Origin of the sequence: Burkholderia sp. S-53, from assembly GCF_025560745.1 — a bacterium.
Taxonomy (GTDB): domain Bacteria; phylum Pseudomonadota; class Gammaproteobacteria; order Burkholderiales; family Burkholderiaceae; genus Burkholderia; species Burkholderia pyrrocinia.
In genome coordinates this window covers 2,158,525-2,618,420 of sequence record NZ_CP090484.1, presented here as the reverse complement: position 1 = coordinate 2,618,420, position 459,896 = coordinate 2,158,525, and the positions used below count along the sequence as shown (strand labels likewise).

The following is a 459,896-nucleotide window of genomic DNA, read 5'->3' as shown; positions in this document are numbered from 1 at the left end:
CGAGGCGCGCGGGCAGGTAGCGCGCTTCCGCCAGCAGGAACCAGCAGATCTGCGCGACGTGCGTGCCGGTCGTGATGTGGATCAGGTAATCCTCGTGTTCCAGGTCGAACGGATAGGCACGCGCGTAGTCGTGCAGCGTCGCGTAGACCTCCTCGAAATCCCACGGATCGTGGATCGTCAGCGGCGTGAGCCGCACGTCGGTGTGCGGCGACAGGTGCGCGAGATCGTCCCGCACCTGGTTGGCGAGGCGCGTGTAGCTCGGCGGATGCAGCAGCTCGAGGCGGTCGATCGGCAGGTCGGGCTGCTCGCACAGCGAGATCGTCGGCCGCCATTTGCGGTAGCGGCGCGGCGCGCGGCCGCCCTGGTCGAGCACGGTGCCGAGAAAACCGATTGCGACTGTCTTTCGCATGTTTATCTCATCGGATAAGAAGCGATCCGATTGTATCGGATTTTGTCGATCCGTCCGTAGAGACAAGGCCGACGCAAATCAACACGTCGCAATAAATTCCCCTTTACTTTCAACGAGCTAGAAATTTCTTCGAGCACTGAAGCCCTCGCTGGCACGCTCCTCGCTCAATAGAAAGCGCCGGATGTCCCGCTGGCCCGCGAGCCAGGGTTCACAAAGCCCTGCTGGTGCGCCGCCGCCGAACCTCGTTCGTCGCGGCAGCGCATGCCGCCATGGACAGATGAAGGCAAAGGGGCGCGCGAGGCATGCCACGTCCGGGTTCGAATCCTGGGGCGCCCACCGTTCGGTAGCTCATTTGGGTAGAGCAGCCTGTGAAAGCAGGTGTGTAGCGGGTTCGAATCCCGCTCGAACACTGTCCGCAAGGGCAGTTTATTGATGAAGGCAGTACCCGCCGGTGCGGGCCGCGAGGCCCGCCGCGCGTCGGACCGGTCACGGTTCCGCGCGATCGGCCAGGCGGCCGGACGGCCGGCGCGAACGCGCACGACGAAGCGATGCAGGATGCGTCGCCGTGCAGCGCCCGCGCCGGCCCCCGCGCCACCCGCCCGATTGCGTCGCACCGCGATCCGCACGATGCGCGTCACCCGGCGGTCATTGAAGAAAAGGACAAGAATATGTGGAAGCGTCATGTAGTGAAAAAGAACGAACGCGCGCTGCTGATGAGCGAGGGCGATTTCGTGAAGGTGCTGGAACCGGGCGTGTTCAAGGCCTTCGACCCGTTCAAGCGCCTGTCGGTGCAGACCGCGCGTCTCGACGCGCCGCTCGCCGACGAAGCGCTGGCCGACTACCTGCGTCACGACGCGCAGGATGTGCTCGCGCACTATTTCGTCGCGATGGATCTCGCCGACGACGAAGCGGGCCTGCGCTATGAAGACGACGTGCTCGTCGAGATCCTGGCGCCGGGCACGCGCCGGCTGTACTGGCGCGGCCCGATCGCGCACCGTCTCGAACGCGTCGATCTCGCGCAGCACAGCATGCTGCCGGCCGCCCTCGTGAAGCGCATCGTGCAACCGGCGCTGCGTGCGCGCGGCGTGGCGGGCCTGACGGGCGTGCTGCTGGCGCAGGTGCCGGCGTATCACGTCGGCGTGCTGAAGATCGACGGCAAGATCGAACGGCTGCTGGACGCGGGCGTGTCGGCGTTCTGGCGCTTCAACCGCGACGTCGCGGTCGAACTCGTCGACCTGCGCGTGCAGGCGCTCGAAGTCGGCGGACAGGAAATCCTGACGCGCGACAAGGTCGCGCTGCGGCTGAACCTGTCGGCGACGTGGTGCTATGCGGACGTGCTGCATGCGTTCGGCCAGTTGCAGAAGCCGGTCGAACACCTGTATCGCGAGCTGCAGTTCGCACTGCGTGCGGCCGTCGGTACGCGCTCGCTCGACGAGCTGCTGGAAGACAAGCAGTCGATCGACGACGTCGTGATCGCGCAGGTGCGTGCGCGCCTCGAAAATTCGGGCGTGGACGTGCGCAGCGTCGGCGTGAAGGATATCGTGCTGCCGGGCGACATGAAGACGATCCTCGCGCAGGTGGTCGAAGCCGAAAAAGCCGCGCAGGCGAACGTGATTCGCCGTCGCGAGGAAACGGCGGCGACGCGTTCGCTGCTGAACACCGCGAAGGTGATGGAAGAAAACCCGACCGCGCTGCGGCTCAAGGAGCTGGAAACGCTCGAACGCGTCGCGGAACGGATCGACCGCATCTCGGTGTTCGGCGGTCTCGACCAGGTGCTGAACGGACTCGTCAGCATCAAGAGCGCTTAAGGCTCGAAACGAACGGCGCGGTGCATGTGCACCGCGCCGCACGAATGAACGAATCAGGTGAAGCAGATGAGCAACATGGATTATCAGGTGATGGAACTGGCGAACGGCAAGCCGGTGAAGATGTGGACGCAAGGCGTCGCCGTCGAGGACGAAGCGCGCGCGCAACTGCGCAACACCGCGCAGATGCCGTTCATCTTCCGCCACGTCGCGGTGATGCCGGACGTCCACCTCGGCAAGGGCTCGACGATCGGCAGCGTGATTCCGACGAAGGGCGCGATCATTCCGGCCGCGGTCGGCGTCGATATCGGCTGCGGGATGATGGCCGCGCGCACGACACTGACGGCGGCCGACCTGCCGGACTCGCTCGCCGGGCTGCGCAGCGCGATCGAACGCGCGGTGCCGCACGGCCGCGCGCCGGGCCGCCGCGATCCGGGCGCGTGGGGCGATCGCACGCCGGCCGCCGTGACCGAATCGTGGAAATCGCTGCTGCCGGGGTTCCAGCGGATCGTCGACAAGTATCCGAAGCTGGAAAAGACCAACCACTACGCGCATCTCGGCACGCTCGGCACCGGCAATCACTTCATCGAAGTGTGCGTCGATGAAGCGGACCACGTGTGGTTCATGCTGCACAGCGGCTCGCGCGGCGTCGGCAACGCGATCGGCAGCCTGTTCATCGAACTCGCGCAGGCCGACATGCGGCAGCACATCGCGAACCTGCCAGACCGCAACCTCGCGTATTTCACCGAGGGCAGCCGGCACTTCGACGATTACGTCGAAGCGGTCGGCTGGGCGCAGGACTACGCGCGGCGCAACCGGCAGGCAATGATGGACGCGGTGATCGGCGCGGCGCGCGGCGTGATCGCCAAGCCGTTCGCGGTCGACGAGCACGCGGTGAACTGCCACCACAACTACGTGCAGCGCGAACGCCACTTCGGCGAAGACGTGCTCGTGACGCGCAAGGGCGCGGTGTCCGCGCAGAAGGGGCAGCTCGGGATCATTCCGGGCTCGATGGGAGCGAAGAGCTTCATCGTGCGCGGGCTCGGCAACCCGGAAAGCTTTTGCTCGTGCAGCCACGGCGCGGGCCGGACGATGAGCCGCACCGAAGCGAAGCGCCGCTTCACGGCCGACGACCAGGCGAGGGCGACGCAAGGCGTCGAATGCCGGAAGGACGCGGGCGTGGTCGACGAAATCCCGATGGCCTACAAGGACATCGATGCGGTGATGGCGGCCCAGCGCAGCCTCGTCGAAGTGGTGCATACGCTGCGCCAGGTGGTGTGCGTGAAAGGATAGCGCGGCGCGCGGCTGATGGCCGGCGGCCGCGCACAACGAAAGGGAAACAACAAGAATGAAAACGGAAAAGGCAATGACAACCGTGCGCAGCGCACATCCGGTCGACCCGGCCGTGCGTGCGCGCGTGATGGCAGAACTCGCGGAAGTCGAGCGCCGCCACGACGTGAGCGTGCTGTTCGCATGCGAATCGGGCAGCCGCGGCTGGGGTTTCGCATCGCCGGATAGCGATTACGACGTGCGCTTCGTGTACGTGCACCGGCGCGACTGGTACCTGAGTGTCGAACCGCAGCGCGACGTGATCGAGCGGCCGCTCGACGACGAACTCGACGTAAGCGGCTGGGAGCTGCGCAAGGCGCTGCAACTGCTGCGCCGGTCGAACCCGACGCTGCTCGAATGGCTCGACTCGCCTGTCGTGTATCGCGAAGACGCGCGTTGGGCGCCACGGCTCAGGTCGCTGGCGTCGGCGTTCTTTTCGCCGGTGCGCGGGCGCCATCATTACCTCGCGATGGCGAAGAAGAACTTTCGCGGCTACCTGCAAGGCGATACGGTGCGTTACAAGAAGTACCTGTACGTGCTGCGGCCGCTGCTCGCGGTGCGCTGGATCGACATGGGGCTCGGCATGCCGCCGATGCGCTTCGCGGCGCTCGTCGAAGGCACCGTGCACGAGCCGGCAGTGCGCGCGGAACTCGATGCGTTGCTCGAATTGAAGATGAGCGCGAGCGAAAGCGAATACGGGCCGCGCCGGCCCGCGATCCACGCGCTCGTCGAGACGATGCTCGCCGATGCCGAACACGATCGCGAATACAAGCGACCGTGGGGCGACGTGGCGATGCTCGACACGTTCCTGCGCGACGTGGTCGACGGTCGGTGAAAGACGAACGGCGCGATGCCTGCGGGCATCGCGCCGTTTTCGCATCTGCATGTGCCCGGCCGCTGCCGGTGAGCAATGTGCGTGCCCGCACACTACGCGCCGTCGCGCCGAACGCAGCCCGTTGCAGCGGTATACTTGGCGTCATTCGGCAACGCGCGCCGCGTCATGCGCCACTGCACTCGACGTGCACCGCGTGCTGACGATGCGCTTGCAGTCCGACGTCTTCCGCCCGTCCATTCACAGCCGATACGAACCGTCATGTCGCACCGCCTTTCGCTCGCCCTCGCCGCCCTCCTCGCCGCTTCCCCGCTCGCCGCGCAGGCTCGCCCGCTCGCGCGGCCGCCGGTCGAGCGCGACTTCAAGAGCTGGTCGGTCGTCTGCGACAACGGCAATCGCTGCATTGCCGAAAGCCACGCCGACGATATCGACGATGCACGCGCCAACCTCATCCTGCGCGTGACGCGCGATGCCGGCCCCGACGCGCAACCGTCGCTCGACATCTTCGCGTCGGCGCCGCTGGATCTGCGCACGGCACGCGTCGACGGCCGCCCGTTCGACGCGATGCCGGCCCAATGGCATGCGCTCGGCGACAAGCCGGACAATAACGATGCGCGCCCGTTCCGGATCCGGACGAGCGATCCGGCAACGGTTGCCGCGTGGCTCGCCGCGTCGCGCAATGCGCAGGTGCTGAGCTTCGGCGATCCGGCGTCGGCACAAACAACTCGCACGCCTCTGTCGGGATTGAATGCCGCGCTGCTGCTGATCGACGACACGCAGGGTCGCGTCGGCACGGTCACGGCGCTGCTGCGCCCCGGCACCCGGCCGGCGTCGTCGGTGCCGCCCGCGCCGGCATTGCCGCCCGCCGTCGTTCCGGCGCCGCCCGTCGCGAACCTGTCGGCCGCCGAACAGCGCCCGCTCGTCGATGCCGTGCTCGCGAAATTCGGCGCCGACGTGAAGCAATGCGCCGCCGATGTCGAAGACGAAATGTCGGCCGGCGATCGCAGGAAGACGTCGCGCGCCGTGGCGATCTCGGCCGACGACGCGCTCGTCGCGATCCCGTGCCAGACCAGCAGCATGTATAACCATACCGACCTGTGGTACCGCGTGCGACGCACGGCGCCGTATGCGCCGACGGCGATGAACTTCGGCGAGAACGCGAACGCGGGCCTCGATTCGGCGTCGTTCGCAAACGAACTGACCGAGGCCGGCTACGATTCCGCCAGCGCGATGCTGTCGAGCAAGGTCCGCTTGCGCAGTGCCGGCGATTGCGGCTCGACCGCGTCGTGGATCTTCGACGGCCGGCGCTTCCTGCTCGCCGACATCGCGACACATGGCACCTGCAACGGCCTGTTCCAGGATCAATGGCCGCGCCTGTATCGACGGGCCGACGCGTCGGGAAACCGCTGACGCGCGTGGCACGCCAATTTCGGATGCCGCCAGAAACTAGCGCACGGCGCGCCCGCACACGCGCGCCGCCATCACGTCACTCGCCGACGATCGAAATCGAGAAGCCGTCCCAGCCCTTCTGCCCGACCGTCTGCACGGCCGTCGTCGTGAGCTTCGGCTCGGCCGCGAGACGCGCGAACCCGTCGCGCACGCCGACCACATCGGGCTCGCGATTGTCCGGATCGGCCACGCGCCCGCCGCGCACGACGTTGTCGACGACGATCACCGTGCCGGGCCGCGACAGCTTCAGCGCCGCGTCGAGATAGACCGGGTTGTTGTCCTTGTCCGCATCGATGAAGATGAAATCGAACGGCGCCTCGCCCGCATCGACGAGCCGCGCGAGGCTGTCCTTCGCGCTGCCGACGATCACCGACACGACCTCCGCGAACCCGGCGCGCGCGATGTTCCGCGTCGCGACCTTCGCATGCTCGGGGCTCAGTTCGAGCGTCACGAGCGTGCCGCCCGGCGGCAACGCGCGCGCGAGCCAGATCGTGCTGTAGCCGCCGAGCGTGCCGACCTCGAGGATGCGCCGCGCGCCGCGGATCGTCGCGAGCAGCTGCAGCAGCTTGCCCTGGTTCGGCGCGACGTTGATCGCGGGCAGCCCGGCCGCGTCGCTGGCCGCCAGCGCGGCATCGAGCGCATCGTCGGACGGCACGAGCGTCGCGGAAAAATACGCATCTACCCGGTTCCACCGATCCTGATCCATTGCGCACCCCTTGTCTGCGGAAACAGGCATTCTATGCGCGGCGTCCCCATAAGCAACACACCATTCGTTCTAAGGACAGCAGCACACGTGCTCCTATAATCCGTCGACCATCACAACAACAGACGGAGCACCCATGACCGATCAGGCTTCTTCGAACTGGCGCCTCGAAACCATCGCCGTGCACGGCGGTTATCGTCCCGACCCGACCACGCGCGCGGTCGCCGTGCCGATCTACCAGACCGTTGCGTACGCATTCGACGACACGCAGCACGGCGCCGACCTGTTCGACCTGAAGGTCCAGGGCAACATCTACACGCGGATCATGAACCCGACGACGGACGTGCTCGAGCAGCGGATCGCCGCGCTCGAGGGCGGCATCGGCGCGCTCGCGCTCGCGTCGGGGCAATCCGCCGTCACGTATGCGATCCAGACGATCGCCGAAGCCGGCGACAACATCGTGTCCGCGAGTTCGCTGTACGGCGGCACCTACAACCTGTTCGCGCATACGCTGCCGCAATACGGGATCACGACGCGCTTCGCCGATCCGCGCGACCCCGCGTCGTTCGAACCGCTGATCGACGCGCGCACGAAGGCGATCTTCGCGGAATCGGTCGGCAACCCGCTCGGCAACGTCACCGACATCGCTGCGCTCGCGGAAGTCGCGCATCGCCACGGCATCCCGCTGATCGTCGACAACACGGTGCCGTCGCCGTACCTGCTGCGTCCGTTCGAGCACGGTGCGGACATCGTCGTGCACTCGCTGACGAAGTATCTCGGCGGGCACGGCACGAGCCTCGGCGGCGCGATCGTCGATTCGGGCAAGTTCCCGTGGGCCGAGCACGCGGACCGCTTCAAGCGGCTGAACGAGCCCGACGTCAGCTATCACGGCGTCGTCTATACGCAGGCGTTCGGGCCGGCCGCGTATATCGGCCGCGCACGCGTGGTGCCGCTGCGCAACATGGGCGCGGCGATCTCGCCGTTCAACGCATTCCAGATCCTGCAGGGCATCGAAACGCTCGCGCTGCGCGTCGAACGGATCAGCGACAACGCACTGAAGATCGCGCAGCATCTCGCGCGCCACGAGCAGGTCGAGTGGGTGAACTATGCGGGGCTGCCCGATCACCCCGACCATGCGCTCGTCGCACGCTACCTGTCGGGCCGCGCGCCGGGCATCCTGACGTTCGGCGTGAAGGGCGGCCGCGACGGCGGCGCGAAGTTCCAGGACGCGCTGAAGCTGTTCACGCGGCTCGTCAACATCGGCGATACCAAGTCGCTCGCGACGCACCCGGCATCGACGACGCACCGGCAACTGTCGCCGGCCGAGCTCGCGAAGGCCGGCGTGAAGGAGGAAACGGTGCGGCTGTCGATCGGCATCGAGCATATCGACGACCTGCTCGCCGATCTCGACCAGGCGCTCGCGCAGCTTTGACCGGAACGGGCGCGCCGGCTACCACGTCGTCGCGCCCGCCGGATACGTGTCGACGAAACGCGTGGCGTTGGCGGGCGTGACGCCCTCGCTGCGCAGCGCGATCCACAGGTCGATCGCATGCTCGCGCGATTTGCGGCTGCCGTCGTCGGTCAGCACGTTCAGCGCGATCACGTCGTCGCGGGTCGTCAGTTGCAGTTGCTCTTTCAACTTGCGCGACTGATGCGACGCGGTACGGACGTCGCCCAGCACGATCCGTGTCTCCGCGACCTTCGTTTCGCCCGCCGCATCGGCCGGCACGAACGTCAGCCGGCCGTTGCCGACCTCGCATTGCCCGCGCGTGAACGTCGCGCTCCACTCGCCTGCCGGCACGGCCGCAAACTCGCAGCGCATCCGTTCGGTCGCGCCGCGGCCGACGTCGTGCGCCGACGCGTGCGACAGCGCCCGTTCAGGCCAGCCAGCCGCCGTCGCGGCCGTCGACATCAAACTGACTGACAGCACGATTCCCGTTGCGATAGTGCGCATGGCATGCTCCTTTTCAAATGCATGATCGGCCGATTGGCATCGTCGCAGCCGGCCGTGAATGAACGATCAACGCACCGCCAAGCGGTTGTCGTGCGCATCGACCATCGGTGCCTTCTCGCCGCGATGAACCGTCGAGCGATGGATTTCCTGGTTGCGCGCGACGGTGGCCGGGCTCGCCGGATAGTCGTGACTCGGGCTCGGGATCACGCCGTCGTGCCGCGCGCGCACCAGTTCCTGACGTACTTCCTGCCGGGTCTTCGCCGGTGCGGCCGCGGCCTGCGAGAAGGCCGCGATCGACAGCGCGGCAACGGTCATGGCGATCATCGGTCGCGGAATGTTCATGTGGTTCGCTCCTGGCTGGGAATCCGTGACGGGAGCCTTCACTTTGATCCGGCGGCGGTGCGGAATCGTGATCCGGGCATGACGGTTTCGTCATGGTTCACACATGCACTGCATCGCAGTGCGAATGAAATTAGTCACTGATTACTGTCGAGGCACACCGATCTCTATGCGGTCGGCGCATGGCAACGCGCGAACGGTGAACAGCGCACGCTCGACGGCGGCACGCAAACGGCGCAGGCATCGATCGGCTCATATGGCTACGGCGGAACGCGCACGCAAGGCATCGTCAATCTGGGGTTGCGCCACCGGTTTTGATCGAGGTGGCAGCGCGCTCGCGCTTGCGTGACAGAAATTTCATGTACCGATCAGGTTCGCGATGCGTCGTGCCGCTACGATCGGAACGGTAACGGGCCATGCCCGTTCCCACCCACGCAGCGGGTCGATGTCGCACGGCACGATCACGCGTTAGGCCCGGGCTCGTCGAGTACCGGGCCTTTTTTTGGTCGTGAGCCGGACGATCACGGAGTCTGATTTCGTTGCGGAAACAGGCACGGATGCGTTTTCACGTGCAGGTTCGGATTGCCGCAGCGATGCCCGGCATAGTCGATCTGCTCGCCCGGCATGAGATCCGCCGGCACCGGCTTGCGCGCGGCGGCCGACACGGTCGTGCCGGTGTCGGAGCGTGGCGATGCGCAGCCCGCGAGGAACGGGACGATCAGGACTGCGATCAACGATAGGCGAATAACGGGACGATGCACGTTTCGGTCCGGAAAGAAGGTCTGAACAAGACCGCCCGCTTTCGATGCTGCTGTCGCGAACGGCGCGAATGCCATCGGCCGCGCGGGCCATTGACACGCTTCATGTTCCGCTTCCCGCTCATCGCGCCCATGACGCGAACATGACGATTACGTCACGTCGATCGAGCGCGTACCGCGCGTCGCCGTCTCTCGCAATCTGACGGTTTTTTCATCTCCCGATCACGGTGGCGCACGGCTGCTTTCGCATACTGGGTCCATGGTTCGCCACCCGGCGACCCGGATCAAGGAGAGCACTCAATGAAAACGGCAAAACTCGCAGCACTGTTCGTCACCGCCACGCTGTCGCTCGGCATGGCCACGCAGGCCGCGTTTGCACAGGCGCAAACGCAAACGCAGGGCAAGACCCGCACGCAGGTCGTCAACGAACTGAAGCAGGCACAGCACGACGGCGTCGTGCCGACGAGCAAGACGCAGTACCCGCCGACCGGCGAGATCATCGCGCGCAACAAGGAGCTGCACGGAATTTCGGTGCACGGCGGCGAGAAGAAGCCGCAGGCCGACAACCACGACAACCTGGCAACGCGCTGATGGCGCTCGGTAGCACGATCGCGGGCAACGTGCGGCGCGCAATCGCCTTGCGGCGAACGCGCGGGTGTGCCCGCCCGCGATGTCAGGTGCGGATGGCGCCCGGCCGCTGCGGTTCGGCCGGCCGTCGCGGAAAGCGCAGCCAGAACGTCGTGCGTCGGCCGGGATCGCTGTCGACGCCGCATTCGCCGCCGTGGTTGTCCATGATCGACCGGACGATCGCGAGGCCGAGCCCCGTCCCCGACGCCGAATTGTGCCGCGACGGATCGACGCGATAGAAGCGTTCGAAGATCCGCCCGACATGCTCCGCGGCGATGCCGGGCCCCGTATCCGACACGGCGATCGTCGTCGCACCGCCCTGCTCCACGCAGTCGATCGTCACGACGCTGCCGCGCGGCGCGTAAGCCAGCGCATTCGACAGCAGGTTGCTCAACGCGCGCTGGTACAGCGTGAGATCCGCATCGACCCACGCGTGGCCGTCGACCTTCACCGACACGCCCGCATCCTCCGCGAGCGGCTCGTAGTAACCGGCGACACGCCCGGCCTCTTCCGCCGCATTCAGGCGCCGCACGTCGATCGACGTGCCGGCCTGTTCCGAGCGCGCGATGAACAGCATGTCCTCGATCATCCGCGACAGCCGCTGATACTCGTCGACGCTCGACTCGATCACGTTGCGATATTCATCCGCGCTGCGCGGCTGCGACAGCACGACCTGCGCGGCCGCCTGGAGGTTCGTGAGCGGCGTGCGCATGTCGTGTGCGAGATTCGACGAGAACTGGCTCAGCCGCGTGAACGATTCGCTCAGCCGCGCGAGCATCCCGTTGAACGCATGCTCGAGTTCCTTCAGCTCGCCTGATGTATCGAGTTCCGGCAGCGGATGCGCGAGGCGGCTCGTCGACATCTGCTCGGCACGCGCCGCGAAACGCCGCAGCGGGCTCAAGCCCAGCGCCGCGATGCCATACGCGAACGCGGCCGCGAGCACCACGCCGAACACCTCGATCACGACGATCGTATAAGCATGCGTGCGCAGCAGCAGCACATCGGCGCTGCGGTCATACTGCACCGCGACGCGCACCACCGGCGCGCCCGCGCCGGCGAGCGGCACGGTCGTCACCAGATACTGGTGTCGCGCGCCAGGCGGCGCGACGCCGACCGGTACGCGCCCCGCGTCCAGCGACAGCAGCGGCGCATACGGGCGGAAACCGGGCGTGCCGACGAGGCGCGTACCCGTCGCATCGTAGATCGCGAGATCCATGTTCGGATGACCGTGCAGCTGGTCGATCCAGATGTCGGTGTTGCGCGCGACGTCGGCCGTCGTGCGTGCTTCGGCCAGGTGCGTGCCCAGTGCGGCGGAAATGCCGGCCATCTGCTCGGCCGCCGTCGTTTCGACGCGGTTGCTCAGCGCCTCGTAGAGCGCGACGCCGCTCGACGCGAGGATCACCGACGTCGACAGGATGATCAGCGCGGTCAGGCGTCCGCGCAGCGTGCGCGGCAGCAGGCGCGCGATCATGCGGCCGCGCCGCCGCGCGCTTCGAGCACGTAGCCCATCCCGCGCACGGTATGGATAAGTTTCGGTTCGTACGCGTCGTCGATCTTCGAACGCAGCCGCCGGATCGCCGAATCGACGACGTTCGTGTCGCTGTTGAAGTTCATGTCCCACACCTGCGATGCGATCGTCGCGCGCGGCAGGATCTCGCCCTCGCGACGCATCAGCAGCCACAGCAGCGCGAATTCCTTCGCCGTCAGCAGGATCGTGTCGCCCTGCCGCGTTGCCTTGCGGCGCGTCAGGTCGAGTTCGAGGTCGGCCACGCGCAGCGTGTTCGAGTCGCGCGGCTGGCCGCGCCGCAGGATCGACTTGATGCGCGCGGTCAGCTCGACGAAGTCGAACGGCTTCGCGAGATAGTCGTCGGCGCCGAGCTCGAGCCCCTTCACGCGATCGCCGACGTCGTCGCGCGCGGTGAGGAACAGCACGGGCGTCGACTTGCTGCGCCGCAGGTTCTGCAGCAGCGTCCAGCCGTCCTGCCCCGGCAGCATCACGTCGAGCACGAGCAGGTCGTATTCCTCGGTCTCGGCCTGGTGCTGGCCCGTGATGCCGTCCTCGACCCAGTCGACGACATAACCGGCCTCGGTCAGGCCCTTGCGCAGATACGCGCCCGTCTTCGGTTCATCCTCGACAATCAGAATTCGCATCACGCATTACCCTTGAAGAAACCCAGCCGGCGCAGCATGCCCATGCCGAACCCGCCGCCGAAGCTGCCCAAAAACGCCGCGCGCCACGACACCGCATGGCTGACGCGGTACAGCACGGGCAGCACCAGCAGCGTCAGCGCCGTGGACGACAGGATACCGCCGATCACGACCGTCGCAAGCGGGCGCTGCACCTCGGCGCCGGTGCCGGTCGCGAACGCCATCGGCAGGAAACCCAGCGACGCGACCAGCGCGGTCATCAGTACCGGCCGCAGCCGCGTGAGCGCGCCTTCTCGCACGGCGGCGTCGAGCGGCACGCCTTCGTCGCGCAGGTTGCGGATGAACGAGATCATCACGAGCCCGTTGAGCACCGCGACACCGGACAGCGCGATGAAACCGACCGCCGCCGTGATCGACAGCGGAATCCCGCGCAGCCACAGCGACACCACGCCGCCGCTCAGCGCGAACGGAATGCCGGTGAACACGAGCAGCCCGTCCTTCACGTTGTTGAACATCACGAACAGCAGCACGAACACCATGAACAGCGCGAGCGGCACGACGAGCTTCAGGCGCTCGCTCGCGCTTTGCAACTGCTCGAACTGCCCGCCCCACGATACCCAGTAGCCGGCCGGCACGCGCACGTCCTGCTGCAACTGCTCGCGCGCATCGGCGACGAACGAGCCGACATCGCGGCCGCGCACGTTCGCGCTGACGACCACGCGCCGCTTGCCGTCCTCGCGGCTGATCTGGTTCGGGCCCGGCGCGACGTCGATCGTCGCGAGCTCCGCGAGCGGCACGTACGGCGCCGCAGCGAGCGGCGCACTGGCGCCGGCGGCCGGCGCGGGCAGCGCGATCGGCAGCCGCTTGATCGCCTCGATGTCCGAGCGCAGCTCGTCGGGCAGCCGCACGACGATGTCGAAGCGGCGGTCGCCCTGGAACAACGTGCCGGCCTTCTGCCCGCCGACGGCCGCGGCCACCGTGTCCTGCAGGTCGGCGACGCTGACGCCGTAGCGCGCGAGCTTGTCGCGGTCGAGGTTGACGGTCAGCACGGGCAGGCCCGTCGTCTGCTCGACCTTCACTTCGGACGCGCCCGGCACCTTCTGCAGCGCGGCCGCGATCTGCTCGCCGGTCTGGTTCAGCACGGCCATGTCGTCGCCGAAGATCTTCACGGCAACGTCGCTGCGCACGCCCGAGATCAGCTCGTTGAAGCGCAGCTGGATCGGCTGCGAGAACTCGTACGCATTGCCCGGCAGCTCGGCAAGCGCTTCCTCGATCTCGCGCACGAGCTGGTCGCGCGGCTTCTTCGGGTCCGGCCACTGGTCCGCCGGCTTCAGCATGATGTAGCCGTCCGACAGGTTCGGCGGCATCGGGTCGGCCGCGATCTCGGCGGTGCCGGTACGCGCGAACACGCGTTCGATTTCGGGGAAACGCGCCTTCAGCGTCTTCTCGATCGACTTCTGCATCTCGACCGACTGCGACAGGCTCGTGCCGGGAATCCGCAGCGCGGACACGGCCAGGTCGCCTTCGTTGAGGCTCGGGATGAACTCGCTGCCGAGCCGCGTCGCGAGCCCGAGCGTGACCGCCACGATCGCACACGCGCCGAGCATCACGCGCGCGGGGCGCGTCATGAACGCGGCGAGCACCGGCTCGTACGCGCGCCGCGCCCAGCCCATCAGCCGGTTCTCCTTCTCCTCGACCCGCTCGCCGATGAACAGCGCAACGGCCGCCGGGATGAACGTGACGGTCAGCACCATCGCGGCCGCGAGCGCCATCACGACGGTGATCGCCATCGGGTGGAACATCTTGCCTTCGACGCCGGTCAGCGCAAAGATCGGCAGGTACACGACCATGATGATCAGTTGCCCGAAGATCAGCGCGCGGCGCGCTTCCTGCGATGCGCCGAACACCTCGGCGAAGCGCTCGTCGCGCGTGAGCGGCCGCCCGGCCGCCGCCTGCGCATGCGCGAGCCGCCGCACGCAGTTCTCGACGATCACCACCGCGCCGTCGACGATGATCCCGAAGTCGAGCGCGCCGAGGCTCATCAGGTTCGCGCTCACCTTCGCGTTGACCATGCCGGTGAAGGTCATCAGCATCGACAGCGGAATCACGAGCGCGGTGATCAGCGCCGCGCGCATGTTGCCGAGAAACAGGAACAGCACGGCGATCACGAGGATCGCGCCTTCGAGCAGGTTCTTCTTCACCGTCGCGACGGCCTTCTCGACGAGCACCGTGCGGTCGTACACGGGAATCGCCTTCACGCCGGCCGGCAGCGTGCGGTTCACGTCCTCCATCTTCGCGGCGACGGCCGTCGAGACCGTCCGGCTGTTCTCGCCCATCAGCATGAAGACCGTGCCGAGCACGACCTCCTCGCCGTTCGACGTCGCGGCGCCCGTGCGCAGTTCGCGGCCGATGTCGACCAGCCCGACGTCCTTGATCCGCACCGGCACGCCGCCGACGTTGGTCAGCACGATGTTCGCGATGTCGTCGACGGTGCGCGCCTGGCCCGGCACGCGCACGAGATACTGTTCGCCGCGCTTTTCGATGTAGCCGGCGCCGACGTTGTCGTTGTTGCGTTCGAGCGCGCGCACGACGTCGGCGAGCGTCAGCCCGTACGACATCAGCTTCGCCGGGTTCGGCGCGACGCGGTATTCCTTCACGTAGCCGCCGATCGAGTTGACCTCCGTCACGCCGCGCACGTTCCTGAGCTGCGGCCGGACGACCCAGTCCTGCAGCTCGCGCAGGTCGGCCGCCGTATAGCGCGTGCCGTCGGGCTTGCGCGCGGCCGCGTCGGCTTCGACGGTCCACAGGTAGATCTCGCCGAGGCCCGTCGACGTCGGCCCCATCGCGGGCGCGATGCCGGGCGGCAGCTTGTCCTTCGCCTCCTGGATGCGCTCGTTGACGAGCTGCCGCGCGAAGTAGATGTCGGTGCCGTCCTTGAAGATCACGGTGACCTGCGACAGCCCGTAGCGCGAGATCGAGCGCGTCTGCTCGAGGCCCGGCAGCCCGGCCATCACGGTCTCGATCGGATAGGTGATGCGCTGCTCGGCCTCGAGCGGCGAATAGCCGGGCACGGCCGTGTTGATCTGGACCTGCACGTTCGTGATGTCGGGCACCGCGTCGATCGGCAGCTTCTGATAGCTGAAGACACCCAGCGCGGCCACGGCCGCGATCGCCAGCATCACGAGCCAGCGGTGCGCAATCGCAAAGCGGATCAGGCGCTCAAACATGGCGGAATTCCTTGAAACGGGGAACGGTCACCCTCGCCGGACGGGCCGCGCGACCGGTCATTCGGCGGATCGCAAACCGAACCGCATTCCGGGCCAAATTTCGGGCAGAAAATCGCGCAACGGCGCGCACGACACGTTCATTCATGTTCCGCGCTCCCCTTGCCGAGTTCGGCTTTCAGCACGAAGCTGTTCGACGCCACGTACTCCTGGCCGGGCTTGAGCCCCTTCAGCACTTCGGTCGAACGTTCGTCGCGCCGCCCCGTTTCGACCGCCTGCGCGACGAACCCCTTCGGCGAGCGCACGAACACGGACGGCGCACCGTCGACGTCCTGCAGCGCGTCGCTCGCGACCGCGAGCGCCACGGCCTGCTTGCCCGCGTCGACCGACACGTTCACGAACATGCCCGGCCGCCACACGCCGTCCGGGTTCGGCAGCACGACGCGCGCCGGCGCGGTGCGTGTCTGTTCGCCGAGCAGCGATCCCACATACGCGATCGGGCCGCTCGAACGCGATTCGAACGCGGTCGCACTGACGGTCGCGTCGCGACCGACCCGCACGTCGTTCAGCCGTTGCGCCGGCACGGCCATCTCGGCCCAGACCGTCGACAGGTCGGAGATCACGAACATGCTCGCATCGGCGGCGATCGCTTCGCCGGGCGTCGCATGCTTCTCGACGATCGTGCCCGCGAACGGCGCGCGCAGCTCGTAACGGTTCAACGCGCCCGCGCCGGCCGGCGCATTCAGCGCGGCGAGCTTCTGCCGCGCGTTCTGCACGGCGATCTCGGCCTCGCGCAACTGCACCTGTGCCTGCTGGTAGTCCTGTTCCGCCGAGATGCGCTCCTGCCACAGCGTGCGTTCGCGTTCGTAGGTTGCGCGCGCACCCGACAGGCGGCGCTCGGCCGTCAGCAGTTCGCTGCGCCGGTCGGCAAGGTCGGTGCTCGCGATCACGGCCAGCACCTGCCCCTTCGCGACGTTCTGCCCGAGCGACACCGATACCTGCTCGACGATGCCGGCGACGCGCGGCACGACGTGCGCGGTGCGATCCTCGTTGAACTTGATCTCGCCGGGCAACTGGAACGGCGTTGCGATCTGCGCGGGGCCGGCCTTCGCGAGCGCGATCTTCGAGGTCGCCAGTTGCGCGTCGGTCAGCGCGATCGCGCCGTCGGCGCGCGCGAACGGGAACGATGCGGCGTCGCGGCCCGCCTTGACGTCGATCGTCGCATCGAACACGTGCGGCTTCGCGATCGGCTGCGCGGACACGAACTTCTGGCCGGCCGCATCGAAACGCATCGGTTCGTGCGTGCGGTCGTACCGGACCAGCGTGCCGGACACGGTCACGCCCTTGTCGGCCGGCTTGCCGTCGACGAACGGATAGACGACGAGCCGCGCGTCGCCGGGCTTTTCCGTCATGACGATCTCGACGGCGAGCCTGCCGCGCTTCAGCACGACGCCGCCCCGCGCGCCGGCCCCATCGGCCGGCTGTGCGGCTTCGGCGGCCGACGGCGCGGACGCGCTGCCGCCGCCCCGCGTGACGGCGAGCGCGCCGAGCACGATCCCGGCGCCGCCGAGCACGGCCGCCGCAATGATGATGATTCTGCTGCGTGACATGATGATCCTTCAGGTAAGAGGGGCGCTTATTGCGCGACGGCCGCGAGCGGCGTGCCGACGAGCCGGCCGATGTCGGCGCGGGCCGCGTGCGCGTCGGCGAGCGCGCGCACGTATTGCGATTGCCCCTGGAACAGCGTGCGCTGCGCGTCGAGCACGTCGAGGAAGCCGAACTTCCCGAGCTGGTAGCCGCGCGACATCGCGTCGAGCGCGGTGCGCGCGCCGGGCAGGATGTCGGTCTTCAGGCGCCGCGCTTCCTGCGCGGCGGCCTCGAAGTTTGCATAGGCCTGCGTCAGCTCCAGCCGCAGCCGCGCGCGCTCGCGATCGAGATTCGCGTTCGCGCGCTCGGCCTTGTGCGTCGCTTCGAGCAGCGCGCCCTTGTTCGTGTTGAACAGCGGAATCGGAATCGACACGCCGACGACGGCCTGGTTGTCCGGCACGCCGCCCGTGGTCACGCGCTTCACGCCCGCGCTGACCGTCAGGTCCGGAATGCGCCGCGCGCGTTCGAGCGACACGGCCGCGTTCGAGCGCAGCATCTCGGCGCGCGCGATGCGCGCGAGCGGCGCATCGTCGAGCCGCTCGACGAGCGCGGACAGCGGGTCGACCGCCGGCACCACTTCGAGATCGCCGACCGCATCGCGCCGGTCGGTGCGCGCGCCGCCCATCACCGCATTCAGCTTTTCGCGGGCGACGTCGACGCGGCCGCGCGCGGTCGTGACTTCGATCAGCACGGCTGCCGCGGCCACCTGCGCCTTGGTCGCCTCGACCGGCGATACCTTGCCGGCCTGTGCGCGCCGCCCGGCGAGATCCGCCGAGCGCGCGGCGATCGCCGCCGATTCCTCGGTCACCTGAAGCTGCCGCTGCGCGGCAAGCAGACCGTAGAATGCGGCGATCACGTCGGCGCGCACGACGGCGCCCTGTTCGTCGAGCGACGCATCGGCGGACTGCCGTCCGTACGACGCGACGTCGAGCCGCGCGCTGCGCTTGCCGCCGAGTTCGATCGTCTGGTTGAGCAGCACGGTCGACGTGCGCTCCGCGCGGCGAAAGCCTTCCTGCAGGAACGAGAGTTCCGGGTTCGGGCGCGCGCCGGCCTGCATCAGCGCGCCCGCGGACGCATCGACGTCGGCGCGCGCGCCGCGCAGCGCCGGATTGCTGCGCGCGGCCGTGTCGAGCGCGTCGGCGAGCGTCAGTGGCGCGGCAACGACCGGGTCGGGCTGCGGCGCAACGGCTGCGGGCAGCTCGACGGGCGCGGCAAGTGGCGGGGACGTTTGGGCATGTGCGGTCGCCGCCGTCGCAACGACGGCGAGCGCAACCAGGGTGTGCGTGAGCATGGGCGAGTCTGCAGTGACGGTTCGCGACCGATGCTACGGAGCGACCGCAGTGCAAACATGAGGCGAAGATGATATTTCCGTCATCTTCGGCGCGGTGGTGCGTGAGCGCGCAGCACATGCCGACCGCGGCGGCGGGACCGTCACCATGCGCGGCGATTGGGTGAAGCGGCATATCGCCTGACTGAGCTGCTGGAACAACGTGGTCCGCTCATGGATAGGTGAGCGGCGCACATCGCATCGAATACAGTAGTTGTCCAGCAACGCGCCGGAGCTCACGGCACCATGAACCTCGCGGTGCCGCTTCACTGTCCGTGGAAGTGCCCGCCTCCCGGTGGACATATCGGCGTTACCTGATCTAGTTCTTGGTCGCGTCGACCTTTACCTCGATCCTCGTATATTCCGGTCCTAGCAATTGCATTCGCTCAGTTTGCCCGCGCTCGTCCGTCATCCCGACATAGCGGGTCGCGCTCGTGGTGATTCGGTAACAAACGTGCGCAAGCGGCTTCGAGGAAGACTCAAGGAACAACGCTTTATCTTCGGTGCGCGGTGTCCATCTTTCCGTCGTGACGATACGCGCCGTTGCAGGCTCACGCTCGTCGCCACAGGTAAAAAGATCGACGTCACGTGCGGGACCGGGTGTAGCCGCCGTAACTGCATAGCTGCTAACACCCCGCAAACCCGGTAGATTGCATAGACTCTGACAACCTTCCGATGGGCATTTCGGAACAAATTCAACGCCGACTTGATGCGCGTCGTCGGGAACACGCTTGCCGTCCTTGCCCTGAATGATCCGCTCGTGAATCCATACGTCCTGGGGATTCATTCCCAGTTGCACAAGGAAAGATTTCATCGCCTCGCCGCGCAATTTTGCCAACTCCTTCGGATTGCGCTCCCACGCAAACGCGGCCGCATCTACAGTTGCGGATGCCCCTTCACGGGTCCACTCTCTCGCAGTCAGGAAGTGCCTGACAAGGCTCAACCGATCGCTGTTGCCAACCTCGATAGAATTCAACGCCAATTGCATATTGTCTTGTTCCAGAACCTTACATGCATAGGCCTGCGACGAGCAGTGCGCGAACACCAGGAGAAGCGATATCAATCGTTTCATTTTTTGGACCGGTTAACGCGCCAAAACGAACCACGCGATGCTGTCTGCATTTCCAATAGCCTGCTCAGGATGTTCTTTCGCCAATCGTTCGCAAGCCCAACGACCGTACGCGCCCGGGTAGTCGTCGGAGCCAAACGTATCTATAAAATGCGAACACTCGTGAACTATCGTAAGTTGCTTCGAGGATAAATTGCTCGCGGATCGATCAGGCAGCGAGCAGAAATGGATATTAATCGCAATCGTATGCGTCGCAGTATCCGGACGACAGACGTGGGCCACTTCTCCGTCGAGACCCTTCATGTTTGGCAAGCAGCCAGTAGCCAAATCCGCGTCAGAGCCGGGACGCACGAAGTTCTTGGCGGTCAGGTCCGACATGACTGTCACGAGCGCCCTGAGGCCCGCAGTCAACCGGGTTCTGATCGCGTTGTCAGGCGAACCGAACCACACGGCAACCCGGGCCTGTATATCGGGTGTCCAGCGCCCCAGCTCGGCTATTCTCTGCTTGGTAATGACAACGGCCTCATCTCTCAACCCCAGAACAAGCTTCCTGAACTCTGCATCGGTCATGTTAGGGCAGATAGGCGGACCATTCAGTGACAACGGAATGACGACTTTCGAACCGCGGACCGTGTTCGACTCACCCTTCCCGACGTGAATCCAGTCACCGTTGTCTTGTGTATCTGCATCGTCTGTTGCCATGTTCTTTACTCTCCCACATGAATCTCGATGTCCATTGCTTCTCGGCTCGACGTAACAATTCGGCTGGTATGGCCGGTAGCATCCGTAGCGCCGCAGAACACTTTTCCGGACGCGGTACGGATGCGATATTTCACGTGTGCCAAGGGTCGGTCAGTATCGGCATCGCACAGAAAAAATTGTTCGTCGTGTTCAGCGTGAATCTCCAACGACGAACGTGGAGTGCCTTGCCCCGTCAGCGCCGCGGCTTCCTCTGCCGTGAAAATCATCCTCATGTTGCGTTCCGCGTAGAAAACCGGCGGCGGGTTGCAGCCGCACACGTTGATGTCGCCGCTCAACGCCCATTGCTTGCCGTTCGGGCCGGTGCCGGGCCAGCGCGGCCCCTTCGGCGCAATGAATCCTTCTTGCTTGCAAGCCGTGCAGTAGGTTTTCATGCCGAGTGTGGCGATTTGTACTTCGGGCGGCGGATTGGAACAGGTCACCGTGCCGAGACCTTCGGTAATGACCGCGCTCCCGGCGCGGTCGCCCTGGGCGAGGAAAGACCGGATCATGTCGCCGCCTCTTGATCAGCCAGGCGCGCCAGTTTCACCACTGTGAAGGTGTCGGCGAAGCCCCTGCCCTCACGTTCAGGGGAGTCCGTGACCGTATCGCCGTTTGAAAGTTCGCTACCAACGAAGGCAAGCGGCACGAAGTCCGCGCAATTCGCGATGCCAAGACCGCTAATTATTCGGGCGGTCGAACCGTCCGCATAGTGGACGACGTTTCCCACGACAGCAGACTTGCCGAGCAATTCGCCCACGTCCCACGTGCCGGTTGCTTCACGCAGCACGCCGCCCCGGGCAGTCGTCGCCCCTTTCACGGCCAGCCGGTAGCGTGGGCGCGCGGGCGGCGGTACATAGGCTGGATCGAACAAGCCGGGAATCGGCTCGTCATCGGCAACCCGGATGCCGACTCCGTCTTGCAAGGTTTGAGTGATGACGTCGCCGTTGCTCAGTCGCGAGCCGACCAGCGCGATCGGCTTGTCTTCCGACGTGGCGGCAAATCCAGCCCCGTCGACGACAACGGCCTCGCTGCCGTCATCGTAATGAACGATGTCGCCGACGCGGGCCAGCGTCAGCCCGCGATATTTCATCTTGCCCGCGACTTCGGCAACCCAACCGCCGCGCTCGGTACGTGAGCCAATGGTCGCGAAAAGATGGGTAAGCGCTTTTGCTTCTTGTTCATTCGTCATCGTGAATCCCTCTCCGGTTAAGCGGGTGAAATGGACTTCACGCCAACCTAACGCCAACCTGACGGGGGGATCAATCGGCCGTGTACGAAAATTCGGCAGCGATTATCTGGTATCCGAATGAATGTCACGGAAACGATCGGACTCACAGTTGCGACCATGATTTCTGGGGATCGAACGGCGCAGTGTCGGGCCGAATGCCCGCGCTGTTCGAAATTTTTGTCCGCAATGCCCGCACGACACCCAGTTCGCCTGAAACGGCAGAACGTCGGATTCGTCGGTTCAGACGCCGGTCGCACGTCTCCGGCGCTCGTCTTTGTCGACCGCTGACTCACACCCGGATCGGCCGGGTGGTGGATTTCGTATTGAAGTTGTGCGGGACCGCGCAGCGCGCCACAGGGATCGGCCCTCAGGTCGCCCCACGACCGTCGGCCACGGCGCGCAAACTGCCTGCGATCTCAGGCTTGCGGGCAGCCACTCCGCGGGGAGTTCAGGCGCGATGCGACAGCACGCGCCGCACACGTCCCTGTACCAGACACATCGCTCACGTTTTCCCGCCCTTCGCCCGCCGGCGCCGTTCGAGCCAGTCGAGCAGTTGCCGCCCGTCGCGTTCGCCGAACCAGCGAGCGTGCCCGATCAGATAACCGTCGTACGCAATGTCGACGATGGCCGCCGCATCGATGATGCAGCCGAAATACGCGACCTCCGACAGCGCGAACTCCGTATGCACGATCGGCAGCAGCGCGACCAGCGCCGCATACGCGTCGTCGCCCAGCGGTTCGAGCGATTCGTAGCCGTCGAGCAGCGCGTCGATCTGGTCGTATTCGACACGCCGCGCATCGGCCGGCGCCATCCAGTCGACCGTATTACGCTCGATCGCGAGCGCGAGATCCATCACCGCGCAGGTACGATCCGACAGCCCGAAGTCGAGCACGGTCCGCACCTGCGCGCCGGGCCCTGCATCGGTCCACAGCAGGTTCGACGCATGCCAGTCGCCGTGCGTCCACAGCGGCGGCAACGCGGGCAGCAACGGCACGACGCGCGCATGATACGGGCCGATCGCGTCGGCGACGTCGCCGCGCCAGTCGCGCGCGCCGAGCGCGCGCACGAGCAGCGGCTGCGCGTCGACCCAGCGTTCGAGCGCGCCCGCCAGATCGGCGGACGACAGCACACGGAAACTCGACAGCAGCGTGCGTATGGGCCGCGCGGGCGCATCGTAGCCGGCCGACGCGCGATGCAGTTCGGCCAGCGCGCGACCGGCCGCGTATGCATGCGACGGGTGCGTGAACGGCTGCCACGACATCACGCCGCGATACGGATCGACGCCCGGCGCGACCACGTGCACTTCGTACGTCCATTCGCCGGACGCGAATGCGGTCGCGCCGTCGCGGCCGGCGAGCACGTCGACCACCGGCATCCCGCGTTCGCGCAGATGCGCGATGAAGCGATGCTCTTCCTCGAGCCCCGCGACATCGCGCAGGCTCACGTGATGACGCTTGACGAACAACCCGCGCCCGTCCGCCATCCGCACGAGCACGGCGGCCGCGAACTGGCGCGGGCTGTGCCACGTCAGCCGGGCCGGCTCACCGGCGCCGTCGATCCGCGCAAGCACCGCCGCCACTTCGTCGTGCGTCATCAGCGGCCAGTCGCGTTCGGCCTGCTCGCCGTCGACGCCGAATTGCGGCGGCGCGACGTCACGCGATACGGGGCCGTCCTGCTCGAGTGGGAATGACATGAACGACGTTGCTCCGTAGTTGAATCGGCGCGTGAATCAGCGCGCGCCGCCGCCCGACGCGAGCGTGCCGCCGGCCGCCGCGCGCAGCGTCGCGGCCGTCCGGCTCCAGTCGCGCCAGCCGACGACGGCGAGCCCGATGAACAGCGCATAGAGTCCGGCCGTCAGATACAGCGCCTTGAACACGAACATCCCGACGTACACGACGTTCACGACGATCCACAGCCCCCACGACGCGATGTAGCGCCGCGCGGTCCAGTATTGCGCGACGAGGCTGAACGCGGTCAGCGACGCATCGACGAACGGCAGCGCCGCATCGGTCCAGCGCGCCATCATGCCGCCGAGCAGCGCGCTGCCGATCACGGCCGCGATCAGGTCGGGCAGCATCTGGCGCGGCCGCACGCCCGTGACGGGCGCCACGTCGCCGGCCGGTGCCGCGCCGCCGCCGTCGGCTTCGCTCGCGCGCTGCGCGAGCCAGCGCTGCCAGCCGTACACCTGCAGCACCGCGAACGCGCCCTGCAGCAGCATGTCCGAGTACAGCTTCGCGTCGAAGAAGATCCAGCCATACAGCGCGACCGACGCGAGCCCGACCGGCCAGCACAGCATGCGCCGCTTCGCGGTCAGCCAGATCGCGAGCGCGCTGACGATCACGCCGGCGATTTCGAGTGGGGACATCGTCTGTGCTCTCCTGGGTAGCTGCCGGGGCCGCGCGTCACGCGGCCGGTTCCGGACGATCAGAAATCATAGGTCAACGACACGCGCGCGGTGCGCGGCGCACCCGGGAACAGGTACGCATCGCCCTGCTGCTCGCCCGCGTCGCGCCAGTAGAACTTGTTGAACAGATTGTCCACCGATACGCGCAGCACCGTGCGATGGCCGCCGATCTTCGTCGTATAGCGCGCGCCGAGATTGAACACGAACCACGACGGCACGCGCGCGGTGCCTTCCTCGTTCGCGTTGCGGGCCGCGCTGTACTCGACGCCGCCGAGCACGTTCAGGCCCGCGACGCCCGGCACCGCGTAGTCCGCGTACAGCGACGCGCGCAGCGCGGGCACGTTGATGATCTGGTGCCCTTCGTACGCCGGCGAACCCGAATCGTAAGCGCGGGCACGGATCGCCGCGACGCTCGCCGTCAGCGCGAGGCGCTCGGTCACGCGCCCGGCCGCGCCGAGTTCGATCCCCTGGTGCCGCTGCGTGCCGCGCTGCACGAACGTGTAGGTCGTGCCCGATGCGTCCGGATCGGCGAACTGGAACGGCTTGCTGATCGAGAACACGGCGGCCGTGAGGCTCAGCCGGTCGAGCCAGTCGTATTTCGCGCCGACCTCGATCTGGTGCGATTCGACGGGCGGCAGGAACGCGTACGCGTTGGTCGCGCGCACCGGTGCCTGGTCGCCGAGCGACAGCGCCTTGCTGTACGACGCGTACAGCGACAGCACATTCACCGGCTTGTAGACGAGCGCGACCTGCGGCAGGAACACCGAGCGATCGGTATGCGTCGTCGGGCCGTCAAGGCTGTCCCAACTCCGCTGGCGCAGCAGCACTTCCTTGCCGCCCGCGAGCACCTGCCAGTGTTCGCCGATGCTGATGCGGTCGAGCCCGAACACGCCGTACTGCCACGCGTCGAGGCGCGGATACGACGGCCCGGGCGAATTCGGCGACGGCGCGAACGCCACGTCGGGCCCGTAGATGTTCTCGCTGCCCACGTAGTCGTACACGGCGTCGGCCATGTGCACGACGCGGCGCTGCACGCTCACGCCGAGCGTCAGCTCGTGCCGCAGCGGCCCGGTCGCGAACTTGCCCGTCGTGGCCGCGCGCAGGTCGTCGTTGCGCCGGTATTCGCCGGGGCTGCGGAAGTCGTAGACGTCGTAGTCGCCGTTCGCGCCGAAGAAGAACGGCGACGTCGCACCGGCCGCGCAGCTTGCCGCATACGAACAGCCGTACGCGAACGCGCTGTTGTCGTCGATCATCGTGCGGCTGCGGCCGGCGGCGACGTACGCCTTCCAGTCGTCGTTGAACTGGTAGTCGAAGCGCGCGTTCAGGTTCAGCGCGTCGGTCGTCACCGGTTTCGCCCACGGCTGCGTGCCGAGCGCCTTCGACGTGGTCTTGACCGACGGCACGACGGTGCCGCCGAGCAGCTGGTAGCCGGGCGCGGAACGCTGGATCCATTGCTGGAATTCGGCATTGAGCTGCAGGCTCGCACGCGGGCTGATGTCCCAGTCGGCGGCGATCGAGCCGAACGTGCGCCGCCCGTTCGTGCCGTCGATATACGAGTGCATGTTCTCCTTCGCGGCATTGATCCGGAAGCCGAACTGGTTGTCGGGGCCGAAGCGGCGGCCGAGATCGACGGCCGCCGACGTCGAGCCGCGGCTGTCGACGCCGCCCGTCACGCTCGCGACGTTCGCGGAGCGCTTCGTCACGAAGTTGATCACGCCGCCCGGCGCGACGACGCCGCTGTCGATGCCGGCGAGCCCCTTGAGGATCTCGACGCGTTCCTTGTTCTCGAGCGGCACGTTCTGCTCGCCGGACACCGTCAGCCCGTCGATCCGGATCGCGCTCGCGAGATCGACCGGAAAGCCGCGGATCGCAAAGCCTTCGAAATAGCCGACCGGCGCATAGTCGTTGACGACCGACGCGTCGTTGCGCACGACGTCGCTGAGCCGCTTCGCCTGCTGGTCGTCGAGCTGCGCGCGCGTCACGACGCTCACCGACGCCGGCGTGTCGCGCAGCGGCGCGTCGTCGAGCCCCGCGACCGACGCGTTGCGCACGCGAAACGCGTTGCCGCGCTCGCCGCTCACCGTGATCGTCGGCAGCGTCGCGCTGCCGGCCGCATCGGCGTCCTGCACCGGCGCGTCGCCCTGGGCTGCTGCAGCCTGCGCCGCGAAAAGCGTGATGCCGAGGCCGACTCCAAGCCCGACCTTCGCGCGCCGCCGCCGTGCGGGCGACGCTGTTGTTCTATTCACCGTCATTGTTCTGGATGGAAAACTCGCCACTCGACCCTGTCGAAACACGTTACGAAGCTGCGAAGCGCCCGCCCGCGGACGAATCTTCACCCGCCGGCGCATCCCGCCGGCACGACATTCATCGGACGAATCGAACGAGACGGCACGCATGCGTGCCGGTCGATCAGGAATACGCAGGATGGGACATCGGATTCGGGTGACGCGCCGGAAGCCGACGCAGCCGTCGACGGGTTCGTCGGGTGCCTGTCGGGCGGCCGGCGGCATCGCGCGGTCGTGTCATGCGGGGGGCGCTTCGAACGCCCCGGTGCGAACGGCGGGCACTTGCGCGCGCCGTTGGTCGGAACGGCGGCCTGCCCGTCGCGCGCGATATCGCGGCGTGGCGCGCATTCTACCCCGGGCGGGGATCGAGGCCGTGGAATCGGGCGGAACGGGGGGCGTGGCGGGAGAAACGCGATCGGGCGGGACGACAAGGACGGCCAGGCGACCGCCACGCGCGTCGCATCGTGCGGCGTTGCGGACCGGTGCAGTCACGCGCCGGTCGCGCGGGCTGAAACCGGAGCGGGCGTGACAGCCCGCTCGCCGTTCATGCGCCGCTCAGAACCCCTGCATCGTCACGGTCGGATCGACGACCAGATGCACGACGCCGTAAATCACCGCGCCGACGAGCAGCGCGAGCACGATCGCCACGAACGGCAGCAGCGTGAAGTTGACGTTCGCGAGATCGGCCGCGTGCGCCTTGCTGTTGCGTACGCCGAAGAAACTCCACAGGACCAGCTTGATCATGCCGAGCAGTTTCATGATGCGCTCCTTTCATCGAATCGGTTGACGCTATCGTCGACCCGACCGGCATCCGAAAAAAGAAGCAGTTGCGCGCGCTTTTTGCGCAGCAGGCCGTCTGCGGCGGCATGTCGCAGGTGCCGTCAGCGGTCGAGCACGAGCGGTTCCGTGGCGCCCTGCGCGGGCCGCGCGACGCATAGCAGCGCGCAGCCGGGTTCGACCGCCGCATCGGGCGTTTGCTCGTAGTCGACCGCGCCGGACAGCAGGCGCGTCGCGCACGTGCCGCACGACCCGGAGCGACATTCGGACGGCACGGCGACGCGCTGCCCTTCCGCGAATTCGAGCAACGTGCCGTCGGCCGGCGTCCATGCAGCTTCGCGCCCGGTGCGCCGGAACACGACAGGCACGCTCGCCGCCGCCGGCGTGCCTGCCGCGCGGGCCACGCTGCGCGCCACAGTGGACGGCCCGAACGCCTCGAAGCGGATGCGTTCGTCCGGCACGTTCAGCGCACGCAGCCCGTCGTACAGGTCGCGCATGAACGCCGACGGCCCGCACAGGTAGAAGTCGTAGTCGTCGAACGACAGCAGCCGCTTCAGTTGCGCGATGTCGATGCGGCCGGCCCGCGCTGCCGTGTCGTCGTGCGGACGGCTGTCGAACCAGTGGAGCGACAGCCGCGCATCGGCGGCCGCGATGCGCGCCAGCTCCGCCGCGAACGGCCGGTCGGCCGCTTCGCGCGCGCCGTGCACGAACACCACGCGGCGCGACGGCGCGGCGTCGGCCAGCGCGCTGCGCAGCATCGCGACCATCGGCGTGATGCCGATACCGGCCGATACGAACACGGCCGGGCGCGGGCTCGCGAGATCGAATGCGAAGCGGCCGCGCGGCATTTGCGCGTCGAGCGTCGTGCCCGCTTGTGCGTGATCGTGCAGCCATGCCGACACTCGCTCTTCGCGCTTCACCGTGATCCGGTAATGTGCGTCGCCCGGCGCATCGGACAGCGTGTAGCTGCGTATCGACGGCGCATCGCTGCCCGGCAACGCGACGCGCAGCGTCAAATGCTGCCCGGCCTCGTATGCGGGCAACGCCCCACCGTCCACCGATTCGAAATGGAACGAGCGGATCGCGCGCGCTTCGTCGACGATCTTCGCGATGCGCAGCGATCGCCACGCGGGTGTCGATGTGGGTGTCGATGCCGATGCAGGTGTCGATGCCGATGCAGGTGCCGATACGGACGGCACCGGCGCGACCGCCGCCACCACCGCCCCGCCAGCCGCCGCCGCCATCGCCGCGAACTGCGGCGCGCGCTCGACCGCCGACCAGCGGAACGGCAGCACCGCGCGCATGCGCCGCACTTCCCGCACATGGAAGCGCACGACGCGCTGCGCGCCGTCGAACGACGCGACGAGCGGCCCGTCCCACACGATCTCCGCACGCGCGGCAACGACCAGCAGGTCGCCGCTGTCGAAATCGACGAACAGCAACCCCGCGCGCGGATCGTGCTGCAGGTTGCCGAGCGTGTTGAAGAAACGGTTGCCGCTGAAATCCGGCGTCGTCAGCGTGTGTGCGTCGTCGACGCGCACGAAGCCCGGCATCCCGCCGCGATGCGACACGTCCGCGCCGCGCGCGGCGCCCGCGTCCGCCGACGTGTTCGCGCTCGCGACGAAGAACGTATCGGCCTGCGCGAGCAGCGTGCGATCCGCGTCGCCCAGCCGGTCCGACACATCGGGCGCGACCTGCGTATCGCCGTCGCGCGCGACGAACGATGGCGTGCGGCCCTGGATGTACTTCGCGCAGTTGCCGAAGCTCTGCTCGACCGCGATCGTCAGCGCATCGCCGTCGACGGCGCGCACGACGCCATTGACGCGATTACGCCGCCGAGTATCGAATTCGATCCCGAGCCCGCCGAGCGGCGCGCCCGGCCGCCACGCGCCGGCCAGCGGATCGCCCGGCAGCGCGGGCGCCGCGATCCGCAGCGTGCGCGCATCCGGCGACGTCACGAACCCCGGCGCGCCGGCCCGCAGCGTCGCCCACGGCTGGCCGTGCGCATCGACGCCGCCGAGCACGAAGAACGGTAGTTGCGCGAAAAACGTCCGGTGCTGGTCCGGCATGAAGCGCCGGATTCCGCGCCGGCCGGCCGCGCCCGCGGCCTCCGTCACGCCCGCGCGCTGCTGCACGGCGAGCTCGCCCGCGTGAAACGGCGCGTCATCGAGTTCCCAGCCCGGTACGACGGCGGTCGGGGCATTCATCGCGTTCTCCCTGAACAGGCGCGGCTTCGGTTGGCGTTACGCGGCAAGCAGGCCCACGCGCGTCGTCGGCATGCCGACGAAACCCGGCAGCGCCTCGACACGTGCCAGCCATGCGCGCACGTGTGGATACGGTTCGAGCGACACCCCGCCTTCCGGCGCGTGCGCGATATACGTGTAGGCGGCGATGTCCGCGATCGTCGGCTGATCGCCGGCCGCGAACGGCTTGCCGGCCAGTTCGCGGTCGATCACGTCGAGCACTTTGGCGGCCGTGCGCTTGGCCGCATCCTGGTCGAGCGGCGCACCGAACACGGTCACGAGCCGCGCCGCGGCAGGCCCCGACGCGATCGGGCCGGCCGCATACGACAGCCAGCGCTGCACGACCGCCGCGCCTGCCGGGTCGTCGGGCAGCCAGTGCGCGTCGCCGTAGCGCTTCGCGAGATACACGAGGATCGCGTTCGAATCGGTGATCACGGTGCCGCCGTCGTCGATCACGGGCACTTGCCCGAGCGGATTGAGCGCGAGAAACGCCGGTTCGCGCTGCGCGCCGGCCGCGAGGTCGATGTCGATGGTCTCGGACGGCAAGCCGAGCAGCGACAGGAACAACCGGACGCGATGCGCATGCCCGGACAGCAGGAACGAATAGACGCGAATCGCGGCGACGGGCTCACCGGCGACGGGCTTGCTGGCGACGGGCTTGCTGGCGACGGGCTTGCTGGCGACGGGCATGGAAAACACTCCGGAATCTCGCGTCGCCGGGAGTCGGCGACGAACGGCTCCAGCGTAACGCTCGCCGTTCGCGGCCAGAAGACGGATAATCGATGAAACATTATCCGCTCCCATAGGACAATCGACGATGGCCGATCTGCGCGACGTGAACCTGAACCGGCTGGCGATCTTCGTCGCGGTGGTCGATGCCGGCTCGCTGACGGCCGCGGCCGAGCGGCTCGGCATCGCGAAGACGGTCGTCAGCACGCACATGCAGCGCCTCGAATCCGAGGTCGGCGCGAACCTGCTGGTGCGCACGACGCGGCGGCTGAGCGTGACCGACGCGGGGCGGACGTTCTACGACGCGTGCCGCGACATCGTCCGCGCCACCGAAACCGCGCTCGATGCGGTGTCGTCCGATGCGGGGCCGCTGCGCGGCACGCTGCGCGTGAGCGTGCCGATCGACTACGGCGCACAGGTCGTCGCGCCGGCCGTCGTCGCGCTGCGCGACTTGCATCCGGGGCTCGACGTCGAACTCGTCGCGAACGACCGCGTCGTCGATCTCGTCGCGGACAACCTCGACGTCGCGATCCGCATCGGCCGTCTCGCCGATTCGAACTATCGCGCGGTGCAGCTCGGCACGTACGAGAAATGGCTGGTCGCGAGCCCCGCGTTCGTCGCGCGTTACGGGCTGCCGCGCGATACGGACGCGCTCGCCGCGCTGCCGTTCGTGATGCTGTCGACGCTGTCGCGCCCACACACGCTCGAGCTTGAAAGCGCGCGCGGCGGCAAGGCATCGGTGCGCTGCGTGCCGCATTTCGTGTCGAACACCGCGACCGCCTGCCGCGCGATCGTGCTGGCCGGCGGCACATTCGGCTTGCTGACGGATTTCTCGACCGCCGACGACATCGCGGACGGCCGGCTCGTGCGGCTGCTGCCCGCATGGCGTTCGGCGCCGGCCGGGATTCATGCGGTGTATCCGTCGACGCGGCTGCCGTCGCCGAAGGTGCGGGCGTTCATCGATGCGATGAAGGCGAGGATCGGCGATACGCGACCGGTACGAAAGGGGAAGCGCGAGCGTTGACGCAAGCCGAAGTCCGTTGCGGCTGCCGCGCTTCGCCGGTTGCCGGCCGCACCGGGGTTCGCGCCGTGTCCTGAGCGGCGACCGAACCGCCCTTGCCGGCCCATGCATTCCACCGATGAATCGCGACGTCCCATGAGCAGGCGTCGCCATGCACGTCGCTCATGCGCCGCATGAGAACTAATCGATTGTTGGCGACCCGGATCGACGCCGACAATCCGCTTCATGCCCCCTCGTTTGCGGTACGGGCCAATCCCCCTCCCAACCGGCACATCACGATCCATGAACCACCCAGCCCCCCTCTCCTGCATCGCCGAGGCCCGCACGGCCGCACCGGCATCGTTCCATGGCCGCCCCCGCACCTGCGGCGAAGCGCTCGTCGACCTGCTCGAACGCTATGGCGTCGAATGCGTGTTCGGCATTCCCGGCGTGCATACCGTCGAGCTCTATCGCGGTCTCGCCGCGTCGTCGATCCGCCATGTGACGCCGCGCCACGAACAGGGGGCCGGCTTCATGGCCGACGGCTATGCACGCGTCACGGGCCGGCCGGGCGTCTGCTTCATCATCACCGGGCCGGGGATGACCAATATCGCGACCGCGATGGCACAGGCCTACGCGGATTCGATCCCGATGCTGGTGATCTCGAGCGTCAACGCGCGGCGCGAGCTCGGCAGCGGCGACGGCCGCCTGCACGAGTTGCCGTCGCAGCGCGACGTGTTCGCGGGGCTCACCGCGTTCTCGCATACGCTGCTCGACGCGGCCGACCTGCCGCAGGTCCTCGCGCGCGCATTCGCGGTCTTCGAAAGCGCGCGGCCGCGGCCCGTGCACATCGAGATTCCGCTCGACGTGATCGTCATGCCGGCTAGCGCGATGCCCGACGCCCCGGTTGCCCTGCCCGCGAAACCCGCGCCCGACGCCAATGCGCTCGCAACGGCCGCGGACCTGCTCGCGCACGCGCGCCGGCCGCTGATCCTGGCAGGCGGCGGCGCCGTCCACGCGGCGGCCGAACTGCGCGAACTGGCCGAGCGCCTGCACGCCCCGGTCGCACTGACGATCAACGCGAAGGGCTTGCTGCCAGCCGGCCATCCGTTGCTGATCGGCTCGACGCAGTCGCTGCCGGCCACCCGCGCGGCGATCCGCGACGCCGACGTGGTGCTCGCCGTCGGCACCGAACTCGGCGAAACGGATTACGACGTCACGTTCGATGGCGGCTTCGCGATCGACGGCCGGTTGATCCGCATCGACATCGATGCGCAACAGCTGATGCGCAATGCCCGTGCGGAAATCGCCATCGCCGGCGATTCGCGGCTGGCGCTCGGCGCGCTGTCGACCCGCCTGCACGAAAAGCCGGCGCCGACACCTGCGGCCGGTTGGGGCGCGATGCGCGTGGCCGCCGTGCGCGCCGCGATCGCGTCCGGCCACGACGGCCCGGCACGCGCGCAAGCACTGCTGATCGACACGATCGTCGAGGCGCTGCCCGGCGCGATCGTCGCGGGCGACTCGACGAGCCCCGTCTACGTCGGCAACTTCACCCACGACGCGCCGGCGCCGCGCAGCTGGTTCAACTCGTCGACCGGCTACGGCACGCTCGGCTACGGGCTACCCGCCGCGATCGGCGCGAAACTCGCCGCGCCCGCGCGCCCGGTCGTCTGCCTGATCGGCGATGGCGGCCTGCAGTTCACGTTGCCGGAGCTCGCAAGTGCGGTCGAGGCCCGCCTGCCGGTGATCGTGATCGTCTGGAACAACCGCGGTTACGGCGAGATCCGCAAATACATGGTCGCGCGCGACATCACGCCGATCGGCGTCGATCCGTACACGCCCGACTTCCTGGCGCTCGCGCGCGGCTTCGGCTGTGCGGCGCACGCGGCCCCGACGCCCGACGCGCTGACCCGCGCGCTGCACGACGCGGCGGCGCGCGCGATCCCGACCGTGATCGAGATCGACGAAACGAAATGGTTCAGCCAGGTGCAGCGATGAGCCGGGCTGCCGAGCTTCGCTTCGATCCACCGTTGCATACCGGGCTCTTCATCGACGGCGCGTGGGGCCCCGGCATCGACGGCGCCACGCTGCCCGTCGTCGATCCATCGACGGAAACGGTCATCGTGCATGTGGATGCCGGCGGCAGCGCAGACGTCGAGCGCGCCGTGCGGGCCGCGGCCCGGGCGTTTCCGGGCTGGAAACGCACGACGGGCGCCGCGCGTGCGGCCCTGCTCCGCGCGATCGCGCGCGGCGTCGACGCACGCCGCACGCGGCTCGCGACGCTGCAGTCGCTCAACAACGGCAAGCCGTTCGCTGAAGCCGAGATCGACGTCGCCGACGTGATCGCGACGTTCGACTACTACGCGGGCCTCGCGGAACGCCTCGACACGGACGGCGAAACCGAGGTCGCGCTGCCCGGCGACGACCACCGCGCATGGATCCGGCGCGAACCGGCCGGCGTCGCCGCGCTGATCGTGCCGTGGAATTTCCCGATGGTGACGACCGCCTGGAAGCTCGCGCCCGCGCTCGCGGCCGGCTGCACCGTCGTGCTGAAGCCTTCCGAGATCACGCCGCTGCCCGAACTCGAACTCGCCGCGATCGCCGCCGAAGCGGGCCTGCCGCCCGGCGTGCTGAACGTCGTGCCGGGTACCGGCCACGACGTCGGCGCCTGGCTGTGCGCGCATCCGCTCGTCGCGAAAGTGTCGTTTACCGGCAGCACGGCGGTCGGCGCGCAGGTCATGAAAACAGCGGCGGACACGATCAAGGGCGTCGGCCTCGAACTCGGCGGCAAGTCGTCGATCGTCGTGTTCGACGACGCCAACCCCGATTACGCGGTCGAGCTGATCGCGGGCGGCGGCCTGTTCAACGCCGGGCAGATGTGTTCGGCGACCTCGCGTGTGCTCGTCGCCGCGCCGCTCGCCGACGACCTGATCGCACGCCTCGCGCGGCGGATCGACGCGACCGTCGTCGGCCCGCCGTTCGCCGCCGGCGTGCAGATGGGACCGCTGACGAACCGCACGCAATACGAACGCGTGAAGCGTCACATCGCGCAAGGCAAAACCGACGGCGCGCGGCTCGTGACGGGCGGCGACGTACTCGCGGGCCCCGGCTACTTCATCCGGCCCACTCTGTTCGCCGACGTGCCGGCCGACAGCGCGCTATGGCGCGAGGAAATCTTCGGTCCGGTGCTGTGCGTGCGCGCGTTCGACACCGAAGACGATGCGATCGCGGCCGCCAACGATACCGAATACGGGCTTGTCGCGACCGTCGTCACGCGCGACGCCGCACGCGGCAAACGAGTCGCCGACGCACTCGAGGCGGGCGTCGTCTGGATCAATACGCCACAACTGATCTATCCGCAAACCTCATGGGGCGGCTACAAGCGCAGCAGCGTCGGACGCGAGCTCGGTCCGTTCGGGCTGGCCGCGTTCCAGGAGATCAAGCAGGTCATGATGCCGGCCCGTTGAGACCGGCTGGCCCATGCGTTTATGTCATGCCGCGCATGCGGATATTTCGTTTGTTGCGGAAATTTGACCTCCCTACAGTTCATCCACACCCCGCGCCGCCGTTCGGCGACCGGCATCGAACCACACGGCATCGTTCATCAGGAGACGGTCATGCAACATTTCAAGGCGGGCAGAAGGCAGGTGATCAAAACCCTCGGCACGGCACTCGCCGCATCCGCCCTTCCGATGCCGTTCATCAGTACTGCGAAGGCTCAGTCGAGCAGCTTCGCAGGCAAGACGCTGCGCCTGCTCACGTGGTCTGACGATACGGGCGCGGCCGCACTGCGCAACATCGCGGAAACCTTCAGCAAGCAAACCGGCGCCCGCGTGATCGCCGACCGCGCGGACGGCACCTCGGGCATGGTCGCCAAGGTCAAGGCCGCCGGCGAGCGGCCGACCTACGACGTAATCACGCTGGCCGGCGTCGGCGCGGCCGGCCTCGCCGACGCCGGCCTGCTCGCGAAGCCGGACCTGAACCGGCTGCCGAACCTGAAGGACGTCGCGCCGCCGTACCGCACGGGCGCGAACGGCTTCGGCATCGGCTACCTGTTGTGGTCGGACGGGCTGATCTACAACACGTCGACCGTGAAGAGCGCGCCGTCGAGCTACGAAGCGCTGTGGGATCCGAAATACGCAGGGCGCCTGTTCCTGCCGCCGCCGGAATGGGCCGAGGCAGTCGATCTCGCGATCGTCGCCGCGAAGCTGGCCGGCGGTTCCCAGCAGAACATCGAGCCGGGCTTCCGCAAGCTCGCGGAGCTCAAGGACCGCGTGATGACGCTCGGCGAAAACCCGAACCAGGTCGCCGATCTGTTCCGCACCGGCTCGCTCGACATCGGCGGCATCTATTCGCCCGCGTTCTTCCCGGACCAGATCCGCAAGCCCGAATACAGGATGGGCGTCACGTACGGGATGAAGGAAGGCTTCGCGACACAGTTGATGTTCACGGTGATCCCGAAAGCGCACCCGGGCGACCTCGACCTGATCCACGCGTTCATCAACCACTCGCTCGATGCGGGTGTGCAGGGCCGGATGGCGGCCGACGTGCTGAACGGGCCGGTGAATTCGAAGGCCGTAATCCCGGCGGAAAGCCGCGCGTTCGTGCCGTCGCCGCGACAAATCGCGGAAAAGGCCATCCTGCACGACGACAAGGCGCTCGCGGTCGTTCAGCCTGCGTGGATCAAGCGCTATACGAGCCTCTTCGCGGCGTAACGACATGACTTCGCTGTCTACCTCCCGTGACGCGGGACCGGCCGCCGTCGGCCACGCCGGTTCCGCCGCCGCAAGCCCGCTGCCCGGCGTGCCACCGTGGCTGCTGCTGGCGCCGATCCTCGCCTTCCTCGCGGTGCTCGCGGCCGCGACGCTCACCGTGCTGCGGATGAGCGTCGGTACGCCGGGCGACGAATGGCGCACGTTCACGCTGCAGAACTACGCCGATCTCGCCGATCCGTACTTCACGCACTCGCTGTGGCTCACGCTGCGCCTCGCGTTCCAGAGCATGGTGTGCGCGGTGCTGCTCGCGATCCCGGTCGCGCTGGCGATGGCGCGCGCCGAATCGCGGCTCGCCCGCCGGCTGATGCTCGCCGGGGTGTTGCTGCCGCTGCTCGTGAATCTGCTGCTGCAGGGCTACGGCTGGCTCGTCATGCTCGGGCCGGCGGGCCTGCTCAACCGCGCGTTGCTGGCGACCGGGCTGATCGAACGGCCGTTGCAACTGCTGTACCGCGAGCACGGTGTGCTGCTCGGGCTGATCCAGACGGCGTTCCCGCTCGCCGTGCTGCCGCTGTCGAGCGCGCTGCGCGCGGTGTCCCGCGCATACGACGAAGCGGCCGCGACCCTCGGCGCGACGCGCTGGCAGACGCTGCGGCACGTGACGCTGCCGCTCGCGATGCCGGGCCTTGTATCAGGTGCGCTGCTCGTGTTCGCGTACAACGCGAGCGCGTTCGCGGTGCCGCTGCTGCTGGGCGGCCGGCGCGTGCCGATGCTCGCAGTGCTCGTACACGACCAGGTCGCGCCCTTGCTCAACTGGCCTGCCGCCGCCGCTTCCGGCGTCGTGCTGATGGGTGCGACGCTCGTCGCGATGGCGGTTTCCGTGCGCCTCGCGCGCGTCCTGCAACGTCACGACGAGGTCGCCCGATGAATGCCTTCCTGCTGCGCACGCCGCTGCCCGGCCGCCTCGGGCGCGCGACCGGCGCGCTCGCGACGCTCGTGCTGTGCCTCGCCGCGCTGCCGATCGTGACGATGATCACGATGTCGTTCGGCTCGTCGGGCACGCTCGAATTCCCGCCGCGCCAGTTCAGCCTGCACTGGTACCGCGCCGCATGGCAGACCTTCGTGTCGGCCGACGCGGGCAGCGCGCAATCGATGGGCGCCGCGCTGACGACGAGTCTCGTCGTCGCGATCGCGACGATGCTGATCGCGACCGCCGTCTCGGTACCCGCGGCCTACGCGCTGTCGCGCTATCGCTTTCGCGGCAAGGCGCTCGTCGAACAGCTGGTCGCGCTGCCGATCGTCTACCCGCTCGTGATGCTCGGTCTCGCGCTGCTGCTCGTGTTCAACGCGTTGCCGGCCGAACTCGGACTGGTGCGGCTCGTGGTCGCGCACGTGATCCTGACGCTGCCGTTCACCGTGAAGAACTGCGCGGCATCGGTCGCGTCGATCGGCACGGAATTCGAGGAAGCCGCGTGCCTGATGGGTGCGAGCCCGCTGCGCGCGCTCGTCGATGTCGTGCTGCCGCTGATGCGGCCGGGCATCCTCGCCGGCATGCTGTTCGCCTTCATCGTGTCGTTCAACGAATTCACGGTGACGTTCTTCCTGTACAGCGTCGACACGATGACGCTGCCGGTCTGGCTCTACAGCCGCACCGTCTCGTCGCTCGACCCGACCGTGTTCTGTTTCGCGGTATTCACCGTCGCGATCGACTTCGCGCTGATCTGGATGCTCGAAAAACTCGTCGGCGACAAGGGCGTTGCGCTCTGATCCGCGCGCCGTCCTCGCCCGTTCAAGGAGACCTCATGTCCCAGCTCATCCTCCAGCACGTCACGAAGCGCTTCCACCAGGCGTATGCCGTCGATCACGTCGACCTGTCCGTGCCGGACGGCAAGCTCGTCTGCTTTCTCGGCCCGTCGGGTTGCGGCAAGACGACGCTGATGCGGATCATCGCCGGCCTCGAGACGCCGACCTCGGGCACGATCGCGTTCGCCGGCCGCGACCTCACGCACGTTCCCGCCAACCAGCGCGATTTCGGCATGGTGTTCCAGTCCCTCGCGCTGTTCCCGCACATGACGGTCGCGCAGAACATCGCGTATCCGCTGCGGCTGCGCAAGACCGCCAGGGCCGCGCAGGCTCGGCGCGTCGCCGAGCTGCTGGAGCTGATCCAGCTTCCGCACATGGCCGACCGGCTCGTCACGCAACTGTCCGGTGGACAACGCCAGCGCGTCGCGATTGCCCGCGCGATCGCTTCGTCGCCGCGCCTGCTGCTGCTCGACGAGCCGCTCTCGGCGCTCGACGCGAAGCTGCGCGAGGCGATGCAGGTCGAGATCCGGATGCTCCAGCAGCGGCTCGGCATCACGACGATCATGGTCACGCACGACCAGCGCGAAGCGATGACGATGGCCGACGAGATCGTCGTGATGGACAAAGGCCGCATTCAGCAGGTTGGCCGGCCGCTCGATATCTACCGCGATCCGGTCAACGAGTTCGTCGCCGATTTCATCGGCCTCGGCAACATCCTGCCGGTCGCCCGCGACGGCGACGATGCGATTGTCCTGCCGGGCGGACAACGGCTCACGATCCGGCGCGCGCCGGACCCGCAGCCGGCGGCCGACGCCGTGCGACTGCTGATCCGTCCGGAGGACGTCTGCGTTCGCCCGAGCGCGGCGCCGTCGTCCACGCCCAATACGCTTGCCGGCACGATCACGTTCGTGCGCGACGTCGGCGCGTCGATCGAAGCGACGATCGATTGTCGCGGCTTCACGCTGACGGCCGCAACGACGCCGCGCGAAACGCCCGACCTGCACGTCGGCATGCCGGTATTCGCCGAACTGCCGGCACGCGCCTGCAAGCTGATCGCCGCACGCGGCGCCTGACACCCTCCCCTTTCACCACCGCAGCGACAAGGATCTCACCATGAACGCATCGACCCAAGCCACCCGTCTCGTGCGGCGCCTGCTCGCCCGTACCGCCCTCCTCTGCGCGTGCACCGGCGCGGGGCTCGCCGCCTTCGCACCGCTCGCGCATGCCGACGCACTCGACACGATCGCGAAATCCGGGGTCGTACGCATTGGCGTGTTCGAGGACTATCCGCCGTTCGGCTCGATCGGCGCCGACATGAAGCCGCAAGGCTATGACATCGACATGGCCAACCTGCTCGGCAAGGCGCTCAACGCGAAGGTCGAGCTCGTGCAGGTCACCGGCGACAACCGGATGGCATACCTTGCCGACCGCAAGACCGACATGCTGCTGTCGGTCGGCCAGACGCCCGAGCGCGCGAAGGTGATCGACTTCTCGAACGCGTACGCGCCGTACTATCTCGCGGTATTCGGCCCGAAATCGCTCGCCGTGAAGGGCACCGCCGACCTCGCCGGCAAATCGGTCGCGGTCGCGCGCGGCACGCTCGAGGACCTGAGCGTGAGCAAGGTCGCGCCGCCGAGCGCGACGATCAAGCGCTTCGACGATCCGAACGGCGCGATCGCCGCCTTCCTGTCGGGACAGGCGCAACTGCTCGTGGTCGGCAACGACGTCGGTGCGACGATCATCGCCCGCCATCCTTCGATCGACCCGGAGCAGAAGTTCTCGCTGTTCAGTTCGCCCGATCACGTCGGCCTGAACAAGAACGAGCCGCGCCTGATGCAGAAGGTCAACGACGCGATCGCCGGCGCGAAACAGAACGGCACGCTGAACACGCTGTCGCAGAAGTGGCTGCATGCGGCGCTGCCGGCCGACCTGTGATGCGCTCCGTACCCGCCCTGCATTCACGACCCGAGGCACCGCGATGACCTACGTGTTCGATTTCAGCGATTTCGGCCTGTACGCCGGCATGCTCGCGCGCGGGATCGGCGTGACGCTCGGCCTCACCGCGGCCTCCACCGTGCTCGGCGGCCTGATCGGCACGGCCGGCGCATGGACCTCGCTCGCCGGCCCCCGCTGGGCGCGCGCGCTCGTCGCGACCTATGTCGAGTTGATCCGCAACACGCCGTTCCTGGTCCAGCTGTTCTTCATCTTCTTCGGCCTACCCGGTATCGGCGTGCATATCGACGAAGCGCAGGCGGCCGTGCTGGCGATGACGGTCAACCTCGGCGCCTATGCGGTCGAGATCCTGCGCGCCGGCATCGAATCGGTGCCGCACGGACAGGCCCAGGCCGCGCAGGCGCTCGGGCTGCAGGGCCGCCAGGTGTTCGGCCACGTCGTGCTGCCGCAGGCGCTCGCGAACGTGTATCCCGCGTTGCTCGGGCAGGTGCTGATCGTGATGCTGGGCTCGGCCGTCGTGTCGCAGATCTCGGTACCCGACCTGACGTACGCGGCGAACTTCATCCAGTCGCGCAACTTCCGCGCGTTCGAGATCTACATCGTCGTTACTGCGATCTACCTGCTGCTGTCGATCGCGCTGCGCGTGCTGCTCAATCGCGCCGGCCGCCGGCTCTTCACGGGCCGCGCGCCGCACGGTGCGGCCGCGGCACCCCGACGCGCGCGCGTTGCCCGCATCATGCGGCGCACCCGCCTCCCCGAAACCCGCGTCCCGACGGAGCGTGCACGATGATCGAATTCACTCTCTGGGACATTGCGCGGAACCTGCTGCTCGCCGCGCGCTGGACCGTTCTGCTGTCGCTGATCACGTTCGCCGGCGGCGGCCTGGCCGGGTTCGTGCTGCTCGCGATGCGCGTATCGCCGGTGCCGGCGCTGCGTCGTTTCGTGAGCCTGTACGTCGAGGTGTTTCAGGGCACGCCGCTGCTGATGCAGTTGTTCCTCGGTTTCTTCGGACTGCCGCTCGTCGGCATCGACGTGACGCCGTGGATCGCCGCCTCGGTCGTGCTGACGCTGAACGCGAGCGCCTATCTGGCCGACATCTGGCGCGGCTGCGTCGACGCCGTGCCCCGCGGCCAGTGGAATGCCGCAGCGAGTCTCGGCATGACGTGGACGCAGCAGCTGCGCTACGCGGTCTGGCCGCAAGCATGGAAGATCGCGCTGCCGCCGACCGTCGGCTTTCTCGTGCAGGCGGTGAAGAGCACCGCACTCACGTCGATCATCGGGCTGACCGAGCTCACCAAGACCGGCAACATCATCACCAACGCGGTGTTCAAGCCGTTTCCGATCTACGCGATGGTTGCACTGCTCTACTTCGCGATGTGCTTCCCGTTGACGTGGTACGCGCGCACGCTCGAGCGACGCCATCGTGTCGCGAAAGCGCGCTGAACCGGCGCCGCGCGCGCCTCATTACGATTCAGGGTCCGACATGATTTCCATCAGCAACGTTTCGAAGTGGTACGGCCAGTTTCAGGTTCTCACCGACTGCACGACCGAGGTCAGGAAAGGCGAAGTGGTCGTCGTGTGCGGCCCGTCGGGCTCCGGCAAGTCGACGCTGATCAAGACCGTCAACGGCCTCGAGCCGTTCCAGCAGGGCGAGATCCTCGTGAACGGCCAGTCGGTCGGCGACAGGAAGACGAACCTGTCGAAGCTGCGCTCGAAGGTCGGGATGGTGTTCCAGCATTTCGAGCTGTTCCCGCACCTGTCGATCACCGAGAACCTGACGCTCGCGCAGATCAAGGTGCTCGGCCGCGGCAAGGACGAAGCGGCCGACAAGGGCATGAAGCTGCTCGATCGCGTCGGCCTGAAGGCGCATGCGCACAAGTATCCGGGCCAGCTGTCGGGCGGCCAGCAGCAGCGTGTCGCGATCGCGCGCGCGCTGTCGATGGACCCGATCGCGATGCTGTTCGACGAACCGACGTCCGCGCTCGATCCCGAGATGATCAACGAAGTGCTCGACGTGATGGTCGAACTCGCGCAGGAAGGGATGACGATGATGGTCGTCACGCACGAGATGGGCTTCGCGAAGAAGGTCGCGCATCGCGTGATCTTCATGGACAAGGGCGCGATCGTCGAGGACGACCGCAAGGACGATTTCTTCTCGAATCCGAAATCGGAACGCGCGAAGGACTTCCTCGCGAAGATCCTGCACTGAGCGGCAGCCATGCACGCGCCCCGCCCGACGCGCCGCACCTGCCCCGCCCGATCGCCTGTTCGACGCCAGCCTTCCCGATGAGACGACTTCCCTCCCTCAACGCGCTGCAGATCTTCGACATCGTCGCGCACCACGGCAGCTTCACGCGCGCCGCCGAGCACCTGTGCCTGACCCAGGGCGCCGTGAGCCGGCAGATCCTCGCGCTCGAGAGCTTCTACCAGTTTCCGCTGTTCAAGCGCACGCCGAAAGGCCTGACGCTGACGGCGGAAGGCGAACTGCTGCTGCCGACCGTCCGCGAAAGCTTCGCGCGCATCGAAGAGGTATCGATGCGCCTGTCGCGCCGGCGCACCGAACTCGCGCTGAAGGTGCCGACCTGCATGATGCAGTGGATGCTGCCGCGGATCATGCGATTCCAGTCCGAACACCCCGAACTCCAGGTGCAGATCACGACGACCTGGGGCCACCATGTCGATTTCCGCATGGAGCCGTTCGACGCCGCGGTGATCTACGCCCCCGGCGCCGGTCCCGACATGCGTGCGATCCCGCTGTTCGAAGAACGGCTCACGCCCGTGTGTGCGCCGGGCTTGCTGGACCGGCACCCGCTCGCGACCCTCGACGACCTGGCCGGCCATACGCTGCTGCATCCGACTCGCGACCACCGGGACTGGAAACGCTGGCTCGCACATGCCGGCGCACCGCACATCGACTCGACTCGCGGGCTGAGCTTCGAGACGCTCGACCTCGCGACGCATGCGGCGATCGACGGCTACGGCATCGCGATCGGTGACCGGTCGCTCGTCGACGAAAGCGTGGCGGCACATCGGCTCGTGATGCCGTTCGACGTGTCGCTGCCGACGGGTATGGGCTACTACTTCGTGTATCCGGACGGTGTCGAACAGCAACAGAAGATTCGGCTGTTCGGCGACTGGATCGCGGACGAACGCGAGCGCGCGACGAGCGTCGCGCCGGCCTGAGCCGGCGGCGCTCGACACGATCGAAACGCGCGGCAAGCTGAATCCGGATCGCCGCGCGTTCTTACGCCGCCTGCACTCTCCTTGCGCGGAGCTTTCCTGCCCGGAACAAATACGCCCTTTTATTTATCATAAAAATCACGTATCGCTTTCCAGATTTTCTACTAACCTTATTCCCGGTAATACGCAAATTCGCGTTTACCGAAACGCTTCAATTCCCCGCTTTATTCAATCGAGCAAGGAGTCTGGAAATGCAAACTGCTGCAATTTCATGGGGAACCACGCCGTCGATTCGTGTCTACACGGCCAACGGCAACAAGATCACCGAACGCTGCTACGACGGGGCGAACTGGTACACGGGAGCGTTCAACCAGGCCGGCGACAACGTGTCCGCCACGTGCTGGCTGGTCGGGAGCGCCATTCACATCCGTGTGTACGCAACGAGCGGCGGTACCACGACCGAGTATTGCTGGGACGGCGACGGCTGGACCCGGGGCGGATACACGGGTTCGTAATTGGGCGTGCCTGAGGCGCGAAGGGTTTCGCGCCATGATCGGCGCAATGCGAGCTGACCTTTTGCATTGCGCCGTTTTTTAATTCGCCCCTCATTATTTTCATCAATTCATCGCCACATGGAATCGGAATCAAAAACAATGACAATTTACTGACATTTATTCACCACCCCAAAAAAATCGATCGCCTTTTATTTATTAAAAAGACGACTAAATCGCACCAAAGGACAACACGACGTCCCGCGCGCCGTGTGAATGCCGTTTTATTTTCATTTCCAGCCTGCAATTGCCGGGAGAGGCACGCCCAGCCGGATGCCATCCCGTCAGCCGATCTCCCGCAACGTCCCCAGCAGCACCTTCCTGCAACTGGCGACCATCTGCGCTTCCGGATCGCGATAGCCGGTGAGCAGCCACGCCGCGCCGACGTTCGTCATCGCGCCGACGAGCGCGAGCCCGATCAGCCGCTGCTCGGTGCGCTCCGCGGGTGTCGCGGCCTCGTGCGGCGCGCCGATCGCCATGATCAGCTTGCCGAAGTCGATCAGCATGCGCTGGTACGTCATGTCGGTATCCGCGCTCACGCCCATCACCTCGAGCAGCAGCACGCGGGCGGCGCACGGATCGCGCAGGAACGCGAAGAACGCGGCGAGCCCCGCGTCGACGCTCTCGTGCAGATCGCCACCGCGCGCGGCGACCGCCTGCGCGACCGCGTTATGCAGTTGCTGCGCGTGATGCAGGTAGGTGCAGCGCAGCAAATCCTCGGTGCTGTCGAACGCTGCGTAGAAATAGCGATCGTTCAGCTTCGCTTCCCGGCAGATCGACCGCACGGTCGCCTTGCGGAACCCGACCGTGCCGAACACGCGCGTCGCCGCGCGAATCAGTGCGTCGCGCCGCTCGGCGGCACGCACCTCGGGCGCCACGCCGCCATACGACCGGCCCCGTTTTTCTGTTTCGAGTGCTTTCTCCATTCCGCTATTTGACATCAGGACACCCGAAAACTAAAGTGGTGACGACCAACACCACAATAGCCGCGCCGCCAGCGCAGCACAAGCGGAACGGGAGGAGCAACGGATGAACGGGTTTTCCGGCAAGGTCGCCGCGATCACGGGCGCCGGTTCGGGCATGGGCCGCAGCCTCGCGGTCGAGCTCGCGCGGTGCGGCTGCGAAATCGCGCTCGCCGACGTCAGCGAAACCGGGCTCGCCGGCACGGCGGCCGCCTGTGCACAGCACGGCGTGCGCGTGAGCACGCGGCGGCTCGACGTCGCCGATCGCAACGCGGTATTCGCGTGGGCCGATTTCGTCCGCGCCGAACACGGCAAGGTCAACCTGATCTTCAACAACGCGGGCGTGTCGCTGGCCGCCAGCGCCGAAACCGCGCGCATCGCCGATCTCGAATGGATCGTCGGCATCAATTTCTGGGGCGTCGTGCATGGCACGCAGGCGTTCCTGCCGCACCTGCGCGCGTCGGGCGACGGCCACGTCGTCAACACGTCGAGCCTGTTCGGGCTCGTCGCGATGCCGACCCAAAGCGCGTACAACGCCACCAAGTTCGCGGTGCGCGGCTTCACCGAGGCGCTCAGGATGGAGCTCGAGCTCGACTGCGTGCCGGTGAGCGCGACCTGCGTGCATCCGGGCGGCGTCGCGACGAACATCGTCGATGCGGGCCGCGTCGATACCAGCATCCACGCGCTCACGGGCCAGGACGAAGCGACCCATCGCCGGCAGGCGAACCGCCTGATCAACGCGACGACGGCCGACGATGCCGCGCGGCAGATCCTCGCGGGCGTCGAGCGCAATGCGCGCCGCGTGCTCGTCGGCGCCGACGCGCGCCGCCTCGACCGGATCGCGCGCGTGCTCGGCGCGGGTTACCAGCGGCTGATGCTGCGCCACGTGCGCCGCGCGCGCGCACGCAATCTCGGGCGCACCCGCACCCCGGCCGCCCTCCCGACCACGCCCACCAAGGACCCCGCATGACCTCGACGACCGACCGGTGCGACGCGCCGCCCGCCCCCGCCGCGCGCTCCGGCGACGGCAACGACCTCGACGTGCTGATCGTCGGCGCCGGCCTGTCCGGCATCGGCGCCGCGTATCACCTGAAACAGCGCTGCCCGCATGCGAGCGTCGCGATCGTCGAGGCGCGCGACGCGATCGGCGGCACCTGGGACCTGTTCCGCTATCCGGGCGTCCGTTCGGATTCCGACATGTTTACGCTCGGCTACAGCTTCCGCCCGTGGCACAGCGACAAGGCAATCTCGGACGGCCAGACGATCCTCGACTACATCCGCGATACCGCACGAACCTGCGGGATCGACAAGACGATCCGCTACGGCCAGAAAGTCGTCGCGGCCGATTGGGACTCGAACCGCGCGCGCTGGACGGTACGCATCGAACGCACCCGCGACGGCGCGACCGACACGCTCGTGACCACCTGCCGCTTCCTGTTCATGTGCAGCGGCTATTACGACTACGACGCCGGCTACCGGCCCGACTGGCCCGGCATGGACACGTTCGAGGGCAAGCTCGTGCATCCGCAGCACTGGCCCAAGGATCTGTCCTACGCGAACCGGCGCGTCGTCGTGATCGGCAGCGGCGCGACGGCCGTCACGCTCGTGCCGTCGATGGCGGCCGACGCGCGGCACGTGACGATGCTGCAGCGCTCGCCGACCTACATCGTGTCGCTGCCCGCGCGCGACAGGATTGCGAACGCGCTGCGCCGCGTGCTGCCGTCGCGGCTCGCGCACCGGCTCGTGCGCGTGAAGAACGTGCTGCTGACGATGTACCTGTACAACGTGTCGCGCCGCAAGCCCGACCAGACGAAGAAGTTCATCATCCGCGCGGCCGGCAAGCAGCTCGGCCCCGGCTTCGACGTCGCGAAGCACCTGACGCCGCGCTACATGCCGTGGGACCAGCGCGTGTGCCTCGTGCCGGACGGCGACCTGTTCAAGTCGATCCGCGCGGGCCGCGCGTCGATCGTCACCGACGAGATCGAGCGCTTCACGCCGACCGGCCTCCAGCTGAAGAGCGGCCAGCAGCTCGACGCGGACGTGATCGTCACCGCGACCGGGCTGAAGGTGAAGATGCTCGGCGGCGCGCGCGTCACGGTCGACGGCCGCGCGGTCGACCTGCCGGAGACCGTGTCGTACAAGGGAATGATGTACAGCGACGTGCCGAACCTTGCATCGTCGTTCGGCTACACGAATGCATCGTGGACGCTGAAGGCCGAGCTGATCGCGCGCTACGTGTGCCGGCTGCTCAACTACATGCGCGCGAACGGCTATGACACGTGCGTGCCGCGGCTCGGCGCCGGCGATCTCGGCGACGTGCCGGCCGTCAACCTGAGCTCGGGCTACATCCAGCGCGCGGCCGGCATCCTGCCGAAGCAGGGCCACCGCAAGCCGTGGAAATTCCACCAGAACTACGTGCTCGATCTCGCATCGCTGAAGTTCGGCGCGCTCGCCGATGCGGCGATGCATTTCGAACGCCGCGCGAAATCCGGCCCGGCCGCCACCGCGCCGGTTGCCGAACCCGCACTCGAAACCCGGTGAGACCGACATGACCCATACGCTCCATCTGATCCAGAACGTGCTGCTCGGCGGCGTCGCGGTGCTCGCCGCGCTCGCGCTGTTTTCCGGCTACGTCGCCCGCCGCGTGACGCGCGCGTTCCCGCCCGAAGGCCGCTTCGTCGACATCGGCGGCGACCGCATCCACTACGTCGAATACGGCAACGGCCCGCCGATCGTGTTCGTCCACGGGCTCGCGGGGCAGCTGCGCAACTTCGCGTACCTGCCGCTCGCGCGGCTCGCGCAGCGGCATCGCGTGATCCTCATCGACCGGCCCGGCGCCGGCCGCTCGACCCGCGGCACGGGCTCGCAGGCGAACGTGTTCGCGCAGGCGCGCACGGTCGCCGCATTCATCGACGCGCTGCGGCTCGACAAGCCCGTGCTCGTCGGCCATTCGCTCGGCGGCGCGATCGCGCTCGCGGTCGGCCTCAACCATCCGGACCGTGTGAGCCGGCTGGCGCTGATCGCGCCGCTGTCGCACGAGCAATCCGAGCCGCCGGCGCCGTTCCGGCCGCTGATGCTGCCGTCGCCGCTGGTGCGCCGTTTCGTGTCGTGGACCTTTGCCATCCCGCTGACGATCCTGACCGGCCGCAAGGCCGTGCGCCAGGTGTTCGCGCCGGAAGACGTGCCGCGCGACTTCCCCACCAAGGGCGGCGGGCTGCTCGGAATGCGGCCGCATGTGTTCTACGCGACCGCGACCGACCTGCTGTCGGCGCCCGTCGACCTGCCCGCGATGGAGCGCCGCTACGCGGATCTCACACTGCCGGTCGACGTGCTGTATGGCCGCGCCGATCCGATCCTGAACTGGCGCGAGCACGGCGACGCGCTCGCGAAGAAATCGGCGCGTGTGCGGCTGAAGGTCGTCGAGGGCGGGCACATGCTGCCGGTCACGATTCCGGATGCGACGGCCGACTGGCTGCTCGAAGTCGCCGCGGCGCCGGCCGATGCCGCCACGCAAGCGACGCGTGTCGAGTCCTGAGCGGGAGCGACGCGGGGCCTGATTCAGTGCCGTGCAGCCAGCGCTGCGGCGGAATCAGGCTTCGTCGTCGGGCACCGCCAGCCCGAGATCCGCGATCACCTCGCGCGCGTTGCGGAATGCCTCGACCGCGGCCGGCGCGCCCGCATACAGCGCGCTGTGCAGCAGCACCTCGCGGATCTCGACGAGACTCGCGCCGTTGTTGAGCGCGCCGCGAATGTGACCCTTCAGTTCCGTGCCACGGCCGAGCGCCGCCAGCATCGCGCACGTGCACAGGCTGCGCGTCTTCAGGTCGATCCCGCCCCGCTGCCACGTGCTGCCCCACGCGTGTTCGTTCAGCCAGTTCTGCAACGGACGCGAGAATCCGTCGAGGTCGCGCATCGCGCGCTCGACGAACGCCTCGCCCATCACGTCGATCCGCCGCGCCTTGCCGTGTTCCCTGTCCTGTTCGCTCATGTCCGTGTCCTGTTGAAGTCGTGGCCGCGTCGGTGTCGCCGACGGCCGGGGATTTCGCGCCATGTTCACGGGGGCGGCGCGATTCGTCAAAGATGCGGCCCTCGGTTCGCCACCGTTCGCGTAACGGCCTGTCGAACGCTACGTAACATCCGGCCGCGCGTTACGGCGCCTTACCGGAACATCGCAACCTCGACGCCAGAGTACCGCGCGCACCCGTCGCGCGAATCCGCCATTACTCCGTTTAAATCGCGTTGATACCCCCGATTCCCGCAACAAAGCGCGATACCTTTTCGCGAACGTTGTCGTGGCGCGGAAATTGCAGTGGAGGCTTGGACACACTTCCAATGTCGAGGCCAACATGCACAATATCTTCAAGAAGACGACGGTAACGATGGCCGTCCTGTCGCTGCTCACGCTGTACGGTTGCGGCTCGGTCGACGGACCGACGACGACGCCGTCGATCAAGCCGAGCACGTCGGGGGGCGGCGGCACTTCGGGGACGTCCGGTACGTCGGGCGGCGGTAGCTCGGGGACGTCGGGTAGTTCCGGCACCTCGGGCACCTCCGGTACGTCGGGTACTTCCGGCACCTCGGGCACTTCCGGTACGTCGGGCACCTCCGGTACCTCGGGCACCTCCGGTACGTCGGGCACTTCCGGTACCTCGGGCACTTCCGGTACCTCGGGCACCTCCGGTACCTCTGGCACTTCCGGTACGTCGGGCACCTCCGGTACCTCGGGTACTTCCGGTACCTCGGGCACTTCCGGCACCTCGGGTACTTCCGGTACCTCGGGCACCTCCGGTACGTCGGGTACTTCCGGTACGTCGGGCACTTCCGGCACCTCGGGCACTTCCGGTACCTCGGGCACCTCCGGTACCTCGGGCACTTCCGGCACCTCGGGCACTTCCGGTACCTCGGGCACCTCCGGTACCTCGGGCACCTCCGGTACGTCGGGTACTTCCGGTACGTCGGGTACTTCCGGTACGTCAGGCACTTCCGGTACCTCCGGCACCCCGCTCGGCAATGTCCTCCAGCAATCCGGCAACCTCGTGACGGCGCTCGGCACGACGGTCGCGAACGGCGGCGCGCAGATCGGCGGCGTGCAGGTCCCCGGCACGAACCCGGCGACGGCCACCAGCATCGGCAACGCGGTCACGAGCCTCGGCAACGGCGTGCAGTCGCTCGGCAACGGCGTCGCGGCCGGCCTCGGCTCGATCGGCGTGTCGCCGAACCCGCTCGGCCCGACGCTCACGTCGACCACCGGCCTGCTGACCGGCGCCGGCGGCGCGGTCAACAACCTCGGCAACGCAGTGACGAGCCTCGGCACCGGTCCGCTGTCGCCGCTCGCGCCGGCGACGACCCTGGTCGGCAGTCTCGTCAACACGGTCGGCAATGCGGTCAACTCGACCGCATCGGCGCTGAATACCGCGGTGAACAGCGCACCGGTCCAGCAACTCGGGACGCAGCTCGGCGGCGTGATCAACCCGATCACGAACACGCTGACCGGCGGCGTCACGACGCCTGGCGCCACGCAGACGCTCGGCGGCGCAACCATGCTCGGCGCCCCGCTCAGCGGACTGCTGAGCACGCTCGGCAGCGGCCTCGGCCTCGCCGGTTCGCAGGTCGGCAGCGCGACCGGCAACCCGGTCGGCACGAGCACCGGCAACGGTGTGTCCCAGCTCGGCAACACGGTGACGTCGGCCGGCGGCCTGCTGTCCAGCGGCAGCTCCAGCAGCGGCACCAACCCGCTCGCCCCGGTTACCGGTCTGCTCGGTACGCTGACGGGCGGGCTCGGCGGCGGCAGCAGCTCGAGTGGTACCGGCGGTACCAGTGGTACCAGCGGCGGCCCGCTCGCGCCGGTCACGGGCCTCCTCGGCACGGTGACGGGCGCGCTCGGCGGTCTCGGTACGAGCGGCACGAGCGGAACCGGCGGCACGAGTGGCACCAGCGGCACCGGTAGCTCGGGCGTCGGAGGCCTGCTGGCGCCGGTCACCAACCTCGTCAATTCGCTGGCGCCGCTGGGCGCAAGCCTCACCGGCACGGTCACGACGCCGGGAGGCAACGTGACGGGCAACGTCGGCGGCCTGCTGACGAGCGGCCCGGTCGGCACGCTGACGGGCGCGCTGACGACGCCGGCCGGCTCGGCGGGCGCCAACGGTACGGTCAGCTCCGGCGGCGCAACCGGCACGGCGGCGACGCCGGCCGGCAGCGGCACCGTGGCGGCCGGCCTGACCGGCAGCTCGAGCGGCGCTGCCGCGGGCGGTGCAGGCAGCCTGCTGTCGCCGGTGACGAACCTGCTCGGCGGTCTGCTGGGCGGCGGCACCAAGAAGTAACGCTTTACCTACCAGAACCACAGGCCAATGGCCGGGCACGCATCAACACAAAGCCCGGCCGAAGGCCGGCGTCACCCGCCAAGCGGGGGCGCCGGCCCTCATCCCGACGAGGATCCGATCATGAATTCCACGCTCGACGGCATCGCCGCGGCCCAGGACCGCCCGCCCCGTTCCGCCACGCCATTCCGCGCCGGCCTGCTCGGCATCACGGCCGGGCTCCTCGCGCTGTGGTTCACGCGCGACCAGCCGACCCTCGACGCCGCGACGCGCGCGATCATCGCGAGCCTCGCGATCATCGGCACGATCGCGCTGCACGAAATCCTCATCTCGCGCGTCTACCTGCGCCCGAGCGCGGGGCTGTCGCGCCAGGCCGTGCGGCCGCTCGGCCTCGCGCGCGTTGCGACGCGGCTCGGCGCGCTCGCGTCGATCTACGCGGGCATCGGGATGCTGTACTGGCTGCTGCCCGAATATCACGGCGATTTCTATCTGCCGTTCTGGTCGCTGCTGCGCGCGCTCGCCCCGTACGTGATCGTCGCCGCGCCGTTCTATTTCATGTGGATGGACCGCCATCAGCGCGAAACCGACGACGCGTACCTGCTGTGGGGCCGCTTCCTGTTCCGCCGCGAGCGGCCCGCAAGCTGGCAGCCGGTACGCGAGATGCTCGCCGGCTGGGGCGTGAAGACGTTCTTCCTGCCGCTGATGACCGTCTACCTGTCGAAGGACGCCGATCACCTGACCGCGTCGCTCGCGCACGCGATGAATGCGCCGATGTCGCTCGCGACGTTCTCGTTCCTGTACGACCTGTCGTTCACGATGGACCTGATGTTCGGCACCGTCGGCTACCTGTGCACGTTCCGCATCCTCGACAGTCACGTGCGCACGGTCGAGCCGACAGCGCTCGGCTGGGGCGCCGCGCTGATCTGCTATCAACCGTTCTGGTCGCTGATCTCGAGCCACTACATCCGCTACGAAGGCTCGCTGTTCTGGGACAACTGGCTGCTGTCCGCGCCGATGCTGCGCGTGATCTGGGGTGCCGTGATCATCCTGCTGCTGATGACCTACGCGCTGTCGACGATCTCGTTCGGGCTGCGCTTCTCGAACCTCACCAACCGCGGGATCATCACGTCGGGCCCGTACCGCTTCACGAAGCATCCGGCGTACATCACGAAGAACCTGTCGTACTGGATGGTGTCGGTGCCGTTCGTCGAGCCGCTCGGCTGGCAGATCGGGCTCATGCACTGCGCCGCGCTCGTCGCGGTCAACCTGATCTATTACCTGCGCGCGAAGACGGAAGAACGCCACCTGATGCGCGACCCCGACTATCGCGCGTATGCCGAATGGATCGCGCAGCATGGGTTGTTGGCGAGGATCAGGCAGGCGTTCTTCGGCGCGCGTCAGCCGGCGTAACGCGTCGACCGGCGGCCGGGGTGGCGATGCGTTGCCGCTCCGACCGTCGCACGGACGTCGGCATTTCGCCGGTCCCGGGCATACAAAGACACTCGCCACGCCCTTTCCCCATCGCCGGGCGATCCGTGTCCACACCCATCGTTCGACACGGCGCCGCGCAGCCCCTTGCGGCCAATTGTCGCGAAACACCCCGATTCCCCGCTTTTCGTCGCTTTTCTCCGCCAGTCCGATTGCCCGCCCGCGGCACCTCGCGTATGGTGCTGGCCGTCCGTGCTCGATCCGTCGCGCGGACACCCGACCGTCGTCACGCACGACGGCCGTGCGGGCCGTGCCCGCCGCTCACCGTCTCCGCGATGCCGCCCGCCGGCACCGTGCATTCATGAGGAAAGAGGCGTGATCCACAAAGTCCTGATCCTGTTCGCACTCTGCATCGCGGGCCTCGCCGCGATCGCCGCCGGTTTCCAGCACATCCCCAGCTGATTCGCGGCCCCGGCTCGCTTCGCCGAGCCCGGGGGCCGCACCCATTCCCTTTCCCTTTTTGCGATGAACCTCTTTCTCGAACCGCCCGGGACGGGCGGCCTTTGCCATGCGCATCGACGTACAGCATTCCCAGCACGACATCGACGATGAACTCGACACGCTCTACGCACGCCTCCACCAGCCGGGCCATCGCCTGCACGGCCTGCCGGCCGTCGCGCTCGGCCGCTCGGGCCTGATCGTCCGCCACCGCGAAGCGGACGGCGAATACTTCCTGTATGTCGAAGATCCGGCCGCGCGCCAGCTCGCCGGCTACACGGTGTTCAACCGCCTTCCCGAAATCCCGCGCCGCGCGGACCGCTACCTGCGCGCGCCGCATACGCGGCTGCGCGGCTCGGCGCAACGCAAGGGCCTTGCGACGACGCTGTATCGCTGGGGGCTCGACGCAGGGCTGTGCCTGATCAGCGGCGCGCGCCAGTCGGTCGGCGCCGCGCAGTTGTGGACGGCGCTCGCGCACGATTACCGGCACGGCTTCGTCGATGTCGAAGGCCGCGCGCTGCGTTATCTCGGCGACGCCGTTCCGGACGACGTGCACGGCGCGCTGCATACGCGGCGACTGTTGCTCGGCAACGGGTGGGCGATGACGGAATTCGCGCGGGCGGCCGGAATGAGCGACGTCGAAGCGGTTCGCTGCAATTCCGCGACAATGTTCGACGCGGCGGCGCGGACCGCGTAGCGTCGGCGACGCGCGCAGCGCCGCCCGAACGCCGATGCGATAATCCGTCCGGTCCGCGCGATGCGGCAGCGCACCGCGCCAACCAAACGCTCATCGATGACCACCGATCCCCGAACCGACACCGAACGCCGCATCGACATCGTCGCGCTGTGCGGCAGCCTCCGGTCGCAGTCGTACAACGCCGCGCTGCTCGATGCAGCTGCGCTCGTCGCGCCGCGCGGCATGCGCATCGCGCGCTTCGAGCGCCTCGGCGAATTTCCGTTGTTCAACCCCGATGCCGAATACCCGTCGCCCGTCGCCGTGCGCGACCTGATCGATCGCCTGAACGCGGCCGACGGTGTGCTGATCGCGAGCCCGGAATACGCGCACGGCGTCACCGGCGTGATGAAGAACGCGCTGGACTGGGTCGTCGGATGCGAAGCGTTCGTCTACAAGCCGGTCGCGGTGCTGAATGCGTCGCCGCGTGCAACGCATGCGGACGCGGCGCTGCGCGAAACGCTGTCGGTGATGTCCGCACGCATCGTCGAGCGCGCATCGATCACGCTGCCGATTCTCGGAAGCCAGCTCGATGCGGCGGGCATCGCCGCACATCCGCCGTTCGCGTCGGCGCTGGCCGATGCGTTGCACGCGCTCGGTGCGGTGATTGCCGAAGGCGCGTCAATACGCTGACGCGACGCATCCGGAAATCCATCGCAGTCCGGAATAATCGGACGTTGCGCCCGTCGACAGGCACAACGTCCGGCCCGGATCATCGTCCGCGATAGATCGGCCTGTCGGCGGCAATCGAGCCCGATTCGCTCGTGGCCGGTGCAGCCGTCCCGTATCCGCTGGTGTCGGCCGTCGACGTCCCGGTCGAGCCGATCTTCGTCAGCGCTTGCGCCAGTCGCGCCGGGTAATACGGGTCTTCGCCGGTCTGACGGTAGCCGGCCGCGTGCAGTGCGGCCAGTTCGGCCGTGACCTCCGCGCGCGTCACGGTGGACTGCGGCGCGGCCCATGCGGAAACGGAAGCGGTCGCGGCAACCGTCGCGAGAACATACAGAGCAAGCTTGTTCATTTGAACTCTCCTGAGCATCGACGACGTTGTCGACGGAGAGTGAGTCGATCCGCGAGCGCAAAGATGACACCCGCCGACGGAAATTATTCGACGTCGTGTCGCCATGCCTTGCCGTGCCACGGCCAGCCGTCGGCCCCGATGTGAACGGCATGACCGGATGAAAACCGATCGGCTGTCAGATTTGGCCGGCTCGCACGACTACAGGCATGTGGCCCTGCGCCACCGCCTGTTCTCGTTCAAAGGGTCCGATATGAAAACCAGAATCTGGATACTGATCGCGTCGCATCTCGCGACGGGCCTCGTGGCATTCGCCGCGGGCATCTACGTGCTGCCGATCCTGACCGCATCGGAGGGCGCAAGCGCCGTCGAACTGCAAGTGGCCGCCGAAAACACACGCCACACCGGTCGCTTCGAACGCAATCTGCCGGGAAGCGATCCGCTGCACTGGGCGGACGGCAAACTGACGATCACCGATTCGTCGCTCGCGTTCGAAGGCAACGTCGCACCGGGGCCCGACTACAAGATCTATCTCGTTCCGGAATTCGTCGACACCCGGGCGTCGTTCCTTGCGATCAAGGCGCGTGCCGCGCGCGTGGGCGACCTGAAGACATTCGGCAATTTCGTTGTGCCGCTTCCCGCCGACGTGAATCCCGCGCAGTACACGTCGGTCGTGATCTGGTGCGAACGCTTTTCGAAATTCATCAGCGCGGCCCGGTATCAACATGCAGCGACATCGGGCCAGTTATCGATGTAACCGGCCGACGCTGCAACGGAGCACGCTACCGGCTCTTGCTCCGCGCACCCTTCTTCACCGTCTTCGCACGCGGCGCTTCCTTCTCGGGCTGCGCGCCGCCGCCGGCGAGATCCTCGAGCCACGCGAGCGCATCGACGTACGACAGGAACTGCTGCAGATATTCCGGCGACAGCTCGCGCATCGTCGACAGCGACCGGTGCACGAGGCTGTTCGAATTGAGCGGCCCCGCGTTGCGCGGCACCTGGTCGAGCGACTGGCGGTACTGCTGTTCCGTGCGGACCTTCGACCACATCGTGCGGAAGTAGTCGACCAGCTCGGGATCGAGCCCGCGCCGGTCGGCCTGCGCATCGCGCGCAAGCCGTTCGACGAGTTCCGCAATCGCACCGCGCACGGGCGCACCTGCCGCGACTTCCGCCGTGTCGCACGCGGCCTTCGCTTCATCGGCCCGCGCGACGATCTCCGAGTAGCCTTCGATCAACGCTGCCAGCCGGGCGTCGAGCAATCCGCGCGCGTCGCCGTCGAGCACGGCAGCGCGCCGTTCGAGCGCGTCGATCCGGTGAAAGCGCACGGGATCGAGCCGGTCGGCGCGCTGCTCGCGCCATGCGTCGAGCGTCGCGCGGGCGGGCGTCGCGTGTTCCGTCACTTCGCCTTCCCTCCGTTCGACGCGCTCTTGCGCGGCACCGGCGCGATCTCCACGCGGCGGTTCTTCGCGCGGCCTTCATCGTCCGCATTCGAGCTGACCGGCTGTTCGGAGCCGAACGCGGCCGCGAACACCGACGCCGCCGGCACGCCGGCGTCGATCATCGCACGCGTGACCGTCAATGCGCGCTTGGCCGACAGCTCCCAGTTGTCCGCGAACTGGCGGTTGCCGGCATGCACCTGCTGGTCGTCGGCAAAGCCGCTGATCATCAGGATCTCGTCGCGCGTCTTCAGGTAAGCCGCCAGCGGCGCGGCCAGCGTCTTCAACAGGTCGCGGCCCGCCGGCTGCAACTGGTCGGAGTTCAGCGCGAACAGCACGTTGCCGCTGATGCCGATGCGCCCGTTCACGAGCGTCACGCGGCCGGCCGCGAGCGGCCCGGCGAGCGCCTGTTCGAGCGACTTGCGCTGCTGCGCCTCGAGCTGGCGCGCGCGCACGGCTTCCTCGAGCTTCGACGTGAGTTGCAGCTGCATGCCGATCACGCCGACGAGGATCAGCACGAACGCGCCGAGCAGCACCGACATCAGGTCGGCGAACGCGGGCCACACCGGCGCCGATTGTGCGCCGCCGTCGATTTCGTCGTGCATGCGTTACGCTCCGACCGGTGCCCGCCGGCCGGCGAGCTGCTGCAGGTCTTCGACGATCTGCTTCTGCGACATCATGCTCAGGTCGATCACCTCGCGCGCCTGCGCGACGTAGTACTCGAGCTGCTCGTCGCTGCGCGCGAGCGATTTCTCGAGCGCGGCCTCGATGCGCTGCAAATGGGTCAGCAGCTTGTCGTTCGACTCGCCGAACACCTGCACGGCCATCCCGAACGCATCGCCGAGGCTCGCGACCTCGACCGCGCCCGCGGTGACCTGAGCGGCCACCGAATCGAGCTTGCGCGTTTCGGCATCGACGGTGTCGTTGAAGCGCGCGCCGACGCGGTCGAGCAGGTCGGCCGACGTGCTGACGAGCGCGTCGATCGCGGTGCGCTGTTCGGTCGACGCGTGGTTGACCGCGCCGAGCAGCGTTTCGAGCGTCGCGAGCAGGCGGCTGCGTTCCTCGAGCGTCGCCGTATCGCGCACCATGCTGTCGGACAGGCGCTGACGCAGTTCGGCAACGACGTCGGCCGCGGCCTTCGGCGCTTCCGACGCGGCCTGCACGAGGCGCGCGATCTCGTTGATCGTGTCGCTCGCATGCACCTGCGCCTGCGCGGTGATGTCGTTCGCGGTGCGGGCCAGCGTGTCGCAGATGTCCTGCTGGCGCGTCGCGGCCTGCGCGCTCGTCTGCGCCCATTCGTCGCGCAGCGCGGCCGCCATCGCGGCGAGCGAATCGTTCCACGCGGACAGGCGCTGTTCGTCGCGCGCCGCGAGTTGCGTCTGCAGGCCGGCGTGCGATTCGCGGATCGTCGTCAGCAGGTCGTTCGAGCGTTGTTCGAACGTGGTGGCCTGCGTGGTGAGGTCGCGCGTCGTTTGAGCAAGCGCGTCGCAGATTTCCTGCTGACGGCCCGCGCTGTGAACGCCCGCGCGCTGCCATTCGTCGCCAAGCTTCGTCGCCATCGCGGCCAGCGAGTCGTTCCACGCCGACAGACGTTCTTCGTCACGTGCAGCGAGTTGCGATTGCAGACCCGTGTGCGAATCGCGGATCGTCGCCAGCAGATCGTTCGAGCGTTGTTCGAACGTGGCGGCCTGCGTGGTGAGGTCGCGCGTCGTTTGTGCGAGTGCGTCGCAGATGTCCTGCTGACGGCCTGCGCTGTGTACGCCTGCGCGTTGCCATTCGTCGCCGAGCTTCGCGGCCATCGCGGCCAGCGAGTCGTTCCAGGCCGACAGGCGTTCCTCGTCGCGCGCGGCGAGTTGCGTTTGCAGACCCGTGTGCGAATCGCGGATCGTCGACAACAGGTCGTTCGAGCGTTGTTCGAACGTCGAAGCCTGTGCGGTCAGGTCGCGCGTCGTTTGAGCAAGCGCATCGCAGATTTCCTGCTGACGGCCCGCGCTATGCACGCCCGCGCGTTGCCATTCGTCGCCGAGCTTCGTCGCCATCGCGGCCAGCGAGTCGTTCCAAGTCGACAGACGTTCTTCGTCACGTGCAGCGAGTTGCGACTGCAGGCCCGTGTGCGAATCGCGGATCGTCGACAGCAGATCGTTCGAGCGTTGTTCGAACGTCGAAGCCTGTGCGGTGAGATCGCGCGTCGTTTGAGCAAGCGCATCGCAGATTTCCTGCTGACGGCCCGCGCTATGCACGCCCGCACGCTGCCATTCGTCGCCGAGCTTCGCGGCCATCGCGGCCAGCGAGTCGTTCCACGCGTTGAGGCGCTGTTCGTCGCGCGCGGCCAGTTCGGTCTGCAGCCCCGCATGCGACTCGCGCATCGCGGCGAGCGTCGCGCCCGAATGCCGCTCGAACGTCGCGGCGGCGTCGCCCAGCGCACGCGCATGCTGGCCGGCCAGCGTCTCGCCGACCTGCTCCTGGCGCGACAGCGCTTCGTGCCATGCGTCCGACAGGCGGCCTTCGGTCGATTCGAGGCGCGTCGCGACACCGTCGAGCAGGTCCGTCGAACGCTGCGCGAACGTATCGGTGAACTGGCCGAGCGTCGTCTGCAGTTGCTGCGCGACGGCGTCGCCCGCGCGGCGCTGTTCGTCGAGCGCGCGGTTCCAGACGGCCGTCACGTTGCCGGTGGTCTTCTCGAAGCCGTTTGTCAGCCCGTCGAGCTGGCGCTGCACGGCGCCCGTCACCGTGTCGCGCAGCGCGGCCATTTCCTGCGCGAGCCCCGTCATCGTCGCCGCGACGACCGGCTGCAGCGCGGCGCCGGCCACGCGCGCGCTCTCGGCGGCGCTTTCCTTCAGCGCATCGCCGACGTTCGACGCGAGGCCCGCATACGCGCGCTCGGTCCGGTCGAAAAACGCCTGCTGGCTGTCGAGCTGGCGATCGTGCAGCGCGACGCTGCGCGCCTCGAGCGTCGTCATCATCGTCTGCAGCCGGTCGACCAGCGCCGGCATCACGTCGGCCTGGCGCTGCAGCAGTCGGAACGATTCGTCGCGCTGGTGCGCGGACGAATGCACGCGCAGCGTCGTCGCGATCTTCGCGTCGAGCTGCTGCGCGACGTCGATCCGCTCGCGGCGCACGAGCGCGGACAGCAGCCCGAGCATCGCGGACGTCGCGACACCGGCAATCGACGTGCCGAATGCGAAGCCGAGGCCCTTCACCGGTGCGATCAGCGATGCGCGGATCGCGTCGAGATCGGTCGCGCTTTCGAGCGCGGCGCCCGTGCCCTTCAGCGTCACGACCATCCCGAGCAGCGTGCCGAGCATGCCGAGCAGCACCAGCAGGCCGACGAGGTAAGGCGTGAGCGCCGGGCCCGGCAGCGCGACGCGCGCGCCTTCGACACGTGCCCGCACCGCGCCGCGCAGGCCCGGGTGCAGCGTGTCGAGCCATGCGTCGAGCTTCGCGGGCGGCTCGCTCAGGCCCGCGACCGCGCGCGACAGTGTGGCGGTTGCCTGCTTGTAACGCAGCAGTTCCCATGCGCCGGCGACATAGCACGCGCCGATCAGCAGCGTGACGGCCGACGCCAGCGGGTTCGACGCGATATAGCCGACACCGATCCAGCCCACTGCGAGCAGACCGGCGACGAAGACAACGAGATCAATGCGAATTCTGGACATAGCGTGTTGATTAGCAGGTGCGAAGGGCCGCGAGCAGCCCGTCTACCGTTTGAAACCGGACTTCGAGTTCGGCAAGCAGGATGCTCTGCATTTCGTCTCGAAACGTGTCGAGCCATGCGCCGGGCACGATCGCCGCGACGGCCGCGCCGTCGCCAGCCGTAGCGCCCGTAGCAGCCGTGTCGGACGCAGCGGCGGTGGCGGCTTCGGCATCGGCCAGCGCCTGCCGTTCCGCGTCGCGCAGCCGCCCGAAGCGTGTGCCGAGCAGCGCGGGCACGGCCGACAGCAGGCTGCGCTCGCGCGCGCCGAGCACGCGCTCCATGATCGCGTCGAGCGTCGCGAGCCGCGCCATCCCGGACGAGCGCGCGGCAAGCGCGACCCGCAGGCGGCCGCGCAACTGGCCGATCGCCGTTTCCATGTCCTGCTGCAGGGACAGATAACGCTGGCGGAAGTCCGCGAAATCGGCCGTGTCGGCGGCCGGCGGCGGCATGTCGCCGGGCCGGCGCCGCGTACGCGGCCGGTTGGTGGCCGTGATCGCCTGCGCGAGATCGTGGCGCACGCGCGCGCAGTCGCGCTCCGCGTCGTAGCCGCGCACGCCGGCGGCAACGCCGGGCGGGCTCGCGCTCAACGCGGACGACAGCGTGATCGCGTCGGTCCAGCCGAGCCACTGGCTCAGCCGGTCCGACAACATCTGCCGGGATTCCGCGACGTCGGCATCGGCCAGGCGCGCGAGCAGCCGGACGAGCGTCGGGCCGCTCAATGCCGGGCGCGGGGAAGCTTGCACCATGCTGCAAACCGTCAAAAAAGGCAGCAGTTTACACGTCGCCGGGAGGTCGCCCGCCAGAATCGGGGAAGCGGCGCCGTCCGGCATGCCGGGCGACACACGCGGACGCCCGTCACGCAAGGCTCCGCGGGCGGTGGCAGTGCCCGGGAATTCCGTCGGAAGCGACTCGGCGAGTTGCCGGGATCGCGATGCCGGGAGCATCGCCCGGTGTGTCATGAGGAAGAGGAAGGCGTTTCCGGACGACTTGCAGTCTCCGGAAGCGTGAAGCGCGGTTCGGGCGGTTCGTTCCGGCGGCCGACCAAGGGAATGGCAGGCCGCCGTGCGATGCGAGCCGGGAGTGGCAGCGGTCAGATTCCCGCTTTCGGTGCGTTCAGGATCAGCCGCAGCCCGAGCAGCGTGATCGCGCCGGCCGCGATGCGGTCGACCCACTTCTTCGCGCGCAGGTAGAGCTCGCGCGGCCGGCGCGTCGAGAAGCACAGCGCGACGATCGTGTACCAGCCGAATTCGACGCCGAACACGAGCGGCGGCAGCGCGAGGTAGCACCACAGCGGCGGATGCTGCGGGAGCAGCGCCGCGAAGATGCTGCCGTACCAGATCGCCGTCTTCGGGTTGCTGAGCTGGGTCGTGAGGCCCGTCCAGAACGACTTGCGCGCGCTGCCGCCGGCCATCGCCTGCGGATCGTCCATCGCGATCGGCCGGTCGGCGCCGCGCCAGATCTTCGACGCCATGTAGATCAGGTACGCGCCGCCCGCGACCTTGAGGCCGATATACAGCCATTCGACGGCCTGCAGCAGCGTATAGAGCCCGGCCAGCGCGACGCCGCCGAACACGATGCCGCCGATGCCCATGCCGAGCGCGGTGGCGAGCCCGTCGCGGCGCGACAGCCCGATCGAATTGCGGGCAACCAGCACGAAACTCGGGCCCGGAATCATCGCGCCGAGCCACAGCGCGGCCAGGATCGCGAGTACGGCAGCCGAAGCAGTCATCGAAGTCTCCTTGTCAGCGACGCCGATGCGCCGGCGCCTGCGTGTCGTTTCCGACGGTCGAGCCGCCGATTCTGGCACGCTTCGCGCGTGGCCGAAAGCGGCCGCGCGCTGCTATGCTGGCCCTCTTTCCCGTCATCCCGCGCCGCCGCCCATGATCGAGATCCGCGCCGCCCGTTATCCCGACGACGCCCGCGTCGTCGAGGCGATCTTCCGCGAGTACATCGCCAGCCCCACCGTCAGCCTCGAATTCCAGGACTACGAGCCCGAGCTCGCCGCGCTGCCCGGCAAATACGCGGCGCCGCGCGGGTTGCTGCTGCTCGCGTGGAACGGCGATCGCGCGGTCGGCTGCGCGGCGTTTCGCGAAATCGACGGCACGACGTGCGAGATGAAGCGCGTGTATGTGCGGCCCGAAGCACGTGGAATGAACGTCGGCCGCCAGCTCGTCGAACGGCTGCTGCACGACGCGAAGGCGGCCGGCTATGCGCGCATGTGCCTCGACGTGTTGCCCGAGTTCGTCGCTGCAAGGCAACTGTATGCTTCGCTCGGCTTCACGCCCGCGCCGCCCGTCGCGTTCAACCCGGTGCCGGGCACCGAGTTTCTCGGGCGGGATCTGTAGCCCCGCGCGGCCGGTACATCTTTCCTCTCTTCGACCGGACACCCAGCCATGCGCGTTCTCCGCCTGTTCATCCTGCTGCTCCCGCTGCTCGCAGCACTGCCTGCCGGCGCCCGCGCCGACGCACTGCCGAAGTCGATCGACACGCAACTGCCGCCCGGCTACCAGCCGCTGCTCGCGCAAGCCGGACCCGACCTCGGCAACGGGCGGCACAGCTTTCTCGTCGTCGTGCATCGTGCGGTCGATACGCGCGAACAGCCGTCGCCGCGCCCACTGCTGATCTACGAGGAACAGTCCGACCACGCGTTCCGGCTCGCCGCGCGCAACGACCAGGTCGTCCTGCGCGCAAACGAAGGCGGCCAGTGCGATCCGTTCGATCCCGAAGACGCCGCCAACAACGGCCTTTCGGTGAAAGGCCGCTATTTCACCGTGCAGAACTTCGTCGCATGCGGGCAGCACTGGAGCGACTACGTGACGTTCCGCTACGACCCGCGCACGCACGGCTGGGTATTTTCGAACCAGATCGTCACCGTATCGTTTCCGCTCGACGACCAACCCGACCGCGTGACCGTCACGCGCGCCGACGCGCACCGGCCGGTCACGTTCGGTCAATGGAAGCGCAAGGACTGAAGCGGTGCACGGCAAGCACGGACACCGGCGAATTACCGCAGGCAAACGCAACGCCCGGGGAATACGCGGATGACAGCAAACGTCGCGACTAGCGGAAATTCGATTGCATGCCCGGCGCACTCCCGTGCGCGCTCCCGTGCGCGCTCCGCTCCGGCGCCGGCACGCCCGCGTCGTGCTCGCTCGCGACGATCGAGTCCGATCCGGCCCGCCGATCGAGCACGGCTCGCGCCTTGTCCATATCCAGCGCCCCTTCCCAGCGGGCCACCACCACCGTGGCAACGCCGTTCCCGATCAGGTTGGTCACGGCGCGCGCCTCGTTCAGGAAGCGATCGACGCCGAGCAGCAGGACCAGACCCGACACGGGCACCTGATGCATCGTGGACAACGTCGCCGCCAGCGCGACGAAACCCGCGCCGGCCACCCCTGCGGAACCCTTCGACGTGAGCAACAGGACACCGAGCAGCAGAAGCTGGTCCCGGATCGACAGGTGGATATTGAAGGCCTGTGCGATGAAGAGGGACGCCATCGTCAGGTAGATCGCGGTGCCGTCTGCGTTGAAGGTGTAGCCCGTGGGCAAGACCATGCCGACGACCGGACGCGAACACCCCATGTGCTCCATCTTGAGCAGCATCTGCGGCAGCACGGCCTCCGTCGATGCCGTGCCGAGCGTGATCAGGATCTCGTCGCGGATATAGCGCAGGTACTTCCACAGCGACAACCCGCACAAACGCATGACCAGGCCGAGGACGACAGCGACGAACAGGATCGACGTGAGGTACAGGCACAGCATGAGTTGCCCGAACTGCGCGAGCGTGCCGATGCCGTACCTGGCGATGGTGAATGCCATCCCGCCAAATGCGCCTGCGGGCGCGACATACATGACGATGCGCACGACGCCGAACATCCCTTGCAGGAACATGTCGAGCATGTCGACGAGCGGCGCGGTGCGCGGGCCGAGCTTCGCGAGCGCGACCGCGAAGATCACCGAGAAGAAGATGATCGGCAGTATCTCGCCGTTCGCAAACGCCCCGACGACGCTGCCCGGCACGATGCTCATCAGGAAATCGAGCGCGCCGTGATGCTGTGCCGCATGCGTGTAGCCGGCGATCGCGGAACTGTCGATCCTCGACGGATCGGCGTTCATCCCGCTGCCCGGCTTGATCACGTTGACGACCACCATCCCGACCACGAGCGCAACGGTGGACGCGGCTTCGAAATACAGCACGGCCTTCACGCCTACCCTGCCGGCTTCGTGAAGGTCGGTCATGCGCGCGATGCCGACCACCACCGACGCAAAGATGATCGGCGCGAGCAGCATCCGGATCAGCTTGATGAACAGGTCGCCGAGCGGCTTGAGCCCGGATCCGATATCGGGGTAGAAATGCCCGACGAGGATGCCGGCAACGATGCCGATCAGAACCTGGACGTAGAGTTTGGAAAGCGTTCTGCGAATGCGTGACACCGGCATGACTGTCTCCTGTGCATGGCGTCCTGTTTCGGAAATCGCGTGCGCGCCGGCGATGCAGTCGATCACCCTGAACGCCAACGCCGATCTCGCCTGCCCGACTGTTTGTTATGTGATCCGGTGCGCCGGCGAGCGTCCGGCGCACCGTGCCGATTCGGCCTAGGCGGACAGCTTTTGCATTTCCGCGAACAGGTCGGCCTTGCCTTCGAAACCGATGCCCGGCAGGTCCGGCATCGTGATGAAGCCGTTGTCGACCTTCACGCCATCGGGGAAGCCGCCGTACGGCTGGAACAGGTCGGGGTACGACTCGTTGCCGCCGAGGCCGAGGCCGGCCGCGATGTTGAGCGACATCTGGTGACCGCCGTGCGGAATGCAGCGGCTCGGCGACCAGCCGTGCTGGCGCAGCATGTCGAGCGTGCGCAGGTACTCGACGAGGCCGTAGCTCAGCGCGCAGTCGAATTGCAGCCAGTCGCGATCCGCGCGCATGCCGCCATAGCGGATCAGGTTGCGGGCGTCCTGCATCGAGAACAGATCCTCGCCCGTCGCCATCGGCTTGTCGTAGTAATTGCGCAGCGTCGCCTGCAGTTCGAAATCGAGCGGATCGCCCGGTTCCTCGTACCAGAACAGGTCGTATTGCGAGAGCGCCTTCGCGTACCGGATCGCGGTATCGAGATCGAAGCGGCCGTTCGCATCGACAGCAAGTTTCTGGCCGTCGCCGAGCACGCCGAGAATCGAGTCGATACGGCGCAGGTCTTCGTCGAGCGATGCGCCGCCGATCTTCTTCTTCACGACCGTGTAACCGCGATCGATGTAGCTGCGCATCTCGTCCTTGAGCTGCTCGTGATCCTGGCCCGGATAGTAGTAGCCGCCCGCCGCATAGACGAAGATCTTGCGGTTCGGCCGGCCGTCGCCGTAGCGGTCTGCCAGCAACTGGAACAGCGGCTTGCCTTCGATCTTGGCCACCGCATCCCACACCGCCATGTCGATCGTGCCGATGGCGACCGAGCGCTCGCCGTGGCCGCCCGGTTTTTCGTTGGTGAACATCGTCGCCCAGATCTTGTGCGGGTCGAGGTTGTCGCCCTTATCGTCGACGAGCGAACCGGGATCGGCTTCGAGAATGCGCGGGATGAAGCGTTCGCGCATGAGCTTGCCCTGGCCATAGCGGCCGTTCGAATTGAAGCCATAGCCGACGACCGGCTTGCCGTCACGAATCACGTCGGTGATCACGGCGACGAGGCTCAGCGTCATCTTGCTGAAGTCGATGTAGGCATTCCGGATCGGGGAACTGATCGGAACGGTTTTTTCGCGAATCTCGACGATTCTCATGGTGGCGTCTCCTGGACTGACACGTTTGCCGGCTATCTCGATTGCATGCACGCTGCTGCAACGAGACGGAGCATAGTCCGCGGAGAACGACCTATAATTCACCTTAATTCATTTCATTCTTTACCAAAAGTGAGAACTGATTCGACATCCGACTTCGAGTTCTTCATTCAGCTCGCAAAACTGAAGAGCCTGTCGGGAGCAGCCCGGTCTCTCGGGATCACCCCTCCCGCGGCGACCAAGCGACTCGGCATTCTCGAAGACCGGTTCGGCAAGCGGCTGGTCAACCGGACGACCCGCAGCGTGAGCCTGACACCGGAAGGCGAGATGTATGCGCGGTACGCCACGCAGATTCTCGATCAGGTGCGGGAGATGGAGGATGCGATCGCCGGGACGCCGGCAGACCCGCACGGCCGGCTGCGCATCAATGCGACGCTTGGTTTCGGGCGCACGACCATCGCGCCATTGGTGTCGGAATTCGCGAAGCGCTATCCGAACGTCGATGTCCAGTTCGTGGTTACCGACCGCCCGGTCGACCTGGTCGAAGGTGCGTTCGACCTGGCCATCCGGTTCGGCGAGTTACCGGACCAGCGCTTGCGGGCGCGGCGCCTGATGAGCAATCGCCGGTTTCTGTGCGCGTCGCCGAAGTATCTCGAACGAAACGGCGTGCCGCAGCGCAAGGAAGATCTGGCCCATCACCGCTGCATCATCCACACGCAGAACGACGATGCATTCGGCGTCTGGCGGTTCATGCAGGACGATCATCTGGAGGCGTTGAAGGTAAGCGGCTCGCTCGCCAGCAATGACGGCGACATCGTGCTGCGCTGGGCGCTGGACGGTCATGGCATCCTGATCCGCTCGGAGTGGGATCTCGCCAAATACATCCAGAGCGGGCGACTTCGCCTCGTGCTGCCCGACGTCGTCCTGCCCTCCGCGGACCTGTTCGTCTACTACCCGGGGCAACGCAACGAGTCGACTCGTGCCCGCGCGTTCATCGACTTTCTCGTCAAGCACTTCGAGGCGCCGTTCGTTCCGGTCGACGTGCGCAACGCGGCACCGGAGCGGAAGAGAACCGGTCGATCGAGATCCTGACGCCACGCTGCCCCGGAAGGTCGGCAGGTACGCATCACGGGAATCCGTATCGCCCCCGGGGTCGGAAGCCGCCGCATTGCCTCCGGGGGGGAACCACCTTCCACGTCAGGCGAATCGCGACCACTCGCGACGGCCCGCCAACAGGTCTACCATAAGCGCTCGTCGCCCTTCGGGCGACCGCCGGCACGGCATACGCGTTGCGCCTGCCGTTACCCACGTCGAACCCGCGCAGGAGGACGTCATGACGCAACACTTCGATGCGATCGTCATCGGCACCGGGCAAGCCGGCCCGCCGCTCGCCGCGCGGCTGTCCGCCGCCGGGTTGAAAGTCGCGATCGTCGAACGCGGCCGCTTCGGCGGCACCTGCGTGAACACCGGCTGCATCCCGACCAAAACGCTGATCGCGAGCGCGTACGCCGCGCAGATCGCGCGGCGCGCCGCCGAATACGGCGTGTCGGTCGGCGGCCCCGTCACCGTCGACATGAAAGCCGTGAAGGCGCGCAAGGACCAGATCTCCGGCCGCTCGAACCACGGCGTCGAACAATGGGTGCGCGGCCTCGCGAACACCACCGTATTCCAGGGGCATGCGCGATTCGAGAGCGCCGACGCAGTGCGCGTGGGCGACGAACTGCTCGAAGCCGGGCGCATCTTCATCAACGTCGGCGGACGCGCGCAGGTGCCGCCGATGCCGGGCCTCGACTCGGTACCGTACCTGACCAACTCGACGATGATGGACGTCGACTTCCTGCCCGAGCATCTCGTGATCGTCGGCGGCAGCTACGTCGGGCTCGAATTCGGCCAGATGTATCGCCGCTTCGGATCGAAGGTCACGATCGTCGAGAAGGGCTCGCGCCTGATCCGCCGCGAGGACGACGACGTGTCGCAAGCCGTGCGCGAGATCCTCGAAAACGAAGGAATCGACGTGCAGCTCGATGCGGACTGCCTGAGCGCGCGGCGCGACGGCGACGGCATCGCGATCGGCCTCGACTGCGCGGGCGGCGGCCGCGAGGTCGCGGGCTCGCACCTGCTGCTCGCGGTCGGGCGCGTGCCGAACACCGACGATCTCGGGCTCGACCGCGCGGGTGTCGCGACCGATGCGCGCGGCTATATCACCGTCGACGAGCAGTTGCGCACGAACGTGCCGGGCATCTGGGCGCTCGGCGACTGCAACGGGCGCGGCGCGTTCACGCACACCGCGTACAACGACTACGAGATCGTCGCGGCCAACCTGCTCGACGACGATCCGCGCAAGGTGTCCGACCGCATCACGGCATACGCGATGTATATCGATCCGCCGCTCGGCCGCGTCGGCATGACGCTCGCGGAAGCGAAGCAGACGGGCCGCCGGCTGCTGGTCGGCACGCGCCCGATGACGCGGGTCGGCCGCGCGGTCGAAAAAGGCGAAAGCCAGGGTTTCATGAAGGTGATCGTCGACGCGGACAGCCACGCGATCCTCGGCGCGTCGATCCTCGGCGTGACGGGCGACGAAGTCGTGCACGCGATGCTCGACGTGATGGCCGCGGGCGCGCCGTACACGACGATCAGCCGCGCGATGCACATCCACCCGACCGTGTCGGAGCTCGTGCCGACGCTGCTGCAGGATCTGCATCCGGCGGAATGACGCGCGGCGGGCAGGCGGCCGCGAACGGGTGTCGCGCGGGTGTCGAGCGGTGTGCGAAGATGGCCGCTCGCTGGTTGCGGGCGCATCCATCCCCGCGAACATCGCGAAGCCACCGAAGTGCTCGCCGGCTTCCGCCACCGACTTCGCGACGACCGGCACATCGCGGCAAACGGCCGGCCCGACCTGGCGCTCGTGATTTTCACGCCGGACACCACCGCCGATCGCGCACGCATCCGGACGCTGGTCGCGGCACGCAAAAAAAGTCGGCACGACGCACGCGTCGGTCGCGTAACGATGCCCCCGCCGAAGCGCACGCCAACAGCCGGTCCCGCGCCGCTTCAGCCCCGCCCATCCGTCCCCGCCATCCCGCGTCGTCCCATCGCAATCCGCACTGATTCCCAGTCGAATATTTAATTTTCACCTGGCGTGGCGCGCGCTTACCCTTTCGGCATCGCATCTCAGGGCCACCGGCCCCTCCCTGGAGCATCCCGATGACCGACCCCGGCACCGCGCAAGCCGTACACCGCCCGCACGCGGCTTCCGTGTCCTATGGCGCGCTCGCGCTGCTGGTGCTGGCCGGCCTCAACCTGCGTCCGTTCCTGACCGCGTTCGGCCCCGTGCTCGACATCGTGCGCGCCGACACGGGCCTCGGCTTTCGCGCGGCCGCGCTGCTGACCACGCTGCCGTTCGTGCTGATGGGCGTCGTCGCCGGGGTCGGCGTCGGACTCGCGCGGCGCTTCGGCGAGCAACGCGCGCTGACCGCCGCGCTGGCGCTGATCGCGGCCGGCTGCACGGCGCGCCTGTGGACCGGCGGCAGCGCGGGCCTGATCGCGACCGCGATCGTCGCGGGCGCCGGCGTCGCCGTGATCCAGGCGCTCGTGCCCGGCCTCGCGAAACGCTGGTTCGTCGACCGGCTGCCGCTCGCGATGGGCCTCTATTCGGCCGCGCTGGTCGGCGGCGGCGCGTTCGGCGCGGTCGCGAGCCCGTGGCTCGCCGCGCACGGCGGCTGGCATCTCGCGCTCGCCGTGTGGGCCGTGCCCGCGCTCGTCACGCTCGCGCTATGGCGTGCAAAAGCGCCGCGCGACATCGCGCATGCGACGGCCGCATCGGCGCCGATCACCGCGTTCGCACGTGTTCCGCGCGCGTGGCAACTCGCGCTGTTCTTCGGCCTCAGCAACAGCGGCTATGCGAGCCTCGTCGCGTGGCTGCCCGCGTTCTACCGCAGCGTCGGCATGAGCCCGCAGGCAAGCGGCAACCTGCTCGCGTGGATGGCGCTGTTCCAGGCGACCGGCGCGCTCGCAATGCCGATGTTCGCGAAACGTTCGCCCGACCGTCGCAACGTGCTGTGGCTCACGCTCGCGCTGCAGGCGGCCGGCTTCGCCGGGTTCGCGACGCTGCCCGCGTTCGCGCCGTGGCTCTGGGTCGCGAGCGTCGGCCTCGGTCTTGGCGGCTTCTTCTCGATGAGCCTGATCGTCACGCTCGACCACCTGCCCGACGCGCGGCTCGCGGGCGCGCTCGCGGCCTTCGTGCAGGGCGTCGGCTTCCTGACCGTCGCGGCAAGCCCCTGGCTGATCGGCTGGCTGCGCGACGCGGGCGGCAGCTTCGCGATCGCGTGGTGGATGCATATCGCCGTGATCGTGGCGATGGCCGCGCTGAACGCCGCGTTCTCGCCCGCCGGCTACCGGCACGGCATGGCGCGCATCTCCGGCGCCGTTCACTGAAGCGCACTCCTGATCAGGACCATCGCCGGCCGCTTCCGACGATGGTTCAACCGCCCGCGCATGGCCGGGCGCGGGCAGTCACGCCCATCGGCCGCTGGTTCGCTTCACGACATACAACATCAATCGGTATTGGAGACAGTAATGAAAAAGCTCGTTCTGGCCGTCGCGCTCGCGCTGACGGCAGGCGCCGCCGCCGCGAAAGACCCGGCGGTGCTGCGTCTCGGCGTGGATCCCAGCTACGCGCCGTTCGAATCGCTCGCGCCCGACGGCAAGCTCGTCGGCTTCGACATCGATCTCGGCAACGCGATCTGCGAACGGATGAAGGTGCGTTGCGTGTGGGTCGAGAACGCATTCGACGGGATGATCCCGGCGCTGAAGGCGCGCAAGTTCGACGGCGTGCTGTCGTCGATGAGCGTGACCGAAAAGCGGCTCGCGCAGATCGCGTTCACGGACAAGATCAACAACGTGCCGCCTCGCCTCGTCGCGCGGCGCGGCTCGAACCTGCAGCCGACGCCCGAGTCGCTGCAGGGCAAGAGCGTCGGCGTCGAGCAGGGTTCGACGCAGGAGACCTATGCGCGCACGTACTGGGAACCGAAGGGCGTGATCGTCCGCACGTATCAGACGCAGGATCTCGTGTATCAGGATCTGTTGTCGGGCCGGCTCGATGCGTCGCTGCAGTCGTCGGTGCAGGCCGATCTCGGATTCCTGAAAACCGCCAAGGGCGCGAATTTCGAGTTCGCGGGGCCGGCGCTGCATGATCCGAAGACGCTCGGCGTGGGTTCGGCGATCGGCGTGCGCAAGGATGACGACGCGCTGCGCACGCAGATCAACCATGCGCTTGCGAGCCTGATTCAGGATGGAACGTATCAGCGGATCGCGAAGAAGTACTTCTCGTTCGATATCTATAACTGACGAGGTGGCCGGCGGTCGCCGGCGGAAAACGCGAAGCGGTGTCGCGCATCAACGCGCGACGCCTCCACTTCCTGTCCGGCAACCGGGTCGTCGATGCAGGACGTGCTTCGCGGATTGCCGCAGATGTCGCTTGACGCCCCCCAACGCAGCCGGTCGCACGCTGCAAAAGCAGACGCCTGCGAATGGCCCGAGCAGGCGCGCAGCACCTCCCGATGCCCACACATAAGTAGGGAACTTCCCCATCCGGACCGTCCGGCCCCTATGCCATACTCCCCGCAACGTGCCGACGAGCGTGCGATTCCACCAAGATCATGTCAGCCCTGTTTCGCAGGAGGATAGGCAGCATCCTGGGATTGCTTGCAATCCTGATGGCGACGCTCGCGCCGACGATATCGCAAAGCCTCTCGTCCGAGCGGCAGTTCGACGCTGTATCCGGGGCGTTCTGTACCGCGCAGAACGGCGCGGACGGTGCGGGCCCCGACCACGCGTCGTTGCCCGAGAAGGCAGTCCACTGGCAGGCATGCGCGTATTGCGGATTGCTCGCCGACATGCCCGCGTTGCTGGGCGGGACCTCGGGGTTCGTGCCGACGGATTGGCCGATTCATCCCACGTCGGCGCCGACGTTTCAGACACCCCACAGCGTTTTCCACTTCGCTGCGGCCCAGCCGCGTGCGCCCCCGGTTTCATCCTGATCGAGTCAGCCCGACGGCGATGCAGGCGTCATTGCATCGCCATGTCCTCGCGCGTCCTTTGACAGGCTCGCGAGCACATCAGCGCCTGTCACAAGGATCGAATCATGCGCACCATCATTCCTGCACGCGGCAGCATGCCGATGCTTGCGGCCCTCATTGCTCCGGCCGCTATCGTCATCCCGCTTCTGTTCCCATCGCTTGCATCGGCGCATGCGATCGCCGGTAACCGGGTGTTCCCGGCGACGATGGCGGTCGACGACCCCGGTGTCGGCGACGAAGTCAATCTCGAATTCGGCCATGTCAAATCGCTGACCGACGACGGTGACGAGCAGAACACCAACACGACGTCGCTCGAGTGGGACAAACTGATCACACCCAGTTTCGCCCTTTCGGTGGTGGGAACCTACGTCAACGTCAACGTACCGAATGGCGGCTCGGCCCGCGGATTCGACAACTTCGCGATCGGCGCCAAATACCGCTTCTACGTCAACGAAAAACACGAGTTCATGGCCTCCGTCGGCGCGGTCGCGGAACTGGGCGGCACCGGAGCGAGGTCGATCGCCGATCCGCACTCGGCGATCACGCCGACGCTATACGTCGGCAAGGGATTCGGCGACTTGCCGGATAGCCTGAAGTACCTGAAGCCGGTCGCGATCACCGGGACCATCGGTCCGCGCCTGACGTTGAACAATGCCGACCCGGATTCGTTGAGCTGGGGCGTCACCGTGCAATACAGCCTGCCGTATCTGCAGAATTTCGTGCAGGACGTGGGGCTCAAGGCACCGTTCAACAACCTGATCCCGGTCGTCGAGTTCCCGATGAGCACCTGTACGGGCGGCCCCTGTTCGGGACATACGACCGGCAGCATCAATCCCGGCCTGCTCTGGCTCAACCGGTGGGGCCAGTTTGGCGCCGAAGCGGTCATTCCTGTCAACCATGCAAGCGGAAAGGGGGTTGGCGTCCTGTTCCAGGCACACCTGTTCCTGGACGACGTGATGCCCCGCTCGCTCGGCAAGCCATTTTTCGGCAAAGGGGAATAGCCATGCCAGCACTCAAGCGACTTCGTCACGGCTTGCGCGCAGCGGCCATCGCGACAGGTCTCTCGATCGCGTCAACGGTATTCGCGCATGTGTTTCCGCACCATCAGTCACCGTCGGCGGGAGCCGAAGTGGCGGCGCCGGCAAGCGTGGCGATCGAGTTCGACGGGCCGCTCGAACCCGCGTTCAGTTCGCTGAACGTCAGCAATTCGAATGGTAAGCAGGTGAATACGGCCAAGGCCGAAGTCGATCCGAACGACAGGAAGTCGATCCATGTTGCGCTGCCAGCGTTGCCGCCCGACACGTACACGGTGCATTGGGTCGCGGTCGCGTCGGACGGGCATCGCACACACGGCGACTATTCGTTCAAGGTGAAGTAACGGACCTGGCGACGGTTGATGCTTCGATCGTGGCAGCAGTCGCGAACAAGTATTTCTCGTTCGACCTCTGCAACTGAAAACGCGCCCGGTCGCACCCGCAGGCGAACGCGAAGGGGCATCGCGCATGAGCGCGCGACGCCCCTTCTTCGTTTCCGGCAACTGGCTCGCCGATGCAAGAAATGCTTCGGGGATTGTGGTGGACGTCGCTTGACGACCCGTTTCCGATATGCAATCGGCAAGCGGTCGCTACCGAGCGGGTCCGGGCATCCAGCCCGGTCAGATCCCAGGCGCGGGCGTCTCCGGCAGCGAAATCTCGACTCCACGGCGGTGCAGTGCCGACAGCACGTGATACACAGCCTTGAAGCACATCACCGGCAGTGCGGCGCGCCAGCTCCCGCGGAGATTTCCTGCCAGCAGATTGACGATGCCGTCTCGCATCCACAAGCGATTGGACGGCGCCATGAACAGCGTACGCATGACGGGATCGTTCACGCGATAGATCAGCCAGCTGATCCGATCCATTGCCTCCGACAGTTCCCGGTTGGCTGCATGCGCAAGCTTCTTTCCGCGTACCGGATCGTCGAGCCACACGTGCGCGGCCTCCGCGCCGAGTTCTCCGCCAGTCATCGCCATCAATACGCCTGTCGAGAACATCGGATCGACGAATCCGTAGGCATCGCCGATCATCAGAAAACCGTTACCGTTGCCCTCGCTGGCGCGATAGCTGTAATTGGCCGTGCTGTAGACGTCCGATACGCGCTGTGCGCCTTGCGTGCGAGCCGCGACGGTCGGGCTCGAAGCGATACGCTCGATCAGCAGTTCGGTCGGCGTTCCCTTGCGCCCTTTCCACGCCGATTGATCGCCGACAAAGCCGATGCTCATTGTGTCATCGGGGAGCGGGATCAGCCAGAACCAGCCATCCTCCGCAAGATGAATGCTGATGTAGCCCGCGAGTTCGCCTTCACGACGCTCTACGCCGGTGAAATGCGCATAAACGGCCGCCGTGTTGTTGTACTTGTTCGAGGTCTTGACCTTCATCCGCGACGCGAGAAACGTATCGCGGCCCGAAGCGTCGAGCACGTAGCGCGGATGCCATTCGCGGGTGCTGCCCGATTCGTCCTGCGCGGACACGACGTGACGTCCGCCGGTATCGTCCAGCTTGATGTTCGTGACACGAGTACGCTCGAAACACTCGGCCCCGCGCGCGGCGGCGTGTCTGAACAACAACGCATCGAGGTCCGCGCGCCGTACTTGCCAGGCATGCGTACGGTCTCGATTCAGTGCGTTTCCGAATGGAAACGCGCAGCTGCGGCCCGTACGGTCGGAGACGAACTCCGCACCCGGCTTATGGACACCGATCTCGCGTACCTGCTCCAGAACACCGAGCCGCTCGAATATGTCGAGGTTACGTGGCAGCAGGCTTTCGCCGATATGGAAGCGCGGATGGGCTTCCTTCTCCACGAGCACGACGTCGCGTCCTTTCATCTTCAGGAAGGCCGCCGCCGTCGCGCCAGCGGGCCCGCCGCCGATAATCAGCACGTCAGGCCGGCTCGGATCGCGTTTCGATGAGTTCATTGCGCTGGCTTCCAAAAAATCGCGTATTCATGGACCAAAGCAAAAATGCCATGGCTGATGTTGGGAATCGTCGTGTCGTTGGAAGGTGCCTGACTGTCTGACGCGCGACATCCGCCGGAGGGGTGCACGGCGATTCAGTGGCCCGGCTCGGCAATTCCTGTTCCTGGCCGACGCAGTTGCAAGCAGTCCGACAGGTTCCCGACGGCGTGCCCGGACCGATAGTACTATGCATGGCCACCACCACAACCCGGTGCAACAGCAGGCCGGACACGATGCCGATGTGCCGCGACACGCAAATGCCACACAACGCGCAAGTGCGTGTAGATTAGAACGTCGTTGCGACCTGCCGCCGTGTCTTCGAATCGGTCGCCATCCGAGTCAGTCATGAAGTTGCACTGGAGCCGGCATGAACACGAAGCACAGCAAGAAGGGGCATCTGGAAGCCGCGGCGTCGCACCACGAGCAGGCCGCGCGATATCACCGCGAGGCGTCGCGGCATTTCGAGGACGGCAAGGACTTCGCCCACGCCGCACATCAGGCGATGATGGCTCACGGTCACACGTTGCATGCGATCGATCAGGCACACGACGCCGGCGCGCACGGTGCCAATACGCCATCGGCAACGCCGTCATCGACCGGCTCGGCCGCAAGTGCCGCGGACGTGGCGAAACTTCATGCAGCGGCCGTCGAACTTCACACGCAAGCGGCGCAGCATATGCGCCACGCCGTCAAGCTCTTCGACCAGGATCGAAGCGCGGCCACCCACGACGCACAGCTGGCGCTCGCCCTTGCACTGCGCGCGCTGTCCCAGGGCAACGAAGCAGCCAGACTATTCGTCAAGCTCGCTGCCAGCGGTGCTGCGTGAATCGAGGTAGGTCACCTCTGGTTTGATGGGGTATTCGGCGGGGTGAGGCACCCGTTTGCGCATGCAGCACATGCATGTCGCGCGGCCCACGGCCGTGGGCCTCCCGTACCGGTCCGCGCATGACCAGGTATCGCGCGATCCGGCGTGCCGCTTCCGGTTACGCTGTTCGTTCCAGCAGCTCCGTTGCGAAAGACTTCGCATGCGCGACGGCCTCTTGCGGGTCCGGGAACACGCCGAGCTGCTCCCAGTGCTCTTCGGCCGCGTACGTTCCTTTCACGCCGAGTGCCCGCTGAACGCGCAATTGCGCTGCGTATCTGCCGTCCTCCAATGGTCGGGCAGTCGCTATGACCTTGTGCGGAAGATTCGGCCGTTCCGGCTGAACCAACTCGACCGGACCGCCAGGTGCACCGATATCCTTCAACTCGTTCCTCGCATTGCAGTCGGGGCAGTAGAAGCACCACCCGTCGTCCTCTTGCCTGGACCTGACCTGACCGCGAGCCAGTACGGCACGACATTCAGCGTTTTCGCAGATGAACGGCATAGCAGTCTCCGGAGTTGTTTGAGAGAAATCCTAGCATGTCCGCCGCCGGCCAACCATCGGCATTGTTGCGTTGCCCTGTTCTCGGCGCAGACGCCGTCGCATCATCCGGGTGCCGTTCAGTAGCGGCTCCGCCCCCACAGCGTCGCCGGTTCGTCGAGCAGGTGACGCAACCCGCTGCGCTCGATCATCAGTTCCGCGACTTCGTTCACACGCTCGAGAACCGCATTCTCGTCGACCGACAGCACCCGTCGATCCTCCATCAGCACGCGCCCGCCGACCATCGTCATGCACACGTCGGCCGCATTCGCGAAGCACGTCACGCGATACACGGGCATGTTCATCGGCATCATGTGCGGCCGGAACAGGTCGACCAGGATGATGTCGGCGAGCTTGCCGGCTTCGAGCGAACCGACTTCATGCGCGATCGACAGTGCCTTCGCCGCGTCGATCGTCACCATCTCCAGCACCTTGCCGTGCGGCAGCACGTCCGGGTCGCGGAAATGCCGGCGGTGGTAGTGCATGCACTGCCACATGTGGCGGAACATGTCATAGCCGCGATCGGGCGCCGCGCCGTCCGACGCGATCGCCACCGTCACGCCCGCATCGATCAGCTCGGGCACCGGGCAGCGCCCGATGATCGACATGATCGCGCTCGGGTTGTGGACGATCGCGGTGCCGGTCTCCACGCACGCCGCGATGTCGTCGTCGGTCAGGTCGATGCTGTGCGACATGAACGCCGTCGGGCCGAGCAGCCCGAGCTCGCGATGCGCGAACGCGAGCGTGCCCGCGCGATGGCCATCCTGCGTGAACGTGAGCCCGCGCTCGCGCGCGAGCGCGCCGTAGCGCGCGGCCTGGTCGCGGAACTCGTGCTCGTATTGCGCGAGTTCCGGGTCGTGCTCGGGGCCGTATACGGGCAGCGTGAGCGCGATCCTGATCCGGCCGTCGGCATCGCCGTGGCACGCGTCGACGATGTCCTCGCACACGTCGTACATCGTGTCGAAATCGATGTCGCGCGTGTCGCTGCCGTCCGGCGTGTGGCGCGTGTAAGCACGCGGCGCGGGCGGACGCGACGGGCCGATCGCGACGATCGAGCGCGTGCCCGTGCGCACGACCGCATCGCAATGACGCCGCGCGTAGACGGGATCGTCGACGCGCATGATCGAGTTGCCGCCGCCGAGCAGCGACACGCCCGTCGTCACGCCGGCCTTCAGCCGTTCGAGCGCAGCGAGATGCGACTCGGTTTCCCAGAACGCCTCGTCCGACGCGCGCGTGTAGATCGTCTCGGCCGCGGCCGACCAGGCATCGCCGTCCGCGCCGCCGATCGTGCGCAGCATCGCGTGGCCTGCATGCGCGTGCGCATCGATCAGGCCCGGCAGCACGGCCTTGCGGCGCGCGTCGATCGTGCGCGCGGCACGGTAGCGTGCCTGCAATTCATCGGTGTCTCCCACGGCGACGATGCGATCGCCGTTCACCGCAACCGCGCCGTTGCCGATCACGCGCCGCTGCGGGTCCATCGTGATCACGCAGCCGTTCGCGATCAGCGTGTCGATCGCTTCGCGCTTGTCCTCGCGCTTATCCTCGGTAGTCATCGCATCTTGTCCTGTTGTTGTCCGGATTATTCGGAATGCAATCAAACGGTAAAGCCACCGGGTAACTACCCGGCGGCCTGGCCTCAAAATGGCAAAGCACCCGTCACGCGGAACCGACCGTCGCCGCAACACGGGCCTGCAGCTTGCGCTGCGCCGCGCTGATCGCGATGAACACCACCGCGTTCACCGCGAGCGCGACGAGCCCGGGATTGATCGACGTCAGCGTGCTCGACGCGCCGGGTAACAGCGACGCGAGCGTCACGCCATAGTAGTTCGTCATCGCGATCACGATCGCGCCGGCGACGATGCCCGCGAACGCGCCTTCGCGCGTACCGAACGGCCGCTTCAGGAAGCTCGACGCGAGCATCGGCACGAGCTGCGTGAGCAGGCTCGACGAGAAGATCGCGAGCGTGACGAAGGTCGCGCCGCCGCGCAGCACGAAGTACACGACCACCAGCGTGAAGATCGGCAGCGCGATCCGCGCGACGCGCGTCACGTCGCGATCGGTCGCATTCGGCGCGAAGCCTTCGCGGTAGATGTTGCGCGCGATCGTCGTCGATGCGTTCAGCATGATCAGCGAGCCCGGCACCAGCGCGGTCAGCAGCCCCGTGCCGCCGACGATGCCGACGAACCACGCGGGGAACGTCTGCTTCACGAGGCGCAGCAGCGCGAGATCGGTCTGCGCGCCTTCGAGCCCGTGCACGGTCATCACGGCCGCGAAGCCGACCAGGAACAGGAACGCGATCAGCACCTGGTACAGCGGCATCAGGATCACGTTGCGGCGCAGCGCGCGCTCGTCCTTCGCGACGTAGATCGCGGTGAAGCCATGCGGATACAGGTAGTAGCCGAGCGACGTGAGCAGGATCGTCGAGTTGTACCAGCTCAGGTTGAAGCCGTGCTCGGGCATGCGCAGCAGTTCGGGATGCGCGGCGTCGATCTTCGCGAACATCTCGCCAAGGCCGCCGTAGTAATGCATCGGCAGGTACAGGCCGAGGAAGATCGCGATCGCGAGGATCAGCACGTCCTTGACGATCGCGATGCTCGCCGAGCCGTGGATGCCCGACACGATCATGTACACGGCCATCAGCGTCGCGGCGATCCAGATCGCGGCCGCCTGCGGAATCATCCCGTACGACATCTCCGACACGATCACGCCGAGCCCGCGCAACTGGATCATCAGCAGCGACACCATCGCGAATACCGCGACGACGGACACCAGCACGCCGATCGCGCGGCTGTCGTACTTCGACGCGAAGTAATCGGCGAACGACACGAGGCCGTGCTCCTTCGCGTAGCGCCAGATCGCCGGCAGCATCCAGTAGCCGATCACGAACGCGAGGCAGCCGTACGACAGGATGTAGAACGCCGGCACGCCCTTGCTGTAGGTCCAGCCGCTCGCGCCGAGGAACGAGAACGTCGAGAACGCCTCGCCCGCCATCAGCAGGAACGTGAGCAGCGAGCCGAAGCCGCGCCCGCCGACCGCCCACTGCTCGAGCGTGAGCTTGCGGCCGCGGCGCGCCATCACGCCGATCGCGAGCGCGAACACGGCGAACGCCGCGATGATGACGATCGAAGCGTTCATCGCGCGTCTCCCGGGCGGCTGTCGCGGGCCGCGTCGCGCTCGTCGAGATGGAACAGGATCGCGAGGATCGCGGCCGTCGCCGCCATCCAGAACAGGTTCCAGACGAGCAGGAACGGCAGACCGAACAGCAGCGGCCGACCCTCGGCGAGCGAGCCGCCCGCATACATCCCGACGAACGGCAGCGCCGCCAGCAGCAGTTTGAGTTTCATGAGTGTCTCCTCCGGAAGACGCGCGTGCGCGTCAGAACATCAGAACTTCTGGCGGATGCCGACCACCACCGCCACTTGCGACGTCGTCGACGACGGGCTGTCGGTGCCGTCGATCCACGCGTGGGCTACCGACGACGACGCCTTCTGGTAGAAGCCGTTCACGTACACGTCGGTGCGCTTGGACAGCAGGTACTGCACGCCAGCCGACACCTGCTGGTAGTGGCCGCTGTCGCCGCCGCGCGCGACCTTCGTATACGTGTAGCCGGCCGCGGCCATCAACGCGGGCGTCACCAGGTAGCGCAGGCTGCCTTCGTAGTTGTTGAAGCGCAGCGCACCGCCCGTCGCCTGACCGAAGTTCGAGCCCGTATACAGCAGCCCGAGCGTCGCCTGCCCGATCGCATAGCTGCCGCCCGCGCCCCAGATCTGCTGGCGCACCGCGCTCGACAGGCCCGCGCCGAACACCGACGCCGACGACGGGTAGTAGTTATCCGAAGCAACGGCGCCCGTCGCACTGCTCGCAGGATGATTCACGCGCGCATACGCGGCGCCCGCATTGAGCGGCCCGTTCGCATACGTGACGCCCGCGCTCCAGCTGTTGTCGTTCGCGAAGCCGGTCGAGTTCGAGAAGCCGTACACCAGGTTCGCCTGCAGGCCCGCGACAGTCGGCGACACGTACTTGACCGCGTTGTTGAGACGGAACGTGTTGTTGATGTCGTCGTTGTCGAACGGATGCGTCGAGTTCTGTGCGAGGAAGCTGCTCATCTGCAGCGAACCGAGGATGTCCTGCGTCGAGTTGTACTGGCGGCCGAGCGTCACCGCGCCCCAGTTCGCGCCGCTCAGGCCGACCCATGCCGAACGCCCGAACATCCGGCCGCCCTGCCCGAGCGCGCCGTTCGCGACGTTGAAGCCGTTCTCGAGCCGGAAGTTCGCCTTCAGGCCGCCGCCGAGATCCTCGGTGCCGATCAAGCCCCAGCGCGGGCCCGATTCGTTGCCGCCGGTGAACTGCCACAGCGCATGACCCTTCGCGTTGTTCGTGTAGGTCACGCCCGCGTCGACGATCCCGTACAGCGTCACCGTCGACTGCGCGTGCGCGGCGCCCGCGAACAGCATCGCGATCGCGGCGCCCACGCGGGCGGCGCCCGTCTTCCCACCCTTCATCCGTACCATCTCCGTTGTCTCCGCTCCAAACCTGCTGATCGATGTCGTGTTGTGTTTTTTCGGTCCTGCCCATCCATCCCGATCGGGTTGTATAGACAGTTGCTGGATGGTATCCAGCCGCAATCACATCAAGAAATGAAATGTTCAACTGGCCGGCAGTTGAAAATCGAATGGAGGAGAAATGCGCGGGGCAGGTGCTGCCCCGCAAGAGAAACGAAAGCGCGCAGGTCCACTGGACGCGGCGCGCTTTGATCGGACGTGAATGGCTCGCGTAAGCAAGCTGACGAAACGGCGACGCGCAACGCGCCTATACGGTTTTCCCTGATAGCCCGTGCATCGGCCGGCGCAGCGCGGCGTCGAACGGGTTGGTGCGCGGCCCGATCGCGTCGGCCTGGCGCCGCAGCAGTTCGACGACCATCGGCATCCGGTCGTCGCCGAGGCGCGACGCGAGCGTGCCGACACTCAGCGCGCCGACCGGGTAACCGGTGCGATCGAGGATCGGCACCGCGACGCCGGCCATCCCGTCGAGCACGCCGCTGTTGCGGCCCGCGTAGCCGAGCTGCCGCACGCGTTCGATCTCGGTGCGCAGGTACACCTCGTCGAGCACGCCGTAGCCGCGGATGCGCGGCACGTTGAAGCGGATCACTTCCTCGCGTTCCGCTTCGGGCAGGAACGCGAGGATCGCGAGGCTGCCCTGCCCGACGCCAAGCGCGATGCGCCCGCCGATATCGCCGGTAAACGAGCGGATCGGAAACGGCCCTTCGCACAGGTCGAGACACACGGCGTCGAAGCCGCTCTTCACGAGCAGGAAGATCGTTTCGCCGAGGCTCGCGCACAGCCGCAGCAGCGCGGGGCGGCACAGCGTGCGCATGCTGCTCGGGTTGCCGGCCAGCGCGGCGAGCGCGAAGAAGTCGACGCTCAACCGGTACAGCTTCGACTGCTCGTCCTGCTCGACCATCCCTTCGGCGATCAGCGATTGCAGGATCCGGTGCGCGGTGCCCTGCGTGAGGCCGACGGCCTTCGCGAGATGCGTGACGCGCACGCCGTCCTGCTGCATCCCGGCCAGCGCGCGCAGGATCGCGAACGCGCGCTGCAGCATGCCGGTGCCCGGTGCGCCAGCCGGATCGGCATCCTCGTCGGCGCCCGGTGCGCGCGCGGCGGGCATGCCGGGCATTCCGGACGAAAGGGGTTCCTGCATGCCGGCTCTCCTCGACAATTTCATTGAACGGAATACGGTAGCCGCCATTGTCGTCCGGCCGAAATTCCGCGGGCATCCGGGTGTGCACGGGATTGACGCGTGCATTTCTCGGCTTGACCACCCTTCATCCATCGGAACGATTTGCGCGCGATACGCCAATCCGTTCCGATCACCGGAATTTTTCTGAAATTCATCCCGTTCATCAGAATTCCAAATTGACGCTCCGAAATATGGCTGGCTAGAGTCCGCGTCATTGGCGCACCGGCTACGCGGTGTGCGAACCCGGAGCTCCTCATGTCGTTTCTCACGCTTACGGATCTGACGAAAACCTTCGGCGAGCTCACCGCCGTCGCCGACGTCAACCTGTCGGTCGAACAAGGCGAATTCGTGTCGCTGCTCGGGCCGTCGGGCTGCGGCAAGACCACCACGCTGCAGATGATCGCCGGCTTCGTCGACGTCACGCGCGGCCGCATCGCGCTCGACGGGCAGGACATCACGCACCTGAAGCCGAACCGCCGCGGGCTCGGCATCGTGTTCCAGAGCTACGCGCTGTTTCCGCACATGAGCGTCGCGGAGAACGTCGGCTTCGGCCTCGACATGCGCGGCGTCGACAAGGCCGAGCGTGCGGAGCGCATCCGCGCGGCGCTCGCGCTCGTGCGCCTCGATACGCTCGCGCACCGCTTTCCGCGCGAGCTGTCGGGCGGCCAGCGGCAGCGCGTCGCGATCGCGCGCGCGGTCGTGATCGAGCCGCCGGTGCTGCTGCTCGACGAACCGATGTCGAACCTCGATGCGAAGCTGCGCGAGGACATGCAGTTCGAACTGCGTGCGATCCAGCGCAAGATCGGCACGACGACGATCATGGTCACGCACGATCAATCGGAAGCGCTGTCGATCAGCGATCGCGTGGTCGTGATGGAAGCCGGCCGCGTCACGCAGATCGACACGCCGTACCAGGCCTACGAGCGCCCCGAGAACCGCTTCGTGTCGCAGTTCATCGGCAAGGCGAACCTGCTGCCCGGCACCGTCGTCGCGCACGACGGCGACGCGATCCGCATCGACCTCGGTCATGACCTCGCCGAAACCGGGCGCACTGCACACCTGCCGCCGCGCGAGCGCGACGTGCGCGTCGGCGACGCGGTGTCGGTCTGCATCCGTCCCGAGAAGCTGCGGCTGTGCGCGCCCGATGCGGGCCGTTTCGCCGCGACCGTCACGAGCCGCTTCTTCCTCGGCAGCCAGTGGCTGTACCGCGTCGACAGCGCGCTCGGCGAAGTGCTCGTGTGCTGCCAGAACGAAGGCGCGGAGCCGCTCGCGGAAGGCGCGCCGGTCGGCATCGACTGGCACAGCGACGCGGTGCGCGTGATGCGCCGGGAGGCCTGAATGCGACAGCCTTCCCGCCCGCTGCCCACCGACGGCGCGACGGCCGGCCTCGCGCGGTCCGCCGCGCCCGACGCCGTACCGGCGCGCGCCGCCACCGGGCGCGTATTGCGCGCCACCTGGCGCGCGCATGCGCCGCTGTGGCTGATGTGCGCGCCCGCGTTCGTGCTGTTCGCCGCGCTCGTGCTCGTGCCGCTCGCGATGACGTTCGTGCTGACGTTCTACCGCTACGACCCGGCCACCGGGCCGATCGCCGCGTTCCAGTTCGGCAACTATGCTGAAGTGCTCGGTTCGTCGTACTTCCACACGATCTTCGCGCGCACGTTCGGCATCGCCGCGCTGACGACCGCGATCTGCGTCGCGATCGGCACGCCGGAAGCGTACGTGCTGTCGAAAATGCGCGACCCGTGGCGCTCGCTGTTCCTGCTCGCGATCCTCGCGCCGTTGCTCGTGTCGGTCGTCGTGCGCGCGTTCGGCTGGAGCATGCTGCTGAACACGAGCGGGCTCGTGAACCAGGCGCTGGGGCTCGTCGGACTCGGGCCGTACAAGCTCGAATACACGACCTTCGCGATCGTGATCGCGCTGGTGCACGTGATGCTGCCGTTCATGGTGATTCCGGTGTGGACCGCGCTGCAGCGGCTCGATCCGCAGACCGAGCACGCGGCGCTGTCGCTCGGCGCGTCGCCGTTCACGACGCTGCGCCGCATCGTGCTGCCGCAACTCATGCCCGGCGTGCTGTCGGGCAGCCTGATGGTGTTCGGGCTATCGGCGAGCGCGTTCGCGATTCCCGGCCTGCTCGGCGGCCGCCGGCTGAAGGTCGCGGCCACGGCCGTCTACGACGAATTCCTCGGCTCGCTGAACTGGCCGCTCGGCGCGACGATCGCGGTGCTGCTGCTGGTCGCGAACCTCGTCGTGATGCTCACCTACTACCGCGTGCTCGAACGCCGCTACGCGCGCAGCCTCGGAGGCGCATCCCGATGAGAAAGAACGGCCCCTTCGCCCTCGCGTTCCACACGCTCGTGATGCTGTTCGTGCTCGCGCCGCTCGCGATCGTCGTGCTCGTCGCGTTCACGCCCGACGAAACGCTGACGCTGCCGACCCACGGACTGTCGCTGCGCTGGTTCCACGCGATCCTCGACTATCCCGACTTCGTCACCGCGTTCTTCAACAGCCTGAAGCTCGCGTTCGCGTCGGCGACGCTGTCGCTCGCGATCGCGTTGCCGGCGGGCCTTGCGATCGGCCGCGCGGCGTTCCCCGGCCGCGCGTTCCTGAACGGCCTGCTGCTGTCGCCGCTCGTGATCCCCGGCCTCGTGCTCGGCATCGCGCTGCTGCGCTTCTTCGCGCTGATCGGCGCGACCGGCTCGTTCGCATGGCTCGTGATCGCGCACATGATCGTCATCACGCCGTTCGTGATGCGGCTCGTGCTCGCGTCCGTCGCGGGCCTCGACCGCAGCATCGAGCAGGCCGCGTGCTCGCTCGGCGCGGACCCGTGGACGACGTTTCGCCGCATCACGCTGCCGATGATCGTGCCCGGCATCACGGGCGGCTGGCTGCTCGCATTCATCAACAGCTTCGACGAGCTGACGATGTCGATCTTCGTCACGTCGCCGCAGACGGTCACGCTGCCGGTGCGCATGTACATGTACGCGACCGAATCGATCGACCCGATGATGGCGTCGGTGTCGGCGCTCGTCATCTTCATCACCGCCGGCGCGATGCTGCTGCTCGATCGCGTGTACGGCCTGAACCGCATCCTGATCGGTCAACACTGATGTCGACTCCCGTTTCCCGTTCCCAGCGCGACCCGGCCGACGGCGCGCAGTTCGTGCGCGTCGCCGAGCGCGAGCGCGCCGCCGTTGCGTTCACACTCGATGGCCGCCCCGCGCACGCGCTCGCCGGCGACACCGTGCTCACCGCGATCCTCGTCGCGCAGCGCCGCGTGCGCGTCAGCGAATTCAGCGGCCAGCCGCGAGCAGGCTTCTGCCTGATCGGCGCGTGCCAGGACTGCTGGGTGCGCACCGAGGCCGGCGCGCGCGTGCGCGCATGCTCGACGCCGATCGTCGAAGGCATGCGGATACTCACCGCCGTTCAACCGGCCGCGACCGGAGACACGCAATGAACGCCGCACTGCAACCGGTGATCGTCGGCGCGGGGCCGGCCGGCGTGCGCGCGGCCGAGGCGCTGGTCGACGCGGGGCTGCGCCCCGTCGTGATCGACGAAAACGCGCGCTGGGGCGGACAGATTTATCGTCAACCGCCGGCCGACGGCGGCTTCGCGCGCGGCAAACGCACGCTGTACGGATTCGAAGCCGCGAAGGCCGATGCGGTGCACCGGACGATGGCCGCGCTGCTGCCGCACGTCGACTACCGGCCGAACACGCTCGCGTGGGCATGCGGCGCAGGCCGCGTCGATACGCTGCAGGACGGCCGCGAAATTACCGTGCCGTACTCGCACCTGATCGTCGCGAGCGGCGCGACCGACCGCATGCTGCCCGTGCCGGGATGGACGCTCGCGGGTGTCTATACGCTCGGCGGCGCACAGGTCGCACTGAAGGCGCAGGGCTGCGCGATCGGCCGGCGCATCGTGTTCGCGGGCACGGGGCCGTTGTTGTATCTCGTCGCGTACCAGTACGCGAAAGCCGGCGCCCAGGTCGCGGCCGTGCTCGACACGAGCCCGCTGCGCCGCCAGGCCGCCGCCACTCCCGCGCTGCTGCGGATGCCGTCGACCTTTGCGAAGGGGCTCTATTACATCGGCTGGCTGCGCGCACATGGCGTCGCGATCGAAACGGGCGTCACGCTCGAACGCGTGCTCGGCGATCAGCATGTGACGGGGCTCGCGTGGCACGCGGCCGGCGGCGATGCGCAGCCGCGCGTGCTCGATTGCGATGCGCTCGGCCTCGGCTTCGGTCTGCGTTCGGAAACGCAGCTCGCCGATCTCGCCGGCTGCCGGTTCGGTTTCGATCCGGTCCACCGCGCATGGCTGCCCGAGCGCGACGCGGCAGGCCGCACGTCGGTGCGCGGCATTTACGTCGCGGGCGACGGCGCGGGCATCGCGGGCGCCGACGCGGCCGAAGCGTCGGGCCGGCGCACCGCGCTCGCGTTGCTCGACGACGCGGGCATCGCGTCGCCATCGCCGTCCGACAAACCCGATGCGGCGACGCTCGAACATACGCTCGCGCGCATCGGCGCGTTCCGTGCGGGTCTCGAAGCAGCGTTCGCACCGCCTGTCGAGCAGGCCGCGCGCTGCCCCGACGACACGATCGTGTGCCGCTGCGAGGAGGTCGACGCGGGCACGCTGCGCCGCTGCATCCGTGGCGGCGCGGCGACCGAACTCAACCGGCTGAAAGCGCTGACGCGCGTCGGGATGGGCCGCTGCCAGGGCCGCATGTGCGGCGACGCGGCCGCGCTCGTGCTGGCCGCCGAAACCGGCCGGCCGCTCGCCGACGTCGGCCGGTTGCGCGCGCAACCGCCCGTGAAGCCGTTCCCGATCTCGGCCGCGCTCGCCGGTGACGACGTCGCGACGATTCCCGACGAGGCACGCGATGAGTGATGCCCGTCATTACGACGTCGCGATCGTCGGCGGCGGCCTCGTCGGTGCGTCGGCCGCGCTCGCGCTGACGCGGCGCGGCCTGCGCGTCGGGCTGTTCGAGCGGCGCGACTGCGGCGCGCAGGCAAGCGGCGTGAACTACGGCGGCGTGCGCTGCCAGGGCCGCCCGGCCGAGCAATTGCCGCTCGCGCTGCGCGCGCGGCGCATCTGGGATCGCCTGCCCGAGCTGATCGGCATCGACGGCGAATTCGTCGTGTCGGGGCACTTGCGGCTCGCGCGCAGCGACGTCGATCTCGACGCGCTCGACGCGTATGCCACGCTTGCCGGCGAGCACGGCCTGCCGCTGCAGGTGATGCGCGGCGACGCGTTCCGTCGCCGCTACCCATGGCTCGGCCGCGCGGCGCTCGGCGGCTCGCTGTGCGAGACCGACGGCCATGCGAACCCGCGCGTCGTGTCGCCCGCATTCGCGCGCGCGGCCCGTGCCGCAGGCGCGGACGTGTTCGAGCACACGCCGGTCGACGACGTTCACCACGACGGCACGCGCTTCCGCTTCCATGCAGGTGACCGCGCATGCACCGCGACGTGGCTGATCAATTCGGCCGGCGCATGGGCGAACACGATCGCGGAACGCTTCGGCGAAGCCGTGCCGATGGAGCCGATCTACCCGAACATGTGGGTGACCGAACCGCTTCCGCCATTCATCACGCACAACCTCGGCGTGTACGGCGGCGGCGTGTACGCGCGGCAGGTCGCGCGCGGCAATTGCGTGATCGGCGGCGGGCGCGGCCGCGGCGACGGCGAATTCGGCCAGCCGTCGGTCGATACGACGCGCGCAGCGATGCGCGACGCGTGCGCGCTGCTGCCCGCGCTGCGCGACGCGCTGCTGATCCGCACGTGGAGCGGCGTCGAAGGCTGCACGCCCGACCACAACCCGATCATCGGCGCGAGCCGCACGACGCCGAACCTGCTGCATGCGTTCGGTTTCTCCGGCGGCGGTTTCCTGCTCGCGCCGGGCGTCGGCGACGTGCTCGCCGATCTCGTCACGACCGGCGAAACCGCCACGCCACTCGACGCATTCTCGATCGGCCGCTTCTTCCGCCAAGTCGCGCCGACCGCCCCTTTCCCCCAGGAGGAGACCTCTCGATGAAACTGCTCGGTACGATCGCGGCCGCAGCCGCACTCTGCATCGCCGGCGCCAGCGCGCCCGCGTTCGCGCAAACGAAGACGATCTACATCGGCATGAACGGCGGGCCGATGGAAAAGGCCTATACGAGCCAGGTGCTGCCCGACTTCGAGAAGGCGAACAACGTGAAGGTCGTCGTCGTGCCCGGCACGTCGTCGGACGTGCTCGCGAAGCTGCTTGCGAACCGCAACAAGCCGCAGATCCATGTCGCGTTCCTCGACGACGGCGTGATGGCGCGCGCGGTCAGCCTCGGCGTGTGCCAGAAGCTCGACGATGCGCCGGTGCTGAAGGAGCTGTACCCGTTCGCGCGGATGAAGGACGACGTCGGCGCGGGCGTGCAGCTCGGGATGACCGGCATCGCCTACAACAAGAAGCTGTTCGCGGAGAAAGGCTGGGCGCCGCCCACGTCGTGGATGGATTTCGCGGATCCGAAATACAAGGGCAAGGTCGTGTTCCAGTCGGCGTCGAGCAGCACGTTCGGGCTGCACGGCTTCCTCGCGATCAACCGGCTGCTCGGCGGCAGCGAGCAGAACGTCGAGCCCGGCTTCAGCAAGTGGGCGAGCACGGTCGGGCCGAACGTCGTCGAATACATCCCGAACTCGGCGAAGATCTCCGAGATGGTGCAGACCGGCGAAGCCGGCCTGTTCCCGCTCACGCCGACGGGCGTCGGCGACCTGCAGGACAAGGGCATTCCCGTCGCGTATGCGAACCCGAAGGAAGGCCCCGTGCTGCTGCTCGTCGACCTGTGCGTGGTCGCGAACAATCCCGATCCGCAGCTCGCGCAGAAGCTCGCGCAGTTCCTGCTGTCCGCGCCCGCGCAGACGAAGGCCGCCGAGGCCGGCAAGCAGATCCCGACCAACCGTCTCGCGAAGATGCCCGCCGGGATGCAGCAGAGCCTCGGCAATGTCGACGACCTGGTGCGCAAGGTGACGGTGGTCGACTGGACCGCGATCAACGCGCGCCGCGCGCAGTGGGATACGCGCTGGAACCGGCAGATCGAGCGGTAACCCCGCGCGGGCGCGCGGGTGCGTTACCGCAGCCGCTCCGCGACCGCGCGCGCCACTGCGCTCAACGCGTCGCCGCGTTCGAGCGCGGCGCGCGGCCGCGACGCGTCGCCGTGCGACTCGAGCGCGCGCGGCGCGAAGTCCGGCGACGACGAGAACTTGACGATCGTCAGCGCAGTCTTCGGATCGACGAGGATCGACTGGCCGAACCGCCCGGCCGCCGCGAACGAGCCGTCGCCGTCGTTCACCTGGTACCAGTAGTCGCGATACGCATAGCCGTCCTTGCCGGGAACGACGTTGCCCTTCGCGAACAGCGCCGCGTTCTGCGCAGCCTGCAGTGCCGCGCGAATCGTCGCGGCAGGCAGCGTGCCCGACTTGCCGCCGAACCCGGTGCGCACGCGTTCCGCGAAGCGCGCGGCATCGCGCAGCGTCGTGTAGAGCCCGCCGCTCGCCATCGCCATCGCGTTGCGATCCACGGCGACGTACGCATCGTCTTCCGCGAAGTCACGCCACAGCCACCGCTCGACCAGTGCGCTCCACGACTGCCCCGTCGCGCGCTGCATCGCCCACGCGACGGCTTCCGGCGAGCCGTTCTGGTAGAACCACGTGCTGCCCGGCGCCACGTCCGGCACGCGCCGCACGGTCTGCAGGAAGTCGACGATGCTGGACGGCGCGCCTTCGCGGTGCGGCACCAGCCCGACGGCGCCGAACAGGCCGAGATCGGGCGGCACGCCCGGCGTATAGGCGGTGGGCACTTCCATGTCCAGGTTCTGCTGCAGCGTCGCACTGCCGAACGGCGTGTCGGCAAGCTCCGGCACCACGCGCGACAGCGGCGCGCCTGAATCGAGCACGCCCGATTCGATCATCTGCGCGGCCAGCAGGCCGGTCACCGATTTCGTCATCGACGCCCACGCGTGCGCCTGGTCGGGCCGGAAGCCGTCGAAATACCGCTCGTAGACGATTCGCCCGCGCTGCAGAACGATGAAGCCGTCGGTATGGGTCGCGCGCAGGTACGCGTCGAGCGCCAGCGTTTCGCCGCCGATCGTCACGGGCAGCGCGTCGAGACCGGGCGCCGGTTGTTCGGGAAGCGGCATCGGCGCGGCCGCGTGCCGGATGCCGGCCGTCGGCGCGAGCAGCCGCGTGTTGCCCAACGCCCAGCGCAGGCGCGCAGGCGTGAACGCGTTCGCCTTGTTGACGGCCTGGTCGGCCGGCGGCGGAAAGCCCTGCATCATGCCCGGCGTGGCGACATCGGCGGCAGCGGGCGCAGCAGTGGCAGCGGTCGCGGCGAGCGCGAGCCCGCCGGCCAGCACGAACGTGCCGGCGAGCCGGCGGGTGCGCCGGGTCGCGGTAAAGCGTCGATGAATTCGCATCGAATCATGCCTCGTAGTGGAAAGAGAACGGGCGACGCGCCCGGAAATCAGGGCTGCTGGCCATCGATGCGCAACAGGTTCGATACCGACGCGACACCGTCGACGCGCCGCGCAGCCGCCGCCGCGAGATTCACCTGGTTCGTATCCGTGACCGAGCCGGCCAGCGTCACGTTGCCGTCGCGCACCCGCACGAGGATGCGCGTCGCGTTCAGGTTCCTGGTACGCGCGAGCGCCGTGCCGACGCGGCGTTGCAGCTTGCGATCGGCTGCCTTGCGTTGCGCCGGCGACAGCCCGGCCGACGCAGGCGCCTGCACGGATTCCTGCATGGGCGCCGATGACGGGGCCGCCGCGCTCGCGGCGTCGGATTGCGCGTGAGCGGCGATGGCGCAGCAAGCAGCCAGCAGCAGCCCCGCGGCAAGTCGAGATGAAGTACGCATGATCGAATCACACTCCGGAAAAAGCCGTTGAAGGAAACCTCAGAACTGCGTCATCAGGCCGATCGACACGCCGGTCGTCGCGCTCGCGCCGCGCCGCAAGTTCAGCGCCGCGATCGTCGCGGGGTCGCGCATGTACGCGCCGGTCATCCCGTTGCGGTCGACCTCGACATACAGTTCCGTGCGCTTCGACAGGAAGTACTCGGCGATCGCATAGGTCGTCAGCTTGTGGCCGTCCGCGTTCCGCACGTTGCCGAGATTGCGCGCGCGGTCGTAGAACGCAGCCGCGCTCAGTTGCACCGACGGCAGCGGCTGCACGACGACGCCGAACGACGGGATGTCATCGCGCCGCGACGGCGCACCGGCCTTGTTCGCCGTCACGTCGAGCGACGCATAGCTCAGGTAGAAGCGCGCGCGGCCAAGCTGCAGCGTGCCGCCCGTCTGGATCGTCCGTGCCGACTGCGAGCCGTCCGGGCTGTATGTCTTCGCGTACGACACACCGCCCATCAGGTCGGCAAACGTATACATCGCGGCAGCCGAGTAGTTCGTGCCCGCGTTCGAGCTGCCCGCGACGCCGCCGGGCGAATAGTTCGCGCCGACACGCAGGCCGCCCACCTGCCCGAGATACTTGATCGTGTTGTTGAAGCGCGAGTCGAGCGTGAACGGGTTGCCGTCGAACAGCACGCCCGGCTCGACCGACAGCGATTGCCCGCGCCCGCCGAGTGGATCGAGCGCGATGCCGAGATCCTCCGCCGCGTTGAACTGGCGGCCGAGCGTCACGCGGCCGAAATCGCCGGTCAGGCCCACATACGCGGCCTGCGAAAACAGCGTGCCCGAGGTCTTGAGCGCGCCGGTGCCGCTGTTGAACGCGCCGTCGAGCACGAACAGCGCCTTCAGCCCGCCGCCGAGATCCTCCTTGCCGCGCATGCCGAACTCGTTGCCGGCGATGATGTTGTTGTTGAAGCCGACCTGGCTGCCGCCCGTCAAGCCGTTCACCCAGCGTACGCCGCCGCCGATCCGGCCGAACAACGTCACGCTCGACTGCGCGTGCGCCGCCCCCGCCAGTGCGCCGATCAGCGCTGCCGCCATTACTTTCTTCATCTGTCTCCTCCGTTTTGATTGAATCGTCTCTTTGCTGCTTCCCCTAAAAATCGATGAGGATTACTTTGTTTTTTACACGGCAGTGGTGCCGCACCTTCCGTTACTAGCCGCGCCAGGCGCGCATCGTCGCTGCCACATCGCGCGGCTGCCGGGCGAGGCGGCGCAGCGAACGCTGCGGATCGAGACACAGCGCGCCGAGCAACCCGCACAACACGAGGACCAGACCGCATACGAAGCTCGCCTGCTCGAAGCCGCGCGCGGTCGACGCACCGGTCGCGTCGATCAGCATCCCCGTCACGATCGGCGCGCCAAGGCCCGCGAGCGACGCGAAGCCATTGCTGAGCGCGAGCACGCCGCCGCGCTGCGCGTCGGGCGTGACTTCGGCGAGCATCGCCGGGCCGATCGAATACATCGTCAGCGTCATGCCGCTGCCGCAGGTCAGCAACGCGAGCTTGATCGCACGCGGCAGGTCCGGCAGCACGAGCGCCGCCAGCATCAGCCCCGCGATCGCGAGCGTCGCCGCAACGAACACGCCACGCCCGTAGCGCGACGGCACGCCGCGCGCGAGCAACGCCTGCGACAGCCACGCGAGCCCGAGGCTCAGCGGCGACGTGACGGCCACGAACAGCGCGAACATCCGCCCGGCCGCATGCGGTTCGAAGCCGAGCCCGAGCTGCAGATAGGCCGGCATCCACGTAAGGCTCATCGCCAGGATCCAGTTCGCCGCGAAATGCCCGAGGAAATTGCCGATCACCGTGCGGTCGGTCAGCAGCAGCCCGTACGGCACGCGTTCATCGCGCGCCATGCCGGCCGCGCCCGCGGCGTGGCCGCCGCGCACGAGCGAACCCTCCTCGCCGCACATCGCCCACACGACGCACCACAGCGCGCCGAGCAGCGCAAGCACCGCGAAGTTCGCGCGCCAGCCCCAGTGCGTCGTCACGACCGGAATGGACAGGCCGGCGATCAGCATGCCGAGCGCGCTGCCCTGATGCAGCAGCGCGACGGGCAGGTTGCGCCGCGCATCCGGAAACCACTTGTAGAGCGCGTGCACGGCGACCGGCGACGCGGGCCCTTCGCCGGCGCCGAGCAGCACACGGCACGCGATCACGACCCAGATCGACCCCGCGACCAGCATCGGCAACTGCAGCACCGACCACGCGGCCGCCATCCCGAACAGCAGCCACTTCGCGGGCCAGCGGTTCGCGGCGATCCCGCCCGCGACGGCCGCGACCGCGAACAACCAGTTGAGGCTGCCGCCGATCAGGCCGAACTGCGTCGGGCTCAGATGCAGCTCGCGCATCATCGGCACCGACACGAGCCCGAGCGCCACCTTGTCGAGAAAATTCACCAGCATCATCAGCGCGAGCATGATCGCGATCGACCATGCCCGCGTCGGACGGTATTGCGCGCCGCCTGTCGTCATTCGTGTCTCCGTGTTGTCTTGTATGGACCGTCGCGAGCGGCCGCTACGCGTCGTGCTCGCCGAGGCGCGGCACGTGCTCGTCGCCGTCCGGCAGCCCCAGCGAAAACTTCACCGGGAAGCGCACGGCGAGCGCCCCATCGATCTCGCGTGCAACGCCACGCGCACGCACGTGCGGATCGGCGAACAGCTCGTCCGGGCCGGGTAGCGGCGACACCGGCAGGTCGAACCCGCGCAGCGCGCGCATCCAGTCGTCCAGCGTGCGGCTCGCGAACATCGACTTCAGCAGTTCGCTGACCTCGCGCTTGTGCCGTTGCCGGCCGATGCGATGTACAAAACGCAGATCGCGTAGCGCGGGGAACGCGTCGCCGAGCGCATCGCCCAGCGTCATCCAGAACTTGTCCTCGAGAATGCCGAGCACAAGATGACGGCCGTCCGCGGTCTCGAACAGGTCGTTGTCGGGCATCACCCACGCTGCGTCGGACGGCGCAGCGCGATGCGCGCGCGACGCCCATGCTGCGGGCGCCGTCCACGCCATCGTCGCGTCGTGGATCGACACGTCGAGGTGCTGCCCGCGGCCGTTCGCGCGCGCGCTCATCACGGCCACCGACAGCGCCAGCGCCGCATGCATCGCGGCTGCGTAGTCGGCGAGCCGCACGCGCGGCCGACCGACCACATCGTCGACCTGCGCCGGGATCGCCCAGAAGCCGGCTTCCGCGAGAAAATTCAGGTCGTGGCCGGGACGCGCCGCATTCGGCCCGTCCTGCCCATAACCCGAAATCGAGCACATCACGATGCGCGGGTTGATGCGCGCAAGCGTGTCGTAGCCGATCCCGAGACGCGCCATCACGCCGGGCCGAAAGCCTTCGACGACGGCATCGGCGCAGCGCACCAGCTCGAGAAAGCGGTCGCGGTCCGCCGGCGCCTTCAGGTCGAGCGCGACCGAGCGCTTGCCGCGGTTGAATTGCGCGAACACGGCGTCGCCGAGCATGCGCGACGCGTCACCGGTGAGCGGCGGCTCGATCTTGACGACGTCGGCGCCGAGCTGCCGGAGCAGCGCGCATGCATGCGGGCCCGGCAGCAACTGGCTCACGTCCAGGATCGTCACGTCGTTCAGGCACGACCACGCCGGTTTCGCGTGCTGCTGTATCGGTTCGTCGTCGCGCGGGGTATCGCTCGTCATCGCTCACGCTCCCGCGCCGGCCGGTTCGAGAATCGCCTTCGCGATCGTGTTGCGCTGGATCTCGCTCGTGCCGGTCAGGATCCGGAACATCCGCAGCTTGCGGAACGTCTGCTCGACCGGATGGCCGCGCGTCACGCCGACGTTGCCGTGAATCTGCACGGCCTTGTCCGCAACCTCGAAGCAGCGCTCCGACACGAACAGCTTGCACGCAGCAGCGGCCATGCGCAGGTCGGCGCCCGCGTCGGCGAGCGCGGCGGTGTGCGCGATCATGCTCTCGCATGCCCACAGCGCGGCGGCCATGTCGGCGAGCATGTGCTGGATCGCCTGGAAGCGCGCGATCGGGCCGCCGAACTGCCGGCGCGTGCGCGCGTAGTCGAGCGACGCACGGTAGGCCGACATCGCGAGGCCGAGCATCGTCGGGCAGTGCAGCAGCCGGTTCACGTTGATCCGCGACATGCCGAGCTTGAAACCGTTGCCGACGCCGCCGAACACGTTCTCGCGCGGCACGCGCACGTTGTCGAAGCGGATGTCGGCGTCGATGTGCTGCCCCGACATCGGCACGTATTCGTGCTCGACGGTGACGCCCGGCAGGTCGAGGTCGACGAGCACCGCCGTGATCTGCGGCGGCGTCGCGGCCGCGTCGGTCACGCACATCACGATCGCGAAATCGGCGAACGGCGCACCGCTGATGTAGTGCTTCGCGCCGTTGATCACGAGCATGTCGCCATCCTCGACCGCGCTCGTGCTGATGCTCATCGCGTCCGAGCCCGAATGCGGTTCGGTCAGCGCGAAGCAGGTCGATTTCTCGCCGCGCATCACCGGCTTGAAATAGCGTTCGAGCTGCGCGGGTGTCGCGTACTTCAGCATGTTGCCGACGCGCGGCGGCCCGCCCAGTTCACCGAGCACGTGCGGCGCGAGCGCCGCGCCCGACGCGGCCAGATCGGCCTTCAGCGCGCAGGTCTCGACGATCGACAGGCCCTTGCCGCCGAGCGCGACGGGCAGGCTCGCGGTGTAGAAGCCGAGTTCGGACGAACGCCGCCACACGCGGCGCAGCACGTCGCGCGGCCACACGGCTTCGGAGTCGAGCCGCAGCTCGCGCTCGATCGGGCGCAGCTCGTCGTCGACGAAGCGCAGCACGGCCGCGCGCAGCGCGACGAATTCGGGGCGGTCCAGATGATCGAACATGAGAGTGTCTCCTTCAGTTGACGCGACGTGCGACGCCGTGCCAGTACTGCTCGCGTACGAGCTTGCGGGCGATCTTGCCGCTGGCGTTCTTCGGCAGCTCCGCGACGAAATCGACGGCGCGCGGCAGCTTGTAGTCGGCGAGCAGCGCGCGGCAATGCGCGACGAGATCGGCGACCTGCGCGTCGCGGCCGGGCTTCAGCACGACGACGGCCTTCACGGCCTCGCCCCACTTTTCATCGGGCACGCCGACCACGCACGCCTCGAGCACGTCCGCGTGGCGGTACAGCGTCGCCTCGACTTCCGTCGGGTACACGTTGAAGCCGCCTGAAATGATCATGTCGTTCTTGCGGTCGACGAGATAGATGAAGCCTTCGTCGTCGGTGCGCGCGAGATCGCCCGTATGCAGCCAGCCGTCGACCAGCACTTCGCGCGTCAGCTCCGGCGCGTTCCAGTAACCCTGGAACACGTCGGCGCCGCGAATCACGATCTCGCCGATCCGGTCGCCCTCGACTTCGCACCCGTTCGCATCGACCACACGCACCTCCGTCTCGCCGAGGGGCCTGCCGCACGACGCGAGTCGCGCATGATCGGACAGCAGCGCGTGCGCGTGATCGGCGATGCCGAGACGCGTGACACCCGACGTCGACTCGCTGGCGCCGTAGCCCTGCGACAGCACCGGGCCGATGCGCGACCATGCCTCCTCGATGCGCGCCGGCGCCATCGGCGCCGCACCGTAGCCCAGCACCTTCAGGCTGCGCAGGTCGGCGTGCACGAGGTCCGGCTCGTTCAGCACCATGTTGATCATCGCCGGCACCATGAACGCGTGCGTGATGCGCAGCCGCGCCACTTCGGCCAGGAAGTGCGCGGGCTCGAACGCGTCGAACAGCACGAGCGTCGCGCCGCAGAACAGGTAAGGCTGCATCAGCATCCCCGACGCGTGCGTGATCGGTCCGATCAGCGCCAGGCGATCGCCGGGCTGCGCGGGACGGTCCATCCCCAGCACGATCTTGCGCAGCGACGCGATCCGGTTGCCATAGCTCTGCATCGCGGCCTTGATGCGCCCCGTCGAGCCGGACGAGAAATGCAGCACCGCGAGATCGTCGGCTGTCGGCGCGTAATCGGGCATCGTGTCGCTGCCCTGCGCGAGCAGCGTTTCGTAATCGAGGTAGCCGTCGGTCACCCCGCCGATCGACACGAACCGTTCGACCGACGCGAAGCCCGGCGAGTCCGGCGTGTAATGCGTATAGCCGCGCCCGCCGATAAACGCGACGGGCGTGCAATTGCCGACCACGTCGGCCGCCTCGGCCGCGGTGAAGCGCGGATTCAGCGCGGCCTTCACGAGGCCGGCCTTGTACAGCGCGCACTCGATCTCGACGAGCTCGATGGCGTTGCGCGCCTGCACGGCGATCCGCGCGCCGGGCGCGAAGCCCAGCCCGCGCAGCGCGTTCGCGAGGCGCGTCGAACGCTCGTCGAGCTGACGGTAGGTGACGGCGCGGTCGCGATGCAGCACGGCGGGCTGGTCGCCCCAGTAACGGGCCGCGCGCCGCAGGAAGTAGGCAAAGCTCAAGCGAATTCTCCTGGTCGAACGATGCCCCCAGTCTGTAAGATGCACGGGCATCACCACAATGCATCACCGGCTATAAAGTCATAACCAGTGGGAATCCCCTGATGGATACGCGCGATCTGGAATACCTGCTGGCCGTCGAACGGCACGGCAGCATCGGCAAGGCCGCCGACGCGTTGGGCCTGTCGCAGCCGGCGCTGACCAAGGCCATGCAGCGGCTGGAGACCCAGGTCGGCGTGACGCTGTTCGAACGAACCGCGAGCGGCATGACGCCGACGCCGGCCGGCGCGCGGTTCGTCGCGCGCGCGCAGCGGATCGCGCTCGAATTCGACGATGCGATGCAGGAGATGCGCGCGATCCGCGGCGGCGAGCAGGGTGTCGTGCGGATCGGCTACTCGCCGACCGTGCCGGACGCGCACGTGCTGGGCGCGTGCCGGCAACTGATCAGCGAACGGCCGGCCGCGAAACTGCGTCTGCGCTGCCGGCTCGCGCGCGAGCTGCTCGACCTGCTCGCGGCCGGCGAGCTCGATCTTGTCGTGGCGCCCGCACCGCCGCAGCCGGACGCGACGCTCGTGCGCGTCGAGCTGTTCCGCGACCGCCTGTCGGTGCTCGCCGACGCAGCGCATCCGCTGCAGCGCAAGCGCGGCCTCACGCTCGCCGATCTCGCCGACCAGGAATGGCTGCTGCCCGAAACGACGCTGCCCGTGCGGCGCCAGATCGACGACGCGTTCCGTGCGCGCGGCCTGGCGGGCCCGCGCCTGCGCGTCGAAACGGATTTCGGCAGCACGTCGCTGCTGCACCTGCTGCGCGGCACGCCGCTGCTGTGCGTCGGCGGGACCGAGGCGCTCGATCAGCTCGACGGGCTGCGCGCGCTCGACCTGCTGCCCGGCGAACTCGACCTGGGGCGGCACATCGCCGCGATGCATCGGGCGGGCGCGTACTTGCCGCCGCTGGTGCAACGAATCGTCGCGCTGCTGGAGGCGCGCGTGAAATAACTGCGCGCCTTCGCTGCGACCATCATTTGCGGGAGTGATGACACTCCCCTTTTTCTGCGGATTTGACCGGGAAGGCGGTGCCGACAACACTAGCCCGCAGTGCTGCACAGACGGCACGCGCCCGCCTCCCCCTTCAGAGTCCGCCATGTACCCGACCGACACCGTGCAGTCCCCGAGCGCCGCCCGGCCGCTCGCCGACCGGCAGCTTCGCCGGATCGTCATCGCCTCCGTCGCCGGCAACGCGATGGAGTGGTACGACTTTTTCGTCTACGGCACCGCCGCGGCGCTCGTGTTCGGCCATGTGTTCTTCCCGCCCGGCGCATCGCCGCTCGCGGGCAGCCTCGCCGCGTTCGCGGCGTTCGCACTCGGCTTCGTCGCGCGGCCGCTCGGCGGGATCGTGTTCGGCCACATCGGCGATCGCTACGGGCGCAAGGCTTCGCTCGTCTGGACGCTGCTGATCATGGGCGCGTCGACCTTCGCGATCGGCCTGCTGCCGACCTACGCGCAGGTCGGCCTGTGGGCGCCGGCGGCGCTCGTCGTGCTGCGCCTGCTGCAAGGCATCGCGTCCGGCGGCGAATGGGGCGGCGGCGTGCTGATGATCAGCGAGAACGCGCCGCCCGAGCAGCGCGGCTATTACGCGGCGTGGAGCCAGCTCGGCGTGGGCGGCGGCTTCGTGCTGTCGTCGGCCGCGTTTCTTGCCGCGCAGGCGCTGCCGGACGACGCGTTCCGCACCTGGGGCTGGCGGCTGCCGTTCCTCGCGAGCATCGCCATCTTCGCGATCGGCATCTATATCCGCCGCCATCTGCCGGAAAGCCGCGATTTCGAGCAGGCCGGCAAGCGCGGCGCGCACACGCATCTGCCGATCGTCGAGTGCCTGCGCCGCCACCCGAAGGAAATCCTGCTCGCGATGGGGCTACGCGTGGCCGAGAACGGCGGTGCGTACATCTTCCTCGCGTTCTCGCTCGTCTACGGCAAGTACGTCGGCATCCCGAACGGCGTGATGCTGACCGGCGTGATGATCGCGATGATCGTCGAGATGGGCGCGATGCTCGCGTGGGGCCGGCTGTCCGACCGGATCGGCCGCAAGCCCGTGTACCTGATCGGTGCGTTGAGCCTCGTCGCGTGCGCGTTTCCGTTCTTCTGGCTGCTCGACACCCGCGCGACGCCGCTCGTGTGGCTCGCGCTGACCGTCGGCACGGCCGTCAGCCACGGCGCGATGATCGGCACGCTGCCCGCGCTCGTCGGCGAGCTTTTCAGCACCGAGGTGCGCTACTCGGGCGTCGCGCTCGGGCACGAAGTCGCATCGATCTTCGCGGGCGGGATGTCGCCGTTGATCGCGACCGCACTGCTTGCGCGCTATCACGCGTCGTGGCCGGTGTCGCTGTTCCTCGTCGCGCTCGGCCTCGTCACCGTCGCGACGCTGTGCGTGATGCGCGAAACGCGGATCGTGGGGGCCGCTCCCGCTGCCCCCGCCAGCGACACGGCGTGACCACGATGCTTCGTTCCGCGCAAGCGGACCGATCCGCACCGGCGGGCGGCAAACCCGACGGCGGCCGTCATGCCCGTTCCCGGCGCGTGCCACCGCTCGCGCCCGCCGCCCCGACGTGCCGCCTAGTTGCCGCCCTCCCGCCGTGCACCGTCGAACGTCGGCGCGAGCCCGAGGTGGTCGAGCAGCCGGGCGAATTCGCCGAGCCGCTGCCGCATGTATGCGGGCACGTCGACCTCGGCATAGTCGTGGAAGCCGGCGCCCGTGCGCACGCCGTCGCGCCCGGCTTCCATGTTGCGCACGACGCTCGCGGCCGGCGCGAAGCGCGGACCGATCTCGCCGGCCAGGTACATCGACGCGTAGTACAGGATGTCGCAGCCGCCCCAGTCGATGAATTCGAGCAGCCCGAGCACCGCGAAGCGCGGGCCAAAGCCGGTGCGGATCGCCGTGTCGATGTCCTGCGCGCTCGCGACGCCTTCCTCTACCATCCGCGCGGCCTCGTTCATCGCGAGCGCCTGGATGCGCGGCACGATATAGCCGGGCGCCGGCCCGCAGATCACCGGCTTCTTGCCGACGCGCACGAGCAGCGCGGCGAGCCGGTCGACGACGGAGGGATCCGTCGCGTCGCTGCGGCTGATCTCGACGAGCGGCATCAGCAGCGCGGGGTTCAGCCAGTGCGCGTTCAGCATCCGTGCAGGATGCGCGACATGGCGCTGCAACTCGGTGACGACGAACGTCGACGTCGTCGACGCAATCGTTGCGTGCGCATCGACATGCTCGCCGAGCCAGCGCAGCGCGTCGGCCTTCGCGTCGCGCACTTCGGGCAGCGCCTCGAACACGATATCCGTGCGACGCACCGCATCTGCCGCATCGTCCCGCGCGACGAGCGTGATTCGTGCGGCGACCGCATCGGCCTGCGCGGCATCGATTCGGCCGAGCGCGACCTGTGCGTGCAGCGGCCGTTCGATCTCTTCGTGCGTGCGAGCCTCGAATGCGCGCCATCCGGCCGCGTCGCGCGGCTTGAAGTCGACCAGCGTCACGTCGAGGCCCGCGAACGCGAACACGAGCGCGATCCCCTGGCCCATGCGTCCCGCGCCGAGCACATGCACGCGCGTCACATCGGCAGCCGCGCTCATGCCGCGTACCCCGCGTCGAGCAGCGCACGCAGCGCGTCGTTCGACAACGCCGCGAGCCCGAGCCGCTCCAGCGTGCGGCCTTCCGCATACAGGTCGCGCACCGCGACCGCGCTCGCGATGCTCAGCAGCCCCTGCGCGACGGGCGTCGACACGCCGGCCCGGCGCCCGCACGACACGATGAAGGACAGCCCGAGCCGGGTGTCCTCGAGCATGTAGCGATGCGTGCGCAGATCGATCTTCTCGCGCCAGTCGCCGCTATCGGTCAGCTTGCCGTGTGCGCCGCGCCCGTACATCCATTCGTCGCCTTCGGCCGCGTAATGATCCGCGAGCGGGAAATGCGGCGCGCGATAACCGAGCGCTTCGCGCACCGCAATGCGCTCGGCGTCGAGCGCGTTCGTCACGCGGCGGATCGCCGGTTGCGTGCCTTCGTTGTGGATGTCCCATGCGTCGAAGTGTTCGAGCGGCCCGGCGTTCATCAGGATCAACGGCGGATGGATCACGGGGCCCGCGTTCATCAGCGCGCCGGACAACGCGTCCTCGACCGGCTCGACCGACGGATAACCCGCGCGCAGCACGTCGAACGCCCAGCCGGCCGCGTTCGCCGGAAACACGCCGGTCGGCAGGCGCGTCGCATACGCGCTGATCACAACTTCGTTGTCGCCATGCTTGCGCACCAGGTACGGCAGCGTGCCCGTCTCGGCGAACGCGACACGCGAACGATTGCCGGCGTCGGCCGCCGCACGCGCGAACACGACGCTGCCGAACGTGCCGGGCGGCAGGAACACGACGTGGCCCTCCTCCAGCAGCGGCGCGACCTGCGCGGCGAGTGCGTCGTGCGACGTGGCCGGCAGCGGCACCACGACGAGCCGCGCGCCGCGCAGCGCCGCAGCGAGATCATCGGTAAGGCGGATCGCGCCCGGCGCATCGCCGAGCGGCACTCGCCGCTTGCCGCGATAGTCGGTCACGTTCAGCACGCCGAGTTCGCGAAGCCGCACGTGCGGTTCGCGATCGCGCCGCCACCACGTCACGTCGTGCCCCTTCTCGAGCAGGTCGATCGCCGCCGCATGGCAGCCGTGGCCGCCGCCCAGTACACATACCTTCATCGTCGTCTCCGGTTGATCGAGTGTTTCCGAGACTACGCGGCCGCCCGCGCCGCGTCGCTTCAAAACGCGCAACGACGCGCCCGTTCGCGCAACGCAATCGCGGCGCGGTGCTGCGCATGAAGCCGCGCCAACGCATCCGACACGAGGTCCATGAATGGACATTGCCCTTTCCCGCCATGCGCCAAACCGGCTCGGCACGCTGCGCGCGCCCGACGAGGTCGAACGCGCGGTCGCGCACCGGCTCGGGCCGCACCGGATGGCCACGCACGGCCGCGATCCGTTTCGCGCGGAGCTGTACGAGGTGCCGCTGCATCACGGCGCGCTGCTCGAACTCTGCTATGGCCGCGAAACGCGCATCGACTTCGGCGGCGACGCCGATCACTTCCTGTTCAGGCTGACGCTCGCCGGTGCATGCGAGCTGCAGGCCGGCAGCGTCGTCGCGCGCGCCGGCCCCGGCGAACTGACCGTATCGTCGCCCGCGCTCGCGAGCCGATTGAGCACGAGCCCCGATTGCCGCAACCTCGTGCTGCGGCTCGAACGCAGCGCGCTCGAACGCAAGCTGCAGGACATGCTGCACGCGACGCTCACGCGGCCGCTGCAGTTCGAACTCGCGGCCGGCGGCACCGGCGCGGGCGCCGCACTCGTGCTGCCGACCTTCGAATACCTGTGCCGGCTCGGCGCGCAACCGGCGATCGGCGCGAGCACGTTCGGCGCCGACCTCACTGCGTGGTTGATGTCGCTGCTGCTCACTCACCTGCCGCATTCGTACAGCGACGCACTGGCGCGCGGCACGCCGCCGCTACCGGCGCACGTGCGCCGCGCGTGCGACCACGTCGACGCGCATCTCGGCGAACCGCTCGCGCTCGCCGCGCTGGCGACCGTCGCCGGCGTCGCGCCGCGCACGCTGCAGCACGCGTTCCGCGCGTTCCTGCACACCACGCCGGCCGCATACGTGCGCGAGCGCCGGCTTGCCGCCGTGCACGCGGCGCTGCAACGCGGCGACGCGCGCAGCGTGACCGACGTGCTGATCGCGCACGGCATCCATGGCTTCGGCCATTTCGCGAAGGCGTATGCGCGGCGTTACGGTCATGCGCCTTCCGTCACCGCGAGGAAACCACGATGACGTATCCCGCAACCGGCCGCCCCGCGGCCCCGGCCCGCGCCGACCCCGTGCCGCACGACAGCGACGCACCCGACGGCCTGCGCGTGCAGGATCTCGATCTCAACCTGCTGAAGACGTTTCGCGCGGTCTACGAGGAGCGGCACGTCGGCCGCGCGGCGCTGCGGCTCGGCGTCACGCAGCCGTCCGTCAGCTACGCGCTCGGCCGGCTGCGGCTGATGTTCCGCGACGCGCTGTTCGTGCGCACCGGCACCGGCGTCGAGCCGACGCCGCGCGCGCAACGGCTCGCGCTATCGGTCGACAAGGCGCTCGCGATCCTGCAGGACGTGCTCGACGAAGGCTCGCGCTTCACGCCCGACAGCACGCAGCGCGTGTTCCGCCTGCACATGAGCGATTTCGCGGCGAGCGCGTTCCTGCCGACGCTGCTCGCCGCATTCGACCGCCGCGCGCCGGGGGCCGTGATCGAGACGCTGCACGTCGACGAATGCCAGTTGAACGTTGCGCTCGAGTCGGGCCGCATCGATTTCGCGCTCGGGCATTTCGCCGACGCGTCGAGCCACTTCCAGCGCACCGCGCTGCTGCACGAGCGCTGCGTGCTGCTGATGCCGCGCCGCACCGCGCAGCGCGTCGTTTTGCCCGACGACTTCGTGCTCGACGGCACGGCACCCGACGCGCTGCGCTTCGTCGCGGTCACATCGCATCCGCAATCGATGCAATTGCTCGAACGGCATGGGCTGATGCCGCGCGTGCGCGCGGCGCTGCCCGATTTCATGGTGGTGCCCGCGCTGCTCCAGGACGGCGATTACGCGCTGATCCTGCCCGAGACGATCGCGATCACGTTCGCGGCACGGCAGCCGTGCGTGCTGTACGAAATCGCCGGCGCCGGCGAATGGGCCGTCAACGCGTACTGGCACCGGCGCTTCGATGCGGACCCCGGGCATCGCTGGCTGCGCGCGTTGCTGCTCGAACTGTTCAATATCGGCCAGCAGGCCCCGTTCGACGCATGGCTCGCACCGCAGCCGCCGGCCTGCGCATGACGATGCACGCCGGCGCGGGCGGGCCGGCGTGGCCGCGACGATCAGAACGACGTGAGGATACCCGCGACGATCGAGCTGGCGGTCGCGCCCGGCTTCGCGACCGCGACGCCGCCGCCCGCCGCGCCGTTGACGACGAAGCGCGCATGCGCACCGTTGCGCACCATCGCGGCGCCCGTGTACAGCACCGTGCGCTTCGACAGCGGATAGTCGAAGCGGATGCCGTACGAATCGGCATTGCCGTCGCTGTCCGCGACCTTCCGGTAATGACCGACGCTCAGCAGCAGCGACGCGCGCCCGATCGGCACCGTCGCGCTCAGTTCCATGATGTCGCTGTGCGGATACGCGCTCTGGCTGTCGATCGCGGTCGCGACGTCGGGCCCGCCGCGATGCCGCACATACAGCGCAGCGACCTTCACGACGTTGAAGTCGTACGAAATCGCGCCGACCGTGTAGTTGCCGTTTGCGGCCGGGCTCGTACCGCCGAGCGTCGACGCGGCAACCGGGCTGAACTTCTGCTGCATGTAGTCGACGTCGACCGACAGCCCGCCGTGCACGTAGTTGACGCCCGCGCCGTACGTATCGCCGAGCGTCGCCGGCTGCCCGGCCGCGCCGTTCGTGCCGCGCGCGGCCATCGCGCGCAGCATGAAGCCCGCGTAGCGCGGCGACGTGTAGCGCATCGAGTTGCGCACGCGCAGGAACGCGGGCCCGACGAAGTTGTTTGTCGCGTTGCCCCATGCGAGCCCCGCACCGAGGCCGGGCAGGCTGTACGTGACGAGCGTCGTGTGCACGATCGTGTAGAGCTCGCCGAACTGCACGCCGCCGAACGGCCCCGTGATGCCGACCCACGCTTCGCGGCCGAACAGCGCGCTGCTGTTCGACAGCGCACCGCTCGCCGCGTTGAAGCCGTCCTCGAGCTTGAAGATCGTCGCGTAGCCGCCGCCGAGGTCCTCGACGCCCTTCAGCCCCCACTGCGTCGCGAACAGGTTGCCGCTGCCCATGCGCGTCACGTGGTTCGGCCCGGCGTTCGCGTATTCGATCGCGGTATCGACGCGGCCGTAGAGCGTCACGCTCGATTGCGCGAACGCAGGCAGCGTCATGCACGCGAGCAGCGCGGCAAGCGGTACGGCAAGCCGGTCGGCCCGCCCGTTCGGATGGTTCATTTTCGTCGTCCCGTAGAAATGCCGGCGCCTGTCGGCATCGCGCCGCGTGATGTAAAGCGCGTTCGCCGCGAAGGGCCAACGCTGCCGATCAAAAACGGGCCGAGTCTAGGAACGACAATTTCGGACGTCGACGCAATGCGATCTATATCGCTTATAGATGCGCCGCATGATGCGCGCGCGGGCCGCCGCACGTGCGCTGCGCGGCGGCCCGCGCGCACGGCACTGGTGTTTTCTTTATCCGGGTCGGTAAATGCCCGTGTGGCGCGGCTGTCACTCCGGCTATGGCGGCCGAATTTGGCCGACTACGCTGCGTCTCCGATCGTGTCACCCGCACGCTTTCGCGCCGCGACGGCGCCCGGCCCGCAAGGCCGCTGCCGCGCTTTTCCACCGCCCGCTCCTGGAGAATCCGCATGTCCGCATTCACGGCCCGCGCTGCCGACGGCAAGCGCTATACGTACGAATGGTATGTCGTCGTCATCTGCATGCTCGCGTACGTCTTTTCGTTCGTCGACCGCCAGGTCCTCGTGCTGATGATCGAGCCGATCAAGCGCGACCTGCACCTGTCCGATACGCAGTTCAGCCTGCTGAACGGCTTCGCGTTCTCGCTGTTCTATGCGGTGATGGGGCTGCCCGTCGCGTATCTCGCCGACCGCTACGCGCGCCCGCGGATCATCTCGATCGGCATCGCGCTGTGGAGCGTCGCGACCGCCGCGTGCGGGCTCAGCCAGCATTTCGTGCAGATGTTCCTCGCGCGGATGGGCGTCGGCGTCGGCGAGGCCGCGCTGTCGCCCGGCGCGTATTCGATGCTCGCCGACTACTTCCCGAAGGAAAAGCTCGGGCGCGCGATCGCCGTGTATTCGCTCGGTTCGTTCATCGGCGGCGGCGTCGCGTTCCTGATCGGCAGCTACGTGATCGCGCTGCTCAAGCATGCGAGCGCGTTCACGCTGCCGGTCGTCGGGCAGGTGCATGCGTGGCAGGTCACGTTCCTGATCGTCGGGCTGCCGGGCCTGCTCGTCGCGCTGCTGTTCACCGCGACCGTGCGCGACCCGCAGCGCAAGGGGCTCGCGCAGGATCGCTCGGGCGCCGTGCGGCGCGTGTCGATGCGCGATTCGCTGCGCTTCGTCGGCACGCACCGCGCGACCTTCGCGTGCCACTACCTCGGCTTCTCGTTCTACGCGATGACGCTGTACTGCCTGCTGAGCTGGACGCCCGCGTTCTATATCCGCCGCTTCGGGATGACGGCCGTCGAAGCCGGCTACACGCTCGGCATCGTGCTGCTGGTCGCGAACACGGCCGGCGTGTTCTGCGGCGGCTGGCTCAACGACTGGCTGCTGCGCCGCGGCCGCGCCGATGCGCCGATGCGCGCCGGTGCGATCGGCGCCGCGTGCATGGTGATCCCCGCGACGCTGTTCACGCAGCTCGACCACCTGCCGGCGTCGCTCGCGATGCTCGTCGTCGCGATGTTCTTCGCGTCGTTCCCGATGCCGACGTCGACCGCCGCGATGCAGACGCTCGCGCCGAACCAGATGCGCGCGCAGATTTCCGCGCTGTTCCTGCTCGTGTCGAACCTGATCGCGCTCGGGATCGGCACGACCGTCGTCGCGCTGTTCACCGACCGCGTGTTCGGCGCGCCGGCCGCGGTCGGCCATTCGATGTCGATCGTCAACGTCGCGGCGGCCACGCTCGCCGCGCTGCTGCTCGCCGCCGGATGCCGGCACTATCGACGCAGCCTCGATCGCGAACGCGGTCATGCATCGGTGGAGGCGCCGCAAGCGGCCGACGCAGGCGACGCGGTCGCCGCGCGCTGACCGCAAGCCGCTGACCATTGATCGTTGATCGTTGATCGCCGCCGGTGACCGGCAACCGGCAACCGGCAACCGGCAACCAGCAACCGGCAACCAGCAACCAGCAACCGGCAACCGGCAACCGGCAACCAGCAACCAGCAACCAGCAACCAGCAACCAGCAACCAGCAACCAGCAACCAGCAACCAGCAACCAGCAACCAGCAACCAGCAACCAGCAACCAGCAACCAGCAACCAGCAACCAGCAACCAGCAACCAGCAATTATCCATCCCGCTGATTCAAGTATCGCTTTTTAATCGATTTGATTTATGCGATGCCCGTCCCTATTCTCGATCGCATGACGGCGCGGGGTCTGCCGCGCCGCTTTCCTTTTACCCCACGGAATTTCCCATGCAAGCGAACCGCCACCAGGTCCGGATCGACGCGCTGATCGACGCGGCGCAGGACATCCGCTGTTTCCGGGTTTCGCGCGTCGACGGCCAGCCGTTCGACGCGTACGAACCGGGCGCCCATATCGACGTCACCGCGCCGTCCGGCATCACGCGGCAGTACTCGCTGTGCGGCAACCCCGACGAGCGCGGCAGCTACCTGTTCGCGGTCAAGAAGGAAGCACAGTCGCGCGGCGGCTCGCGTTCGCTGCACGACGACGTGACGGTCGGCGCCGAGTTGTCGATCGGCGCGCCGCGCAACCTGTTTCGTCTGACGGATGACGCGAGCGAGCACGTGCTGATCGCGGCCGGCATCGGCATCACGCCGCTGCTGTCGATGGCGTATGCGCTGCACAAGCGCGGCGCGCGCTACCGGCTGCATTACTTCGCACGCAGCCGCGCGCTCGCGGCATTCGTCGACGAACTGTCGGCCGAGCCGTTCGCGTCGCACGTGACGTTCCACTATGGTGTCGAACCCGATGCGCTCGCGGTCGAACTCGGCCGCTGCGTCGAGTCGATCGATGCGCACGCCCATGTCTATACGTGCGGCCCTGGGCCGTTCATGGATGCGGTCGTCGCAGCGGCCGCGACGCGCGTTCCCGACGATTCGATCCATCTCGAACGCTTCGCGGCGGAACCGGCCACCACCGCCACCGCCGATGCCGATGCCGACGCGAGCACCGGCCCGGCCGACGGGTTCGAAGTGCGCCTTCAGCGCAGCGGGCAATCGGTGCGCGTTGCACCCGACACGTCGATCGTCGACGCGCTCGCGCGGATCGGCATCGAAGTCGACACGTCATGCGGCGAAGGCGTGTGCGGCACCTGCATGGTGCCCGTCGTCGACGGCGAGCCCGATCATCGCGACCACTGCCTCAGCAAGGCCGAGCGTGCAAGCAACACGGTGATCTGCTGCTGCGTGTCGCGCGCGCGCTCGGCGGTACTGGTTCTCGATCTCTGACGCGCCCCGTATCATCGGTGCAATGCGTCGGGAGATGCGGGCGCGCGGCGTTCAGCAATCAATCCCGATTTGCTTCGATGATACGTTCGAGCTCATTGGCATCGTCCGTGGGTTCCTCCGTGCCGCGAAAGATGCAAACCTCGGTGTGCCCGTCCCGGAACACATCCACCTCTACCCGCATCCCGACCACCGTGATCGAAACCAGCACCGTATCCAGTCGGTTGCGGCTCAGGGTGTAGTGAATCTTCGCAGAGTCGAGCTGGCCGAGCAGATCGAACAGTGTGTTTGTGGTCATGTCGGGCACCTATTTCTTGAAACGGTTATCGTTGAGTAACTTGAGCGCCTTACGCGCCTCTTTGATGCCATCGCTCGCATCGCCTTGAATCTCGTTGAGCGTCGAATTCAGATACTGCCCTGGGAACTCGCGCAACACTGAACCTTTGCACTCAGCCTTGATGATGTCGCAGGCCATCATATCGCCTCGGTCGACACCCGCGACTTGAATCGCGTCTCCCAAGGCATCTGGCGAAAAATCGAGTGGCGACGCCTCACTGAGCGAAGTTGAATCAGCGAAGCCCGCGCCGCCCGCAATCGCGGCCGCACCACCTGCACCGCCCGAAACAACACTCTGCAGATGGCTCATGAGCTCGCCCGCAGACACATCGCTGGGTGTCGCCCAACTAGGCAAGGGCTTGTCTACCGGTAGCGCGGCCATTCTCGGCACGCTGGCGAACCTGTTGGCTTTTGGGAATGGAGGAGTTGTGGGAGAACCTCCAGCCGAGCCTCCACCACCAACCGCCTGTCGTTCGATCTGTACCGCAACGCGTCCATTTTCGATGGCAGCCTTGAGCGCATCAAGCGGAGTGCCTTGGAGTGCGTCTAGGCCAAGTTGGCGAAGGTATGTCAGCACGTTCGCGGTCAGACCAGTGTATTTCGGCCAGTGCAACATCAATTCGGACACGTCGCTGCGTTGACTGGTAGACAAGCTGGTACCGCTTGGACCTGACGCGCGCGTGAGCGTAGCGCGCTTTCCAGAACCCAGATCAATAGTCACTGAAGCCATGAATCCTGTTCTCCGTATCGGCTTCGCAGGACATAACGTTGCTCTCTCAACGTCAGGCCCAGCACTTCGAAGCCAATACTTTAGCAGTCCACCTCGATCTGTGACGCGCTCACGCGCCCCGGCCGTCACGCGTCGTCGAAACGCTCGACGATCTCGGCCAGCAGCGCGCGCATCCACGCGTTGCCCTCGTCGTCGTGGAAGTGCTCGTGCCAGTGCATCGTCACCGGCGCGGGCGGCAGCGTCACCGGCAGCTCGTAAAGCCGGAACGCGTTGTTGCGGTTCAGGATCTGCGCGAGCCGCTTCGGCAGCGTCGCGTACAGATCCGTGACCGACAGCACGCTCGGCAGCGCGACGAAGTGCGGCACTTCGAGCGCGATGTTGCGGCCCACGCCCTGCGCACGCAATGCGTCGTCGAGCGCGTGGTGGCTGTGCTCGACCGATTTCACGTTGACGTGCGCGGCGCGCACGAACTGCTCGAGATTCAGCGCCGCGCCGGCCGGCAACCCGCGCCGGCGGCCCGTCATGCACACATAGGTTTCCTCGAACAGCACCTGGTGGCGCGTGCGCGGCATCAGTTCCGGCAGGTTGCCGATCGCGAAATCCAGCCGGCTCGCGCGCAGCGCTTCCTCGATCTCCTCCACCGGCATCGGCTGCACGCTCAGCATCACGCGCGGCGCGCGCTCGCGCAGCGCCCGGCAGATCGCCGGCAGGTACGCCATCTCGCCCGCGTCCGACAGCGACAGCCGGAACGTGCGCGTGCTGGTGGCCGGATCGAAGCGCTCCGCGTAGCGCAGCGCCACGCGCACCATGTCGAGCGCCTTGCCGACGATGCCCGCGAGTTCGAGCGCAACCGGCGTCGGCTGCATGCCCGAACGCGTGCGCACGAACAGCGGATCGTCGAACAGCGTGCGCAGCCGGCCGAGCGAATAGCTGACGGCGGGCTGCGACAGCGCAAGCCGCTCGCCGGCCTTCGTCAGGCTGCGTTCCTCGACGATCGCCTGGAACACGCGCAACAGGTTCAGATCGAGATGATCGACCGACGTCATCGTAGCCTCCGTCATTTGCCGTATTTATTGACTCGCCAATTTTAGATCAATTTGACGGATATGTAGCGCAAGACGAGACTGGGCATTCGATACCGCGCCCGGCGCGGCCCGATTTCGCGACTCTTTCCCCACGACGACGATGAGCGACATTCCCTACCAGACGATCGACACCCGTGCGCTGCGCGGCCTCGCGCAGCCCGACCGCATCGCGCCCGCGATGTATCACGATCCGGCGCTGTTCGAAGCCGAGCTCGACCGCATCTTCTACCGCACCTGGATCTGGGTTGCGCACGAGAGCGAACTGCCGCAGCCCGGCGACTTCATCACGACGACGATCGGCCGCCAGCCGGTGATCGTCGTGCGCGACAGGACCGGCGAGATCAACGTGCTGCAAAACCGCTGCCGCCATCGCGGCGCGACCGTGTGCGAATCGCACAAGGGCAACGCGAAGGGCTTCACGTGCCCGTATCACAGCTGGTCGTACGCGCTCGACGGCACGCTGCGCGCGCTGCCGTACGGCGACGGCTACGAAGGCGTGTGCGAGAAAGGCGACCTGCCGCTCGTGAAGCTGCGCGTCGGCGTGTACCAGGGGCTGATCTTCGCGAGCTTCAACGACGCGATCGAACCGCTCGAGGATTTCCTCGGCGGCGCGAAGCCGTGGATCGACCTGTTCATGAAGCAGGGCGCCGGCTACCCGATCAAGGCGAACGGCGAGCACAAGTTCAAGTTCAAGGGCAACTGGAAGATCCAGCTCGAGAACACCACCGACCTCTATCACTTCCCGGTCGTGCACAAGTCGTGGATGAAGTCGATCGACGACGAGACGGCCGCCGCGATCACGAGCTTCATGACGAGCGAGGACGCGTTCTGCCGCGGGCTCGGCAACGGCCACAGCCTCGCGGTGCTGATGCCCGAGCTGATCGATCTCGACGAGGACGACGGCGCGCCGCTGCCCGAGCGCTTCGCGCCGCTCGCGGCGAAGCTCGCCGAGCGTCACGCGCCGGACGAAGTGCGCCGCATCGTGCGTTCGCTGATGGGGGTCGGCTTCAACCTGAACCTGTTCCCGAACCTCGCGCTATCGATGGCGTTCTTCCGCGTGCTGCGGCCGATCGCCGCGAACGAAACCGAGATCCGCCACGTCGCGCTCGCGATGGACGGCGGCCCCGACGAAGCGAACCGCGAGCGGCTGCGCATCCACGAGCACTTCCAGGGCCCGTTCGGCTTCGGCAGCCCCGACGACGCGGAAGCGTGGGAGCGCGTGCAGCGCGGCGCGCACGCCGGACCCGACGTGCCGATCCTCGTGAATCGCGGGCTGAACCGCGAAACGACCGCCGCGAACGGCGAAAAGACCGCGCATGCGACCGACGAGACCGGCATGCGCGAGGCCTACCAGCAATGGCGCAAGATGATGGAGCCGCAATAATGGACGACCGCAACGCCCTTTTCTCGCAGCAGACCTTCGCCCGCGCGGTCGAGTTCGTGTGGCGCGAAGCCGAGATGCTCGACCGCCGCGACTATCGCGCATGGCTCGACCTGTGGGATCCGGCCGGCCACTACGTGGTGCCGATCGATCCCGACGAGACCGATTTCGCCGCGACGCTGAACTACGTGTTCGACGACCAGGACATGCGCGAGAAGCGCGTGCAGCGGATGGTGTCCGGTTACTCGGCGTCGGCGACCGACGCGGCGCGCACGGTGCGCACCGTGTCGCGCTTCACGCTGGAAAGCGGCAGCGCCGACACCGTCAAGCTGAAATCCGCGCAGGTCGTCGTCGCGTACAAGCGCGGCGTCGCGACGCTGTTCGCGGCCGACGTCACGCACAAGCTGCACGTCGATGTCGAAGGCGAGATGCGGATTGCCGAAAAGGTCGTGCGCCTGATCGACTCGACCGAAGCGCTCAGCGCGATCGGCTTCCTGCTGTAAGCCGTGGCCGGTTCGCCGCTGCAAGTGCAACGGTGAACCGGCAACCTTCACCTTTCCGGACGACCATGCCCACACTCGAAGTTTTCCTGCCGGCCGGCCATGACGATGCGTGCAAGGCCGAACTGATCGCAAGGCTGACCGGCGCGACCGTCGACGCAATCGGCGCGCCGGTCGATTCCGTGCGAGTGCTGCTCACCGAACTGCCCGCGCCGCACATCGGCCTCAGCGGCCGCAGCGCCGCGGACGGTGCACCGCCGTCGCTGCCGGTGATCGTCGCGATCCTGATCGCCGGCCGCACCGATGAGCAAAAACGCGCGTTGATCGCCGCCTTGTCGGATGCCGGCGCGAATGTGCTCGACGTGCCGCTGCAGGCGACGCGCGTGATCATCAAGGACATTCCGAACACCGACTTCGGCATCGGCGGCCAGACCGCGCGGGCGCTGGGGCGCTGACGATGGGTCGGGCGTCGTTACGTCGGACGTCGATAAGCCGGGCCTTGCCACGCCGCGCGTCGATACATCGGGCGTCAATACGTCGGGCGTCGGTACGCCGGGCCTCGCCACACCGCGCGTCGCCGCGCTGCCGTGAAGCGTCGCAGGCGCTACGCGTGCTCACCGGCGAGCGGCAGCGTCACGCGGCAGTCGAGCCCGCCGCCGTCGGCCGGGCTCGCGCCGATCCTGCCGCCGTGGCGCGTGACGATGCTCTTGCACAGCGACAAGCCGATCCCGTTGCCGCCCGCCTTCGACGACGAGAACCCGTCGAACAGCCGATCATGCGCGCCTTCCGCGATGCCCGGGCCGTTGTCGATCGCGCGCAGCTCGGCGTACCCGGCCACGTTCGCGGTGCCGAGCGTCAGCGTGCGCGGCACGCGCTCGCAGCCGGCGAACGCTTCGATCGCGTTGAACGCGAGATTGAGAATCACCTGCCCGATCAACACGCGCTCGCAGCGGATCGGCAGCGGCGCGTCGGCCTGAACGATCGCGACCGTCACGCCGGCCTCCTTCGCGCGCAACTCGATGAAATACGCGACGTCCGCAAGGATGTCGCGCAGGTCCGCAACCGCGACGACCGTCTCGCGCTTCACGATGAACTCGCGCACGCTCTTGATGATCAGCGCCGCATGTTCGGCCTGCCGATCCGCGCTGCGCAGCCCCCAGATCGCGTCGTCGACGGCGCCGCTGCCGTTCAGCCGCCGCACCGCGCCCTCGATGAAGTTGCGCACGGCCGCGAGCGGCTGGCTCAGTTCGTGCGCGATCACCGTCGCCATCTCGCCCATCGCGTTGTAGCGGCCCGCGTATTCGAGCATCCGTGCCTCGGCGCGCCGCGCGTCCTCGATCGCGACTTCGTCGCTGACATCGCGGAACTGCACGAGCAGCCCGTCGAGATCGCCTTCGATCTCGACCTGCCGGCACGTGATGCGCAGCCAGCACGTCGAGCCGTCGCGCCGCACGATCCGGTAGCGCTGCGGCTCCGACGGGCACGTCGACGGCGCATCGCGCAACTGCGCGACGAGCCGGTCGCGATCGGCCGCGGTGCAGAAGTCGAGCATCTCGCCCGGCGCTTCGTCGGGCCCGAGCCCGAGCACGCGGCGCCCAGACTCGCTGATGAACTGCGCGCCGCCGAGCGGCGACACGACCGCAACGCCTTCGTCGAGATCCTGCATGAACTCGCGCAGCCGCGCCTCGTAGCGGCGCAGTTGCTGACGGATCGCTTCTTCCGCGCTGATGTCGCGGAACTGCACCATCACGACATCGTGCCCGCGCAGCGGCACGTAGGTGGCGATCGCCTCCGACAGCATGTCGACGCCCGTGCGCGACCGGTAGCACCACTCGTACACCTGCGGCCCGTCGACGATCGCGCGATCCATCGCGTTCACGCCGATCTCGCGCCGGTACTTCGGCTCGGGGCGCGTCATGTCGGGCGCCTTCAGCGGCAGCAGTTCCTCGACGGAAAAGCCGAGCGCGATGCACGCGGCGCGATTCGCCCACACGATCGCCTTGGTCTGCGCGTCGTGCAGCAGCACGCAGGTGGTCAGCGCGTCGAGCAGCCGGTGGAAATCGTCTTCGTCGGGAAAACTCATGATCGGATTCGGATGAAGGCGCGCGGCGTCGCGCGGCCGGAAACCCAACATAGCACCGGCGCGCGCCGATCGCATCTGAAGATTTCTTTAGTCCGGCACGGAACGTCACCAGTCGCACGGCCCTACGCACCAATTGCTGCGGGTTTTCGGCGTTTCTAGACTGGCTGCATCGTCGTACCGCGCGTCGAGATGCCGCGCAGCACGCATGCCGCCCCGCAATCGAACCCTATCCGCCCAGGAGACAGCCATGCCCCAAGCCGCCCTCGCCATCGAACCCGCGCCGCCCTCGCCGCTCGTGGCGGGCACCCCCGCTGGGCAGCTGTCGCCGCTCGACGCGGTGATCGAGACCGTCGCCGCGCGACGCGACGAATTCGATCGCCTGTCGCATGTGCCGCGCGACGTGATCGCGCTATTCAAGCAGGCCGGCATCTACCGCGCGGGCACGCCGCGCCGCTTCGGCGGCGATGCGCTCGCGCCGACCGCGTTCCTCGACATGATCGAACGGATCGCGACCGCCGACGGTTCGGCCGCCTGGGTCGCGAGCTTCGGCTCCGCGAACGTCTATCTCGCCGCGCTGCCGCTCGACACCCAGGCCGAGCTGTACGCGAGCGGCCCCGACCAGGTGTTCGCGGGCGGCCTGTTCCCGGTGCAGCCGGCACAGCCCGCGCCGGGCGGCTGGCGCGTGAACGGCACGTGGAAATTCGCGAGCGGCTGCAAGGGCGCCGACTGGCTCGGCGTCGGCATCGCCGTGCCGGGCGCGCAGGACGCCGCGCCGAACAAGCCGCGCACGGCCGTGTTCCGCGCCGCCGACGTCGAGATCGTCGAGAACTGGAGCGTGGTCGGCATGCAGGGCACCGGCAGCCACGACCTGCGCGTCGACGACCGCTTCGTGCCCGAGGCATGGACCTTCGTGCGCGGCGGCGAACCGACCGTCGACGAGCCGCTGTACCGCTATCCGACCGTCGCGTATGCGGCGCAGGTGCTGGCCGTCGTCAATCTCGGGCTGGCGCGCGCGGCACTCGACGTCGCGAACCGCATGTCGGGTGGACGCCAGACGACGACCGGCGCGCCGCGCCTCGCCGATCGCGCGTATTTCCGCATCGAGCTCGCGAAGGCCGAAGCGCAACTGCGCTCGGCGCGCGCGTTCTTCTACGACGCGACCGACACGGTCTGGCAATCGATCCTCGCGGGTAACCCGGTGACGCCCGACCAGGTCAGCCTGCTGCGGCTCGCAGCGACGCAGATCGCGCGCGAAGGCGCGAGCGTCGTCGAACGCGCGTACCGCCTCGGCGGCACGGCCGCGATCTACCGGTCGCATCCGCTGCAGCGGCTGCTGCGCGACGCGATGGTCGTCACACAGCACGCGTTTCTCGCCGAAGGCAACTTCGACGGCGCCGGCGCGGTATTTACCGGCGTCACGCCGTTTCCCGGCTATCTGTAACTTGCGTCGGCTGAAGCCGTTTTTTTAAAAGTGCATGAAGCCGATGCCGAGGCGCCCTCGCTGGCCGGCTCATGCACGCAACCGATTCCTCTGGAGAACCTGACATGTCCGATTCGAATCCGCTGCCGCTGCGCGTGCTGTTCTGCTGCGGCGTGTCGCAAAACTTCTTCGACCTGCCGCGCGAGAAGATCGGCGAAGTGTGGCAGGCGTATGGCGCGATGCTCGCCGCCGTCGAAGCGATGCCGGGCGTGCGCGTGCTCGGCGTGATGGACGACGATCGCCTCGTGGTCGGCCAGGCCGACGGCGCGCCGTGGACGTTCTACATCATGGCCGACGTCGCCGATTTCGACACGACGGTCGCCGTGTGCAACCTGTATCGCACGACGCCTGTCGGCGAATACAACCTGTGGCGCTACGGCAAGATCGAGGCACGGGTCGGCCGCGCGCTGACCGTGCCGCCGGCCGCGCGGCCCGCGTCGTGAGGCACGCGATGACCGACCTGTCATCCGGCCTGATCGATGCGCTCGCGCAGCGCGTGGCGGCGCTCGACGCCGAGCGCGCGGTGCGCGCGACGATCACGCGCTATATGGCGCTGTGCGACGTGCCCGAGGATGCCGGCGACGGCCCGCCGCTCGCCGGCCTGTTCACGGCCGACGCCGTGTGGGAAGGCATCGGCCCGCAGTACGCGCGCAAGTTCGGCCGCGTCGAAGGAACGGCCGCGATCGTCGCGATGCTGAACCGCTATCTGCCGCCCGATCCGCACTTCTCGGCGAACCTGCATTTCCTGACGTCGGAATCGATCGAGGTCGACGCCGCCAACACGAACGCGCGCGGCCGCTGGATCATGCTGCAGGCGTCGTGCTACGCAGGCGGCACGGCCGAGCTGATCGCCGCGCGGCTGACCGTCGATTTCGCGCCGGCTGCGGACGGTTCCACCTGGCTGATCCGCCATTTCCGCACCGAGCGCGTACTCGACGGCCCGTGGCCGCTCGCCGCCGCGCCACGGTCCTGAACCCTCCCACTGCCTCTTCACGACACCGACGACCATGACAGGCTTCATCGATACCTTCACGCTCGGCGGCCCGGGCCCGACGATCGCGATCAAGGACACGATCGACATCGCCGGCCATCCGACCCGCGCGGCGAGCCGCGCGCTCGCCGATGCGCAGCCGGCCGCAGAACACGCGGACGTCGTCCGCCTGCTGCTCGACGCGGGCTGGCAGATCGCCGGCAAGGCGAACATGCACGAACTCGCGTTCGGCATGACCGGCATCAACGACTACACGGGCACGCCCGTCAATCCGCAGGACGCATCGCGCATTCCGGGCGGCTCGTCGAGCGGTTCCGCATCGCTCGTCGGGCTCGGCACCGTCGATGCGGCGCTCGGCACCGACACGGGCGGCTCGATTCGCGGGCCGGCCGCGTGCTGCAGCGTGGTCGGGCTGAAGCCGACGTTCGGCCGCGTGTCGCGGCACGGCGTGGCACCCGTCGACACCACGCTCGATTGCGTCGGGCCATTCGCACGCGATATCCGCACGCTGGCCGCCGTGATGGCCGCAATCGCGCCGGGCTTCGATCGTGCGCGTGTGGCGGCATCGTCTGCCGACTGCACGGTTGCGCACATCACCGCCGATGCCGATCCGGCGATCGCGGCCGCGCTCGATGCGGCCGTACGCGCATCGGGCCTGCGCTCGCACGCGATCGTGCTCGACGAGATGCCGGCCGCGTTCGCCGCTGGGCTCGCGGTGATCAACGCTGAAACGTCGCGCGCGTTCGGCCATCTGGTCGCGACAGCCAAACTCGGCGCCGACCTTGATGCGCGACTGCGCACGGCCGCGACGACGACACCGGCCGCACTCGCCGAAGCCGAAGCAGTACGCGCACGCTTCACCGCGCAGGTCGACGCCGCCCTCGAACACGCCGACGTGCTGGTGCTGCCGACGCTGCCCGCGCTGCCGATCACGCTGCAGCAGGCACGCGACGGCGAATCGGTCATCGCGATGTCGTCGCTGATCCGGCCGTTCAACCTGAGCGGCCATCCGGCACTCAGCATGCCGCTGCCGCTCGCCGGTTCGCCGCTGAAGGCCGGCTTGCAGATCGTCGGGCGCAAGGGTGCTGACGAACAGGTATGCGCGATCGCGGCACACTTCGAAGCGGCACTTGCCGCATGAACCACGATGCGGGCGCCGCTTCGACCAGCGCACGCCCGCGAACCAGGGAATCACGCACCATGTCAGACCGAGTCGTCCTCGTCACCGGCGCCGCGCGCGGGCTCGGCGCCGTCATCGCCGAACGCTTTCATGCGGCCGGCTACCGCGTCGCACTGGCCGATATCGCCGCCGACGCGATTCATGCGCATGCGCGCGAACTCGACCCGAGCGGCGAGCGCGCGATCGCATTGCCGCTCGACGTCACGTCGAAGCGCGATTTCGAAGCCGCACGCGATGCGCTCGTCGCACGCTGGGGCACGATCGACGTGCTCGTCAACAACGCGGGCGCATCGAAGGTCGTGCCGGCGATGGAAATCACGGCCGAGCAGTTCGACCAGGTGATCGACGTGAACCTGCGCAGCGTGCTGTTCGGCTGCCAGGTGTTCGGCCAGTACTTCGCGACGCGCGGCGCGGGCCGCATCGTCAACATCGCGTCGCTCGCCGGGCAGAACGGCGGCTCGGCGACGGGCGCGCACTACGCGGCCGCGAAAGGCGGCACGCTGACACTGACCAAGGTGTTCGCACGCGATCTCGCTTCGCACGGCGTGACCGTCAACGCGATCTCGCCGGGCCCGCTCGATCTGCCGATCGTGTATGAAAGCGTCGCGCCGGAAAAGCTTCGTCAGGTGCTCGCGAGCCTGCCGGGCGGCAAGCTCGGGTCGGCCGGCTTCGTTGCGGACGCCGCCGTGCTGCTCGCGTCGGGCGACGCGCAGTTCGCGAACGGCGCGTGCTGGGATATCAACGGCGGGTTGTACATGCGCTGAGCGTCGGTACGCATCGATCGCGCGGTGCCGACCGGTGCCGCGCGGCGCATGTTCGGGTGCGGCCGCGCCGTGTGCATACCGACCGTTGTCAGCGCGACGACTCCCCGTCGTCGCCCCACACGACCATCACGTCGCGCACGAGCGCGGCAATCGATGTCGCGCCGAGCTTCTCCTTGATGCTCGCGCGATGCACGTCGACGGTCTTCACGCTGATCGACAGGTCCGACGCGATCTGCTTGCTGCCCTTGCCGTCGACCACGCCGCGCAGCACTTCCTTCTCGCGCGCGGTCAGCGCATCGAGCCGCTGGCGCAGCTCGCGGTGACGCTGGCCGACCGCATGCCGCTGCTGCGCGAGCCGCAGCGCGCGCTGCACGCGTTCGAGCATCTGCTGCGAGTTGTACGGCTTCTCGACGAAATCGATCGCGCCGTTCTGCAACGCACGCACCGACATCGGGATGTCGCCGTGCCCGCTGACGAAGATCACCGGCAGCGTCGCGCCGCGCGCATTCAGTTCGGCCTGCACGTCGAAGCCGCTTTTCTCCGGCATCCGCACGTCGAGCACCAGGCACGCGGGCAGGTTCACGTCGAAGCGCGCGAGAAAGTCGGCGGCGTTCGCGAATCCTTCGGACGCGATGCCGACCGATTCGAGCAACCACGCGAGCGACGTGCGCATGCCGCTGTCGTCGTCGACGATGTATACGATCGGTGCGGGTGACGTCATCGCGGGTGTCTCGCTCAATATCGGTATGGGTATCGCACGCGCTGCGCAGGAGGCCGGTTGCCGGCTCGTCGCGAGCGTCGTTCGCTGGGGGCGTGCGGCACATCATAACGAGCCGAAAACCCGCTGAACACCCTTTTACGTGCGCCGCGAACGCGCAATCGCACTTTTTTCGCGCAGCGCGTCGCGCATCTAGGTAGAACCTTTAGACGCGTTGGCGAGAACGCCATCTCCACCGTCAATCGTGCGAATGGTCGGCCGCATTTTCGCGACGTACGCTAGGGTCATCGTCGGCGTTCGCCCGCTGCACCGGCAGCGCGTACGATCGCCGCATTCGTCGACCCAGGAGCGTCCATGTCCGCCACATCCTCCACGATCTCCCCGCCCGCCAGCGCGCAACCCGCACGCGTCGAACCGACCGACGCGCAGAAGGCGTTCCGGCAAGCGATGGCCCACCTCGGCGCGGCCGTCAACGTGATCACCACCGCCGGGCCGCACGGCCGCTGCGGGATCACCGCGAGCGCCGTGTGCTCCGTCACCGACGCGCCGCCGACGCTGCTCGTGTGCCTGAACCGGTCGAGCGCGATGCACGCGACCTTCGAGCGCAACCGCCATGTCTGCATCAACGTGCTGCCGGCCGAGCACGAACTGCTCGCGCGGCATTTCGCGGGGCTCACCGACCTGCCGATGGAGCGGCGCTTCGAGCTGCCCGTGTGGGATCGCGGCGAGCAGGACGTGCCCGTGCTGCGCGACGCGCTCGCGAGCCTGCAGGGCACGATCGCCGAGATGAAGGAAGTCGGCTCGCATTCGGTGATGTTCATCGAGGCGACGTCGATCCGCGTGCGCGACGACGGCGACAGCCTCATCTACTTCAGCCGCGCGTTCCATCGTGTGTCGCGCACGGCGTGCGTGCGGTGACCGTCGCTGACTACGCGGACGGCCGCAGCGCCCGTTGCCCGGCCGCGAGCGCGGCGCCCGCGAACAGCGTCAGCGCCGAATACACGAGCCCGCGCGCGAGCCCCGCGCTGTCCGACACCCAGCCGATCGCGACCGGCCCGGCAATCTGACCGAACGCGAAGACCGTCGTGAACGCGCTGATCCCTTTCGCCCAGCCATCGGGTGGCAGGTTGTGCCGCACGAACGCGGTCGTCGATGCAACGGCCGACAGGAACGTCGCGCCGAACAGCACGCCCGACGCGAACGCGGCAGCCGGATGCACGAACATCGCGGGCATCAGCGTCGCGATGCCGAGCAGCACGTTGAGCACGGCCAGCGCCTGGCCGCCGCGCATCCGGTCGAGCAGCCGCGACCACAGCCGCGCCGACACGACGGTCGCGACGCCGAGCATCACGTAGAACGCGGCGACCACCGTGCCGCTCATCCCCGCACCGCGCAGCAGCGCGACGATGAACGTCATGTAACCGATATAGCCGACACCGAACATGCCATAGCCGGCAAGCGCGAGCGCGAAGCGAGCGGGGCTCGCGGTGACAGCCGACGCTGCGCCGTCACGCGGTGCGGCTGGTGCCGCATGCGCGCGCTCGATTCGACGCGCAGCCGACACGGCCACCGCCGAGAACAGCACGCACGCGAACGCGAGCGCAAACCATGCGGGCTGCCAGCCGTGCGTGCCATGCATCAGCGTGGCCGGTACGAGCAGCGACGACGCGACGATGCCCCACCCCGTGCCGCCGTAATAGAGACCGAGCAGCAGCCCCGCATCGCGCGGCGATGCCGACGCGAGCCGCGCAGCCAGCACGCCGCCGCTGATGAAGATCAGCGCGCTGCCGACGCCGGTCGCGAGCCGCTGCACGAGCAGCACGTGCATGTCAGACGTGAACCCGCACGCGGCCATCAGCAACGCGGTCAGTGCGCAGCCGGCCGCGAGCAGCGTGCCCGCGCGCCGGCGCCGCGACAGCAACGGAAACGCGAGCGCGCCGATCAGGTAGCCCGCGGCATTCGCCGTGTTCAGCGCACCGGCCTGCGCGAACGTCCAGCCGAGATCGGCCTTCATCGGCGGCAGCAGCAGCGCGTACGAAAAGCGCGCGAGGCCGAGCGCGATCGCACTGCCGAGCGACAGGCCGATCGCGAGCCGCCACGCGGCCATGCGGTCGGGGTCGGTTGCGCCGGCGTCCGGCCGCGATGGGCCGGCACGCTCCGGTTGCAGCGCTGTGGGCATCAGGTTGTCTCCAACTTTGTTCGAGTCGTGCCGCCGGGACAGCGGCGCGCGCGGCCGCGGCCGTCGCGCAAGGTCGTCAGATGGTGCCAGAAAACCGGGGGCACCGCCGCGCCAGGCCAGGCGCGCGGTTACCGTGCGCGATCGTCGTTCATGAATGACGCGATTCGAAATGATCGGCGCCATTGCATTTCCGATTTAATAAAATTGCGGAAATCATTTAGCCGGCCGCGATCCCGATAATTGGAAAATCAGGTCGGTCCCGTTATTCGATTTATCTGCCTTTTCCCGCATCGCCTGCCGAAATCCCCCATGTTTAGCATGCTTCGGCTAAAAACCTTGCAACGCATTGCATTCGTAAATTCGTCAGACTATTATCGACGCCACTCGCCCGGTATTCACAAAATTCCGGATGAGGAGCGGCATTCTTTTAGCCGCGCTTTCATGTTGAATCACTCATGTTCACCACAGGAGAATTGACATGCAGGACACCCAGCAGATCGAATTGCTTGACTGGATGCAGGAAGACACGCACCCCGAGGCCGTCGACATGATGGTCGAGGACGCCGTGGTGCCGTTCGGCACCGCGCTCTGGCCGGTCTGAGCGGGCCACCCGTTCTCGCGGAAGGGCCGCGGCCCTTCCGCCGCTTCCGGAGACACGCATGCTGAACCTGCACCGCGCACTCGGTTTTCACCCCGCGCTGCGCGACAAGCTTGCGCGCGGCGAGTCGGGAAAACTTCTGGTCGGCCATGACACCCGCAACCGCGACATCGCGTTGCGCGCGTTTGCTGCCCTGCCCGCCTCGCTCGACGCGACTACCCTCTGCCTCGAAACCACCCCGCCCGCCGACATCGCAGCCGCGCTCGATCGCGCCGACCTGTTCGTGCTGCTGTACGACTCGTCGTGCCTGCCGACGCCGTCGCCGAGCGGGCCGCCGTTCCTCGCCGCGATCCGCCCCGCGATCGTCGAGCACTGGAGCAAGTCGGTACTGTTCAAGGATTACGGCCCGCATCTCGACGAAGCATTCGCCGAATCGCTCGACGACATCGCCGCACGCAACGGCCGGCTGATCGATGCGGCCGCACATGCGTCGCAGATCCGCTTCATCGACGAAGCCGGCAACACGCTGACGGGCTCGCTCGCGCCGGACCAGAAATGGACGAGCGTGGATGGCATGGGCAATCTCGATGTCGTGCCCGGCGAGATCGCGACGCACGTCACCGACCTGAACGGCACGGTCGTGTTCAGCGGCACGTTTCTCGGCACCGTGCCGTTCGCGATCAAGTACAAGGTGGCCGAGCGGCTCGCGACGCTGCGGGTCGAGAACAGCACGATCGTCGATTTCGACACCGACGACGCGGGCTTCCGGCGCGATTTCGCGACCTATCTCGACCGGCACGCGAATCACCGGCGGATCGAGGAATTCGGCATCGGCACGAACCTCGGGATCCGCGGGCTGTACGGCCGCAATGCGGGATTCGAGGAGCGTCATCCGGGCCTGCATCTCGGGCTCGGCGGCGGCGAAAACGGCAGCCACCACCTCGACCTGATCTTCGCGCGCGGCACGCTCGCGCTCGACGAGCGGATCGTGTTCGACGGCGCGTTCGCCGTCTGACGGAGCGGCGACGTGCTCAGGCTTCGGCGGCCGCCGCGTCGCCGAGCCACTTGAACATCACGAGGCAATCGACGAACCCGAGCCGCGCGTGACGGTACGCGCGCGGCAGGCGGCCGACGATCTCGAATCCCAGCTTCTGCCACAGCGCGACCGCGACCTCGTTCGTCGCGACCACGGAATTGAACTGCATCGCGAGGAAACCGCGCTCGCGCGCGACCTGCTGCGAGTGCTCGCACATCAGGCGTGCGACGCCGCGGCCGCGCGCGGCGTCGCTCACCATGTAACCGCAGTTGCACACGTGATTGCCGGGCCCGGCCGCGTTCGCCTTCAGGTAGTAAGAACCGAGCACCACACCGTCCTCTTCGGCGATCCACGTGCAAAGCGGCGCATCGAGCCACAGTGCGCGAGCCGCTTCGGGCGTCGGCGCGGGATCGAATGCATAGGTTTCCTGAGCGGCGACGATGGCGCGGTAGGTCGGCCAGAAGCGCGGAAAATCGTCCTCGGTCATCGGGCGAAGCGTGATCATGCGGGTTCTCTCGTGAAGTCATTGTCGGCGGGCAAGCAATCGATCGTACCGCGATTCCTCGATGGTCGCCGTCCCGCAGCACGCCGCTGCGATACGCACCCGACGGCACGCCGTACCGGCGCTCGAACGCCTGCGGGAAACCCGACAGGCGCTCGCCGCCGCGTCGCCGCACGACGCATGCGCCGCCACCGTGCCCGCTTGCAACGAAGCGACATCGACTTGCGAAAACCGGTCGTTTATTTTTTTCCGCCGCACGCTCCCGTCATGATCTCCCGCGAGCCCCGGCGCGCCGCCGGGGCGACATCACCCCACCATGGCGGAGACATCAATGAAAACAAGCCACACCCTCAACGCGCTTGCGCTGCTCTGTTGCATCGGCATCCAGTGCGCGACGCCGGCATTCGCCGACGAACCGAAGAAGGTCGCGTTCGTCGACACCGGCAACACCGGGCGCAGCGTGATGGCCGAAGCGATCGCGGGCCAGTTGATCGCCCAGCGCCACGCGCATGTCGCGGTGATTTCGCGCGCGGTCGACGAGGATCCGTACGACGAAAAGCCCGAGGAAAACGGCGTGATCCTGATGAAGCGGCGCGGCATCGACACGTCCGCGCACCGCTCGGTGCAACTGAACGCGAACGACGTCAAGCATTCCGACGTGATCCTGACGATGACCGACAAGCACAAGGAGAAGGTGCTCGCGCTCTATCCGTCGGCGGCCGGCAAGGTGTTCACGCTCGCCGAATATGCGTCCGGCAAGCACGTCGACGTGCCCGACGCGTGGGGCAAGCCGATCGACTTCTACGAATCGGTGACCGCGCAGCTCGACACGTACATCCCGGCCGCGCTCGACAAGGTCGCGACTGCCGAGGCAGCGAAGCAGTAATGCGGCAAGACCTGCCGGCATGACAGGCGCGCAACGCGCCGACGCCGGCAGGTTTGCAGTTCCCCCTCATTCCGCCCGACACCCCGCCCACGGCGCGTGCCTCGTCATCGCGCCATCGACACCGGCCATTCGGCCGAATCGCCGCCGCACGCACCGGATGAAAGAATGATCGTCGTCCGGGAAGCCGGCTTCGCTGCCTGAAACCCCGAACCATGCAGGCGCCGCATGCGCTCCGGCCGCGGCGCCGTTGCGTTGCATGCCGTCTCGATCCGACGACCGGCACCGCGTGTATTGCACCCCGCTCACACCGCCTGTGGCAGGCCGCATGGCCGCCCCGTTTCCCTCACCCTTTTTGTAGCTTATAAGTTACAATACTATCCAAGTTCGAACTGCTTCGCTATCAGCGCGACGACGGTCGCGAGCCTTTCACCGAATGGCTGAACGCCGTGCGCGACAAGCTCGCACAGGCACGGATTCGCGAACGCCTGCGCCGCGTGCAGACGGGCAACTTCGGCGATTGCGTGCCTGTCGGCGAAGGCGTGATCGAACTGCGCATCCACGTCGGTGCCGGCTATCGCGTGTACTTCGGCCGGCACGGCGGTGCACTGGTGCTGCTGCTGTCCGGCGGCGACAAGGGCAGTCAACCCGACGACATCAGGCGCGCAAAGGAACACTGGTCGAACTGGAAACGGAGGCAAATATGATCAAGCTCAAAGGCGCGGTATCGCACCACGACGCGGAGGTCGCCGAACTCGGCGCCGATCGCGAACTCGCGGTGGCCTATCTGCGCGTCGCAATGGAATCGCTCGACGATCCCGACAACCGCGCGGCCGGCCTGCTCGCGCTGCGCACGGTCGCGGAAGCGTACGGCGGGCTCGGCGCCGTCGCGGCCGAAGCCGGCATCAGCCGCGAATCGCTGTATCGCACGCTGTCGCCCAACGGCAACCCGACATTGAAAACCCTGCTCGCGGTACTCAAGACCGTCGGCCTGCGCCTGTCCGTCGTCCCCGCGCAGCCTGCGCACGCGTAAGCGGCACACCGCCCGCCTGCCCGCTCACGGCCGGACCATCCACACGAGCAGCATCCCGGCCGGCACGGCAGTCATCCCCGCCGGCGGATGCGCGATCGTCGGCTCGACCGCCAGCGCCTGCGCGATCGCCGCCGCATCGTCGATCGTCGTCGTCCGCACGATCGTCATCAGCCGCGCCGGCCGGTGCAGCGTCTCGCGATACAGCGCGCCGTACCACAGCGGCCTTGTGCCGAGCGCGTCCTGCAACACGTACGGATAACGCCACAACCGCAGCACGAGGCGGCTTTCCGGGTGGCCCGGATCGACGCGGACGAACACGCGACGCGTGCTCTCGCCGTGCGTGTAGCGCGGCAGCACCGGCAGCGTGTCGGCCGGCGCCTGCGGCAACAGCCAGCGCAGCGCGGTGGCCGGCGACCACGGCGTCGCGCGCTGCCAGCCGGCCTGTGCGAGATGGCGATCGAGCGTGTCCGACGTCGCGCTCCATTGCAGCGGCAGATATTCCTCGCGATCGCCGCCGATCTCGGTGCGCCGCGTCGGCACGCGCTGCCACCCGCCGCGCATCCACTGGTCGACCGTCATTGCGACCACGTCGCCGACATGCGGGCGCGACGCGCGGTCGAGCTGCCATTGCGCGGGAACCGTCCATACACCGGCCGTCGCGAGCACCACGACCACCGCGACGAGCGCGCCCCTCGGCTGCACATGCTCGCGCACGCGCCAGTAAGCATAGGCGCCGGCGAGCACGGCGAACCACGCCAGCCCGAGGCTCCAGCCGCCGAGCAAACCCGACAGCCAGGTGTCGCCGACGTACAGCCGTGCGAAGCCGCCGAGCACGACCCACAGCACGACCGCCGTCACGACCGGGATGCGCCACAGCGCGGGCCGGTCGCGCGTCACCACCCAGCCGAGGCCGCTGCTCGCGAGAATCGCGAACGCTGCTTCGGCGTCGGGCAGCGGCACATGCAGTGCGCCCGGCGGCAGGCTCGCGGGCGTCGCGCCGGGCACGCCCGCGCCGAACGCCGGCACGAGCACGATGGCGACGCCGACCGTCGCGAGCCACCACGCGGCCGTCAGCCAGCAGCGATGAATCAACAGCCAGACGAGAAACGCGGCCGCGACGATCAGCCCCGTATCGTGCCCGTGCAGCACCGCGAGCGCGCTCATCGCGGCATCGACGGGCGGTGTGTGCAGGTTCTGCAGGAACGCGTACAGCGCGATGTCGGCGTGCATCAGCGGATCGTTCGCGACGACATCCTGCACGAGGCCCGCGAACAGCCACACGCAGCCCACGAACAGCAGCGCGAGCACGGGCACCGCGCCCGGCAGGCGGCGCACGCGCGCGATCGTGTCGTGCAGCCGCGCGCCGAACCGCGGCCAGCGGCGCGCGCAGGCGTGCACGACTTCGACCAGCGCGCGGCGCAGCAGCGGCCAGCCGCGCCGCAGCGCGACGCGCACGCCGATCCACACCAGCGCGACCAGCGCGGCGACGACCATCAGGATCGCGGCGACCCGTACGCTGATCGCCGCGGCCAGCGCGGCCGACGCACCGAACAGGATGCCCGGCGCGATGTGCACGGGCGCCCACACGAGTGCCGATATTACGTTGACCGGATAGAACGACCGGCGCGGCAGCGTCGCGCAGCCGACGACGACCGGCACGACCGCGCGCACCGGCGCGAGGAAGCGCGCAAGCACGATGCTCTTCATGCCATGGCGCAGCACGAACTCCTCGCCGCGCGAGTAAGCGGCCGCGTAACCGAAGCGCGTCCACGCGTTGCGGATCACCCCGCGATAGTGACGCCCGAGTTCGTAGCTGATCCCGTCGCCGACCACGGCGCCGACGGCCGCGACGCCGATCGTCGTCCACCCGTCGAGCGCGCCCGCGCCGATCAGCGCGCCGGCCGCGAACATCACGGCACCGGCCGGCACGACCGTGCCGACCAGCGCGATCGCCTCGGCGCAGGCGGTCACGAACACGATCGCCAGCACGAGCACCGGATGCGCGCCGATCGTGCCGATCCACGCGTGGATCGTGTCGCTCATCGCTCACTCCAAAGCGGTGCGGCCCGGTGTGCGAACACCGGGCCGGCAGTGGCGTGGGAAACGTTCATCGCGAGGTGCGCGCGGTCGCGCCGGCGTCAGCGGTCAATCGAACTCGTACTGCCGCGCATCCGCCTCGAGCGGCGCGTCGTGGTACCCGACCGTCGCGATCTCGCGCAGATAGCGCGCGAGAAACGCGCCGATCGACCCGGCGGCCTCGTACTGATGCACGTGACGGAATTCATGGGTCAGCAGGCGCCGCGTGTCCTGGCCGCGCAGCACGAACACCGCATGGTCGAGCGTGAGCCCGATCGTCCCCGGCGACAGCAGCCCCGTGTCGCGGGCGATCGCGGCCAGCGACGGTGTTTCGGGAAACGGCATGCGGTCGGCGATCACGACGCGGATCCGCTCCGGCTGCGCGACGCCCACCTTGCGCGCGTCGTCGGCCTGCGCCGGCGTCAGCGGCGCACCCTGTGCGATTCCGCGCGCCGCCTCCGCTTCGGCCCAGGCGACGGCGGCGGGCAATGCGGACGGCAGGATATCGGCAAGGTCAATCATCGCGGGGCTCCTCGGTCGGCGCGGTGGCATCGGGCACCAGTTTAGTCCCGAATCAGGCCGGTTCGCGGGGCGGTTCGCGTGACACCGTGCCGGCCCGCCCCGGGCGCGGCAGGCATCAGGGAATACCCTGTCTCGCAAGCCGTACCCTTTTCCGTCGATTATTTCGATTCAGTACACAGTCCGCGATCGACTATCTCGAAAATTTCCCGGATGTGTATCGCTTTGGGATTCGGCGGAATATATTGGTCAGAAGAACAGTCGCGGCGACAACCGGACGGCAGGATCCGCGGCGTCATCCCGAAGAGGATCGCTGGAAAATGATCAGGGTAATTCTGGCTGACGATCACGCAGTCATGCGGGACGGACTGCGTCACATCCTGGAGATGGCCGGCGGTTTCGACATTGTCGGCGAGGCGAGCGACGGCTCGGCCACGCTCGCGCTGGCCGAACGCGCCGTCGCCGACGTGCTGCTGCTCGACCTGTCGATGCCCGCGCCGACCGGCATCGAGCTGATCCGGCTGGTCAAGCGCCACGCGCCGTCGCTGCACACGCTCGTGCTGACGATGCACGCCGAGGCGCAGTACGCGGCGCGCGCGTTCAAGGCCGGTGCAACCGGCTACCTGACGAAGGACAGCGCGGCTGCCGAGCTCGTCGAGGCCGTCGGCAAGGTCGCGGCGGGCGGCGTCTACGTGAGCCTGTCGGCGGCCGAAAGCCTCGCGCGCACGCTGCGCGCGCCAGCCGACATGCTGCCGCACGAACGGCTGTCCGCGCGTGAGCTCGACGTGATGCACCGCATCGTCGCGGGCCAGACCGTCACGCAGATCGCGTCCGAACTCGCGCTGAGCGCGAAGACGGTCAGCACGTACAAGACACGGATCCTCGACAAGATGGAACTGCCACACGAAGCCGCGCTGGTCCGCTACGCGGTGCGCCACGATCTCGTCCCCGGCATCGACGACGCATGACGGCCGCCATCCGCTTCCCGCCCACGCCCCCTGACGACGCCGATCCGGACACGTCGCGCCTGTTCATGTCGTCGCTGCCGCCGGGCCCGCGCGAGCGGCGGTTCGCGATCGCGACCGTGCTCGTGTCGGCCGCGATCTTCGCCGCGCTCGCGCCGTTCGCGGGCATGCCGCTCGCACCGGGCTGGGCGTTCATCCCCGTGTACCAGTCGGCGATCGTCGTCAACGACATGGTGACGGCCGGCCTCCTGCTCGGCCAGTACGCGATCCTGCGCGAGAAATCGCTGCTCGTGCTCGCAGGCGGCTACCTGTTTACAGCCTTCATGGCCGGCACGCACATGCTGACCTTTCCGGGGCTGTTCGCGCCGACCGGCCTGCTCGGCGCCGGCGAACAGACCACCGCGTGGCTGTACCTGTTCTGGCACGGCGGCTTTCCGCTGGCGGTCGCCGCCTATGCGCTGCTGCGCACCGCATCGCGCGCACGCCCGATCCCGGCCCCGCAGCGCCGCGCGGCGATTCCCGTGGCGCTCTGCATCGCCGTGGCGGTCGGCGCGACGGTCGCGCTCACGGTGCTCGCGACCGCCGGCCACGACCTGCTGCCGCGCATCATGCACGGCAACCGGATGGCCGCGCCGATGACGAACGCGATCACGGTCGTCTGGGGGCTGAACCTGGTCGCGCTGATGCTGATGTGGCGGCAGCGGCGCGACCATTCGGAGCTCGACCTGTGGGTGATGACCGTGCTCGTCGCTTGGCTGTTCGACATCGCGCTGTCGTCGATGCTGAATCACGGGCGCTTCGATCTCGGCTTCTACGCGGGCCGCGCGTACGGACTCGTCGCGTCGGCCGTCGTGCTGTCCGCGATGCTGTTCGAGAACGGCCGGCTGCATGCGCAGACGGTGCGCGCGCTGGCCGGCGCGCGCTACCAGCATCTGCTCGTCGCGCAGAAGAGCGCGCAGTTGAACGAGGCGAACGAACGGCTCGAACAGCGCGTTGCCGCGCGCACCGCGCAACTGAGCGCGTCGAACCGCGACCTGCGACGCGAAGTCGAGGAGCGCGTGCGCGCCGAGCGTGCGCTGCAGGTGTCACGCGAGGAGCTGCGCGAGATCGCCGCGATCAGCGCGACCGCGCGCGAAGCCGAGCAGCGCCGCATCGCGCGCGAGCTGCACGACGAACTCGCGCAGACGCTCGCGACGCTGAAGAACGATCTCGAATGGCTGAGCGACCACGTGCCGCAGGACGACGCACCGCTTGCGCGCAAGATCGCGACGATGCACACGATGGCACGCGGCGCGGTGGCTGCGACACGGCGCATCGCGTCGGACCTGCGCCCGCTGATGCTCGACGATCTCGGCTTCGCCGCGGCGATGCAATGGCTCGTGGAGGATTTCAGGCACCGTCACGGGATTGCGTGCGAGCTGCACGTCGAGCCGACCGAGCTGCAGCTCGACGAACCGTATGCGACGGCCGTGTTCCGCATCGCGCAGGAAGCGCTCGCGAACATCGCGCGGCACGCGGCCGCGTCGCATGCGGACGTCGAGCTCGTGCACGGGGACGATGCGATCGCGCTGACGATTCGCGACGACGGTGCGGGATTCGATCCCGGTGTACCGCGCAAGTCGGGCTCGTTCGGGCTGGTCGGTTTGCGCGAGCGCGCGTATCTCGTCGGCGGCACGCTGCAGATCACGACGACGCTCGGCGAGGGTACGACGGTCGAGGTGGATATTCCGCTGTCGCATGCGCCGGTGGCGGTTGCGCATGGCGGGGATGGGGTTTCGCGCGGGTAGGGTCGGCCGAATGAGGTGGCGCCGTGTCGCTGGCGCGGTCAGTGGTAGTCGTCTTCCCGTTGATGGCGGACGGCGAGGATCGTGACTTGTGCCGCGATGCACGTATCGCCGTCCCGATGGCTTACTCGACCGCTTTTGTCGCGCGTGCCGCTTTCAGCATGCGCTCGAGTTCTGCCTGAACGTTTGCAGCATCGATGTATTCGCCGGTCCGCCGCGCCTCGTCGCGCGATGCCACGCCACGCGCGACAAACTCGCGCTGCACGCGTCGGCGCTCAATGCTATCGCGAAACATATTCAACGTCGTGATTTTCATTGCACGCTCCATACGCCACATATGCAGCGCATGGTAGCGCATCAGCACGATGCGCAAAGAGTCGGCCTGCTGATCGCGATGCATTTTCCGCATGGTCCTGCGCGCTTGCCGCCGTCCCTTGGCAACATAGCCGCACCGGCCTCGGCACGACGCTACAATGCGTCGCCGCCCTGCACGTGCCAACGCGCCGGCCGACCGGACCTCCCCTTCACCACGATGAAAACCATCCTCACCTACGTACTCGGCTTCTGCGCCGTCGCGGCCGGCTGGCTTGCGGCGTCGCTGCTGTGCTGGCCCGTCCTGCTCGCGCTGCAGGCGCTGACGACAACCCTGTTCATCCCGCATCCGGCCGGCAGCTACATCGGACTCGGGTTCGTGTCGACCGCGCGGCTCCTGGATTTCCCGACCAGCTTCGTCGGCGCCTTTTCGGTGCCGTTCATGAATGTGCCGCTCGGGTTCATCGCGATCATCTGGTGGTTCGGCATGGCGATCATCGTGCCACCGATCTACGCGCGATACCGCGTCATGGTGCCCGGCCGCCCCTCGGCCCGCGCCGTCCTGTGGCGCGGGGCGCGCTCGTTGCTGATCTTCACCGCCGTGCTCCTCGTCGTCGCGATGCCGTTCCTGCGACGCTACGAAATCGTGACGCAGGATCATCTCTACGTGCGGCACCTGTTCGACTGGCACGAGCGCGCGTATCCGCTTGCGTCGCTGAAGGAGATCCACGTGGACATGCCCGAATACAGCCGCGGCATCATCACGTGGGACTTCATATTCGACGGCGGGAACCGCTTTTCGACGACCGCGCCGGACATCGACGCGCTCAAGTTCCTGCTGTCGAACAACGCGCACGTATCGACCAACTTCAAGATCGTCGGGAACCGGATGTCGATGCGGTGACGCCGCCCGCCGTCACACCCGCGCCGCCACCATCCCCCGCTCCGACCGCGTCCACGCGACCAGCGCGCCGATCCCGAGCAGCGCGAGGCACACGATCGGCACGATCATCGGCCCGAACGCGGTGCCCGTCACCTTGCCGGCGAACGGCATCAGGTTCTGGCTGAAGAAGCCGCCGAGGTTGCCGATCGAGTTGATCGCCGCGACGCTTGCCGCCGCACGCGCGCCGGTGAAATAACGCGGCGGCATCGACCAGAAGCACGGATACAGCAGCGGGATGCATGCGCCGCCGAGCACGAGCGCGATGAAGCGCAGCGGCGTCGACGGCAGCACGAGGCTCAGCAGGAAGCCGAGCGCGCCAAGCGCCGCGACGATCGCGATCGTGCGCAGGATGCTCTTCGCGCGACGCAGCTTCGCCGGCAGCCACACCAGCAGCAGCACCGCGAGCGCCCACGGCAGCATGCTCAGGAAGCCGTTCGTGCTGCTCGATACGCCGAACGATTTCACGAGCGTCGGCAGCCAGTACGTGACGCCGTACAGCGACGTCGACATCAGCATGTAGGTCGCCGCGAACAGCATCACGCGCGGATCGAGCAGCGCCTTCCACGGTTGACCGTGCTCGGCCTGCGCGGGCTTCTCGCGTTCCAGCGCGGCCGCGACGATCTGCTTCTCGCGCTCGTCGAGGAACGGCGCGTCGCGGAACGATGCGGGCAGCACGCGGAACACGACGATCGCGACGATCACCGCCGGGATGCCCGTTGCAATGAACACCCACTGCCAGCCCGCCAGCCCCCACACGCCGTTCAGGCTCAGCAGCACGCCGCCGACCAGCGAGCCGAGCATGTTCGCGAGCGCGCTGCCGAGCGTGAAGATGCCGAGCACCTTCGCGCGGTAGCTCTGCGGGAACCACAGCGTCAGGTAGTAGATCACGCCCGGATAGAAACCGGCCTCGGCGATGCCGAGCAGGAAACGCAGCGAGCAGAACGCGGGCATCGACGTCGTGAAGCCCATCAGCACCGTAATGAGGCCCCACGTCAGCATGATCCGCGCGAGCCACACGCGTGCGCCATAGCGATGCAGCGCGAGCGTGCTCGGCACCTCGAACAGCAGGTAGCCGATGAAGAACAGCGACGACGCGAGCCCGAACGCAGCCTCCGTCATCCCGAGGCTGTGCACCATCTGCAGCTTCGCGAAGCCGACGTTCTGCCGGTCGATGAACGCGATCAGGAACATCACGACGAGAATGGGCAGCAGGCGCCGCGCCATCTTCGACATGATGCGCTGTTCTTCGGCGGACGCGGGGTCCAGGGTTTCGGTAGCGTTCACTACGGGCTCCTTGCGTGAAACGGTTGCGTGTCGGTTGGTTCGGCGCCGCGCGCAATGAAGGCACGGGCGCGGCGTATTTCGATGAAGGTCGTTCGTGGGCGGCCAGCGGCGCTCAACCCGACCGGTAGTCGTCGAGCATCGGCGCGAACATCTCGTGCCATGCGCGCGGCTTTGCCTTGATCGTGCCGGCCAGGTACAGGAATTCGACGTAGTCCATCAGCTGGTTCGGCCGCACCGAGAAGCGCGTGTCGGGCGCGGCGAGCATCCGCATCACGTCGTCGTGCGACACGCCGACGCCCGACGACGCCGCATAGAGCGCGGCCGCCGCGCGCGGGTCCTGCGCGATCAGGCGGTTCGCTTCGTCGAGCGCGCCGAGAAACGCGGCGGCCAGCGCGGGCTCCGTATCGACGAGCCGCTTCGGCGCGAACACGACGTCGAGCGTCATCGGACCGAGCACGTCGACCGAGCTCACGACGCGGTGGATGCCCGGCTGCCGCAACTCGAGCGTCGAGAACGGCGGCGACGTGAAGTGCGCGGTGACGCCGTTCTCGCGGCGGATCAGCGCCTGCATCGCCTGCGGATGCGGCAGGTTCACGGTAATCGAATCGAGCTGCGCGAAATGCGCGTGGCCGAGCTGCCGGCTCGCGATCATCTGCAGCACGACGGCCGACAGCGACGTGCGGATGCCGGGCACCGCGATCCGGTCGGACGGCGTGAAGTCGCGCAGCGACGTGAGGCCCGGACGATTCGCGTTCAGCGACAGCGACGTGGTCGACAGCCCGCTGATGCCGATCACCTCGACATTCGGAATGCCGCGCGCCCGCGCCCACAGCTCGATGAAGCCCGGTGCGCCGGCGCCCGCGAAATCGAGCGTGCCGGCCATCATCGCGTCGTTGACGGAATTGCCGCCATCGAGCAGCACCCAGTCGACCGCGACGTCGCGCACGCCGTGCCGCGCCGCGTGCCGTTCGAACAGCCGCTGTTTCTCCATCACGAGCAGCGGCAGGTACAGCACGCCATAGCCTTTCGAGATCCGCACGGTGCGCGGCTTCGCGCGCACGAGCGACGGCGCGGCGAGCACGCCGAGCCCGGCGGCGATCAATGCGCGGCGGCGCAGCGACGTCGTCATGCGCAAGCCGCCGTGCGACGGCGCGCAAACGGCCACGCGGGGGCCGGCGTCGCGCTGCACCGCGCGTGCGTCGTGCCCGTGACTTGCTGCATGTTGCCGTCTCCTTGAATATTTCTGGTATTAATGCCGTCCTTGCTTGCTGCTTCCGGCTCGACACAGGTTATCGACCGAGTCTGAGAAAATGCTGACATCCCGGCCCCGGGAAAACCCCTAATCCACCCATCTGCAAAACGGCACCATGCGCATTCTCGTCGTGGAGGACGATGCCGAAATCGGCGCGGCGATCCGCAGCCGCCTGGCGCGGCTCGGCCACGCGGCCGATCTCGAAACCGACGGCGCGACCGCGAACGGGCTGTTGCGCGTCGAGCGTTTCGACCTCGTCGTGCTCGACGCGAACCTGCCCGGCATGGACGGTTTTGCGGTGCTGCGCAACCTGCGCGCATCGGGCAGCACGACGCCCGTGCTGCTCGTCACCGCGCGCTCGGCGATCGACGACCGCGTGAGCGGCCTCGGCCTCGGCGCCGACGACTATCTGGTGAAGCCGTTCGACTACCGCGAGCTCGACGCGCGCGTGCAGGCGCTCCTGCGCCGCAACAGCGGCCACGCGAACGACGTGCTGACGCTCGGCGGCCTCGTGATCGATCGCAGCAGCCGCCTCGCGGAACTCGACGGCCAGCCGCTGTCGCTGTCGCGCCAGGAATTCGCGCTGCTCGAAATCCTCGCGAGCCGCCCGCAACGGATCTTCTCGAAGGAAGAACTGCTGAACCAGCTGTTCAGCTTCGGCAACGAGCCGACCGCGAACGCGGTCGAGCAGTACGTGACGCGCGTGCGCAGGAAGCTGCAGGGCAGCTCGGTCGAGATCCGCACCGCGCGCGGGATGGGGTATCAGATTGCCGCGCATTGACTGGTTCCCGAAGACGCTGTTCGGACGCACGCTGCTCTTCATCGCGCTCGTCGTCGCGACCGGCGCGCTGGCGCTCGCGGCGATCGCGCGCTACTACGCGGGCGTCGCGGCCGAACGCGCGTACGACCAGTTGCTCGCCGGCGCGTCGATCCAGGTCGCGGAGAACCTTTACGTGCAAGGCGGCGTGCTCGCGCTGAATCCGCCGGTGGCCGCGCTGTCGACGCTGTCGCGCTACGACCTCGTCTACTACAAGGTCGTCGATTCGCGCGGCATCGTCGTGGCCGGCTACAACGATCTCGCGAGCCCCGCGACGCTCGCCGCCGCGAAACAGGGCCCCGCGTTCGCGAACGCCGTCTACCAGGGGCACCGGATCCGCACGGCGACCATCGCACGCTACATGCCCGAGGAAAACACGCCGGGCTGGGCGCTCGTGACCGTTGCGCAAACCACCCACGCGCGCCAGCAGCTCACGAACGACATGAGCATCAAGGTGTGGACGCTGATCCTGCTGATGAGCGTGCTCGCGATCGGCGCAAGCGGCCTCGCGATCCGGCGCGGCCTGCGCCCGCTCGCGCAGATCGGCACGATCATCGCCGCACGCGACCCGGCCGACCTGCGGCCGGTGGCCGTCGACACGCCGAGCGAGATCGACGCGATCATCGGGTCGATCAACGGATTGATACACCGCCTGGCCGAGCGCATCAACGCGATGCAGCGTTTCATCGCCGACGCCGCGCACCAGATGCGCACGCCGCTCGCGCGGCTCGACGCACAGATCGAGCTGCTCGGCGGCGAGTCCGATCCCGCGCGCCATGCGGCACGCCTCGACGCGCTGCGCGCGACCAGCGCGGACGTCGGCCGCCTGACGGGCCAGTTGCTCAATCACGCGATGGTGATCCATCGCTCCGAGGCCGTGCCGCTGCAACCGGTCGAACTCGTCGCGCTCGCGAAGGACGTGCTCGGTCGCACGATTCCGCTCGCGGGCGAGCGCGATGTTGCGGTCGCGTTCGCGAGCGACGCGCCGCTGGCGTGGATCGACGGCGATGCGATCAGCCTGCAGGAAGCGCTGTCGAACGTGCTGCACAACGCGTTGCTGCACGGTCATGCGGACGACCTCGTCGTATCCGTCGCGACCACGGGCAACGCCGACGACGCGGTCACGCTGACCGTCACCGACAACGGACGGGGGATTCCGCGCGAGCACTGGGACGCCGCATTGCAGCCGTTCGTGCGAATCGCGCCGGATGGCAGCGAGCGGCGCACGGGATCGGGCCTCGGGCTCGCGATCGTGCAGGAAGTGATGAAGGCGCACGGCGGGCGCATCGGGTTCGCGTTTCCCGATGCGGGCGGGTTTGCGGTGGTGTTGACGTTTCCGCGGGCGGCGGCGATCGGTGCGGACGCAGCGTAGGCGGGCGTAATCGGGTGCTCGAATACCGGTGAGTTGCAGCCGTCAATCATCGCTTTCGTCGTCGGCAGCAACGGCATCGTGCTCCGCGTGCCGCACTACCAGCCGGTCCAGTTCGTGATACTGACGGTGCAGAACAGCCGGCACAACTTATCGACATCACCACGCTCGAAGCCGAAGGAATGACGCATGACGAAATTCTCGACCTGTCGCATGCGGTCGCAATCTTCGCGTGGGTGAACCGGTTGATGCTGACAACAGGCGCACCCGTGTTTCCGGAGCGGCCGCTCAGCGCCAGCTTCCGGCGTAATCCGCAACGAACCGCTCGAACGCGATCGGCGCCCGGCCGAGCAACGCCTGCACGTCGGTGCTGACGGCTGCCGCCTCGCCGGCCGCGATCATCCGGTTCAGGCTCATCAGCGTATCGATCGACCACGCGTCGGCACCTGCGGCGCGCATGGATTCGATCGCCGCATCGTCCGTCACCGGCACGTACTCGACCTTGCGCCCGAGCGCCGCGCCGATCCGTGCGGCCACATCGGCGTTCGACAGTGCTTCGCCGCCCGTCAGCTCGTAGATCCGGCCGGCATGATCGGCCGGGTGCTGCAGGATCGTCGCATCGACGGCGGCGATGTCGCGCACGTCGACGAACGACACCTTCCCGTCGCCCTGCGGCAGATACAGCGCGCCGTCGCGAATCATGCCCGCGTAGTACGTCACGAAGTTCTGCATGAAGCAGTTGGGCCGCGTGATCGTGTAGGCAATGCCCGACTCCATCACGAGCCGGTCGATCTCGCCTTGCACGCGCCCGATCGCGATCGACGACGCGGCATCGGCGCCCGCGCCCGACGAGCGGACGATATGCGTGACGCCGGCTGCCCTGGCCGCCGCAACCGCATTGCCGGCCAGCGTCACCATGTCGGCCTGCAGCGGCAGCAGCAGGAACAGCGTGTCGATGCCCCGGAACGCATGTGCCAGGCTCGCGGCGTCGGCGAGATCCGCGCGACGCGTTTCGACGCCTTCGACCGCCCTGCCGCTGTTCGAGCTGGCGATCACATTCGCGCCGGCCGCCTTCAGTTGCGCGACGAGTTCGCGCCCGATGTTCCCGGTCGCGCCAGTTACGAGAATGGTGTGGGACATGATGTATCTCCTGATCGCAAATGGAAAACGCGCCGTATTGCCGGACCGCGACGACCGCCTCGATATACGAAGCCGGCATTGCTGCCGCGCTGGTCCGGAAGCGGCTCCGCGCGCGTTCGCGTTCGTCACGGGTAGGTGGCGATGCGCTGCTCGTGTGCGGAACACGACACGACGGACATCATCCTAGTCGCGCCCATTCATGCCGAATAGTCCATAATGCGTCGAATCAATTTCAACGATTTCGATCGAATCGTCATGAACGATCTGCGTGTGCTGGAAAGCTTTCTCCGCACCGTCGAAGCCGGCAGCTTCTCCGCGGCGGCCAGCCGGCTGGGCGTCACGCCTGCGGCGGTCAGCAAGCATGTCGCGAAACTGGAGCGCAGCCTCGGCACGCGGCTGTTCCGCCGCACGACGCGCAGCCTCACGCTGACGGAGGCCGGCGAAAGGCTGTACGCCGAAACGTCAGCGGCGGCCAGCGCGCTGAGCCAGGCGATGGCGACGCTGACCGAGCGCGACGCACGCCCCGCCGGCACGCTGCGCATCAGCATCGCGCCGGGGTTCGGGCGCCAGTACGTGTTGCCGCTGATGCCGGCGTTTCTCGAACGCTACCCGGACCTCCGGCTCGACTGGAGCCTCGAGAACCGCCACGTCGATCTGGTGAAGGAAGGCTTCGACGCCGCGATCGGCTCGGGCGTCGAGGACGACGCAAACGTCGTCGCGCGCGAGCTGGTGCCGATCCGGTTGCTGACGGTCGCCTCCCCCGCGTATCTGGCGAAGCACGGCGAACCGGCGACGCTCGCCGAGCTGGCGCGCCACGATTGCATCCGGTTGCGCTCCGCGACGACGGGCCGCGTGCACGACTGGGCGTTCACGGTGGATAACGAAACGGTGACGGTCCCGATCGACGGACGCGTCGTGCTGACCGATCTGGATGCGATCTGCGATGCGGCCGTGGCAGGCATGGGGCTCGCGCGGCTCGGAGCACATCATGTGCTGCCGCATTTGGACGAAGGCCGGCTCGTGCGCGTGCTCACGCGCTATCCGGCGATGGCCGGCACGATCTACGTGTACTACGCGCATGCGCGCCTCACGCCGCCGAAGGTGCGTGCATTCGTCGAGTTTCTGACGGAGTCGTTTTCGCGAAGCGACTGGCGGGCGCGCGTCGACACGTTCGGTTGACGAGTATCGACAGGCGCCGGCCCGTCACGCGCGGTTGCTTCCTGCCGGGCTTCCCGACGCGGGCCGCCGCGCGTTACGCCTTGTGCGTCGACAACAGAATGCTGGTCTCGGTACTCGCAATCCCGTCGATCAGCCGGATCGCGCCGAGCACGCGATCGAAATGCTCGAGCGAATCGGCATGCAGCTCGGCGACGAGATCCCAGCGGCCGTTGGTGCTGTGGATCGACGCGACGTTCGGATGCCCGCGCAGCACCTTCACCACTTCCGCGCCGCGATTGCCCTGCACCGCGATCGACATCAGCGCGCGGATCCGGTGCCGTTCGGCCGCCGGCTTGAGCCGCACCGTATAACCGACGATCACGCCGTTTTTCTCCAGCCGCGTCAGCCGGTTCTGCACGGTCGCGCGCGCAACGCGCAATTCCTTCGCCAGTGCGACGACGGGCAGTCGCGCGTTGTCGCGCAGCAGCGCAATGAGCTGCCGGTCGACGTCGTCGAGCGTGATCATGAGCGGGCTTTCCTGTTGAGCGTGAACCGGCCGCCAGCGTGCCGGAGGCTGCGCATTCCGACCAGCGCGAACCTGACAAATTGCCGGATATGGCTGGCATTTTGGCAAGTCTATCGATAAATCTGCCACTTTTGCCGTCTTTTTGTTGGCTCGACTCCCGGAAATAATGACTCCATCGACCGGCCGGATATGCCGCGCCGCCGCTTTTCAGCAAGCCCGCGCCCGCGCCGAAGCACCGCCCGGTCGACCGGAATGCCAGGACACCCGTACCGGCAAAGACAATGGAGACAGACCGATGACTCGCTTCCTCGACGTTCCCGCCACCGCCCGACTGATCGCCAAAACCGGCGTCACGACGTTCCTGCGCGAACTCGTCGACACGCTGCGCGCCGATTACCTGCAGTGGGCCGATTTCGACAAGTCGCCGCGCGTCGCGTGCCACTCGCGCGACGGCGTGATCGAACTGATGCCCGTCGCGAACGCGTCGCTGTTCGCGTTCAAGTACGTGAACGGCCACCCCGTCAACGCGGCGCGCGGGATGCACACGGTGATGGCATTCGGCGCGCTCGCCGAAGTCGACACCGGCTACCCGCTGCTGCTCGCCGAACTCACGCTGACGACCGCGCTGCGCACGGCCGCCACGTCGGTGCTCGCCGCGCAGGTGCTCGCACGGCCCGACTCGCGCACGATGGCGCTGATCGGCAACGGCGCGCAGAGCGAATTCCAGGCGATCGCGTTCCACACGCTGCTCGGCATCGACGAAATCCGCGTGTTCGATGTCGATCCGCTCGCGACCGACAAGCTCGTGCAGAACCTCGCCGCGTACCCTGAATTGCGCGTCGTGCGTGCCGCGTCGACCGCCGACGCCGTGCGCGGCGCCGACATCGTGACGACCGTCACCGCCGACAAGGCGTACGCGACGATCGTCACGGCCGACATGATCGAGCCCGGCATGCACCTGAACGCGGTCGGCGGCGATTGCCCCGGCAAGACCGAACTCGAAGCGGGCGTGCTGCGCGCGGGCCGCGTGTTCGTCGAATTCGAGCCGCAGTCGCGCATCGAGGGCGAGATCCAGCAGATGCCGGCCGACTTCCCCGTCACCGAACTGTGGCGCGTGCTGCAGCGCGAAACGACCGGCCGCGAACGCGCGGACGAAGTCACGGTGTTCGACTCGGTCGGTTTCGCGCTCGAGGATTATTCGGCGCTGCGCTACCTGTATGCGCTCGCGCAGCAGCACAACGCAGGCGTCGAGATTGCGCTGATTCCGCCGGCCGTCGACCCGAAGAACCTGTTCGCACTGATCGACGACCCGGCTGCGATTGCGCAGGGTCACGCGGCGTTCGTGACCGAAGCCGTCGCCGCGTTCGCGCGCTGACCGTCATCCGCGGGCGGCCCGTGTGCCGCCCGGCTCCCTGCCTTTCGCTCCTGCCTTCAATGAATCTCGTATCGATCCAGGCGCCGGCCGCCGTCGTGATGGTCCGGCCGCATCGCTTCCTGCCGAATCCGCAGACCGCGGCCGACAACGCGTTCCAGCGCACGGCCGGCGGCAGCGCTGCCGACACGTCGTCGGTGTCGGCCGCCGCACGCGACGAAGTCACGGCCGCCGCGCAAACGCTCGCCGATGCGGGCGTGCGCGTGCACGTGTTCGACGACCACGGCGAACGCGACACGCCCGACTCCGTGTTCCCGAACAACTGGTTCTCGACGCATCCGGGCGGCCACGTCGCGCTGTATCCGATGCACAGTCCGAACCGCCGCCGCGAACGGCGCGCGGACATCGTCGAGATGCTGAAGGCCGAGTATCGCGTGCAGGACGTGATCGACTACTCGGGCCTTGAATACGACGACGTGTTCCTCGAAGGCACCGGTGCGATGGTGCTCGACCACGTCGCGCGGATCGCGTACACAGCGCGTTCGCGCCGCGCCGATCCGGTCGCGCTCGAACGCTTCTGCACGCACTTCAATTTCGAGCCGATCTGCTTCGATACAGCCGATGCCGACGGGCGCCCGATCTATCACACGAACGTGATGATGAGCGTCGCGACGGAGTTCGCGATGGTCGGCCTCGACCTGATTGCCGACAGCCGGCGCCGCGGCGAGATCGCGCAACGCCTGACCGAAACGGGACGCACGGTGATCGCGCTCGATCAGTCGCAGATCGCGAACTTCGCGGGCAATGCGCTGGAATTGTCGGGAACAAACGGGCGCGTGCTCGCGCTGTCGCGGCGTGCGTTCGATTGCCTCACGCCTGACCAGCGCGCGACGATCGAGCGCTCCGCGCGGCTGTTGCCGCTCGACGTGCCGACGATCGAACTGGCCGGCGGGTCGGTGCGCTGCATGCTCGCGGGGATTCATCTCGCGCGGCGGGCGGCGGCGCCGGAGACGATTGCCGTGGCATCGGCCGCATCGTTACGCGAGACGGCGCCGCAGATCTGACCTACAGGCTGGCAAAGCTAAAACGGCTGCCGATGCGATGCATCGGCAGCCGTTCTCGTATTCGAAGGGATTTGAATCGGCAACGCCGCGAAATGCTCCGGCATCCGAACGATACCGGAGCACACCATGCCGCTCACCCGGCCAGCAGCTTCAATCCGGCCGGCAGCGTCTCGCCGAACACGCGCACCGTGTCGGCTTCGTCGAACGCGATCGCTTCGCGCACCATGTCGATCCACGCGGTGGACGCGTTCGCGGCCGACAGACGCTTGATCACCGCGTCGCGCGTATCGTCCGGCAGGTCGCGTGAACGGTCGCCGGTCATCCGTGCAATCTGCGCGGCCGCGAACGCGGCCGGCTCGACCTGCTTCCAGTCGAGCGCGAACAGCGCATCGAGCCAGCCCTTGGCGACTTCCGCAGGCACGACACTGTGCGCGCTGCCGTAGAACGGCCGGCGCGCACCGATGCGCCCGAGCGCCCACGCACACAGCGCACGCTCGGCCGGCTTCTGCAATTGTGCGATCAGGCGCTCGGCCAGCTCGACCTTGCGCTCGACGGGCAGCCGTTCGAGCGATGCGGACAATCGCGTCATGTCGGCCGGGCCGACCTTGCCCGGATCGAACGGCAGCTTGCGCCGCTTGTCGTCGGACGGTTCGAGGAATGCGATCGCGTCGCGCACCTGCGTCTGCGCATCGTCGTCGAGGCCGCCGGCCACGCGCCGCCACAGCGTCCACCACTCGGACCACACCTGCCCGTCGTTCACGTATTGAATCCCGTCGTCGAACAGCGGCCACAGCTGCTCGATGCGCCATGCGTCGAGCGGATGGCCGAAGCCCGGACGCAGGCAATAACCGGCGAGGTTCAGCCACGCGCGTTCGTGATCGGCCGAGCGTCGGCGCCGCCGCGCCCGCGCAAGCAACGCGTCGAACAGTTCGCGCGCGAGCGCGACGTCCCATTCTTCGCGTGCGCCGAGTACTTGTTCGAGCTGAGCACGCAGCCGGCGCGTGTCCTTCGGCGTGACGTCCGCGGCCTTGCTGCCGAACGAGCGCTCGATCAGCTCGATCGCGTGGTCGAGACGCGGATGGCGTGCAGATGCGTCGTCGTCGCCGTGCGCCGGCGCATCGCCGCGCAACTGGAATTCGAGCCGCCAGCGGCGCGCCGCGTCGTCGGTCGCGATGCAATGCATTTCGAGCGTACCGACCTCGGTCAGCGACGCGGTGAGCTTCACCGGTGTTTCGCGCGCATCGCTGCCGGCCTGCCGCTCGACGACCGTCGCGATCGGCGGCAGCCGCACGAAATCGCCGCCGTCGAGTTCGACGAGATCGCCGGGCCGGTACGCGGTGTCGGCCACCGTCGACACGAGGTGGAAACGCACCGGCTGCCCGAGCTGCAGCGCGAACGTACGATCCTCGAGCCGGATCTCGCGGCCCTCTTCCGCACCGCGCGGCAGCAGGCAGACGCCGCGCGCGGCCGCGTCGCCGGCACCGTCGTCGAGTACGAGGAAATAGCTGCGCGCGGAACCGCCGCCGATGCGCGGCGCATGCCCGGCGCGCGCGAGCCCGTAGGCCACCGCGCCGCGCGCGACCGCCACGTCCGGATGCGCGTTGTGCAGCACGTCGAGCGGCGCGCCGCGCCACGCGCCGAGCGTCTGCGCGAGACGGCCGGCGAGCGCGCCCGCGCGAAACACGCCGCCGTTGAGCAACAGCGTGTCGGGCAGCGGGCCTTCGGCATGACGGTTGAGGAACGCGGCGACGTGCCGCGTGACCGCCGGGTCGCTCGCATACGGCAACCCGAATTCGACGATCGCGGCCCGCGCGCGGCGCGGCAATTCGCCTGCGTCGACCTGCGGAAAGAAACCGTCGACGACGATCTGTTCGACTTCCTGCCGTGTCAGCTCGGCCGAGCGCGCGCCGCCGACGAGCTTGCTGCCCGCGCCGAGCAGCGTCACGGTGACGGACGCCGGTGCGTCGTCGCCGAGCAGCCGCTCCTTCGCGGCACGGCAGCGCTCGACGAGCTGCGACAGGCTCGCGGCCGACAGCCGCGTGCCGGGCTCGGTCAGCCGCGTCTCGACCAGGCGCGCGAGCGCGAGGTCCATGTTGTCGCCGCCGAGCATCAGGTGATTGCCGACGCCGACGCGCGTAAAGGTCGGTTCGCCGTCGTCGCCCGATGCGACATCGACGAGCGTGAGGTCGGTCGTGCCGCCGCCGACGTCGCAGATCAGCACGCGCCGCGCGTCGGCGAACGTATCGCGCAACGTCTCGCGCTGCCCGTACAGCCAGTCGTAGAACGCGGCCTGCGGTTCTTCCAGCAGCCGCAGCGCGGGCAGCTTCGCGCGCCGCGCGGCCTCGACCGTCAACGCGCGCGCGCCGTCGTCGAACGACGCGGGCACCGTCAGGATCACGTCCTGCTTCGCGAGCGGCGCATCGGGAAAACGGGCGTCCCACGCGTCGCGCACATGCGCGAGATAGCTCGCGCTCGCGTCGACCGGCGACACCTTGTCGACGCCGTCGGCCGCGCCCCACGGCAGGATCGCCGCGAGCCGGTCGACCGACGCGTGCGACAGCCAGCTCTTCGCGCTCGACACGAGCCGGCCCGGCACCTGCGCGCCGAGCGTGCGCGCATAACGGCCGATCACGGCCGGCAACGCGTCACCAGCGCCGCCGTCGCGACCGGCTGACCCGCCGTCACGGCCGCCGCCCGAACGGGCGGCCGCGTCGCGCGCGCCGGCCGCCTGCCACGGCAACCTCAACGCGTCCGCCGCGAGCTCACCCGCCGCCGGGTGATAGCGCACCGACGGCAGCAGCGGCTGCGCGGCCACCGCGCCGGGGCCGACGAGTTGCTCGACGTCGAACACGCGGATCGCGTCGGAGCCGGCCTCGACGTATGCGACGACCGTATTGCTCGTGCCGAGGTCGATGCCGACCGTATAGCGCTTCATCGCGCTCAGGCGGCGCCGCGCACGTCGAACTCGACCTTCCAGCGCTCGTTCGTGCCGCTCGGGATCGCCTCGAGTTCGAGCGTACCGGCTTCGGTCACGCGCGCATGCAGCTTCACCGGCACGATCTCGCCGACGGTACGGCCTTCCGCGGGCAGCGTCGCCTGGATTTCCTCGAGCTCCTGCAGTTCTTCCGCCGACCAGTAGTCGAGCAGCGTGCCGACCTGGTCCTGGCGGCGCACCGACGAACCGAAGAAGCGGAACTGCACCGGTTCGCCGACGACGAGGCCGAACTCCTGCGGCGGCAGCGCCGCGTCCGAGCCTTCCTCCATCCCGAACGGCGCGACGCACAGCGCCTGCACCGGCGGTTCGAGCCCCGGCACCGCGGGCATCGCCGATTCGATCGCGACGTAGTACGCGCGCGCCGTGCCGCCGCGAATGCGCACGCCGCGGCCGCGCTTCACGAAGCCGTAGTACGCCGCGCCACGCGCGACCGCGAGATCGAGATCGGCGCCTTCGAGCAGGCGCGCGGGCGGCGCGCCTTCGGCGGCGAGCCAGCCATTGAGCGTATCGAGCACGCGCTGCGTGAGCAGCGCCGACTTGAACACGCCACCGTTGAACAGCACGGCCGTCGGATGCAGGAACGTCGCGCCCTGCGGCAGCGTGCGCTGCACGCCTTCGAGCGTGTCGAGCGCCGCGACCTGGCGGCCGAGGAACGCCGCGAGATGGCGCGTGATGCCCGCGTCCTGCGCATACGGCAGGCCGAGCTGCGTCAGGCCGACGCGCGCGCGGCTCACCGGCCGCGCGGCCGCATCGACCTGCGGGAAGAAGCCTTCGAGGATCGTCTGCGTGAGTTCCGCGCGCGTGAGCTCCGTGCGGATCGAACCGCCGATCAGCTTCGAGCCGCGGCTCGGCACGACGAGCGGGACCGCGTCGGTCGTCGGGTCGGACAGCAGCGTTTCCTTCGCGGCACGGCATGCGTACGTGAGCGCGCGCAGTTGCCACGGATCGGCCTGCGTGCCCTGCTGCGCGAGCTTGCGCGCGACGATGTGCGCGAGCGCGAGGTCCATGTTGTCGCCGCCGAGCAGGATGTGCTCGCCGACCGCCACGCGATGCAGCTCGAGATTGCCGTCGCGCTCGACCACCGCGATCAGCGACAGGTCGGTCGTGCCGCCGCCGACGTCGACGCACAGGATCAGGTCGCCGACCTGCACCTGCTTGCGCCAGCCGCCTGCGCTCTTCTGGATCCAGCTGTACAGCGCGGCCTGCGGCTCCTCGAGCAGCGTCATCCGCGAGTAGCCGGCGGCGCGTGCGGCCTCGGCCGTCAGTTCGCGCGCGGCAGGATCGAACGATGCGGGGATCGTCACCGTCACGTCCTGGTCGGCGAACGGCGCATCCGGATGCGCGTGGTCCCACGCTTCGCGCAGGTGCGTCAGGTAGCGGATCGAGCTTTCCAGCGGCGACACGCGCGACACTTCGGGCGGCGCGTCGCTCGGCAGGATCGCCGCGCGGCGATCGACGCCGGGGTGGCACAGCCAGCTCTTCGCGCTCGACACGAGGCGGATCGGCGTGCCGGCGCCCCGGGTGCGCGCCATCTCGCCGACCGCGAAGCCGCGCGAGGCCGTCCACGGCAGCGTCAGGTCGCCCTGCGTCAGTTCGCTTTCATGCGGCAGATAGAGGAACGACGGCAGCAGGTCGCGCGACTCCAGCGCACCGGGCGCGGTGAGCTGCGCGATCGGCAGCACCTGCTGCGTGATGGTTTCGCCGTCGCTTGCGGCGCTGTCGACGTACGACAGCGCGCAGTGGGTCGTACCGAGGTCGATACCGATCGAATAGCGCGGATCGCTCACAGTTCCACCTCCGCCGGTGCGACCACCGATGCGTCGTGGCTGCCCGTCAGCTTCGGCAGGCGCACGTCGGCGACGCGCCAGCCGCGATGGCTGACCGTGCCCGTGAACGGCGCCAAGCCGACCACGTTGCCCGTCACGCGCACGGCCGTTGCGTCGAAACCGGCCGGCAGCGTCACGCGGCTGCCTTCTGCTTCGTCGCGCACCGGCACGATCGTGAAGTGTTCGCGCAGCGCAGCGCGGCAGCCGTCGTGCACGAGGCGCGCGGCCGCGCCGATGTCGGCGTCCGCGTAGCCGGCGATGTCTTCCTCGACGAAGTCGATGAAGCGCGCATCGCGCTGCAGCAGGCCGAGCAGTTGCAGCGCGGCCTGCGGGCTCGCTTCGCGCAATTCGGGCACCGGGGCCTTCACGGGTGCGGGTGCAGCCGCCGGGGCCGGTGCGGCCGCGGGTGCCGGCGCGACCGGCGCCGGGGCGCCGTCGCGCACGCGCAGCACGCCGGCCGCGAACTCGCGGTTGCCGAGCACGGAGAAGAACGTGCCGACGGCAAGCGACAGCCGGCCGAAGAAGGACAGGTTGGATTCGGGCATGGGGTCTGGACTCCTGTGGGCTCGCGACACGGCGAGCGATCTTGCCTGGGCGCACGGCCGCCGCCCGGCGCGTGATTCGGACGCGCCCTCGCGGGTGCGGAAAACCCGTATTTTGCCCTGTGGCGGGCGAACCGGGCAGAAGTTGGGGGACAGAACATCGCGGCACGACGGTTTTGGCCGCGCCGGATCGTGCCGGATCTCAGGTCAGCCGCGATCGATCGGGATGCTGCGGCGCGTCAGCGCGTGTAGCCCCGCAGCGCGGCCTTCGCTTCGAAATCGCGCGACAGCATGCCGAGCGTGACTTCTCCGAAGCGCGCCAGCAGCGACGCTTCGGCATCCTTAAGCGTCGCCGACAGGTGCGCGTTGACGGCCTGTTCGACCAGGCATTCGGGCTCGTCCTCGGGCACCAGATCGGAGAACAGCGGCGGCTCGCCCACGGCGCGATAGACGTCGAGCAGCGTGATGTCGTCGAGCGCGACGCTCAGCACCCAGCCGCCGCCGTGCCCTTTCTCCGACTGCACGTAGCCGCAGTCGCGCAAGCCGCCGAGCAGGCGCCGCACGACGACCGGATTCGTGGCCAGCATCGTCGCGATCGTCTCCGACGTCAGCGGGCCGTCGGCCTGGTCCATGTGGATCAGCGCATGCAGCATGCGCGACAAACGGCTGTCGGTTCTCACGGGCGGGACTCCCCTCTTTCGAAACTTCTGAAGTTGCATGAATGATACCATCGCCCTATCATGCAACTTCGCGTGTTTCATGAATTGGCCGCCATCGGAGCACGTCCGTCATTCACGCAGGTTCAGAAAAGGAGCGGGTGCATGCATAACCATCATGAAGTGATCGTGGTCGGCGGCAGCTTTGCGGGGCTGTCGGCCGCGATGCAACTGGCGCGCGCACGACGCCGCGTGCTCGTGATCGACGCCGGCCGGCCGCGCAACCGCTTTGCCGAACACGCGCACGGGTTTTTCGGGCAGGACGGCAAGCCGCCCGCGCAGATCGTTGCCGAAGCCGTCACGCAACTGGACGCGTATCCGACTGTGCGGCGGCTCGACGGCGAAGTGCGCACGGCCGAGCGCGATGCCGGCGGCCGCTTCCACGTGACGCTGTCGGACGGCAGCCGCGCGAGCGCCGACCGGCTGATTCTCGCGACCGGCATCCGCGATGAGTTGCCCGCGCTGCCGGGGCTCGCGGAACGCTGGGGCATCAGCGTGCTGCACTGTCCGTATTGCCATGGGTACGAGGTAAGTGGCCAGCGGCTCGGCGTGCTCGCCACGCATCCGTTTTCCGTGCATCAGGCGATCCTGATTCCGGACTGGGGCCCGACGACGTGGTTCACGCAGGGCGTCGTCGAAGCGAATGAAGAAGAAGCCGCGTTGCTCGATGCGCGCGGCGTGCGCATCGAGCGATCGCCGGTCGTCGAGATCCTGGGCGATGCGCCGCGTATCGAAGCGCTGCGGCTCGCCGACGGGCAGGTCGTGCCGATCGACGCGCTGTTCGTCGGCGCGCGCACGGTCATGACGAGCGATCTCGCGCAGCAGCTCGGTTGCGCGTTCGACGAAGGGCCGCTCGGCTCCGCGATTCGCGTCGACACGTGGAAGCAGACGAGCGTCGCCGGCGTGTTTGCCGCCGGCGACGCATCGAGCCTGATGACCAATGCGACGTTCGCGTCGGCATCGGGGGTGGCGGCGGGGGTCGGTGCGCACCGGTCGTTGATTTTCGGGCTGCACGACTGACGGGAATGCGTGCAGCCGGGTGTGGCGCGACGCGCGGCGCTTTCGTCGTGTGACAAAGGCCAACCTGTCGGACCCGACATGGGCTCGCACACGGTCGCGTCATCGCACGCATTTGCCGCGATTCGCAGCCGCATCGATGGATTCGTCGCGTGATGTGCGGTTTAATGCTCGGTAATGCCAGCATTAAGAGACATGAAATGCTCGATCTCGACGACCTTCGACTCGTTCGCGCGATCGGCGCGTCGCGTTCATTGGCCGCTGCCGCGCGCCTGCTCGATCTCACGCCGCCCGCGGTCACGATTCGCCTGCAGCGGATGGAGGCGCGATTGGGCGCACGGCTCGCCGTGCGGCAGCCGAAAGGGATCGCGTTGACCGACGAGGGGCAACGGCTGTACCAGGAAGCCGTCGATATTCTCGAGCGCGTGGAGGCGCTGCCCGTCAGCATTTCGGGCGACCACGGCGACGTGCAAGGCACGCTGCGCGTCGTCGCCCCGTTCGGCTTCGGGCGCAAGTACGTCGCGCGGATCGTGCGCGACGTGCAACGCGCACATCCGAAGCTCGAAATTTCGCTCCACCTGTCGGAGAGCCCGCTGACGAGCGCGTCGGCGGCCGACGTGGTCGTGCACGTCGGCAGCCTCAAGTCGTCTTCGTGGATCGGCTATCCGCTCGCGCCCAACGAACGCTTCCTCTGTGCGAGCCCCGGCTACGCGCGTCGCATCAAGGAACTGAATCATCCTTCCGACCTCGCACGATACGACTGCCTGTGCCTGCGCGAAAACGACGAGGACATTCCGCGCTGGCGCTTCTCGCCAAGCGGCGACGGTCGACGCGAGTCCCGGCGGTCCACCGTGATCCGCGTCACGGGCGCGCTATCCTCCAACGACGGCACCGTCATCACCGATTGGGCATTGGCCGGGCTCGGGATCGTGGAGCGCTCGGAATGGGACGTCGCCCCGCTGCTGGCGAACGGCAAGCTCGTCCGGTTGCTGCCCGGCTGGAGCCTGCCGCCCGCGCCGGTGACGGCGCTGTTGCCGTCGCGCACCGGCCGCTCCGCGCGGCAACGCGTTTTTCTCGAAGCCGCGCGGCAGTTCCTCGATCCGCCGCCGTGGCGCGGCAAGGCATGAGCCGCACCGCAGCCCGCGCGATTCGGTCGATTAAACCGTGCTTAATGATGGATTAGTCACGCGTTAAACACGGTGACCGTCGGTTGCCCTACAGTGTTCGCGTCGGCAACACTCCGAGGCAACGCATCGTGGACATTCGAACCCTCAACACCCCGGCCGCATTGATCGATGTCGGCCGCATGCACCGCAACATCGACCGCATGCAGACGCATCTGGACGCACTCGGCGTCAGGTTCCGGCCGCACGTCAAGACCACCAAATGCCGGCAAGTCGTCGACGCGCAGATCGCTGCGGGCGCGCAAGGCATCACGGTGTCGACGCTCAAGGAAGCCGAGCAGTTCTTCGCGGGCGGCGTCCGGGACATCGTCTATGCGGTCGGCATGGTGCCCACGAAACTGGGCCAGGCACTTGCGCTGCGCCGGCAAGGCTGCGACCTGAAGATCGTCGCCGACAGCCTGCAGGCCGCGCACGCAATCGCCGAATTCGGGCGCGAGCATGGCGAGCGCTTCGAAGTCTGGATCGAGGTTGACGTCGACGGCCATCGCTCGGGGATTCCGCCGGAAGACGACCTGCTGATCGACGTGGGCCGCGCACTGGTCGGCGGCGGGATGATGCTGGGCGGGGTTCTGGCTCATGCCGGCTCCAGCTACGACTACAACACGCGGGACGCGCTGGTGGCGATCGCCGAACAGGAGCGCAGCCGCACCGTGCGCGCCGCGGAACGCCTCAGGGCCGCCGGGTTGCCCTGCCCGGTCGTCAGCATCGGTTCGACGCCTACCGCCCTGTCGGCGGAAAACCTCGACGGCGTCACCGAGGTTCGCGCCGGCGTGTATGTGCTGTTCGACCTCGTCATGCACAACATCGGCGTGTGCGAGCTGTCCGAGATCGCGCTGTCGGTGCTGACCACGGTCATCGGACACCAGGAAGAGAAAGGCTGGGCAATCGTCGACGCGGGCTGGATGGCGATGAGCCGCGACCGAGGAACGCAGCGACAGGCCCGCGATTTCGCCTACGGGCAGGTCTGCGCCGAAGACGGCGACGTGCTCGGCGACTACGTCGTGAGCGCAGCGAACCAGGAGCACGGCATCGTGTCGCGCGCGGGCTCGCCCGACACGGGCATCGCGCAGCGGTTTCCGATCGGAACGCGCCTGCGCATCCTGCCGAATCACGCGTGCGCCACCGGCGCGCAACATCCCGAATATCAGGCTATCGGCGAAGACGGCACCGCAGACGCGTGGCCGCGCTTCTACGGATGGTGAGCGGCACCCTGCGTCGAAGCCATCCTGCCCATGCATTGACTATTTGTCTAAATCTGGACACACTTTAAACCTTCCCGATTCGCCTTGGGCCGGAAAGCCTGACCCGACATGCCGACAGACGCCCGACTCCTTCTTCTCGACCGCGATACCGTCGAGCCCGCCCTTCGGGCCGAGCAAGTGATGGCTGCGGTTCGCGAAGCCTTCGTGCTGCACAGCCAACGGGCCGGACGCGTGTTCCCGGTGGTCCGCGAGAAGCTGCACACCGGCGGCGTATTCGGCATCAAGTCCGGCGACGTCGCGAGCCAGGATCTGCTCGGGTTCAAGGCGGCCGGGTTCTGGCCCGGCAACCGGACCCGCGGCGGCGAGCCGCATCAGGCAACCGTCGCGCTGTTCGATCCGGCCACGGGCCGACCGCTCTGCATCATGGACGGCAACGCGATCACCACCGCGCGGACCGGTGCCGCAGGCGGCCTCGGGCTGCAACTGCTGGCGCGCCGCGACAGCACGCGAATCTGCGTGTTCGGCACGGGCGTGCAGGCGCGCGTCCAGCTCGAATACGCGCTCAGGCTGCTGCCGCAACGTTGCACGGTGCAGTACGTGAACGTCAGTGGCGAGCCGGATCCGGTGTTCGAGTCGGCGTTCCGCGAACGATGCACGATCCGCGTCGCTCGCAACCGGAACGACGCGGTGGCCGGCAGCGACGTGGTCATCACGGCAACACCGGGCGGTGGTGCGTTGTTCGATGCGGATGCTGTTCAGCCGGGTACCCATCTGACTTGCGTGGGCGCCGACACCGCGGGCAAGCGTGAAATTCCGGCCGGCGTGCTGGAACGCGCGCGCATTTTCGTGGACGATCACGATCAGGCGCGCAGCATCGGCGAGTGCCAATGGGCGCCGGATCTGCCGCGCACCGAAATCGGCGACCTGCTCGCCGGAACGGCGTCGATCGACCGCTCGCCGAGCGACGTCACCGTATTCGACATGACCGGACTCGCGCTCCAGGACCTGACCGTCGCGCGTTTCCTGTATGAGCAGGCCATCGAGAACGGCACAGGAATCTCCGTTCCGTGGCCGTGGTAAGCGACTTCACCTCTTCAACCGCCATGCGTCTCGCCAAAGTATCTGCCCTCTCGTTCGACCTGGACGACACCCTGTGGCCGTTCGGGCCGTCCGTCGCACGAGCCGAAGCGGCGCTTCGCGCATGGCTGATCGAGCACGCACCCGATACCGCGAGCGTGCTGCCCACGCAACAGACGCTGAGCGAGCTACGTGAGGAATACGAACGTTTGTGCCCGGACCTCGTCAGCGACTATCGGGCGTTGAGAATCGGATCGATCCGGCTTGCGCTGGAGCGCGCGAACGAAGATGTCGCGCTGACCGAGCGTGCGTACGAAGTCTTCTATGCCGCGCGCAACCGGGTCGAGTTCTATGAAGACGCGTTTCCGGCGCTGGAATGGCTGAGCGCCAGGTTTCCGCTGATCGCGGTGACCAACGGCAACGCGGACCTCCGGCTGACCGGCGGCGGCGAATTCTTTCGGGAAACGCTCAGCGCGCGTGCGTTCGGGATCGCGAAGCCGGAACCCGAGATATTCCATGCGGCGGCGGCGGCGCTCGACGTGCGGCCGGCGGAATTGCTGCATGTCGGGGACGACTTCCACCTCGATATCGTCGGTGCATTGAATGCGGGACTTCAGGCGGCATGGGTGGTGCGTGATAATCAGCCGGAAGTGGAGCGCGTTGTACATCGCGCCACGTCGCCGCATCTCACCATTAGCGACTTGTCGATGCTGTGTCGCGCGCTCGGCGGGACTGTCGAGGTGTCGTGACCGCATGCCAGCGGAATTGCTCTATCGATCTTGTCGTTCGGCATGACTGATGCCGCGTTCTTCGCGTCTGCAATCCGCTGCGAGCCTTCAGCTGCATCCGACTGCACTATCCCCGATGCGCGTCAATCAAAGATGGCTTGATATCAATTTAACCAAATCAAAGAAGATATTATCAAGCCCCAACCTCAGCCCCCCTCCTTTCCCCTTGAACTTAAAAATATCTCCTATGACGATGGCACCACTCTGCCTCACCAAGTCCACAGTCATCGAATAAAAATCATCATCACCATCAATCTCAATCGTCAGATCGACCTCTTCCGGATAAAAGCTTACACATGCAACCCCACCCACTTCATTTCTATAAAACCCTGATTTTGACGACTCAATCCCAGCCACCCCATCAACTGAAATTCTCAATTTTTCAACATATTCTTTCAAATAAAGATCAATAGCCACACCCATCACCCCCCTCGACCAGGAGCTTCTCTTAAAACCTCATCCGTAACCGAGTGATTTTCCCCTCCCCTCAATTTGGCCCAATCAGTCAGTTTGGCGTCGACCGGATCGCCTCGACCAGCGTCCTCTCCTGCCTCTCCCTGCGGACGAAGTGGATCCGTATTCCGGCCACTCTTGCAGCCTTGCTAATCGCGCCCTTGCTTTATTCCACACTTTGTAGCGCACTGAATACGCAACTTCGATTCACCAGAAAGCTGATCAGACAACTATCTCCACACATTTCCCCACGTCGATGCGCCTTGCAAGCAACTCCTCAATCTGACCGACCCTCAACAAACTCCCCACCTCTACTTCTGCCAAAGCACCCGAGTTATTTTCAATATAGCCGGCCAAGCACGCTACTACGCTTTTATTTCTTAATCTTCCATCCAAAAAATCAATTAACTGCTGCCTAGCACCCTCCCCCTCCTTTCTGAATATATCGTTTGCAGCCTGCCGGCTCCAATCTGTAACAAGTGCCGCCGTTCTTTTTTTACCTTCATAACATATATCCACCCACCCCCCAAAAATCTCCGAAGGAATAGAAAATTTTCCGACAGATAAAAAATCACCGTACTCCTTCGAATTTGAATTTTTTTTTTCAAAATAAATCAAAAAATATGACATCGCATCCCTCTATTTTTTTGGATAGAAAATATGCGCATCCCCAACCACCTCTTCGTGATTATTTGGATGAACATGTGGCAACCTGCCTTCCGTACTACCAGTAACCCTATCAGGATGAGCGTCATGCTTCATCAATTTTCCACACGCACACCGTTTACCCAGACTTATAGCTTCACTACGATTGTCAGCGTGCACGTCACCACCTTTCTGAACACGAGCAATCGCTTGCTTATCAGTAAGATCTCGCCCTAATTCGACTCGCTCAGCAGTTCGCGTCGCGACTCTGTAGCCCATTAAACCAAGCGGATCGATCCAGGCTGTTGGGTCTGGCGCATATATGAAGACGTTGATCCCACCCGCCAACCCAATCGGATCCTTGCTGACGAACCGCCCGCTATTCGGATCGTAGTACCGATACCGGTTGTAATGCAGCCCCGTCTCTTCATCGTGATACTGCCCCGGAAACCGAATCGGGTTCGTCGCCTCATTCCGCTCCGGCGTCTCCCGCCAGACCGTCTTCTCCCCGCCCCACGCCCGATACCGCCCCAGCCATACCACCTTCCCCGCGTCATCCACCAGTTCCTGCGGCGTCCCCAGATGATCGTTCTGGTAAAACAGCGTCGCATGCCGTGTCTTCGCCGGCACCTGCACGAACCGCCCGTCCGTGCCTGTCGCAATGAATGCCGCCTCCACCAGCGTCTCGTCCAGCCGCGCCAGCGGCACGAACGTCCCCGGTTCATGCAGGTAGATCGACGCCCCTCGCCACTGAGGCCGCTCCCCGAACGTATGCATCCGCTGCGCCACCGGCAACGAATACTCATCGGCCGGATCCTCCCGCACCACAATCGTCGGACGATGCATCACCGGCTCACGCTCGCCCGGCTGCTGCGGCGGGATATGGAATCGCTCCTCCAGCAGCAGCACATCGCCGTCCCACGTGAACACCGTCCGGTCGATGCTTCCGTCCCGCTGCCCCACGTCCTTCAGCGTCCGACGGCCGAACGCGTCATACGCGAAGCTCACGCGCAACTCCGGCCGCACTGTCCCCGAAACAAAAACCACGCCACCCTGCTTCGTCTCGATCCGATCGATCTCATCTGCCGCCGGCGGCTTCGCATAACGATCGGCCCGTTCGAGCCGGTGCGCCGCGTCGTATTTGTACAGCCACGTCGCCCCGACCCGCTCCACCTTCCGTACCAGGTTCCCGTGTGCGTCATGCGTGTAGCGCGTGCGATTCAGTTCCGTCAGCACGTTCCCCACGCACTTCGGCAGCGCCCGCGTCCAGTTGATCAGCGCCCCCAGTTCGTCCGACAACCGCTTGCGCCGCTCGAGCTGCGCCGGCGTCATCCGCTCGCCCGGGTGCGCTTCCGACCACGCGCGATCCTCCGCGATGACGCGCGGCACCCGCGCCGTCAGCGCCTCGAGCGTTTCCTCGCTCGGGCGCGGCGGGATCTTCTCCGGATCCACCGGATTGCCCGCCGGATCGAACGCGAACACTTCCTTCAGGTCCGGCGTCGTCGCCTTCAGCAAGCGCCCCGTCGGATCGTATGTGTAGTCCGTCGCCCCGCGCGTACGATCCTCGATGCGCGTGAGCTGCCCCGCCGCGTCGTACCGGAGTTCACGTCCGGCGATCCAGTCGGACGGCCGCGCGTTCGCATCGCGACGCACGATCATCCGTTTGAGCCGACCGGCCGGATCGTATTCGCGCGTCTGTTCGAAGCGGCGATGCCGCCGCACGGTCTCGCGATGCAACTTGTCGCGCTCGAAGTCCACGAGCGGCTGGCCGTCCAGCAGCACGCCATGCAGGTGACCCGACCCATAGCGCAGCCAGTCGATCGTGCGCGTGTTCGGCAGTTGCGTGCGAATCCGGTTGCCGAGCGCGTCGTATTCGTGCCGGGTGACCGACGTGTACTCGCCGCGGATATCCGGGCGGATCGTCTGTTCCTCGGCGATCAGGTTGTCGGCGGCGTCGTAGTGCAGCCGTACGAGGCTGCCGCGCCCGTGCGCAGTCGTCAGCCGGCCGCGGGCGTCGTAGTAAAAGCGATCGGTCACCTGGCCGCGACCGCCCGCACCCTTCGTCTCGCGCCGCGTCAGCCGCCCGAGCGGGTCACGCGTGTAGGTCGTCGCGATGTCGCCTTGCTGTGAGCCAGTCAGTTGCCCCGCGCCGTCCCACGCATAACGGGTCGTGCTGCCGTCGAAATCCGTCTGTTCGACGAGCCGCCCCAGCCGGTCGTAGGTAAACCGCGTTTGGTCCCCGTTCTCGTTGGTCAGCCGCTGCAGCCGCCACTGCCGATCGTATGCATACGCCAGTTCCCGGCCCGCCGCATCCTTGCGCCAGGTCGGTTGTCGACGTGCGTTGAACATGTATTCGGTGACCTGGCCCGCCCCGTCGCGGTAGGTCCGCAAGTTGCCTTCGCCGTCCCACGTGAAGTGCTCCTCGATCCCGTCCGGATGCGTGATGCCGGCGATCTGGCCGCGCGCGTCGCAGCGGTAAAGCGTGACGTGGCCTTCGGCGTCGGTGACACGCGACAGGTGGCCACGCTCGTCGTAGCCGTAGCTCGTCGCGTGGCCGGAGCAGTCGGTCGCCTCGGCCAGTCGTCCCGCGTGGTCATGGCGGAAGCGTTTCACGCCGCCCTTCGGATCGGTCAGCGACAGCAACTCGCCCTGGACGCCCCATGCATAGCGGGTCATGCGCCCGGCCGCATCCGTCGTCGAGACCGGCCGGCCGAGCGGGTCGTAGGCCGTTTGCGTGGCGCGGCCGTCCGGGGTCGTGACGACGACGGGCAGACCGTTCTCGTCGTAGTCGATGCGCGTGGTGTTGCCGAGCGCGTCCGTCTCGGCCGTGAGACGCCCGTGAGCGTCATACGCAAAGCGTTGCGTGTGGCCCAGCGCGTTCTTCGAACCGACCAGACGGTTCTGTTCGTCCCATTCGTACGATTCGGTCGAGCCGTCCGCGTGTTCGACCAGCACGATCCGGTTGTGGTAATCGTAGCGGTGGATCGTCGCATTGCCATCCGCATCGGTGACCTTCGTGTACCAGTGTTCACGGTGGTACTCGAAGGTCGTGTCGTCCTCGACAGGCTGGCCTTCGTTGCCGTACCACGTGCGCACGCATCGCGCGTCGGCCGGCGCAGGCACGCCTTCGCGCCGACCCGGCCAGTCCCACGCGAGGTTCGCGGGATGACCGTTGAAATCCGTATAGCGCGTGAGCAGGTGCTGCTCGTACGCATACGTACGCCGGAATCCGAGCATGTCGGTGTGCCCGGTCAGGTCGCCTGCGACGTGGTACGTGTAGCGCGCCAGGGCCTCGTTGGCGAGACCCGCCACGCCATCGCGGTAGATCGCCGAGACGCGGCCATCGACGTAATCGATGCGGATCGCGTTCCCCGCGCCGTCGCCGATCGTAATGAGCTCGCCGGCTGCGTTGTAGAGGAAGCGCAGGCCGAGACCGTCGCGGTTGGTACGGGAGATGAGACGATAGCGGGCATGCGTCGCCGTACCGTGCAGTTCGTAGCGTTCGTGCGAGCCGTCGGGGTACGCCAGCAGAACATGCCGTCCATCCGGACGCGTTACGGTGAACTGTTCGGTCGGCACGTCGACCGATTCCCCGATGCCGACCGGCGGCAGCGGCACCGCGCGGCTATCCGGATCGAAGAACGTCAGCAGGCCGTCCCGCTCTTGCAACGACAGGTGATATGCACTGCTCCAGCGCGCCCCGAGCGGGCTCGCGTCGTAACCCGCGAGGCTCGACCGGTAACGTCGGGTCCACACGATCGGCACGACGCCATCGAGCACGAAGTCCGTCTGCTCGAGGTTCTCGTCGCCCATCGCATAGTTGACTGGCTTGTTGCTGCCCGTCTTCGGACACCCGCAGCCGTCCTTTGCCGGCAGCAGACTCGGCTCAGCGCCCTTCTGCGTCGAATCGCGGTGCTCGCCCGGCTTCCGGTGCGGCTCGCGCATCGTGCCCGGTGCGGCCTGCGCCACATGCGACGGCATCTTGCGCGCCTTGCGGGCCGTGATCTCCGCAGTGATCTGCGCGGCCATGAACAGCAGGCTGCCGGCTTCCTCCACGTTGCCGAACGCGCGGTCCAGCATCGGTCCCGTGTTGCGATCGAACTCGTCCAGCCACGCGACGATCGCATCGCGCTGCCCCGACACCTTGAGCAACTGGTCGATGCCGATCAGCGCGATCTCCTCCGACGACGGCACCCATGACAGGAAGCCCGTGTTCTTCCTGACCCGCCCCATCTGTTCGGCAGTCGACACGGGATCGAGCACGAAGCGCCGCACCGTGCGCGACGCATCGCGCACGCCTTGAACGATGCTGTCCTTCCACTTCCGGAGATGCGTATCGAGTTCGGCCATGAACGCGAGCACGTCGCCGCCGGCCGTCGCCCAGAACAGGTCGACCAGCACCGCCGCGCCGGCCCCCTTCGCGAACGCGAGCAGCACTTCCTTGACGACCGCGCGCGCCGGGCGCGTGGCGTTACCCGCCGCCGGCACGACTCCGATCGCGTCGATCGCGAGGATTCCCCAATTGAGTACCTTCTTCGTGCCACCCGGCTCGCTGCAGATCCGGTAAATGTCGATACCGACGTCGTGCAGCGACATCGCGTTGCCGACGAACGGCACCATGTACAGGCACTGCACGAAGATCTCGAGGCCGTGGTTCCTGACCGATTCGGTGCCGGCGGTAACCAGCTTCGGCGATGTGCCCGGCGCGGGAACCGGACTGACGATGACACGCCGCGCTTCGGCGTTTTGCTGGAGCGCCTGAGGAATCCGGCGCTGAGGAGTGGAAGGAGCTGCAGTTCCGGTCATAAGTTGTTATCTGTTTCGAACGGGAAGCGGACGCGACGCGCGAATCAGCGCGACACGGTGGTTTTGACGAGGCCGGGCGCAACATCCGGTTTCGCTGCAGTGGCGCGATTGGCGGTGGCATTCGCAACCGGCTGGCCGACCATGTCGAGTGCGGATCGAGCGCGCTCGGCGACATCGCCTTGCGCGCCACTTGCCGCGATGCCCGACGCCGCCTGGACGGAAACCGCGGACTGCAGCGCCTGCACGACTTTTCCGGCTTCCGGTATTGCCGCCGCCATCGCCGCCCCGACGAGACTGGGCACCGCCTGACCGGCATCGCCACTCGCTGCCGAAAATTCCGGCACCCCGTTCGGGTCGCCCCATTTGCGCGCAGCATCCTGAAGATCGTGGTCTTCCTCGCGATACTCGACCGTGCCGCCGCCGCGCGGCACATTCGTCACCGTGCCCCGGCCATTGGCATCCAGCCGCCCGTCGCGCCACGACCCGTCCGGAAACGTCACGCGATACGGCGCGTTCCTGACCGGCTCGCCATTCGGATACGCATGCCAAAGCTGCATGCCGGTTTGCTCCTGTTCGGGCATCAGCGGCAGCGCCTGTCGTCGCGTCGCGGACGGCCCGACGCTCAGCGGCCCGTTCAACTGGATCTCGCCCGCGCTGCCGATCTCGACGAGCCCGCCCTCGAGCTTGATATAGGCCCCGCCGCACATCAGCGTCAGCGCCTTCTGCGCATTCAGCGTCACGGTGTCCGACGTGCTCGCGATCGTCACGCCCTTCAGCGCCGTAAGTTCGAGCGCATCCGCTTGCGCCTGCACGTCGACCTTGCCCGCGCCCGCATACAGCTTCATTCCCTGCGCGTTCGCATACATCGACACCGCGTTTCCGGCCGCGACCGTGTAGTTGCCGCCGATCGCCGCATCCGCATTGCCGCCCGTTGTCGTGAAGAGATGTCCGCCGGCCGCCAGTTGCAGGTGCTCGCCACTGGCGATCGCAACGCCGTGCGGCGCGGATGCGAGCAGCACCGCCGCTTCGAGATCCTTGATCCGCGATTCGAGCAACGCCTGCTGCGCGTCGCACGCGGCCACCGTCGCCCGGGCCTTCTCGACCGCATCGGTCAGACTGCGCATGCGTGACCGGGCCGCGTCGAGCTGCTGGCGGGCCGCCGTCATGTCGAAGGCCTTTCCGCGTGCATTCGACTGGGCATCGGCCGTCAGGAACAGCCCCTTGCCGGCACGCACGACACCACGCTCGTCGGTTCGGACCTCGAACCCTTCGCCGCGCGTCTCCTTCCGGTTGTCGACGAGATGCCCGAGATTGACCTGTGTCTTGCCGCCATAATCCGTCGACAGCTTGATGCTTTCTCGTCCCTTCCGGTCCTCGAAACGAAGCTTGTTGTTCGCTCGCGTGCGGATCACATTGCGTGTATTGAAGCCGTCCCGGCTCGTCACCAGGTCGACCGCCTGACTGTCGTGATGCGCATGCGCGATATACGGCCGGTTCGGATTCCCGCCGGCAAATGCAATGGCCACCTCGGTATCGGCCAGCAGCGGAAAGTGAAAACCCGTCTGATTGCTGCCCGCGAACGGCTTGGCGAGCCGAAGCGGCACGCATTCGCCGCCGGCCGGCCAGGTGTCGAAATCGAAATCGAATCGCACCGTGTAGTGGCCGCCGCTCGTCAGATGCGCATACGGCGATGCATCGGGCGTCGTGACGCGCGCCGACAGCGTGCCTGCAATCGTCGGCCACCGTCGCTCGTCGAACTTCAGGCGGAACGGCCGGCCGCACGGAATCGCCTTGAACGTGTTGATGTACGACGCATCGCGTCCGCCTGCGTGACGCACGGAAACGATGACGATCCCGTGCGGCGCATCGGCCGGCCGCTCGTCGAGCTTCGCGACGAGCCCCGGCGCGAAATCCACCACCGAACTCCGCCCGGAATACACGACCTGCCACGCAACCGCGGCCTCGTGGCGCAACTGCGCTTCGCATCGGGCTTCGTCGCCGTCCAGATGATGCGTGCCGAACACGTAACGCCGCCCCCACGTGGTCGGATCGTCGCGAGCGATATTCGCTTCGGCATTGAAGCGGTCGTAAGCCTTTTCGGGGTTGTAATCGGCGACCCTGACCGACTGTGGAATGGTTTCGCTCAGCGACTCGAGCGACAGCACGGCCTCGTGGCTCGTTTCGAGACCGCTCGCCTCGCGGTACGGAATAACGACATCCGGACGATACGTATAGGCATCGACGTCATCGCCGAAATGCAGTTCGTCGCCATGCTGTCCCGCGCGGAAGAAGCAGAACAGGCCCGCCTGCTCCATCAGCAGGCGGACGTAGTCCCAGTCGGACATCCGGTATTGCATGCGGAAGGCGAGACGCGGATAGGCGCGCCGCAACTTGAACGAAAACTGGTGGGAGCGGAATTCGTGCCGCCTCAGGATCGACTCGACGATCTCCGGTACGGACTGTTGCTGATAGATGCGCGACGCCTCGGTCAAACGCAGGCGCGCGACGAACGGTTCGACAACGATGCGATACGACACGAAATCGCGCGTCTTGCGTATCTGTCCGAATGCCGTGATACAGCCGGCGAAGGTGCGGACGGCATCGGCGCCGCCGCCGATTCCCGCCGGCTCGATTGTGAAGGTCGCTGGGCGATTGAGATAGTCGGTGCGCGCGAGCGAATCGGCGCTCGTCAGCGTGAGTTCGATTCTGTAGGGCTCGCCGAATTGCTCATCGAGCACGAACGACATGATCGACAGATCCTGTGCCCGAGGCGCGCCCGGCACCTCCAGGAAATACGTCTGACGACCGGTTATCCACTGCGCGAACGCACCTTGTATTCCTCGTTCCTGGACCATGCTTTTCCCTCAGCAACCGTCGCTTTTTCTCGGAAGCTGAAGGGATAACGGATGGCTGCATTCGCGTCCAGCGAACGGCAACGGTTTGAAACAATGTTCGTGGTCGATCACGCCATTTGGCCTGACCGACCACCGTTTCACGCCGCCTTGCGCGCCTCCGCAATCCGCTGCGGCGCCTTCGGCCGCGCATACAGCCGGTCGAGATACGCCCGCAGTTGCGGGAACGGTTCGATCAGGTTGCATTCGCCGGCCCAGTCGATCAGGTAGGCCGTCACGCAATCGGCCACCGTCAGCGTGTCGCCGACGATGAACTCGCGCCCTTCGAGATGCTTGTCGAGGATCGCGGCCATCGTCGCGAAATCCTCGCGCGCCAGTTCGATGTCGGCCGGCGAGCGCTTCTCCGGCGGATAAAGGAACGTGTGCCGCGTGATCCGCCACAGCGGCTGCTCAAGCTCCGTCACCGCGAACATGACCCACCGATACGCCTGCGCGCGCAGCGCCGGATCGACCGGCAGCAACGCCTTCTCCGGGTACTTGTCCGCGAGATACAGCACGATCGCGGCCGACTCGGGAATCACGCGGTCGCCGTCCACCAGCACCGGCACCTTGCCGGCCGGATTGATGCGCAGGAATTCGGGCCGCTTGTGTTCGCCCGCGAGCAGGTTGACCGACACGAATTCGAAATCCGCATCCAGTTCCTTCAGCCCCCACAGCGCGCGTTGCGAGCGGGTGCCGGCAAATCCGTAAAGCTTCATCGCCAGTCTCCATCCAGAATGTCGGGAAAATTTCCGCATGCCGGCCACCGCGCATCGACGCAACGCAACACGCGACACACGACACGCGGCGACCGCATCGTTCACGCGCCGGGAATCGGCAGCACCGGCATCACGTCGATCTGCTCGCCCGGGAAAATCGTGAAATGCGGATGGCCTTCGAACATCGCGGCCGCCGCGTCGTGCGAAGCAGCACGCACGACCGAAAACGCGCCCATCGCGTTGGCCGTGTCCTTCACGCCGCCTGCGTCGACGGTCTTGGTCTTGCCGAGCGGCCCGCCCAGCTCGACGACCGCGTCGCGATGGCGTTCGACCCACGCCTTCCATGCGGCAATGCCCGCCTCTTCCTTCGCGCGCCGCTCCTGGTCCGAAAGCGCCACCCACGCCTTCATCTGCGGGCTGTCCTTGCTGCCGAGGAATACGGCGAGATACAACTGCTGTTGAGCACTCATGCTTTCTCCTCCGGTGACGGGCGCGGCGGGCTGCCGCGCCTCGACCTTGACAAGATAGGTTGATATCAACACAATTGCAACATGGCACGAAAAGAAAAGCTCCCTTTCGAAACGACGCTGATGGTGCGCGATTGCTGCCTGTGCCTGCACATGCAGCGCGCGGCGCGCAATCTTGCGCGCATCTTCGACGATGTGCTGCGTCCGCTGGATCTCACCAACGGGCAGTTTTCGCTGCTGATGTCGCTGAACCGGCCGCATCCGGCCCCGATGAAATCGGTCGCGTCGCTGCTCGCGATGGACCGCACCACGCTGACCGCCGCGCTCAAGCCGCTCGAGCGGCGCGGGCTCGTCACGATCGCGCAGGATCCGGACGACGGGCGCAGCCGTCTGCTCGAACTGACGCCCGCCGGCCACGACCTGCTGGCCGAAGCGTTTCCGCTGTGGCAGCAGACGCATGCCGACATCGAACGGCCATTCGCGCCAGGGGAAGTCGATCTGTTGCGCGGCCAGTTGCGCACGCTGTCGGAGGAGCCGGCTACGCGCGGCTGAACCGGCGCCCGGATCGCGGCCGCGTGCCGCGTTACTTCCTGGCCTTCTTCGGCAGCAGCAGTTGTGCGAATTCCTGCAGGAAATGCACGGGCCCGTGCTCGTGCAGCGCACGCCCGCTGCTCAGCGCACCGTCGATGACGGTCGCGAGCCGCAGCGCGAAGGTTTCCGGCTCGTCGATCCGCATCGCGCTCGCCAGTTCCGTCAGCCGGCGCCGCAGTTCCTGCTTGTGCGCGACGGCGACCTTGCGGGCCGGATGGTTGTCGTCCGCATATTCGGCGGCGATGTTGATCTGCGGGCAGCCGCGATAGCCGGGGCGCGCAATGCGCTCGCCGATCCATTGAAGCTGCGCGTCGAGCTCCTCGCGCGGCGTGCGCTTGTACTGCTGCGCCACCGCATCCCAATGCGCCCAGAAGTCCGCGTCCTCGCGCAGCAGGAACGCCTCGATCAGGTCGTCCTTCGTCGTGAAGTGACGATAGAGGCTGGTCTTCGCGACGCCCGCCTGCGCGACGATCAGATCCACGCCGACCGCGCGCGTGCCTTCCCGGTAGAACAGCTCGCTGGCCGTTTGCAGAATGCGTTCGCGCGTGTCGGGCACGCTCCCGTGTGTATCCGTTCCCTTTTTCATCCCAGCTCGGCCGCCCAGGGCCGCCCGTACCGCAACAGTGGACCGATCATAGCACCGCGAGGTTGACGACGCTACAGGTCTGTACTATAAAACAGACCGTTCTGTAGCGGAGTTGATCATGGACGATCGAAAGACGGTTGCAGTCTATGGCGCCACGGGTCACACCGGGCGGTTCGTCGTCGCCGAACTGGCCCGGCGCGGCGTGGGCGCGATCCGCATCGGCCGCGATGCCGCGCGGCTCGCGGAAAGCGGCACAAGCGACGCTGCGCGTTCGCGCGTCGCCGCGATCGGCGATCCGGCCGCGCTCGACGCCGCGTTGCGCGGCGCGGATGCCGTGATCAACTGCGCGGGTCCGTACCTCGATACCGCGCTGCCGCTGGCCGATGCGGCGCTGCGGGCCGGCATCCCCTATCTCGACCTGACGGCCGAACAGCCGTCGGTGCTGGCGCTGGCCGAACACGCCGATGCCCGTGCGCGCGCCGCAGACGTGACCGTCGTTCCCGCCGCGGCGTTCTACGGCGGCCTGGCCGACCTGCTCGTCACCGCCGTCGTCGACCCGCGCCTGCCGGTCGACCGCGTCGATATCGCAACCGGCCTCGATAGCTGGCACCCGACGCGCGGCACGCGCGTGACGGGCGAACGCAATCGCGCGGTGCGGCTCGTCCAGAAGGACGGCAAGCCGACGCCGGTGCCGTCGGCGGCGCGCGAACGCGTGTGGCCGTTCCCGGCGCCGATCGGCAGCGCCGACGTGACGCTGCTGCCGTTTTCGGAAGTGATGACACTGTCGCGTCATCTGCGCATCGATACGATCGAATCGTGGCTCGCGACGCTCGCGCTGCGCGACGTGCGCGATGCCGCCACGCCGCCGCCCGAACCGACCGATGCACTGGGCCGCTCGGCGCAGCAGTTCGCGATGGACGCGATCGTCGTGCAGGGCGGCACGACGCATCGCGTCACCGCATCGGGACGCGACATCTACGCGGTCAGCGCGCCGATCATCGTCGAGGCGGCCGTGCGCCTGATGACCGGCAAGGTCGTCGTTTCAGGCGGCGTGCGCAGCCTCGGCGAATTGTTCGATGCGCGCGATTTCCTCGCGGCGCTCGATACGGTGGCAGTATCGTTCGGCACGACAACCGATCCGGTTTTCACAAGGAGAGACAAGCATGAGCAGCAATGAGAAAGGCGCGTATTTCCGATCGCTTCACCGCGCGGGCCAGCCGCTGGCGCTGTTCAACGTGTGGGACGCCGGCAGCGCGCGCACTGCAGCCGACGCGGGCGCGGTCGCGCTGGCGACCGGAAGCTGGTCGGTGGCAGCGGCGAACGGATTCGTCGACGGCGAGCAGATGCCGCGCGCGTTCGTGATGGAAGTGCTCGAGCGGATCGCGCGCGCCACGGACCTGCCCGTCACCGTCGATCTCGAAAGCGGGTACGGCGAGCGGCCCGAGGATGTCGCCGAGACGATCGCGCTCAGCATCGAGGCCGGTGCGGTCGGCTGCAACCTCGAAGACAGTTTTCCGGCGACGGGCGAATTGCGCGACGTCGACGAAGCGGCGGCCCGTCTCGCGGCGGCACGGCAGGCGGCCGATCGCGCGGGCGCCGACTACTTCATCAATGCGCGCACCGACGTGTTCTTCACGGCGCCGGCCGATACGCACGACGAACGCCTGCTCGACGCCACGCTGGCCCGCGCACGCGCATATGCGGCGGCCGGCGCCGACGGCCTGTTCGTGCCGGGCCTGCGCTCGCCTGCGCTCATTCGCGCGCTGACGGCCGCGTCGCCGCTGCCGGTGAACGTGATGCGCGTCGCGGACACGCCGACGCTCGCCGAACTCGCCGACTACGGCGTGGCACGCATCAGCCACGGGCCGTATCCGTATCTGCAGGCGATGAAAACGCTGGCGGCGATGATCAAGCAAGGCGGCTAACGGATTCGCGGGACCGCCGGGCGTCGCGGCGCGCGTCGAACGATTACATGCGATGTAATTGGCGCGCGACACGACCGTCCCTACGCTTCGGGTGTCGCGCCGCCATTCCGGCGGCGCTCGTCGCCCGGGAGACATCATGTCCGCCTATCCGCTTCATACGATCGATTCGGCGCCTGCCGAATCGAAGCCCGTCCTTCGCCAGCTTCAGCAAGCGTTCGGCCTGATCCCGAACATCGCGGCGGCGATGGCCGCATCGCCGGTGCTGATCAACGGTTTCATCGGCCTGTTCGAACGCGTGCACGCCAGCAGCCTCACGGAGCCGCAAATCCAGACGCTGCTGCTCACCAACGCGGTCACGAACGCGAGCGAATGGCCGGTTGCATTCCATACCGCGCTTGCGCTGAAACAGGGGGTGCTCCACGCGGACGTCGACGCGATTCGTCGCGGCGGCCTGCCCGGCGACGCGAAACTGGCCGCGCTGTCGGCCATCGCGCGCACGCTGATCGAAACCCGTGGCCGCATCGCCGACGCCGACCGGCAATCCTTTCTCGAAGCCGGATTCAGCGCCGAACAGTTGCTCGAAGTGATTGCGGTCGTCGCCGCATCGACGATCACGAACTACGTCGCGAGCGTCACGCACCCCAAGCTCGAAGCGCCGTTCGACGCGTTCGCGTGGCATGCGAACGCCGCGTGAGTCCGATATAGTCGTTCGCGTCGATCACGAAACGATCAGGACCAGCCGATGAACGCCAGCCGTCGCGATCCGAACGCGCCGCCACGCGAACTGGGGCAGCTGTTGCGCTACTGGCGCGACGTGCGCGGCGTGAGCCAGCTCGACCTGTCGCTCGACGCGGGCATCTCGCAGCGCCAGATCAGTTTCATCGAAAGCGGGCGCAGCGTGCCGGGCCGCGACACGCTGCTGACGCTCGCGCAGACGCTCGACGTGCCGCTGCGCGAGCGCAACGCGCTGCTGCTCGCGGCCGGCTATGCGCCGATGTATTCGGAAGCACCGTGGGACGCGCACGAGATGCACGGCGTGATCCGCGCGCTCGAGCGCGTCGTGCGCCAGCACGATCCGTTTCCGGCGATCGTGATGGACCGCCACTGGAACGTGCTGATGACCAACGATGCGGCGCCGCGCTTTTTCGGCTGCTTCATCGACATGGCGGCGCGCGAAGGCCCGCGCAACCTGCTGCGCCTGATGTTCGATCCGCACGGCATGCGGCCGTTTCTGGCCGACTGGGACAGCGTGTCGCGCAGCCTGCTGCAGCGCGTGTATCGCGAATCGGTCGGCCGCGTAATCGACGTCGACACGCAGCGATTGCTCGACGACCTGCTCGCCTTTCCCGATGCGCCGCGCGACTGGAAAGCGCCGCCGGTGCCGGCCGCCGCGCCCGCGCTGCCGGTCATCCCGATTGGCTTCGTGCACGAAGGCGTCGTGCTGCGTTACTTCTCGTTGATCACGACGGTCGGCACGCCGCAAAGCGCCGCTGCGCAGGAACTGCGCATGGAGTGCATGTTTCCCGCCGACGACGCGACCGAAGCGCGCCACCGGCAGCTGCTCGACGCACACGCACCGGTGCGCTGAGCAGCGGGCCTGCGCGTCGCGCGCCCGCAGCGTTCAGGATGCCTTGATGAAATCGACGAACGCGCGCAGTGCCGGCGGCACGAGACGGTGCCCCGGGTAATAGAGAAAGGGCCCCGAAAACGGCCGCCACCACGGTTCGAGTATGCGTTCGAGTGCGCCGCTTTCGAAATGCGGGCGCAGCCATTCTTCGAAGAGATGCACGATGCCCGTGCCAGCGATCGCCGCGTCGACCAGCAGGTCCGACGCGCCGCCGATCTGCACCAGCAGCGGCCCGGCGGCCGGTTCGACCCGCACGACCTCGCCGTCGCGCTCGAACTCCCACGGCGGCATCGCCCCGCTGGCGAAGCGCCCGCGCAGGCAACGATGGTCGAGCAATTCGCGCGGATGCCGCGGCCGGCCATGACGGTCGAGATAGCCGGGGGCGGCCGCGGTCGCAAACCGCTGGATGCGCGGGCCGATCGGCACCGCGATCATGTCCTGTTCGAGCCGTTCGTCGTAGCGGATGCCCGCATCGCATCCGGCCGCCAGCACGTCGACGAAACTTTCGTCGGCGATCACTTCCAGCCGTATTTCCGGGTACGCATCGAGGAAGCGCGGCACGATCGCGGGCAGCACGAGCCGGGCCGCGCTGAGCGGCACGTTGAGCTTCAGCGTGCCGGCCGGTCTGTCCCGGAATTCGCCGATCCCGTCGAGCGCCGCCTCCACTTCGGTCAACGCGGGCCCGAGACGCACGAGCAACCGTTCGCCGGCTTCGGTGGGTACGACACTGCGCGTCGTGCGATGCAGCAGCCGCACGCCCAGCCGCGCTTCCAGTCGGCGCACGGCCTCGCTCAGCCCCGACGCGCTGAGGCCCGTCATGCGCGCGGCGTCGCGGAAGCCGCTGGCGCGCGCCACGGCCATGAACGCGTTCAGATCGCCCAGATCGGTTTGCATTGTTCGCCTTTTCGTACAACCCGTGCGGATTATGACGGCTTATCGCGCAGGCGGCCAATACCTATGCTGGGCGCATTCATCCACGGATTCACAGGAGCACAGTCATGTCCGACATTCGGCATACCGCCGCCTTCAGGCTCGGCGATCGCAACGTCAAACGAATCGGCTACGGCGCGATGCAGCTCGCGGGGCCCGGTGTATTCGGCCCGCCGAAGGACCACGACGCCGCATTGAACGTGTTGCGCGAAGCCGTCGCGTCCGGCGTCGACCATATCGACACGAGCGACTTCTACGGCCCGCACGTCACCAACCGGCTGATCCGCGAGGCCCTGCATCCGTATCGCGACGATCTCGTGATCGTCACCAAGATCGGCGCGCGGCGCGGCGACGACGCATCGTGGCTGCCCGCATTCGCGTCCGACGAACTCGAACGAGCCGTGCACGACAACCTGCGCAATCTCGGACTCGATGCGCTCGACGTCGTCAACCTGCGCAATCTCGGACTCGATGCGCTCGACGTCGTCAACCTGCGCATCATGTTCGACACGCACGGGCCGGCCGAAGGATCGATCGAAGCGCCGCTGAGCGCGCTTGCCGAACTGCAGCGGCGCGGGCTCGTGCGCCACGTCGGCCTGAGCAACGTCACGCCCGCGCAGATCGCGCAAGGCCGGCAGATCTGCGACATCGTCTGCGTGCAGAACCACTACAACATCGCGCATCGCAGCGACGATGCGCTGATCGACGCGCTGGCGCGTGACGGCATCGCGTACGTGCCGTACTTTCCGCTCGGCGGCTTCTCGCCGCTGCAGTCGTCGACGCTGTCCGGCGTGGCGGCACGCGTCGGCGCGACGCCGATGCAGGTCGCGCTTGCGTGGCTGCTGCGCCGTGCGCCGAACATCCTGCTGATTCCCGGCACGTCGTCGGTTGCGCATCTGCGCGAGAATCTCGCGGCGGCCGACCTCGATCTGCCGGACGATGCGCTCGCGGAATTCGACCGCATCGGAGGCGCCGGCGCCGCCTGACTGACGGACGACCGCCGGCGGGCCCGCGAAGCGCGGGCCCGCCCGGCCGATCAGGACACCACCACGCCGACCCGCTTCGGCACGCCGGTCACGATCGTCGCGACCGCGACGGCCAGCACGACGGCCGCGCCGACGAACACGCCGGCCGCGCCGTTCGCGTCGAACACGACACCGCCGGCCGCCGCACCCGTCGCGATCGCGAGCTGGATCGCCGCGACGATCAGCCCGCCCGCGCTCTCGGCCTCGTCGGGCACGGTGCGCGTGACCCACGTCGACCATGCGACGGGCACGCCGCCGAACGCCATCCCCCACAACGCGACGAGCACCGCGTCGAGCATCGGCGCGCGGCCGAGCGCGACGAGCGCGATGCCGAGCACGACCATCAGCGCGGGCATCGCGATCAGCATCGGCCGCAGCCGGTGTTCGAGCACGCGCCCCGCGAGCGATGTGCCGACGAAGTTGGCGATGCCGTAGCCGAGCAGGATCGCCGACAGCCCGTTCACGCCGACGCCCGCGACCTGTTCGAGGAACGGCCGCAGATACGTGAAGAACGCGAAATGCCCGGTGAACACGAGGATCGTCGCGAACATCCCGAGGCCGACGGTCGGCCGGCGCAGCACGTCGATCAGCGTGCGCAGCCGCGTCGTGCCGCTCGGCGGCATCGACGGCAGCGTCATCACCTGCGACACGAACGCGATGCCGCCGAGCACGGCCGCGATCAGGAACACGTTGCGCCAGCCGATCAGGTGGCCGAAATAGCTGCCCATCGGCGCGGACGCGATCGTCGCGACCGCGACGCCGCTGAAGATGATCGACAGCGCGCGCGGCACCATCGCCGTCGGCACGAGCCGCATCGCGGTGGCCGTCGCCATCGTCCAGAAGCCGCCGAGCGCGACGCCGAGCACGACGCGGCCGATCAGCAGCGTCGTCAGGTTGGGCGCGAACGCGACCGCCAGGTTCGATGCGACGAGCAGCACCGAGAACGCGAGCAGCACGCGCCGCCGGTCGATCGTGCGCGTCAACGCGGAGATCAGCAGGCTCGTGACGAGGGCAACCGTCGCGGTGGCCGTGACGGCCTGCCCGGCCACGCCTTCGGTCACGCCGAGGCTGTCGGCCATCGGCGTGAGCAGGCTCGCGGGCAGGAATTCGGCCGTAACGAGCCCGAAGACGCCGAGCGCCATCGCGAATACCGCGCCCCAGGCCGGTTCGCGGGGGGCCGCCGTCGAGGCGGCAGAGGAAATTCCGGGATTCATGCGTCCGTCCGTTGTCGTATAGGGAAAATACTGATGACGGCGTATCGTAAGGAACGGCGGCAGGACGGTCTATGACATACAATCCGCTCTTATTGATCTATCGTCCGAATCTCGACATGTCCGAGCCCCTGCTTCCCCCCATCCCCGACGTGCACGACCTCGTCAGCGAGCTGCTGCTGGGGATGCGCCTGAGCGGCGTCCAGTACCGCCGCATCCAGGTCGCGCGGCCGTTCGGGCTGAGCTTCGGCCACGCGCCGGGCCGCGCGCAGTTCCATTTCGTCGGGCGCGGGCCGGTGCTGCTGCGCGACGAAGCCGGCGAAACGATGCGGCTCGAGGCCGGCGACGCCATCCTGCTGCCGCACGGGCGCATGCATGCGCTCGTGTCCGATCCGGACGCGCCGTGCCGCGAGATCCACGGCTTCGAAGCCGCGAAGATCTGCGATACGGTCGCATCGGTGGCGTCGGCCGGCACGTCGCCCGCGGCCTGCGCGACGACGGAGCCGGGCGCCGGCGATGCGCTGATCTTCAGCGCATGCATGGAGCTCGATCTCGGCGGCATGCAGCCGCTGGTCGGCGCGATGCCCGAGTTCATGCACGTTGGCACGCTGCTCGCGCGCTACCCGGAAATCCGCCCGATGCTCGACGCGATGGAGCGCGAATCCTGTTCGGCGCGCGCGGGTTTCGCGGGCATCCTCGCGCGGCTCGCGGACGTGGTCGCGGCGTTCATCGTGCGCGGCTGGGTGGAGTGCGGATGCGGCGACGCGACGGGCTGGGTGCAGGCGCTGCGCGAGCCGAAGCTCGGCCGCGCGATCGTCGCGCTGCATCGCGACCCGGGCCGCAACTGGAGCGTCGCGGAGCTGGCCGCCGCAGCGGGCGTGTCGCGCTCGGTGTTCGCCGAGCGCTTTCTCGCGGCGACCGGAATGACGCCCGTGCGCTACCTGACCGAGTTGCGGATGCGGCTCGCCGCGCAATGGATCGCGCGCGACCACGAGGCGATCGAAGCCGTCGCGTACCGGCTCGGCTATGGTTCGCTGGCCGCGTTCAGCCGCGCGTTCAAGCGCGTGGTCGGAAAGCCGCCGGGCGCGGTGCGGGCGGACGGCGAGGTGCGCGTCGAAGCGTAATGCCTGACGCTTGACGCGCGACGCTGACCAGGGGCCGCTACGCGTTGCTTCGAAGCCGCTCGCTCGCCGACGGCGCGCGAACCACCGTCGCCGCGCGTGACGCCCTTGCGCGTTCAGCCGCCGCGCTCCCCAAGCTTGTCGACCAGCGCCGTCGCGCACTGCACGGCAAGCGCCGCGCACTGCTCTGCATCCACGGCCGCGCCGTTCGCGATGGTGCCCTGCACGATCCGGCCCAGCAAATCCTTCGAGAGATCGGCGATCTCGTAGTCCCGTTCCGTCATGATGTCGCTCCTGCGCGTCGGCCTAAGACGGCGACGCGCTCATTGCCCTGCCCGTTCAATGCCCTTTCGCCCGCACGACGATCTGCGCCTGCGTATCGCGTTCGATGCGTTCGAGCGACGCGCGCAGCGCCGTGAATTCGTCGGGCGTGCATACCTGCCGGCCGAATTCCGCCTTCATCCGCCGCGTGACCTGCACCGCGCGCGCGGCCGCGTCGAACACGTAATGCGACGTGAAGTCGACGAAGCGGTCGTGCACGGCTGCGTCGGCCGGCAGGTCGGTCACGACGACGTCGGCCGGCAGCGCGATCTGGCCGGTCTCGTCGAACGTGCCGCCGATGCAGCCCCACGGCTGCGTGCGCACGGGTTCGGCCAGCCAGCTCTCGACCTGCGTCGCGATGCCGCCCGTGACGCTCGACAGCGCGGGCAACGCGGTCGTGCCGTCGGGCCACACGAAATGATCGAGCGTGCCCGACACCGTCACGAAGAACGGCCCGTCGGTCACGCGCCGATCGCTGGTCGACAGTTGCGCGCGGCCGCGCAAGCCGCTTTGCCGCAGGCGCTCGGTCGCGAGCAGCTCGATGCGGTCGTGCGTCGCGCGGCGAAACAGGTTGCGTTCGAGTTCGGCCGTCCAGCCGTCGTCCTCGATGTACGCATGAAAGCGTGCGGCACCGCGCTGCGCGGCATCGATCGAGAGCCGTGCGATGCGGCCGCGCGGCTGCGTGGCCGGCGTGCGCGACAGCACGCCCGTATCGACCAGCAGCGCGGGGCGATCCATCACGATCGGCGGCAGGTAGCCGAACGCGATGCCGGCCGTCGTCGTATCCGCGTAGAGCGCGAGATCGGGCAGCCACGTGATCGCGTGATTGATCGCGCCGCCGCCGTAGCCGGGCACGGACGGCAGCGTGTACACCGAACCGAGATTGATCAGCACCGGTTCGCTGCGGATGCCGACCGCCGCGAGCAGCGCGCCGAACAGTGCGACATGGTCCTTGCAGTCGCCGTAGCGGTTGCGCAGGATGTCCGTCACGCGATGCGGCGCGGCGGCCGTTTCACCCAGGAACAACCCGACATAGCGCACGTTCGCCTGCACCCAGTCGTACAGGATGCGCGCCTTGTCGCGCGGATCGGCGGCATCCGCGGTGAGCGTGCGCGCGAACTGCACAACGGCGGGATCGTTCACGCTCGGGTCGACGGCCGCGTTGCGGTAGCGCGCGGCGAACGCCGCGTAGTCGGGCAGCGTCGACACGACGAGCCGGTCGCCGTAGGTCGGGTAGCCGACCGCGCCGTTCTCGATGCGGTCGTAAGGGCCGTGCCGGTAGTCGAATTCGTAGCGCGTGCGGCCGTTCGCGGTCACCGGCGGCAGCGCGACGTAGCCGCGCGCGTCCGCGTACAGCGGCAGGTCGGCCGGCACGTCGAAGATCAGCCGCTGATTGTCGACCGGCTCGCGCGACGGCTCGACGGTGTAGCCGAAGTAGCCGCGATTGACGGGCTTCGTGCGCGTCTTGCGGAACGCCACGCGCGTGCTCGACCCGGCTTCGACGCCAGGAAACACGACGGTGCGCAACAGCCCGTCCTGGAACGTCGGCGCGCCGGCCGAACGCGGCTCCTGCACGTCGCGGATACCGTCCGCGCCGACCGGATGCGCGAGCCCGTCGCGGTCGATCGTCTCGGCCGCGAGCAGGTCGACCTGCTCGAGATTCTTGTCGAACCACACGTAGCGCTGCGCGACCGCGTCGATGCCGTTCGCGTTGTTCGCGCGCAGCGTCGAATCGTCGTGCTCGTCGAGCGAACCGTCATGCTGGATCACGAATTCGTGGACATCGCTGACGAGCGTGACGGGCGCTTCGTCGGCAACGTCGTTCGCACCGCCCGCCGCCGGGCCCGTGCCCGGCGTCACGCCAACGGCGTTCGACGCGCCGAACGCGGCAGCGCATGCCAGCATCCAGCCGGCCAGGCCGACAGAAAAGCGCACCACATCGCACCTCGTCGCGGTTCACGGAAAGCGCGGTTGCGCAGCGGAAAGGGTCAACCGCGCGACACTCGTGCGGCCAGTGTGGGCGACGCATACGCACGCGTCAAGCCGGTGCACGCCGACCTACAATGACACATGAAAGCGTCGTCGCATGCGGCCGCCGGCATACGGCTCGATCGCCGAACGCCGGCAAAAGATCGTCCGCCCGCGACCGGGAGGCACCATGGAAAACGGGATCGTGGAAGTCGTCGTGCTGCTGGCGTTCGTCGCACTCGCCGTGCTGTTCTTCGTCAAGAGTCCGGGGCGCGACCGGCTGAGGGCCAAATTCCGTCATCCGCCGCTGCGGCGGCCTCACCGCCCGCATCGGCATCACCAGCTCTGACGGCTGCTACCGGCAGTCGCCCACGCGCTTGCCGCGCCACGTCCACGCGAGCGTGTACGCGCCGGCTTGCGCATGCTGCCCGCGCAATTGCCCCTTCAGATCGTAGCTCGTCGGCGTGACGGCGCCCGTCACGGTGCCGTTGCCGCGCCCCTGTTCGTTCGCGCAGGCGAGCGCGACCTTCAGCGTCGTGCCCGCGTAATCCCAGTTCGTGATCGTGCAGTTGACGTTGTCGCGCTGCAGGCGCGCGGCCATCGTCTTGCGCAGGTTCTTCGCGTCCGCGTCGGTCAGGCACTGGTCAGGCATCGGGTCGGCGCCCTGCGGCAACGGCTTGCCGTTCAGCGTGTAGGCGGTTTCGTCGTGCCATACGCCCGGCGACACGGTCTGTGCGAATGCAGAGACGGCGAAGCCGGCGAGCGCGGCGGAAATCGACAGGAGTGCAGCGCAGCGGGTGGGCATCGAGGCCAGGTGTTTCATGGAGTCTCTCGGAAAGGATTTGTTGTTCGATCGATGGCGGCGAGATCGCGGCCGCGCGCATCTTAACAAATCCTTTCCGGGAATTTTCGACAACTGAACGTTTCGGCGAAGCCGGCGCGATGAAATCGATTTCGGTCGTTCGCAGCGCCGGCCGCCGCGTCACCGCTAGCCGACATTCATCGGCAGCAGCACCATCTGCTTGCCCTCGACATGCAGGCGCGCCTGCAGTTCGACGGGCGTCTGGTTATGCAGCCACGCGGTCAGGAAATTCACGCGCCGGAAGATCAGCTTGCTCGCGAAGCACACGGCGTTCGGATACTCGTCGAGCGTCGACGACGCGAGGTTCATGAATTCGACTACGGGATTCGTGCCGAACGCGATCCGGTAGTCGGCCGCGATGCCGTTGCGGCGGCAATGCGCGACATAGTAGTCGAGCGCTTCGGTGATCGAGTGACGCAGCCGTTCGAGATGTTCGTGCCCGTCGTACGCCTTCGCATCGACCTCGCCGACCGCGAGGAAGATCACGTTGCGGAAGTGCCCGGGAAACAGCCGGTTGACCCACAGCAGCGCGTGCATGCTCGCGCCGCGATGCTTGCCGACCAGCAGCACGGCCGTCGGTTGCGACGGATCGGGTTTGCCCGGCGCACTCGCCTCGTCGACTTCGGGCGGCTTGCCGGAGAACAGCGCATCTTCCTTCGCGAGCTGCGTGCGCGTGTACGCGTAGTGGCGATTGATCATGAAGCACAGCGCGATCACCGCGCTCGTCACGAGCACCGTGAGCCAGCCGCCAGCCGTGAACTTCTCGACCAGCGTGATGACCAGCACGGTCGCCGTCACGCTCAGCCCGAGCGCGGACAGGAAGAAATGCTTGAACCAGCCGCGCTCGCTGCGATGGCGCCACCAGTACGTGCACAGCCCGAGCAGCGACATGCTGAACGTGAGGAACACGTTGATGCTGTACAGCACGACGAGCACGTCGACGCTGCCATGCGTCCACAGCAGGATCAGCAAGCTCGACAGGCCGACGACGATGATGCCGTTCTGCCGCACGAGGCGCGTCGACAGGTCGCGGAAATGGCGCGGCACCCACGAATCCGACGCCATGTTCGACAGCACGGCCGGGCCATCGAGAAAACCCGTCTGCGCGCCGACCATCAGCAGCCCGGCCTCGAACGCGAGCACGGCCGCGAGCAATGCATTCCGTGCGAACGCGGAGCCGAGCCCGAGATGGTCGATCACGCTGCCGAACACGACCGCGTTGAGCGTCTGGCCTTCGACGGGCCGCGCATGCCACAGCATGTACAGCAGGATGATGCCGCCGGCCGTGAACGCGAGCGACGTCGACATGTACCACATCGTCACCTTGCCGTTCGGCACGCGCGGATCGGCGAGCATGTTCACGTTGTTCGACACGGCCTCGAGGCCCGTATAGGTGCCGCCGCCGAGCGAGAACGCGCGCATCAGCAACGCGAGCATCACGAACACGCCGAGCGACTGCGACATCCCGTGCGCCTCGTGCACGGCATCGGGCACGATCATCGCGAGGTTGCTGCCGTGTACCGCGACGCCATACACGATCAGCCCGAAGTGCAGGATCACGAAGCCGATGAAGATCGGCAGCAGCACCATGATCGATTCGCGCATCCCGCGGAAGTTGAGCCCCGTCATCAGCAGGATCAGCACGATCTCGGTCGTGAGCTTGAACGCCTGCGCGCTCACCGGCAGCAGGCTGAAAAACGCGTCGACGCCGCTCGCGAGCGAGGTCGCGACGGTCAGCACGTAGTCGACCAGCAGCGCCGCGCCCGACACGAGCCCCGGCTTCGACCCGAGCAGCGCGGTCGCGACGCGGTAGCCGCCGCCGCCCGTCGGGAACAGCTCGATCACCTGGTTGTAGCCGAGCGCGATGATGAAGACCGTGGCCGCGGTCGCGAGCGCGAGAAACAGCGCGAGCGGCGTGTGTTGCGCGAGCGCGAGGAACGCCTCTTCCGGGCCGTAGCACGACGAAGACAACCCGTCGGCGCCGAGCCCGACCCAGGCCAGCAACGGCGTCACGGCGATCGCATGCCGCGTGCGCGGATCGAGCGGGTCCAGCGGCTTTCCGACGAGCAACTGCCACACCTTCTGGAATGCGGTCACGACTCCTCCGGAACGCACGACGCATCGGCGACACTGCCCTAAAAGTAAATGAGTTCCGACACGACTTCCAGTCGGCGTATTCCATAGGGCGGAGTCACGTGCCGGTGGATTTCTTTCAACGCGCCGACGCCTTGCAGACAGTCGCACTACAACCATGCAAGCCGGACATGACGGTGCGGCTGCGACACACATGTGTTGCGCGTGTTGCGCGCGACGGAGGCGCGGCCGATCGACACGCAACAGAACAGGCATGCGTGCCGATACGAGCGTTCATCCGATCCATGCCCGACGGCAACTCACACCTTCGCGCACGGACCCGGCAGCCGGTGCACCGCGTCAGCCAACCTCGCCCAACGCGCGGGCGAGCAGGCGCGACACGCCGACAAAGGCCGGATGCGGCGCGGTGATCACGAAGGTCGGAATCCTTGCGAGATAGCCGGCAAAGCGGCCCTTCGCCTCGAAGCGGGCACGAAACGGCGACGCATCGAACAATGCGCCGAGGCGCGGCACGACGCCCCCGCCGATATGAATGCCGCCGGTCGCGCCGAGGGTCAGCGCCAGATTGCCCGCGAACGCGCCGAGCATCCCGCTGAAGCAATCCAGCGTCGCCACGCAGCGTGCGTCGCCGGCGAGCGCGCGCTCGATGATGGCGGCCGTATCGGCCGCGTCGTCCCCGGGTGCGTCGCGGCCGTCGCGCGCGGCGAGCGCCGCGTGAATCACCGCGATGCCGGGGCCCGCGACCAGCCGCTCGAACGACACGTGCGGCCAGCGCGCCCGCGCGTAGTGCAGCACGTCGGCCTCGCGTGCGTCGGCGGGCGCGAACGACACATGCCCGCCCTCGCCGGACAACGGCACCCATGTGTCGCCCGCGCGCACGAGCGCCGACACGCCCAGCCCCGTTCCGGCGCCGAGCACGCCGATCGTCCCCGCGGGCGCCGCGTGCCCGCCGCCGACCTGCCGCCGTTGTCCCGCGGACAGATGCGGCACGGCCATCGCCAGCGCCGTGAAGTCGTTGAAGACGTGCAGCGTGTCGAGCCCGAGCGCGCGACGCGTCGCGTCGATCGAGAAGCGCCAGTCATGATTGGTCATGCTGACCATGTCGCCGTCCACGGGATTGGCGATCGCGATCGCCGCGTCCCGCACCCGCGCGCCCCCCGCGTCGCGCAGGAATGCGCGCACCGCGTCGTCCACGCCGGCATGGCCGCTGCATCGGTAGACACGCACGTCGCCGATCCCGCCGGACGCGGTCTCCAGTGCGAAGCGCGCGTGCGTGCCGCCGATGTCCGCCAGCAAGCGGGGTTCGCCGGCACGCACGCCGCGCGGCGCGACCGGATGGCCGTTCAGGGTCGCTTCGCTCATCGTTTCTCCCGGAATGTCATCGTGTATCGATCGCAGCGGTCATGGCACCTCTACGCCGCGCGCCGCGCCCAGCAGTTCGAACCAGTGCTCGCGCTCGAGCGGGATGCGGGTCGCCTCTACCGCTTCGCGCAGCGCCGCGATCCGGCTCGACCCGACGATCGGCAGCGGCCGGCACGGCAGCGCGAGCAGCCACGCGAACAGCACCGTCGTCGCGGGCACGCCGAGCGCGTCGCCGATCCGCGCCGCCGTAGCGCGCACGCGCGTCGCAATGGGCGACGTCTCCGTCAACAGGCGTCCTCCCGCGAGCGGCGACCACAGCATCGGCGGACAGCGCCAGTGTTGCGCCTGGTCGAACGTGCCATCGTCGAGCGGCGCGAGATGCAGCAGCGAGCATTCGACCTGGTTCGTCGCGAGCGACATCCCGTGCACCGCCATCCGGTCCTGCAGCAATGCCGCCTGCGCCGGCGTAAAGTTCGATATCCCGAATTCCCTCACCTTTCCGTCACGCCGGAGCGACGCAAAGGTCGCGGCGACTTCGTCGGCATCCATCAGCGGATCGGGACGATGCAGCAGCAGCAGGTCGAGCCGGTCGGTGCGCAGCGCGCGCAGCGACTGCTCGACCGACGCGACGACATGCGCGGCCCGCGTGTCGTAATGCTTGATCCCGTGCGCGGGCCGGCGCGCGGACACGAGCCGGATCCCGCACTTCGTGATGATCTGCATCCGCTCGCGCAGGTGCGGCGCATCGGCCAGCACGTCGCCGAACAGGCCCTCGGCCGTGTAGTCGCCGTAGATGTCCGCATGGTCGAAGCTCGTCACGCCGAGTTCCAGCGCCGCCTCGATCAGCGCACGGCGCTCGCGGGCCGACATCGCCCAGTCGCCGATCCGCCACATCCCGAACACGATGCGCGAGAACGACACGGCATCGGTACCCATCGATATCGTCGTACAGCGTTCCGTCATGTCGTTCACCACCACCATTCGACCTGCGCGCCGACCGTCGAGCCCGTGCGCGAGGTTCCGAATATGCCCGTCGTCGACAGCGGATCGCCGGGCGCCGCCGAATCCTGCGCGGCCTTGTTCCAGCGCGCATACGTGTAGAACACGCGGAATTCGGGCCGCGACCAGAACGACCGGTCCATCGCGAGCGTCAGCGCGACGCTCGCCTTCAGCAGCGTGCGCGTCGGGCCGCCGGACGGCGTCACGCGGTCGTGCCCGAGGTCGCCCTGCAGCTTGATGTGCTGCGTGAACGCATACACCGGCCGTACGCCCATCGAGACCCAGGTCTGCGACCCGCCCGACGGCGCGATGTCGCGCTGGTAGATGCCGACCACCTGTCCGCTGAAGTCGCGCGTCGCCTGCCAGTCGAACGCATCGAGCACGCGAAAGCTCTTGTAGCGGTTGTCGTTGGTCAGCGTTCCCGTGTAGCCGAGGCCCGTTCCCGGACCGACGCCGTACTGGAACGCGAGCTTGTTCTTGCCGCCGAGCAGGTTGGTCTGCACGTGCTGGACCGTGAACGACCAGCCGCTGTGCGCGTCCTGCAACACGCCGCTCGAATTCAGCACCGGCGCGCGGGCCGGGATGTACGACAGCCCGAACTGCAGTTCGCCGCCAGGGTTCGGATGCACGCCGGACAGCTGCAGGTCGTGGCGCGTCGCGTAGTTCGGCTGGTCGATGTAGTCCTCGCGGAACAGCGCATAGCTGAGCTTCAGGCCGCCGCCGATCGGCACGTTCTCGACGCCCGCGCCGAGGCCGCTCGGGTTCCAGTAATAGAAGTCGTTCATGTGGACGTCGTTGCGCCGGTAATAGATGCGCCCGAACCACACCCGCATGTCGTCGAGCCCCGGAAAGTTCGTGAGCTGCACGTACGACTGCGGCAGGCGAATCTTTCCGTGATCGCCGTTGAAGGTCGGCGTGCGGTCGAGATCGTTGACGAGGCTCGCCATGCCGACCGCCGACAGCTGCATGCCGTTCGAGAACTTGTACAGCGTCTGGTCGATCTCCAGCTCGCCGTAGACCTGGCATTCGTTGCCGAGCCGGTATTTGCTCTGTGCGCCCGGCAACTGGAAGCAGGCCTGCGAATGACCGTCGCTCGTGCCGACGCCGGCCCGCATATAGCCATGGAACTGCGTCCACGGCGTCAGCTGGTTCCACGCCGACGACGGCGTCGGCGTCGCCACGTTGGCGGGGCTCGTGTCGGCCGGCACGACGCCGGTTGCCTGCGAGAGGCCGCCTGGCGCGCTGTCGGCGGCGACCGTCGTGGCCGGATCCGGCGCCGCGTGCAGCGCGGCCGATGCGACGGCCAGCGAGAAAGCGGCGGCGAGCCGCGTGAGCCTGAACGGGGTGCGTGCGGGGCCGCGCGCGGCGCGGCCTGCTTCGTCGATCATGAACGTGTCTCCAAACGTTGTTTGTGCGCCGGGTGCGATGCGCGGCGTCATCGAATAGGTGTGTGTGTGCTGCGTCGTCCGTCATGTTGCCGACGGGCCGGCGCGGTGGACGATCCGCGCGCCGGCCCGGGGTGAAGTCAACCGGCGACGTCAGCCCGCGACGTCGAGATCGAGCACCGGCGGCGCATCGGCGGCCGCCGGCCCCGGCGCATGGATGCGAATCGGCTCGCCCGCGGCCGCGCTCGCATAGATCGCGTCGAGGATCTCCATCACGATCAGCCCTTCCTCGCCCGGCGCCGGATGCGGGACGTCGCACAGGATCGCTTCCGCGTAGTCGTACATCGCCGAATGCGCGCCTTCCGCGGGCGGATTCAGGCGCATGTCGAACTGCGCGCCGTTCTGCTCGATGAACACGTGCGCGTCGAACGTGTAGCCCTCGTTCAGGTTCTTCTGCAGCAGCCCGGCACGCGTGCCGAGCAGGCGGGTTTCCATCAGCTCCGCTTCCTGGATGTTGGTTGCCCACGACGCCTCGAGCGCGAGCGTCGCGCCGTTGTCGAAGCGGATCAGCGCCGCCGCGAGATCCTCGACGTCGAACGTCTTGCCCGCGCGCGCCGCCAGCTCGCGCGCGATCGGATCGTAGGTGCTGCCCATCACCCACACGGGCTTCGGATAACCCATCAGCCACAGCGCGAGGTCGAGCCTATGCACGCCGAGATCGATCAGCGGCCCGCCGCCCGCCAGCGCCTTCGTGCCGAACCAGCCACCGAAACCGGGCATCCCGCGCCGGCGATGCCAGACCGTGCGCCCGAAATAGAAATCGCCGAACAGGCCGCTATCGACCTGCGCCTTCAGCGCGCGCGACTGCGCGCTGAAGCGGTACGAGAAATTGATCATCAGCCGCTTGCCGGCGCGCTGCGCGGCGATCAGCATCTCGCGCCCCTCGTCCGCGTTCAGCGCCATCGGCTTCTCGCACAGCACGTGGCAGCCGGCATCGAACGCGGCGAGCGTCAGCTCGCGATGGAACTTGTTCGGCGTGCACACGCTGACGACATCCAGCTTCTCCGCTGCCAGCATCGCATCGGCCGACGCGTAGCGTGCGTCGATGCCGAACGCGTCGCCGACTTTCGCGAGCCGCTTCCCGTCGGGGTCGGCAATCGCGACCACGTCGACGTCCGGATGCTCACGCCAGCCTTCGATATGCTTGCGGCCGATCCCGAGCCCGATCACGCCGACGCGCAGGCGCCGGCCGCGCGCAATCGCCGCCGCTTCCGGCAGCTCCACCTTGTAGTCGTCGTTCATGCGAGGTCTCCCGCGGTTTGCTGGATACCGACGTGCGCGAACTGCGTGCTCTTCTCGCTGAGCGTTTCGAGCGGCGGCGAGTTCGGGCAGCGGTCGGCGAGGTTCACGCGCGGCGCGGCCCATTGCACCGCGTTCGCGATCACGCGCTGCACGTTGCGGTCGTGATAGGTCGGATACGCTTCGTGCCCGGGGCGGAAATAGAAGATCCGGCCGTGACCGCGCTCCCAGCAGCAGCCCGAACGGAACACCTCGCCGCCCTCGAACCACGAGATGAACACGGTGCTGTCCGGCTGCGGGATGTCGAAACGCTCGCCGTACATCTCCTCGTGCTGCAGCTCGAAATATTCACCGAGCCCGGCCGCGATCGGATGCGACGGCTCGACGACCCACAGCCGCTCCTTCTCGGCCGCTTCGCGCCACTTCAGCGAGCAGTTCGTGCCGAGCAGGCGGCGGAAGATCTTCGAGAAGTGCCCGGAATGCAGCACGATCAGGCCCATTCCTTCGAGCACGCGGCGCTGCACGCGCTCGACGATCTCGTCGGAGACCTTCGCGTGCGCCTTGTGCCCCCACCAGATCAGCACGTCACACGCGGCGAGCCGCGCTTCGCTGAGGCCGTGATCGGGCTGGTCGAGCGTCGCGGTGCCGATCTCGAGCGGCAACGCACCGTGGCCGAGCGCCGGCGTTTCGGCCAGCGCGCTCGCGATCACCTGGTGAATGCCGTCCGGGTAGATCGCGCGCACGCCCGCGTTTTCCCGCTCGTGCTCGAACTCGTTCCACACGATCACTGAAAGCTTCTTGTTTAGCATGACTATCCTTTATCGAAGATTTGGCGCCAATTCGACAGCGGCCATGCGCCGTGGCCGCCTGAAACCTGTGACTGGATTTGCCGGGCGCCGCGCGCCGCTCAGGCGATCGCGAGCGCTGGTGCGGCAGGCTCGCGCGGCGTGCGTACCGCCGCGCGTCCGTCCGGATGAAACAGATGCAGCGCGCCGGCCGGCAGATCGACGCGCACGCGCTCGCCGATCCGCGCGCCGCCGGCATCGGTCTTCGCAACGATCGGCTGGCCGCACAGCGGCGTGTCGAGATACAGATAGGTGTGTTCGCCCATCTGCTCGACGTGCGCGACTTCGCCCGTCACGGCGCCGGTGCCGACCCGCACGTGTTCGGGGCGGATGCCGAGCGTCACGCCCGCGCCCGTCTCGAGACCGTCGCCGGACACGTCGGCGCTGAGCGGCAGGTCGCGTGCCAGCGCGCGGACCTCGCTACTGCCGGCCGCCGCAACGCTGGCCGGCAGGAAGTTCATCGCAGGCGAGCCGATGAAACCGGCGACGAACTGGCTCGCCGGGCGGTGATACAGGTCGAGCGGCGTGCCGATCTGCGCGATGCTTGCGATCCCGCTGCGCCCTTCGAGCGGCCGCAGCAGCACGATCTTGTCGGCGAGCGTCATCGCCTCGACCTGGTCGTGCGTCACGTAGATCATGCTGGTGCTGTCGAGGCTGCGGTGCAGCTTCGCGATCTCGACGCGCGTCTTCACGCGCAGCGCCGCATCGAGGTTCGACAGCGGCTCGTCGAACAGGAATACCTTCGGCTTGCGGACGATCGCGCGGCCGATCGCGACGCGCTGCCGCTGGCCGCCGGACAGTGCGCCGGGCTTGCGTTCGAGCAGCTCGCCGAGGCGCAGCGACTCGGAAGCGAGCCGCACCCGCCGGTCTATCTCGTCCTTCGGCAAGCGCAGATGACGCAGGCCGAACGCCATGTTTTCGTAGACGGACATGTGCGGATAGAGCGCATAGCTCTGGAACACCATCGCGATGTCGCGCTGCGCAGGCGCAAACGTGTTGACGCAGCGGCCGTCGATCCACACGTCGCCGGCGCTCTGTTCCTCGAGGCCGGCGACGATCCGCAGCAACGTCGACTTGCCGCAGCCCGACGGCCCGATGAATACGCAGAACTCGCCCGGCTCGACCGTGAGATTCACGTCGCTGAGGATGGGGGTCGTGCCGAACTGCTTGTGGAGACCGCTCAACTTGATCTGACTCATGTTTTCCCTCTTGATCCTGATGGGCAGTTACGCATCAACCCTTGACCGCGCCGGCAGTCAGGCCGGAGACGATATGCCGCTGAAACACCAGCACCAGCAGCACGAGCGGCACCGTGACGATGACCGACGCGGCCATGATGGTTCCCCATGGCAACTCGTAACTGCTCGCGCCCGAGATCATCGTGATCGCGACGGGCACCGTGCGCTGGCCCGACGAGATCATGAAGGTCAGCGCGAACAGGAATTCGTTCCATGCCGACACGAACGCGAGCAGCGACGTCGCGGCCAGCGCCGGCCGCAGCAGCGGCAGGAAGATCCGGAAGATCAGCGTGAACACGCCGACGCCGTCGACGAGCGCCGCCTCCTCCAGTTCGCGCGGCAGCTCGCGCATGAACGTGACGAGAATCCAGATCGTGAACGGCAGCGTGAAGATCAGGTCGGACAGCACGAGCGCGCCGAGGTGGTCGTACAGGCCGAGCGCGCGGACCAGCTCGAACAGGCCCGACAGGATCGCGACCTGCGGAAACATCGACACGCCGAGAATGCACATCATCAGCACCCCGCGCCCGCGGAACGACACGCGGCCGAGCGCATACGCGGCGAGCACCGACACGGCGAGCGACAGCGCGACCGCCCCGCCCGCGACGAGCGCCGAGTTCAGCAGGTACGCGCCGAACGGCTGGTCGCGGAACAGCTGGCGATAGTTGTCGAGCGACGGGCTCGCCGGGAACAGCGACGTATCGAACAACGCGTCGCCGTGCTTGATCGACGTGCCGATCATGTAGACGAACGGGAACAGCGCGATCACCAGCACGAGTGCCGACAGCAGCCCGTGAATCGCGATGTCGAGCGGATGCTTCTTCATTTCATGCCTCCTGCATCCGGCGGCGGCCGACCGCCATGTAGCCGATGGTGAACAGCACGATCGTCACGAACAGCAACATTGCCGACGCCGATCCGAACCCGACCTGCTGGAAATCGATCAGCTGTTCGCGCACATAGACCGACATGCTTTTCGTGATCCGGCTGTTCGACGTCATCACGTAGATCAGGTCGAACACGCGCAACGCGTCGAGCGAGCGGAAGATCATCGCGACCAGCACGCCGGGCAGGATCAGCGGCAGCGTCACCGAGCGGAACACGCGCCAGCGCGGCACGCCGTCGACACGCGCGGCCTCGTAGCAATCGCGCGGCACGGTCTGCAGCGCGGCGAGCATCAGCAGCGCCATGAACGGCGTGGTCTTCCACACGTCGACGAGCACGATGGTCGGGAATACGAGGTGCGCATCGGCGGTGAACGCGAGCGGCTCATGGATCGCGCCGATCGACATCAGCATCGCGTTGACGATCCCGAACTGGTCGTTGAGCATCCAGCTCCAGATCTTCGCCGACACGACGGTCGGGATCGCCCACGGCACGAGCACGGCCGCGCGCAGCAGCGTACGCAGCCGCGACGGCACGTCGAGCAGCAGCGCGACGCCGAGGCCCGCGGCCGTCTCGAGCACCACCGACACGACGGCGAACAGCACCGTATTGCCGACGGCCTGCCACCAGGCCGGGTCGCGCAGCACGCCCGCCGCGCCGAGATAGTTGTCGAGGCCGACGAAATGGCGCTGCGACAGGTCGGACAGTTGCGCGTCGGTCAGGCTGAACCACGCGGTGCGCAGCAGCGGCCAGCCGGCGATGGCTGCCAGCACGAGCATCGCGGGCGCCACCAGCAGCCATGCCTGGCGCCGGCGCGCGTGGGCAAGCCCCGCGCGGGCCCGGGTTGGCGCCTGCACGAATGCAGGAGTACTACTGATCTCGATGCTTCCGGTTCTCATTCGATGTCTCCTGTCAGGCCGCGCGATACGGCAGCCGGCCCGATCGATCAATCGCGCGCCGCGGCGCTCAGTGCCAGGTGCCGCCCGGCGCGAGCCGGTTGAGCGTGGCGGCGAGCCGTGCGAGCGCAGCCGCTGCGGTGTCGCTGCCGGCGAGCACGTCGTGTGCGGCGTTCCAGAACTGGTTGCTGACCTGGTTGTACTTCGCGCCGGTCACCGTCGACGGCCGCGCGACCGCCGTGCTGAAAGTCGGCAGCAGGTCGGCCATGAACGGGTTGGCCTGCAGGATGTCCTTGTCCCGGTAGAGCGCCGGCATCGTCGGGTTGAACGACGCCTGGATCGCGCGCGTCTTCTGCACTTCCGCGCTCGCCAGGTACATCACGAGATCGGCGGCCAGTTTCGGATTCGGCGAGTAGCGCGACACGGCGAGCTGCCAGCCACCCAGCGTGGCGGCCGGGCGGCCGTCGGCGCCGCCCTTCGGCATCGGCGCAATGCCCACCTTGCCCTTGATCGGGCTGCCCGCGCGATTCGCGATCGCCCATGCGTACGGCCAGTTGCGCATGAACACCGCGTTGCCGGCCTGGAACACGCCGCGTGCTTCCTCCTCGCCGTAGTTCAGCACGGCCTTCGGGCTGATCGTGCCGACCCATTTCGCCGACTGCTCGAGCGCCTTGATCGCGCCCGGGTTGTCGATCGTCACGCGGCCCTTGTCGTCGACCACCGTGCCGCCGTTGTAGCTGCTGACCCATTCGAGCGCATCGCAGGTCAGCCCTTCGTACGCGCGCCCCTGCCACACGTAGCCCCAGACCTTCTCGTTGCCGGCGGCGCGCTCGCCCGACTGGACCTTGCGCGCGGTGGCGTCGAGCTCCTCCCACGTCGCGGGCACTTTCACGCGGTACTTGTCGAGCAGGTCCTTGCGGTAGTAGAGCAGCCCCGTATCGATGAACCACGGCATCGCAACCAGCTTGCCGTTCACCGTATCGTTCGCGACGATGCTGGGGAACGACTGGCTTTCCAGTCCTTTGCTGTACGGCTTCAGGTCGATCAGGTGGTTCGCGAGGATGCCCGGCCAGACCGTGTCGATCTGCATCACGTCGATCTTGTCCGAGCCGCTGCCGAGCAGCTGCTGATAGAGCGCCAGCGTCTCGCTCGAGTTATTCGGCATGCTGATGAACTCGACCTCGTTGCCGGTCTTCTCGGCCCAGCGCTTCGCCGAGACCTGGCAAATGTCCTGGTCGACGCCGGCCGCGCCACATGCGATCCGCAGCGTCGCCGCGCCGGCCGTGGTGGCCATGGCGGCCGTCATCGCGAGCGCCATCGTCAGCAAACCTGCCTTGAGCTTCGTCATTCGGTGTCTCCGGTTTTGTTCGAATCGTTCGAATCGTGCGCCACGGTGTCGCGAGCGCGTCGCCGGGTGCCATGGGTCCATGAGACTCCAGTCCGGTTAATCGAAAATTTCGGAAACGCGCCGCGCCATTAACAATCGAAACAATCGCCGTCGCGCGTCAGCCCAGCAGCGCGGCGAGTGCCGCCAGATCGAACGGTTTCGGCACGAACGGCAGGTCTGCGCGCCAGTCGGGATGGGTCTGATGAATCTCGGGCGGCAGGCCCGACGTGAGCGCGACGCGCTGCGCCGGCCAGCGCTCGGCGAGCCGCGCCGCGAACGCGATGCCGCTGCCGCCCGCGCCGAGCGAGATGTCCGACAGCACGAGCGTGACGGGGCCGTGCTCGGCCAGCCAGCGCAATGCCGCGTCGCCGGTCGCCACCGCGTCGGCCCGCGCGCCGAGCGCCGCGAACTGGCTGAGCGCCGTGTCGCGCACCTCGGGATCGTCGTCGACCACGAGCACGCGGGCGCCGGCCGGTCCGGCAACGGGCGCGGCCGCCATGACGGCCGGCGCGCCGCGCCGTTCGGGCGGCGCGCTCTCGGGCAGCCACAGTTCGACGCGCGTCCCCTGGCCGACCTCGCTGTGGATGCGCAGATCGCCGCCGCTCTGGCGCACGAAGCCGTAGACGCTGCTGAGCCCGAGCCCGCTCCCCTCGCCGGCCGCCTTGGTCGTGAAGAACGGCTCGATCACCTTGTCGAGCAGCACCGGCGCGATCCCGCAGCCCGTGTCGGTCACGCTCAGCACGATCGCGTGCGGCGCGCCGGCACCGTCGGCCGCCGGTTCGCGGCGCGCGGCGAGCGCCAGCGTCCCGCCGCCCGGCATCGCGGCGGCGCTGTTGAGCGCCAGGTTGAGGACCGCGTTCTCGAGCTGGCCGCGGTCGACGTTCACCCACATCGGCTCCGCGGCCGGCTCCAGCACGACGGCCACCCGCTGGCCCGCCGAGTATTCGACGAGATCGAGCATCTCCGCGAGCATCGCCCCGACCGACACGCGTTCGGCCTGCAGCGGCTGGCGCCGCGCGAACGCGAGCAGCCGCCGCGTGAGCCGCGACGCGCGTTCGGCCGCGCGGCGCGCGCGCTCGGCCATCGTCTGCGCGTCCTGCTGCCCGTCGAGCCGCGGCAGCAGCAGCTCCAGGTTGCCGAGTATCGCGACCAGGAAGTTGTTGAAATCGTGCGCGACGCCGCCCGTCAACTGGCCGAGCACGTCCATCTTCTGCGCCTGGCGCAGCTCCGCCTCGACCGCGCGCCGGCTCGTCAGGTCGCGGCAGACTGCCACCCATCCGCCGTCCGGAAGCGGCTGGCAGTGGAATTCGAGGGTCCGCTGGTCGCGCAGGTGCAGTTCGGCCGACGCGGCGATGCGCGCGCCGTCCGACGTGCGGGTCGCGGTCTCGCGCGACACCTGGCGCCAGCGCGCGGGCTGATGCATGGCCTGCCGCAGCGTCGCGAGCGACAGGCCCGCATGCAGCGCGCCCGGATCGATCCCGAGCAGCGTCGCGAAGGTCGGATTCCACGCGATCAGGCTGCCGTGCGTGTCGTGGACGGACACCCCGTCGTTCATCGAGTTGAGCACCGACTCCTGCAGGCGCCGCTGCGACTCGAGCCCCTGGGTCAGTTGCTCCTTCTCGATCAGGTTGGTGCGGAACACCTCGAACGCGCGCGCCAGCTCGCCGATTTCGTCCGGCCGGTGCGTCGACGGCATCCGGTCGGACGTGATCCCTTTCGCGAGTCGCGCCATCACGCGCGTCATCGCCTGCAGCTTGTGCAGGATGCGGCTCGCATACGCGACGCCGAGCAGCGCCACCGCGACGCCCGCGACGGCCAGCAGCAGCAGGCCCGACTGGCTGGAGACCGCGACCTTGCGCACCTTGTCGCTGCGCTCGCTGGCGATCAGCCGCAGCCGCTCGACGTAGCGCGCCGACTTGCCGCTCAGGTGATCCGCGTGGCCGCGCAGGAGCGTGACGAGATAGCCCGTCTGCGCTTCGCTCGACAGAAACTCGCGGCGCACCGCGAACACGCTGCGCGCGCCGCCGTCGAGGTGCTGCAGCGCGTCGGCGAGCGCCGGCTGGCGGCGGTCTTCGCCGCGTTCGCGCGCGCGCAGCCACAGCGCCTCGTTGTCGCTTTCCGCGCTGCCGAGCTCCGCTGCGTTCGCCGCCTGCAGCGCACCGGCCGTGCGGGCCCAGATCTCGAGCAGCGTCGGCGCGCGCTGCGCGATCACGCTCTTGTCGCGCGCGATGCTGTCGCCGATGCGGTCGTTCGCGACGCGCAAATCGCTCAGTTCCTCCTTGAGCTGCCGCTGCCGGCCCGACACGATCAGCAGCCGGGCGAGATCCTGGTCGATCGCGTCGAGATCGTCGATCACCGCGAGCTGTTCGCCCGCCTTCGCGACGGGGCCAGGCTGTTTGCCGAAGCCCGGCGACAGCCGCCGGATGTCGCCGAGCAGCCCGCGCAGCAGCTCGGTGTCGTTGTGCAGCAGGTCCGGCGAATCGGTCAGCATCATGCTCGGCGCGACCGCGGCGAGCTGCGCGACCTTGTCCGACAATTCGAGCGCGCGGGCAATCTCCGGCACCACGTTCGCCTCGTATTCGTCGAGCGCGTTCTGGTTCGCGCGCATCCCGAGCACGCCGACCACCACGACCGCGAGCGTGATGCCGAACAGCAGCAGGAACGTCGCGATCAGCTTGGCCCGGACACTCCAGGGCGGCAACAGCCTGAACGTCGTGCGCATCGCGTCACACGCGCACGACGGGCACCGCGAACACATAGCCGATGCCGCGCTGCGTGCGGATATAGGTCGGCTGCTCGGGGTTCGGCTCGATCTTGCGGCGCAGGCGCAGGATCAGCACGTCGATCGTCCGGTCGTATACGTCGATGCCGAAGCCGCGCGTATGTTCGAGCAACTGGTCGCGCGACCAGACGCGCGACGGCTGCTGCACCATCGCGGCGAGCAGCTCGAATTCGCCCTGCGTCAGCGCGCACGGGCCGCCGTTGTGCGTCAGCGTGCGCGCGGCCAGGTCCATCGTCCAGCCGTCGAAGCAGTAGCGCGGGCCGCCGCCGTTCGACGCGGGGCGCGGCATCGACAGCTCGGTCGTGCGCCGCAGCTGGGCGCGCACCCGCGCGATCAGTTCACGCCCGGAGAACGGTTTCGTGACGAAATCGTCGGCCGCGGTCTCGAGGCCGAGTACGCGGTCCGTCTCGTCGCCGAGGCCGCTGATCATGATGATCGACACGTCGGAGCGCCGCCGCAGCTCGCGCGCGACCGTCAGGCCGTCCTCGCCGCGCAGCTTCAGGTCGAGAATCACGAGCGCGTGCGGCGCGGCCGCGAGCTGCTGCTGCATCCGGGCGGCGCTATCGACCGCCGAGACCTCGAACCCGGCCTCTTCCAGCACGCCCTTCAACCAGGCGCGCACGTCCGGATCGTCGTCCACCACCAGGATCCGATGTTTTTCTGACATGGGTGTTCTCCTCCAAGCCGGTCGCGCACGCCGATTCGATCGGCCGCGCAGTGCAGGCTGGCATTTCTGTCGGTATGAGGCCGGACTGCGGTGGTAAGACGCAGTCGGGCCGGAAGCGAATGGTGGCCGATCCGGGCCGATCCTGGCAAGTTCCCGCGAACGCGAATCGGCATGAGGATGGGCGGGGCACAGCTTTCGCGTGGCGCAACAGCACGCGCGCGGGATTCTAACGTCGCAAAATCCCGGCGGGACCGTGCCGCGATCGGTGAATACCCTGCCCGGACCGCCATCCGAATGTGTGAGCTGGCGTACATACGGCATGCCGCACGATTGCACCGGGCGCACGGGCCATGCAGGGGCGCCGACCGGACATGCGACCCGATGCCCGAACACCGTCGGGCCGCCGACACGTCACGCGCGCCTCACGAGCACATCGATTCGCTGAGATTTCGTCGATCGATCTGCATGACGAACTAAATAGACGTTGCACTGCTTCTTTCCGATCGCGATCGCCCGTGCCGTGTTCGGAATCACGGTTCCGCCCACCGTGTTCACCGTGTTCACCGTGTTCACCGTGTTCACCGTGTTCACCGTGTTCACCGTGTTCACCGTAGTCACGCGATCGCGGCCCATCCGGTTTCCGTTGTAGCGGCGATCGCTCCGCATCGCCATCGCCATCGTTACCGCTACCCGATAAAAAATCACACGCGACATACCTGCGTGTCCTGCCGGCTTCGCGGCTCCGGCACTCACCGGGAAAGACCTCCGCGCCACATCGCACTTTCCATCGCCGCAACGTCGGCGGCCTGCCGAGTCGCGCATGCCCTGCGCGCCCCCCGCGAGAAACCGGCTTCCTGCATCGCACGGATGTCACGCATCGCTTCGATCGCGTGTAACCGATTTTCCTGCTGCGTCGCGATCGCCAACCGCGCGATCGGGTGACCCATTCAACACAGCGGCCGAGTTTGTGCGCGCAACAATGGCGATGCCGCGCGATCGGGGCCATGCGGCCGTCTTGCAATTGCATGGAACTGGCACGCGACGGTTTTTCAAGCGCAAACCACAACTCACGAGGACATACCATGCAACTCCAATCCCATCCTGCGTGCCGCCCGTTTTACGAAGCCGGAGAACTCACGCAACTGACTGCCTTTTACGAAGAAGGCCGCAACGTCATGTGGATGATGCTGCGATCGGAGCCGCGGCCGTGCTTCAACCAGCAACTCGTTACCGACATCATCCATCTCGCGCGCGTCGCACGCGACTCGGGCCTGCCATTCGACTTCTGGGTGACGGGCTCGCTCGTCCCCGAGCTGTTCAACGTCGGCGGCGACCTGAGCTTCTTCGTCGACGCGATCCGCAGCGGCCGGCGCGACCAGCTGATGGCCTATGCGCGCTCGTGCATCGACGGCGTGTACGAGATCTACACGGGCTTCGGCACCGGGTCGATCTCGATCGCGATGGTCGAGGGCAGCGCGCTCGGCGGCGGCTTCGAGGCCGCGCTCGCGCATCACTACATGCTCGCGCAGAAGGGCGTGAAGCTCGGGTTCCCCGAAATCGCGTTCAACCTGTTCCCGGGCATGGGCGGCTATTCGCTCGTCGCACGCAAGGCGGACCGCGGCCTCGCGGAATCGCTGATCTCGACCGGCGAAGCGCATGCGGCCGAGTGGTACGAGGATCGCGGGCTGGTCGACGAGACGTTCGAGGCCGGTGACGCGTATCTCGCGACGCGCACCTTCATCGACGTGATGAAGCCGAAGCTGAACGGCGTGCGCGCGATGCTGCGCGCACGCGAACGCGTGTTCCAGTTGTCGCGCTCGGAGCTGATGGACATCACGGAAGCGTGGGTGCATGCGGCGTTCGCGATCGAGCCGAAGGACCTCGCGTACATGGAACGCCTGGTGATGCTGCAGAACCGGCGCGTGTCGAAGCTGCGCCCGGTGTAATGTAGCGGGGCGCCGCCGGTTGCCGGCGGCGCCCCGCTCTCCGGAACGAAGCTCAGGCGATCAGCCTGAGCTTTCTCGTCTCGGCGAGCCACGCCTCGAATGCCTGCGCCGGCATCGGGCGCGCGTAGTAGTAGCCCTGCGCGTGATCGACGTCGAGCTGCTTGAGGAAGTCGGCTTCCGCGTACGTCTCGACGCCTTCGGCGATCACCGCGAAATTCATCGCCTTCGCGAGCGACACGACCGAGCGCACCAGCGCCTGCGAGCGCGGATTGCGGTCGATACCGGTGATGAAGGAACGGTCGAGCTTGATCGCGTCGAGCGGCAGGCGCGACAACTGCGACAGCGACGAATAGCCGGTGCCGAAATCGTCGAGATGGATCTCCGCGCCGAGCTGGCGGAACTGCCGCATCAGCCCGTTGGCGGAATCCTCGTCCTCGATGAAGCAGCTCTCGGTCAGCTCGATGTCGAGCAGGCCGGGCTTGAGCCCCGCGCTGTCGAGAATCGACGCGAACTGGTGCACGATGTTCATGTCCTGCAACTGCCGCGCGGACACGTTCACCGCGATCCGGATGCCGAGCCCCTTCGCCTTCCACGCGGCGGCCTGCGCGGCCGCGGTGCGCATCACCCAGCGCCCGAGCGGCGCAATCAGCCCCGACTCCTCCGCGAAGCGGATGAACTCGATCGGCGCGACGAGCCCGCGATCGGGCGACTGCCAGCGGATCAGCGCCTCGACGCCGCGCACGTCGCCGGTCGCGATATCGACGACCGGCTGGTAGTGCAGCACGAACTGCTCTTCATCGAGCGCCTTGCGCAGGTTCGTGTCGAGCCACATGTACTTCGCGACTTTCTGGTTCATCTCCAGCGAGAACACGCGGTATGTATGCTTGCCCTCTTCCTTCGCGACGTACATCGCGGTGTCCGCGCTGCGGATCAGCGTCTCGAGCGAATCGCCGTGCTGCGGATGCATCGCGATGCCGATCGAGCAGCTCGTGTAGACCTCCATCAGCCCGAGGTGGATCGGCGTGCGCATCCGCTCGAGGATGATCTGCGCGGTCGCTTCGAGCAGCGGCCGCGTGCCTTGCTCGAACAGCACGAGGAATTCGTCGCCGCCGAGCCGCGCGAGCGTCGCGCCGGACGGCAGGCAGCCGCTGATGATCGTCGACACGTCCTGCAGCAGGCGGTCGCCGGTGATGTGCCCGTAGTGATCGTTGACGCGCTTGAAGTTGTCGAGATCGAGGAACAGGATGCCGACGTGGCCGCGCGACGCGGCGTTCTCGTCGGCGATCGCCACATGGATGCGCTCGCTGATCGCATGACGGTTCGGCAGCCCGGTGAGCACGTCGGTGTTCGCGAGTTCGATGAGCCGATGCTGCGCGTTGCGCTCCTCGGTGATGTCGATGCCCGAGCAGATCAGGAACTGCTCCTCGACGCCGCTGCCGCTCTGCACGAACTTGTTGCGGAACTGGAACAGGCGCGGCCCGTTGACCGTATTGATGTAGCGCTCGACCGCGTACGAGTGGTTGCTCGCGAAAAAGCCCGTGATGTTGGTGCGCGACTGCGCGCCCTGCTCGGGGCTCATGAACAGCTCGAACGCGCTGCGGCCGATCACGTCGACCTCGCGCTTGCCCGTCACTTCCTCGCACAGACGGTTGAAGCGCTGCACCATCCCGTTGCGGTCGAGGATCACGACGAGCGAATTCACTTCGGACACGACCTGCTCGGCGAACGCGAGCCCGTGCGCGAGATCGCCCGCGACGGACACGGCATCGGAATAGGCGGAGGCCGTGCCGGCCCAGTCGGTCGTGTTGACCTTCCGGCCGACGAAATGGAGGCTGACCGGCTCGCCGAACAGCGTGATGTCGAGCACGAGGTGCGACGTGACGCCCGTCAGTGCACGGATGCGCGCGGCCTGCTCGACCGTCAGCGCGACTGCGACGTTCGTCAGGCCGCGGACGGCGGCCAGTTCGAGCGCATTGCTGTCGCTGCCGAGACGCCAGCAGGGGCTGCGCGTACCGACATGCGCCTCGAGCACCGCGCTATCGTTTTCGTCATCCATGGACACGCCCCGACCCAGAAAAAACGCACAGTGTAGACGGAGGCGAGCTGGCCAACCGCCTTCCCGGGCGGCGCACGCGCGTGCCCGGCAAGGCAGCCTTGACTACCGTGACAACGGCCCTCGTTCCGCACTTGTTTCCAACCAATGCGACCGGCGTTCGCGCGTGAAGCGCGCAGGTTTTGCCTAACGAATGATGAGAGCCATCTTATCAAATGACGATGAGGATTGGCACTCACATTTAGAGCAGAGTGTCAAGGAATCGGGACTCGATTGGCAAGCCGGATTTTTCATGATTGGCGGCATGCTCAAGAGCGGGTGACGCAGTGCGCAACGGGGCCGGCAAGATGGGCGGAGCGCCTTGCTCCGCAAGGCGTTCCGGGAAATCGCAAAATATGGGGGACCGATTCATTTCAGGACCACGGCAACAGGGTCGGATCGTGTTCCGGCGACGAGAAATCCGGCCAATTTGTTGCTGTTCTTGCGTGAATGCACCGCTTTATTCCACAGTCGGTTGCAATATCGCGCCGACTGCCGAGGCGGCGTGTTTTATCGGATTCCGCAGCGTTGTCGAATCCCGCAGCCGGCCGGCAGCGCGGGTGGAACCGGTACGGCCGCGGTTGCCGCGGTTGCCGCGGTTGTCGCCGGTGCCGCCGGTGCCGCCGGCGCGCGGCGCTCGGCGCTCGGCGCTCGGCGCTCGGCGCTCGGCGCTCGGCGGGCGTTCGCCGCCCCGCGCGAACGCCCGCCGTCACCGCTGCCGCGCGCGTGCCGCGGCTCAGCCCGCCGCGCCGTATCCGCCGCCGCCCGGCGTTTCGACGACGAACACGTCGCCCGGCGCCATCTGCGCGCGGCCGATATGCTCGAGCGCCTCGACCGTGCCGTCCGCGCGCTCGATCGTGTTGCGGCCGAGCGCGCCGGCTGCGCCGCCCGCCGCGCCGAACGGCGCATGGATCCGGTTGTTCGACAGGATCGACGCGGTCATCGGCTCGAGGAAGCGGATCCGCCGCACCGCGCCGTCGCCGCCGCGCCAGCGCCCGCCGCCGCCCGAGCCGGCGCGGATCCGGTGCGAGTCGAGCCGCACCGGGTAGCGCCATTCGAGCACTTCCGGATCGGTGAGCCGCGAGTTCGTCATGTGCGTCTGCACCGCGCCGACGCCCGCGAAACCGTCGCCCGCGCCGCTGCCGCCCGCGATCGTCTCGTAGTACTGGTAGCGATCGTTGCCGAATGTGAAGTTATTCATCGTCCCCTGGCTCGACGCGACGCAGCCGAGCGCGCCGTACAGCGCGTTGGTGATCGCCGACGACGTCTCGACGTTGCCCGACACGACCGCCGCCGGATATTCGGGATTCAGCATCGAGCGCGCGGGCACGATCACCGTGAGCGGCTTCAGGCAGCCGGCGTTCAGCGGGATGTCGTCGCCGACCAGCGTGCGGAACACGTACAGCACGGCGGCCATGCACACGGCCTTCGGCGCGTTGAAGTTGTTGTCGAGCTGCGCGGACGTGCCGGTGAAATCGATCTCCGCACGCCGCGCCGCGCGGTCGACACGGATCGCGACGCGAATCTCCGCGCCGTTGTCGAGCGGGTAGCGGTACGCGCCGTCCTGCAGCGCGCCGATCACGCGCCGCACCGCTTCTTCCGCGTTGTCCTGCACGTGACCCATGAACGCGAGCACGACGTCGCGGCCGAACTGCGCGACCATCCGGCGCAACTCGTCGACGCCCTTCTGGTTCGCGGCGACCTGCGCGCGCAAGTCGGCCATGTTCTGCTCGACGTTGCGCGCCGGGTAGCGGCCCGATGCGAGCAGCGCGCGCGTGTCGGCATCGCGCAGCACGCCGGCCGACACGAGTTGCCAGTTGTCGATCAGCACGCCCTCCTCGTCGATATGCGTCGAATCGGGCGGCATCGAGCCCGGCGTCGTGCCGCCGATGTCCGCGTGGTGGCCGCGCGAGCCGACGTAGAACAGCGGCGCGTCCGACCCGTCCGCGAACACCGGCGTGATGACGGTCACGTCCGGCAGGTGCGTGCCGCCGTGATACGGGTCGTTCAGCATGAACACGTCGCCGTCGCGCATGCGGCCGCGGTTGCGCTCGATCACCGTGCGGATGCTCTCGCCCATCGAGCCGAGGTGCACAGGCATGTGCGGCGCGTTCGCGATCAGGTTGCCGTCGCCGTCGAAGATCGCGCACGAGAAGTCGAGGCGCTCCTTGATGTTCACCGAGTACGCGGTGTTCTGCAGCCGCAGCCCCATCTGCTCGGCGATCGACATGAACAGGTTGTTGAAGATCTCGAGCCGCACGGGGTCGGCATCGGTGCCGAGCGAGCGGCGCGTCGGCAGCGGCGTCGTGCGCGTCAGCACGAGGTTGCCCTGCGCGGTCATCTGCGCGCGCCAGCCGGGCTCGACGACGGTCGTGCCGTTCTTTTCCGCGACGATCGCCGGGCCGTCGATCGCGTCGCCGGCGAGCAGCGTGTCGCGCACGTAAAGCGCCGCGTCGCGCCACTTGCCGCCGGAATAAAAGCGCACGGCGGAATCGGCTTGCGGTGCGGCGCCGTCCCCGCGCGAGGCCAGCGGCGCGATGTCCACCGGTGCGTCGGAGCGGCCGATCGCCTCGACCGACGCCAGCTCCGCGACGAGCGGCGTGCCGGGCATCAGGAACGCGTAGCGCTGCCGGTACGCGGCCTCGAACGCCTGCTGCATCGCGTCGACGCTGCCGGCCGGCACGTCGAGCGCCGAATCGGTGCCCTGGTAGCGCAGGTGCACGCGCCGCTCGGTCGCGATCCGCTCCGGCGGCACGCCCTGTTCGAGCAGCGCGCCGACGGCCTCGTCGGCCAGCCGGTCGAGCGCCGCGTTCAGCGCCGGCATCGACGCGTCGGTCAGCACGGCCTCGACCGCGCGCTCGCGCATCGCGGTCTGGTCGGCCAGGCCCATCCCGTATGCAGACAGCACGCCCGCGAGCGGATGCGCGAACACCTGCGTCATCCCGAGCGCGTCGGCCACGCCGCACGCGTGCTGGCCGCCCGCGCCGCCGAACGTCGTCAGCACGTAGCGCGACACGTCGTGGCCGCGCTGCACGGAGATCTTCTTGATCGCGTTCGCCATGCTGCCGATCGCGATCTCCAGGAAACCTTCGGCGAGCGCTTCCGGCGTCTCGCGCCGCCCCGTCGCCGCGTGGATTTCATCGGCGAGCGCCGCGAACTTCGCGACCACGCCATCGCGATCGAGCGGCTCGTCCGCATGCGGGCCGAACACGCGCGGGAAATGATCGGGCTGGATCTTGCCGAGCATCACGTTGCAGTCGGTCACCGTCAGCGGGCCGCCGCGCCGGTACGCGGCCGGCCCCGGGTTCGCGCCGGCCGACTCGGGCCCGACGCGCAGCCGCGCGCCGTCGAAGCCGAGCACCGAGCCGCCGCCCGCGGCAACCGTATGGATGCTCATCATCGGCGCACGCATCCGCACGCCGGCCACCTGCGTCTCGAACACGCGCTCGAACTCGCCGTTGTAATGCGACACGTCGGTCGACGTGCCGCCCATGTCGAAGCCGATCACCTGGCCGAAGCCGGCCGCGCGCGCGGCGCGCACCATCCCGACGATGCCGCCTGCCGGGCCCGACAGGATCGCGTCCTTGCCCTGGAACGCATCGGCGCGCGTCAGCCCGCCGCTGCTCTGCATGAACTGCAGGTTCACGCCCGGCATCTCGTGCGCAACCTGCTCGACATAACGACGCAGGATCGGCGACAGGTACGCGTCGACGACGGTCGTATCGCCGCGCGACACCATCTTCATCAGCGGCGACACCTCGTGCGACACCGATACCTGCGTGAAGCCGATGCGGCGTGCGAGCTCCGCGAGTGTGCGTTCGTGCGCGGTGTAGCGATAACCGTGGATCAGCACGATCGCGAGCGCGCGCACGCCGGTGTCGAACACGCGGCGCAGCGACGCTTCGGCATCCTGGACATCGAGCGGCACGACGACGTCGCCATGCGCGCCGATGCGCTCGTCGATCTCGACGACGGTCTCGTACAACGCATCGGGCAGCACGATGTCGAGATCGAACAGTCGCGGCCGGTTCTGGTAAGCGATGCGCAGCACGTCGCGAAAGCCGCGCGTCGTCGCGAGCGCGGTGCGTTCGCCCTTGCGTTCGAGCAGCGCGTTGGTCGCGACCGTCGTCCCCATCTTCACCATGTCGACGCGCTCGGGCGTGATCGGCTCGCCGTCGGCAAGGCCGAGCAGGTGGCGGATGCCGGCCACCGCCGCATCGCGGTATTGCTCGGGGTTCTCCGACAGCAGCTTGTGCGTGACGAGCGTGCCGTCGGGCCGGCGCGCGACGATGTCGGTGAACGTGCCGCCGCGGTCGATCCAGAATTGCCAGCGCGCGGCGTCGGAGGGAACGGGAGAAAGGTGTCGGTCGGTCATGATGGTCGATGCGTCGTGAAATCTCTGAACGAGCGCCGCCGCACGGCGCGCGTCGCGCGCCGTGTCACGGTGTCGATGAAAGGGGAAGAAAACGAAGGGCGGACCGCCCCGCCGCTTACGCGGCGTCGAGTTCGCGGCCGCGCGTCTCGGGCAGCGTCAGCGCGGCGACGATCACCACGCCGTATGCGGCGACCGCGAAGATCCCGATGCTCGTGCCGAGCCCGTACTGCTTCGACAGCGCGCCGATCAGGAACGGGAACAGTGCGCCGATCGCGCGGCCCACGTTGTAGCAGAAGCCTTGGCCCGAGCCGCGCACGCGGGTCGGGAACAGCTCGGTGAGGAACGCGCCCATCCCCGAGAAGATGCCCGATGCGAAGAAGCCGAGCGGGAAGCCGAGCCACAGCATCGACGCGTTGGTCAGGTTCAGCGACGTGTACGCGAACGCGATCACCATCGAGCCGACCGCGAACAGGATGAAGTTCGGCTTGCGGCCGAGGCGGTCGGTCAGGTAGGCGCTCGTCAGGTAGCCGACCCACGAGCCGAAGATGATCATCGCGAGATAGCCGCCGGTGCCCATCACGGTCAGGTGCCGCTCGGTCTTCAGGAAGGTCGGCAGCCACGTCGTGATCGCGTAGTAGCCGCCCTGCGCGCCGGTCGTCAGCAGCGCCGCGCGCAGCGTCGTCGTGATCAGCTTCGGCGCGAAGATCTCGGTGAGACGCGGCGCATCGGCCACCTTTGCCTGCGCGGCCTTCTCCTTCTCGTAGACGTCCGGCTCCTTCACGTAACGGCGGATCGCGACGACCAGCAGCGCGGGCGCTAGCCCGACGAGGAACAGTGCGCGCCACGCCTGCTCGGCCGGCAGCACCGAGAACAGCAGCGCATACAGCAGTGCGCACAGCCCCCAGCCGATCGCCCAGCCCGACTGCACGAGGCCGACCGCCTTGCCACGATCGCGCGCACGGATCACTTCGCCGATCAGCACCGCGCCGGCCGTCCATTCGCCGCCGAAGCCGAAGCCCATCAGCGCGCGCGCCGCGAGCAACTGGTGATAGCTCTGCGCGAGCCCGCACAGCGCGGTGAACACCGCGAACCACAGCACTGTGAGCTGCAGCGTGCGCACCCGGCCGATCCGGTCGGACAGGATGCCCGCGATCCAGCCGCCGAGCGCCGACGCGAGCAGCGTGATCGTGCCGATGAAGCCGGCGTCCGCGAGCGAGATGCCCCAGGTCGCGACGAGCGTCGGGATCACGAACGACAGCATCTGCGTGTCCATCCCGTCGAGCATGTAGCCGACCTTGCAGCTCCAGAACGCGCGGCGCTCGCGCGGCTGCGCGTCGGCGTACCACGAGAACAGGCCGCTGCGCTCGGGGCTCGCGGGCTCGGCGGCGGGTGCCGCGAGGGTCTTGCTTTCCATGGTGGTGCTCCTGTCGTTATGCGCCGTCAAAGCGGTGTGGTGTGTCGTGCGGGCGTGTGTCGTGCTGGTGTGGTGCGGGTGGCCGCCATCCCGGATCAGAACACGGCCAGCGACGCGTTCGTGATGTCGGTCATCAACATGTGGCCGGGCGTATGCGCGATCGCGATCGGCAGCTTCGCGTCCATCAGCGCGGTTTGCGGCGTCACGCCGCACGCCCAGAACACCGGCAGCTCGCCGTCGCGGATCGTCACCGCATCGCCGAATTCGGGTGCGTTCAGATCCGCGATGCCCAGTTCCTGCGGGTGACCGATATGGATCGGCGCGCCGTGCACGCCCGGAAACCGGCTCGTGATCTGCACCGCGCGGATCGCGTCGGCGCCGCGCATCGGCCGCATCGACACGACGAGCTGGCCGCCGAAGATCCCCGCGCGCCGGTTCGGAATCGACGTGCGGTACATCGGCACGTTGCGGCCCTCCTCGACGTGGCGCAGCCCGATCCCTTCGCGGGCGAGCATGTCCTCGAACGAGAACGAGCAGCCGATCGCGAACACGACGAAATCGTCGCGCCACAGCGCTTCCAGCGACTCGACGCGCTCGGTCAGGCGGCCGTCGCGGTACACGTTGTAGCTCGGCACGTCGGTGCGGATGTCGAGATCCTCGCCGAGTGCGTCGATCCGGAACGCGCCCGGTTCGCCGACGCCGAGCAGCGGGCACGCTTTCGGGTTTGCCTGACAAAAGCGCAGGAAATCGTGCGCGTACGCATCGGGCAGGATCGCGAGATTCGCTTGCGCGAACGGACCGCAGTGGCCTGCGGTCGGGCCGCGGAACGCGCCGTGGCGCACGGACTGGCGGAATTCGGAAGGCGTCATGAGATTCTGTCGCAGATCGGAATGTGGTCGGGATGACGATGTCGCGTCATCGGATACGGCGAAGAATAGAAAAGAAAAAATTTTGTCGCCAACGAGTTTTTCTGCGCTTCGTGTATAGAATTTCTTAACGGATCTTGGGGTTTTCCCCGGTCCCGTTCACTTTTCCTCACCGGCAAGCTGCGCATCCACCGTCCGCCCGACCGCCATGAACACGCGTTTTCTCGAAACCTTCGTCACGCTCGCGAAGCTGCGCAACTTCCGCACGACGGCCGCCGCGCTGCACGCGACGCCGGCCGCGATCTCGCAGCGCCTGAAGGCGCTCGAGGACGAATTGCAGACGGTGCTCGTCGACCGCGACAGTCGCGAGTTCCGGCTCACGCCGAACGGCGAGTACCTGCTCGGCTATGCGAAAGCCGTGGTCGAGGCGACGCAGGAGCTGCAGGCCGCCGCGTCCGGCGAGAGCGCGCTGCGCGGCAAGCTGCGGCTCGGCGTGATCGAGACGGTCGTGCATAGCTGGCTGCCGCACTATATGCGCCGCCTCGCGGCCGACTATCCGCAACTCGAGATCGACCTGACCGTCGACGTGAGCGTCGTGCTGCAGCGCCGGCTGATGGCCGGCGAGCTCGACCTGATCATCCGCGTCGAGGGCAGCGACGAGGCGTCGGTCGTCTGCGACGCGCTCGCGAACTATCCGGTGCGCTGGATCGCGCGCGCGGGGCTGTTGCCGAACACGCGCACGGGCCTCGCGCGGCAGGTGCTGCGCCAGCCGATCCTGACCTACGGGCGCGGCACCGCGCCTCACCGTGCGCTCGAGGACATCGTCCGTACGCTCGCGCATGCGCATGGCGTGCCGCTGTCGGACACGCGCATCACCGGATCGCCGTCGATCTCGGTGATCGTGCAGCTCGTGCGCGACGGCTTCGGCGTCGCCGCGATTCCGGTGCTGTTCGTCGATGCGCTGATCGAGAGCGGCGAAGTTGTCGAGCTGCCGCTGCAGCCGTCGCCGCCGTCGATCGTCGTGTCGATGTCGCGGCGCGCGGACGCGCCGCGGTTCGTGCACGGCGCGTCGATTGCCGCGCGGGCCGCGTGTCACGAGTATTGCGAGAAGAGTACGCGGCGGTTGGTTGAAGCGCTTTGAGGCGGCGCGGGCCGGGGTGTCGAGAGGTTGAGCATCCGGCGCGGGTTCGACATCGCCGCGCGAATCGCCCGCAATCGCACTCGGCTCATCCGGCGCCTCGCGTCGTGCGACGGCGCGGCCACCGAAACCCGCATCCGAATGCAGGCCGCCGGGTGCCGACTCCTGTTGTTTATCCGCAATACGAAAGAAATCAATCAGGCACCCAGTCACGCGGATTGTCCCGCATGCGGCTGCGTCAGCTTGCCGTCGCCGTACTCGCGAAGCACCTTCGAGATCACGACGCGATAGCCGTCGAGCCAGCGCGCCTGCTTCGCCTTCGCTTCGAGATGCGCCGGATGCTGCATCAATTGCTGCAGCGCCGCCTCCGATTCCCAGTAGTAGACGTTCTGGATCAGCCCCGCTTCGGCGTTCTCCCACGTCTCCTCGCCGAGATAGCCGGGCGCCGCGCGCGCCATGTCGGCGATCTGCCGGTCGAGCCGGTGGAATTCGTCATCGTATTGCCCGGCACGAAAAATGAAGGTCGACGCGTACATGCCCGCTCCGTCGGAAACGATTGAAAGAGCGCCAAGTGTAAGGCACGCGCGGCGTGCCGCGATCGTTACGCGGCGAGCGGAGCGGCGTCGGGCCGGTCGGCGAGCCATGCATCGATGCGCGGCGCGTCTTCACGCGTTCCGGCCGCGGGCGCCGGCGTCGCCGCAAGCGCATGCCGCGCACGTTCGAGCGCCTGAGCGAAACCGCGCAACTCGCGTGTCGCGGGCCGGTCGTCGGCGTGCCGGCGTGCGAGTGCGGCCTCGATGTTCGTGCCGATCAACACGAGTTGCGCGTCGATGAAGTCGATGCACAGCGCGCGGCAATGCGCGGAGACCGGCGCGACGGCCAGCAGCACGGGCACGATCGACACGGTCAGGTAACCGCCCGGTGCGAGCCGCGACAACGCATCGCGTACGCGCTGCCCGCCACCGACCAGCGACGAGAACACGGCATCGCGCCACACCGCGTGCTCGAACGCGAGCGAATCGCGATACGTGTCGAGCGCCGCGCGATCCTCGATTTGCCCGGCCGTCACCAGAGGAATCGGAAATGAGGATTCGGCGGCAGATCGTTCGCTCCCCGCCTCGGCAATGCAGTTCGCGCCAAGCCATGCCGTTTCGTCGCGCCGCGCCGCGAGCACGCGAGACTGCAACCGGTCCGGCAGCATCGGATCGAGCGGCACCGCGCCGCAGATCGACGGCTTCTCCGCGTGCACGCTGCAGCGGCCGTCGTCGGCGAGCGCCGCACAACGGCCGAGTGACGGATAGTCGTAGCCCTGCAGCGTCAGCGCGACCCATTCGCCATTCGCGCCGCCGATGCGATGGAACAACCGGTCCGCCAGCGCTTCGGACGCCGCAAAATCATCCGCGTCGAATGCATGCTCGCGCCCACCCGCACGCCAGCGTTCGCCGATTCGCCCCTTCGGCACGCGACGGATCGTCAGCGCGCCGACGAAGCGGTGCCGATGCCGGAACAGTTCGCGCAACAACAGCGTCGGCGCGCTGTTGCAGCAGCGTCCGCATGCATTGCACGCGAGCAGGTAGGTGTCTACCAGGGCCGCCGCACCGAGTCCTGGTAGCGCGTGAGGATGAAGCGCGCGACGTCGTCCGAGTGATACGCGGCGACGAGTTGCGCGACCCACGGTTTCGCGCGATCGGCATTGCGCACCGTCAGCACGTTCGCGTACGGCGAGCGCGCATCCTCGAGGCTGATGCTGTCGCGTGCGGGCTGCAGCCCGACGCGTGCGGCATCGTCGCTGCCGATCGCAACGAACGCGGCCGTATCGAGCGCGGCGTAAAGACGATCGCGACGCAGCGCGACGAGCTTCAGCCCGAGCCGGTTGCCGGTCACGTCGCGCAGCGTCGCATGCAGGCCGGCCTGCTCGCGCAGCGTCACCAGCGTGTCGTTCTGCAGCAGCACCAGCGCACGCGCCATCCCGCGCGGATCGGCGGGAATCGCGACCGTCGCGCCGGGCTGCAATTCGTTCAGGTTTTTCAGCTTGCGCGAATAAAGCGCCATCGGCAGCGTGACGGTCGGCGCGACTTCGGTCAGCGCGTAGCGTTTCTGCGCGCGCGTCGCGGCAAGCTGGTGCGCATCCTCGAAGCTGGCCGCATCGATCCGGCCGTCGGCGAGCGCCGCGTCGATGCGCGACGCATCGTCGAATTCGACGACGTCGACGCCCAACCCTCGCGCAGCGGCGACCCGCTTCACTTCGTCCAGGATCTGCGCATGCACGCCGCGCGTCACGCCGACGCGCACCGCCGGCGTAGCCGATTCGGCCGCAACGGCCGGTCCCTGATGCACGACACCGCACGCGGCCAGCAGCCACACGGACGCGAATCGCACGATGCTGTTCCTCACGATGCATCCCTCAGGATCGTGCGAAAGCCGATGTGCGATGCACCGAGATCGGCTTCCTGCTGTTCGCGCGACGACGCGCGATAGCGCACGCAGTAGTCGCGCGAGCACAGGAACGAACCGCCCTTGATGACCATCGGCGTATCGTGCCGGCGCGTCGGCGGCGCGACAGCCGCCGTGTCGCCGTTGGTGTGCGACTGGTGCGGGCCCGTGTACGCGTCCTTCGTCCATTCCCATGCATTGCCGATCATGTCGTAGAGGCGGAAGCCGTTCGCCGCATAGCAGCCGACGGGCGCGAGGCCCGCGTGGCCGTCCTCGGCCGTATCGAGCACTGGAAACGCACCCTGCCAGTAGTTCGCGGCCGGCTTGCCCTGCGCGTCGCGCGGCGCCGCGTCGAGCGATGCGTCGTCGCGGCCGGCCTTGCCCGCGTATTCCCATTCGGCCTCGGTCGGCAGATCGCGGCCGAGCCAGCGCGCATACGCGAGCGCATCGCGCTGCGTGACGAGCGTGACGGGCAGGTTGCCGAGCCCGTCGACGCCGCTGCCGGGCCCGCGCGGATGACGCCACGACGCCCCCTTCACCCACGACCACCATGCGAGGTCGCGCGCATTCATCTCGTCGCGCGTCGGCACATGGAACACCGCCGCGCCGCCCTGCTGCTCGGCCTCGGTCACGTAGCCGGTCGCCTGCACGAACGCGGCGAACTGCGCGATCGTCACGTCGGTCTGGTCGATCCAGAAACCGCCGACGCGCGTGCGGCCATCGCCCGCCGGACGCTCGTCCGCATAACCGCGCGTGCTGCCGAACACGAACGCACCGCCGCGCAGATGCACCATCCCGGCCTTCGGGTCGTCGCGCCACTGTGCCGGCAGCCCCGAGTAGCGCTCGCACTGCCGCTCCGAGCCGAGCGGCGCGAGCGCGCGGCCGCGATTCGCGTCATCGAATGCGCCGCCCGCCGGCGCCGCCGGATTTGCATAGCCCACCGCGAACGCAGTGGCGAACAGCGTGGCGGCAAGCGCCGTGCCGATCGTCCGGAACCGGAATCGCATCGTGTCGTCCTCTCGAGAAAACGCCTGCCCGCTCCAGGTTTTTTCGGGCGCGAAGGCAATCCCCTCGTGGGGCCCGGAGCGAAGCGACAGGTCTGGGGGCGCTCAGTAATAGCCGCGCGGACGCTGCGGCTCGACGCCGCCGACGTTGCTCATGTAGGTCTTCCACTGGTCGACGAGCGTGCCGATCACCGACGGGTTCTGCGCCGACACGTCGGTCGTCTCGCCGCGATCCGACGCGAGGTCGTACAGCTGCCAGTGACCGTCGAGCGGCCCGAGCGGCGGCTCGGTCCACAACGCCTTCCAGCGTCCGTCGGCACTGCGCAGGTACGCGCGGCCGTACGCTTCGTCGGCGAACGGCACCGTATGCACCTCGCCCGTCGCCGTCCCGGTGAGCACCGGCAGCAGCGACTGACCCGTGACCGGATACACGTAGCGGTTGTTGTAGATCACCTTGCCCTTGTTCTGGTCGACACCCGTCAGCGTGTTGACGAGCGGCGGCGCCGGCTGCGACGGCGGCGTGACGCCCGCGACCGCGAGGAAGGTCGCCGTGTTGTCGGTCACGTGCGTGAATGCGCGCAGCGTCGGCAACGGCTGCGACTGGCCCGGCAGGCGCACGATCGTCGGCGTCGATACGCCGCCTTCGGCCGAATAGCCCTTCGTGAGCCGGAACGGCGACGCGCTCACTTCGGCCCAGCGCAGCCCGTACTGCAGGCGCTGCGCGTTCTGCTTGCCGTTGTCGGTGCCGAGCGCCGAATAGGTCGGCGCCTGCGCATTCGCGGTGTCGGTCGCCGTCGGGTCCGCGCCGGAATCGATCGGCCAGCCTTCCGCGCCGTTGTCCGACTGGAACATGATGAACGTGTTGTCGTATTCGCCGATGTCCTTCAGGTGCTGGATCAGCAGGCCGATGTTGTAGTCGAGGTTCTCGACCATCCCCGCATAGATCTCCATGTAGCGCGCCTGCGCCCGGCGCTCGGCCGGCGACAGGCTCGACCACAGCTTGTCGACCTTGCCGGGGCCGTAGTCGCTGTAGCCGTCCGCGGCCGAATGCACCGCGCTGATGTATTTCGCGCTCGCGGTACCGTTGTTCGCGGTCGCGGGCGACGCCGCCGTCGTTTCAGGCAGGCCGTCGAACGGCTTGAAGTCGGCCGGAATCAGGCCGAGCGCTTTCTGCCGCGCGATCCGCGCGTTGCGGATCGCGTCGTAGCCGGCGTCATACACGCCCGCGTACTTGTGCAGCCACGGCTCGGGCACCTGCAGAGGCCAGTGCGGCGACGTATACGCCGCATACGCGAAGAACGGCTTGCCGTCGCGCTGGTTCGAATCGATGTACGAGATCAGCTTCTGCGTATAGAAATCGGTCGAATAGAACACGGCCGGGCTGCCGCCCGCACCGCCCGGCTGCCCGGGCTGGCCAGGCTGCACGTAACGGCCGTCTTCCGTGTAGTTCGACGAACCGGCCGGCTCGTGCGCGAAGTGGTTGGTCGCCGCGCCGCCGAGCAGCACGTAGCTGCGCTCGAAGCCCCACTGGTCGGGCGTCTGCCCGCTGCCGGTCGCACTGCCGACGATCCCCGAGCCGATGTGCCACTTGCCCGCGATATACGTGTGATAACCGGCGTCCTTCAGTAGTTGTGCGAACGACAGTGCGCGGTCGTTCAGGTAGCCCTCGTAGCCGGGCAGCCCGCGCCGCTCGTCGGTCGGCACGCCCATCGTGCCCTCGCCGACGAGATGGTGATCGGTGCCGGACACCAGCATCGCGCGCGTGATCGCGCAGACGGTGCCCGTGTGATGGTTCGACAGGATGCGGCCCGACGCGACGAGCGCGTCGAGGTTCGGCGTGTTGATCTCGCCGCCGAATGCACGAATGTCGGAATAGCCGAGATCGTCGGCCATGATGTACAGGATGTTCGGGCGTTTTGCGGCCTGCGGCGGCGTCGTGTCGGCCTGCGGAGGCGGCGATTCGCTGTCGACGCCGCCGCACGATGCGAGCGACAGCGCGCCGGCGATCGCGGCGCAGACGACACGGAAACGGAAAGCATGCAACGGCGACGCGGACTTTGTCATTATCGTGAACGCTCGATCTACGGGATCGGCGATCTTAGCGTCGCGGGCGCGGCGCCCAAAGTCGGATTCGTCACATGCTAACGGGGTGGGGGAATATGCGATGCGGGCCCGCTGCGGGCCGTTTGGTGCGCCCCGCGCCCGCAGCGGCCGCGTCGGCGATAGCCAGCAGGTCGTCGAACCGCAGGCGGCCGGCTGCCAGCATTTCGGCAAGGTCGTGATTCGCGTCGCTTCGTGAAGGATGAAGGCGGCGGGCCGCCGCCTTCGTTCCGGCAGGTTCCGTCAGAACTTGTGCCGAATCCCCGCGTGCACCATCAACTGCTTCGACGTCGACGACAGATCGGCTGCGCCCGGGACAAATGCCTGATCGAGCGACGAGCCGGTCGCGTCTCCAGCGATCCGCTGGTACGCGCCCATCAGATAGACATCCGTGCGTTTCGACAGGTTGTAGTCGGCCATCAACCCGATCGAATGGATCTTCGGCTTCGCGGTGCCGGTCGTCGCGTCGTAGCGCACCGTCGTGTACACGTATTGCGCGCCGACGAACAACGCCGGCGTGAACTGGTACTTGCCGTTCACTTCGAAGTTCTGATACTTGATCGACGTCACCGTACCGCCCGCAAGCGGCCCCGTCACCGGTTCGATCGTTTCGTCGCCGAACAGGTAGCCGACGTTCGCGGTCGGCCGCGTGACGTTGCTGTTCGTGTACGCGAACCCGACCGTCGCGGGCCCTGCCGTGTAGTTGATGCCCGCCCCGAAGATCCGCAGCCGTGCCGACGCAAAATTCGCATCGGCGCCGACCGACCCCGAGCCTGCGATCGCGCCGCCCGACGTCGCGCCGGGGTTGTTCGCATTCAGGAACGCCGCGCCGACGAGCAGGCCGCCCTGCTCGTACTGCGCGCCGACGCTCCATACCCGGTTGTTCGCGAAGCCCGTGTCGTTGCTGAAGCTGTACGTGCCGCCGAACGAGAAGCCGGAGAAATCCGGGCTCGCGTACTTCACGGTATTGTTCGTGCGGAACGTGTTGCCGGTGTTGTCGTTGTCGAGCGGGTGCGAGAACGGATAGACGCCCCAGCTCCCGTTCGCGGTCGTCGGCGCGAGATAGTCGACGACCGAATCGTATTGCCGGCCGAGCGTCAGCGTGCCGAAGCGCGTGCTGCCGAGCCCGACGTAGGCCTGACGCCCGAACATGCGGCCGCCCTGCGCGAGCGTGCCGCTGTTCACGTTGAAGCCGCTCTCGATCTGGAACAGCGCGCTGTAGCCGCCGCCCAGGTCCTCGGTGCCCTTCAGCCCCCAGCGGCTGCCCTGCGCGAAGCCGCTTGCCATCTGCCACGCGCCATGGCCGCCGACGTTGTTCGTATAGTCGATACCTGCATCGACGAGGCCGTAAAGCGTGACACTGCTTTGCGCGAACGCGGGCGCTGCGCACAGCGCCGGAATCGCGACAAGAATCGATCTCCAGTTCATCCGTATTCCTTATTTATTTATGGTCGATCGCGCACATTGCGTGCGCTGCCGCTTACTTCGCGCCGTAGATGTCGAAGTCGAAATACTTCCGGTTGATCCGCTGGTACGTGCCGTTCGCGAGAATCGCCGCGAGCGCGCGGTTGAATGCGTCGCGCAGGTCGTTGTCCTGCTTGCGCAACCCGAGGCCGTCGCCCTGCCCGAAGTACTTCACGTCGTCGATCGGTGCGCCGGCGAACATGAAGTCCTTGCCCTGCGGCTTCTTCAGAAAGCCGTCGCTGGCCGCGATCGATGCCTGGAACGCCGCATCGAGCCGCCCCGTCACGAGATCGGCGTACACCTGATCCTGGTTCTGGTATGACACGATCTGCACGCCGGCCGGCTGCCAGTTCGCGACCGCGTAGTCGGCCTGCGCGGAACCTTGCTCGACGCCCACGCGTTTGCCCTTCAGCGATTCGGCCGTCGGCAGTAGCGGCGAGCCCTTGTGAGCGATCAGCCTGGCGGGTGCATTCGAGATGCGGTTCGTGAACGCGATCTGCTGCATCCGCTTCGGCGTGATCGTCATCGACGACGCGATCACGTCGAACTTGCGCGCGAGCAGCCCCGGGATCATCCCGTCGAAGCTCGACTCGACCCACACGCAGCGCGCGTGCAGCTCCGCGCACAACGCATTCGTAATATCGATCCCGAAGCCCGTCAGCGTGCCGTCGGGCAGCTTGTATTCGAGCGGCGGGTAAGTCGGATCGACCGCGAGGCGGATCTCCTTGCCCGTCCAGTCGCCCGCATGCACCGACCCTGCCGCCAGCGCTACCGCGAGCGCCGCCATCCACTGTTTCATTGCCTGTCTCCTTGTGTAAATCGTAAATCGTGAACCGAAATCGTGCGACCGCATCATGCGAGGTATCGCTCCGCGAGCGCGGTCCAGTAGCTCGCCCCCGTCGCGAGGCAAGCATCGTTGAAGTCGTAGCCCGGGTTGTGCAGCCCGCATCCGGCCGCGCCGTCGCCGTTGCCGATCGACAGGTAGCTGCCGGGGCACGCGTCGAGCATGAATGCAAAATCCTCGCTCGCCGCGATCGGCCGCAGATGCGGAATCAGCGCCGCGTCGCCGCCCCATTCGCGGGCCACGTCGCGCGCGAATGCCGTCTCCGCCGCGTGATTGACGAGTACCGGATAGCCGTATCGATAGTCGATCTCGGCCGTCGCGCCATAACTCGCGGCCTGCCCAGCCACGATCTCGCGGATGCGTCGCTCCAGCAGCGCGCGCACGTCCGGCGACAGTGCGCGCACGCTGAGTTCGAGCTCCGCATGCGGCGGGATCACGTTCGATGCGGTGCCCGCATGGATCGCGCCGGCCGTGACGATCGCCAGTTCCTGCGGATTCACGTTGCGCGACACGACCGTCTGCAACGCCATCACGATCGACGCGCACACGACCACCGGATCGATCGTCGTGTGCGGCGCGGCGCCATGCCCGCCGCGCCCGATCACGCGCACGCGCACCTCGTCCGCCGACGCCATCGCCGCGCCGTCGCAGAAGCCGAGCACGCCGGCCGGCAGGCCCGGCACGTTATGCATCGCGAACACGGCATCGCACGGAAATTGTGTGAACAATCCGTCGTCGAGCATCCGCTTCGCGCCGCCGAGCCCTTCCTCGGCCGGCTGGAAAATCAGGTTCAACGTGCCGGTGAAGCGCGCACGCCCGGCAAGACAGCGGGCCGCCGCAAGCAGCATCGCCGTGTGGCCATCGTGGCCGCACGCGTGCATCACGCCGTCGTGCCGGCTCGCATGCGGCAGCCCGGTTGTCTCGCGGATCGGCAGCGCATCCATGTCCGCGCGCAATCCGAGCCGTTTCCCGGTGCCGCGAGTCAGCGTGCCGACCACGCCCGTGCCGCCGAGCCCGCGCGTCACCCGATAACCCCACGTTGTCAGGCAATCGGCAACGAGATCGCTGGTCGCGTGTTCCTCGAAACCGAGTTCGGGATGCGCATGCAGCCGCTGACGCAGCGCAATCATCTCCGCCTCGATGGCCGCGATTTCCGGATGAATATGTTTCTGGTCCAACCCCGATTCTCCTGAATGCGTTCCGGTTGTCGATCGCCCGGATGACCGATCGTGGCCGAATCGTATGCAGCGAAAATCCCGGCGACCAGCCGCGGTTTCGTTATGATGACAACCTTTCGTTGTCGGGTATCGCACCATGAACAACATCAAGCTGCATCAGTTGCAGGCGCTCGTCGCGAGCGCGGAGGCCGGCAGCATCCGCGGCGCGGCACGCTCGCTCGGGCTGTCGCAGGCGGCCGTCACGCGCGCGCTGCGCGAGCTGGAGGCGAGCGAGCGCCTGCCGCTGCTCGTGCGCGCGCCGGAAGGCATCGGCTTCACCGAGTACGGAAAGACGCTGCTCACGCACGCGAAGCTCGTGCTGAAGCAGCTCGAACATGCGCAGAGCGATCTCGAACGCATGCGCGGCCGCGTCGAGGGCCGGCTGAGCATCGGCGTCACGCCGTGGCTCACGGTGACGTTCCTCGCGGAAGCCGTGCTGCGTTTTCGCGAGCGGATGCCCGACGTCCGCCTCGAACTCTACGAAGCGCTGATGGCCGTCGCACAGCCGCTGCTGCGCGACGGCAGCATGGACTTCGCGCTCGGGCACGTGCAACCGGGCGGCACGCAGGAATTCGCGTTCGAGCCAATGCTGCGCTACGAGACGTCGGTCATGGTGCGCGCCGGCCATCCGTGCGAGCGCGCACGGTCGATCCACGACCTGCTCGATAACGACTGGGTGCTGAATTTCGCGGCCGACGGGCAGGCCGCGCTCGTCGACTACCTGTTTACTCGCCACGGCGCACGGATCGACGAACGGCGCATCGTGCGGGCGCAGTCGGTCGCGATGTTGCAGACGATGCTCGAGCAGGCCGACATGTGCACGTGGTGCCCGACGATACTCGCGGCCGTGCCGCCGTTCGGCGAACGGATGCGCGCGTTGCAGCTCAAGGAAACGTTCGAACCGCGCGACCTCGGGATCGTCACGCGCCGCAGCAGCACGCTGAGCGACGCCGCCCGCTGCTTCATCGACTGCCTGCTGCAAGTGATCCGCAAGCATGCGCGATCCGCGCGCAAGGAGGATCTTGCGCTGTTCAGGACGGTATCGCTGCTGATCTGAATCCCCCCGCCCGTCTCCCGTCCATAGCGCATCCGCGCGAATGCTTTTCCGAATCCGTTATTGGATCGCGCCGTCGAGCGTTTTTATACTCCTCAGCACTCTCTCCCAAAGAGTGCCAGCCAACCTCGACAGAACCGCACAGGACGAAAAGATGAGCCTACGCCCCTTGCACGACCGCGTCATCGTGAAGCGACTCGATCAGGAAACCACCACCGCGTCGGGCATCGTGATCCCCGACAGCGCCGCGGAGAAGCCCGACCAGGGCGAAGTGATCGCCGTCGGCCCCGGCCGCAAGGACACGGACGGCCAGCGCATCGTGCCCGACCTGCAGGTCGGCGAACGCGTGCTGTTCGGCAAGTACGCGGGCCAGGCCGTCAAGGTGGACGGCAATGAATTCCTCGTCCTGCGCGAGGAAGACATCGTCGCGGTCGTCAATCAATAACGGAGCGCAATCATGGCAGCGAAGGAAATCATTTTCAGCGACGTCGCACGGGCGAAGCTGACCGAAGGCGTGAACATTCTCGCGAACGCGGTAAAGGTCACGCTCGGGCCGAAGGGCCGCAACGTCGTGCTCGAACGCAGCTTCGGCGCGCCGGTCGTCACGAAGGACGGCGTGTCGGTCGCGAAGGAAATCGAACTCGCGGACAAGCTGCAGAACATCGGCGCGCAGCTCGTGAAAGAGGTCGCGTCGCGCACCAGCGACGCGGCCGGCGACGGCACGACCACGGCCACCGTGCTCGCGCAGGCGATCGTGCGCGAAGGCCAGAAATACGTCGCGGCCGGGCTCAACCCGCTCGACCTGAAGCGCGGCATCGACAAGGCCGTCGCAGCGGCCGTCGACGAGCTGAAGAAGATCAGCCGGCCGACCACGACGAGCAAGGAAATCGCGCAGGTCGCGACGATCTCCGCGAACGGCGAGGAATCGATCGGCCAGCGCATCGCCGAAGCGATCGACCGCGTCGGCAAGGAAGGCGTGATCACCGTCGAGGACGGCAAGTCGCTCGCCGACGAGCTCGACGTCGTCGAGGGGCTGCAGTTCGATCGCGGCTACCTGTCGCCGTACTTCATCAACAATCCCGACAAGCAGATCGCCGAGATCGAGAACCCGTACATCCTGCTGCACGACAAGAAGATCTCGAACATCCGCGACCTGCTGCCGGTGCTCGAACAGGTCGCGAAGTCGGGCCGGCCGCTGCTGATCATCGCGGAGGACGTCGAAGGCGAAGCGCTCGCGACGCTCGTCGTGAACAACATCCGCGGGATCCTGAAGACGGTCGCTGTCAAGGCGCCGGGCTTCGGCGACCGCCGCAAGGCGCTGCTCGAGGACATCGCGATCCTCACCGGCGGCCAGGTCGTCGCCGAGGAAACGGGCCTGACGCTCGAGAAAGCGACACTCGCCGAACTCGGCCAGGCGAAGCGCATCGAGGTCGGCAAGGAAAACACGACCGTAATCGACGGTGCGGGCGATGCGAAGAACATCGAGGCGCGCGTGAAGCAGATCCGCGTGCAGATCGACGAAGCGACGTCGGACTACGACCGTGAAAAACTGCAGGAACGCGTCGCGAAGCTCGCGGGCGGCGTCGCGGTGATCAAGGTCGGCGGTGCGACCGAGATCGAGGTGAAGGAGAAGAAGGATCGCGTCGACGACGCGCTGCACGCAACGCGCGCGGCCGTCGAGGAAGGCATCGTGCCGGGCGGCGGTGTTGCGCTGATCCGCGTGCGTCAGGCGATCCGCGAACTGAAGGGCGTGAATGCCGACCAGAATGCGGGCATCAAGATCGTGCTGCGTGCGCTCGAGGAACCGCTGCGCCAGATCGTCACGAACGCAGGCGAGGAAGCGAGCGTCGTCGTCGCAAAGGTCGCGGAAGGTTCGGGCAACTTCGGGTACAACGCGCAGACGGGCGAATACGGCGATCTCGTCGAATCGGGCGTGCTCGATCCGACCAAGGTCACGCGCACGGCGCTGCAGAACGCGGCGTCGGTTGCCGGGCTGCTGCTGACGACCGATGCGACCGTGTTCGAAGCGCCGAAGGATGCGGCGCCGACCGCGGGGCCGGGCGGGCCGGGTGCGGGCGGGCCGGGGTTCGATTTCTGAGCGGCGCGCCGCATGATGCCGGTTCGCCGGCAAACGCGCGGCTCTGCGGGAACATGCAACGCGTGGCGACGGGAGTCGTCACGCGTTGTTCTTCGTTGGATCATGCGGACCATCCGACTCGGCATGCACGTGAATCGCGTCGGCGTGTCGTCGCATCGACGCGGCCTGTGTCGTCCGCCGTTGCACGGCTGGCTGACGCTGCCGCAACCGGCCGACACGGACATCGACAGCACCACGCCGTTGTCATTCGTCACCTGCCAGGCAGCCCCTGTCGCGCGAATCCCGCAACCTTTACGACCTTTTTACTTGCAGCCGCGCGTGCGTTCACTAGAATGTGTTCGCAATCCATCACCGAGCACGCAACATGCGCATCCGAAGTCCTCGTCCCCCGAGTTGCTTTTCTGCCTGACAGGCAGGACGCCTGCGTCTCTCTTTCCCGAGCCACCGTCCTGCCGACAGGCGGACGGTGCGCGCCGTAGTCACTCCCGTGCACGCTTGAATACGCCGTCGATGCGCTGATCGCGCATCGTGCGATCGAGCGTATGCGCGTGGCAAATCCCGTACCACGACGCGCCGTCGATCCGCCGACCCGGCGATGACCGATCGTCTGCCCGCATCCGGCATGCCGATCCGGTTCAATTACTTTGCATACCTGATTTCATTCACGGAATTTTCCGATACCGGAGCCCGAACATGTTCGAGATCGACAAGCAGTACACGCGCGAATTCATCCACACCGCATGCGGCGGCAGCAAACAGGCATTCCTGCCGACGAAGAACGGCAAGGTCGTGGCCGCCTGCCTGCGCACGGACCTCAACCCGCACGCACCCGACGTGATCCTCTGCGACGGCAGCGCGTCCGCGCGCGCGGCCGGCAGGACGCTCGCCGCGCAACGCGATGCGATTCCGGTGTTCATCAAGATGGAGACGGATGCGTTCCGCTTCGTCGGCCAGTACGTCGTCGGCGAATCGCTCACGGCGCCGCTCGACTGCGCGCCTTACGTGCGCAACAGCGGCTTCACGTCCGGGCAGATCTCGCGCGTGCTGAAGCTCAAGCGCTGCTGACGCGCTCGCACGGCACATCGCGTGCCCCGTCTCGATCGTCTTTCTCACAGGAGCAATCATGCTTGGCTTGACGTTCTGGAAACACGTAATCAGTACGCGGACCGATGCAATCCGCGAAGACAAGGCAACCGCGCACGACCGGCACCGCCGGCGGTCGAGAACGCTCGTGCTGGCCAGCGCCGCCGTGGCCTTCGCCGCCATCGCATTCGGCGCGCCGGTCGTCGGTATTTCGGTCTTTCTGCTGACGACGCTGCCATTCGTCCTGTCGGGCACGTGAAGACGTCCGTATCGGGCACGCAGTGGGAACCACGCCGCAATCGATACGAAATTTTAATGCCGGGCCCCCGCGTCTCTGACACCGTCTTTACGCCGATGCGTCTAGGATTTCCGTGTCATCACGACACGGAGAGATCCGCATGCAAACGCAGCAGGCCGCCGCCGGCGGCCAACCCGACCTTCCCCACCGACGCGGCGGCATGCCGCTCGCGACCCGGCTGGCCGACGCCTGTCCGCCGGACAACATCCTGCTCGACGTGCCGGTCGAAAGCGCGATCCAGTTGTTCGACCTCGCCGCGCGATTCATCGCGCGCAGCAGCGGGGTTTCCGCGGAACGGATCCGGACCGAACTGACGAAGCGTGAACAGCTCGGTTCGACCGGCCTCGGCCAGGGCGTCGCGATTCCGCATGCGCGTGTCGACGGGCTCGGCTCGGCCGTCGCACTGTTCGTTCGCGCGCTGTACCCGTTCGCGTTCAACGCGCCGGACCGCAAGCCCGTGCGCGAATTCATCGTGCTGGTCCTGCCCAAAGAGGACGACCGCGCGCACCTCGAACTGCTCGCCGACGCGGCACGATGTTTCAGCGAACGCCCGTTCCGGCAGGCGTCGCGCGACGCGCAAACGCCCGACGAGATTCATCGGCTCATGCAACGCACGCACTGACGCCGCATCGTGCGGCGACTGGCACTCCCTTCATCCTTTCGGATTCCCATGTTCCCAGACCCTGAAAGTCCCACTCTTACGTCGCGGCGCGTGGCCGGACTGGCTCGCTCGCTGCCGTTCATGCAGGCGCTGCACGGGCAGACCGTCGTCATCGTCGATAACGGCGCCGCGAGCGATACGCACGCTCGCCAGGCATTCGCGCAGGATATCGCGCTGCTCGCGCTCACCGGCATTTGTCCGGTCGTCGTCCAGGGCATGCCGGCCGCGTCCGGCACGCTGCCGGTCCAGGCCGCGCGCGCCGCGATGGCCGACGTCAACCACGAACTGGTGCGCCTGATCGGCAGCCACGGCGCGAAGGCGATCGGCATCGACGGTCACGACGGCGGCCTGCTGGTCGCCGGCGCCGAATCCGACCGCACGAATACGAGCCCGGTCGCGCAATTCGACGGCACCGCGTTGAACGCTATTCTCGGGAACGGGCTGGTGCCCGTGGTGATGCCGGTCGCGCCGGACGACGCAGGCCAGGATCGCCTGCTGCGCCCGGAACGGCTCGGCAGCCTCTTCGCGCAGCGCACGGGCGCCGTGACGCTGGTGATGATGGTCGAAAGCGCGCTGCTGCGCGAACTCGGCGAACTCGCGGGGCTGTACGGCATCACGGAGCTCGAGCAATGGCTCACCGAGCATCCGGCCGCCAAAGCGGCGCCCTGCGTGCGGGAAGCGCTCGATGCACTCGCGCACGGCGTGCAGAACGTCCATCTCGCCGATATCGGGCAACCGGAATCGCTGATCGACGAACTGCTGACCGAGGAAGGATCGGGCGTAGTGTTCTGCCGTCGCGGCAACACCGACCTGCTGTCGGAAACGCGCCGCTACTTCGCCGATTCGGCGTGCGTGCTGCGCGACGGCTTCAGCGTCGAGCAGAAGCAGGTCGTGCGCTTCTGATCGGGTAGCAGGGAATCGCTTGCGGCCACCCACGAGGGCCGCCGCAAGCGAACGACGTCAGCGCCGTGCCGCGAGACGCTGCACGACACGAACGAGCGCATCGACTTCGTCGCACGTGTTGTAGAACGCGAGCGACGGCCGCACCGTGGCCTCGAGCCCCAAACGCCGCAGGATCGGCCGTGCCGGCGGGCCGAGCCGCCTCGGAAACAGCACGCCTTTCAGCGCACCGGCGATCTGCGCGAGCGCCGCTGCCGTTCCCGCCACGCGCGGGGCTCGACCTGCAGCGATTGCACGGAAGTCAGCAAGGGTTGCCGGGTGCAACGACGCGCGCGTCGGGTGCAGATGCACCGACGCGAAAGGCAGAAACAGGCGGAAGAAGGTCGACGCGCCGGGCGGCGCGTCGCGATCGAAGCCGAAGCCGAACGCACGGCTCGCGTCGGCGTTCATATATCAGTAATGCATCGATCCGATACCAACTATATATTTTTCATCTATTACGCGTCCGCCTAGGATATCGACATTGCCCCGTCGACGCGATTGACGGGGTTCCGGACAGGCGAAGCGATCAACGAGTCCACGGTTTGATCCCCGCGCTCGAACTCGATGGATCGCGCCATCGAGGGTGCGATGAATCCTGTCCAGTTCGCTCATCGCCCTATTTTATTAAGGATACCGATATGAAAACCCGGATTTCCGCCGGCGTTTCATTCGCGATGATCGCTCCGCCTTCGATCGCGGCGCCCGTATTCGCGCGCGCCCATTTTTTACGCTTTCAGGAGAAGAATATGAAATCGCTCATGTGTTTCGCGCTGGCCGCTGCCGCGCTTACCAGTGCCACCGCAAGCTTCGCGCAAACGACTTCGGCGCCGTTGACCCGTGCCGAAGTCATAACCGACCTGGTGCGCCTCGAGCAGGCAGGCTACCAGCCCGCAGCCGGCGACGATCCGCACTATCCGGACGACATCCAGGCGGCCGAGGCGAGGGTCGCGGCGCGAGCCGCCGCGCAGCAGCGCGACGCGGTCCACGCCGGTCGCTGACGGGCGGCGCGGGCGACCCGCGCCGGGATATCCCGAGCCGGAACGCTGCGTGCGCGGCGACTCGACTCGGGCGCTGCCGTACACGGTCACCGCGCGCGCTTGAACAAGTCCGTCGCGAGTTCGCGAAACGCGTGCGCGCTCGGGCTCAAACTGCCCCCCTTGCGCCAGATCATGCAGAGATTGCGCTCGATCCTGAGGTCCTTGACGGGCAGTTGCACAAGCGCGCCGGACGAGAGTTCTTCGGTCACCGTGCTACGCGAGACCCAGGCGATTGCATTGCCGAGCCTCACCAGCTGCTTGATCGCCTCGGCGCTGCCGACCGACAGCTTAGGCTCCAACGTCAACCCGCGCTGCGCATACGCTTGCTCGACGACCGTTCGCGTTCCCGAACCGGGTTCACGCATGACCAGCTCGGCTGTTCCGATTGCATCGGCGGTCAATTGACGTTTGCGGGCCAGCGGATGAGTCGGTGCGGAGACGGCTATCAGTGCGTCCCGGCCAATGACGGCTGCATCGAATGCCGTGTTGTCGCAAGGCCCTTCGATCATGCCGATCTGGCGCTCGTTGGCGAGGACGGCGTTTTCGATGTTCTCGCTGTTCGAAATCCTGAGATCGACCGTGATGCCCGGATAGCGCGTGCGGAACGCGTTCAACACGGCCGGCAGCAGATACACGCCGATGGTCCGGCTCGAACCAATGCCGAGCTGACCTCTCGTGAGGCCCGCGAACTCGCCGACTACCGCCTCGGCCACATCGGCCAGCGAAAAAATCTGCGCGGCATAGTCCGCGAGGAGCCGGCCCGCTTCCGTGGGCCGCATGCCGCGCGGCATGCGGTCGAACAGCGTCACGCCCAGCCGTTCCTCGAGTTCCCGAATCTCGCGCGTCAGTGCGGGCTGACTGACGTGCAGCCTCTCGGAGGCCGCCGTGACGCTGCCGGTTTCGACGACCGCGTGAAACGCGGCCAAGTGAGTGAAGTTCATCGATGTATATGATCTTGATATATGACACATCAGAACGATGTATTTTTATTATACAAAGCCACTCCCTAAAATCCAGTCATGCAGTTCCTCGACACGGGAGAATTCAATGACCAAGCCAAACTCGACAGTGCGCGCGCCGCGTGGCCTGTCCGAAAGAATCAGGCAGTTCACGCCGAACTGGTTCGCGATGACGATGGGCAACGGCATCGTGTCGCTGGTGCTCGCCGGACTACCGCTGCACTTCGGCGGGCAGCGTGCGCTGGCGTCGGCGTTGTGGGCCATCGACATCGTGCTGTATCTCGCCTTTGCCGCAATGTTGACTGCGCGGGCGATCCGGTTCCCTGAAACGATCCGGCCGCTACTGCACCATCCGGTCCAGTCGATGTTTCTCGGCGCGGTGCCGATGGGCCTCGTGCCGATCATCAACGGCATCGTCCTGTTCGCGGGCGGGCACGCCGAGGCCAATGCGCTCGCGTATGCGTTGTGGTGCTTCGATGCGCTGCTGTCGGTCGTCGTCGCGATCGGCGTGCCGTTCATGATGTTCACCGAGCAGGGACATACGTTCGAGCGCGTGACCGCGGTCCTGCTGCTGCCGATCGTCGCGCCGGAAGTGGCGGCATCGAGCGCGGCCACCCTCGCGCCGCATTTCGTCGACGCGCAGGCCCGCCTGCTGATCGGCGCCGGGTACGTGCTGTGGGCCATCTCGGTACCGCTCGCGTTCGCGATCCTGACGATCGTGTTCTTCCGGCTCGTCATCCACAAGTTGCCGCACCGCGACCTCGGTCCGTCGAGCTGGTTGACGCTCGGCCCGATCGGTACCGGCGCGCTCGGTCTGCTGACGCTCGGTCAGGCCGCGCCGGTTGCGTTCGCCGGTACACCGTTGGCCAGCGTGGCGGTGCTGGCGCGGGACTTCGGCATTGCCGGCGCGCTCCTGCTCTGGGGCGCCGGTCTCTGGTGGCTTGCCTGCGCCGTGCTCTTCACGATGCGCTATTGCCGCGAAGGACTGCCATTCAATCTCGGCTGGTGGGGTTTCACGTTTCCGCTGGGTGTTTATACCGCCGCGTCGCTGAGCCTGTACCACGCGACGGGTTTCGATGGATTCGCCGTATTCGGCACGTTACTCGCCGTGTTGCTCGGCGGCTTGTGGGCCCTGGTGATCGCGCGCACGTGCCGCGGGATGCTGCACGGCGGCCTGTTTCATGCGCCTTGCCTGGCGACGCTTTCCAATTAATCGAGGTCGATCATGTTCATCGGGTTTATTCCATTTCTATCCGCCGCCGTGGCGCTCCTGCTGTCCTTGTCGGGGCGCGACAGAGCCGCCGGCACGACCTGGTGGCTGACCACGTTACTGGTCGCGGTATGGGCCATTCATCATGGTTCGCATCACATTCCGCAGTTCGCCACCTACGGCTCCTGGTAAGAGGTCCAACAATGAAAGCCAATCGCCTGATCGATTTGCTGGCGCTATACGGCGTCAATGCGGTACTGCTCGTCGCGTTCTATTTCCAGTTGGCGCACGGTGAACTGCCGTGCTCGCTCTGCAATCTCCAGCGGGTCGCCTTCATGCTGCTCGGCGCGGGACTGCTGTCGAACGTGTGGAGCCGAAATCCTTCTCCTGCCAATTGCGCGTTGAGCGCGGTCGGTGCCCTGGTCGGCAGCCTGATCGGGTTGATGCAGATGTTCCTGCACGTGTTGCCCGGCACACCGCCCTATGGCGGTGCGATTCTGGGCATGCACATGTACACCGCGTCCTATGTCGCACTGACCGCAAGCATCATCTATTGCGTGCTGATGCTCGCCTTCCGGACGCGCCTGCAGGCGATCCAGATCGGTGCGGCGCCGGCCGGCGAAGCGGGCCGGTCGCCGTTCGTCAAGCTCGCGGTCTGGCTGTTCGCGGCCCTGGTGATCGGGAACCTGATATCCGTGTTCGTCGAAACGGGCTTCCACGCACTCTATAGCGATCCGCAGCACTATCACCTGCTGTACTGCGGCGATCCGGAAGCCCCCGCCAGCCCTGGTTCGATGAGCTGTCGTCAATGACAATCGGGTGCTGCGCCGGCGGGTCGAGTTCGATGCCGCGCATCGAAGGGCTTTGAAAGGAATGGCGGGAGACGAGCAACGCGGCATGCTGCGCGTTGTCATGGAATCCGAAATGGAGTGCATGCGTCGCTGCGCATGCCTGGATGATTCGAAGGGATGATTCGAAGAAAAGCAACCGGCGGGCGACAGGCATCGGCGTGATGCCGAATGGCATCGCCGATGCACTCGCTTGCCCGTCAATCCATCACAGCACCGGATCGACCGGCGCGACCGGCACGCCACGCGCTTCGATGTCGCGCCCCGCGAGCAAACACAGATCCTCGCGATGATGCGCGGCGACCACCTGCACGCCGACCGGCACGCCATTCACGAGCGCCGTCGTCACAGCCAGCCCCGGCAGCCCCATCGCCGGCAGCGCGCGCAGCGTGAGCTGCGCCTCCCACACACGCTCGAACCCGTCCGGACCCTGCCGGTCGAGATCGTCGGGGAACGGCAGTTCCGACGACACGGGCAGCAGCACGACCGCATATTCGTCGAGAAACAGCCGCCATTGCCGCGTCAGCGTGGTGCGCCGGACGAGTGCGCGGCTGATCACGTCGGCCGGCAGGTCGCGCACCTTGCCGCGCACGGCGGCGATCACCGCAGCCGCGCCCGGATCGCCGTCGTTCGCGGCAGCGTTCGACAATGCATCGAAACCGTCGCCAAGCCAAAGCTGTTCCTGCAGCAACGCAGCCTCGCGCATCGGCGGCGTATCGTCGATCTCGTCGACGGTCCAGCCCGCATCGACGAGCCGGCGCGCGGCTTCGCGCAACGCGGCCTCGACTTCGGGCACGACCTGCAAGCCGCCCGGACGCACGCACAGCGCCGCGCGCTTCGGCACTTCGCGCCCGTCGAACGGCACCTGCACGTGCCATGGATCGCGCGGGTCCGACGCGGCAAACGCACGCAGCGCGAGCGCGAGATCGTCGATCGTGCGTGCGATCGGCCCCGCCGTCGACATCAGTTGCGCGCCGATCGCACGCTCTGGCGACGACGCGTTGAACGCCGGCACACGTCCGAGCGACGGCCGGATCCCGTGCACGCCGCACGCATAGGCCGGGTAGCGGACCGAGCCGCCGATGTCGGTGCCCAGTGCGAGCGGGCCGATCCCGGCGGCGACGGCCGCTGCCGCGCCGCCGCTCGACCCACCCGGCGTCAGCGACGGATTGCGCGGATTGCGCGTGTGGCCGTGTACGAGATTCGACGTGAACCAGCGTAGCGCGAACGTCGGTGAATTGGTGCGACCGAGCAGGATCGCGCCGGCCTTTCTGAGGTTGCCGACCACGGGGCTGTCGGCGCGCGCGATCAGGTTCTCCTGCAGGCGCGTACCGTTGGTCGTCGCGAAATCTGCCTGGTCGACGTTGATCTTCACGGTCACGGGCACGCCCGCGAGCGGGCCCGGATCGTCGCCGCGTGCGATCGCGCGATCGACTTCGTCGGCCTGCCGTCGCACATCGTCGGGCCGGTGTTCGATCACCGCGTTGATCGCCGGATTCACCGCGTCGAGACGATCGAGCACGGCGTCCGCCACTTCGCGCGCGGACACCTCACGATGCCGCACGCGTTTCGCGAGTTCGGTTGCCGACAGTTGCCAGAGATGCGTCATCACTTCTCCTTGTGGAAGGACATCACGATCACTCACGGCGCCACGCTGCAACGATAACGTGGCGCCGCATCCGCTCACTGCGCGTCGTGCTTCGCACGTTCCGCCGCTGCGATGATCGCGTCGGCCACGGCCTTCGGCTGGCTCAGCATCGCGACATGGCTGCCGTTCACGCGCGTGACCGTCGCACCGATCCGCTTCGCCATCGCTTCCTGCAGCTTCGGATCGATCATCCGGTCCTGCGTCGCGACGACGTACGTCGACGGCTTCGCATGCCACGCGGCCTGCGCGACCTTCTCCGAGATGCAGCCGCCAAACCACGGCCCCTGGGTCGCCGCAACGATGCGCTGCTGCACGGGCGGCAGGTCCGGCGCGAAATCCTGCGCGATCGCCTTGTCCGACAGCCGCGTGAAACCACCCGCGTCCTTGCGCAGTTCACCGGCCCATGCCGGCGCAGGCAGCCCTTGCGTAACGTCGGCGATCGACTGGCCGTTGTCGGGCGCGAATGCCGCGACGTAGACGAGCGATTTCACCTTGTCGTCGTTGCCCGCGTCGCTGATCACGACGCCTGCCCACGAATGGCCGACCAGCACGACCGGCCCCTTCTGCTCGTCGATCGTGCGCTTCGTTGCAGCCGCATCGTCGGCAAGCGAGCTCAGCGGATTCTGCACCGACACCACGTGCAGCCCGCGCGCCTCGAGCAGCGGAATCACGCGGTTCCAGCTCGACCCGTCGGCAAACGCACCGTGCACGAGCACGACATTCGTGCCCTTCAGGTCATCCTTCGGCGCGGCCTGCGCCGCGACCGCACCGAACAGTCCGCCGATCACCGCGGCGGATACCAGAACCCGTTTCATCAAACTGGCCATCGTCAATCTCCTTTCTCTGTTGTATCAATCATATGAAGTGCTGCGGTAGCGGCCCGCGCCTGCATGCGACAGGCGCGGCAACGGATCACGAATGCGAGTACAGGTCGTCGATGGCGCGCTGCGACGCGCGCGCCTGTGCCGCGTCGCGATGGCTTGCCGGTGCCGACGCAGCGGCCACGTTGTCGCCCTGCGACTTCGACGGGCCGTTCTGGTCGGAACGCGCGACCTGCAGCGCGGCGGCGACGTCTTCCGGGTAATGCGGCTCGCTGCGGGCCGGGTTGTAGCCGGCCTGTTCGAGGCGGACCAGTTCGGCGCGCACGTCGGCACGCGTGAGGCCATGGCCGGTATCGGCGAACGACAATGCGGGAACGACGGCGAGGACGGCAACGGCGAGGATTCGAGCGGCTTTCATGAGTGTTCTCCTTGAAGGAAGTGGGTCTGTCGATCTTTCGGCATCCGGTCCAGATCTCTGGCATCGAATGTTTCCTGCATGTCGACAGTAGAACCCGCGCACGTATCCGGCATGTTTCCGAAACCCGTGCTTTATGCATGCCATTTTTTCCGGAACGCCCGCAGATACAGTGCGATACAAACTCGTGTTCCGAAGCGTTAGGCCAGGCGTGCGCACCACAAAAAAAGGCGTGCCTCGCACGGCACGCCTTTCCGTCGAACCCGTCGCTCCACGCACGTCACGGCGCGAGCCGCGTGAACACGTAATCGTGGTTCTTCACACGCGCCTGGTGGCACGCGAAACACGTCTGATGCTGGCCGATGTCGGCCGGCACGCCGTTGATGAAGCGCCCGAAACCCCAGCCGCCCGTCGATGCGTAACGACGCGAGTCCTTCACCATCACCTGCACGGTCGTCGCCTGGCCCGGCACCGTCGCCGGCGCGAACTCGTCGGACTGCTTGCGCTTGTACGCGAGCTTCACGAGGATCGTGCCGTCCGGAAACGGCAGCGTCGCCTGTTCGAGCGCGCGGATCGCGACGGGGTTGCCGAGCACCACGCGCAGCTCGTCGAGCGGCGCGGCCTCTTCGGCCGGCGCGACCATTTCCCACTTCCGGTAGCCGGGCGGGATCGTCACGCCGTAGATCGGCGACGCGGCCGGTTTCGGCTGTTCCGCGAACGCGGCCGGACCGCTGGCCGACAGCGCGCCGCCCAGCAGCGCGCCCGCGACGAGCGCGCGGCCCATGCCGCGACTCAGGATGCCACCGCCTGCCCGCATCACAGGTGCTCCACTTGCAGGATCGCGTCGGCGAACGCCTGCGGCGCTTCCTGCGGCAGGTTGTGACCGATGCCGCCGGTAATCGTCCGGTGCTGGTACTTGCCCGTGAACTTCTTCGCGTACGCGGCCGGCTCCGGATGCGGCGCGCCGTTCGCATCGCCCTCCATCGTGATCGTCGGCACGGTAATCGCGGGCCCGGCGGCGAGACGCTGCTCGATGTCGTCGTATTGCGCTTCGCCCTTCGCGAGCCCGAGGCGCCAGCGATAGTTGTGGATCACGACGGCCACGTGGTCGGGGTTCTGGAACGACGCGGCCGAGCGCGCATAGGTTTCGTCCGAGAATTGCCACTTCGGCGACGCGAGCTTCCAGATCAGCTTGTTGAACGCATCGCGGTTCGCCGCGTAGCCGAGTTCGCCGCGCTCGGTCGTGAAGTAGAACTGATACCACCACTGCAGTTCCGCCTGCGGCGGCAGCGGCTTGCGATTCGCCTCCTGGCTGCCGATCAGGTAGCCGCTCACCGACACCAGCGCCTTCACGCGCTGCGGCCACAGCGCCGCGATGATGTCGGCCGTGCGCGCGCCCCAGTCGTAGCCGCCGAACACCGCGCGATCGATCTTCAGCGCATCCATCAGCGCGACGATATCGACGGCCGTCACCGCCTGCTGGCCGTTGCGCACCGTGTCGGCCGAGCGGAACGTCGTCGACCCGTAGCCGCGCAGGTACGGCACGATCACGCGGTAGCCCGCCGCGACCAGCAGCGGCGCGACTTCCGCGTAGCTGTAGATGTCGTACGGCCAGCCGTGCAGCAGGAACACGACGGGGCCCTTCTTCGGCCCGAGGTCCGCATACCCGACGTTGAGCACGCCCGCGTCGATCTGGTGGATCGTGCCCAGCGACGCAACGCCGGCCGCACCCTTCGCAGCCGGTGCATCGGGCGCCGACTGCGCGCGCGCCAGGTTGCCGAACCCGAGGTCGGCGAGGCTCAGGCCCGCAAGCGCCGTACCCAGAATCAGGCGGCGGCGGGTGTTCACGGTATCAGGCATGACTCGTTCTCCATTGTCGATCGCTAAGGAAGGCGCCCGCGGCACGTGCGGGCATCAAGGTGGCGCCGTTCGCAGCGGCGGCGCATGGCACCGCGCGGCCGTGTGAAACGCTTCACCGGTTTTATATCCGAACGATCCGGATGCTTTGTATCGCAACGTATCTGTGTGCGAACACGACACACAGCGATTCAAAAATCGTGCGAGAAACGGCGCTTTCGGGCGGCCGCGCGGCACACGCGGGCCGACGCGTCAGAACAGCTTGACGATCGCGGGCACGCTGAGCACAGCCACGTAATAGCCCATGAACTGCACGCCCGTGTTGAACGCGAACAGGCGCGACAGCATCCCGCCGAACAGGCCGATCGTCACGATCACGGCGAGCCCCAGCAACTGCCCTTCCCACACGCCGATCACGACGATCAGCCCCGCGAAGGTCGCGATGATCGCCTCGTGGCTCAGCTTTCTCGCGACGAACGACGCCGCGCGGTGCGCGTGATGCATCGCGAGCGGATACGCGATCAACGCGGCCAGCAGGATCGACAGCAGCCCGTAGCCGAGGAACTCGGGCCAGCTCATCAGCGTATGAAGGTTGTGGATCTGCCCGCTCGCCGCGTCGACCGTGAAGCGCGGCGGCGCATTGAACAGCGGCGCGGCCGGGCCAGCCGCGACCGGGCTCAGCGGCAGCCCGAACGCGATCAGCGGGATCAGCGCCTCGGCGATGTAGGTCGCTTCGGTCACGCCGTTGCGCGCGGCGATCACGGTCGTCAGCCGCTGGTACGCATGACGCACGCGCGCGCCGACGATCTCGCCCATCAGCACCGTCATCGCGACCGGGCTGAACACGAACGTCGCGCTCGACACGGCGGCCGTCCCGACCGTCCACGCGACCTGCTCGCGGTCGAGCACCTTCAGCGGATTCGGGAAGTAGCCGCGCCAGCTTTTCACGTCGGGCGCGAGCACGAACGTCGACGGCCCGTCGCGCCGCATGCGCCGCCGCTCGGCCGGCGACAGGATCGAGAACAGGTCGGCGACCAGCGGCCCGATCGCGATCCCGAGGAAGTAGCTGACGCTCAGCTTCACGCCGTAACGGCCCGTCAGCGCCTGCAGCCCGACCACCAGCATCACGAACGGCACGAGCAGCAGCACCGACGCCCAGCGGCCCGCCGAGAAATACGCGATGCCGACGGCCGCCGCGAGGAACACCCACGGCGCGGCCTTCGCGATCGCCGCGCCGAACGGCGCGAGCAGCGACGCGAACAGCACGGCGAGCGGCAGCGCGACGAACGCGGCGACGATCGCGCCGGAGATCATCTTGCGCAGCGCGATGTGCGGCACGCCGAGCGCGCGCAGCAGCGTCGCCTGCTGCAGCAGCGGCGCGGCCATCGTGTCGCCGGGAATGCCGAGCAGCGCGGTCGGGATCGAATGCGTGATGTGCTTGGCCACCGCGCCCGCGAGGAAGAACGTGAACACGCCGGCGGGCGGCACGCCGAGCAGCGCGACGAGCAGCGTGAGCGGCGCGATCGTCGTCGTTTCGTCGGTGCCGGAGATCAGCCCGATGCCGGAGAACACGATCGCGCCGAGCAGCCCCATCGCGAACGCGGCCGGCAATGCATGCAGCAGCGCGTCCATCAGCGGCCTCCCGCGCGTGCGCGCTCGGGCGACGCGTCGTATGAAGCGAACAGGTCGAGCAGGCCGAGTTCCTCCATCTCGGCGCGCGCACTGGCGGACAGGTCGCTCGCCGATCCGAGCCCGCCCGATGCTTCGGCAAGCTGCCGGAGCGCTTCGTCGCGCTCGGCGCCGCCCGCCGCATGTTCGATCACCGTGCGCTTCGGCTTGAACAGCACCGCGCAGATCGCGCCCGCCAGCAGGCAGCCGCCGAGGCCGATCAGCATCGCGTAAGCCCGCGCGATCGCCACGTCGTGTACGAACGACGCGAGCACGAGCCGGCCGATCTCGAACGCGCCAAGGCTGATCGCGATGCCGAGCAGGACCGACCACGCGAGGTGCTGCGTGGCTACCGTGTCGCCCCACACTTCGACAAGCGTCGCGGCCGACGTATCGGCGCCCGCGAACGGTCGCACGCGATGCGGCGCGGGTGCGACGGCACTTGAACCGGTCTGTTCCATGTGTCTCCTCCTTGATTGATATGTCGCCGGCCGTGCCGGCGCAGCACGCCACGCACGCCGCATTCGGCGCGCGTACCGCGCGTCAGCCGGCGCTGCGGCCCGCCAGCAGCGCGACCGCAAAATCCGCGCGCACGTCTTTCGCTGCGACCATCTGCTGCGCGATCCGGTCGATCTCCGCACCGGTCGCACCGGCCGCGACGGCGATGTTCCGTGCATGCAGCGCCATGTGGCCGCGCTGGATGCCTTCGGTTGCGAGCGCGCGCAGCGCACCGAGGTTCTGCGCAAGCCCGACCGCGACCGCAATTTCGCCGAGTTCCTGCGCGGAAGTCACGTTCATGATCTTCAGCGCGAGACGCGCGAGCGGATGCGTCTTCGTCGCGCCGCCGACGAGCCCCACCGGCATCGGCATCTCGATCGTGCCGACCAGGTCGCCGTTGGCGGCCTTCTCCCACGTCGTCAGCGACGTATAGCGCCCGCTGCGGCTCGCGTACGCATGCGCGCCGGCTTCGACCGCGCGCCAGTCGTTGCCGGTCGCGACCACGACCGGATCGATGCCGTTCATGATGCCCTTGTTGTGTGTCGCCGCGCGGTACGGGTCGGTCGCCGCGAACACGTATGCATCGATCACGCGATCGATCACCGCTTCGCCCGGATAGTCGTCGGTCGCGAGCGTGTCGGCCGAGTACCGTACCTCCGCGCGGGCGAGGCGCAGATCCGCGAGGTTGGACAGTATCCGCAACCGTACCTGGCCGCCGGTAATCGCTTCGATGCGTGTCGCGACGGCTTCGGCCATGGTGTTGACCGTGTTCGCGCCCATTGCGTCGCGCACGTCGACGATCAGGTGAGCGACCACCATCGCACCGCGCGGCGTATCGGGGAACACGTGGACCTCGATGTCGCGGCAGCCGCCGCCGAGGCCGACGAGCACCTTGTCGCGGCTGTTCGCGAGCGCGATCAGCTCGGCCGCGTGCCGCAGGATCGCGTGCCGCGCGCCGTACGGATCGCCGACGCCGATCACCTGTACCTGCGCGCGCATCAGCGGCCCGCTGCTCGACGTGCGGAAGCCGCCGGCCGCGCGGGAAAGCTTCGCCATATACGATGCGGCCGCAACGATCGACGGCTCCTCGACCGCCATCGGCACGATCACGTCACGGTCGTTGATCCGGAAGTAGCCCGCGACCGCCATCGGCAGCTCGAACGTGCCGATCACGTTCTCGATCATCCCGTTCGCCGTGTCGAGCGGCAGCGCGCCGGGCCGGGCGAGCAGCGCGTGCTCGGCATCGTCGAGCCCGACAGTGCGGGACAGGTGGGACAGGCGTTGCTCGGGCGTGAGCGAGCGGAAGTTCGGCAAGGCGGAATCGATGGGCATGATGTCGTTCTGTTTCGGGGTGGCGCTGTGTCTCCGTCCGCGCTTGCGGCGGCCAGCGGATAGCCGAATAATAGTCACGCTGTACCCATTGAAAAGGTACAGAAGGAGCAGACAGTCACCTATCCGTACCCATGACAGTGGGCCGGCCCGACGGAACATTGCGATGAAACAGCGTGCAAAAGCCAGCCTGTCTGGCGCGATGGCGGACAATCTCGCCAGACAGATCGAGGAAGGCGTGTTGCCGGCCGGCGCGAAGCTGCCTTCGATCAGGGAATACGCTGAGGCGTCCGGCTGTTCGAAGAACACCGTGATCAGTGCGTTCGAGATGCTCGCGGCCGACGGCCTGATCGAGCCGCGCCGCGGCTCGGGTTTCTTCGTCACGCGGCGCGCGGCGGCCACGCCCGACATCGACGAGCCGAGTTCGCTCGACCGCGCGATGGACATCGTGTGGCTGATGCGCGAGCAGTTGCACGTGAAGCCCGACGTGCTCAACCTCGGCGAAGGCTTTCCGCCGATCGAGTGGCTAGAGGAAACGCGGCTGAACCAGTACCAGCAGCGCATCATGCGCACGAGCGCCGCATCGCTGTTCCGCTACGGCAGCCGCTTCGGCTACCTGCCGCTGCGCCAGTCGCTGCAGCAGAAGCTCGCCGGCTACGAGATCGAGGCGCCGCCCGCGCAGATCGTGCTGACGCACGGCGCGAACCAGGCGATGGATCTCGTGCTGCGCTACTTCGTGCGCCCCGGCGACACCGTGCTCGTCGACGATCCCGGCTATTACCCGCTGTTCGGCAAGTTGAAGCTGAGCGGTGCGAACATCGTCGGCGTGCCGCGCGAGATCGACGGCCCCGACGTCGCGAAGCTGGCCGAACACATCGCCGCATACCGGCCCAAGCTGTTCTTCACGCAATCGGTCGGCCACAACCCGACCGCGACCGATACGAGCGCGGCCAAGGCGCACCGCATCCTGCAGCTCGCCGACGCGCACGACCTGATCGTCGTCGAGGACGATGCACTGGCCGACCTGCGGCCGCGCTCGCTCACGCGCATCGCGACGCTCGACCAGTTGCGCCGGACGATCTATATCGGCAGCTTCTCGAAATCGGTGTCGGCCGCGCTGCGTGTCGGCTTCCTCGCGTGCAACGCGGCGCTCGCGAGCGATCTCGCCGACGTGAAGATGCTGACCCACGTCAGCAGCTCCGAATACTGCGAGCGCACGCTCGACGCGATCGTCAGCGACGGCCACTTTCTCAGGCATACGAATCATCTTCAGGAGAAGCTGCGGCGCGCGACCGGCACCGCGCTCGCTGCGCTCGATCGTCTCGGCGCGGAAGTCTACCGGCCGTGTGAGCAGAGCCTGTATCTGTGGGCCGCGCTGCCCGACTGGCCCGATTCGATGCAGCTCGCGCAGGCGATGCTGGAACGCGGCGTGATCCTCGCGCCGGGTGCCGTGTTCTCGCCGCAGGCCGATCGAACGTCCGCGTATTGCCGGTTCAATGTCGCGTATCTGGCGGACAAGCGGTTTGCGCAGGCGTTGAGCTCGGTTGCGTAGCCGATGCGCCGGAACAGCCTGGCGATCGCCGGCACGCCGGGCACCGCGACGCAATCGAACCCGTCAACGGCACGCCCATGTTGAACGCGAACAAACGCGAGTCGCCAAATGCATCGCGGCAGACGGCTCATTCATAAAACATTCAACGATCCACGGCGGAAATTAAACGCATTTGCCGCCAATTCCCGATCGACAGTCGTTAATCGCCGGTTGCATCATTCTCCGGCCCACGTTCCTGATATGCTCGCCCGACGCGAACCATCCTTCCTGCTTTCGCGAGAGCGACGAGGTCGTTTCACGGTCGCCGCGAAAACACGAGACACGCACACGCTCGACAGCCGCCCCCCCCAAATGTGAAACGGAGTTGCCGACATGACTACCTCAACCGATTGCCGGTACGAAGAATCGTCATTCCCGTCAGACGTCGATGGCGCCAGGATCTTTCTCAGGAAATGGACTCCGTCGGCAAGCGGGACACCGCGAGCGGCTGTGCAGATCACTCACGGGATCTGCGAACATGGCGGCCGCTACGATCGGCTCGCCCGCTATCTGGCGGCTCGAAACTACGTTGTCTTCGCGCTTGATCTGCGCGGACATGGTCGTACCGCCGGGGCCGCTGCATTGGGGCAAGCCGGGCTCACGGCGTGGGCCGACATGGCGAGCGACATCGCCCAGCTTTCCCGCCTGATCGGGACGCAGTTTCGCGACCTGCCCTTGATTGCGTTCGGCCACAGCATGGGCTCCGCACTCACGCAAGCACACATCCAGAACCACGGTTCTCTTCTGGCCGGCGCGGTACTCTGCGGCACACTGGGCGCATTGCCCGGCGTTGACGACGACACGCTCGAGCAGCTCGGCGTCGTAGCGCATTCTGCCGACGGCAACCAACCCGCGATGCTGTTCGGCAAAGTTCTGCAAGCATTCAACGCGCCGTTCGTGCATTACGGGCAACCGTCGACAGGCTGCGAATGGATGACTGCGGACCCGGTCGAGATACAGCGCTTCCTGGACGACGAACTCTGCGGCAAGCCGTTTTCCAACAGCATGCTGTACTCCGTGCTCGACGGCTTCCGTAACCTGTGGATCCCCGAGCATGAAGCGAGAATACCCGTGGACCTGCCGGTTCTGGTGATCGCCGGCACCCACGATCCGGTAGGCGAACATACGATTTCGATCCAGTCGCTGATTGCCCGTTACATGCGCCATGGGCATCTGGCGCTGACATACCGGTTCTATCCGGGCGACCGGCATGAAATATTGAACGACCACAATAGCGACCTCGTCCAACACGATATCGATGCCTGGCTTGAAAGCGTGCTGCTCCGGCGACAGCACGAGCCAACGTAAATCCGGATCGGCGTGACCGCTGCGTGCCGCGATCATGGAATCCGGGTAACGGCAGTCAATGCCCCGCTGCGCGACGCCCGGCCCGAAGAAGGTCCGGTTCCACCGATAAGGAAAACGAAGGAGGCAGAACATGAATCGGTTGCTGGAAATCCGAACATACCGCCTGAAGCCGGGAACGTTGCACGCATTCCATGCAGCCATGCACCAGCATGCCGTTCCGATGATCCGCGCGAGCGGCATGGATGTCGTGTACTACGGCCATTCCGACCACGAAGAAGAGAGCTACTGCCTCGTGCGGGCTTACGCCGACCGCCAGTCCCTGGAGACGGAGCAGACGGCGTTCTACAACTCGAAGGCCTGGCGGGAAGGTCCGCGCCAGGCACTGGTCGTGCACATCGACACGTACCTCAACACGCTGCTGTGAATGGCGGACGACGCTGTCGAGAGCCTTCGGACGCTCAATCCGTCGTGACGGTCGGCCGGACAACGCGGAAATGCATGTGGGCGCTCGCGGCATTGGACCCGCTCGCTCTTCAATAGCTCTGGTCCGCCGACGCATTCCATCCACGTGCAAATTTCGACCTCGGCGTGCCGCGTCAACTGCTCATGGGCAAAGGTGAAACGCGTGAGCAGCGTTCCATGTCAGAAAAATGGCGGCGGTGGCGACACCCGGAACCGGATCATCCGCTGCTTCCCTGCAGCGACGCGATCAGCGGACAGGACACATGCCCGTCACGGGCATGACAGGCGCAAACCAATTGCGCCAGAACCGACTCCATCCGCGTGAGATCGGCGAGTTTCGCGCGGATGTCGCCGAGCTTGTGCTCGGCGAGGCGGCTTGCTTCCGCGCAATGGGTGCCGTCCTCGAGCCGGAGCAATTCGGCCACTTCGTCGAGGCTGAAGCCGAGCCGCTGCGCGGATTTCACGAACCGGACCCGCGCGACGTCCACCGCGCCGTAGCGACGAATTCCGCCGTACGGCTTGTCCGGCTCCGGCAGCAACCCCTTGCGCTGGTAGAACCGGATCGTCTCCACACCCACGTCGGCCGCTGCTGCGAGCGCGCCGATCGTGAAATTCCCGGTGTCGTTTTCCATGTCGCTTGACTCCGTACTTAAGTACGGAAGTAACGTTACATCATCAGGATGTCAAACCGGAAAGGAGCATTCGCATGCCTGAGTCCCCGAATGGCCGCGGCTCGCTGGCAGCCGGCGGGGTGGCGGCCATCCTCGCGTCGACCTGCTGCCTTGGTCCGCTGGTGCTGGTGGCGCTGGGTTTCTCGGGCGCGTGGATCGGCAACCTGACGGCGCTCGAGCCGTATCGTCCGCTGTTCATTGGGGCGGCGCTGCTCGCGCTGTTTTTCGCCGGGCGACGGATCTTTCGCGCACCGCGAGCCTGCCAGCCGGGCGACGCATGCGCCATATCGCGCGTGGCGCTGACATACAAGGTGCTTTTCTGGATCGTGATCGCCCTGGTGGTCGTTGCCGTGGCCTTCCCGTATGTGCTGCCACTGTTCTATTGAAAGATCGACCGGAGCCCATGATGCAAAAATTCGTGCTCGTCGCCGTGGCGGCCATGCTCGTCAATACGATGACCTGGGCCGCGACGAAAACGGTCACGCTGTCCGTGCCGGGCATGACATGCGCGGCGTGCCCGATCACCGTCAAGACCGCGCTGACTCGGGTGGCCGGCGTCAGCAAGGTCGACGTGGCGTTCGAGAAGCGCGAGGCGCGCGTCACGTTCGACGACGCGCGCACGGGTGTTCCGGCGCTGACGAAGGCAACGGCGGACGCGGGCTATCCGTCAAGCATCAGGCAATGAGAGAACCGTGATGACCACCATCTTCGAATCGGTGTTGACCTGCCCGCATTGCGGATCCACTCAGCGCGAGATGATGCCGACCGACACCTGTCAATTCTTTTACGAGTGCCCGAGTTGTCATGCGCTGTTGCGCCCGAAGCACGGGGACTGTTGTGTGTTTTGTTCATTCGGATCGGTGCCCTGCCCGTCGATCCAGCAGCAACGGTGCTGTCCGCCGTAAAGCGTTGCCTGCCGGCCAAAGGTCCAGTGCGCTTTCCAATATGCGAGCCGATGCGCGAGTTGTGCCGCGGGCCATTTGCAATCCTGCTGCCGGATCACCGTTCGTCCGGCGATGATGAAGGCGGCCAGTGCCGGCATAACCAGTGATCCACCGACAGCACGCCCGCCCCACGGCACAGCAGCACGAGCAGCATCGCGGCCCACTGGATATGCGTCGGCCATGCCAGCGGATAGACGAAAATCTCGATCACGGACGTCATCCCGAGCAGCACGAATGCCGCCAGCCGGGTGCCCAATCCAAGCACGAGCAAGACGGGCATGCTCAACTCGACCGACACGGCCAGGTAGGCCGCAATCTCCGGGGGCACCACGGGCAACCTGTATTCGTCGCGAAACAGCTCCAGCGCCGCGTCCCAGTTTGCAAGCTTGGTCATCGCCGAATTCCAGAAAATCGTCGCCACCGCGAGCCTGAGTGGAATCGCGAGCAGCCAATACGGCACGCGCTCGAGCCACTGCACGACGCGCCACAGGCGGGTGAGCACGGATGACGCGTGGAAGTCCGTTCGAGTCAGGTGACGCATGACGATGATCCTCCGTGAGGCCGGTCATCCGACGCCGGCACTGCGTCGACAAAGCATCCGCGCGCGAGCAGCATCGCCATGAGTGCATGGCCGTCCGCATGCGTTACGCGAGACAGCGCGTCGCGAACCCGTTCGCCGGTAAAGAGCGCGGCCGCGATGCGGTGCTCGTCGCGGCCCAGGCGAATCACGTCGACGCCCTCGGTTACGCGCTGCACGAGCAGATGCACCGGTCCGTCGTCCAGCCGGATCGCGTGCATCGCCGGGGTGTCCTGCTCGAGTACCGCGCGCCAGATAGTGTCGGCCGGAAAGTCACACCGCACCAAACGTGCCGCCGGATGGGGTCGCAGACGCAGTGCGCCGAGCGCGCCGTCATCGAGCGACGCGAGACCTGCAAGGTCAAGTGCCGGAAGGGCCGGCGCATGCAGCACGACATTCACCTGCCATTCGACGTGCGCGACGTCGGCCAGGTAAGGGATCGACGCGAGGTCCGAAAGCTGCGCGAGACACGCGGGAAACGCCGCGCCGTATTCGTCCAGCCACGCGCTGCGCGGCGGTGACGCGGCAATGAAGCGCCGGGCCGCCCCCTCGAAGCACTCCGCGCCGACCAGACGCTGCACCGCCGGAAACGCGAGACGCAGCGCGTTGACGAGGACGCTCGTCAACGTGTTGCGATAGATCGAGAGGCGCGCACGCGGTGCCAGTCCGTCGGGTTCGATCCAGGCCGCCGCGTCATCCGCGGCGGCGCCCAGGTCCCGTCGAACGGCCAGTTGCAGCTCAGCGAGCGTTGGCGAGCGCGAATTCATGTCGAGTCGCCTCCAGCATCGATTCGGCGATCGCCGCTTCCTGCATCAAGGTTTCCAGCGGCGGCACATCGGTATCCCATTCGATCAGTGTCGGCACTGCACCGAAGCGGCACAGCGCGTCGCGATACAGCGCCCAGACATCGGGGGCGACACGCGAACCGTGATCGTCGATGCGCAGCGTGCAGCCGTTTTCGAGTGTCCTGACGCTGTGGCCGGCCAGGTGGATCTCGCCGATCGCGTCCGGCGGCAGCGCAGCGAGATAAGTCTGCGGATCCCAGCCGTGATTGCATGCGCTGACGTAGACGTTGTTGACATCGCAGAGCAGACGGCAGCCCGTTCGCTGCGCCACGGCTGACAAGAATTCCCATTCGGGAATCGTCGAATGGATGTAGCGCAGGTAGGTGGACGGGTTCTCGATCAGAATTGGCCGCCCCAGCATGGACTGAACCTGATCGACATGCCCGCATACCACGTCCAGCGCCTCTTCCGTCAACGGCAACGGCAGCAGATCAGCCAGATAGGTGCCGCCAATCGCACTCCACGACAGATGCTCCGAAACCAGGGCGGGCTCGAAACGCCGCACCGCGGCCTGCACGCGGGCCAGATGCGTGGCGTCCAGCCCGTCCGCGCTGCCGAGGGACAGACCCACGCCATGTAGCGAGAGCGGGTAGTCGCGACGAATGGCGTCGAGACATTGCGACGCCGTTCCGCCTCCCATGTAGTTCTCCGTATGCACTTCGAACCATGCGACGGCCGGTCGCTGGTCGAGCACGGCCTGATGGTGGCGGAAGCGCAGCCCGACGCCCGCCCGGGACGGAACCGGGCGCGGCGTCACACAGCGCGATGGCGCGGACACGTTCATGGCGAGCGAGCCTTCAGCTGGCCTTGAGCTTGCCGCCCGCAATCTTGCCGCAGTCGCCGGCCGGCAGCAGCACGAAGGACTTCGGGTCACGGGCCTGCGTCGCCTGGCCGGCGCACGAATGTGCTCCCTCGGCGCAGTCGTTCTTGGCCACGGCGTTCACGCCGTAGCATTTTTCGAGATGGTTTTGTGCCATCCTCGCCATGTTGTCCTTGACGACCTGCGGCATGTTGCTCATGTCCTTCATGCCCTGTGCTTGTCCCGGGATGGCTTGCATGGCAAGCGCGAGCCCGACGGCGGCGGACAGCGAGGCAATGGCCGAAGCGGATTTGTTCATGGTGTCTTCTCCTGAGGTGAGGATCGCCGGTGCGCGACCTTGTCAGAAAATTCGCTCCGTTTCGACCAAAGGTTACGCAGTGCGCTGGAATTTTTTCCGCGCTGGACTTGTAGCGGGATCGATCGGATATGACTGACGAGAAAGGCCATCGGCGGCACGGCATGCGTCTGGTCCGGCCGGCTTCCGGACCGGAGCGTGGCGCCGGCGAGCATGCGGCGATTCGGGACGACGGTTCGCCCGACTGGTCGATGCTGATGGCGTGCGCGCAGATCGGGGATCAAGACGCCTACCGACGCTTGCTCGAGAGCATCGCACCGTACCTGAGACGACTCGCCGCGCGCCACGGCGTGCACCCCGACGCCGTCGAAGACGTGGTTCAGGACATTCTCACGACCGTGCATCAGGTCCGTCATACGTACGCGCCCGAGCGGCCGTTCGGGCCCTGGCTGGTGGCGATCGCGGGCCGCCGGATCGTCGACGCGTTGCGCCGTCAGGGACGTGCGGCATCGCGCGAGTTGCCGCTCGATCCCGACCATGAAACCTTGCCGGGACTCGGAGCGAATCTTATGGAAGCAGCAGCAGATGCGCGGGTGCTGCGCGACGCGATTGCCCAGTTGCCACCCGGACAGCGCGACGCGATCCAGATGCTGAAACTCGAGGAGATGTCATTGAAGGAGGCCGCCGTGGCGAGCGGCATGACCGTTGGTGCGTTGAAGGTCGCCGTTCATCGCGGGCTCAAGGCGTTGCGCAGGTTGCTGGAAAAGCGGGAGAACGGCCGATGAAGCGCTCGACATCCGAACTGATCGAATCGTTGGTGGCCGACAGTGCGCCCGTGCGTCCTCTGCGCCGGCCGCTTTGGCGCGCGACCGGGTGGCTGATGTTTGCGACGCTGCTGCTCGTGTGCATCGCGATCGCTCACGGCCTGCGGCCGGATCTGTTGCTCAAGCTGCATGAACCCGTATTCGTGACGGCCATCGTGGCTGCCGCGATCACGGGCGTCCTGGCCGTCGTCGCTGCGTTCGTCGCCAGCGTACCCGGCCGCTCGCTACGCTGGTTGCTGCTGCCGCTGCCGGCCTTGCTCGTCTGGATGTCCACGATCGGCTATGGCTGCCTGACGAACTGGGTCGAGATGGGTCCCGAGGGCCTGTCGCCGGGCGAAACCGCGCGCTGCTTCGCGACGCTCGTGCTTACCGGGGTGCCGCTTTCCTTGACGTTGCTGATCATGCTGCGCCATGTCGCGCGTCTTGCTCCCGTACCGGTGGCGATGGCGGGAAGCGTCGCCGTCTCGGCGATGACGGCGGTCGCGCTGTCGCTGCTTCATCCGCTCGATGCGACGGTGATGATTCTTGCGTGGAATGCCGGCTTGACTGCCGTCCTGCTGATCGGCGGTGCGTGGTATGGCCCGCGACTGTTCCATTGGATCGAGACGCGCGCCTGACCCATCGCGTTTGACAGCGTCGAGATATCCGCCACCTGATCGTCGTGACGTTGTCGTCCGGAAAGGGCCGGGTTCAGACCATGGAGCAACGAATTGAAAGCTTACGGTGGAATTAACCCGACAAATACGAAAGAATTTTGCAATAAACATTACGGAAAACATACGCAACTCGTTGATTGCAAACGAGAATTGTTTCTAGTAGCATCCGCGAACGAAAATCAGTCTCATTACTAAACATGACAAAAGCGGCAATCAGGGAGACTTTCCGTTCGAGCACCCGGGTGCGGCACTCGACACGTCGACCACCCTCGTAACTTTCGCGCCGGTTCGGACCTCGTCGCTCGGTCCGCACGCGCGCGCTAACCCGATTCGCTTATCCGCTTCGACTGTCGGTTCGCCGGCGGACGAGGCCCTGTTTCGTCCTTAGAAAACGCAATCTCCTACTCAACCTTCGCCTGGAACATCATGCATCGCCCTCGTCAGTTCTCCTCATTGACTGTGATCGCTGCCGCCGCTGCGATCGTCGTTGCCCCGCTTGCTCATGCGGCACCCCAGTCTTCCACGCAGAAGCTCGAAGCCAAGCTTGACCTCATGGCCCAGCAGCTGCTGGAAATGCGTGGCGAACTCACCCAGTTGAAGCAGGAGAACACCCAGCTCAAGGCGCAACAACAGCAACAGGCGCAGACCACGCAACAGACCGCTTCCGATCAAGCCACGCTCAAGAGTCAAGTCGAGGCGACCAGCCAATCGGTGCAAACCGCGCTGGCGAAACCGTCGCCGCTCGACAACCTGAACATCTGGGGATATGGGGAGATGTACTATTCGCGCCCGACGCGCCAGTCGGAGAACACGCGCGCCGATCTCGCACGCGGCGTGTTCGGCATTGGTTACCAGTTCGACGACAAGACGCGCTTCAACTCGGAATTCGAGATCGAGCACGGCGTCACGTCTTCCAGCGATCCGGGCGAATTCGAAGTCGAGCAGTTCTACGTCGATCACAAGTTCAACGATTCGCTGTCGGGCAAGGCCGGTCTCTTCCTGATCCCGGCGGGCCTGATCAACGAGAATCACGAGCCGACCAATTTCTACGGCGTCACGCGCAACTTCGTCGAGACGCTGATCATCCCGAGCACATGGCGCGAAGGCGGTCTCTCGCTGTCCGGCGATACAAAGTTCGGGCTCGGCTGGAGCGCGGGCGTCACGACCGGACTCGACCTTTCGAAGTGGAACTTCACGCCGACCTCGCCGCTGTACACCTCCGCGCTGGAACTGCAGAACAACAGCGTGGCGCCGATGCAGGCCACTCACCAGGAAATGGCGCTCGCGAACGCGCAGAAACTGTCGGGCTTCGTGTCGCTGAACTATCGCGGCGTGCCGGGCCTGACCGTGGGCGGCAGCGTGTTCAACGGCGGCACCGTGAAAGCCACGCCCGACATGGGCAGCAGCCAGCGAGTGACGCTGTACGAAGCGCATGCCCGCTATCAGCCGGGACCGTGGGACCTGTCGGCGCTGTACGCGCACGGCAGCTTCTCGCACACGGCGGAGGCAAACGCATCCGCCGCCGCCACGGCCGCAGCGAACGGCCAGAGCCTGACCAACCCGATGCCGGCCAGTTTCTACGGCTGGTATCTGCAGGCGGCCTACAACGCGCGCGTCGGCGGTTACCGCCTGGCGCCTTTCGTCCGCTACGAGAAGTACAACATGGCCGCGAGCTACGAAGGCGTGGGTTCCGGGTTCTCGATGCCGAGCGGCTTCGCTGTTCCGCACGATACGGTGTACACGGTCGGCGCGAATTTCTACCTGAATCAGAACGTCGTGTTCAAGGTCGACTATCAGCGCTTCAAGATCAACCGCGACTTCTCGCGTATCGATCTCGGTCTCGGAGTGACGTTCTGATGAACCGCAACGAAGCGCACTGGATGCCTCTGGTGATGCTTGCCGCGGCCGCCGGCCTGACGCCGGCGGTCGTGTTCGGCGCCGACTACCTGTCGGTCGCGCAAGCACAGAAGGCGATGTTTCCGGACGCGACGGCCTTCGTCGCCCAACCCGTCACCCTCACGGACGAACAACGCAAGGCACTGTCCGCGCAGGCCGGCACGCGCGTCAATCCGGCGCAATGGAACGTGTTCGCCGCAAAATCCGGCGATACGGTGCTCGGTTACGTGATCACCGACGCGGTTATCGGCAAGTTCCAGCTGATCAATTACGCGGTCGCGTTCGGGACCGACGGCACCATTCGCGATATGGAAATCCTGTCATATCGCGAGGAGCACGGTGGCGAAGTCCGCACGCGCGCATGGCGCAAGCAATTCGAAGGAAAGACGGGCACCGCGCCGCTGCAACTCGGCGAGGACATCCAGGGCATCAGCGGCGCGACGATGTCGTGCACGCATGTGACCGAAGGCGTCAGGCGGCTTGCCGTCTATGTACAGACCGTGCTTGCAAGGAAGTGAATTGACGGCCGCCTCCATCGATCTCCGTCATGCTGGCGTGCTGCGCAGGGCCAAGCCCCTGCTCGGCACGCTCGTCGACATCGGCATCGGCGCAATGGATGCCGATATTGCGCTCGCGGCCACCAACGCGGCGTTCGACGAGATTCGCGACGTGCACCGGTTGATGAGCTTTCATGAAGCGTCGAGCGACCTGAGTCGTATCAATCGCGCGGCACCGGGCCAACGGGTCGAAATCGATCCGCGTACGGCCGACGTGCTGCGGCTCGCGCTCGAGATCGGCGATGCGTCGGCCGGCGCATTCGACTGCACCGTTGCACCGGTGCTGGTGCGTCATGGCTTGTTGCCGCCGGTACCGGATCGGGAAGCCCCGATGGCGCTCGAGCCGGCCGATGCACGGCTCGTCCATTCCCGCGATCCGGTGGTGGCCCGCATACCGGCATTCGCGATCGAGGATTGCACCTTGATCAAGCAGCGCGACTGTCTGCTCGATCTCGGCGGGATCGCCAAAGGTTATGCGGTCGACCGTGCCGTCGACGCGGCCCTCGCACTCGCCGACGCGCGCGGACATCGGCTCGACAGCGTACTCGTCAATGCCGGCGGCGATCTCCGTTTTCACGGGGCAGGCGCGATGACGATTCGGCTACGCGACTTCGACGATCCCGCTCAACTGACCGGCGTCGTCGAGGTCTCCGCCGGCGCGCTCGCCACCTCGTCGACACGCGGCCTGGACGGACTCGCGCGCCGCGTGTCCCCGCTCGTCGATCCGCTCGGCGAGATGCCGCTCCCGATGGGCGCAGGCGTCACCGTCGCGGCCCCGAGCTGCGCCGTTGCGGACGCACTGACCAAAGTCGTGCTGGTCGCTGGCGATCGTGCTCGCACCGTACTGGCGCGCTACCGCGCATCCATCGTCCGCTTTTCGGCGCGACGCGCTCCTCTTGCCGAAACACCATGAAGCAATCGACAAAACCGCAATCCCGAGTGTTCGCGCCCATGCTTGCCTTGCCTTCGCGCCGAACGTTGTATGGACTGACCGCGCTGCTCGTCGCGACGGGCACGGCATGGCTCTTCGCGCACTTCGGACGCCAGGACGATGCGCTGCCGAGTCCGGTCGAACCGTGGTCGATGAAGATCCACGGCGCCGCCGCGATGATCGCGATTTTCATGGCGGGCACGATGGTCCATCGCCATGTGTTGCCCGGCTGGCGCATGCGGCGCAACCGTGTCGCGGGCATCGCGATGTGCATCGCCCTCGGCTCGTTGGCCGCAACCGGCTATGGCCTTTACTATTTCGACGGAGAAACGCTCCGGTGGCTAACCGAGCGGCTGCATTGGGGAGCTGGATTCCTCTTGCCCGCAATATTCGCGTGCCACGTCGGCGCAGCACGAATGTCCCGTCGCGGCAAACCGCGCCCGCCTCGTCGCCCTGCCTGCTGAAGCAGGTGCAGGCCAGCGGATCGTCGCGCGTCAACGCGTCATGACGCGCGTCAACGCTGCGATGTAACGATCGCGATTGATTGCCATTCCCATTTTCGATACGTGCAGCGCCATCGAGACCGGGTGGAAAGTGGAGGGATAGCCTCATGCCGAACTGCATCCCGATCAACATCCGATTGTGAATCGGGACATCGCCGACTATCGTTGAGAAGATCCGAAGTGCGGCTCGTCAAAGCAGGTCGAACGGGAGACACGCAATGAAAGGCGACAAGAAAATCATCGGCTACCTCAACGCCCAGTTGAAAAACGAACTGACGGCGATCAACCAGTATTTCCTGCACGCCCGCATGTATCGACACTGGCAGCTCGACAAGCTCGGCAAGCACGAGTACGACGAATCGATCGGCGAAATGAAACACGCCGACCTTCTGATCGAGCGCATCTTCATGCTCGACGGCTTGCCGAATCTCCAGGATCTGCACAAGCTGCTGGTCGGCGAGCATACGGAAGAAATTCTCGAATGCGACCTGAAGCTGGAGCGGGTGTCCCAGTCGACCTGCAAGGAAGGTATCGCTTACTGCGAATCGGCCGAGGACTACGTGTCTCGCGAGATTCTCGAGCACATTCTCGACGACACCGAAGCACACATCGACTGGCTCGAGACGCAACTCGAACTGATCAAGAAGGTCGGCATCCAGAACTATCTGCAATCGGGCATGACTTCGCTCGATTCCTGAGTCCCCGACCCACCCGACCGCACGGTGTTTCGTCTGCCTGGATCGCTGGTGCGCATGCTGTGAATCTGTCGCCCGGCATACCGGGAACGACGTGTCATCGCGCGGCACAAACATCAGACAAATCAAAAGCCTGGCGGCTGCGCAACACTTGTTGACCTGCCTTTCCTTTCAAATGATAATGCGTCGCGTTACGAAATTACGAACCATTACATACGACAGGTTGGGAGATGAGACAAGTATTGCACCCGGCACGACGGGCCGTTCTGGCCGCCGTTGCGTGCCAGCCGATCATGGTCGGCGCGGCCTTTGCGCAGGAAAGCGCGGTTACGCCGACGAGCACGACGACACACGTGTTGCCGGTCATGTCGGTGAACGCGAGCGCGCTTCGCGATCCGGGCGAAGGTTACAACCCGTCGAACGCGGTCAGCGCCACCAGGATCGACGCGCCGCTGCGCGATATCCCGCAGACGGTGAACGTGATCACGGCCGAAGTGATGCGCGATCAGCATGCAAACTCTCTGCAGGACGTGCTGAAGAACGTCGCGGGCGTCGGGTTTTCCACGGGTGACGGTCAGCGCGACCAGGTGACCATTCGCGGCTTCTCCGCGATTGCCGATCAGTTCGTCGATGGCATTCGCGACGATGCGCTGTATTTCCGCGATCTGTCGAACGTCGACCGGGTAGAAGTCGTCAAGGGCCCTGCCGCTGTTCTTTATGGCCGAGGTTCATCAGGTGGACTAATTAATCGTGTGACGAAAAAACCCGGGATCGACGTCACCAATCTTGGTGTCAGCTACGGTTCGTGGGCCGATCGTCGAGTCGAAGCCGATGTCGGACGCGTGCTCGCAAACGGCGCGGCCGCATTCCGGATAACCGGAGCGCACGAAGAGGCCAAGAGCTATCGCTCGCAGCAGTTTCTGAATCGCACGGCAGTCGCGCCGTCGTTCGAATTTCGCATCGCGCCAAAGACGACCGTGCTGCTGCAGGCCGACTACCTCGAGGATCGCCGCGTGACGGACTTCGGCATCCCGGCCTACAAGGGACGACCGGTCGACGTGCCGGCATCCGCTTATTACGGCGCAGCGAACGCCGGCGAGGTGGACTACACGCGATCGCGTGTCTATTCGAGCACCGCGACGATCAAGCACGAGTTCAACGACCAGTGGTCGATCCGCAACGCCACTCGCTACTATCACTATTCGCTCGACCGGAACAACACGCTCGTCGGCAGCGTCAACGAAGCGAACCGGACTTTCACGCTGAATCACGGCAACGTTTATCGTGAGGAGCACGGCTGGTTCAACCAGACCGATCTCACGCAAAAAACCACGCTGTTCGGCATGAAGCACGAGCTGCTGTACGGGATGGAATTCGGCCAGCAGAACAAGGATCTCGTCAATTATTCGGCTCCCGTCACCGGCGCGAACGGAAAGCCGACGAATTTCGACCTGTTCGCGCCGGCCCTTCCGACGCTGCCGCTGCATACGTCGACCACGCCGGCCGCCAACAACCTCGGCATCTTCAAGACGCTGGGGTTCTACACGCAGGACCTGATCAGCTTCAACGATCAGTGGAAGGCGCTGCTCGGCATCCGTTACGATCGCTTCGAGCAGGAGACGATCGACCGCCGTCCCAAACAGCCGGGCCTGTCGCGTACCGACACGGCATGGAGTCCCCGCCTGGGCGTGGTTTGGCAGCCGACCAGGACGCAGTCGTATTACGTGTCGTGGAGCCGTTCCTTCCAGCCTTCCGGCGAGGCGTTTTCGCTGGCGGCCAACAATGCGGAACTCGCTCCGGAAACCACGACCAATACCGAGATCGGCGCAAAGTATGACTGGCTCGGCGGCAAGGCGACCACGACGATATCGGTGTTCCGGCTGGATCGCAGCAACATCAAGGTCGCCAATGCGACCAGCACCGCGCTGATTCCGATCGGCGAGCAACGGACCGACGGCATGGAACTCAGCGGGGCAGCGGAGCTCGGCCACGGCTGGCGCGTGTTGGCAGGCTACGCGTACCTGGATGCAACCGTCACCAAGTCGACTGCCGCGCTGCAGGACAAACGAGCAACGCTTACCCCGCGTCACTCCGGCAATCTGTGGCTGACCAAGAATCTCGGCAGCGGCTTCGGCATCGGCGGCGGCCTGAACTTCGTCGGCGCGCGCATGGCCGATCCGCAGAACACGGTGACCTTGCCGGGTTACGTGACGGCCGACATGATGGCCTGGTACGCGCGCGGGCCGATGTCGCTCCAGTTGAACCTCTACAACCTGTTCAACAAGGGCTATATCGTCTCGGCGCACGGCTCGAGCCCCAACCTGAACATGCCGGGGGCACCGCGCAGCGTCATGGCAACGTTGCGATACGAAATGTAGAAACGGGGCAGTTCCCACGACGGGTGCTGATCGTCCGGTTGACGAGCACACCCGTTCAGCCTTCTCTGCAACACCTCACCGAAAACCTCCCGATCCGGTTCACCCGGTGCGGTGCGCGTGCCGCGCAGCATATGGACGTGCGCACGCCGCGTGTCGCTGTTCGGCAGCGCATCGCCCTACACTTCGGCCTCGAGCGCGGCGTGACCGATTACGTGGATCTGGCCAGCACGCCGAGCACGATCCGGTCGCAGCGCTCCCCGTCGAACGAAAACACGTCGCGCTCGGCCAGATCGATTTCCCGGGCGAGCGATTCGCGCAGCAGGCTCCTTGCGCGGAAATGCCGCGAGCGCACGGTCGCCTCCGGTATCCCGAGGCATGCGGCAGTTTCCTCGACGCTGAATTCCTCGACGCAGCGCATCACGAACACGATGCGAAACGCTTCGGGCAACGCATCGAGCTTGCGCTCCAGCAACGCGCGCAATTCGGATCGCATCAGCTCCTGGTCCGGCGAGTCGTTCTGGTCTGGATCCATGATGTTCCGCTCGAAGTCGGCGATCGCCGGCAACCCGACCATCGGCGCGATCGTGTCGCGCCGCGCGCCGCGGCGCTGACGCGTATGGCACTCATTGAGCACGAGCCGCGACAACCAGGTCGACAGCGACGCGTCGCCGCGAAAACGCGCGATCGCGCGAAAGGCCGCCAGATAGGCGTCCTGCAGCGCGTCCTCGGCTTCCGCATCATCGCGCAACGTCGCACGGGCAAGCCGGTAGAGCCGCCGGTTGTAACGGCGCATCAACTGCTCGAACGCCGCGCGCTCGCCGCTTGCGACTCGCGCGGCCAGCGTGCGGTCGTCTTCCTCCGAAAGCGGCACGGGGGGCGGTTCACGATCGCTCGCATTGCACATCATGGCTTGCCCTTCACGATCAGTGTCGCTTTCATCGTAGGATGAAACGTGCAGATATATGCATGGCGGCCCGGTATATTCGCGACATACTTCCACGACGCATCGGGTGCGATTTCATGCGAGTCGAACACACCCGCGGCCGTCACCGTGTGCGCGACGAGATCCTTGTTCACCCACACGATCGTGTCGCCACGCGCGACCGTCAGGCTGGCCGGGTTGAAACGCATGCCTTCGATGGTGACCCGGTGCGCCGTGCCGGCGGCGACGTCCGTGGCCGCGCACGCCAGCGCGGCCATCACGACGATCCGGCACACGGCGCGCCGGCGTTCCGCCGAGCGCCCGAGCTCAGTAGGACTTCTTCTCATTGCCGCCGCCGAGCGTCGCTTGCAACTCACGAGCATGCTCGAGGTGGGCAATGAACGCCGGCCGCACCTTCACCAGCAGCGCCTTCAATTCGTCGTTCTTCGCGGACGGAATGAGCATCTTGTCCATCGCATCGATCACCTGTTGATGATAGGCAACCTCGTGATCGACATAAGCCTTGTCGAATGCGTGTCCCTTGAGCGCCTTGAGCGCGGCGACGTTGTCATCGCCTTCCTTCTTCAACGCTTCGCTCGTTGCGTTGGATTCAGGTTTCAGGTTCAGTCTGGTCGCGAGCGCGACCGCCGATTTGTTCACATTGGTGTGATCGGTGACCATCAACTCGGCAAATCTCTTGACTGGTTTCGTATGCGTCGTGTTTTCCGCGAGGGTCCCGGCGTCGATGTCGACCTGGTTAGCCGTCACGACGATCGCCGCTATCTGCGGGTCTGTCAGTTGCGTCCCTTGAGCATAGGCGGCGAGCGGCAACGTGGAAAGCAGTGCCGCAAGGCCCAGCTTGTGCATGAGTGCCATGTGACTTCTCCTGAGTAATGGAAACGGAGCGATCATCACGCCGGTCGACGACGGATGGCTCTGTTGCGATAGACGTCACGACTTTCGGCCGCGTTCCTGCGGGCGCTCGGAAGGGGGCCAAATTCCAGATCGCCGTTCCATATAGGGGGGAAAGTCGGGCGAATGTAAAGCCGACGCGCGCTGGCCGGGTCAAAGGACGACGGCAGCGATATCGAGTCGAAGCGAACTTCCGGACACTTGCGCGGCGGCATCGATCGTCAAGCGTCGATGCCGCCGAGGATTTCGTCAGATGACGATCAGCAACGCGGCAAAGACCGCATAGAACCAGCCAGCATGCGCGAGTTGTCGGCTACGCACCTGCGCTGCGCGGAACGACCACTGCAGGAAGACGATGGCCAGTGCCGTGATGACTGCGGCAAGAATGGAAGGCGTCGCCAGATGCCACGGAGTAAAGAACAGACCAAACGCCGTGGGGATCGTCGCCTGGATCATCATCGCACCGCTGATGTTGGCCAACGCCAGCCGCTCCTTGCCTTGTCGCACCCAGATCACCGCGTTCATGATTTCGGGCAGTTCGGTCGCAATCGGGCTGAACAGCAACGCGGTGAGCTGCGGGCTCAGTCCGAGCCATGGGCCGACGGCTTCGATCTGGCGCACGAACAGGTGAGAGGCCGCGAAGATCACCACGAGCGCGCCGATCACCTGCAGCGCGACCCAGAACATGGCCGGATTCGCATCGCGTGGGCGCAGTTTCAGCGGTTCGAGTTCGCCGTGTTCGTCACCCTCGCCTTCAGCGGTCAGTTCCTTCCAGCAATACACCGCATAGGCCGCGAGAAACGCCAGGCCGAGCAGAGGCTTGAAGCTGAACAGGACAAGGCCGAGCCCGATCTTCACGACGAAGATGGCCAGGAACCAGAGCTGATCGCGGCGGAGGCGCTTCGTGTCGGCATCGACCGCGCTGGCCCGCAATTTACCCACGCGACGCGCGGTGGCCAGCAACGCTACGCCGACGACGGCATATGCGACGGTACTCAGCGCGAGCGGTCCGCCAATCGCGGCACCGACGCCGATTTCCTTCTGGGCGGGCGAACTGCCGAACGCCACGGCCACGAGCGTCACGACGCTCTCCGGCAGTGCGGTGCCGAACGCGGCCAGGATGGTGCCGGTGGCCGTCTGCGTCAGATTGAGTTTCTGGCCCAGCCACTCGACGCCATTGACGAACGTTTCGCACGAGAAATAGATGATGCCGGCTGCGGCGATGAGCAGAGCGAAAGTCAGCATCATGACTGTCGCTCCTGAACGAGGATGCGGGGGACGAACAGCATTGTGTAGTTCTCCACGAGCCGGGCCGCTAAAACCAATGACGCAGCCCTTCGCCCGGCTCGGGTGGAAGGGATGCGTCAAAGGTCTCGCCAGGCCGTGGAACGGCTGCCGACGCCATGGCATTGGGTGCCAATTATGTTGACGACGGCGCTTTGCCGGGGGATGGCAAAGCAGACTACTCCCCTAAGACGGACGCGATTATAGCCGCCTATCGCGACGATAGGGCGACATTCTCGTGATCAGGATCGGCGCGCCCGTCACGAGGGTTGAGTGCGTCGGAGCAGTGCCGCCATGCGACTCCGGTATGCCGGCGCCGATCCGGTCCTGTTCGTCACCTGTTCCGCCATGTCCGCGACCTTGGCACCGTCGCGAGGGTAAACCGGTCACCGACCGTCCTTGCCTATGGAGATTGGGCGAGAAATATCGGTGCCGGATTTGCTTGATCCGGTAGACAGGCAGTCTCGGCAACGGGTGCCGTGTTGCTGCTGCGGACACTGCACCGATCCGAACGAACCGAACACGCAGCAATCGCCAGGCCGCGGGCGCAGCAGGACGTGGCAACCGCGACATTCGTAACAGAACCGACAGGCATTCGCGGGCATGGTCTCCAGCTGTGCGAACCCGCAGTACGGGCAGGTCGGCACGGACTCGAATACGGCGGGATCGCGAGCACCAATACGGCACGCGCGCGAACCACTACGCGACGAAACAACACGCGGCATCGAAGGGCAACGCACTTCGCACCAGCCTCCCCGTCGGACGGGGGGCACAGACGCAATACCCGCATCGGTAAAACGCGCCGAAATCAATGGGAATAAGTCGCCCGTACGGCACGTTTACTGCACGTATCTCACGCCGTTGAAAGTCTCGTGCCGTTGCGATGGCAGGGGCACGTGCGTGCTCGCCGGATCCGCGGAGGGCAATCGGTCGAAGCGCGTCTGCGCGACTTTTTATTCAAAGGGGGCTGCCATGCGTGTCGTTTACAGAATCGCCGGCGTTGTCATGCTCTGCATGGTTTCGCAGGTGGGCTGGGCTCAGCAATCCGTCAAAGCGACCTTGTTGTCGAACTCGATCAAGCTTGAAACGAATAACGTGAAGGCTGGCCGCGTCAAACTTGTCGTCGCGAATGCCGCGAACAACAACATGGAGCACGAACTCGTCGTGCTCAAAACGGATCTTGACGATAGTGCTCTGCCCGTCAGCAAGGGACAGGTGGTCGAGCACAAGCTGACCAAGGTCGGGGAAGTCGAGGATATCGCGCCGGGCAAGAGCAAACACGCGTCATTCAAGCTCTCTCCCGGACACTACGTCCTGATTTGCAACAAGCCCGGGCACTATGAAGCAGGCATGCACACGGTACTCGCCGTGACACCGTAAGCGTGACGGGGCGGGATGGTGCCGGACGAACCGCACACCGCGGATCGCGAGATCCGGCCGCTCGCGATCAACGCATGTCAAGGCCGCACCTGGGCGGCACGGCCGCGGATGTGGGTCGAGTTGCTGCCGCATGTCAGCAGCTCCGAATACTGCGAGCGTCAGCGACCGCCACTTTATCAGGAATACGAATCATTGTCAGGAGAAGCTGCGGCGCGCGACCGGCACCGCGCTCGCTGCGCCCGATCGTCTCGGCGCGCAGGTCTGCCGGCCGCGCGAACCGAGCCTGTATCTGCTGGCCGCGCTGCCCGGCCGGCCCGTTCGATGCAGTTCGCGCGGGCGATGCTTGAACGAGGCGTGATCCTCGCCCCGGGTGCCGTGTTCTCGCCGCAGGCCGATCGAACGTCCGCGTATTGCCGGTTCAATGTCGCGTATCTGGCGGACAAGCGGTTTGCGCAGGCGTTGCAGGCGATTGCGTAGAAGCGAAGCGACCGCGGGCCGAATTGCAACCGACCCGCGTTCACCGCTCAACCCGCGCTTACCCGCGCCGCAACGGCCGGAACCCGGCCCGCACTTCGCGCGCGAACAGTTCCGGCTCCTCCCATGCCGCGAAATGCCCGCCCTTGTCGACTTCGTTGAAGTAGATCAGGTTGTGGTAACTGCGCTCGGCCCAGCTGCGCGGCGCCTGGTAGATCTCGCCCGGAAACACCGTGATCGCGGCCGGCAGCGAGATATCCACCGCGTTGAAGTTGTTCGAGTGATCCTCCCAGTAGATCTGCGCGGCCGACGTCGCCGTGTTCGTCAGCCAGTACAGCGAAATGTCGTCGAGAATCTCGTCGCGCGGAATCGAGCGTTCGGGCACCCCGCCGCTGTACGTCCATTGCGAGATCTTGTCGTACATCCACGCGGCCTGCCCGGACGGCGAATCGGCGAGCGCATAACCGACCGTCTGCGGACGCGTGACCATCATCGCCGAGTAGCCGCAGTTGTCGCGATAGAACGTCGCGAGCTTCTCGTACGCGGCCTTCTCCTTCGGCGACAGCGAAGCCGGCGCGGGCGCATCGGTCGCGAGCAGCGTCGCGATATCCGGCGGCACCGTCGCCGGCATGTTCACGTGAATCCCGGCCAGACCCTGCACGCGCTGCATCGCCATCCGGTGCGAGATCACCGAGCCGCAGTCGCCGCCCTGCGACACGAAGCGCGTATAGCCGAGCCGCGCCATCAGCTCGCCCCACGCGCGCGCGATGTGATCGGAACCCCAGCCCGTCTGCGTCGGCCGGCCGGAAAAACCGAAGCCCGGCAGCGACGGCACGACCACGTGAAACGCGTCGTCTGCGCTCGCGCCGTGCGCGGTCGGGTCGGTCAGCGGACCGATCGCCTTTAGCAGCTCGAAGATCGAACCCGGCCAGCCGTGCGTCATGATCATCGGCATCGCGTTCGCGTGCCGCGAGCGCACGTGGATGAAATGAATGTCGAGCCCGTCGATTTCCGTGATGAACATCGGGAAACCGTTCAGGCGCGCCTCGCCCTTGCGCCAGTCGTAGTCGGTGCCCCAGTAGCGCAGCAGCGCCTGCATGCGCGCGAGCCGCACGCCCTGCGATTCGTCGGCCACGGTTTCGCGGCCCGGCCAGCGTGTCGCCGCAATGCGGCGGCGCAGGTCGGCCACGGCTTCGTCGGGAATGTGCGCGGTGAACGGGCGGATGTCGCTGCCGCCGGTCGCGGCATGCAGCGCGGTGGGTAGCATCGCCGATACCCCGGCCGCCACGGAAGTGGCCAGCAGGTGGCGACGCATCGGGGAAAACGGTGTGGAAGACATCGTTCGGCATCTCCTTTCGTGAAGTGGAAAGTGAACATGCCGCGCGCTGGATCGCGCCCTGGCTTTCAATTCGGCGCGCCCCGGTCACGCGGCGTCGCCCATTTGAAAGGTCTGATGTATCCCGGATTTGTCTGATTTGTACGCGTTTGTAGCCGTTGCGCGGCGAGCGGCCCGCGCCGCCGCTCGCCGGTATGACGCGCTCAGAGCGCCTTGACGATCGCGCCGTCGACGCGAATGTTCTGCCCGGTGATGTAGCCCGCGCCGTCGGACAGCAGGAACGCGACTGTCTTCGCGATCTCGCCGGTCTTGCCGAAGCGGCCGGCCGGAATGCGCGCGACGATCTCCGGCGTTTCCGGCCAGCTGTCGATGAAGCCCGGCAGCACCGCGTTCATCCGGATGTTCTCGGCCGCGTAGCGTTCCGCGTAGAGGCGCGTCCACGCGCTCAGCGCCGCACGCAGCGCCGACGACACCGGCATCGGCTGCTCGGGCGCGTCCGCCGCGAAGCTCGAGATGTTGACCACCGCGCCGCCGCCCTGCTTCTGGAAGACCGGCGTCACGCGGCGCATCACGCGCACGACGTTCAGCAGGATCAGGTCGAGCCCCGCGTGCCAGTTGTCGTCGGTGATCGCCAGCAGCTCGCCCTTCGGCGGATGCCCGGTGTTGTTCACGACCGCGTCGATCCGGCCGTAGCGCGCGACCGTCTCCTGCACGAGCCGGTCGATATCGGCTTCTTCCGTCACCGAGCCCTGGATGCCGAACCCGCCCAGTTCCTCGCCGAGCGCCACCGCGCTGCCCGACGGCGACATCAGCGCGACGCGATAGCCCGTCGCCGCCAGTTCGCGCGCGATCGCCGCGCCCATGCCCTTGCCCGCCGCCGTGATCAACGCCACTTTTTCTACAGTCACGATCTGCTCCTCGTTCGAAACCTGCCGCCGCGCAGCCGCCATTCGGCGCGCCATGGTGGTAATGTAGGCGCATCACACACGACTGTCGAACCAGTATTTCTGCCTCTAGCCGATAGTTTTTCTACAGCCTGATGATGCCGCCTCGCCCTTCCCGCCTGCCGCCGCTGAATGCGCTTCGTGCGTTCGAAGTGTCCGCGCGGCACCTCAATTTCCGCGCCGCGGCCGACGAGATCGGCGTGACGCAGGGCGCCGTCGCGCAGCAGGTGCGCCACCTCGAGGACGTGCTCGGCCTGAGGCTGTTCGAGCGCCTGCCGCGCGGCCTCGCGCTGACGCACGACGGCGCCGCGTATTTCTCCGACGTGCAGCGCGCGCTGCACGCGATCGCCGACGCAACCGACAAGCTCGTGAAGCGGCGCGCCGCGTTGACCATCAGCACGACGCCGTCGTTCGCGTCGAAGTGGCTGATCCCGCGGCTCGCGCAGTTCACCGACGCGCATCCCGACTACGACGTGCGCGTGATCGCCGACTCGCAGCTCGCGACGTTCCGCCACGACGGCGTCGATCTCGCGATCCGCTACGGCAAGCCGCCGTTCGGCAAGCATCTCGCCGCGCATGCGCTGTTCCCGCTCGATGTGTGTGCCGTATGCAGCCCCGCGCTGCTGGCCGCGCCCGCGTCGCCGCGTGCGCTCGCCGGCCACGTGCTGCTGCACGATGCGCACGACCTGTGGCCGGAGTTCATCGAAGCGATGCCCGAGCCTGTCGATATCGATCCGCACAAGGGGTTGCGCTTCAACCAGACGTCGCTCGCGATCGATGCGGCCGTAGCCGGCCAGGGGATTGCGCTCGCGACCGATCCTTTGGTCGAACGCGATATCGCAGCAGGCCGGCTGTGCAAGCCGTTCGATTTCGCGTTTCCGCTGTCGGTGGGGTTCTATCTCGTGTACCCGGCCGAGCGCCGCGACGACGATGCGATCGCGGTGATGCGTAACTGGATGATCGGGCAGGCGGCGGCGGACGAGCGGCCTTGAGCGACCTTCGTGCGGATCAGGGGGCGATCCAGCGGCCTTCGCAACCGCCTTCGTTCAGGTCGAATACCGCTCGGCGATGGCCGGTGCGCGCGAGTTCGAGCCAGTCGATGCGCTCGATGGTCATGTGAATCAGGCAGAAGTTTTCGTAGCCGTCGACGGTTGGCGCGGTGCCCTGGCTCGCCGGGACATGCGCTTCGTCCGGTGACGCGACCGCCGTGCCGGGCGGCAACGGTGCGCGATACAGCAGCAGCGTATGCGGACGGCTCGATTGCCAGATCGCGCGCCGCTGCGCTTCGTCGTCGCAGATCGATGCAACGCCTTCCGCGCGAATCTGCACGAGCGCATCGAGATCGTTCGCGACGATCGAGATGCGCGGATCGCGGCGCAGCTCCGCGACCTTCTCCGAGCGCGCATCGGTATGAAACGACAGCACGCGATCGACGCGGCTCACCTGACGCAATACGATCGTGCGCACCTTCGGCGCGCCGTCGAGGCCAAGGGTTGCCGCCTGCAGCATCGTGAACGGCGAGCGCTGCGCGCTGACGCCGGATTCGAGGCAGGACCACAGGCGGTCGTACGTTTCGGTGAGCGATTCGCAGGTTGAGTCGGACATGAGGGGCGGCGGCGATCGTACATGTGTCGATCGCGCAAGCTTAACCGTTTGTTTCGGCGACGACTCGCGCCTGATGTGGCCGCGGCTTTCGTGCCGTTCAGTTGTAGCCGAGCACGACCGGCGCCGCATCGCCGGCATCGGTCGTCGGCTCCGCGCCGAAACGGCCGAGCACGTCGGCCACATACTGCGGCCCCGCGCTGATCTGCGACGAGCGATGCTTTGCCGGCCGGTTATCGCCAGCGCCTGACGCTGCGCCCATCGATGCCGTTTCGTTGACGGTGATATTCACGTTCATGTCTCCTCACGCGGCCAGCGCCGCACCATATGCGCGCACGAGGCGCGCCACGCCTTCCCGGATCGCGTCGACGTCCGGCGCGGCGAACGACAGGCGCAGCGATGCCGCGTCGACGTTGTCCGCGAAGAACGCCTTGCCGGGTACGAACACGATCTTGTTCGCGATCGCCTGTTGCAGCAGCACGTCCGACGACACCGCGCCGATCCGCGCCCACACGAACATCCCGCCTTCCGGGCGATGGAATTCGATCGCATCGCCGAAACCGTCGCGCAGCGCGTCGCACATCGCGTCGCATTTGCGCTGGTACGCGGCCGTGATGCGCGGCAGATGGCGTTCGAGCGCGCCGTCGGCCAGATATTCGGCGGCGACCGCCTGCGTCCACGGCGTGCTGCACAGGTCGACCGTCTGCTTCGCGATCACGCAGCGCCGCGCGATCTCGGCCGGCGCGATCGTCCAGCCCACGCGCAACCCCGGCGCGACGATCTTCGACAGGCTCGCGAAATGCACGATCCAGTCGCGCGCGCCGTCCACTTCGCCGGCGAGCGCGAGCATCGACGGCACGGCTTCGCCCGCGAAGCGCAGGTCGCCGTACGGATCGTCCTCGATGATCAGGAAACGGTACTGCACCGCGAGACGCAGCAGCTTCAGCCGGCGCTCGCGCGTGAGCGTCGCGCCGGTGGGGTTCGCGAAGGTCGGGACGGTGTAGAGCAGCTTCGGCTGTGCGATCGCGCCGGACGCGAGCTGTGCTGCGAGACGATCGACGTCGAGGCCTTCGCCGTCGACCGGGATCGTCACGATGCGCGCCTGCTGCAGACGCATCGCCTGCAGCGTTGCCGGGTAAGCCGGCTGCTCGGTCAGCACGACGTCGCCGGGCGACACCATCACGCGCAGCAGCAGGTCGAGGCCCTGCTGCGAGCCGGTCGTGACGAGCAGTTCGGCCGGCGTACACGCGACGCCGCGACGCGCCATCAGCGCGATCAGTTGCTGCTTCAGTTCGGCGAGGCCGTCGGTCGGGCCGTATTGCAGGCAGCGGACCGGTTGCGCGTACGCGCGTTCGGCGGCCGTGTTCAGGCCGTCGACGTCGAACAGATCGCTGGCCGGATAGCCGCCCGCGAAGGAGATCATGCCCGGTTCGGACAGGTACTTGAACAACTCGCGAATCGGCGAGCCGGCGGGATTCTGGAATGAGGGAGTGAACGCGTACATGTCGTCGTGAGCTGGATGGCGCGGACGGCCGGGATAGCCGTCAGGGGCCTGCCGCCGTGATGCTTCTGGCGCCACGGCGGCGAATTCGAGCCACGATTGTCGATAGTCATTAAGGCCGCGGCAAACGATATCTATGCACTAGGTCTTGCGGTTTGGTCATTAAATGGTTTTTTGGGGGAGTGTCGCTTGCTGGGGTTTTGATGCGGATTTCGGACATGCGCTGTCCGTCCAAATCGATGGCACGCATCCATGGCCGGTAAGGCCACCGCGCCTGGGAACATCCGATCGGCAAGAACCAACGCGTCGCGACAAAAGAAAACTCCGCCAATACCCCCCGTCGCCGCGCTTCTCAGATGCGTTTTCGCGAACGGAGAGATCTGAATATGTCACTTGTCGGCCCATTTGCGGCTACTTACGATCAATTCGACTAGTCGCGGTGGGACTGCTCGGCATCACCGACGCGGGCCCGATCTTCCCTCTATCGGCAGATGTCCACCATGATCGACCCCAATAAAAGCAGACGTGCCAGCCTGGCGGTATTCGCGCTGCTCTACCTCGGCTATTGCATCTCCTACATCGATCGATCGGCGATCGCGCTTTCGCTCGTGGCCATCGGCAAGGAGTTCCAGGTCGGCACTGCGGTGCAGGGTGTCGTCATGAGCACGTTCTATATCGGCTACGCGGCCATGCAGATTCCCGGCGGATGGATAGCGGATCGCTGGGGGAGCAAAAAGGTCATCGTCGTGTCCGTCGCGTTCTGGTCCTTGTTCACGTTGATGACCGGTCTCGCGTGGTCGCTTGCTTCGCTGATCGCGATCCGCTTCATCTTCGGTCTCGGCGAAGGCGGTTATCCCGGTGCTTCAGTGAAGGCCGTGACCGAATCGTGTGCGCGGGAGGATCGCCCGAAGATGTCGGCGTTCCTGATGTCGTCCAACTATGTCGGCAGCTTCATCGCACCACTGACCATCGCGCCGCTCATCGTCTATCTCGGCTGGCGTCATGCATTCTTCGTCGCTGGCGGCGCGGGTCTCGTGTTCGCGCTCGTCTATCTGATCGCGGTGAAGGACACGCATCGGAAACGCGATTCGGCAGGCCGTTCCGCGCGCATCGACGGCGCGGCAACGCGCGCGCTCCTCAAGATGCCGCTCATGTGGAAGATTCTGCTCACATGGTTCTGCATGGGCATCGTCAACAAGGGACTCGATGCGTGGATGCCCGCGTATCTTCTGACCGAGCGCCATCTCGACCTCAAGACGGTCGGCATGCTCACGCCGCTGCCCTTCGTCGCGGCGAGCGTATCGACAGCGCTGGGCGGCTGGATTCTCACACGCTGGTTCGACGGCCGCGAGAAGTGGCTGATGGCCGTGTGCTGCGCGATCTCCGGCTTCTTTCTCTACGAGATGTACACCGCGGAAACGGTGACGGGCGTGATCGCGTATCAGTCGATCGTCTACTTCTTCAAGTCGTTCGTGTTCGCGGGTGTCTTCGCGCTTCCGGTCAAATTCCTGCCGCAAAAGATCATCGGCACTGGTGCAGGCATGGTCAATTTCGGCGGACAGGTCGCAGGATTCGTCGCGCCCGTCGTCATTGGCCTGCTGGTTTCGACCACGGGCAACTACGACACGGTATTCGGCTTCCTGATCTTGGCGACGGCGTTTGCGGTCATCACCAGTCTGTCGATACGACTGACGCCCGAGACCGGTGCACGCCTTGTCACCGCCGAGGAGGCCTGATCGCTTTGCCAGCCGGACAGGCGCTATCATGGGAAACTCCGCGTCCCGTCGATCCACCATGAGCGCCCGCATTCTTCAGGAAGCTGCCGTCCGTTACTTCCTCGAAGTCGTCAACACCGGCTCCATCGCCGATGCCGCCAGCCGGCTGAACGTCGTGCCATCCGCCGTGAGCCGCCAGATCGCGCGGCTCGAAAGCGAACTCGGCGCGCAGCTTTTCGTACGGCAATCGCGCGGCATGGTCCCGAGCAAAGCGGGTGAAATGCTCGCCGCCTACGCGCGTCGCTCGCAACTCGACGCCGAACAGATTTCGCTGGAAATCGACGCGCTTCGCGGCGAAACCGAACGCACGATCCGCATCGCCTGCACGGAAGGATTCGCCTCCACCTTCCTGCCGCGCGCGATGGCGGACTTCCGTCGCACCGTCGCGCCCGCATCGTTCGAAGTCGTCGTCGATGCGGCCGCCGACGTCACGCAGCGCGTGCGCGAAGCCGAATGCGATGTCGGCCTCACGTTCAGCTTCGGCCCGGCGAAAGATATTCACGTCGCGTTTTCAGCGCCCTCGCCCGTGTTCGCGATCGTCGCGTCTTCTCATCCGCTCGCGCGGTCTGAACAGGTTTCGTTTCGTGAGTTGCTTGCGTATCCGCTCGCATTGCCGGGTGTGCATTCGACGCTGCACAAGCTGATCGAGATCTATTGCAGCCGCGAAGGCGTCGCATGCACGAGCGTGCTCCGCAGCGCGACGCTCGAAACGCTCCTGGGGTTCGCGCTCGCGAGCGACGCCATTACGTTCAGCGGCGAACTCTTCGTGCGCCCGCGCCTGGCGTCCGGAGAGCTCGTCGCGTTGCCCGTTCCTGAACTCGCCACCGGCGAACGCGCGATCGAAATTCAAACCCTCGCGCGGCGCGCGTTGCCGCCTCTGCTGCAATCGTTTATCGAGCGGCTCAGCAGCGAACTGTCTCCGCCCGCGCGCGTTGAGCAAAAGTGAACTGACCGTTCGATAAACATCACTAGCGATCGTTTTTCACGTCGTCTACATTGAGCGAACTCTTGCATTGTCGCTTGAAGGACTGCCCGTGAACGACCGTTACGAACTCACACGTCATAGTGCCGTTGCGCTGCGCTCGCTATTGCAGGCACGCGAAATCTCCGCCGTCGAATTGCTCGAAGCCTGCATCGCGCGAATCGAAAGGCTCAATCCGTATGTCAACGCCATCACGGCGACGAGCTTCGAACGCGCGCGCATCGAAGCCGATGCTGCCGATATCGCGCTTGCACGCGGCGATGCCGTAGGTTCCTTGCACGGCTTGCCGATCGGTATCAAGGATCTCGAAGAGACCGAAGGCCTTCTGACCACTTATGGCTCGCCGCTCTATCGCGCGAACGTACCCGCCCACGACAACACGCTGGTGCGTCGGCTGCGCGCAGCGGGCGCGATTGTCGTCGGCAAGACCAACGTGCCGGAAATGGGCGCGGGTGCGAACAGCTTCAATCCCGTGTGGGGCGCGACGGGCAATCCGTTCGATCCGCGCCTGAACGCGGGCGGTTCGTCGGGCGGCTCGGCGGTGGCGCTCGCGCTCGACATGGTGCCGCTAGCCAGCGGTTCCGACACCGGCGGCTCGCTGCGCATTCCCGCAGCGAAGTGCGGTGTGGTCGGAATGCGCACGTCGCCGGGACTCGTGCCGAGCGATCGAAAGCCGCTCGGCTGGACGCCGATTGCGGTGGTTGGGCCGATGGGGCGCACCGTCGACGACACGTGGCTGCAACTCGCGGCGACGGTCGGCCTGTCCGGCAGCGATCCGCTCGGCTATCCGTTCGCGATGAATCCGACGATGGACGGCCGCGCGCCCACGGACGTGTCGAAACTGCGCATCGGTTACACGGAAGACTTCGGCGTGTGCGAAGTGGACGACGACATCCGTGCCACGTTCCGGCGCAAGATCGAGTTTATCCGTCGCGAGGTGGCCGTATGCGAGCCGATCGAAGTGGGCTTCGAAGGTGCGCATCGCTGCTTCGATGTACTGCGCGCGGAGGCCTTCGTCGCCGGCCTTCAAAAGGCGTATGAGACCGACCCTGATGCGCTTGGCCCGAATCCGCGCGCGAACTATGAAATGGGTATCGGCCTCGGTCTTGAGGATTGCGTGCGTGCGCACGGCGACCAGACACGCCTGTTTCGCCGCTTCCAGACGCTGTTCGACCGTTATGACGTGATTCTTTCGCCAACGACGCCTGTCTCGCCGTTCCCGTGGACGCAGCCCTATCTGAAATCGGTGAATGGCGTCGAACTGGAGAACTACTATCGCTGGCTGTCTCTCACGTACGTCGTGACGCTCGCGACGAATCCGGCGTTGTCGCTGCCGTGCGGAGTCGATCATCGGGGCATGCCGTTCGGGCTGCAGATGATCGGCGCTTTCCGTGGCGATCTCGCACTGCTCGATGCGGCCCGCGCGTTCGAAACGCTCTTCGCGTCGTCTGACGAAACACGCCGCCCGATTCCCGATGCCGCGAAGCTGCGTGCATCGGACGTCGACCTGAAGCTCATGGTCACGCATCCGCCGGTGCTCGATGCAGTGTCGTCTCCCAATGCATCTGCTTCCGCAGTCTGACCCGCGGATTCCATTTACGGCAAGCCGCTCGATACGTGGCTTCGAGACTTCCCGCTCCGGCGTGAACACATGACGCTTCAGCCCGGCTGGGTGTGGACAACCGTGGGGGGCCGCGCCCCCCACAAGACACAATCAATCAGACAGACGCACTGCGATTCGCCTCAATCACCGTCAACGCCGCCATATTCACGATCCGCCGCACGGTCGCGCTCGAAGTGAGAATGTTCACGGGTGCGTTGACGCCCAGCAAGAACGGCCCCACCGCCACATTGCTGCCCGCCTCGGTCTTCAGCAGGTTGTAAGCGATATTCCCCGCATCCACGTTCGGACAAACGAGCAGATTCGCAGCACCCTTCAGCGGCGACATCGGAAGCAACTTCGACCGCAGCCCTTCATCGAGCGCACAGTCGCCATGCATCTCACCATCCGCCTCGATATCGGGCGCTTGCTCCCGGACGATCTCCAGCGCCCGGCGCATCTTCACGCCCGAAGCCGCACTCCCTGACCCAAAATTCGACCGCGACAGCAACGCAGCCTTCGGCGTCAAATTCAGCCACTCCATCTGCCGCGCCGCCGCAATCGTGAATTCCGCGATCTGCTCGGCATCGGGATTGTCGTTGACGTGCGTATCCACCAGCGCCACCGTCCGCTGATCGAGCAACAGAATATTCATCGCCGCGTACGTCGAAGCACCCGGCTTCTTGCCGATCACTTCGTCGACGAACCGCAGGTGATTGTGATACTCGCCAACCGTCCCGCAAATCATGCCGTCCGCATCGCCGAGCCGCACCATCATCGCGCCGATCAGGGTCAGGCGACGCCGCATTTCGACGCGCGCCATCTCCTTCGAAATACCGTCCCGGCACCGCAGTTCCCAATACGTCGCCCAGTATTGCGGAAACCGCTCGTCATATTCCGGATTGGTCACTTCGACATCCTGACCGAGTCGCAGGCGCAGGCCAAACCGCTCAATCCGCGCAAGCAGCACCTCAGGACGCCCAACCAGGATCGGCCGCGCCAGTTTTTCATCGACGATCACCTGCACGGCGCGAAGCACACGCTCGTCTTCGCCTTCGGTGAAGACGATCCGTGCCTTGCCGCCGTCACGCACAAGCTGACGCGCCGTCGCGAACAGCGGCTTCATGAACGCGCCGGAGTGGTACACGAACTGCTGCAGTTGCTCGACATACGCGTCGAGATTCGCCAGCGGGCGCGTCGCGACGCCGCCTTCCATCGCCGCCTTGGCCACGGCCGGCGCGATACGAACGATCAGGCGCGGATCGAACGGCTTCGGAATCAGGTAGTGCGGACCAAAGGCCACGTCGTACGCGCCATACGCAGCCGCAACGACTTCGTTCTGCTCTTCCTCGGCAAGCCCCGCGATCGCGTGAACCGCGGCGATTTCCATTTCGCGGGTGATCGTCGTCGCGCCCACGTCCAGTGCGCCGCGGAAAATGTACGGGAAACACAGGACGTTGTTGACCTGGTTCGGGTAGTCCGAGCGACCCGTCGCGATCACGACATCGTCGCGCGTCGCATGCGCCAGTTCCGGGAAAATTTCCGGCGTCGGGTTGGCCAGCGCGAGAATCAGCGGACGCGCCGCCATCTCCTTCAGCATCTCCGCGCTCAGAATGCCGCCGACCGACAGGCCCAGGAACACGTCCGCGCCGCCGATGACTTCGGACAGCTTGCGCGCATCGGTTTCCTGCGCAAAGCGCGACTTCGCCGGGTCCATCAACGTGGTACGGCCGCGATAGACGACGCCTTCGATATCGGTCACCCAGATGTTTTCGACCGGCAGCCCGAGGTCGACCAGCAGGTCCAGGCAGGCCAGCGCGGCCGCCCCGGCCCCCGACGTCACGACCTTCACCTCCTTGATCGACTTCCCGACGACCTTCAGCCCGTTGATGAAAGCGGCCGATACGGTGATGGCGGTGCCGTGCTGATCGTCATGGAAGACGGGAATCTTCATGCGTTCGCGCAGCTTTTGCTCGACCGTGAAGCACTCCGGCGCCTTGATGTCCTCGAGATTGATGCCGCCGAACGTGGGTTCGAGGCCGGCGATGATGTCGACCAGCTTGTCCGGATCGGTTTCGTTGATCTCGATGTCGAAGACGTCGATCCCCGCGAACTTCTTGAACAGGACGGCCTTGCCTTCCATGACCGGCTTCGATGCGAGCGGGCCGATGTTGCCCAGACCGAGCACCGCGGTGCCGTTCGTGATCACGCCCACCAGGTTGCCGCGGCTCGTGAAGCGGTGCGCCTGCAGCGGATCGGCCGCGATCGCCTCGCACACCCCCGCCACGCCCGGGGTGTAAGCCAGCGCGAGATCGCGCTGGGTCACGAGCGGCTTGCTGGCGACGACCGAGATCTTCCCCGGGGTCGGAAACTCGTGATAGTCGAACGCTGCCTGCTGCTGTGTCTCAGTCTGTTTCATGTTTTTCGGTCCGGGCACGGGCGCCAGGCCAGTCCCGGCGCGATCCATGAAGGTGATTCTAGGGATCCGCCATAAGGTGATGATTCTGTTTTAATATCGGTCCATCACTTTTTCATGATGAATGCATGACCAGTCAATGACTTTTGACGCAAACGACGTGGTCAGGCGGCTAGGCGCACGTCTGAAGATTCGGCATCTGGTGCTGTTGCTGCAGATCCAGCAGCACGGGTCGCTGACGCGCGTCGCGGAGCACATGGCCAGCAGCCAGCCCGCCGTGACGAACGCGCTGTCCGAGCTGGAGAGCATGTTCGGCACGCCGCTCTTCGAGCGCTCGTCGCGCGGCATGCGGCCGACTGCGCTCGGCGCGGTCGTGCTCGAACGGGCAAAGGCGATGATCAAGGATCTCGACCACCTCGCCCGCGAGATGGAGGCCGTCGCCGCCGGGCACGCGGCCCACCTGCACATCGGCGTGATTCCGTTCATTTCCGGCCAGATGCTGTCGGCGGCGCTGAAGCGGCTGCAAGCGCGCATGGAGCGGCGCCTGACCGTGACGATCCACGAAGGCACCAGCGATCAGCTGCTGCTGCAGCTCAAGGACCACAGCGTCGACATCGTGATCGGGCGCGCGTCGTCGGCGATCGATCTGGGCCAGGTTTCCTTCGAGGTGCTGTACCAGCAGCAGCCGCGGATGATCGCGAGCCGGCGGCTAGCCGCGAAACTGGCTCGCACGACGCTGGACTGGAACAAGCTGCACGCGCTCGACTGGATTCTCGGCGCGCCGCATACGCCGATGCGGGAACAGGTGACCGACCTGTTTCTGTCGGCCGGCATCCCGCCACCCGTTCCGATCGTCGAAAGTTACTCGTCGAAGCTGATCGGCGAAATGATCGCGTCGAGCGACGAGGCCGTATCGATCGTGCCGGCCGATATCGCGGAGGAACTGGTGCGGATTGCCGGCGTGGCGATCGTGCCTTACTCGCTGGTGTGGACGCTTCCGCCTATTGCGCTGTTTACCCGCTCCGCCGACTCGCATTCGCCGGCGCGCGATCTGCTCGTCGACGCGCTACGTGAGGTGTGTAAAGAGACATATGGGGAAGCGCGGCGATAAGGCTGCAGGCCGCCCGCCGAAAACAGTCACGCCTCTACACGGATACGCGGCGCACCCGCGGCAGGCTATTTGCTGGCGGTGAGGCGTCGCAGGATTTCCGCGCGCTCGGCGCTCAGCACATGATCGGAGCCCTCGCCCCTGTCGTAGCGCTTGGCTGTCCGGTAGGAAAAGCGCTTCTTGTACTGACTGGTTGCGGAATCGAACGTCCACGCGTCGACTTCGAAGAAGTGCTTTTCGAAATGACTCTCGTCCTTGCCCCAGACATAATCCGCCCGGACAAACAGCGGATAGGGCGAGACTTCCGGCACCTTCCACATCGCGCGATCGGCCATCTCCGTTTCGGTGATTTCCGGCATCAGATTCTCGATCTTGCCGTTCGCGCCATAACGCAGTACGGCTACGCGCTCCAGCATCCCGCTGCCACCGCCCGAGAACATCCCCGAGAAGAACACCCAGGAACCGCCCGATGCAATCGGCAACCGTTCGGACCGTGGATTCAGTCCGAACTGATATAGCTCCTTGGAAGAACCGGAAACAGGAGCCGGCGGCATCTCGAAGCACGGCGCACGGTCTGGAAGCACGCAGAGTTTCACCCCGGACAGCGGGAGTCCATCGGCATCATGCTTGCCCTCCGTCTGGGTATAGCGCGGGAAAGCAGGTTCGCTGGATGTCGCCTGAGCATCGGTGATGCCAACGACGGAAATGCTCAAGATCACCCCGAGCGTCTTGCAGATCCAGCGCATGCCCTCTCCCTCTCTCTTCCGTTAATTTCCGCAGATTGTCGATGATGATGCCGCCGCTGTCGAACGGATGGTTGCGGCCAACCACGTCCGGCCATCTGACCAGGCATGTACGAAAATCGTGTCGACGTTCTGATCGAAACTAGTCAGTCGGTTTCTCGTACAGTGACCAAACGTAGTCGTCTGATTTCAGTCCTACGCGGATAAAACCGAGCGAGTCGTAGTAGGCGCAGCGCTTCGTGCTTTCGGCGGCGCAGACGAGTCGCCCCGAAGACTCCCCCCTCCACCCGCTGACACACCACCTCGATATTGTGCCCATCCGGCCCGATGACGAACGCCGCGTAGTAATTCGCGCTGTAACGCGGCCTCAGCCCCGGCGCGCCATTGTCCTTCCCGCCCGCCTCCAGCGCCGCGCGATAGAACTCGTCGACTTGCCGCCGATTCTCGGCCTTGAATGCGAGGTGAAGATGCGCGGGCTTCTCCGAAGTCTGGAACAGGCACAACGAAGGCTGCCACGGCCCCGGCGGACAAAGCTCGATGCCGTACGAAGGCTCCCCCTCCCCCGCGACGACTACGCCAAGCGGCTCAAGTGCCTTGATGAAAAACGCCTTGCTCGCTGCGAAATCGCTGACTCCGAATTTGACGTGGTCAAACATGAGTTCCCCCTCGGATAGTTGGGCCCGCCCGCGCCCCGACGTGATGTGCGGATCACCGCGATGTTGCCACATGCAGCCATCGACGGCAGCCCCGTCCGTCCCATCACCCCAGCTCGAACGACGTCACCCCGAACACGCGATCGATCGCGACCGCAGGCGCGTCTTTCGTGTACATCCGCGCGGTTTCGAACACGCTCGTCATGCCGTGCCGTTCCGCCAGCGCGACGGCCGCGGGATTCGTTTCCGGCACGTCGAGCACGATGACCTCGCCGGGCATGCTCGCCGCCAGCGCGCGAAACAGCCCGGTGGCGACACCTGCATCGTCGGCAAAGAGCGGGCCGATCTTGCAGCCCGCGTTGCAGCGGCGCACGACACCGTATCCGGCGACACGGCCGGCGTCGACCGTTGCGAGCGCAACGGCATCCGGCTGCGCGATCCACGCGGAGACGAAACGCTCGCGCGCCGCGGGAAAACACTGGCGATCGTAGGCAAGCAACTGCTCGAACGGCACCTCGGCCGCCGATGCTACCTGCGCGCACCCGATGCCGTCCACGCGCCCCTGATAGCGGATGTTGCGATACGCGAGCCGGAACCCGGACTTCCTGTAGTTCGCCTGCTGCGCGACGACACCATCGAGACCGACGTTGCGGTCTCCCAGATAACGCATGCCGTGCTGCCAGATCCGCATACCGAAGCCTTTGCCGCGGAACCCGGGTTTCACGATGTAAAGACCGATGAAGCCAAAGCGTTCGTCATAGGCGACGGCGGCGAGGCACGCGACCGGCTCGCCGCGCCAGATGCCGACGAAGAACCCGGCCGGGTCCGCTTCCCTGAAACAGTGCGGGTCATGCCAGCCAGGGTTCCACCCTTCCGCAGCCGCCCATTCGACCGACATGGCTACCTCGTCGGCCGACATGGTCCGCACGATAAAGTCGCTGCCTTGATCCATGGTTCCCCCACTGCGGCTTTAAGGATCGCCGCCTCGTGTTACGGAAAATGCATCGGGAAAGCGCCGGCAAGCGAGCACCGGCCAACTGACAGAACAGACCGTGCAATCATGCCCCAAGCCAGGGCTGCCGATCGAGTCATCATAATCCCAAGCCGAGTGGAACTGTCATCACGCTTGTTCCGGCCCGAGGAGCACCGAAATTGACGCGTATCGGCGCAATGCTGTCTCCGTGAAGCCGCCACGGATGACCGGATCACTCTGTTAGCGATCCTCAAGGTCAGAACAGGTGACCGGCCGCAACGAGTCACCAAGCACCCATCACCAAAACCCGCGAACAACAAAAAAAAGCCCGACAAAGTCGGGCTAATGGGTTTGAGACACAAGGAGAATCCCGCCCACGCTACACCGGGCGGTTACGCCGCGCTACACGACGTTCTTTTCGACGATCGGCCGGTTTTCCAGCACTCGCGCCCAGCCGAGCGACGACAGGTCGAGCGATTCATAACGCCCGCCCAGAATGAGTTCACTGACGCCGCGCCCCGTCGCCGGCCCTTGCTGCAGCCCGTGGCCGCTATAGCCGTTCGCGAACACGACGTTATCGAGTTCCGGGTGATATCCGATGATCGCGTTGTGGTCGAACACGTTGTACTCGTAATACCCGGACCAGCAGTTCTCCACGCGCAGCGCCTCGAACTCCGGCACGCGATTCGCGAGCGTCGGCCAGATCACCTCGTCGAACAGGTCGTGATCGACCTCGTCGAGCGGCAGGTCGTCCGGGTCGCGATCCGGGCTCGGCGACGTCCCGCAGATATACGTGCGCCCTTCCGGCCGGAAATACACGCCCGTCGGATCGATCAGCAGCGGGCAATCGGTGAGCTTCGCCGGCGACGACACGTTGAAGATGCTGCGGCGCCGCGCATACACGGGAATGTCGATGCCCATCATCGACGACAGCGTGCGCGTCCATGCACCGGCCGCGTTGACGAGCGTGTCGCACGCATGGCGCTCGCCGTCGCCCGTCACGACATGCGTGATCTTCCGTCCATCGCGCACCACCTCCTTCACATCGGCCGGCACATACCGCGCCCCGAGCGCCTGCGCCTTCTTGCGCAGCGCCTGCACGAGCCCGTAGCCGTCGAACCAGCCTTCGCCGCTCACGCCGTACGCGCCCGACACGAGATCGTCGACGTTCAGCCACGGAAACTTCGCACGCAGTGCATCGCGATCCATCAAGCGGATATCGGCGCCGAGGCGGGTCTGCAGCGCATGGTTCTCGCGCAGCGTCGCATCGCCGGCCGGTGTTGCGAGGAACAGGTAACCGCCTTCGTGCAGGTCGATCGACGGCCGGTTGCCGTCCACTTCGAGCCGTTCGCCGATCGTGCGCAGGAAGTCGATGCCGAACAGCGACATCTCGATCGACAGCGGCGTCGAGAACTGCTGGCGAATCGACGCAGCCGACAGCGCCGACGACGATCGCGCATAGGTGGGGTCGCGTTCGATGACGGTCACGGCGACCGTCGGATCGGTGGCGCGCAGGAAATAGGCGATCGAGCTGCCGATCACACCACCGCCGACGATGACGACTTGAGAACTCACGACTGACTCCAGTTGCACGTAAAAGGCACGGCCAGCCGGCCGCGCCCGTTGGTTGTTCGTGCCGCGCCGCGCGCGGCGTCGCGCCTGCAGGCTTCCCGGGCGATCGCCCCGGCGTGCGCCGCGATCGCAACCGATCGCTCACGGTATTTCAGCACGTCCGGCATCGCCGCGAAAGCCCGCGCGCGCTTGCGTTCAATCCGCCGATTTCGTCGTGACGGGCTGCCACGCGGCGTTCTTCACTTCATACAGCGTCGAGCTTGGGTTCTTCAGGTCGCCCGTGTTCGTGAACGCGATCGTGCCCGTGATGCCGTCGTAGCGCGTGCCCTTCAGTGCGCCGTTGAAATCGGCCGGCTTCGTCGAGTTCGCCTTCTGCATCGCGTTGATCGCGATCCACGTCGCGTCGTACGCGAACGGTGCATACGCGAGCATGTCGACGCCGTACTTCTGCTTGAATTTCGTTTCGAACAGCTTGCCCTTCGCGAGACGCGACAGCGGCTGCCCGTATTCCCACACGGCCGCGCCTTCCGCCGCACTGCCGGCCAGCTTGATGAAGTTCGCGTTCATCACGCCGCCGCCGGCGAGGAACTGCGCGCGGATGCCGAGCTGGCGCATGCGCTTCACGAGCATCGCGGCCTGCGCGTCGAGGCCGCCGAAGAACACGAGATCGGCATTCGTGCTCTTGATCTTCGTGAGCTGCGCGCTGAAGTCGACGGCCTTGTCGTTCGTGAATTCGCGCGCGACGATCGTGCCGCCATTCGCCTTCACGGACTTCTCGAATTCGTCGGCTTCGCCCTGGCCGAACGCGGTGCGATCGTCGATGATCGCGATGCGCTTCGCCTTGGTCACGCTCGCCGCATACGCGCCTGCGTTGCCGGCGTTCTGCGTGTCGGTCGCGATCACGCGGTACACGGTGCCGAGCCCGGCGCGCGTGATGTCGGGATTGGTCGCCGACGGTGTAATCATCGGAATGCCGGCCTTCGCGTATATCTTCGACGCGGGCAGCGTCGTGCCCGAATTGAAATGGCCGATCACGACAGCCACCTGCGCATCGGCGAGCTGCTGCGCGGCCTGCACGCCGGTGCGCGGATCGCTCTGGTCGTCCTGCGACGCGACGACGAACTTCACGGGCTTGCCGCCCACCGTCGTGTGCGCGGCATTCGCTTCGTCGACGGCCATGCGCACGCCGTTCTCGATGTCCTTGCCGTATGCGGCGCCGCCGCCCGTCAGCGGGCCGGCCACGCCGACCTTGACGACGGTCTCCTGCGCATGAGCCGCGCCCGTCTGGAACGCGAGGATCGCGGCGGTCAATGCAACGCCGGAAAGCGAACGAATGCGGAACGTCATGGCAGTCCTTGTTCTGTGGGTCGGGATGCAACGCGCGGCTGCCGCGCGTCGGCGACCTCCTGCGTGCGGGCGATGTCGTTCGCTGCCGGGCGCCATTCGACGAAGGCGTCAAACCGGCCGGCCGATCACCGCGGTTCCGTCTCCGTAGAACCTTTCACCGCGAAAGAGGTGAATGGATTGTGGGTAGCCAATACCCGTGCAGCAAACGAATTATCGGAACTATGTTGTGAGGATTTGTCATCAAGTTCCGGTGCGCGAAAAGCGCGCGGCCCGTGCGTCGGCGGGCCGGCGAACCGCCGTACTTCGGCCGCCGCCAAACGCAATCGGGCGAGGCGCTTGCACGCCCCGCCCGATCGATTCACGGCATTCGACGCGACGAGTCGATACGCACGCGGCAATCATGCCGCCACCGCATCACCACCCGCTTCGCGGCACGATTACTTCGCCGCGTTCGCCGTCATCTTGAAGATGCCCTGCGCGTTGCCCGCATCGAAACGCAGGTCGGTCACCCAGCGGCGCGCCGCCTGGTCGAAGGTGCGCTTGCGCGTGATGAACTCGTAGAACGAACCCGGCACGTTGCGCTTCACGGTGCCGCCGTCGCGCGTGCGGAATTCGCGCTCGACGGTATCCGCGCGATACGCGGTCTGGAACACGCGGCCCGAGCGCGAGCGCTCGACTTCCGGCTTCATCGGCCGGCCTTTCGCCTTCTCGTCATCGGACAGCTTGAACACGTCGGCGACGCGGTCGGTCGCATGGTTGAACGCGTTGCCTTCGGTCGAGATCCACGCCATTTCCGCGGATTCCATCAGCAGCGTTTCGTAGTCGAGTTCGTTCGGCAGGTCGTGCTGGCGCGCGAAGGCGCCGACGATCTCCGGCAGCAGCGCGTGCGCGGCGTCGAGCGACAGCCAGCCTTCGCGTTCGACTTCCCACAGCAGCGCAACGGCCACCGGCGACAGCGGATCGCGCGACGAGCTCACGACGTTCGTCACGGCCTGCTGGAATTCCTTCGAGAAACGCTCCGGATGCAGTTCGCTGACGAAGAACTGTGCGATTTCGTCCGGTGCATCCTCGTGCGCATACGCGCGGCCGGTCATGCCGAGCTTGTCGAGCGGATAACGGCCGTTCAGACGGAAGCCGAGCGGACGCAGGATGCGTGTGAACGCGGCCTCGCCCGGCGGCAGCGCGCCCGTATGCGGCCAGCGCACCGTGCGCAACGCACCGTGGTCGAAGTAGACCGAGCCGCCGCTTTCGATCGCGTCGGCCGTATAGGCGCGGCCGTTTGCCGAACGTTCGAGCAGCCCTTCGAACAGCGCCATGTTCATCGCCTGCGCGATTTCCGCGCGCGTCACGACGCCGTCTTCCCATTCTTCGAGGATGGCCGGCATGTTCAGGGTCGAGAACAGGGCGTCGGTCTTCGCCTGTCCCAGCAGCTTCGTCAGCAAGCTCTCGATATTCGGATTGCGCATCAGGATTCTCGTCTCGGGGGACCGCCGGCAAACGTGCCGGCAACTCGTCGGCCGGCGGCCCATCGGGCGCCTGACCTTGCGTGGCAAGCATTATTCAAAGGGTTGCAGGCGGGCGTAAAGCGAGATTATATTGATATGTGATGAGTTTTTGGAATTATTGTCCGTCCCCACCCCGGTTCGCCGGCCCGCGCCGGAAGGGGCCGTTCATCAGACGAATAGAGCATCATGCGTAAATTCAAGATCCCCAACATGGGCGCACTGGTGGCTTTCGAAGCCGCCGCGCGCCACGAGAGCTTCACGCACGCGGCCAAGGAGCTGTTCCTGACCGAAAGCGCGGTATCGCGGCAGATCGCGACGCTCGAGGCGAGCCTCGGCGTGCGGCTGTTCGCGCGCGTGAAGCAGCGCGTCGTGCTGACGCGCGCCGGCAAGCTGTACGGCACGCAGGTGCGGCGCGCGCTGGAAGCGCTCGACCGCGACACGCTGTCGATCATCGCGCACGGCAGCGGCGGCGGCTACCTGGAGCTCGCGGTGCTGCCGACGTTCGCGTCGCACTGGCTGATCCCGCGCATCAAGAGCTTCTACGACCGCACGCCCGACGTGCGCGTGAACATGGGCAGCCGCACCGACCTGTTCTCGTTCGAGGACACGCACTTCGAGGCCGCGATCCATTACGGCAAGCCGACCTGGCCCGGTACGTCGTCCGACTACCTGTTCGGCGAGGAAGTCGTGCCGATCTGCTCGCCCGCGCTGCTCGACAGGCCCGTCGAGCGTGTGGAGGATCTGCTCGCGTATCCGCTGCTGCACTCGACGACGCGCCCCGGTGCGTGGGCGCAGTGGTTCGAGACGCACGGCGTCGAGGACATCCGCACGATGCAGGGCGTGCGCTACGAACTGCATACGATGCTGATCAGCGCGGCCGCGGCCGGGCTCGGGATCGCGCTCGTGCCGAAGTTCTTCGTCGAGGAACAGTTGCAGCAGCTCGGCCTCGTCGTGCCGTGCGACGCGGCGACGGTCGGCGATTCCGCGTACTACCTCGTGTATCCGACGGAACTCAGCCACAGCAAGCCGCTGGAGCTGTTTCGCGGCTGGCTGCTCGAGCAGGCGAGCGCATATGCGGCGCCGGGGGGGGATGCGGATGACGCCGACGTGGAGGATGACGAGGACGTCGAGTAACGCGCCCGTTTCAGGTCACGGCGCGGCGGCGTCGCAGGCGTGCCGTGTCGGCAGGTCGGCCGCGACGACCTTCACCAGCCGCGCACGATCGGGCGTTTCCAGCCCCGGGCACACGGTATACAGATCGCGAATCACGATCGTCGCGCGCCCGTCGAACCGGCACACGCCGTCCGGCTGCGCGGCGGGCAGCCGAAGCCCGCGCGTCGCGTCGCGCGGGTTCGTGAACACGATCACGCCCGCGCGCTGCGAACGGTCCGGCAAGCGCCGCGCCGATGCGTCGTCCTCTTCGAACCACACGTCCGAACCGATCGATTCGTCGCCATAGTCGAGCGCGTAGCGGCCCGACAACGTGATCGCCCGCCCGACATGCACCGAGCGGCAGTCCGGCTCGGTGTCGGTGGGCACCGGTTGCGCGCCCGCCGCGGCAGCACCGCACGCCAGCAGCCACACGCACAATACGCGGGCGCTGCCATGCAGGCTCGACATATCAATCGCTTTCCGGATCATGAGCAATGAAATGCAGGTCATCGTGACGAAGACCCGCATTGTCGCGCAGCAAGCCCGTCACATGTGCCACTTCACCGTCGCGGTCAGCGTACGCGGATCGCCGGGCATGTTGTACAGGTCCGCGTTGCCGTGTGCGGCAATGAAGTAACGGCGATTGAACAGGTTGTCGAGCGTGAGCGTCACGTCGACTTTCTTGCTGCGATAGCCGGCGCCCAGGTTGAACACGGTGAACGACGGCAGCGTGACAAGATCGCTGGCCGACGTGTAACGCGCCGACTGGAACTGCATGCCGGCCGCCGCATAGAAGCCGTACGGCAACTCGCGCTTCAGCCACAAGTTCGCGCTGTGGCGCGGCATCAGCCCCGGCGTGTTGCTCGACAGTGCGAGGCCGGCCGCCGTCGATTGCGCCGAACCGTCGACCGTACCGTTCAGGTACGCGTAGCCTGCATACACCGACCACTTCGGCGCGATCTCGCCGGTGAAGCCCAGCTCCATCCCGCGCACGTGCTGCGTGCCGATCGGCAGCGCATAGCCGGGATTCGCGGGATCGCCGATCTGCTGGTTGGTCTGCCGCATGTCGAACAGCGCGACGCTGGCCGTCGCCTTGCCGCCAAGGTCGAAACGCGAGCCGACTTCGTACGCGGTGGTCTTCTGCGGCGCGAGCGCGGCGCCGTTCGCGAACGCGCCGGAACTGATCAGCGTATCGGCGAGCGGCGAGAACGACTGGCTGAACGAGCCGTACAGCGTCAGCCAGTCGAGCGGTTCGTAGATCAGGCCGACGCGCGGGCTCCACGCGTGATCGGTGCGGTCGAGATTGACGTTCGACGACGTGTAGTCGTGGCGGATCTGGTTCAGGTAGTCGAAGCGCAGGCCGGCGAGCACCTTCCAGTGTTCGGTCAGCGAGATCAGGTCCTGCGCGTAGACACCCGCGAGCCCGACGACGGTCGACGCATTCGTCTTCGCACGCGCGCCGGTCGGCACGCCGGGCAGGATCACCTGCTGCGGGTTGAAGAGATCGTAGGTGGCGACCTTCGTTACGCTGTAGATCGTGTCGAACTTCTGCTGCTGCGACAGCTCCAGCCCGTACAGCAGCTCGTGGCGCATGCCGAGCAGCGACGTCTTCTGCGTGAGCTCGAACACGCCGTCGATGCCGTGGTCGGTGCGCTGGCGCGTCGACTGGTCGAGCGTCACGACCGGGTGCACGGCCGTCTTGATCGGCTCGAACGTCACGTAGTTCTTGCGTTCGAGCGAGAAGTCGTACGCGCGGATCGCACCGTGGAACGACAGCGAATCGTTGAAGCGGTGATCGAGCGACACCGTCGCGCTCTTCGCGGAGACGTCGTTGTACGAACTGCTCGCCGCATCGGCCGAGCCGTAATACGTGTTGATCGGCACATCGACCGGCCGGCCGCGATAGGCGGGCAGGCCCTGGTCGGACGTGCGGCGGTCGTGCAGGTAGTCGAATTCGACGTTCAGCACCGTGTCGCTGTCGAGCTTGAACTGCGCGGACGGCGCGATCGCCTGGCGGTTGAGCTGGAACTGGTCGCGAAAGCTGTTCGAGTTCTCGGCCGCACCGGTGATGCGGAAACGCGCCGCGTCGTTCGCATTCCAGCCGAGGTCGAATTCGCCGCGCCGCTCGCCGCGCGTGCCGAGCGTCACGCCCACGTCGCGCACCGGGTTCGCGTCCGGCCGCTTCAGCACGCGATTCACGATGCCGCCCGCCGAGCCGCGCCCGTACAGCACGGCCGCCGGCCCCTTCAGCACCTCGACGCGCTCGACGTTCGACAGGTCGCGATAGTAGAGCGCGTCGTCGCGAATGCCGTCGACGTACTGGTCCGTGATGCTGTTGAAACCGCGGATCGTGATCTGGTCGCGCTGGCCGTCGCCGACCGAGAAGCCGACGCCCGGCACGTTGCGCAATGCGTCCTGCATCGACGACGCGTTCTGGTCCTCGATCACCGCGTGCGGGACGACGTTCACCGTCTGCGGCACGTCCATCAGCGACATGTCGGTCTTGGTCGCCGCGCGCGACCGGCCTGCGTCGTACGACGCAGGCTCGGCCGCCGCCTTGACGGAAATCGCGGGCAAGGTTGCTGCGGTGTCGCTCGCCTGCGCGAACGCAGTGCGGGCGCCGGCCAGCGACGTGACGATCAGAAGCGCATGGCAAGCGCTCGTGTTGAGTTTCATCGTGAACGTAGGGGGTGAAGAAAAAACGGCGAACGGAAACGCACCCGGCCGACGCGCGAATCGCGCGGCGATTCGACCGACCAAGCGCTTTCCGTAAGGAAGATGACGCGCGCGGGGGATCGCCCCGTCGCGCATGCCGGCAGGCGAACGGCCGGCGCGGGTGGCTGCCGGCCGGCACGACCGGCACGAAAAAAGCCGTGACTTCCCGTCACGGCTCGTAACGGAGCGAAATATTAAACGAGAATGATTCGTGTTTTCGATTAATTTTTAACGTGTCGCCTGCCCGCAACGTGCGGACGCGTTGCGTTCTGCATTCCTGACGAATGCCTTTCATTTTCGCGTAATCGGATCGTGTGTCGCGTAAGCAAGACGAAAGAATTCGGTCGGCCGCATCCGGCGCATCGTGCGGAAACGGTCAGGCAGCAGGCGGGATTCGGGAAACGACGACGAAGGAATTGGAAAGGACCACGAAGGATCTGGTGACGCAGGCGGGACATATTCAACGGTCCGGTGCGCGCCGGGCCGGGCAACCCCGACCCGGCGCTCCGGGCAGCCGACCTCGCATCGGCAACGCGGCGGACCTTCTTCTGTTGTTCACTACGTCTGCTCTCTCAGGCTCGCTTCATTTTTTTCTTCGCCGCGCCGCGCCATTATCCGCCCAATCCGGCCGGAGTGAAACGTTTGCGGTTGCACCGGACGCGTTATACCGGTCATTCGGAAACAGTCTTTCCGAATGCTTACGATGCGCATGAGACGATTCGGCAATTCTTGCATTCGCGACGGCGTTCCTTTTTAATGGAACTGGTTCCAATCACTGATTCGGCCATGTCCACGCGTGACGCGTCGTCGTGTGCGCGTCATCATGCCGATTCAGGATCGAGGATCGCTCAGCTCAGGATTCGCATCGCCCGTCCTTCCCGGACACCCCGTCAAACGAGACCGTCATGCCCGATTCCGCCTCCCTGCAGCAACTGTTTCCCGCCTATCAGGACATCCCCGCCGAGTTCCGGCTCGCTTCGCCGATTCACCAGCGCGTGTCGCTCGTCGACGGCGAGTTGCGACCGTGGGACGGTGCAACCAAAACCGTGCTGTCGCCCGTGTGCGTGCGGCAGGCGGACGGCAGCGTCGAGCAGATGGAGATCGGCAGCTACCCGGTGATGGGCGAAACGGAGAGCGACGCGGCGCTCGACGCCGCGGTGCGCGCGTACGACTCGGGCCGCGGCGAGTGGCCGACGATGAAGGTCGAGCAGCGCATCGCGTGCATGCAGGACTTCATCAAGCGAATGGTCGCGCAGCGCGAGCTGGTCGTGAACCTGATCATGTGGGAGATCGGCAAGAGCCTCGCCGATTCGCAGAAGGAGTTCGACCGCACCGTCACGTACATGACGCAGACGATCGACGCGCTGAAGGAGCTCGACAACGCGAACTCGCGCTTCGTGATCGCGGAAGGCACGATCGGCCAGATTCGCCGCACGCCGCTCGGCGTCGTGCTGTGCATGGGCCCGTACAACTATCCGCTGAACGAAACCTTCGCGACGCTGATCCCCGCGCTGCTGATGGGCAACACCGTGGTGTTCAAGCCGCCGCAGTACGGCACGCTGCTGTTCGAGCCGCTGCTCGAAGCGTTCCGCGACGCGTTCCCGAAGGGCGTGATCAACACGATCTACGCGCCGGGCGCGGTGGTCGTGCCGCACATGCTCGCGTCGGGCAAGATCAACGTGCTTGCGCTGATCGGGTCGAGCAAGGTGGCCGATCACCTGAAGAAACAGCACCCGAAGTCGCACCGGCTGCGCGCGATCCTCGGCCTCGACGCGAAGAACGCGGCGATCGTGCTGCCCGACGCCGATCTCGACCTCACCGTGAAGGAGTGCCTGCTCGGCGCGCTGTCGTTCAACGGCCAGCGCTGCACCGCGCTGAAGATGCTGCTGGTGCACCGCTCGATCGTCGACGAATTCCTGAAGCGCTTCACCGCCGCGCTCGAACAGCTGAAGATCGGCATGCCGTGGGAGAAAGGCGTCAGCATCACGCCGCTGCCCGGCATGCATCGCACGGCCTACATGACGGACGCGATCGACGACGCGAAGGCAAACGGCGCGCAGGTCGTCAACCACTCGGGCGGCGAATTCAGCAAGACGCTGTTCTATCCGGCCGTCGTGTATCCGGTGTCCGAAGGGATGAAGCTGTACCGCGAGGAACAGTTCGGGCCGATCATTCCGGTCGCGCCGTTCGACGACGTCGACACCGCGCTCGACTACGTGACGACGTCGGATCACGGCCAGCAGGTCAGCATCTTCGGTTCCGATCCGGTGCAGATCGGCGCACTCGTCGATCCGCTCGTGAACCAGGTGTGCCGCGTGAACATCAACTGCCAGTGCCAGCGCGGGCCCGACGTGTTCCCGTTCGCGGGCCGCAAGGATTCGGCCGAAGGCACGCTGTCGGTGAGCGACGCGCTGCGCGCGTTCTCGATCCGCTCGATGGTCGCGGCGAAGCAGACCGACAGCAGCAAGCAGTTGCTCGACTCGATCGTGTCGGATCACACGTCGAAGTTCATCAATACCGGCTTCATTTTCTGAAGCCATCGTGAAACGGGAGCCTTCCGCCGCACATCGATGCGGCGGAGGGTTTCCGCGAGCAGCGCGCCGTTATACGTTCGACGCCAGCAGCCTGATCCCCGCCACGCCGAACACGACGGCCAGACCCGCTTCCATCGCGCGCCGGCCGCGCACGTACAGCCGGCGCGCGCCGTCCATCGAGAACACGAGCGCATAACCGCCGAACACCAGGCACCCGATCACGACACAGCCCGGCACGACGGCGCCGTGCGACGCGCCCGCGCCGTTCGACGACAGCGCGACGATCGACACCCACACGAGAATGGCTTTCGGATTGGTCAGGTGCAGCATCGCGCCGCGCGCGTAGAAGCGCGACAGCCGCTGCTCGCCCGCCGCGTTCGGCGATGCCGCCGCCGTACGCGACAGCGCCGTACGCGCCGACTTGAATGCGAGCCACAGCAGGTACAGGCCGCCGAAGATCTTGATCGCGACCAGCAGCTTCGACCACGCGAGCAACGCGGCCGACACACCGAGCGCCGCCACCGTCGCCCAGAACATCGACCCCGAAATGACGCCGAGCGCGAACGCCAGCGCCGCCTTGCGGCCGTGGTTCGCGGCGACCGACATGATCGCGAGATTGCTCGGCCCCGGGCTGGCCGTACCGATGAAATAGGCCGTGTAGGCCAGCAGCAGGTTGGCCGAGAAGAAGGCGTGGACGCTCATGTCGAATCTCGCAGGGTGGGTTCGGAGATTGTTGGCAAACGCGCGCCGTCTGCCCATGGACAATTGCGCGGCCAATCGCAGGGCCAGTTCGATGACCACGCCGATCGAATCGCCGTTCGTAAAACCGTCTCGGTTATGAAACATCCGGCGCATTCGCCGCCCGTTTCCGCCGTGCGACGGAGGGCGGCCCGTACCGACGTTTCCCGTCGGCGAACGCACGGCAGACGCGGGCGCAACGCGCAGGCCGACACGTTTCGGCCGTTCGCCGGCGGAAACGCACCACGCGTTTCAACGCCGCGTTACGTTACATCCTTGAAGCATTTCGCGTCGCCGAGCCGCTTCGTGCGCCTGGCGTCCACGGCGCCCCGCCTGTAGACACCCTCGTCGACCGTCGGCGCAACCCAGTCCCGACGGGACTCGCCGACCGGCGCCGGAGCGCCGCTCAACCTTGCTCGACAATCGGATCGCGGCGCTGGTACGGAACCTGCATTCCGTTCGGGTAAAGCCGCGCCGACGACCCGCGCGGACACAAATTCAACCTCGGGCGCATCCACGAATACGCCCGAACGATTCGCGCAAGCAACGAGGCCCCTCATGGATGCGCTGCCCAATTCGTCCGACACGGCGTTCCAGCTCTTTCTCGCGAAGGTGCTCGAACAGCCGCTGCCCGACTGGACCGAAAAACAGCAGATGGAACTCGAGATGGCACGCACGCTGTCGACCGAAATGGTTCACGTCGCCGAAGAGATGCGCGGCCGCACGCCCGATCTCGCGCGCTGCCTCGTGCTGCTCCGCTACGCGAAGGTGCTCGACTTCATGCTGACGTCGCTCGCCGCGCGCCGCGACATTCATCCGCAGACGCTGCGCACGCTGTTCCGGCTCGCGAACCTGAAGGTCGACGATTCGTATCCGGCATGACGCGGCTTGACGAGGCGGCTTGACGAACCGGCTGCCGCAAAAGGCACTCCCGAAACGAGCGCATGCGCGCATCGTTCGTCGCTGCGATCGCGAAACCGGGCGACGCATGACGCGGCAACCCGCGTACGCGTCGGCTCGCTGGCCGGCTTATCCCGCTCATCAGCGCTGCGTCCGGTCCCTCCCCGTTAACCGATGTACAATCGCGCGCCATGAACGCACTTCGCCGCTTCCTGCTCCGGCAAGGCGTCGCGCGACAGCTTCTGTGGGGTTTCCTCCTCGTGACGCTGCTGTCCCGCGCGCTGATGTCGGGCGCCGTGATGCTCGATCCGGATGGTCCGGATGCGGGCTCGGTGGTGCTGTGTTCGGGCCGTGGCCCGCTGATCGTCGCCGTGGCCGCGCTCGCGGCACGCTTCGATGCCAGCGCGCCGATCACGCCGGCCAACGACGCGCTGGCGCTCGTCGATGCGCTCAAACACGACGCGCACGCCGACAAGACAGCGTCCTCCGGAAACGGCGACAGCCTTTGCGCATTCGGTGCGGCGCTGTTCACGACACTCGCGTCGTTCGTACTGCTGGTGCTGCTGTTTCCCGCCGCGGTTCCGCGGCGTTTCCGGATTCCTCCGGATTTCCTTCCCGTCGTGCGATCGATATTCGACGATCGCCCGCCCTCCCGCGCTCCTCCGCTGTTCTGCTGAACGTTCCGCCAAGCGGCTCGTGCACGTCGATGTGCACGGGCCTTCATGCCGTTCGTTTCACCCCACCTGATTCAAGCGTTCACCCGCTTGCCCGCGTCGCGCGGGCGACGCCGCCTTGCGCATGGCCTGCGCATCGAGCTGCGTAGCCCGTTGCGTCGACGCCGGCGTGCCGGTGTGCCGCACGTCGACGACAGCCGGCCCGCGCCGGCCTGGCCGATCGACGATCACGAGGAGCTGACACCATGTCGACCACCGTCGAGCAGGCGATCTCGCCCGCCCGTTCCGCAAGCGCCGGTTACCGGACGCTCTGGCGCTGGCACTTCTATGCCGGCCTGTTCGTAATGCCGTTCCTCGTGATCCTCGCGATCACGGGAACCCTCTATTGCTTCCAGCCGCAAATCGAGCCGCTGCTGTATCCGCACCGGCTGGTCGTCGAGCCGCGTGCCACGCAAAGGCTCGATCCGGGCACGATGCTCGCCAACGCGCGGTCCGCGATGCCGGCCGGCGCGACGCCGGTTTCAGTCCAGGTTTCCACCGCGCCCGACCGCAGCGCCGAATACGTATTCCGGCTCCACGACGGCAGCCGCGAGAGCGTGTACGTGAACCCGTACGACGGCAGCGTGCTCGGCACGCTGAGCGTCGAGCAACGCTTCATGCAGATCGACCGGATGCTGCATCGCAAGCTGCTGCTCGGCAAGACGGGCGAGCTGCTGATGGAGCTCGCCGCATGCTGGACGTTCGTGATGATCGGCACCGGCATCGCGCTGTGGTGGCCGCGTGGCACCGCGCGCATCGGGCGCGCACTGCGGCCCGACCTGTCGCTGCGCGGCCGGCCGCTGTGGAAGAGCATCCATGCGACGGCGGGCATCTGGCTCGCGGCCGGCACGGTGGCATTCATCCTGTCGGGGCTGCCGTGGTCGGGTTCGTGGGGCAAGAACTTCAAGGCGCTCGCCGCGACCGTGAACCTCGGTTCACCGGAGGGCACGTGGGGCGGCGCGTCGGTGCGCTCGACGCGCCCGGGCGCCGCCGCGGCGCCTGCGCACGCGCAGGCCGCTGCGCCGTCCGGCCATCATCACGAATCGGACGAGTCGATGCCCGGGATGGTGATGGACGACCTGCCGTTGCCGCAAACGCCGTGGGCGGTCGGCAACGTCCCCGTTCCGCATTCGCCGTCCGCGCCGACGCCGGCACCGCTGCCGCTGGCACGCGCGATCGCGATCGTCGCCGGGCTCGGCGTGACGAGCGGCTACACGCTCGCGCTGCCGTCGGGCGCGGACGGCGTGTTCACCGCGTCGTACTTCCCGGCCGACCCGAAGGCGGAACGGACGATCTACATCGACCAGTACAGCGGTGCAGTGCTGAAGGACATCCGCTACGACGACTACGGCGCGGTGTCGAAAGCCGTGTCGTACGGCACGTCGCTGCACATGGGGCGTTACTTCGGGCTCGCGAACCAGATCGTCTGTGCGGTGTTGTCGCTCGGGCTCGCCGCGATGGCCGTCACGGGTGCGGTGATGTGGTGGAAGCGCCGCCCTGCGGCCAAGCTGGGCGCGCCGTCGCGCGAACGCGGCACGCCGCCGATGCGCGGCTGGATCGCGGGGCTCGTGCTGCTCGGCATCGTGTTCCCGCTGATGGGGATCACGATCGTCGCGGTCTGGTTGATCGATCGTCTGCTGTTCGGCCGTGCGGCGCGTGCGGCGCGCGCGTCAGCGTGAACGAAAAGCGATTCCACCGATTCGAAGGATTCCGAAGCATGAAGTTCGGATCGATGGTGCCCGCCGCCGTTCTCGCGGCATTCACGCCGGCCGGGCAACCAACTCCCCGGCCGCGAACGACCGCCGTCACGCGCGCGTGCCCGCCGCGCGCCCCGCCATCCACTTCCGATAGCGCCGCGTCTGGCATTGCGCGGCCAGTTGCTGCCCGACCAGCGCGCGCAGCGGCGACACCTGCGGGTTCGTGCGGCGCCCTTCGCTGAGCCGCGTGAGCTGGAACTTGACGATAGCCATGTTGGCTAGCGCGCCCAGCGCCTTGTTCTTCCACCGGATCGGCTGCAGCACCGGCGCGCTGTCCTTGCCGGCCCGCCAGTCGCGCGGCAGGTTCGGATCGATCGACAGCGCGGTCGCGATGCCGACCATCGCCACGCCGCTTTCAACCACTTGTTCGGCGACCGCGCGACGCCGGATGCCGCCCGTGACCATCAGCGGCATCCGCGCGACGGCCGTGATGTCGCGCGCGAATTCGAGGAAATACGCTTCGCGCGCAAGCGTGCGCCCGTCGCGCGCCTCGCCCTGCATCGCCGGCACTTCATAGCTGCCGCCCGACAGTTCGACGAGATCGACGTCGAGCGGATTCAGCAACTCGACCACGCGCTTCGCGTCGTCCGCGCTGAAGCCGCCGCGCTGGAAATCGGCCGAGTTCAGCTTGACCGCGACGACGAACGCGGGCGACACCGTCGCACGCACGGCCCGCACGATGTCGAGCAGCAGGCGCGCGCGGTTTTCGATGCTGCCGCCCCACTGGTCCTGCCGGCGGTTCGTCAGCGGCGACAGGAACTGGCTCAGCAGGTAGCCGTGCGCCGCGTGAATCTGCACGCCGGTGAAGCCGCTTTGCTCCGCGAGCTGCGCCGCGCGCACGAAGCGTTGCTGTACATCGGCGATATCCGCTTGCGTCATTTCCTTCGGCACCGGGAATTGCTTCGACAGCGCACCGAGCTCGAGCGGCACGGCCGACGGCGCGAGCGTCGTCTGGCCGAGCGCCGCCTGCATCTGGCGCCCCGGGTGGTTGATCTGCATCCATACGTGCCCGCCGCCCGAGCGCGCGATCTGCGCCCAGCGGCGGAAGCGGTCGAGATAGGTGTCGCTGTCGAGCACGACGCCGTTCGGCCCCGTCATCGCGCGGCCGTCCACCATCACGTTGCCGGTCAGCATCAGCCCGACCTGGCCGTCGGCCCAGGCCTGATACAGCCGCAGCAACGCGTCGGACGGCGCGTGATCGGCATCGGCCATGTTCTCTTCCATCGCGGCCTTGGCCAGCCGGTTCGGGATCACCGCACCGTTGGGCAGTGTCAGGGGCGTAAACAGGTTCATGGAGGGCATCCTCGATTGACGATGTCCAACGATAACTTTAAAGTCAACTTTAAGGTCAAGCCCCTTTGGAGCACCCCATGAAAATCGGCGAACTGGCGCGGGCCAGCGGCCTCGCGGCGTCGCGCATCCGCTTCTACGAAGCGAGCGGCCTGCTCGAACCGGCCCGCCGGCAGGCGAATGGCTATCGGGAATACGGGCCGGAAGCGCTGACGCGGCTCGCGATCATCGACCGCGCGCAGCGCGCGGGTTTCGCGCTCGACGAAATCCGCGCGGTGCTGCCGCCCGATCTCGGCGCGTGGCCGCGCGACGAACTGCTGGTTGCGCTGCGTCACAAGGTCGACGAAATCGCGCTGCTGGAACAGCGTCTCGCGCAGAACCGGCGCCATCTGGAGACGCTGATCGACGAGATCGAGAACAAGCCGGCGGGCGAGGATTGCGCGGGCGCCGCGCAACGCATGCTCGACCGGCTCTGCGAGCAGTTCGGCGAACCGCTGGCGCCGGCACCCGTCGCACGGCCGACGCGCAAGCGCGCGTGACTGATTACACGGCGTCACCCACCGATCCATCAACCCGCGCTGCGGCGAGACGAGCCGACAGTACGCGCCGGCTTCCGCACCGCGACATCCTGACCTTATCTGCATGACGATCCCCCGCTTCAGAGGATTCCTCGTCGCCGCGCTGCTGACATTCGGCATCGGCAATGCATACGCCACGCAATGCGGCGACACGCCGCCGTCGATCCGTTGTCCGGACACGCCCGATCTTCCCGACGACATCGTCGCGCAGCTTCCCGCCGGTTACGAAGCGCTGGATGCCGCATCCGGACGCCTGACCGACAGCCCGCGCGCCGGTTATGTGGTCGTCGCGCATCGGCCCGGCGATTCGATGCGCAATCCGTCGCCGCGTCCGCTGCTGATCTTCCTGCTGGGCACCGACGGGCGCTACCGGCTGGCGGCGCGCAACGACACCGTCATCATGAAAGCCGACGAAGGCGGCATGGGCGACCCGTATCTCGATGGCGTCGCCGAGAACGCGCTCACGGTCGAGCCGCGCGCGTTCACGGTCGAACAAGGCGTATTCGCGGGCCCGAGCCACTGGCGCGACCGCGTGAGCTTTCGCTACGACGCCGCACATCGCACGTGGGTGTTTCATCGGGAAGTGTTCCGCAACTGGCGCTTCAACGACGACCCGAACGGCGATGCGCTGAAGGCCGACCCGGTTCGCGTCACGCGCGCCGATGCGGCGAACGCCGTCGCGTTCGCAGCGTGGCGGCCGAGTTACTGGTGCGAATCGAGCGAGCGGCGCGAGACCGATCCGGTTTGCCGCAAGCAGCACTGACCGCGGCGCGGCTGACGATGACGGAGGCGGGTACTGTCGAGATTCACGTAACGCTGAACTCGGCGCAGCGCACACTGGCGGCCCAAAGTGATCAGGCGCAAGCGTAGCAACCGAAGCCATCGAGCACGGGGCCGGGCGGGGCCTGCAACAGGGAGCCACGCGGACGTCGGGTCATCCGACTCGATTCGGCCAGGAGCGGACGCAAGTGAACTTGGCCCCGTCACCGGACGCTCGCAGGATTTCAGGAGAAATGGTTCGACTGCAGAGCGTGGGGTACAGAAAAGGCGGCGGAGGTTTTTCAGCGATGCGCTCCTTGATCATCGGCGGTCGCAGGGGCACACTGGTTTGCGGAGGTGACTCAAATGACGATTGAGAACTTTGCAGAGAGCAATCCGGGCACACGAACCCTGCCACGCTCGCTAGCGACGAAAGCTGGCGATTTTGTGTTTGTATCCGGTCAGGTAGCCAGAGACGAAGACGGCAGCATCGTCGCTGGCGGGATAGAAGCTCACACACGTCAGACGTTGAAGAACGTCGCTCATGTACTCGCGCTCGCGGGTTGCACGCTCGAGGACGTCGTGAAGACAACCGTCTGGCTTGAAGACGCTCGCGACTTCGATGAATTCAATCGCGTTTACGGAGAGTTCTTCCGCGAGAACAAACCGTCACGTTCGACAGTACAGGCGACAAACATGGTCGGCACCAAGGTAGAAATCGAGGCCATTGCTTATAAGCCTTGACCCCAGCACGGCGGGGTCATGCGCACCCTTGAGCGTCCGCTCCCGCGCCAGGCGCCTGACTGTTTCGGGTCGGTTCGAGCCAGTTGCGGACTGCCGGAATGAGAACCGACCAGGTTCGGCCAGAAGCAGTCGCCCGACGCCGCGCCCTGGATTGCCGACAATTGCCCATCCAGCATCTACCTTGTCGACATTTTAAGGGCCAATCCTCATGACCGGAGATGTAAGTAGGGCATTTCGACTTCAAACGGCATCAGACGTCCTGCGCGATGGACTTGGACTCGAACTCTTGAACGACAATGGAGAGGTTGTTGCCGAAGTATTTCGCAGCGATGCCAAAAAATCGCTGGAGGTTTCCCTATTCGAGAAGGACTTACCTTTCGTTCAAATCGAGCGCCTACTGAAAGAAGCGCGCACACTTCTCGGAACATTCGAGGACGGAAGCTCGCTACCGTCACCGTTGGCGTAGTCCCGTAGAGAAATTCCATCTATATGGCGTACGCGCGTATGTGCGACGTCAACGTATGTGTCTCAGAACGACCGCTCCTGACAGCACCGAAAGACCGCTCCGGGTACGGCCATGCATGGCCGATTAGTGTGTGCACATCTCCTGCACTACAATGTCTCATCTGGGGTGCTGCACGCCGCCTGGGCTTCGTCCGTGGCGCCACTTGCAAGCTTCGTGCTGGAGGGATGCCATGCCGACCTACCAATACCGTTGTGAGAAGTGTGGTGAGACATTCGAACATGTCGAACATCTCGCGGAGCATGAAACCGCTCACCCGCACTGCCCAAAGTGTGGAAGCGAACAGGTTCAACATGCGCCCACGCCGTTTGTAGCAAAGACGTCGAGCAAGAGCTGAGCTCGGTCCGCCAGCATCACTTCACTTTTTTGTGCGGAGATCCTTCCCAAAGAGAGGGACGACTGCCCGGCGGATTAACGGCGGCGCATAAAACTTGTTCGCTAGCCAAATCGACCGAGTTCGGCCAGGAGCGGTCACTGATATGCTTCGCAGGCAAGAAACTCGGACTGGGATTCTGGGAAACTCGGAGAACAATAGAGCATGCCCGATTTGGAAATCGCGGAGATCTATTACGAGAACGGTGACGTCAAATATCGTTACTCTCGATACCTCACTTCCGATGGCAGTCGGTGGATTAGGCATGGCCTCTTTGTCGCGTATAGCGAGAATGGCACCGTAGTTTCCGAGGGAAACTATGACCATGGCGTCGAACATGGTCCATGGAAGGACTTCCATCCAAATGGCAGCATTGCTGCGTCCGGTAACTATGATCGGGGAACCGAGGTTGGAGCCTGGACGTATTGGAATGCAGATGGTCAGCCCGAAACATAGCGCAAGCTTGCCCGGCAGCAACGGGTTGAATCCGCAGTCGGCAGCGGCCTGCCGTGCTATTTCTGACGTTGGCAGCGCGTGGTTCTCGCCACGGAAAGTTCAGACTAAAGTGAACCGCACCATTGATCGTTCAAAGCTGAATGAACTACGAGTTCAGCGTTCAGTGAACAAGCTTCCGGAAACGCGTTGCTCGACAGCCTTCACCGGTTCAGAGTGGGCTGGACATCGACAGGTACGCGTGAATGCCGTCGCACCATGCGAGCGGTATACAGGTCGGCACGCGTACGCGCAGCTGTACTGATTCGCTTACGTCGCAGGTAATCGACGCGCGCCGCCCGCGCCGCGATCATGGCTCCATCGACGCACGAACCGCGTCACGCCAAGGAGCCAGCCATGACCGCCTACGCGATCGCCCACCTGCACGACGTCGACATGTGCGACGACATCGTCGAATACCTCGAACGCATCGACGGCACGCCCGCGCCGTTCGACGGCCATTTCGTGATTCACGGCGCGCGGCCGGAGGTACGCGAAGGCGTGTGGCGCGGCGACCTGATCGCGATCGCGTTTCCCGATCTCGACACGGCGCGCGCGTGGTACGAATCGGACGCGTACCGGCAGATCCAGCCGCTGCGCGCACGGCACGCGAGCGGCCCGCTGATCCTGATCGACGGCGTCGACGAACGGCACAAGGCGACCGACATCCTGCGCTGAATCGCGACGCCTGCGACACCTACGAAGCCTTCCGCTCCATCGGCTCGCCGACGACGAAGCCGCCGCCCTGGAACCGCTGCGCGGGATCGTCGTAGTCGGCGGTCGGCGCCGCGACCGGGAACAGCTCCGCGAACTGCTCGGAGCTGTCGCGTGGACGGAAGCCGAGGAAACCGGCCTTCGTGTTGTCCCACCACTTCACCGGGTTGTCCGACGCGCCGTAGACGATCGCGTGGCCGACGCGGTTCGTCAGCAGCGAGCAGCGCACGAGCTCGATGAAGTCGCGATAGCTGAGGAACGTCACGAGCATGCGCGGATTCTTCGGCACTTCGAACGACGAGCCGATCCGCAAGCACACGGTCTCGATCCCGAAGCGGTCGAAGTAGTAACGCGACAGCGATTCGCCGAAGCATTTCGTCACGCCGTACAGGCTGTCGGGGCGCAGCGGCGAATCGGCGTCGAGCACTTCGGTGACCGGATGGAAACCGATCGCATGGTTCGAGCTCGCGAACACGACGCGCTTCACGCCGTGCTTGCGCGCGGCTTCATACAGGTTGTACGTGCCGGTGATGTTCGCGCCGACGAGATCGTCGAACGGCGCATCGACCGAAATGCCGCCGAGATGGACGATCGCGTCCACGCCGTCGACGAGCTGCATCACCGCCGGCCGGTCGGCCAGATCGACGACACGGGCTTCTTCATGCGCGGCCGCGTCGCCGAGCGCCGCGATGTCGCTGACGCGCACGACGTCGGCCCAGTCCGCGAGTGCGCCGCGCAACTGGCGGCCGAGGTTGCCGGCCGCGCCCGTCAGCAACAGGCGCCCGAACGGTTTGCGCGCGCCGGTGGATGAGGCGTTCATCGAATCTCCTTCTCCTTGAATCTGACCTGGACTCCGAACCGGTTTTTGACCCGAATCGGAAAACGTTTTCCAACTATACGCGGGACCGCAACCGAACGTCAATGGCCGAACCCGTTCGCAGCCATCCGCACTTTCCCGATATCGACGCGCGGCCGCGTGCCGGCTTTTTCTGCCACAATCCGGCGTTATCGAACGAAAACGTTACCCTCCGGATGAAAAAAGTTTCCCCGACGATCCGCGACGTGGCCGCGGAAGCCGGCGTGTCGGTCGCGACGGTATCGAAATACGTGAACGGCACGCAGCGCTTCTCGCCGACCGTAGAGGCACGGCTCAAGGAAGCGATCGAGCGGCTCGGCTACCGTTCGAACCCGCTCGCGCGCTCGATGATCACCGGGCGCACGCGCACGATCGGCCTCGTGATCCTCGACATCAGCAACCCGCACTTCACGAACGTGGTCAAGGGCGCGAACCGGATCGCGCTGCAGCACGACTACACGCTGCTGCTCGTCGATACCGAAGAGAACCAGGCGCGCGAACGCTCGCTGATCGAGGCGCTCGCGCAGCGCGTCGACGGGCTGATCGTCAGCACGCGGATGCCCGACGACGAAGCCGGCTGGATGATGGATCTCAACAAGCCGCTCGTGCTGCTGCGTCGCAGCCCCGGCCTGCCGATTCCGAGCGTCGGCATCGACAACCGGCTGTCCACCTACATGCTCGCGCGCCACCTGCTCAATCTCGGGCATACGCGCATCGCGTATCTCGGCTTCGGCACGGCACGCGTGAACGACGAGCGGATCCAGGGCGCGCGCGACTGTCTCGCCGAAGCCGGGCTCACGCTCGACGTGCACGACGCGCATGCGCCGACCGCCGAAGCCGGCGAGCGCGCGTGCTCGCGCGTGATGCTCGGGCCGCAACGCCCGCAGGCGGTGATCTGCTACAACGACCTGATCGCGCTCGGCTTCATGAAGGAGGCCGCGTCGCTCGGCTTCCGGCTGCCGCAGGACGTATCGGTCGCGGGCATCGACAACGTGCCGTACGGCGAATACGCGGCGCCCGCGCTGACCACCGTCGACATCCAGAGCGAGAACATGGGCGAGCTGGCGATGCAGAAGCTGATCGACGCGCTCGCGGGGCGCACCGATGCGAGCTATTCGACGTTCGAGCCGCGGCTGATCATGCGCGCGTCGACGGCGGCGGCGGTCGGTTGATCGACCTGCTCCGCACCACTCCTCCGTTCCACCAAAGCAAACGCGCCGCACTAGGCGGCGCATTCGTTTGCCGACCTGCGATCAAGCGTCGAGTTTCGCAGGCTTCATCTTCGGCGTGAGCACATGCATCACGGCCAACGCGATCAGGTAGGCCGACGCGCCGATCGCGAACAGCACCCAGTAGTGGCCCGTGCGTTGCAGCACCTGGCCGATCACTTCCGAGAACAGCACGCCGCCGATCGAACCGGCCATCCCGCCGATGCCGACCACCGACGCGACCGCGCGGCGCGGGAACAGGTCGGAGGCCGTCGTGAACAGGTTCGCCGACCAGCCCTGGTGCGCGGCGGCGGCCAGGCCGACGATCAGCACCGCGATCCACAGGCTCTGCACCTGCGACACGAACGCGATCGGCAGCACGCAGCACGCGCAGATCAGCATCGCCGTCTTGCGCGCGCCGTTCACGCTCCAGCCGGCGCGCAGCAGCATCGACGACAGCCAGCCGCCGCCGATGCTGCCGACCGTCGTCAGCGCGTAGATGCAGACGAGCGGCAGTCCGATGTGCTGCATGTCCATCCCGCGCGACTCGTTGAGCCACTTCGGCAGCCAGAACAGGTAGAACCACCACACCGGGTCGGTCAGGAACTTGCCGATCAGGAACGCCCACGTCTCGCGCTTGCGGATCAGTTCGCCCCAGCGCGGCGCACCGGCGTTCGCGTTCGCCGCGTCCATCGCTTCGGCTTCGTCGCGCGGCTCGTCGTATTCCGCGGCGAGCGCGCGCGTATCGGCCTGGCGATAGAGCACGAGCCACACCGCGAGCCACACGATGCCGATCGCGCCGATGATCACGAACGCCGCGCGCCAGCCGTAGGCCACCGCGATCGCCGGGATGATCGCCGGTGCGAACACCGCGCCGATGTTCGCGCCCGAGTTGAAGATGCCGGTGGCAAGCGCGCGTTCGCGGCGCGGGAACCACTCGGCCGTCGTCTTGATCGCGGCCGGGAAGTTGCCGCCCTCGCCGATCCCGAGCAGCGCACGCACGAACGCGAAGCCCATTACCGAGCCGACCGTCGCATGCAGCATCGCGGCGATGCTCCATACCAGCATCGCCACCGCGTACGAAACGCGCGTGCCGAGCCAGTCGACGATGCGCCCGAAGCCGAGCAGGCCGAGTGCGTAGAACGCGGAAAACGCCATCACGATGCGGCCGTACTGCACCTGGCTCCAGCCGATGTCGTGCTGGAGCATCGGCGCGAGCAGGCCGAGAATCTGCCGATCCATGTAGTTGATGACGGTCGCGAAAAACAGCAGCGCACAGACGGTCCAGCGGTAGCGGCTGGCGACGGCGCGCACCGTGCCGACGACGGCAGATTGCATGAATGTCTCCGACGCGCGGCCGCGCCCGTCGCGCCGCACGATATTCGTTGATCGGCGACCGGCGCCGGGGCGGCCGGCCGGGGCGCGCTAGCGCGGCACGGACGATCGCCAACTAATCTGGAAAACGTTTTTCAAAGGATAGGGCGTCAGCCGGCACACTGTCAGTCGGGGATTTCGATGAGTCATCTCAAATTCGTCGCGGCAAAAGAGACGACTGTTTCGCAACGTGGCATTAACCGTTTTTCCCGGATTTTCCAGCGCGCAAATTGGGGCACGGCCACCGAACCACATGTCCGATTCCAGCCAGAATCGCCGACGGGGATGGTTTACAGTCGTTTCATGCGCCTCGATCCCGACACCTGCTACGACGCCCTGCTCTCGCGGAACCGCCGCTTCGACGGCTGGTTCTTCGTCGGCGTCGCGACGACGGGCGTGTATTGCCGCCCCGTCTGCCCGGTGAAACCGCCGAAAGCGCAGAACTGCAGCTATTACCCGACCGCCGCAGCCGCCGAGAAAGCCGGCTTCCGGCCGTGCATGCGCTGCCGCCCCGAACTCGCGCCCGGCCACGGGCTGCTCGACCTGTCCGGCAATCTCGCCGACGCGGCCGCCGCGCTGATCGAGGACGGTTTCCTGAACGCGCATTCCGTCGACGCGCTCGCGCAGCGCGTCGGCGTGACCGAACGCCATCTGCGCCGGATCTTCGCCGCGCAGTTCGGCGTGTCGCCGGTCGAGTTCGCGCAGACGCATCGGCTGCTGATGGCCAAGCGGCTGCTGACCGACACCGCGCTGCCGGTGGCCGTCGTCGCGTCGACGGCCGGCTTCGGCAGCGTGCGGCGCTTCAACGACCTGTTCCGGCAGCGCTACGGCCTCAATCCGCTGCGGCTTCGCAAAGGGGCCGGCGCGTCCGCCGATGGCGACATGACGTTCCCGCTGCCGTACCGGCCGCCGTTCGCGTGGGCCGACCTGATGCGCTTTCTCGCGCAGCGGCAGATCGACGGCGTCGAGCGGATCGATGCGCAAGGCTATGCGCGCGTCGTCGAATTGCCGAGCCGGAACGATGGTGGCCGCCTGACCGGGTGGCTGTCCGTCGCGCACGTGCCGCAGCGCTTCGCGCTGGCTGTCACCGTGTCGCCCGCGCTGACGCCGGTCGTGCCGGCCGTGCTCGCACGCGTGCGGCGGCTGTTCGATCTCGACAGCCGCCCCGACGTGATCGACGCGCATCTCAGCGCACTCGCGAGCGGCTCGCCCGGCCTGCGTGTGCCCGGCGCGTTCGACGGCCTCGAAATCGCACTTCGCGCGATCACGGGCGAACGGCTCGCGGCAGCGCATGCGGGCGCGGTACTCGCGCGCATCGCCGAACGTTTCGGCACCAAGGTAGAAGGCGCACCGTCGGGGCTGATGCACGCGCTGCCTTCCGCGGCGACGCTGGCCGCCCTGCCGCCGGCGGCGCTTGAAACGCCCGGCATTACGCGCGAAACGGCGCAGGCCATCGTGTCGCTCGCCCGCGCGGTCGCCGACGGCATGCTCGCACTCGAACCGATGGCGCCGCTCGACGCGACGCTCGCCGCGCTGCGCGCGATGCCCGGCTTCGACGAGCGCGCGGTGCAGTACGTCGCGATGCGTGCGATGGCCTGGCCGAATGCGTTCCCGGCCGACGATGCGTTGCTTCCCGCGCGCACCGAACACATCGAACGCACGCGCATGCCATCATCTGCGCCACCTGACGCGCGCTGGGCGCCGTGGCGCGCGTATGCCGCACTGCATGTGTGGCGTCTACATGGAGATGTATCGCGATGACTCCCGCTCACCTGATTCCGAGCCCGCTGGGCGACATCGCCGTGCGTATCGAGGACGATGCGCTGACGGGCCTGTTCTTCGTCGGCCAGAAATACTTCCCGTCGCTTGCGATCGCACCGGAAGCCAACGCGCGCGTCATTTCGCCGATCGCGCGCAAGGTCGCGGAAGAAATCGCGGAATACTTCACCGGCATGCGCGAGACGTTCTCCGTGCCGATCCACCTGCGCGGCACGACGTTTCAGCGGCGTGTGTGGAAGGAGTTGCTCGCGATTCCGTTCGGCGAACTCGTGTCGTACGGGGACATCACCGAACGCGTCGGGTTGCCGATGAGCGCCGCGCGCGCCGTAGGCGGTGCGGTCGGCCGGAACCCGGTAGCGATCATGGTGCCGTGCCATCGCGTGGTCGGCGCGTCGGGCAGCCTGACCGGTTATGCGGGCGGCATCGACCGCAAGCGCGCGCTGCTGTCGCTCGAAGGCGCCGGATTCCAGCGCGGTGCGCATCATCCGGTGCAGACGACGCTCGCGTTCTGAGTGACGATCGGCGGCACGCGTTGCCGCATCACGCGTTCAACACGGGCCGGCGCGCTTCACGCTTCGCGTACGCACCGGGCGTCTCTCGGAACTTCGCCTGAAACAGCGCGATGAACGACGACGTCGAGTCGTAGCCCAGTTGCGCGGCCACCGCACCGATCGGCTCGCCGGCATCGAGCAGCGGCAGCGACGCGAGCAGCCGCACGGCCTGCCGCCATTCGGTAAACGACAGCCCCGTGTCCTGCCGGAACAGCCGCGACAACGTTCTCCGCGTCGCACCGACCTGATGGCCCCATTCGTCGAGACTGCGCGGATCGCCCGGATACGCATGCAACGCGCGGGCGATCTTCAGCAGACGCGGATCGCGCGGCAGCGGCACCGTCAGCGGCGCCGGCCGCATCCGTGCGATCCGGTCGGCGATCAGGCACACGAGCGCGCCGTCCGGCCCCGTCTCGTCGTAGTTCACCGGCAATTCGGCCGTGGCAATCACCAGCTCGCGCAGCAGCGGCGTCATGCAGAGGATCGTGCAATCGTCGTTCGCGTCGCTGCGTGCGATCGCTTCGTCGAGATACAGGCTGTGGAACGCGACGCAATCGCGCGTCGACACCGCATGCGGCACGTGCGGCGGAATCCACATCGCGTAGTGCGGCGGCAGCAGTTGCCGGCCCGACGGCGTCGACACCTCGAGCACGCCGCTCGTCGCATACATCAGCTGGGCCCACGGATGACTGTGCGCGTCGACGCTCACGTTGCCGGGAATCCCGAACGCTCGCACGTACAGCGGCCGCGGCAGGCGCGCCATCGGCGGCACCGCGTAAGGGTCACCCGATTGTCCCGCCAGCAACATAAGACGTCCTCCGAAGGTCATTGCACGAACGAGCGCGATGCTACCGTGGCGGCTCTTCTTTCACACGGCTTCCGTTCATGAGCGCTCATACCCGCACCACCCGCAAGACCGTCACCGCGATCCGTTCGACCAAAGGCATCGGCAGCCTCGTGTCGCTGACCGCGTATTCCGCGCCGATGGCGAAGCTCGTCGACGACGTGGCCGACGTGATCATCGTCGGCGACTCCGTCGGCATGGTGCTGTACGGGATGCCCGATACGCTGCGCGTCACGCTCGACATGATGATTGCACACGGCGCGGCCGTCGTACGCGGCGCCGCGCACGCGTGCGTCGTCGTCGACCTGCCGTTCTCGACGTTCCAGGAATCGCCCGCGCAGGCCTATCGCTCCGCCGCGCGCCTGCTTGCCGAAACCGGCACGCAGGCCGTGAAGCTCGAAGGCGGCAGCGAGATGACCGACACGATCCGCTTCCTGACCGAGCGCGGCATACCGGTGATGGCGCACGTCGGCCTGATGCCGCAGCAGGCCAACGCGACGGGCGGCTTCCGCGCACAGGGGATGGACCCGCATTCGGCCGCGCAGGTGTTCGACGCCGCGTGCGCGGCCGAGCGTGCCGGTGCGTTCAGCGTCGTCATCGAAGGCACCGCCGAGGCGCTCGCGCGCCATCTGACCGAAACGCTGACGATCCCGACGATCGGCATCGGCGCATCGCCCGCGTGCGACGGGCAAGTGCTCGTGACCGAGGACATGATCGGCGCATTCGATGCATACACGCCGCGCTTCGTGAAGCGCTACGCGGATGCGAACGCGGTGATGCGCGACGCGATCCGCCAGTACGCGCACGACGTGCGGCAGCGCGTGTTTCCCGAGCCGGCGCATTGCTTCGGGTACGGCAAGCCGCTGCAACTGGCAGACGCGGCCGCCGCCGCGTGATGCCGCTCGAACGACGCGATCACGCGCGCTTGCGCATCGCGTGCGCGACCCGCGCGTTCGCCTCGAATTTCGCGCGATGCGTCGAGAAAAACGTCCGCACGTTGCGGACGTTCGATGCGCCGGTGAACAGCCGCCGCGCGAATTCGTCGTATTCGGCGACGTCGGCCAGATCGGCCACCACGACGAAATCCGGCCCCGGCGACACGCGGTAGCACTGCGTGACGGCCGGCTCCGCGCACACGTATGCTTCGAACGCGTCGTAGTCTTCGGCCGTCTGCCGGTCGAGGCTGATCTCGATCAGCGCCGTGACGGCCGTGCCGATCGCGACCGGATCGAGCACCGCGACCTGCCGGCGGATCACGCCGGCTTCCGTCAGCCGGCGCACGCGGCGCATGCAGGTGGGCGGCGACGACAGCGCACGCTCGGCCAGTTGCAGGTTCGACACCGACGCGTCGTCCTGCAGGATCGCGAGGATGCGCAGGTCGAGATCGTCGAGGGTGATGCCGGCCATCGGCGGCTCCTTCCGGTCAGGATGTGAAATTTAATTTCAACATGATAGCCGATCTATCGTTCGTTTCATTTATGTTGTTATTTTGAAATTTAATTCCACTCGACCGCCTCTACCATCGCTCTCACTGATCCAGACAGGACATTTACGGAGCGCGATATGTGTGGAATTGTCGGGGCGGTCGCCCAGCGGGACATCCTGCCGAACCTCGTCGACGGCCTGAAGCGGCTCGAATACCGCGGCTACGATTCGTGCGGCGTCGTGGTCTACCGCGACCGTGCGCTGGCGCGCGCCCGCAGTGTCGACCGCGTGGCGAACCTGCAGCGCGAAATCGCCGAGCATGCGCTGTCGGGTTACACCGGCATTGCGCATACGCGCTGGGCCACGCATGGCGCGCCCGTCACGCTCAACGCGCATCCGCACTTCTCGCCGAGCGACGCGAACGCGCGCATTGCGCTGTCGCACAACGGGATCATCGAAAACTGCGACCAGTTGCGAGCGGAACTGCAGGCGCATGGCTACGTGTTCGCGAGCCAGACCGACAGCGAGGCGATCGCGCACCTGATCGACCACCTGTACGACGGCGACCTGTTCGATGCGGTCCGGCGCGCGGTCGCAAGGCTGCGCGGCAGCTACGCGATCGCGGTGATGTGCCGCGACGAGCCGCACCGCATCGTCGGCGCGCGCGACGGGATGCCGCTCGTGGTCGGCGTCGGCGAAGGCGAGAATTTCCTCGCGTCCGACGCGATCGCGCTGTCGGGCATCACCGATCGCATCGCGTATCTGGAGAACGGCGACGTCGCCGATATCCAGCTGCATCGCTACTGGATCGTCGATGCGGCCGGCCAGCGCGTCGAGCGCGCGGTGCAGCGGGTCGCCGCGCATAGCGGCGCGGCCGATCTCGGGTCGTACCGCTACTACATGCAGAAGGAAGTCTTCGAGCAGCCGCAGGCGGTGGCCGATACGCTGCTCGACGTCGCGTCGATCATGCCCGAGCTGTTCGGCGACGGTGCGTGGCGCGTGTTCAACGAGGTCGACTCGGTGCTGCTGCTCGCGTGCGGCGGCAGCTATCACGCGGCGCTGACCGCGAAGTACTGGATCGAGAGCATCGCGAAGCTGCCGGCGAGCGTTGAAATTGCCAGCGAGTTTCGGTATCGCGACGGCGTGCCGAATCCGCGCACGCTCGTTGTCGCGGTGTCGCAGAGCGGCGAGACGGCCGATGTGCTCGGTGCCGTGCATGTCGCGAAGCAGAGCGGGATGATGCATACGCTCGCGATCTGCAACGTCGCGACGAGTGCATTGATGCGTGAATGTGCGCTGCAGTTCGTGACGCGTGCGGGGATCGAAATCGGGGTGGCTTCGACGAAGGCGTTCACGACGCAGCTCGTTGCGTTGTTCTTGCTGACGTTGTCGCTTGCGCAGGTGCGCGGGCGGTTGAGTGACGACGAGGAGAAGGAGCATCTGCGTGCGCTGCGGCACCTGCCCGACGCGATGTCGAAGGTGCTCGCGCTGGAGCCGCAGATCATGGCGTGGTCGGAACTGCTCGCAAGGCGCGACAATATGCTGTTTCTCGGGCGCGGGATGCATTATCCGATCGCGCTCGAGGGTGCGCTGAAGATGAAGGAGATTTCTTATATTCACGCTGAGGCGTATCCGGCGGGGGAGTTGAAGCATGGGCCGCTTGCGCTCGTCAGTAACGAGATGCCGGTGATTGCCGTTGCGCCGAATGACATGCTGCTCGAGAAGCTCAGATCGAACATGCATGAGGTCAGTGCGCGGAATGGGCGGCTTTTTGTCTTTGCGGATGTGGACTGCGGGTTGGTGCCGGGTGACGGGATCGAGGTGATTCGGCTCAACGAGTACTACGGGCCGCTTTCGCCGATTCTGCATACGGTGCCGATGCAGTTGCTGGCTTATCACGCTGCGCTGGCAAGAGGGACGGATATCGATAAGCCGAGGAATCTGGCTAAGTCGGTGACGGTGGAGTGAGGGCGGCGGCTGAATCCGGAACGGGTTGGAATGAGAAAAAATATACTGCAATTTCCGGCAAAAAATATTATGCAATTTCGCGAAGTCTTGGCGGATTGTTTGACTTTATAAGTCATTGATGTATATGAACAATATGTGAGATTTTTCGCAATATAATGCGTGACTGGCGCCTTCCTCAAGCAGCTCCCGAGCGCTGTCATTTTTCTTGAGCAGAGCAGCAATGTGGTCACAATCCCTAAGCAGCGGCCGCCTTTTGGCGGCCGTTTGCACTTATAGTTCGAGCCGAGAGCGTTGAATGTTCATGATGCGGTCATCACTTGGGCTTTACCGGCGCCGCCCCCTCTTCAGCACATGTGCGCTGCGCGCAGTCGTCGACGGTCGCTGCGCTTTGTAGCTCATCGCTGAGACGGTTGCCGTTGGCGGGGCCCGATACTTTGCTGAAAGGAGGGCTCGTGCAAACACTTGAAGAGCTAAACGAAGAGTTCTTCAAAAACGTCGACCAAATTGCCACCGAACTCCTGGTGGGATTCGGCCTCAAGCACAGCGGCGACGTCGACGGATTGCACGTTCCGTTGCTTCGGTGGATGGATTTTCGACTGCGGACAATCGCCCCCCGCCCGCGCCAGATTTATGCTTCTGACCGGTTTCCCAAGTCGCTTGATGAGCCCGTCGCCAGTGCGCTTCGGTCACTCGAACGCGCCATTCAGAACGGCGATGACATCAATCCGTTCCAAAGCAAGGGGCTGCTCAGGTCAGATTCAGGCGGGAAAAGGCGTAGCGAAAGGACCGACCTGCTGTGGGCCGACTGGGGCATTCATCACCTGCACTTGGCAGAAGCCCCGACCGAGGACTACTTCTCGGCTCGCGGGGATTTCCTGTTGTTCGCGATGTTTGGTGTAGATGCTGCGTTGCTCATCGACATACTTCCGCACTCGGGGGACTCCTTGCTTTTCGCTCGCGAGGACCTGATTCGAGTGGTCGCCAGAAACTGGCCCGCCGTCATCGAACCATTCGAACTCAAAGGAATGCTCGCTCGTGAGCGCGAGACCACTGACGGTGACCGGAAGGTGCTCCGAAAGTCGGGACTCGACGCACCGTTAGTCATCGACGGGAAAGCTTACTTCTCGCCTGGGGGCGGGGTCACGACCGCGTCAACGCCAGGCAAAGTAACCGACGCAATGTGGAAGTTGCGCAGAAATGTCCGTGCGCTGGCACAGCACGTACTTGAGCCCGGCGGGCAGTTTTTGATGACCCTGCCCGAAGCTGGCCGGCAAGCGAGCCGCTTCTCGCTGAGACTGCTTCCAGAGGGCGTTGTAGTGTACGAACACTCTACAGACCGCGCCTGGACGTTTCCCGATGCAAAATTTGATGGCACCGGTACCCTGTTCGCGGAAATATCGGACGCGCTGAGCCCTCCATGGGTGAAACAGGCAATTCAGGAGGCCGTGACACGAGCGCGAACGGACGCGCAAGTGTCGTGAACTTCCTCAGATGCACCTCTAACGACAGCGGCGTGCGCAGCCCCTTTAATCGCCGCACATATGGCGAGACCAACGACGGAGCAACGCTTGGTAGTCGACAGAACTGCGCGGCGAATTCCGCTGCAATCTAACGCTCGCCTGTGCATTGCAACGAATTCGCAGCGACGTCTAGCCTCAAACGCTCGACGGGGGTAGCAACCGTGCGACATCCAGCTTCCTATGAACCAGCGACAGCATGGTTAACGTGTCCATGGCGTCTTGCTCGCTCATATCCCACTCGATTTTTGCGTTGTGCGCGAGCGGATTGCGGACCATGCCGAAGATTCCCTTGAGAAGGCTCGCGAACCCGCGCTGCTCACCGATATCGGTCTTCGACCTCAGAGCATTGATTGCGACGCGAGGCGTTCCGGTTGGCATCCCGAGAGCGAAATCAACAATTTCTGCGCCGTCTCCGCTTCCTCCAGACAACTGCTCAAGCCGTTTCGAGACTGATTTGACCGCCTCAAAGACCGCATGGAAATAGTTTTCTTGCAGGAGCTCGCTGCTGCAAAAGGCGAGAACGTTCGGATGGACATCGCGTTGTTCGAGTGCGGTCTTGAGACGGTTCGCCCGCGATAGTGCCTCATCGAGCGTGGAGGCTCTTTGCGCGTGGCCGACTCGTCCGTCTTCCCGCACGCGATAGCCGCACAATGCGAGAGCGGAGTTCAGGTTCTCACGTCTCCATGCAAACACCTCGGGCTTGCGAAGATAGAGAGACGGATTCATCGCCTCATTGATGAACTGAATTGTGTGATTGCCGACGCCATGCTTGTTTTGCTGGGCGGCCAGCGCATTGAACAAGCGCTGCCATTTTGTGATTTGTGGCGTCGGGTCTTCGAAGCCTTTGTTGGCCAGCAAGTGGCCGATTTCTGTGCCAGCAAGACCCATATCCGTATCGCCCAGTACACGGCAGACACTTTCGAGCTGCTGATGGGTAAAGCACGGCAGGTTGGTCGCCATTCGATGCTCCATCGTCGCTTACGTCGACGGCACTTTGCCTTGGAATTTAACAGCGCCGGCGGGCTGGTGTCGAGAACTTGAATGGTCGGCGCCCGCCGGAGCATTGTTGCTTCGGCGGCCTACCGGCCCTGCGGCGCTTTTACATCGAGGAGCTGTGGAATGCCAACACCTAGTGCGTCAGCCAGGTCCTGCAGGTCGACGGCCATAGGGCTGGCGCCCCCGTTTTCGAGCCGACCGACATATGTGCGGAATCGGTGCGCTTTGACCGAGAGGGCTTCCTGACTGAAGCCCGCCTCGCCGCGTAGCCGTTTTACGTTTGCTATCACGCGGGCCGTGGCGTCTTCGCCGGTCGGCTGCTGTTCGTCCACCGGTCTGTCGCAAAAGAAATCGACCACGTCGACGCCTAGTACATCTGCCAACCGTGAAAGGGTTGAGAGTCGGAGATTCGCTCGCCTTCCCTGCTCGACGCTCGCGAGGTTTGGGCGAGCAAGTAACGCCCTCGCAGCGAGTTCGTCTTGCGAGAGGCCGGCACGTTTTCGAATTGTTCTAAGTCGTTCGGACAGTCCGCTGGCGACCGCGTCATGGAGCTTCGGCATAGCCGCACAGCATCCCTTGCAGTCAAAAAATTTTCTACCACTCATCATATGCACGCTTGAAGTACACACGCATAAAAAGCTACAATTGGCCTGAGCCGGTGGAATGAACGGCTCCATCGCGGACACCTTATGAGAAGTGCCAGTGACAGCCCATCGGAGCGATGCCTCCGAGGGAAGCGTGCGCAATTGATAAGGCCCGTGGTTTCGGCATGACCGGCTGGTCAGTCACGAGAATTGAAAACTTTCCGGTGATGGGCTGGCCGCTACCTTCCCTATGGGGCACACATGGTTTTGCTTTTCTTCTGCGTCAGTGGCGTTCTAGGCGCGATTGACCGACATCCGTCCATAACGACTCGCGAAAACGAGCCTGAGGCTACTCGTTCGCTCGAAGCGGACGCTCGCCTATTCGCACAGACAATCGAGCCGTTCCCTGGGGCTTTCGTTGTCGTTGCAAACGACTGGCCACTGCTCCACGACCTCGAGTTTTTGCGGCACGAATGCGCGCCGCTGGCGCAGCGCATCGTGAACTCGGTGAGAATCCTCGGCGGGACCAAAGAGGATTCGATACTGACATTCATGAGCTCCCGGTCCGCAGAGTACGTTGTTGTCGCGTCGTCGGATTTCGAGTTCAGCGATGTGACGGCGGGCAAGCGTGTCAATGTCGGTCTGGAGGCTGGTTTTGACGAAGAGGCTGCTGACCGGCTGCGAGTGCTTTTAGAGGAATGTGGCGAGGCCGCCACGCGCCCTGTCTCTGCTGATGACGTCATGAAAGCGACCGCCGGCAATCCGTTGATGCACCGTCTACAGAGCTACTTGGCCCATCGCAGGCAACGAATCATTTGAATGCTCGGCACCGACTCGGCGAGATGTTGTGAGCTACTGACACATGGGGTACGCAATGATGGAACCGCTCGTCGCTCCAGTTGGATTCTCACATTGGTTGCTGGCGATGGCCGGCAACCGCGCCGCGCCTGCGGATTGCGCACCGGCGTGCCCGCGTGACAAAGGACACTGCCGATGAGTGAGCGTCAAATTCTGTTTCTCGACATCGACGGGGTACTGCACCGAGGCAACTCGTATGTCGCCGGACGCCGCATCGTAAGCAGCGCACCCGGGCGCATCGAGTTGTTCGAGTACGTTCAAATTCTTGTTGACCTGCTGTCGCCATATCCAGAACTTCCCATAGTCCTCTCGAGTGACTGGGCCTACCGATTCGGTGTCGACTACACCCGCTCTCAGTTGCCGTCGGCATCGCTGCGCGCAAGGATAATCGGCGCCACATACCAAGGTTGCGAATTCGACGAGATGCTCTGGCCAATGTTGTCCAGAGGCGAACAAGTCCTCGACTACGTTCGCCGACAAAGAGGCGCGCGTCTCGAATGGATTGCGATTGATGACCGGACGGACGGGTTCGAGAGCTGTCGAGAGCGGCTGGTGCATTGCCAGTCCGAGTGTGCGTTAGGGGACGCCGCTGTCGTCGAACTGCTGCGGCGGAGACTACATGAACGATTCTCTTAGTCAGCAGTGGTTGGATGCACCGCATGATTGAGAGCAAACAGTCTGGTATTGAGGGAGAAGGATGCGAACCAAGGCGCCCACCGAGTCAACCAACAGCGGGCAGTCCACCGAACGGATGCTTGCTGACGCTATCGACCATGGTCTTAAGCAGGCCCTTGGCGCGATGACTCCGCGAGAGTATGTTGCGCTTCGGACGATGTCCCCGTTCGAAATCGGCTACAGGTTCAAGCAACTGTTGCGCGACGAGCTGTACGAGCGACATCGGGAAGCGATGAAGAGGCAATAAAACGGAGTGACTACGTTGCCTAGCCCATGAGCGGAAACGCAAATCATAAAGAAGATTTGCACGAAACACAGTCTCGTACATAAATAGAATTTATGCCTAAAACCCCCGCCGCCATTTGGCAAATGCCACCAGCCACCGTTGCGGCTCTCGAGCGTTTGGGCGCAGACCTTGCCGTGGCTCGTCTACGCAGAAAAGAGTCGCTCGTTTCCTGGGCGGCCCGGCTCGGAGTGAGTGTACCGACTCTGATGCGGATAGAGGCGGGCGAAGCGGGCGTAGGCATTGGCCTCTACGCAACGGCGCTGTGGCTCATAGGCCGGGATGGAGCGCTCGCCGAACTGGCCTCTCCGGAAACGGACCGGGGGGCACTCGAGATGGACGTGCGGGAGGCCGTTGAGCTCGGAAAATCTCGGGCAAAGGCGTCCGCACAGGCCCGACTAAGCCGCAAGGAAAAGCGTATCGACCGCCGGTGATTAAGAACGCAATGGGCGCAAGACTCTTTCAGTAAGGCGATAAAAGCAAGCCCAATCTGCATGCGTTGCATGCCAACTCGTTGGCACAACCTTCGTTCGTCGAGATGTTCCGTTCAGTGATGAAAAGGGTCTCGCGAAGGAAGTGGTCTTTTGCCACGGTTGTGACGAGGTAATCGCGATGCCGGCGCAGTCCACGCCGGCAATTCGAGATGCTCGACAACGGCTAGTCGTTGATGAGGCGCTAAACGCGCATCAGTTCGGCGGGCGCGCGCACGACTCGCCGCGACGTTGAAACGCTGGTCACGCGCGTTCCCTGAAAGCACATGGCAGCGCTCGGGGTCGGCCACCCTCGACAGGAACAGGATGTCGCGCCCACGGATGGGTCGGCGTTTCTCAACAGGGAGCCTCTGGACTCTTCTCGCGCCTGATTCGATTATAAAGAGTCGTATATGACCTATTAAATGACATATTGACCCATATTTGACCGTTATCAGCAGCGCACTGACACCCATCTGAGAAATGTTTTATAGCAGCCAAATATGACGCATTAACCAATTAAGGGTTCATGACCGATAAACCAAAAACAGCGGCGACGCCCAAACCTTCCGGCCGCTTCACCGAAAATCCGATGCCCTTGCCGGTCGAGCGTGCGCTGGTTGCTGCCGGAGATGACCTTGCGCTGGCCCGCCGACGCCGGGGGCTTTCTATGTCATCCATGGCGGAGCGGGCGGGCATCTCAAAAAAGACGCTCTACCGGCTGGAACAGGGCGACCCCGGAGTGTCGTGGGGCGCTGTGATTCGGGTCCTGAACATCCTGAATCTCCTCCCCGAGCTCAACAAGGCCCTGAACACCACCAATGATGCGCTCGGCCTGGCGCTCATGAACAAGGCGGTGCCCAAACGCATCCGGGTACGCAAAGCCAACCCGGACAGTGGAGCCCTGTAATGGCGACGACAAAAAAAGCAAAAACCAGCACAACGCGGACGCTGCTCGTCTATCTGGGCGACACGGGACTGGAAGTGGGCGAACTGCAATTTTCCAGACAGGGGCAAAAAGAGGTCTCGGCATTCCGGTACTCCCCCGCCTGGCTCAGTAATCCAGATTGCTTCGCACTGTCTCCGGACCTCCCCCTGAGCATCGACTTTCAATACCGCACAGGAAGCAAGGAGACTTCTACCTTTGCGGGTGCCATTGCCGATACTGAGCCTGATGGCTGGGGACGCCGTGTCATTAACTGCGCCCATGCCAAACGGCGCAAGGCCGAAAAAGACGCCGGCCGAGACGCCGGTTCCGCACAGCTGTCAGACCTGGACTATTTGCTGGGGGTGCTGGATTCCAGTCGCATTGGCGCACTGCGCTTCAGGGACAATGCCGACGGTCCCTTTCTCGATGTGCCCCATGACGACAACTTGCCTCAAGGAACTCACGATGTCCCGCTGCAGACCTTGCTTCAGGCATCGAAAGCGGTCGAATCCGGCAAGGAAACGGCGATGGACCTCGCGTATTTGAAAGGGCGCGGCACCTCGCTCGGCGGTATGCGACCCAAAGCAACGGTTCTGAAGCCCGACGGCACCCTGACCATCGCCAAGTTTCCGAGCGTGAGTGATGCGCGTGACGTGGCGCGCGGTGAGGTGCTGGCGCTGTTGCTCGCGAAAGTGGCGGGCCTGAATGCATCCGAGGCCGAAGTCGTCATGTCTGACACACAGGCCGTCGCGCTTATCGTACGTTTTGACCGCCCCCTGGCTGGTGGTCGCATCCCTTACCTGTCTGCGGCCTCGTTGCTGCAGCTGGATTCCAGGGAAGATGGTGCCTACACGCAGATTGCGGAGGCCATTGACCGGTTCTCCCCGAGACCCCTCGAAGACAAGCAGGAGCTTTGGGCGCGCATCTGCTTCAGCATGCTCATCACCAACGTGGATGACCACATGCACAACCACGGCTTCCTGCACAGCGGCGGGGGGCAGTGGCGGCTCGCCCCGCTGTTTGACGTGAACCCGTTCCCCGACAAGGAACCCATCCTGAAAACCGCCGTGACCGAAGCGAACGGTGAAACCGGAGATATCCAAGAGGCGTTGGATGCGGCGGCATACTTTGGCGTGTCCGATGACGACGCTCATGCAATCCTGACCCGGATGATGGCTGCCCTGAACGACTGGAAACGACTCGCCCGGTCCCCGGCCGTGGGGATGGGTGATGATGAAATCGACAAGGTCGCGCCTGCTTTTGAGAACGACAACTGGGATACGGTAGCGTCCTTTCTGGAACAATGAACCGGCCAATCGGACCGCCTGCACATCCCAAGTAGCGCGCGAACACAGCTACCAAGGCGTTTTCGCCAAAGCGATTCGGGTCGTGGTGTTCTCTTCAGGACAAACGAATCTACGTTTCGAACCTCGCGGGGAACGTTCGTGAGAGCGCAGTGACGAGTTGGCGTTGAAAGGCGAGAACGGGTATTTATTTGACCTCGACCACGTGACGGTTCGGGCATTGTTTGTTCCATGCGACGAACCGGGCTACGAAATTAATGCAATTTCGGTCACGTCCGCCGACAGCGTCGTCGACGTTTTGCTCCGAGCAATTACAAAAGCGAAGAAGCGCCAACGGCCGGCATGATGTACCTGCTTTTCTGGCGACTCTACCGTGTGGCGATTTCCTCGCAACTATGAATTGCAACACACGGACAGCGTTCCCATCTCGCATGGACAAACTGAAACATCGCGTGGACATCGTTGTCCCTGGTGACGAAGTAATCGCAATACGCTAGCGCGCCCATCGCATGCTGGAGGTCAAGCGCGTCTTGCGGCTCTGGGCGAAATCCCGCTTCCACTCTAAACCGCTGACATAAGTCCTCAGATTTGATTGTGGGGCATGTTCGTTTTATCCCTCGACCGTCCTGGCCTAGTAGCCGAGGAAGGTCACCGTAGAGTCGCGTCGAAATGGCGACTGGGAGGCATGACCGTGCAGGCAGGCGGGCTCGATAGTATTCCTCGTCGATAATCATCGCGTTGTCCCGTGCGAAACCCTCAGCAAGCGCGCGACGGCCGACCAGGATTGCGTCGGGCGTCTCCCGGGCTGCCCGAGCCACCAACTCCAAAGCCGCTCTGTCACGATGCCAAGCGATGACGCAATCGGCCACGGTTTCGCCTATAACGACATCCCTAGCTCCGTACGTTGACCAAAGCTGCGACATTGTCGTGTTCAACGGGCGAACAGGCCGCATTTCTGGACCATGAAGTTTGCGCGTGATGTATCGACTCAGCTCCTCGGTCTGCAGGTACACGGGGTTGCTCAACCATTGGGGTGAAAGCTCTTCAAGTAATTCAATCGAGGCTGCAACATGCCTCTCATCTTCAGACCGGGCAATCTCATATAGATTGACAGCGGAAAGAACGACTGTCGTCTTGCTATCGGTAAGCATCTCAAGACTGGCTCGATATTCGACGTCACCGGAATTGGTTGACCGTTGTGCGACCAGCCACGTAAAGACGTTGTGGTCAATGTAGACGAGCATATCTCCCCCAAACTACGCTGCACCCAGCGTCTATCGTTCACTCCTTGTTGCGCTTTGCCACATAGTCGTGCACTTGCGCGTCAGTGCGTAGCTGTTCGATATACCAGGAAAACTCTCCGGCGTGGGGAGACGCCTCGACAAGGTCGGCCATCGCGTTGACGTCCCAAACGTAGAGGAAGAAGGTTACGGGCTGGAATCCTTTATACGGCCGTGCTTGGTCGAAGAAATGCGTAAGGCCGCCCTGTGTGTTCATGCAAAGTTCGCGGAATGCTTCAATCGCATCTGCATCCTTCGAGCCGTCCCCCAGATGTCCAAGACCGTACAGCACAACAAAGAGGTCTTGCTCTTCAACCACAGCGCCGGACGCAATTGCACCTCGGGCTCGTTCGCGCCACACCCCGATTGCATGTTCGACGACGTCGGGCTCAGTGATGTACCGGGTAGCTTCCGCAATCTTGTGTTGCTCTGCGCCTCGTACTAGACCGTGGGCCATCCCGACCGTGGACAAAAAGTCGAAGCCGAAAACCAGGGGTACGCTTCCGACAAACTTGGGTATCGCGTCGCGTACCTTGTCTGGCATGTGCTGCAAGCAGTTTGCAACGAGTGTTGCCACTGCCCGGCTGTAGTCGCGCGACGATGACTGCGCAAGCTTGTCGACAGCGCAGCTACGTGTAACTTCTTGTACGACCCCGTCGCTGTTGAGCGCCTTCGCCGTATCCAGGTAGGCAATCATGTGATTAACCATCTCGGTGGCCCGTTGACCATCCAAGTCGTTCAACATCTCGCCAAGTCCGTCGGGCAGCCCCAAGAGCCGATGAATGTCCGCTACCTCCTGGACGCCGGTTACCGACGTGCATGCGAGGAATCGGATGAGCCGCGAGAGTTCGGATATTCGAAGGTGGCTGCGCGGAGACTCGGTGCGACCTCCCGTGACGAGAGGAAACAAGAATTTGACTGCCGTGGTAACAATAGTGCATTCAGCTTTGTCTTCCGGCAAGTGCACTTGCCATGCTTCGCGCCGCTTGTCCTGTGTGCTGCCAAAATACATTGACCAATCAGTGGAATGGAGCTCCTCCGCAAGTGACCAATAGGAGCCGGTGAACAGCTCCGGGCTCTTAACTACCGTGTCACGCATCGCCGGAAATCTGTGGAAGAGGGATTCGGCAACGATGACGTCAGCAGCGTTCACTTCGTGCGTCGTACTACCGAGGCTGAGTGTTAGGCGATTGATGAGACGGGAGACGTCCCGAGGATAGCGAAGCATGCTGCATGTCAGGGACATCGCTTTGCCCATGAGGTCGGCTTCGAAGACTTCAAGTTCCCGGCCAATGCGCGTTAGCAAAGCCTGGATTTCCTCGGAAAGGTGCTGCTGCAGTTGCCAAGGAAATGCTGGCGAAATGGGATATGCGACCTGCACGATTTTTTCGATGTATGCGTTCCCTCCCGCTGTTGGTCCGCCACCCAGGCTTTCGGCGATGACGTTGCGGTCATAGGCCAGCAGGTAGGCGACGCGCGGGAAATCCGCTACGGCTTTGATGGTCCGGAACACTGCCTTGATTTCGTCAGGCGTCAAGCGGTCAAGGTCGTCTACGACAACGACAATAGGCCGGTCGAGCTCTTGTAGTACTGCTATGACGTCCTTTTTCCGTTGGCTTAGGCCCACTTTGACCGAGACGAGCTTCTCGGCCTCTTCGACGACCTTCTTGGCGTTGTCTACCGCATCCCCGATGTCGGCTGCAAACTCACCCGCATGATGAAGCGCGGTTCCGACAGTTTCTGCTGCAACGCCGACCAGGCTGACCCCGGGGACGTATTTGAGGTACTTGAGGTGTCGCATCAACCCGGCGTATCCGAGAACCTTCGACGCGAGGGCGAGTGATTTTTCGGCCTGTTTCGTGCCGGCATTCATGCCGATGCCTGATGCGAGTTCGGTAAGGAGAGCTTCGACAAGGGCATCGGCACCGGCGAGCATCCATGGGTTGAATTCAACGACGATTGGGCCGTCGTCGGAAGCGTTCTCGAGGGACTCAATGAGGTATCGAATGACCGTCGTCTTACCGGAGCCCCAGGGGCCCTCAATTCCGACGACGATTCCTGGACTACCAGCCGGCAGTGCCAACAGACGACCAAGCTGTTCAGCAAACGAGCGGCGACTGTATAGGTCGGAGACGGTATGCGGCTGGTCATGCCTAAGCGCGGTGGATTCTGCCGAAGTCATTTCCCCGGTTCTCCGAAAAGGTGAGCTGTTGTGGCGACAGAGTTGCGCCAGCAAGGACTCTGGAGAACTTATCACGGAACTCTTTCGCCTTCTCGATTTGCGTGAATCTCGACCTTGGAAAATCTCGTGAATTCGACGGTGATTGCCCAGATATGTGATTTGATGCCAGGGACAACGCAAAGGGCCGAATGCTATCGTTGTCGCAGCAATCAGTCTCAAGCAGACTACACGAGGCGGATGGCTTCCGCGACGGTTTCCTTGCGCCAATAGAGGGGCACTTGCCTACGTCGTCCAGGAGAGCGGCGGGTCCACGAGATTCGAGGCCGTCGGCTCACCCGGCCAGTCCGGACGCTTTATATCAAAGCCTGTGACATAGCTTGATAGGTCGCCCCTGAGTATCCAGCCGCGCTTGAGCGTGAGCAGGTCGATTGCCCGTCTGAGGCAGCGCTATGTCTTTGATTTCAAAAGATTGGCCGCACAAATCTCAATTTTCGTTTTTATGCGGCCAATGGCATGCGACACCGAGGCATTGCACTCGAAGCGTCGGGGGCTGTCTGTGGCGATTCGTGCCCTCGAGTTGTTTAGTTACCTCGTCAGATTCGACGCGGTGTTTGTCGCCGGCGTCGCTGCTGCTTGAGCTGGCGTGCCGTTGATAGAGCCGGTACTTGCGTCACCAGGGATTCCCTGCGGCTCATCGCCGTTTACGAACGACACGGTGATGGTTTCCGGATAGGCGTAGGCCGAGCCATTTGCCTTGTCAACCCCATCCAGGACCAAGGCTCCTACGCCTAACAGGACGACATTTCCAACTATCGTTCCCGTGCGTGTCCTCGACTTAACGGCCGTGGTGATGTCGCGTTCGCCATCTTTCGAGCATCGGATATTCAAGTCATCCTGTGCCCGATGGACGCTGCCCTTCCCGGGCGTGGTCACCGTCCAGCTACCCCTTGAGTTCGACAAGATGCAGTCCGCTCCTGCAACGTCTGCTGCGTTCTTTTGTGTTTTTACTGATACGTTTTGCGTGGTCCCGCCAGTAACCGTCGCGCAGCCGGTTATCAGAATCGCGAGAAAGATGCAAGCGGTCGTCGCTGCAATTTGCCGGTGTTTCACGTTGAGTTATCCCAAGTATGGTCGTGAGTCTTTCCCGCCGAGCGCTAACACGCCGCTCAGCGGTGCCTTAAAAGTGGGACGTGCCCGACTGACGCGGGCTCGTACGTCATAGACAGGGCGCACGGTCATAACGGGCGATGCGTGCTCACGCCTGGCGTTGAATGCGCGCGGGCCTCAGTCGGGATGCCCTCGGAGACAATGGCGGGCACATACCGCAACGGCGCCGCTACATGGCAGCGCCAAGGACCGTTCCAGCACGTGGCTCAGGGAACCCAGTAGCCCTTGGGCGGCCGCCAGTATTGACCGTCGTGCAGCTTCATGTACAACTGCTTGAAGCTCTCCGGAGCATCGAGGAAGTTGTGCCCGAAATCCCAATAGATATTGGTCAGCTGGCACTCGTCCGCTTTGTCTTTATGACAAAGTGCCATTGCTTTCCTCACAGCGGTGGCAGTATCCGGGTCGGCATATGCTGACCAGTATTGGTTTTGTGCCGTCACGAGGGCAATGACAGCCGGCCCGTCGAATGTGGCGATTGATTTGCAGCTACCCCGAAACCGGTCTTCGAAGCTGTTGTCCTGTACGCACTCCATATGCGCTTGGCCCCATGCCTGCCCCTTACTTGGCCACACGCCGGACACATAGAATGTGTGCGAAAAACCATGCTGGTCATTCTCGATGTATGGGCCCGAGACAATGTCGGTCCATGCATACGTCGCCGGCGTGGCGATGGCTAGCAAAGCTGCGGCGAGTACTGACGCCACGACAATCCCCGATTTCTTCACGTTTTCCCCGTCTGTTCAATGTCGACCGATGTCCGGCCACTCGTGGTCTTGAGGGTCGCGCACGCGGATGTAGGCGCGAGACACCCCCGGTGCGCTGGCGGGAGCCAGCTTCTTATGTTTCAGTTGTCATCCCAGGCGGGCTCGCGGCGGCATAGCGTCGGCGCGCCGTCCGTGGGACGACAGTCTGCGTTTTGTTTGGGGATATCGCACTAATGTGTCGACTATCAACAGATTGGAACCTTATCAAATCGCGCGATGCAACTCAACATTTTTATGTGTCTCTCCACAGGTTGAGTTGAGTAATGGCTACAAGCCTCGCGTCGGTCATCGGCCGGAATATCGCATCGGTTCGGAAGCAGCGCGGGCTGACGCAGGGGGCCGTCGCTGAGCGCATTGAGGTCGACGCCGAGACGGTTTCGCGATTCGAGCGAGGTGCGGTGATGCCGGGCATTGCAACACTGGAGCGGCTCTGCGCTGCTCTCGAGTGCTCGTGGATGGACCTACTGGAGGGGGGCTCCGGCGACGCGCAGCAAGTCGCGCCGGATATCGTGCGTCTTCTCGCTCCCTTGAAACAGGAAGACCGCCTGTTTCTTCTGGAGCAAGTCAAAGTGTGGGCGGCGAGATTACTCGCCGGATAAGCTGTGGCGGGAATTGCTCCAGGCCTCTGACAAATTCAAGATTGTTATCTTGTGTTCGTTAACGGGCTAGGGTGAATGGATATGCTGGATGCTTGGTTGCGAAATCCCGTAACCTAGTTTTTCGAATATCGGGTGACGTGCATGAGAGCGGACGCTGCGTTGCGCGTGAGCGTGCTGCGCAGGACGCCGCGTTTACTGTCGGTTTTGGACCGGCGCTCACAGAAGTAAAGACACTTTCTCCCAAAGCGAGTGGTGCAACTGACGAGCATGGAATGAACAATAACTGGTTTCTCGTAGCGCGCAAATGGTTAGGCCAAACATTCGCTCGCCTTTCGGAAAAGATAGCGAACATCGCAGAGCCTATATTCGGCTTTCCTTTTTTTGGTGGCGTGACCAGTGCACTCGGCGTGTTAGCAGGTTTCCTCGGGAGCATTTACGATAAGCAAATCGAAGCAGCAGGCTATCACCTTTGGACGAGCCGGGAATCGACCGAGTTTTGGCTGTCAGTGTTTGCGGTCGGTATTAGCTTCTCTGGAACGGTCTGGGCGCAGTCCCGGGACACAAGACGAGGGCGGAGCGAGATGCTCAAGGAGACCGACCGCCTGAAGGCGATGGTCAACCGGTTACATTCTCTCCCGCCGTCGGGGTATCTCGGCGCCTTCGAAGAAAGACTTGAGGAAGCCGGGCAGGCGGCCGTTTTAGCGCTGACAATGCCGTTGGACAAGTCCGAAGTCGAACAGGCTATTAGAACCGTACTTGCGACATTGCTTGACTTAGCTCGAAAATTCCATGAGCCAGAGCCTTCAGGGGCTCGGTATGGCGTCAATATCATGATGTTTAGAACAGTCGACAATAATATATCGGCTACCGAGCTTCAGGCAATTGAAGGAACAATGCACTTGTGGGATAAAACGGGGGACCTTAGGCGATACAAGGGTTACCTAGAGCTAATGCCAGTATTTTCGGTATCATCTGATGATACCGAAAAAGTTGACAGCACCTTGCACCCGCTAGCTTTGCCCGTGCCGCATACGCCCAGCAATAATCCAAGAGATTGGGGTAGGTCCGCCGTTCTACCGGGCGCGCCGTGGACTTTTGTTACAGGCGATGCTTCAGGTTTCGCGACCACGGACCACGTCGCGATGAAAGCTGAACAAGGGGATTTTGCGCCTAGCCTTGTCGATTCGGTACGCGCATACTTCAAGCAAGCCAAGCAGAGAGGTATCAGTGGCATGGTCTCGTTGCCACTGCCGGCCTATCCCGGATACGAGATGATTGACCCCAATATCGGGGGCCGGATGGGGGTACTCAACATTCATCGCAACATTGAGGACTTCATGGGAGAGGGCCAGCTTGACCTCTTTGCACCACTCGCTGCGCCGTTCTGCGCACTACTCGCGCGACTCATCGCCACATACGAGAACCGCCTGTAGTGCTACACTCTGCACATACTAGGAGCATGTAATGTTCAAATTCCAAACTTCGCCCAACCAGACTAAGAAGCAGCTGCTCGATGCCCTGAGTAAGGATGTGAAGGAAAAAACTCAGTCGAAAGACGTCTACGAGCGGCGCACGGTCAATATTCCGCTCGGCGGGATAGCTGTGCCTTTGGTCAAAATTGGGGAGCGATGACAGCTCCGTCGCTAAAGGGGTCCGCCCCTTTAGCGACAGCTCTGTGTGAACTGCTGTTGCCTAGGCCCTTCGACTGCAGTGCTATGAGTTTAGTCGTTGATGGTTCGAAGCGGGTCGCCGTACACAGTTAATGCTAAGCAATCCGCTGGGTTGTCCCCGCGTCGTTCTGCAACGGCATTGTTCGCCTCGAAACAGGCGTCAATCACGGGCTTTCCACATTGCCATGCGGCGAGGAATTTCGGAAGCCAGGCGATAGTCACTGTTGAATCCAAGGGCCACGGTGAGGCGATTACAACGGCGCATCCCCGGTCCAGTAGCGTACGGGCCAGCCCTACTGTCGTCTCTGCATCAGGATGAGGGTCCGTTCTACCTCCGCTGCACACAAACAGAACCATGACGCCGACGTTTCGGAAGGCATTTGCGAAATCATCCGTTAGGACAACGAGCCGGCCTTCGTCGCTTACGCGCTGGAAAAAATTCTGTTTCGGAATCAAGCTTCCATGCGCAACGATAATTGCCAGTTGAGACCTGCTGAAGTCTTTAGGCAGCGATTCCTCGGTATCTAGCGCAATATCGTGCTGCAATATGGTATCGGTCAAGTAGTCGCCCAACACTGCTAACGTGCCGGTAGCTGCAGGACCGGCTGGAATCCAAGCCTTTATTCCCTTTGTTGTTTCCAGGCGTCTGCTCCTTGCATGCGCCAACCAAGCTACCGACGGCGTAGCCGCCATTGCCCGTGACTTTCCCGAGAACGTTCCATCGACCCACAGCAGATTCGGAGGAATGCTCTTAAGGTCGGTGTCAAACACCAAAATTACCCGACCTTCAGGGAGACTTGATAGACCAAGGCGCTCTGCCGTGTCGTAGAAGAGATTGGGCGTCTTGTTGTCGTCAATGCCGTACTTAAAGGGAAATTCCTTTCGCCACTCGCGAAAATATTCTGACGAAAAAGTATTGACATCTTCGCGGGTTATCCCTCGAAGTGCCCCATTGCTAGCCACCACAGTAACTAATTTTCCATCGTTGTCCAATGCACCCATGACAATCGATACGTCTTCCTTCGATACGTGAGTTACGAATAGTTCGGTCTCGAATTCAGTGCTGGTCCGAGGAACCGGCTGCGAAGCAATCTCCCATCCGGGGAGCGCCATTGCGCGGTCTGCCAGCAAGTCCAGAGCAAACGCTAGCTCCGAGTTCAACGCGTTTCCATTGTCTATTGTGATAAATCGACGAGCGGCCATCGTGACACCATGTGGGTCATGTCCAGCATCATCTGAAAAGCGGGACGTCTCATAGCGGTGGTGAAGTTGTAGCAGGTCAACGACCGTCACACGGTCTTTGGCAACAACCTTTGCAGGCTCAGCCACCGACGGTTCCACGGCGCTCTCCAGCGACTCCAATATGCCCACGACCTCCGGTGGCACTGCGACTCGGTGCTTTCTAGCCATCTGAACAAGTTGTGCCAGGAGTACATAGGTTGGGGCTACGGCATCGTTCCGCGCGCGTGCCGACCGCAAATTTGCAGCAGCTGCATCGATGAGAGGCGGTAATTTTGTTTCTGCGTTAGTCGAGTCAATTGAAAGCTCCTTCATATCAATTTGCAAATGCAGAAACTCTATCTGATGAGCGTTTTGCTCATAAGCCTCCATTTTTACTAGCAACGACTTTTCGGCCGCAACCGCTTTCCTGGCAATCTCGAATAAGCCCAAATCGCGCAACGTGCGACCGAAAGTGTTTGTTTGCTCACGAGCAATTTCTAGTTCAATCTGGCCGCGATTCATTACCGAGCAGGCTAAGCCGATAAGGGCCATTTCAGGATTACGGAGACGGCAGCTAACTTCCGCCATCGATTGCCAGGCCAGACGACGGCCAGCGGGCCCGACTGGATTGCTCTGCAGAATTTGTTCGTAAAGGTCTCGCGCGAGCTGCCCCTTTCCAGCGAGCGCCACTGCGCGACTCACTAGCGACATCATCTTGAGGCCCGCGTTATCGACCCCCATATGCGAGGAGAGGCTTACCCCGAGCGCGAGGAACTGCAATAGAGTATTTACGTTTTCTTCAGAACCAACGTCTGCGGCCATTGTTTGAAGACAAGAGAGAACGGCTGGGAAAAATCGGTCAGGGTTCTCTGGCACCAACTTACTAGGTAATTTTAATTTCGTAAGCACAACCGGTGCTATGGCTTCTAGCCATCCGAACCCGTTCCTCAAAAAGCTTTCTTGCTGGAACAACTCTTCTGTTGACATGCCCGTTACGGGAGAGTACGGACGCGCCGTGACCGGCCGTTCGAACTCTTTCATCACAATATGCGCGAGGATTGCAATGCCGAGCCGACCAGCAACTCCGGTTGAAAGGAGATGCCCTAGCCTGAGGCGGGTTGGCGTATCAGCGGGATGCAAGGCAAGGTAACCTATAACAGTCGCAACTGTGTGCCGAACATCTGTCTCCATCGCATGCTCATCCACTGCGTTGGGCAGCGACAGAAGCTTTTCGAGCACGTCGAGGACAAGATGAACATCTCGTCTCGCCAAGTTTTCGACCGATGAACCGTCAAGAACAAGCGAATACGCGTGCCACACCAAGTTTCTTCGTAGTGCATCCTTTGTGCACACAAATTTGGAAAGACCCTGCCAGGTCGGAATGGAATCTAAATGTTGCTTCACGTGCGCGTAGTTGGGTACTTGCACCTCAGGACCAATGTGTTTCGCCAAAAACGCATAAACGCGTCCGACCTCATCTGCCTGTGCTTCGGGCGTCAGGAGGTGAAATGCTGCTCCGAAATCGCCAGCGGCCGTGGCAAGTCGTAACTTTGCGCGTTTGGCAGCTCGTGCGTCGGGCATCAGCGACTCAAGACGCGCAATCGCACGCTGCTGTGCCCCGCTATTGTCAAGGGATGCCGCGATTTCAAGCGCGAGTTCCAGACCTTCAATTGAGTCCAGCTCCTTAATAGCTCGTTCAAGGAGGGGCTCGGCAAATTGTAGTGCACCAGCGTCAACTGCTGCTTGTGCGAGAAGTACGAGCGCTAGAGGATTCGTAGCTGAGTTCGGCGAAAGTTGTTTAAGCTCAAGTAAGACCTGTCCGTGAAGTCCGGCTCGATGAAAAATGCGCGTCTTCAGGAAGGCCTTTTCATCGGCGAATTCGCTTGGCAACTCATCAACGGAGCGAAGCGCCTCCCCAAGCTTGCCGTCATCGACCAAACGTCTCCATTCATTCGCCTTCGTGAAAACTAAAGCTTGGTCGTGTGCAATGCCTCGAGCGACGACACCAATGTTGGGAATGGATAGAAATCGTTCGGCCAGTTCTCGTCGATAAGGAAACAGCTGACCTGCATCCACTACAGCATATGCACCTGCGGAAGCAACCGCATCAGAAACTTGTTTGGTGAATTCATAAAGACTGGGTGCCCAGTAGTCCTCCGGGAGAGTGAACCCCTCACGCCCATTCGAAACCTTATCGTGTGCATCCAGGTTTTCATCTCGGAGTGAAGCCGCTCCGACGACTATCAAGATAGTATTTTTCTTTAAACACGATAGTAAGCGAAGCGCGTCGCCCCTCCGCAAGCTAGGCGCAAGAAAAAAGTCAATTTTTGCGGGGGGCGTTTGGTCCGCCGTATCGTTGCGTGATGTCCGATAAATTCGCTGCCCCAGGCCATCTATAAATGAAGTGACATCCTTCAGTCTTTCGGCGACGCTTTTTGTGAGCAGAAGACTAATCCCGCGTATGATGCTTTTATCAGGAATAGTCTCAAAGATGGCGAAAATCATTGATTCGATACGTGCCTCAGGTTCGGAGTTGCCTAAAAATGATACGTCGGTCTCCCCTGTCACGGATCGCCGTTATGGAGCCAATCCGTGATCGGCATATAGGCGCCACCTGATGATCGGCGCATAGGCGCCAGTCCAGGATCGGCGTAAAGACGCCAGCAGCGCCGGGGCAAAGGCGCGGTTCGAACTTTCCTAGTCGGTACGCTCTGTTCTTTTTGAACGGAGCGTCCATGGCCAATCGGAGGTTCGAATTGTTTGAGTATCGCCAAGTCCTTGTCCGTATGCGGCAGGGCGACTCCGACCGCGACATCGCGCGCGGCGGACTGATGGGACGCAAGAAGCTCACGAGCGTACGCCGCGAAGCACAGACGCGGGGTTGGCTCGATCCCACGCAACCGTTGCCGGACGATACGGTTATTGCAGGGGTCTTCGGCCGCACGCCGCATCTGCCGAGTACCTGTGTGTCGACTGTGGAGCCGTTTCGCGAGCAGATTCGCAACTGGCTCGCGGCTGGCGTTCAGGGCACCACGATCCACGCCGCACTTCGCCGCAACCACGGCTACACCGGTAGCTACTCGGCAGTTCGCCGTATGGTTGGGCATCTTGCCGCCGAGCGCGGCGTGGCTGCCACGACGATCCTCGAGTTCGCGCCGGCCGACGCGGTGCAGGTCGACTTCGGCGCCGGTCCCGTGCTGAGCGTCGAGAGCATTGAGGTTCGGACGTGGATCTTCGTGATGACGTTGTGCTGGTCGCGTCACCAGTACGCCGAGATCGTGCTGGATCAAACCGTCGAGACGTGGCTGGCTTGCCACCGGCGCGCCTTCGAATGGTTCGGCGGCCGGCCTAGCCGGATCATCATCGACAACGCGAAGTGCGCGATCATCCGAGCCTGCCGGTACGATCCGGCCGTACAACGCTCCTACGCGGCGCTTGCCGAGGCCTACGGCTTCAAGATCGACGCCTGTCCGCCACGCGATCCCCAGAAGAAAGGCGTCGTCGAGTCGGGCGTCAAATACGTCAAGAAGTCCTTCGTGCCGCTGCGCGAGTTCCGGGATCTGGCCGATGCGAATCGGCAGCTTCGCGAGTGGGTCCTGCAGGAAGCCGGCACACGCACGCACGGCACGACCCACGAGCAACCGCTCGCGCGCTTCGCGATCGAGAAGCCGCTGCTCGCGGCGTTGCCGGACGTGGCGCCGGTGATCTCCGTCTGGAAGGAAGTCAGCGTCCACCGCGACGGCCACATCGTCTACCGCAACGCGCTGTACTCGGCACCGTATGCACTGGTCGGCAAGCCCCTCTGGCTGAAGGCGACCGACACGGTCATCCAGTTGTACCACCAGCATCAGCTCGTCGCGACCCACCCGCGGCAACGGGCCGGTGGTCGCCATACGGTCCGGGACCATCAGCCGCCCGAAGCTCAGGCCTGGCTCGAACACGATCCGCAGTGGTGTCTGGCCCGGGCGAAGGAGATCGGGCCGTCGTGCCACGGCGTGATCCTCGCGTTGTTCAACGACACGGTGCTCGTGAACCTGCGCGGCGCGCAGGGCCTCATCCGGCTGCGCGAGCAGGTCGGCGACGCCCGGCTGGAAGCGGCCTGCGAGCGCGCGCTCGCCTTCAGCAGCCCGAAGTATCGCACCGTCAAGGGCATCCTCGACAAGGGCCTGGAAGGCCAGGCCACCACGCGCGCTACCGCGATGCCGGGCGGTACCTACCAGGACGGCGGCCGCTTCGGCCGTGACCTTCAATCCCTGCTGATCCACTGAATCCATGAATCCGAGTCCCGAACTGAATTCCATCCTCAAGCAGCTTCGCCTGTCCGGCATCCTCGACTCGCTCGAACAGCGCAACCGCGAGGCCATCGACGGACAACTTGCCTACACCGAGTTCCTCGCGATGCTGCTGCACGACGAGGTTGCCCGCCGCGAGAACCGCAAGCTCGCCATCCGCCTCTCGCGTGCCGGCTTCGCCATCGGCAAGACGCTCGAGTCCTTCGACTTCGACCTGCTGCCCGCCTTGAACCGCGCCTACGTCTACGATCTCGCGGCCGGCCGCTATCTCGACGAGAAGGTCTCGATCCTGATCGCCGGGCAGACAGGCACGGGCAAGAGCCATCTGGCGCAAGCGCTGGGACATTGCGCGGCCCGACAGGGGCGCGACGTGCTGTTCATCTCGCAGACCGAGCTGTTCAAGCGGCTGAACGCCGCGCGCGCGACCGGTACCTACGAACGCCGGTTCCAGCAGTTCGCCAAGGTACCGCTGCTGATCGTTGACGACTTCGCGCTTAAACCTCTGCATACCCCGCAGGATGAGGACTTCCACGATCTCGTGGATGCCCGCTACGAGCGCGCGGCGACGATCCTCACATCGAATCTGCACTTCGATGAATGGGGCGCCGCGTTCCCCGACAACCGCATCCTCGGCACAGCAACTCTGGATCGGTTACGCCACGGCGCCTACCGGCTCGTGCTTGAAGGCGACAGCCGACGCGCACCGAAACCCATGCCTGATCTGCCCCAAAATACAGTTGCCAAAAACGGTAAAAAACCGCAACCTTGAAACCGTTCGAACCCGCGCTTTACCCCAGTTCTACTGGCGCCATTACGCCGATCATCCCCGGCTCCTTTACGCCGATCCGTGACATCCCCGAAGGAAATGGGATTTTTTCTCCAAAAGTTGAGGAGCGCCTCTTTGATTTCATTGCGGTATTGTTGTGACACGGTTTAACCCTTTTTATTTAAATGATGCAGAAGAACAGTGGACTTGACGACGCCGCAGTTCGATGGTGTTCACGTGGGCTGGTAGCGGTCAGCCAACTCGAATGTGTGGCATCGCAGTCTAGTAAGTGCGGTCGACGGCAAACGAAGTTATGACGCTACACCGACCGAAGCAGTTCTACAGGCCTCAGAGACCGCATTGACGCGTGCGCCGAACGTTTTCCAGTACCGTCCACTCTCTTGCAAAGCGATATCCATAGTCGTTTTTCCCCCGAAGTCCCACGATTCATATCACTGGACCATAAGCTAAGCGCCGACCGCGACTGCGCCATGTCAACGGCATTGACAGCAACCGCTGTCATTCCGAAAAAACAGCCTCAAATTGAGGACTTGACTCAGCTAACGCTTCATCGGGTCGGCAAGTACGCATCCGCTATGTCGACGGTATCGAAGCGCAGGATTCCATCGCGTGGTACGACCTGCGCGCGTCCAGTCACGGCGCTTCGCACACCGCAGTTCGCCGCAGAACATGTGATAAGGAAACCGTCGTAGCGCTCGTGCTCCCCTTGGACCAGCCGCTCGACCCTTACAGGGATTAAATCCTGCGGGTCCATTCGATTAAAATTACAAGAGTCTTGCTGCTTGATTTCCTGCTCAGCCTTTGCTCGCCCGTGACTCGCCGCGACCGTGGTCATGATGAAATAGATGAACATGAAAATTAAAGCAGCGAGGAAGAGCAAGAGAAACGAAACAATCACGACCTGACTCGTCGTCAATTTCTTTGGAGTTTTTTGAGCGGTTTTTACTTTGGTTTCTTTATAACCCGCTTCCGCCCCCCTCCATTTCTTCCAACGCCGTCCCGCCAAAATCAAAAGCGCGATGATGTACGACGCTGAAATTGCAGGGAATATGATTGCGGAAAGTAAATTGGAGAACCCAATGTTTACACCAAAATAGACCATGTCGCCATGGTCCCATGGAAACATCGGAGGGTATAGGCCATGTGTGATGAGATAGGAGTCTCTGTAGGCCCGCCCTTGGCAGAAAAAGAGCCCAGCAAAGACGGCAATCCACAGGCTGGCGTTTGCTGCGAGTCCTAAAGCAGCCGTCCACGTTGAGTCACGTGCCGTGTTCCGCGAAGCGGCTGACGTCTGCGCGCGCAGTGCTGCAACTTGACTCGGTTTTATAAATTTCTCTTTCATAACCGTAACCATCTAGTGTGACTGGCAAGTATCGCCCCTCGGCTCGAAGCCGGGGTCGCAGAACCATCCATGACCGGAAATATCGAGATGGGCATGCGGAGGTACGATAAGTTTGATACACCCCAGGCCTCGTTCGACGTATCCGGTGTTGCACTGCCAGCCATATCCATTCGGCTCGTAGTGCGCGTTGACTGGTATCTTCGCCTTCGGCGGAAATGTGCTGTCAGTAGCCGACGCTGTGCAGCCGATACGGTCGACGCCAGGTGGACAATCGCCACCTCGGGTGGGCGGCTGTTGTGTCGCCGGAAACGTCGCAACAGGTTCAGGGGAGGAGCCGGGAGCCATCGGCGATGACTCAGTACGTGAAATGCTCTGATGCCGTGGTTTCGTGTGGTCTGGCTTCGCCGACTCTCGCTCGCGATGGCGATTAGGTGAATGAAGAGTCGAACTTGAGGATTGTCCTGGGTTTGCAATCCCTGCTGCGGCCGCCGGTCGTTGCTGCTCGGGGGCGGTTGCCGACACGGGAACCCGTACGCGGTAAAGATGATATCCGCCGATGCACAAGCCGATGGCGAAGAGCGCAGCCAACGCGGCTGATATGGGACGTCGACGTGAATTGGCCGACGGCGGTCGCTCACCGACGCGACCGTTATGCCAGCCACTGTATGCGTTGAGGCCCGGCTTTGCTGTAGAGGACGGCGTGTGCCGCCAACGTTTGTCCTTGAAGGCGGATATTCCGGCAACGATGGCTTCGGCGTCTGCCGGTGGCGCGCCGACCTCGCTCAGCAACGAAACGGCTGTTGAGAGCGACGTTTCCGGCGCAGCCTCCAGCGCGGCTCCGACCCACGTTAGGTAGCGTTTAGCGTCGATAGTGGAATTGGTTGTCTGTATGGACATCGGCAAGGTGCGTAAAATTTTCGGGCAAGTAGCGAAGGTCTTATTGAAGGTAAGACGGAACAGGAGGAACCCACTCGCTTTGCGGCCCGAGGATGGCCGCACACTTATCGAAATTGTCGAACTGCTCCCAGACCCTCCGATTGCCTATCACGTAGACTCTTCGCTTGGCGCGACTGACTGCGACGTTCAGCAGATTTGGCTTTTTTGACGCCCAAGCCTTCGCACCAGGCCTCTTCGGATTTCCGCCCAGCACCAGGAGCACGACGTCAGACTCCTTGCCTTGGACCGTATGAATCGTTCCGACCTCGACGTTCGAAAGCTTTGCTTTATGTAGCAGCGACTCGAGTCCGCGAACGACGTCCCGAAAGGGCGAAATCACGTAGATTTTGTCACGGGCTTCCGGCACGACATCACGCAGTATGGACAATGCCATCTCTCCTTCCGCCGGTATCCAGTGGCCTTCAGCGTCAGCGCTTTCGACGTGTATCCACGCAGAAGGTGGCAGGTGGAATGGTTTCCTGCCTTCTGTACCGAACACCATCATGTCGTTGTACGCAATCTTGTTTGATATGCGGAACATCTCTTCATCGCAACGACGATGCACGCGCAACGGCGAGCTGACCCATAACGGTTTGCGCTCGTGGTCGACCAATACTGTCCCGACTGTCGCGACGCGGTCCGCGAGCTTTTGCGTGGAGAGCCGACCCGGAAGCCACGTTTCGCTCACGTCGAACTTGCCGCGCAATGCCTGCTGCGCGCTGAATGGAATGGTAAGAACGGGCTCGAGCTGCAGTGGGTCCCCAACGACAATCGCTCGCTTTGCACGCCATATTCCGCCAACGGCGCTCTGAGGGACGGCTTGACCAGCCTCATCGATGAGGAGCCACCCCAGTTCTTCTCTACCAAGATGTTCGAACAACCGAGGAAGCGAAGCGAACGTCGTGGAAACTACCGGGACTATGAAAAAGAGTGTCTGCCATGCTGCGCGCACAGCAGCATGCGCAGCATCCGCCGGCACGCTCCCCTGAAGTACGTCGAATAGCGCGGTTAAGTTTTTCCCGATATCCGCCGCTTGTGAAATGACGAACGCCTTGTGGAGATTCAGGGCTTCCATGAAGACGCGTGTCCGCGCAGCATTCCATGCGGGGTCGACCCACGGAGAACTTTTCTCGCGTCCGACGTCATCGGTATGCCATGTCGCGAAGGAGGGGAGGTGTTCCCCAAGAACTTGCTTAGCTTCAGCCAGAGATTTGCGTAGCCGCTCGACGACTTCTCTCTCCTTTGCCAGGGTCCTCTCGGCCGCAGTCCGAAAGCCCGTTGAAGCCTCCTGGATTTCCACCATGGCATCTGCAAGCTCTTGCGCTGCCTGCTTGCTTTTTCTGGCCTCGCGCTCTACCTTTGCGAGTTCCTGATTCCTTGCGTTCCAGGTCCCATATGCTCTTCCCAGAGTGAATACGATTCGAAGAATGCCCGGTCGATTGCTGACATGAGAAGCCAAGGTTGCTGAAGCGTTCTCATGTTCGATGTGCGCACGTTCGTGTTCAGCGGCGGCCGCCTGCTGTGCAATCGTCGAGTTGAGCTCGGCCTGCCGCCGACGTTCCACTTCGGCCGCAAATCCCTTTTCACGCGCCAACGCTTTGGAGAGCTCGCCAATACGCTCAAACCATGACTGTCGTTGTGCTCGAAGCTTCTTTTCAGTATCGAGCGCCTGCTGAAAGCTCGTCTTCGCCGCTCCCCAATCTATGAGGGCTGAATCTTGCGAATAGAGCCAACTCGAAAACCCCAGCCTCTTCTCAATGCCGTCTCCCCCAGGTGCATCTGACGCTTCGCGTGACTCGTCCTGCCAGAACCGTTTCTTGAAAATCGCCCGGTTCGCCTTGCTTCCAAGGCGCGCCGCGAGCAGCCCCCACGCTGGCTTTTCGATGACCCGTGATGCGAATTCAGTGAAATAGTCGAAACCTTGAGCCCAGCTTGCATCGACCGCATCGATGCCAGGAATATCGAGCGTCACGTTTTCGACTGCGCCATTGTTCGCCGACGCAACGACAATTTCGAATCCAGATAGTGCGTCACTCCAGAGCTTGACGGTTCGCTCCTTATCTTGAGCCTTCATGCTGGCCACGCCGGTAAACGCATGCGCGGGCGAGCTGAGTTTGTTCAAAACCAACGCGCGCGAAACGACGACCGACGCCACAAGGTCGCGCAAGAGCGTTGTTTTGCCCGTGCCGGGAGGGCCGTTGATGCCAAACAGTCCTCCTGTTTGTTCTACTTGCTCGAGTAGTTGGTTAATGGCGAACTGTTGGCCATAGACGAGTGGATGATGTCCTTTGCTGGGCCACCTACCATGAGGAAACACTTCGGGCGCCAACGAATGGAAAGGCAGGGCAAGCTTCTGCCGAACATCTACACGTCTCGATTCGTCCACTGCACCGTCGGCGGCAAGATATTCATGCAATGCGGGGCCGACGTTACCTGCCTCGACCTGGCTCGCGACCAAGCTCAGGTCGTCCATGAAGAAGCTGTTGAGGAAGTCCGCTCCGTCAGCTTCGTAGGCGTATCGCTCAGGCACCCGGCGAGACGAAATACGCATGCCGTCCGATATCTCCGGCATTTCAATATGTAACTCGCGGAGCAGCCAAGCAGATACCTTTCCGATATCCCCTAGAGTCACCGGGCGTCCGACGCTGATGCCATCGGCTTGCAGCTTATGACCCGCCTCGTCGCCTTCCTCGAGTGCCAGTTCCTGACGTAGCTGCGAGTCGAATTTCTTTGCAAACTCGGCGTAGCCCTCCAGCCAATTGGATGCGCTAGGTCCCGGCGAAATCGTCCTGCCCCAGGCCCACGCGCAGGTCGAAAGCACAGCGTTATCAAACAGCACGCGGCCGTCATGCGTTACTGATAGGCAAAACAGTGCGGTATCGATGTCGAGACGTTCGTCATACGAGTCCGGGTCCACCCCGAACTTCTCTTGTAGAAGGTCGCGCAACGCACGTACCGGATAGACCCCGGCGTATACCTCGTGCCGCCAAACATCGTTGCCGATTCGCCGCCGCATCACAGCGTGACGCTTATCCCACGGTGCAATCGCGTTCAGAGCGCGAAAGTCGTTTGTAGGTGTCTTTTTGTCTTCCGGTTTGACTTTCGGAACGGATTGCGGACAAAAAATTTCAATCGCCCGCCAGTAACGCAGTACGCTTGCTGTATCGGTCACTTGGAGATTCGGAGTGTGTTGTCAGAACTGGAATGGTCCAGGTAGTGCGATGCTCAGGTCCATCAAATAATACACGACGCCCTCCGCCGACAATGGTGTCGAATTCGATGCATCTTGATTGCCGACGCGGTTATCGATGATTTTCCGCTTTATGCTTATCACGTCGTGGCCGTAGAGACCATGCCATTTACCTGTACTACGGCCGATGTCGACAAAAGTTGAGGCCGACCTGCCAAGATTGACAGGTCGGTGGCAGTATCGGGTGCCTTTCGTCGAGAAATCTATGCCATTTGACCGCAATGTGCTTGAGGCCGCCATCGAGGCATTCGGAGGCGGTAAGCAGTCCGACGACCAAGTCGATGGGCTGCTCCCGAAACTTTACACATTGGAAGCAACGGGCCATTACGACCCGTTGCTTAACGCACTTTCGCATGCTAATGATGAAGGCAATCTCCGCTCGCTGGTGTTGGAGGCTACCGGCAAAGGAATAAGGGGCCCGCGTTGTACAGTCTAATCGCGCTCATGTGCCTTTAGCACCTCATGGACACCGTACATTTCGTGTTCGAGCATGACGTCTAGGACATCCAGAATTCTTTTGCGAAGTTGCGGGGCGTGTTCGGTCGCGGAGTATTCGTTCTTCAAGAGCTCCTGAAGCTGATGCAGGTCTGATGCCCGTCGATGAGGCTCGCTGGAGCACGCGACAGCGCGCACTAATTTCTCTGCAGCGCAGATAACGATATCGGTGACATCGCACGTTGCTCTTCCGAGCGCGTAGAAAAGCGACGCCGCTTGGTCATCAAAAGCCACTGAGTCTATGTACTGTCTGCACAGATGGCGTGCGCCCTCGAAGTTGTCTGGCGGTATGTTTCGAAACACCTCTCGGGCTCTCGCTCGGACCTGCTTGTTGGGGTCGTTGAAATATTGTGGAATGCACGTCAATGCGCGCTTGGTCAATCCTCCTTCGACCAATGCTGATATGGCGCATTCCGCCGCAAGCGGTTTGAACTCTTCCGAGCTTGCAATCAGTTTATCTGCTGCTCCGACGCACCTGTCCTCATAGAAGCTGGCACCTATGATTTGCCATGCTCCAATTGCGCGCAGCACCTCGTCTTTCGAGGCCAGAAGGCACTCAATCAATCGGTCGCCAATTTCAGTTTCTCGATAAAGAATGAGCGAGTGAAGTCGCAATCCTACGCGCGACGTCAACACTAATAGGTTGCCGCCATCATCGCATTCCTTGTGGGTGGCTAACACCTCGACAAGCTCTGCGCACATGGATTTGTTTTCGACGAGCAAAGGTATTAGTGTTTCCGCGAGGACACAACGGACTGGCAGTTCCGGTTCCCTGTGAACTCTGCGTTTCAGAAGGTCCCATGCTTGGTTCCTCCGGGGCTCTAGTCCCCACAGGACACGCGCGAGTGCATTCGCCGCGCTGCCGCGCGGGCTACCAAGCGCACGTGTATAGATATTGTCTCCTCGGGAAAGCAACTGCTCGATTGAATACGGACGCGTGGCCCCTTGCGTCAAAGCATCAGAGCCCCGCTCTTGGTATGCGCCGAACTCGACATACCAACATAGTGCATCGAACACTCCGTCGTCGGCCGCAACGCCAGGGTGCCTGCTAATGACGTGCGAAATTTCGGTACCGAATGGCCGCCCTACACGCTGATGCGCAGATAAGATTGCGAGCATGAGGGCGGTGTCCGTGCCGTTGGTGCTTGCCTCGCCGAGGCCAAGAAGAATGTTTCGAACGTACGAGGCTGGCGCTTCTTCGGGAATCTGCGTCAATAAAGATGCGAAGCGCAGAGGGTTCTCCTGGGCTAGCTTGACCAAGTGCATCGCCAACTGCTCGGAGCTGCCTTCCAAGGGGCGTCTTTCCCCTCGTCGGTCCTTGTCCGCGTGTTCTTTAATAGCCCGCAACCAGTGATGGTCGCTCATCAGTGCGACTGCGTGGAGCGAGATTGGTGAGCTGACGAAACCTGCTCGGATTCCCTGAGGAGAGGGCGCCTTGTGCCCTGCAAACTTGCGACGCAATTCCGCCAATCGAGCTCGAGCCTCGACCGACACATTCTCTTCGCCAAGTGTCTCCCAAATACACCACTCGGTGTGCCCGGATTCTCTTAGAGACGCCAGCACGGTTGCCTTCGAGCAATAGCCCCCGTCTTCGCCGTTTTGCAGAACTTCGGCTAGTGCATGGCGGGCAAATTCGAGTTCGGGCCTATAGGTGAAGACCTTTGCTTCGATTCTCGAACGTGATTCGGCCATGAGGTAGGGCAGAGCCGCGCGCGCAGCATCCGCGAATGACTTGTATGGTGTATCGGACCACCCAGCATGGAAAAGATGGTGTTCGCCCAATAGATGGGGCAAATGACGTGCTAAAGCTGCTCCGTTTGCCGCAATTGCTTCTAAATGTAGTTGAAGCAATGCAGGGTGCATGGATGGCGTCAACTGCGACAGGAACCCCTCTGCAATTGCGGGCGCGTGCGCTGCCAATGACTTGAGAGCTTCTCGGTATGTCGTTAGGAATTTGTCGCCCACGGAGTATTGCTCGCCGACTCGCCGGTACGAGAACGTCCAGTCGTCCCTTCCCTGCTCTCTTGCCTGCACGATACGTTCAAACGTCGAAACAAGCGCTCGTGTTGTCGCTGCAAGATACGCTTTGGGATTCTGGGTTGCCAGTTGCTCTAGCGGTTCCAAGTCCAGGTCGCTCTCGTCTCGCGAAAACGGTTGTCCTTCGGGATGCGTCTTAAACCACTCAGAAAAATAGGCATCAGCAATCGGCGAAACCGCATCTAAGCCATTTCGTGCAAGAGCTTCCATCAGGGTTGTCATGCGCAAGTGATTCGTCTTCTCCATCAGCGCATGCGGATGCGCTCGTATGAGCGCTTCGCATAGAGACAACAATTGCCCACCAATCGGCTGCCCATGTGTCAGGGAGAACCAATCCAATAGACGTTCTGCTCGACGTTCGGAGTCTGCGGCGCGGTACCAATTGTCGAGTAACCTTCCGGCCTCATCTGGCCGCTGGGGTGCCACTCGGGATAGCCAAAACAAAGCAGCCTCCCGTCGCGATTCGACCGTGCTATTAAGCTCCTGCTCGACGAGGCTGCCAGTCGCCGACGCTAAGTCGAACCAGGCCGATGTACCATAAACGGCTGAGCGAATGAGGGGCGATATCGGTGCCCCCGTCGGGTCGAGCTTTAAGACAATGGCAAGCTCTTCGGGTGAGGGGGCCTGTAGAGCACCGAGCCATTGAGATACAGCAAGCTTGATGTGGTAACGGACCCTTTCGTCAGTCAGGACATTTTCGAGCTCCGATAGATAGCGGCGTCGGTCATCGTCCCTGAGGGACTCCAAAATCTGCCGGACCTGTGTTCGCCGAAAAAGGTATTGGTCGTCGTCAGATAGCAGCAACGCGACGAGGGTTTGCTGCGAAGTCGCGAAGCCTCGGGCGAACAGGTAATCGAAGAAACTCTCGTGAAACAGATGCACCTTCCCATTCCGGACCGTGATGAGGTTTTCGGAAGATAGGATGTCCACCACAGAATCAAAACTCTGCAGCGTCGCAAGTGGGGCCTGGAGCGTTTGCCTGTCACTCATCCATTTCGCTATCGCATTGAGCGGTTCTGCAACCTGCCATGTCGGCGAAGGGTCTCGCGCGGCTATTGAACGAGTCTTCTTTTCGAGCAGGCGTGAGAAAAGGTCATTTCTGCTGGAGAAGGGGGCCGCATCGTCATGGACTTCGAGGAACAGGCCGAGATTCAGTGGGACTTCGAGGAGCTTTCTTTGCCCAGAAGACAGCGCATCCACATCTATGCCACGTTGCTCCAGCAAGGGCTTGATTTCTGTGAGCCAATCCAGAGGCGCGACCTCGATGCGTCGAACCGAGGCCTTACTCGCTAACGCCTTCAACCGGGCATCGTTTTCTAGGTCGAAGGCTCGACATACGCATACGACCTTCACTGTGCCGAGCTTCTCCGCATCGCTGAGCATGCGCAGAAGCTGCGTTTTGACGCGTGTGCTTCGCCCCGAAATTTCGCTGACGGAGTCTACTTGGTCGATGAGCAATACGCTGAGAGCCGTCTCGCTGACGCCCTTGAGCGTTACAACCGGGCTCTCGTGCCGTTGCGTCAAGACTTTCCCAATATCTTCCTTGGTGGCGACTTCGAGAAATTCGTCGGCGCGAAGGGCGACGTGGACTATACCCCGGGAGCGGAGTTCGGCAACGAGCTGACTCACGGTTGCAGATTTTCCGGAGCCAGCTCCGCCTGTCAGTAAGACTACGCTTGCTCCTTCCGGATTCGTGAGCTCCTCGATTAGCGTCCCGACTTCCCTGCGCGAAACCACGCTCTCCGGCTCTATCGACGGATAGCTAAACAAATAATCTTCCGTGGACGAACGCAGACGTTCCGTCAACGTCCGGTCCAACTGCCAGTGGACAAGGTCTACTCCGGTTCTCGGCAATTCATCTCGGACGACGTCCGTCGTAAGTTGCCGATTGAAGCGCTGTTCCATGTAGTCCCGCAGCGCTGCGAATATTTGCGTACTCGGGAGGTCAATACAAAGCCCGCCGAAGGCCTCAATGGACTCATCGAGGCCGCCTTCAGGCTGCACACGGCAGTGGATACGTTTCAGCCAACTGTATGCAGTCTCTTGACTGGTTCCCCAGGCTGTTGTTATTTCCTGGAAGGCATCGGACAATTCTTTGCTGAGGAGATGCTGGAAGTCCGCATAATCTATGGCCGTGCGGGCTCGTTCACTGAGGTCGCGCAAGATGACTGCGGGGTCTTGCGAGACAAAGTGGCATTGGTCAGCTGGGTCTTCCAGGCTCAGGCGCTTTCGAAAAGCATCCAGAACCCCCAACTTCTGAAGCCGGTTTGTCGTCCAGTTCCCCGACGTATTGGAAATCTTGACTTGATGCCATTGCTTCTCGGCGCCTTTCATCAACAAAAACTCGAAGCCGGAAAAAGCTTCTGCTGTACCCTCGAAGCACAGCATCGAGGCATGCCCGAGGACCACATCTATCAGTTTCAGCACTAACCATTTGGCTTCGTACCGATTTCCTAGTTTGTCTGCTATCCCGCCCGGAATCATATTTTTTTCCTATTCTTTAGCCACTGCTAACCAGCTTGCAACGAAACTCTTACGCAACCAATCGGGACGGCACACGTATGTCGAAATGCGCGCGCCTATTCGTCGAAGTCAGACGGAATTACGTCGCCTCGAACAACGCGCAACAATGCATTGACGACAGTCCGCAGCTGCTATACCGCTAATCAGTCGGAATGGTGCGCATCAACGTCCCCATCCGAGTTCTCTGAGCAAGAAACCCGTTGCGTGCAAGGCAAGTTCAGCGTCCTCCTTTGATACCTCTCGAAGCTTGTAGCGTTCGCGTTCGTTATCCTTTCCCCTCGGGTGGAGTAGATTGACCGTTTCGAGGGACGCGCGAATGAGCCGTTGCTCCTTTTCGCCGAAGTGCTTCTTGACCGCTGTAATGCAGTCGCCAAGGTCTTCTTCGAGTATTGCTCTGTTTCCGGTCAACTTGTACAGCCACCGCGCGCTGACGACGGCGCACAGGTTACGGCATTGGTCGACGACCGATGTTGGAGAACCTCTGTACGCCACTTGCATGACACGCTCGTAGGCATCCGACACGGACTTGCGCGTTTCGTCCGGAGCTTGTTCAATGTTGAGAGCGGGCAGGACGCCAAATGCAGACTCTGCTCGAAGCGTCACCAACACATCCTGACTGACCGTCTGCTCAGTCTGCAGGATTCGCCAGAGCGAGTGCGCCTTCGCGTTGCCTATCGCTAATTGGAGCCCTTCCCCACGATTGGCACGTCCCAACAGTTCAGTGCAATGAATGAACACATTCAATTCCTTCCGGACCCGGCCGTCTTCGGTCCTCCGGCGACTATCCGATAGCAAGTTGGGGTGGGCTTCGACGGAATACGATACTCGATTGGCTCCTTCAAACGATTGGAAAAGGCGACCTCGCCGAACTCGCGACACTGGGTCGAATGAGTCCTCGCGAAAAATCCATCGAAACGGGTCACTCAGTATCCCGCCTGGCAAATCGTCGAGGGCCGACGGAGACTCAATGAGTGAGCACTGAGAAAGTATTGGCGCTGGGACAGTGAGGTGGTTTGGACTTTCTGTGCCCTCATAGACGTGGCCGTGGTCGTGTTCGATGCCGAGGCGGGACATAGTTTTTTCCGTCGATGATGACTGCATCAATATATCGCACATCCGAGCCCGTGGCCGGCGTGCCATACGGACGTCGCTCGCACCTCAATATCGGCGGGACACCGGACTGGGCAACGCTAATCCCAAAGGTTTTGAGCGACGACGCGATGCGAACCCTCGCTCGAGCCGTTCGTTTTTGCGTTTCCGGTACATCTTGCGCCGCTGCCTAAGTCGCCAGTTGGCTTTATGGGGGTTATAGTGGACTATGTCAGTTGAGCGGCCAATGCGTCGCTTGTCACTCAGCGCGTCTTTACCTTTACTCCCTATACTTGCGCCGGAGGCATTGTGACTGTCCACGTACGTTCTGCGATTGTTGTGCTCCTCGTAGGAGGCTTCATGTCGGGTTCCGGGGCAACCCTTGCTGAAAGCGCCTGCCCCACTTTTACCGAGATTCATCTTCCCGGGAAACAGCCGAAGGGAAACAGGTTTGCAACCTTCCCAGGTGGCTTCGTCGTATGGGCCGGCAGCCTGAGCACCGACACGGACGGCGCATCCACTGCCTATCACCCAGAGAATATAGGCAGTTCTAGCCTTTGTGACGGGCTCGACATCTACCGGGCCGGCAGATGCGTTCGCGACGACACCGCCTGCAGGGCTGCAGTTCGCCAGGCGCAGGCTGTCCAGTGGGACCCAGTGAAGTCCCCGGCGTTCTGCGTCTATGGCTTTGCCGCCAATAGCACGAGAAAGGTTGGGGACAAGCCTGTCTGGGGCGATGACCTCGGTAGCGGTCCGCTACCCGTGCAGAAACAGGGCGACCCCGCTCCGGGTTTTTTCAGTTCGGTGACAGCCTATCCAGTGAGTTCACCCGACGGCCAGGGGGTTCAATACGCAGACGCCGACAGGCTCCCCTTTTTGGTGATGCCGTCAAGCCTTACAGGCAAGAACGGACCGACTGGATATCTGAATGCAGGTGCGATTGTTCGCTTGAGGGACAACAACAATGTCTACGCTCTCGTGGCCGACGAAAACCAATCGCCTGCCGAAATATCCGTTGCCGCAGCGCAACTTATCCATGACCCCTCTCTGAGCAAACCCACACCCGTAACGGAAGCAGAACTGAGAGGACAAGGCACACCTCCATATCCGTACACTAGAAGCGCTACCACTGGCCGAATCAGGGTTTCGAATAGTGAAGAAGGCCCCTACCTCGTATTCGCGCTCGCTGCACGTCTGGGGCGTGCGACGAGCTATGACCCCAGCAAGGTAAACGACGTAGGAGCGCACGCATTCTCGTCATTTGGCGGGGTGGAAAGTCTCACTGCGTGCGCGAAGCAGTTCTTCGGAGATTGAACCTAGGCCGATAGATTTGGCGCACACGCGTCGCAGAAAATCAATAGGCTGCGGGCCATCGAGCAGCCGCATGGCCAAGCGCTCAGTGAGAAAATAGACGCCGGCCTGTTGCCCGGTGAGTAGGTATGTACGGCCTGCTACTCCACGGCCTCCAGCATCGGTGTGCAGATGCTTGAGAACACAGCTGCGAGCGGCGACAGTGGCAAATCCGTGCCACGGCGCAGACCAACAATGCGGGAAACCCCTCATACGGTTGATTTTCTGCAATTCATTATTATCTTTGCAAACACACCAAGATTGAACGTATAGCTGCATAGGGACCTGCAGCTCATATAAACGAAGATGAACGACGGGGGTGGTGCCGTGAGAAAGGGAATCCTGCTTCTTCTCGCAGTTAGTCCAATTCTTTTTGGCTGCGTGGTTGGTGGCGTCCCTTCTCACGTATCGCAGGCGCTTCCGCCGTGCGAAAAAACGTCAGATAAGCTGGATTGCATTCTGAACACGAACTCTGGCGTCGTCGAGGAGCTTAAACCGAACAAAAAACCGTTGCCCACTCTCGGCCTGGCATTGTCAGGGGGGGCTCGAAGGCCTCGCCGTTCGCGATGGGCGTAGTGAAGCGCTTTGTCGACGAGGGTTGGCTTTACCGTACGGACTATCTCACTTCAGTGTCCGGAGGTTCGTATACTGCCTTCTACCTATATTACAAGGCGTATCGTGCAATCCTCGACGACGTCCCTGTCATTCGCGCGTATCCAGGTCTTACGCGCTATTTCATGGAAACCCGCAACCTCGATAGTAGAAGGCGGGAACTTCCTTACGTATGGCTGTTTTCACCTGATGAGGTTCACCATCGTTGGGACAGTCTCGCGGAATTGCCCGGCGGCTGCACGAACCTCGGGCCGGTGCCGACGGACGACCCTCGTCCCACAGACCTGAGTGCCCCTGTGTGGAAAAACGTCCAACAGGCAGCATATCAGGGCTGGGTTGAGTGCTATCAGGATTTGCTGCGCACAGACAGAGCGCAGAAGTCCAAATACAAGGACGGCGTGGTTGCTCGCACTCGCTATGCCAATCAGCTTGGCGGCACATTCGCAATGCTCTTCGCAGAGTCGCTGGCAACGGCCCCCGTTAACTGGTTCACCAATGTCCTCTTTGACTGGAAATGGCGGGTCTCACCCACGCAATACGACTATCTGTACGGCATTATGCGCACATACGGCTACATGCCACAGCCTGGAGACAAGCTCCCGGTATCACCTCATGCAGAGCGGTTTAAAGAAATGGCAGACTGTCTGGACTTCAGTGACCTGTCTATCATCTACACACGCGACCCAAATACTACAAAAGAGAAGCTCGGCGGCTATTTGCCGAAGTGGATTATTCAGGCGACAGCCAACTCCGGCAACACGGGCCTTGACCTTTCGCCAAAACACTACGATTTGAGTTCGGATGTCTTTGAAATATCGTTCGATATGTTCGGCTCCGGTCGTTATGGCTACGTGCGAGGCTCTCCTTGGTTGGTTAGCCTAACTGTGCCCATGGCCGTTCTGTCATCGGCAGCTTTTGCGGACACGGCACAGCGTAGTATTCATATTTCGCGAGGATTGGTTAATTTCGGGCTTCAAACCATTAATCTTCGATGGGGATTTGATATCGCAAACTATAACGAACCCGATATCAAACGTCGCCTTCACTCGCTGCTCATCTGGCCGTTTTATTACCTTGACTCTCCTGTAACTACCGAGAAAGGGCCGACCATTCATCTCTCCGACGGAGGCCAGACCGGCGATAACCTAGGACTGGTTCCCCTCTTGCGTAGAGGCGTGCGTAACATTGTGGCAGTCGCTGGCGAGAACGACTACGACCCCAAGTCGAATGCGATGCTGTTAGCCTCACTGTGCTCCGTCAATTACTATTTGAACGTGCATGGCTACACGATGGATTTCGACGGCGACCCGTCGTTGCCGACAGGGAGTCGTCCCGAGAAGTATCATCTTGCACAAAAGTGCACCTGGGACGGTAACCGACAGATTTACGTACATCCGACAAAGGACGGAGGCAATATCTCGCCTATGAACTGGAGACGCCGCGTTTGGGTTGGCCACGTGGTCCCATACACTCCCGGCGTGGACGGATTGCCTCTGCTGCAAGGAGAAAACCTCGCTGAGCCTGAGGTGACTCCCAAACATCTCGATGGCATTACCGTTTACTACATCAATTCCGCGATAGACCAAGGGGAGTGGATGAAAGTCGTCGACGATTGGTATCCCCCAGACCCATCCCACAAACAGCCCTTCCTGCCGAAGGGGGAGCCTGGTAATCCTGCGCGTTGCGATGGTACCGTGACAACAGCTACAGGCACGTACAGCTGCCCACTCATCGAGTACTTTCAGGATACAACCGACGCGGTGCAGAACGGTGACCATAAGTGGGTGTTCCCTCAGACAAGCACCGCCTTCACGACGTACAGCAACAGCATCAACTTGTTCCGAGCGTATCGCGACCTGGGCTGGTTGTATGCGGGAGCCCTTCCGAACGCGTCTCCGGAACTAAGTGACATCCTATTGCATGGTCAGGCGAACGAGGCTCCGGATGGATTAAGCGACCTGTATGACCAACAAAAGCATCGGTACCCGAAGGATGAGCAGGTATGCAAGCGATGGAAGGGGTGATTGCTGACATCGACTCTTTGCAATTTCGACGCGAAGTGTGACCAACTATTAGTTCAATGCCTCCGAAACTATGCCGCTGTAGCTAATCGACCGAAGAGGTGTTTTGACAAGCGACCGAAGGCATCGCCTTCAGACTCATCGAATGGGGAAGGCAAACTTCTACGCCCACTTTGAAGCAGCCCGTCGCATAGCTCGCCTTCCGGTGCTTGAGGAAAGGTTCGTCGAAGTAAGCGGCAGGCGTGCGTTTGCAGTCACGCCAGCCGCATGAAGCTCATGCTTTCCGTTCAAGCTCCCAGACTGCTGACTGCGGACGATACGCCCCGCTCTTGTCTGGTGCGAAGACCTCGGGCATGCGTTCACCCTGCTGCACCAGCACGCCGGGCACGTGGTGCCCCTGTGCCCTCCAGATGCCGGTTTCCGGGCAGACCTGACCCGTTCGCACAGCTTGCGGGCCGGTAGGCACTGGTGTGGCTTTCGGAAGTTCTTCAAATGTTTCTGGCGAAGTCCACCAAATCCTTCGGATAGACAATATGTTTCCGAAGCGGTGCATCGGCCAGCCCGCGAAGGTAGGCTATCGCCGCTGCCTCAATTGCCCAATACCCGAAATACCCTCCGCCGCGTTCAGATAGGTCGAGATGCGTGTCATGCCATCCAGCCTTCTCCATGGAGGCATACCAGTTTTCGAGGTACGTATTGAGATAGGTGATGCTTTCATCGTCTCGGTCGATGTAAATGCTGTTGATGCAATCGCGGTACGACTCGTGATACCGCTGGTCGACATCTGCCCGCCCCTCCATGCCGTAGGCAAGGAGGTCCTCAAACAGGGTGTCCTGTCCACGATAGTACCCGTCCTCGAGGGTCGCGATGCGCGGTAGCAAGTCACCCCGATGCAATAGATGGCAAAGACCGATGAGCTGAATCCCTCGTTCATAGTCGGGTAACTCGGTAAGCAGCAGTGCCGGCCATTGCGGGTCATTGCGGACGACCCGCTGACGCTTCGCATACTCTTCGTAGGCAGTCACCACATCTTCCATCTCTTCTCGCATTGATGCGATGGGCTCTCCCGCCGTGTATCGAAGCATCATCAGCTCAAAACGGGCAGTAGCGCGCAGCCAGGCAGCCGTTGCGTGTTTTACCGCCTCGGTACCATTCGCAGGCAGCGTGTGCGTCCACTTCTCGATGGACTGGGCCTGGAAGGCTGATAGCCAGTCGAAATACTGTTCGCTGATGAAGCGTTGGCGGCGTCGGTGCGAAAACTCGTCCATTACTCAAGCCTTGCGTTCGAACTCCCAAAGTGCTGATTGCGGACGATATGCACCGCTCTTGTCCGGTGCGAAGACCTCCGGCATGCGTTCACCCTGCTGCACCAGCACGCCCGGAACGTGGTGCCCCTGGGCCTTCCAGATGCCGGTTTCCGGGCAGACTTGCCCCGTACGCACCGTCTTCGCCCCATTACCCTGAAGTGCCGGCGCATTGCTCGTCGCGGCGTCGTAGTTGCGCGCGAAGTCTGCGAGGTCTTTCGGGTAAAGAAGATGGTCGCGGAACGAGCTGTCGTCAACCTTCAAAAGGTACGCTGCCGCAGCAGCCTCGATTGCCCAGTAGCCGACGTACGACCCTTTGCCATTCTTCTGCGCTTCGAGATGGCCGTCGTGCCACGGCGCAGCGGTCATACCCGGATACCAAGCCTCAAGATACTCAATGATGTCGCTGATGCACTCATCTTTCGTTTCGCGATACAGGGAAAAAACGAGCGGACGATATGGAACATCGTGGAACCAACTGTCTACGTCGACGCGTCCCGCAAACTCATAGGACAAGAGGTCTTCGTAAAGAGTGTCTTGCCCTCGATAAGCAGGGTCAAACATGCCGACGATTCGGGGAAGCAGGTCACGTCGATGCATGAGATAGCAGCAGCCAATTAGCTGCATGACAGTCTCATAATCGCCGATGACGCTAAAGGCCAACGGGGGCTGCTCTGCGTCTGCCTCATAAAGGCGCTTAGCTTTGGTGTATTGCTCAAATGCGTCAACCACGGACTCGAGCTCGACGCGCAGGTGCTCGATATCTACGCCACCTGTGTACATCAGCAAGAAGCGACGATAACTGTAAGACGAGAGGTACAGGGCCGTTGTCGCTTTACGCTCACTTTCGGTTTCGCCGGTGGGGGCAATATTTTCCGACCAGTATGCAACGTCGTCACTCAACGACTCCATCAACCACTTGAAGTAGTCTTCGCCCAGAAAACGCTGTCGCCGCTTCGAATCAAAATCGTCGTTCATGTCCACCCTCTCAAGTTACGCTCGCGATTTTAACCTGCTGGCTTTGAGCTTAACTGCTTCCGCCACTTCACCTTCTTTGTAATGGTGGGTGAAGGGTAGGTCGTGGTCGGTGTGGCCGTGTTCGTCCCCTGTCGCCAAAGCTTCAACGTGCTGCGCTGCTGCAGGCAGGTAAAAAGGAATGTACAGAATGTGTCGGGAATAGCCCACCCGTAAGATTGCCGAAACCAATGATTCAGACACCGCTTGTGGAAGATTCCGCTGAATCCAGGCAGTGCTCATCTGGACTCTATCCACCGATTTGTCGCCCTTGGTCGCGTCTTTCCCACCAGCATCAGTAGTGGAGCTGGATGTGACTTCTGGGGGTGTGGGCTGGGACTTCTGCTGACCATGTGAGGGAGTATCTCCAGCACCTCCTCCCGCAGTTGGCTTGCCCCCGCTGGACGGCTTTCCTCCCCCACTTCCGGGTTTGCCTCCGCCACCAGGCTTGCCACCTCCTTTGGAGGGTAAGGCGGGACCGGCGTCCTCGGGCGGCTCGAGAAGGTCGTTTGCTGGCGGGCGGACAGCTTCCTTCACGGTTCCGAGTTTGCTAGCGATACTATGCTTGGCGTTTGGGTCCTTTAGCTTTCGTGTCGTCGTGGAAGCCTTGATTTCCACGATAGCGAAGTCTTTCGTCTGGTTGCTGAACGGCGCAGCACGCCAAACGCCGTCGATACCACGGCCGCGTGCCTTGAGGTCAAACAATTTGTTCAGCTTTCCGTTGTCGTTTAGCTTGCCCATGACCCGCAGGCCCGGTTGCTCGCTCCACTTGCCGCTCAAGCCTTTGTCGTGGTCCTTCCAGCCGTTACCCCACTTGAGTTTCTCGTAGCAGTAGTAGTCGCCGATGTGTTCGCCGAGGATGCCGGTGATACTCGTCGTAATATCGGTTACAGCAAGCTTGGCATTCACCACGCCTCGTGAGGGCGTCGCGACCGGCCGGTCATGACCGGCTTTCGCCTCTTCGCCCTTCGCACCAGGCTTCTCGGTGGTGCGATGCTCATCGAGCGTACTGACCGCCGACGAATTCGGCTGCTTCTTGCGCCAGTGGAGCAGCTTGCGTTGGACGAATTGCGCGAGCCAGTACGGCAGGTTCGTTTCGACGAAGGTCAGCGCCTGCATAAACGTGGCCTGCATCGCGGACGGCATCTCCCGATACAGCCAGGATTTTTGGATATGCTCGCGCGCCTCGGTCAGGTACTTCTTGACGCCTGTGGCATCGAACAGCTTATCAATCAACGCATCCGGGCTGGTTTGAATATGCGCTTGCTGGAGAACCAGCCGCAGAATGTCGAACAGCAGCGGGCCGTAGATTTCAGACTTGTGATTGACGAGGCGGAACGTACGCTTGACGCCAGCGCCGACGACAGGGACCCAGCCCACGACGGCGAACACCAGGTCGATGCCGGCCTCGATTTTCGTCATCTCGTCCGCACTTTCGCGTGCGTTCCACACCGTCCAGACGCTTTCCGTAGTGTCGTAGACGTTCTGCGCGACATAGAACAACGGCACGGCGTTGGTCGCCATTGACCAGCCAATCTCTTTGACGGCCTCTTCGATTGCTTGTTGGTCGTTTTCGTTCATTTCACGTCCGGCCGGCCAGAAAATTTCTTGAACAGGCTATAGAGGTTTTCCTGCGTAATGCCATCGTGTCCGGCCGCATGCAGTTCTTTGAGAACATCAGGCTGTGCGAGCTCTGTGGGCGCTGGAGCAGGCGGTGGCGTGAATGGGCGGGCGTCCTCCCCGAAGAATACCTTTGCGGTGCCATCTGGCACGTCACGCAGGACCGCGTGACCGTTTCCATCGAGCTTGCCGGCCAGAGTCGTCCCGTTCTCAAACACGACTTTGTAGGGGGCTTGAGGCACAGCCTTCAGGTTGTCGTCCGTGAGATTCAGTTCGAGCTTGTTGTGCAGGTCGCCCTTGGGCAGGACTGGCAAATCATAGGGTGCGCTCGTGGGGCCGGCAAACGCATGCTGCGCTCCCTTGATGTCTATCTTGCCCGGAGCGTGAATCTCGATATTGCCGTCCTGGATTCGGATGTACGCTCCACCAGATGTCAGCAGGACACCCTGGCTTGCCGCGACTTCAACCTTGTCCGTCGCCGACAGCACCTTCACCGTTTTTTGCGCGGTCAATTCGATGTTGTCCGACTGCGCTTGGATTTCCACCTTGCCCTTCGCTGCGAAGAGCTTCATTCCAGCGTTTTGGACGAATAGGCTGATGCGCTCGGCGACGCTCGCGAGCAGCGACTTGCCGGCAGCGATGTGGGTGCTCTGACCGCTGACGAGGTTGACCTGTGCGTCCGCTCCCAGGTGTACTGATTGCTGCGTCGATAGTGCTATGCCGGCCGGGCTCGCTGCCAGGAGAATGGGTTTCTTAAATACGTTGGCAGAGCCGGTTCCACCACCCGCCGTGCGACCACCATTCGCTTGTCCTTGCCCTTCGACATTGTCGGCCGTCGCGTCCGTAAAGGCCTTGAGCGCCTCCTGGCCCGCTTTCAAACTATCGGCCTGATGCTGGGTGCTGACATCCGAAAGCGACTCGACGAGATTGTGTGCGCCGGCGAGTTGCTGCTGAGCCTGCCGGACGTCGAGTTGCTGGGCTGCGGCGCCAGAGCCAGGATGCGTCGTGAGGAATAGCCCCCGGTTGGCGCGAATCGCACCATAGGCGTCGGTACGTAAGTCGAATCCGCTTCCCAGGTAGTTGCCGCGTACATTACCGTCTTGGGCAATCAAGTAACCCAAGTGAAGCATCGAGCTACCTTGTGACGAGAAGAGCTGCAACCGGTTCTGGCCTGTCGCGTCGTCCATCACCAGATGGTTGTAGCCTCCGCCGCCATACTCCTTCGAGCTAAACCCCGACAGAATGCCATTCGAGTGCCAGCGAGGCTGCGTCGCGCCGTTGTAGACGCGACCCGTCGCAATCGGGCGGTCGCAATCACCACCGACCCAGTCGATAGTGACTTCTTCGCCGACACGTGGCACGTGCACACTGCCGTAACCGCCGCCCGTGTCGGAATACGCGACCCGAACCCAGCACGTGGCTCCAAGACCCTGCCGTCGGTCCCAGTGCATGCGCACCAGGATGCGGTTCAGCGAATCGGTGTAGACCTCCTCGTTGCCGGGGCCGACGACTGTCGCCGTCTGCAGGTGCATGACGGGTTTACTGTGTTCGAACGGGCTCCGGAACGGAACTTTCTGGCGCTGAGCTTCGACCTCAACGGCGAAGAAGCCCTCGCTGCCCAAAGCATCTTTAACCGCGAATGCAGATGCCGTTTCGCCGTGGGCTTGGCGGACTTCGGCGAGACGAGCATCGAGGCTATGCGGATACGGGCGACTTTCCCCTACTGGGAGATTGTTGCGGATGTACCAAGTGGCCTCGACCACGGCAAATTTGCGGTCCTCGGCGCTATCTCCGTCGTGCTCGGGGTGGTCCAGCAAACTGAACCAGCGACCGACGTCGATACTCGGTACGCTACCTACACCGTGGAATCGCTTCGCGCGCGATTCCCATTCCTCGAGCTTGAGCTTGGCCAACCGGTCGCCACGGTCATCATCGAGGTACGTGTATGGTCCCGTGTACTCGTAGACCTCGGCCTGCTGCGGCAGGTCCCCTTGGTTCGCGACAGTAGGAAATGACTTTTCCTTCCGCGCCTCGGGATTCTTATAGTCGAACGTACTCGTCGAATACGAGGTGCTCTGCAAGGTCCGCGTGCCCGACCATTGCACGAGCGCGTCGGGCTGATGCGTGACGCCGGCACGATAGAACCGGACCTGCTCCGGCTCAAGCGGCTTGAGGGAGTACAGGTCGTCTGTGATGACGAGGGTATGGGATTTGCCGTCTTTGGCGTGCTCGAAATAATAGAACCAGCCCTCCGACTCCATCAGCCGGTGGACGAAAGTCCAATCATCCTCACACTGCACGCAGAACGAGCGAACCGGTGACGGTTTGGTGACCTCGATTCGGTATGCCCCGACCGCCTGAGGATGCCCTTGGAACACCGTTTCGAGAATGGCTTCGACCGTTTGGTCCTGGAATATCCGCGCGTCCTTGCGAAACTTCAGGAAGTGAAGCCACGATGAGAAAATTATCTGCAGGCTGACCAGCCGCCCGTCGGCACCCAGTCGGCGTGCCGTGTGAACATACCCGTGTCGCGAACGATACGTCTTGTCGGACTGCTGAATCCAAAGTGTGACGGGCTGCGCAATGAGGGACTTCAGCTCGATTGAATCCTGCGGCGAAACAATATCAACGGCAATCTCGAAATTGCCACCCAGGCGAGCAGTACCCACCACGATATGTGGCAGCAGCACATTCGGCCCTGCCGGAGTGTCCAATTTCACAATCCGGTCGGATTGGATTAACCCCGAATTTATCAACGCAATAAGGTCCTGCGCTCCCATATGATTTTCCTTGTGCCGGCCTCTCTCACGGCCGAGCAAAATCATACGGGGGAAACCCTATGTAGACAATAAGCGGGATGGACTTATGGCCAGCGTCCGCCGGCGCGGCTTCAACGCTCTTCCATTCGATTCAAAAAGCGAATAATAACCACAAATTTCCTAGATTGATTGCAATCGGGATAGAATTGACACCCGGCTTTTGATGACGTGCCTCGCCAGTCAGGAAGGCCTTGTGACCGATAGCATCTCGAACGAGCCAACGGGATAGCAGTAATCGCGCATCGACAAGTACTCTATGTAAACACGACTTGCCGTCGATGTACCTTTGATGAAACGAAGATTGGCTGGCGCACCGAGGGTCCTATGATGCCGATTGCCATTGTGCTACACGGGCCGACAAGCGCCGGAAAGAGTAGTTTAGCGAGGGCCTTGCAGGACAGTGCAGAAACGCCCACTTTCCACATTACGCTGGACGCATTCGTCGAAATGTCGAGACGGCGGGACATGCGGTCGGACAAGGAGCTGAATCAAGCCCTGCAGATTCACTATTGGAATTTGCAGTCGACGCTTCGCCGTGTCGCGGAAAGCCACTTCGACATCATTCTCGACCTCGTGCTTCGGAACGACGACGAGTTTGACGCATGCCTTGCAGTGCTCGCTTCGCGGCCGACGTTCGTTATTGGAGTTTGTGCGCCGCTGGAAACTCTCGAGGAGCGGGAACGTTTGCGGCCTGACAGAGCTGAAGGGATGGCCCGGTCTCAATTCGGCCATCCGGCGTACTCACGGCCATACTCGATGCGAGTAGACACATCGGCAATCTCTGTCCAGGAGGGGGCCGACCTCATCCGCTCCTTCGTACGGTCCCAAATACCGTAAGAGCAGGCCTAGGCCACCACTTCCGCAGCAATCACGGCTGTCCTCACTTGCCGAAATCATCCATCGTCAGCACGACGGGCTCGTCGCGATGCGCGAGCATCTTCCGCTCAGCCATGGCCACAAGGCGCCGACGACCATCGACAAATGCTTGGAGAATCCGTGTCTCACTGGCGCCAGGTTGCACCCAAAAATGCTGCTCAAGCACATCGCGTGTCACATGGCATGCCACCTCCCGACCACGGTGTGGCAGCATAAAGGCTACGCTTCGACCGTCCTCCGTAACGCGAGGGTGAAGTTCAGGTACTTCCACGATTGGTTTCCATATGCATGATTCGACCGTAACAGCGCACATCGTAGCGGGGGAACCACCAGTGTCTCAACCAGTGCAGACCACGACCTAACGGGACTACCAGTTGGTGCTCAGCAGTCTTCACCAAACCTGATTGGGGCGCTCAGTCGGCCCCACGATATCTGCTCAGAATTGAGCAGATATCGTAGCGAGACCAACGCGCCAAGTCCCGCGTGGCCTACTGTGCGGAATAGTTGCCGGCGCGCAACCTGGCATCGAAGTCAATTTCGAGCAGCGCCGACTGCGGGGTTGCTCGATTCGACCTTATCGGGCGCTGCGAGGCAAGCGCTTATGCGGTAGCGGGCGTAGTCGACGCCTCGGCCGCCTGCGCCGGCTCGACCGCACCCGCCACATTCTTGGTCGCTGCTTTCCTAGCTTTCTTTGCCACAGGCTTCTTCGCCGTCGCCTTCTTGGCGACCGGGGTGCCTTTCTTTGCCGAGACTTGCTTGGCAGCTACCTTCTTGCTGGAAACCTTTTTAGCTGTTGCTGTCTTTTTTGCCGCTTTTGCCTTCGGCTTTGCTGCGGTTACATCTGCTTTTGCAATCAGGAATTTGGACCGGTCCTTGGCTCCCGCCAGCCAAGCTGGTGCGCGGCCTCGGCCACTCCACGTTGCTCCGGTTTTCGGGTCGCGGTATAGAGGCGGCAGCGAGCCCTGCGAATGGCTGCCGTGCGTTGCAGACTTCTTGGCGCCGGAGGCCACCTTGGGCGACACGCCATCAATCAAAAACTTACTCCGGTCCTTGGCATTCGCAATCCATCCCGGCGCGCGACCGTGACCGGTCCATGTCGCACCCGTCTCGGGGTCACGGTACTTCGCTGTTGAAGTGGTGGACTTTGCAGCAGCTTTGATACCGGTTCTCCGGCCACGCTGTCTTCCGCCAACATGCGCTTCGATGTCGGTCGTCGTAATTCCATGCTTCTCCATCAGGCCACGGATTCTTTCCAATACTTCGGTCGACTTCTTTGCGACCAGCGCCTCGGCCTGAGCCTGCAGCTTTGCGATTCGTGTTTGTATGCTCTCAAGCGTAGCCATAGTCTCAACCTTTCAAAAAGAATGTTTGCACTATGCCACACACACCCTCCGCTACACCAGAGCAACAATCGTATGCGAGCTCTCTTTCCTAACACACAGCTTGTCGCGGGAAGCGTTGGCGCCCAGCGGTCCCTCTGACACAAAAATCTCCAAGACCTCGCCTATATGAGACGTGCATAGCTGTGTCCTTGGGTCTATGATTAACTCATCTCATGATTTCTTGTTTGCCGGCAGAGTTGCTCTCCAGCATATCGGCGACCGATTTTTGAGCGGCGACCTGACTGCAACACTGAATTCCGCAATACCCGCAACGTTGCTGTCCAGATAGAGTTGGAGCTGCCCGTTACGATGAGAATTCCCGAACCAGATATCCGAAGTATCGAACGTGCCATCGCCGAACTCGAGCGAGAAGGTGCACGTGAACTCGAGGTCCCCACGCCCGGAACATCCCCCGGCGTAACCTCTTTCTGCGCCGAAGCAGCGCTGCTGCAGTTCGTTGTCACATGGGCCCGTTCCAAAGATACGGCCGAAAGCGTTCTTTTCTCGACCCTCGATGCGGCGTCGACAAACTTTGAGGCAACGCTTCAAAAACAACTCGGCATACCTCACGTTCTAGCCGCTTGGGTGTTGGGCGGTAAGCTCTACGATGAGTCTCACATCCTGCTAAAACGTCGTGAAGCGAGGGGATACGCTGCCTTCCTCGATGCGATGGACAATTTCGATTTCCAGCGCACTCACGACACTACCGAGGGGCGAGCGAATCTAATTTGTGTTCAAGGCAGCAAACGCGAGTACATAAGGCCCTTCTATGAGCAATATCGGACACAGTGGCGCGTAAGGCCAGAAGGTGATATCCGCGTCGTAATTCAAGACATTCTTATGCAGTTGGCGCCGCGTTGGCCCGGCGGCTATGTGCGTGAGGTTTCTGAGCCTTTAGCACACTTGATGCGCGAACTCGTTGAGAATTCAGATTGGTGGGCCCGCGTAGACCACAAGGGCGTGGAATATGACAAGGGCGTTCGGGCGGTTACTGTCAGGCTCCGTGACATCGACGACGACAATCTGGAAATGTTTGCCGGTGGAAATTCGCATATCCAGGCCTACCTACTGCACAGCCTGACAACACATCCGAAGGTGCAAAAGGACGTCATACCGAGCTCGCGCGATGGACAAGCACGCAAGCTGAGCTTCATCGAACTGAGTATGGTCGACTCCGGGCCAGGGTTGGCCCGCCGATGGCTAGCTAACCGACCGCAGAACAAACGCTCAGTGAACAAGTTGAATGAAATTCCGTTGCATGAGGAAGAGGATGCGGTCATTGAATGCTTCAAAAAATGGCGAACGTCCTCCGGCAATGCACTGAGGGGAGTCGGGCTCTTCAGCGTGGCTAGCCTTTTGCGAAAGCGCAATGGGTTCTTACGCTTGCGCACCGGCCGTCTGGGGTATCTGTTTGGTACGCAGTCAGCTATCGGAGACATCGAACTTCAGCTCAGAAGAGCGGAGCCGCACGACGACTACGTCCGCCTCGACGATGGGACGCATGTGTTCCTTCAGGATGGTCAGATGGTTTTCTTTCTTCGACCATGGACGCACGAACAAGTTGGAGCGGTGGAAGGCACAGCGTATTCAATACTCCTGCCGGTCTGACCAACGATGCTATTTATTCCATTCTCTGGGCCCGAAAGCATCTCGAAGAGCTCACTGCTCTTGTTCATTGGGTCGGATACACCAAGTTGGGTGGAAATCAAGCATGCCTTCAAGGACTGGTCTTCAGACAACGTCGTTGCCCCTGCGCTCGTCGTGTTGGCGGACAGAAAGTCTGCGACCAGCCTTCGACAGTCGATGGGCGAATCTGAGTGCATCGAGGCACGAGAGGTTATCGGGGCTCTCTGCAAGCTCTGGCTCTTCTCCTATACGGGCAGTGGCCATATCTATCACGTCGAAGATGAAGACCGCCGATTGCAAGTCGACGGGATGAGCGAGATACTCGTGCCCGCAGTACGCAGCCACATCTCGTCTGAAGTGACTGCTGGGAACGTAGTCGCCGCAGCGCCGCCCGGCTTCTTCTTCGCCAAACTCTCCGGTCGACATTCCTCGCACTTCATTCGAACCGAAAGCTTACTCAGTTGCACCGCCGCGATTGAACTGCTGGCACTTAGATTACTCGCGCCATTTCGCGAATATTGTGACAGGCTAGTTGATTCAAAGGTACGGGTGCTCGTTGACTCCATGAGCATTTGGCCCCTTGCCCAGGCGCTGATTTCGATGCGTCGCGAGCATAACCCCAAAAGTCGCTACGTTATCGAGAGCTTTCGGTCCTATGAAGGCCTGTCGGACGGCATCGTGGACTCCGGACCAGCGTTCGTCATAATCTCAGCGTCAACGTCAGGAGGGCTTGAGAGACTCGTATACGAGAGGCTTGGTACAAGGCATGTCGAGTGCTGCACCCTACTGTTATTGGAGCCAAACGGCTCCCATGCCGACCAAAGCGCGATGAGCTCCAGTTCCCTGTTCCAAGTTCCGCGTGCCCTGAAAGGGGCGCCAGCCTTGGAGGGGCTACGGCCTAACTTCGAGCCAGATGTTCCGGAGATACCGCCTGGGTGTGAATCCGTAAAGATTATCGGCGAGCGGTTTTTGAACCAAAATTTCCGACCAAGACCGGTTAGACTCGCCCACGGCGCGTTGGACGAAGGACGAAAGCTAACCCTCGCGGCGCTCGCGAAAGACCACGTTGTGCGGTCAGGTAGACGGCGTCCACTAGGCGGATTTTATTGGTCTCTGTCTTTCGACGTTGTCGCCTTAGTTGATAAGTATTGCTTAGATGGTCAATCGGACGGATGCCTACTTCGAAACTGGCTGACTAACTACGCAGTCGCCGGAGACATCGCCGTTGTATATCCCGTCGACACCCTTGAAGGTGGGCGGGCCGGTCAGGGCGAGGCGGAACGGATGACTAAACGTATCCGAGAGCTCTTGTTGGAGAAGTCTCCAGAGGCAGACATTCGAGTCTTTGATGGACTTCAACTGGACAGACCAAGCAATGAAACGAAGCACTTTTTGTCGAAGGCGGGGGTCGTAGTCGCGTCTCCAATCATTGGCAACGGTTTTGCTTTTAAGCAGATAAGTGCCGCGTTGCGCACATTGCAACCGAAGGGGCCCAGACTTTTTCTCGCTCTTGCCGCGTTGCCCGAGAGTCAGGCTAGGTTACAAGAACTTCGGAATGACTTGCAGCTGAACGCCGATGATTGTGCATATCACTTTAAGTGCTCCCTGCAACTACCCGTGGGGAAGGGAGATATCGATTTCGACTGGGCCGAGGAGTCGACGATACTTGCACATGTGTTGGAGGAATGTGACGACGCCGACATAATCGCTCCACCTGCTCTCAAGGACCGGCTGAATCTCTTTCGAGAGGGAAACGGTCTCACCGACAGACACACTTTTCTTCCGTCATTTGACGGCTCTTCGCTTCAAATGTCCCCCGGCTTTCTGCTATGGAAAACGAAGACAGCACTTTCTGGAGACGACCTCGGTGCTGGCGTTTTGTTGACTGTATCAGTTTTCTTGGAAGCATGTCGCTCAGGTGCCGCAAAGGACGGAGACACAAGCTTGGTGAGCGGGCTTTTTCAACAAACCCTAATATCGCCGGCAAATTTCACGCGCTTCAACGACCCGGCCATCCAAGCGGCGTTACTCCGCGCGGCTTACAAATCGGAGCTAAACTTCGCATCCAGGTCGGACCTCAGTGCGGATATGCAGCGTCTAATACTGCGCCTGATGGACCTCCACGACGCGCCAGCTGGTCAAGCTTTGCCAGAGTTCATGCTCGCGTTGGCAATGCGCCGGGTGACGCTGATGCCAGAGCACATGCACAATGTTCGCGAGAGAGCAAAATCACTTCCAGGTTGGCTATCTGTGCTTGCCTCAGAGATGGATGAGTGAACTATGAATCCGTAACGTAGCCTGGACATATGAAGCCATGAGCCCGACATCCATCGACGCATTGCGACAGCAGCGTTGCTGGTACACCATTGGCGGATGGGGAGCGGTATGGACATCATTACAGGTATTGTCATCATTATTTTTGTGCCTTTATTGCTGCTATCGTTCATTTTTCGAAACAAGCCAGGGTCGACTTTCGGTCCAACTGTTTGTTCGAGATGTAATGTTGAGTTGCGCGGCTGGCGCAGTTCCGGCCGGAAGCAGGTTTGGTTTCGTGACGACGGCGAAGGGCGCCGCGTTTACTTCTGTGCTCGGTGTAAAAACAAGTAAGCACCGGTGTTGCTCTCCTCACCCGAATCATCTGCTCACGCTTCATCGACAACCTGTGTCAGCAACTCCGAGCCCGTAGGGACACGCCTCATCGGTCTGGATAGTGCGAGCGTTACGTCAGGCGGATGCCGGGTACATCGTTCGAATCCGCTTGATGACCATTTTCCATACGCTGTCCCCGTTACGAAAGAACTATAGGGCCATCTGTACCGCATTCGCGGCCGGCGCGATTCTCTCGCACCCAAACCACTTTGTAACTCACTTACAAGCTTCTTCGCTCGTATCCCCTCTCTTGACGGGACTTGCGAGTCGCCTGTTGGGCGACTAAATAAAATAGATTCTTTTTAGACGCACCAATAATCGCCAGAACCAGCGAACGTTTAACTTGATAAGCGCCATCAATTCGTGATAGTTTAGACAAGAGGTCATCATCTTCGTGAACGTGCTGGTCGAGATGCCGGCGAGCGGGACCGCTGCCCGAAAGAACACGAAGATACTTGCAGAGCAATCTGCCTTATACCCCAGCCAACTCTCCGATACCCGACCTCACGGGCACGCTGCAACGCCCGTCCTACTCCAACCCAAAAAGATAGGCGCCGTTCTCTCGATGAGGCGGTGGGGAATCTCTTGTTCGGAAAATCTAGTATTCGGCTAATCGGTTTGCCGTGCATCGTTCGCGGCCGTCGTTGTGACACGCGTGAGCGTTCCCGGCGTAGGCACAGCAGAAGTACCGACTCGTCCTGGTCGCGCTTATGCGAGATGCGTTTTCGGAAATTTCTCGCTTCGTTCGAGGTAACTGAGCGCCCGCGCCGGAGGTCACTATGACGTCCAATACCAGCATGCATACAGGCGCCGAGTCACGCCTGTGGCCCGGCCTCGGTATACCGAACTGGAAAGCTGCAACATACCGTCCCGAGGTCGGCCGGATGGCAGGCAACGAGTTTGTCGAGGCCTTGAATCCACTACCGGACGACGACCTGGCTTTTAAGGCGTTGCGGGCAACGACAATCAAGCGCACAGACGAGTTCTTTTCCCGCAGCCTCGAGCACCGCATCGAGGCGATACACGATATCGACGATATCTTCGTCCCACTACCCGTGCACTGTCGGGCGTTGCAGTCCACGATGGCTTTGGTACGGCGCGGCCTTCTCCACAGAGACCCTCGCAATCCGAAAGTGGCGGCGCACATGTACCGATGTGCGACCGCAACTGAGGCTGAATGGCGCTCAGGCAAAGCCGAACGCCTCCTAACCGCGATGAGCCCATCGGGTGGCGCCGCAATGGGGGAGCTTCTCTACGGACCAACAGGTGTCGGGAAGACTACGCTCGTGAAGCGTATTTCATCGTTCCTCGGCACCGAGGCCATTATCCACACGCAGATTGCTGGAAAGAAGTGTCGTACCGTGCAGCTACCGATGATTTCAGTGCAATGTGAGGCAGCCGGTGACCTGAAAGCTATGGTTCGGATAATCCTGGAACACTTCGACATGGCTCTTGGTACCGACTACGCGCGCGTTTCTCGACGCGATACAGCGCCGCTCTGGGTCTCCCTTTCGCAACTGTACCGTGCGGCCACAACGAACTTCCTTGGCCTTTTGGTTATCGACGACCTGCAACGGCTTAAAGCGCTCGACGACCGCACGGAGGCAACGCTTCAACTGTTTTCTACCTTCATGCAATGTACCGGCATCCCGGTTCTGGCAGTCGGCACCAACAAGGTCGACAGCTTGCTTGTTTCCCATCTCCAAGAGGGTCGCAAGTTGAAGGCGCAGGGTGAAATCGAACTGCGCGCGTTGCCTTACGACGAGGACTTCATCGACCTGTGCGAGATGATGTGGGCATATCGGGTTAGCCACAAAAACAAGGCTATGCCCGAGTTTCTGCCCTTTTCACTGCATCATCATACGCAAGGGCTTCTGCATTTCTTCAACGCACTTGTTCCTGAGCTCTTCGAGCAGATGGCGCGGAGCGAAGCCAAAGCCGGCGCCTACCTCGATGGCGAGTTTGACTCAGTCTTCGTCGACAAGTGCGCAGATAAGTCTCTTCTCAGCTATCAGGATTCGATTAGCGTTCTGCGTCGGAACACCGCCAAGGTGAAGATTTCGGAGGAGGAGTATAAGCGCTTCGAGCATCTGCTACCGCCTCGGCGGCTGCACGTCATGAAAACGGATGACGCTGTCGCGGAACACAAAAAACGAGAGGAAGAAGAAAGGAAAGATAAAGAACGGGCAACGCAGTTTCGCGCAAAGCCAGTGAAGACTCCGAAAACCCAAAAGCCGCTCAACGAGTCGGGCTCCAACGGCACGGGGCAAAAAAAGGCTCGAACTGCAGCGCGTCGAAAGCCGGTGAACCCCATTGCGGCCAGCATTGCTAAGTCGAGTGACCCGCACGCCGCAGGCAAGGCCGCTGGATGGGTTGGCGCGAACCTGGAGGACATGTGATGAGCACGGTTGCCACTCTTTCGTCACTACCCTCGCCAGTGCCGGAGGAGACCCTCGCAAGTTGGCTGGACCGAATCTTCATACACTCGGACAGCTTCCACCGGCGAGCGAGCAGACGCTCTGTATTGGGCGCTCCTTGGCGAAATGTTTCAGGTCTTCTCCCGTATCGACTTCGGGAATTTGCAGACAGTGTCGGGCAGCATTTCTACTCCGACGCGGAGCTACTGAATCGGCACACGTTTTATCCATACTTCGTCGCAGGGTTGTCGAAAGGGACCGAAAGCGAACTGGCGCGGCGCATATTTGAGGGTGGTCGCGGACCGCTTTGTCCTGCCCGTGAGCCTCTTGGTCTGACGGCCCGTCCGGATGTGAAACGACGTTGTCCGCGTTGCGAGATGGAGGACATTCAGTCGCGTGGCTTCTATGTAGAGCGGCGCTATAACATCGCGCCGTTTGTCACGCGATGCCCTTTTCATGGCGACTATCTTTCGATTCTGGGTGACGGCGTGGAAAGCGAACTCGCTTCCTTCCGATGGAAGGAGACGCAGTCCGACGCTGTGCGTCGGAATGCACAGCGGTTCGCTCGTGAGACTCAGAGCTTACTCGAAGGGCGTGGGGTCACACGTTCGATGTGCTGTCATCGCCTCAAGGCTGTCACGGATCGGCGTAAAGGAGCCGGGGATGATCGGCGTAATGGCGCCAGTAGAACTGGGGTAAAGCGCGGGTTCGAACGGTTTCAAGGTTGCGGTTTTTTACCGTTTTTGGCAACTGTATTTTGGGGCAGATCAGGCATGGGTTTCGGTGCGCGTCGGCTGTCGCCTTCAAGCACGAGCCGGTAGGCGCCGTGGCGTAACCGATCCAGAGTTGCTGTGCCGAGGATGCGGTTGTCGGGGAACGCGGCGCCCCATTCATCGAAGTGCAGATTCGATGTGAGGATCGTCGCCGCGCGCTCGTAGCGGGCATCCACGAGATCGTGGAAGTCCTCATCCTGCGGGGTATGCAGAGGTTTAAGCGCGAAGTCGTCAACGATCAGCAGCGGTACCTTGGCGAACTGCTGGAACCGGCGTTCGTAGGTACCGGTCGCGCGCGCGGCGTTCAGCCGCTTGAACAGCTCGGTCTGCGAGATGAACAGCACGTCGCGCCCCTGTCGGGCCGCGCAATGTCCCAGCGCTTGCGCCAGATGGCTCTTGCCCGTGCCTGTCTGCCCGGCGATCAGGATCGAGACCTTCTCGTCGAGATAGCGGCCGGCCGCGAGATCGTAGACGTAGGCGCGGTTCAAGGCGGGCAGCAGGTCGAAGTCGAAGGACTCGAGCGTCTTGCCGATGGCGAAGCCGGCACGCGAGAGGCGGATGGCGAGCTTGCGGTTCTCGCGGCGGGCAACCTCGTCGTGCAGCAGCATCGCGAGGAACTCGGTGTAGGCAAGTTGTCCGTCGATGGCCTCGCGGTTGCGCTGTTCGAGCGAGTCGAGGATGCCGGACAGGCGAAGCTGCTTGAGGATGGAATTCAGTTCGGGACTCGGATTCATGGATTCAGTGGATCAGCAGGGATTGAAGGTCACGGCCGAAGCGGCCGCCGTCCTGGTAGGTACCGCCCGGCATCGCGGTAGCGCGCGTGGTGGCCTGGCCTTCCAGGCCCTTGTCGAGGATGCCCTTGACGGTGCGATACTTCGGGCTGCTGAAGGCGAGCGCGCGCTCGCAGGCCGCTTCCAGCCGGGCGTCGCCGACCTGCTCGCGCAGCCGGATGAGGCCCTGCGCGCCGCGCAGGTTCACGAGCACCGTGTCGTTGAACAACGCGAGGATCACGCCGTGGCACGACGGCCCGATCTCCTTCGCCCGGGCCAGACACCACTGCGGATCGTGTTCGAGCCAGGCCTGAGCTTCGGGCGGCTGATGGTCCCGGACCGTATGGCGACCACCGGCCCGTTGCCGCGGGTGGGTCGCGACGAGCTGATGCTGGTGGTACAACTGGATGACCGTGTCGGTCGCCTTCAGCCAGAGGGGCTTGCCGACCAGTGCATACGGTGCCGAGTACAGCGCGTTGCGGTAGACGATGTGGCCGTCGCGGTGGACGCTGACTTCCTTCCAGACGGAGATCACCGGCGCCACGTCCGGCAACGCCGCGAGCAGCGGCTTCTCGATCGCGAAGCGCGCGAGCGGTTGCTCGTGGGTCGTGCCGTGCGTGCGTGTGCCGGCTTCCTGCAGGACCCACTCGCGAAGCTGCCGATTCGCATCGGCCAGATCCCGGAACTCGCGCAGCGGCACGAAGGACTTCTTGACGTATTTGACGCCCGACTCGACGACGCCTTTCTTCTGGGGATCGCGTGGCGGACAGGCGTCGATCTTGAAGCCGTAGGCCTCGGCAAGCGCCGCGTAGGAGCGTTGTACGGCCGGATCGTACCGGCAGGCTCGGATGATCGCGCACTTCGCGTTGTCGATGATGATCCGGCTAGGCCGGCCGCCGAACCATTCGAAGGCGCGCCGGTGGCAAGCCAGCCACGTCTCGACGGTTTGATCCAGCACGATCTCGGCGTACTGGTGACGCGACCAGCACAACGTCATCACGAAGATCCACGTCCGAACCTCAATGCTCTCGACGCTCAGCACGGGACCGGCGCCGAAGTCGACCTGCACCGCGTCGGCCGGCGCGAACTCGAGGATCGTCGTGGCAGCCACGCCGCGCTCGGCGGCAAGATGCCCAACCATACGGCGAACTGCCGAGTAGCTACCGTGTAGCCGTGGTTGCGGCGAAGTGCGGCGTGGATCGTGGTGCCCTGAACGCCAGCCGCGAGCCAGTTGCGAATCTGCTCGCGAAACGGCTCCACAGTCGACACACAGGTACTCGGCAGATGCGGCGTGCGGCCGAAGACCCCTGCAATAACCGTATCGTCCGGCAACGGTTGCGTGGGATCGAGCCAACCCCGCGTCTGTGCTTCGCGGCGTACGCTCGTGAGCTTCTTGCGTCCCATCAGTCCGCCGCGCGCGATGTCGCGGTCGGAGTCGCCCTGCCGCATACGGACAAGGACTTGGCGATACTCAAACAATTCGAACCTCCGATTGGCCATGGACGCTCCGTTCAAAAAGAACAGAGCGTACCGACTAGGAAAGTTCGAACCGCGCCTTTGCCCCGGCGCTGCTGGCGTCTTTACGCCGATCCTGGACTGGCGCCTATGCGCCGATCATCAGGTGGCGCCTATATGCCGATCACGGATTGGCTCCATAACGGCGATCCGTGACATCAAGGCCATCGGGTATGTGACAAAAAAGGGTTCAGTGCGAGCCGATGCGCTGGTCGGTGCACTGCGTAATTACTTTGCGGATGGGTTCGAAGACGGAATGCTCTCACAGCTTACAGCTGACGAATATGAGTTGCGCCAAGCGCTACAGCGAATGTCGCGCGCTCGCGGGTCAGTTCATCCGGTATTCCTTGCTCTGCTGAGCATTTTTGCTGACGCGCACGACCACAAGACACCGGAGGACGTGGAGACGAGGCCCGTGTCTGTGTGGCGGCATCAAGACATCGACGCCTCCCACATAGAAGGCTGTAACTCGGTGACAGAGGTAGCGCGCAAGCTCGGTGTCGCCGCCATTACAGCGACGCAATTGCTCAAGCGCTCCGGGCATGCCGGAAAGTTCAAGGTCCGTTTTACGGACGACATTCCCGAAGCGATTGTTCGCGAGCTTGAGACGGGTCAGCCCATCATAACAATCGCCGAACGGTACAACGTGAGTCCGCTTCGGGTGTATCGCCTCATGCGGTCAACTCAAGGATTGCTTGAGCGCCGCCGTGCGCTTGGGAAGGATGCGGAACTGAGGTTACGACGAGCAAGGGCCGAGGCCGTTCGCATCGCACAGGGCCGAGTGATTACAGTGGGAGAATTTCGCAACAGATGTCGTCCGGACTATCAATGGCTGTCCAAACATGACAAGGACTGGCTGAACGCTTACCTCGCGACGCTGGCGAAGTCGGTCGCGCCCCCGCGCAGGCGGCGACGTTCCTCACTGAATGCAAAAGCGGTCGCGTCGGAGGCGGACTTGCTCAGCATTGCATACGGAGCCGCCACGCAAGTCGATGAGCACCGGCCTTACCGAGCAAGTCGAAAACGCGTCGCGATGCTTTTGAAGCTGAATGACTACGCAGTGAAGGTTCGCGAACGCTTGGGCTCGCGTCTGCCTGCTGAGCAGGACGATGCCTTTGTGCTGCGGCGTCTGAAGTGGCTGGAAACGCGTTCGCCGGAGATGGCAAGCCGCAGCGCGACCAATCGACTGAAAGCGACGGGGCTACGTCGGACAAAACAACGCCTCGCAATCTGTGCCGCTGCTTATGGGGATGAGCCATCCGATGCCTAAATCTGTCGTTTTGCAATCTTCAGCCATCAACAATTTTCCAGCATTATTGCCCGGAGAGACAATGCTGGGGTACTTGGCGCGCGTTGTGCTCGTTAATCAGGCAAACCTGTATAGCGTGTCGTCACACGTGCTGGGACTGAAAAGCTGCCTGGAGCCCCCTTGGGTAGTTCCATGCAATCTTGCGCGCCTTTGTGACTTCGCAAAGGGGGCGCTCGGTTCGGCTAATGACTTACTCCAGAACCATACTGTTTTTCCGGCAGTCGCGCCGTTTCTGAAGGCGGAGATTCGAGCCCGTCTCTCAACGCAGATAATCGAGAGTAACGCAGGCGGGATACGGCGAGGAGTCATACGTCCCAGCGCTTGGGAAGGTAATGCGCCCGCAAGAATGGCCTGGTGCCCGAAGTGCGTGGGTGAGGATGAGGCTACCTATGGGTTCTCTTACTGGCGCCGAGAGCATCAGTTGGACATTTGTTCGCACTGTGTTCGCCACAGTTGCCCGCTCGCAGTTGGATGTGGCCTTTGCACATTCCCGCTTAGCCGTCGAGCAGCTCCTGCGCTACCTACCGCGCGATGTCAGTGTGGTCGCGGGCTTCGAACCATTGCGGTAGGCTCATATGTGCGAGGCGACGGCTCGTTGTTATCAAAGAGCCACGAGTTTCTCCGTTCTCTATTCGACAATCCACTTCCGCTAGACGAATTGGACCACATAGGAGCCACGCTTCAGGAGCGGGCCATCGAACTGGACCTCACAACTGGGGTAGGCATTCGACAGAGCGCAATGATGAAGCTCGTCGAGCACGTCGACGGTTTGCATCTTCTAGCCCCACGCTGGGGGAGTCGAGAGAACGCAATCCATGTTCTCACGCGTCCACTTCGACATGGCGAAACTTCCAGCAATTTGGCTGTCAACGTCCTTCTCGTTGGGGTGCTCTTTTCGTCTGGAGACGATTTCCGCACTGCGTTGACGCGAAATCGTGTTGCGGGTAAGCTCGGAACCGACTGCCGTGAACGAGTGAGCGCGCCCGTCCATAACGCAAGTTATGCGGCAAGCGAGTACCACCTTAAGAAACGTCTTCAAACGGACAGACAGATTAGCACTGCAATTCGGCAGCGTCATGCGGCAGTACTCGCGTCCTCGGAGCGCCCCATTCGCTTCACGAGAGGGTTTTTCCTTGCCGATATTCCAGGCGGACGCTCTATCGTCCGGAAGACGGATATGTATCCGCTGATTTCCGCTACGATTCAGGAGCTTGCAGAGACTCGCGAACAATATATGTGTAGGCGGGCAGCTTGGTTAATGAAGACGGATGCGGAGTGACTTCGTGGCCCGGCGCTCTTTACTAAAGTGCAAACCGTGGTGCACTTGCCGATGGACGTGCTTGGGCGAATTTATTCTCAAATATTCGCCGTCTGATTCGAAGTCTGCACGTCGACGAACGCTTTGACGCCTATGAGCAGGGACTCGTAGGCCGTAGACCCCCGATGCGCGAGTGGAACCCCGACGGCAGCCAATTGAGCGTCTGAGCCATCGTCATTCTTCCTGACTCACCGCTTCCCATGCTCGGCCCCAACACGCTCACATGCGGGCTAGTCATCGAACATACGGTCGAGAATACTCTTGCGCTTGGAGGCCTCAGTTGCTGCTACGGGCTTCACTTCCGGCGTCGGCGGCAGGGACTGCGGCGTTTCGGTCGACGCTAGCTTGTCAACCACCGAGCTCAATCTCCGACGTTGTTCTTTCTGTTGCAGGCGCTTCTCTAGGCTGCGAGCTTCAGCGCTGCCTTCCTCGATGACCTTCGTCTTGCCAGCCTTTCTCGGCAATGCCGGTGCGATAGCTTCCTCTTGCTTGCGCGTCAGATGATGCTTGCGAGACCACGCCTGTTCAGCTTTCCGCGATACCTTTGCCTTTGTCAACTCAATGAGGCGTTCCAACTCCATGTCTAGCCAGGTCTGATTTTCGAGAAGCGCTAGCGAGTGCTCGTCAGGCAGAAGAACCTCCTTTCGTCCAGACGGATTCCGCCAATATAGGCGCGATGGCATTAAAGGGTCGACATAGACGTACGTCTTGCAAGATTTCGATTTGCCGACGACCGAAATGTGTTGGAGGCGATAGTCCAATAGACCGTTTGAGCTATAAGCATGCCCCTTGTAGCGTACGCCGTTCGGCCAAACCGTCACGTGCTCACGCGGCAGCAAGGCAAAATAGATTTCCTCTTCAGCGCGCACCCGTGCCCGGTCGCCGTGTAATTGATTCCGCCCCCACTTGAAGATTTCTTCCGGTGTCGGGTCGACGTTGTCATCTCTCATGTCCTTTGTCAGCAAGTGTGGGACGCGAGTGAACCGGTTGTGTTTGATGATTTCCTTGATGAGTTCACGCCGGAACTCTTGCGGAGACCATTGCGCGTTGCTGATAGCCTTCTGGGCTCGCTCTTTGTCTCGTTTCCGCTTTGACGTTTTGCTCCCGCCCGGGTTTCCAGCCATACGGTTTTGGAGCTTGGCGAACATTCCCTCAACGGTAGGCTTACCCTCAGGATGCCCCGGGGGCGCCCATATCGGTTCTATTTTTAGCTCATTGCACAATGCCACTTGCGCCTTATCAGTAATTGCAGGGCCTCTGTCGAAAAAGACCCCAGCTGGTGCCTGAACGAGGTCCCAATCCTTCGGGTCAAATCCCAGGTCTACCAACGTGTCATGCTTGGACGTCATTGCGTTGAACAAACACATCCGATAGGCGTCCCAGTTCTCAGGCTGCATGCTGTCGTAAAAGCCCGTAATTGCGAGGCTATGTCGGTCGACACAAAGCATCAGCGTCGGCTTACGGATAGCACGGGCTGGGGCCCACGATGCAACGAGCTCTTGAGGGAACGGCGTGCCGTCAACGTCATAGATATCGCACGGGCCGTCAGAAAGGTCGCGGGCGCGCCCGCGAGCGTTGCCATGTATTTCTCGCCATTCCTGCTCGCCAGCCTTGGCCTTCAAAAAAGCAATCTCCGATGCGATTCCCTTCGCATAGTAGTAGAAGGTACCCATTTCTGGCGCATCCTTGCCGGCGTACATGTATTCCACCATGTTGCGGTACGTCTCGGCGTAGTTGGCGTCGTCCGCGATGAAATATTTTTTCATCGCGAGTCGGATTCGCCGTTTGTCGGTTTCGGTTGTGATGCGATTGGGGCTACCGGCGTCGCCGTAGAGGATTACGGATGCATTTGGTCGCCCCGTAGGTGTCTTGGCTGCCGACCGCTGGACGCCCGGCGCTCCAGCTCGGCTGCGTAGCTCAATCATTGCATTGGCATTGCAACCAAACGTCCAGTAAGTGACCAGCAACCTTCGCAGCGTGACGTCGCCTGTTCCCACTCGTTCAGCGTGTTTCGCTAACAGCGACGCACGTTCGCGTTTATCGAAAAGCTGCCGTTCGTTCTCGGTGACAAGAGATTCAATCTTTCCGTACCGACTATCTCGCGTCTGCTTGACGTCGTCGCTGAGCTCGGAATCTGGCTTCAACATCTCTGGTAGCAGAAACGTATCCTCCTTAACGATTTCGAAAGAGTCGGACAATGAGCTGGCGATGCGCGTGTAGGAGCGGCGGACTGGAAGGCGTGTGGACGCGGTAGTCTCGCCTGAAATTTCAAGGAGAAAAATGTCATCCGTTTCTTCGAATGCCGCTGCGACGCGGTGAAATTCGAACTTGCCTCGAGGCAGACGCTTTCTGAGGAGTGCACCCTTGTAAAGCTTTGTTGTCATTCGAAGGCTACCCTCAAGCGGTCGCTGACCTCGCGAGTGAAATCGATGTTTACGAAGCCGAGCATGCCTGCTACAGACAGCAACCTGTACGCATCGTCGCAAGTGCACGCGAGCTTGCGTGCGGCTCTCACCATCAATGCATTGAGTGAAACTTCGCTCGTTCCGTGTGGCATAAGCTCGGCAAGCCGCTGGGCGTTCGCCGCATCGCTTGCAATATCCGAATCGGAGGCCCAGAGGGCGACCCGTCGTGTACGCCGAGCCACGTCGCGCGGGACCTCTTTTTCGGTGTATATGGTGTGCGCCCATCCGTGCTCGCCGCAGAACCGCCGCTCGCGAGCAAACCTTTCCCAGACATCTTCACCGCTCTCGAGCTCGTGGTTCTCCTTGACCGAAACCCCAACATAGCGCAGGGGTTTGTTTGTTGTCGGGGAGAGCGTCAGCACGAAGTCGAGCGTCATCACCTTGTTGCGAGGTATGCGTCGACCACTGTCCAAGTAGGCCGCGAGCTCGTCCGGGTCGAAACAGGGGTACTGCTCTCGGATGTCAACGACGTTAGCTTGGAAATGTAGCCAATAGTGCACATTCCGTTCGCCAAAGGAAAGATACGAGTGGTCCCGCTGCGTTTTTGGGCTCCAGGCTGCGTTTGCAAGCCCTTTTCGGCCAATAGTAGGCTTGAGGAAGCTCCTGTGATGGCGACCGTTTGCCAAACCTCGTGGGTCAGTTGCCGGCAACTCAGGACAAGTCATCGCCTGAAACGGCGAGAGATGGTCTGGCGTTCTTATCATTCTGCCCCGTACTTTTTGAACTTCGTCTTATGCTTCTACGTTCCTTATAATATAAGTCCACGATGATATTTATTGCAATATATTTTTGCGTGAGGTGCGTTGCCGTCGCGAAAGCACAGGTGCCCAGCACTGGTCAGGAACGGATTGGCCGAACGAGAGTTGAGCCTGGATAGGAAATGCGTTAAAAATCAATGCTGTCTGCACTGTACTTGCGGAACAATTTTTTGTGTTTTTTCAGCAAGTTTTTTGTTGCCCCAGGGTGTTCGCGAGAAATGAAAGTGTCCCGTGGCTAGCTGCCGTGCGTCCGTGTCCCTCCGTCCGCGCTACCGATGGCAACCCGGCGCTCGGTATCAAGACACCACTTGGGATAGCGTGGGCTTCACGGCATACTGATGCCGGCGAACCCGTGCGGGGGCGCATCCGACGAACGAGGTTGTCAGCTCCGTGTCATCTGGTGGCCCATTGTCGCCAGCAGGAAGACGACCTCGACTGACGACCGCTCAAGGCGTTTATTTCCATTGTCAAAGAGGGAGAACATATGAAAAAGCCGTTGCTTGCAGCCGCTATCCTGGCAATTTTCGCGTCGGCGACGTACGCTGCCGGGGCCGTCGAAACTCTGCCGTCGGGCGTCAAAGTGGAAATCACGCAGCAGGGAACCGGCCCGCACCCAACCGCGACCGACGTAGTCAAGGTCCGCTATCGAGGCACGCTTTCCGACGGAACGGAATTCGACAACTCCGCCAAGCACGGTGACGTCGCCACGTTCCCGCTCAACCGAGTCATCCCGTGCTGGACCCAAGGCATGCAAAAGCTGAGCGTCGGCGGAAAGGCCAAACTCACTTGCCCGCCGGAAACTGCATATGGCAATCGCACCGTCGGCCCGATTCCAGCGAATAGCACGCTGAACTTCGAGGTGGAGCTGGTCGATATCGTCAAGTAGGAGGGCTGGCTCCCCCGAACACCAGACCAGTTCAGGCAGACGCCGATCAGGCCGTTCGGCGGCGTCTGCACGAACTGGCGCGGGAGCGTCCGCGGTTTCTCGGGAACGCATTCATCGCTTGCGCTTGTACACGATGCTCGCATCGACGATCCCGTACAGGACGACCGACAACCCCACCGAAGCGAGGAAACGGGCAGTATTGTCGGCGCCATGGTTTTCCTGGCCCTGGTCCACGCGTACGCGAGTGACCTCGGAACGACACTGAAATTGGTCAACCGAGCGTCGCGTGCGGCCGAACCCAGCAGCGTCAGGTATCAGCCGTCGATACGGATCGCGACGCCCGACGCGCTATAAAGCGCCGTCGCCTTGAAGCCGTCCACGACGACCGAGTCGAAACGCCCCTGCAACTGGCTGCAGTCGACGAGCGAAACGACATCGCCGACCTTCGGCGCAGCACCGGCCGCGAACTTCACATGCAGCGTGCCGCCGACGAGCGTCGTCATCCCGGCAACCGCGAGCCGCCCCGCGTCGCCCGTACCGCGATCAAGTTCGAGCGTGCCGCTCTTCAATTGCGTGTACTTGCCGTTAATGTTCGTACGCGCCGCCGCCATGATCGCGACCGTGCCGCCGCTGACATACACGTCGCCCGCCCCGAATGCCTGCATCGCCCCCGCGCCGAGCGTCCCGCCGCGAACCTCGGTGCCGCCGCGATAGCTGTTCGCGCCGGCGAGCGTCAGCGTGCCCGTGCCGGCAAACGTCAGCTTGCCGTCGCCGCCGATGTCGTTGCGCCACGTGTCGGCCGCGTTGAATCCGCCCTGCGACGCGTCCATCGTCACGCTGACGTTGCCCGTGAAGACCCCGTAACCGTCGGCAGCCGCGAACAGGTTCAGCCGCCCCCAGCCTTCGGCGTCGTCGAGCACCGGATAACCGGACGCGAGCGCGGTCGTCTTCAGTACGACGCGCCGTTGGTCCACGCTCAGGTACGGCAGCCGCGTTTCGAGCAGCACTTCCGCGCCCTTCGGCACGACTGCGCCGGCGGTCGTCGTGCCGATCGGTGCGAAGCCGAACGTCAGCCGGCGCGCGTAGTTGGCCTTGTTGGTCGCGTAGTCGGCGAAGCGGTCGGTCGCCGTCGTGCCGGCGTGCGCGGCGGCCGGAAACGTCGTCGCCGTCGAGTTCGTCAGCGCGTACAGCGTCGCATGCGCCTGCGTGAATGCGGTCTGCTTCAGCGCCGCGTTCGTCGAATCGACGAGGTTCGCCGCGACCACCGCCTCGGCAAGCACGCGGCCGCCGATCACGTCGAGCGGCGAATGCATGCCGGCGAGAATGCGGTTCTCGCCCAGTTCGAGCCCGCGGCTGAGCATTTCCTGGAAGCGCTCGGGCAGCACGTACGCCATCGCGAGCGCATCGCGCATCCCCTCGGCCGAGTGACCGCTCGGAAAGCCGCCGTCGGTGGCCGGTGCAGCGCTCTCGGCCGGCACGAGGGTCGGCGCGACGATCACGCTCGTGCTCCAGCGATACGGGCGCGCGTATTTGTAGAAGCGCTTCGCCGGCTCGGTCGAGCCGTTGTTCCCCATCGTGTTGATGAAATCGACGACGGAACCGAACTGCGCATTCGCGCTTGCGCCGACACCCGTGTTGTTGCCGGTGTCGTTGTAGAGCTTCGTCGTCGCATCGGCGGGCACCGACGTGATGCTCGTCGTCTGCTGCGCGGCGCTGCGCCACACGTTCGTCAGCGGGCCCATGCCGTCCGACACGCTGTACCCCTTGCCGCGGCGATCGTCGAAATACGCGGCATCGGCCTGCGCCGCGGTGCGCTGCGTCGTCGCGTTGACCACATATTGGACATTCGCGTTCAGCACCGTCGGGTTGAGCGCGGTGCCGCCCGGCGTGCCGTCGTTCGGCAGGCCGGTCCACAGCGACGGCGAGATGGCCGGGAAGCCGCCCACCGCCGGTGCATTCACACCGGCGTCGACGAGGTCGGTGAGCGGCTGCCACAACGCACGAAAGCCGCTCAGCACACGCACGCCGGCGTTCGTGCTCAACGTCGCATAGCGCGCATCGCCGCGCTGGTTCGTCGCTGCGTTGTCGACGAACGCGGGTACCGACGCCTGCACCGGCGCGCTGTCGACGAAGCCCGGATCGGCGGGCGCCGCGGGAATCTGGGCGACGATGGACGGCGGTTCGTTGCTGCTGACGTCGTCGCCGCCACATGCCGCGACGAGGAACGAAACGGAAACGGCAACGGCGAGCGTGTGAGGGAGGATCCGGCGATGCGCTGACATGACTTGGTATTCCCTACGAAGAGTCAGAAAGCGCGTACGGTATAGTTAGTTTATGAAACGTCCGGGAAAGAATTAAGAAAGTTTCGGTAAATACAGGGCGCGTCTGGATCGGGGTGAACGCCCCCCTCGACAGCGACATACCGGAACATGGGTGCATGTCGCGCACGGCTGCATTGTTTCGACCGGACGCGGACTACACCGCGGTCGCCCCCACTCGTGCAGAGGATCGGCGTCGAAGCACGGGACATGCGTGCACGCCGGAAGCCGGTCGAGATCATCGCCTCGTACGGGAAAAACGCTACTTCGACAGACTCAGTTTCTTCGACAGCACGACACCGCTCGACGGACTCACCAGCCGGATGGCATGGATCTCCATGTGCAACCTGGAGATCCTGGTCGTAATATCCGTCGGCTCCTCGATGCTCGGATCGACATGCTCGGTTTGTTCGGTCAGGTAAGGCCGAACCAGGCGCCCGGAGAAAGCGAGTGCGAAGTCGCCATGCGCTTGGGCGTACACGGCGGGCGAAAGCTGCATGCGGCTACGAACCGTGGTCAGTTTGCCTTTCCCGGGCTCGAGTTCGATGATGTCGACCTGCTGGATGTACCCTTTTGCCTTCGCTTCGGGTGCAATCACGAGCCCTCGCCCTCGTGGCCCCGTCGTGACCTTTCTGAGCAGGATGCCCGTCCGGTCGTCGCGCTCTGCGTCGAACAGGTCGACGTCCAGCGTCAACAGGTGCCGCTGCGACCGGTACCTCAGCCCGTACCGCACCGGCACCAAGAACGTCACGTCACGATCCAGATCGACGGCCGCCAGGTCGGGGTTCGGGCCATGCCGGTCGGCAGCGCCGGGGACCAGGCCGCGAACCCGGTCGCTCAACGAAGGTGGGGGGGTGCTGATGTGCTGCTTCTTCAGGGTATCCCGAATTGCAACCGGGTCGTCGCCGACAATCGGTCGTGCGGGTGACGTGTCGTGATTGACAGCGGGCGCGATGCGCGTCGTGCCGTCGACAGCCTCCGCCTCTGCATGCGCCGCGACGGGCGCCAGCATCATCGTCAGGGCGACGACGCACACGAAGTTCGAGCGACTCAACTTGGATTTCCGGTGAAACACGGCGAACTCCTGATTTTCTCGCAGATCGGTCAACGACGAGCACTATAGGGCGGAATGATCGGCAACGCATCCACTGTTTGAGATTCACCGACGGCCGGCGCGCTTCATCGTAGGCTCATTGTCGGCCCGGCAGAAGGTCGACGGGCACACTACCGTGTTGCCCGAGCGACAACAACCGACCGGAAGCGAGCGGCGGCGCGCATGCCGGCATGTCGCCGCGCGACTCGTCCGGCGCCGGGCGGACCTGGACGCAAGTTCCGCCCGCCGCCCCAACCGCAATCAGAACACCGTATGCAACCCCACCCGCGCCACCGCCTGACTAGCCGAACTTGAAGCCCCATTCGGATCCAGCACGCCATTGACCTGCGCATTCGCACCGCTGTTCGCGCGCTGGTAGTCGGCCGAAACATAGACCATCGTCCGTTTCGACAACAGGTATTGAAGCGCCACGCTGAGCTGATGCGCATGGTTGTTGTTCACCGCTTCATTCCCCTTCATGTACATGTATTTCGCGCCGAGGACGACATCCGGCCTGACGTGCCACACACCACCCGTTTCGGCCATCCACACCCCGGCATCGTTGAACGAATTCCGCACGGTAGTCACCAGCGCACTCGCCGTCACGACACCAAAGTCGTAATGCATCCCGACGCCCCAGTTGCGCACGCTGGTCGACGGCACACCGGGCGCCGGGCCGTACTTCTCGTTCGTATAGGCCGCCCCCACGCCAAACGCCCCCACCTCGTAGTTCAGCCCGGCGCTGACGGCATTGTCCGCGCCGATCGCGCCGGCCACCCCGCCGAACGCATACATCACGCCGCCGGACAAACCCGCGACCGTCGGCGAACTGTATTTGACGGAATTCGCGATCGGCTTGCTGCCTGCCGTGCGGTCCCAATCGAATGCACCGGTCGGATTGCCCGGCAGCGCGAGACGCTGGAACGGGCCATTCCGGAAACCGTACAGCCCATTGATGTCCCGCGCAATCGCATTCCCCCTGGAGAAGAGGGAATCCACCATGAAGTCGTACTGATTGCCCAGCGTGATGCTGCCGAACCGGTCGCTCTCGAGGCCCACGTATGCGTTGCGCCCGAAAATTCCTGACCCGATGATGGCGCCGTTCGCCATCGAGAACTGGTTCACGAGCGCGAACGTGGCGCGATACCCGCCGCCGAGGTCTTCCGTACCGCGGAAACCGAAGAGATTGGGCGCGAATATGCCGTCGTCGAATTTGACGTTCTTCCCGCCGCCCTCGTTGCTGACATACGTGATGCCGCTGTCGATCAGACCGAACATCGTCACGCTGCTCTGCGCCCATGCGCCCTGCGCTACGGCAAGAATCGCCACCGCTCCAAACCTGAGTTTCATTCCGTCTCCGTCTTGTTGTGGAAATGCGAGCCTGCTACCCGCTACGTGGCGGGTACTCGCTCAATGCTTCGTGAAACAACGCCTTCATCCCGGCAGATATGACGACACCGAAAATATGATTAGTTTTACTGATTGATAAAGGTGAAAATCGCCGCATCAACCGGCCGTACCCATCCCGATCAGAACACTCGAATCAAGCGCCTCGACAGACAACCCAGGCGGCGGCATCCACCTCGACACCCACGGCTTCCAACGCCGAGCCCGAGCAAGGTCCGTCGATACACACGCCATCATCGAACCGGAACAGCGCACTGTGATGGGCACACATCAATACCTGCGACCGATAGCAGGAAACATTGCCCGGTACGAAATCGAGCGGCACCGAGAAATGCGGGCAACGATTCACGTACGCCCACACCTGCTCGCCTCGCCGCACCACGATCACGGGACGCCCGATGCAAGCTTCGTCGACGACCCGCGCGCCGCCATCAGGCACGTCGGAAAAGCGGCAGAGTTGCGTTGCGTCCATGATTCACACTCTCTGCTCGGGGTTTCCGAGACTCCAGTCCCACGGACGCACTTCCACGCGCGAGAACAATCCCTCCTTCACATACGGATCGTTTCCGACGAACTGCATCACCGCATGGATGTCGTCCGCCTCCACGACGAGCAACGTTCCGTTCATCGCGTCACCCTGCGGGTCCAGCGTCGGGCCGCCAAGCCGTACGTACACGCCGTGCTGCGCAGCCGAGCGCAGGTAGCTCCGATGACTCGGCCGCACGCGGTCGCGCACGTCGCGCATACCGGGCTGGTCCGTCGCAAATACCGCGAAAAATCGAGCCATTCGATCAGCTCCGGTCGAGGACGAAGTCGTACGTCGCTTCGCGGTACGGGCCATTCAGGCCGATCTGACTGGCGAGCTCGTCATGCGCGGCACGCTTGCGATACGCGACCATCAGCGATGGCTTCACGCCGAACACGGCATCCGACTGCAGATACGGGTCGTCCTCGTCGAAAAGATGCGTGACCAACGTGCGGAAACCCGGCGCGTCGATCATGAAGTGCAGATGCGCGGGCCGCCACGGATGGCGGCCGGTGGCGTCGAGCATCTTTCCGACCGGGCCGTCAGTCGGAATGGGATAGCTGACCGGCAGAATCGTCGTGATCGCGTAACGGCCTTCGGCATCGGTCCGGTAGCGGCCGCGCAGGTTGCCGTGCGGTTGCGCGGTGTCCTGCCCGGAATACATGCCGTTCTCCGCGGTCTGCCATACGTCGAGCACGGCGTCCTTCACGGGAACACCGTCGGTGGTCAGCACGCGACCGCGCACGACGACCGGCGAGCCCGGCGTGAGCGCCATGTTCTCGCCGTACGCACGCTCGGGCATCCCCTTGATGTAGAACGGGCCGAATACCGTCGTTTCCGTTGCGCCGGTGGAGAAGCGATGGTTGATCGCATCGACGAGCATCGACACGCCGAGCGTGTCCGACAACAGGATGAACTCCTGGCGCACCACGTCGTCGCACATCTTCCCCGTCTCGGTCAGGAAGCGAATCGCCGCCATCCACTCGGCCTCCGTCAATTCCGTTTCGCGTACGAACGCATGAAGATGCCGCACGAGGCTCTGCATCAGCACGCGCAGGCGCGGGTTCGGCGTGCCGTCGAAGCTGGCGACGACCTGCTCGGTCAGCCTCGTGTCGCTGTCATGGTGGTCGTTCATCACGTCTGTCTCCGTTTGAGTGTCCGGCCATTCAATGTGGCGCGCGCCCTTCCCATGCGTCCTGGAGCAGCGCACGAATCGCCGCGCGTTCGATCGGCCGCGGGTTCGCATACGGGTTCCGGCAGGCGAGGTCGGCCGCTTCGTCGAGGCCTTCCTGCGGCATCCCGATATCCGCGAGCGCAGGTGCGATGCCGAGCTGCGCGTTCAACCTGAACAGCAACGGGCCGGCGTCGGCCGCATCGTTCCCGCCCAGCGCCCGCGCGACGCGGCGCAGCGCGTCGGGCGCCGCGGCGTGGTTGTAGTGCGCGGTATGCGGCAACATGGCCGCATGCGTCTGCGCATGCGGCAGGTTGAAGGTGCCGCCGAGCGTGTGACAAAGCTTGTGATGCAACGCCATGCCGACCGCGCCCAGGCAGGTTCCCGCGAGCCATGCGCCATACAACGCGCGGCTGCGCATCGTGCGGTCTTCCGGGTTGCGCACCACGACCGGCAATGCTTCGCCGAGCGCGCGAATCGATTCTTCTGCCATCAGGCTGATCACCGGGTTCGCGTCTTCCGCATAGAGCGCCTCGACCGCGTGCGCCATCGCATTGACGCCGGACGCCGCCGAAATGCCCGGCGGCAGCGACAACGTCAACGACGGGTCGTAGAGCACGGTACGCGGCAGCACGCGTGCGTCGCGCCCGGTGCGCTTCAGCCGGCCTTCCGTGAGCCCGTAGATCGGCGTCATCTCCGAACCGGCGTACGTCGTCGGCACGGCCAGGATCGGCAGCGACGATTCGAGCGCAATCGCCTTGCCCAACCCGATCGTCGAGCCGCCGCCGATCGCGATGCAACAGTCCGCGCCCAGCTCGGCGGCCATCTCGCGCGCAGCGCGCGCGACTTCGACCGGAACGTGCATGACTGCCTGCGCGCACACGCCGGCGGCACGCTCGCCCAGCACCGCCTGCACGCGGTCGGCGAGCGGCCGCTGCTCGGGCGTGGACAGGATGAGCGCACGGTGCGCGCCGAGCGTCGACAGCTCGTCCGGCAGCCTGGCGAGCGCACCCCATTCGAACACCACACGGGAAGGCGTACCTTGATAGACGAAGCGTTCCATGAAAGCCTCAGCGCTTGAAGTGCGGCGGCACGTTGCCGTCGACATTGACCCACACCGACCGGGCTTCAGTGTAGTCGTGCATCGCCTCGAAGCCCATCTCGCGGCCGTAGCCCGACTTGCCCACGCCGCCGAACGGGCTGCCCGGATTGACGCGCTTGTAGCAGTTGATCCAGCACATGCCCGCGTTGATCTGCGACGCCATCTTGTGTGCGCGAGAGAGGTTCTGGGTCCAGAGGCCGCTGCCCAGCCCGTATTCCGTCGCATTGGCGATCGCGAGCGCTTCCTCGTCGCTGCCGAAGCGCAGCACGGTGACGAACGGACCGAACACTTCCTCCTGCGCGATGCGGTCGGTCGCGCTCTTCGCTTCGATGACCGTCGGACGCACATAGTAGCCATTGGCCAGCGCCGGATCTTGCGGCACGCTGCCGCCGGCAAGCACGCGGCCGCCCTGCTCGCGCGCGACGTCGACGAACGACAGCACGCGATCGAGGTGCTGCTTCGACGTCAGCGGGCCCATCTCGGTATCGGCATCGAGCGGGTTGCCGATCCGGATCGACGAGGCGAGCGCAACGAAGCGCTCGAGGAACGCGTCCGCGATGCGCTCGTGCAGCACGAGACGCGAACCCGCGATACACGCCTGCCCCTGGTTGTGAAAGATCGCCCACGCGGCGCCGTTGATGGCCGCGTCGAGGTTGGCGTCGTCGAAGACGATGTTGGCGCCCTTGCCGCCCAGCTCCAGTTGAACGCGCTTCAGGTTGCCCTGCGACGCTTCGACGATCCGGCGGCCGGTTGCGGTCGAACCCGTGAACGCGATCTTGCCGACGCCCGGATGTTCGGCGAGCCGCTGGCCAGCCGTATGCCCGTAGCCGGGAACGATATTGACGACACCCGCGGGGAACCCGACCTCGGCCATCAGTTCGACGATGCGCAACGTCGACAGCGGTGTGATTTCCGACGGCTTGAGCACCACCGTGTTGCCGGCGGCGAGTGCCGGGCCCATCTTCCAGCTCGTGAACATCAGCGGGAAATTCCACGGCACGATCTGGCCGACGACGCCGATCGGCGCGCGCTGCACATAGTTCAGGAAGCCGGTTTCGACCGGAATCACCGAGCCCTGCAGCTTGTCGGCCATGCCGCCGAAATAGCGGAAGCAGGCCGCCGTGCGCGGCACGTCGAGGGAGCGCGAGTCGCGAATCGGGTGGCCGGTGTCCAGCGATTCGAGCTGCGCCAGCTCCTCCGCATGGGCTTCGATCGCATCGGCGAGGCGCAGCAGCAGCCGGCCGCGTTCGGCCGCCGGCAGGGCCGACCATTTCGGGAACGCGCGGGTCGCCGCGTCGACGGCCAGGTCCACGTCCGCCGCGGTGGCCGCGGCGATCTTCGTGATGACGGAGCCGTCGTGAGGATTCAGCACGTCGATCGTGCCGCGGTCGACGGCGTCAACGAAGCGCCCGTCGATGAAGAGTTGGGTTTGCATGAATCGTCCTCGGTGTATGGGTGAAGCTGAAGCGCTGCTCAGAACGCGATCGGATACGGCGCGAGTTCGCCGCTCTCGTAGCGTTGCGGAAGGTTCGGCGTCGCGTTTTCCCAGACCAGCAGCATCGAACGCTTCGTGGAGTAGCCCTGGTGCCGGATGTCGGCCGGCATCGCGCAGATGTCGCCGGCGCGCATCGTGACGCGTGCCCGCGGTGCGCCGGTGTTCTTGTCGCCGATGTCCCACACGATTTCGTCGGACAGTTGCAGGAACCATTCGACGCGGTCGTTGCCGTGGAAGACCGGCAGGATGAATTCCTCGGTGGTCGGGCAGAACAGGCTGCGCCCGCACACCGACGTGACCGACGGATTCCACGTGACGTCCGAGCGCGACAGGTACTTGAACAGGTTGAACGCGTGCAGCTCGCCTTCGAAGCCCGGCTCGGCATGCACTTCCGGCTCGTCCTGCGCGACGTCGAGAAACGCGCGGTTGACGGGCAGTTCGTCGCGCAGCGGCGAATCGCCTTCGAGGCCCGGCATGCGGCGCGTCGCGATCCGCGTGCGCTCGATCGCCGAACCGTTTTCGCCGTGCTTGCGCCCGAATGCGGTGCCCGTTTCCTCGGGTGCCGCGAACGGGTCGAAGCCTTCGTTCGTCCAGTCGTGCAGCATCGCCTTGAAGGTCGCCATGATCGTCGGCGTTTCGAAGGTCTCGGTGTAGTCGACCCCGGCGTCTTTCAGGATGCCGTTGAAGGTGCCCGCATACATGTCAACCTTGCCGTAGTGATTGCGCGTGCCGAACACGTGATCGAAATTCACCCAGCCGTAGAAGAAGCCCCACGCCACGTCGCGCATCATCGCGCGCAGGAACGCGTCGGCCGGCATCGCATGCGTGCGGGTCTGGCCTTTCGCGGGCCAGCTGATCTTCACGAAATATTCGTCGCGCTGGAACGCGAACTCGCCGAGCTGGAAGCGGCGGTAGCCGGTCACGGCATCGGCTTCCGTGGATCGCACCAGATCGGCTGCAAAGCCGGCGGAAGGGTCGAGGGTTTCGAGGGTGGCCATAACGTGTCTCCTGGGATAGTCGAATGTGAGCGGTCGGAACGGTCAGTGCAGGCAGATCTCGGCCCACTTTTCGACGGACAGCTCGCCGAGGATGGTCTGTACGAGCGCGACGCCGGGCTTGTCGGCGACGAAGCGGTACGCGCAGCCGGCCGGCAGCAGCGCCTGGTGTCCCTTGCGCAGGACGACGTACCCCATCTTGCGGCCGGCCGGTTGCGTGCCGGCGCTGACCGTGCCGCGGCCCGTTGCCGGCGGCGTGTCGAGCTTGATGAATTCGATCCGGACTTCGCCGTCCATCTGGATCGTGAACTCGTCATGCGCGCACGCGAACCAGGGCGACTGGCCCTCGGTCCTCAGCACTTCGATCACGTATTCGAGATTCTTGCCGGCGACGACCTTCTCGTAAGGGGCCGACTTCGATGCGACCTCGAAGACGTTCGAGAACGCGTAGTGCTGCGCGCTGCCGCTGGTGATTTCGATCTCGCCCTTCTTGTAGTTGTCGAGCGAGCCAAAGACGGTGTGGTATGCCGTGTCGGTCATTACTGTCTCCTGAGTTGAACCGCTTGTTGGCTTCAACTCTAGGGGCAACGGACAACAGCAACAAGGCAACGGATGGCGATTACGGCATTTGCGTTTCGCGAATAATCGCGCGGGTCACCGCACCCAGCCACGCTCCAGGAGAGGAAGATCCCACGGCGATTCGTCGCCGATGTATTCGGCGAGGAACTCGACCAATGCCTTCACCTTCAACGCCTGTCGCTGCGTTGCGGGATAAACGGCGGCAAAGCTCAGCGGCGCGAGCTGGTAGTCGGTCAGGATCGGCACCAGCCGGCCCGCGACGAGCGCGTCGCTTGCCACGAGCGTGGGCAGGCAGACGATGCCGCCGCCTGCCAGCGCGTACTCGCGCAGCAGGTGAACGGAGTTCGAGCGAATCATGCCCGGCAGCTCCATTTCGACGACCTCGTCGTCGTGCGTCATCGTCCAGCGGTTGCGCGACGGATAACCCGAATACAGCGCGGTAGTGTGCTGCAGCAAATCGCGCGGATGTTGTGGTGCACCATGCGCTTCGAGGTAAGCGGGCGACGCGCAGAAGAGACGCCTGACCGTGAACAGCCGTCGCTCGATCAGCGATTCGGAAATCGGCGGAAAGATCTGGAACGCGATGTCGAACCCTTCTTCGACTGGGTCGACTACGCGGTCATTGACGATCACGTCGAGCTGGATGCCCGGGTAGCGTCGATTGAATTCGACCATCGGCGCGCCGAAGTGATCGAGCGCGAAACCGGGCAGCATCTGGATGCGCAGCCGCCCGGTCGGCGTGGCGCGAAGCTCGCGCATCTGGTCCGTCAACTCGTTGACGCGCCCCACCACCTCCGCGCACTCGCGATAGAACGCCTCGCCCACTTCGGACAGGCGCACGTGGCGCGTGCTGCGATGGAACAGCGGCGCATTGACGAACTTCTCCAGTTGCTGGATGCGGTTCGTCACGACCGAACTCGTTACACCAAGCTGCCGCGCCGCCTCGGCGAAGCTGCTCGCCTCCGCGACTCTTACGAATGCCTCGATGCTCAGAAACCGGTCCATGCCGCGCCCTTTCTCAACAGCGAAACCGGCAGTCTACCTGCACCGGGCAACGAGCTGTGTCATGCGGAAGGCGTCACTGTGTCGCCGAATCGATGTCAATCGCGGAGCGCACCGACACCGGCGTTCGCCGGCACGCCCGCGCGAGTATTACCTCGGTTGCTCGCCGGCCGCCAGCTCCGGTTGCACGGGCACGCGACGCTGCAGCACCGCAGGCGCGGTTTCCTTCAGCAACATGCTGACCAGGATACCCAGCACGACCGCGCACATCGGCAACCACAGAATGTTCTGGATGCCGAAGTGTGCGGCGACATAGCCGCCCAGCGCCGGTGCGATGCCGCCGCCGAAGATCTCGCCGACGCCGACCACCACGCCGATGGACGTCGACACGAGGCCGACAGGCGCGGCCTCGGTCGCGACCGGGCCGGACAGCAGCGACACCAGTCCGAGCGTGAAGAACGACGCGACGAACAGGACGCCGAACAACGCGAGCGGCTGCGGGCCGAGGCCGCGGAAGATATAGAGCATCACGGCCGTTCCCGCGAAGCCGACGATACTCGCGAGGCGGCGGCCGACCAGGTCGGAGAGGCCGGGCAAACCGAACTGCCCGAGAAAGCCACCGAAGCCGATCGCCGACACGACGAGGCCCATCTTCTGCGTGCCGAGCGACAGGTAATCCGTCAGGTACAGCGGCAGCAGCGCGCCGAGCACGAAGACGCCGGTCATCGCGCAGCACAGTGCGGCCATCGCGACGAGGATGTTGCGGCTCTTGAGCACGTGGCCGAGCGAAGCCGGCGCGTGTTCCGACGCAACCTCTTTCACGACCTTCGGCTCGCGGATCACGAAGAACATGATCGCGCCGAGGATCAGGCCGGGAATCGCCACCAGCGCAAAGACCCAACGCCATGACACGAAACCGAGCAACTGCGTCGCGATGATCGGCGACAGCGCCAGCCCGAACAGCGCGAAGCCGCTTTGCTGCAGGCCGAGGTTCAGGCCACGCCGCCGCGGATGCGACGCGTCGGCGGTCGCCGCGAAACTGGTCGGGCAGAACGAACCCTCCGCGACGCCCATCAGCCCGCGAATCGCCATCAGCCCGAGCAGGCCGCCCGCGAGCCCCGAAAAGCCCGACAGCAGCGAGAACGCGATGATGGCCGGAATGAGCACCTTCCTGCGGCCGACCTTGTCCGAGATGCCGCCCATCAGCGCCGCGAAGATGCCCCACGACAGGCCGAGCACGCCGATGCAGTTGCCGACGTCCTGCGCGGTCAGGTTGAGGTCCTTCATGATCGAAGGGAACAGCGGTGCGATCAGCCAGCGGTCGAGGCCGACCAGCCCGAAGCCGAGCGCCAGCAGCGTCACCGCCTTCCACTCATAGGAGGTATCCCACTCGTTTGGTTTCATATCCGTCTCCGTGGACGCCGGTTCGCGAGCGCGCGCCGAAGCGCCTGCGCATCAGCCAGGTCCGATGTTTTTCGTGTGCGACGCGAATCGCAGGGAATTGCCGGCTGCCGCTCCGGTTCGACGCATCGAATCCGGCCACCCGACGGCACAACGATAGGGGCAAGGCCGCGGATCGGGTATGGAACAACCGGCGAACGCGCCATTCGCGAAATGCAAATAATCGGGAGCGGCGGGCGGGAAGTGTCGGCGGGGAGGCGCGCAGAGAATGGGCGTGGTGCCGAAGTGACGCTCATTCGCGCGTCACGGGGGAAATCCCTCATGGACTTCAGCGAATCGGCATACCGCTCCGTCCTCACCCATGGTCAAACAAACATGCACGGCAAGCGCTCAAGCGCGATCCTGTTCGTGCCCCTTTCGTCACCGCAACACGCCGGCGCACATTTTGAAGTAGGACAAATCCCATTTTTATCTTTTCACACAAGATCATTTCAACGAGAAAAGTCGAATAACCCGGCTTGGCAGCAAAATAAATTTGATTGCGAGTATCCCATAGAATATTCGCGATAAGTTTTTCTCAAATTAATCCCACCACCAAAAGAACGTCAAATACTGTTTCATTAGGCTCCATTCTTCATCTCAAAATATCAATATGTATTGCAATCGATATATGTTTGATATTCTCCACATCGAAATTGCGAGTGCCATCGCTTTATTAAACCGAGAGTCCGATTCGAACAAGTCCGAATTCGGAAAATAATAATGAGATTGCCGTTATGTCGATAGCAGCAACACTCCGAAACTTTGCAGCAGGTCTTGTCGACCGGAACAGGCGACCGGTCGCCCTTCATTTCGGGCGAGCGCAACGCGCAGTCGGTCATCTGCTGGCGCTCCATCACGCCGACATCCGCGAAGGGTTGATGTCGGGCATCGATGGGCACCTGACCTGCGTTTCCACACGCGATCATCTATCCCCCACGCTGTTTCTCGGCCTGCCTGTATCCGTGCTGCTGACGACCGACCGGGGCAACGTGCGGACGATCGATGCGATCGTGCGGGACGTGCATGTCGGTCAATCCGACGGCGAATTGACGGTGTACCAGTTGCGCGTTTGTGACGCGCTTTCGTTGATGGACTACCGCACCAACTCCCGCGTATTCCGGTCGCTGAGCGTCATCGATATTCTTGCCACGCTGATGAACGAATGGCGACAACGCAGCGCCGCACTCGCGCGTGCATTCGATTTCGACCTGTCTGGATTGCGAAGCGAACGCTATCCGGCACGCGAACTGACGCGGCAAGTCAACGAATCGGACGCTCGATTTGTGCGCCGACTGCTGCGACGCGAAGGCATCACGGTTTTTGCAAAGGCCGGGCCGGTCGATGGGGCGCGCGGCGTGGCCGACGAGCAGCCGATCCACACGCTCGTATTCTGCGATGACCCGTTTCGATTGGCGGAATCGCCCGCAAATACCGTGCGCCTTCACCCGCGCGACGCGGGAACCGAGCTACGCGATACGGTGACGCTGTTCGCGCGTTATCAAAGCGTGTCTCCGGGCCAAGCCAGCCGCCCGTCGTGGGACTACAAGAAGGCCCGCATGGACGTCTATGCCATCGCAAGCAGCCTCGATCAGGGCGACGCCGGCAACGACCTTGCCCGATTGCTGACCGATGTGGCGATCGACATTCCGCACGTGGGCGATTCGTGGAACGACCACCACCGCATCACACACGACCGGATACTCGCCCACCAGTTCGAAGCGGAGCGATACGACGGTATCAGCAGCGTGCGCGATATGCCGGTCGGTTACTGGTTCACGCTGACGGGCGATCCCGAACTGGACATGAAACTGGCCGAACAGCGGCAGTTCGTCGTGACGTCGGTTCGGCACGATATCTTGAACAACCTGCCGAAAGACCTGACGAGCCGCGCGATCGCGCTGTTCGCGGCGAGCCGGAACCTCGCGCAAACCGCACCGCTCGCGCCGGTCGATGCGTCGGGGCAGACGGACACGCGCTACGAGAACAGTTTCACGTGCGTGCGCCGCGGTGTGCCGCTCAAGCCGCCCTATGACCCGAAGATCGACCTGCCGCCGGCTCACCTGCTGACCGGCACGATCGTAGGCACGCAGGGAGACGAAGTGTTCTGCGACGAAGCCGGCCGCGTGCGCGTGCAGATTCACGGCTTCGATCCGGCGGACCATGCTCATGCCCAAGGTGCCGGAACGAACGGCTCGGCCGGTGACAGTGCGCCGATACGTGTCGCGGCGAGTCTCGCGGGCGGCAACTTCGGTGCGCTCTTCCTCCCTCGCGTCGGCATGGAAGTCTTGCTGGGGTGCCTGTCGGGCGATCCGGACCGGTTGGTCATCATCGGGGTTTTGAGCAACGGCGCAAACCCGCCCGCGACTTTCACGCATACCGGCGCGCTACCCGGCAACCGTTACGTGTCCGGGATCAAGACCAGGGAGATCAAGGGTCGTCGGTACAACCAGCTTCGCCTGGACGATACGCCGTCGCAAATCTCGGCACAGTTGGCGAGCGAACACGCGCATACGCAATTGAATCTGGGGTATCTGACGCAGCCCCGGAAGGACGGGCACGGGAACGACCGGGGCGAAGGTGCGGAGCTGCGGACCGACGCCGCCGCGGCATTGCGAGCCGCCCAGGGCATGCTGTTATCGACCTATGCGCGCACATGCGCGACCGGCGGTCAGCTCGATCGCGATGAACTGATACACCTGCTCGACCACTGCACCGAACTGTTCAAGTCGCTCGGCGACTATGCCGGCCAGCATGGTGGACAGTCCGCCGATACCGCCGGGCAGAACAAGCTCGTCGATGCGTTCCGCAACTGGACGCCTGGCGCCTCGGAATCCGATGCCGCCGCCGACGCGTCCGCACTGATGGCGTTCGGCGCACAGGCGGGATCGCTGCACGTCACGCCTAAAACGCATGTCATGTATGCGGGCGAGAACATCGACCAGATCGCACAGCAACACGTGCAGCTCACCAGCGGCGAGCGTATCAATCTGCATGGCGGGCACGGCATCGCGATGTTCGCGCATAGCGACGGCGTATCGGCGATCGCGAATCAGGGAAAAGTCACGATCCAGTCGCAGAACGACGACACGCAGGTGGATTCGGCGAAGAACATCCAGTTGACTGCGGCCGGCGGCACGCTTGCCGGCATGGCCAATGATCAGGTGGTGCTTGTCACGTCGGGCGGTGCGTATCTCAAGCTCGACGGCGGCAACATCGAACTTGGTTGCCCCGGCATCTTCACGGTGAAGTCGGCGGGCCACGCGTGGGATGGTCCGGCCAGCATGAACGCCGATATGCCGAAGTTCGACAAGGCGCCGCTTGGCCGCGTGCCGAAGCTCGTTCGCGCGACCGATGGCGATGCGGTGGCGGGATTCGACGGGCAAATGCAAAAGGCATCCGGGGCGCTGTCGAACCTGACGACCGACACGGCCGGCGAACTGCCGGCAGTCCATGCCGACCAGTTCGAAAAGCTGGCGGTGCAGTTCATCAAGAAGAACGTTTAAGACCATGACCGAATCGTTTCTCGATCCTCGGCCAGTAGCGGACACGCGCGCCGACGAACTCTCCACGACGACCGATGCACCCGACACGGCTGCATCGCGTTCCGAACCGCCGTCTATCGTCGTCGGCCGAACCGAAGGGCCGATGTTGTTCGACAAGGACAAGCGGCTTATCTGCATCAAGCAACTTCCGTTGCCCGGTGTCGTCATCTTCGTCCACGGCGTCAACTCTGAAGGCGAATGGTTCGAAGCGTCCGAAGAAGGACTGTGTGACGGCCTGAATCGTCGGCTCGGTCGCCTGGACGATCAGATGAAATATCTCGGTGTCGATGCTGGACAGCTGATGCCCGCGAAGTACACCGAGAGCGTGACGCAGGATGGGTTTCTGAATCCGAAGCTGCTGCCCGACAATTACGTCAAGCCCGATCCGTCGTTTTCGCCGGTCATCCATTTTCGTTGGGGCTACAAAGCGACACTGGACGAACTGAAGGAGTACGGCGACAAGATCTTTCTCAACGAGAAGGACTATTGGGGCGGCGGTCCGTTCACCAACGGCTGTTCGAGCCTGCCCGATCTTTGGCACGGCGGTCTCGATGACCGCGCGTTCGGTTGGACGTCCGTGCAGGGCATCAACCCAACCAACCGGCCACTGTATCGCGCACCGCCGCGTGCGTATGGGGTACTTGCGGCCTTGCGCCTCGCCAAACTGATCGAGTCGATTCGCAGAATGCAAGCCAACGTACCGATCACGGTTGTTTGCCACAGCCAAGGCAACATCGTCGGTCTGACAGGGGCATTCTTCGGCGACGCGTTGGAGGAAGTTGAAGACCCGTGGGGGCGTAACGGGCGATGCGTTGCGGACGCGTATGTACTGGCGAATGCTCCATACAGTTTCGCCACGGGTGAAGGACAGCAAAAATCCAGCACGTTCATGGACACGTGGTCACAGCGCGGGACGAAGGACCACATGGGAAATCGCGGGCGGCAAACCTACGCGGCGCGTACGCAGACATTTGGAAGGTTTCTGTCGATCATCGGTGCGCGTACGGAATTCGAACCATCGCCCGATAAGGTCGATGAGGACATGGCGAATGGCCGCGTATCGCCGACAAGCAACAAGTCCTATGCCGCACGGGATGACCGTGCGCGTCACGGACTGAATGGTTCGACGTTTGGGCGCGTCACGTCATATTGTTGTCCGCACGATCAGGTGATCTCGGCGGTGACCGTGCAGGGTATCGGTTGGCGCGGTATCGGCAAGCACGAACTCGACGACATTGGCGCATCCGGCTTCCTGACACAGCGCGTGTTCGCGTCCGGCTTCCCGGTCGGTGTGCAGAAGGCCTATCGATATTGGGAAGACGACTGGCGGCATGACAAGAAAGGGACGACGCCCGGCTTCTGGTATCCGCCGTCGCCGCCGGCCAGATTCGGTCTGATCGGTGCGCTCAAAGGAAACGAATCGATCTTCGGGATGATGGGAACGTTGATCACTGCGCCAATCCTGTACGCGGCGACCGCGGCAACTTCCGCAATGAAGCTGTTTCGTGTGAACGAAGATCCGCCGAAGGGATGGACGGTCATTGCGGATGCCCCTGCCCTGGACGAGGCGTTTCCGCCGAAGGCGCTGCGGTTCGGCAAGCCGATCGAGACGAAGGACGGTGATGCGGTGAGTGACTTCAACGAAGGTAACGATCCGCCGTCTGCATGGCGCGACGCGAGCAAGACCGATGCGGACAAACGGGCCGACGATCCTTACGACCAGTACAAGGCGAAGAACCAGGACGGTGACGCCCACGGCACGGCCGAGAGTGAAGCCGGACAGCGTTACGAGGACCGCGCGCTGATGCGCATGGAGGCACGCCGCACGTTGAACAAGGAATGGATCGACAGCCAAGGCCACGTTATCGGTGAGGATGGGAAGAGCGATCTACCTGACGGCTACAAGGAATGGCGAGACCAGAAAATTGTCGACTGGCTTGATCGCGGTACGACTAACAGCCCGACGAACCACTCAACGACGATGACCAACCCGGAGCATGCGAAAAAGGCGCTTGCGTACGATGTGGCGATTGGTCCGTGTTACCTGACACTCGATCAACTCAACGATCTGCGAATTGAGGCCGATTGGCGGATGGGTAATGGTATTTCGGAAGACCACCCGAATAGAAAGTACTACGACTATTTTGCGCGTGGTGAGATTGACGAACTACCGATGGAAGAATGGGTGCATGTCAAGAACAGCGAAGGCAACATTCCCGCTTCGATCTCGGACGAGCGTGAAGGCGAGTTCTATCTGAAGATCGGAGGTGTGATATGAAGGCACTGATCGCGACATGGCCGCGACGCATTGCCATCGCCGTTATGGTATGGGTAATCGCGATCCCACTGATGGCCACACTAATGGCACACGTAGAACAACCGGACCCGGCACACTTGGAAATAGGAGATTGGATGAAACGATTCGTAGTCGTGCCCGGCTTGCTGGCGCTCACGATGTTTCTATTCACCACGGCCATAACGCGTACGGCGCACGCAGTGCCGCCGCCCACTCCAGCCACTAGCGTCGTCACTCATACCGAAGAACTCGCCGAGCCCTTCGTTGCGCAGGTTGTTGGTCTGATTTGGCTGAATCCATTACAACGCAAGGACTACCCGACGGAATGGCAAACGTTGTGGGTGCAAGGACTTACCGCGCCGAACAAGAACGACGACATGGTACGCACGGACCCGGAGTCGTTCGCAACGCTCAAATCAATTGGGGCGTTAGTGTACGGCAATCGCGGGAAAGAGACGTTTAGGGGCTTCTATCGCAAGTACATGTACGATTTTCCGCTGTTGCTTCGCTCGCGATATGCGACAAACCCAAAGTATTTCTACACCGTGAGTCCTGACGATCGTAACGACTGGCGAGAATTGGCGGGTATTCGTGTCGAACTTGCTATTCCGGATCGACTGGATGCAGTCGACTCACAAAATTACTTGCGAGACTCGATTCGAAAGACATTTTCGATCGGAAATCCGAATTTCCCAAAGGTATGGAGCCGCAACACTCCCCCTGATGTACAAGTCACGCAAGGCGGCGCAAACACCGGATTCGCGTCACTGAACAAGGCGCTGGACTACCTTCAGGCGAATCCGGACAAGAGCGTGTGGGTAATGAACTGGGATGCGCCTAGCTTCCCGCCCACGGATGCGCAGATCAACGAGAACCTCGTCGTGCTGTTCCTCGCCGGCCCGACCTTCAACACCGAGCGCGAACCGCTCGCATGGATCGGCAAGGCTGTAACTGGCGACACCGACGAATTTTCGAAGAAGGTCGGCACGACGCGAACGGTGCAGGCATGGAAAGCAACCATCGATCAGGCAGCGCACAACGCGGGGATCGCGGTTCCGGACATCAAGTACATCGTTCACGATGCCGGTGCCGGTAGTGACGCCGCATCGGCACGACTTGTCGGGCTGTCGCAGACACTCACTGAAGTCCTGCCCGAATACGACCACCAGAAACAGACGTTCAACACGGCAGCGCTGCTCGGCGACATGGGAACCGGTAGTGCATTGACCGACGTTGCGTTGGCAATCGGTCGGATCAATCACTACGGCGGCAATGCACTGGTCGCCGGCACGACCGACCCGGAGCATCCCGTAGCAGTTATCGTCATGCCGCCATCGAAGCTGACGCCAATCGATCCGAACAAGGACTGGTTCCGCGCGCGCGGTGGGAACAATGCTTACCTGCCGTGGTGGGGGCGCCGTCACGATACGAACTACGGAATGCAGGGTTATTCATGGTGATGTGAACCGACGCGCGGCGTGTTGCGTGCGAACGTGACCGCCGCACCGAATCACTCGGGAGACGGGTTATATGCGAGGAATTGTTCGAGTAGGCGACATGCACACCCACGGCGGCCGGGTTGAATCCGGAGCCGTAAGGAGCAAGGTGATGGGCCGCGCGGTCGCACGAATTGGCGACGCGTGTTCATGTCCGATTCACGGACCCGGTGTGATTGCCGAAGGTGACATGACGTTCGATGTCGAAGGCCGCGACGCCGCATTCGACGGTCACAAGACCTCCTGCGGCGCGGAGTTGATTTCTTCGCTGCAAACGTCCGGGCGCGTCTGAATGACGCAGATTCGACGCATGACTGCCGAACAGTTTCAGCTGTTGCGGCTGCAGGATACCCGGATCAAGCCCGTCAACCATTGGGCCTTGTTCGAAATCTTCGTCAAGGGCCGGTCGCAGCGGACGCTCGCTGCCGAACTCGGCATCACCTCTTCCGCGATGTCGCAACTTGTGCGGAAGGCCTGGCAAAGGTATCTGGAACTGCCGGGCAGCGGCACGCACCTGACCACACTGACGATCACGATCCCGGCGAAATACGAAAGTGCATTGCATGCGTGGGTGCGTGACGCTCACCGACTGGCCGGGCCATCCGATCCACAATGACGACTTGATCGCACCCCGGAGAACGGTTGCGACCACTTCCCCGAATCGCAATCGCTGCGGGTCAGTGCCGCGTGTCCGCCGCAACGCTGCGACGGGGCCAGGTCGCACGCCCCACTCCACCAAGAAACAAATTCCCCAAATCCACATCCAAATAAAACGTTATTCCATATCAAGCTTAATCGTCGACCAATTTTGGATCCATTTTCCCCTCTGTCCCCCGTATCATTTCTCCCATTCAGAAATGAGCAAGAGACGGACATGAGCGACGCCACCACCCTGCACTACCTCGACTACGCGGCAACGACGCCCGCGGATCCCCGCGTGATCGAAGCGATGACGGCCTGCCTCGGCTTCGACGGCATCTTCGGCAATCCCGCATCGAGCTCGCACGCCGCCGGCCGGCTGGCCCGCGAACAGGTCGAGCGCGCACGCGCGCAAGTCGCCGCGCTGATCGGCGCGGATGCCGACGAGATCGTGTGGACGTCGGGCGCCACCGAATCGAACAACCTCGCGCTGAAGGGCTATGCGGAAGCCGCGACCGGCAAGCGCCACCTGATCACGAGCCGCATCGAGCACAAGGCCATTCTCGACACGATGGCGAACCTGTCGAAGCACGGGACGTCGGTCACCTTTCTGACACCCACGCGCGACGGCGAAATCACCGCCGACGCGGTCGCCGCGGCGATCGGCCCCGATACCGGCCTCGTGTCGCTGATGCTCGTGAACAACGAGATCGGCACGCTGACCGACATCGGCGCGATCGCGCGCATCGTGCACGCCGCAGGCGCGCTGCTCCACGTCGACGCCGCGCAAGCGCTCGGCAAGACGCCGATCGACGTGCGTGCGCTCGGCGTCGACATGATGTCGATGTCGGCCCACAAGGTTTACGGCCCCAAGGGCATCGGCGCGCTGTTCGTCCGCCGCGACATCATCGACCGCATCGCCCCTCAGATCCACGGCGGCGGACACGAGCGCGGATTGCGCTCGGGCACGCTCGCAACGCATCAGATCGTCGGCATGGGTGTCGCGTGCGAACTGGCCGCCGAAAAACTCGACGGCGAGGCCACGCGGATCGCTGCGCTCGGCGCACGCCTGACGGACGCGCTGTTCGCGCTCGGCGACGTCACGCAGAACGCTGCCGCTGCGCGCCGCATCCCGCACACATTGAGCCTGACGGTGAATGCGCCTGGCTTTTTCCCGTTCATGCTCGGCGAAGCGCTCGCCGTGTCGTCGACGTCCGCATGCAACTCGACCAGCGGCGCACCGTCCCACGTGCTGACCGCGATCGGCCTCGATGCCGAGACTGCCGGCCGCACCGTGCGCGTGAGCTTCGGTCGCTTTACGACCGAGCAGGACGTCGATTTCGCGATTGCCTGTTTCCGGAAAGCGATCGAGCAATGCCGCGCGACGGCGTCGAGCGGGTTTTCCGCTTCGCGGCAGATCACGCCGGCCGACCTGAAGGCGATCCGGACTGCGGGCTTCCGCTCGGTGATCTGCAACCGCCCGGACGGCGAGGGCGACGACCATCCGGCCTTCGATGAAATCGCAGCGGCAGCCCGCGAACTGGGCCTCGAAGCGCGCTACCTGCCGGTCGAACGCGATCGCATCGGCGACGCGGAAGTCGATGCGTTCGGTGCGTTGGTCGACTCGCTGCAGAAGCCGGTGCTCGCGTATTGTCGAAGCGGGAGCCGCTCCGGCATGCTGTGGAATCGTTTGTCGAGCCGGCGTACGGCCTGACGCAGAACACTGCCCGACCAGGATGTTGCGATCGGCTTCCGCCAGCCGATCGAAGCCGAGCAGGTCGGCCGCAGCGGCATTCCACGCGAGGATGTCCCAGCGCCGCCCGGCGCCGCGCGCTGCAGCAACTACCTCGGATACTCCAGTTGCAGCGCGACCCAGCCTGACGTCGCGTCACCGTAGCGTGCCGCGATATCTGCGAGGACGCCGGGAAGCACCGCTTCGCCACGCCGATCGTCCGGAATCGTCACGCGCTCGTGCCGGATATTTGCCGGCTGCGTCAGCAAGCGCAGCCCGTGCTTCGACTCGATCACGTGCGCGTCCGCCGTCGCGACAACGTCGCTGCGCCAGGTCCGCGCCCAGGCGTCGGCTGTCAACGCAACCGAAAGTTCGTCAAGCCCGTTCCCGACCGGAAGGTCGAACGTCTCATGCCGCCAGAACGCGACGCGATTCATCAGCGCGGTCGCTACAGCACGCGAGGTCAACACGAACCGGCTACCGTCGTGCACATCGCTCCATGCTTGCGCGCCGAGCTTCCGCGCAGTCTCGCGGGCCGCTGCCGGCCCGCCCAGCGCACTCACCAATGCAAGCGAAGCGGGAATCGACGCCGACACGCCGGTTGTCGTCATGACGTCGCCGTCCATCACATAACGACGATCGTCGACCCACACCGTATCGGCAAACCGACGACGCAGGCGGTCGCGCGAATACCAGTGAGACGTCGCGGTGCGATGTCGCAGCAGGCCGGCGTTCGCGAGAACCTCTGCGCCGTCGCAGATCGCCACCATCGTTGCGCCGGCGCCGGCCTGCTTGCGCAGCCACGCCAGCACCGCGGGCCGGTCGGCACGATGCAGTGCGGGCACGATCACGACATCCGCACCCGACGGGACGGTGGCGTCGAACCGGTCGAACGTGGTATCGGCCAGCATGCGCAGCGCGGGCATCAGTTCGACAGCGCCTTCGTCGGCCGACACGGCAATGACATCGGCCGCACCGGACGTTTTCAGAATCGCGTAAGGGACGATGAAATCGGTCGTCTCCGTTCCCGCGTTGTCCGCGACGATCGCAACGAGAGGACGCCTGCGGCCCTCCTTCGGCGCGCTTGTCGTCAGCGTTCGTACCACCGGCAGCGTGTCCTCCGCCATCGTCTGCACCGGCCGCCCCAACGCCCACGCGCCAAGCATCCCGCACACGAGCAGCACCGCCGTCGGGCGCATCGCCCAGCTTGTCTTCCGTTCCCGCATCGCCCACCCGCGTCAATCGATTGCATGTCCGGGAAATTACAAGGATCATGCTCGCGGTCACAAGGACAACTCCACCGCACTTTCTGCCATGTCCCAGTCAACCGGTTCGGCACGCGACATCGTTGTCGTCGGCTTCGAAGGCGTCCAGTCACTCGACATCACGGGTCCGATGGAAGTGTTCGCGGTCGCGAACCGTTACCTTCCCGGCCATGCCGTGCCGTACCGGCTCACGCTCGCATCGCAAGACGGCGACGACATCGTCACGCACGCGGGCCTGCGCCTCGCCGGTCCGACCGCACTTGCGGCACTGCCCGGGCGTATCGACACGATCATCGTCGCCGGCGGCAACGAAGCGGCGCTGCGACACGCCGCGTCGGATGCCGGCGTGCTGCCGTGGCTGCGCACGCGGATCGCGAGCACGCGGCGAATCGCGAGCATCTGCACGGGCGCGTTCGTGCTCGGCGCCGGCGGATGGCTGGACGGCAAACGTGCGACCACGCACTGGAACCAATGTGCGGCGCTACAGGCACTGTGTCCTGAAGCACGGGTCGAGCCGGACGCGATCTACGTGAGCGACCCGCCGTTCCATACCTCGGCCGGCGTGACAGCCGGCATCGACCTGTGTCTCGCACTCGTCGAGGCGGACTGCGGTGCGCCGACCGCGCTCGCGGTCGCACGCGAACTCGTGCTGTTCATGCACCGCCCCGGCGGACAAGCGCAGTTCAGCGTCGGACTCGACATCCAGTCGAGCGCGACGCCGCGCATGCGCTCGCTGCTCACCGAAATCGCCGACGATCCGACCGGCGATCTTGGCGTAACCGCGCTGGCCGCCCGCATGCACATGAGCGAACGGACGTTTGCGCGCAATTTCTTCAAGGAGACCGGACGCTCGCCCGCGCAATACGTGCTGGCAGCGCGGGTCGAGCGCGCAAAGGTGTTGCTGGAGCGCGCCGACTGGCCGCTCGAACGGATCGCGGAACGTTCGGGATTCGGCAGCGTGGACGCGTTGCAGCGCGCGTTCGCGAAACGGGTCGGCACATCGCCGCGCGACTATCGTGCGCGCTTCGGGCAGCGACGCGACAAGCGGCAGGCGGAATAGGCCGTCACCGGATTCGGCGTCCGTAGCGATCGAGCCACGATGCCCGCCGCTCCGACGACGAGTGCGGTCACCGGCAGGTTCGCGCCGAATCAGATCGTAAGCTGCCGCTTCACACCGAAACGGACGGCTCGACGACCCCGCCCGACATCCGGCCGGCGTGCAGGTTGACGCCACGCCGGGAGGCCGCTTGTTCCACGGCGATCGCATTTCGGCAAATGCGGTGCATCCGTGCTTCATCCGGCACTCGGGACGAAAAGGAACGGGCAGGCACGCCCTCAAACAGTGCACGCATCCGGATTTTCACTACATTGCCGAAATCCGATATTGACCGGAAATTTGGCTTCATACCGTTCACGCGTCGGGCCGGAACGCGATTGCCGTTCAACCGCGGCATCGCGTGCCGCCGACGAAGTCCAGGAGCGGGCCGTCGCACAAGGCCCGGGCGGCGATGACAGTCCTGCCACGCAGGACATTCGTGACGGAGCGAACATGGATGCAAGAATCCCGCCTGATTCAGGCACCGACAGTGACGTAAGCCTCCTGCACAAGATGGGCTATGCGCAGGAACTGTCGAGACGTATGAGCGGTTTCTCGAACTTCGCCGTGTCGTTTTCGGTGATCTGCATCCTGTCGGGCGGCATTACCGCGTTTCAGCTCGCGTTTTCCGCCACCGGCGGCGCATCGATCGGCCTGGGCTGGCCGCTGGGTTCGCTGTTCGCGCTGATCGTCGCCGTGTCGATGTCGCAGATCGCGTCCGCGTTCCCGACGGCCGGCGGCCTCTATCACTGGGGCGCGATCCTCGGCGGGAAGAAGTGGGGGTGGATGACGGCGTGGCTCAACCTGATCGGCCTCATCTTCGTGATCGCCGCGATCAACTTCGGCACCTACGATCCGTTCTTCAAGACGCTGATCGCGCCGATGTTCGGCGTCAGTCCGGACAGCCTGACCTGGTGGCATCAAACGGCGTTCATCGCGTTCATCACGATCTCGCAGGCGATCCTGAACGCACGCGGCATCAGGATCGCAAGCAGGATCACCGACCTGTCGGGCTACCTGATTTTCGTGGTGACGATCGCGCTGGTCGTTTCGCTGCTCTACTACTCGCCTGTCGCGTTCGATGCGCACCGGCTGGTCACCTTCACCAATTTCACCGGTGTCGACGGCGGTGCGTGGCCGAAGCAGGCCACGCCGCTCGCGTTCCTGTCGGGCCTGCTGCTGGTGACCTACACGATCACCGGCTTCGACGCTTCCGCGCATACGTCGGAAGAGACCCACGATGCGGCCAGGAACGTGCCGCGCGGCATCATCGGGTCGGTGTTCTGGTCCGCGATCTTCGGCTACGTGATGGTGTGCGCGTTCGTGCTGGTGATGCCCGACCTGACCGCCAGCATGAAACAGGGCACCGGCTTTTTCGAAGCGATACTCGCGCCGATTCCGAAGACCTTGCGCGTCTGTCTCGAACTCGCGATGTTCTTCATCAACTACGTGTGCGGGCTCGCCGCGATCATGTCGACGTCGCGGATGGTGTATGCGTTCGCGCGCGACGGCGGGCTGCCGGCGTCGAAGCTGCTGCGCAGCGTGAACCACACGCACCGGACGCCCGGGCCCGCGATCTGGACGTGTGCGGTGCTCGCGATCGTCGTCACGCTGTACGGCGACGCGTTCTCGGTGCTGAGTGCCGGAAGCGCGGTGTTCCTGTTCATCTCGTATGCGATGCCGCTCGGCTCGGGGATGCTGGCCGAAGGCCGCACGTGGACCGAAAAAGGTCCGTTCCAACTGGGCATCTGGTCGAAGCCGTGTGCGTTGCTCGCGCTGGTCGGCGCCTGTGTGCTCGCGTATGTCGGCATCCAGCCGCCGAATGAAAAGGTGCTCTACGTGCTCGTCGGTTTCGTGGCGGCGCTCATGGTGATCTGGTACGGCTTCGGGGTGCGCAACACCTTCGCCGGGCCGCCGGTGCTGAAGGACACGCGGAACCTCGAGCGCATCCGCGAACTCGAGGCGAACGTCGATCCGTCCGTCTGAAGCGTCTTTGAAACGGGCTGAAACCGCCGATGCGCAGGTGTCACGCCCGTGATCGTCGCGAGGGTCGCGTTGCCGGTCGCAACAGACCTCGCGTACAACCAGCGCACCGACCACGCGGCCGCCGATGGTCCGGGCGGCCGCGCTGGTTCGTCACGCCGCCCCTATTCCCCGCCGCCGTAGAACTGATTCATCCGCTCGAGCTCGCCCGACTTCTGCGCGCGAATCAGTTCCTGCTTCACCTGGGCGCGCGTGATCGCTGCGGGGCCGCCCGCCTGCGACCCGGCACTGGGCATGGAGCCCACTGCGGTGGCGCTGATCGCTGCATCCGAGGGCGTGCCGGGGCTCGCGTCGGCTCCGCCGTCCGCCCGGGCAAGCCCGGCCGCACCCAGCATGCAAACGGCGGCCAGCGCCGCCTTGTACATCGTCTTCATCGTGGCACCTCATATGAAAAGACAATTCGACTCATCCAGCGTGGACGGAGCCGATGTCCGGCCGTCCGCGCGAATCGTCACACCTCGCCGATGCGACAACATCGGCCGTGACGGCATGCATCGCTCGTCGCGAATCGCGAGCATTCTGCTGCGTCACGCCAGTCATCGGCCGGCTTCGCACGTTCGAGGTTCCATCGAGCGACCTTCGGGTCCTCCTGTAACATCCCCCGGACCAGCACATTCGAATGCGAATGCGCAGCAATGCGTCGCAGCAGCTAGCGCACGCTCTTGCCTGCGCGTCGTGCCGCAACGCAGATCGAACGCTCCTGTGGCGCATCCGCGATCGGGCGGATCTCGCGCTTCGAGCTACCGCGCACCGTGCGCGGCAACCGGCAGGAATGGATTAATGATAGAGATCGGCCTGCCGGTTTAACGCCCCCTGACGAGGGGGCAATTTGGGAATTTGTCAAATTGACGGCCTAAACTGGACACCGTATGCGCAAGGCGCAAGCGGCCCGCGTTGCGACGCAGTCGCGTGCAAGCCCACCGTAGCTCAAGGGGCTCACCATGTCCGACAAGTATGTCGCGCTAGCGGGCCACATCCGGCGACTATGTTCGCTCGGCATCGAACCGCGCCTCGTCATTCCTCATGTGGTTGAAGCGACGCGGCGCATCGTGGGCGCCGACTGGGGCATGTTCTTCTATACCGACGAGCACTATGCCGTATCGGACGTCTACAGTGAAAACGACGCCGTCTATCAAGTCCTGCCCATCTACTTTGCCGACGTCCACAACACCGAAAAACAGGAAGTGCTCGGCGTCACGTTCTCGGATGCGATGCGCCGCGGCCGCGGCTTCGAAAACAGCGCCCGTTACGACGCCGCGCTGCTGAAGAGTGCCATGTATGCGGAGCTGTGGCGGCCGGTCGGCATGCGGCATTGTCTCGAGCTGACGGCGACAGACGGCACCCGTGGCTGGGGAAGCCTGAAATTGTGCCGCGCGCCCGGCGCACGCCCGTTCTCGGAAAAGAATCATCGCGACATCGCGCCCTTCGCGCGCCATATCGCGCATGCGCTTTCATGCCCGATACGCCAGCCGCCGCACGAAGCGGAAGGCAGCCAGTCGGCGATCATGGTCATCGACAACACCGGGAAGGTCTTGCTGCAGAGCGAGGACAGCACCAGAATGCTGGCGCTCGCTTCCGGCGAACCGCTTGCGTTCTATCGTCGCGACTGCTTTCCGAACTGGCTTGCGCCGCTGCTGACGAACGTCAATCGCATCTGGTGCGGCCTCCCGGTGGCACCCGCCACGATGGAACGCCGCAATGCGGCCGGCCGCTTCCAATTCAAGGCCTATCGCTTTGCGCATGCGGGCGCGATGCACTGCGAACAGGCGATCGTGATCTACATCGAGCATTTCCGCCCGCACGAACTGGAAATCGAGCGACTCGGCTTCGAGTTCGGCCTGACGGAACGACAACGGCAGCTCTGTTCGCTACTCGTCCTCGGTCACTCGCAAACCGCCATCGCGCGCGGCCTCGCGCTGCGCGACAGCACCGTCGTCGATCATGTACGAAAGATCTACCGCAAGCTCAACGTGCACAACCACGACGAATTGCGCAGCGTCTTTCGCGTTGGCCAGCACGACTAGCGTCGCACGTGTGTCGCGTCGAAAGCGCAGCCGCCACCGCACGGCACGGCAACTTCGCTCGCGCCGATTTCGCCCGGCATCGTCGAATCAGACGGCGGAAAAGCAGTTGTCGACGAACAGGTGGGTGCCGTTGACGAAACTCGACTCGTCGGACGCCAGGAACAGCGCGGCCGCCGCGACTTCCGACGGCTCGCACAGCCGGCCCTGCTGAATCGCGATCGCCGCTTCGGTTGCGTCGACGCCCATCGCCTGCAGGTCCTTGAGCTCGCGCATCCCGTGCGGCGTGCGGATGAACCCCGGCGCCAGCGCGTTGCAGCGAATCCCGCGGTCGCGATACTCGACCGCGATGGCCCGCGCGAACATGTGGCACGCACCCTTGGTCGCGTCGTACAGCACTTCGCCCGGCGTCGCGCAGACCGCGGAGATCGACGACGTACACACGATGCTGCCACGCCCGTTCTCGAGCATCTGCGGCAGCACCGCCTTCGTCATCAGGAACATGCTCTTGACGTTCACGCCCATCAGCCAGTCCCATTCCGACTCCTCGATGTCGAGGAACGGTTTGACGATCAGCGTCCCCGCGTGATTGAACAGGATGTCCGCATTGCCGTACTGCTCCCGCGCCGCATCGACGGCCTGCCGGACCTCCGCCTGTTTCGACACGTCGGCGCCCAGGCCGATCGCCTGCAGGCCGGCATCGCGCAGCCTCGACGCGAGCGCTTCGGCGGCGTCGCCGTCCCGGTCGACGATCGCGACCTTCGCGCCCTGGGCGGCGAACAGCTCCGACGCAGCGCCGCCGCATCCGCCGGCGCCGCCGCTCACGATGGCGACCTTGCCGGCCAGGCGGCCGTCAATCCTTGCATTCATGCTTCGTTCTCCTGTCTGGTTCGATCGGCACGCTCAACTGAACAGCGTCCGAAGATGATCGTTGAGGAAGTAGCCTTCGGGGTCCACGCTGCGGCGCAGCGCGCGGAATGCTTCTGCCTTGGGGAACCAGCGGTCCACGTCTTCGCGGTTCGTGAAGTGCAGCTTGCCCCAGTGCGGACGCGAGTCGTAGTCGCGCAGGATGTCGTCGACGTCCTTCAGGAACGGCCAGTAGTCGACGCCGTTCGGGCCGCCGGAGCATGAAATGGTGACGCTGTCCTGGTGGTTGAACGGGCTGATCCACGCCGGGTCGCCCTTCGTGAAGCGGTACTCGACCGGGAAAATGCAGTCGCGGTGTTTCGTGAGAATGAGGTCGCGGACGCGGCGCAGCGCTTCCTTGCCGTGTTGCGCGGGCACCGCGTACTCGAGCTCGTGGAAGTTCGGCACGTAGTGGATCGCATACACCTCGGAGCTGTAGGCGATCTTCTCGTGCTCGCCTTCATGGAACGTGCGCTCGGCGGTGACATCCATCACCTTGATCTCGCACACGTCGTAGTCTTTCTTCGAATTCGACACCTTGGCGGTGTCGGGCAGGCAGTACAGGTGGCGGCTTTCGGACGTCGGACACCAGAAGAAGCCGAAATGCCGATGCTGCGCCGCCAGGTCGTCGTATTGCTCCATCAGCGCTTCGAAGTCCTCGCGCCAGACACGGTCGTGCAGCCAGAACGCGTCGGTCACCTGCAGCGTCATCTCCGAGACCACGCCGAACATGCCGATATTCACCTGCGTCGCATGGAGCAGGTCGAGGTCCTTCCCGTCGCTCACTTCCATGATCGAGCCGTCGGGGCGCACGATGCGCATCCCGACGACCTGCGACGACAGGTTGCTCAGCGTCGTCCCCGTGCCGTGCGTGCCGGTGGCGAACGCGCCGGCAATCGCCTGCGAATCGATGTCGCCCTGGTTGACGAGCGACAGGCCGATGTCCTTCAGGTGACGCGTCACCGCATTGAGCTTGGTGCCGGCCTTCACCGTCACGCGCTTGCGCGCTTCATCGACATCGACGATGCCCTGGTAGTCCTGAAGCGACAGCAGCAGGCCGCTCGTCGCGACGATCGGCGTGAACGAGTGCCCCGACCCCGAGCAACGGACGTGCTTGCCCTGGCGCGTCGCGGTGCGCACCAGCTCCGCGATCTCGGCCTCGCTGGTCGGCGACGCCAGGTGCGCGGCCACGCACGACTGGTTGCCAACCCAGTTTCTCCAGAATCCGCCACGGGGAAGTTCCATCGATGTCTCTCCAGATAGGCACCGCGGTGCGTTGTCGGCATGGCTCGGCGGGTTGGCGGATGGCGGTTGGCCGCCCCGCCGCCCCGCCGGACCGCTCGGTGAAACTCGACGCGCGCGGGTACGCCTCTTTCAGGTCCGCACAGGCGCGCGGCAGCGCACGCATGCCGGCGGGCGGCTGGTCCTCGTTCGCGTGCCCGGGGACGTCCCCGGGCGCCCGGCCGTTGCGTCGTATTCATGCCAAAGGTAGGTTGCCGAAACGCTTTCCACTATCGGATTTCGGCAAGCGAGGGTTTCCACGAGGCTGCGCTTTTTGACCGGCTCATCAAGCGGCTACAATGAATCGACCCGGCCCGCCCCTTTCCGCCCCGATGACGCCGTCTGCCCACCCGAGCGATTTCTCTGGCGCCCCGCTGTTCGCGCGAACGGTCGCGTTCTGCGCGTTCACCGACGTGGAGGAACAGGCGCGGTCGTTCGAAGGCTGGAACCTGAATTACACGCAGATCTCGGGCGGCCTGTTTCATGGCTCGTCGTCGATCGTGTCGCTGGGCGGCATCAAGCTGCTGGTCGAGGACCTCGACAAGGTGATCCTGCAGCGGGGCGCGGTACCGCCGGACCGGATCGCCGTGGCCGTGCCGCTGGAGCTGGAAGGCCACGCGCGCATGTGCGGCGAGAAGAGCGGGCGCGACAGCCTGCACGTGTTCTCGAGCCTGCCGGCATTCGAGTTCTACTCGCCCGACCGGCATGTGCTCGTGAATGTCGAAATCGAGCCCGACAAGCTGTCGACGCAAGCGATGCGCACGGTCGCCGCATCGCTGCGCGCACGCACCCTCGCGCCGCTGATCCCGATGCCCGCCTGCGTTGCGGACCAGCTTCGCGACCTGCTGCGCCGGACGCTGGCCGCCGCGGCGAAAAGCACCTCCGTCGAAGACGCGACGACGCACGACCGGATCGAACTGCTGGAGCGCACCGTCCTGTATGCGATCTCGGAAGTGTTGACGGCGGCCGCGCCGGAGGCCGGCGCGCAAGCCGCGCGCCCGACGAAGTACTGGTCGCTGGTCAACGCCGTGCAGGAGCGGCTTCAGGACGCATCGACCTGCCCGCTGTCGATCGCCGAACTGTGCGTGCAACTCGGCATCAGCCGGCGCACCGCGCAGTATGCATTCCACGACGCGCTCAACCTGAACCCCATTGCCTATCTGCGGGCCGTTCGACTGAATCACGCACGTCGCGAGCTTCGGCTCGGCGAATCCGTGACGTCCGCCGCGACCAAATGGGGCTTCTGGCACCTGAGCAGTTTCGCGCAAGACTATCGCGCGATGTTCGGCGAGTTGCCGTCGGCCACGGCCAGGCGCTACGCGCGCCACGCAACCTGAACACGTAGCGCGGTTCGGCGGCCGGTGCCGACCTCGCACCGGCCGCCGCCCTGCCCGCTACGTCACTCGTCCTGCTGTTCCTGCTGCGCCTGCACCTGCCGCTGCTGGATGAACTGCCGTACGTCGCTCATCGTCACGCGGCCCGTGTGCTTCGCATCGATCTCGTCGAAGTGCTTCGACACGAAACCGAGCCCGCTGCTCTGCGCCTGCGCCTTCGTCACCGCCGCGCCGTTGCTCAGCACCGTATTGGCGCCGAGCCTCGCGTCGACGCGCCGCTGCGCCTGCTGCTGCAGCGTCGCACCGGTCGACGGCAACACCGGCGCCGCACGCGTGGCAGGAAAGAACGGACCGTCGACACCGCGCCCGCCATGCGGCAGCTTCACCGGCGCCACCGCCTGCGGCGGCAATGCGTAGACGCTGCTCACGACAGCACCGAGGACGATCAACGCAGACAACCGCCGAATCAATTTGATTAGGGACATGATCACTCGCATTCAATGGATGAATAGAGGGTTCCTCTGACAAGGAGTCCGTCGCTCAAGGGGCCGCCGCCAGCGTCGTCGCGGCCGTCGCGCCCGGGACGCTGCCGGTCGGCACGCTGGGCGGGTTCTCGTCCGGCCACGGCGGCGGAAGCGTATGCAGCGTCAGCGCCGTCGGAATCCGCGCGCCCTTGTAGAACGTCTTCAGGTCACGCTTCATCTGCGGACGGGCGACATCGTCCAGATAAGTCATGTGACCGCCCTGGAAGAAGTTCACCTGCAGCTTCGGATTCAGGCCCTTCACCGTCTGCAGCCGCGCGAGTTGCTTCTCGGTGTTGAAGAACGGCGTCGCGAGATCGTGGAAGCCATTCTCCGCGAGCACGCGAAGCTTCGGGTTGAGCTGCAGTGCGCCGAGCAGATCGGGGATCGTGTCGGGCATCGGCTGGCCGTCGTGCGAGAAGTCCCATACGCCGATGATGTTGTCGTTCAGCGGCAGGTAGGTCGCGTTCGGCGCGGTGTAGCCGAGGTAGTCCGGCATCTGCGTCGCGAGCGCGTTCGTGAACGGCTGCGAGATCAGGATGTCGGACGGGTCGCCGTCGTTCTGCAGCCGCGGATCGGAGTTCGGCAACGACACGCGTCCGTCATACCGGCCGATCGTCGTTCCGGGCAACATGCTCGTGCCGAACGGGTTCGCGTTGAAGTAGCCGCGCAGCGCCTGTTGCGTCAGGCTCGACGGGATCGACCACAGCTGGAGCGTCGCATCGCTCGGGAACACCGGCGTGCCGAGCGCATCCGGAATGCCGAGCTGGCTCAACACCCACGACTGCGAGTACTTCTGCAGCTGGTTGTAGATCAGCGTCGTGAACAGTTCCGTCTGCAGTGCGTACAAAGCCTGGTTCACCGGCGCCGGCGATACCTGGTTGAAGTACGCCGCGACCGCCGCATAACCGGGCAGATAGCCTGCCACCGTATCGGTTTCGAGCAGCAGCCCTTCCGTGGACTGCGTGATCGCCACCGCTTCCACCGCATCCGCGAAGTAGTTCAGGATCGCCGACTGCAGCACGATGCCCGTCAGGTGCACGCCGGCCGATTCGAGCGCAAGCGCCAGCATGTCGGTACGCGGCGTGCCGTACGATTCGCCGTACAGGTAGATCGGCGACGTGCTGCGGCTGTTGACGTTCAGGTAGCGCTGGATGAAGTCGCGCATGATGTTCACGTCCGCGTCGGAACCCCAGTACTTCTGGTTGGTGTTCGGCAACACGGCTTCCGACAGCCCGGTGCCCGGCGGGTCGATGAACACGAGGTCGGTGGTGTCGATCAGGCTTTCGGCGTTGTCCACGAGCGGATAGTTCGGCCAGTTGCTGCCGAACAGCGGGTCGGGCGTGGCAACGCGGGTCGGTGCGAACGAGCCGAGGCGCAGCCAGATCGACGACGAGCCGGGGCCGCCGTTATACACGAACGTGACGGGGCGCGGCTTGCCGTTCGTGCTCGGCGCGGTGTACGCGACATACGACATCGACGCTTCCGCATTGCCGTTCGCGTCCTGCGCGGTCAGGTGGCCGGTGGTCGTCGTGTAGTTGATGGTCGTGCCGCCGGACTTCCACTGGTAATGCATGACCGCCGCTTTCTCGGACACCTGCGCGGCGGCGAGGCCGTCGGTCGCATTCATCGAATACGCGACCTGATCGACGTAAGGCTGGTTGGCCGCCGGCGCCTGACTGCTGGCCGCTTGTGCGCTGGCCTGCTGGCTGGCTGTCGCCTGCGCGAGGCTCGACGCGCCGACGGACGACGAATCGTCGCCGCCGCATGCGGCGAGCGCCAGTGTCATGACGGACAATGCGCCTAGCCCGGCCAACCGGCCGTGACGACCACGGCGGCTGCCGGTACAGCTCCTGTCTGATTTCATCTCTGCCCTTTGATTTGGTTCGGATACCGCTTCACAAAGGCCGCCTTCGCCGGCGAGACGCGCAGCAACACCCGCCACTCGCGCATAAGGCGGTTGGGATCGGACTGCTTCAAGAGACTGAACGTGATACAGACACAGCAAACTGCTGGCGAGAATCGTGCTTGAACCGCCCCCTGCAGTTTGGACTTCTTTTCTGATTACCGAAATTTACGACATCGACAAAATAGGCGGTGCTGCGCCGCGTTGTCAAAGATCATTCCGATATTAAAAATCCCGTAATGATGCGAAGGCCGGCCAGTGTCTGGCATTTGAAAGAAATACGGGATTATTCGTGCAAGGTGCGCTTTATCGGCAATACTGCACCGAATATTTTACTTTTCCCGCACAGCGCAGAAGCCTTTGCCGTATTGATGCGGCGCCACGAAAGCCTTCAGATCGACTCGATTTTTCTTTCATTTTTATTATTCGCAATCGATTAAGAAAGTGTGGTGGCATGTATATGCGATTCGATGATTCGATTCACTTCTACTGTTCTTTAATCCTGGGGCTTATGTACGCCTCGCCATCCATAAAATACCGATTCCGTTAATTTTCATCGGCCGCGGTGGAATTATTTACCCGATTTCCGACCGGCTTTTCCGCAGTGCGAGCGGCGCGCACTACACACGCCGCCGCCCGCGCAACGACGCGCGGCAGTGCCGCACGTCGTCCATCGCCAATACTCAACCCGCCATCAATGCCCGCCGCCCGGCAGCGCGATATCGATCAGCACCGGATCGTGATCCGACGAACGATACGCATCCGGCGCGTAGAACGTCTTCTGCTGCTCGGCCGACTTGTACGCGAGCGTGTACTGCAGCGCGAGCGGCTCGTCCGCGTTGATGTGCCATTCGTGCACGGCCTTCACGTGCGATGCGAGCGGCAGCGTCGCGAGCGCATGATCGAGATAGCCGGCTTCGCCGTTGTACACGTAGCTGTACGCGTTCGCGCCGATCCAGCGCGCGACGAGGTTGCGATAGCCGCGCGATTCGAGCGTGCGGATCGGGTCTTCATGCGTGTAGCTGTTGAAGTCGCCAATCAGCAGCACGCCCTGGCCCGCGACACCCGTCGGCGTGCCGGCGAGCCAGTCTGCGACCTTCGCCGCCGCGCGCGTGCGCGTCGGGTTCCAGCAACCCTGGCCATCGCCCTGGTCGAGATCGTCGTTGGCGGCGTCCGGGCAGTTCTTCGACTTCAGGTGGTTCACCGCGATCGTCAGCGCCTGCTTGCCGCCGATGCGGCGGAACGACTGCGCGAGCGGCTGGCGGTTCTTGTCGTCGATCGCGAGCGTGGCCGCGCGGCCGACCGGTTCGACCTTGCGGCTGTCGTAGATCATCGCAACCGCGATCGCATCGCCGCCGAGGCGCGATGTGCCCGGATCGACGACGCGCCAGTGGTTGCCGAGCTTCGCCGCGAGCTGGCGCACCGCGCTCAGTTCGCCATAGCCGTTGTTCTGGACTTCCATCAGGCCGATCACGTCGGCGTCGAGCGCCTTCAGCGCGCTGACGATCTTCGCTTCCTGACGCTGGAATTCCGGGTAGTTCTTCGCACCGCGATTGTTCGGATCGTCGAAGCCGCCGCCCAGACCGTTGCCGTTGAAGTAGTTGAGGACGTTGAACGACGCAACGCGCAGGTTCGATTTCGGATCGCGCGCGGGTGCGTTGGTGCGCGGGTTCGTGCGCGTTTCAAATGCCGGCACGGCCGCGCCGGGCAGCGGCTGCACGCGCCATGCGCCGTAACGCACTTCGAGCACGCCTTCGACGTCGCGCACCGTGTAGCCCGCGCGCAGCGTGTTCGCGGCCGACAGGCCCGGCGCCGGATACGGCACGGTCGCGGGGTTCTGCTTGTTCGAACCGTCGTCGAGGACCAGGCGGTTGCGCGCGTTCGCGTCGATCTGCGTCTGCGCCTGGGCGGGCGGCACGACGCTCGTCGGCGTGCGCAGGCGGCCGTTGCTGAGCAACACGCTGCCGTAGCGGCCGAGCTCGTAGTTGTCGGTCACGTTCAGCGTCTGCGGCAGGCGCACGAGCATCCCTTCATACGCGGCGAATGCGTTCGGGCTGTCGACCGGCAGCGTGAGCGTCGCGGGCGTGACGGTCTGGCCGTTCGCGCACACCGCGATCGCACCCGACTGCGTGAGCTGCGTCTGCCCGTATTTCTCCTCGACCTTGCCCGTCACGTGCACGAGATCGCCGGCCTTCGCGCGCACTTTCGGCGCATAGACGAACAGGCCTTCGGACACGCCCGGCTGGTTGCGGCGCTGCGCGTCGGCCTGCTGGACGAAGAAGCCGCCGAAGCCGTCCGTACCGCCGAAATCGGCGGTGACGACGGCTTCGATCGACACGTTCTGGCCGGCCAGCGGCGACGGCGCGCCCGGCCCCTGGATATCGGCAATGGGCGTCGCGCTGCCGCCGCAGTTCGGGCTGACGGGCGCGGCGGTGGCGGCGATCGCCGGGGCAGCGAGCGTGGGCAGAAGCAATAGCGGGGCAAACAGGTGGATTGTCGAGCGCATGACGGGGAATCCCGGTTGTGAGGGTGGCGAAAGCTTAGCGGCGCTCAATGACAGTTTTTGGTAATCGACAGACAGGCCAATGTAATTATCGGTATCGCGCCGCGATCGCAACCGCCCGCGCCGGTTGTGCCTGAAAACGCAGGGGAATCGTCTGACAAAAAATCCGCCGTGTTCGCGACGATTCCCCTGCGTGACCTCCGGCATCACACCGCCGCGCTAAACCGTCCCCGGCAACGCGCTCGACACGAGCACGGCCGCCACCATCAACACGCCGGCCAGCACGACCGCCTCGATCCGCAACACCGCGCCGAACCGGCGCAACGGGCCGGCCGGCATCGCGGCGGCCGGGTCCTTCAGCGCGGCCAGCAGCTTCGGCATCCCGAAGAACCGGTTGTGTCCGCCGAGCACCGCGGCAATCAGCACGAGCGCGAGCTTCAGCAGCAGGATCTGTCCGTACGTCGATGCAAGCAGGTTGGCGGGCGTATCGACGCCGCGCCATCCGTTGTACGCGCCGGTCGCGAACAGCACGATCAGCGCGTATGTCGACGCGTCGGAAAGCGACTGCACGAACGACGCGCCGGTCACGCGTTCGCTCGCAGGCATGCCGGCAAGACGCGGCATCACGCCGAACGCCGTCACGAGCACGAGCCCGACCCACGCGCTGATCGCGAGCAGATGCAGCCAGTCGACCCATACCGGCACGCTGAACAGCCCCGCGTCGACCGGATGCCCGCCGTTGCTGCGCGCGAGCGCGACGCATGCGAGCGCGGCCCACATCGCGAACGGAAAGCGCGAATCGTTCGCATGCCTGATGAATGACAGCAACACGATGACGACCATGAACACGGCGCCGGCCAGCCACGCGTGACCGAAGCCCGTGCCCACGAGCATCGCGCGAACGGACGGCCCCGCTTCGAGCATCGACACCTCGCTCATCAGCGCGCAGTGCGCCCAGAACGCGGTGATGCTCGCGAGCAGCGACACGACGGACGCGATGCGCAGCGTCGCGACGAGACGCCGCCCGATGCCGTGCTGCCACGCCGACGTGCCGCGCGCGAGCCAGTGACTGCCGAGCAGCGCGCCGACGATCACCGCGAACCCAGCGTTCTGGACCGCCACCGATACGAGCCGCAGCAGGCCGACGAAGCCCTCGTTCACCCTTTCACCTTGAACGTATAGGTGCCCTTGGTGCGATGCGCGTCGGCCGTCATCGCCACCCATTGCACCGTGTACGCGCCCGGCGCGAGCTTCGGCATCGCGACGGTCATCACGCGCGGGTTCGACGCATCGACCTTCGCCTTTTCCTGCGTGACGGCGTTGCCGTTCGCGTCCGACACCTTCACCGAACTGAAGGTCGGTTCGAGGTCTTCGTTGAACGTAAGACGCACCGTGTCGGGCGCCGTCTCGACCGTGCTGCCTGTCGCGGGCGCGGCGCTTTCCAGCTTGCCGTGCGCCGATGCCGCGACCGGCGCGGCCGCGACGATCGCGCCCGCTGCGGCGAAGGCGGCCAGCCGCCTGAGAGTCGTGATCTTCATGTGCATGCCCGGCGTCACAGCTTCTTCATTTCGACGACGGTCAGCGCGCCGCCTACGTCCTCGGCGACGAAGTCGATCTTGTCGCCGGCCTTCACCTGCGACAGCATCGCGGGGTCCTTCACCTTGAACACCATCGTCATCGCATCCATCCCGAGGTTGTCCAGCGGGCCGTGCTTGATCGTCAGCCTGCCGGCGGCCGTGTCGACCTTGCGGATCTCGCCGTGCGACATGCCCTGCTTCGCGTCGGCGCCCTGCTTCGCGCCGCCGCTCATGTCCATGCCGGCCATGTCGCCGGCCGCGTACGACGCGGCGGAAAACGCCAGCGCGCAACCCATTGCAATCGAAACCAGTCCTTTCTTCATCGTGCTTACTCCTGAGTGAGTGAATCTAAACCGGCAGCCGCATCGGCACGGCCGCCGCCTGCTGCCGCCTGCTGCTGCTCAGCCGTCCGGCAATTCGCCGGTGTACTCGTATGCGACGGTGCCCTTCGGATGCCGGAACCAGCCCGGATCGCGATAGTCGTTGCGGCCGAGCCCCTGCCGCACCTTGAGCACCGTGAACATGCCGCCCATCTCCAGCGGCCCGAACGGACCCGTGCCCGTCATCATCGGCAGCGTGTTGTCGGGCAACGGCATCTCCATGCCGCCCATCGCGCCGCCCGTGCTGCCCATTGCCATGTAGTCCGGCACGAGCTTGCCGATCTTTTTCGCGAGATCCTTCTGCGGCACGCCGATCAGGTTCGGTACCTGGTGGCCCATCGCATTCATCGTGTGATGCGACTTGTGGCAATGGAATGCCCAGTCGCCCGGGCGATCGGCGGTGAACTCGATCGCGCGCATCTGGCCCACCGCGACGTCGGCCGTCACTTCCGGCCAGCGCGCCGCCGGCGGAATCCAGCCGCCGTCGGTGCCCGCGACTTCGAAGCTGTAGCCGTGCAGGTGGATCGGGTGGTTCGTCATCGTCAGGTTGCCGAAACGAATCCGCACGCGGTCGCCCGCGCGCACCGGCAGCGGATCGATGCCCGGGAACACGCGCGAGTTGAAGGTCCACATGTTGAAATCCGTCATCTCGTTCACGCGCGGCGTGTAGCTGCCCGGATCGATGTCGTACGCGGAGAGCAGGAACACGAAGTCGCGATCGACCGGCATCGTGCCGCGATCCTTCGGGTGCACGATGAACATGCCCATCATCCCCATCGCCATCTGCACCATCTCGTCGGCGTGCGGGTGATACATGAACGTGCCGTGCGACTCGAGCTGGAACTCGTAGACGAAGGTCTTGCCGGGCGGAATATGCGGCTGCGTCAGGCCGCCGACGCCATCCATCCCGTTCGGCAGCCGCAGCCCGTGCCAGTGGATCGTCGTGTGCTCGGGCAGCCGGTTGGTCACGAAGATGCGGACCTTGTCGCCTTCGACGGCCTCGATCGTCGGGCCCGGCGACTGGCCGTTGTAGCCCCACAGGTTCGCGTTCATGCCGGGCGCCATCTCGCGCACGACGGGCTCGGCCGTCAGGTGGAATTCCTTCCAGCCGTTCTTCATCCGCCACGGCAGCGTCCAGCCGTTCAGCGTCGCGACGGGCGTGTATGGCCGGCCGTTGGGCGGCACGAGCGGCGGCTGCGTGGCGGTCTTCGCCATCGTGGGCGCTTCGGGCAGCGACGCGGCGCCGGCCTTGCTGACCATCGCGGCGCCCAGCAGCGCGGCGCCCGAGCCGCTGAGAAATTGTCGACGGGACACCATGTCAATGACCTTCAGGATGCGTTGCGGGCGCCGGTTGCGCCGCGGGTGAGGAAGCCGGCTGCGGCGCAGCGTCGGCTTTGGGTTCGGGTTCGGCGGAAGCCGCCGCGCGCGGCACGGGGCCCGCGGTCGGCAGCCGGCCGCCGACGGCCATCTGCAGATCGGTTTCGGCGAGCCAGTAATCCTTCAGCGAATCGATGTAGCCGTTCACCGCGCCGACCTGTTCGCGCGCATCGGTCAGCAGTTCGAACACGCTCGCGAGCATCCCGTTGTAGCGCAGCAGCAGTTCGTCCGAGATCGTCTTGCGCAGCGGCACGACCTCGTCGCGATAGTGTTTCGCGACGTCGTAGCTCGTCACGTACGCCGCGTACGATTCGCGCACGTCGGAGCGTGCATCGATGGCCGTCTTCGCGAGCCGGTTCGCCGACTGCATGTAGACGGCCTCGGCTCGCGCAACCTTCGCGCCGCCCCAGTCGAACAGCGGAATCTCGACGCTGATCTCGTAGCCGTGCTCGTGACCCTTGCCGGTCTCGTAGTTGTTCACGTAGCCGAGATCGACCGCATTGACGAAGCGCGTGGCCTTGCTGAGCCCGAGCGACGACGCGACGCCTTGCGTCTGCAGCTTCGCGGCCTGGATGTCGAGGCGGTTGCTCATCGCGAAGCGTTCGAGATCGGGCAGATCCGGGCGCGCTTTCGGCAGGTCGGGCAAACGGTCGGGCAGCGCGTACTGCGTGCGTTCGCCCCATAGCCCCATCGCGCGCGTGAGCTTCTCGCGCGCGGCCACGGCCTGCTGGCGCGCCTTCGCGTGCTGCGCGACCGCGTCGGCATGGAACGCCTGTTCGCGCGCGTAATCGAGCCGGCTGAAGTTGCCGGCCTGCCGCATGCGCTGCGCGAGTTCGGCCGCCGCGCTCGCCGATTCGCGCACCTGCTGCGCATAGTTCGCGGCCTGCTCGGCCGCGACGGCCTCGACATACGCACGGCGCGCGTCGGCGGCCACCTTCAGCATCGCGTCGGCCGTTTCGAGCTTGGTCTGCTCGAAACGGCGGCGTTCGATGTTGGTCGCGAGCGGCATCGTCAGCAGCGCGAACACGTTCGCCGAGAACGTGCGGCCGAGCGTCAGTTCGCCGTCGCCGGCGCGGGTGCGGCTGAACGAGAAGCGCGGGTTCGGCAGCCGGCCGGCCTGCACGAGGTCGGCCTCCGACAACCCGAGTTCCGCGTACGACGCCTGCAGGCCACGGTTGTTCAGCAGCGCGACCTGCACTGCGTCGTCCATCGACAGCGGTTTCGCGAGCAGTTCGCGGGTCCGCTTGTCGACGGCTTCGCGGTCGGCATCGGTACGGACGACGACGGCGTCTTTCCCGATCCGCTCCGATGCGGTGGACGACACGGCGTCGAAGCCGCCGTCCTTCGAAAACGTCGTGCAGCCCGCGAGGAACGCCAGCACGACCGCAGCCGCGCCGATCCGCGGCGATATCGCCAGGTTCTTCATCGCGCGGCCCCTCCGTGCATCGAATGGGCGCCGCCGTTGCCCGCCGGGATGCCGGGCTTCGCGGCGCCGGTCGTGCGCCCCTTTGCGGGCCGTTCCATCACGTCCCGGTTCAACTGCTTCCAGCCCGGGCCTTCGTCGTCCCGATACGGCCGGTAGCCGTCGAATGCGGACGTCACGGTGACGTCCGGCACCGTCGCGGCGGCGTCCGCCGGATCGGGAAACGGAGTTTGCGCAGGCGCGAGCGACGGCACGAAGGCCGCCGCGCTCAACAGCGCCGCAGTGATCAATCGCATGAATAAATCTCGTCGTGAGTCGTCCGGCGGACCGCGTACGGCCGCCAGCGTGGATTGCGGGTCGCGGCCGGCCGGCCGCGGGCAGGGACTAGACGGGAATCCGGCGAGGCGGCCGCTCGACGCCGCCGGTCAGGAACGACACGACGACGGCCGAAGGCGGGTACGACGCGATCGCGATGCTGGCGTCCGACGCAGCCTGCACCGCGGGCACGCCCGACATGCCCGTGCCGAAGCAGCAGGACACACAGGCGGCGCACGACGACGCATGCGGTGCGGAGCTGTCGTGGCTGTCGTGATCGGCGTGGCTACCCTGCGCGCCGTGCGCGATCGGCATCGCGTGCGACGCCGCTTCCCCATGCGGCACCGCAGCGGCCGCGCACTGCATCGAAACGGTCGCGAACGACTGGATCGGCACGCTCAGCGCCAGCAGCACGACGAGGATGAATTTGCGCCAGTACGACATGGAAACGGAATCAGGCAAGCAACGACCGGATGGGCCGGCGCAGCGCCGCGACGGCGCGCACCGGAGACAAGACGGCTGCAGCTTATCGTCGCCGCCGTGACGACGACATGGTCGAAACATGACGGGATTTTCATGAAACGCGGGTGGAGCGGCGCACGCACGCTTCATGAAAATTCCGTCATCCGGCGGTCATCTTTCGCGCACGCACGGCGCCTTAAGCTCAGGCGTTACACTGACCGGCTGGAATCACGGACAGCCTGCCTCACCATGCGGATACTGATAGTCGAAGACGAACCCAAGATGGCGTCGTACCTCCGGAAGGGGCTGATGGAGGCGAGCTACACGGTCGACATTGCAGAGAACGGCAAGGACGGGCTGTTCCTCGCGCTGCACGAGGATTTCGATCTCGTCGTGCTCGACGTGATGCTGCCGGAGATGGACGGCTTCGAGGTGCTGCGGCGGCTGCGCGCGCAGAAGCAGACGCCCGTGCTGCTGCTCACGGCCCGCGAGGCGATCGAGGACAAGGTCGCCGGGCTCGAACTGGGCGCCGACGACTACCTGCTCAAGCCGTTCGCGTATGCCGAATTCCTCGCGCGCATCCGCTCGCTGCTGCGGCGCGCGCCGCGCAACGTGCGCGACATCCTGAACGTGGCCGATCTCGAAGTCGACCTGATCAAGCGCCGCGTGCGGCGCGCCGACAACCGCATCGACCTGACCGCACAGGAATTCGCGCTGCTGCAGTTGCTCGCGGAACGCGAGGGCGAAGTGCTGACACGCACCTTCATCACATCGCAGATCTGGGACATGAATTTCGACAGCGACACGAACGTCGTCGATGCGGCGATCAAGCGGCTGCGCGCAAAGATCGACAATGCGTACGACAAGAAGCTGATCCACACGATCCGCGGCATGGGGTACGTGCTCGAGGATCGTTCGTGACCGCCGGCCCGGCTGCGTATTCGCTGCTGCGGCGCCTGACGCTCGCGTTCGCCGTCGTCGCCGCGCTCGTGTTCGCGCTGACCGGCGCGTACCTCTATCGCTCGCTGTCGGCCGAATTGAAGCGGCGCGACGACATCGAGATCTCCGGCAAGCTCAACCAGTTCCTGCAGCTTGCACGCGCGAGCGGCTCGACGGCCGCGCTGCGCGCCGATCCGGCCGTGTTCCACGAAGTGCTGCTGTCGCATCCGGGCGTCTATCTCGGCATCTACGACGGGCAGAACCGCCCGCTCGTCGAGCACACCGACGAAGCCGGCAACACGCTGGCCTCGGTGGTCGCGGCGCCGCATCCGGCCGGCGGGCCCGGTGGGCCCGGCGGCCCGTTCACCTGCTCGCCGCCCGGCATCGGCACGTCACGCTGCGTGTATGCGCGCGACACGCTGCGCTCCGGCGAGACGATCCAGGTCGCGCTCGCGCGCACGGCGACCGATCGCCAGTCGCTGCTCGAAAGCTATCGCGTCGACATCTGGCTCGCGGCGGCCGTCGGCGCGCTGCTGGTCGGCGCGCTCGGCCATGCGGTCGCGTCGCGCGGCCTGCGCCCGGTCGAGAGCCTCGGCCGGCAGACGTCGCGCATCGAGGCGCACAACCTGAATGCGCGTCTCGACGCGCGCGGCGGCCCCGTCGAGCTGCGCGAACTCGCGACCTCGGTCAACCGGATGCTCGACCGCCTCGAACGCGCGTTCGTGCGGCTGTCGCAGTTCTCGTCCGATCTCGCGCACGACATGCGCACGCCGCTCGCCAACGTGATCAGCTCGTCGCAGATCACGCTGTCGCGCGCACGCACGACTGAGGAATACGAAGCGCTGATCGATTCGAATATCGAGGAATGCGAACGGCTGCAGCGGATGATCGAGAACATGCTGTTTCTCGCGCGCACCGACAATGCGCGGCAGCACCTGAAAACCGCCGAACTCGACGCGGGCAGCGAACTGCGCCGGCTCGCGTCGTATTTCCAGGCGCTGGCCGACGAGGCCGGCGTGCGCATCGACGTGCATGGCGACGCGCCGGTCGTCGCGGACGCGACGCTGTTCCGGCGCGCGGTCAGCAACCTCGCGTCGAACGCGCTCGAACACGCGGAAACCGCATCGACGATCGAGCTGGCCGTGTCCGCGCAAGCCGGTTACGCGATCGTCGAGGTCACGAATCGCGGCGTGGCGATTCCGCCCGAACAGGTCGACCGGATCTTCGAGCGCTTCTACCGCATCGATTCGTCGCGGCACGGTGCGGCGCGGAACGCGGGGCTCGGGCTCGCGATCGTCAAGTCGATCATGGAGCTGCATCGCGGCAAGGTCGAGGTCGTGAGCCGCGACGGACGCACGACGTTCGCGCTTTACTTTCCGCGCGGCACCGACAGCTAGACCGTGCGCCGCCGGCTTGCGATCACCGGGCTTGCGCGGCACCGAACGATCCGCGCAGGCAGACGAGCAGCACGATGGTCGCCGCGCTGAACACCGCCCCCGCGTAGAACGTGGCCGCAGCGCCCACCCGGTCCCACAGGATGCCGGCGACGACGCTCGATGCGAGCGTCACGACGCCGCTGAGCAGATTGAACACGCCGAACGCCGTTCCTCTCAATTCGGACGGCGCGGCATGCGCGACCATCGTCGCCAGCAACCCCTGCGTCATCCCCATATGGAGCCCCCACAGCGCCACGCCGACGAGGACGGTGCCCCAGTGGGTGCCGTGCGCGAGCACGAGGTCCGCAGCGATCAGCATCACGAGTCCGGCCACCATCAGCTTCGTGTGGCTCGTCGTGTCGGCGAGCTTGCCGAACGGGTAGGCCGACAACGCATACACGACATTCATCGCCACCATCACGAGCGGCACGAGCGCGACGGGTACGCCGCTGCCCATCGCGCGCAGCACCAGGAACGCCTCGCTGAAACGGGCCAGCGCGAATACGGCGCCGACGGCGACGACCCACCAGTAGCGGGCGCCGAGTTGCTTCACGACGTCGCGGCGGATCGGGTTGACGCGCTTGTCGCCCGGCGCGCGCGCCGGCTCTTCGATACCGAACGCGAGCAGCGCCACGGCCAGCATGCCCGGGATCACGGCCAGCCAGAACGCGAGGCGGAAGTCGTCGCGCCACGTCAGCATGATGGCGACGGCCAGCAGCGGCCCGAGAAACGCCCCCACCGTGTCCAGCGATTGCCGCAGCCCGTACGCGGCGCCGCGCAGGTGGACCGGCGTGACGTCGGCCACGAGCGCATCGCGCGGCGCGCCCCGGATTCCCTTGCCGATCCGGTCGACGATCCGCGCCGTCACCACGACGCCGATCGTCGGCGCGATGGCGAACAGCGGCTTGCTGAGCGCGCCGAGCCCGTAGCCGGCGACTGCCAGCCACTTGCGATTGCGCAGATAGTCGCTCAACGTGCCGGAGAACACCTTGACGACCGGCGCCGTCGCCTCGGCGATCCCCTCGATGACGCCGATCGCGGTTGCGCTCGCGCCGAGTCCCGCCATCAGGAACATCGGCAACAGGCTGTGGATGATTTCCGACGACACGTCCATCAACAGGCTGACGCAGCCCAGCACCCAGACGCTGCGCGGAATCTGACGAAGAATGCCGGTCGACGGTTCGGTCTGCATGGGTCGCTCCCGCTTCGGGAATCCTGACATGGACGCCACCGATACTACTGCACGCCCGTGACACGCGGCACGCACGGGCTGTCGCGTGTGCGTCGCGCGCCGCCCTATTCCGCCGGCTCGCGCCGGATCTTCGCCTGCCGGCGCGAGCGGTCGTTCAGTATCTGATGCCGGCGATGGTCGGTCAGCTTCTTCCAGTCGCGCGCCTCGTCGCGCGTGCGCAGGCAGCCGACGCAAAAGCCCGTTCGACCGTCGAACGCGCACAGCTCGATGCACGGCGATTTCACGGCCACGATCAGGCCGCCTTCGCGGGCGTCATCACTTCGACGGTCACGTGCGACACGCCGTCGAAGCGCGCGATCAGTGCATGGTAGAAACGCGCATCGCGCGCCGCGTCGCCGGTTTCGACCGACACGATCGCACTCATGTGCCCGGGGCCGACGCGCCAGACGTGCAGATCGTTGACCTTGTCGCCGAGCGTCTCGATCGCGCGCCGAACGTTGTCCGCCAGCTTGCGATCGACGTTGACGTCGAGCAGGATGCCGCCCGTATCGCGCATCAGTCCGTAGGCCCAGTTCGCGATCACCAGCGCGCCGACGATGCCCGCGAGCGGATCCATCCAGACCCATCCGAACGCACGCGCGAGCAGCAGGCCGACGATGGCCAGCACCGACACGGCCGCGTCGGCGATCACGTGAATGTAGGCGGACCGGATGTTGTGGTCGCGGTGGGCCGCCGCGTGCGAACCATGACCGTGATGCGCGTGATGCGCGTCGTCGTGGTCATGATCGTGGTCGTGGTCGTGGTCATGGTCATGGTCATGGTCATGCCCATGATGATGACCGTGACCGTGCCCGTGATGGTGGTCGCCGCTCAGCAGCCACACGCTGGCCAGGTTCACCGCGAGCCCCAGTACCGCGATCGGAATCGCTTCGCTGAAGTGAATGGGCACGGGAGACAGGAGACGCGCGACCGCCTCATAGCCGATCAGCAGCGCAATCATCGCCAGCACGATCGCACTCGTGAACCCGGCGAGGTCGCCGAGCTTGCCCGTGCCGAACACGAAGCGCTGATCGTCGGCATGCTTGCGCGCGTAGGTGTAGGCCAGCGCCGCGATCAGCATCGCGCCCGCATGTGTCGACATGTGCAGCCCGTCGGCGACGAGCGCCAGCGACCCGAACAGCGTGCCGCCGACGATTTCGGTCACCATCATCGCCGTGCACAGGCCGATGACCATCCACGTCTTGCGTTCGTTCTGCTCGTGTGCGGCGCCCAGAAATGCGTGGCTGTGCCTGCCGCCGGCCGCCATACCGTTGAATCCGTTCATTTTCATTCCGCTTACTTGAAATAGCTGTGGACGACCTCGATCAACTGCTCGGTCGCGCTGCCCTCATGCGCGTCGGGCGTGTCCGCATCGACGAGGTGCGACCGGATGTGGTCTTCCAGCACGACGGCCAGCAAGCCGTTCATCGCGCCTCGGCAGCTCGTGATCTGCTGCAGCACGTCGTTGCAGCCGCGCTCCTCTTCGAGCGCGCGCTCGATCGCTTCGACCTGGCCCTTGATACGGCGCACGCGGTTCAGCAGCTTCTGTTTTTCACGAACGGTATGGCTCATCGACGACTCCTACATAGGGTAGGGGAGTATATATCCGAAACGTTTCCCCTATAGGGTAGAGGGGTATATTTTTCGAGATGAAGGCTTGTCGAAAGAAATCCGCCCGGCTAGACTTTCGCTGTCTTTGGGGAGTAGCCTGCTTTCCGTCCTCCGGAAAGCGAACGCGTCAACACACTCGGCCTTCGGCCGTGGCGCGTTCGACCGAGTCGGTTTGGCGAGACCATGGGCGCATCGCGTCGTTCCTGGTCGGACGTCGGCGGATGCGCCATGGTTCGTCAGCGTCCGACCACGGAGTCCCCATGTTCCTCCCAGCCTTTTCCCCGCACCCCGTCGCCCGCTACGCACCTGCCTGCGGAGGCGCCGCATGACTTTCATGTTCCTCGAACTGGCGTTCATGCTGGTCGTGATCCTGGTGGCCGCCGAGGTCTTCACCAATGCGCTCGAACATCTCGGCGAACGTCTGAAGATTTCCGAAGGCGTGACGGGGTCGCTGTTCGCGGCCGTCGGCACCGCGCTGCCCGAAACGATGGTGCCGCTGCTCGCGCTGGCCGGCGGCACGGCGAACCAGGCCGTCAACGAGGAAATCGGCGTCGGCGCGATTCTCGGCGCGCCGCTGATGCTTGCGACGCTCACCACCTTCCTGATGACGCTCGCCGTGATCCGCTCGCGCGGGCTGCGCGGCACGATCGCGCCCGAGCGCACGGGTTTCGTACGCGACATGAACTACTTCCTCGCCGCGTTTTCGCTGGCCACCGCGGCGATGTTCGTCCCGCATCACAACTGGGCCGTGCGCGCGCTGCTCGCCGCGATGCTGGTCGGCATCTACGTGATGTACGTCGTGATGACGTTCCGCGCGTCGAGCCAGCTTGTCGATGCCGGGCACGGCACCGAGGCGCCGCATACGATGTTCCTGGCGCGCACGGGCCTGCCGACCAACCTGGCGACCATCGCGCTGCAGTTGCTGCTCGGCGTCGCGCTGCTGGTCGGCGGTGCGAAGGGCTTCATTCACGGCGTGGAAGGCGTGTCGCACGTGCTCGGCGTATCGGCGCTGCTGCTGTCGCTGATCATCGTGCCGATTGCCACGGAATTGCCGGAGAAGGTCAACAGCGTGCTGTGGATCCGCCGCAAGAAGGACACGCTCGCGTTCGGCAACATCACCGGCGCGATGGTGTTCCAGGGCACGCTGCTGCCGGCGATCGGCATCATGCTGACGCCGTGGGAGCCGCGCCCTGAAGTGCTGACCGGCGTGATCGTCACGCTCGCGGCAGCGGCCTGGCTGCGCATCAATGCGCGCACGCGCGGGCTTGCGATCTGGGCGTTGCTCGCGAACGGTGCGGGTTATGCGGGGTATCTGTTCCTGACGCTGGCGCGCTGAACGCGTCTGGATGCGTTCGGGTGCGCGTCGGCCTGCAGCACGTATGCACAGCCGGGCGCATCCGTACCCGCTCGTACCAGGCGCGCAGATTCGCATACCGGCTCAGGTCGATGACGGGCGACACGATCGATGTCGAACTCGATCCGCACACCGCCGCGCGTCTCGACGGCAATCCACATTACGTGATTCGCCTCACGCCCGGCGAGCACGATCCCGTCGCGCTGCGCGCCGCGCTGAAGGAAATCCTCGACGGCAAGAGCGAGTACCGCGACAGCAGGCGATGGCGCTCGAGCGGTACGCGTGATTCGCTTCGAATCGCCAGGCTAAGGCGAGCTCGCCCGGATGGCCGTGGCGATATCGCGGCTTACCGCGGCAAGCGCGCGATCGTGCGCCGCGATGAGCGCGTCGTATCCCTGCCCGTGCACGACTTCGCGCGCGACCGAGCGTCCCGCGATCGCCACCGCCTTTCCCGGTGGCCGTACTGCCCACAGCGCTTCGATCGTGACCGAATCGCCCGGCGCCGACTCGAAACGCATGACGTCCACACGGACGCGCCATGCAGGCGCCATGTTCGGTCCCGAATCAAACACATTCACGCGAGCCGAACCCAGCAGTTGGCCGATATCGGCGGCAATGACCCGGGCGATGTCCGTCTTCAGCGGTTCGGCCCATCGGGCGAACTCGTCGAGCGATACCTGGTTGCCGGCGACGCGCGTGACGATCTGCGGGCGGTCGACAAGTTCCGGCACCGTCACCGGGTTGACCACGACGCAGACGGGCGCGTCTGAACCACCAATCGCCTGTCGCGTTCACGCAGCGCTTCGATCTGAAACAGATCGCTGCTTAACCCGTTGGCCTCCGCGAATTCCGTCCGACCTCAGTGTCGCTCGCGCTCACCGCGACACATCCCAAAGCTGGCCATGCGGCAGCAATACCGTCGTCAGGCACCACCGTGTCAATGCGCAGGGTCACCTTTCTATTGCGGCGCGCGATTGCGCAGCGCATCGTAGATCGGCGGACAGTGCAGCATGGTGGGAACAATCATTGCGGCGAAGCACGATGTCAGCATCGGCAGGAGCAGCGTGAAATTTCCTGTCATCTCTGTAGCGAGGATGATGCCCGTTATTGGCGCACGCACAACGGCCGTAAAAAAGGCAGCCATGGCGACAACCGCGAATGCAGTGGGATCTGCGGCCACACCGGGGAACCAGTGAACGCAGATTTTTCCGAAAGCGAGGCCGGCTTGCGCGCCGACAGCAAGCATCGGCGCAAACAGCCCGCCCGGGGCGCCGGCCGCGTATGACACAGCGCCCAGCGCGAAACGGACTAGAAAAATGAGCGCGATGGCGGTCAGCGAGCCTGTTCCTTCGAGCGCACGTTGCGTAATGGCGTCACCGCCACCCACCAGGTCTGGTGCGAACCAGGCCAGTACGCCTACGCCGGCGCCCACCAGCACTGCTCGCGCTTCGGTGGGCCAACGCGACAATCGGTCGGCGACGGTAAGAGCGCCCAGTATTGCGTGGCTGTAGGCGACCCCAATCATACCGACGACTACCCCGAGTGCAAGGTGCGCGGGCACTGTCCCGAAGCCGGGGAAAGGCTGCGCCATCAACTGGAAGTCCGGCAAATCGCCATGGATCAGGCGTGCCACCGCAATCGCTCCTGCGGAGGCGCCGAGTGCCGAGATTGCCGTACGCGTCTCGAACCTTCGAACCAATTCTTCCAGTACAAACACCACACCGGCGATGGGTGAGTTGAATGCGGCAGCCAATCCAGCCCCGGCGCCAGCGGCCAATAACACGCGGCAATCGTCTGCGTTCCGGCGAAAAAGCGTCCCGATACTCTGAGCGATCGAGGCGCCCATCTGAACGGTTGGCCCCTCACGGCCAAGGGCTAGACCGCAACCGATCGCCAGCACACCGCCGACGAACTTCACCGGAATAAGGACAAACTGGGCGGCGTGTTCCTCTCCGTGCAGGACGGCTTCGACGTGAGGAATTCCGCTGCCGCTTGCCTGCGGTGCGAACCGACCGACGAGCCAAACCGCTAAGGCTGTCGAGGCCGCTATCGCAACGACCACAATGCAAAAGCCAATAACATTTTCCGCGTGTGCCCACGCGAGAAGTAAGGTGCGGAATCTGTCTGCCTCTTCAAGCGAGCGACGAAACAGCACCCCTACCAACCCTGCTACCGCGCCCACCATGAGTGACAGAAGGCCCGTTGCGATTAGCCCGCCGTGGTTCTCTTCGGCCGTGGTGGGCTTCATGATTGGCGCACGTCGATTTACGACGGCGTGCAGGTCCCGAACAACACGAACACGTCGTCGCGGTTGACGAGGGTCGCGGACATACCGCCCGACTTCGTGTCGAGCGCGATGCTCCATCCGTAGCCGAGTTCCGTGCCTTGCATGAGCAACTGGCCTTTGCCGGCTTCCATGTACCGGATCGCGGTCGAGCGCTGGGACGACCCAACGATCGTCTTCTTCGCGAAGTTGATGTGGACGAAGTCCGGTGCGCCCAGTATCCCGGGCAGCGTCCGGAAGCACACCTCGCCGATGTCGCAGAAGTGCGCGTCGATCGTTGCGCACAGGAGCGGCTTGCTGCCGTCGAAGTCCGCCCCGTGCCCCACCGACGGCGCCAGGCCGACGAGGAACGCGAGGGCGGTGGCCCGCAAAGGCTTCGGCATGGCGTTACCTCCTGTTTGTCGAGGACCGTCCCGCGAGCGCGTGCGCCGTGGCGGGTACGCGGGCGAGGCCGGCGCCCTGTCTACTCGACGGTGTAGCCGCGGCCGGTCATGCACGCCGCGACGGCTCGATTGTAGGTCGCAAGCTGGCCCGAGGCCTGCTGATGCGCGCCCGTTTGCTGCATTTCCATTTGCTGCTGCTCGCGTCGCATTCGCATGCCCATGCCCATCGAGCCGACAAGCGCGCCGATACCCGCACCCTCGCCCCAGTGGCCGCCGGCCGCGCCGCCGATCAGTGTGCCGAATAGCGCGCCGCCCCCGGCCCCGCGAAAGAGGCCACCGCGCCGCTCCGGCTGCGACGGGGCGCTCGACATCTGCTCGGCCAGCGCGACCGGATCGACGCCGGTGGTCTGCTGCGCCCACGAGCGGCATTCGGCGGTGTCGGTTTGCTGCTGCGCCGGACTCTGCCCTTTCGCCGGATAGCTGATCGGCTGCTGGGCCGCTGCCGCACAAGCCAGCGAGACGAGCGTGAGGCCGACTGAAAGGCAGGCGATTCGTTGCATGGCTCAGGTTCCCGTGAAAGTTGTCGGGCTTCGATGCGAGCGCGGTGCGGGGCTTGCCCTGGTGTGCCAATTCCTTCGCCTCGAGACGCCGCCGTCAATGATGGTCGAAGAGGCTAATCCGGCCGCTCTTGTAGAGCTCGCGGACCTTGGTCTTGAACGCCATCTTCGGCGTCTTCTTGCACTCGTCGACGATGACGCCGACCGCCGTCGCCGTGTCGACCACCATGGTGTCTGTCTCGCGGATGCCGAGCTTGTCGACGCCGGCGACCCAGTAGACGAGTGTGGGGCGGTAGACGTCGTCGACGGCGACGAATTCTTCACAGGTCATCTGTGCGGGACTGATCGGCGGGGCGGCCTGAGCCCTGACGGATTGCATGAGGCCGAGGCCCAGGACAAGGGCGACAATCGCAGTTTGCTTCATCTCGCGCTCCATTTCAGGAATTTGGCTACCGCACCACTGGCGGGGCATGCCCTCACACTCAAAATATGAATTCAACGTCGACGGTTCTTACTTCACCGCATAGTCGTGGACAACCGTGCCGAGGCCAAGCGTCAGGTCGGCCAGGATGTGCACTCCCGAGATCACTTCGAGCACCGGCAGCGCTGCGACTGGTGCGAGCGCATGATGGAAGAGCTCGAGCGCGGCAGGCCCTTCCCAGGCGCCTTTCACCGTTATGTCTTCGCAAAAGTAGCGCACCAGTTCGCAGATCCGTGCCGTGCCGTCCACATGCGGAATGATCTTCAGCAGGTAATTTGGCGCCGATAGCGATTCCTGCGTCTTGTCGAGCGGCAGCGCACGATGCTTGTAGCCCATCGTCGCAACCGCGATCGGAACGGGGCCGTATCTGAGCACACCGCCAATCGTGTCCTTCTCGACGCGCAGCACCGGCGACGCGAGTTTCTTCGGAAATCCCCAGATTTCGCGTCCCCCGGCGATCGGCGCCATGTCGTCGAGAAACATCGCGTGCACGTAGCTGCCCAGTTCATCCCGGAACCGTACAGGGATTACCTGTCCGCTTTCCGTGTAGTCACCGAAGCCCGTTGAATTCGGCATCCGGATGAATTCGAACTTGACGACTGGCTCGGTCATTTCCAACGGCGCGGGAATGACCTCGGCCAGCAAGTCGGGATCGGTCCGATACGTAACAATCAAGAACTCGCGATCGACAAAACGATACGGGCCCGGAGGAAACGCGGGGCTTGTGATCGGCATCGCGAAAGCGCGTTCCCTGACTTCGGATTCAGTCATCGCTTTTGCTCCTCTTGAGTTGGGTCTGGCGGCGTGAGATCACATACGTGAATGCCTTTAGCCAACTCCACGGCGTTGTGCCACGCTTGCGTTGCGATTGCTTGACGCACGTCGCCGAGACCACCTTCCCACAACTCGGTTACCGTTGCGCGCGAGAATTCGTAATCCTTGAAATCGAATGACTGCGTGTCGCGGCGATTGGTGAAGCGCGCCAGTACGACCTCCCCGCGCGAGCTGATCGCCGAGAGCCGCTGCACGTCGGGATCGGACAGCTTGTCTGGCGTCAGCATATCGAGAACGTGGCGCAATGAAGTGCGCAGTTCCTCTTGCTCGTTGATGCGGGCCGCGCTGAAGCGCGTCTTGCTCGCATACTGCAGGTCCTTCATACGTTCCTGTACCTGCTGCAGGTTTTGCGGTAGTGCGCCCGTGCTGCTGAATACATCGATCTGGAGTACGAGTGCGCTTTCCCGATAAGCCTCGTCGACCACATACCACAAAGGCGTATTCGACAAGATGCCACCGTCCCAATACCATTCGCCGTCGACATTCACGGGAGGGAAGCCAGGCGGCAGCGCGCTGCTGGCCATCACGTGCTCCGGGCAAATCCGGGTCTTCGTATTGTCGAAGTAAACTGACTGCCCGGTGCAGACATTGACCGTACCCAGCGACAGGCGCACGTCCTTGCGATTGATCAGATCGAAGTCGGCTAATGCCTCGAGCGTCGCCCTTAGCGGCTCGGTGTCGTAGAAGCTCAACGCGGCGAGGGTTCCGCCCGGTGCCATGAACGGCGGCAGCGTGCGCGGCGAGAAAAAGCCCGGGATGCCGAACGCGACTGCTGTGGCCGCGCTATAAAAATTGAACATCGGCCGCATGGTGTCCAGCAACGGCGGCGGTGTGAACGCTGACCATGCCGACGCGCGTTCCCAGAATTCGCGGAGCCGTTCGACTCGGCGCTCTGGGGGATTTCCGGCGATCAGTGCCGCGTTGATGGCGCCAATCGACACCCCTGAAATCCAGTTGGGAGCGATACCTGCTTCGAAGAGGCCTTCGAATACGCCGGCCTGATAGGCGCCGAGCGCCCCGCCGCCTTGCAGGACGAGGACGGTATTACTGAACCTCCGCCACGGTGTTGCCGTGCCCGGAGGCTCCGCTTTGTGGGCGCGGACCATAATCCTTCTCGACAATCGACAGCTGAGCGCATTACCCGCATAGACGGGCGGTAAACCCAAAGTAGGTCGATAGAATTGCACGCACAATCGGACTTTGGTCTCATCCCGCATCTCGCGCAAAAGGCAAGATGCAAGCACATTTCATCGAATGTAAGCAGACCCTCGCATATGTGGTGCCTGCCGCTGTTGATGGCGCGCGAACGCATCGAGCGACGCCTGATTGCCGGCGATGCGCGCAACGATCTGCGGCCGGTCGACGAGTTCAAGGTGCGACAGGCCGCCATGACCTGTCAGGGTCAAATGCGCGCAATGCCACGGCGATCCGCGTTGTCCGTGGACCAAGGTCCTTCTCATAGAGTTGCCCGTCCTGATTGATGATGAAGCTCATCACACCAGTCTTGCCGTATTCGACGGGCCACGCAACGAGAGCACATCCGTTGGTCAGGAGACCATTCCGGACGTATTCCTTCGTGCCCCCCACAGCGTGCGGCCCTTGTGCGGTCAGGACCCGGTAGTGGTAGCCGTAGTAGCCGTTTCTTGCGAGATCCGGGCCCGGCGGCATGATATTGGCAAGAGGGCCCAGTGGGCTCTGTGCCTCGCCCGGTTCGACGGACCAATACAGACCGTCTCGTTTACCTGGAGTACTAATGAAGCGCATCGCATAGTGCATGACCAGGTTGCGATATTCGTTCTGCGCATCAAGCCATGCGAGAGACGTCATCATGGCGGCACGCTCGTTGCGCCCGATGCGCCGTGTCAGCATTTCATCCATCGCGGCGCGAGGATTGAAGTGCCAGCCATCCACGCCATGCACGAGGGGAACCGGAAGTGTCCAGCCGCTTGTTCCGACAGCCAGATGCGCGCTCCTTTTCCCGTGGGCCGAGGGCTCGTCATAAACGATGTTGTGACCTTGTGACCACGCCGCGAGAAACGCGTAGATATCTTCCTGACCGATGTTCTCGGTCGGGATAAAACTCGAATAGTTTTTCCCCAGAACATGACTCGTGGCGACTGGATCGTTGGTGGCAAGCGCGTCGACCAACGCGTTGGCGGCGGCGTCCGGAGTAGCATAGGATGCCTGGCCTTGAGCGCTTCCGGCGCCCGCCAGCATGGCGCAAACGGTTAGCGTAAGTGCCAGGGCGCGCACATTCTTCGGACTGTATGCAGGAAAGCGAACCATGGGAAGCTCCATCAGGATATCAACGCCGCCGTTCGAAGCCGCCACCACCCAGTCCGCCGGCAGCGCGGCCCCCTCCGAATCGTTCAGAACCGAAGGCTCCACCGCCGGATCTGCCTTGCTCGAAGCTTCCACGGCCAAGCCTGCCGGGCTCGACTCGTTCACCTCGGGCGCTTCTGGCCATGTTCGCGTTGCTTGCCAATGTATTCCGACTAGCCAGGCCGCGTTGCATCTGCTGCCGGGCAGCATTACCGTCGCCTGCATCCCGCAGCGCATTGTCACGATTGATGTTTCGCGCACTGCTTGCCCAGTTGCTTCGATCTGCACTGCCGCCGTGCTGGATGCCTTGTAGCCTCTGGGTTGCGCTGCCGCCGAAGCTCTCGCCCGTCCTCGCCTGCAGTGTCTGCATGGCCTGCTCGCGTGACGCCTCGCGGCCGCGGTACTGATCGAGCTGCATGTTTCGCGTAGCGTTGCTGACGTTCATCGCGTTCCGGTTCCATGCTGTCGTGCTGCCGTTGACGTTGAGCCGGTGATTGACGTTAATGTTGTTGAAGTTGTTTACGTTGACATTGACGGTATGGCTGTTCCAGTTGAAACCGCCCCACAGCGAGTTCGCGACTGCAATGCCCGCCCCGAATGCCAGGCCGGTGGCAAAGGCTCCTGCAATGGCATATCCGGGGGGCGGCGGAATGTATACCGGCGGCCAGGCGGGATAAGGCCAGACGCCATACACAACAGTCGGGTTGTAGGCGGGCACGTACACGACCTGCGGGTTCGCCGGAGCGATCTGGATCGTGCTCTGTTCCACAACGACCCTTTGCTGGTCAGTCGACTTCAGGTGTCCCGCTTGCTGGGCCTGCTTGCGAAGTCGTTGAACGGAGTCCATCACATCGCCAGAATTGGCGAGAAACGCGTTACCGAGCTGCTCAACCCACTCAGGCTTCGAGTCCATCGTCGCCAACACCTGAGGAAACGCGACGAGCGACTGTACGCTCGGATCCCACGGTTGCGACGCGACGGCCCTGACGGCATTGTCGCCCTGCATTCGGGCATTCGCCCTGGACCACGCTGCGGCGGCCTGGACCTCCTGTGGAAAGGTCGCGGCCATCAATACCTGCGCAAGCAGCGCATCGGGATAGAGGGCAATGGGCGCAGTCAGCGAATCGAGTTGCTGGTTCGACATTTTCGCGGGGGCTTGCGCAAAAGCAGTTGAAGGCGTCGCAAAGGGAAGAAAAATTGCCGTACTTGTACCAGCCAGTGCTGCGCATAGCACCAGCAGGCACCGTGCCCCTGTAAACAGCTGCATGATCGGACTCCTCGGGAGTCAAGTTCGCTACCTTGCTGCCTCAATATGCGACCAGGCTCAGATTTCGTGCGTTCGGGCCGGCGTCAAACGTGTTCCGCGCCGCGGCGGTGATTCGGCCACCGGGCCCCGCCAGCCCCTTAACGAGCACCCGTGATCGATTTTCGGCTTTCCAGCTCGCGAATTCCAACGAGTTTCGGATTTGGCATTACTTGCGAGCATTCCCTCGGATAAATGAAGCAATATCCCGACTCACCGAACCGAGCGCCCGATCATGTGCCGTGACCAGCGCGTCGTAACCCTGCCCCTGCACCGGCTCGTGCGCGACGGAGCGGCCCATCACCACATCGGGCTTTCCCGGCGCGCGGATCGCCCACTGCGCGTCGATCGTGACCGAATCACCCGGCATTGAATCGAAGCGCATCACGTCCACGCGCACCCGCCAGGCCGGCGTGGCACCCACGCCGCTATCGAACACGTTCACCTGGGCCGAACCGAGCAGCATGCCGAGATCGGCCGCGATCACGCGCGCGATATCCGTCTTCAGCGGCTCGGCCCAGCGTGCGAATTCATCGATGTCCACGCGGCTACCGGCCGCGCGCGTGACGATCTGCGGCCGGTCGACGACTTCAGGCACGGTCACGGGGCTCACCACGACATGAACCGGCGCAGCGGCGCCGTCGCCGGTGAGCGTCGCGTCGGGACTCAACGTATAGAAGCGGGCCATCGGCGAACTGCCACAGCCGCCGAGCAGTCCGGCCATCAGCGCGACGGCGATGAGCGAATGGATGCGCATCATGGCCGACCCTCCGTCTTGCCTCGCACCAATGCTTCCGGATGCCGCTCGAGGTAGTCAGCCAGCGTCCTGAACGCCGCAGCCGTGCGGGCGATCTCCCGCATCGCATCGCCGGTGTTCTGCTGCAGCTCCGAGCCCGGCTGCAGCGCACTGTTCGCGGAATCGAGCGCGGAGTGCGCCGATGCCAGCGTATCGCGCGCCTGCGGCACCACGGTGTCGAGCTGCTTGAGCAGCAGGTTGGCGCTCGCCAGCGTCTGTTGCGCGTTGTTGCCGATCTTGTCGAGCGGCATGCCGTTGAGTTTCGCCATCAGGTGTGTCACCGAATCCTGCAGCGATTGCAGCGATCCCGGAATCGCCGGCAGTTCAGGCGGGTTGGCGGCCCAGTCGATCGAAGCCTTCGCTGCTTCCGGAAAGAAATCGAGTGCGACGTAGAGTTGCCCGGTCAGCAGGTTGCCGGTCCTCAACTGCGCGCGCAGCCCGCGCTCCACGAGCAGGTTCGCCAGTTGCTCGGGATGCTGGGACAGGCGCCCGCCTTTGGCGCCTGTCCGGTAGCGCGACGTGAAACGCTCCGGATAAAGATTGAATTCGACAGGAATGCTGAACTTGCGGGTTTCGCGATCGAAGCGCGTATAGATTCCCGTCACTTCGCCGACCGTCACGCCGCGGAAATCGACGGGCGCCCCGACCACCAGGCCGCGCACCGAGTCGGTGAAGTTCACCAGAAACTTCGAGACGATGGCGTCGTGGCGCTTCATCGCCTCCGCGCGGTCGTGGTACAGCGTGAACGTCATGTCGGTCGGCGCCGCCGCCTGCTCGAGCGGCTCGCCTGGTGTCTCGAACGCAATGCCGCCGATCATGATCGACACCAGCGACTGCGTCTCGACCCGCAAGCCGTCGGGGCTGAGCGCGACGTCGATGCCGCTCGCGTGCCAGAACCGCGAATCCGTGTTCACGAACCGGTCGTACGGCGCATTGACGAACGCGTGCACCGTCACGCCCTTGCCGTCCGAGTCGAGCGAATACGAAACGATCTGCCCGACCTGGAGCCGCCGGAAATAGACCGGCGTGCCGACGTCGATCGACCCCATGTCCATGCCTTTCAGCACGAACGTCCGGCCCGGCTCGTCACTCGTGAACACCGGCGGCGTCTCCAGGCCGGTGAACGTGCGGCGCGCGCCCTTCGCATCGCCGACGTCGGCGCCGATGAACGAACCGGACAGCAGCGTGCCGAGGCCCGACACCGTGCCGCCGGCAATGCGCGGGCGCACGACCCAGAAGCGCGTGTTGTCGACCAGCAGCGTCGTCGCGTCCTTGGAGATATCGGCGGTCGCCACCACGCGCTTGTGATCGGTGGACAGCACCACCGTCCTGACGACGCCGATATCGACGTTCTTGAACTTGATCTTGGTCTTCCCGGCTTCGAGACCTTCTCCGGTCCTGAAGGTGATCGTGATCGTCGGGCCTTGTTCGATGACGGCCTTCACCGCCAGCCATCCGCCGATCAGCACGGCGACGATCGGCACGAGCCACACGAGTTGCATGCGCCAGCGCGAGCGCGTCGTGGCGACGGCGTCCGGTATGTCCGGCATGTCAGGCTTCTGCTCGGGGCCACCCATGATGCTGCTCTCCAGTGTCCCAGATCAGGCGGGGGTCGAACGTCGTCGCCGCGAACATCGTCAGCACCACCACCGCCCCGAACGCGATCGCCGCAGGACCGGCCTTGATCGTCGCCAGCGCCTGGAACTGCACGAGCGCGACGAGCATCGTGATCACGTAGATGTCGAGCATCGACCAGCGCCCGACGAATTCGACCATCCGATAGATGCGCGTACGCTGTTCCTGCAGCCATCGCGAATGCCGCTGGACCGAGAACGCCAGATACGCGAGCGCGAGAATCTTGAGCAGCGGCACCGCGATGCTCGCGACGAACACCACGACCGCGAGCGGCCACGATCCGGAGACCCACAGATAGACGACGCCGCTCAGGATGGTGTCCTTCTGCGCACCGAACAGCGAACTCGTGTACATCACCGGCAGCACGTTCGCGGGGATGTAGAGGACGATCGCGGCAATCAGCAGCGCCCACGTGCGCGACACGCTCGCGGGTTTGCGCAGGTGCAGCGCCGCGCCGCAACGCGGACAGGCCAGACCGTGCGCGTCGGCCGGCGCGCGTGCGAGTTGCCCGCAGTCGTGACACAGCGCGAGGCCGCAATCGGCGGCCGTGACGGCACCGCGCGGCATCGGCATGCCGCTGCCGCGCCCGTCGCCATGGCCCTGCGCCGCGTCGATACGCGACCACAATTCATGCGCATCGAACGCCGCGCCGGCGGCGGCAAGCACGAGCATCAGCCCGCCGAACGAATAGAGCGCGACGCCCGTCACGACGCTCGCGATGTGGGCCAGCTTGACCAGCGCCACCAGCAAGCCGAGGATCAGCACTTCCGTCATCCCCCACGGCGCCGCGAGGTGGCAGAGCCGAAACACGAGCGCCGCGCACGCCGGCACGCGGTTCATCCGCAGCGGCACCAGCAGCCAGAGCATGCCGGCGATCTGCACGAACGGCATCAGCATCGTGGTCGCGAACACGAGGCCCGCGAGCGGCCAGATCCCGTCCGCATACAGCACGCGCACGGAGCCGGCCAGCGTCGTCTCGACCACCGTCCCGCCGACCGACAGGCCGACGATCGGGTACAGGTTGGAAATGACGAACAGCACGCCCGCGGCCGTGGCAAACGCCAGCGCGCGCGACAGGCTGTCCTCGCGGTTCCGGTAAAGCTCCGCATGGCAGCGCCGGCAACGCAGCGCGCCGCCAGGCGCCACCGGCACGTTTCGCTGCAGCAGGTCGCATTCGTGGCAGACGATCAGGCCGGCGCGGTTCATCTCGGCCCCTCGTCGGCCACGGGCCGATCGGCGGCGGCGCGCGGCGGTGCGGTCATCCGCTCGGCCGTGACGACCCAGCCCCCGCCCATCGCCATGTAGAGATTGACGAGCGACGTGAGCGTCGCGCTGCGCGTCTGCGTGTACGACAGCTCCGCATTGAACAGCGTGCGCTCCGCGTCGAGCACCTCGATATAGCTCGTATAACCGCCCTCGTAGCGCAACCGCGCGAGCCGCTCGTACGTGCGCAACGCGTCGATCTGGCGCGCCTGCGTGGCGAGTTGCTCGCGCGACTTCTGCGATCCGATCAGTGCGTCCTCGACCTGCTGGAACGCGACCTCGATCGCCTTCTGGTACGCGTAGAGCGCTTCCTGCTGACGCGCCTCTGCCTGGCGGACCTGCCCGGAAATGTTGCCGCCGGTGAAGATCGGCAGCGTCGCCGATCCGGCAAACGACCAGACGCGCGCGGGCCCGGTAAAGAGATTCGAGAACTGCGCGCTGACCGAACCGAACAGCCCGGTCAGCGAAATCGACGGGAAGTACAGCGCGCGGGCCGCGCCGATCAGCGCGTTCTGCGCGATCAGGTTCTGCTCCGCCTGCTGCAGGTCGGGCCGGCGTTCGAGCAGATCCGCCGGCAGCCCCGCGGGAACCGCGGGCGTCTCCAGCTCGGCGAGCGCGCGGCCGCGTACGATCGGGCCGGGATTGCGGCCGAGCAGCACGGACAGCGCGTCCTCCTGTAGTGCGATCTGCGTTTCGAGCTGCGGGATGGTCGCAAGCGTCGTCTCGTATTCGGACTGGCTCTGCGCCAGCTCCATCTGCGACACTTCGCCCCCGTTGAAACGCGCGGTGAACACCTTGACGGAGTCCGCGCGACTCGCTGTCGTCGCTTTCGCGATCTCCAGCTGGCGGTCGAGGCTGCGCAGCGTGATGTACGACGACGCGACCGACGCCACCAGCGCCAGGATCGTCGCGCGGCGCGCCTCCTCGCTCGCGCGCAGGTTGGCACGCGCGGCTTCGGTTTCGCGCCTGACCTTGCCGAACAGGTCGAGGTCCCACGTGGCGGACAGGGTCGCCTGAAACTGGTTCGACACCGACGGAACCGTCGGCGGCAGCGGAATCGCGCCGCTTCGCGACGAGCGCTGGCGCGTGGCGTCGAACCCGGCGGCGACTTGCGGAAACAATGCCGAGCGCGTGCTGACGAACTGACCGAGGAATTCGTCGACGCGCGCCGACGCAACCTTGACGTCGCGGTTTTCCGCCAGCGCGGTCGCGATCAATGCGTTCAATGTCGGGTCCTGGAACTGCTCCCACCACGCGCTGTTGGCGACGTCCGCCGCCTCGCCGGACGCGAACCGGAACGACGCCGGCGCGTCGACCTTGGGCCGCACGTAGTCCGGGCCGAGCAGGCATCCGCCCAGGCCCATCAGCAAGACCGGCGCGCAGAGGCGCCAGAGCGCGGCGCGTCGCATGTCAGTCGTCCTTGCAGGGTGCGGATGGCGCGGTGTGCGGCGACCCGGGCCCGGCCTCCGACGAAGGCGGCAGGGCCTTGCCGCGCGAGCGCGACGACATCGCCTCGAGCAGGTAATAGAACATCGGGATGAAGAACACGGCGATCGCCGTGGCCCCGAGCATCCCGCCGATGACGCCCGTGCCGATCGAATGGCGGCTGTTCGCCGACGCGCCGAGCGCGATCGCCAGCGGCACGACGCCGAGGATGAACGCCAGCGAGGTCATGACGATCGGCCGCAAGCGCTCTTCCGAAGCGGTGAGCGCCGCGTCGTAGGGCGATGCACCCGCCTCGCGGTTGATCACCGCGAACTCGAAGATCAGGATCGCGTTCTTGGCGGCCAGCGCCACCAGCATCGTCAGCCCGATCTGGAAGTAGACATCGTTATTGAGCCCGCGCAGCAGGATCGCGACCAGCGCGCCGAACATCGCGAACGGCACCGCCATCAGCACGCCGAACGGCAGCGACCACTTCTCGTATTGCGCGGCGAGGATCAGGAACACCATCACGAGGCCGAAGCCGAACACGAGGCCGGACGTTCCGCCCGCCTTGCGCGCCTCGTAGGCCTCGCCGCTCCACGCGACGTCGTAACCGGGCGGCAACTGTGCCGCCAGCTCTTCCAGCACGGCGATGACCTGGCCGGAGCTGTAGCCGGGGGCCGCATTGGCCGTGATCTTGACCGCGGGGAAATTGTTGAACCGCGTGATCAGGTCGGGGCCCGTCACGTACTTGTAGGTCACCACGGACTTGAGCGGCACCATGTTGCCGTTCGTGCTGCGCACGTAGATCTGGTCCAGGTCCTGCGGCTTGAGGCGGTAGGACGGCTCCGCCTGCAGGATGACCTGCCAGAGCCGGCTCGCCCGGTTGAATTGCGACACGTAGAGCGAGCCGAACATCGTCTGCATTGCGCTGTACACGTCCTGGATCGGCACGCCGAGCGTCTCGGACTTGTCGCGATCCACATCGACCAGCAGCTGTTGCGACGATGCGTTGAAGGTCGACGTCACACCCGACAGCTCCGGCCGCGCTTTCGCCTTGTTCACGAATTCCTGCACGACGCCCGCCAACTGCGCAATCGACGCGTCGCCCTTGCTCTGCACCCATACCTCGGTGCCGCCGGTCGTACCGAGCCCCGGAATCGACGGCGGATTGACGGGAATGACGATTCCCTCCCTGATCCTGGACAGGTTCACATACGCATCGACCAGCACGGCGCGGGCGTTCTGCGTCCTGATGTTCGCGAACTTGTAGCGCTCGTCGAAGCCCTTCAGGCCGATGAAGAACGTGCCGGCGTTGTTCTTGTTCTGGCTGTCGAGCAGGCTGTAGCCGTCGACCGTCGTCACGCTGCCCACCGCCGCCTGCTTCATGAAGTAGTCGGCGACCCGCTGCGACACGTCGCCCGTGCGGTCGAGGCTTGCCGCGTCCGGCATGACGATCGCGCCGAGCAGGTAGCCTTGATCTTCCGGCGGCAGAAACGCGCCCGGGATCGCCCTGAACATCAACACCGTCAGCACGATCATGCCGCCGAACAGGACGAGCGCGAGCACGAAGCGCTTGATGACGAACCTGACCGCGCGCGTGTAGCCGGCCGTCAGCCGCGCGAACACGTTTTCGAACCATCGGAAGAAGCCCTTCTTCTCGTGGTGCGTGCTCGTGAGCAGCAGCGCGGCCAGGGCCGGCGACAACGTCAGCGCGACGACACCCGAGATCACCACCGAAATCGCGATCGTGATCGCGAACTGCTTGTAGAGCTGCCCCGTGATGCCGCCGAGAAACGCGACCGGCACGAACACCGCGCACAGCACCAGCACGATCGCCACCACCGGCCCGGCCACCTCGTCCATCGCGCGCTTGGCGGCCGCCTTCGGGTCGAGCTTGTGCACCGTCATGTTGCGCTCGACGTTCTCGATCACGACGATCGCGTCGTCGACCACGATGCCGATCGCGAGCACCATCCCGAACAGCGTCAGCATGTTGATCGAGAAGCCGAGCAGCGCCATGCCCATCGCGGTGCCGAGAATCGACACCGGCACCGCCAGCACCGGGATGACGGTGGCGCGCAGGCTTTGCAGGAACACGAACACGACGATCACGACCAGGATGAGCGCCTCGAAGAAGGTGTGCACGACGTCGGTGATCGACGCGCGCGTGAATTCCGTCGTGTCCATCGCGATCTGGTAGTCGAGCCCTTCGGGAAACGACTTCTTCATGTCCGCGAGCGTCGCGCGCACCTGCTTCGACACATCGAGCGCGTTGGCGCCCGGCTGCTGATAGACCGCGATGATCGTGGCCGGCTTGCCCTGGAAGCGGCTGCGGATCGAATAGTCCTTCTGCCCCAGCTCGGCCCGCCCCACATCCTTGAGGCGGACGATCGCCGTGCCCTGGCTCGCCGCACGGATGATGATGTTGTCGAAGTCGGCCGGCTCGGCGAGGCGGCCCGGGGTCGTCACCGCGAACGACTGCTCGACCGCGCCGCCGGTCGGCGCCTGACCGAGCCGCCCGACCGCGAACTGCTGGTTCTGGTTGGCGACCGCGCGCTGGACGTCGGCTGCCGTGACGCCCAGTTGCGCCATCCGGTCCGGCTTCAGCCAGATGCGCATCGCATAGTCGGGGGTGCCGAAGATGGCCGACTGATTGGCCCCGCCGATGCGCTTGATCGCATCGAGCACGTAGATGTTCGCGTAGTTCGCGATATAGGTCGCGTCGTAGCGTTCCTGCGGCGAATAGATCGCGATGACCATCATGAACGCCGACGATTTCTTCTGGATCTGCACGCCCTGCGCCTGAACCGATTGCGGCAGTTGCGGCAGCGCCAGGTTCACGCGGTTCTGCACGTCCACCTGCGCGAGTTCGGGGTTGGTGCCGATCTCGAAGTACGCGTTGATCGTCAGGTTGCCGGTCGACGAGCTGGACGAATTCATGTAGATCATGTTGTCCGCGCCGTTGACCTGCTGCTCGATCGGCGCGGCCACGTTGTTCGCGACGACGTCCGCGCTCGCACCCGGATAGGACGCCGCAATCGTGATCTGCGGCGGCGTGACGTCCGGGTACTGGGCCACCGGCAGCGCGAGCATCGTCAATGCGCCGCCCAGCGTGATGACGATCGAGATGACGGACGCGAAGATCGGCCGGTCGATGCAGAAGTGGGAGATGTTCATGAGGCCGCCCCGTCACTGGGCCGCGGCGACGCCGGATCCGCTCGCGGCCGACGGCGGCGCCCCGGGAACGATCTTCAGCGGCGTATCCGGCGCCACGCGGATCGCCCCGTCGACCACCACGCGCTCGCCGGCCTTCAGCCCGTCGGCGATGAACCAGTCGTCGCCGTGCCACTCCCCGACTTCGACGACGCGCTGATGCGCCTTCGATTCATTGTCGACGACCCACACGTAGTGACTCTTCGCGCCCTGCAGGACAGCGCGCTGCGGCACCAGCACCGCGCCGGGCCGCGTCGCGCCGGACACGCGCGCGCGCACGAACTGCCCGGGGCGCAACGTGCCGTTCGGGTTGTCGAACACGGCGCGCACCAGAAACGTTCCGGTGTCGGTGCTGAATGCCGGGTTCGCGAAATTGATCCGGCCGCGCTGCGGAAACTCCGTACCGTCGGCCAGCACGAGCGTCACGACGAATTCGTCGTTCGGCGGGAAGCGCAGCTTTCCTTTCGCGATTTCATCGCGGCGCTTGAGCATCTCGTTCTCGGAAATGCTGAAATTCACCCACATCGGGTCGAGCTGGTAAATGTACGTGAGCAGTCCCGCCGCGGTGGCCGTGACGTAGCTGCCGTCCTGCTGCCGGGCGAAACTCGACAGGCCGGTGATCGGCGACTTGATCGTCGTGTAGCCGAGGTTGAGCTGCGCCGTCTGCACCTGCCCCTGCGCGGCGATCACGGCGGCCTCGGCCTGCTGCACGTTGCCGACTGCGTCGTCGAGGTCCTTCTTGCTGAGCGCGTTCTGTGCGGCGAGCGGCCTGACCCGAGCGAGATTTTCCTTTGCGACATTGAGCCTCGCCTGCTGCTGCGCGAGCTGTCCCTTCGCGGTCTGCAGCGCGGCATCGAACGGCTTGTGGTCCATCTGGAAGAGCGTCTGGCCGGACTTCACCATCTGACCTTCGACATAGGTGCGCTTGTCCAGGAATCCGTCCACCCGCGCTCGAATCTCGACCTCGTGCGAACTCTGCGTCTGCGCAGTGAATTCGAAGTCCACCGGCGTATCGCGCGGCGCGACCGTCACGATGGTCACTTCAGGCTCGCCGAGCTTCGGGACCGCTGCCGGCTTCTTGCATCCCGTGCAGACGGCGAGGGCCGCGATCAGCGGCATCGAAAGAATGAGGGTTACGGGCTTCATGGGACGATTCCCGACGCTACTTCGCCGTGCAGTCTCCGAACACCACCACGGCGTCTTCGCGATTGACAAGGGTCGCAGTCATCGTCCCGTCGCGCGTGTCGAGCACGAGTGTCCACGCGAAGCCGAGTTCGGTGCCCTGCATGGCGATCTGGTTCTGGTCTCGCTCCATGAATTGAATCGGTGCGCTGCGCGCGGGTCCGGCAATCGTCTTCTTGTTGAAGTCGATGGACAGGAACCTCGGCGCACCGACGTCCGCGGGTAACGCACGCGCGCAAGCAAGGCCCGGATCGCAGGCGTGAGCCTCGACCGTCGCACATAGCAACGGCTTGCTTCCATCGAAATCGCCGGCCGAAGCGCCTGCGCAAACCAGCAAGGAGATCGCCGCCAACGCCGCAACACCAAGCTTCTTCATGGCTGCATCCTCCACCCGGCCCCGATGCTATTGGCTGGTATAGCCCCGCCCGTTCATGCAGGCGGTCACGGCGCGCGTAAACGTCGACAACTGGCTCGCGGCGTTGCTCTGCACGGCCTGCTGTTGCTGCGCGGCGGCCTGCTCCCGTTGACGCCGGCGCATGGCGCCTCCGGCAGTGCCGGTGACTGCACCGATCGCCGCGCCCTTGCCGGCATCGCCGGCAATTGCGCCGATCGCGGCCCCCATGGCTGCACCGCCTGCGGCCCCCCTCACCGCGCCGCCCTGCTGCGGCGGCGGAGCGGATTCGTTCGCGCCGCGCTGCGCGAGCACCACCGGGTCGACGCCCGTGGTCTGCTTCGCCCATACCTGGCATTCCGCCGTATCGGTCTGCTGCTTCTGCATGCTCTGGCCTTTGGCGGGATAGTAGATCGGCTGCTGCTGTGCGGACGCGAGACCGGCGATCGTCAATGCGACGACGCCGGCCGCGACGTGTGCGACCCGCCATGCGTGGACGTCGGGCGCATGCATGTGCTGCCATGTCCCTTTCGAACGCCGTCGTGAAGATGCCATGTCCGGCCTCGCTTCGTCAGATCATTCCGTTTGCCATGCCTGCCGTGGGGCACTCGCGCGTCACGACGTCACAACGAACGGAATGCCGTCATCACCGATTGAGACGGGTAATCTTCGATCCCCTGAGGCCGACCCCGGCCATCAGCCCTTTCTGATCGAAGATGAACGCGTATATGTCGGATTGAAGCGTCGCCGTGGTCAGGTTCCTCGCGGCACCCGCATCCCCGATCACCACCGTCGGCGCCATGCCGACCTCGAACCCGGAACCCGTCTTCAGGTTGTCGAGCGCCTTGTCCGACATGAACATCATCACGTACCCGTATGTCTGGACACCCGCCTGAAGACCGTAAGTCACCGAGGTCGTTGCGTAGTATCCGGTGACCTTGCCGCCCTCGATCAGTTCGCCCGTGCCGTGCGAAGCGCCGGCAATGAACCCGGCCCGTACCACGCTCGGAAACACGAGAATGCCCTTGGCCTTGGCCGCCACGTCCTTCGCCTGCGGCGTGGCGACGTACAGATTCGCCAGCGCTGCCTGCGCATCCTGGTCGAGGACGGCGTCCTCGGATGCGGTACCGGATTGACTGGTCGAGCAGGCCGCCGTCACGGCAAGCAGCGAGATCGCGGCCAGCTTGCGAATGCATTCGATCATGATGCGTACTCCCGTTGAATTCCCGCAATCGTGCAAGCCCGCGCCATTGCCCATCGCATCTGCCGCACGTTGTCGGATTCAAGTTTGGTTGCCGCATTCATCAAGAACAATGGGACTTTGGTCCCATATGGCACCGGCGGCACAGGCGGCGCCGGCGCGGAGACGCCGTCACGACGGCGACGCGATACCCAATGCGGCGCACACCGTCTTGATCAGCAGTGCATCGTTGAACGGCTTGCGCACATAGGCGATCGCCCCGGCCGCGAGCGCCTGTTCGCGCACGGCGACGTCGTCGTAGGCGGTGATCACGATGACGGGCACGCCCGTGCCGTCGAGGCGCCGCTGCACCTCGAGTCCGTTGAGCCCGGGCATCTGTATGTCGAGAATCACGCAAGCCGGGCGGTATGAAGGCATCGACGCGAGCGTGTCCAGAAAATCGTCGCCGCTCTGAAACGTGTCCGCACCGATGCCGACGGATCGCAACAGTCGCTTGATCGCCCGGCCCACCGATTCATCGTCGTCGACAACTGCAACGAATTGCTTGACGTTACCCATTGTGAGAATTCCGGATTCGGCCGTTGACCGCGTCACAGCGATCCCGCAGATTGAGGCTATCAGGCGAAAAGCGAAACCGGTATAAGACTTTGGTCCAGCGTCGCGACGGACGACGCGCCGAGCCGGGAGCTCAGTGAGCCGGGCGCACGGCTATCGAAGCATCGAAGCCGAGCTTGTCGGCGAGACGCACGAGGTCCGCCAGCGACGCCGCCTCCATTTTCTCCATCACGCGGGCGCGGTGAATCTTGATGGTTTTTTCGGCGATGCCGAGATCGTCGGCGACCTGCTTGTTCAGGCGGCCCGTCACGACGAGCGCCATGACTTCCCGTTCTCGGGGCGTCAGGCGGTCGACGCGCACCTGGAGGCTCGCGAGTTCCCGGCGACGTTCGCCCATCTGCACCGAACGCTCGAGCGCGCGCCCGATTGCGTCGAGCAGAACCGTGTCGCAGACCGGCTTCGGCAGGAAGTCGGCCGCGCCGGCCTTCATCGCGTCCACGGTCGTGCCGATGTCGCCGTGCCCGGTAATGAAAATGATCGGCAGCGCCGCATTCAATGTGCGCTGGATTTCGAGTCCGTTCACGTCCGGCAACTGCAGATCCAGCAGCAAGCACGCAGGGCAGACCGTCAGGTCGGCCGTGCGGAGAAACGCGCGCCCCGACTCGAACGACTCGGCCCGGTAGCCTGACGACCGGACGAGCCGCGACAGCGCGTGCCGTACCGAAGGGTCATCGTCCACGATAAAGACGATCGAAGCGGGATCGTTCACGGTTTCGCACATGAACTGTTCGGTTCGGCGGCGCTTCCTGCCGGCAACGCGACATGAAACGACGCGCCTCGGTCCGCGTTGTTTTCCGCCCAGAGACGGCCGCCGTGCGCAGCGATGATCGTCCGGCTGATCGACAGGCCCAATCCCAGCCCATGCGGCTTCGACGTGAAGAACGGCTTGAAGATCCTGTCGAGCTGGTCGACCGTCAGTCCGTGCCCGCGATCGCATACGCAGATGCGCACCGCGCCTTCGGGCCCGGACCACACCCGCACGGTGACGACACGATCCGCGGCAGGCCCGTCCTGCACCGCGTCAAATCCGTTGAGCAGGAGATTGAGCACGACCTGCTGAAGCTGCACGCGATCGCCACGCACGGCTGGCAGTGCGTCCTCGATGTCGAGCATCGTCCGGATGCGGCGCAGGATCGCGTCGCTATGCACGAGCAGCACGACGTCCCGAACGACGCCGCCGACGTCGAGCGGTTGCAGATCCACATCGCCCTTGCGCACCAGCGCGCGCATTTTTCGGATGATTTCACTCGCGCGGCAATTGTCGGCCACGATGTCCTTCAGGGTCTCCCGCACCTCGGGCAGGTTGATGGAAGTCCCTTCCAGGAAGTGCTGTGCGGCCTGCGCGTTGCTCAGGATCGCGGTCAGCGGCTGGTTCAGTTCGTGCGCGAGCGACCCCGCCAGTTCGCCGAGCGCGGAGATACGTGTGAGATGCGCGAGCTCCTGCCGGCTTCGCTGCAATTCGACCCGCTCGCTGCGATCGACGATGACCGCGAGCCGGGTCGGCGCGCCGTCGACGCAGCATTCGCTTGTCGTCACTTCCGCCGGGAATTCCGCGCCGTCGCTGCGTCTCGCCACCACGGATTGCATCGACTGCACCAGCGGCGGCAGGTGTGGCGCAACCTGCGCATTCCGCTCGACACTCGCGGGACAGCCGGTAAACAGCATCCGGCCGGACACGCCGTTCAATGCATCGCCGCGGTACCCGAACAGCGCCAGCGCCGTTTCATTGGCAAAAGCGATTTCATTGCGCTCGTTGAAACCGACGATCGCGACCGGTACGCGTTCGAACGCGTCACGCATCGGCGTTGCCGTTTCACGATGATCCGGATCGGGTTTCGAACGCTTGCCGAACCAGGGGATGCGTGCTGCCGCGTCCGACGCGCGGCGCAGCGCCGGCGGAATATGCAAGCCCGCATGCGCGATGATTCCTTCGCCGCGGGGCTCCCGCCGCGGTGCCGCGCATTGCGGCGCAGCGACGCCGAACGGCGCGCTGCGCTCATGCTCGTGGTGAGATGAATGCCGGCCCGCCGGGCCGATACTCGAGCCGACCGGCGCTTGCAGTTGCGTGTGCAAGTTATGTAAGCGCCACACGAACGACACCATGGCCGCCGCCAGCACAACCTCGGTATCCAGCGTAGGGACAGACATGGCTGCTTCTCTCCGTGGCGACGCGCGGCCCCTCTGCACCGTCACACCTGCTGCGGCGCGCAATCGCTCAAGCAGTCCGCCCGCGGAACGGACCGCGATAGCCCCGATGCTCCACCGTGTTCCGGCGCTTCATGCGTGGTGTTGCGTTTGCTACCTGCCGTCCGAGAATCGTCGACGCAAGCCGCGATTACTCGCGCACTCGAAACCAATTCTAGGTATACGGATCGATTTGATTCCAGTTCAGACGGCAATTTTCGCCGTCGTCACGCGAATATTTTCGATAAATTTGATTGAAGTCATTGATATGGCGGTACGTCATTCGTCGCTTCATTCTCGAAGGCACGATCGGCGCGACGAGCGCAAATTGGGTGCCGAACAGCTCATAGCGCCGCAGCGCCACGAACAGCAGCATTCCCGTCATCACGATCGCCTGAACAAGAACGAAGATGCTGGCCGGAAAAACGAGCGTCTTCCGGCCGACATTGCGCAACTCGCTATCGGTGGGCTCGACGTGCGCCGCATAGCCGACGAGCCCGTTGTTTCGTGGTCCGACTGATACGCGTTGGCGAAATTCGTTCGCATGGCGGCCCCTTCGCCTGCTCCCCCGGCGTGCCGGCGCGCTGGCGGAAACCTGCGCGCCGGCCATCCATGCTTCGTCAGGAGCGCTTTTCGAGCTTCACGATGGTCAACGTGCCGTTGACTTGTTCAACGCGCACCTTGACCTTGTCGCCTTCCTTGACCTGCTTGAGCATCGCGGCATCCTTCGCCTTGAACGCCATCGTCATCGGCGGCATGCCGACATTTTCCAGCGCGCCGTGCTTCAGCGTGACCTTGCCGCTCGCGGCATCGACCTTCTTCACTTCGGCATCGGTCAGCGCGGCATTCGGTGCGGCCGAGCCGTCCGACGACATTTTCATGCCGGACATGTCCATGCCGGACATTTCGCCGGCGGCAAATGCGGGGGCGGCGAAAGCGCCGATCGCGAGAACGGCGGCGGTGGTAGCAATCAGTTTCTTCATCGGGATTCTCCGGTTTGGGTGGATGGCACGTTCATGCCGTGAGGAACTGCATCGGAATGCCGCGCATCGCTCGCGCGTCGCACACGACGGCGCTCCAGCAAAAGCCACGCGGCGGGAATGACGAACATCGACAGCAGCGGCGCCGTGACCATGCCGCCGACCATCGGCGCGGCGATGCGCTGCATGACCTCCGACCCGGCACCATGTCCGACCATGATCGGGATGAGGCCGGCAAGCACGACGGCCACCGTCATCGCCTTCGGTCGCACGCGCAGCACGGCGCCTTCGCGAATCGCGTCGAACAGCAGCGCGTCGGTAAGCGGCTCGCCATCCTCCAGCCGGCGATCGAGCGCGCCTTTCAGGTACAGCAGCATCACCACCCCGAACTCGGCAGCGACGCCCGCGAGCGCGATGAATCCGACCGACGTCGCGACCGACACCGCATGGCCGAGCATCCAGATGAGCCAGAACCCGCCCACCAGCGCGAACGGCACGGTCGACATCAGCAGCAGCGCGTCGGCGGCCGAGTTGAAGGTCAGGAACAGCAGCACGAAGATGACGACGAGCGTCACGGGGATCACCGTCCGCAGCTTGGCCGCCGCGCGCTCCAGGTACTCGAACTGGCCCGACCACGCAATCGAATAACCGGGCGGCAATTGGACCTGTTGGACCACGACCTTCTGCATGGCCTTCACCGCGGACTGCAGGTCGGTGTTGCGGATGTCGACATAGACGTATCCGGAAAGCCGCGCATTCTCGCTGCGTATCATCGGCGGGCCGTCGGCGATCGTGATGTGCGCGACGTCGCCGAGCTGGATTTGCGCACCGCGATCGGTGACGACCGGCAACTGCCGCAACTTCTCGAGCGAGTCGCGAACTTCGCGCGGATAACGGATGTTGATCGGGAAGCGCTCGCGCCCGGCAATCACCTCGCCGACGTTCTCCCCGCCCACCGCCGACGATACGACCGACTGGATATCGGCCACCGACAATCCGTAGCGGGCCGCGGCCAGCCGGTCGATGTCCACGTCGATATAGCGTCCGCCGTTCAGCCGCTCGGCAAGTGCCGAGGTTACGCCGGGAACGCCTTTGACGGCCGTTTCGACCTGCGTCGCGATACGGTCGATTTGCGTCAGGTCCGGCCCGGAAATCTTGACGCCTACCGGCGTCTTGATGCCGGTCGACAGCATGTCGAGACGATTGCGGATCGGTGGCACCCATACGTTCGAAAGACCGGGCACCTTGACCGTCCGATCGAGCTCGTCGACCAGCTTCTCGGGTGTCATGCCCGGCCGCCACTGGCTGCGCGGCTTGAACTGAATGGTGGTCTCGAACATCTCGAGCGGCGCCGGGTCGGTGGCCGTATCCGCGCGGCCCGACTTGCCGAACACCGTCTCGACCTCGGGCACGGTCTTGATCAGGCGGTCGGTTTGCTGCAGCAGTTCGCTCGCTTTCTGGGCCGAAATGCCCGGCAGCGCGGTCGGCATGTACAACAGATCGCCCTCGTCGAGCGGCGGCATGAACTCGCCGCCAAGACGCGAAATCGGCACGATCGTGAGCACCAGCGCAACCGTGGCGAGACCAATGGCTGCCCACGGCCGGCGCAACGTCGACTCGAGCAACGGACGATAGATCCGGATCAGCACGCGGTTGATCGGGTTCGCGTTTTCGTGCGGAATCCGCCCGCGGATCAGGTAACCCATCAAGACAGGCACGAGCGTGACCGACAAACCGGCTGCCGCCGCGATCGTGTAGGTCTTCGTGAACGCCAGCGGAGAGAACAGCTTGCCCTCCTGTCCTTCCAGCGAGAACACCGGAATGAACGACAGCGTGATGATGAGCAGCGAGAAGAACAATGCCGGCCCTACCTCAGCGGCCGACGTCGCGATGAGCTCCCAGCGCTGCGCGGCGGTCATCCGCGTGTCGGGGAACTCATGCTCGAACGCTTCCAGGTGCTTGTGCGCGTTCTCGATCATCACGATGGCCGCGTCGATCATCGCGCCGATCGCGATCGCGATGCCGCCGAGCGACATCAGGTTCGCGTTGACGCCCTGGTAGCGCATCACGATGAACGCGGCCAGCACGCCGAGCGGCAACGACAGAATGGCGACGAACGCGCTGCGCAGGTGAAACAGGAACACGGCACAGACGAGCCCGACGATGATGAACTCCTCGATGAGCTTGTCCTTCAGGTTGTCCACCGCGCGTTCGATGAGTTGCGAGCGGTCGTAGGTCGTGACCACTTCGACTCCGGCTGGCAGCGAGCGCTTGAGGTCGGCGAGCTTCGCCTTGACGGCATCGATGGTCTTCAGCGCATTCTTGCCCGAGCGCATCACGATGACGCCGCCGGCGACCTCGCCCTGGCCGTTCAGCTCCGCGATGCCGCGACGCATCTCGGGACCGATCTGGATGCGTGCGACGTCGCCCAGCAGCACCGGCGTGCCGGCGTCGTTGGTCCGCAATACGACATGCCGGAAATCGTCGAGCGAGCGCAGGTAGCCGGACGAGCGCACCATGTACTCGGACTCGGCCAGTTCGACGACCGAGCCGCCCGATTCCTGATTCGCCTTGCCGAGCGCATCGGCTACCGCGGCCTGAGTGATGCCGAACGCGCGCAGCTTGTCGGGGTCGAGCACGACCTGATACTGGCGCACCATGCCGCCGATGCTGGCGACCTCGGAGACGTCCGGCACCGCTTTCAGCTCGAACTTCAGGAACCAGTCGTTCAGCGCGCGCAGTTGTCCGAGGTCATGCTGTCCCGTCCTGTCGACCAGCGCGTATTCGTACACCCAGCCCACGCCGGTCGCGTCCGGCCCGAGCGAGACCGTCGCGCCCTGCGGCAGGCGGCTTTGCACCTGATTCAGGTATTCGAGCACGCGCGAACGCGCCCAATACTGATCGGTCTTGTCGTCGAACAGCACGTAGACGAACGCATCGCCGAACGACGAGTACGCGCGGATGGTCTTCGCGCCCGGCACACCGAGCAGCGTCGTCGTGAGCGGGTACGTCACCTGGTCCTCGATGACTTGCGGCGCCTTGCCCGGATACGATGCCTTGACGATGACCTGGGTGTCGGACAGGTCGGGCAGTGCATCGAGCGGTGTTTCGGCGACCGAGTACAGGCCCCAGCCCGTGACGAGCACGGTCGCGAGCAGCACCAGGAAGCGGTTCTGGATGGACCAGCGTATGAGCCGGGCAATCATTGCGCGCCTCCGACCGGTTCGACCTTCGTCAACTGGTAGCCTTCGTCCGACTGCCTGAAGACGAAGTGCACCGACTGTCCGGCCTTGACGTCGGGGAAGGCATTGGGCGCCGGCTTGTCGAACGCCATCGTCATCGCGCCCCAGCCTAGTGCCGGCACGGGTTGGTGGGAGAACGTGATGTCCGTGGCGGTCACTTTTTCGACCTTGCCGGTGGTCTCGTAGGTCTGCGCCACGGCAGCAGGTGCGGACACCGGCGCGGCCGCGCTTGCGCCGGTGCCGCCGTCGAGCCTCGGCAACACGGACTTCAGGCTCGCTTCGGAATCGATCAGGAACTGGCCGGATGCGACAACCGTGTCGCCGTCGTTCAGACCGCTCAATACCTCGGTTTCGCTGCCGATGTCGTTGCCGACGGTCACCGTCGCCGGCTGCAGGCGCCCGTCGCCGTTCTTCACGATGACGATCGAGCGTTTGCCGGTCGTGATCACCGCTTCGGACGGCACCAGCAGCCTCGACACCGCCTTCTGGCCGGCAACGCGCACGCGCATCAGCATGCCCGGCGTCAGCTTGAGCGCGGCGTTGTCGATTTCGAGTCGCGCCTGCAGCGTGCGGCTGGTGGTGCTGATGCCGGGCAGGATTTCGCGGATGCGCCCGGCGAAGTGTTGTGCCGCGTCACCGGCAAACGTCGCGTCGACCGTCATGCCGGGTTGCACATTCAGCGCGAGGGACTCGGGAATCTCGACGATGAGCCAGAGCTTCGACAGGCCGGCAATCTTCGCGAGCGTCTGCCCGGGCGCGACCATCGCGCCGTCACGGACGTTCAGTTCGCTGACGACGCCAGCCTCGGGCGACGTCAGTACGACGTGCGTCTGAGCCTTGCCGGTTCGGTCCAGGCTGGCGATGATGCCGTCCGGAATCGACATGGCGCGCATCCTCGCGCGCGATGCGTCGAGGAGGCTGCCATCCATGCCGCCGCGCTTGAGCGCGAGATATTCCTCCTGCGGCGCGAGCCAGTCCGGCACGAACAACGACGCGATCGGCGCACCTTTCGCGATGCGTTGCATCGGCGCACTCGCATACAGCCGGTCGATATAGCCGGTGACGCGCGATTGCACGACATCCGATCGCGATTCGTCGAATTGCGTCGTGCCGACCGCGTCGAATCCGCCCGTCGTTTCCTGCCGACGCACGGTCGCATAGCGAATGCCGAGGTTCTGTTGCAGGCCCGGGTCGATCCTGATGCCGGAAGCGCCGCCGCCTTCGTCCGCGTAGACAGGCTCCAGTTGCATGTTCATGAAAGGCGACTTGCCGGGTTGGTCGAAATGCTGGTTCGGCACCATCGGGTCGTGCCAGTACAGCACCTTCCTGCCGGTCTTCGGGTCGATCCTGTCGCCTGACGAAGCCGCGACCGTCGAGGCTGCGGCCGCGGGCGTTGCCGCATGGCGTGTGCCCGCAAAGTAGCCTGCCTCGAGCAACGCCGCGCCGGCGAACAGGGTCAGCACCGCGCGCACCAGTGGTTTCTTGGTCATTTCGTTCTCCTTCACTGCGCAGCGGCCATCGTCGACGGCACCACTTGATATTCGAGCTGGGCCCACGTCCGGGACACGTCGCGCTTGAGGTCGAGCACCTGCAGTTCGGCCTCGAGCTGCGCGCGGCGGGCCGCGAACGTGTCCGCGAGCGAGCCGCTTCCCGCGCGATAGGCGGCGTTGGCGAGTTGCACGCGCTGGTCCGCAGCGGGCAACAACGACTGGCTCAGCTTGGCGATGCGTTCGCGCCCGCTCGCCAGCGTGGCGGATTGCGTGCGAATGTCGGCCTGAACCTGCCGCAGCGCGTCCTCGTACATCAGCCGCGCCTTCGTGGCGAGTTCGGCTTTCTCCGCGACGTCGCGGTTCTGGCGGTTTTTCCGGTTCAACGGCAACGGAATGGTGACGCCGATCGACACCATGTTCGAGTACGCACCGCCGCGTTGCTGATACGCGACCTCCCAGGTCCAGTTCGGGCTGCGCTCGCTGTTGGCGACTGCCGTATCGGCTTCGGCCACCGATATGTCGTCGGCCGCTGCCACGAGCGTTGGCTGAGACAAGCGCAGTTCGTCCGGAGGGAGCGACGACACGAACGACTCGGGCGCCGGCGGTTCGCCGGTCACCTCGGAAACGGGAGCGGCCGTCCAGCGTGACAACCCGATGAGCGCGGTCTGATAAGTCTGTTGCGCGTTGAGCACCTGGTCCTGAGTCTGCGCGAGCATCGCCTGCGCCTGCACCACATCGGCGGCGCTCGCCCTGGCGCCGCGATACGACGCCTTCGTCGCGGCCAGTTCGTGATGCATGTGGTCGAGCAGCGCCTGCTGCAGCGCGACCGCCTGTTTCGCATACACGGCGTTCAGCCAGGCCGTCGCGGTTTGCTGGCGAACGTTCGCGAGTTGCACGAGGTAGCCGGCGCGTTCGCGACCGACCATCTGGTCGGCGAGCGCCGAGCGCAGCCGCCGCTTGTCGCCGGATACCCATTCCTGCTCGATGCCGATGCGGCGCATCGTCATGAAGTCCTGGCCAATCGTGAGCCGCTGCGGCCCGTTTATCGGCAGGTTGTCGATGCCCGCCTTGAGCATCGGATCCGGCAACTGGCCGGCTTTGACGGCCGCCTCGGAACTGGCGCGGACGGACGCCTGCGCAGCCTGCATCGAAGCGGAATGATCGGTGGCGGACTGCAGCGCGGCGTCCAGCGTGAATGGCGACTGCTGCGCGTGCACGGCGCCCGCCACCAGCAGCGCGGCCCACAGCACGGGCGCGCGCCGACACGCACGCCGCGTGCGCGGCGTGCCGAAATCGAATGACATGTTCTAACCCCAACGTCGGAACCCATAGGGATTCCACGTCCTGAGCACAGGACGAACCTCACCGCCTGGGCGGTGAACCGGTCGGATCGGGATCAGCTAATGCGTGGGGGGCGCCACAACCCGCTCGGGTCGCGGACCGCGACGGACTGCGTGTAGTGGAAGACGATCGTGCTGGCAAATGCAGCGGGGCGGCTGACGTCGGCGCGGGCGGCCGGGTGATAAAGACTGCCGAACTGGCACTGGGCCGTCACCTTGCAGGCCATGCCCTTGGCTTTGGCCTTCGCTTTCGCGCTGTCGGCGGAGGGCGACTTCATCGAATCGCAATCGCTCATGTCGGCGGACATGGACATGCCTGTATCCGCTCCCATCGACATCGTGTGCTGCATCGGACATTCACCGGTCAGGCCGCTGGCTGCCAGCCCGCTGATGGGCAGCACCGCGCAAAGCAGCAACAGGATGAAGGTTCGAAGCAGTTTCATGGCGGGAATTATAGCGCGGCATTTTGCTGTGTGGCGGCGCCTCGATCGCGCAAAACGGTCGCGGTGCGGCGGGATGACGCGCCGCATCCGCGACCGTCGCCGCACCCTACCGCAACAGGCCGTCCGCAGCGAGCACGGCCTGCACGGCCGGCCGCTCGCGGACCCGTTCGTACCACGCGCGCAGATGCCCATACCGGCTCAGGTCGATCTCCGCGTTGTACACCGAGTGCATCCAGTCGGCCTGGCCCCAGCCGGTCAGCGCGAACAGGTACGCATCGGCAACGGTGAACGTGTCGCCGGTAACGAACGCCTTGCCGTCGAGCTGGCCATCGATCCATGCAAAGCGGCTGTCGAGCTTCTGACGCGCCGGCTCCACGTACTTCCCCGCCTGCACCGCATACAGCAGCGGGATGAAACCCTTGTGGATCTCGGTGCCGAGAAAGTTGAGCCACTCCATCAAGCGGTAGCGCGCGAGCGTGCCGTAGACGGGCGCGAGCGCTGCTTCCGGGCGCTGGTCCGCGAGATACTGCGCGATCACCGGCCCTTCGCGCAGCAGCGTGCCGTCGTCGAGTTCGAGCAGCGGCACGTAGCCGAGTTCGGTCACGTCGTAGTAGTTGCGTCCGTCCTCGACGACATGCTTGCGCGCGTCGACCTTGACGATCTCCGCGTCGATGTCGCCTTCGCGCAGCACGATGCAGATGGCCTGGGAACAGCTTCCGGGAGCGTGATAAAGCTTCATGCGTTTCCTTGGTGGGTTGTCCGTGTATCGATTCGCCGCGACGCGGGCGCTAATATCTCGCATCGGCGCGTGGCCGGGAAGACGGCAGTCGTTTGTGCCGTAGTCACAAAAAATTTACCGACCAGGGTTCCGCAGGATGAAAACGAGTGCGACAGGATGTTCCGTGGAAGAAGCGATGCGCCTGCTCGGCGGCCGCTGGCGGCTGTTGCTGGTGTCGTACCTGCTCGACGGACCGCGGCGCTTCAGCGACCTGCGCCGCGACATGCCGGGCATCTCGCAGCGCATGCTGACGCTCGACCTGCGCGCGCTCGAAGACGCGGGGCTCGTGCGGCGGACCGTCTATCCGGAAGTGCCGGTGCGCGTCGAGTACGATCTGACCGTGGACGGCGACCGGCTGCGGCCGGTAGTCGGCGTGATGCGCGAATTCGGGCTGTGGCTGAAGGCGCGATGCCGATACGTCGTGCGATACAGGCGTGACGCCCGAAGCCGCCGCTGCGATCGAAACGGCAACCCGCTCGCCCCGATAATCCCGACAACCCATTACGCAGGAACTACGTTCATGGAACTTCACGCTACCGTCGGCGCGGCAACGTCCGACCTCGACGACGACGACAGCTTCGCCAACATCTACTGCCACGACGCGGAGCAGGACTATTGCTTCGCACTGTCGCGCTTTCCGGACGACGCGCTGATCGAAGTGATGGTGCGCGACCAGATCAACTGGCGCGTCAAGGATCTGTCGGTGCGCCTGACCGACGACACGATCGACGTCGAGATCGAACCGGGCATCGCCGCGCGTCTCGACGGTCAAACGCGCTACGTGATCCATCTCGCGCCCGGCCAGTACGATCCGGTCGCGCTGCGCGCCGCGCTGAAGGAGATCTTCGTCGGCAAGAGCGGCTACCGCGACAATTAATATGTAATGCGAACAATGGTGCGGTGATCTTTCCTCCCCGTCATGCCCGCCGAACTAGGTGAAGTCGCGGCGTTGCGCGTACTGAGGCTTATCCCATGCGCGCTCTTCCATGATGCGATCGATCTCGTCGACCAGATGGTCCGCCTCCTCCATCGTATTGAAGAGCGGCGCGAAGCCGAATCGCATGAAATCTGGCATGCGAAAATCGCCGATGACGCCTCGCCGGGACAGTTCCTGCATGATCGCGTACCCCTTCGGATGGCGAAGCGATACGTGGCTGCCGCGTCGCGCCGCGTCCCGCGGCGACGCGATCGCGAACCCGTGGCGCACCAGCCGGGCCTCCGCCGCAGCGATGAATCGGGTGGTCAACTCCAGACTGCGAGTCCGGACGGCTTCGATCGACACGTCGTCGAACACGTCCAGTGCACGAAGCAGAACGGACAGTGCGAGCACCTGATTCGTCCCGCAAAGAAAGCGCTCGATACCGGGCGCCGGCGCGTACGCCGCGGTGAAGTCGAACGGCGTCGCATGTCCGAACCAACCCGCCAGCGGCTGTTCGCAATTCGGAATGTGGCGAGCCGCCGCGTACAGGAACGCCGGCGCGCCCGGCCCGCCGTTCAGGTACTTGTAGCCGCATCCAACGGCGAAGTCGACGCCGCCGGCATCGACGTTGCATGGCAACGCGCCGGCCGAATGAGACAGGTCGGCAACCAGCAGCGCGCCTGCGTCGTGCGCTGCCTGAGTGATGCCGGCCAGGTCGTAGATCTCGGACGTCCGGTAATCGACATGGCACAGCAGGACCACCGCCACCTGCTCGCCGATTACTTCGCACATCTCGCTTACCGGCACGTTGAGAACCTCCAGCCCCGTCAGACGCGCCACTTCTCCCGCGATGTAGAGATCGGTCGGGAACGATGCGGCGTCCGTTACGATCAGCCGCCGCCCCGGCCGCAGACGCACGGCGGCAGTCAACGCCTTGAACAGGTTGACCGAGGTCGAGTCGCAGGCCACCACCTGCCCCGGCGCCGCGCCGATCAGGCGGCCGATGCGTTCACCGACGCGCTGCGGCAACGTATTCCATCGCGCGTCCTGCCACGAGCGGATCAGCCCTTCCCCCCATTCATGCGTGGTCGACGCATAGACCTGCGTCTGCACCGCCTTGGGCAGCGGGCCCAGCGAATTGCCGTCGAAGTAGCGAATGCCGGGCGGCAGCTCGAACCGGGCACGCGTCCGGTCGAACGGGTCCGTATCAACGGGCGTCGCGGTCGTCTGTTCGTCATCGAATGCCATCACGCCCCCAGCACCGTACGGATCGCCCACAGCTCGGGGAAGAACCGGTGTTCCACCACTTGCTTGAGCCAGCCCACCCCCGCCGAACCGCCGGTGCCCGGTTTGAACCCCAGGATGCGCTCGACCGACACGAAATGCCGCCATCTGTATTGGGAAAAGAGATCCGCCATCTCGATCAATGCCTCGCCGAGCACATAAAGATCGTTGTCCGGCGTGGGATCGGCGTAGACCGTCAGCCATGCCTTCTCCACGTCAGGATTCGGGACGTAGGTCTCGGACCAGTTCCGGTCCAGCGCATTCGCCGGAATAGCGACCCCGCGGCGATGCAGCAGCGCGATGACGTCGTCGTAGAGGCTCGGCGAGTTCAGCGACTGCTTGAGCTGAGGGAACACATCCGGATTATTCGCGTGCGCCTGGGCCATGCGGACGGCCTTGTTGCCGAGGATGAACTCGACGTGCCGATACATATACGACTGCTGGCCCGACGAGATGCCGAGGCAATCGCGGAACTCATTGAAGCCGCTCGTCGTGATTGTCGACAGCACGTCCCACGTCTTGACGAGGTATTCGAACAGCCGCTTGATTCGTGGCGCCAGCGCGAGCGCACCCGTGACGTCGTCGGCCTTGATGCGTTGCTGCATGTTGTACAGCTCGTAGTGAATCGCCTTGAACGTCAGCTCCTTGCACTGCGTCATGAGGATGAAGACCATCTCGTCATGCCCCTCGCTGCGCATATGCTGCAGGCTCAGCAAAAGGTCGTTGCGGTGATAGTCGATGAACGGGTTGCTCTTGCCCTCGAAGTCCACCATCGGCTCGCCCGCCGTGGTCTTCACCGCTTCCGTGCGGCTCGCGTCAGTCGAAATGCCGACCTCTCTCAAGACCGACAGCTCGAGCGCCGGATCGCGAATCTCGGGAATGACACGTTTGCGAGATACAGCCATTACAAGCCTCCAAGCAGGTTATCGACAGCTTTCCCCAATTGGCTGGTGGGGTTGGCCAGATCAAACAGAATGTCAAAGTGGTTCCGGCCCGCGACCTCGAGACGCTCCACCGGCACGCCATGTTGCGTCAGCCGTTCCGCGTGCTCGGCACTCTGACGTTTGAATTCGGCGGTTTCGTGTTCGCCCCAGCACACGAGCGTCGGTGCGACGTGCCGGACCGGAAGCAACGCCGGACTGACGATCCGCGCCCGGATCGGATCCAGTTTCAGCGGTGCGTTGATATAGGTGTGCGTGAGCGGGCGCAGATCGTAAATGCCTGAAATCAGGATCGAGCAAACCACGCGTTGCCGCATTTCGGCCGACTCATGCATCCGAACCGCCTGCATCGCGGCAAGATGGGCACCGGCCGAACTGCCCGCTACAACCAGGTTCGTGTCCGGATACTCGCGCGTCAGCCGCTCGATCGCACATCCGCATTGACCGACGATCTCCTCGATCGTCGCGTTCGGCGCGAGCGTGTAGTTCACGGCTGCATACGATATGCGTCGGGCAAGAAACCGCGCGGCGGGAAAGCACGAGTCTTCCGCGGAAAGCGCCTGCCAGTACCCGCCATGGATAAAGACGAACATCAAACGGCGGTCTGGCGATGCCGCGTCGAACACGATCGAATACTCGTCCTCGCCGGCGCCGTATGCGAGACGGCGGTGAGCCCGCGTGCCCAATACGATCGCACTCTCGCTTGCATAGGCCGCAACTGTCTCCCGATAGTCGGGCGCCACGCTGCTCGGGGAATATTCCCGCTCCAGGGTGGCCTTGGCGTCTTCGTGCATGGCTACCTCCTCGATGGAGAAATTCTAGCCAGCAACGATCGGCTTTTCTTTTCGCTTTTGCCGCGCAAGCCCAGATATTCCGGCAAAATAAGTCGGCTTTATCGTGTATTCAGACACAACTTGCCATAACGAACGCAAAACAGGGGAAACCCTTACCATCGCCGAGTACCCGAGGTCCAGACATGAAGCCCGTTCCGTTGAGCCCCGCAGACATCCAGATCCTCTCCCTACTTCAATCTGATCCCAGAATGTCGATGGCAGCGCTGGCCGAGGCGACCCACAGTTCGCAGTCTCCGTGCTGGAGGCGGGTCAAGCGGCTGGAAGAGTCGGGCGTGATCTCGGGCTATAGCCTCGAACTCGATCGCAAGGCGCTTGGCCTCGGAATCGATGCATTTGTTTATGTGAAGATCTCGTCGCATCAGGAGCAGGACGCGGTTGAATTCGAAAGCGCCGTCAAGACGATTGATCAAGTGCTGTCCTGTTTCATCCTGTCGGGCATCGAGGACTATCTATTGCGCGTCGTCGCACCTGACCTCGACAGCTTCGCGATGTTCAGTCGGAAACGACTGGCGACCCTGCCGCACGTCAAGGAAGTACGCAGCGCGTTCGTGATGCATACGATCAAGGACTCGCATCGATTGCCGTTGCCGGATTGACCGCGTCATGCCCGAGCCTCGCACGCGGAGGACATCGGTGGCCGGGAACGTCTGCTGATGGGTTACTGCCATGCTCGATCGTGTGACACCGCGTCGCCATCGTGGACCGGCCAGCGTTTCGTAGGCGTTTTCCGGCCCATCGGGCAGCCTTTCCGAACTGGCCGCCAACGAAGCAACCTCTGCCTGATGCACGATGCGGCGCAACCGCCGCGCTTTCCCACATATTGAGCGCTCGACATCCCATCAATAGGGATGCCCGTCCAAATGTTGACGCCTTTCGCTCGACGGCTCTAACGTTCGCCCCAACGCCATTCGATTCGGCCGCCCCGCTCGCGGGCGCCGGCCGGGCATGGAACACAGGAGACAACCGTGGCCCAATCCGCGTCGCGCACCCACGCCAACCCGCCGGAGCGGCCGCATGCGCGCGCCGCCGATACCTCGCCCGAATCCATCGCCCATGCAACCGCGATCGCACAGCCGAGCCGCAAGCGGCTGCTGATCCTCGCGCTGCTGTTCGTCACGGTCGTGATCAACTATCTCGACCGCAGCAACCTGTCGATCGCCGCGCCCGAACTGTTTCGTGAACTGAACATCGATCCCGTCCGCGCGGGCCTCGTGTTTTCCGCGTTCGGCTGGACCTACGCGCTGATGCAGATTCCGGGCGGCTGGCTCGTCGACAAGGTGTCGCCGCGCGTGCTGTATGCAGGCGCGCTCGCACTGTGGTCGGCCGCGACGCTTCTGCTCGGCTTCGCGGGGTCGTTCGTCGGGCTGATCGTGCTGCGCCTCGCGGTGGGCGCGCTCGAAGCGCCGGCCTACCCGATCAACAACCGCGTGGTCACGACGTGGTTCCCGACCCGCGAACGAGCAAGCGCGATCGGCGGCTACACGTCGGGCCAGTTCGTCGGGCTCGCGTTCCTCACGCCGGTGCTCGCATGGCTGCAGGTGCATCTCGGCTGGCACATGGTGTTCGTCGCGACCGGCCTCGCCGGCATCGTGTGGGCCGCGATCTGGTATGCGGTGTATCGCGAGCCGCGCGCGTTGCGCGGCGTCAACGCGGCCGAGATCGCGTTGATCCGCGACGGCGGCGGGCTCGTCGATCTCGAAGACCGCATCGCGGCGCGCAGCGACCGCGCGCCGTCGACGTGGCGCGACCTCGGCGTCGTGCTCGGGCAGCGCAAGCTGTGGGGCATCTATCTGGGCCAGTTCGCGCTGAACTCGACGCTGTGGTTCTTTCTCACGTGGTTCCCGACCTACCTCGTCAAGTATCGGGGAATGGACTTCATCAAGTCGGGCTTTCTCGCGTCGCTGCCGTTCCTCGCCGCGTTCGTCGGCGTGCTGTGCTCGGGCGTGCTGTCGGACTGGCTGATGCGCCGCGGCGCATCGCAGGGCTTCGCGCGCAAGCTGCCGATCATCTCGGGGCTGCTGATCTCGACCTGCATCATCGGCGCGAACTACGTGAGCTCGACGGGCTGGGTGATCGCGTTCATGACGATCGCGTTCTTCGGCAACGGCTTCGCGTCGATCACGTGGTCGCTCGTGTCGGGGCTCGCACCCGCGCGGCTGCTCGGCCTCACGGGCGGCGTGTTCAACCTGATCGGCAACCTGTCCGCGATCGCGACGCCGATCGTGATCGGGCTGCTCGTGAACGGCGCGGACTTCTCGCGCGCGATCACCTACATCGCCGCGATGGCGCTCGCCGGCAGCCTGTCGTACGGGCTGCTCGTCGGCAAGGTCGAGCGCATCGACGCATGAGCGCCGCACGGGCGGCACACGCGTGCCGCCCCGCTGTTTCGTGGCCTGCCGATCAGAATCGCAGGAACCCGTCGCGCGAGAGATCGTGCGGATTGCCGGCCACGTAGTCGAGCGCGCACGCATCGGTATCGATGCCGACGGTCAGCAGCGTTTCCCAGCGCTCGGTGTCGGGCATCGACAGGTCGGGATGAAAACACACGACGGCTTCGTCGCCCGCCGCACCGCACATCGCTTTCGCGCGCTCGCGCACGTCGGCGCTCGTCATGCCTTTCGCGACATCGTTCAGGTGCGCGTAGCGCTCGCGCGTCGTCGAGCTGTCGGGCATGCATTCGCCGCCGCTCAACGCATGATCGAGGAAGTGGTTCGTATGCAGCAGCCAGCCGTCCGGACGCGGCACGACCACGCCGACGCCCGACGGGCTCAGCTCGATGCTCGCGGCGCGCGGGTTCGCGTCATGCCGCGTGAACACGGTCAGCACCGTCGATGCGCTCACCCGCGCGGTGCGCGCGAGTTCGATCGCCTCCTGCACCGTCGTCGCGTCTTCGAGCAGGCGCCGCGCGATCGCATGCACGGGCACGCCGGCGCTGTCGTTGTCGCTCGCGTGGTGCAGGATGTTGAAATGCAGCCCGAGCCCCGCGCTGTTCACGCCGAGCTTCGCCAGCATCCCGAACTCGGAGAACAGCTTGACGGTGCGGCCGTGCGGCGTGTCGAACTGCATCAGCAGCCCCTGCGGCGCGAGGCTGTCGTGCCAGTCCCACGTCTGCAGCGTGCGCGGCGCGTGCGGGCCGGCCGGCGCGTAGACGGTCGTCGAGCACTCGCCTTCGGCCGATGCGGGCGCGGTGGCGAGAATCTCGGTGCGCGCGTTCAGGCACGCGAGCTGCCAGCGCGGCAGGTCGACGCCGTCGGCGATCGCTTCGACTTCGGCAGCGAGGCGCGGGCACCATGCGCCGAGCGCGGCGAGGCTCGCTTCGCCGATCTCCCGCGCGCGCTGCGGATCGATGCCGAGCTTCGGAAAGAACGCGAGATACAGCGCGACCGTCTCGCGGATCCCGGGCGCGAAGCGTTCGCCGATCAAGCGGCCGCGCGCGCGCGGATCGGTGATGTCGGTCACGAAGGTGTGCAGCTTCAAGATCAATTCTCCTGGGGTGAATGAGGTCCGGGCCTGCGCGGCCCGGAGTGCGGTGTGTAGTGCGAAAGAATCGGCACGCGCCGGCCGTCAGAACGAGTAGATGAACTGCATCCCGGCCAGGTCGTTGCTGCGCGCGTACGTGCCGTTGCTCTTCAGGAATACCGGATGGTTCGCCGCGTCGTGGCGGTATTCGACCTTCACGGTAATCTGCTGCGTCGGATAGAACAACAGGTCGGCCGTGATCGCATAGCGTTGCGCGCCCTTGCACTCGGTGCCGTTCGTCGACGAACCCTGGAAGCACGCCGGATCGATGCCGAAGCCGCTCGACCCGTTCACCGACGGGTTGCCGCCCGCGAGCCCGTACTGGATGTTGGTGCCGCCGCCGCCGTTCGACGTGTTGTTCAGGTAGTCGAAGCGCAGCGTCGCGCCCATGCGGCCGACCCACGACGTCGTCCACTTCGTATGGCCGAGCAGCGACATCCCGTACCAGCGCGCGGTGCCGCCGTTCCATGCGCCCTTCTGCAGCTCGCCGTAGTCGACCTGCGCGTTGACCTGGGTCTTGTCGTGCGTATAGGTCATGTCGGCTTCCACGTACTTGTAGAGGCCGGTCGGCGACGAGCCGTTGCACTGGTAGCCGTAGCCGCCCGCGACCGCGCACGGCGAGAACAGCGACTGCCGGCCGAGCATCCAGGAGATGCCGAAGTCGAAGGCCGTCGACGTCGCGTTGTCGAAGCGCGCGGTGATCGTCGGCGTCCAGTTGGTCTTCGTCGTGTTGTTCGCCGCGTTCGCGATCGCGCCGGCCGTGCGCAACACCTCGTTGCCGATCACCACCTGCCAGAAGTGTGTCATCGCCGCGTTGGAACCCTTCAGCCCGACGCCGATCAGGTTGCCCGGTTCGCTGAAGTCGTACAGCAGCCCGTGCGTGAGCGTCAGCATCTGGTTCGACGGCTGCACCTCGTAACCCGCGAGGCTCGGCATCATCCCGATCTCGAAGGTGCGCGTCGTGCCGAGCGGCACGTTGACCTGCGCCTGCGTGACGATGTTGTTGCCGACGCCGCCGTGCGCATTGCTGAACACATTGCCGAAGCCGCGGTTCGGCTGGATCACGATCTCCGCCGACGGCGCCATCGGGCCGACGCCGAAGGTCTTCTTGATGTCGAGGTAGACGTCGCCGATCGTGCTGTTGAAGTAGTCGTACGCGCCCGGATCGTGGTTCAGGAACTGGAAGCCGGACGTGCGCTGCGCGCGGTTGTACAGGTACACCGGATCGACGTAGCCGGTGATGCTCAGGCCCGCGAGCGGGCCGGTCGTCGCGGCTTCCTGCAGCGAGTCGACCTTCAGCGATGCGTTCGAAATCTGTTCGCGCATCTGCTGCAGGTCGTCGTTCGTGAATGCGGGCGCCGCGTCGGACGCCGGCGCGGCAGCGGCCGCCGTGTTGATCGTGCCGATCTTCGCGGTGCCCGATGCGGCGGTGGTGGCGGCACCGGACGCCTGCGCTGCCGTCATGCTCGCACGCAGTTCGTTGACCTGCTGCTGCAGCGCGGTGACCTGCGCCTGCAGCGCCTTCATCCTGCTCGCATCGGTCGCCTGCGGCGTGTGCGCAAATGCCGATGCCGCTTCGAACGCGAGCAGGCACAGCGCCGTCATGTGTTTGATTTTCATGGGGTGGGTGTCGTCGGGACGAGCGCGCCCCCGCCCGCCGCGGTGGGCGGCGAGGCGCGCGAAAGGGATGCGGGAGTGCGGGGGGCTGCGGCCGGCTTACTCGGTCTTCAGCTTCGTCCAGAGACGGTTCTGCAGACGCATCAGCTCAGGCGGAACCGGCTTGCTGAGGCTCAGCTTGCGGATCACGTCGGCAGGCGGGAACACGGCCGGATCGCTCGTCACCTCGGCGCGCACCAGCTTCTTCGACGACGGCACGGCCGACGGATACGACGTGTCGTTGGTCAGGTTCGCGCTCTCCTTCTCCGACAGCACGAAGTTGACGAACTTCAGCGCGGCGTCCGGATGCGGCGCATCCTTCGGGATCGCCATCATGTCGAACCACATCGCGCTGCCCTCGGTCGGGATCACGTACTTGATGTGATACGACTTCTTCGCGGCAGCGGCCGCGATGCGCGCGGAGTTCACGTCGCCCGACCAGCCGAGCGCCAGGCAGATGTCGCCGCCCGCGAGATCGTTGATGTAGCTGCTCGAATTGAACTGCGTGATATACGGCCGCACCGACTTCAGCAGCTCGTACGCGGCCTGGTAGTCGGCCGGGTTCGTCGTGTTCGCATCCTTCTTCAGGTAGACCAGCGCCATCCCGAACGCATCGACCGGCGAATCGAGCACCGACACGCCGCAGCTCCTCAGCTTCTGCGCGTACTTCGGATCGAACAGCAGCGCCCAGCTGTCGAGCGGCGCGTCGTTGCCGAGCGCGGCCTTCACCTTCTCGACGTTCATCCCGAGGCCATCCGTGCCCCACGTCCACGGAATGCCGAACTGGTTGCCCGGATTGTCCTTCGACAGCACCTTCATGATTTCCGGATCGAGCAGCCCGTAGTTCGGCACCTGGCTCTTGTCGATCTTGCGGAAGATGCCGGCCTGCAGCTGTCGCGCCCAGAAGATGTCGGACGGCACGACGACGTCGTAGCCCGACGTGCCCGACAGCAGCTTCGCCTGCAGCGTCTCGTTCGAATCGAACTCCTGGTAGACGACCTTGATGCCGGTCGCCTTCTCGAAGTTCGCGATCGTCGCCTTGCCGATCGAGTTGCCCCAGTTGTACACGTTGACGACGTCCGCCGCGTGCGCGACGCTCGCGCCGGCCCACGCGAACCCGCCCAGCGCGAGCGCCGCGCATGCCGTCCTCAGATGATGTTTCCAGTCCCCTGCCATGGTTTCCTCCGTCGATATCATGATCCGTTCGCGATGAACGGGTGTGTGCTTCGGTCCGGAAAAATGTAGCCAGAGGAAATTGGCCGGTCTGCCCTGCCAATAGGGGGACACGCCGCACAATCGACGCATCCGGTTCCGGCCGGATGCGTCGATCGATACAAAACGGAAGCGGTTTGAAAGCCTCCGTCACCGCTCGGTCAACCGCCGTCCGGTCAGGATGCGGTCACGCCCGTACGCACGCCGAAATCGTCGCCCACGTGCGTGACGCGGCCGTCCATCATCGTCAGCGCGACGTCGATGCGGCCGATGTCGTACTGGCCGACCTCGAACAGGTCGTTCTCGAGCACGACGAGATCCGCGCGCTTGCCGGGCGTCAGCGAGCCGACCTCGTGCTCGATCCCGAGCTGGTACGCGCCGTGGATCGTGTACGCGGCGATCAGTTGCGGAATGCTCAGGCGCTCGGCGATGTCCGGGAACACCGGCGCATCGGGCTCGCCCGCGAGCTGGCGCGTATGGCCCGACTCGATGTGTTCGAGCGGCTTGTGCTGGCAGCGGCACTGGCACGCGAGGCCGTCCATGCCGATCGACACCGTCACGCCTTCGTCGAGGAACGTGCGGAACTTGTACATGTTGCTCCAGCGTTCGTGGCCGTAGTGGTCGCGCAGTTGCTCGGTGTACGCGTCGACCACGCCCCACTGCAGCTGCGTGTTCGCCATCACGCCCGCGCGGCGGAAGCGCGGGATGTCGTCCGGGTGCGTGAGGAACGCGTGCGTGATCACGTGGCGGCGATCGCGCGGCGGGTTCGACCGGTTGACCGCGTCGAAGCCGTCGAGCGCCATCCGTACGGCCGCGTCGCCGACGCAGTGGACCATCACGTTCGCGTTCGCACGATCGGCTTCGACCAGATAGCGGTTGAACGTGTCGGCCGGCATCGTCGGCGCGCCGCAGGTGTCGGGGCGGTCCGCGTACGGTTCGAGCAGGTACGCGGTGTGGTTCGCCTCGGTGCCGTCAAGGAACAGCTTCAGCGCGCGCGCCTTCACGAGCGGCGAATCGTACTGCTCACGGTATTTGACGAGCGTGCCGACCGGATCGTCGATCTCGCCGATCACCGCGACGCTGCCGACCACGCGCAGCTTCAGGTCGCCCGCGCGCTCCATCGTCTGCAGCGTCTCGTACAGCAGCGACTGGTCGCCGCTCGGGTCGAAGAAGCCCGCGTCGAACACGGTCGTCACGCCGGCCGCGCACAGCTTCTTCTGCCACGGCGGAATCGATTTCAGGTAGAGGTCGATACCGGTCGGCAGCAGGCCGGCCGCGCTGATCCGCTGCATCAGCAACGAATACGCGGCGCCGTCGACGATCAGGCCGGTCGGCTCGCCCGTCGCCGCGTCCTTCTCGAACCAGCTCGCGCCTTCCTGCACGGGCGGCGTCGACGCATCGATACCGGCGATCTCCAGCGCCTTCGAGTTCACCCACATCGAATGGAAATCGGTCGACAGCAGGCACACCGGGCGATCCGCGCAGATCGCGTCGAGCGTCTCCTTGCGCAGCAGCGCCGGCGGAATCGTCGCCTGCACCCAGCCCATCCCCGTGATCGCCGGCTCGTCCGGATGCGACTCGACGTACGCGCGCAGCGCGGCGAGCACCTTGTGCGGATCCTCATAGTTCACGAACGCCTGGAACGCGAACGCGGTCGTCTCGAAGTGCCAGTGCGATTCGACGAAACCCGGCAGCACGAGCCGGCCGGCCGCGTCGACCACTTTGGTCGCGGCGCCGACGTAAGCCTGCACCGCCGCGGTATCGCCGACGTGGACGATCCGGCCGTCGCGCACGGCGACGGCCTGCGCCCACGGCTTGTGCGGATCGACGGTGTAGACCTTCGCATTGGTCAGAACGAAATCCGCCGGCGTCGCGGCGGCATGCGTCGGTTGAATCTGCATTGCCTGTCCTTTCTGGTGATCGGGTTTTCGAAGTGCTTTCACTATAGACAGACGATACGCACGGGTCTGCCCCCCCGACGCAGGGGCTTTCGCGAATTCCGGCGCGTTGCGCGCAGGCCTTGTCGTCATTGTGAGGACAACGCGCAAAATCGGTGCTTTTATCCGGTGAATTCCCGGCAGACGCGCGCCCGCGCTTCGCGTAACGTCGCGCTGTCATCCGCCCGCCACGGTCCGAACATGCGACTTCTTCATCCCGATCCCGCCGCGCCAGGTCACTACCTGGTCGGCGTGCGTCCCGACACGCTCGGCGCCGCGATCCGCGCGGTCGGCACGCCGGGCTTCGTCGGCGCGATCACCGCGTTCGTGAACGACAGCATCGCGGCCGATGCCGTGCATCTCGAACGCTGGCGCGCCGACACGGGCAGCGCGTCGGGCCACGTCGTCGAATGGCTCGGCAGCGGCAGCCTGCGCTTGCCGGCGGACACGCTGCGCGTGATGGACATCTATTACCAGGACTACTGCCACGTCGATCCGCTGTTCGCGCCGCTGCGCGGCAAGACCGGCACGCTGCTCGTGCAGCGCCATATCGACGGGCTCGCGAACGGCGACTTCCGGCGCCGGATCTTCGACGAACCGGGCATCGCGCAGGAATGCGTACTGGTGCACGGCAACGCGCACGTGCAATACGCACTGGGGCTCGCGCGCACCGGCGCGCAGTCCGCGTTCACGACGGACGAGCTGTTCCACTTCCGGCAGATGGTCGACCTGCTGTTTCCGATGTTCGAGCTGCATGCGCGCACATGCGCCGCACGGCGGGTCGCGTCGGTGTCGCCGAATGCGCTGTCGCAGGCCGGGCAGGCCGGTTTCGATGCGCGCCTCGAACGGCAGCACGTGCAGCTGTCGCGCCGCGAACACGAGATCTGCCGGCTGATGCTGTGCGGGCGCTCGGTGCCCGAGGCCGCGCAGCAACTCGACGTGAAGCTGTCGACGGCCGAGTCGTATGTGAAGCGTGCGTTCGCGAAACTCGGCGTGCGCACGCGCCGCGAGCTGTTCGACTGGGTGCTCGTCGACTGCTGAACGCGCGATGCGCGCCTACGCGGCCAGCGCGGCCGCCTTGATGTTGAACGCGCGCAGCAGGTCCTCGCAGAACGCGTCGACGATCGGCTTGTCGCTCGTGCTGCGCTTCATCGCGAGATGCAGCGGCACGTCGAAGCTGAACGTCGAGCGCCCGACGGCCTTCACGAGCCCGCGCTGCTCGAACGGCTCCGCGTAATGCGCGGGCAGGTAGCCGAGATGGCCGCCCGACAGGATCAGGATCGTCGCGGCCTCGATGCTGTCCGCGCTCGCGGTCACGCGCCGCTCGGGCAGCGGATACTGTTCCTCCGGCACCGGATAGGTGCGCCATACCCAGTCGTGCGCCTGCAGGTCGTCCGCCGACACCGGCCGCGATGCATGGAACAGCGGATGCCCGCGCCCGCAGTAGATCACCTGCTGCTCGGTGAACAGCGGCGTGTAGAGCAGGCCCGGCACGCGATGCCAGAAATAGCCGATCGCGAGATCGAGCTGGTTGTTGACGAGGCTTTCCTCGAGCTCTTGCGGCGACGCGACCTTCATCGAGAACGTGACGGCCTGGTCGCGCTTGCGGAACGCGCCGATCGCGTCGGCCACGCGCGCGTTCTCGACGAGCGGCGCCTGGCCGATCAGGCCGATCGACAGCGTGCCGACCAGCTTGCGGTCGATGTCGCGCACGCGCGCGACGAATTCGGACGTCGCCGCGACGAGCGTGCGCGCCGTGGCCGCGAAGCGTTCTCCCTTCGACGTCAGGCGAAAGCCGCCGCGCCCGCGATCGCACAGCTTGAAGCCGACGCGCGCTTCGAGCGCCGACAACTGCGTGCTGATGGTCGACTGCCGCACGCCGAGCGACGCCTCGGCGGCCGTGATGCCGCGTGCGTCGACGACGGCCAGAAAGACCCGGATGAGCCGGAGATCGAGATCGGTGGTATTCGAAAACATGCTGAAGCCGCTGCGCGTACGCGCGTTGCCCGGCCGGCCCGCGCGACGCGCATCGCGCGCCACGCCGGCCGACTGCGCCGATGAACCGAACGGGACACGCGCCGCCATCGGCAGCGACGCGTGCCGCATCCGTCATTCAGGTGCCACTGCGAGCGAGCGCTCCATGCCGAACACCGCAGGCCGCAGCCGCACGTAGCACAGGAACGCCACCGCACACAGCGCGATTGCCGCGATGAGCGCCGACCGCGTGCCCGCGCTCTCGATCAGCGAACCGCCCGCGACCGAACCGACGCCGTAACCGAGCGCGACGCAGCCCGGCGACAGCGCGGCCGACTTGCCGATCAGGTCGTACTGCGGAATCGTCGCGTAGATCAGCAGCGCGCCGCCGGTCCAGCAGCCGATGAAGACGATCGCGCCGAGCGTGAACGTCGCGACCGATGCCGGCATCGCGAGCAGCACGGCCGCGACCGCGCAGCCGCCGAGGTTCACGAGCGTCCAGCGGCGCAGGCCCTTGCCGGCGCCGAGCTTCGGCATCGCCGCGCAGATCACGAGGCTCGCGACGTTCGCGATGCCAAGCACGAGCGATACCGACTTGCCGTTCAGGCCCGCATCGGTGCCGATCTTCTCGAGGAAGGTCCACACGACGCCGACGCCGCCATACAGCGCGAGCTGCGCGCACAGCACGAGCATCGCGCCCTTCCGGTCGATGCTGCCGGCGATGCCGGCCGGCGTCGGCGCGGCCAGCGTCTCGCCGCGGCGAAACAGCGGCGTCGCGAGCACGAACATGCCAAGCACGCATGCGACGAAGCCGAACACGCCATGCGCGCCCCATGCGCCGCTCAGCATCGGGAAGATGTACGCAAGCAGCACCATGCTCCACATCACCTGCCCCATCAGCATCATCCCGAGATTGCGTTCCGGCGCGCGCGAATACGACAGGTAGCGCAGCGCGATCCCGTTCAGCCCGCCCGACCCGACACCCGCGATGAACTGCAGCGCCGAATACGCGACGAGCCCGTGTGTCGCGAGCGTGCCGAGGTTCGCTCCGGCCGCGAGCGTCACCGCGCCCGCGAGCACGAGCCGGACCGGCTGGCGGCCGAGCACGAACGCGACGAGCAGCGTGCCCGTCGATTCGCCGAGCACCTCGATGAAGCTGGACAGCCCGAGCGCCGCTTCGCCGAAGCCCCAATGGCGTTCGACCTGCCCGACGATCGCGGGCAGGCCGAGAAATACCGTCGGCCCGAGGATGCCGAGCAGCAGCATCACGACGACGAACAGCGCGTTTTCCTGTCGCGCTTCATCCTGCAGGTTCACTACGTTCATCAGATGTCTCTCTCCGTGTCCGCTGCGCGGATCGTCTCCTCGAGGGAGCTTGGTATGGCGGCGGCCCGGTTGCGAGCCGTCGCGTCGTTTACATCGGGAAACCCATCGCCTTGAGGCCGCTGATCCACGCGCGCTTCCAGCCGCCTTCGGCGTCCGCGCCGTCGAACGCATGGAACGTGATCTTCGCGGCCACCCAGCGCATCGGCTCGGGCGGGATGTAGCTCGGGCTCTGGTTCGCGATGTCGAGCTTGCGTTCGGGGCTGTCGCGATCGAACAGGATGTTCAGCCCCATGAACGCGCCGAACCGGCTCGCCGCGACGCCGAAGCCCGTATAGCCGGCGACGAACACGGCCTTGTCGCCGAGATAGCGCTTCGCGAACACCGAGCCGCGCGAGCAGTAGTCGATCGGGCCGCCCCACGCGTGCGAGAAACGCACGTCGCTCAGTTGCGGGAACGTGCGGTAGAACGCTTCCGCGAGCCGGTAGTACGTTTCGCGCTGGCCGTCCTGATGCGGTTCCGGGTCGCCGTCGAAGTGATAGCTCACCAGGCCGCCGAAGATGATGTTGTTGTTCTTCGTCAGGCGGAAATAGTTGAGCTGCGTGCGCGTGTCGTATACGCCCTGGCGGTTCTTCCAGCCGATGCGCGCGAGCTGTTCGTCGGTCAGCGGCTCGGTCGCAAGCACATGATCGCGCACCTGCATCACGCGGCGGTTGATGTCAGGAATCCCGACCTTCGCGGTGCCGCTGCCGAACACGACGCGCGGCGCGCGCACGCTGCCCTTCGGCGTCTTCACGAACACGGTGCTGCCTTCGTCGGTCACGGTCGTGAGCGGCGTGTGCTCGTACAGCTTCACGCCGAGCGACAGCGCCGCGCGCTTCAGCCCCCATGCGAGCTTCGCCGGATGCACGATGCCGCTGCGGTTGCGCGACCACAGCGCGCCCGCGAACAGCGGCGAGTTCAGTTGTTCGAGCGTTTCGTCGCGGTTCAGCAGCACGACGTTGTGGCCGTACTCGCGATGCAGGTCGTAGTCGCCCTTCAGGTGCGCGATATGCTCGGGATCGACCGCGACCGTCATCTCGCCGTTCCATTCGATGTCGGCGTCGATGTCGTAGCGCTTCAGCGTTTCCTCGAATCCGTCGAGGTTGTGATGGCCGAATTCCTCGAGCTGCGCGATGTCGTTCGGGAACACGCGCACCGCGTTCGGCAGCCCGTGCATCACCGACGTCGAGATGATCCCGCCCGCGCGGCCCGACGCGCCGTGCGCGACCTTGCCGGCCTCGATCAGCACCACGTTCAGGTGCGGCATCTGTTCCTTCGCCTGCACGGCCGACCACAGCCCCGTGAAGCCGCCGCCGACGATCAGCAGGTCGGCCGTCACGTCGCCGACGAGTTCCGGCTCGGTCGCCGGCGCGGCCGGGTTGTCGAGCCAGTACGGGAGCAGCTTCGTATTCGCGAGCGCCGCCTCGACGCCCAGTGCGACCGGCACGACCGGCGCACCGCGCATAACGTGCGCCTGAACCGGCGCGCCCAGTTTTGCTTCGTTGACTTCCATTTCCATGATCCCAGCCATCACACGCGAAAACGAAACCGCCGCCGGGTTCGCGTCACACGGACGACGACACCACGGCGGCGGTTTCAGGCATCACGACTTCTCGAGCAGCACGTAGAACTTCTTCGCGTCCTCGATCGTCTCCCAGCGGCCCGCGAAGCCGGCCGGCAGCAGGTAGCCCTGGCCCGGCGTGAATTCCTTGCGGTTGCCTTCGACGTCGGTCAGCGCGATCCGGCCCTCGACGAGCCACACCGCCTCGTCGGCCGCGGTTTCCGGAAACTCCACCGAGCCGGCCTTGCCTTCCCACCAGCCGATGATGTAGTTGCCGCTCTTGCCTTCGGCCGCGCGCCAGTCGCTTTCGTCCATCCCGAAGTCGAGCTTCGTGAATTCGCCGATACCTGCGCCGAGCGGCAGGATGTCCTTGATCAGTTTGGTCATCTGGATTTGCTCCGAGAAACCCCGCCATTGATGGCGGGAAGGAAAGGAGTGCTGTTGACAGGCAGCTTCTTCCACGGGTTAGGATCACCGGTATGATTCTTGTCTACCGATACCGGGTGAAGTCGCTCAATGGACTGCTTAACAAGCAGAGCCGTGCGGTGAACTACGTCTGGAACTTTTGCAATGACACGCAGAAGCACGCGCTCAAGTGGAACAAGAAGTGGCCGACGGGCTTCGACCTGAACGTACTGACGACAGGCAGCAGCAAGGAACTTGGTATCCATTCCGGCACGGTCAACGCGACATGCGAGCAATACGCGAAGTCGCGCAGCCAGCATCGACGGCCTTACTTGCGCTATCGCGGCAGGAAATCGCTTGGCTGGGTGCCGCTGAAAGGGCGCGACCTGAAGCGTGAGGGCGATGCGTTTCGCTTCGCCGGCAACACATTTCGCGTGTTCAACAGTCGCCCGCTTCCCGAAGGGAAGATCAAGGACGGAACCAACTTTGCACAGGATGCGCGCGGCAACTGGTTTCTCAACATCGTGATCGAGATGCCCGATGTTCCGGCGCGTCCGATCCGTTCCGGCGTCGGCATCGATCTCGGCCTGAAAGACTTCGCCACGCTTTCGACCGGCGAGAAAGTACCCAACAACCGGTTCAGCCGGCGCGCGGCCGAAAAGCTGGCGAAAGCCCAACGGGCACGAAAGCACAAGCGCCATATCGCGAAACTGCATGCGAAGGTGGCGAATTCCCGTGCCGACTTCCAACACAAGCTCGCGCTCGCTCTGGTGCGGCGCTTCGATTACATCGCGGTCGGCAACGTGTCGGCCGTCGGTCTCGCGAAAACCAGGATGGCGAAAAGCGTCAACGACGCATCCTGGTCGTCCTTCCGCCATAAGCTCCGTTACAAAGCGATAGCGCACGGGGTCACGTTCGAGGAAGTGGACGAAAGCGGTTCTACCCAGTCCTGTTCGGCGTGCGGATCGAAAGACAGCACGACGCGGCCGAAAGGTATCGCGGGGCTGCGAATAAGAGAGTGGACCTGCAGTGGCTGTGGTGTCGTGCATGATCGTGATACCAACGCTGCGTTGAACATTCTCCGATGCGGACGTGCATCGCCAGGTGTGGGAATCCCCCGCCTTTAGGCGGAGGAAGACGTCAACTGAGTCTTTCGTCTCTTGATTGAAAAAAGCAGAGACAAAGTTACTCATTTACACTGCCCCGGTATGCCCCCCTCCGGGGGGGACAAGCGATGTTTTGCCAGGGCGCGAAGTCGCAAGGACACCTGCCGGTGTTTCCCCTTAATGACGTTTTTCGCTGCAAACGCTAGAATCCGGCCGCCTTTTACCGGGGAACCGCATGCTGCTCAACGTGAACCCCTTCCACCGCGACAACGACCGCTTCAATGTGTCGTTCAAGGCGCTGGGCGAGCTGATCGAGACGGTCGGCACGCCGCATTTCGTGCCGCGCCTCACGCAATTGCTGAACGACGTGGTGCCGCTTGACGTCGCACACGTCGAACGCTCGCGCGTCGACGGCACGATGCCCACCGGCTACCGATGCGAATGGATCGGCAGCAGCGGCATCGGCACCGCGACGTCGGACATCTCGGACGTGATGACGCTCTACTACGAGCGCTTCCTCGACAGCGACCCGCTGTTCGCGGGGCTGCGCGGCAAGACGGGCACGATGCTCGTCGTGCGCGACATCGCGGCGATCCCGCCCGGCGAATTCCGCCAGCGGCTGTTCGACGACGTGCGGATCGGGCACGAATGCGTGCTCGCGCGCGGCACCCGCTATTCGCAGCATTCGATCGCGCTGGAGCGCGGCCGCGACCGGCCGCCGTTCACGCTCGCCGAGATGAACCGCTTTCGCAG

408 protein-coding genes, 1 tRNA gene, 9 pseudogenes and 2 riboswitches (2 of these 420 only partly in view) are annotated in these 459,896 nt (G+C 65.2%); of the genes and pseudogenes, 183 read left to right on the top strand and 235 right to left on the bottom strand.

Annotated elements, in window-relative coordinates; translation table 11 throughout:
• Positions 1 to 409: the beginning of an RNA repair transcriptional activator RtcR gene (gene rtcR, locus LXM88_RS33920; protein WP_262543857.1), read on the bottom strand. Its footprint begins 1,211 nt before the window's first position; 409 of the gene's 1,620 nt are visible here — the first part of the coding sequence; it begins with the start codon at positions 407 to 409; its stop codon lies off the left edge, out of view.
• Positions 410 to 746: 337 nt separating this feature from the next.
• Here rtcR and LXM88_RS33915 point away from each other — a divergent pair.
• The 5 genes from LXM88_RS33915 (at position 747) to LXM88_RS33895 (ending at position 5,785) form a co-directional block, all read left to right on the top strand.
• Positions 747 to 819, top strand: a tRNA-OTHER gene (locus LXM88_RS33915).
• 258 nt (positions 820 to 1,077) lie between these two features.
• On the top strand, positions 1,078 to 2,217 hold the full coding sequence (locus tag LXM88_RS33910) for a slipin family protein (protein WP_262543855.1): 1,140 nt from the start codon (positions 1,078 to 1,080) through the stop codon (positions 2,215 to 2,217).
• Positions 2,218 to 2,283: 66 nt separating this feature from the next.
• Entirely contained in the window at positions 2,284 to 3,507 is a 1,224-nt protein-coding gene (locus tag LXM88_RS33905) for an RtcB family protein (RefSeq protein ID WP_318654697.1), read from the top strand.
• Between the two features lie 55 nt (positions 3,508 to 3,562).
• The gene (locus LXM88_RS33900) at positions 3,563 to 4,378 is read left to right on the top strand and encodes a nucleotidyltransferase domain-containing protein (RefSeq protein WP_262543854.1); all 816 of its coding nucleotides are present in this window, start codon (positions 3,563 to 3,565) and stop codon (positions 4,376 to 4,378) included.
• Positions 4,379 to 4,636: 258 nt separating this feature from the next.
• Positions 4,637 to 5,785 (top strand): DUF1176 domain-containing protein, encoded by a 1,149-nt coding sequence (locus tag LXM88_RS33895; protein WP_262543852.1) that lies wholly within the window; start codon positions 4,637 to 4,639, stop codon positions 5,783 to 5,785.
• A gap of 76 nt (positions 5,786 to 5,861) precedes the next feature.
• Here LXM88_RS33895 and LXM88_RS33890 read toward each other — a convergent pair whose 3' ends face one another.
• Positions 5,862 to 6,530, bottom strand: coding sequence for an O-methyltransferase (locus tag LXM88_RS33890; RefSeq protein WP_262543851.1), 669 nt, complete (start codon positions 6,528 to 6,530; stop codon positions 5,862 to 5,864).
• Positions 6,531 to 6,663: 133 nt separating this feature from the next.
• Between LXM88_RS33890 and LXM88_RS33885 the strand changes: the two genes are divergently transcribed.
• Complete coding sequence (locus LXM88_RS33885; RefSeq protein WP_262543850.1) at positions 6,664 to 7,959, top strand: O-acetylhomoserine aminocarboxypropyltransferase/cysteine synthase family protein; 1,296 nt, start codon at positions 6,664 to 6,666, stop codon at positions 7,957 to 7,959.
• Positions 7,960 to 7,977: 18 nt separating this feature from the next.
• On the opposite strand, the gene LXM88_RS33880 is transcribed toward LXM88_RS33885, so the two are convergent.
• Both LXM88_RS33880 and LXM88_RS33875 read right to left on the bottom strand, forming a co-directional pair.
• On the bottom strand, positions 7,978 to 8,481 hold the full coding sequence (locus LXM88_RS33880) for a hypothetical protein (protein ID WP_262543849.1): 504 nt from the start codon (positions 8,479 to 8,481) through the stop codon (positions 7,978 to 7,980).
• Positions 8,482 to 8,547: 66 nt separating this feature from the next.
• Complete coding sequence (locus LXM88_RS33875) at positions 8,548 to 8,823, bottom strand: DUF4148 domain-containing protein (RefSeq protein ID WP_262543848.1); 276 nt, start codon at positions 8,821 to 8,823, stop codon at positions 8,548 to 8,550.
• A 141-nt stretch (positions 8,824 to 8,964) separates the two neighbouring features.
• Between LXM88_RS33875 and LXM88_RS33870 the strand changes: the two are divergent.
• Positions 8,965 to 9,138 (top strand): annotated as a pseudogene (locus LXM88_RS33870) (porin); the annotation flags it as partial.
• Positions 9,139 to 9,341: 203 nt separating this feature from the next.
• Here the strand turns inward: LXM88_RS33870 and LXM88_RS33865 are convergent.
• Positions 9,342 to 9,656: a hypothetical protein gene (locus tag LXM88_RS33865; RefSeq protein ID WP_262543847.1), complete on the bottom strand. Its 315-nt coding sequence runs from the start codon at positions 9,654 to 9,656 to the stop codon at positions 9,342 to 9,344.
• 222 nt (positions 9,657 to 9,878) lie between these two features.
• Here LXM88_RS33865 and LXM88_RS33860 point away from each other — a divergent pair, with 222 nt between their 5' ends.
• Positions 9,879 to 10,169 (top strand): DUF4148 domain-containing protein, encoded by a 291-nt coding sequence (locus tag LXM88_RS33860; protein ID WP_262543846.1) that lies wholly within the window; start codon positions 9,879 to 9,881, stop codon positions 10,167 to 10,169.
• Positions 10,170 to 10,251: 82 nt separating this feature from the next.
• Here LXM88_RS33860 and LXM88_RS33855 read toward each other — a convergent pair whose 3' ends face one another.
• The 15 genes from LXM88_RS33855 to LXM88_RS33785 form a co-directional block, all read right to left on the bottom strand.
• Entirely contained in the window at positions 10,252 to 11,676 is a 1,425-nt protein-coding gene (locus tag LXM88_RS33855) for a heavy metal sensor histidine kinase (RefSeq protein ID WP_262543844.1), read from the bottom strand.
• Positions 11,673 to 12,356 carry a heavy metal response regulator transcription factor IrlR gene (gene irlR, locus LXM88_RS33850; protein WP_006490455.1) on the bottom strand — a complete coding sequence of 228 codons (684 nt, stop codon included), beginning with the start codon at positions 12,354 to 12,356 and terminating at the stop codon, positions 11,673 to 11,675. The genes LXM88_RS33855 and irlR overlap by 4 nt, the downstream gene beginning before the upstream one ends.
• Positions 12,356 to 15,580, bottom strand: coding sequence for an efflux RND transporter permease subunit (locus LXM88_RS33845; protein WP_262543835.1), 3,225 nt, complete (start codon positions 15,578 to 15,580; stop codon positions 12,356 to 12,358). Before LXM88_RS33845 ends, irlR begins: the two co-directional genes overlap by 1 nt.
• A gap of 137 nt (positions 15,581 to 15,717) precedes the next feature.
• Positions 15,718 to 17,187, bottom strand: coding sequence for an efflux RND transporter periplasmic adaptor subunit (locus LXM88_RS33840; RefSeq protein ID WP_262543834.1), 1,470 nt, complete (start codon positions 17,185 to 17,187; stop codon positions 15,718 to 15,720).
• Positions 17,188 to 17,213: 26 nt separating this feature from the next.
• Entirely contained in the window at positions 17,214 to 18,515 is a 1,302-nt protein-coding gene (locus tag LXM88_RS33835) for a TolC family protein (RefSeq protein WP_262543833.1), read from the bottom strand.
• Between the two features lie 355 nt (positions 18,516 to 18,870).
• Positions 18,871 to 19,623 carry a hypothetical protein gene (locus LXM88_RS33830; protein ID WP_262543832.1) on the bottom strand — a complete coding sequence of 251 codons (753 nt, stop codon included), beginning with the start codon at positions 19,621 to 19,623 and terminating at the stop codon, positions 18,871 to 18,873.
• A gap of 12 nt (positions 19,624 to 19,635) precedes the next feature.
• Positions 19,636 to 20,322, bottom strand: coding sequence for a M35 family metallo-endopeptidase (locus tag LXM88_RS33825; protein ID WP_262543831.1), 687 nt, complete (start codon positions 20,320 to 20,322; stop codon positions 19,636 to 19,638).
• 5 nt (positions 20,323 to 20,327) lie between these two features.
• On the bottom strand, positions 20,328 to 20,870 hold the full coding sequence (locus LXM88_RS33820) for a hypothetical protein (RefSeq protein ID WP_262543830.1): 543 nt from the start codon (positions 20,868 to 20,870) through the stop codon (positions 20,328 to 20,330).
• A complete protein-coding gene (locus LXM88_RS33815) occupies positions 20,867 to 21,550 on the bottom strand; it encodes a PAAR domain-containing protein (protein WP_262543828.1) in 684 nt (227 codons plus the stop codon). Before LXM88_RS33815 ends, LXM88_RS33820 begins: the two co-directional genes overlap by 4 nt.
• A 541-nt stretch (positions 21,551 to 22,091) precedes the next feature.
• Entirely contained in the window at positions 22,092 to 23,282 is a 1,191-nt protein-coding gene (locus tag LXM88_RS33810; protein ID WP_262543827.1) for a phosphotransferase enzyme family protein, read from the bottom strand.
• Between the two features lie 36 nt (positions 23,283 to 23,318).
• Positions 23,319 to 23,954, bottom strand: coding sequence for a nicotinamide riboside transporter PnuC (pnuC, locus tag LXM88_RS33805; RefSeq protein ID WP_262543825.1), 636 nt, complete (start codon positions 23,952 to 23,954; stop codon positions 23,319 to 23,321).
• 59 nt (positions 23,955 to 24,013) lie between these two features.
• Complete coding sequence (locus LXM88_RS33800; protein ID WP_262543824.1) at positions 24,014 to 26,245, bottom strand: TonB-dependent siderophore receptor; 2,232 nt, start codon at positions 26,243 to 26,245, stop codon at positions 24,014 to 24,016.
• 588 nt (positions 26,246 to 26,833) lie between these two features.
• On the bottom strand, positions 26,834 to 27,037 hold the full coding sequence (locus tag LXM88_RS33795; RefSeq protein WP_096475000.1) for a DUF2970 domain-containing protein: 204 nt from the start codon (positions 27,035 to 27,037) through the stop codon (positions 26,834 to 26,836).
• A gap of 122 nt (positions 27,038 to 27,159) precedes the next feature.
• Positions 27,160 to 29,262: a pyridoxamine 5'-phosphate oxidase family protein gene (locus tag LXM88_RS33790; protein WP_262543823.1), complete on the bottom strand. Its 2,103-nt coding sequence runs from the start codon at positions 29,260 to 29,262 to the stop codon at positions 27,160 to 27,162.
• 36 nt (positions 29,263 to 29,298) lie between these two features.
• Positions 29,299 to 29,988: a glutathione S-transferase family protein gene (locus LXM88_RS33785; RefSeq protein ID WP_262543822.1), complete on the bottom strand. Its 690-nt coding sequence runs from the start codon at positions 29,986 to 29,988 to the stop codon at positions 29,299 to 29,301.
• A gap of 127 nt (positions 29,989 to 30,115) precedes the next feature.
• On the opposite strand from LXM88_RS33785, the gene LXM88_RS33780 reads away from it, so the two are divergent.
• From LXM88_RS33780 to LXM88_RS33720, 13 genes are all read left to right on the top strand, one after another.
• Complete coding sequence (locus LXM88_RS33780; RefSeq protein WP_262543821.1) at positions 30,116 to 31,051, top strand: LysR family transcriptional regulator; 936 nt, start codon at positions 30,116 to 30,118, stop codon at positions 31,049 to 31,051.
• A 279-nt stretch (positions 31,052 to 31,330) separates the two neighbouring features.
• Positions 31,331 to 33,025, top strand: coding sequence for a 5-guanidino-2-oxopentanoate decarboxylase (locus LXM88_RS33775; protein WP_262543820.1), 1,695 nt, complete (start codon positions 31,331 to 31,333; stop codon positions 33,023 to 33,025).
• Positions 33,022 to 34,494, top strand: a complete 1,473-nt coding sequence (locus tag LXM88_RS33770) for an aldehyde dehydrogenase family protein (RefSeq protein ID WP_262543819.1) — start codon at positions 33,022 to 33,024, stop codon at positions 34,492 to 34,494. The genes LXM88_RS33775 and LXM88_RS33770 overlap by 4 nt, the downstream gene beginning before the upstream one ends.
• A 150-nt stretch (positions 34,495 to 34,644) precedes the next feature.
• Positions 34,645 to 35,742, top strand: a complete 1,098-nt coding sequence (locus tag LXM88_RS33765) for an ABC transporter substrate-binding protein (protein WP_262543818.1) — start codon at positions 34,645 to 34,647, stop codon at positions 35,740 to 35,742.
• A gap of 4 nt (positions 35,743 to 35,746) precedes the next feature.
• Positions 35,747 to 36,667 (top strand): ABC transporter permease, encoded by a 921-nt coding sequence (locus LXM88_RS33760; protein WP_262543816.1) that lies wholly within the window; start codon positions 35,747 to 35,749, stop codon positions 36,665 to 36,667.
• Complete coding sequence (locus tag LXM88_RS33755) at positions 36,664 to 37,506, top strand: ABC transporter permease (protein ID WP_262543815.1); 843 nt, start codon at positions 36,664 to 36,666, stop codon at positions 37,504 to 37,506. Before LXM88_RS33760 ends, LXM88_RS33755 begins: the two co-directional genes overlap by 4 nt.
• 35 nt (positions 37,507 to 37,541) lie before the next feature.
• Positions 37,542 to 38,615 carry an ABC transporter ATP-binding protein gene (locus tag LXM88_RS33750; protein WP_262543814.1) on the top strand — a complete coding sequence of 358 codons (1,074 nt, stop codon included), beginning with the start codon at positions 37,542 to 37,544 and terminating at the stop codon, positions 38,613 to 38,615.
• Between the two features lie 40 nt (positions 38,616 to 38,655).
• Complete coding sequence (locus LXM88_RS33745) at positions 38,656 to 39,477, top strand: transporter substrate-binding domain-containing protein (RefSeq protein ID WP_262543813.1); 822 nt, start codon at positions 38,656 to 38,658, stop codon at positions 39,475 to 39,477.
• A 43-nt stretch (positions 39,478 to 39,520) separates the two neighbouring features.
• Positions 39,521 to 40,285 carry an amino acid ABC transporter permease gene (locus tag LXM88_RS33740; RefSeq protein ID WP_262543812.1) on the top strand — a complete coding sequence of 255 codons (765 nt, stop codon included), beginning with the start codon at positions 39,521 to 39,523 and terminating at the stop codon, positions 40,283 to 40,285.
• A complete protein-coding gene (locus LXM88_RS33735; RefSeq protein ID WP_262543810.1) occupies positions 40,282 to 40,938 on the top strand; it encodes an amino acid ABC transporter permease in 657 nt (218 codons plus the stop codon). The genes LXM88_RS33740 and LXM88_RS33735 overlap by 4 nt, the downstream gene beginning before the upstream one ends.
• 40 nt (positions 40,939 to 40,978) lie before the next feature.
• Positions 40,979 to 41,704, top strand: a complete 726-nt coding sequence (locus tag LXM88_RS33730) for an amino acid ABC transporter ATP-binding protein (RefSeq protein WP_262543809.1) — start codon at positions 40,979 to 40,981, stop codon at positions 41,702 to 41,704.
• A gap of 77 nt (positions 41,705 to 41,781) precedes the next feature.
• Positions 41,782 to 42,678: a LysR substrate-binding domain-containing protein gene (locus tag LXM88_RS33725; protein WP_262543808.1), complete on the top strand. Its 897-nt coding sequence runs from the start codon at positions 41,782 to 41,784 to the stop codon at positions 42,676 to 42,678.
• A gap of 248 nt (positions 42,679 to 42,926) precedes the next feature.
• Complete coding sequence (locus LXM88_RS33720) at positions 42,927 to 43,190, top strand: fucose-binding lectin protein (RefSeq protein ID WP_262543807.1); 264 nt, start codon at positions 42,927 to 42,929, stop codon at positions 43,188 to 43,190.
• A gap of 320 nt (positions 43,191 to 43,510) precedes the next feature.
• Here the strand turns inward: LXM88_RS33720 and LXM88_RS33715 are convergent, their stop codons facing one another.
• Positions 43,511 to 44,152 carry a TetR/AcrR family transcriptional regulator gene (locus LXM88_RS33715; protein ID WP_262543806.1) on the bottom strand — a complete coding sequence of 214 codons (642 nt, stop codon included), beginning with the start codon at positions 44,150 to 44,152 and terminating at the stop codon, positions 43,511 to 43,513.
• A 103-nt stretch (positions 44,153 to 44,255) separates the two neighbouring features.
• Here LXM88_RS33715 and LXM88_RS33710 point away from each other — a divergent pair, with 103 nt between their 5' ends.
• From LXM88_RS33710 to LXM88_RS33700, 3 genes are read left to right on the top strand one after another with little or no spacing between them, the layout of a single operon-like run.
• Positions 44,256 to 45,158 (top strand): SDR family NAD(P)-dependent oxidoreductase, encoded by a 903-nt coding sequence (locus tag LXM88_RS33710; RefSeq protein WP_262543805.1) that lies wholly within the window; start codon positions 44,256 to 44,258, stop codon positions 45,156 to 45,158.
• Positions 45,155 to 46,729 carry a flavin-containing monooxygenase gene (locus LXM88_RS33705; RefSeq protein ID WP_262543804.1) on the top strand — a complete coding sequence of 525 codons (1,575 nt, stop codon included), beginning with the start codon at positions 45,155 to 45,157 and terminating at the stop codon, positions 46,727 to 46,729. The genes LXM88_RS33710 and LXM88_RS33705 overlap by 4 nt, the downstream gene beginning before the upstream one ends.
• A gap of 7 nt (positions 46,730 to 46,736) precedes the next feature.
• On the top strand, positions 46,737 to 47,723 hold the full coding sequence (locus LXM88_RS33700) for an alpha/beta fold hydrolase (protein ID WP_262543803.1): 987 nt from the start codon (positions 46,737 to 46,739) through the stop codon (positions 47,721 to 47,723).
• Positions 47,724 to 47,777: 54 nt separating this feature from the next.
• On the opposite strand, the gene LXM88_RS33695 is transcribed toward LXM88_RS33700, so the two are convergent.
• The gene (locus tag LXM88_RS33695; protein ID WP_262543801.1) at positions 47,778 to 48,176 is read right to left on the bottom strand and encodes a carboxymuconolactone decarboxylase family protein; all 399 of its coding nucleotides are present in this window, start codon (positions 48,174 to 48,176) and stop codon (positions 47,778 to 47,780) included.
• A 358-nt stretch (positions 48,177 to 48,534) separates the two neighbouring features.
• Between LXM88_RS33695 and LXM88_RS33690 the strand changes: the two genes are divergently transcribed.
• The 4 genes from LXM88_RS33690 to LXM88_RS33675 all read left to right on the top strand — a co-directional run bounded on the left by LXM88_RS33690 (position 48,535) and on the right by LXM88_RS33675 (position 53,797).
• The gene (locus LXM88_RS33690; protein ID WP_262543800.1) at positions 48,535 to 50,508 is read left to right on the top strand and encodes a collagen-like triple helix repeat-containing protein; all 1,974 of its coding nucleotides are present in this window, start codon (positions 48,535 to 48,537) and stop codon (positions 50,506 to 50,508) included.
• A 120-nt stretch (positions 50,509 to 50,628) separates the two neighbouring features.
• Complete coding sequence (locus LXM88_RS33685; protein WP_262543798.1) at positions 50,629 to 51,915, top strand: isoprenylcysteine carboxylmethyltransferase family protein; 1,287 nt, start codon at positions 50,629 to 50,631, stop codon at positions 51,913 to 51,915.
• 586 nt (positions 51,916 to 52,501) lie between these two features.
• Positions 52,502 to 53,128, top strand: coding sequence for a histone acetyltransferase (locus LXM88_RS33680; protein WP_262543796.1), 627 nt, complete (start codon positions 52,502 to 52,504; stop codon positions 53,126 to 53,128).
• A 96-nt stretch (positions 53,129 to 53,224) separates the two neighbouring features.
• A complete protein-coding gene (locus LXM88_RS33675) occupies positions 53,225 to 53,797 on the top strand; it encodes an NADPH-dependent FMN reductase (RefSeq protein WP_262543794.1) in 573 nt (190 codons plus the stop codon).
• Between the two features lie 79 nt (positions 53,798 to 53,876).
• On the opposite strand, the gene LXM88_RS33670 is transcribed toward LXM88_RS33675, so the two are convergent.
• Positions 53,877 to 54,182: a DUF4148 domain-containing protein gene (locus LXM88_RS33670; RefSeq protein ID WP_262543792.1), complete on the bottom strand. Its 306-nt coding sequence runs from the start codon at positions 54,180 to 54,182 to the stop codon at positions 53,877 to 53,879.
• A 250-nt stretch (positions 54,183 to 54,432) separates the two neighbouring features.
• Here LXM88_RS33670 and LXM88_RS33665 point away from each other — a divergent pair, with 250 nt between their 5' ends.
• On the top strand, positions 54,433 to 54,936 hold the full coding sequence (locus LXM88_RS33665; protein WP_262543791.1) for a DM13 domain-containing protein: 504 nt from the start codon (positions 54,433 to 54,435) through the stop codon (positions 54,934 to 54,936).
• A 25-nt stretch (positions 54,937 to 54,961) separates the two neighbouring features.
• Here LXM88_RS33665 and LXM88_RS33660 read toward each other — a convergent pair whose 3' ends face one another.
• From LXM88_RS33660 to LXM88_RS33640, 5 genes are all read right to left on the bottom strand, one after another.
• Complete coding sequence (locus LXM88_RS33660; RefSeq protein ID WP_262543790.1) at positions 54,962 to 55,579, bottom strand: DUF2894 domain-containing protein; 618 nt, start codon at positions 55,577 to 55,579, stop codon at positions 54,962 to 54,964.
• Positions 55,576 to 56,220, bottom strand: coding sequence for an OmpA family protein (locus LXM88_RS33655; RefSeq protein ID WP_175746564.1), 645 nt, complete (start codon positions 56,218 to 56,220; stop codon positions 55,576 to 55,578). Before LXM88_RS33655 ends, LXM88_RS33660 begins: the two co-directional genes overlap by 4 nt.
• Positions 56,221 to 56,223: 3 nt before the next feature.
• Complete coding sequence (locus LXM88_RS33650) at positions 56,224 to 59,271, bottom strand: DUF802 domain-containing protein (RefSeq protein ID WP_262543789.1); 3,048 nt, start codon at positions 59,269 to 59,271, stop codon at positions 56,224 to 56,226.
• A gap of 10 nt (positions 59,272 to 59,281) precedes the next feature.
• The gene (locus LXM88_RS33645) at positions 59,282 to 60,055 is read right to left on the bottom strand and encodes a DUF3348 domain-containing protein (RefSeq protein ID WP_262543788.1); all 774 of its coding nucleotides are present in this window, start codon (positions 60,053 to 60,055) and stop codon (positions 59,282 to 59,284) included.
• Positions 60,056 to 60,399: 344 nt separating this feature from the next.
• Positions 60,400 to 61,038: a LysE family translocator gene (locus tag LXM88_RS33640; RefSeq protein WP_262543787.1), complete on the bottom strand. Its 639-nt coding sequence runs from the start codon at positions 61,036 to 61,038 to the stop codon at positions 60,400 to 60,402.
• 151 nt (positions 61,039 to 61,189) lie between these two features.
• On the opposite strand from LXM88_RS33640, the gene LXM88_RS33635 reads away from it, so the two are divergent.
• A complete protein-coding gene (locus tag LXM88_RS33635; protein ID WP_262543786.1) occupies positions 61,190 to 61,654 on the top strand; it encodes a GNAT family N-acetyltransferase in 465 nt (154 codons plus the stop codon).
• 48 nt (positions 61,655 to 61,702) lie between these two features.
• Positions 61,703 to 62,281: a hypothetical protein gene (locus LXM88_RS33630; protein WP_262543785.1), complete on the top strand. Its 579-nt coding sequence runs from the start codon at positions 61,703 to 61,705 to the stop codon at positions 62,279 to 62,281.
• A gap of 88 nt (positions 62,282 to 62,369) precedes the next feature.
• Here LXM88_RS33630 and dctA read toward each other — a convergent pair whose 3' ends face one another.
• Both dctA and LXM88_RS33620 read right to left on the bottom strand, forming a co-directional pair.
• On the bottom strand, positions 62,370 to 63,749 hold the full coding sequence (dctA, locus tag LXM88_RS33625; protein WP_262543784.1) for a C4-dicarboxylate transporter DctA: 1,380 nt from the start codon (positions 63,747 to 63,749) through the stop codon (positions 62,370 to 62,372).
• 156 nt (positions 63,750 to 63,905) lie between these two features.
• Entirely contained in the window at positions 63,906 to 65,072 is a 1,167-nt protein-coding gene (locus LXM88_RS33620) for a mandelate racemase/muconate lactonizing enzyme family protein (protein ID WP_262543783.1), read from the bottom strand.
• 129 nt (positions 65,073 to 65,201) lie between these two features.
• On the opposite strand from LXM88_RS33620, the gene LXM88_RS33615 reads away from it, so the two are divergent.
• Together LXM88_RS33615 and LXM88_RS33610 are read left to right on the top strand one after the other, a co-directional pair.
• Positions 65,202 to 66,161: a LysR family transcriptional regulator gene (locus LXM88_RS33615; RefSeq protein ID WP_262543782.1), complete on the top strand. Its 960-nt coding sequence runs from the start codon at positions 65,202 to 65,204 to the stop codon at positions 66,159 to 66,161.
• Between the two features lie 241 nt (positions 66,162 to 66,402).
• The gene (locus tag LXM88_RS33610) at positions 66,403 to 67,782 is read left to right on the top strand and encodes an FAD-containing oxidoreductase (protein ID WP_262543781.1); all 1,380 of its coding nucleotides are present in this window, start codon (positions 66,403 to 66,405) and stop codon (positions 67,780 to 67,782) included.
• 63 nt (positions 67,783 to 67,845) lie between these two features.
• On the opposite strand, the pseudogene LXM88_RS37145 reads toward LXM88_RS33610, so the two are convergent.
• Positions 67,846 to 67,947 (bottom strand): annotated as a pseudogene (locus LXM88_RS37145) (3-beta hydroxysteroid dehydrogenase); the annotation flags it as partial.
• A 326-nt stretch (positions 67,948 to 68,273) separates the two neighbouring features.
• Here LXM88_RS37145 and LXM88_RS33600 point away from each other — a divergent pair.
• From LXM88_RS33600 to LXM88_RS33580, 5 genes are all read left to right on the top strand, one after another.
• The gene (locus LXM88_RS33600) at positions 68,274 to 69,503 is read left to right on the top strand and encodes a cyanate transporter (RefSeq protein WP_262543780.1); all 1,230 of its coding nucleotides are present in this window, start codon (positions 68,274 to 68,276) and stop codon (positions 69,501 to 69,503) included.
• A gap of 141 nt (positions 69,504 to 69,644) precedes the next feature.
• Positions 69,645 to 70,415, top strand: a complete 771-nt coding sequence (locus tag LXM88_RS33595) for an ABC transporter substrate-binding protein (RefSeq protein WP_262543779.1) — start codon at positions 69,645 to 69,647, stop codon at positions 70,413 to 70,415.
• 311 nt (positions 70,416 to 70,726) lie between these two features.
• Positions 70,727 to 71,107, top strand: coding sequence for a DUF2946 domain-containing protein (locus LXM88_RS33590; RefSeq protein ID WP_262543778.1), 381 nt, complete (start codon positions 70,727 to 70,729; stop codon positions 71,105 to 71,107).
• 104 nt (positions 71,108 to 71,211) lie between these two features.
• On the top strand, positions 71,212 to 72,147 hold the full coding sequence (locus LXM88_RS33585) for a hypothetical protein (RefSeq protein ID WP_262543776.1): 936 nt from the start codon (positions 71,212 to 71,214) through the stop codon (positions 72,145 to 72,147).
• 2 nt (positions 72,148 to 72,149) lie between these two features.
• A complete protein-coding gene (locus LXM88_RS33580) occupies positions 72,150 to 72,524 on the top strand; it encodes a copper resistance CopC family protein (protein WP_262543775.1) in 375 nt (124 codons plus the stop codon).
• Between the two features lie 276 nt (positions 72,525 to 72,800).
• Here the strand turns inward: LXM88_RS33580 and LXM88_RS33575 are convergent, their stop codons facing one another.
• Positions 72,801 to 74,099, bottom strand: coding sequence for an NAD(P)/FAD-dependent oxidoreductase (locus tag LXM88_RS33575; protein WP_262543774.1), 1,299 nt, complete (start codon positions 74,097 to 74,099; stop codon positions 72,801 to 72,803).
• A gap of 406 nt (positions 74,100 to 74,505) precedes the next feature.
• Here LXM88_RS33575 and LXM88_RS33570 point away from each other — a divergent pair, with 406 nt between their 5' ends.
• Positions 74,506 to 74,964 (top strand): hypothetical protein, encoded by a 459-nt coding sequence (locus tag LXM88_RS33570; protein WP_262543773.1) that lies wholly within the window; start codon positions 74,506 to 74,508, stop codon positions 74,962 to 74,964.
• 157 nt (positions 74,965 to 75,121) lie between these two features.
• Here the strand turns inward: LXM88_RS33570 and LXM88_RS33565 are convergent, their stop codons facing one another.
• The 6 genes from LXM88_RS33565 to LXM88_RS33540 form a co-directional block, all read right to left on the bottom strand.
• Positions 75,122 to 75,505 carry a hypothetical protein gene (locus LXM88_RS33565; RefSeq protein ID WP_262543772.1) on the bottom strand — a complete coding sequence of 128 codons (384 nt, stop codon included), beginning with the start codon at positions 75,503 to 75,505 and terminating at the stop codon, positions 75,122 to 75,124.
• Positions 75,506 to 75,621: 116 nt separating this feature from the next.
• Positions 75,622 to 77,094, bottom strand: a complete 1,473-nt coding sequence (locus LXM88_RS33560) for an amidohydrolase family protein (protein WP_262543771.1) — start codon at positions 77,092 to 77,094, stop codon at positions 75,622 to 75,624.
• 103 nt (positions 77,095 to 77,197) lie between these two features.
• Positions 77,198 to 78,676, bottom strand: coding sequence for a sodium:solute symporter family protein (locus LXM88_RS33555; RefSeq protein ID WP_262543770.1), 1,479 nt, complete (start codon positions 78,674 to 78,676; stop codon positions 77,198 to 77,200).
• Entirely contained in the window at positions 78,673 to 78,885 is a 213-nt protein-coding gene (locus LXM88_RS33550) for a DUF3311 domain-containing protein (RefSeq protein ID WP_262543769.1), read from the bottom strand. The genes LXM88_RS33555 and LXM88_RS33550 overlap by 4 nt, the downstream gene beginning before the upstream one ends.
• A gap of 39 nt (positions 78,886 to 78,924) precedes the next feature.
• Positions 78,925 to 80,052 (bottom strand): porin, encoded by a 1,128-nt coding sequence (locus LXM88_RS33545; RefSeq protein ID WP_412524159.1) that lies wholly within the window; start codon positions 80,050 to 80,052, stop codon positions 78,925 to 78,927.
• A 298-nt stretch (positions 80,053 to 80,350) separates the two neighbouring features.
• Entirely contained in the window at positions 80,351 to 81,241 is an 891-nt protein-coding gene (locus tag LXM88_RS33540) for an IclR family transcriptional regulator (RefSeq protein ID WP_262543768.1), read from the bottom strand.
• 294 nt (positions 81,242 to 81,535) lie between these two features.
• On the opposite strand from LXM88_RS33540, the gene LXM88_RS33535 reads away from it, so the two are divergent.
• Genes LXM88_RS33535 through LXM88_RS33505 form a run of 7 tightly spaced genes read left to right on the top strand, consistent with a single transcriptional unit; the run spans position 81,536 to position 88,351 of the window.
• Entirely contained in the window at positions 81,536 to 82,618 is a 1,083-nt protein-coding gene (locus LXM88_RS33535) for an ABC transporter ATP-binding protein (protein ID WP_262543767.1), read from the top strand.
• Complete coding sequence (locus tag LXM88_RS33530; RefSeq protein WP_262543766.1) at positions 82,619 to 83,596, top strand: ABC transporter permease; 978 nt, start codon at positions 82,619 to 82,621, stop codon at positions 83,594 to 83,596.
• The gene (locus LXM88_RS33525; protein WP_262543764.1) at positions 83,593 to 84,387 is read left to right on the top strand and encodes an ABC transporter permease; all 795 of its coding nucleotides are present in this window, start codon (positions 83,593 to 83,595) and stop codon (positions 84,385 to 84,387) included. The genes LXM88_RS33530 and LXM88_RS33525 overlap by 4 nt, the downstream gene beginning before the upstream one ends.
• Complete coding sequence (locus LXM88_RS33520) at positions 84,387 to 84,734, top strand: (2Fe-2S)-binding protein (protein ID WP_262543763.1); 348 nt, start codon at positions 84,387 to 84,389, stop codon at positions 84,732 to 84,734. Before LXM88_RS33525 ends, LXM88_RS33520 begins: the two co-directional genes overlap by 1 nt.
• Positions 84,731 to 86,164 (top strand): FAD/NAD(P)-dependent oxidoreductase, encoded by a 1,434-nt coding sequence (locus tag LXM88_RS33515; RefSeq protein WP_262543761.1) that lies wholly within the window; start codon positions 84,731 to 84,733, stop codon positions 86,162 to 86,164. Before LXM88_RS33520 ends, LXM88_RS33515 begins: the two co-directional genes overlap by 4 nt.
• On the top strand, positions 86,157 to 87,308 hold the full coding sequence (locus LXM88_RS33510; RefSeq protein ID WP_262543759.1) for an NAD(P)/FAD-dependent oxidoreductase: 1,152 nt from the start codon (positions 86,157 to 86,159) through the stop codon (positions 87,306 to 87,308). Before LXM88_RS33515 ends, LXM88_RS33510 begins: the two co-directional genes overlap by 8 nt.
• Positions 87,305 to 88,351 carry an ABC transporter substrate-binding protein gene (locus tag LXM88_RS33505; RefSeq protein WP_262543758.1) on the top strand — a complete coding sequence of 349 codons (1,047 nt, stop codon included), beginning with the start codon at positions 87,305 to 87,307 and terminating at the stop codon, positions 88,349 to 88,351. The genes LXM88_RS33510 and LXM88_RS33505 overlap by 4 nt, the downstream gene beginning before the upstream one ends.
• Before the next feature lie 23 nt (positions 88,352 to 88,374).
• Here LXM88_RS33505 and LXM88_RS33500 read toward each other — a convergent pair whose 3' ends face one another.
• The 7 genes from LXM88_RS33500 to LXM88_RS33470 form a co-directional block, all read right to left on the bottom strand.
• Positions 88,375 to 89,718, bottom strand: a complete 1,344-nt coding sequence (locus LXM88_RS33500) for a serine hydrolase domain-containing protein (protein WP_262543757.1) — start codon at positions 89,716 to 89,718, stop codon at positions 88,375 to 88,377.
• Positions 89,719 to 89,765: 47 nt separating this feature from the next.
• Positions 89,766 to 90,155, bottom strand: coding sequence for a BON domain-containing protein (locus LXM88_RS33495; RefSeq protein WP_262543755.1), 390 nt, complete (start codon positions 90,153 to 90,155; stop codon positions 89,766 to 89,768).
• Between the two features lie 39 nt (positions 90,156 to 90,194).
• The gene (locus LXM88_RS33490) at positions 90,195 to 91,253 is read right to left on the bottom strand and encodes a porin (RefSeq protein WP_262543754.1); all 1,059 of its coding nucleotides are present in this window, start codon (positions 91,251 to 91,253) and stop codon (positions 90,195 to 90,197) included.
• A 103-nt stretch (positions 91,254 to 91,356) separates the two neighbouring features.
• Positions 91,357 to 92,676 carry an MFS transporter gene (locus tag LXM88_RS33485; protein WP_262543752.1) on the bottom strand — a complete coding sequence of 440 codons (1,320 nt, stop codon included), beginning with the start codon at positions 92,674 to 92,676 and terminating at the stop codon, positions 91,357 to 91,359.
• 43 nt (positions 92,677 to 92,719) lie between these two features.
• Entirely contained in the window at positions 92,720 to 93,856 is a 1,137-nt protein-coding gene (locus LXM88_RS33480) for a CaiB/BaiF CoA transferase family protein (RefSeq protein ID WP_262543751.1), read from the bottom strand.
• Between the two features lie 3 nt (positions 93,857 to 93,859).
• Positions 93,860 to 95,041, bottom strand: coding sequence for an acyl-CoA dehydrogenase family protein (locus LXM88_RS33475; protein ID WP_262543750.1), 1,182 nt, complete (start codon positions 95,039 to 95,041; stop codon positions 93,860 to 93,862).
• Between the two features lie 13 nt (positions 95,042 to 95,054).
• Entirely contained in the window at positions 95,055 to 96,608 is a 1,554-nt protein-coding gene (locus tag LXM88_RS33470; RefSeq protein WP_262543749.1) for an AMP-binding protein, read from the bottom strand.
• Between the two features lie 101 nt (positions 96,609 to 96,709).
• Between LXM88_RS33470 and LXM88_RS33465 the strand changes: the two genes are divergently transcribed.
• Together LXM88_RS33465 and LXM88_RS33460 are read left to right on the top strand one after the other, a co-directional pair.
• Positions 96,710 to 97,600 (top strand): LysR family transcriptional regulator, encoded by an 891-nt coding sequence (locus tag LXM88_RS33465; RefSeq protein ID WP_262543748.1) that lies wholly within the window; start codon positions 96,710 to 96,712, stop codon positions 97,598 to 97,600.
• Positions 97,601 to 97,745: 145 nt separating this feature from the next.
• Positions 97,746 to 99,089, top strand: coding sequence for an MFS transporter (locus tag LXM88_RS33460; protein ID WP_262543747.1), 1,344 nt, complete (start codon positions 97,746 to 97,748; stop codon positions 99,087 to 99,089).
• Positions 99,090 to 99,211: 122 nt separating this feature from the next.
• On the opposite strand, the gene LXM88_RS33455 is transcribed toward LXM88_RS33460, so the two are convergent.
• Positions 99,212 to 100,222, bottom strand: a complete 1,011-nt coding sequence (locus LXM88_RS33455) for a 3-hydroxybutyryl-CoA dehydrogenase (protein WP_262543746.1) — start codon at positions 100,220 to 100,222, stop codon at positions 99,212 to 99,214.
• Entirely contained in the window at positions 100,219 to 101,325 is a 1,107-nt protein-coding gene (locus tag LXM88_RS33450) for an NAD/NADP-dependent octopine/nopaline dehydrogenase family protein (protein ID WP_262543745.1), read from the bottom strand. Before LXM88_RS33450 ends, LXM88_RS33455 begins: the two co-directional genes overlap by 4 nt.
• A gap of 154 nt (positions 101,326 to 101,479) precedes the next feature.
• Here LXM88_RS33450 and LXM88_RS33445 point away from each other — a divergent pair, with 154 nt between their 5' ends.
• On the top strand, positions 101,480 to 102,448 hold the full coding sequence (locus LXM88_RS33445) for an AraC family transcriptional regulator (RefSeq protein WP_262543744.1): 969 nt from the start codon (positions 101,480 to 101,482) through the stop codon (positions 102,446 to 102,448).
• Positions 102,445 to 103,482, top strand: coding sequence for a LysR family transcriptional regulator (locus tag LXM88_RS33440; RefSeq protein ID WP_262543743.1), 1,038 nt, complete (start codon positions 102,445 to 102,447; stop codon positions 103,480 to 103,482). Before LXM88_RS33445 ends, LXM88_RS33440 begins: the two co-directional genes overlap by 4 nt.
• A 41-nt stretch (positions 103,483 to 103,523) precedes the next feature.
• On the opposite strand, the gene LXM88_RS33435 is transcribed toward LXM88_RS33440, so the two are convergent.
• Positions 103,524 to 104,642 (bottom strand): porin, encoded by a 1,119-nt coding sequence (locus tag LXM88_RS33435; protein WP_262543742.1) that lies wholly within the window; start codon positions 104,640 to 104,642, stop codon positions 103,524 to 103,526.
• Positions 104,643 to 105,052: 410 nt separating this feature from the next.
• Between LXM88_RS33435 and LXM88_RS33430 the strand changes: the two genes are divergently transcribed.
• From LXM88_RS33430 to LXM88_RS33420, 3 genes are all read left to right on the top strand, one after another.
• Positions 105,053 to 106,450, top strand: coding sequence for a spinster family MFS transporter (locus tag LXM88_RS33430; RefSeq protein WP_262543741.1), 1,398 nt, complete (start codon positions 105,053 to 105,055; stop codon positions 106,448 to 106,450).
• A gap of 44 nt (positions 106,451 to 106,494) precedes the next feature.
• A complete protein-coding gene (locus LXM88_RS33425) occupies positions 106,495 to 106,743 on the top strand; it encodes a hypothetical protein (RefSeq protein ID WP_262543739.1) in 249 nt (82 codons plus the stop codon).
• A gap of 94 nt (positions 106,744 to 106,837) precedes the next feature.
• The gene (locus LXM88_RS33420; RefSeq protein WP_262543738.1) at positions 106,838 to 107,833 is read left to right on the top strand and encodes a PDR/VanB family oxidoreductase; all 996 of its coding nucleotides are present in this window, start codon (positions 106,838 to 106,840) and stop codon (positions 107,831 to 107,833) included.
• 58 nt (positions 107,834 to 107,891) lie between these two features.
• On the opposite strand, the gene LXM88_RS33415 is transcribed toward LXM88_RS33420, so the two are convergent.
• The 3 genes from LXM88_RS33415 to LXM88_RS33405 all read right to left on the bottom strand — a co-directional run bounded on the left by LXM88_RS33415 (position 107,892) and on the right by LXM88_RS33405 (position 109,942).
• Positions 107,892 to 108,128, bottom strand: coding sequence for a hypothetical protein (locus tag LXM88_RS33415; RefSeq protein WP_262543737.1), 237 nt, complete (start codon positions 108,126 to 108,128; stop codon positions 107,892 to 107,894).
• Positions 108,129 to 108,137: 9 nt separating this feature from the next.
• Complete coding sequence (locus LXM88_RS33410; protein WP_262543735.1) at positions 108,138 to 108,896, bottom strand: hypothetical protein; 759 nt, start codon at positions 108,894 to 108,896, stop codon at positions 108,138 to 108,140.
• 125 nt (positions 108,897 to 109,021) lie between these two features.
• A complete protein-coding gene (locus LXM88_RS33405) occupies positions 109,022 to 109,942 on the bottom strand; it encodes a LysR family transcriptional regulator (protein WP_262543733.1) in 921 nt (306 codons plus the stop codon).
• A 139-nt stretch (positions 109,943 to 110,081) separates the two neighbouring features.
• Between LXM88_RS33405 and LXM88_RS33400 the strand changes: the two genes are divergently transcribed.
• The 3 genes from LXM88_RS33400 (at position 110,082) to LXM88_RS33390 (ending at position 112,317) form a co-directional block, all read left to right on the top strand.
• Positions 110,082 to 111,365 (top strand): aromatic ring-hydroxylating oxygenase subunit alpha, encoded by a 1,284-nt coding sequence (locus LXM88_RS33400; protein ID WP_262543732.1) that lies wholly within the window; start codon positions 110,082 to 110,084, stop codon positions 111,363 to 111,365.
• Entirely contained in the window at positions 111,362 to 111,865 is a 504-nt protein-coding gene (locus LXM88_RS33395; protein ID WP_262547056.1) for an aromatic-ring-hydroxylating dioxygenase subunit beta, read from the top strand. The genes LXM88_RS33400 and LXM88_RS33395 overlap by 4 nt, the downstream gene beginning before the upstream one ends.
• A gap of 65 nt (positions 111,866 to 111,930) precedes the next feature.
• Positions 111,931 to 112,317, top strand: coding sequence for a tautomerase family protein (locus tag LXM88_RS33390; RefSeq protein WP_262543730.1), 387 nt, complete (start codon positions 111,931 to 111,933; stop codon positions 112,315 to 112,317).
• Positions 112,318 to 112,466: 149 nt separating this feature from the next.
• Here LXM88_RS33390 and LXM88_RS33385 read toward each other — a convergent pair whose 3' ends face one another.
• Positions 112,467 to 114,020: a PAS domain-containing sensor histidine kinase gene (locus LXM88_RS33385; protein ID WP_262543728.1), complete on the bottom strand. Its 1,554-nt coding sequence runs from the start codon at positions 114,018 to 114,020 to the stop codon at positions 112,467 to 112,469.
• Positions 114,021 to 114,192: 172 nt separating this feature from the next.
• On the opposite strand from LXM88_RS33385, the gene LXM88_RS33380 reads away from it, so the two are divergent.
• From LXM88_RS33380 to LXM88_RS33360, 5 genes are all read left to right on the top strand, one after another.
• Positions 114,193 to 115,386 carry an acyl-CoA dehydrogenase family protein gene (locus LXM88_RS33380; protein WP_262543727.1) on the top strand — a complete coding sequence of 398 codons (1,194 nt, stop codon included), beginning with the start codon at positions 114,193 to 114,195 and terminating at the stop codon, positions 115,384 to 115,386.
• Positions 115,387 to 115,490: 104 nt separating this feature from the next.
• Positions 115,491 to 115,868, top strand: a complete 378-nt coding sequence (locus LXM88_RS33375) for a hypothetical protein (RefSeq protein WP_011660268.1) — start codon at positions 115,491 to 115,493, stop codon at positions 115,866 to 115,868.
• Positions 115,869 to 115,876: 8 nt separating this feature from the next.
• Positions 115,877 to 116,398, top strand: coding sequence for a nuclear transport factor 2 family protein (locus LXM88_RS33370; protein WP_262543724.1), 522 nt, complete (start codon positions 115,877 to 115,879; stop codon positions 116,396 to 116,398).
• 34 nt (positions 116,399 to 116,432) lie between these two features.
• Positions 116,433 to 117,557 carry an amidase gene (locus LXM88_RS33365; protein WP_262543723.1) on the top strand — a complete coding sequence of 375 codons (1,125 nt, stop codon included), beginning with the start codon at positions 116,433 to 116,435 and terminating at the stop codon, positions 117,555 to 117,557.
• 59 nt (positions 117,558 to 117,616) lie between these two features.
• On the top strand, positions 117,617 to 118,360 hold the full coding sequence (locus tag LXM88_RS33360) for an SDR family NAD(P)-dependent oxidoreductase (RefSeq protein WP_262543722.1): 744 nt from the start codon (positions 117,617 to 117,619) through the stop codon (positions 118,358 to 118,360).
• An 88-nt stretch (positions 118,361 to 118,448) separates the two neighbouring features.
• Here LXM88_RS33360 and LXM88_RS33355 read toward each other — a convergent pair whose 3' ends face one another.
• Positions 118,449 to 119,081, bottom strand: coding sequence for a response regulator transcription factor (locus LXM88_RS33355; protein ID WP_044845365.1), 633 nt, complete (start codon positions 119,079 to 119,081; stop codon positions 118,449 to 118,451).
• Positions 119,082 to 119,432: 351 nt separating this feature from the next.
• Here LXM88_RS33355 and hpaC point away from each other — a divergent pair, with 351 nt between their 5' ends.
• On the top strand, positions 119,433 to 119,996 hold the full coding sequence (gene hpaC, locus LXM88_RS33350; RefSeq protein WP_262543721.1) for a 4-hydroxyphenylacetate 3-monooxygenase, reductase component: 564 nt from the start codon (positions 119,433 to 119,435) through the stop codon (positions 119,994 to 119,996).
• Positions 119,997 to 120,006: 10 nt separating this feature from the next.
• On the opposite strand, the gene LXM88_RS33345 is transcribed toward hpaC, so the two are convergent.
• A complete protein-coding gene (locus LXM88_RS33345; RefSeq protein WP_262543719.1) occupies positions 120,007 to 121,257 on the bottom strand; it encodes a YbfB/YjiJ family MFS transporter in 1,251 nt (416 codons plus the stop codon).
• 478 nt (positions 121,258 to 121,735) lie between these two features.
• On the opposite strand from LXM88_RS33345, the gene LXM88_RS33340 reads away from it, so the two are divergent.
• Both LXM88_RS33340 and LXM88_RS33335 read left to right on the top strand, forming a co-directional pair.
• Positions 121,736 to 121,858 (top strand): hypothetical protein, encoded by a 123-nt coding sequence (locus tag LXM88_RS33340; protein WP_006766865.1) that lies wholly within the window; start codon positions 121,736 to 121,738, stop codon positions 121,856 to 121,858.
• Between the two features lie 58 nt (positions 121,859 to 121,916).
• Positions 121,917 to 122,870: a leucyl aminopeptidase gene (locus LXM88_RS33335; RefSeq protein ID WP_262543716.1), complete on the top strand. Its 954-nt coding sequence runs from the start codon at positions 121,917 to 121,919 to the stop codon at positions 122,868 to 122,870.
• A 16-nt stretch (positions 122,871 to 122,886) separates the two neighbouring features.
• On the opposite strand, the gene LXM88_RS33330 is transcribed toward LXM88_RS33335, so the two are convergent.
• Positions 122,887 to 123,396, bottom strand: a complete 510-nt coding sequence (locus LXM88_RS33330; RefSeq protein WP_262543715.1) for a GNAT family N-acetyltransferase — start codon at positions 123,394 to 123,396, stop codon at positions 122,887 to 122,889.
• A gap of 328 nt (positions 123,397 to 123,724) precedes the next feature.
• On the opposite strand from LXM88_RS33330, the gene LXM88_RS33325 reads away from it, so the two are divergent.
• From LXM88_RS33325 to LXM88_RS33315, 3 genes are all read left to right on the top strand, one after another.
• Positions 123,725 to 124,279, top strand: a complete 555-nt coding sequence (locus tag LXM88_RS33325; protein WP_262543714.1) for an arsenate reductase/protein-tyrosine-phosphatase family protein — start codon at positions 123,725 to 123,727, stop codon at positions 124,277 to 124,279.
• A 371-nt stretch (positions 124,280 to 124,650) separates the two neighbouring features.
• Positions 124,651 to 124,983, top strand: a complete 333-nt coding sequence (locus LXM88_RS33320; RefSeq protein ID WP_262547054.1) for a type II toxin-antitoxin system RelE/ParE family toxin — start codon at positions 124,651 to 124,653, stop codon at positions 124,981 to 124,983.
• Entirely contained in the window at positions 124,980 to 125,309 is a 330-nt protein-coding gene (locus LXM88_RS33315) for a helix-turn-helix domain-containing transcriptional regulator (RefSeq protein WP_059653802.1), read from the top strand. The genes LXM88_RS33320 and LXM88_RS33315 overlap by 4 nt, the downstream gene beginning before the upstream one ends.
• Positions 125,310 to 125,333: 24 nt before the next feature.
• Here LXM88_RS33315 and LXM88_RS33310 read toward each other — a convergent pair whose 3' ends face one another.
• Positions 125,334 to 127,352 carry an LssY C-terminal domain-containing protein gene (locus LXM88_RS33310; RefSeq protein WP_262543712.1) on the bottom strand — a complete coding sequence of 673 codons (2,019 nt, stop codon included), beginning with the start codon at positions 127,350 to 127,352 and terminating at the stop codon, positions 125,334 to 125,336.
• A 102-nt stretch (positions 127,353 to 127,454) separates the two neighbouring features.
• Complete coding sequence (locus tag LXM88_RS33305; RefSeq protein ID WP_262543711.1) at positions 127,455 to 127,907, bottom strand: hypothetical protein; 453 nt, start codon at positions 127,905 to 127,907, stop codon at positions 127,455 to 127,457.
• Between the two features lie 317 nt (positions 127,908 to 128,224).
• On the opposite strand from LXM88_RS33305, the gene LXM88_RS33300 reads away from it, so the two are divergent.
• Together LXM88_RS33300 and LXM88_RS33295 are read left to right on the top strand one after the other, a co-directional pair.
• Positions 128,225 to 128,872: a response regulator gene (locus tag LXM88_RS33300; protein ID WP_262543710.1), complete on the top strand. Its 648-nt coding sequence runs from the start codon at positions 128,225 to 128,227 to the stop codon at positions 128,870 to 128,872.
• Complete coding sequence (locus LXM88_RS33295; RefSeq protein WP_262543709.1) at positions 128,869 to 130,656, top strand: sensor histidine kinase; 1,788 nt, start codon at positions 128,869 to 128,871, stop codon at positions 130,654 to 130,656. Before LXM88_RS33300 ends, LXM88_RS33295 begins: the two co-directional genes overlap by 4 nt.
• Positions 130,657 to 130,777: 121 nt before the next feature.
• Here the strand turns inward: LXM88_RS33295 and LXM88_RS33290 are convergent, their stop codons facing one another.
• Complete coding sequence (locus tag LXM88_RS33290; protein WP_318654696.1) at positions 130,778 to 131,053, bottom strand: hypothetical protein; 276 nt, start codon at positions 131,051 to 131,053, stop codon at positions 130,778 to 130,780.
• Between the two features lie 132 nt (positions 131,054 to 131,185).
• Between LXM88_RS33290 and LXM88_RS33285 the strand changes: the two genes are divergently transcribed.
• Positions 131,186 to 131,869 (top strand): hypothetical protein, encoded by a 684-nt coding sequence (locus tag LXM88_RS33285; RefSeq protein WP_262543707.1) that lies wholly within the window; start codon positions 131,186 to 131,188, stop codon positions 131,867 to 131,869.
• A gap of 12 nt (positions 131,870 to 131,881) precedes the next feature.
• Here LXM88_RS33285 and LXM88_RS33280 read toward each other — a convergent pair whose 3' ends face one another.
• On the bottom strand, positions 131,882 to 133,192 hold the full coding sequence (locus tag LXM88_RS33280; protein ID WP_262543706.1) for an MFS transporter: 1,311 nt from the start codon (positions 133,190 to 133,192) through the stop codon (positions 131,882 to 131,884).
• A gap of 112 nt (positions 133,193 to 133,304) precedes the next feature.
• Positions 133,305 to 134,321 (bottom strand): ABC transporter substrate-binding protein, encoded by a 1,017-nt coding sequence (locus tag LXM88_RS33275; RefSeq protein ID WP_262543705.1) that lies wholly within the window; start codon positions 134,319 to 134,321, stop codon positions 133,305 to 133,307.
• 238 nt (positions 134,322 to 134,559) lie between these two features.
• On the opposite strand from LXM88_RS33275, the gene LXM88_RS33270 reads away from it, so the two are divergent.
• From LXM88_RS33270 to LXM88_RS33260, 3 genes and pseudogenes are all read left to right on the top strand, one after another.
• A complete protein-coding gene (locus LXM88_RS33270) occupies positions 134,560 to 135,225 on the top strand; it encodes a response regulator transcription factor (RefSeq protein WP_262543704.1) in 666 nt (221 codons plus the stop codon).
• Positions 135,212 to 136,633, top strand: coding sequence for a sensor histidine kinase (locus tag LXM88_RS33265; protein WP_262543703.1), 1,422 nt, complete (start codon positions 135,212 to 135,214; stop codon positions 136,631 to 136,633). Before LXM88_RS33270 ends, LXM88_RS33265 begins: the two co-directional genes overlap by 14 nt.
• Before the next feature lie 152 nt (positions 136,634 to 136,785).
• Positions 136,786 to 136,911: pseudogene (locus LXM88_RS33260) on the top strand (peroxidase-related enzyme); the annotation flags it as partial.
• Between the two features lie 7 nt (positions 136,912 to 136,918).
• Here LXM88_RS33260 and LXM88_RS33255 read toward each other — a convergent pair.
• Positions 136,919 to 137,770: an SDR family oxidoreductase gene (locus LXM88_RS33255; protein WP_262543702.1), complete on the bottom strand. Its 852-nt coding sequence runs from the start codon at positions 137,768 to 137,770 to the stop codon at positions 136,919 to 136,921.
• Between the two features lie 255 nt (positions 137,771 to 138,025).
• Between LXM88_RS33255 and LXM88_RS33250 the strand changes: the two genes are divergently transcribed.
• Entirely contained in the window at positions 138,026 to 138,949 is a 924-nt protein-coding gene (locus LXM88_RS33250) for a LysR family transcriptional regulator (RefSeq protein ID WP_262543701.1), read from the top strand.
• A 73-nt stretch (positions 138,950 to 139,022) separates the two neighbouring features.
• On the opposite strand, the gene LXM88_RS33245 is transcribed toward LXM88_RS33250, so the two are convergent.
• A complete protein-coding gene (locus LXM88_RS33245; protein WP_006753967.1) occupies positions 139,023 to 139,454 on the bottom strand; it encodes an Lrp/AsnC family transcriptional regulator in 432 nt (143 codons plus the stop codon).
• 295 nt (positions 139,455 to 139,749) lie between these two features.
• Here LXM88_RS33245 and LXM88_RS33240 point away from each other — a divergent pair, with 295 nt between their 5' ends.
• Positions 139,750 to 140,829 (top strand): ornithine cyclodeaminase, encoded by a 1,080-nt coding sequence (locus tag LXM88_RS33240; RefSeq protein ID WP_262543696.1) that lies wholly within the window; start codon positions 139,750 to 139,752, stop codon positions 140,827 to 140,829.
• A 59-nt stretch (positions 140,830 to 140,888) separates the two neighbouring features.
• Positions 140,889 to 141,890: a citrulline utilization hydrolase CtlX gene (gene ctlX / locus LXM88_RS33235; RefSeq protein WP_262543695.1), complete on the top strand. Its 1,002-nt coding sequence runs from the start codon at positions 140,889 to 140,891 to the stop codon at positions 141,888 to 141,890.
• A 133-nt stretch (positions 141,891 to 142,023) separates the two neighbouring features.
• On the opposite strand, the gene LXM88_RS33230 is transcribed toward ctlX, so the two are convergent.
• The 4 genes from LXM88_RS33230 to LXM88_RS33215 all read right to left on the bottom strand — a co-directional run bounded on the left by LXM88_RS33230 (position 142,024) and on the right by LXM88_RS33215 (position 147,933).
• Positions 142,024 to 144,825, bottom strand: coding sequence for an Hsp70 family protein (locus LXM88_RS33230; RefSeq protein ID WP_262543694.1), 2,802 nt, complete (start codon positions 144,823 to 144,825; stop codon positions 142,024 to 142,026).
• Positions 144,826 to 144,830: 5 nt separating this feature from the next.
• Entirely contained in the window at positions 144,831 to 146,672 is a 1,842-nt protein-coding gene (locus tag LXM88_RS33225; RefSeq protein WP_262543693.1) for an Hsp70 family protein, read from the bottom strand.
• Positions 146,669 to 147,256 carry a DUF2760 domain-containing protein gene (locus LXM88_RS33220; protein ID WP_262543692.1) on the bottom strand — a complete coding sequence of 196 codons (588 nt, stop codon included), beginning with the start codon at positions 147,254 to 147,256 and terminating at the stop codon, positions 146,669 to 146,671. Before LXM88_RS33220 ends, LXM88_RS33225 begins: the two co-directional genes overlap by 4 nt.
• 236 nt (positions 147,257 to 147,492) lie before the next feature.
• Positions 147,493 to 147,933, bottom strand: a complete 441-nt coding sequence (locus tag LXM88_RS33215; protein ID WP_065502838.1) for an Rrf2 family transcriptional regulator — start codon at positions 147,931 to 147,933, stop codon at positions 147,493 to 147,495.
• 141 nt (positions 147,934 to 148,074) lie between these two features.
• On the opposite strand from LXM88_RS33215, the gene LXM88_RS33210 reads away from it, so the two are divergent.
• The 5 genes from LXM88_RS33210 to LXM88_RS33190 all read left to right on the top strand — a co-directional run bounded on the left by LXM88_RS33210 (position 148,075) and on the right by LXM88_RS33190 (position 153,198).
• Positions 148,075 to 148,989, top strand: a complete 915-nt coding sequence (locus LXM88_RS33210) for an NAD(P)/FAD-dependent oxidoreductase (RefSeq protein ID WP_262543690.1) — start codon at positions 148,075 to 148,077, stop codon at positions 148,987 to 148,989.
• A gap of 197 nt (positions 148,990 to 149,186) precedes the next feature.
• Positions 149,187 to 150,113: a LysR substrate-binding domain-containing protein gene (locus tag LXM88_RS33205; RefSeq protein ID WP_262543689.1), complete on the top strand. Its 927-nt coding sequence runs from the start codon at positions 149,187 to 149,189 to the stop codon at positions 150,111 to 150,113.
• Positions 150,114 to 150,292: 179 nt separating this feature from the next.
• Positions 150,293 to 151,372 (top strand): DSD1 family PLP-dependent enzyme, encoded by a 1,080-nt coding sequence (locus LXM88_RS33200; protein WP_412524177.1) that lies wholly within the window; start codon positions 150,293 to 150,295, stop codon positions 151,370 to 151,372.
• A 108-nt stretch (positions 151,373 to 151,480) separates the two neighbouring features.
• Positions 151,481 to 152,452 (top strand): ornithine cyclodeaminase family protein, encoded by a 972-nt coding sequence (locus LXM88_RS33195; RefSeq protein ID WP_262543686.1) that lies wholly within the window; start codon positions 151,481 to 151,483, stop codon positions 152,450 to 152,452.
• Positions 152,453 to 152,475: 23 nt separating this feature from the next.
• Entirely contained in the window at positions 152,476 to 153,198 is a 723-nt protein-coding gene (locus tag LXM88_RS33190; RefSeq protein WP_262547050.1) for an HAD family hydrolase, read from the top strand.
• Between the two features lie 126 nt (positions 153,199 to 153,324).
• Here the strand turns inward: LXM88_RS33190 and LXM88_RS33185 are convergent, their stop codons facing one another.
• From LXM88_RS33185 to LXM88_RS33160, 6 genes are all read right to left on the bottom strand, one after another.
• Positions 153,325 to 153,660 (bottom strand): hypothetical protein, encoded by a 336-nt coding sequence (locus LXM88_RS33185; RefSeq protein WP_262543685.1) that lies wholly within the window; start codon positions 153,658 to 153,660, stop codon positions 153,325 to 153,327.
• A gap of 252 nt (positions 153,661 to 153,912) precedes the next feature.
• On the bottom strand, positions 153,913 to 154,320 hold the full coding sequence (locus tag LXM88_RS33180) for a hypothetical protein (protein ID WP_262543684.1): 408 nt from the start codon (positions 154,318 to 154,320) through the stop codon (positions 153,913 to 153,915).
• 9 nt (positions 154,321 to 154,329) lie between these two features.
• Complete coding sequence (locus LXM88_RS33175; protein ID WP_262543682.1) at positions 154,330 to 159,141, bottom strand: RHS repeat-associated core domain-containing protein; 4,812 nt, start codon at positions 159,139 to 159,141, stop codon at positions 154,330 to 154,332.
• A 44-nt stretch (positions 159,142 to 159,185) separates the two neighbouring features.
• Positions 159,186 to 161,888 carry a type VI secretion system Vgr family protein gene (locus LXM88_RS33170; protein ID WP_262543681.1) on the bottom strand — a complete coding sequence of 901 codons (2,703 nt, stop codon included), beginning with the start codon at positions 161,886 to 161,888 and terminating at the stop codon, positions 159,186 to 159,188.
• Between the two features lie 245 nt (positions 161,889 to 162,133).
• Positions 162,134 to 162,751: a glutathione S-transferase family protein gene (locus LXM88_RS33165; protein WP_262543680.1), complete on the bottom strand. Its 618-nt coding sequence runs from the start codon at positions 162,749 to 162,751 to the stop codon at positions 162,134 to 162,136.
• Positions 162,752 to 162,852: 101 nt separating this feature from the next.
• The gene (locus tag LXM88_RS33160) at positions 162,853 to 163,221 is read right to left on the bottom strand and encodes a hypothetical protein (protein ID WP_262543679.1); all 369 of its coding nucleotides are present in this window, start codon (positions 163,219 to 163,221) and stop codon (positions 162,853 to 162,855) included.
• Positions 163,222 to 163,302: 81 nt separating this feature from the next.
• On the opposite strand from LXM88_RS33160, the gene LXM88_RS33155 reads away from it, so the two are divergent.
• A complete protein-coding gene (locus LXM88_RS33155) occupies positions 163,303 to 163,770 on the top strand; it encodes a MarR family winged helix-turn-helix transcriptional regulator (protein WP_262543678.1) in 468 nt (155 codons plus the stop codon).
• A gap of 31 nt (positions 163,771 to 163,801) precedes the next feature.
• Here LXM88_RS33155 and LXM88_RS33150 read toward each other — a convergent pair whose 3' ends face one another.
• Positions 163,802 to 164,395 (bottom strand): TetR/AcrR family transcriptional regulator, encoded by a 594-nt coding sequence (locus LXM88_RS33150; protein WP_262543677.1) that lies wholly within the window; start codon positions 164,393 to 164,395, stop codon positions 163,802 to 163,804.
• 118 nt (positions 164,396 to 164,513) lie between these two features.
• On the opposite strand from LXM88_RS33150, the gene LXM88_RS33145 reads away from it, so the two are divergent.
• From LXM88_RS33145 to LXM88_RS33130, 4 genes are all read left to right on the top strand, one after another.
• Entirely contained in the window at positions 164,514 to 165,572 is a 1,059-nt protein-coding gene (locus tag LXM88_RS33145) for a saccharopine dehydrogenase NADP-binding domain-containing protein (protein WP_262543676.1), read from the top strand.
• Positions 165,559 to 166,320: an isocitrate lyase/PEP mutase family protein gene (locus tag LXM88_RS33140; RefSeq protein WP_262543675.1), complete on the top strand. Its 762-nt coding sequence runs from the start codon at positions 165,559 to 165,561 to the stop codon at positions 166,318 to 166,320. The genes LXM88_RS33145 and LXM88_RS33140 overlap by 14 nt, the downstream gene beginning before the upstream one ends.
• 136 nt (positions 166,321 to 166,456) lie before the next feature.
• Complete coding sequence (locus LXM88_RS33135; protein WP_262543674.1) at positions 166,457 to 167,014, top strand: carboxymuconolactone decarboxylase family protein; 558 nt, start codon at positions 166,457 to 166,459, stop codon at positions 167,012 to 167,014.
• 48 nt (positions 167,015 to 167,062) lie between these two features.
• Positions 167,063 to 167,908, top strand: coding sequence for a helix-turn-helix domain-containing protein (locus tag LXM88_RS33130; RefSeq protein WP_262543673.1), 846 nt, complete (start codon positions 167,063 to 167,065; stop codon positions 167,906 to 167,908).
• Positions 167,909 to 167,941: 33 nt separating this feature from the next.
• Here LXM88_RS33130 and LXM88_RS33125 read toward each other — a convergent pair whose 3' ends face one another.
• A complete protein-coding gene (locus LXM88_RS33125; protein ID WP_262543671.1) occupies positions 167,942 to 168,841 on the bottom strand; it encodes a LysR family transcriptional regulator in 900 nt (299 codons plus the stop codon).
• A 104-nt stretch (positions 168,842 to 168,945) separates the two neighbouring features.
• Here LXM88_RS33125 and LXM88_RS33120 point away from each other — a divergent pair, with 104 nt between their 5' ends.
• Positions 168,946 to 169,863 (top strand): aldo/keto reductase family oxidoreductase, encoded by a 918-nt coding sequence (locus tag LXM88_RS33120; protein ID WP_262543669.1) that lies wholly within the window; start codon positions 168,946 to 168,948, stop codon positions 169,861 to 169,863.
• A 50-nt stretch (positions 169,864 to 169,913) separates the two neighbouring features.
• Here LXM88_RS33120 and LXM88_RS33115 read toward each other — a convergent pair whose 3' ends face one another.
• Entirely contained in the window at positions 169,914 to 171,116 is a 1,203-nt protein-coding gene (locus LXM88_RS33115) for an MFS transporter (protein WP_262543668.1), read from the bottom strand.
• A gap of 71 nt (positions 171,117 to 171,187) precedes the next feature.
• Between LXM88_RS33115 and LXM88_RS33110 the strand changes: the two genes are divergently transcribed.
• A complete protein-coding gene (locus LXM88_RS33110; protein ID WP_262543667.1) occupies positions 171,188 to 172,237 on the top strand; it encodes an AraC family transcriptional regulator in 1,050 nt (349 codons plus the stop codon).
• A gap of 113 nt (positions 172,238 to 172,350) precedes the next feature.
• Here the strand turns inward: LXM88_RS33110 and LXM88_RS33105 are convergent, their stop codons facing one another.
• Together LXM88_RS33105 and LXM88_RS33100 are read right to left on the bottom strand one after the other, a co-directional pair.
• On the bottom strand, positions 172,351 to 172,518 hold the full coding sequence (locus tag LXM88_RS33105; RefSeq protein ID WP_262543666.1) for a hypothetical protein: 168 nt from the start codon (positions 172,516 to 172,518) through the stop codon (positions 172,351 to 172,353).
• A gap of 55 nt (positions 172,519 to 172,573) precedes the next feature.
• Positions 172,574 to 174,460, bottom strand: coding sequence for a DUF3857 and transglutaminase domain-containing protein (locus tag LXM88_RS33100; RefSeq protein ID WP_262547049.1), 1,887 nt, complete (start codon positions 174,458 to 174,460; stop codon positions 172,574 to 172,576).
• A 253-nt stretch (positions 174,461 to 174,713) separates the two neighbouring features.
• Between LXM88_RS33100 and LXM88_RS33095 the strand changes: the two genes are divergently transcribed.
• On the top strand, positions 174,714 to 174,872 hold the full coding sequence (locus LXM88_RS33095) for a hypothetical protein (protein WP_262543665.1): 159 nt from the start codon (positions 174,714 to 174,716) through the stop codon (positions 174,870 to 174,872).
• Positions 174,873 to 174,878: 6 nt separating this feature from the next.
• Here the strand turns inward: LXM88_RS33095 and LXM88_RS33090 are convergent, their stop codons facing one another.
• The 15 genes and pseudogenes from LXM88_RS33090 to LXM88_RS33020 form a co-directional block, all read right to left on the bottom strand.
• Positions 174,879 to 175,346, bottom strand: a complete 468-nt coding sequence (locus tag LXM88_RS33090) for a DUF3617 domain-containing protein (RefSeq protein ID WP_262543664.1) — start codon at positions 175,344 to 175,346, stop codon at positions 174,879 to 174,881.
• A gap of 165 nt (positions 175,347 to 175,511) precedes the next feature.
• A complete protein-coding gene (locus tag LXM88_RS33085) occupies positions 175,512 to 177,482 on the bottom strand; it encodes an APC family permease (protein WP_262543663.1) in 1,971 nt (656 codons plus the stop codon).
• A 351-nt stretch (positions 177,483 to 177,833) separates the two neighbouring features.
• A pseudogene (locus LXM88_RS33080) lies at positions 177,834 to 178,841 on the bottom strand (glucokinase); the annotation flags it as partial.
• 39 nt (positions 178,842 to 178,880) lie between these two features.
• Positions 178,881 to 179,822: an aldo/keto reductase gene (locus tag LXM88_RS33075; protein ID WP_412524158.1), complete on the bottom strand. Its 942-nt coding sequence runs from the start codon at positions 179,820 to 179,822 to the stop codon at positions 178,881 to 178,883.
• Complete coding sequence (locus LXM88_RS33070; RefSeq protein ID WP_262543661.1) at positions 179,810 to 181,228, bottom strand: maltoporin; 1,419 nt, start codon at positions 181,226 to 181,228, stop codon at positions 179,810 to 179,812. Before LXM88_RS33070 ends, LXM88_RS33075 begins: the two co-directional genes overlap by 13 nt.
• A 150-nt stretch (positions 181,229 to 181,378) precedes the next feature.
• A complete protein-coding gene (locus LXM88_RS33065) occupies positions 181,379 to 182,527 on the bottom strand; it encodes a Gfo/Idh/MocA family protein (RefSeq protein WP_262543660.1) in 1,149 nt (382 codons plus the stop codon).
• Positions 182,524 to 183,333 (bottom strand): ThuA domain-containing protein, encoded by an 810-nt coding sequence (locus LXM88_RS33060; RefSeq protein WP_262543659.1) that lies wholly within the window; start codon positions 183,331 to 183,333, stop codon positions 182,524 to 182,526. Before LXM88_RS33060 ends, LXM88_RS33065 begins: the two co-directional genes overlap by 4 nt.
• 98 nt (positions 183,334 to 183,431) lie before the next feature.
• A complete protein-coding gene (locus tag LXM88_RS33055; RefSeq protein ID WP_262543657.1) occupies positions 183,432 to 184,568 on the bottom strand; it encodes an ABC transporter ATP-binding protein in 1,137 nt (378 codons plus the stop codon).
• Between the two features lie 34 nt (positions 184,569 to 184,602).
• A complete protein-coding gene (locus LXM88_RS33050; RefSeq protein ID WP_262543656.1) occupies positions 184,603 to 185,433 on the bottom strand; it encodes a carbohydrate ABC transporter permease in 831 nt (276 codons plus the stop codon).
• 1 nt (position 185,434) lies between these two features.
• Positions 185,435 to 186,391, bottom strand: coding sequence for a carbohydrate ABC transporter permease (locus tag LXM88_RS33045; protein ID WP_262543655.1), 957 nt, complete (start codon positions 186,389 to 186,391; stop codon positions 185,435 to 185,437).
• Between the two features lie 67 nt (positions 186,392 to 186,458).
• Positions 186,459 to 187,736 (bottom strand): ABC transporter substrate-binding protein, encoded by a 1,278-nt coding sequence (locus LXM88_RS33040; RefSeq protein WP_262543654.1) that lies wholly within the window; start codon positions 187,734 to 187,736, stop codon positions 186,459 to 186,461.
• Between the two features lie 157 nt (positions 187,737 to 187,893).
• Positions 187,894 to 190,497 carry an ATP-binding protein gene (locus LXM88_RS33035; RefSeq protein ID WP_262543653.1) on the bottom strand — a complete coding sequence of 868 codons (2,604 nt, stop codon included), beginning with the start codon at positions 190,495 to 190,497 and terminating at the stop codon, positions 187,894 to 187,896.
• 4 nt (positions 190,498 to 190,501) lie between these two features.
• The gene (locus LXM88_RS33030) at positions 190,502 to 191,224 is read right to left on the bottom strand and encodes a response regulator (RefSeq protein ID WP_262543651.1); all 723 of its coding nucleotides are present in this window, start codon (positions 191,222 to 191,224) and stop codon (positions 190,502 to 190,504) included.
• A 411-nt stretch (positions 191,225 to 191,635) separates the two neighbouring features.
• Positions 191,636 to 191,977, bottom strand: a complete 342-nt coding sequence (locus tag LXM88_RS33025; protein WP_262543650.1) for a hypothetical protein — start codon at positions 191,975 to 191,977, stop codon at positions 191,636 to 191,638.
• Positions 191,974 to 192,171, bottom strand: coding sequence for a hypothetical protein (locus tag LXM88_RS33020; RefSeq protein WP_262543649.1), 198 nt, complete (start codon positions 192,169 to 192,171; stop codon positions 191,974 to 191,976). The genes LXM88_RS33025 and LXM88_RS33020 overlap by 4 nt, the downstream gene beginning before the upstream one ends.
• 135 nt (positions 192,172 to 192,306) lie before the next feature.
• On the opposite strand from LXM88_RS33020, the gene LXM88_RS33015 reads away from it, so the two are divergent.
• The gene (locus LXM88_RS33015; protein WP_262543648.1) at positions 192,307 to 193,170 is read left to right on the top strand and encodes a crotonase/enoyl-CoA hydratase family protein; all 864 of its coding nucleotides are present in this window, start codon (positions 192,307 to 192,309) and stop codon (positions 193,168 to 193,170) included.
• A gap of 52 nt (positions 193,171 to 193,222) precedes the next feature.
• On the opposite strand, the gene pdeR is transcribed toward LXM88_RS33015, so the two are convergent.
• From pdeR to LXM88_RS32995, 4 genes are all read right to left on the bottom strand, one after another.
• Positions 193,223 to 195,226, bottom strand: a complete 2,004-nt coding sequence (pdeR, locus tag LXM88_RS33010) for a cyclic di-GMP phosphodiesterase (protein ID WP_262543647.1) — start codon at positions 195,224 to 195,226, stop codon at positions 193,223 to 193,225.
• Between the two features lie 772 nt (positions 195,227 to 195,998).
• Positions 195,999 to 199,637, bottom strand: a complete 3,639-nt coding sequence (locus LXM88_RS33005; RefSeq protein WP_262543646.1) for a hydantoinase B/oxoprolinase family protein — start codon at positions 199,635 to 199,637, stop codon at positions 195,999 to 196,001.
• Positions 199,638 to 199,752: 115 nt separating this feature from the next.
• Positions 199,753 to 201,051, bottom strand: coding sequence for an MFS transporter (locus tag LXM88_RS33000; RefSeq protein ID WP_176051279.1), 1,299 nt, complete (start codon positions 201,049 to 201,051; stop codon positions 199,753 to 199,755).
• Between the two features lie 95 nt (positions 201,052 to 201,146).
• Positions 201,147 to 201,920, bottom strand: a complete 774-nt coding sequence (locus LXM88_RS32995) for a putative hydro-lyase (RefSeq protein WP_262543645.1) — start codon at positions 201,918 to 201,920, stop codon at positions 201,147 to 201,149.
• A 205-nt stretch (positions 201,921 to 202,125) separates the two neighbouring features.
• Between LXM88_RS32995 and LXM88_RS32990 the strand changes: the two genes are divergently transcribed.
• A complete protein-coding gene (locus LXM88_RS32990; RefSeq protein WP_065502871.1) occupies positions 202,126 to 203,058 on the top strand; it encodes a LysR family transcriptional regulator in 933 nt (310 codons plus the stop codon).
• Positions 203,059 to 203,264: 206 nt separating this feature from the next.
• On the opposite strand, the gene LXM88_RS32985 is transcribed toward LXM88_RS32990, so the two are convergent.
• The 8 genes from LXM88_RS32985 to LXM88_RS32950 form a co-directional block, all read right to left on the bottom strand.
• Complete coding sequence (locus LXM88_RS32985) at positions 203,265 to 203,591, bottom strand: antibiotic biosynthesis monooxygenase family protein (RefSeq protein WP_096475119.1); 327 nt, start codon at positions 203,589 to 203,591, stop codon at positions 203,265 to 203,267.
• Positions 203,592 to 203,656: 65 nt separating this feature from the next.
• Entirely contained in the window at positions 203,657 to 204,643 is a 987-nt protein-coding gene (locus LXM88_RS32980) for a YkgJ family cysteine cluster protein (RefSeq protein ID WP_262547047.1), read from the bottom strand.
• The gene (locus LXM88_RS32975) at positions 204,637 to 205,437 is read right to left on the bottom strand and encodes a MetQ/NlpA family lipoprotein (protein WP_412524176.1); all 801 of its coding nucleotides are present in this window, start codon (positions 205,435 to 205,437) and stop codon (positions 204,637 to 204,639) included. The genes LXM88_RS32980 and LXM88_RS32975 overlap by 7 nt, the downstream gene beginning before the upstream one ends.
• Before the next feature lie 8 nt (positions 205,438 to 205,445).
• Entirely contained in the window at positions 205,446 to 206,495 is a 1,050-nt protein-coding gene (locus LXM88_RS32970; protein WP_262543642.1) for a formylglycine-generating enzyme family protein, read from the bottom strand.
• A gap of 102 nt (positions 206,496 to 206,597) precedes the next feature.
• Positions 206,598 to 208,556, bottom strand: a complete 1,959-nt coding sequence (locus LXM88_RS32965; protein ID WP_262543641.1) for an arylsulfatase — start codon at positions 208,554 to 208,556, stop codon at positions 206,598 to 206,600.
• 279 nt (positions 208,557 to 208,835) lie between these two features.
• Complete coding sequence (locus tag LXM88_RS32960; RefSeq protein ID WP_262543640.1) at positions 208,836 to 210,020, bottom strand: porin; 1,185 nt, start codon at positions 210,018 to 210,020, stop codon at positions 208,836 to 208,838.
• Positions 210,021 to 210,072: 52 nt separating this feature from the next.
• Positions 210,073 to 210,855 (bottom strand): ABC transporter substrate-binding protein, encoded by a 783-nt coding sequence (locus tag LXM88_RS32955; protein ID WP_262543639.1) that lies wholly within the window; start codon positions 210,853 to 210,855, stop codon positions 210,073 to 210,075.
• 53 nt (positions 210,856 to 210,908) lie between these two features.
• A complete protein-coding gene (locus LXM88_RS32950) occupies positions 210,909 to 212,030 on the bottom strand; it encodes a M20 aminoacylase family protein (RefSeq protein ID WP_262547046.1) in 1,122 nt (373 codons plus the stop codon).
• A 184-nt stretch (positions 212,031 to 212,214) separates the two neighbouring features.
• Here LXM88_RS32950 and LXM88_RS32945 point away from each other — a divergent pair, with 184 nt between their 5' ends.
• The 7 genes from LXM88_RS32945 to LXM88_RS32915 all read left to right on the top strand — a co-directional run bounded on the left by LXM88_RS32945 (position 212,215) and on the right by LXM88_RS32915 (position 218,214).
• A complete protein-coding gene (locus LXM88_RS32945) occupies positions 212,215 to 213,174 on the top strand; it encodes a LysR substrate-binding domain-containing protein (RefSeq protein ID WP_262543638.1) in 960 nt (319 codons plus the stop codon).
• A gap of 151 nt (positions 213,175 to 213,325) precedes the next feature.
• Positions 213,326 to 213,616 (top strand): co-chaperone GroES, encoded by a 291-nt coding sequence (locus tag LXM88_RS32940; protein WP_011694564.1) that lies wholly within the window; start codon positions 213,326 to 213,328, stop codon positions 213,614 to 213,616.
• Positions 213,617 to 213,628: 12 nt separating this feature from the next.
• Complete coding sequence (gene groL, locus LXM88_RS32935) at positions 213,629 to 215,269, top strand: chaperonin GroEL (RefSeq protein ID WP_262543628.1); 1,641 nt, start codon at positions 213,629 to 213,631, stop codon at positions 215,267 to 215,269.
• A gap of 693 nt (positions 215,270 to 215,962) precedes the next feature.
• Positions 215,963 to 216,334, top strand: a complete 372-nt coding sequence (locus LXM88_RS32930) for a DUF6697 family protein (RefSeq protein WP_262543627.1) — start codon at positions 215,963 to 215,965, stop codon at positions 216,332 to 216,334.
• Positions 216,335 to 216,392: 58 nt separating this feature from the next.
• The gene (locus LXM88_RS32925) at positions 216,393 to 216,611 is read left to right on the top strand and encodes a hypothetical protein (RefSeq protein ID WP_262543626.1); all 219 of its coding nucleotides are present in this window, start codon (positions 216,393 to 216,395) and stop codon (positions 216,609 to 216,611) included.
• Between the two features lie 139 nt (positions 216,612 to 216,750).
• On the top strand, positions 216,751 to 217,272 hold the full coding sequence (locus tag LXM88_RS32920; protein ID WP_262543625.1) for a PTS sugar transporter subunit IIA: 522 nt from the start codon (positions 216,751 to 216,753) through the stop codon (positions 217,270 to 217,272).
• 48 nt (positions 217,273 to 217,320) lie between these two features.
• Positions 217,321 to 218,214, top strand: a complete 894-nt coding sequence (locus LXM88_RS32915) for an acetylglutamate kinase (RefSeq protein WP_318654695.1) — start codon at positions 217,321 to 217,323, stop codon at positions 218,212 to 218,214.
• Between the two features lie 57 nt (positions 218,215 to 218,271).
• On the opposite strand, the gene LXM88_RS32910 is transcribed toward LXM88_RS32915, so the two are convergent.
• Positions 218,272 to 218,661, bottom strand: a complete 390-nt coding sequence (locus LXM88_RS32910) for a hypothetical protein (protein WP_262547119.1) — start codon at positions 218,659 to 218,661, stop codon at positions 218,272 to 218,274.
• Positions 218,662 to 218,891: 230 nt separating this feature from the next.
• Between LXM88_RS32910 and LXM88_RS32905 the strand changes: the two genes are divergently transcribed.
• Complete coding sequence (locus LXM88_RS32905) at positions 218,892 to 219,251, top strand: DUF4148 domain-containing protein (protein WP_412524157.1); 360 nt, start codon at positions 218,892 to 218,894, stop codon at positions 219,249 to 219,251.
• An 86-nt stretch (positions 219,252 to 219,337) separates the two neighbouring features.
• On the opposite strand, the gene LXM88_RS32900 is transcribed toward LXM88_RS32905, so the two are convergent.
• Positions 219,338 to 220,231 (bottom strand): LysR family transcriptional regulator, encoded by an 894-nt coding sequence (locus LXM88_RS32900; RefSeq protein ID WP_262543622.1) that lies wholly within the window; start codon positions 220,229 to 220,231, stop codon positions 219,338 to 219,340.
• Positions 220,232 to 220,337: 106 nt separating this feature from the next.
• Here LXM88_RS32900 and LXM88_RS32895 point away from each other — a divergent pair, with 106 nt between their 5' ends.
• Genes LXM88_RS32895 through LXM88_RS32885 form a run of 3 tightly spaced genes read left to right on the top strand, consistent with a single transcriptional unit; the run spans position 220,338 to position 222,271 of the window.
• On the top strand, positions 220,338 to 221,462 hold the full coding sequence (locus LXM88_RS32895) for a TDT family transporter (protein WP_262543621.1): 1,125 nt from the start codon (positions 220,338 to 220,340) through the stop codon (positions 221,460 to 221,462).
• A gap of 12 nt (positions 221,463 to 221,474) precedes the next feature.
• Positions 221,475 to 221,651: a DUF5993 family protein gene (locus LXM88_RS32890; protein ID WP_157776425.1), complete on the top strand. Its 177-nt coding sequence runs from the start codon at positions 221,475 to 221,477 to the stop codon at positions 221,649 to 221,651.
• A gap of 11 nt (positions 221,652 to 221,662) precedes the next feature.
• Positions 221,663 to 222,271 (top strand): disulfide bond formation protein B, encoded by a 609-nt coding sequence (locus tag LXM88_RS32885; protein ID WP_262543620.1) that lies wholly within the window; start codon positions 221,663 to 221,665, stop codon positions 222,269 to 222,271.
• A gap of 244 nt (positions 222,272 to 222,515) precedes the next feature.
• Here LXM88_RS32885 and LXM88_RS32880 read toward each other — a convergent pair whose 3' ends face one another.
• The 8 genes from LXM88_RS32880 to LXM88_RS32845 form a co-directional block, all read right to left on the bottom strand.
• Positions 222,516 to 223,916 (bottom strand): amidase family protein, encoded by a 1,401-nt coding sequence (locus LXM88_RS32880; RefSeq protein ID WP_262543619.1) that lies wholly within the window; start codon positions 223,914 to 223,916, stop codon positions 222,516 to 222,518.
• Between the two features lie 74 nt (positions 223,917 to 223,990).
• Positions 223,991 to 224,782, bottom strand: a complete 792-nt coding sequence (locus LXM88_RS32875) for an alpha/beta fold hydrolase (protein ID WP_262543617.1) — start codon at positions 224,780 to 224,782, stop codon at positions 223,991 to 223,993.
• Positions 224,783 to 224,867: 85 nt separating this feature from the next.
• Positions 224,868 to 225,194, bottom strand: a complete 327-nt coding sequence (locus tag LXM88_RS32870; protein ID WP_262543616.1) for a DUF4148 domain-containing protein — start codon at positions 225,192 to 225,194, stop codon at positions 224,868 to 224,870.
• Positions 225,195 to 225,471: 277 nt separating this feature from the next.
• On the bottom strand, positions 225,472 to 226,008 hold the full coding sequence (locus tag LXM88_RS32865) for a cytochrome P460 family protein (RefSeq protein WP_262543615.1): 537 nt from the start codon (positions 226,006 to 226,008) through the stop codon (positions 225,472 to 225,474).
• Positions 226,008 to 227,051 (bottom strand): alpha/beta fold hydrolase, encoded by a 1,044-nt coding sequence (locus LXM88_RS32860; protein ID WP_262543614.1) that lies wholly within the window; start codon positions 227,049 to 227,051, stop codon positions 226,008 to 226,010. Before LXM88_RS32860 ends, LXM88_RS32865 begins: the two co-directional genes overlap by 1 nt.
• A 249-nt stretch (positions 227,052 to 227,300) precedes the next feature.
• Entirely contained in the window at positions 227,301 to 228,680 is a 1,380-nt protein-coding gene (locus LXM88_RS32855) for a tripartite tricarboxylate transporter permease (protein ID WP_262543613.1), read from the bottom strand.
• On the bottom strand, positions 228,680 to 229,177 hold the full coding sequence (locus LXM88_RS32850) for a hypothetical protein (protein ID WP_262543612.1): 498 nt from the start codon (positions 229,175 to 229,177) through the stop codon (positions 228,680 to 228,682). Before LXM88_RS32850 ends, LXM88_RS32855 begins: the two co-directional genes overlap by 1 nt.
• 82 nt (positions 229,178 to 229,259) lie before the next feature.
• Positions 229,260 to 230,546, bottom strand: a complete 1,287-nt coding sequence (locus LXM88_RS32845; RefSeq protein ID WP_262543611.1) for a hydroxymethylglutaryl-CoA reductase, degradative — start codon at positions 230,544 to 230,546, stop codon at positions 229,260 to 229,262.
• Positions 230,547 to 230,709: 163 nt separating this feature from the next.
• On the opposite strand from LXM88_RS32845, the gene LXM88_RS32840 reads away from it, so the two are divergent.
• The 3 genes from LXM88_RS32840 to LXM88_RS32830 all read left to right on the top strand — a co-directional run bounded on the left by LXM88_RS32840 (position 230,710) and on the right by LXM88_RS32830 (position 233,866).
• Entirely contained in the window at positions 230,710 to 232,095 is a 1,386-nt protein-coding gene (locus LXM88_RS32840) for an aminotransferase-like domain-containing protein (RefSeq protein WP_262543610.1), read from the top strand.
• A 372-nt stretch (positions 232,096 to 232,467) separates the two neighbouring features.
• The gene (locus LXM88_RS32835) at positions 232,468 to 233,442 is read left to right on the top strand and encodes an alpha/beta fold hydrolase (RefSeq protein ID WP_262543609.1); all 975 of its coding nucleotides are present in this window, start codon (positions 232,468 to 232,470) and stop codon (positions 233,440 to 233,442) included.
• Between the two features lie 130 nt (positions 233,443 to 233,572).
• The gene (locus LXM88_RS32830) at positions 233,573 to 233,866 is read left to right on the top strand and encodes an NIPSNAP family protein (protein WP_262543608.1); all 294 of its coding nucleotides are present in this window, start codon (positions 233,573 to 233,575) and stop codon (positions 233,864 to 233,866) included.
• 256 nt (positions 233,867 to 234,122) lie between these two features.
• Here the strand turns inward: LXM88_RS32830 and merR are convergent, their stop codons facing one another.
• Positions 234,123 to 234,536: an Hg(II)-responsive transcriptional regulator gene (merR, locus tag LXM88_RS32825; RefSeq protein ID WP_262543607.1), complete on the bottom strand. Its 414-nt coding sequence runs from the start codon at positions 234,534 to 234,536 to the stop codon at positions 234,123 to 234,125.
• Positions 234,537 to 234,610: 74 nt separating this feature from the next.
• Between merR and merT the strand changes: the two genes are divergently transcribed.
• The 3 genes from merT to LXM88_RS32810 are packed head-to-tail and all read left to right on the top strand — an operon-like array spanning position 234,611 to position 235,480.
• Positions 234,611 to 234,961 (top strand): mercuric ion transporter MerT, encoded by a 351-nt coding sequence (merT, locus tag LXM88_RS32820; protein WP_262543605.1) that lies wholly within the window; start codon positions 234,611 to 234,613, stop codon positions 234,959 to 234,961.
• Between the two features lie 20 nt (positions 234,962 to 234,981).
• A complete protein-coding gene (gene merP, locus LXM88_RS32815) occupies positions 234,982 to 235,260 on the top strand; it encodes a mercury resistance system periplasmic binding protein MerP (RefSeq protein WP_262547042.1) in 279 nt (92 codons plus the stop codon).
• A gap of 10 nt (positions 235,261 to 235,270) precedes the next feature.
• Positions 235,271 to 235,480, top strand: coding sequence for a GDCCVxC domain-containing (seleno)protein (locus LXM88_RS32810; RefSeq protein WP_412524156.1), 210 nt, complete (start codon positions 235,271 to 235,273; stop codon positions 235,478 to 235,480).
• A gap of 94 nt (positions 235,481 to 235,574) precedes the next feature.
• Here the strand turns inward: LXM88_RS32810 and LXM88_RS32805 are convergent, their stop codons facing one another.
• The 4 genes from LXM88_RS32805 to LXM88_RS32790 are packed head-to-tail and all read right to left on the bottom strand — an operon-like array spanning position 235,575 to position 238,059.
• Complete coding sequence (locus LXM88_RS32805; protein ID WP_262543603.1) at positions 235,575 to 236,060, bottom strand: DoxX family protein; 486 nt, start codon at positions 236,058 to 236,060, stop codon at positions 235,575 to 235,577.
• The gene (locus tag LXM88_RS32800; protein WP_262543601.1) at positions 236,048 to 236,863 is read right to left on the bottom strand and encodes an HvfC/BufC N-terminal domain-containing protein; all 816 of its coding nucleotides are present in this window, start codon (positions 236,861 to 236,863) and stop codon (positions 236,048 to 236,050) included. Before LXM88_RS32800 ends, LXM88_RS32805 begins: the two co-directional genes overlap by 13 nt.
• Entirely contained in the window at positions 236,835 to 237,725 is an 891-nt protein-coding gene (bufB, locus tag LXM88_RS32795) for an MNIO family bufferin maturase (protein ID WP_262543600.1), read from the bottom strand. The genes LXM88_RS32800 and bufB overlap by 29 nt, the downstream gene beginning before the upstream one ends.
• A gap of 13 nt (positions 237,726 to 237,738) precedes the next feature.
• Complete coding sequence (locus LXM88_RS32790) at positions 237,739 to 238,059, bottom strand: BufA1 family periplasmic bufferin-type metallophore (RefSeq protein ID WP_262543599.1); 321 nt, start codon at positions 238,057 to 238,059, stop codon at positions 237,739 to 237,741.
• Between the two features lie 128 nt (positions 238,060 to 238,187).
• Between LXM88_RS32790 and LXM88_RS32785 the strand changes: the two genes are divergently transcribed.
• The 8 genes from LXM88_RS32785 (at position 238,188) to LXM88_RS32750 (ending at position 246,496) form a co-directional block, all read left to right on the top strand.
• Positions 238,188 to 238,841 (top strand): sigma-70 family RNA polymerase sigma factor, encoded by a 654-nt coding sequence (locus LXM88_RS32785; RefSeq protein ID WP_412524155.1) that lies wholly within the window; start codon positions 238,188 to 238,190, stop codon positions 238,839 to 238,841.
• Positions 238,838 to 239,497 carry a DUF1109 domain-containing protein gene (locus tag LXM88_RS32780; RefSeq protein ID WP_262543598.1) on the top strand — a complete coding sequence of 220 codons (660 nt, stop codon included), beginning with the start codon at positions 238,838 to 238,840 and terminating at the stop codon, positions 239,495 to 239,497. The genes LXM88_RS32785 and LXM88_RS32780 overlap by 4 nt, the downstream gene beginning before the upstream one ends.
• A 465-nt stretch (positions 239,498 to 239,962) precedes the next feature.
• Complete coding sequence (locus LXM88_RS32775; RefSeq protein WP_262543597.1) at positions 239,963 to 241,393, top strand: OprO/OprP family phosphate-selective porin; 1,431 nt, start codon at positions 239,963 to 239,965, stop codon at positions 241,391 to 241,393.
• Positions 241,393 to 241,950, top strand: coding sequence for an FMN-binding protein (locus LXM88_RS32770; RefSeq protein WP_262543596.1), 558 nt, complete (start codon positions 241,393 to 241,395; stop codon positions 241,948 to 241,950). The genes LXM88_RS32775 and LXM88_RS32770 overlap by 1 nt, the downstream gene beginning before the upstream one ends.
• A 1-nt stretch (position 241,951) precedes the next feature.
• A complete protein-coding gene (locus tag LXM88_RS32765) occupies positions 241,952 to 242,902 on the top strand; it encodes an FAD:protein FMN transferase (RefSeq protein WP_262543595.1) in 951 nt (316 codons plus the stop codon).
• Positions 242,899 to 243,384, top strand: coding sequence for a hypothetical protein (locus LXM88_RS32760; RefSeq protein ID WP_262543594.1), 486 nt, complete (start codon positions 242,899 to 242,901; stop codon positions 243,382 to 243,384). Before LXM88_RS32765 ends, LXM88_RS32760 begins: the two co-directional genes overlap by 4 nt.
• Before the next feature lie 257 nt (positions 243,385 to 243,641).
• On the top strand, positions 243,642 to 244,121 hold the full coding sequence (bfr, locus tag LXM88_RS32755; RefSeq protein ID WP_262543593.1) for a bacterioferritin: 480 nt from the start codon (positions 243,642 to 243,644) through the stop codon (positions 244,119 to 244,121).
• Positions 244,122 to 244,348: 227 nt separating this feature from the next.
• Positions 244,349 to 246,496, top strand: coding sequence for a TonB-dependent receptor (locus tag LXM88_RS32750; RefSeq protein ID WP_262543591.1), 2,148 nt, complete (start codon positions 244,349 to 244,351; stop codon positions 246,494 to 246,496).
• Positions 246,497 to 246,704: 208 nt separating this feature from the next.
• Here LXM88_RS32750 and LXM88_RS32745 read toward each other — a convergent pair whose 3' ends face one another.
• From LXM88_RS32745 to LXM88_RS32725, 5 genes are all read right to left on the bottom strand, one after another.
• Positions 246,705 to 247,403 carry an RNA polymerase sigma factor gene (locus LXM88_RS32745; protein ID WP_262543590.1) on the bottom strand — a complete coding sequence of 233 codons (699 nt, stop codon included), beginning with the start codon at positions 247,401 to 247,403 and terminating at the stop codon, positions 246,705 to 246,707.
• Positions 247,400 to 247,696: a cupredoxin domain-containing protein gene (locus tag LXM88_RS32740; protein ID WP_262547038.1), complete on the bottom strand. Its 297-nt coding sequence runs from the start codon at positions 247,694 to 247,696 to the stop codon at positions 247,400 to 247,402. The genes LXM88_RS32745 and LXM88_RS32740 overlap by 4 nt, the downstream gene beginning before the upstream one ends.
• Before the next feature lie 49 nt (positions 247,697 to 247,745).
• The gene (locus LXM88_RS32735; RefSeq protein WP_262543588.1) at positions 247,746 to 248,294 is read right to left on the bottom strand and encodes a DUF4142 domain-containing protein; all 549 of its coding nucleotides are present in this window, start codon (positions 248,292 to 248,294) and stop codon (positions 247,746 to 247,748) included.
• Positions 248,295 to 248,579: 285 nt separating this feature from the next.
• A complete protein-coding gene (locus LXM88_RS32730; protein ID WP_262543587.1) occupies positions 248,580 to 249,578 on the bottom strand; it encodes a sodium:calcium antiporter in 999 nt (332 codons plus the stop codon).
• Positions 249,579 to 249,636: 58 nt separating this feature from the next.
• Positions 249,637 to 249,813: riboswitch (yybP-ykoY riboswitch) on the bottom strand.
• A gap of 187 nt (positions 249,814 to 250,000) precedes the next feature.
• Positions 250,001 to 250,219: a GDCCVxC domain-containing (seleno)protein gene (locus tag LXM88_RS32725; protein ID WP_412524154.1), complete on the bottom strand. Its 219-nt coding sequence runs from the start codon at positions 250,217 to 250,219 to the stop codon at positions 250,001 to 250,003.
• Between the two features lie 367 nt (positions 250,220 to 250,586).
• Here LXM88_RS32725 and LXM88_RS32720 point away from each other — a divergent pair, with 367 nt between their 5' ends.
• A complete protein-coding gene (locus LXM88_RS32720; RefSeq protein WP_262543586.1) occupies positions 250,587 to 250,994 on the top strand; it encodes a sulfocyanin-like copper-binding protein in 408 nt (135 codons plus the stop codon).
• A gap of 21 nt (positions 250,995 to 251,015) precedes the next feature.
• A pseudogene (locus tag LXM88_RS32715) lies at positions 251,016 to 251,471 on the top strand (hypothetical protein); the annotation flags it as partial.
• 58 nt (positions 251,472 to 251,529) lie between these two features.
• On the opposite strand, the gene LXM88_RS32710 reads toward LXM88_RS32715, so the two are convergent.
• Entirely contained in the window at positions 251,530 to 252,807 is a 1,278-nt protein-coding gene (locus LXM88_RS32710) for an epoxide hydrolase family protein (RefSeq protein ID WP_262543584.1), read from the bottom strand.
• Between the two features lie 200 nt (positions 252,808 to 253,007).
• Entirely contained in the window at positions 253,008 to 253,712 is a 705-nt protein-coding gene (locus LXM88_RS32705) for an SDR family oxidoreductase (protein WP_262543583.1), read from the bottom strand.
• 134 nt (positions 253,713 to 253,846) lie between these two features.
• Here LXM88_RS32705 and gcvA point away from each other — a divergent pair, with 134 nt between their 5' ends.
• Positions 253,847 to 254,740: a transcriptional regulator GcvA gene (gene gcvA, locus LXM88_RS32700; protein ID WP_262547035.1), complete on the top strand. Its 894-nt coding sequence runs from the start codon at positions 253,847 to 253,849 to the stop codon at positions 254,738 to 254,740.
• Positions 254,741 to 254,756: 16 nt separating this feature from the next.
• Here the strand turns inward: gcvA and LXM88_RS32695 are convergent, their stop codons facing one another.
• The 3 genes from LXM88_RS32695 to LXM88_RS32685 all read right to left on the bottom strand — a co-directional run bounded on the left by LXM88_RS32695 (position 254,757) and on the right by LXM88_RS32685 (position 256,854).
• Positions 254,757 to 255,353: a pyridoxamine 5'-phosphate oxidase family protein gene (locus tag LXM88_RS32695; RefSeq protein WP_262543582.1), complete on the bottom strand. Its 597-nt coding sequence runs from the start codon at positions 255,351 to 255,353 to the stop codon at positions 254,757 to 254,759.
• A 97-nt stretch (positions 255,354 to 255,450) separates the two neighbouring features.
• Complete coding sequence (locus LXM88_RS32690) at positions 255,451 to 255,642, bottom strand: hypothetical protein (RefSeq protein WP_047901721.1); 192 nt, start codon at positions 255,640 to 255,642, stop codon at positions 255,451 to 255,453.
• A 12-nt stretch (positions 255,643 to 255,654) separates the two neighbouring features.
• Positions 255,655 to 256,854, bottom strand: coding sequence for an aminotransferase-like domain-containing protein (locus LXM88_RS32685; RefSeq protein ID WP_262543580.1), 1,200 nt, complete (start codon positions 256,852 to 256,854; stop codon positions 255,655 to 255,657).
• Between the two features lie 497 nt (positions 256,855 to 257,351).
• On the opposite strand from LXM88_RS32685, the gene LXM88_RS32680 reads away from it, so the two are divergent.
• The 3 genes from LXM88_RS32680 to LXM88_RS32670 all read left to right on the top strand — a co-directional run bounded on the left by LXM88_RS32680 (position 257,352) and on the right by LXM88_RS32670 (position 261,190).
• A complete protein-coding gene (locus LXM88_RS32680; protein WP_262547033.1) occupies positions 257,352 to 258,587 on the top strand; it encodes an MFS transporter in 1,236 nt (411 codons plus the stop codon).
• A complete protein-coding gene (locus tag LXM88_RS32675) occupies positions 258,556 to 259,572 on the top strand; it encodes a LysR family transcriptional regulator (RefSeq protein WP_262543579.1) in 1,017 nt (338 codons plus the stop codon). Before LXM88_RS32680 ends, LXM88_RS32675 begins: the two co-directional genes overlap by 32 nt.
• 88 nt (positions 259,573 to 259,660) lie before the next feature.
• A complete protein-coding gene (locus tag LXM88_RS32670; RefSeq protein ID WP_262543577.1) occupies positions 259,661 to 261,190 on the top strand; it encodes an amidase in 1,530 nt (509 codons plus the stop codon).
• A 136-nt stretch (positions 261,191 to 261,326) separates the two neighbouring features.
• Here LXM88_RS32670 and LXM88_RS32665 read toward each other — a convergent pair whose 3' ends face one another.
• Positions 261,327 to 263,627 (bottom strand): NADP-dependent malic enzyme, encoded by a 2,301-nt coding sequence (locus LXM88_RS32665; protein ID WP_262543575.1) that lies wholly within the window; start codon positions 263,625 to 263,627, stop codon positions 261,327 to 261,329.
• Positions 263,628 to 263,763: 136 nt separating this feature from the next.
• On the opposite strand from LXM88_RS32665, the gene LXM88_RS32660 reads away from it, so the two are divergent.
• The gene (locus LXM88_RS32660; RefSeq protein WP_262543574.1) at positions 263,764 to 264,735 is read left to right on the top strand and encodes a LysR substrate-binding domain-containing protein; all 972 of its coding nucleotides are present in this window, start codon (positions 263,764 to 263,766) and stop codon (positions 264,733 to 264,735) included.
• A gap of 65 nt (positions 264,736 to 264,800) precedes the next feature.
• Here LXM88_RS32660 and LXM88_RS32655 read toward each other — a convergent pair whose 3' ends face one another.
• From LXM88_RS32655 to LXM88_RS32630, 6 genes and pseudogenes are all read right to left on the bottom strand, one after another.
• Positions 264,801 to 265,478, bottom strand: a complete 678-nt coding sequence (locus LXM88_RS32655) for a hypothetical protein (protein ID WP_262543573.1) — start codon at positions 265,476 to 265,478, stop codon at positions 264,801 to 264,803.
• A 278-nt stretch (positions 265,479 to 265,756) separates the two neighbouring features.
• A pseudogene (locus tag LXM88_RS32650) lies at positions 265,757 to 266,131 on the bottom strand (VOC family protein); the annotation flags it as partial.
• A gap of 103 nt (positions 266,132 to 266,234) precedes the next feature.
• Positions 266,235 to 267,080, bottom strand: a complete 846-nt coding sequence (locus LXM88_RS32645) for a GNAT family N-acetyltransferase (protein ID WP_262543572.1) — start codon at positions 267,078 to 267,080, stop codon at positions 266,235 to 266,237.
• A gap of 423 nt (positions 267,081 to 267,503) precedes the next feature.
• Entirely contained in the window at positions 267,504 to 268,676 is a 1,173-nt protein-coding gene (locus LXM88_RS32640) for an NAD(P)/FAD-dependent oxidoreductase (RefSeq protein WP_262543571.1), read from the bottom strand.
• A gap of 192 nt (positions 268,677 to 268,868) precedes the next feature.
• Complete coding sequence (locus LXM88_RS32635) at positions 268,869 to 270,020, bottom strand: branched-chain amino acid ABC transporter substrate-binding protein (protein WP_262543570.1); 1,152 nt, start codon at positions 270,018 to 270,020, stop codon at positions 268,869 to 268,871.
• A gap of 437 nt (positions 270,021 to 270,457) precedes the next feature.
• Complete coding sequence (locus tag LXM88_RS32630) at positions 270,458 to 271,486, bottom strand: DUF1338 domain-containing protein (RefSeq protein ID WP_262543569.1); 1,029 nt, start codon at positions 271,484 to 271,486, stop codon at positions 270,458 to 270,460.
• 225 nt (positions 271,487 to 271,711) lie between these two features.
• On the opposite strand from LXM88_RS32630, the gene LXM88_RS32625 reads away from it, so the two are divergent.
• Entirely contained in the window at positions 271,712 to 272,659 is a 948-nt protein-coding gene (locus LXM88_RS32625) for a LysR family transcriptional regulator (RefSeq protein ID WP_262543567.1), read from the top strand.
• A gap of 15 nt (positions 272,660 to 272,674) precedes the next feature.
• Here LXM88_RS32625 and LXM88_RS32620 read toward each other — a convergent pair whose 3' ends face one another.
• Entirely contained in the window at positions 272,675 to 273,145 is a 471-nt protein-coding gene (locus tag LXM88_RS32620; RefSeq protein WP_262543566.1) for a hypothetical protein, read from the bottom strand.
• Between the two features lie 78 nt (positions 273,146 to 273,223).
• Positions 273,224 to 275,353, bottom strand: coding sequence for a TonB-dependent receptor (locus LXM88_RS32615; RefSeq protein WP_262543565.1), 2,130 nt, complete (start codon positions 275,351 to 275,353; stop codon positions 273,224 to 273,226).
• A gap of 944 nt (positions 275,354 to 276,297) precedes the next feature.
• On the opposite strand from LXM88_RS32615, the gene LXM88_RS32610 reads away from it, so the two are divergent.
• Positions 276,298 to 277,926, top strand: a complete 1,629-nt coding sequence (locus LXM88_RS32610) for an NADP-dependent glyceraldehyde-3-phosphate dehydrogenase (RefSeq protein ID WP_262543564.1) — start codon at positions 276,298 to 276,300, stop codon at positions 277,924 to 277,926.
• Positions 277,927 to 277,995: 69 nt separating this feature from the next.
• On the opposite strand, the gene LXM88_RS32605 is transcribed toward LXM88_RS32610, so the two are convergent.
• On the bottom strand, positions 277,996 to 278,628 hold the full coding sequence (locus tag LXM88_RS32605) for a LysE family translocator (protein WP_262543563.1): 633 nt from the start codon (positions 278,626 to 278,628) through the stop codon (positions 277,996 to 277,998).
• 594 nt (positions 278,629 to 279,222) lie between these two features.
• Here LXM88_RS32605 and LXM88_RS32600 point away from each other — a divergent pair.
• The 3 genes from LXM88_RS32600 (at position 279,223) to LXM88_RS32590 (ending at position 281,956) form a co-directional block, all read left to right on the top strand.
• Entirely contained in the window at positions 279,223 to 279,546 is a 324-nt protein-coding gene (locus LXM88_RS32600; protein WP_262543561.1) for a DNA-binding protein, read from the top strand.
• Between the two features lie 209 nt (positions 279,547 to 279,755).
• Positions 279,756 to 280,241: a hypothetical protein gene (locus LXM88_RS32595; RefSeq protein ID WP_262543560.1), complete on the top strand. Its 486-nt coding sequence runs from the start codon at positions 279,756 to 279,758 to the stop codon at positions 280,239 to 280,241.
• 242 nt (positions 280,242 to 280,483) lie between these two features.
• The gene (locus LXM88_RS32590; RefSeq protein WP_262543559.1) at positions 280,484 to 281,956 is read left to right on the top strand and encodes a PepSY-associated TM helix domain-containing protein; all 1,473 of its coding nucleotides are present in this window, start codon (positions 280,484 to 280,486) and stop codon (positions 281,954 to 281,956) included.
• 126 nt (positions 281,957 to 282,082) lie between these two features.
• Here the strand turns inward: LXM88_RS32590 and LXM88_RS32585 are convergent, their stop codons facing one another.
• A complete protein-coding gene (locus LXM88_RS32585) occupies positions 282,083 to 283,327 on the bottom strand; it encodes an NADH:flavin oxidoreductase/NADH oxidase family protein (protein ID WP_262543558.1) in 1,245 nt (414 codons plus the stop codon).
• A gap of 77 nt (positions 283,328 to 283,404) precedes the next feature.
• Between LXM88_RS32585 and LXM88_RS32580 the strand changes: the two genes are divergently transcribed.
• The 7 genes from LXM88_RS32580 to LXM88_RS32550 all read left to right on the top strand — a co-directional run bounded on the left by LXM88_RS32580 (position 283,405) and on the right by LXM88_RS32550 (position 287,471).
• Entirely contained in the window at positions 283,405 to 283,863 is a 459-nt protein-coding gene (locus LXM88_RS32580; RefSeq protein WP_262543557.1) for a MerR family transcriptional regulator, read from the top strand.
• A gap of 103 nt (positions 283,864 to 283,966) precedes the next feature.
• The gene (locus LXM88_RS32575) at positions 283,967 to 284,665 is read left to right on the top strand and encodes a hypothetical protein (protein WP_262543556.1); all 699 of its coding nucleotides are present in this window, start codon (positions 283,967 to 283,969) and stop codon (positions 284,663 to 284,665) included.
• 362 nt (positions 284,666 to 285,027) lie between these two features.
• Positions 285,028 to 285,405 carry a RidA family protein gene (locus tag LXM88_RS32570; RefSeq protein WP_047901744.1) on the top strand — a complete coding sequence of 126 codons (378 nt, stop codon included), beginning with the start codon at positions 285,028 to 285,030 and terminating at the stop codon, positions 285,403 to 285,405.
• Positions 285,406 to 285,691: 286 nt separating this feature from the next.
• Positions 285,692 to 285,871: a hypothetical protein gene (locus LXM88_RS32565; protein ID WP_262543555.1), complete on the top strand. Its 180-nt coding sequence runs from the start codon at positions 285,692 to 285,694 to the stop codon at positions 285,869 to 285,871.
• A gap of 229 nt (positions 285,872 to 286,100) precedes the next feature.
• Positions 286,101 to 286,265: an FmdB family zinc ribbon protein gene (locus tag LXM88_RS32560; RefSeq protein ID WP_096476149.1), complete on the top strand. Its 165-nt coding sequence runs from the start codon at positions 286,101 to 286,103 to the stop codon at positions 286,263 to 286,265.
• Between the two features lie 201 nt (positions 286,266 to 286,466).
• A complete protein-coding gene (locus tag LXM88_RS32555; RefSeq protein ID WP_083281978.1) occupies positions 286,467 to 286,757 on the top strand; it encodes a toxin-antitoxin system YwqK family antitoxin in 291 nt (96 codons plus the stop codon).
• A 393-nt stretch (positions 286,758 to 287,150) separates the two neighbouring features.
• Positions 287,151 to 287,471: a DUF1330 domain-containing protein gene (locus LXM88_RS32550; RefSeq protein WP_262543552.1), complete on the top strand. Its 321-nt coding sequence runs from the start codon at positions 287,151 to 287,153 to the stop codon at positions 287,469 to 287,471.
• Between the two features lie 19 nt (positions 287,472 to 287,490).
• Here the strand turns inward: LXM88_RS32550 and LXM88_RS32545 are convergent, their stop codons facing one another.
• On the bottom strand, positions 287,491 to 288,327 hold the full coding sequence (locus LXM88_RS32545; RefSeq protein ID WP_047901749.1) for an NAD-dependent epimerase/dehydratase family protein: 837 nt from the start codon (positions 288,325 to 288,327) through the stop codon (positions 287,491 to 287,493).
• Positions 288,328 to 288,428: 101 nt separating this feature from the next.
• Between LXM88_RS32545 and LXM88_RS32540 the strand changes: the two genes are divergently transcribed.
• Positions 288,429 to 289,535: a LacI family DNA-binding transcriptional regulator gene (locus LXM88_RS32540; RefSeq protein ID WP_262543551.1), complete on the top strand. Its 1,107-nt coding sequence runs from the start codon at positions 288,429 to 288,431 to the stop codon at positions 289,533 to 289,535.
• An 81-nt stretch (positions 289,536 to 289,616) separates the two neighbouring features.
• On the opposite strand, the gene LXM88_RS32535 is transcribed toward LXM88_RS32540, so the two are convergent.
• A complete protein-coding gene (locus LXM88_RS32535; RefSeq protein ID WP_262543550.1) occupies positions 289,617 to 290,909 on the bottom strand; it encodes an MFS transporter in 1,293 nt (430 codons plus the stop codon).
• Between the two features lie 321 nt (positions 290,910 to 291,230).
• On the opposite strand from LXM88_RS32535, the gene LXM88_RS32530 reads away from it, so the two are divergent.
• Positions 291,231 to 292,706: a DNA-3-methyladenine glycosylase 2 family protein gene (locus tag LXM88_RS32530; RefSeq protein WP_262543549.1), complete on the top strand. Its 1,476-nt coding sequence runs from the start codon at positions 291,231 to 291,233 to the stop codon at positions 292,704 to 292,706.
• A complete protein-coding gene (locus tag LXM88_RS32525) occupies positions 292,703 to 293,236 on the top strand; it encodes a methylated-DNA--[protein]-cysteine S-methyltransferase (protein ID WP_262543548.1) in 534 nt (177 codons plus the stop codon). The genes LXM88_RS32530 and LXM88_RS32525 overlap by 4 nt, the downstream gene beginning before the upstream one ends.
• A gap of 28 nt (positions 293,237 to 293,264) precedes the next feature.
• Here LXM88_RS32525 and LXM88_RS32520 read toward each other — a convergent pair whose 3' ends face one another.
• Positions 293,265 to 294,083, bottom strand: coding sequence for an AraC family transcriptional regulator (locus tag LXM88_RS32520; RefSeq protein WP_262543547.1), 819 nt, complete (start codon positions 294,081 to 294,083; stop codon positions 293,265 to 293,267).
• Between the two features lie 77 nt (positions 294,084 to 294,160).
• On the opposite strand from LXM88_RS32520, the gene panB reads away from it, so the two are divergent.
• Positions 294,161 to 295,015: a 3-methyl-2-oxobutanoate hydroxymethyltransferase gene (gene panB, locus LXM88_RS32515; RefSeq protein WP_262543546.1), complete on the top strand. Its 855-nt coding sequence runs from the start codon at positions 294,161 to 294,163 to the stop codon at positions 295,013 to 295,015.
• Between the two features lie 19 nt (positions 295,016 to 295,034).
• Here panB and LXM88_RS32510 read toward each other — a convergent pair whose 3' ends face one another.
• Positions 295,035 to 295,526 (bottom strand): Lrp/AsnC family transcriptional regulator, encoded by a 492-nt coding sequence (locus tag LXM88_RS32510; RefSeq protein ID WP_034181959.1) that lies wholly within the window; start codon positions 295,524 to 295,526, stop codon positions 295,035 to 295,037.
• A 156-nt stretch (positions 295,527 to 295,682) separates the two neighbouring features.
• Here LXM88_RS32510 and glmS point away from each other — a divergent pair, with 156 nt between their 5' ends.
• Positions 295,683 to 297,512: a glutamine--fructose-6-phosphate transaminase (isomerizing) gene (gene glmS, locus LXM88_RS32505; protein ID WP_262543545.1), complete on the top strand. Its 1,830-nt coding sequence runs from the start codon at positions 295,683 to 295,685 to the stop codon at positions 297,510 to 297,512.
• A 452-nt stretch (positions 297,513 to 297,964) separates the two neighbouring features.
• Entirely contained in the window at positions 297,965 to 298,993 is a 1,029-nt protein-coding gene (locus LXM88_RS32500; RefSeq protein WP_262543544.1) for a hypothetical protein, read from the top strand.
• Positions 298,994 to 299,167: 174 nt separating this feature from the next.
• Here the strand turns inward: LXM88_RS32500 and LXM88_RS32495 are convergent, their stop codons facing one another.
• The 3 genes and pseudogenes from LXM88_RS32495 to LXM88_RS32485 form a co-directional block, all read right to left on the bottom strand.
• Positions 299,168 to 299,992, bottom strand: coding sequence for a TIGR02391 family protein (locus LXM88_RS32495; protein ID WP_262543542.1), 825 nt, complete (start codon positions 299,990 to 299,992; stop codon positions 299,168 to 299,170).
• A 119-nt stretch (positions 299,993 to 300,111) separates the two neighbouring features.
• Positions 300,112 to 300,387, bottom strand: coding sequence for a helix-turn-helix domain-containing protein (locus LXM88_RS32490; protein ID WP_262547031.1), 276 nt, complete (start codon positions 300,385 to 300,387; stop codon positions 300,112 to 300,114).
• A 45-nt stretch (positions 300,388 to 300,432) separates the two neighbouring features.
• A pseudogene (locus LXM88_RS32485) lies at positions 300,433 to 300,588 on the bottom strand (helix-turn-helix domain-containing protein); the annotation flags it as partial.
• 285 nt (positions 300,589 to 300,873) lie between these two features.
• On the opposite strand from LXM88_RS32485, the gene LXM88_RS32480 reads away from it, so the two are divergent.
• The 5 genes from LXM88_RS32480 (at position 300,874) to LXM88_RS32460 (ending at position 305,476) form a co-directional block, all read left to right on the top strand.
• Complete coding sequence (locus LXM88_RS32480; RefSeq protein ID WP_262543541.1) at positions 300,874 to 301,431, top strand: hypothetical protein; 558 nt, start codon at positions 300,874 to 300,876, stop codon at positions 301,429 to 301,431.
• Between the two features lie 174 nt (positions 301,432 to 301,605).
• Complete coding sequence (locus LXM88_RS32475; protein ID WP_226183337.1) at positions 301,606 to 302,106, top strand: HAD domain-containing protein; 501 nt, start codon at positions 301,606 to 301,608, stop codon at positions 302,104 to 302,106.
• A 1,321-nt stretch (positions 302,107 to 303,427) separates the two neighbouring features.
• Entirely contained in the window at positions 303,428 to 303,808 is a 381-nt protein-coding gene (locus tag LXM88_RS32470; RefSeq protein WP_262543540.1) for a helix-turn-helix domain-containing protein, read from the top strand.
• The gene (locus LXM88_RS32465) at positions 303,808 to 305,133 is read left to right on the top strand and encodes a type II toxin-antitoxin system HipA family toxin (protein ID WP_262543539.1); all 1,326 of its coding nucleotides are present in this window, start codon (positions 303,808 to 303,810) and stop codon (positions 305,131 to 305,133) included. The genes LXM88_RS32470 and LXM88_RS32465 overlap by 1 nt, the downstream gene beginning before the upstream one ends.
• 163 nt (positions 305,134 to 305,296) lie before the next feature.
• Complete coding sequence (locus tag LXM88_RS32460; RefSeq protein ID WP_262543538.1) at positions 305,297 to 305,476, top strand: hypothetical protein; 180 nt, start codon at positions 305,297 to 305,299, stop codon at positions 305,474 to 305,476.
• Between the two features lie 935 nt (positions 305,477 to 306,411).
• Here the strand turns inward: LXM88_RS32460 and LXM88_RS32455 are convergent.
• The 3 genes from LXM88_RS32455 to LXM88_RS32445 form a co-directional block, all read right to left on the bottom strand.
• The gene (locus tag LXM88_RS32455; RefSeq protein ID WP_262543537.1) at positions 306,412 to 308,592 is read right to left on the bottom strand and encodes a KAP family P-loop NTPase fold protein; all 2,181 of its coding nucleotides are present in this window, start codon (positions 308,590 to 308,592) and stop codon (positions 306,412 to 306,414) included.
• Between the two features lie 585 nt (positions 308,593 to 309,177).
• A complete protein-coding gene (locus tag LXM88_RS32450; protein WP_262543536.1) occupies positions 309,178 to 309,702 on the bottom strand; it encodes a hypothetical protein in 525 nt (174 codons plus the stop codon).
• Between the two features lie 263 nt (positions 309,703 to 309,965).
• Entirely contained in the window at positions 309,966 to 310,484 is a 519-nt protein-coding gene (locus tag LXM88_RS32445; protein WP_262543535.1) for a hypothetical protein, read from the bottom strand.
• Positions 310,485 to 310,786: 302 nt separating this feature from the next.
• Between LXM88_RS32445 and LXM88_RS32440 the strand changes: the two genes are divergently transcribed.
• The 3 genes from LXM88_RS32440 (at position 310,787) to LXM88_RS32430 (ending at position 312,754) form a co-directional block, all read left to right on the top strand.
• Positions 310,787 to 311,122, top strand: a complete 336-nt coding sequence (locus tag LXM88_RS32440) for a helix-turn-helix domain-containing protein (protein WP_262543534.1) — start codon at positions 310,787 to 310,789, stop codon at positions 311,120 to 311,122.
• Positions 311,123 to 311,394: 272 nt separating this feature from the next.
• Positions 311,395 to 312,555 (top strand): hypothetical protein, encoded by a 1,161-nt coding sequence (locus LXM88_RS32435; RefSeq protein WP_262543532.1) that lies wholly within the window; start codon positions 311,395 to 311,397, stop codon positions 312,553 to 312,555.
• 31 nt (positions 312,556 to 312,586) lie between these two features.
• Positions 312,587 to 312,754 (top strand): hypothetical protein, encoded by a 168-nt coding sequence (locus LXM88_RS32430; RefSeq protein ID WP_262543530.1) that lies wholly within the window; start codon positions 312,587 to 312,589, stop codon positions 312,752 to 312,754.
• Positions 312,755 to 312,843: 89 nt separating this feature from the next.
• Here LXM88_RS32430 and LXM88_RS32425 read toward each other — a convergent pair whose 3' ends face one another.
• Positions 312,844 to 316,518 carry a CHAT domain-containing protein gene (locus LXM88_RS32425; RefSeq protein WP_262543529.1) on the bottom strand — a complete coding sequence of 1,225 codons (3,675 nt, stop codon included), beginning with the start codon at positions 316,516 to 316,518 and terminating at the stop codon, positions 312,844 to 312,846.
• A gap of 251 nt (positions 316,519 to 316,769) precedes the next feature.
• On the opposite strand from LXM88_RS32425, the gene istA (LXM88_RS32420) reads away from it, so the two are divergent.
• From istA (LXM88_RS32420) to LXM88_RS32410, 3 genes are read left to right on the top strand one after another with little or no spacing between them, the layout of a single operon-like run.
• Positions 316,770 to 318,281 (top strand): IS21 family transposase, encoded by a 1,512-nt coding sequence (gene istA / locus LXM88_RS32420; RefSeq protein WP_262531624.1) that lies wholly within the window; start codon positions 316,770 to 316,772, stop codon positions 318,279 to 318,281.
• 4 nt (positions 318,282 to 318,285) lie between these two features.
• Positions 318,286 to 319,074 carry an IS21-like element helper ATPase IstB gene (istB, locus tag LXM88_RS32415; protein WP_262531593.1) on the top strand — a complete coding sequence of 263 codons (789 nt, stop codon included), beginning with the start codon at positions 318,286 to 318,288 and terminating at the stop codon, positions 319,072 to 319,074.
• Complete coding sequence (locus LXM88_RS32410) at positions 319,071 to 319,232, top strand: hypothetical protein (RefSeq protein WP_262543528.1); 162 nt, start codon at positions 319,071 to 319,073, stop codon at positions 319,230 to 319,232. Before istB (LXM88_RS32415) ends, LXM88_RS32410 begins: the two co-directional genes overlap by 4 nt.
• 407 nt (positions 319,233 to 319,639) lie before the next feature.
• Here LXM88_RS32410 and LXM88_RS32405 read toward each other — a convergent pair whose 3' ends face one another.
• The 4 genes from LXM88_RS32405 to LXM88_RS32390 form a co-directional block, all read right to left on the bottom strand.
• Positions 319,640 to 320,434 (bottom strand): hypothetical protein, encoded by a 795-nt coding sequence (locus tag LXM88_RS32405; RefSeq protein WP_262543527.1) that lies wholly within the window; start codon positions 320,432 to 320,434, stop codon positions 319,640 to 319,642.
• A gap of 937 nt (positions 320,435 to 321,371) precedes the next feature.
• Positions 321,372 to 324,542 (bottom strand): DEAD/DEAH box helicase, encoded by a 3,171-nt coding sequence (locus LXM88_RS32400; protein WP_262543526.1) that lies wholly within the window; start codon positions 324,540 to 324,542, stop codon positions 321,372 to 321,374.
• 510 nt (positions 324,543 to 325,052) lie between these two features.
• On the bottom strand, positions 325,053 to 329,636 hold the full coding sequence (locus LXM88_RS32395; RefSeq protein ID WP_262543525.1) for an AAA family ATPase: 4,584 nt from the start codon (positions 329,634 to 329,636) through the stop codon (positions 325,053 to 325,055).
• 201 nt (positions 329,637 to 329,837) lie between these two features.
• Positions 329,838 to 330,413 (bottom strand): hypothetical protein, encoded by a 576-nt coding sequence (locus LXM88_RS32390; protein WP_262547030.1) that lies wholly within the window; start codon positions 330,411 to 330,413, stop codon positions 329,838 to 329,840.
• Between the two features lie 2,438 nt (positions 330,414 to 332,851).
• Between LXM88_RS32390 and LXM88_RS32385 the strand changes: the two genes are divergently transcribed.
• Complete coding sequence (locus LXM88_RS32385) at positions 332,852 to 334,750, top strand: hypothetical protein (RefSeq protein ID WP_262543524.1); 1,899 nt, start codon at positions 332,852 to 332,854, stop codon at positions 334,748 to 334,750.
• A 485-nt stretch (positions 334,751 to 335,235) separates the two neighbouring features.
• Here LXM88_RS32385 and LXM88_RS32380 read toward each other — a convergent pair whose 3' ends face one another.
• The 4 genes from LXM88_RS32380 to LXM88_RS32365 are packed head-to-tail and all read right to left on the bottom strand — an operon-like array spanning position 335,236 to position 341,465.
• The gene (locus LXM88_RS32380) at positions 335,236 to 336,015 is read right to left on the bottom strand and encodes a PoNi-like cognate immunity protein (RefSeq protein WP_262543523.1); all 780 of its coding nucleotides are present in this window, start codon (positions 336,013 to 336,015) and stop codon (positions 335,236 to 335,238) included.
• Positions 336,016 to 336,018: 3 nt separating this feature from the next.
• Positions 336,019 to 337,029 carry a DUF1911 domain-containing protein gene (locus LXM88_RS32375; RefSeq protein ID WP_262543522.1) on the bottom strand — a complete coding sequence of 337 codons (1,011 nt, stop codon included), beginning with the start codon at positions 337,027 to 337,029 and terminating at the stop codon, positions 336,019 to 336,021.
• 15 nt (positions 337,030 to 337,044) lie between these two features.
• A complete protein-coding gene (locus LXM88_RS32370) occupies positions 337,045 to 338,646 on the bottom strand; it encodes a hypothetical protein (RefSeq protein ID WP_262543520.1) in 1,602 nt (533 codons plus the stop codon).
• Positions 338,643 to 341,465: a type VI secretion system Vgr family protein gene (locus tag LXM88_RS32365; protein ID WP_262543519.1), complete on the bottom strand. Its 2,823-nt coding sequence runs from the start codon at positions 341,463 to 341,465 to the stop codon at positions 338,643 to 338,645. Before LXM88_RS32365 ends, LXM88_RS32370 begins: the two co-directional genes overlap by 4 nt.
• A gap of 363 nt (positions 341,466 to 341,828) precedes the next feature.
• Here LXM88_RS32365 and LXM88_RS37325 point away from each other — a divergent pair, with 363 nt between their 5' ends.
• Positions 341,829 to 342,341 carry a chloramphenicol phosphotransferase CPT family protein gene (locus LXM88_RS37325; RefSeq protein WP_412524153.1) on the top strand — a complete coding sequence of 171 codons (513 nt, stop codon included), beginning with the start codon at positions 341,829 to 341,831 and terminating at the stop codon, positions 342,339 to 342,341.
• A 43-nt stretch (positions 342,342 to 342,384) separates the two neighbouring features.
• On the opposite strand, the gene LXM88_RS32360 is transcribed toward LXM88_RS37325, so the two are convergent.
• Together LXM88_RS32360 and LXM88_RS32355 are read right to left on the bottom strand one after the other, a co-directional pair.
• The gene (locus LXM88_RS32360; RefSeq protein ID WP_226183293.1) at positions 342,385 to 342,651 is read right to left on the bottom strand and encodes a DUF1488 family protein; all 267 of its coding nucleotides are present in this window, start codon (positions 342,649 to 342,651) and stop codon (positions 342,385 to 342,387) included.
• Positions 342,652 to 342,979: 328 nt separating this feature from the next.
• The gene (locus tag LXM88_RS32355; protein ID WP_262543518.1) at positions 342,980 to 343,723 is read right to left on the bottom strand and encodes an H-NS family nucleoid-associated regulatory protein; all 744 of its coding nucleotides are present in this window, start codon (positions 343,721 to 343,723) and stop codon (positions 342,980 to 342,982) included.
• A gap of 348 nt (positions 343,724 to 344,071) precedes the next feature.
• On the opposite strand from LXM88_RS32355, the gene LXM88_RS32350 reads away from it, so the two are divergent.
• From LXM88_RS32350 to LXM88_RS37320, 4 genes are all read left to right on the top strand, one after another.
• Positions 344,072 to 345,370, top strand: coding sequence for a hypothetical protein (locus tag LXM88_RS32350; RefSeq protein WP_262543517.1), 1,299 nt, complete (start codon positions 344,072 to 344,074; stop codon positions 345,368 to 345,370).
• Positions 345,371 to 345,460: 90 nt separating this feature from the next.
• Positions 345,461 to 347,665, top strand: a complete 2,205-nt coding sequence (locus LXM88_RS32345) for a hypothetical protein (protein ID WP_262543516.1) — start codon at positions 345,461 to 345,463, stop codon at positions 347,663 to 347,665.
• 1,151 nt (positions 347,666 to 348,816) lie between these two features.
• Entirely contained in the window at positions 348,817 to 350,436 is a 1,620-nt protein-coding gene (locus tag LXM88_RS32340; RefSeq protein ID WP_262543515.1) for an AAA family ATPase, read from the top strand.
• On the top strand, positions 350,406 to 351,275 hold the full coding sequence (locus tag LXM88_RS37320) for a TniQ family protein (RefSeq protein ID WP_412524152.1): 870 nt from the start codon (positions 350,406 to 350,408) through the stop codon (positions 351,273 to 351,275). Before LXM88_RS32340 ends, LXM88_RS37320 begins: the two co-directional genes overlap by 31 nt.
• Here LXM88_RS37320 and istB (LXM88_RS32335) read toward each other — a convergent pair.
• On the bottom strand, positions 351,173 to 351,961 hold the full coding sequence (gene istB / locus LXM88_RS32335; protein WP_262531593.1) for an IS21-like element helper ATPase IstB: 789 nt from the start codon (positions 351,959 to 351,961) through the stop codon (positions 351,173 to 351,175). The two genes, LXM88_RS37320 and istB (LXM88_RS32335), sit on opposite strands and share 103 nt — an antisense overlap.
• A gap of 4 nt (positions 351,962 to 351,965) precedes the next feature.
• Positions 351,966 to 353,476, bottom strand: a pseudogene (gene istA, locus LXM88_RS32330) (IS21 family transposase).
• A gap of 19 nt (positions 353,477 to 353,495) precedes the next feature.
• On the opposite strand from istA (LXM88_RS32330), the gene LXM88_RS32325 reads away from it, so the two are divergent.
• On the top strand, positions 353,496 to 354,782 hold the full coding sequence (locus tag LXM88_RS32325; RefSeq protein ID WP_262543514.1) for a hypothetical protein: 1,287 nt from the start codon (positions 353,496 to 353,498) through the stop codon (positions 354,780 to 354,782).
• Positions 354,757 to 356,100, top strand: a complete 1,344-nt coding sequence (locus LXM88_RS37315) for a TniQ family protein (protein ID WP_412524151.1) — start codon at positions 354,757 to 354,759, stop codon at positions 356,098 to 356,100. Before LXM88_RS32325 ends, LXM88_RS37315 begins: the two co-directional genes overlap by 26 nt.
• A 269-nt stretch (positions 356,101 to 356,369) precedes the next feature.
• On the opposite strand, the gene LXM88_RS32320 is transcribed toward LXM88_RS37315, so the two are convergent.
• Together LXM88_RS32320 and LXM88_RS32315 are read right to left on the bottom strand one after the other, a co-directional pair.
• Positions 356,370 to 358,523: a hypothetical protein gene (locus LXM88_RS32320; RefSeq protein ID WP_262543513.1), complete on the bottom strand. Its 2,154-nt coding sequence runs from the start codon at positions 358,521 to 358,523 to the stop codon at positions 356,370 to 356,372.
• Positions 358,520 to 359,269: a TnsA endonuclease N-terminal domain-containing protein gene (locus LXM88_RS32315; RefSeq protein ID WP_262547028.1), complete on the bottom strand. Its 750-nt coding sequence runs from the start codon at positions 359,267 to 359,269 to the stop codon at positions 358,520 to 358,522. Before LXM88_RS32315 ends, LXM88_RS32320 begins: the two co-directional genes overlap by 4 nt.
• Before the next feature lie 577 nt (positions 359,270 to 359,846).
• Between LXM88_RS32315 and LXM88_RS32310 the strand changes: the two genes are divergently transcribed.
• Positions 359,847 to 360,248, top strand: coding sequence for an FKBP-type peptidyl-prolyl cis-trans isomerase (locus LXM88_RS32310; RefSeq protein WP_262543512.1), 402 nt, complete (start codon positions 359,847 to 359,849; stop codon positions 360,246 to 360,248).
• A gap of 314 nt (positions 360,249 to 360,562) precedes the next feature.
• Here LXM88_RS32310 and LXM88_RS32305 read toward each other — a convergent pair whose 3' ends face one another.
• The 12 genes from LXM88_RS32305 to LXM88_RS32250 form a co-directional block, all read right to left on the bottom strand.
• Positions 360,563 to 362,530: an acid phosphatase gene (locus LXM88_RS32305; RefSeq protein WP_262543510.1), complete on the bottom strand. Its 1,968-nt coding sequence runs from the start codon at positions 362,528 to 362,530 to the stop codon at positions 360,563 to 360,565.
• 298 nt (positions 362,531 to 362,828) lie between these two features.
• Entirely contained in the window at positions 362,829 to 363,641 is an 813-nt protein-coding gene (locus tag LXM88_RS32300; RefSeq protein ID WP_262547026.1) for a hypothetical protein, read from the bottom strand.
• 279 nt (positions 363,642 to 363,920) lie between these two features.
• Entirely contained in the window at positions 363,921 to 365,009 is a 1,089-nt protein-coding gene (locus tag LXM88_RS32295; RefSeq protein ID WP_262543509.1) for a porin, read from the bottom strand.
• A 193-nt stretch (positions 365,010 to 365,202) separates the two neighbouring features.
• Positions 365,203 to 365,538: a Rieske (2Fe-2S) protein gene (locus LXM88_RS32290; RefSeq protein ID WP_262543508.1), complete on the bottom strand. Its 336-nt coding sequence runs from the start codon at positions 365,536 to 365,538 to the stop codon at positions 365,203 to 365,205.
• Between the two features lie 3 nt (positions 365,539 to 365,541).
• Positions 365,542 to 365,853 (bottom strand): YciI family protein, encoded by a 312-nt coding sequence (locus tag LXM88_RS32285; protein ID WP_262543507.1) that lies wholly within the window; start codon positions 365,851 to 365,853, stop codon positions 365,542 to 365,544.
• Positions 365,854 to 365,857: 4 nt separating this feature from the next.
• Positions 365,858 to 366,730, bottom strand: coding sequence for an intradiol ring-cleavage dioxygenase (locus tag LXM88_RS32280; protein WP_262543506.1), 873 nt, complete (start codon positions 366,728 to 366,730; stop codon positions 365,858 to 365,860).
• A 28-nt stretch (positions 366,731 to 366,758) separates the two neighbouring features.
• A complete protein-coding gene (locus LXM88_RS32275; RefSeq protein ID WP_262543505.1) occupies positions 366,759 to 367,826 on the bottom strand; it encodes a maleylacetate reductase in 1,068 nt (355 codons plus the stop codon).
• Positions 367,827 to 367,833: 7 nt separating this feature from the next.
• Positions 367,834 to 369,300, bottom strand: coding sequence for an aldehyde dehydrogenase family protein (locus LXM88_RS32270; RefSeq protein ID WP_262543504.1), 1,467 nt, complete (start codon positions 369,298 to 369,300; stop codon positions 367,834 to 367,836).
• A gap of 38 nt (positions 369,301 to 369,338) precedes the next feature.
• Positions 369,339 to 370,358, bottom strand: a complete 1,020-nt coding sequence (locus tag LXM88_RS32265) for a hydroxyquinol 1,2-dioxygenase (RefSeq protein ID WP_262543503.1) — start codon at positions 370,356 to 370,358, stop codon at positions 369,339 to 369,341.
• Between the two features lie 42 nt (positions 370,359 to 370,400).
• A complete protein-coding gene (locus tag LXM88_RS32260; RefSeq protein WP_262543502.1) occupies positions 370,401 to 370,895 on the bottom strand; it encodes a hydroxyquinol 1,2-dioxygenase in 495 nt (164 codons plus the stop codon).
• 114 nt (positions 370,896 to 371,009) lie between these two features.
• The gene (locus LXM88_RS32255) at positions 371,010 to 371,939 is read right to left on the bottom strand and encodes a LysR family transcriptional regulator (protein WP_262543501.1); all 930 of its coding nucleotides are present in this window, start codon (positions 371,937 to 371,939) and stop codon (positions 371,010 to 371,012) included.
• A gap of 147 nt (positions 371,940 to 372,086) precedes the next feature.
• Complete coding sequence (locus tag LXM88_RS32250) at positions 372,087 to 373,340, bottom strand: MFS transporter (protein ID WP_262543500.1); 1,254 nt, start codon at positions 373,338 to 373,340, stop codon at positions 372,087 to 372,089.
• Between the two features lie 318 nt (positions 373,341 to 373,658).
• Between LXM88_RS32250 and LXM88_RS32245 the strand changes: the two genes are divergently transcribed.
• The 7 genes from LXM88_RS32245 to LXM88_RS32215 all read left to right on the top strand — a co-directional run bounded on the left by LXM88_RS32245 (position 373,659) and on the right by LXM88_RS32215 (position 383,066).
• On the top strand, positions 373,659 to 373,907 hold the full coding sequence (locus LXM88_RS32245; protein ID WP_262543499.1) for a hypothetical protein: 249 nt from the start codon (positions 373,659 to 373,661) through the stop codon (positions 373,905 to 373,907).
• Between the two features lie 206 nt (positions 373,908 to 374,113).
• Positions 374,114 to 376,882: a type VI secretion system Vgr family protein gene (locus LXM88_RS32240; RefSeq protein ID WP_262543498.1), complete on the top strand. Its 2,769-nt coding sequence runs from the start codon at positions 374,114 to 374,116 to the stop codon at positions 376,880 to 376,882.
• A gap of 142 nt (positions 376,883 to 377,024) precedes the next feature.
• A complete protein-coding gene (locus tag LXM88_RS32235) occupies positions 377,025 to 379,199 on the top strand; it encodes a T6SS effector phospholipase Tle3 domain-containing protein (protein ID WP_441301342.1) in 2,175 nt (724 codons plus the stop codon).
• A complete protein-coding gene (locus LXM88_RS32230; RefSeq protein ID WP_262543496.1) occupies positions 379,196 to 380,677 on the top strand; it encodes a virulence factor in 1,482 nt (493 codons plus the stop codon). Before LXM88_RS32235 ends, LXM88_RS32230 begins: the two co-directional genes overlap by 4 nt.
• A gap of 70 nt (positions 380,678 to 380,747) precedes the next feature.
• On the top strand, positions 380,748 to 381,005 hold the full coding sequence (locus tag LXM88_RS32225; RefSeq protein WP_262543495.1) for a PAAR domain-containing protein: 258 nt from the start codon (positions 380,748 to 380,750) through the stop codon (positions 381,003 to 381,005).
• A gap of 18 nt (positions 381,006 to 381,023) precedes the next feature.
• On the top strand, positions 381,024 to 381,329 hold the full coding sequence (locus tag LXM88_RS32220; RefSeq protein WP_262543494.1) for a transcriptional regulator KorA: 306 nt from the start codon (positions 381,024 to 381,026) through the stop codon (positions 381,327 to 381,329).
• Positions 381,330 to 381,587: 258 nt separating this feature from the next.
• Positions 381,588 to 383,066, top strand: coding sequence for an aminotransferase class V-fold PLP-dependent enzyme (locus LXM88_RS32215; protein WP_262543493.1), 1,479 nt, complete (start codon positions 381,588 to 381,590; stop codon positions 383,064 to 383,066).
• 128 nt (positions 383,067 to 383,194) lie between these two features.
• Here LXM88_RS32215 and LXM88_RS32210 read toward each other — a convergent pair whose 3' ends face one another.
• Entirely contained in the window at positions 383,195 to 384,310 is a 1,116-nt protein-coding gene (locus tag LXM88_RS32210; protein WP_262543492.1) for a DJ-1/PfpI family protein, read from the bottom strand.
• 88 nt (positions 384,311 to 384,398) lie between these two features.
• Between LXM88_RS32210 and LXM88_RS32205 the strand changes: the two genes are divergently transcribed.
• The gene (locus LXM88_RS32205; protein WP_262543491.1) at positions 384,399 to 385,409 is read left to right on the top strand and encodes a GlxA family transcriptional regulator; all 1,011 of its coding nucleotides are present in this window, start codon (positions 384,399 to 384,401) and stop codon (positions 385,407 to 385,409) included.
• Positions 385,410 to 385,518: 109 nt separating this feature from the next.
• On the opposite strand, the gene LXM88_RS32200 is transcribed toward LXM88_RS32205, so the two are convergent.
• Positions 385,519 to 385,755, bottom strand: coding sequence for a hypothetical protein (locus LXM88_RS32200; RefSeq protein ID WP_262543490.1), 237 nt, complete (start codon positions 385,753 to 385,755; stop codon positions 385,519 to 385,521).
• A gap of 143 nt (positions 385,756 to 385,898) precedes the next feature.
• On the opposite strand from LXM88_RS32200, the gene LXM88_RS32195 reads away from it, so the two are divergent.
• Positions 385,899 to 387,431, top strand: a complete 1,533-nt coding sequence (locus tag LXM88_RS32195) for an amino acid permease (protein WP_262543489.1) — start codon at positions 385,899 to 385,901, stop codon at positions 387,429 to 387,431.
• A gap of 161 nt (positions 387,432 to 387,592) precedes the next feature.
• Here LXM88_RS32195 and LXM88_RS32190 read toward each other — a convergent pair whose 3' ends face one another.
• Positions 387,593 to 387,862, bottom strand: a complete 270-nt coding sequence (locus LXM88_RS32190) for a DUF4148 domain-containing protein (RefSeq protein ID WP_262543488.1) — start codon at positions 387,860 to 387,862, stop codon at positions 387,593 to 387,595.
• Positions 387,863 to 388,537: 675 nt separating this feature from the next.
• Here LXM88_RS32190 and LXM88_RS32185 point away from each other — a divergent pair.
• Positions 388,538 to 389,512 (top strand): helix-turn-helix transcriptional regulator, encoded by a 975-nt coding sequence (locus LXM88_RS32185; RefSeq protein WP_262543487.1) that lies wholly within the window; start codon positions 388,538 to 388,540, stop codon positions 389,510 to 389,512.
• Between the two features lie 87 nt (positions 389,513 to 389,599).
• On the opposite strand, the gene LXM88_RS32180 is transcribed toward LXM88_RS32185, so the two are convergent.
• Entirely contained in the window at positions 389,600 to 390,379 is a 780-nt protein-coding gene (locus tag LXM88_RS32180) for an SDR family NAD(P)-dependent oxidoreductase (protein ID WP_262543485.1), read from the bottom strand.
• 33 nt (positions 390,380 to 390,412) lie between these two features.
• Complete coding sequence (locus tag LXM88_RS32175) at positions 390,413 to 391,660, bottom strand: D-arabinono-1,4-lactone oxidase (RefSeq protein ID WP_262543484.1); 1,248 nt, start codon at positions 391,658 to 391,660, stop codon at positions 390,413 to 390,415.
• 335 nt (positions 391,661 to 391,995) lie between these two features.
• On the opposite strand from LXM88_RS32175, the gene LXM88_RS32170 reads away from it, so the two are divergent.
• Positions 391,996 to 393,033, top strand: a complete 1,038-nt coding sequence (locus LXM88_RS32170; protein ID WP_262543483.1) for a helix-turn-helix domain-containing protein — start codon at positions 391,996 to 391,998, stop codon at positions 393,031 to 393,033.
• A 62-nt stretch (positions 393,034 to 393,095) separates the two neighbouring features.
• On the opposite strand, the gene LXM88_RS32165 is transcribed toward LXM88_RS32170, so the two are convergent.
• Positions 393,096 to 393,527, bottom strand: coding sequence for a 2-oxoglutarate dehydrogenase (locus LXM88_RS32165; RefSeq protein WP_262543482.1), 432 nt, complete (start codon positions 393,525 to 393,527; stop codon positions 393,096 to 393,098).
• A 43-nt stretch (positions 393,528 to 393,570) separates the two neighbouring features.
• Positions 393,571 to 395,418 carry a S10 family serine carboxypeptidase-like protein gene (locus tag LXM88_RS32160; protein WP_262543481.1) on the bottom strand — a complete coding sequence of 616 codons (1,848 nt, stop codon included), beginning with the start codon at positions 395,416 to 395,418 and terminating at the stop codon, positions 393,571 to 393,573.
• A gap of 230 nt (positions 395,419 to 395,648) precedes the next feature.
• On the opposite strand from LXM88_RS32160, the gene LXM88_RS32155 reads away from it, so the two are divergent.
• Positions 395,649 to 395,897 (top strand): hypothetical protein, encoded by a 249-nt coding sequence (locus LXM88_RS32155; RefSeq protein WP_262543480.1) that lies wholly within the window; start codon positions 395,649 to 395,651, stop codon positions 395,895 to 395,897.
• 254 nt (positions 395,898 to 396,151) lie between these two features.
• Here the strand turns inward: LXM88_RS32155 and LXM88_RS32150 are convergent, their stop codons facing one another.
• The 8 genes from LXM88_RS32150 to LXM88_RS32115 all read right to left on the bottom strand — a co-directional run bounded on the left by LXM88_RS32150 (position 396,152) and on the right by LXM88_RS32115 (position 403,476).
• Positions 396,152 to 397,963 carry an ExeM/NucH family extracellular endonuclease gene (locus LXM88_RS32150; RefSeq protein WP_262543479.1) on the bottom strand — a complete coding sequence of 604 codons (1,812 nt, stop codon included), beginning with the start codon at positions 397,961 to 397,963 and terminating at the stop codon, positions 396,152 to 396,154.
• 216 nt (positions 397,964 to 398,179) lie between these two features.
• Complete coding sequence (locus LXM88_RS32145; protein ID WP_262543478.1) at positions 398,180 to 399,121, bottom strand: copper resistance D family protein; 942 nt, start codon at positions 399,119 to 399,121, stop codon at positions 398,180 to 398,182.
• Positions 399,118 to 399,498, bottom strand: a complete 381-nt coding sequence (gene copC, locus LXM88_RS32140) for a copper homeostasis periplasmic binding protein CopC (protein ID WP_262543477.1) — start codon at positions 399,496 to 399,498, stop codon at positions 399,118 to 399,120. The genes LXM88_RS32145 and copC overlap by 4 nt, the downstream gene beginning before the upstream one ends.
• Before the next feature lie 14 nt (positions 399,499 to 399,512).
• Positions 399,513 to 399,860, bottom strand: coding sequence for a copper-binding protein (locus tag LXM88_RS32135; protein ID WP_262543475.1), 348 nt, complete (start codon positions 399,858 to 399,860; stop codon positions 399,513 to 399,515).
• 78 nt (positions 399,861 to 399,938) lie between these two features.
• The gene (locus LXM88_RS32130; protein ID WP_262543474.1) at positions 399,939 to 401,234 is read right to left on the bottom strand and encodes a multicopper oxidase family protein; all 1,296 of its coding nucleotides are present in this window, start codon (positions 401,232 to 401,234) and stop codon (positions 399,939 to 399,941) included.
• Between the two features lies 1 nt (position 401,235).
• Positions 401,236 to 402,720 carry a TolC family protein gene (locus LXM88_RS32125; protein ID WP_262543473.1) on the bottom strand — a complete coding sequence of 495 codons (1,485 nt, stop codon included), beginning with the start codon at positions 402,718 to 402,720 and terminating at the stop codon, positions 401,236 to 401,238.
• Positions 402,717 to 403,013 (bottom strand): hypothetical protein, encoded by a 297-nt coding sequence (locus LXM88_RS32120; RefSeq protein WP_262543472.1) that lies wholly within the window; start codon positions 403,011 to 403,013, stop codon positions 402,717 to 402,719. Before LXM88_RS32120 ends, LXM88_RS32125 begins: the two co-directional genes overlap by 4 nt.
• Before the next feature lie 88 nt (positions 403,014 to 403,101).
• On the bottom strand, positions 403,102 to 403,476 hold the full coding sequence (locus tag LXM88_RS32115) for a hypothetical protein (RefSeq protein WP_262543471.1): 375 nt from the start codon (positions 403,474 to 403,476) through the stop codon (positions 403,102 to 403,104).
• 267 nt (positions 403,477 to 403,743) lie between these two features.
• On the opposite strand from LXM88_RS32115, the gene LXM88_RS32110 reads away from it, so the two are divergent.
• Both LXM88_RS32110 and LXM88_RS32105 read left to right on the top strand, forming a co-directional pair.
• Complete coding sequence (locus LXM88_RS32110) at positions 403,744 to 404,415, top strand: heavy metal response regulator transcription factor (protein WP_096475220.1); 672 nt, start codon at positions 403,744 to 403,746, stop codon at positions 404,413 to 404,415.
• Positions 404,412 to 405,830 carry a heavy metal sensor histidine kinase gene (locus tag LXM88_RS32105; protein WP_262543469.1) on the top strand — a complete coding sequence of 473 codons (1,419 nt, stop codon included), beginning with the start codon at positions 404,412 to 404,414 and terminating at the stop codon, positions 405,828 to 405,830. The genes LXM88_RS32110 and LXM88_RS32105 overlap by 4 nt, the downstream gene beginning before the upstream one ends.
• A 22-nt stretch (positions 405,831 to 405,852) precedes the next feature.
• Here the strand turns inward: LXM88_RS32105 and LXM88_RS32100 are convergent, their stop codons facing one another.
• From LXM88_RS32100 to LXM88_RS32085, 4 genes are all read right to left on the bottom strand, one after another.
• Entirely contained in the window at positions 405,853 to 407,061 is a 1,209-nt protein-coding gene (locus tag LXM88_RS32100) for an MFS transporter (protein WP_262543467.1), read from the bottom strand.
• A gap of 104 nt (positions 407,062 to 407,165) precedes the next feature.
• A complete protein-coding gene (locus tag LXM88_RS32095) occupies positions 407,166 to 407,351 on the bottom strand; it encodes a DUF1289 domain-containing protein (protein WP_083214482.1) in 186 nt (61 codons plus the stop codon).
• Positions 407,352 to 407,353: 2 nt separating this feature from the next.
• On the bottom strand, positions 407,354 to 408,385 hold the full coding sequence (gene dmeF, locus LXM88_RS32090; protein WP_262543466.1) for a CDF family Co(II)/Ni(II) efflux transporter DmeF: 1,032 nt from the start codon (positions 408,383 to 408,385) through the stop codon (positions 407,354 to 407,356).
• A gap of 11 nt (positions 408,386 to 408,396) precedes the next feature.
• Entirely contained in the window at positions 408,397 to 408,672 is a 276-nt protein-coding gene (locus tag LXM88_RS32085) for a metal/formaldehyde-sensitive transcriptional repressor (RefSeq protein ID WP_096475699.1), read from the bottom strand.
• A gap of 114 nt (positions 408,673 to 408,786) precedes the next feature.
• A riboswitch (yybP-ykoY riboswitch) is annotated at positions 408,787 to 408,965 on the top strand.
• Positions 408,966 to 409,036: 71 nt separating this feature from the next.
• Between LXM88_RS32085 and LXM88_RS32080 the strand changes: the two genes are divergently transcribed.
• On the top strand, positions 409,037 to 410,047 hold the full coding sequence (locus tag LXM88_RS32080) for a sodium:calcium antiporter (RefSeq protein ID WP_262543465.1): 1,011 nt from the start codon (positions 409,037 to 409,039) through the stop codon (positions 410,045 to 410,047).
• 323 nt (positions 410,048 to 410,370) lie between these two features.
• Here LXM88_RS32080 and LXM88_RS32075 read toward each other — a convergent pair whose 3' ends face one another.
• From LXM88_RS32075 to gstA, 28 genes are all read right to left on the bottom strand, one after another.
• The gene (locus LXM88_RS32075; RefSeq protein ID WP_318654721.1) at positions 410,371 to 410,796 is read right to left on the bottom strand and encodes a PqiC family protein; all 426 of its coding nucleotides are present in this window, start codon (positions 410,794 to 410,796) and stop codon (positions 410,371 to 410,373) included.
• 227 nt (positions 410,797 to 411,023) lie between these two features.
• Positions 411,024 to 412,313, bottom strand: coding sequence for a H(+)/Cl(-) exchange transporter ClcA (clcA, locus tag LXM88_RS32070; RefSeq protein ID WP_262543463.1), 1,290 nt, complete (start codon positions 412,311 to 412,313; stop codon positions 411,024 to 411,026).
• Positions 412,314 to 412,330: 17 nt separating this feature from the next.
• Entirely contained in the window at positions 412,331 to 412,732 is a 402-nt protein-coding gene (locus LXM88_RS32065) for a hypothetical protein (RefSeq protein ID WP_262543462.1), read from the bottom strand.
• An 80-nt stretch (positions 412,733 to 412,812) separates the two neighbouring features.
• The gene (locus LXM88_RS32060; protein WP_262543461.1) at positions 412,813 to 413,292 is read right to left on the bottom strand and encodes a glycine zipper family protein; all 480 of its coding nucleotides are present in this window, start codon (positions 413,290 to 413,292) and stop codon (positions 412,813 to 412,815) included.
• 94 nt (positions 413,293 to 413,386) lie between these two features.
• Positions 413,387 to 413,713 (bottom strand): HdeA family protein, encoded by a 327-nt coding sequence (locus LXM88_RS32055; RefSeq protein WP_262543460.1) that lies wholly within the window; start codon positions 413,711 to 413,713, stop codon positions 413,387 to 413,389.
• A gap of 87 nt (positions 413,714 to 413,800) precedes the next feature.
• Positions 413,801 to 414,541 carry an acetoacetate decarboxylase gene (locus LXM88_RS32050; RefSeq protein WP_262543459.1) on the bottom strand — a complete coding sequence of 247 codons (741 nt, stop codon included), beginning with the start codon at positions 414,539 to 414,541 and terminating at the stop codon, positions 413,801 to 413,803.
• Complete coding sequence (locus LXM88_RS32045) at positions 414,538 to 415,710, bottom strand: patatin-like phospholipase family protein (RefSeq protein ID WP_262543458.1); 1,173 nt, start codon at positions 415,708 to 415,710, stop codon at positions 414,538 to 414,540. The genes LXM88_RS32050 and LXM88_RS32045 overlap by 4 nt, the downstream gene beginning before the upstream one ends.
• Positions 415,711 to 415,972: 262 nt before the next feature.
• Entirely contained in the window at positions 415,973 to 416,935 is a 963-nt protein-coding gene (locus LXM88_RS32040) for a DUF2950 domain-containing protein (RefSeq protein WP_262543457.1), read from the bottom strand.
• A complete protein-coding gene (locus LXM88_RS32035; protein ID WP_262543456.1) occupies positions 416,910 to 418,193 on the bottom strand; it encodes a DUF3300 domain-containing protein in 1,284 nt (427 codons plus the stop codon). The genes LXM88_RS32040 and LXM88_RS32035 overlap by 26 nt, the downstream gene beginning before the upstream one ends.
• A gap of 205 nt (positions 418,194 to 418,398) precedes the next feature.
• Positions 418,399 to 418,986, bottom strand: a complete 588-nt coding sequence (locus LXM88_RS32030) for a PqiC family protein (RefSeq protein ID WP_318654694.1) — start codon at positions 418,984 to 418,986, stop codon at positions 418,399 to 418,401.
• Entirely contained in the window at positions 418,986 to 420,602 is a 1,617-nt protein-coding gene (locus LXM88_RS32025) for a PqiB family protein (RefSeq protein ID WP_262543454.1), read from the bottom strand. The genes LXM88_RS32030 and LXM88_RS32025 overlap by 1 nt, the downstream gene beginning before the upstream one ends.
• Positions 420,577 to 421,866, bottom strand: coding sequence for a paraquat-inducible protein A (locus LXM88_RS32020; protein ID WP_262543453.1), 1,290 nt, complete (start codon positions 421,864 to 421,866; stop codon positions 420,577 to 420,579). The genes LXM88_RS32025 and LXM88_RS32020 overlap by 26 nt, the downstream gene beginning before the upstream one ends.
• Entirely contained in the window at positions 421,863 to 423,332 is a 1,470-nt protein-coding gene (locus LXM88_RS32015) for an efflux transporter outer membrane subunit (RefSeq protein ID WP_262543452.1), read from the bottom strand. The genes LXM88_RS32020 and LXM88_RS32015 overlap by 4 nt, the downstream gene beginning before the upstream one ends.
• A gap of 1 nt (position 423,333) precedes the next feature.
• On the bottom strand, positions 423,334 to 426,528 hold the full coding sequence (locus LXM88_RS32010) for an efflux RND transporter permease subunit (protein WP_262543451.1): 3,195 nt from the start codon (positions 426,526 to 426,528) through the stop codon (positions 423,334 to 423,336).
• Positions 426,529 to 426,540: 12 nt separating this feature from the next.
• Positions 426,541 to 427,710 carry an efflux RND transporter periplasmic adaptor subunit gene (locus LXM88_RS32005; RefSeq protein WP_262547024.1) on the bottom strand — a complete coding sequence of 390 codons (1,170 nt, stop codon included), beginning with the start codon at positions 427,708 to 427,710 and terminating at the stop codon, positions 426,541 to 426,543.
• Between the two features lie 16 nt (positions 427,711 to 427,726).
• Complete coding sequence (locus LXM88_RS32000; RefSeq protein ID WP_262543450.1) at positions 427,727 to 428,122, bottom strand: hypothetical protein; 396 nt, start codon at positions 428,120 to 428,122, stop codon at positions 427,727 to 427,729.
• 27 nt (positions 428,123 to 428,149) lie between these two features.
• Positions 428,150 to 428,650 carry a YMGG-like glycine zipper-containing protein gene (locus LXM88_RS31995; RefSeq protein WP_262543449.1) on the bottom strand — a complete coding sequence of 167 codons (501 nt, stop codon included), beginning with the start codon at positions 428,648 to 428,650 and terminating at the stop codon, positions 428,150 to 428,152.
• 133 nt (positions 428,651 to 428,783) lie between these two features.
• Positions 428,784 to 429,341 (bottom strand): lipid-binding SYLF domain-containing protein, encoded by a 558-nt coding sequence (locus LXM88_RS31990; protein WP_262543448.1) that lies wholly within the window; start codon positions 429,339 to 429,341, stop codon positions 428,784 to 428,786.
• Between the two features lie 168 nt (positions 429,342 to 429,509).
• Positions 429,510 to 429,896: a response regulator transcription factor gene (locus LXM88_RS31985; protein WP_262543447.1), complete on the bottom strand. Its 387-nt coding sequence runs from the start codon at positions 429,894 to 429,896 to the stop codon at positions 429,510 to 429,512.
• A 130-nt stretch (positions 429,897 to 430,026) separates the two neighbouring features.
• Complete coding sequence (locus LXM88_RS31980; protein ID WP_262547022.1) at positions 430,027 to 430,662, bottom strand: response regulator transcription factor; 636 nt, start codon at positions 430,660 to 430,662, stop codon at positions 430,027 to 430,029.
• Positions 430,659 to 432,164, bottom strand: coding sequence for a PAS domain-containing sensor histidine kinase (locus LXM88_RS31975; RefSeq protein WP_262543446.1), 1,506 nt, complete (start codon positions 432,162 to 432,164; stop codon positions 430,659 to 430,661). The genes LXM88_RS31980 and LXM88_RS31975 overlap by 4 nt, the downstream gene beginning before the upstream one ends.
• Positions 432,165 to 432,312: 148 nt before the next feature.
• Positions 432,313 to 432,747, bottom strand: a complete 435-nt coding sequence (locus LXM88_RS31970; protein ID WP_262543445.1) for a hypothetical protein — start codon at positions 432,745 to 432,747, stop codon at positions 432,313 to 432,315.
• A gap of 10 nt (positions 432,748 to 432,757) precedes the next feature.
• The gene (locus tag LXM88_RS31965; RefSeq protein WP_262547020.1) at positions 432,758 to 433,126 is read right to left on the bottom strand and encodes a copper-binding protein; all 369 of its coding nucleotides are present in this window, start codon (positions 433,124 to 433,126) and stop codon (positions 432,758 to 432,760) included.
• Entirely contained in the window at positions 433,117 to 436,323 is a 3,207-nt protein-coding gene (locus tag LXM88_RS31960; protein WP_262543444.1) for an efflux RND transporter permease subunit, read from the bottom strand. The genes LXM88_RS31965 and LXM88_RS31960 overlap by 10 nt, the downstream gene beginning before the upstream one ends.
• On the bottom strand, positions 436,320 to 437,849 hold the full coding sequence (locus LXM88_RS31955; RefSeq protein ID WP_262543443.1) for an efflux RND transporter periplasmic adaptor subunit: 1,530 nt from the start codon (positions 437,847 to 437,849) through the stop codon (positions 436,320 to 436,322). Before LXM88_RS31955 ends, LXM88_RS31960 begins: the two co-directional genes overlap by 4 nt.
• Before the next feature lie 11 nt (positions 437,850 to 437,860).
• Positions 437,861 to 439,153, bottom strand: a complete 1,293-nt coding sequence (locus tag LXM88_RS31950; protein WP_262543442.1) for a TolC family protein — start codon at positions 439,151 to 439,153, stop codon at positions 437,861 to 437,863.
• 92 nt (positions 439,154 to 439,245) lie between these two features.
• On the bottom strand, positions 439,246 to 439,632 hold the full coding sequence (locus LXM88_RS31945) for a hypothetical protein (RefSeq protein ID WP_262543441.1): 387 nt from the start codon (positions 439,630 to 439,632) through the stop codon (positions 439,246 to 439,248).
• Between the two features lie 106 nt (positions 439,633 to 439,738).
• Entirely contained in the window at positions 439,739 to 440,371 is a 633-nt protein-coding gene (gene gstA / locus LXM88_RS31940) for a glutathione transferase GstA (RefSeq protein WP_262543440.1), read from the bottom strand.
• Between the two features lie 136 nt (positions 440,372 to 440,507).
• Here gstA and LXM88_RS31935 point away from each other — a divergent pair.
• Together LXM88_RS31935 and LXM88_RS31930 are read left to right on the top strand one after the other, a co-directional pair.
• Positions 440,508 to 440,819 (top strand): annotated as a pseudogene (locus tag LXM88_RS31935) (winged helix-turn-helix transcriptional regulator); the annotation flags it as partial.
• 111 nt (positions 440,820 to 440,930) lie between these two features.
• The gene (locus tag LXM88_RS31930) at positions 440,931 to 441,287 is read left to right on the top strand and encodes a hypothetical protein (protein ID WP_262547018.1); all 357 of its coding nucleotides are present in this window, start codon (positions 440,931 to 440,933) and stop codon (positions 441,285 to 441,287) included.
• 54 nt (positions 441,288 to 441,341) lie between these two features.
• Here the strand turns inward: LXM88_RS31930 and kynU are convergent, their stop codons facing one another.
• Genes kynU through LXM88_RS31915 form a run of 3 tightly spaced genes read right to left on the bottom strand, consistent with a single transcriptional unit; the run spans position 441,342 to position 444,348 of the window.
• Positions 441,342 to 442,577, bottom strand: a complete 1,236-nt coding sequence (gene kynU / locus LXM88_RS31925) for a kynureninase (protein WP_262543439.1) — start codon at positions 442,575 to 442,577, stop codon at positions 441,342 to 441,344.
• Positions 442,577 to 443,518, bottom strand: a complete 942-nt coding sequence (locus tag LXM88_RS31920; RefSeq protein ID WP_262543436.1) for a tryptophan 2,3-dioxygenase — start codon at positions 443,516 to 443,518, stop codon at positions 442,577 to 442,579. Before LXM88_RS31920 ends, kynU begins: the two co-directional genes overlap by 1 nt.
• A complete protein-coding gene (locus LXM88_RS31915) occupies positions 443,518 to 444,348 on the bottom strand; it encodes an alpha/beta hydrolase (RefSeq protein ID WP_262543434.1) in 831 nt (276 codons plus the stop codon). Before LXM88_RS31915 ends, LXM88_RS31920 begins: the two co-directional genes overlap by 1 nt.
• Before the next feature lie 182 nt (positions 444,349 to 444,530).
• Here LXM88_RS31915 and LXM88_RS31910 point away from each other — a divergent pair, with 182 nt between their 5' ends.
• Complete coding sequence (locus LXM88_RS31910; protein WP_262543432.1) at positions 444,531 to 445,004, top strand: Lrp/AsnC family transcriptional regulator; 474 nt, start codon at positions 444,531 to 444,533, stop codon at positions 445,002 to 445,004.
• A gap of 369 nt (positions 445,005 to 445,373) precedes the next feature.
• Complete coding sequence (locus tag LXM88_RS31905) at positions 445,374 to 446,756, top strand: MFS transporter (RefSeq protein ID WP_262543430.1); 1,383 nt, start codon at positions 445,374 to 445,376, stop codon at positions 446,754 to 446,756.
• Between the two features lie 52 nt (positions 446,757 to 446,808).
• Here LXM88_RS31905 and LXM88_RS31900 read toward each other — a convergent pair whose 3' ends face one another.
• The 4 genes from LXM88_RS31900 to LXM88_RS31885 form a co-directional block, all read right to left on the bottom strand.
• Positions 446,809 to 447,885 (bottom strand): C45 family autoproteolytic acyltransferase/hydolase, encoded by a 1,077-nt coding sequence (locus LXM88_RS31900; protein ID WP_262543429.1) that lies wholly within the window; start codon positions 447,883 to 447,885, stop codon positions 446,809 to 446,811.
• 87 nt (positions 447,886 to 447,972) lie between these two features.
• The gene (locus tag LXM88_RS31895; protein WP_262543428.1) at positions 447,973 to 449,547 is read right to left on the bottom strand and encodes a DUF3138 family protein; all 1,575 of its coding nucleotides are present in this window, start codon (positions 449,545 to 449,547) and stop codon (positions 447,973 to 447,975) included.
• 96 nt (positions 449,548 to 449,643) lie between these two features.
• Positions 449,644 to 450,759 (bottom strand): polyamine ABC transporter substrate-binding protein, encoded by a 1,116-nt coding sequence (locus LXM88_RS31890; RefSeq protein WP_262543427.1) that lies wholly within the window; start codon positions 450,757 to 450,759, stop codon positions 449,644 to 449,646.
• A 212-nt stretch (positions 450,760 to 450,971) separates the two neighbouring features.
• Complete coding sequence (locus LXM88_RS31885; RefSeq protein ID WP_262543426.1) at positions 450,972 to 452,696, bottom strand: amidohydrolase; 1,725 nt, start codon at positions 452,694 to 452,696, stop codon at positions 450,972 to 450,974.
• A gap of 237 nt (positions 452,697 to 452,933) precedes the next feature.
• On the opposite strand from LXM88_RS31885, the gene LXM88_RS31880 reads away from it, so the two are divergent.
• Entirely contained in the window at positions 452,934 to 453,773 is an 840-nt protein-coding gene (locus LXM88_RS31880) for a helix-turn-helix transcriptional regulator (protein WP_262543425.1), read from the top strand.
• A gap of 15 nt (positions 453,774 to 453,788) precedes the next feature.
• Here LXM88_RS31880 and LXM88_RS31875 read toward each other — a convergent pair whose 3' ends face one another.
• From LXM88_RS31875 to LXM88_RS31860, 4 genes are all read right to left on the bottom strand, one after another.
• On the bottom strand, positions 453,789 to 454,709 hold the full coding sequence (locus tag LXM88_RS31875) for a LysR family transcriptional regulator (protein WP_096475702.1): 921 nt from the start codon (positions 454,707 to 454,709) through the stop codon (positions 453,789 to 453,791).
• Positions 454,710 to 454,841: 132 nt separating this feature from the next.
• Positions 454,842 to 456,032, bottom strand: a complete 1,191-nt coding sequence (locus tag LXM88_RS31870) for an MFS transporter (protein ID WP_262543424.1) — start codon at positions 456,030 to 456,032, stop codon at positions 454,842 to 454,844.
• 88 nt (positions 456,033 to 456,120) lie between these two features.
• Positions 456,121 to 457,590 carry an NAD(P)/FAD-dependent oxidoreductase gene (locus LXM88_RS31865; protein ID WP_262543423.1) on the bottom strand — a complete coding sequence of 490 codons (1,470 nt, stop codon included), beginning with the start codon at positions 457,588 to 457,590 and terminating at the stop codon, positions 456,121 to 456,123.
• A gap of 84 nt (positions 457,591 to 457,674) precedes the next feature.
• Positions 457,675 to 458,019, bottom strand: coding sequence for a cupin domain-containing protein (locus LXM88_RS31860; protein WP_089428440.1), 345 nt, complete (start codon positions 458,017 to 458,019; stop codon positions 457,675 to 457,677).
• A 92-nt stretch (positions 458,020 to 458,111) separates the two neighbouring features.
• On the opposite strand from LXM88_RS31860, the gene LXM88_RS31855 reads away from it, so the two are divergent.
• The gene (locus LXM88_RS31855; protein ID WP_262543420.1) at positions 458,112 to 459,164 is read left to right on the top strand and encodes an RNA-guided endonuclease InsQ/TnpB family protein; all 1,053 of its coding nucleotides are present in this window, start codon (positions 458,112 to 458,114) and stop codon (positions 459,162 to 459,164) included.
• Positions 459,165 to 459,378: 214 nt separating this feature from the next.
• Positions 459,379 to 459,896, top strand: partial view of a helix-turn-helix transcriptional regulator gene (locus LXM88_RS31850; RefSeq protein WP_262543419.1) — the 5' portion only. Its footprint extends 367 nt past the window's final position; 518 of the gene's 885 nt are visible here — the first part of the coding sequence; it begins with the start codon at positions 459,379 to 459,381; its stop codon lies off the right edge, out of view.

Coding starts and splice junctions, on each gene's coding strand:
- LXM88_RS33910 (WP_262543855.1), top strand. CDS start 1,078: ATGTGGAAGCGTCATGTAGTGAAAAAGAACGAACGCGCGCTGCTGATG.
- LXM88_RS33905 (WP_318654697.1), top strand. CDS start 2,284: ATGAGCAACATGGATTATCAGGTGATGGAACTGGCGAACGGCAAGCCG.
- LXM88_RS33900 (WP_262543854.1), top strand. CDS start 3,563: ATGAAAACGGAAAAGGCAATGACAACCGTGCGCAGCGCACATCCGGTC.
- LXM88_RS33895 (WP_262543852.1), top strand. CDS start 4,637: ATGTCGCACCGCCTTTCGCTCGCCCTCGCCGCCCTCCTCGCCGCTTCC.
- LXM88_RS33890 (WP_262543851.1), bottom strand. CDS start 6,530: ATGGATCAGGATCGGTGGAACCGGGTAGATGCGTATTTTTCCGCGACG.
- LXM88_RS33885 (WP_262543850.1), top strand. CDS start 6,664: ATGACCGATCAGGCTTCTTCGAACTGGCGCCTCGAAACCATCGCCGTG.
- LXM88_RS33880 (WP_262543849.1), bottom strand. CDS start 8,481: ATGCGCACTATCGCAACGGGAATCGTGCTGTCAGTCAGTTTGATGTCG.
- LXM88_RS33875 (WP_262543848.1), bottom strand. CDS start 8,823: ATGAACATTCCGCGACCGATGATCGCCATGACCGTTGCCGCGCTGTCG.
- LXM88_RS33865 (WP_262543847.1), bottom strand. CDS start 9,656: ATGGCATTCGCGCCGTTCGCGACAGCAGCATCGAAAGCGGGCGGTCTT.
- LXM88_RS33860 (WP_262543846.1), top strand. CDS start 9,879: ATGAAAACGGCAAAACTCGCAGCACTGTTCGTCACCGCCACGCTGTCG.
- LXM88_RS33855 (WP_262543844.1), bottom strand. CDS start 11,676: ATGATCGCGCGCCTGCTGCCGCGCACGCTGCGCGGACGCCTGACCGCG.
- irlR (WP_006490455.1), bottom strand. CDS start 12,356: ATGCGAATTCTGATTGTCGAGGATGAACCGAAGACGGGCGCGTATCTG.
- LXM88_RS33845 (WP_262543835.1), bottom strand. CDS start 15,580: ATGTTTGAGCGCCTGATCCGCTTTGCGATTGCGCACCGCTGGCTCGTG.
- LXM88_RS33840 (WP_262543834.1), bottom strand. CDS start 17,187: ATGTCACGCAGCAGAATCATCATCATTGCGGCGGCCGTGCTCGGCGGC.
- LXM88_RS33835 (WP_262543833.1), bottom strand. CDS start 18,515: ATGCTCACGCACACCCTGGTTGCGCTCGCCGTCGTTGCGACGGCGGCG.
- LXM88_RS33830 (WP_262543832.1), bottom strand. CDS start 19,623: ATGAAACGATTGATATCGCTTCTCCTGGTGTTCGCGCACTGCTCGTCG.
- LXM88_RS33825 (WP_262543831.1), bottom strand. CDS start 20,322: ATGGCAACAGACGATGCAGATACACAAGACAACGGTGACTGGATTCAC.
- LXM88_RS33820 (WP_262543830.1), bottom strand. CDS start 20,870: ATGATCCGGTCTTTCCTCGCCCAGGGCGACCGCGCCGGGAGCGCGGTC.
- LXM88_RS33815 (WP_262543828.1), bottom strand. CDS start 21,550: ATGACGAATGAACAAGAAGCAAAAGCGCTTACCCATCTTTTCGCGACC.
- LXM88_RS33810 (WP_262543827.1), bottom strand. CDS start 23,282: ATGTCATTCCCACTCGAGCAGGACGGCCCCGTATCGCGTGACGTCGCG.
- pnuC (WP_262543825.1), bottom strand. CDS start 23,954: ATGTCCCCACTCGAAATCGCCGGCGTGATCGTCAGCGCGCTCGCGATC.
- LXM88_RS33800 (WP_262543824.1), bottom strand. CDS start 26,245: ATGACGGTGAATAGAACAACAGCGTCGCCCGCACGGCGGCGGCGCGCG.
- LXM88_RS33795 (WP_096475000.1), bottom strand. CDS start 27,037: ATGAAACTGCTCGGCATGATCAAGCTGGTCCTGTGGAGTTTCTTCGGC.
- LXM88_RS33790 (WP_262543823.1), bottom strand. CDS start 29,262: ATGAATGCCCCGACCGCCGTCGTACCGGGCTGGGAACTCGATGACGCG.
- LXM88_RS33785 (WP_262543822.1), bottom strand. CDS start 29,988: ATGCCCGTCGCCAGCAAGCCCGTCGCCAGCAAGCCCGTCGCCAGCAAG.
- LXM88_RS33780 (WP_262543821.1), top strand. CDS start 30,116: ATGGCCGATCTGCGCGACGTGAACCTGAACCGGCTGGCGATCTTCGTC.
- LXM88_RS33775 (WP_262543820.1), top strand. CDS start 31,331: ATGAACCACCCAGCCCCCCTCTCCTGCATCGCCGAGGCCCGCACGGCC.
- LXM88_RS33770 (WP_262543819.1), top strand. CDS start 33,022: ATGAGCCGGGCTGCCGAGCTTCGCTTCGATCCACCGTTGCATACCGGG.
- LXM88_RS33765 (WP_262543818.1), top strand. CDS start 34,645: ATGCAACATTTCAAGGCGGGCAGAAGGCAGGTGATCAAAACCCTCGGC.
- LXM88_RS33760 (WP_262543816.1), top strand. CDS start 35,747: ATGACTTCGCTGTCTACCTCCCGTGACGCGGGACCGGCCGCCGTCGGC.
- LXM88_RS33755 (WP_262543815.1), top strand. CDS start 36,664: ATGAATGCCTTCCTGCTGCGCACGCCGCTGCCCGGCCGCCTCGGGCGC.
- LXM88_RS33750 (WP_262543814.1), top strand. CDS start 37,542: ATGTCCCAGCTCATCCTCCAGCACGTCACGAAGCGCTTCCACCAGGCG.
- LXM88_RS33745 (WP_262543813.1), top strand. CDS start 38,656: ATGAACGCATCGACCCAAGCCACCCGTCTCGTGCGGCGCCTGCTCGCC.
- LXM88_RS33740 (WP_262543812.1), top strand. CDS start 39,521: ATGACCTACGTGTTCGATTTCAGCGATTTCGGCCTGTACGCCGGCATG.
- LXM88_RS33735 (WP_262543810.1), top strand. CDS start 40,282: ATGATCGAATTCACTCTCTGGGACATTGCGCGGAACCTGCTGCTCGCC.
- LXM88_RS33730 (WP_262543809.1), top strand. CDS start 40,979: ATGATTTCCATCAGCAACGTTTCGAAGTGGTACGGCCAGTTTCAGGTT.
- LXM88_RS33725 (WP_262543808.1), top strand. CDS start 41,782: ATGAGACGACTTCCCTCCCTCAACGCGCTGCAGATCTTCGACATCGTC.
- LXM88_RS33720 (WP_262543807.1), top strand. CDS start 42,927: ATGCAAACTGCTGCAATTTCATGGGGAACCACGCCGTCGATTCGTGTC.
- LXM88_RS33715 (WP_262543806.1), bottom strand. CDS start 44,152: ATGGAGAAAGCACTCGAAACAGAAAAACGGGGCCGGTCGTATGGCGGC.
- LXM88_RS33710 (WP_262543805.1), top strand. CDS start 44,256: ATGAACGGGTTTTCCGGCAAGGTCGCCGCGATCACGGGCGCCGGTTCG.
- LXM88_RS33705 (WP_262543804.1), top strand. CDS start 45,155: ATGACCTCGACGACCGACCGGTGCGACGCGCCGCCCGCCCCCGCCGCG.
- LXM88_RS33700 (WP_262543803.1), top strand. CDS start 46,737: ATGACCCATACGCTCCATCTGATCCAGAACGTGCTGCTCGGCGGCGTC.
- LXM88_RS33695 (WP_262543801.1), bottom strand. CDS start 48,176: ATGAGCGAACAGGACAGGGAACACGGCAAGGCGCGGCGGATCGACGTG.
- LXM88_RS33690 (WP_262543800.1), top strand. CDS start 48,535: ATGCACAATATCTTCAAGAAGACGACGGTAACGATGGCCGTCCTGTCG.
- LXM88_RS33685 (WP_262543798.1), top strand. CDS start 50,629: ATGAATTCCACGCTCGACGGCATCGCCGCGGCCCAGGACCGCCCGCCC.
- LXM88_RS33680 (WP_262543796.1), top strand. CDS start 52,502: ATGCGCATCGACGTACAGCATTCCCAGCACGACATCGACGATGAACTC.
- LXM88_RS33675 (WP_262543794.1), top strand. CDS start 53,225: ATGACCACCGATCCCCGAACCGACACCGAACGCCGCATCGACATCGTC.
- LXM88_RS33670 (WP_262543792.1), bottom strand. CDS start 54,182: ATGAACAAGCTTGCTCTGTATGTTCTCGCGACGGTTGCCGCGACCGCT.
- LXM88_RS33665 (WP_262543791.1), top strand. CDS start 54,433: ATGAAAACCAGAATCTGGATACTGATCGCGTCGCATCTCGCGACGGGC.
- LXM88_RS33655 (WP_175746564.1), bottom strand. CDS start 56,220: ATGCACGACGAAATCGACGGCGGCGCACAATCGGCGCCGGTGTGGCCC.
- LXM88_RS33650 (WP_262543789.1), bottom strand. CDS start 59,271: ATGTCCAGAATTCGCATTGATCTCGTTGTCTTCGTCGCCGGTCTGCTC.
- LXM88_RS33645 (WP_262543788.1), bottom strand. CDS start 60,055: ATGGTGCAAGCTTCCCCGCGCCCGGCATTGAGCGGCCCGACGCTCGTC.
- LXM88_RS33640 (WP_262543787.1), bottom strand. CDS start 61,038: ATGACTGCTTCGGCTGCCGTACTCGCGATCCTGGCCGCGCTGTGGCTC.
- LXM88_RS33635 (WP_262543786.1), top strand. CDS start 61,190: ATGATCGAGATCCGCGCCGCCCGTTATCCCGACGACGCCCGCGTCGTC.
- LXM88_RS33630 (WP_262543785.1), top strand. CDS start 61,703: ATGCGCGTTCTCCGCCTGTTCATCCTGCTGCTCCCGCTGCTCGCAGCA.
- dctA (WP_262543784.1), bottom strand. CDS start 63,749: ATGCCGGTGTCACGCATTCGCAGAACGCTTTCCAAACTCTACGTCCAG.
- LXM88_RS33620 (WP_262543783.1), bottom strand. CDS start 65,072: ATGAGAATCGTCGAGATTCGCGAAAAAACCGTTCCGATCAGTTCCCCG.
- LXM88_RS33610 (WP_262543781.1), top strand. CDS start 66,403: ATGACGCAACACTTCGATGCGATCGTCATCGGCACCGGGCAAGCCGGC.
- LXM88_RS33600 (WP_262543780.1), top strand. CDS start 68,274: ATGACCGACCCCGGCACCGCGCAAGCCGTACACCGCCCGCACGCGGCT.
- LXM88_RS33595 (WP_262543779.1), top strand. CDS start 69,645: ATGAAAAAGCTCGTTCTGGCCGTCGCGCTCGCGCTGACGGCAGGCGCC.
- LXM88_RS33590 (WP_262543778.1), top strand. CDS start 70,727: ATGTCAGCCCTGTTTCGCAGGAGGATAGGCAGCATCCTGGGATTGCTT.
- LXM88_RS33585 (WP_262543776.1), top strand. CDS start 71,212: ATGCGCACCATCATTCCTGCACGCGGCAGCATGCCGATGCTTGCGGCC.
- LXM88_RS33580 (WP_262543775.1), top strand. CDS start 72,150: ATGCCAGCACTCAAGCGACTTCGTCACGGCTTGCGCGCAGCGGCCATC.
- LXM88_RS33575 (WP_262543774.1), bottom strand. CDS start 74,099: ATGAACTCATCGAAACGCGATCCGAGCCGGCCTGACGTGCTGATTATC.
- LXM88_RS33570 (WP_262543773.1), top strand. CDS start 74,506: ATGAACACGAAGCACAGCAAGAAGGGGCATCTGGAAGCCGCGGCGTCG.
- LXM88_RS33565 (WP_262543772.1), bottom strand. CDS start 75,505: ATGCCGTTCATCTGCGAAAACGCTGAATGTCGTGCCGTACTGGCTCGC.
- LXM88_RS33560 (WP_262543771.1), bottom strand. CDS start 77,094: ATGACTACCGAGGATAAGCGCGAGGACAAGCGCGAAGCGATCGACACG.
- LXM88_RS33555 (WP_262543770.1), bottom strand. CDS start 78,676: ATGAACGCTTCGATCGTCATCATCGCGGCGTTCGCCGTGTTCGCGCTC.
- LXM88_RS33550 (WP_262543769.1), bottom strand. CDS start 78,885: ATGAAACTCAAACTGCTGCTGGCGGCGCTGCCGTTCGTCGGGATGTAT.
- LXM88_RS33545 (WP_412524159.1), bottom strand. CDS start 80,052: ATGGTACGGATGAAGGGTGGGAAGACGGGCGCCGCCCGCGTGGGCGCC.
- LXM88_RS33540 (WP_262543768.1), bottom strand. CDS start 81,241: ATGCAGGAACCCCTTTCGTCCGGAATGCCCGGCATGCCCGCCGCGCGC.
- LXM88_RS33535 (WP_262543767.1), top strand. CDS start 81,536: ATGTCGTTTCTCACGCTTACGGATCTGACGAAAACCTTCGGCGAGCTC.
- LXM88_RS33530 (WP_262543766.1), top strand. CDS start 82,619: ATGCGACAGCCTTCCCGCCCGCTGCCCACCGACGGCGCGACGGCCGGC.
- LXM88_RS33525 (WP_262543764.1), top strand. CDS start 83,593: ATGAGAAAGAACGGCCCCTTCGCCCTCGCGTTCCACACGCTCGTGATG.
- LXM88_RS33520 (WP_262543763.1), top strand. CDS start 84,387: ATGTCGACTCCCGTTTCCCGTTCCCAGCGCGACCCGGCCGACGGCGCG.
- LXM88_RS33515 (WP_262543761.1), top strand. CDS start 84,731: ATGAACGCCGCACTGCAACCGGTGATCGTCGGCGCGGGGCCGGCCGGC.
- LXM88_RS33510 (WP_262543759.1), top strand. CDS start 86,157: ATGAGTGATGCCCGTCATTACGACGTCGCGATCGTCGGCGGCGGCCTC.
- LXM88_RS33505 (WP_262543758.1), top strand. CDS start 87,305: ATGAAACTGCTCGGTACGATCGCGGCCGCAGCCGCACTCTGCATCGCC.
- LXM88_RS33500 (WP_262543757.1), bottom strand. CDS start 89,718: ATGCGAATTCATCGACGCTTTACCGCGACCCGGCGCACCCGCCGGCTC.
- LXM88_RS33495 (WP_262543755.1), bottom strand. CDS start 90,155: ATGCGTACTTCATCTCGACTTGCCGCGGGGCTGCTGCTGGCTGCTTGC.
- LXM88_RS33490 (WP_262543754.1), bottom strand. CDS start 91,253: ATGAAGAAAGTAATGGCGGCAGCGCTGATCGGCGCACTGGCGGGGGCG.
- LXM88_RS33485 (WP_262543752.1), bottom strand. CDS start 92,676: ATGACGACAGGCGGCGCGCAATACCGTCCGACGCGGGCATGGTCGATC.
- LXM88_RS33480 (WP_262543751.1), bottom strand. CDS start 93,856: ATGACGAGCGATACCCCGCGCGACGACGAACCGATACAGCAGCACGCG.
- LXM88_RS33475 (WP_262543750.1), bottom strand. CDS start 95,041: ATGTTCGATCATCTGGACCGCCCCGAATTCGTCGCGCTGCGCGCGGCC.
- LXM88_RS33465 (WP_262543748.1), top strand. CDS start 96,710: ATGGATACGCGCGATCTGGAATACCTGCTGGCCGTCGAACGGCACGGC.
- LXM88_RS33460 (WP_262543747.1), top strand. CDS start 97,746: ATGTACCCGACCGACACCGTGCAGTCCCCGAGCGCCGCCCGGCCGCTC.
- LXM88_RS33455 (WP_262543746.1), bottom strand. CDS start 100,222: ATGAGCGCGGCTGCCGATGTGACGCGCGTGCATGTGCTCGGCGCGGGA.
- LXM88_RS33450 (WP_262543745.1), bottom strand. CDS start 101,325: ATGAAGGTATGTGTACTGGGCGGCGGCCACGGCTGCCATGCGGCGGCG.
- LXM88_RS33445 (WP_262543744.1), top strand. CDS start 101,480: ATGGACATTGCCCTTTCCCGCCATGCGCCAAACCGGCTCGGCACGCTG.
- LXM88_RS33440 (WP_262543743.1), top strand. CDS start 102,445: ATGACGTATCCCGCAACCGGCCGCCCCGCGGCCCCGGCCCGCGCCGAC.
- LXM88_RS33435 (WP_262543742.1), bottom strand. CDS start 104,642: ATGAACCATCCGAACGGGCGGGCCGACCGGCTTGCCGTACCGCTTGCC.
- LXM88_RS33430 (WP_262543741.1), top strand. CDS start 105,053: ATGTCCGCATTCACGGCCCGCGCTGCCGACGGCAAGCGCTATACGTAC.
- LXM88_RS33420 (WP_262543738.1), top strand. CDS start 106,838: ATGCAAGCGAACCGCCACCAGGTCCGGATCGACGCGCTGATCGACGCG.
- LXM88_RS33415 (WP_262543737.1), bottom strand. CDS start 108,128: ATGACCACAAACACACTGTTCGATCTGCTCGGCCAGCTCGACTCTGCG.
- LXM88_RS33410 (WP_262543735.1), bottom strand. CDS start 108,896: ATGGCTTCAGTGACTATTGATCTGGGTTCTGGAAAGCGCGCTACGCTC.
- LXM88_RS33405 (WP_262543733.1), bottom strand. CDS start 109,942: ATGACGTCGGTCGATCATCTCGATCTGAACCTGTTGCGCGTGTTCCAG.
- LXM88_RS33400 (WP_262543732.1), top strand. CDS start 110,082: ATGAGCGACATTCCCTACCAGACGATCGACACCCGTGCGCTGCGCGGC.
- LXM88_RS33390 (WP_262543730.1), top strand. CDS start 111,931: ATGCCCACACTCGAAGTTTTCCTGCCGGCCGGCCATGACGATGCGTGC.
- LXM88_RS33385 (WP_262543728.1), bottom strand. CDS start 114,020: ATGCGATCGGCGCGCGCCGGTGCTATGTTGGGTTTCCGGCCGCGCGAC.
- LXM88_RS33380 (WP_262543727.1), top strand. CDS start 114,193: ATGCCCCAAGCCGCCCTCGCCATCGAACCCGCGCCGCCCTCGCCGCTC.
- LXM88_RS33375 (WP_011660268.1), top strand. CDS start 115,491: ATGTCCGATTCGAATCCGCTGCCGCTGCGCGTGCTGTTCTGCTGCGGC.
- LXM88_RS33370 (WP_262543724.1), top strand. CDS start 115,877: ATGACCGACCTGTCATCCGGCCTGATCGATGCGCTCGCGCAGCGCGTG.
- LXM88_RS33365 (WP_262543723.1), top strand. CDS start 116,433: ATGACAGGCTTCATCGATACCTTCACGCTCGGCGGCCCGGGCCCGACG.
- LXM88_RS33360 (WP_262543722.1), top strand. CDS start 117,617: ATGTCAGACCGAGTCGTCCTCGTCACCGGCGCCGCGCGCGGGCTCGGC.
- LXM88_RS33355 (WP_044845365.1), bottom strand. CDS start 119,081: ATGACGTCACCCGCACCGATCGTATACATCGTCGACGACGACAGCGGC.
- hpaC (WP_262543721.1), top strand. CDS start 119,433: ATGTCCGCCACATCCTCCACGATCTCCCCGCCCGCCAGCGCGCAACCC.
- LXM88_RS33345 (WP_262543719.1), bottom strand. CDS start 121,257: ATGCCCACAGCGCTGCAACCGGAGCGTGCCGGCCCATCGCGGCCGGAC.
- LXM88_RS33340 (WP_006766865.1), top strand. CDS start 121,736: ATGCAGGACACCCAGCAGATCGAATTGCTTGACTGGATGCAGGAAGAC.
- LXM88_RS33335 (WP_262543716.1), top strand. CDS start 121,917: ATGCTGAACCTGCACCGCGCACTCGGTTTTCACCCCGCGCTGCGCGAC.
- LXM88_RS33330 (WP_262543715.1), bottom strand. CDS start 123,396: ATGATCACGCTTCGCCCGATGACCGAGGACGATTTTCCGCGCTTCTGG.
- LXM88_RS33325 (WP_262543714.1), top strand. CDS start 123,725: ATGAAAACAAGCCACACCCTCAACGCGCTTGCGCTGCTCTGTTGCATC.
- LXM88_RS33315 (WP_059653802.1), top strand. CDS start 124,980: ATGATCAAGCTCAAAGGCGCGGTATCGCACCACGACGCGGAGGTCGCC.
- LXM88_RS33310 (WP_262543712.1), bottom strand. CDS start 127,352: ATGAGCGACACGATCCACGCGTGGATCGGCACGATCGGCGCGCATCCG.
- LXM88_RS33305 (WP_262543711.1), bottom strand. CDS start 127,907: ATGATTGACCTTGCCGATATCCTGCCGTCCGCATTGCCCGCCGCCGTC.
- LXM88_RS33300 (WP_262543710.1), top strand. CDS start 128,225: ATGATCAGGGTAATTCTGGCTGACGATCACGCAGTCATGCGGGACGGA.
- LXM88_RS33295 (WP_262543709.1), top strand. CDS start 128,869: ATGACGGCCGCCATCCGCTTCCCGCCCACGCCCCCTGACGACGCCGAT.
- LXM88_RS33290 (WP_318654696.1), bottom strand. CDS start 131,053: ATGCATCGCGATCAGCAGGCCGACTCTTTGCGCATCGTGCTGATGCGC.
- LXM88_RS33285 (WP_262543707.1), top strand. CDS start 131,186: ATGAAAACCATCCTCACCTACGTACTCGGCTTCTGCGCCGTCGCGGCC.
- LXM88_RS33275 (WP_262543705.1), bottom strand. CDS start 134,321: ATGACGACGTCGCTGCGCCGCCGCGCATTGATCGCCGCCGGGCTCGGC.
- LXM88_RS33270 (WP_262543704.1), top strand. CDS start 134,560: ATGCGCATTCTCGTCGTGGAGGACGATGCCGAAATCGGCGCGGCGATC.
- LXM88_RS33255 (WP_262543702.1), bottom strand. CDS start 137,770: ATGTCCCACACCATTCTCGTAACTGGCGCGACCGGGAACATCGGGCGC.
- LXM88_RS33250 (WP_262543701.1), top strand. CDS start 138,026: ATGAACGATCTGCGTGTGCTGGAAAGCTTTCTCCGCACCGTCGAAGCC.
- LXM88_RS33245 (WP_006753967.1), bottom strand. CDS start 139,454: ATGATCACGCTCGACGACGTCGACCGGCAGCTCATTGCGCTGCTGCGC.
- LXM88_RS33240 (WP_262543696.1), top strand. CDS start 139,750: ATGACTCGCTTCCTCGACGTTCCCGCCACCGCCCGACTGATCGCCAAA.
- ctlX (WP_262543695.1), top strand. CDS start 140,889: ATGAATCTCGTATCGATCCAGGCGCCGGCCGCCGTCGTGATGGTCCGG.
- LXM88_RS33230 (WP_262543694.1), bottom strand. CDS start 144,825: ATGAAGCGCTATACGGTCGGCATCGACCTCGGCACGAGCAATACGGTC.
- LXM88_RS33220 (WP_262543692.1), bottom strand. CDS start 147,256: ATGCCCGAATCCAACCTGTCCTTCTTCGGCCGGCTGTCGCTTGCCGTC.
- LXM88_RS33210 (WP_262543690.1), top strand. CDS start 148,075: ATGCATAACCATCATGAAGTGATCGTGGTCGGCGGCAGCTTTGCGGGG.
- LXM88_RS33205 (WP_262543689.1), top strand. CDS start 149,187: ATGCTCGATCTCGACGACCTTCGACTCGTTCGCGCGATCGGCGCGTCG.
- LXM88_RS33200 (WP_412524177.1), top strand. CDS start 150,293: ATGCACCGCAACATCGACCGCATGCAGACGCATCTGGACGCACTCGGC.
- LXM88_RS33195 (WP_262543686.1), top strand. CDS start 151,481: ATGCCGACAGACGCCCGACTCCTTCTTCTCGACCGCGATACCGTCGAG.
- LXM88_RS33190 (WP_262547050.1), top strand. CDS start 152,476: ATGCGTCTCGCCAAAGTATCTGCCCTCTCGTTCGACCTGGACGACACC.
- LXM88_RS33185 (WP_262543685.1), bottom strand. CDS start 153,660: ATGGGTGTGGCTATTGATCTTTATTTGAAAGAATATGTTGAAAAATTG.
- LXM88_RS33180 (WP_262543684.1), bottom strand. CDS start 154,320: ATGTCATATTTTTTGATTTATTTTGAAAAAAAAAATTCAAATTCGAAG.
- LXM88_RS33175 (WP_262543682.1), bottom strand. CDS start 159,141: ATGACCGGAACTGCAGCTCCTTCCACTCCTCAGCGCCGGATTCCTCAG.
- LXM88_RS33170 (WP_262543681.1), bottom strand. CDS start 161,888: ATGTCGTTCGTGCTCGATGAGCAATTCGGCGAGCCCTACAGAATCGAA.
- LXM88_RS33165 (WP_262543680.1), bottom strand. CDS start 162,751: ATGAAGCTTTACGGATTTGCCGGCACCCGCTCGCAACGCGCGCTGTGG.
- LXM88_RS33160 (WP_262543679.1), bottom strand. CDS start 163,221: ATGAGTGCTCAACAGCAGTTGTATCTCGCCGTATTCCTCGGCAGCAAG.
- LXM88_RS33155 (WP_262543678.1), top strand. CDS start 163,303: ATGGCACGAAAAGAAAAGCTCCCTTTCGAAACGACGCTGATGGTGCGC.
- LXM88_RS33150 (WP_262543677.1), bottom strand. CDS start 164,395: ATGAAAAAGGGAACGGATACACACGGGAGCGTGCCCGACACGCGCGAA.
- LXM88_RS33145 (WP_262543676.1), top strand. CDS start 164,514: ATGGACGATCGAAAGACGGTTGCAGTCTATGGCGCCACGGGTCACACC.
- LXM88_RS33140 (WP_262543675.1), top strand. CDS start 165,559: ATGAGCAGCAATGAGAAAGGCGCGTATTTCCGATCGCTTCACCGCGCG.
- LXM88_RS33135 (WP_262543674.1), top strand. CDS start 166,457: ATGTCCGCCTATCCGCTTCATACGATCGATTCGGCGCCTGCCGAATCG.
- LXM88_RS33130 (WP_262543673.1), top strand. CDS start 167,063: ATGAACGCCAGCCGTCGCGATCCGAACGCGCCGCCACGCGAACTGGGG.
- LXM88_RS33125 (WP_262543671.1), bottom strand. CDS start 168,841: ATGCAAACCGATCTGGGCGATCTGAACGCGTTCATGGCCGTGGCGCGC.
- LXM88_RS33120 (WP_262543669.1), top strand. CDS start 168,946: ATGTCCGACATTCGGCATACCGCCGCCTTCAGGCTCGGCGATCGCAAC.
- LXM88_RS33115 (WP_262543668.1), bottom strand. CDS start 171,116: ATGAATCCCGGAATTTCCTCTGCCGCCTCGACGGCGGCCCCCCGCGAA.
- LXM88_RS33110 (WP_262543667.1), top strand. CDS start 171,188: ATGACATACAATCCGCTCTTATTGATCTATCGTCCGAATCTCGACATG.
- LXM88_RS33105 (WP_262543666.1), bottom strand. CDS start 172,518: ATGACGGAACGGGACTACGAGATCGCCGATCTCTCGAAGGATTTGCTG.
- LXM88_RS33100 (WP_262547049.1), bottom strand. CDS start 174,460: ATGCTGGCATGCGCTGCCGCGTTCGGCGCGTCGAACGCCGTTGGCGTG.
- LXM88_RS33095 (WP_262543665.1), top strand. CDS start 174,714: ATGGAAAACGGGATCGTGGAAGTCGTCGTGCTGCTGGCGTTCGTCGCA.
- LXM88_RS33090 (WP_262543664.1), bottom strand. CDS start 175,346: ATGAAACACCTGGCCTCGATGCCCACCCGCTGCGCTGCACTCCTGTCG.
- LXM88_RS33075 (WP_412524158.1), bottom strand. CDS start 179,822: ATGGTGGTGGTGAACGACATGACGGAACGCTGTACGACGATATCGATG.
- LXM88_RS33070 (WP_262543661.1), bottom strand. CDS start 181,228: ATGATCGACGAAGCAGGCCGCGCCGCGCGCGGCCCCGCACGCACCCCG.
- LXM88_RS33065 (WP_262543660.1), bottom strand. CDS start 182,527: ATGAACGACGACTACAAGGTGGAGCTGCCGGAAGCGGCGGCGATTGCG.
- LXM88_RS33060 (WP_262543659.1), bottom strand. CDS start 183,333: ATGCTAAACAAGAAGCTTTCAGTGATCGTGTGGAACGAGTTCGAGCAC.
- LXM88_RS33055 (WP_262543657.1), bottom strand. CDS start 184,568: ATGAGTCAGATCAAGTTGAGCGGTCTCCACAAGCAGTTCGGCACGACC.
- LXM88_RS33050 (WP_262543656.1), bottom strand. CDS start 185,433: ATGAAGAAGCATCCGCTCGACATCGCGATTCACGGGCTGCTGTCGGCA.
- LXM88_RS33045 (WP_262543655.1), bottom strand. CDS start 186,391: ATGAGAACCGGAAGCATCGAGATCAGTAGTACTCCTGCATTCGTGCAG.
- LXM88_RS33040 (WP_262543654.1), bottom strand. CDS start 187,736: ATGACGAAGCTCAAGGCAGGTTTGCTGACGATGGCGCTCGCGATGACG.
- LXM88_RS33035 (WP_262543653.1), bottom strand. CDS start 190,497: ATGCGCACGACGTTCAGGCTGTTGCCGCCCTGGAGTGTCCGGGCCAAG.
- LXM88_RS33030 (WP_262543651.1), bottom strand. CDS start 191,224: ATGTCAGAAAAACATCGGATCCTGGTGGTGGACGACGATCCGGACGTG.
- LXM88_RS33020 (WP_262543649.1), bottom strand. CDS start 192,171: ATGGGTCACCCGATCGCGCGGTTGGCGATCGCGACGCAGCAGGAAAAT.
- LXM88_RS33015 (WP_262543648.1), top strand. CDS start 192,307: ATGCAACTCCAATCCCATCCTGCGTGCCGCCCGTTTTACGAAGCCGGA.
- pdeR (WP_262543647.1), bottom strand. CDS start 195,226: ATGGATGACGAAAACGATAGCGCGGTGCTCGAGGCGCATGTCGGTACG.
- LXM88_RS33005 (WP_262543646.1), bottom strand. CDS start 199,637: ATGACCGACCGACACCTTTCTCCCGTTCCCTCCGACGCCGCGCGCTGG.
- LXM88_RS33000 (WP_176051279.1), bottom strand. CDS start 201,051: ATGGAAAGCAAGACCCTCGCGGCACCCGCCGCCGAGCCCGCGAGCCCC.
- LXM88_RS32995 (WP_262543645.1), bottom strand. CDS start 201,920: ATGACGCCTTCCGAATTCCGCCAGTCCGTGCGCCACGGCGCGTTCCGC.
- LXM88_RS32990 (WP_065502871.1), top strand. CDS start 202,126: ATGAACACGCGTTTTCTCGAAACCTTCGTCACGCTCGCGAAGCTGCGC.
- LXM88_RS32985 (WP_096475119.1), bottom strand. CDS start 203,591: ATGTACGCGTCGACCTTCATTTTTCGTGCCGGGCAATACGATGACGAA.
- LXM88_RS32970 (WP_262543642.1), bottom strand. CDS start 206,495: ATGCGATTCCGGTTCCGGACGATCGGCACGGCGCTTGCCGCCACGCTG.
- LXM88_RS32965 (WP_262543641.1), bottom strand. CDS start 208,556: ATGACAAAGTCCGCGTCGCCGTTGCATGCTTTCCGTTTCCGTGTCGTC.
- LXM88_RS32960 (WP_262543640.1), bottom strand. CDS start 210,020: ATGAACTGGAGATCGATTCTTGTCGCGATTCCGGCGCTGTGCGCAGCG.
- LXM88_RS32955 (WP_262543639.1), bottom strand. CDS start 210,855: ATGAAACAGTGGATGGCGGCGCTCGCGGTAGCGCTGGCGGCAGGGTCG.
- LXM88_RS32950 (WP_262547046.1), bottom strand. CDS start 212,030: ATGATTGCGCTGCGTCAGCGGCTGCATGCGCATCCCGAACTCGGTTTC.
- LXM88_RS32945 (WP_262543638.1), top strand. CDS start 212,215: ATGAACAACATCAAGCTGCATCAGTTGCAGGCGCTCGTCGCGAGCGCG.
- LXM88_RS32940 (WP_011694564.1), top strand. CDS start 213,326: ATGAGCCTACGCCCCTTGCACGACCGCGTCATCGTGAAGCGACTCGAT.
- groL (WP_262543628.1), top strand. CDS start 213,629: ATGGCAGCGAAGGAAATCATTTTCAGCGACGTCGCACGGGCGAAGCTG.
- LXM88_RS32930 (WP_262543627.1), top strand. CDS start 215,963: ATGTTCGAGATCGACAAGCAGTACACGCGCGAATTCATCCACACCGCA.
- LXM88_RS32925 (WP_262543626.1), top strand. CDS start 216,393: ATGCTTGGCTTGACGTTCTGGAAACACGTAATCAGTACGCGGACCGAT.
- LXM88_RS32920 (WP_262543625.1), top strand. CDS start 216,751: ATGCAAACGCAGCAGGCCGCCGCCGGCGGCCAACCCGACCTTCCCCAC.
- LXM88_RS32915 (WP_318654695.1), top strand. CDS start 217,321: ATGTTCCCAGACCCTGAAAGTCCCACTCTTACGTCGCGGCGCGTGGCC.
- LXM88_RS32910 (WP_262547119.1), bottom strand. CDS start 218,661: ATGAACGCCGACGCGAGCCGTGCGTTCGGCTTCGGCTTCGATCGCGAC.
- LXM88_RS32905 (WP_412524157.1), top strand. CDS start 218,892: ATGAAAACCCGGATTTCCGCCGGCGTTTCATTCGCGATGATCGCTCCG.
- LXM88_RS32900 (WP_262543622.1), bottom strand. CDS start 220,231: ATGAACTTCACTCACTTGGCCGCGTTTCACGCGGTCGTCGAAACCGGC.
- LXM88_RS32895 (WP_262543621.1), top strand. CDS start 220,338: ATGACCAAGCCAAACTCGACAGTGCGCGCGCCGCGTGGCCTGTCCGAA.
- LXM88_RS32890 (WP_157776425.1), top strand. CDS start 221,475: ATGTTCATCGGGTTTATTCCATTTCTATCCGCCGCCGTGGCGCTCCTG.
- LXM88_RS32885 (WP_262543620.1), top strand. CDS start 221,663: ATGAAAGCCAATCGCCTGATCGATTTGCTGGCGCTATACGGCGTCAAT.
- LXM88_RS32880 (WP_262543619.1), bottom strand. CDS start 223,916: ATGACGCATCTCTGGCAACTGTCGGCAACCGAACTCGCGAAACGCGTG.
- LXM88_RS32875 (WP_262543617.1), bottom strand. CDS start 224,782: ATGGCCAGTTTGATGAAACGGGTTCTGGTATCCGCCGCGGTGATCGGC.
- LXM88_RS32870 (WP_262543616.1), bottom strand. CDS start 225,194: ATGAAAGCCGCTCGAATCCTCGCCGTTGCCGTCCTCGCCGTCGTTCCC.
- LXM88_RS32865 (WP_262543615.1), bottom strand. CDS start 226,008: ATGCGGGCAGGCGGTGGCATCCTGAGTCGCGGCATGGGCCGCGCGCTC.
- LXM88_RS32860 (WP_262543614.1), bottom strand. CDS start 227,051: ATGCCTGATACCGTGAACACCCGCCGCCGCCTGATTCTGGGTACGGCG.
- LXM88_RS32855 (WP_262543613.1), bottom strand. CDS start 228,680: ATGGACGCGCTGCTGCATGCATTGCCGGCCGCGTTCGCGATGGGGCTG.
- LXM88_RS32850 (WP_262543612.1), bottom strand. CDS start 229,177: ATGGAACAGACCGGTTCAAGTGCCGTCGCACCCGCGCCGCATCGCGTG.
- LXM88_RS32845 (WP_262543611.1), bottom strand. CDS start 230,546: ATGCCCATCGATTCCGCCTTGCCGAACTTCCGCTCGCTCACGCCCGAG.
- LXM88_RS32840 (WP_262543610.1), top strand. CDS start 230,710: ATGAAACAGCGTGCAAAAGCCAGCCTGTCTGGCGCGATGGCGGACAAT.
- LXM88_RS32835 (WP_262543609.1), top strand. CDS start 232,468: ATGACTACCTCAACCGATTGCCGGTACGAAGAATCGTCATTCCCGTCA.
- LXM88_RS32830 (WP_262543608.1), top strand. CDS start 233,573: ATGAATCGGTTGCTGGAAATCCGAACATACCGCCTGAAGCCGGGAACG.
- merR (WP_262543607.1), bottom strand. CDS start 234,536: ATGGAAAACGACACCGGGAATTTCACGATCGGCGCGCTCGCAGCAGCG.
- merT (WP_262543605.1), top strand. CDS start 234,611: ATGCCTGAGTCCCCGAATGGCCGCGGCTCGCTGGCAGCCGGCGGGGTG.
- merP (WP_262547042.1), top strand. CDS start 234,982: ATGCAAAAATTCGTGCTCGTCGCCGTGGCGGCCATGCTCGTCAATACG.
- LXM88_RS32810 (WP_412524156.1), top strand. CDS start 235,271: ATGACCACCATCTTCGAATCGGTGTTGACCTGCCCGCATTGCGGATCC.
- LXM88_RS32805 (WP_262543603.1), bottom strand. CDS start 236,060: ATGCGTCACCTGACTCGAACGGACTTCCACGCGTCATCCGTGCTCACC.
- LXM88_RS32800 (WP_262543601.1), bottom strand. CDS start 236,863: ATGAATTCGCGCTCGCCAACGCTCGCTGAGCTGCAACTGGCCGTTCGA.
- bufB (WP_262543600.1), bottom strand. CDS start 237,725: ATGAACGTGTCCGCGCCATCGCGCTGTGTGACGCCGCGCCCGGTTCCG.
- LXM88_RS32790 (WP_262543599.1), bottom strand. CDS start 238,059: ATGAACAAATCCGCTTCGGCCATTGCCTCGCTGTCCGCCGCCGTCGGG.
- LXM88_RS32785 (WP_412524155.1), top strand. CDS start 238,188: ATGACTGACGAGAAAGGCCATCGGCGGCACGGCATGCGTCTGGTCCGG.
- LXM88_RS32780 (WP_262543598.1), top strand. CDS start 238,838: ATGAAGCGCTCGACATCCGAACTGATCGAATCGTTGGTGGCCGACAGT.
- LXM88_RS32775 (WP_262543597.1), top strand. CDS start 239,963: ATGCATCGCCCTCGTCAGTTCTCCTCATTGACTGTGATCGCTGCCGCC.
- LXM88_RS32770 (WP_262543596.1), top strand. CDS start 241,393: ATGAACCGCAACGAAGCGCACTGGATGCCTCTGGTGATGCTTGCCGCG.
- LXM88_RS32760 (WP_262543594.1), top strand. CDS start 242,899: ATGAAGCAATCGACAAAACCGCAATCCCGAGTGTTCGCGCCCATGCTT.
- bfr (WP_262543593.1), top strand. CDS start 243,642: ATGAAAGGCGACAAGAAAATCATCGGCTACCTCAACGCCCAGTTGAAA.
- LXM88_RS32750 (WP_262543591.1), top strand. CDS start 244,349: ATGAGACAAGTATTGCACCCGGCACGACGGGCCGTTCTGGCCGCCGTT.
- LXM88_RS32745 (WP_262543590.1), bottom strand. CDS start 247,403: ATGATGTGCAATGCGAGCGATCGTGAACCGCCCCCCGTGCCGCTTTCG.
- LXM88_RS32740 (WP_262547038.1), bottom strand. CDS start 247,696: ATGGCCGCGCTGGCGTGCGCGGCCACGGACGTCGCCGCCGGCACGGCG.
- LXM88_RS32735 (WP_262543588.1), bottom strand. CDS start 248,294: ATGGCACTCATGCACAAGCTGGGCCTTGCGGCACTGCTTTCCACGTTG.
- LXM88_RS32730 (WP_262543587.1), bottom strand. CDS start 249,578: ATGATGCTGACTTTCGCTCTGCTCATCGCCGCAGCCGGCATCATCTAT.
- LXM88_RS32725 (WP_412524154.1), bottom strand. CDS start 250,219: ATGCCCGCGAATGCCTGTCGGTTCTGTTACGAATGTCGCGGTTGCCAC.
- LXM88_RS32720 (WP_262543586.1), top strand. CDS start 250,587: ATGCGTGTCGTTTACAGAATCGCCGGCGTTGTCATGCTCTGCATGGTT.
- LXM88_RS32710 (WP_262543584.1), bottom strand. CDS start 252,807: ATGTCTTCCACACCGTTTTCCCCGATGCGTCGCCACCTGCTGGCCACT.
- gcvA (WP_262547035.1), top strand. CDS start 253,847: ATGCCGCCTCGCCCTTCCCGCCTGCCGCCGCTGAATGCGCTTCGTGCG.
- LXM88_RS32695 (WP_262543582.1), bottom strand. CDS start 255,353: ATGTCCGACTCAACCTGCGAATCGCTCACCGAAACGTACGACCGCCTG.
- LXM88_RS32685 (WP_262543580.1), bottom strand. CDS start 256,854: ATGTACGCGTTCACTCCCTCATTCCAGAATCCCGCCGGCTCGCCGATT.
- LXM88_RS32680 (WP_262547033.1), top strand. CDS start 257,352: ATGATCGACCCCAATAAAAGCAGACGTGCCAGCCTGGCGGTATTCGCG.
- LXM88_RS32665 (WP_262543575.1), bottom strand. CDS start 263,627: ATGAAACAGACTGAGACACAGCAGCAGGCAGCGTTCGACTATCACGAG.
- LXM88_RS32660 (WP_262543574.1), top strand. CDS start 263,764: ATGACTTTTGACGCAAACGACGTGGTCAGGCGGCTAGGCGCACGTCTG.
- LXM88_RS32655 (WP_262543573.1), bottom strand. CDS start 265,478: ATGCGCTGGATCTGCAAGACGCTCGGGGTGATCTTGAGCATTTCCGTC.
- LXM88_RS32645 (WP_262543572.1), bottom strand. CDS start 267,080: ATGGATCAAGGCAGCGACTTTATCGTGCGGACCATGTCGGCCGACGAG.
- LXM88_RS32635 (WP_262543570.1), bottom strand. CDS start 270,020: ATGACGTTCCGCATTCGTTCGCTTTCCGGCGTTGCATTGACCGCCGCG.
- LXM88_RS32630 (WP_262543569.1), bottom strand. CDS start 271,486: ATGCGCAATCCGAATATCGAGAGCTTGCTGACGAAGCTGCTGGGACAG.
- LXM88_RS32625 (WP_262543567.1), top strand. CDS start 271,712: ATGCGTAAATTCAAGATCCCCAACATGGGCGCACTGGTGGCTTTCGAA.
- LXM88_RS32620 (WP_262543566.1), bottom strand. CDS start 273,145: ATGTCGAGCCTGCATGGCAGCGCCCGCGTATTGTGCGTGTGGCTGCTG.
- LXM88_RS32615 (WP_262543565.1), bottom strand. CDS start 275,353: ATGAAACTCAACACGAGCGCTTGCCATGCGCTTCTGATCGTCACGTCG.
- LXM88_RS32610 (WP_262543564.1), top strand. CDS start 276,298: ATGCCCGATTCCGCCTCCCTGCAGCAACTGTTTCCCGCCTATCAGGAC.
- LXM88_RS32605 (WP_262543563.1), bottom strand. CDS start 278,628: ATGAGCGTCCACGCCTTCTTCTCGGCCAACCTGCTGCTGGCCTACACG.
- LXM88_RS32600 (WP_262543561.1), top strand. CDS start 279,223: ATGGATGCGCTGCCCAATTCGTCCGACACGGCGTTCCAGCTCTTTCTC.
- LXM88_RS32595 (WP_262543560.1), top strand. CDS start 279,756: ATGAACGCACTTCGCCGCTTCCTGCTCCGGCAAGGCGTCGCGCGACAG.
- LXM88_RS32590 (WP_262543559.1), top strand. CDS start 280,484: ATGTCGACCACCGTCGAGCAGGCGATCTCGCCCGCCCGTTCCGCAAGC.
- LXM88_RS32585 (WP_262543558.1), bottom strand. CDS start 283,327: ATGAACCTGTTTACGCCCCTGACACTGCCCAACGGTGCGGTGATCCCG.
- LXM88_RS32580 (WP_262543557.1), top strand. CDS start 283,405: ATGAAAATCGGCGAACTGGCGCGGGCCAGCGGCCTCGCGGCGTCGCGC.
- LXM88_RS32575 (WP_262543556.1), top strand. CDS start 283,967: ATGACGATCCCCCGCTTCAGAGGATTCCTCGTCGCCGCGCTGCTGACA.
- LXM88_RS32570 (WP_047901744.1), top strand. CDS start 285,028: ATGACGATTGAGAACTTTGCAGAGAGCAATCCGGGCACACGAACCCTG.
- LXM88_RS32560 (WP_096476149.1), top strand. CDS start 286,101: ATGCCGACCTACCAATACCGTTGTGAGAAGTGTGGTGAGACATTCGAA.
- LXM88_RS32555 (WP_083281978.1), top strand. CDS start 286,467: ATGCCCGATTTGGAAATCGCGGAGATCTATTACGAGAACGGTGACGTC.
- LXM88_RS32550 (WP_262543552.1), top strand. CDS start 287,151: ATGACCGCCTACGCGATCGCCCACCTGCACGACGTCGACATGTGCGAC.
- LXM88_RS32545 (WP_047901749.1), bottom strand. CDS start 288,327: ATGAACGCCTCATCCACCGGCGCGCGCAAACCGTTCGGGCGCCTGTTG.
- LXM88_RS32540 (WP_262543551.1), top strand. CDS start 288,429: ATGGCCGAACCCGTTCGCAGCCATCCGCACTTTCCCGATATCGACGCG.
- LXM88_RS32535 (WP_262543550.1), bottom strand. CDS start 290,909: ATGCAATCTGCCGTCGTCGGCACGGTGCGCGCCGTCGCCAGCCGCTAC.
- LXM88_RS32530 (WP_262543549.1), top strand. CDS start 291,231: ATGGTTTACAGTCGTTTCATGCGCCTCGATCCCGACACCTGCTACGAC.
- LXM88_RS32525 (WP_262543548.1), top strand. CDS start 292,703: ATGACTCCCGCTCACCTGATTCCGAGCCCGCTGGGCGACATCGCCGTG.
- LXM88_RS32520 (WP_262543547.1), bottom strand. CDS start 294,083: ATGTTGCTGGCGGGACAATCGGGTGACCCTTACGCGGTGCCGCCGATG.
- panB (WP_262543546.1), top strand. CDS start 294,161: ATGAGCGCTCATACCCGCACCACCCGCAAGACCGTCACCGCGATCCGT.
- LXM88_RS32510 (WP_034181959.1), bottom strand. CDS start 295,526: ATGGCCGGCATCACCCTCGACGATCTCGACCTGCGCATCCTCGCGATC.
- glmS (WP_262543545.1), top strand. CDS start 295,683: ATGTGTGGAATTGTCGGGGCGGTCGCCCAGCGGGACATCCTGCCGAAC.
- LXM88_RS32495 (WP_262543542.1), bottom strand. CDS start 299,992: ATGGCGACCAACCTGCCGTGCTTTACCCATCAGCAGCTCGAAAGTGTC.
- LXM88_RS32480 (WP_262543541.1), top strand. CDS start 300,874: ATGGTTTTGCTTTTCTTCTGCGTCAGTGGCGTTCTAGGCGCGATTGAC.
- LXM88_RS32475 (WP_226183337.1), top strand. CDS start 301,606: ATGAGTGAGCGTCAAATTCTGTTTCTCGACATCGACGGGGTACTGCAC.
- LXM88_RS32470 (WP_262543540.1), top strand. CDS start 303,428: ATGACCGATAAACCAAAAACAGCGGCGACGCCCAAACCTTCCGGCCGC.
- LXM88_RS32465 (WP_262543539.1), top strand. CDS start 303,808: ATGGCGACGACAAAAAAAGCAAAAACCAGCACAACGCGGACGCTGCTC.
- LXM88_RS32455 (WP_262543537.1), bottom strand. CDS start 308,592: ATGACTTCGGCAGAATCCACCGCGCTTAGGCATGACCAGCCGCATACC.
- LXM88_RS32440 (WP_262543534.1), top strand. CDS start 310,787: ATGGCTACAAGCCTCGCGTCGGTCATCGGCCGGAATATCGCATCGGTT.
- LXM88_RS32435 (WP_262543532.1), top strand. CDS start 311,395: ATGAACAATAACTGGTTTCTCGTAGCGCGCAAATGGTTAGGCCAAACA.
- LXM88_RS32430 (WP_262543530.1), top strand. CDS start 312,587: ATGTTCAAATTCCAAACTTCGCCCAACCAGACTAAGAAGCAGCTGCTC.
- LXM88_RS32425 (WP_262543529.1), bottom strand. CDS start 316,518: ATGATTTTCGCCATCTTTGAGACTATTCCTGATAAAAGCATCATACGC.
- istB (WP_262531593.1), top strand. CDS start 318,286: ATGAATCCGAGTCCCGAACTGAATTCCATCCTCAAGCAGCTTCGCCTG.
- LXM88_RS32405 (WP_262543527.1), bottom strand. CDS start 320,434: ATGAAAGAGAAATTTATAAAACCGAGTCAAGTTGCAGCACTGCGCGCG.
- LXM88_RS32395 (WP_262543525.1), bottom strand. CDS start 329,636: ATGATTCCGGGCGGGATAGCAGACAAACTAGGAAATCGGTACGAAGCC.
- LXM88_RS32385 (WP_262543524.1), top strand. CDS start 332,852: ATGGAAACCCGCAACCTCGATAGTAGAAGGCGGGAACTTCCTTACGTA.
- LXM88_RS32380 (WP_262543523.1), bottom strand. CDS start 336,015: ATGGACGAGTTTTCGCACCGACGCCGCCAACGCTTCATCAGCGAACAG.
- LXM88_RS32375 (WP_262543522.1), bottom strand. CDS start 337,029: ATGAACGACGATTTTGATTCGAAGCGGCGACAGCGTTTTCTGGGCGAA.
- LXM88_RS32370 (WP_262543520.1), bottom strand. CDS start 338,646: ATGAACGAAAACGACCAACAAGCAATCGAAGAGGCCGTCAAAGAGATT.
- LXM88_RS32365 (WP_262543519.1), bottom strand. CDS start 341,465: ATGGGAGCGCAGGACCTTATTGCGTTGATAAATTCGGGGTTAATCCAA.
- LXM88_RS37325 (WP_412524153.1), top strand. CDS start 341,829: ATGATGCCGATTGCCATTGTGCTACACGGGCCGACAAGCGCCGGAAAG.
- LXM88_RS32355 (WP_262543518.1), bottom strand. CDS start 343,723: ATGGCTACGCTTGAGAGCATACAAACACGAATCGCAAAGCTGCAGGCT.
- LXM88_RS32350 (WP_262543517.1), top strand. CDS start 344,072: ATGAGAATTCCCGAACCAGATATCCGAAGTATCGAACGTGCCATCGCC.
- LXM88_RS32340 (WP_262543515.1), top strand. CDS start 348,817: ATGACGTCCAATACCAGCATGCATACAGGCGCCGAGTCACGCCTGTGG.
- LXM88_RS37320 (WP_412524152.1), top strand. CDS start 350,406: ATGGGTTGGCGCGAACCTGGAGGACATGTGATGAGCACGGTTGCCACT.
- istB (WP_262531593.1), bottom strand. CDS start 351,961: ATGAATCCGAGTCCCGAACTGAATTCCATCCTCAAGCAGCTTCGCCTG.
- LXM88_RS32325 (WP_262543514.1), top strand. CDS start 353,496: ATGGACGCTCCGTTCAAAAAGAACAGAGCGTACCGACTAGGAAAGTTC.
- LXM88_RS37315 (WP_412524151.1), top strand. CDS start 354,757: ATGGGGATGAGCCATCCGATGCCTAAATCTGTCGTTTTGCAATCTTCA.
- LXM88_RS32320 (WP_262543513.1), bottom strand. CDS start 358,523: ATGACAACAAAGCTTTACAAGGGTGCACTCCTCAGAAAGCGTCTGCCT.
- LXM88_RS32315 (WP_262547028.1), bottom strand. CDS start 359,269: ATGACTTGTCCTGAGTTGCCGGCAACTGACCCACGAGGTTTGGCAAAC.
- LXM88_RS32310 (WP_262543512.1), top strand. CDS start 359,847: ATGAAAAAGCCGTTGCTTGCAGCCGCTATCCTGGCAATTTTCGCGTCG.
- LXM88_RS32305 (WP_262543510.1), bottom strand. CDS start 362,530: ATGTCAGCGCATCGCCGGATCCTCCCTCACACGCTCGCCGTTGCCGTT.
- LXM88_RS32295 (WP_262543509.1), bottom strand. CDS start 365,009: ATGAAACTCAGGTTTGGAGCGGTGGCGATTCTTGCCGTAGCGCAGGGC.
- LXM88_RS32290 (WP_262543508.1), bottom strand. CDS start 365,538: ATGGACGCAACGCAACTCTGCCGCTTTTCCGACGTGCCTGATGGCGGC.
- LXM88_RS32285 (WP_262543507.1), bottom strand. CDS start 365,853: ATGGCTCGATTTTTCGCGGTATTTGCGACGGACCAGCCCGGTATGCGC.
- LXM88_RS32275 (WP_262543505.1), bottom strand. CDS start 367,826: ATGGAACGCTTCGTCTATCAAGGTACGCCTTCCCGTGTGGTGTTCGAA.
- LXM88_RS32270 (WP_262543504.1), bottom strand. CDS start 369,300: ATGCAAACCCAACTCTTCATCGACGGGCGCTTCGTTGACGCCGTCGAC.
- LXM88_RS32265 (WP_262543503.1), bottom strand. CDS start 370,358: ATGGCCACCCTCGAAACCCTCGACCCTTCCGCCGGCTTTGCAGCCGAT.
- LXM88_RS32260 (WP_262543502.1), bottom strand. CDS start 370,895: ATGACCGACACGGCATACCACACCGTCTTTGGCTCGCTCGACAACTAC.
- LXM88_RS32255 (WP_262543501.1), bottom strand. CDS start 371,939: ATGGACCGGTTTCTGAGCATCGAGGCATTCGTAAGAGTCGCGGAGGCG.
- LXM88_RS32250 (WP_262543500.1), bottom strand. CDS start 373,340: ATGAAACCAAACGAGTGGGATACCTCCTATGAGTGGAAGGCGGTGACG.
- LXM88_RS32245 (WP_262543499.1), top strand. CDS start 373,659: ATGGACTTCAGCGAATCGGCATACCGCTCCGTCCTCACCCATGGTCAA.
- LXM88_RS32240 (WP_262543498.1), top strand. CDS start 374,114: ATGTCGATAGCAGCAACACTCCGAAACTTTGCAGCAGGTCTTGTCGAC.
- LXM88_RS32235 (WP_441301342.1), top strand. CDS start 377,025: ATGTTGTTCGACAAGGACAAGCGGCTTATCTGCATCAAGCAACTTCCG.
- LXM88_RS32230 (WP_262543496.1), top strand. CDS start 379,196: ATGAAGGCACTGATCGCGACATGGCCGCGACGCATTGCCATCGCCGTT.
- LXM88_RS32225 (WP_262543495.1), top strand. CDS start 380,748: ATGCGAGGAATTGTTCGAGTAGGCGACATGCACACCCACGGCGGCCGG.
- LXM88_RS32220 (WP_262543494.1), top strand. CDS start 381,024: ATGACTGCCGAACAGTTTCAGCTGTTGCGGCTGCAGGATACCCGGATC.
- LXM88_RS32215 (WP_262543493.1), top strand. CDS start 381,588: ATGAGCGACGCCACCACCCTGCACTACCTCGACTACGCGGCAACGACG.
- LXM88_RS32210 (WP_262543492.1), bottom strand. CDS start 384,310: ATGCGGGAACGGAAGACAAGCTGGGCGATGCGCCCGACGGCGGTGCTG.
- LXM88_RS32205 (WP_262543491.1), top strand. CDS start 384,399: ATGTCCCAGTCAACCGGTTCGGCACGCGACATCGTTGTCGTCGGCTTC.
- LXM88_RS32200 (WP_262543490.1), bottom strand. CDS start 385,755: ATGAAGCCAAATTTCCGGTCAATATCGGATTTCGGCAATGTAGTGAAA.
- LXM88_RS32195 (WP_262543489.1), top strand. CDS start 385,899: ATGGATGCAAGAATCCCGCCTGATTCAGGCACCGACAGTGACGTAAGC.
- LXM88_RS32190 (WP_262543488.1), bottom strand. CDS start 387,862: ATGAAGACGATGTACAAGGCGGCGCTGGCCGCCGTTTGCATGCTGGGT.
- LXM88_RS32180 (WP_262543485.1), bottom strand. CDS start 390,379: ATGAATGCAAGGATTGACGGCCGCCTGGCCGGCAAGGTCGCCATCGTG.
- LXM88_RS32175 (WP_262543484.1), bottom strand. CDS start 391,660: ATGGAACTTCCCCGTGGCGGATTCTGGAGAAACTGGGTTGGCAACCAG.
- LXM88_RS32170 (WP_262543483.1), top strand. CDS start 391,996: ATGAATCGACCCGGCCCGCCCCTTTCCGCCCCGATGACGCCGTCTGCC.
- LXM88_RS32165 (WP_262543482.1), bottom strand. CDS start 393,527: ATGCGAGTGATCATGTCCCTAATCAAATTGATTCGGCGGTTGTCTGCG.
- LXM88_RS32160 (WP_262543481.1), bottom strand. CDS start 395,418: ATGAAATCAGACAGGAGCTGTACCGGCAGCCGCCGTGGTCGTCACGGC.
- LXM88_RS32150 (WP_262543479.1), bottom strand. CDS start 397,963: ATGCGCTCGACAATCCACCTGTTTGCCCCGCTATTGCTTCTGCCCACG.
- copC (WP_262543477.1), bottom strand. CDS start 399,498: ATGAAGATCACGACTCTCAGGCGGCTGGCCGCCTTCGCCGCAGCGGGC.
- LXM88_RS32135 (WP_262543475.1), bottom strand. CDS start 399,860: ATGAAGAAAGGACTGGTTTCGATTGCAATGGGTTGCGCGCTGGCGTTT.
- LXM88_RS32130 (WP_262543474.1), bottom strand. CDS start 401,234: ATGGTGTCCCGTCGACAATTTCTCAGCGGCTCGGGCGCCGCGCTGCTG.
- LXM88_RS32125 (WP_262543473.1), bottom strand. CDS start 402,720: ATGAAGAACCTGGCGATATCGCCGCGGATCGGCGCGGCTGCGGTCGTG.
- LXM88_RS32120 (WP_262543472.1), bottom strand. CDS start 403,013: ATGCGATTGATCACTGCGGCGCTGTTGAGCGCGGCGGCCTTCGTGCCG.
- LXM88_RS32115 (WP_262543471.1), bottom strand. CDS start 403,476: ATGTCGTACTGGCGCAAATTCATCCTCGTCGTGCTGCTGGCGCTGAGC.
- LXM88_RS32110 (WP_096475220.1), top strand. CDS start 403,744: ATGCGGATACTGATAGTCGAAGACGAACCCAAGATGGCGTCGTACCTC.
- LXM88_RS32100 (WP_262543467.1), bottom strand. CDS start 407,061: ATGCAGACCGAACCGTCGACCGGCATTCTTCGTCAGATTCCGCGCAGC.
- dmeF (WP_262543466.1), bottom strand. CDS start 408,385: ATGAACGGATTCAACGGTATGGCGGCCGGCGGCAGGCACAGCCACGCA.
- LXM88_RS32085 (WP_096475699.1), bottom strand. CDS start 408,672: ATGAGCCATACCGTTCGTGAAAAACAGAAGCTGCTGAACCGCGTGCGC.
- LXM88_RS32080 (WP_262543465.1), top strand. CDS start 409,037: ATGACTTTCATGTTCCTCGAACTGGCGTTCATGCTGGTCGTGATCCTG.
- clcA (WP_262543463.1), bottom strand. CDS start 412,313: ATGAAGCCCACCACGGCCGAAGAGAACCACGGCGGGCTAATCGCAACG.
- LXM88_RS32065 (WP_262543462.1), bottom strand. CDS start 412,732: ATGCCGAAGCCTTTGCGGGCCACCGCCCTCGCGTTCCTCGTCGGCCTG.
- LXM88_RS32060 (WP_262543461.1), bottom strand. CDS start 413,292: ATGCAACGAATCGCCTGCCTTTCAGTCGGCCTCACGCTCGTCTCGCTG.
- LXM88_RS32055 (WP_262543460.1), bottom strand. CDS start 413,713: ATGAAGCAAACTGCGATTGTCGCCCTTGTCCTGGGCCTCGGCCTCATG.
- LXM88_RS32050 (WP_262543459.1), bottom strand. CDS start 414,541: ATGACTGAATCCGAAGTCAGGGAACGCGCTTTCGCGATGCCGATCACA.
- LXM88_RS32045 (WP_262543458.1), bottom strand. CDS start 415,710: ATGGTCCGCGCCCACAAAGCGGAGCCTCCGGGCACGGCAACACCGTGG.
- LXM88_RS32035 (WP_262543456.1), bottom strand. CDS start 418,193: ATGCAGCTGTTTACAGGGGCACGGTGCCTGCTGGTGCTATGCGCAGCA.
- LXM88_RS32030 (WP_318654694.1), bottom strand. CDS start 418,986: ATGCGCATCCATTCGCTCATCGCCGTCGCGCTGATGGCCGGACTGCTC.
- LXM88_RS32025 (WP_262543454.1), bottom strand. CDS start 420,602: ATGGGTGGCCCCGAGCAGAAGCCTGACATGCCGGACATACCGGACGCC.
- LXM88_RS32020 (WP_262543453.1), bottom strand. CDS start 421,866: ATGAACCGCGCCGGCCTGATCGTCTGCCACGAATGCGACCTGCTGCAG.
- LXM88_RS32015 (WP_262543452.1), bottom strand. CDS start 423,332: ATGCGACGCGCCGCGCTCTGGCGCCTCTGCGCGCCGGTCTTGCTGATG.
- LXM88_RS32010 (WP_262543451.1), bottom strand. CDS start 426,528: ATGAACATCTCCCACTTCTGCATCGACCGGCCGATCTTCGCGTCCGTC.
- LXM88_RS32005 (WP_262547024.1), bottom strand. CDS start 427,710: ATGAAGCCCGTAACCCTCATTCTTTCGATGCCGCTGATCGCGGCCCTC.
- LXM88_RS32000 (WP_262543450.1), bottom strand. CDS start 428,122: ATGAAGAAGCTTGGTGTTGCGGCGTTGGCGGCGATCTCCTTGCTGGTT.
- LXM88_RS31995 (WP_262543449.1), bottom strand. CDS start 428,650: ATGCATGCGCCCGACGTCCACGCATGGCGGGTCGCACACGTCGCGGCC.
- LXM88_RS31990 (WP_262543448.1), bottom strand. CDS start 429,341: ATGATCGAATGCATTCGCAAGCTGGCCGCGATCTCGCTGCTTGCCGTG.
- LXM88_RS31985 (WP_262543447.1), bottom strand. CDS start 429,896: ATGGGTAACGTCAAGCAATTCGTTGCAGTTGTCGACGACGATGAATCG.
- LXM88_RS31970 (WP_262543445.1), bottom strand. CDS start 432,747: ATGGCCGGCGCGCAGGTTTCCGCCAGCGCGCCGGCACGCCGGGGGAGC.
- LXM88_RS31960 (WP_262543444.1), bottom strand. CDS start 436,323: ATGATTGCCCGGCTCATACGCTGGTCCATCCAGAACCGCTTCCTGGTG.
- LXM88_RS31955 (WP_262543443.1), bottom strand. CDS start 437,849: ATGACCAAGAAACCACTGGTGCGCGCGGTGCTGACCCTGTTCGCCGGC.
- LXM88_RS31950 (WP_262543442.1), bottom strand. CDS start 439,153: ATGTCATTCGATTTCGGCACGCCGCGCACGCGGCGTGCGTGTCGGCGC.
- LXM88_RS31945 (WP_262543441.1), bottom strand. CDS start 439,632: ATGAAACTGCTTCGAACCTTCATCCTGTTGCTGCTTTGCGCGGTGCTG.
- gstA (WP_262543440.1), bottom strand. CDS start 440,371: ATGAAGCTTTATCACGCTCCCGGAAGCTGTTCCCAGGCCATCTGCATC.
- LXM88_RS31930 (WP_262547018.1), top strand. CDS start 440,931: ATGGAACTTCACGCTACCGTCGGCGCGGCAACGTCCGACCTCGACGAC.
- kynU (WP_262543439.1), bottom strand. CDS start 442,577: ATGGCATTCGATGACGAACAGACGACCGCGACGCCCGTTGATACGGAC.
- LXM88_RS31920 (WP_262543436.1), bottom strand. CDS start 443,518: ATGGCTGTATCTCGCAAACGTGTCATTCCCGAGATTCGCGATCCGGCG.
- LXM88_RS31915 (WP_262543434.1), bottom strand. CDS start 444,348: ATGCACGAAGACGCCAAGGCCACCCTGGAGCGGGAATATTCCCCGAGC.
- LXM88_RS31910 (WP_262543432.1), top strand. CDS start 444,531: ATGAAGCCCGTTCCGTTGAGCCCCGCAGACATCCAGATCCTCTCCCTA.
- LXM88_RS31895 (WP_262543428.1), bottom strand. CDS start 449,547: ATGAAAATCAAACACATGACGGCGCTGTGCCTGCTCGCGTTCGAAGCG.
- LXM88_RS31890 (WP_262543427.1), bottom strand. CDS start 450,759: ATGGCAGGGGACTGGAAACATCATCTGAGGACGGCATGCGCGGCGCTC.
- LXM88_RS31885 (WP_262543426.1), bottom strand. CDS start 452,696: ATGCAGATTCAACCGACGCATGCCGCCGCGACGCCGGCGGATTTCGTT.
- LXM88_RS31880 (WP_262543425.1), top strand. CDS start 452,934: ATGCGACTTCTTCATCCCGATCCCGCCGCGCCAGGTCACTACCTGGTC.
- LXM88_RS31875 (WP_096475702.1), bottom strand. CDS start 454,709: ATGTTTTCGAATACCACCGATCTCGATCTCCGGCTCATCCGGGTCTTT.
- LXM88_RS31870 (WP_262543424.1), bottom strand. CDS start 456,032: ATGAACGTAGTGAACCTGCAGGATGAAGCGCGACAGGAAAACGCGCTG.
- LXM88_RS31865 (WP_262543423.1), bottom strand. CDS start 457,590: ATGGAAATGGAAGTCAACGAAGCAAAACTGGGCGCGCCGGTTCAGGCG.
- LXM88_RS31860 (WP_089428440.1), bottom strand. CDS start 458,019: ATGACCAAACTGATCAAGGACATCCTGCCGCTCGGCGCAGGTATCGGC.
- LXM88_RS31855 (WP_262543420.1), top strand. CDS start 458,112: ATGATTCTTGTCTACCGATACCGGGTGAAGTCGCTCAATGGACTGCTT.